374 protein-coding genes, 11 tRNA genes, 1 other RNA gene and 2 pseudogenes (2 of these 388 cut by a window edge) are annotated in these 461,373 nt (G+C 60.9%); 111 read left to right on the top strand and 277 right to left on the bottom strand.

Features of this window, described 5'->3' with window-relative positions; translation table 11 throughout:
* Both LCQ44_RS05435 and LCQ44_RS05430 read left to right on the top strand, forming a co-directional pair.
* Positions 1–594: the final stretch of a DNA gyrase/topoisomerase IV subunit B gene (locus LCQ44_RS05435; protein ID WP_225093263.1), read on the top strand. The gene continues 1,404 nt to the left of window position 1, outside the view; 594 of the gene's 1,998 nt are visible here — the last part of the coding sequence; its start codon lies beyond the left edge, outside the window; the stop codon is at positions 592–594.
* Positions 595–639: 45 nt separating this feature from the next.
* Positions 640–2,880 carry a DNA gyrase subunit A gene (locus LCQ44_RS05430; protein WP_225093262.1) on the top strand — a complete coding sequence of 747 codons (2,241 nt, stop codon included), beginning with the start codon at positions 640–642 and terminating at the stop codon, positions 2,878–2,880.
* 796 nt (positions 2,881–3,676) lie between these two features.
* Here the strand turns inward: LCQ44_RS05430 and LCQ44_RS05425 are convergent.
* The gene (locus LCQ44_RS05425; RefSeq protein WP_225093261.1) at positions 3,677–4,207 is read right to left on the bottom strand and encodes a flavodoxin family protein; all 531 of its coding nucleotides are present in this window, start codon (positions 4,205–4,207) and stop codon (positions 3,677–3,679) included.
* 147 nt (positions 4,208–4,354) lie between these two features.
* Positions 4,355–4,537 (bottom strand): hypothetical protein, encoded by a 183-nt coding sequence (locus LCQ44_RS05420; protein WP_225093260.1) that lies wholly within the window; start codon positions 4,535–4,537, stop codon positions 4,355–4,357.
* Positions 4,538–4,821: 284 nt separating this feature from the next.
* Between LCQ44_RS05420 and LCQ44_RS05415 the strand changes: the two genes are divergently transcribed.
* Positions 4,822–5,241, top strand: a complete 420-nt coding sequence (locus LCQ44_RS05415; protein WP_225093259.1) for a YjdF family protein — start codon at positions 4,822–4,824, stop codon at positions 5,239–5,241.
* Between the two features lie 370 nt (positions 5,242–5,611).
* Here LCQ44_RS05415 and LCQ44_RS05410 read toward each other — a convergent pair whose 3' ends face one another.
* Together LCQ44_RS05410 and guaA are read right to left on the bottom strand one after the other, a co-directional pair.
* Positions 5,612–5,980 (bottom strand): hypothetical protein, encoded by a 369-nt coding sequence (locus tag LCQ44_RS05410; RefSeq protein WP_225093258.1) that lies wholly within the window; start codon positions 5,978–5,980, stop codon positions 5,612–5,614.
* A 243-nt stretch (positions 5,981–6,223) separates the two neighbouring features.
* Positions 6,224–7,822, bottom strand: coding sequence for a glutamine-hydrolyzing GMP synthase (gene guaA / locus LCQ44_RS05405; protein WP_225093257.1), 1,599 nt, complete (start codon positions 7,820–7,822; stop codon positions 6,224–6,226).
* A gap of 268 nt (positions 7,823–8,090) precedes the next feature.
* Here guaA and LCQ44_RS05400 point away from each other — a divergent pair, with 268 nt between their 5' ends.
* Positions 8,091–9,104: an asparaginase gene (locus LCQ44_RS05400; RefSeq protein WP_225093256.1), complete on the top strand. Its 1,014-nt coding sequence runs from the start codon at positions 8,091–8,093 to the stop codon at positions 9,102–9,104.
* A gap of 22 nt (positions 9,105–9,126) precedes the next feature.
* On the opposite strand, the gene LCQ44_RS05395 is transcribed toward LCQ44_RS05400, so the two are convergent.
* Positions 9,127–9,345, bottom strand: coding sequence for a helix-turn-helix domain-containing protein (locus LCQ44_RS05395; RefSeq protein WP_035136926.1), 219 nt, complete (start codon positions 9,343–9,345; stop codon positions 9,127–9,129).
* A gap of 75 nt (positions 9,346–9,420) precedes the next feature.
* On the opposite strand from LCQ44_RS05395, the gene LCQ44_RS05390 reads away from it, so the two are divergent.
* The gene (locus LCQ44_RS05390) at positions 9,421–9,810 is read left to right on the top strand and encodes a hypothetical protein (RefSeq protein WP_138111664.1); all 390 of its coding nucleotides are present in this window, start codon (positions 9,421–9,423) and stop codon (positions 9,808–9,810) included.
* A 9-nt stretch (positions 9,811–9,819) separates the two neighbouring features.
* On the opposite strand, the gene LCQ44_RS05385 is transcribed toward LCQ44_RS05390, so the two are convergent.
* From LCQ44_RS05385 to LCQ44_RS05360, 6 genes are all read right to left on the bottom strand, one after another.
* A complete protein-coding gene (locus LCQ44_RS05385; protein ID WP_225093255.1) occupies positions 9,820–10,173 on the bottom strand; it encodes a DUF1648 domain-containing protein in 354 nt (117 codons plus the stop codon).
* Between the two features lie 41 nt (positions 10,174–10,214).
* The gene (ychF, locus tag LCQ44_RS05380) at positions 10,215–11,291 is read right to left on the bottom strand and encodes a redox-regulated ATPase YchF (protein WP_035136922.1); all 1,077 of its coding nucleotides are present in this window, start codon (positions 11,289–11,291) and stop codon (positions 10,215–10,217) included.
* 114 nt (positions 11,292–11,405) lie between these two features.
* Positions 11,406–12,659 (bottom strand): 4Fe-4S binding protein, encoded by a 1,254-nt coding sequence (locus tag LCQ44_RS05375; protein ID WP_225093254.1) that lies wholly within the window; start codon positions 12,657–12,659, stop codon positions 11,406–11,408.
* 150 nt (positions 12,660–12,809) lie between these two features.
* Positions 12,810–13,316 (bottom strand): iron-containing alcohol dehydrogenase, encoded by a 507-nt coding sequence (locus LCQ44_RS05370; protein ID WP_217107590.1) that lies wholly within the window; start codon positions 13,314–13,316, stop codon positions 12,810–12,812.
* A gap of 113 nt (positions 13,317–13,429) precedes the next feature.
* On the bottom strand, positions 13,430–14,530 hold the full coding sequence (locus LCQ44_RS05365) for a glycerol dehydrogenase (RefSeq protein WP_225093253.1): 1,101 nt from the start codon (positions 14,528–14,530) through the stop codon (positions 13,430–13,432).
* An 83-nt stretch (positions 14,531–14,613) separates the two neighbouring features.
* Entirely contained in the window at positions 14,614–15,837 is a 1,224-nt protein-coding gene (locus LCQ44_RS05360; RefSeq protein WP_006234677.1) for an iron-containing alcohol dehydrogenase, read from the bottom strand.
* Between the two features lie 500 nt (positions 15,838–16,337).
* On the opposite strand from LCQ44_RS05360, the gene LCQ44_RS05355 reads away from it, so the two are divergent.
* The 4 genes from LCQ44_RS05355 to LCQ44_RS05340 all read left to right on the top strand — a co-directional run bounded on the left by LCQ44_RS05355 (position 16,338) and on the right by LCQ44_RS05340 (position 21,056).
* Complete coding sequence (locus LCQ44_RS05355) at positions 16,338–17,414, top strand: hypothetical protein (RefSeq protein ID WP_225093252.1); 1,077 nt, start codon at positions 16,338–16,340, stop codon at positions 17,412–17,414.
* Complete coding sequence (locus LCQ44_RS05350; RefSeq protein WP_225093251.1) at positions 17,414–18,457, top strand: hypothetical protein; 1,044 nt, start codon at positions 17,414–17,416, stop codon at positions 18,455–18,457. Before LCQ44_RS05355 ends, LCQ44_RS05350 begins: the two co-directional genes overlap by 1 nt.
* A gap of 45 nt (positions 18,458–18,502) precedes the next feature.
* Complete coding sequence (locus LCQ44_RS05345) at positions 18,503–20,680, top strand: MurT ligase domain-containing protein (RefSeq protein ID WP_225093250.1); 2,178 nt, start codon at positions 18,503–18,505, stop codon at positions 20,678–20,680.
* Between the two features lie 299 nt (positions 20,681–20,979).
* Positions 20,980–21,056: transfer RNA gene (locus LCQ44_RS05340), tRNA-Glu, on the top strand.
* A 66-nt stretch (positions 21,057–21,122) separates the two neighbouring features.
* Here LCQ44_RS05340 and LCQ44_RS05335 read toward each other — a convergent pair.
* From LCQ44_RS05335 to LCQ44_RS05315, 5 genes are all read right to left on the bottom strand, one after another.
* The gene (locus LCQ44_RS05335; protein WP_263634096.1) at positions 21,123–21,965 is read right to left on the bottom strand and encodes an IS3 family transposase; all 843 of its coding nucleotides are present in this window, start codon (positions 21,963–21,965) and stop codon (positions 21,123–21,125) included.
* 29 nt (positions 21,966–21,994) lie between these two features.
* Positions 21,995–22,486 (bottom strand): helix-turn-helix domain-containing protein, encoded by a 492-nt coding sequence (locus LCQ44_RS05330; protein ID WP_225093249.1) that lies wholly within the window; start codon positions 22,484–22,486, stop codon positions 21,995–21,997.
* A 456-nt stretch (positions 22,487–22,942) separates the two neighbouring features.
* Complete coding sequence (locus LCQ44_RS05325; RefSeq protein ID WP_225093248.1) at positions 22,943–24,313, bottom strand: serine hydrolase domain-containing protein; 1,371 nt, start codon at positions 24,311–24,313, stop codon at positions 22,943–22,945.
* A gap of 190 nt (positions 24,314–24,503) precedes the next feature.
* Positions 24,504–25,973, bottom strand: a complete 1,470-nt coding sequence (locus LCQ44_RS05320; RefSeq protein WP_225093247.1) for a PTS transporter subunit EIIC — start codon at positions 25,971–25,973, stop codon at positions 24,504–24,506.
* 68 nt (positions 25,974–26,041) lie between these two features.
* Entirely contained in the window at positions 26,042–27,373 is a 1,332-nt protein-coding gene (locus LCQ44_RS05315) for a 6-phospho-alpha-glucosidase (protein ID WP_225093246.1), read from the bottom strand.
* A gap of 207 nt (positions 27,374–27,580) precedes the next feature.
* On the opposite strand from LCQ44_RS05315, the gene LCQ44_RS05310 reads away from it, so the two are divergent.
* Positions 27,581–28,321 carry a GntR family transcriptional regulator gene (locus LCQ44_RS05310; RefSeq protein WP_225093245.1) on the top strand — a complete coding sequence of 247 codons (741 nt, stop codon included), beginning with the start codon at positions 27,581–27,583 and terminating at the stop codon, positions 28,319–28,321.
* 108 nt (positions 28,322–28,429) lie between these two features.
* Here the strand turns inward: LCQ44_RS05310 and LCQ44_RS05305 are convergent, their stop codons facing one another.
* Positions 28,430–30,517 (bottom strand): glutamine synthetase III family protein, encoded by a 2,088-nt coding sequence (locus LCQ44_RS05305; RefSeq protein ID WP_225093244.1) that lies wholly within the window; start codon positions 30,515–30,517, stop codon positions 28,430–28,432.
* Positions 30,518–30,941: 424 nt separating this feature from the next.
* On the opposite strand from LCQ44_RS05305, the gene LCQ44_RS05300 reads away from it, so the two are divergent.
* The 8 genes from LCQ44_RS05300 to LCQ44_RS05265 all read left to right on the top strand — a co-directional run bounded on the left by LCQ44_RS05300 (position 30,942) and on the right by LCQ44_RS05265 (position 40,548).
* Positions 30,942–31,814 carry a methylenetetrahydrofolate reductase gene (locus tag LCQ44_RS05300; protein ID WP_225093243.1) on the top strand — a complete coding sequence of 291 codons (873 nt, stop codon included), beginning with the start codon at positions 30,942–30,944 and terminating at the stop codon, positions 31,812–31,814.
* On the top strand, positions 31,814–32,605 hold the full coding sequence (locus tag LCQ44_RS05295; protein WP_225093242.1) for a hypothetical protein: 792 nt from the start codon (positions 31,814–31,816) through the stop codon (positions 32,603–32,605). The genes LCQ44_RS05300 and LCQ44_RS05295 overlap by 1 nt, the downstream gene beginning before the upstream one ends.
* A 109-nt stretch (positions 32,606–32,714) precedes the next feature.
* Positions 32,715–33,875, top strand: a complete 1,161-nt coding sequence (locus tag LCQ44_RS05290) for a DNA cytosine methyltransferase (RefSeq protein ID WP_225093241.1) — start codon at positions 32,715–32,717, stop codon at positions 33,873–33,875.
* Positions 33,838–34,851: a DUF4928 family protein gene (locus tag LCQ44_RS05285; RefSeq protein WP_225093240.1), complete on the top strand. Its 1,014-nt coding sequence runs from the start codon at positions 33,838–33,840 to the stop codon at positions 34,849–34,851. Before LCQ44_RS05290 ends, LCQ44_RS05285 begins: the two co-directional genes overlap by 38 nt.
* Entirely contained in the window at positions 34,841–37,408 is a 2,568-nt protein-coding gene (locus LCQ44_RS05280; RefSeq protein ID WP_225093239.1) for a homocysteine S-methyltransferase family protein, read from the top strand. Before LCQ44_RS05285 ends, LCQ44_RS05280 begins: the two co-directional genes overlap by 11 nt.
* Positions 37,409–37,516: 108 nt before the next feature.
* The gene (locus LCQ44_RS05275) at positions 37,517–38,881 is read left to right on the top strand and encodes a PFL family protein (RefSeq protein ID WP_035136908.1); all 1,365 of its coding nucleotides are present in this window, start codon (positions 37,517–37,519) and stop codon (positions 38,879–38,881) included.
* 321 nt (positions 38,882–39,202) lie between these two features.
* The gene (locus LCQ44_RS05270) at positions 39,203–40,090 is read left to right on the top strand and encodes a methyltransferase domain-containing protein (protein ID WP_225093238.1); all 888 of its coding nucleotides are present in this window, start codon (positions 39,203–39,205) and stop codon (positions 40,088–40,090) included.
* Positions 40,091–40,248: 158 nt separating this feature from the next.
* Positions 40,249–40,548, top strand: coding sequence for a YhbY family RNA-binding protein (locus tag LCQ44_RS05265; RefSeq protein ID WP_006234690.1), 300 nt, complete (start codon positions 40,249–40,251; stop codon positions 40,546–40,548).
* A gap of 69 nt (positions 40,549–40,617) precedes the next feature.
* Here LCQ44_RS05265 and LCQ44_RS05260 read toward each other — a convergent pair whose 3' ends face one another.
* The 8 genes from LCQ44_RS05260 to ssrA all read right to left on the bottom strand — a co-directional run bounded on the left by LCQ44_RS05260 (position 40,618) and on the right by ssrA (position 49,861).
* Positions 40,618–43,617 carry an AfsR/SARP family transcriptional regulator gene (locus LCQ44_RS05260; RefSeq protein ID WP_225093237.1) on the bottom strand — a complete coding sequence of 1,000 codons (3,000 nt, stop codon included), beginning with the start codon at positions 43,615–43,617 and terminating at the stop codon, positions 40,618–40,620.
* A gap of 448 nt (positions 43,618–44,065) precedes the next feature.
* Positions 44,066–44,794 carry a glucosamine-6-phosphate deaminase gene (gene nagB, locus LCQ44_RS05255; protein ID WP_225093236.1) on the bottom strand — a complete coding sequence of 243 codons (729 nt, stop codon included), beginning with the start codon at positions 44,792–44,794 and terminating at the stop codon, positions 44,066–44,068.
* A 272-nt stretch (positions 44,795–45,066) separates the two neighbouring features.
* Positions 45,067–45,564: a PTS sugar transporter subunit IIA gene (locus LCQ44_RS05250; RefSeq protein WP_117839977.1), complete on the bottom strand. Its 498-nt coding sequence runs from the start codon at positions 45,562–45,564 to the stop codon at positions 45,067–45,069.
* A gap of 71 nt (positions 45,565–45,635) precedes the next feature.
* Positions 45,636–46,973 carry a phosphoglucosamine mutase gene (glmM, locus tag LCQ44_RS05245; protein ID WP_225093235.1) on the bottom strand — a complete coding sequence of 446 codons (1,338 nt, stop codon included), beginning with the start codon at positions 46,971–46,973 and terminating at the stop codon, positions 45,636–45,638.
* Positions 46,974–47,096: 123 nt separating this feature from the next.
* Positions 47,097–47,492, bottom strand: coding sequence for a 30S ribosomal protein S9 (rpsI, locus tag LCQ44_RS05240; RefSeq protein ID WP_022094634.1), 396 nt, complete (start codon positions 47,490–47,492; stop codon positions 47,097–47,099).
* Positions 47,493–47,494: 2 nt separating this feature from the next.
* Positions 47,495–47,938, bottom strand: a complete 444-nt coding sequence (gene rplM, locus LCQ44_RS05235) for a 50S ribosomal protein L13 (RefSeq protein WP_022094635.1) — start codon at positions 47,936–47,938, stop codon at positions 47,495–47,497.
* Between the two features lie 157 nt (positions 47,939–48,095).
* Positions 48,096–48,974 carry a patatin-like phospholipase family protein gene (locus LCQ44_RS05230; RefSeq protein WP_225093234.1) on the bottom strand — a complete coding sequence of 293 codons (879 nt, stop codon included), beginning with the start codon at positions 48,972–48,974 and terminating at the stop codon, positions 48,096–48,098.
* 523 nt (positions 48,975–49,497) lie between these two features.
* Positions 49,498–49,861, bottom strand: a transfer-messenger RNA (tmRNA) gene (ssrA, locus tag LCQ44_RS05225).
* A 239-nt stretch (positions 49,862–50,100) separates the two neighbouring features.
* Between ssrA and LCQ44_RS05220 the strand changes: the two genes are divergently transcribed.
* Positions 50,101–50,535 (top strand): hypothetical protein, encoded by a 435-nt coding sequence (locus LCQ44_RS05220; RefSeq protein WP_225093233.1) that lies wholly within the window; start codon positions 50,101–50,103, stop codon positions 50,533–50,535.
* Positions 50,536–50,593: 58 nt separating this feature from the next.
* Here the strand turns inward: LCQ44_RS05220 and LCQ44_RS05215 are convergent, their stop codons facing one another.
* The 3 genes from LCQ44_RS05215 to LCQ44_RS05205 form a co-directional block, all read right to left on the bottom strand.
* Positions 50,594–51,151 carry a type II toxin-antitoxin system VapC family toxin gene (locus tag LCQ44_RS05215; protein WP_225093232.1) on the bottom strand — a complete coding sequence of 186 codons (558 nt, stop codon included), beginning with the start codon at positions 51,149–51,151 and terminating at the stop codon, positions 50,594–50,596.
* Positions 51,152–51,156: 5 nt separating this feature from the next.
* Entirely contained in the window at positions 51,157–53,172 is a 2,016-nt protein-coding gene (locus tag LCQ44_RS05210) for a heavy metal translocating P-type ATPase (RefSeq protein WP_225093231.1), read from the bottom strand.
* 78 nt (positions 53,173–53,250) lie between these two features.
* Positions 53,251–53,496, bottom strand: coding sequence for a DUF6110 family protein (locus tag LCQ44_RS05205; RefSeq protein WP_055250999.1), 246 nt, complete (start codon positions 53,494–53,496; stop codon positions 53,251–53,253).
* 810 nt (positions 53,497–54,306) lie between these two features.
* Here LCQ44_RS05205 and istA (LCQ44_RS05200) point away from each other — a divergent pair.
* Both istA (LCQ44_RS05200) and LCQ44_RS05195 read left to right on the top strand, forming a co-directional pair.
* Positions 54,307–55,614, top strand: a complete 1,308-nt coding sequence (istA, locus tag LCQ44_RS05200) for an IS21 family transposase (RefSeq protein WP_035138955.1) — start codon at positions 54,307–54,309, stop codon at positions 55,612–55,614.
* Positions 55,611–56,438, top strand: a complete 828-nt coding sequence (locus tag LCQ44_RS05195; RefSeq protein ID WP_006235234.1) for an ATP-binding protein — start codon at positions 55,611–55,613, stop codon at positions 56,436–56,438. The genes istA (LCQ44_RS05200) and LCQ44_RS05195 overlap by 4 nt, the downstream gene beginning before the upstream one ends.
* Before the next feature lie 220 nt (positions 56,439–56,658).
* On the opposite strand, the gene gatB is transcribed toward LCQ44_RS05195, so the two are convergent.
* The 7 genes from gatB to LCQ44_RS05160 form a co-directional block, all read right to left on the bottom strand.
* Entirely contained in the window at positions 56,659–58,335 is a 1,677-nt protein-coding gene (gene gatB / locus LCQ44_RS05190; protein WP_225093230.1) for an Asp-tRNA(Asn)/Glu-tRNA(Gln) amidotransferase subunit GatB, read from the bottom strand.
* Positions 58,335–59,849: an Asp-tRNA(Asn)/Glu-tRNA(Gln) amidotransferase subunit GatA gene (gene gatA / locus LCQ44_RS05185; protein ID WP_225093229.1), complete on the bottom strand. Its 1,515-nt coding sequence runs from the start codon at positions 59,847–59,849 to the stop codon at positions 58,335–58,337. Before gatA ends, gatB begins: the two co-directional genes overlap by 1 nt.
* Positions 59,849–60,160, bottom strand: coding sequence for an Asp-tRNA(Asn)/Glu-tRNA(Gln) amidotransferase subunit GatC (gatC, locus tag LCQ44_RS05180; protein ID WP_117716772.1), 312 nt, complete (start codon positions 60,158–60,160; stop codon positions 59,849–59,851). Before gatC ends, gatA begins: the two co-directional genes overlap by 1 nt.
* Positions 60,161–60,465: 305 nt before the next feature.
* On the bottom strand, positions 60,466–61,356 hold the full coding sequence (locus LCQ44_RS05175) for a class C sortase (RefSeq protein WP_225093228.1): 891 nt from the start codon (positions 61,354–61,356) through the stop codon (positions 60,466–60,468).
* Between the two features lie 210 nt (positions 61,357–61,566).
* Positions 61,567–63,354 carry an isopeptide-forming domain-containing fimbrial protein gene (locus LCQ44_RS05170; RefSeq protein WP_225093227.1) on the bottom strand — a complete coding sequence of 596 codons (1,788 nt, stop codon included), beginning with the start codon at positions 63,352–63,354 and terminating at the stop codon, positions 61,567–61,569.
* 114 nt (positions 63,355–63,468) lie between these two features.
* Positions 63,469–65,127, bottom strand: a complete 1,659-nt coding sequence (locus tag LCQ44_RS05165) for an isopeptide-forming domain-containing fimbrial protein (RefSeq protein ID WP_225093226.1) — start codon at positions 65,125–65,127, stop codon at positions 63,469–63,471.
* Positions 65,120–68,638 carry a Spy0128 family protein gene (locus tag LCQ44_RS05160; RefSeq protein ID WP_225093225.1) on the bottom strand — a complete coding sequence of 1,173 codons (3,519 nt, stop codon included), beginning with the start codon at positions 68,636–68,638 and terminating at the stop codon, positions 65,120–65,122. Before LCQ44_RS05160 ends, LCQ44_RS05165 begins: the two co-directional genes overlap by 8 nt.
* Before the next feature lie 229 nt (positions 68,639–68,867).
* Here LCQ44_RS05160 and LCQ44_RS05155 point away from each other — a divergent pair, with 229 nt between their 5' ends.
* Positions 68,868–70,160 (top strand): IS30 family transposase, encoded by a 1,293-nt coding sequence (locus LCQ44_RS05155; protein WP_225093224.1) that lies wholly within the window; start codon positions 68,868–68,870, stop codon positions 70,158–70,160.
* Positions 70,161–70,812: 652 nt separating this feature from the next.
* Here the strand turns inward: LCQ44_RS05155 and LCQ44_RS05150 are convergent.
* From LCQ44_RS05150 to moaA, 3 genes are all read right to left on the bottom strand, one after another.
* Entirely contained in the window at positions 70,813–71,634 is an 822-nt protein-coding gene (locus LCQ44_RS05150; protein ID WP_225093223.1) for an HAD family hydrolase, read from the bottom strand.
* A gap of 325 nt (positions 71,635–71,959) precedes the next feature.
* Positions 71,960–73,264: a molybdopterin-guanine dinucleotide biosynthesis protein B gene (gene mobB, locus LCQ44_RS10095; RefSeq protein ID WP_276530455.1), complete on the bottom strand. Its 1,305-nt coding sequence runs from the start codon at positions 73,262–73,264 to the stop codon at positions 71,960–71,962.
* A 4-nt stretch (positions 73,265–73,268) separates the two neighbouring features.
* Positions 73,269–74,324: a GTP 3',8-cyclase MoaA gene (moaA, locus tag LCQ44_RS05135; protein WP_225093222.1), complete on the bottom strand. Its 1,056-nt coding sequence runs from the start codon at positions 74,322–74,324 to the stop codon at positions 73,269–73,271.
* A 320-nt stretch (positions 74,325–74,644) separates the two neighbouring features.
* Here moaA and LCQ44_RS05130 point away from each other — a divergent pair, with 320 nt between their 5' ends.
* Positions 74,645–75,979 (top strand): IS256 family transposase, encoded by a 1,335-nt coding sequence (locus tag LCQ44_RS05130; RefSeq protein WP_089573697.1) that lies wholly within the window; start codon positions 74,645–74,647, stop codon positions 75,977–75,979.
* Between the two features lie 92 nt (positions 75,980–76,071).
* Here the strand turns inward: LCQ44_RS05130 and LCQ44_RS05125 are convergent, their stop codons facing one another.
* The 3 genes from LCQ44_RS05125 to LCQ44_RS05115 all read right to left on the bottom strand — a co-directional run bounded on the left by LCQ44_RS05125 (position 76,072) and on the right by LCQ44_RS05115 (position 81,045).
* On the bottom strand, positions 76,072–77,109 hold the full coding sequence (locus LCQ44_RS05125) for a hypothetical protein (RefSeq protein WP_225093221.1): 1,038 nt from the start codon (positions 77,107–77,109) through the stop codon (positions 76,072–76,074).
* A gap of 215 nt (positions 77,110–77,324) precedes the next feature.
* Positions 77,325–79,223 carry an ABC transporter ATP-binding protein gene (locus LCQ44_RS05120; RefSeq protein WP_225093220.1) on the bottom strand — a complete coding sequence of 633 codons (1,899 nt, stop codon included), beginning with the start codon at positions 79,221–79,223 and terminating at the stop codon, positions 77,325–77,327.
* Positions 79,216–81,045 carry an ABC transporter ATP-binding protein gene (locus LCQ44_RS05115; protein WP_225093219.1) on the bottom strand — a complete coding sequence of 610 codons (1,830 nt, stop codon included), beginning with the start codon at positions 81,043–81,045 and terminating at the stop codon, positions 79,216–79,218. The genes LCQ44_RS05120 and LCQ44_RS05115 overlap by 8 nt, the downstream gene beginning before the upstream one ends.
* A gap of 262 nt (positions 81,046–81,307) precedes the next feature.
* Here LCQ44_RS05115 and LCQ44_RS05110 point away from each other — a divergent pair, with 262 nt between their 5' ends.
* Both LCQ44_RS05110 and LCQ44_RS05105 read left to right on the top strand, forming a co-directional pair.
* The gene (locus LCQ44_RS05110) at positions 81,308–82,654 is read left to right on the top strand and encodes an MATE family efflux transporter (RefSeq protein ID WP_138114131.1); all 1,347 of its coding nucleotides are present in this window, start codon (positions 81,308–81,310) and stop codon (positions 82,652–82,654) included.
* An 86-nt stretch (positions 82,655–82,740) separates the two neighbouring features.
* Entirely contained in the window at positions 82,741–83,580 is an 840-nt protein-coding gene (locus LCQ44_RS05105; protein ID WP_225094238.1) for a MerR family transcriptional regulator, read from the top strand.
* Positions 83,581–83,637: 57 nt separating this feature from the next.
* Here the strand turns inward: LCQ44_RS05105 and ligA are convergent, their stop codons facing one another.
* The 5 genes from ligA to LCQ44_RS05080 all read right to left on the bottom strand — a co-directional run bounded on the left by ligA (position 83,638) and on the right by LCQ44_RS05080 (position 90,990).
* Entirely contained in the window at positions 83,638–85,866 is a 2,229-nt protein-coding gene (ligA, locus tag LCQ44_RS05100) for an NAD-dependent DNA ligase LigA (RefSeq protein WP_225093218.1), read from the bottom strand.
* A 250-nt stretch (positions 85,867–86,116) separates the two neighbouring features.
* Positions 86,117–87,577: a S1C family serine protease gene (locus LCQ44_RS05095; RefSeq protein WP_225093217.1), complete on the bottom strand. Its 1,461-nt coding sequence runs from the start codon at positions 87,575–87,577 to the stop codon at positions 86,117–86,119.
* A 208-nt stretch (positions 87,578–87,785) separates the two neighbouring features.
* On the bottom strand, positions 87,786–88,445 hold the full coding sequence (locus LCQ44_RS05090; RefSeq protein WP_225093216.1) for a response regulator transcription factor: 660 nt from the start codon (positions 88,443–88,445) through the stop codon (positions 87,786–87,788).
* Between the two features lie 50 nt (positions 88,446–88,495).
* A complete protein-coding gene (locus LCQ44_RS05085) occupies positions 88,496–89,833 on the bottom strand; it encodes a glutamine synthetase family protein (protein ID WP_225093215.1) in 1,338 nt (445 codons plus the stop codon).
* A gap of 134 nt (positions 89,834–89,967) precedes the next feature.
* The gene (locus tag LCQ44_RS05080; RefSeq protein WP_225093214.1) at positions 89,968–90,990 is read right to left on the bottom strand and encodes a LacI family DNA-binding transcriptional regulator; all 1,023 of its coding nucleotides are present in this window, start codon (positions 90,988–90,990) and stop codon (positions 89,968–89,970) included.
* Between the two features lie 236 nt (positions 90,991–91,226).
* Here LCQ44_RS05080 and LCQ44_RS05075 point away from each other — a divergent pair, with 236 nt between their 5' ends.
* Together LCQ44_RS05075 and eda are read left to right on the top strand one after the other, a co-directional pair.
* Positions 91,227–92,261, top strand: coding sequence for a sugar kinase (locus LCQ44_RS05075; protein ID WP_225093213.1), 1,035 nt, complete (start codon positions 91,227–91,229; stop codon positions 92,259–92,261).
* 253 nt (positions 92,262–92,514) lie between these two features.
* Entirely contained in the window at positions 92,515–93,156 is a 642-nt protein-coding gene (gene eda / locus LCQ44_RS05070; RefSeq protein WP_225093212.1) for a bifunctional 4-hydroxy-2-oxoglutarate aldolase/2-dehydro-3-deoxy-phosphogluconate aldolase, read from the top strand.
* 391 nt (positions 93,157–93,547) lie between these two features.
* On the opposite strand, the gene LCQ44_RS05065 is transcribed toward eda, so the two are convergent.
* Positions 93,548–94,240 (bottom strand): GntR family transcriptional regulator, encoded by a 693-nt coding sequence (locus LCQ44_RS05065; RefSeq protein ID WP_195404028.1) that lies wholly within the window; start codon positions 94,238–94,240, stop codon positions 93,548–93,550.
* Between the two features lie 481 nt (positions 94,241–94,721).
* Here LCQ44_RS05065 and LCQ44_RS05060 point away from each other — a divergent pair, with 481 nt between their 5' ends.
* The gene (locus tag LCQ44_RS05060) at positions 94,722–95,813 is read left to right on the top strand and encodes an ATP-binding protein (RefSeq protein ID WP_225093211.1); all 1,092 of its coding nucleotides are present in this window, start codon (positions 94,722–94,724) and stop codon (positions 95,811–95,813) included.
* A gap of 87 nt (positions 95,814–95,900) precedes the next feature.
* On the opposite strand, the gene LCQ44_RS05055 is transcribed toward LCQ44_RS05060, so the two are convergent.
* The 5 genes from LCQ44_RS05055 to LCQ44_RS05035 all read right to left on the bottom strand — a co-directional run bounded on the left by LCQ44_RS05055 (position 95,901) and on the right by LCQ44_RS05035 (position 100,272).
* Positions 95,901–96,914, bottom strand: coding sequence for a site-specific integrase (locus tag LCQ44_RS05055; protein ID WP_263633761.1), 1,014 nt, complete (start codon positions 96,912–96,914; stop codon positions 95,901–95,903).
* A gap of 5 nt (positions 96,915–96,919) precedes the next feature.
* The gene (locus LCQ44_RS05050) at positions 96,920–97,255 is read right to left on the bottom strand and encodes a hypothetical protein (RefSeq protein ID WP_006234743.1); all 336 of its coding nucleotides are present in this window, start codon (positions 97,253–97,255) and stop codon (positions 96,920–96,922) included.
* A 584-nt stretch (positions 97,256–97,839) separates the two neighbouring features.
* On the bottom strand, positions 97,840–98,148 hold the full coding sequence (locus LCQ44_RS05045) for an MGMT family protein (protein ID WP_006234744.1): 309 nt from the start codon (positions 98,146–98,148) through the stop codon (positions 97,840–97,842).
* A 174-nt stretch (positions 98,149–98,322) separates the two neighbouring features.
* Positions 98,323–98,829: a CBS domain-containing protein gene (locus LCQ44_RS05040; RefSeq protein ID WP_006234745.1), complete on the bottom strand. Its 507-nt coding sequence runs from the start codon at positions 98,827–98,829 to the stop codon at positions 98,323–98,325.
* A gap of 3 nt (positions 98,830–98,832) precedes the next feature.
* Complete coding sequence (locus LCQ44_RS05035) at positions 98,833–100,272, bottom strand: MDR family MFS transporter (RefSeq protein ID WP_225093210.1); 1,440 nt, start codon at positions 100,270–100,272, stop codon at positions 98,833–98,835.
* 520 nt (positions 100,273–100,792) lie between these two features.
* On the opposite strand from LCQ44_RS05035, the gene LCQ44_RS05030 reads away from it, so the two are divergent.
* Complete coding sequence (locus tag LCQ44_RS05030; protein ID WP_006234747.1) at positions 100,793–101,134, top strand: arsenate reductase family protein; 342 nt, start codon at positions 100,793–100,795, stop codon at positions 101,132–101,134.
* Between the two features lie 187 nt (positions 101,135–101,321).
* On the opposite strand, the gene ilvD is transcribed toward LCQ44_RS05030, so the two are convergent.
* Both ilvD and LCQ44_RS05020 read right to left on the bottom strand, forming a co-directional pair.
* The gene (gene ilvD, locus LCQ44_RS05025) at positions 101,322–103,100 is read right to left on the bottom strand and encodes a dihydroxy-acid dehydratase (RefSeq protein WP_225093209.1); all 1,779 of its coding nucleotides are present in this window, start codon (positions 103,098–103,100) and stop codon (positions 101,322–101,324) included.
* Between the two features lie 108 nt (positions 103,101–103,208).
* On the bottom strand, positions 103,209–104,570 hold the full coding sequence (locus LCQ44_RS05020) for a GntP family permease (RefSeq protein WP_225093208.1): 1,362 nt from the start codon (positions 104,568–104,570) through the stop codon (positions 103,209–103,211).
* A 234-nt stretch (positions 104,571–104,804) separates the two neighbouring features.
* Between LCQ44_RS05020 and LCQ44_RS05015 the strand changes: the two genes are divergently transcribed.
* Positions 104,805–105,497, top strand: a complete 693-nt coding sequence (locus tag LCQ44_RS05015) for a FadR/GntR family transcriptional regulator (RefSeq protein WP_225093207.1) — start codon at positions 104,805–104,807, stop codon at positions 105,495–105,497.
* Positions 105,498–105,596: 99 nt separating this feature from the next.
* Here the strand turns inward: LCQ44_RS05015 and LCQ44_RS05010 are convergent, their stop codons facing one another.
* From LCQ44_RS05010 to kdpA, 4 genes are all read right to left on the bottom strand, one after another.
* Positions 105,597–107,546 (bottom strand): NAD(P)/FAD-dependent oxidoreductase, encoded by a 1,950-nt coding sequence (locus LCQ44_RS05010; protein WP_225093206.1) that lies wholly within the window; start codon positions 107,544–107,546, stop codon positions 105,597–105,599.
* A gap of 247 nt (positions 107,547–107,793) precedes the next feature.
* A complete protein-coding gene (gene kdpC, locus LCQ44_RS05005) occupies positions 107,794–108,384 on the bottom strand; it encodes a potassium-transporting ATPase subunit KdpC (protein ID WP_161115485.1) in 591 nt (196 codons plus the stop codon).
* Between the two features lie 12 nt (positions 108,385–108,396).
* Positions 108,397–110,451 carry a potassium-transporting ATPase subunit KdpB gene (gene kdpB / locus LCQ44_RS05000; protein ID WP_225093205.1) on the bottom strand — a complete coding sequence of 685 codons (2,055 nt, stop codon included), beginning with the start codon at positions 110,449–110,451 and terminating at the stop codon, positions 108,397–108,399.
* Between the two features lie 16 nt (positions 110,452–110,467).
* The gene (kdpA, locus tag LCQ44_RS04995; RefSeq protein ID WP_225093204.1) at positions 110,468–112,291 is read right to left on the bottom strand and encodes a potassium-transporting ATPase subunit KdpA; all 1,824 of its coding nucleotides are present in this window, start codon (positions 112,289–112,291) and stop codon (positions 110,468–110,470) included.
* Between the two features lie 334 nt (positions 112,292–112,625).
* Between kdpA and LCQ44_RS04990 the strand changes: the two genes are divergently transcribed.
* Both LCQ44_RS04990 and LCQ44_RS04985 read left to right on the top strand, forming a co-directional pair.
* Positions 112,626–115,361 (top strand): sensor histidine kinase, encoded by a 2,736-nt coding sequence (locus LCQ44_RS04990; protein WP_225093203.1) that lies wholly within the window; start codon positions 112,626–112,628, stop codon positions 115,359–115,361.
* Positions 115,354–116,058: a response regulator transcription factor gene (locus LCQ44_RS04985; RefSeq protein WP_161160344.1), complete on the top strand. Its 705-nt coding sequence runs from the start codon at positions 115,354–115,356 to the stop codon at positions 116,056–116,058. Before LCQ44_RS04990 ends, LCQ44_RS04985 begins: the two co-directional genes overlap by 8 nt.
* A 97-nt stretch (positions 116,059–116,155) precedes the next feature.
* Here LCQ44_RS04985 and LCQ44_RS04980 read toward each other — a convergent pair whose 3' ends face one another.
* From LCQ44_RS04980 to aspS, 12 genes are all read right to left on the bottom strand, one after another.
* The gene (locus tag LCQ44_RS04980; RefSeq protein WP_195246059.1) at positions 116,156–117,373 is read right to left on the bottom strand and encodes an FAD-dependent oxidoreductase; all 1,218 of its coding nucleotides are present in this window, start codon (positions 117,371–117,373) and stop codon (positions 116,156–116,158) included.
* A 207-nt stretch (positions 117,374–117,580) separates the two neighbouring features.
* A complete protein-coding gene (locus tag LCQ44_RS04975) occupies positions 117,581–119,065 on the bottom strand; it encodes a UxaA family hydrolase (protein WP_225093202.1) in 1,485 nt (494 codons plus the stop codon).
* A gap of 78 nt (positions 119,066–119,143) precedes the next feature.
* Positions 119,144–120,658: a tagaturonate reductase gene (locus LCQ44_RS04970; RefSeq protein ID WP_225093201.1), complete on the bottom strand. Its 1,515-nt coding sequence runs from the start codon at positions 120,656–120,658 to the stop codon at positions 119,144–119,146.
* 78 nt (positions 120,659–120,736) lie between these two features.
* Entirely contained in the window at positions 120,737–122,242 is a 1,506-nt protein-coding gene (locus LCQ44_RS04965) for a glycoside-pentoside-hexuronide (GPH):cation symporter (RefSeq protein WP_225093200.1), read from the bottom strand.
* A gap of 50 nt (positions 122,243–122,292) precedes the next feature.
* Complete coding sequence (uxaC, locus tag LCQ44_RS04960; protein ID WP_225093199.1) at positions 122,293–123,720, bottom strand: glucuronate isomerase; 1,428 nt, start codon at positions 123,718–123,720, stop codon at positions 122,293–122,295.
* Between the two features lie 284 nt (positions 123,721–124,004).
* A complete protein-coding gene (locus LCQ44_RS04955) occupies positions 124,005–125,084 on the bottom strand; it encodes a substrate-binding domain-containing protein (protein ID WP_225093198.1) in 1,080 nt (359 codons plus the stop codon).
* Positions 125,085–125,231: 147 nt separating this feature from the next.
* Positions 125,232–125,432, bottom strand: a complete 201-nt coding sequence (locus tag LCQ44_RS04950) for a hypothetical protein (RefSeq protein ID WP_225093197.1) — start codon at positions 125,430–125,432, stop codon at positions 125,232–125,234.
* Positions 125,433–125,607: 175 nt separating this feature from the next.
* Positions 125,608–127,935, bottom strand: coding sequence for a ferrous iron transporter B (gene feoB / locus LCQ44_RS04945; RefSeq protein ID WP_225093196.1), 2,328 nt, complete (start codon positions 127,933–127,935; stop codon positions 125,608–125,610).
* A gap of 123 nt (positions 127,936–128,058) precedes the next feature.
* Complete coding sequence (locus LCQ44_RS04940) at positions 128,059–128,280, bottom strand: FeoA family protein (protein ID WP_006234774.1); 222 nt, start codon at positions 128,278–128,280, stop codon at positions 128,059–128,061.
* A gap of 39 nt (positions 128,281–128,319) precedes the next feature.
* Positions 128,320–128,562: a FeoA family protein gene (locus tag LCQ44_RS04935; RefSeq protein WP_040358815.1), complete on the bottom strand. Its 243-nt coding sequence runs from the start codon at positions 128,560–128,562 to the stop codon at positions 128,320–128,322.
* Between the two features lie 188 nt (positions 128,563–128,750).
* Complete coding sequence (locus LCQ44_RS04930) at positions 128,751–128,999, bottom strand: HPr family phosphocarrier protein (RefSeq protein WP_022094361.1); 249 nt, start codon at positions 128,997–128,999, stop codon at positions 128,751–128,753.
* A 356-nt stretch (positions 129,000–129,355) separates the two neighbouring features.
* Positions 129,356–131,143 (bottom strand): aspartate--tRNA ligase, encoded by a 1,788-nt coding sequence (aspS, locus tag LCQ44_RS04925; protein WP_117583379.1) that lies wholly within the window; start codon positions 131,141–131,143, stop codon positions 129,356–129,358.
* A gap of 256 nt (positions 131,144–131,399) precedes the next feature.
* Between aspS and serB the strand changes: the two genes are divergently transcribed.
* The 4 genes from serB to LCQ44_RS04905 all read left to right on the top strand — a co-directional run bounded on the left by serB (position 131,400) and on the right by LCQ44_RS04905 (position 134,419).
* Complete coding sequence (serB, locus tag LCQ44_RS04920; RefSeq protein ID WP_138114042.1) at positions 131,400–132,035, top strand: phosphoserine phosphatase SerB; 636 nt, start codon at positions 131,400–131,402, stop codon at positions 132,033–132,035.
* A gap of 113 nt (positions 132,036–132,148) precedes the next feature.
* Positions 132,149–132,931, top strand: a complete 783-nt coding sequence (gene larB, locus LCQ44_RS04915; RefSeq protein WP_225093195.1) for a nickel pincer cofactor biosynthesis protein LarB — start codon at positions 132,149–132,151, stop codon at positions 132,929–132,931.
* 10 nt (positions 132,932–132,941) lie between these two features.
* Positions 132,942–133,877, top strand: a complete 936-nt coding sequence (gene larC, locus LCQ44_RS04910; protein WP_225093194.1) for a nickel pincer cofactor biosynthesis protein LarC — start codon at positions 132,942–132,944, stop codon at positions 133,875–133,877.
* 2 nt (positions 133,878–133,879) lie between these two features.
* Entirely contained in the window at positions 133,880–134,419 is a 540-nt protein-coding gene (locus LCQ44_RS04905) for a TetR/AcrR family transcriptional regulator (protein ID WP_152067526.1), read from the top strand.
* Between the two features lie 281 nt (positions 134,420–134,700).
* Here the strand turns inward: LCQ44_RS04905 and LCQ44_RS04900 are convergent, their stop codons facing one another.
* The 22 genes from LCQ44_RS04900 to LCQ44_RS04795 all read right to left on the bottom strand — a co-directional run bounded on the left by LCQ44_RS04900 (position 134,701) and on the right by LCQ44_RS04795 (position 162,630).
* Complete coding sequence (locus LCQ44_RS04900) at positions 134,701–135,366, bottom strand: IS3 family transposase (protein WP_225093193.1); 666 nt, start codon at positions 135,364–135,366, stop codon at positions 134,701–134,703.
* The gene (locus LCQ44_RS04895) at positions 135,336–135,551 is read right to left on the bottom strand and encodes a hypothetical protein (RefSeq protein ID WP_225093192.1); all 216 of its coding nucleotides are present in this window, start codon (positions 135,549–135,551) and stop codon (positions 135,336–135,338) included. The genes LCQ44_RS04900 and LCQ44_RS04895 overlap by 31 nt, the downstream gene beginning before the upstream one ends.
* Before the next feature lie 20 nt (positions 135,552–135,571).
* On the bottom strand, positions 135,572–136,063 hold the full coding sequence (locus LCQ44_RS04890; RefSeq protein WP_225093191.1) for a helix-turn-helix domain-containing protein: 492 nt from the start codon (positions 136,061–136,063) through the stop codon (positions 135,572–135,574).
* Positions 136,064–136,191: 128 nt separating this feature from the next.
* A complete protein-coding gene (gene larD / locus LCQ44_RS04885) occupies positions 136,192–136,923 on the bottom strand; it encodes a D/L-lactic acid transporter LarD (protein WP_138114031.1) in 732 nt (243 codons plus the stop codon).
* Between the two features lie 49 nt (positions 136,924–136,972).
* A complete protein-coding gene (gene larA / locus LCQ44_RS04880; protein ID WP_022093875.1) occupies positions 136,973–138,250 on the bottom strand; it encodes a nickel-dependent lactate racemase in 1,278 nt (425 codons plus the stop codon).
* An 881-nt stretch (positions 138,251–139,131) separates the two neighbouring features.
* Positions 139,132–141,945: a phosphoenolpyruvate carboxylase gene (locus LCQ44_RS04875; protein WP_411161048.1), complete on the bottom strand. Its 2,814-nt coding sequence runs from the start codon at positions 141,943–141,945 to the stop codon at positions 139,132–139,134.
* Between the two features lie 257 nt (positions 141,946–142,202).
* Complete coding sequence (gene hisS / locus LCQ44_RS04870) at positions 142,203–143,516, bottom strand: histidine--tRNA ligase (protein WP_117640032.1); 1,314 nt, start codon at positions 143,514–143,516, stop codon at positions 142,203–142,205.
* Between the two features lie 162 nt (positions 143,517–143,678).
* Positions 143,679–144,128 (bottom strand): hypothetical protein, encoded by a 450-nt coding sequence (locus LCQ44_RS04865; RefSeq protein ID WP_175406112.1) that lies wholly within the window; start codon positions 144,126–144,128, stop codon positions 143,679–143,681.
* Positions 144,129–144,251: 123 nt separating this feature from the next.
* The gene (locus LCQ44_RS04860; protein ID WP_138374569.1) at positions 144,252–145,547 is read right to left on the bottom strand and encodes a M20 family metallopeptidase; all 1,296 of its coding nucleotides are present in this window, start codon (positions 145,545–145,547) and stop codon (positions 144,252–144,254) included.
* Between the two features lie 116 nt (positions 145,548–145,663).
* Entirely contained in the window at positions 145,664–146,647 is a 984-nt protein-coding gene (locus LCQ44_RS04855) for a DMT family transporter (protein WP_225094226.1), read from the bottom strand.
* Positions 146,648–146,986: 339 nt separating this feature from the next.
* Entirely contained in the window at positions 146,987–149,176 is a 2,190-nt protein-coding gene (locus LCQ44_RS04850) for a YhgE/Pip domain-containing protein (protein ID WP_195245838.1), read from the bottom strand.
* Entirely contained in the window at positions 149,177–151,918 is a 2,742-nt protein-coding gene (locus tag LCQ44_RS04845; RefSeq protein ID WP_225094225.1) for a YhgE/Pip domain-containing protein, read from the bottom strand.
* A 524-nt stretch (positions 151,919–152,442) separates the two neighbouring features.
* Positions 152,443–154,467 carry a molecular chaperone HtpG gene (gene htpG, locus LCQ44_RS04840; RefSeq protein ID WP_225094224.1) on the bottom strand — a complete coding sequence of 675 codons (2,025 nt, stop codon included), beginning with the start codon at positions 154,465–154,467 and terminating at the stop codon, positions 152,443–152,445.
* Positions 154,468–154,669: 202 nt separating this feature from the next.
* A complete protein-coding gene (locus LCQ44_RS04835; protein ID WP_225094223.1) occupies positions 154,670–155,170 on the bottom strand; it encodes a GNAT family N-acetyltransferase in 501 nt (166 codons plus the stop codon).
* Positions 155,171–155,209: 39 nt separating this feature from the next.
* Positions 155,210–155,860: a tyrosine-protein phosphatase gene (locus tag LCQ44_RS04830; protein ID WP_022094060.1), complete on the bottom strand. Its 651-nt coding sequence runs from the start codon at positions 155,858–155,860 to the stop codon at positions 155,210–155,212.
* A 17-nt stretch (positions 155,861–155,877) separates the two neighbouring features.
* Complete coding sequence (locus tag LCQ44_RS04825) at positions 155,878–156,615, bottom strand: CpsD/CapB family tyrosine-protein kinase (protein WP_035136836.1); 738 nt, start codon at positions 156,613–156,615, stop codon at positions 155,878–155,880.
* A 2-nt stretch (positions 156,616–156,617) separates the two neighbouring features.
* Positions 156,618–157,274: a YveK family protein gene (locus tag LCQ44_RS04820; protein ID WP_225094222.1), complete on the bottom strand. Its 657-nt coding sequence runs from the start codon at positions 157,272–157,274 to the stop codon at positions 156,618–156,620.
* A 195-nt stretch (positions 157,275–157,469) separates the two neighbouring features.
* A complete protein-coding gene (locus tag LCQ44_RS04815; RefSeq protein ID WP_225094221.1) occupies positions 157,470–158,894 on the bottom strand; it encodes a sensor histidine kinase in 1,425 nt (474 codons plus the stop codon).
* Positions 158,895–158,897: 3 nt separating this feature from the next.
* Positions 158,898–159,650 carry a response regulator transcription factor gene (locus LCQ44_RS04810; protein ID WP_006234802.1) on the bottom strand — a complete coding sequence of 251 codons (753 nt, stop codon included), beginning with the start codon at positions 159,648–159,650 and terminating at the stop codon, positions 158,898–158,900.
* Positions 159,651–159,690: 40 nt separating this feature from the next.
* Positions 159,691–160,566 carry a phosphate ABC transporter ATP-binding protein PstB gene (gene pstB / locus LCQ44_RS04805; RefSeq protein ID WP_006234803.1) on the bottom strand — a complete coding sequence of 292 codons (876 nt, stop codon included), beginning with the start codon at positions 160,564–160,566 and terminating at the stop codon, positions 159,691–159,693.
* A 103-nt stretch (positions 160,567–160,669) separates the two neighbouring features.
* Entirely contained in the window at positions 160,670–161,908 is a 1,239-nt protein-coding gene (locus LCQ44_RS04800) for a sensor histidine kinase (RefSeq protein WP_225094220.1), read from the bottom strand.
* 26 nt (positions 161,909–161,934) lie between these two features.
* Positions 161,935–162,630, bottom strand: a complete 696-nt coding sequence (locus LCQ44_RS04795; protein WP_225094219.1) for a response regulator transcription factor — start codon at positions 162,628–162,630, stop codon at positions 161,935–161,937.
* A gap of 197 nt (positions 162,631–162,827) precedes the next feature.
* Here LCQ44_RS04795 and LCQ44_RS04790 point away from each other — a divergent pair, with 197 nt between their 5' ends.
* On the top strand, positions 162,828–164,168 hold the full coding sequence (locus LCQ44_RS04790) for a D-alanyl-D-alanine carboxypeptidase family protein (RefSeq protein WP_225094218.1): 1,341 nt from the start codon (positions 162,828–162,830) through the stop codon (positions 164,166–164,168).
* A 133-nt stretch (positions 164,169–164,301) separates the two neighbouring features.
* Here the strand turns inward: LCQ44_RS04790 and LCQ44_RS04785 are convergent.
* From LCQ44_RS04785 to serS, 7 genes are all read right to left on the bottom strand, one after another.
* Positions 164,302–164,392: transfer RNA gene (locus tag LCQ44_RS04785), tRNA-Ser, on the bottom strand.
* Between the two features lie 91 nt (positions 164,393–164,483).
* On the bottom strand, positions 164,484–166,925 hold the full coding sequence (locus LCQ44_RS04780; protein WP_225094217.1) for a tetratricopeptide repeat protein: 2,442 nt from the start codon (positions 166,923–166,925) through the stop codon (positions 164,484–164,486).
* A gap of 363 nt (positions 166,926–167,288) precedes the next feature.
* Positions 167,289–167,365, bottom strand: a tRNA-Arg gene (locus LCQ44_RS04775).
* Positions 167,366–167,523: 158 nt separating this feature from the next.
* Positions 167,524–167,600, bottom strand: a tRNA-Arg gene (locus LCQ44_RS04770).
* Positions 167,601–167,952: 352 nt separating this feature from the next.
* Positions 167,953–168,029 (bottom strand) — tRNA-Arg (locus LCQ44_RS04765).
* 79 nt (positions 168,030–168,108) lie between these two features.
* A complete protein-coding gene (locus LCQ44_RS04760; RefSeq protein ID WP_225094216.1) occupies positions 168,109–168,486 on the bottom strand; it encodes a hypothetical protein in 378 nt (125 codons plus the stop codon).
* 171 nt (positions 168,487–168,657) lie between these two features.
* Positions 168,658–169,941: a serine--tRNA ligase gene (gene serS, locus LCQ44_RS04755; protein WP_225094215.1), complete on the bottom strand. Its 1,284-nt coding sequence runs from the start codon at positions 169,939–169,941 to the stop codon at positions 168,658–168,660.
* A gap of 111 nt (positions 169,942–170,052) precedes the next feature.
* Between serS and LCQ44_RS04750 the strand changes: the two genes are divergently transcribed.
* Positions 170,053–170,226, top strand: coding sequence for a DUF6724 family protein (locus LCQ44_RS04750; RefSeq protein ID WP_006235069.1), 174 nt, complete (start codon positions 170,053–170,055; stop codon positions 170,224–170,226).
* Positions 170,227–170,383: 157 nt separating this feature from the next.
* On the opposite strand, the gene proC is transcribed toward LCQ44_RS04750, so the two are convergent.
* The 3 genes from proC to LCQ44_RS04735 form a co-directional block, all read right to left on the bottom strand.
* On the bottom strand, positions 170,384–171,154 hold the full coding sequence (gene proC, locus LCQ44_RS04745; RefSeq protein WP_225094214.1) for a pyrroline-5-carboxylate reductase: 771 nt from the start codon (positions 171,152–171,154) through the stop codon (positions 170,384–170,386).
* 73 nt (positions 171,155–171,227) lie between these two features.
* Positions 171,228–171,698, bottom strand: a complete 471-nt coding sequence (rlmH, locus tag LCQ44_RS04740; protein WP_217749852.1) for a 23S rRNA (pseudouridine(1915)-N(3))-methyltransferase RlmH — start codon at positions 171,696–171,698, stop codon at positions 171,228–171,230.
* 6 nt (positions 171,699–171,704) lie between these two features.
* Positions 171,705–172,643: an SPFH domain-containing protein gene (locus LCQ44_RS04735; RefSeq protein ID WP_225094213.1), complete on the bottom strand. Its 939-nt coding sequence runs from the start codon at positions 172,641–172,643 to the stop codon at positions 171,705–171,707.
* Positions 172,644–172,919: 276 nt separating this feature from the next.
* Here LCQ44_RS04735 and LCQ44_RS04730 point away from each other — a divergent pair, with 276 nt between their 5' ends.
* Positions 172,920–174,254, top strand: coding sequence for an IS256 family transposase (locus LCQ44_RS04730; RefSeq protein WP_089573697.1), 1,335 nt, complete (start codon positions 172,920–172,922; stop codon positions 174,252–174,254).
* Between the two features lie 481 nt (positions 174,255–174,735).
* Here LCQ44_RS04730 and LCQ44_RS04725 read toward each other — a convergent pair.
* The 7 genes from LCQ44_RS04725 to LCQ44_RS04695 all read right to left on the bottom strand — a co-directional run bounded on the left by LCQ44_RS04725 (position 174,736) and on the right by LCQ44_RS04695 (position 180,847).
* Positions 174,736–174,822: transfer RNA gene (locus tag LCQ44_RS04725), tRNA-Leu, on the bottom strand.
* Positions 174,823–174,865: 43 nt separating this feature from the next.
* Complete coding sequence (locus LCQ44_RS04720; RefSeq protein WP_225094212.1) at positions 174,866–175,783, bottom strand: TatD family hydrolase; 918 nt, start codon at positions 175,781–175,783, stop codon at positions 174,866–174,868.
* Complete coding sequence (gene rsmA, locus LCQ44_RS04715; RefSeq protein WP_225094211.1) at positions 175,773–176,633, bottom strand: 16S rRNA (adenine(1518)-N(6)/adenine(1519)-N(6))-dimethyltransferase RsmA; 861 nt, start codon at positions 176,631–176,633, stop codon at positions 175,773–175,775. The genes LCQ44_RS04720 and rsmA overlap by 11 nt, the downstream gene beginning before the upstream one ends.
* A 107-nt stretch (positions 176,634–176,740) precedes the next feature.
* On the bottom strand, positions 176,741–178,342 hold the full coding sequence (gene metG / locus LCQ44_RS04710; RefSeq protein WP_195521629.1) for a methionine--tRNA ligase: 1,602 nt from the start codon (positions 178,340–178,342) through the stop codon (positions 176,741–176,743).
* A 69-nt stretch (positions 178,343–178,411) separates the two neighbouring features.
* Positions 178,412–179,290 (bottom strand): 16S rRNA (cytidine(1402)-2'-O)-methyltransferase, encoded by an 879-nt coding sequence (rsmI, locus tag LCQ44_RS04705; protein ID WP_225094210.1) that lies wholly within the window; start codon positions 179,288–179,290, stop codon positions 178,412–178,414.
* 6 nt (positions 179,291–179,296) lie between these two features.
* Positions 179,297–180,358 (bottom strand): glycoside hydrolase family 5 protein, encoded by a 1,062-nt coding sequence (locus LCQ44_RS04700; protein ID WP_225094209.1) that lies wholly within the window; start codon positions 180,356–180,358, stop codon positions 179,297–179,299.
* A gap of 416 nt (positions 180,359–180,774) precedes the next feature.
* Positions 180,775–180,847 (bottom strand) — tRNA-Phe (locus LCQ44_RS04695).
* A 215-nt stretch (positions 180,848–181,062) separates the two neighbouring features.
* Between LCQ44_RS04695 and LCQ44_RS04690 the strand changes: the two genes are divergently transcribed.
* Complete coding sequence (locus tag LCQ44_RS04690) at positions 181,063–182,355, top strand: IS30 family transposase (RefSeq protein WP_225094208.1); 1,293 nt, start codon at positions 181,063–181,065, stop codon at positions 182,353–182,355.
* A 278-nt stretch (positions 182,356–182,633) separates the two neighbouring features.
* Here the strand turns inward: LCQ44_RS04690 and LCQ44_RS04685 are convergent, their stop codons facing one another.
* The 15 genes from LCQ44_RS04685 to rsgA all read right to left on the bottom strand — a co-directional run bounded on the left by LCQ44_RS04685 (position 182,634) and on the right by rsgA (position 195,357).
* Positions 182,634–182,921, bottom strand: a complete 288-nt coding sequence (locus LCQ44_RS04685; protein WP_225094207.1) for a ribbon-helix-helix domain-containing protein — start codon at positions 182,919–182,921, stop codon at positions 182,634–182,636.
* A 110-nt stretch (positions 182,922–183,031) separates the two neighbouring features.
* Positions 183,032–183,391, bottom strand: a complete 360-nt coding sequence (locus LCQ44_RS04680) for a DUF192 domain-containing protein (protein ID WP_225094206.1) — start codon at positions 183,389–183,391, stop codon at positions 183,032–183,034.
* Positions 183,388–183,864 carry a hypothetical protein gene (locus tag LCQ44_RS04675; RefSeq protein ID WP_225094205.1) on the bottom strand — a complete coding sequence of 159 codons (477 nt, stop codon included), beginning with the start codon at positions 183,862–183,864 and terminating at the stop codon, positions 183,388–183,390. The genes LCQ44_RS04680 and LCQ44_RS04675 overlap by 4 nt, the downstream gene beginning before the upstream one ends.
* Positions 183,864–186,029, bottom strand: a complete 2,166-nt coding sequence (locus LCQ44_RS04670; protein ID WP_225094204.1) for a hypothetical protein — start codon at positions 186,027–186,029, stop codon at positions 183,864–183,866. Before LCQ44_RS04670 ends, LCQ44_RS04675 begins: the two co-directional genes overlap by 1 nt.
* Entirely contained in the window at positions 186,001–186,501 is a 501-nt protein-coding gene (locus tag LCQ44_RS04665; protein ID WP_225094203.1) for a TadE family protein, read from the bottom strand. The genes LCQ44_RS04670 and LCQ44_RS04665 overlap by 29 nt, the downstream gene beginning before the upstream one ends.
* Entirely contained in the window at positions 186,476–186,694 is a 219-nt protein-coding gene (locus LCQ44_RS04660) for a hypothetical protein (protein WP_225094202.1), read from the bottom strand. The genes LCQ44_RS04665 and LCQ44_RS04660 overlap by 26 nt, the downstream gene beginning before the upstream one ends.
* Before the next feature lies 1 nt (position 186,695).
* The gene (locus tag LCQ44_RS04655) at positions 186,696–187,058 is read right to left on the bottom strand and encodes a hypothetical protein (RefSeq protein ID WP_225094201.1); all 363 of its coding nucleotides are present in this window, start codon (positions 187,056–187,058) and stop codon (positions 186,696–186,698) included.
* 164 nt (positions 187,059–187,222) lie between these two features.
* Positions 187,223–187,456: a hypothetical protein gene (locus LCQ44_RS04650; RefSeq protein WP_225094200.1), complete on the bottom strand. Its 234-nt coding sequence runs from the start codon at positions 187,454–187,456 to the stop codon at positions 187,223–187,225.
* Between the two features lie 10 nt (positions 187,457–187,466).
* Complete coding sequence (locus LCQ44_RS04645; protein WP_225094199.1) at positions 187,467–188,108, bottom strand: type II secretion system F family protein; 642 nt, start codon at positions 188,106–188,108, stop codon at positions 187,467–187,469.
* Positions 188,105–189,031, bottom strand: a complete 927-nt coding sequence (locus LCQ44_RS04640; RefSeq protein ID WP_225094198.1) for a type II secretion system F family protein — start codon at positions 189,029–189,031, stop codon at positions 188,105–188,107. Before LCQ44_RS04640 ends, LCQ44_RS04645 begins: the two co-directional genes overlap by 4 nt.
* Positions 189,004–190,332, bottom strand: a complete 1,329-nt coding sequence (locus LCQ44_RS04635) for a TadA family conjugal transfer-associated ATPase (RefSeq protein ID WP_225094197.1) — start codon at positions 190,330–190,332, stop codon at positions 189,004–189,006. Before LCQ44_RS04635 ends, LCQ44_RS04640 begins: the two co-directional genes overlap by 28 nt.
* Positions 190,329–191,978: a CpaE/TadZ family protein gene (locus tag LCQ44_RS04630; RefSeq protein WP_225094196.1), complete on the bottom strand. Its 1,650-nt coding sequence runs from the start codon at positions 191,976–191,978 to the stop codon at positions 190,329–190,331. The genes LCQ44_RS04635 and LCQ44_RS04630 overlap by 4 nt, the downstream gene beginning before the upstream one ends.
* The gene (gene cpaB / locus LCQ44_RS04625) at positions 191,978–192,637 is read right to left on the bottom strand and encodes a Flp pilus assembly protein CpaB (RefSeq protein WP_225094195.1); all 660 of its coding nucleotides are present in this window, start codon (positions 192,635–192,637) and stop codon (positions 191,978–191,980) included. Before cpaB ends, LCQ44_RS04630 begins: the two co-directional genes overlap by 1 nt.
* Before the next feature lie 154 nt (positions 192,638–192,791).
* Positions 192,792–194,126, bottom strand: a complete 1,335-nt coding sequence (locus tag LCQ44_RS04620) for an IS256 family transposase (RefSeq protein WP_089573697.1) — start codon at positions 194,124–194,126, stop codon at positions 192,792–192,794.
* Between the two features lie 277 nt (positions 194,127–194,403).
* Entirely contained in the window at positions 194,404–195,357 is a 954-nt protein-coding gene (rsgA, locus tag LCQ44_RS04615; RefSeq protein WP_422110608.1) for a ribosome small subunit-dependent GTPase A, read from the bottom strand.
* Between the two features lie 467 nt (positions 195,358–195,824).
* On the opposite strand from rsgA, the gene LCQ44_RS04610 reads away from it, so the two are divergent.
* The gene (locus LCQ44_RS04610) at positions 195,825–197,087 is read left to right on the top strand and encodes an IS30 family transposase (protein ID WP_225093555.1); all 1,263 of its coding nucleotides are present in this window, start codon (positions 195,825–195,827) and stop codon (positions 197,085–197,087) included.
* Between the two features lie 362 nt (positions 197,088–197,449).
* Here LCQ44_RS04610 and LCQ44_RS04605 read toward each other — a convergent pair whose 3' ends face one another.
* A complete protein-coding gene (locus LCQ44_RS04605; protein ID WP_225094194.1) occupies positions 197,450–200,131 on the bottom strand; it encodes a cation-translocating P-type ATPase in 2,682 nt (893 codons plus the stop codon).
* A gap of 441 nt (positions 200,132–200,572) precedes the next feature.
* Between LCQ44_RS04605 and pyk the strand changes: the two genes are divergently transcribed.
* Positions 200,573–202,033: a pyruvate kinase gene (gene pyk, locus LCQ44_RS04600; RefSeq protein WP_138374409.1), complete on the top strand. Its 1,461-nt coding sequence runs from the start codon at positions 200,573–200,575 to the stop codon at positions 202,031–202,033.
* 422 nt (positions 202,034–202,455) lie between these two features.
* Positions 202,456–203,529 (top strand): hypothetical protein, encoded by a 1,074-nt coding sequence (locus LCQ44_RS04595; RefSeq protein WP_225094193.1) that lies wholly within the window; start codon positions 202,456–202,458, stop codon positions 203,527–203,529.
* Here the strand turns inward: LCQ44_RS04595 and LCQ44_RS04590 are convergent.
* The 6 genes from LCQ44_RS04590 to pheS form a co-directional block, all read right to left on the bottom strand.
* Entirely contained in the window at positions 203,526–204,374 is an 849-nt protein-coding gene (locus tag LCQ44_RS04590) for a hypothetical protein (RefSeq protein WP_225094192.1), read from the bottom strand. The two genes, LCQ44_RS04595 and LCQ44_RS04590, sit on opposite strands and share 4 nt — an antisense overlap.
* A gap of 80 nt (positions 204,375–204,454) precedes the next feature.
* Complete coding sequence (locus tag LCQ44_RS04585; RefSeq protein WP_225094191.1) at positions 204,455–205,225, bottom strand: energy-coupling factor ABC transporter ATP-binding protein; 771 nt, start codon at positions 205,223–205,225, stop codon at positions 204,455–204,457.
* Positions 205,226–205,271: 46 nt separating this feature from the next.
* Positions 205,272–206,108 (bottom strand): energy-coupling factor transporter transmembrane component T family protein, encoded by an 837-nt coding sequence (locus tag LCQ44_RS04580; RefSeq protein ID WP_006235106.1) that lies wholly within the window; start codon positions 206,106–206,108, stop codon positions 205,272–205,274.
* Entirely contained in the window at positions 206,086–207,171 is a 1,086-nt protein-coding gene (gene cbiM / locus LCQ44_RS04575) for a cobalt transporter CbiM (protein ID WP_006235107.1), read from the bottom strand. Before cbiM ends, LCQ44_RS04580 begins: the two co-directional genes overlap by 23 nt.
* Positions 207,172–207,417: 246 nt before the next feature.
* Entirely contained in the window at positions 207,418–209,871 is a 2,454-nt protein-coding gene (gene pheT / locus LCQ44_RS04570) for a phenylalanine--tRNA ligase subunit beta (protein ID WP_225094190.1), read from the bottom strand.
* Positions 209,872–209,934: 63 nt separating this feature from the next.
* On the bottom strand, positions 209,935–211,011 hold the full coding sequence (gene pheS / locus LCQ44_RS04565; protein ID WP_117770495.1) for a phenylalanine--tRNA ligase subunit alpha: 1,077 nt from the start codon (positions 211,009–211,011) through the stop codon (positions 209,935–209,937).
* A 504-nt stretch (positions 211,012–211,515) separates the two neighbouring features.
* Between pheS and LCQ44_RS04560 the strand changes: the two genes are divergently transcribed.
* On the top strand, positions 211,516–213,099 hold the full coding sequence (locus LCQ44_RS04560) for a carboxypeptidase M32 (RefSeq protein WP_225094189.1): 1,584 nt from the start codon (positions 211,516–211,518) through the stop codon (positions 213,097–213,099).
* 218 nt (positions 213,100–213,317) lie between these two features.
* Here the strand turns inward: LCQ44_RS04560 and glmM (LCQ44_RS04555) are convergent, their stop codons facing one another.
* The 3 genes from glmM (LCQ44_RS04555) to LCQ44_RS04545 form a co-directional block, all read right to left on the bottom strand.
* Positions 213,318–214,649 carry a phosphoglucosamine mutase gene (gene glmM, locus LCQ44_RS04555; RefSeq protein ID WP_117637400.1) on the bottom strand — a complete coding sequence of 444 codons (1,332 nt, stop codon included), beginning with the start codon at positions 214,647–214,649 and terminating at the stop codon, positions 213,318–213,320.
* Positions 214,650–214,732: 83 nt separating this feature from the next.
* Entirely contained in the window at positions 214,733–217,045 is a 2,313-nt protein-coding gene (locus tag LCQ44_RS04550) for a DUF4012 domain-containing protein (protein WP_225094188.1), read from the bottom strand.
* A 149-nt stretch (positions 217,046–217,194) separates the two neighbouring features.
* Positions 217,195–218,217: a DMT family transporter gene (locus LCQ44_RS04545; RefSeq protein WP_225094187.1), complete on the bottom strand. Its 1,023-nt coding sequence runs from the start codon at positions 218,215–218,217 to the stop codon at positions 217,195–217,197.
* A 289-nt stretch (positions 218,218–218,506) separates the two neighbouring features.
* Here LCQ44_RS04545 and LCQ44_RS04540 point away from each other — a divergent pair.
* Both LCQ44_RS04540 and LCQ44_RS04535 read left to right on the top strand, forming a co-directional pair.
* Positions 218,507–218,581 (top strand) — tRNA-Val (locus tag LCQ44_RS04540).
* Positions 218,582–218,915: 334 nt separating this feature from the next.
* A complete protein-coding gene (locus tag LCQ44_RS04535) occupies positions 218,916–219,602 on the top strand; it encodes a DUF5710 domain-containing protein (protein ID WP_225094186.1) in 687 nt (228 codons plus the stop codon).
* A gap of 38 nt (positions 219,603–219,640) precedes the next feature.
* Here the strand turns inward: LCQ44_RS04535 and LCQ44_RS04530 are convergent, their stop codons facing one another.
* Both LCQ44_RS04530 and LCQ44_RS04525 read right to left on the bottom strand, forming a co-directional pair.
* A complete protein-coding gene (locus LCQ44_RS04530) occupies positions 219,641–219,901 on the bottom strand; it encodes a hypothetical protein (RefSeq protein WP_225094185.1) in 261 nt (86 codons plus the stop codon).
* A gap of 20 nt (positions 219,902–219,921) precedes the next feature.
* Complete coding sequence (locus LCQ44_RS04525; protein WP_225094184.1) at positions 219,922–220,701, bottom strand: hypothetical protein; 780 nt, start codon at positions 220,699–220,701, stop codon at positions 219,922–219,924.
* A gap of 215 nt (positions 220,702–220,916) precedes the next feature.
* On the opposite strand from LCQ44_RS04525, the gene LCQ44_RS04520 reads away from it, so the two are divergent.
* Positions 220,917–221,408 carry a hypothetical protein gene (locus tag LCQ44_RS04520; protein WP_225094183.1) on the top strand — a complete coding sequence of 164 codons (492 nt, stop codon included), beginning with the start codon at positions 220,917–220,919 and terminating at the stop codon, positions 221,406–221,408.
* Between the two features lie 100 nt (positions 221,409–221,508).
* Here the strand turns inward: LCQ44_RS04520 and LCQ44_RS04515 are convergent, their stop codons facing one another.
* The 8 genes from LCQ44_RS04515 to LCQ44_RS04485 all read right to left on the bottom strand — a co-directional run bounded on the left by LCQ44_RS04515 (position 221,509) and on the right by LCQ44_RS04485 (position 228,155).
* Positions 221,509–222,975 carry an ATP-binding protein gene (locus LCQ44_RS04515; RefSeq protein ID WP_225094182.1) on the bottom strand — a complete coding sequence of 489 codons (1,467 nt, stop codon included), beginning with the start codon at positions 222,973–222,975 and terminating at the stop codon, positions 221,509–221,511.
* A 443-nt stretch (positions 222,976–223,418) separates the two neighbouring features.
* A complete protein-coding gene (locus LCQ44_RS04510) occupies positions 223,419–224,267 on the bottom strand; it encodes a PTS system mannose/fructose/sorbose family transporter subunit IID (protein ID WP_055285868.1) in 849 nt (282 codons plus the stop codon).
* Positions 224,267–224,398, bottom strand: a complete 132-nt coding sequence (locus LCQ44_RS10005; RefSeq protein ID WP_263634084.1) for a hypothetical protein — start codon at positions 224,396–224,398, stop codon at positions 224,267–224,269. The genes LCQ44_RS04510 and LCQ44_RS10005 overlap by 1 nt, the downstream gene beginning before the upstream one ends.
* A gap of 18 nt (positions 224,399–224,416) precedes the next feature.
* Entirely contained in the window at positions 224,417–225,040 is a 624-nt protein-coding gene (locus LCQ44_RS04505; protein ID WP_225094181.1) for a PTS mannose/fructose/sorbose/N-acetylgalactosamine transporter subunit IIC, read from the bottom strand.
* 81 nt (positions 225,041–225,121) lie between these two features.
* On the bottom strand, positions 225,122–226,156 hold the full coding sequence (locus tag LCQ44_RS04500; RefSeq protein WP_225094180.1) for an SIS domain-containing protein: 1,035 nt from the start codon (positions 226,154–226,156) through the stop codon (positions 225,122–225,124).
* 194 nt (positions 226,157–226,350) lie between these two features.
* Complete coding sequence (locus tag LCQ44_RS04495) at positions 226,351–226,824, bottom strand: PTS sugar transporter subunit IIB (RefSeq protein ID WP_225094179.1); 474 nt, start codon at positions 226,822–226,824, stop codon at positions 226,351–226,353.
* Between the two features lie 71 nt (positions 226,825–226,895).
* Entirely contained in the window at positions 226,896–227,315 is a 420-nt protein-coding gene (locus tag LCQ44_RS04490) for a PTS sugar transporter subunit IIA (protein WP_225094178.1), read from the bottom strand.
* Positions 227,316–227,450: 135 nt separating this feature from the next.
* Positions 227,451–228,155 (bottom strand): GntR family transcriptional regulator, encoded by a 705-nt coding sequence (locus tag LCQ44_RS04485; protein WP_225094177.1) that lies wholly within the window; start codon positions 228,153–228,155, stop codon positions 227,451–227,453.
* Positions 228,156–228,636: 481 nt separating this feature from the next.
* Between LCQ44_RS04485 and LCQ44_RS04480 the strand changes: the two genes are divergently transcribed.
* Positions 228,637–231,681, top strand: coding sequence for an insulinase family protein (locus tag LCQ44_RS04480; RefSeq protein ID WP_225094176.1), 3,045 nt, complete (start codon positions 228,637–228,639; stop codon positions 231,679–231,681).
* Between the two features lie 216 nt (positions 231,682–231,897).
* On the opposite strand, the gene LCQ44_RS10000 is transcribed toward LCQ44_RS04480, so the two are convergent.
* Positions 231,898–232,026 carry a hypothetical protein gene (locus LCQ44_RS10000; RefSeq protein WP_263634082.1) on the bottom strand — a complete coding sequence of 43 codons (129 nt, stop codon included), beginning with the start codon at positions 232,024–232,026 and terminating at the stop codon, positions 231,898–231,900.
* A 44-nt stretch (positions 232,027–232,070) separates the two neighbouring features.
* On the opposite strand from LCQ44_RS10000, the gene LCQ44_RS04475 reads away from it, so the two are divergent.
* The gene (locus LCQ44_RS04475) at positions 232,071–232,667 is read left to right on the top strand and encodes a 5-formyltetrahydrofolate cyclo-ligase (RefSeq protein ID WP_225094175.1); all 597 of its coding nucleotides are present in this window, start codon (positions 232,071–232,073) and stop codon (positions 232,665–232,667) included.
* A 23-nt stretch (positions 232,668–232,690) separates the two neighbouring features.
* Here the strand turns inward: LCQ44_RS04475 and metA are convergent, their stop codons facing one another.
* Positions 232,691–233,617, bottom strand: coding sequence for a homoserine O-acetyltransferase MetA (gene metA / locus LCQ44_RS04470; RefSeq protein WP_117583845.1), 927 nt, complete (start codon positions 233,615–233,617; stop codon positions 232,691–232,693).
* A gap of 211 nt (positions 233,618–233,828) precedes the next feature.
* Between metA and LCQ44_RS04465 the strand changes: the two genes are divergently transcribed.
* A complete protein-coding gene (locus LCQ44_RS04465; protein WP_225094174.1) occupies positions 233,829–234,806 on the top strand; it encodes an L-lactate dehydrogenase in 978 nt (325 codons plus the stop codon).
* Between the two features lie 393 nt (positions 234,807–235,199).
* On the opposite strand, the gene LCQ44_RS04460 is transcribed toward LCQ44_RS04465, so the two are convergent.
* The 12 genes from LCQ44_RS04460 to LCQ44_RS04405 all read right to left on the bottom strand — a co-directional run bounded on the left by LCQ44_RS04460 (position 235,200) and on the right by LCQ44_RS04405 (position 248,784).
* On the bottom strand, positions 235,200–236,168 hold the full coding sequence (locus tag LCQ44_RS04460; RefSeq protein WP_225094173.1) for an SIS domain-containing protein: 969 nt from the start codon (positions 236,166–236,168) through the stop codon (positions 235,200–235,202).
* 144 nt (positions 236,169–236,312) lie between these two features.
* The gene (locus tag LCQ44_RS04455; RefSeq protein WP_225094172.1) at positions 236,313–237,071 is read right to left on the bottom strand and encodes a GntR family transcriptional regulator; all 759 of its coding nucleotides are present in this window, start codon (positions 237,069–237,071) and stop codon (positions 236,313–236,315) included.
* Positions 237,071–239,053 carry a RecQ family ATP-dependent DNA helicase gene (locus LCQ44_RS04450; protein WP_225094171.1) on the bottom strand — a complete coding sequence of 661 codons (1,983 nt, stop codon included), beginning with the start codon at positions 239,051–239,053 and terminating at the stop codon, positions 237,071–237,073. Before LCQ44_RS04450 ends, LCQ44_RS04455 begins: the two co-directional genes overlap by 1 nt.
* Before the next feature lie 373 nt (positions 239,054–239,426).
* Positions 239,427–240,146 (bottom strand): GntR family transcriptional regulator, encoded by a 720-nt coding sequence (locus LCQ44_RS04445; protein WP_117637428.1) that lies wholly within the window; start codon positions 240,144–240,146, stop codon positions 239,427–239,429.
* Positions 240,147–240,365: 219 nt separating this feature from the next.
* Entirely contained in the window at positions 240,366–241,373 is a 1,008-nt protein-coding gene (locus LCQ44_RS04440) for a YitT family protein (protein ID WP_225094170.1), read from the bottom strand.
* A gap of 346 nt (positions 241,374–241,719) precedes the next feature.
* Positions 241,720–242,349, bottom strand: coding sequence for an HAD family hydrolase (locus LCQ44_RS04435; RefSeq protein ID WP_225094169.1), 630 nt, complete (start codon positions 242,347–242,349; stop codon positions 241,720–241,722).
* Between the two features lie 160 nt (positions 242,350–242,509).
* On the bottom strand, positions 242,510–243,493 hold the full coding sequence (locus tag LCQ44_RS04430) for an SIS domain-containing protein (RefSeq protein WP_035136781.1): 984 nt from the start codon (positions 243,491–243,493) through the stop codon (positions 242,510–242,512).
* A gap of 199 nt (positions 243,494–243,692) precedes the next feature.
* Positions 243,693–244,526 (bottom strand): PTS system mannose/fructose/sorbose family transporter subunit IID, encoded by an 834-nt coding sequence (locus tag LCQ44_RS04425; RefSeq protein ID WP_225094168.1) that lies wholly within the window; start codon positions 244,524–244,526, stop codon positions 243,693–243,695.
* A gap of 13 nt (positions 244,527–244,539) precedes the next feature.
* Positions 244,540–245,334, bottom strand: a complete 795-nt coding sequence (locus LCQ44_RS04420; protein WP_195246997.1) for a PTS mannose/fructose/sorbose/N-acetylgalactosamine transporter subunit IIC — start codon at positions 245,332–245,334, stop codon at positions 244,540–244,542.
* Positions 245,335–245,370: 36 nt separating this feature from the next.
* On the bottom strand, positions 245,371–246,294 hold the full coding sequence (locus LCQ44_RS04415) for a PTS sugar transporter subunit IIAB (RefSeq protein WP_225094167.1): 924 nt from the start codon (positions 246,292–246,294) through the stop codon (positions 245,371–245,373).
* 183 nt (positions 246,295–246,477) lie between these two features.
* Positions 246,478–247,560, bottom strand: coding sequence for a DMT family transporter (locus tag LCQ44_RS04410; RefSeq protein ID WP_217750340.1), 1,083 nt, complete (start codon positions 247,558–247,560; stop codon positions 246,478–246,480).
* Between the two features lie 231 nt (positions 247,561–247,791).
* On the bottom strand, positions 247,792–248,784 hold the full coding sequence (locus LCQ44_RS04405) for an SIS domain-containing protein (protein ID WP_006235139.1): 993 nt from the start codon (positions 248,782–248,784) through the stop codon (positions 247,792–247,794).
* Positions 248,785–248,989: 205 nt separating this feature from the next.
* Here LCQ44_RS04405 and LCQ44_RS04400 point away from each other — a divergent pair, with 205 nt between their 5' ends.
* Positions 248,990–249,712: a GntR family transcriptional regulator gene (locus LCQ44_RS04400; protein ID WP_225094166.1), complete on the top strand. Its 723-nt coding sequence runs from the start codon at positions 248,990–248,992 to the stop codon at positions 249,710–249,712.
* A 544-nt stretch (positions 249,713–250,256) separates the two neighbouring features.
* On the opposite strand, the gene LCQ44_RS04395 is transcribed toward LCQ44_RS04400, so the two are convergent.
* From LCQ44_RS04395 to LCQ44_RS04315, 17 genes are all read right to left on the bottom strand, one after another.
* Positions 250,257–250,847, bottom strand: coding sequence for a GNAT family N-acetyltransferase (locus LCQ44_RS04395; RefSeq protein WP_225094165.1), 591 nt, complete (start codon positions 250,845–250,847; stop codon positions 250,257–250,259).
* A 74-nt stretch (positions 250,848–250,921) separates the two neighbouring features.
* Positions 250,922–251,947: a threonine aldolase family protein gene (locus tag LCQ44_RS04390; RefSeq protein WP_225094164.1), complete on the bottom strand. Its 1,026-nt coding sequence runs from the start codon at positions 251,945–251,947 to the stop codon at positions 250,922–250,924.
* A gap of 45 nt (positions 251,948–251,992) precedes the next feature.
* Positions 251,993–252,856, bottom strand: a complete 864-nt coding sequence (locus LCQ44_RS04385) for a phosphatase PAP2 family protein (protein WP_225094163.1) — start codon at positions 252,854–252,856, stop codon at positions 251,993–251,995.
* A gap of 56 nt (positions 252,857–252,912) precedes the next feature.
* Positions 252,913–256,545: a transcription-repair coupling factor gene (gene mfd / locus LCQ44_RS04380; RefSeq protein ID WP_225094162.1), complete on the bottom strand. Its 3,633-nt coding sequence runs from the start codon at positions 256,543–256,545 to the stop codon at positions 252,913–252,915.
* A 222-nt stretch (positions 256,546–256,767) separates the two neighbouring features.
* Positions 256,768–258,234, bottom strand: a complete 1,467-nt coding sequence (locus LCQ44_RS04375; RefSeq protein ID WP_225094161.1) for a hypothetical protein — start codon at positions 258,232–258,234, stop codon at positions 256,768–256,770.
* A 208-nt stretch (positions 258,235–258,442) separates the two neighbouring features.
* The gene (locus tag LCQ44_RS04370) at positions 258,443–259,489 is read right to left on the bottom strand and encodes a zinc ribbon domain-containing protein (RefSeq protein ID WP_225094160.1); all 1,047 of its coding nucleotides are present in this window, start codon (positions 259,487–259,489) and stop codon (positions 258,443–258,445) included.
* A 118-nt stretch (positions 259,490–259,607) separates the two neighbouring features.
* Positions 259,608–260,273 carry an endonuclease III gene (gene nth, locus LCQ44_RS04365; RefSeq protein WP_225094159.1) on the bottom strand — a complete coding sequence of 222 codons (666 nt, stop codon included), beginning with the start codon at positions 260,271–260,273 and terminating at the stop codon, positions 259,608–259,610.
* Between the two features lie 63 nt (positions 260,274–260,336).
* Complete coding sequence (locus tag LCQ44_RS04360) at positions 260,337–262,139, bottom strand: ABC transporter ATP-binding protein (RefSeq protein ID WP_225094158.1); 1,803 nt, start codon at positions 262,137–262,139, stop codon at positions 260,337–260,339.
* 125 nt (positions 262,140–262,264) lie between these two features.
* Positions 262,265–263,620: a DNA recombination protein RmuC gene (locus tag LCQ44_RS04355; protein WP_225094157.1), complete on the bottom strand. Its 1,356-nt coding sequence runs from the start codon at positions 263,618–263,620 to the stop codon at positions 262,265–262,267.
* A 51-nt stretch (positions 263,621–263,671) separates the two neighbouring features.
* Entirely contained in the window at positions 263,672–264,235 is a 564-nt protein-coding gene (locus LCQ44_RS04350) for a hypothetical protein (RefSeq protein WP_225094156.1), read from the bottom strand.
* The gene (locus LCQ44_RS04345) at positions 264,232–264,762 is read right to left on the bottom strand and encodes a DUF6036 family nucleotidyltransferase (protein ID WP_225094155.1); all 531 of its coding nucleotides are present in this window, start codon (positions 264,760–264,762) and stop codon (positions 264,232–264,234) included. Before LCQ44_RS04345 ends, LCQ44_RS04350 begins: the two co-directional genes overlap by 4 nt.
* 123 nt (positions 264,763–264,885) lie before the next feature.
* Entirely contained in the window at positions 264,886–265,308 is a 423-nt protein-coding gene (locus LCQ44_RS04340; RefSeq protein ID WP_225094154.1) for a hypothetical protein, read from the bottom strand.
* 463 nt (positions 265,309–265,771) lie between these two features.
* Entirely contained in the window at positions 265,772–266,404 is a 633-nt protein-coding gene (locus tag LCQ44_RS04335) for a hypothetical protein (RefSeq protein ID WP_225094153.1), read from the bottom strand.
* Between the two features lie 279 nt (positions 266,405–266,683).
* On the bottom strand, positions 266,684–267,223 hold the full coding sequence (gene rbr / locus LCQ44_RS04330) for a rubrerythrin (protein ID WP_055285276.1): 540 nt from the start codon (positions 267,221–267,223) through the stop codon (positions 266,684–266,686).
* 114 nt (positions 267,224–267,337) lie between these two features.
* On the bottom strand, positions 267,338–268,243 hold the full coding sequence (locus LCQ44_RS04325) for an HhH-GPD family protein (RefSeq protein WP_055285277.1): 906 nt from the start codon (positions 268,241–268,243) through the stop codon (positions 267,338–267,340).
* Between the two features lie 21 nt (positions 268,244–268,264).
* Entirely contained in the window at positions 268,265–268,750 is a 486-nt protein-coding gene (locus LCQ44_RS04320) for an RrF2 family transcriptional regulator (RefSeq protein WP_138341664.1), read from the bottom strand.
* 359 nt (positions 268,751–269,109) lie between these two features.
* A tRNA-Asp gene (locus LCQ44_RS04315) sits at positions 269,110–269,187 on the bottom strand.
* 229 nt (positions 269,188–269,416) lie between these two features.
* Between LCQ44_RS04315 and LCQ44_RS04310 the strand changes: the two genes are divergently transcribed.
* Positions 269,417–270,709: an IS30 family transposase gene (locus LCQ44_RS04310; RefSeq protein ID WP_225093224.1), complete on the top strand. Its 1,293-nt coding sequence runs from the start codon at positions 269,417–269,419 to the stop codon at positions 270,707–270,709.
* 541 nt (positions 270,710–271,250) lie between these two features.
* Here LCQ44_RS04310 and LCQ44_RS04305 read toward each other — a convergent pair.
* From LCQ44_RS04305 to LCQ44_RS04260, 10 genes are all read right to left on the bottom strand, one after another.
* Positions 271,251–271,718: a YfcE family phosphodiesterase gene (locus LCQ44_RS04305; protein WP_117821523.1), complete on the bottom strand. Its 468-nt coding sequence runs from the start codon at positions 271,716–271,718 to the stop codon at positions 271,251–271,253.
* A gap of 96 nt (positions 271,719–271,814) precedes the next feature.
* Complete coding sequence (locus LCQ44_RS04300) at positions 271,815–272,531, bottom strand: LytR/AlgR family response regulator transcription factor (protein WP_225094152.1); 717 nt, start codon at positions 272,529–272,531, stop codon at positions 271,815–271,817.
* Between the two features lie 72 nt (positions 272,532–272,603).
* A complete protein-coding gene (locus LCQ44_RS04295; protein WP_225094151.1) occupies positions 272,604–273,947 on the bottom strand; it encodes a histidine kinase in 1,344 nt (447 codons plus the stop codon).
* Positions 273,944–275,131 carry a glycosyltransferase gene (locus LCQ44_RS04290; RefSeq protein ID WP_225094150.1) on the bottom strand — a complete coding sequence of 396 codons (1,188 nt, stop codon included), beginning with the start codon at positions 275,129–275,131 and terminating at the stop codon, positions 273,944–273,946. The genes LCQ44_RS04295 and LCQ44_RS04290 overlap by 4 nt, the downstream gene beginning before the upstream one ends.
* 171 nt (positions 275,132–275,302) lie before the next feature.
* Positions 275,303–276,562, bottom strand: coding sequence for an MFS transporter (locus tag LCQ44_RS04285; RefSeq protein ID WP_225094149.1), 1,260 nt, complete (start codon positions 276,560–276,562; stop codon positions 275,303–275,305).
* Positions 276,563–276,663: 101 nt separating this feature from the next.
* On the bottom strand, positions 276,664–277,608 hold the full coding sequence (locus LCQ44_RS04280; protein ID WP_225094148.1) for a zinc dependent phospholipase C family protein: 945 nt from the start codon (positions 277,606–277,608) through the stop codon (positions 276,664–276,666).
* 92 nt (positions 277,609–277,700) lie between these two features.
* Positions 277,701–278,435, bottom strand: coding sequence for a LytR/AlgR family response regulator transcription factor (locus LCQ44_RS04275; protein WP_055285284.1), 735 nt, complete (start codon positions 278,433–278,435; stop codon positions 277,701–277,703).
* Positions 278,436–278,473: 38 nt separating this feature from the next.
* Positions 278,474–279,865: a sensor histidine kinase gene (locus LCQ44_RS04270; RefSeq protein WP_225094147.1), complete on the bottom strand. Its 1,392-nt coding sequence runs from the start codon at positions 279,863–279,865 to the stop codon at positions 278,474–278,476.
* 112 nt (positions 279,866–279,977) lie between these two features.
* The gene (locus LCQ44_RS04265; protein WP_055285286.1) at positions 279,978–281,255 is read right to left on the bottom strand and encodes a metal-dependent hydrolase family protein; all 1,278 of its coding nucleotides are present in this window, start codon (positions 281,253–281,255) and stop codon (positions 279,978–279,980) included.
* Between the two features lie 131 nt (positions 281,256–281,386).
* Positions 281,387–282,838, bottom strand: coding sequence for an APC family permease (locus LCQ44_RS04260; protein ID WP_225094146.1), 1,452 nt, complete (start codon positions 282,836–282,838; stop codon positions 281,387–281,389).
* A 564-nt stretch (positions 282,839–283,402) separates the two neighbouring features.
* Here LCQ44_RS04260 and LCQ44_RS04255 point away from each other — a divergent pair.
* Positions 283,403–284,233, top strand: coding sequence for a C39 family peptidase (locus tag LCQ44_RS04255; RefSeq protein WP_225094145.1), 831 nt, complete (start codon positions 283,403–283,405; stop codon positions 284,231–284,233).
* A gap of 93 nt (positions 284,234–284,326) precedes the next feature.
* Here LCQ44_RS04255 and LCQ44_RS04250 read toward each other — a convergent pair whose 3' ends face one another.
* The 6 genes from LCQ44_RS04250 to LCQ44_RS04225 all read right to left on the bottom strand — a co-directional run bounded on the left by LCQ44_RS04250 (position 284,327) and on the right by LCQ44_RS04225 (position 290,620).
* The gene (locus LCQ44_RS04250) at positions 284,327–285,169 is read right to left on the bottom strand and encodes an IS3 family transposase (protein ID WP_263634096.1); all 843 of its coding nucleotides are present in this window, start codon (positions 285,167–285,169) and stop codon (positions 284,327–284,329) included.
* Between the two features lie 29 nt (positions 285,170–285,198).
* The gene (locus tag LCQ44_RS04245; protein ID WP_117736974.1) at positions 285,199–285,690 is read right to left on the bottom strand and encodes a helix-turn-helix domain-containing protein; all 492 of its coding nucleotides are present in this window, start codon (positions 285,688–285,690) and stop codon (positions 285,199–285,201) included.
* Positions 285,691–285,819: 129 nt separating this feature from the next.
* Positions 285,820–286,782 carry a carbamate kinase gene (gene arcC, locus LCQ44_RS04240; RefSeq protein ID WP_225094144.1) on the bottom strand — a complete coding sequence of 321 codons (963 nt, stop codon included), beginning with the start codon at positions 286,780–286,782 and terminating at the stop codon, positions 285,820–285,822.
* Positions 286,783–286,805: 23 nt separating this feature from the next.
* Positions 286,806–287,813 carry an ornithine carbamoyltransferase gene (gene argF / locus LCQ44_RS04235; RefSeq protein WP_118273749.1) on the bottom strand — a complete coding sequence of 336 codons (1,008 nt, stop codon included), beginning with the start codon at positions 287,811–287,813 and terminating at the stop codon, positions 286,806–286,808.
* 84 nt (positions 287,814–287,897) lie between these two features.
* The gene (locus tag LCQ44_RS04230; protein WP_118273748.1) at positions 287,898–289,142 is read right to left on the bottom strand and encodes an arginine deiminase; all 1,245 of its coding nucleotides are present in this window, start codon (positions 289,140–289,142) and stop codon (positions 287,898–287,900) included.
* Positions 289,143–289,183: 41 nt separating this feature from the next.
* Positions 289,184–290,620, bottom strand: coding sequence for a YfcC family protein (locus tag LCQ44_RS04225; RefSeq protein ID WP_225094143.1), 1,437 nt, complete (start codon positions 290,618–290,620; stop codon positions 289,184–289,186).
* Between the two features lie 277 nt (positions 290,621–290,897).
* Between LCQ44_RS04225 and LCQ44_RS04220 the strand changes: the two genes are divergently transcribed.
* From LCQ44_RS04220 to LCQ44_RS04210, 3 genes are all read left to right on the top strand, one after another.
* Complete coding sequence (locus LCQ44_RS04220) at positions 290,898–292,148, top strand: arginine deiminase (RefSeq protein ID WP_225094142.1); 1,251 nt, start codon at positions 290,898–290,900, stop codon at positions 292,146–292,148.
* Between the two features lies 1 nt (position 292,149).
* The gene (locus LCQ44_RS10090; RefSeq protein WP_225094141.1) at positions 292,150–292,800 is read left to right on the top strand and encodes a LexA family transcriptional regulator; all 651 of its coding nucleotides are present in this window, start codon (positions 292,150–292,152) and stop codon (positions 292,798–292,800) included.
* Between the two features lie 173 nt (positions 292,801–292,973).
* On the top strand, positions 292,974–294,095 hold the full coding sequence (locus LCQ44_RS04210; RefSeq protein ID WP_225093737.1) for an IS110 family RNA-guided transposase: 1,122 nt from the start codon (positions 292,974–292,976) through the stop codon (positions 294,093–294,095).
* 379 nt (positions 294,096–294,474) lie between these two features.
* On the opposite strand, the gene arcC (LCQ44_RS04205) is transcribed toward LCQ44_RS04210, so the two are convergent.
* Positions 294,475–295,437 carry a carbamate kinase gene (gene arcC / locus LCQ44_RS04205; protein ID WP_225094140.1) on the bottom strand — a complete coding sequence of 321 codons (963 nt, stop codon included), beginning with the start codon at positions 295,435–295,437 and terminating at the stop codon, positions 294,475–294,477.
* 603 nt (positions 295,438–296,040) lie between these two features.
* Here arcC (LCQ44_RS04205) and LCQ44_RS04200 point away from each other — a divergent pair.
* Positions 296,041–296,457: a DUF3830 family protein gene (locus LCQ44_RS04200; RefSeq protein ID WP_225094139.1), complete on the top strand. Its 417-nt coding sequence runs from the start codon at positions 296,041–296,043 to the stop codon at positions 296,455–296,457.
* Between the two features lie 2 nt (positions 296,458–296,459).
* A complete protein-coding gene (locus LCQ44_RS04195; protein ID WP_225094138.1) occupies positions 296,460–296,984 on the top strand; it encodes a hypothetical protein in 525 nt (174 codons plus the stop codon).
* Positions 296,985–297,273: 289 nt separating this feature from the next.
* On the opposite strand, the gene LCQ44_RS04190 is transcribed toward LCQ44_RS04195, so the two are convergent.
* From LCQ44_RS04190 to LCQ44_RS04175, 4 genes are all read right to left on the bottom strand, one after another.
* Complete coding sequence (locus LCQ44_RS04190) at positions 297,274–298,125, bottom strand: IS3 family transposase (protein ID WP_263634064.1); 852 nt, start codon at positions 298,123–298,125, stop codon at positions 297,274–297,276.
* 20 nt (positions 298,126–298,145) lie between these two features.
* Positions 298,146–298,637, bottom strand: a complete 492-nt coding sequence (locus tag LCQ44_RS04185) for a helix-turn-helix domain-containing protein (RefSeq protein ID WP_225093191.1) — start codon at positions 298,635–298,637, stop codon at positions 298,146–298,148.
* Between the two features lie 117 nt (positions 298,638–298,754).
* On the bottom strand, positions 298,755–302,294 hold the full coding sequence (nifJ, locus tag LCQ44_RS04180; RefSeq protein ID WP_117646394.1) for a pyruvate:ferredoxin (flavodoxin) oxidoreductase: 3,540 nt from the start codon (positions 302,292–302,294) through the stop codon (positions 298,755–298,757).
* Positions 302,295–302,745: 451 nt separating this feature from the next.
* Positions 302,746–303,219 carry an FHA domain-containing protein gene (locus LCQ44_RS04175; protein WP_055285289.1) on the bottom strand — a complete coding sequence of 158 codons (474 nt, stop codon included), beginning with the start codon at positions 303,217–303,219 and terminating at the stop codon, positions 302,746–302,748.
* 499 nt (positions 303,220–303,718) lie between these two features.
* Between LCQ44_RS04175 and LCQ44_RS04170 the strand changes: the two genes are divergently transcribed.
* Complete coding sequence (locus LCQ44_RS04170) at positions 303,719–305,095, top strand: radical SAM/SPASM domain-containing protein (protein WP_117820989.1); 1,377 nt, start codon at positions 303,719–303,721, stop codon at positions 305,093–305,095.
* A gap of 169 nt (positions 305,096–305,264) precedes the next feature.
* Entirely contained in the window at positions 305,265–305,468 is a 204-nt protein-coding gene (locus LCQ44_RS04165) for a hypothetical protein (RefSeq protein ID WP_124785779.1), read from the top strand.
* Positions 305,469–306,564: 1,096 nt separating this feature from the next.
* On the opposite strand, the gene LCQ44_RS04160 is transcribed toward LCQ44_RS04165, so the two are convergent.
* The 9 genes and pseudogenes from LCQ44_RS04160 to LCQ44_RS04120 all read right to left on the bottom strand — a co-directional run bounded on the left by LCQ44_RS04160 (position 306,565) and on the right by LCQ44_RS04120 (position 316,119).
* Positions 306,565–307,185, bottom strand: coding sequence for an ATP-binding cassette domain-containing protein (locus LCQ44_RS04160; RefSeq protein ID WP_158571040.1), 621 nt, complete (start codon positions 307,183–307,185; stop codon positions 306,565–306,567).
* Positions 307,092–308,192 (bottom strand): ABC transporter transmembrane domain-containing protein, encoded by a 1,101-nt coding sequence (locus LCQ44_RS04155; RefSeq protein ID WP_225094137.1) that lies wholly within the window; start codon positions 308,190–308,192, stop codon positions 307,092–307,094. The genes LCQ44_RS04160 and LCQ44_RS04155 overlap by 94 nt, the downstream gene beginning before the upstream one ends.
* A gap of 608 nt (positions 308,193–308,800) precedes the next feature.
* A pseudogene (locus LCQ44_RS10085) lies at positions 308,801–309,157 on the bottom strand (methyltransferase); the annotation flags it as partial.
* Positions 309,158–309,481: 324 nt separating this feature from the next.
* Positions 309,482–310,420, bottom strand: a complete 939-nt coding sequence (locus LCQ44_RS04145) for an FHA domain-containing protein (protein ID WP_118270928.1) — start codon at positions 310,418–310,420, stop codon at positions 309,482–309,484.
* Positions 310,421–310,423: 3 nt separating this feature from the next.
* Positions 310,424–312,268, bottom strand: coding sequence for a serine/threonine protein kinase (locus LCQ44_RS04140; protein ID WP_225094135.1), 1,845 nt, complete (start codon positions 312,266–312,268; stop codon positions 310,424–310,426).
* On the bottom strand, positions 312,265–313,170 hold the full coding sequence (locus LCQ44_RS04135) for a hypothetical protein (RefSeq protein WP_225094134.1): 906 nt from the start codon (positions 313,168–313,170) through the stop codon (positions 312,265–312,267). The genes LCQ44_RS04140 and LCQ44_RS04135 overlap by 4 nt, the downstream gene beginning before the upstream one ends.
* 246 nt (positions 313,171–313,416) lie before the next feature.
* On the bottom strand, positions 313,417–314,013 hold the full coding sequence (gene recR, locus LCQ44_RS04130) for a recombination mediator RecR (RefSeq protein ID WP_006235173.1): 597 nt from the start codon (positions 314,011–314,013) through the stop codon (positions 313,417–313,419).
* A gap of 13 nt (positions 314,014–314,026) precedes the next feature.
* On the bottom strand, positions 314,027–314,347 hold the full coding sequence (locus LCQ44_RS04125; RefSeq protein ID WP_006235174.1) for a YbaB/EbfC family nucleoid-associated protein: 321 nt from the start codon (positions 314,345–314,347) through the stop codon (positions 314,027–314,029).
* 479 nt (positions 314,348–314,826) lie between these two features.
* Positions 314,827–316,119 carry an IS30 family transposase gene (locus tag LCQ44_RS04120; RefSeq protein WP_225093224.1) on the bottom strand — a complete coding sequence of 431 codons (1,293 nt, stop codon included), beginning with the start codon at positions 316,117–316,119 and terminating at the stop codon, positions 314,827–314,829.
* Positions 316,120–316,285: 166 nt separating this feature from the next.
* On the opposite strand from LCQ44_RS04120, the gene LCQ44_RS04115 reads away from it, so the two are divergent.
* Positions 316,286–316,810 (top strand): hypothetical protein, encoded by a 525-nt coding sequence (locus tag LCQ44_RS04115; protein WP_225094133.1) that lies wholly within the window; start codon positions 316,286–316,288, stop codon positions 316,808–316,810.
* Between the two features lie 21 nt (positions 316,811–316,831).
* Here the strand turns inward: LCQ44_RS04115 and dnaX are convergent, their stop codons facing one another.
* Positions 316,832–319,309, bottom strand: a complete 2,478-nt coding sequence (gene dnaX / locus LCQ44_RS04110; RefSeq protein ID WP_225094132.1) for a DNA polymerase III subunit gamma/tau — start codon at positions 319,307–319,309, stop codon at positions 316,832–316,834.
* Positions 319,310–319,424: 115 nt separating this feature from the next.
* Between dnaX and LCQ44_RS04105 the strand changes: the two genes are divergently transcribed.
* The 7 genes from LCQ44_RS04105 to pknB all read left to right on the top strand — a co-directional run bounded on the left by LCQ44_RS04105 (position 319,425) and on the right by pknB (position 330,443).
* Entirely contained in the window at positions 319,425–320,141 is a 717-nt protein-coding gene (locus tag LCQ44_RS04105; protein WP_225094131.1) for a hypothetical protein, read from the top strand.
* 142 nt (positions 320,142–320,283) lie between these two features.
* Complete coding sequence (locus tag LCQ44_RS04100; protein WP_225094130.1) at positions 320,284–322,137, top strand: serine/threonine-protein kinase; 1,854 nt, start codon at positions 320,284–320,286, stop codon at positions 322,135–322,137.
* A complete protein-coding gene (locus LCQ44_RS04095; RefSeq protein ID WP_118934736.1) occupies positions 322,134–323,144 on the top strand; it encodes an FhaA domain-containing protein in 1,011 nt (336 codons plus the stop codon). Before LCQ44_RS04100 ends, LCQ44_RS04095 begins: the two co-directional genes overlap by 4 nt.
* Before the next feature lie 6 nt (positions 323,145–323,150).
* Entirely contained in the window at positions 323,151–323,567 is a 417-nt protein-coding gene (locus LCQ44_RS04090) for an FHA domain-containing protein (protein ID WP_006235180.1), read from the top strand.
* A complete protein-coding gene (locus LCQ44_RS04085; protein WP_225094129.1) occupies positions 323,564–325,462 on the top strand; it encodes a Stp1/IreP family PP2C-type Ser/Thr phosphatase in 1,899 nt (632 codons plus the stop codon). Before LCQ44_RS04090 ends, LCQ44_RS04085 begins: the two co-directional genes overlap by 4 nt.
* Before the next feature lie 16 nt (positions 325,463–325,478).
* On the top strand, positions 325,479–328,349 hold the full coding sequence (locus LCQ44_RS04080) for an FtsW/RodA/SpoVE family cell cycle protein (protein ID WP_225094128.1): 2,871 nt from the start codon (positions 325,479–325,481) through the stop codon (positions 328,347–328,349).
* A gap of 132 nt (positions 328,350–328,481) precedes the next feature.
* Positions 328,482–330,443, top strand: a complete 1,962-nt coding sequence (pknB, locus tag LCQ44_RS04075) for a Stk1 family PASTA domain-containing Ser/Thr kinase (RefSeq protein WP_225094127.1) — start codon at positions 328,482–328,484, stop codon at positions 330,441–330,443.
* A 177-nt stretch (positions 330,444–330,620) separates the two neighbouring features.
* On the opposite strand, the gene LCQ44_RS04070 is transcribed toward pknB, so the two are convergent.
* Entirely contained in the window at positions 330,621–330,818 is a 198-nt protein-coding gene (locus LCQ44_RS04070) for a hypothetical protein (RefSeq protein WP_225094126.1), read from the bottom strand.
* Positions 330,819–330,870: 52 nt separating this feature from the next.
* Between LCQ44_RS04070 and LCQ44_RS04065 the strand changes: the two genes are divergently transcribed.
* The 3 genes from LCQ44_RS04065 to LCQ44_RS04055 all read left to right on the top strand — a co-directional run bounded on the left by LCQ44_RS04065 (position 330,871) and on the right by LCQ44_RS04055 (position 333,371).
* Positions 330,871–331,881, top strand: coding sequence for a LacI family DNA-binding transcriptional regulator (locus LCQ44_RS04065; protein WP_225094125.1), 1,011 nt, complete (start codon positions 330,871–330,873; stop codon positions 331,879–331,881).
* Between the two features lie 126 nt (positions 331,882–332,007).
* Positions 332,008–332,499 carry a helix-turn-helix domain-containing protein gene (locus LCQ44_RS04060; RefSeq protein WP_117736974.1) on the top strand — a complete coding sequence of 164 codons (492 nt, stop codon included), beginning with the start codon at positions 332,008–332,010 and terminating at the stop codon, positions 332,497–332,499.
* A complete protein-coding gene (locus LCQ44_RS04055; protein WP_225094231.1) occupies positions 332,466–333,371 on the top strand; it encodes an IS3 family transposase in 906 nt (301 codons plus the stop codon). The genes LCQ44_RS04060 and LCQ44_RS04055 overlap by 34 nt, the downstream gene beginning before the upstream one ends.
* A 7-nt stretch (positions 333,372–333,378) precedes the next feature.
* Here LCQ44_RS04055 and dcm read toward each other — a convergent pair whose 3' ends face one another.
* The 8 genes from dcm to LCQ44_RS04010 form a co-directional block, all read right to left on the bottom strand.
* The gene (gene dcm / locus LCQ44_RS10040; protein ID WP_276530459.1) at positions 333,379–333,894 is read right to left on the bottom strand and encodes a DNA (cytosine-5-)-methyltransferase; all 516 of its coding nucleotides are present in this window, start codon (positions 333,892–333,894) and stop codon (positions 333,379–333,381) included.
* Positions 333,895–334,152: 258 nt separating this feature from the next.
* Positions 334,153–334,228, bottom strand: a tRNA-Arg gene (locus LCQ44_RS04040).
* Positions 334,229–334,530: 302 nt separating this feature from the next.
* Complete coding sequence (locus LCQ44_RS04035; protein WP_006235193.1) at positions 334,531–334,929, bottom strand: DUF956 family protein; 399 nt, start codon at positions 334,927–334,929, stop codon at positions 334,531–334,533.
* Between the two features lie 120 nt (positions 334,930–335,049).
* On the bottom strand, positions 335,050–335,970 hold the full coding sequence (locus LCQ44_RS04030) for a PTS system mannose/fructose/sorbose family transporter subunit IID (RefSeq protein ID WP_055310058.1): 921 nt from the start codon (positions 335,968–335,970) through the stop codon (positions 335,050–335,052).
* Positions 335,971–335,986: 16 nt separating this feature from the next.
* Complete coding sequence (locus tag LCQ44_RS04025) at positions 335,987–336,805, bottom strand: PTS mannose/fructose/sorbose transporter subunit IIC (RefSeq protein WP_006235195.1); 819 nt, start codon at positions 336,803–336,805, stop codon at positions 335,987–335,989.
* 18 nt (positions 336,806–336,823) lie between these two features.
* Positions 336,824–337,813, bottom strand: coding sequence for a PTS sugar transporter subunit IIB (locus tag LCQ44_RS04020; RefSeq protein WP_225094124.1), 990 nt, complete (start codon positions 337,811–337,813; stop codon positions 336,824–336,826).
* Positions 337,814–338,218: 405 nt separating this feature from the next.
* The gene (locus LCQ44_RS04015; protein WP_225094123.1) at positions 338,219–338,647 is read right to left on the bottom strand and encodes a hydrogenase maturation nickel metallochaperone HypA; all 429 of its coding nucleotides are present in this window, start codon (positions 338,645–338,647) and stop codon (positions 338,219–338,221) included.
* 30 nt (positions 338,648–338,677) lie between these two features.
* Positions 338,678–341,455 (bottom strand): FAD-dependent oxidoreductase, encoded by a 2,778-nt coding sequence (locus tag LCQ44_RS04010; protein WP_225094122.1) that lies wholly within the window; start codon positions 341,453–341,455, stop codon positions 338,678–338,680.
* A 189-nt stretch (positions 341,456–341,644) separates the two neighbouring features.
* On the opposite strand from LCQ44_RS04010, the gene LCQ44_RS04005 reads away from it, so the two are divergent.
* The 5 genes from LCQ44_RS04005 to LCQ44_RS03985 all read left to right on the top strand — a co-directional run bounded on the left by LCQ44_RS04005 (position 341,645) and on the right by LCQ44_RS03985 (position 346,564).
* Positions 341,645–342,307: a TetR/AcrR family transcriptional regulator gene (locus LCQ44_RS04005; RefSeq protein WP_225094121.1), complete on the top strand. Its 663-nt coding sequence runs from the start codon at positions 341,645–341,647 to the stop codon at positions 342,305–342,307.
* A gap of 63 nt (positions 342,308–342,370) precedes the next feature.
* A complete protein-coding gene (locus LCQ44_RS04000; protein ID WP_225094120.1) occupies positions 342,371–343,378 on the top strand; it encodes a DUF5692 family protein in 1,008 nt (335 codons plus the stop codon).
* A 135-nt stretch (positions 343,379–343,513) separates the two neighbouring features.
* Positions 343,514–344,005 carry a helix-turn-helix domain-containing protein gene (locus tag LCQ44_RS03995; RefSeq protein WP_225093191.1) on the top strand — a complete coding sequence of 164 codons (492 nt, stop codon included), beginning with the start codon at positions 343,514–343,516 and terminating at the stop codon, positions 344,003–344,005.
* Between the two features lie 20 nt (positions 344,006–344,025).
* The gene (locus LCQ44_RS03990; RefSeq protein ID WP_263634064.1) at positions 344,026–344,877 is read left to right on the top strand and encodes an IS3 family transposase; all 852 of its coding nucleotides are present in this window, start codon (positions 344,026–344,028) and stop codon (positions 344,875–344,877) included.
* A gap of 184 nt (positions 344,878–345,061) precedes the next feature.
* The gene (locus LCQ44_RS03985; protein ID WP_225094119.1) at positions 345,062–346,564 is read left to right on the top strand and encodes a hypothetical protein; all 1,503 of its coding nucleotides are present in this window, start codon (positions 345,062–345,064) and stop codon (positions 346,562–346,564) included.
* Positions 346,565–346,637: 73 nt separating this feature from the next.
* Here LCQ44_RS03985 and LCQ44_RS03980 read toward each other — a convergent pair whose 3' ends face one another.
* The 3 genes from LCQ44_RS03980 to clpB form a co-directional block, all read right to left on the bottom strand.
* A complete protein-coding gene (locus tag LCQ44_RS03980; RefSeq protein WP_225094118.1) occupies positions 346,638–347,990 on the bottom strand; it encodes an ATP-binding protein in 1,353 nt (450 codons plus the stop codon).
* A 321-nt stretch (positions 347,991–348,311) separates the two neighbouring features.
* A complete protein-coding gene (locus LCQ44_RS03975; RefSeq protein WP_225094117.1) occupies positions 348,312–348,506 on the bottom strand; it encodes a hypothetical protein in 195 nt (64 codons plus the stop codon).
* 132 nt (positions 348,507–348,638) lie between these two features.
* Positions 348,639–351,266, bottom strand: a complete 2,628-nt coding sequence (gene clpB / locus LCQ44_RS03970) for an ATP-dependent chaperone ClpB (protein ID WP_225094116.1) — start codon at positions 351,264–351,266, stop codon at positions 348,639–348,641.
* A 498-nt stretch (positions 351,267–351,764) separates the two neighbouring features.
* Between clpB and istA (LCQ44_RS03965) the strand changes: the two genes are divergently transcribed.
* Positions 351,765–352,979: an IS21 family transposase gene (gene istA, locus LCQ44_RS03965; protein ID WP_225093490.1), complete on the top strand. Its 1,215-nt coding sequence runs from the start codon at positions 351,765–351,767 to the stop codon at positions 352,977–352,979.
* On the opposite strand, the gene istB is transcribed toward istA (LCQ44_RS03965), so the two are convergent.
* Entirely contained in the window at positions 352,969–353,751 is a 783-nt protein-coding gene (gene istB / locus LCQ44_RS03960; RefSeq protein WP_225093491.1) for an IS21-like element helper ATPase IstB, read from the bottom strand. The two genes, istA (LCQ44_RS03965) and istB, sit on opposite strands and share 11 nt — an antisense overlap.
* Positions 353,751–354,983, bottom strand: coding sequence for an IS21 family transposase (gene istA, locus LCQ44_RS03955; RefSeq protein ID WP_225093492.1), 1,233 nt, complete (start codon positions 354,981–354,983; stop codon positions 353,751–353,753). The genes istB and istA (LCQ44_RS03955) overlap by 1 nt, the downstream gene beginning before the upstream one ends.
* 355 nt (positions 354,984–355,338) lie before the next feature.
* Between istA (LCQ44_RS03955) and LCQ44_RS03950 the strand changes: the two genes are divergently transcribed.
* A complete protein-coding gene (locus tag LCQ44_RS03950) occupies positions 355,339–356,166 on the top strand; it encodes an ATP-binding protein (protein WP_117746924.1) in 828 nt (275 codons plus the stop codon).
* A gap of 192 nt (positions 356,167–356,358) precedes the next feature.
* On the opposite strand, the gene LCQ44_RS03945 is transcribed toward LCQ44_RS03950, so the two are convergent.
* Positions 356,359–357,030 carry a hypothetical protein gene (locus tag LCQ44_RS03945; protein WP_138375309.1) on the bottom strand — a complete coding sequence of 224 codons (672 nt, stop codon included), beginning with the start codon at positions 357,028–357,030 and terminating at the stop codon, positions 356,359–356,361.
* A 234-nt stretch (positions 357,031–357,264) separates the two neighbouring features.
* On the opposite strand from LCQ44_RS03945, the gene LCQ44_RS03940 reads away from it, so the two are divergent.
* Entirely contained in the window at positions 357,265–357,933 is a 669-nt protein-coding gene (locus tag LCQ44_RS03940) for a hypothetical protein (RefSeq protein WP_195544654.1), read from the top strand.
* A gap of 375 nt (positions 357,934–358,308) precedes the next feature.
* Here LCQ44_RS03940 and LCQ44_RS03935 read toward each other — a convergent pair whose 3' ends face one another.
* From LCQ44_RS03935 to dnaK, 8 genes are all read right to left on the bottom strand, one after another.
* The gene (locus tag LCQ44_RS03935) at positions 358,309–358,503 is read right to left on the bottom strand and encodes a hypothetical protein (protein ID WP_225094115.1); all 195 of its coding nucleotides are present in this window, start codon (positions 358,501–358,503) and stop codon (positions 358,309–358,311) included.
* A 288-nt stretch (positions 358,504–358,791) separates the two neighbouring features.
* Entirely contained in the window at positions 358,792–360,054 is a 1,263-nt protein-coding gene (locus LCQ44_RS03930; protein WP_225093555.1) for an IS30 family transposase, read from the bottom strand.
* A 68-nt stretch (positions 360,055–360,122) separates the two neighbouring features.
* Complete coding sequence (locus LCQ44_RS03925; RefSeq protein ID WP_225094114.1) at positions 360,123–360,632, bottom strand: hypothetical protein; 510 nt, start codon at positions 360,630–360,632, stop codon at positions 360,123–360,125.
* 249 nt (positions 360,633–360,881) lie between these two features.
* The gene (locus tag LCQ44_RS03920; protein WP_225094113.1) at positions 360,882–363,182 is read right to left on the bottom strand and encodes a hydratase; all 2,301 of its coding nucleotides are present in this window, start codon (positions 363,180–363,182) and stop codon (positions 360,882–360,884) included.
* A 471-nt stretch (positions 363,183–363,653) separates the two neighbouring features.
* Complete coding sequence (locus tag LCQ44_RS03915) at positions 363,654–364,070, bottom strand: heat shock protein transcriptional repressor HspR (RefSeq protein WP_006235210.1); 417 nt, start codon at positions 364,068–364,070, stop codon at positions 363,654–363,656.
* A gap of 72 nt (positions 364,071–364,142) precedes the next feature.
* Positions 364,143–365,108: a DnaJ C-terminal domain-containing protein gene (locus LCQ44_RS03910; RefSeq protein ID WP_225094112.1), complete on the bottom strand. Its 966-nt coding sequence runs from the start codon at positions 365,106–365,108 to the stop codon at positions 364,143–364,145.
* Between the two features lie 107 nt (positions 365,109–365,215).
* A complete protein-coding gene (locus LCQ44_RS03905; protein ID WP_225094111.1) occupies positions 365,216–366,058 on the bottom strand; it encodes a nucleotide exchange factor GrpE in 843 nt (280 codons plus the stop codon).
* 2 nt (positions 366,059–366,060) lie between these two features.
* Entirely contained in the window at positions 366,061–367,953 is a 1,893-nt protein-coding gene (gene dnaK / locus LCQ44_RS03900) for a molecular chaperone DnaK (RefSeq protein WP_006235214.1), read from the bottom strand.
* 529 nt (positions 367,954–368,482) lie between these two features.
* On the opposite strand from dnaK, the gene LCQ44_RS03895 reads away from it, so the two are divergent.
* Positions 368,483–368,734, top strand: a complete 252-nt coding sequence (locus LCQ44_RS03895; RefSeq protein ID WP_158564522.1) for an indolepyruvate ferredoxin oxidoreductase subunit alpha — start codon at positions 368,483–368,485, stop codon at positions 368,732–368,734.
* 142 nt (positions 368,735–368,876) lie between these two features.
* Here the strand turns inward: LCQ44_RS03895 and LCQ44_RS03890 are convergent, their stop codons facing one another.
* Genes LCQ44_RS03890 through nadA form a run of 4 tightly spaced genes read right to left on the bottom strand, consistent with a single transcriptional unit; the run spans position 368,877 to position 372,744 of the window.
* Positions 368,877–369,422, bottom strand: a complete 546-nt coding sequence (locus LCQ44_RS03890; RefSeq protein ID WP_225094110.1) for a transcription repressor NadR — start codon at positions 369,420–369,422, stop codon at positions 368,877–368,879.
* The gene (gene nadC, locus LCQ44_RS03885) at positions 369,422–370,282 is read right to left on the bottom strand and encodes a carboxylating nicotinate-nucleotide diphosphorylase (protein WP_195239831.1); all 861 of its coding nucleotides are present in this window, start codon (positions 370,280–370,282) and stop codon (positions 369,422–369,424) included. Before nadC ends, LCQ44_RS03890 begins: the two co-directional genes overlap by 1 nt.
* A gap of 3 nt (positions 370,283–370,285) precedes the next feature.
* The gene (locus LCQ44_RS03880; protein WP_225094109.1) at positions 370,286–371,662 is read right to left on the bottom strand and encodes an L-aspartate oxidase; all 1,377 of its coding nucleotides are present in this window, start codon (positions 371,660–371,662) and stop codon (positions 370,286–370,288) included.
* 56 nt (positions 371,663–371,718) lie between these two features.
* On the bottom strand, positions 371,719–372,744 hold the full coding sequence (gene nadA, locus LCQ44_RS03875; RefSeq protein WP_117583639.1) for a quinolinate synthase NadA: 1,026 nt from the start codon (positions 372,742–372,744) through the stop codon (positions 371,719–371,721).
* A 292-nt stretch (positions 372,745–373,036) separates the two neighbouring features.
* Here nadA and LCQ44_RS03870 point away from each other — a divergent pair, with 292 nt between their 5' ends.
* Both LCQ44_RS03870 and LCQ44_RS03865 read left to right on the top strand, forming a co-directional pair.
* Positions 373,037–373,759, top strand: a complete 723-nt coding sequence (locus LCQ44_RS03870; RefSeq protein WP_225094108.1) for a LytR/AlgR family response regulator transcription factor — start codon at positions 373,037–373,039, stop codon at positions 373,757–373,759.
* 25 nt (positions 373,760–373,784) lie between these two features.
* Complete coding sequence (locus LCQ44_RS03865; RefSeq protein ID WP_225094107.1) at positions 373,785–375,035, top strand: ATP-binding protein; 1,251 nt, start codon at positions 373,785–373,787, stop codon at positions 375,033–375,035.
* Positions 375,036–375,099: 64 nt separating this feature from the next.
* On the opposite strand, the gene LCQ44_RS03860 is transcribed toward LCQ44_RS03865, so the two are convergent.
* On the bottom strand, positions 375,100–375,675 hold the full coding sequence (locus LCQ44_RS03860; RefSeq protein WP_022093991.1) for a hypothetical protein: 576 nt from the start codon (positions 375,673–375,675) through the stop codon (positions 375,100–375,102).
* A gap of 136 nt (positions 375,676–375,811) precedes the next feature.
* Between LCQ44_RS03860 and trxA the strand changes: the two genes are divergently transcribed.
* From trxA to LCQ44_RS03820, 8 genes are all read left to right on the top strand, one after another.
* Complete coding sequence (gene trxA / locus LCQ44_RS03855; protein ID WP_138375299.1) at positions 375,812–376,132, top strand: thioredoxin; 321 nt, start codon at positions 375,812–375,814, stop codon at positions 376,130–376,132.
* Positions 376,133–376,363: 231 nt separating this feature from the next.
* On the top strand, positions 376,364–376,612 hold the full coding sequence (locus LCQ44_RS03850) for a hypothetical protein (RefSeq protein ID WP_138375298.1): 249 nt from the start codon (positions 376,364–376,366) through the stop codon (positions 376,610–376,612).
* 1 nt (position 376,613) lies between these two features.
* Complete coding sequence (nikR, locus tag LCQ44_RS03845; protein WP_225094106.1) at positions 376,614–377,126, top strand: nickel-responsive transcriptional regulator NikR; 513 nt, start codon at positions 376,614–376,616, stop codon at positions 377,124–377,126.
* Between the two features lie 115 nt (positions 377,127–377,241).
* Positions 377,242–379,713: a carbamoyltransferase HypF gene (gene hypF / locus LCQ44_RS03840; protein WP_195625023.1), complete on the top strand. Its 2,472-nt coding sequence runs from the start codon at positions 377,242–377,244 to the stop codon at positions 379,711–379,713.
* 134 nt (positions 379,714–379,847) lie between these two features.
* Positions 379,848–380,108, top strand: coding sequence for a HypC/HybG/HupF family hydrogenase formation chaperone (locus LCQ44_RS03835; protein WP_055310039.1), 261 nt, complete (start codon positions 379,848–379,850; stop codon positions 380,106–380,108).
* The gene (gene hypD, locus LCQ44_RS03830; RefSeq protein ID WP_225094105.1) at positions 380,108–381,220 is read left to right on the top strand and encodes a hydrogenase formation protein HypD; all 1,113 of its coding nucleotides are present in this window, start codon (positions 380,108–380,110) and stop codon (positions 381,218–381,220) included. The genes LCQ44_RS03835 and hypD overlap by 1 nt, the downstream gene beginning before the upstream one ends.
* A 48-nt stretch (positions 381,221–381,268) precedes the next feature.
* The gene (gene hypE, locus LCQ44_RS03825) at positions 381,269–382,303 is read left to right on the top strand and encodes a hydrogenase expression/formation protein HypE (protein ID WP_195625021.1); all 1,035 of its coding nucleotides are present in this window, start codon (positions 381,269–381,271) and stop codon (positions 382,301–382,303) included.
* 105 nt (positions 382,304–382,408) lie between these two features.
* Positions 382,409–383,077: an HAD family hydrolase gene (locus LCQ44_RS03820; RefSeq protein ID WP_195625020.1), complete on the top strand. Its 669-nt coding sequence runs from the start codon at positions 382,409–382,411 to the stop codon at positions 383,075–383,077.
* A 288-nt stretch (positions 383,078–383,365) separates the two neighbouring features.
* Here LCQ44_RS03820 and LCQ44_RS03815 read toward each other — a convergent pair whose 3' ends face one another.
* The 4 genes from LCQ44_RS03815 to LCQ44_RS03800 all read right to left on the bottom strand — a co-directional run bounded on the left by LCQ44_RS03815 (position 383,366) and on the right by LCQ44_RS03800 (position 387,142).
* On the bottom strand, positions 383,366–383,923 hold the full coding sequence (locus LCQ44_RS03815; RefSeq protein WP_152067485.1) for a hypothetical protein: 558 nt from the start codon (positions 383,921–383,923) through the stop codon (positions 383,366–383,368).
* A 236-nt stretch (positions 383,924–384,159) separates the two neighbouring features.
* On the bottom strand, positions 384,160–384,696 hold the full coding sequence (locus LCQ44_RS03810; protein WP_055285321.1) for a PTS sugar transporter subunit IIA: 537 nt from the start codon (positions 384,694–384,696) through the stop codon (positions 384,160–384,162).
* 140 nt (positions 384,697–384,836) lie between these two features.
* The gene (locus tag LCQ44_RS03805; RefSeq protein WP_225094104.1) at positions 384,837–385,682 is read right to left on the bottom strand and encodes a Cof-type HAD-IIB family hydrolase; all 846 of its coding nucleotides are present in this window, start codon (positions 385,680–385,682) and stop codon (positions 384,837–384,839) included.
* Between the two features lie 11 nt (positions 385,683–385,693).
* A complete protein-coding gene (locus tag LCQ44_RS03800) occupies positions 385,694–387,142 on the bottom strand; it encodes a glycoside hydrolase family 1 protein (RefSeq protein WP_225094103.1) in 1,449 nt (482 codons plus the stop codon).
* Between the two features lie 202 nt (positions 387,143–387,344).
* Here LCQ44_RS03800 and LCQ44_RS03795 point away from each other — a divergent pair, with 202 nt between their 5' ends.
* Positions 387,345–388,199 (top strand): MurR/RpiR family transcriptional regulator, encoded by an 855-nt coding sequence (locus LCQ44_RS03795; RefSeq protein ID WP_225094102.1) that lies wholly within the window; start codon positions 387,345–387,347, stop codon positions 388,197–388,199.
* Between the two features lie 431 nt (positions 388,200–388,630).
* Here LCQ44_RS03795 and pyrE read toward each other — a convergent pair whose 3' ends face one another.
* Together pyrE and LCQ44_RS03785 are read right to left on the bottom strand one after the other, a co-directional pair.
* Positions 388,631–389,314 carry an orotate phosphoribosyltransferase gene (pyrE, locus tag LCQ44_RS03790; protein ID WP_225094101.1) on the bottom strand — a complete coding sequence of 228 codons (684 nt, stop codon included), beginning with the start codon at positions 389,312–389,314 and terminating at the stop codon, positions 388,631–388,633.
* Between the two features lie 120 nt (positions 389,315–389,434).
* Positions 389,435–390,979, bottom strand: a complete 1,545-nt coding sequence (locus LCQ44_RS03785; protein ID WP_225094100.1) for a helix-turn-helix transcriptional regulator — start codon at positions 390,977–390,979, stop codon at positions 389,435–389,437.
* Between the two features lie 377 nt (positions 390,980–391,356).
* On the opposite strand from LCQ44_RS03785, the gene LCQ44_RS03780 reads away from it, so the two are divergent.
* From LCQ44_RS03780 to LCQ44_RS03765, 4 genes are all read left to right on the top strand, one after another.
* On the top strand, positions 391,357–392,094 hold the full coding sequence (locus LCQ44_RS03780; protein ID WP_055310636.1) for a DUF4428 domain-containing protein: 738 nt from the start codon (positions 391,357–391,359) through the stop codon (positions 392,092–392,094).
* Positions 392,095–392,118: 24 nt separating this feature from the next.
* A complete protein-coding gene (locus tag LCQ44_RS03775) occupies positions 392,119–393,441 on the top strand; it encodes a hypothetical protein (protein ID WP_225094099.1) in 1,323 nt (440 codons plus the stop codon).
* A gap of 48 nt (positions 393,442–393,489) precedes the next feature.
* Entirely contained in the window at positions 393,490–394,731 is a 1,242-nt protein-coding gene (locus tag LCQ44_RS03770; RefSeq protein ID WP_225094098.1) for an SPFH domain-containing protein, read from the top strand.
* An 80-nt stretch (positions 394,732–394,811) separates the two neighbouring features.
* Complete coding sequence (locus LCQ44_RS03765) at positions 394,812–395,654, top strand: hypothetical protein (protein WP_225094097.1); 843 nt, start codon at positions 394,812–394,814, stop codon at positions 395,652–395,654.
* Positions 395,655–395,844: 190 nt separating this feature from the next.
* Here the strand turns inward: LCQ44_RS03765 and LCQ44_RS03760 are convergent, their stop codons facing one another.
* Genes LCQ44_RS03760 through LCQ44_RS03750 form a run of 3 tightly spaced genes read right to left on the bottom strand, consistent with a single transcriptional unit; the run spans position 395,845 to position 399,100 of the window.
* On the bottom strand, positions 395,845–396,468 hold the full coding sequence (locus LCQ44_RS03760) for a response regulator transcription factor (RefSeq protein ID WP_195361880.1): 624 nt from the start codon (positions 396,466–396,468) through the stop codon (positions 395,845–395,847).
* Complete coding sequence (locus tag LCQ44_RS03755) at positions 396,465–397,964, bottom strand: sensor histidine kinase (RefSeq protein ID WP_161145525.1); 1,500 nt, start codon at positions 397,962–397,964, stop codon at positions 396,465–396,467. Before LCQ44_RS03755 ends, LCQ44_RS03760 begins: the two co-directional genes overlap by 4 nt.
* Positions 397,961–399,100: a hypothetical protein gene (locus LCQ44_RS03750; protein WP_225094096.1), complete on the bottom strand. Its 1,140-nt coding sequence runs from the start codon at positions 399,098–399,100 to the stop codon at positions 397,961–397,963. Before LCQ44_RS03750 ends, LCQ44_RS03755 begins: the two co-directional genes overlap by 4 nt.
* 99 nt (positions 399,101–399,199) lie before the next feature.
* On the opposite strand from LCQ44_RS03750, the gene LCQ44_RS03745 reads away from it, so the two are divergent.
* A complete protein-coding gene (locus LCQ44_RS03745) occupies positions 399,200–400,492 on the top strand; it encodes an IS30 family transposase (protein ID WP_225093224.1) in 1,293 nt (430 codons plus the stop codon).
* Between the two features lie 187 nt (positions 400,493–400,679).
* On the opposite strand, the gene LCQ44_RS03740 is transcribed toward LCQ44_RS03745, so the two are convergent.
* The 4 genes from LCQ44_RS03740 to LCQ44_RS03725 form a co-directional block, all read right to left on the bottom strand.
* Entirely contained in the window at positions 400,680–401,411 is a 732-nt protein-coding gene (locus LCQ44_RS03740) for a histidine kinase N-terminal 7TM domain-containing protein (RefSeq protein WP_225094095.1), read from the bottom strand.
* Positions 401,412–401,627: 216 nt separating this feature from the next.
* The gene (locus LCQ44_RS03735; protein ID WP_225094094.1) at positions 401,628–403,058 is read right to left on the bottom strand and encodes a 6-phospho-beta-glucosidase; all 1,431 of its coding nucleotides are present in this window, start codon (positions 403,056–403,058) and stop codon (positions 401,628–401,630) included.
* Positions 403,059–403,323: 265 nt separating this feature from the next.
* Positions 403,324–403,968: a DUF4867 family protein gene (locus tag LCQ44_RS03730; RefSeq protein ID WP_225094093.1), complete on the bottom strand. Its 645-nt coding sequence runs from the start codon at positions 403,966–403,968 to the stop codon at positions 403,324–403,326.
* 124 nt (positions 403,969–404,092) lie between these two features.
* Complete coding sequence (locus LCQ44_RS03725; RefSeq protein WP_225094092.1) at positions 404,093–404,362, bottom strand: S-ribosylhomocysteine lyase; 270 nt, start codon at positions 404,360–404,362, stop codon at positions 404,093–404,095.
* A gap of 21 nt (positions 404,363–404,383) precedes the next feature.
* Between LCQ44_RS03725 and LCQ44_RS03720 the strand changes: the two genes are divergently transcribed.
* Positions 404,384–404,875 carry a helix-turn-helix domain-containing protein gene (locus LCQ44_RS03720; RefSeq protein ID WP_117736974.1) on the top strand — a complete coding sequence of 164 codons (492 nt, stop codon included), beginning with the start codon at positions 404,384–404,386 and terminating at the stop codon, positions 404,873–404,875.
* Positions 404,842–405,747, top strand: a complete 906-nt coding sequence (locus tag LCQ44_RS03715) for an IS3 family transposase (RefSeq protein WP_225094231.1) — start codon at positions 404,842–404,844, stop codon at positions 405,745–405,747. Before LCQ44_RS03720 ends, LCQ44_RS03715 begins: the two co-directional genes overlap by 34 nt.
* A gap of 37 nt (positions 405,748–405,784) precedes the next feature.
* Here LCQ44_RS03715 and LCQ44_RS03710 read toward each other — a convergent pair.
* The 3 genes and pseudogenes from LCQ44_RS03710 to LCQ44_RS03700 form a co-directional block, all read right to left on the bottom strand.
* Positions 405,785–406,033: pseudogene (locus LCQ44_RS03710) on the bottom strand (S-ribosylhomocysteine lyase); the annotation flags it as partial.
* A 101-nt stretch (positions 406,034–406,134) separates the two neighbouring features.
* Positions 406,135–407,109: a nucleoside hydrolase gene (locus LCQ44_RS03705; RefSeq protein WP_138374336.1), complete on the bottom strand. Its 975-nt coding sequence runs from the start codon at positions 407,107–407,109 to the stop codon at positions 406,135–406,137.
* A 30-nt stretch (positions 407,110–407,139) separates the two neighbouring features.
* Entirely contained in the window at positions 407,140–408,102 is a 963-nt protein-coding gene (locus tag LCQ44_RS03700) for a ribokinase (protein ID WP_225094091.1), read from the bottom strand.
* Positions 408,103–408,289: 187 nt separating this feature from the next.
* On the opposite strand from LCQ44_RS03700, the gene LCQ44_RS03695 reads away from it, so the two are divergent.
* Both LCQ44_RS03695 and LCQ44_RS03690 read left to right on the top strand, forming a co-directional pair.
* Positions 408,290–410,506 carry an acyltransferase family protein gene (locus LCQ44_RS03695; protein WP_225094090.1) on the top strand — a complete coding sequence of 739 codons (2,217 nt, stop codon included), beginning with the start codon at positions 408,290–408,292 and terminating at the stop codon, positions 410,504–410,506.
* Between the two features lie 578 nt (positions 410,507–411,084).
* On the top strand, positions 411,085–412,419 hold the full coding sequence (locus LCQ44_RS03690) for an IS256 family transposase (RefSeq protein WP_225094089.1): 1,335 nt from the start codon (positions 411,085–411,087) through the stop codon (positions 412,417–412,419).
* Positions 412,420–412,564: 145 nt separating this feature from the next.
* Here the strand turns inward: LCQ44_RS03690 and LCQ44_RS03685 are convergent, their stop codons facing one another.
* From LCQ44_RS03685 to trhA, 8 genes are all read right to left on the bottom strand, one after another.
* The gene (locus LCQ44_RS03685) at positions 412,565–413,761 is read right to left on the bottom strand and encodes an Nramp family divalent metal transporter (protein ID WP_006235731.1); all 1,197 of its coding nucleotides are present in this window, start codon (positions 413,759–413,761) and stop codon (positions 412,565–412,567) included.
* Positions 413,762–413,835: 74 nt separating this feature from the next.
* Positions 413,836–415,680, bottom strand: a complete 1,845-nt coding sequence (locus tag LCQ44_RS03680; RefSeq protein ID WP_117758587.1) for a magnesium transporter — start codon at positions 415,678–415,680, stop codon at positions 413,836–413,838.
* A 328-nt stretch (positions 415,681–416,008) separates the two neighbouring features.
* Positions 416,009–417,415: a polysaccharide deacetylase family protein gene (locus tag LCQ44_RS03675; RefSeq protein WP_225094088.1), complete on the bottom strand. Its 1,407-nt coding sequence runs from the start codon at positions 417,413–417,415 to the stop codon at positions 416,009–416,011.
* Between the two features lie 72 nt (positions 417,416–417,487).
* Positions 417,488–418,243 (bottom strand): PRC-barrel domain-containing protein, encoded by a 756-nt coding sequence (locus LCQ44_RS03670; RefSeq protein ID WP_225094087.1) that lies wholly within the window; start codon positions 418,241–418,243, stop codon positions 417,488–417,490.
* A complete protein-coding gene (locus LCQ44_RS03665) occupies positions 418,243–418,632 on the bottom strand; it encodes a YtxH domain-containing protein (RefSeq protein ID WP_035136593.1) in 390 nt (129 codons plus the stop codon). Before LCQ44_RS03665 ends, LCQ44_RS03670 begins: the two co-directional genes overlap by 1 nt.
* A 136-nt stretch (positions 418,633–418,768) precedes the next feature.
* Entirely contained in the window at positions 418,769–419,602 is an 834-nt protein-coding gene (locus LCQ44_RS03660; RefSeq protein ID WP_225094086.1) for a cyanophycin synthetase family protein, read from the bottom strand.
* Between the two features lie 24 nt (positions 419,603–419,626).
* Positions 419,627–421,000, bottom strand: a complete 1,374-nt coding sequence (locus LCQ44_RS03655) for a hemolysin family protein (protein WP_006235739.1) — start codon at positions 420,998–421,000, stop codon at positions 419,627–419,629.
* 110 nt (positions 421,001–421,110) lie between these two features.
* A complete protein-coding gene (gene trhA / locus LCQ44_RS03650; protein ID WP_172676303.1) occupies positions 421,111–421,794 on the bottom strand; it encodes a PAQR family membrane homeostasis protein TrhA in 684 nt (227 codons plus the stop codon).
* 186 nt (positions 421,795–421,980) lie between these two features.
* Between trhA and LCQ44_RS03645 the strand changes: the two genes are divergently transcribed.
* A complete protein-coding gene (locus LCQ44_RS03645; protein ID WP_225094085.1) occupies positions 421,981–422,946 on the top strand; it encodes an alpha/beta hydrolase in 966 nt (321 codons plus the stop codon).
* A 251-nt stretch (positions 422,947–423,197) separates the two neighbouring features.
* Here LCQ44_RS03645 and LCQ44_RS03640 read toward each other — a convergent pair whose 3' ends face one another.
* The 4 genes from LCQ44_RS03640 to LCQ44_RS03625 form a co-directional block, all read right to left on the bottom strand.
* Positions 423,198–424,403, bottom strand: a complete 1,206-nt coding sequence (locus LCQ44_RS03640) for a DUF362 domain-containing protein (protein WP_196025906.1) — start codon at positions 424,401–424,403, stop codon at positions 423,198–423,200.
* Positions 424,404–424,521: 118 nt separating this feature from the next.
* Positions 424,522–425,727, bottom strand: coding sequence for an ABC transporter permease (locus LCQ44_RS03635; RefSeq protein ID WP_225094084.1), 1,206 nt, complete (start codon positions 425,725–425,727; stop codon positions 424,522–424,524).
* A complete protein-coding gene (locus LCQ44_RS03630) occupies positions 425,714–426,901 on the bottom strand; it encodes an ABC transporter permease (protein ID WP_225094083.1) in 1,188 nt (395 codons plus the stop codon). Before LCQ44_RS03630 ends, LCQ44_RS03635 begins: the two co-directional genes overlap by 14 nt.
* Positions 426,902–426,910: 9 nt before the next feature.
* Entirely contained in the window at positions 426,911–427,849 is a 939-nt protein-coding gene (locus tag LCQ44_RS03625; protein ID WP_225094082.1) for an ABC transporter ATP-binding protein, read from the bottom strand.
* 197 nt (positions 427,850–428,046) lie between these two features.
* Here LCQ44_RS03625 and LCQ44_RS03620 point away from each other — a divergent pair, with 197 nt between their 5' ends.
* Both LCQ44_RS03620 and LCQ44_RS03615 read left to right on the top strand, forming a co-directional pair.
* Positions 428,047–429,192, top strand: a complete 1,146-nt coding sequence (locus LCQ44_RS03620) for a sensor histidine kinase (protein WP_225094081.1) — start codon at positions 428,047–428,049, stop codon at positions 429,190–429,192.
* Entirely contained in the window at positions 429,189–429,818 is a 630-nt protein-coding gene (locus LCQ44_RS03615; protein ID WP_055285351.1) for a response regulator, read from the top strand. Before LCQ44_RS03620 ends, LCQ44_RS03615 begins: the two co-directional genes overlap by 4 nt.
* Positions 429,819–430,425: 607 nt before the next feature.
* Here LCQ44_RS03615 and LCQ44_RS03610 read toward each other — a convergent pair.
* The 9 genes from LCQ44_RS03610 to LCQ44_RS03570 all read right to left on the bottom strand — a co-directional run bounded on the left by LCQ44_RS03610 (position 430,426) and on the right by LCQ44_RS03570 (position 446,054).
* A complete protein-coding gene (locus LCQ44_RS03610) occupies positions 430,426–436,332 on the bottom strand; it encodes a Spy0128 family protein (RefSeq protein WP_225094080.1) in 5,907 nt (1,968 codons plus the stop codon).
* 480 nt (positions 436,333–436,812) lie between these two features.
* Positions 436,813–437,154 carry a 4Fe-4S dicluster domain-containing protein gene (locus tag LCQ44_RS03605; RefSeq protein ID WP_225094079.1) on the bottom strand — a complete coding sequence of 114 codons (342 nt, stop codon included), beginning with the start codon at positions 437,152–437,154 and terminating at the stop codon, positions 436,813–436,815.
* A gap of 7 nt (positions 437,155–437,161) precedes the next feature.
* Complete coding sequence (locus LCQ44_RS03600) at positions 437,162–438,250, bottom strand: hydrogenase large subunit (RefSeq protein WP_225094078.1); 1,089 nt, start codon at positions 438,248–438,250, stop codon at positions 437,162–437,164.
* Between the two features lie 5 nt (positions 438,251–438,255).
* Entirely contained in the window at positions 438,256–438,972 is a 717-nt protein-coding gene (locus LCQ44_RS03595) for an NADH-quinone oxidoreductase subunit C (RefSeq protein ID WP_161144984.1), read from the bottom strand.
* Positions 438,972–439,574: an NADH-quinone oxidoreductase subunit B family protein gene (locus LCQ44_RS03590; RefSeq protein ID WP_161144983.1), complete on the bottom strand. Its 603-nt coding sequence runs from the start codon at positions 439,572–439,574 to the stop codon at positions 438,972–438,974. The genes LCQ44_RS03595 and LCQ44_RS03590 overlap by 1 nt, the downstream gene beginning before the upstream one ends.
* 12 nt (positions 439,575–439,586) lie before the next feature.
* Positions 439,587–442,469, bottom strand: coding sequence for a proton-conducting transporter transmembrane domain-containing protein (locus tag LCQ44_RS03585; RefSeq protein ID WP_225094077.1), 2,883 nt, complete (start codon positions 442,467–442,469; stop codon positions 439,587–439,589).
* A 180-nt stretch (positions 442,470–442,649) separates the two neighbouring features.
* Positions 442,650–443,045 (bottom strand): transposase, encoded by a 396-nt coding sequence (locus LCQ44_RS03580; RefSeq protein ID WP_225094076.1) that lies wholly within the window; start codon positions 443,043–443,045, stop codon positions 442,650–442,652.
* 449 nt (positions 443,046–443,494) lie between these two features.
* Positions 443,495–445,525 carry a bilirubin reductase, long form gene (gene bilR, locus LCQ44_RS03575; RefSeq protein ID WP_225094075.1) on the bottom strand — a complete coding sequence of 677 codons (2,031 nt, stop codon included), beginning with the start codon at positions 445,523–445,525 and terminating at the stop codon, positions 443,495–443,497.
* Positions 445,526–445,977: 452 nt separating this feature from the next.
* Positions 445,978–446,054 (bottom strand) — tRNA-Met (locus tag LCQ44_RS03570).
* A 196-nt stretch (positions 446,055–446,250) separates the two neighbouring features.
* On the opposite strand from LCQ44_RS03570, the gene LCQ44_RS03565 reads away from it, so the two are divergent.
* Positions 446,251–447,024 (top strand): type III pantothenate kinase, encoded by a 774-nt coding sequence (locus LCQ44_RS03565; RefSeq protein ID WP_161144979.1) that lies wholly within the window; start codon positions 446,251–446,253, stop codon positions 447,022–447,024.
* Between the two features lie 20 nt (positions 447,025–447,044).
* Here the strand turns inward: LCQ44_RS03565 and LCQ44_RS03560 are convergent, their stop codons facing one another.
* The 3 genes from LCQ44_RS03560 to LCQ44_RS03550 all read right to left on the bottom strand — a co-directional run bounded on the left by LCQ44_RS03560 (position 447,045) and on the right by LCQ44_RS03550 (position 450,343).
* The gene (locus LCQ44_RS03560; RefSeq protein WP_138374319.1) at positions 447,045–447,746 is read right to left on the bottom strand and encodes a hypothetical protein; all 702 of its coding nucleotides are present in this window, start codon (positions 447,744–447,746) and stop codon (positions 447,045–447,047) included.
* On the bottom strand, positions 447,747–449,495 hold the full coding sequence (folP, locus tag LCQ44_RS03555) for a dihydropteroate synthase (protein WP_138374318.1): 1,749 nt from the start codon (positions 449,493–449,495) through the stop codon (positions 447,747–447,749).
* A 95-nt stretch (positions 449,496–449,590) separates the two neighbouring features.
* Complete coding sequence (locus LCQ44_RS03550) at positions 449,591–450,343, bottom strand: NAD-dependent protein deacylase (protein ID WP_138374317.1); 753 nt, start codon at positions 450,341–450,343, stop codon at positions 449,591–449,593.
* 135 nt (positions 450,344–450,478) lie between these two features.
* Here LCQ44_RS03550 and LCQ44_RS03545 point away from each other — a divergent pair, with 135 nt between their 5' ends.
* A complete protein-coding gene (locus tag LCQ44_RS03545) occupies positions 450,479–451,297 on the top strand; it encodes an exodeoxyribonuclease III (protein ID WP_138374316.1) in 819 nt (272 codons plus the stop codon).
* A gap of 150 nt (positions 451,298–451,447) precedes the next feature.
* Here LCQ44_RS03545 and LCQ44_RS03540 read toward each other — a convergent pair whose 3' ends face one another.
* Genes LCQ44_RS03540 through LCQ44_RS03530 form a run of 3 tightly spaced genes read right to left on the bottom strand, consistent with a single transcriptional unit; the run spans position 451,448 to position 454,696 of the window.
* Positions 451,448–452,161, bottom strand: coding sequence for a DUF6580 family putative transport protein (locus LCQ44_RS03540; protein WP_006235785.1), 714 nt, complete (start codon positions 452,159–452,161; stop codon positions 451,448–451,450).
* Between the two features lie 4 nt (positions 452,162–452,165).
* Positions 452,166–453,809 (bottom strand): ABC transporter ATP-binding protein, encoded by a 1,644-nt coding sequence (locus tag LCQ44_RS03535; RefSeq protein ID WP_138374315.1) that lies wholly within the window; start codon positions 453,807–453,809, stop codon positions 452,166–452,168.
* Positions 453,809–454,696, bottom strand: coding sequence for an energy-coupling factor transporter transmembrane component T (locus LCQ44_RS03530; protein WP_225094074.1), 888 nt, complete (start codon positions 454,694–454,696; stop codon positions 453,809–453,811). The genes LCQ44_RS03535 and LCQ44_RS03530 overlap by 1 nt, the downstream gene beginning before the upstream one ends.
* 199 nt (positions 454,697–454,895) lie before the next feature.
* On the opposite strand from LCQ44_RS03530, the gene glmU reads away from it, so the two are divergent.
* From glmU to gltA, 6 genes are all read left to right on the top strand, one after another.
* Complete coding sequence (gene glmU, locus LCQ44_RS03525; protein ID WP_225094073.1) at positions 454,896–456,308, top strand: bifunctional UDP-N-acetylglucosamine diphosphorylase/glucosamine-1-phosphate N-acetyltransferase GlmU; 1,413 nt, start codon at positions 454,896–454,898, stop codon at positions 456,306–456,308.
* A gap of 192 nt (positions 456,309–456,500) precedes the next feature.
* Entirely contained in the window at positions 456,501–457,487 is a 987-nt protein-coding gene (locus LCQ44_RS03520; protein WP_006235790.1) for a ribose-phosphate diphosphokinase, read from the top strand.
* A 563-nt stretch (positions 457,488–458,050) separates the two neighbouring features.
* Positions 458,051–459,067: an endonuclease domain-containing protein gene (locus LCQ44_RS03515; protein ID WP_225094072.1), complete on the top strand. Its 1,017-nt coding sequence runs from the start codon at positions 458,051–458,053 to the stop codon at positions 459,065–459,067.
* A gap of 351 nt (positions 459,068–459,418) precedes the next feature.
* Positions 459,419–460,048, top strand: a complete 630-nt coding sequence (gene pth / locus LCQ44_RS03510) for an aminoacyl-tRNA hydrolase (RefSeq protein WP_192923914.1) — start codon at positions 459,419–459,421, stop codon at positions 460,046–460,048.
* A 361-nt stretch (positions 460,049–460,409) separates the two neighbouring features.
* Positions 460,410–461,249: a sulfide/dihydroorotate dehydrogenase-like FAD/NAD-binding protein gene (locus LCQ44_RS03505; protein WP_006235793.1), complete on the top strand. Its 840-nt coding sequence runs from the start codon at positions 460,410–460,412 to the stop codon at positions 461,247–461,249.
* Positions 461,240–461,373 carry the 5' end (the start) of an NADPH-dependent glutamate synthase gene (gene gltA, locus LCQ44_RS03500; RefSeq protein ID WP_225094071.1) on the top strand. The gene runs 1,276 nt beyond the window's last position, so the window shows 134 of its 1,410 coding nt (coding positions 1–134); its start codon is at positions 461,240–461,242; its stop codon lies beyond the right edge, outside the window. Before LCQ44_RS03505 ends, gltA begins: the two co-directional genes overlap by 10 nt.

The raw sequence follows: 461,373 nt of genomic DNA, 5'->3' as shown, positions 1-461,373 counted from the left end.
GGCAAGATCCTCAACTGCCTGAAGGAGGACTACCCGCGCATCTTTAAGTCCGACATCATCATGGACCTCATGCGCGTGCTGGGCTGCGGCGTGGAGATCAAAGACAAGCGCATCAAGAACCTTGGCGCCTTTGACCTGGACAACCTCAACTGGAACAAGGTCATTATCTGTACGGACGCCGACGTCGACGGTTACCACATCCGCACGCTTGTGCTCACCATGCTCTATCGCCTGGTGCCCACGCTCATCGACGAGGGTTACGTGTATATCGCCGAGTCGCCGCTCTACGAGATCAATTGCAAAGAAAAGACCTACTTTGCCTACACCGAGCTCGAAAAGAACGGCATCCTTAAGGAGATCGGCGACCAGAAGTGCTCCATCAACCGCTCCAAGGGTCTTGGTGAGAACGACCCGGACATGATGTGGCTCACCACCATGAACCCCGAGACGCGTCGCCTGATCAAGGTGGAGCCCGAGGACGTCACCAAGATGGAGACCATGTTCAACCTGCTGCTGGGCAACGACGAGGCAGGCCGCAAGCGCCATATCTCCGAGCACGGCAAGGAATACCTGGACCAGCTGGACCTGCAATAGCAGCAAATCGATAACGACGGCTCATAAGAAGTTCAAGAGGATATCGTGGCAAAGAAAAAGACGAAGAACCAGCCAAAGAAAAAGCAGGTCAACGCCGAGAACGTCATCGGCCTGCACTCCGAGGTCACCGACCAGCCGATCACGCAGACGCTCGAGGTCAACTACATGCCCTACGCCATGAGCGTCAACGTCTCGCGTGCGTTCCCCGAGATCGACGGCTTTAAGCCCTCGCACCGCAAGCTGCTCTACACCATGTACAAGATGGGTCTGCTCAAGGGCGAGCGCCAGAAGAGCGCCAACATCGTGGGCCAGACCATGAAGCTCAATCCGCACGGCGACGCCGCGATCTACGAGACGATGGTGCGTCTTGCCACCGGCAACGAGGCACTGCTCGCCCCCTTCGTGGAGTCGAAGGGCAACTTTGGCAAGTACTATTCGGGCGACCTGAGCTACGCCGCCTCGCGTTACACCGAGGCCAAGCTCTCCCCCATCAGCGCCGAGATCTTCAAGGACATCGACAAGGACCCGGTCGACTTCGTCGACAGCTACGACGGCGCCATGAAGGAGCCGCGCCTGCTGCCCACCACGTTCCCCAATATCCTCGTCTCAGCCAATAAGGGCATCGGCGTCGCCATGGCGTCCGACATCTGCGGTTTCAACCTCAACGAGGTCTGCACTGCCACAATGCACTACCTGCAGGACCCCGACTGCGACCTGCTCGAATACATGCCCATGCCCGACTTCTCGACCGGCGGCGAGATCATCTACCGCCGCGAGGAGATGGAAAAGATTATCGAGACCGGCCTTGGCAGCTTCCAGATCCGCTCCCGCTGGCGCTGGATTCCCGAAGAGCGCATCATCGAGGTCTACGAAATCCCCTACACCACCAAGACCGATGTCATCATCGAGCGCATCGTCAAGCTTTCCAAAGAGGGCAAGGTCAAGGAGATCGCTGACATCCGTGACGAGACCGACCTGTCGGGTCTGCGCATCGCCATCGACCTTAAGCGCGGTGTCGACCCCGACAAGCTCATGGCCAAGCTCTATCGCTCGACCACGCTGCAGGATTCGTTCTCGTGCAACTTTAACGTGCTGGTCGACGGCTATCCCCGCGTTATGGGCGTGCGCCAGATTCTGCACGAGTGGGTCAAGTGGCGTATTGAGTCCACGCGTCGCCGCATTAACTTTGACCTGGGCAAAAAGTCCGAGCGCCTGCACCTGTTGCACGGCCTTGAGGCGATCCTGCTCGACATCGACAAGGCCATCGCCATCATCCGCGGCACCAAGCTCGAGGCCGAGGTCGTGCCAAACCTTATGAAGGGTTTCGACATCGATGAGACCCAGGCCGAGTTTGTTGCCGAACTTAAGCTCCGCAACATCAACGAGGAGTACATCCTCAACCGCACCAAGGACATCGCCAAGCTCGAGGGTGAGATTGCCGAGCTGGAGGAGATTCTCTCGAGCGAAGACAACATCAAGAAGGTCATCAGCGACGAGCTGGCCGCGGTCAACAAGAAGTACGTGATGCCGCGCCGCACGGGCAGGATTGAGCCCCACGAGGTCATCGAGGTGAGCCTGGAGCCCGAGGTCGAGGAGTACCCGGTCACCATCATGCTCTCGCGCGATGGCTACCTTAAGAAGATGACGGACCGCGTACTCAAGAAGGCGACCACGCTCAAGTACAAGGACGGCGACAAACCCTTTATCGAGTTCCCGTCCTCCAACACCCACGAGCTGCTGGTCTTTACCAACAAGAGCCAGGTGTACAAGTGCAAGGTTGCGGCGTTTGAGGACACCAAGTCGGCCCAGCTGGGCTCGTACCTGCCGACCGATCTTGAGATGGACCCCGACGAGAGCGTCATCTGGGTCATCGACCCCGAGGATTACAAGGCCGATGTGCTGTTTGTCTTTGAGAACGGCCGCGTGGTACGCGTCGCGCTTTCTGGATACGTCACCAAGACCAACCGTAAGCGCCTTAAGAACGCAATCTATGGCGGCAGTAAGCTGCTGTATGCCCAGGTGCTCAAGGAAGATCGCGACATCGCGCTGGTCTCGAGCGACTACCGTCTGATGAACTTCAACACGTCGTTGCTCAAGACCAAGACGACCACCAACACGCAGGGCGTCCAAGCCTTTACCGCCAAGAAGGGCCGCTCGGTCACCACCGTCGGCACAACCGAGGAGATCCTTGGCGCCGGCGTCTCGGCCGAAAAGTTCACCGCGCAGAGTCTGCCCTCCGCCGGTGCCCTCATGAAAGAAAACGACATGCCGAGTCTGTTTGACTAAAACAACGGCAGCCAAACCGTCATGGTTTTACAATGCAGCGGGGCCCGGAGCGCAGCAACATCGCGCTCCGGGCCCCGCTCGTTGCAACGTAGTCGGAATAATAGGAATCCCCGTTTTTCACTCCTGCAATCCCGCGGCACAAGACATGTTAAACCGTTAGCAAAACTTGCAAAAATTAGCAAAAGTTGCAAAAAGTAGCAAAACCTGCAAAGGGGCCACCATGGATCGCAGCAAATGTCTCCGCCATGCCAGGCATGCTCGAAGATATTATCGAGCGAACCAAAGAAGCGGCAGATAGCTACCTTTCACAGTCTCACGCGCGCATGAACGGCGTTCAAATTGGTCCAGTGGGCATCAATTGGACATATGTTCAAGAAGCCCAGGGCAACTGGCGCACGTGCATGAATGGCATCTTCAGGCAACTCGAGAAGCATGGCATCGGGCTTCTCTCGAAACGACCTATCGGGAGCTTTCCGATAAAGACATTGAGTTTTTGCTCGCGATGCTGCCCGATTCTGGCCCCAGCAGGACCTCGGAGATAGCCAAACGCATGGGCGTCGCCAGCAACTACGCAAGCCAATACAAACGCCGCCTCCTCGAGGACGGCGTTATCGGGGAACGTGGACGTGGCCTCGTCGGCTTTGACATACCCGCGTTCAGGGAGTTCCTGAGCGAGAAAGTCTCCTAGCACGCGGAGATTGTCCACAAGGGCAACGGTGCATGGCAATCAACGATTCACCCGGCAAGGACGGCAAGTACTTCCAATAACGCTGATTGCCATGCGTTCTTCTTGTCCTTAGGCGAGCTTGCGAGCGAGCTCTCGCACCTCTTCCAACTTGGGCGACGATGCCATGCTGTCGCGCTCGGTCATACCGCTGATGGTGACAATGCCCTGGTCCTCCCACTTGCAGTACGCGCAGGTCGACTTGTACATAGCGATCGCCGCATCATAGACGCCCTCGCTGTGGCTATCGAGCAAAAGGGCCGTCTTGGTGAACGGGAAGCCCGTGGCACCGAAGGCGTACAGGCGGTCGATGGCGGCCTTCTCCTGCGCGGTGATATCAAACCAGTAGATGGGCGAAGCGAAGACAACCATGTCGGCGCCTTTCAGCGGCTCAATCACGTTGGCCATGTCATCCTTCTGCACACAGGTGCCCTCATGGGTAAAGCAGTACTGGCATCCCAGACAACCAGCGATCTTCTTGCTGGCAACGCGGATGACCTCGACTGTATGGCCGGCCTCGCGCGCGGTCTCGGCAAACGCCTCGACCATGGTGTCGGTATTGGCGCCCTTGCGCGGGCTACCACTCAATACAACGATATTCATAGAAATCTCCCTCCTTCATGCCGCGGGCGCACGGCACACATTTCGTTGTAACCAAAACAGATGGAGCTATTCAGTCGTCCGCAAACCACATCTCTCGTTCGTGCTCTCTAGACAAGGCGCAAACGGTGCTGCACCCCCCCTGTCGCGCTATATCCCTACGTAGTGTTCAGAATCCCTGCTCACCGAGCAGCACCACGCGAGGTCTAGAACGAGTACGCTTTCCCGGGTGCAGGGCTCATGCCCTATGCAGGAGATGAGGACCTTCGGGAACACGTCCCCGATGGACAGAAGCGACGCGAGCTCCCCCTCGAGCATCAAGTTGATGCTCATATCGCCTCTCACATACACTCTCCTTCCCGGTTTCGAAACTCGAATTTATTTAAAGTTTCGAAACCGGGAAAGCAATATACAAAAGGATGTGTCGAGAAACGAATCCCAGCCATGTCATGTCGGCAGCGACGAAGGGCGCGTCCGCGCGTGCCACAATGCGGCCATCAGAGATGAAAACACAGTCCCCGTCGGGTAGTCGTGGGCGTGCGCTAGTCCGCATCAGTAACCTGCCTCCTTGGTTGTCCCTTCTCTGCATGGTCATCTACATAAAGGAGGAACCAACCATGCAGATCAGCGTGTCGTCCACCCTGACCGTATATCACGACGGTCAATTCTGGGTCGGGCTGGCGGAGCACGTCGAGGGCGGAAGGTATGGCGTCGCCCGCATCGTCTTCGGCGCGGAGCCGTCCGATGAGGAGATTCTGCGATTCGTTACAAGCGAATGGGAGAAGCTCTCGTTCTTCGGCGACAAGGCCACTGAAACAAGCAAGCCCGCGAAGAACCCCAAGCGGCGCGCTCGCGAGGCAGCGAAAGCCCTTAAACGGCCCGCGGTGAGCACCAAGGCACAACAGGCGCTCGCGGCACAGCGGGAAGCGATGAAGCGGGAGTCGGCTCAAGCAAGAAGCCGACGCCGTGTGGAAAAGGCTGATGCGCGCTACGAACAGAGAAAACTGAAGCGCAAGCAGAAACATCGCGGGCATTGATCGCTATTTGCAGCAAGGCAAACCATATACAGCAGCGGCGCCAGTTCCACTTGAAGCCGACGCCGCGTAGGCGCTGATGGTGACGGCTATGCACGGGCACGGGCGCGCCACCGCACTTCACAGCTTGTTTCTCAAGTATTTGGGACGCACACGCGGCGTTCAAAAATGCGGAGCGACTCCGCATGGCTCGAGACTGAGCCGAGGTGCCCTACTTCTCGCCCTCCAGCAGCCCCACGATGCGGTCGATGTCGACGGCAAAGCGAGGCCTTCCCTCGCGCTCGTAGCGGTCGAGGTACGCCTGGCACTCGGAGACAATGCGCTTGGTGTTGCCATCGATGATGCGCCGGAACGTCTCGTAGTAGGCCGAGCCCTAGGTCCTGAAGCGGCGCTGGTAGGCCTTGGTTATGGGGAACATCTTGATGTAGTGGATGCCGTGGCGGCAGCCGGGGCGCGTCGTGGGGCGGGGTGGCAACGCAAAGTACTGGTCTTTGGGCACGTTAGGGGCGATGTTGGAGCGCAGCGGCACGGCGAAGTCCCTGCGCTTCCCGCGGAAACGCAGCCTCACCACCACGATGCAGGGGCGATTGTGCTTAAGCATGGGCTCGCGGTCGCCCTCGACGAGGTCGAAGAAGTCCTGGGGATGGATACGATCTTCATCGGTTACGCCCCCTTCATACGAAGCGGGGCCCGCATCGTTGCAGGCCCCTACAGGTGGGCGATATTCTACGCCTTGCGGCACCCCGTCGCCCACGGAGGTTAAACGTACACGTAAGCCGTACTCTGAAAGCCGCGGCTTCCGGCGAGTAGTTTATACCACGAAAGGTCGATTTCAATGCGCATAGCTCGCAAAATAACACTCGCTGGGCCGTCACCCCTGGCAGTTACCCTCCAATCTTCATTGGAGTCAGCTGGTCAATTCATATAGTTATGGGGGTTTATCCTAAAGGAAATCAAATTTATGCCCCCATAACTAAGGAATTTTCTATTCCCACTCGATCGTCGCAGGAGGCTTGCTCGTGATGTCGTAGCACACGCGGTTGGCGCCGGGGACCTCGGCCACGATGCGGCCAGAGATCCTCGCCAGCACGTCGTAGGGCAGCTTCGCCCAGTCGGCCGTCATGGCGTCGCTGGACTCGACGGCGCGCAGGATGATCGGGCGCTGGTAGGTGCGCTCGTCGCCCATGACGCCCACGCTCTTGATGTCGGGCAGCACGGCGAAGTACTGCCAGCAGCTGTGCTCGGAGTTGCGGTCGCCCGTCTCCTCGAACAGTCTCTGGTTGTAGGCGTCAAGCTCCTCGCGCACGATGGCGTCGGCGTTCTTCAGGATCTCGAGCTTCTCCTTGTCCACCGCGCCGATGATGCGGATGGCAAGGCCCGGGCCCGGGAACGGCTGACGGAACACGATGTGCTCGGGCAGGCCCAGAGCCAGGCCCAACGCACGCACCTCGTCCTTGAAGAAGTGGTCGAGCGGCTCGATAAGGTCAAAGTGCACACCGTCCGGGAACGGAATGAGGTTGTGGTGGCTCTTGATGGTGCTCGCCTTGCCGCCCGTCTTGCGCGCGCCAGACTCGATGATGTCGGGGTAGATGGTGCCCTGGGCCAGGTACTTCACCGGCTTGCCGTCGGTCTCGAGCTGCTGTGCCACGGCAAAGAATTCCTTCCAGAACTGCGTGCCGATGATGCGGCGCTTCTCCTCGGGCTCGGTCACACCGGCCAGAAGCTCGGCATAACGCTCCTCGGCGTGGACGTGGATAAAGTCGACGTCAAACTGCTTGGTGAAGACCTCCTCCACCTGCTCAGGCTCGCCCTTGCGCAGCAGGCCGTGGTTGATGAACACGCAGGTCATCTGCTTGCCCACGGCGCGAGCGCCCAGCGCAGCCACGACGGAGGAGTCGACGCCACCGGACAGGGCCAGAATCACGCGGTCGTCGCCGACCTTCTCGCGGAACTCGGCCGTCATGGTCTCGACCAGGTTGTCCATGCTCCAGTTGGGCTCCAGGCCGCAGATCTCAAACAGGAAGTTGCTCAGCAGCTGCTGACCATACTCGGAGTGCTTGACCTCGGGGTGGAACTGCGTGGTGAAAATCTTGCGCTCGACGCACTCCATGGCGGCAACCGGGCACACGTCAGTGCTGGCGGTAACGGTAAAGCCCTCGGGCACCTCGGAAACGGCGTCGCGGTGGCTCATCCACACGGTCTGCTCCATGGGCGTGGAGTTAAAGAGCTTGGCGCCGGCCGTGCGCGTGATGGTGGCGCGGCCGTACTCGCCCACCTCGGAGTGGCCGACCTTGCCGCCGAGCGTCACGGCCGTGATCTGATGGCCGTAGCAGAAGCCCAGGACGGGAAGGCCCAGGTCAAAGATGGCGGGATCTATAGACGGAGCGTCCTCGGCATACACGGAAGCCGGACCGCCGGAAAGGATGAGCGCAGAGGCGTTCATCTCGCGAATCTCGTCGGCCGAGATGTCGCAGGGGACAATCTCGGAATACACGTTGAGGTCGCGGACGCGACGGGCAATGAGCTGACCGTACTGCGCACCAAAGTCGAGTACGAGGACCTTTGCGGAAGCCTTTTGATCCATGGTATCCCCCTCTTGTTGGCGGGGAGCCGGTGCCCACCCGCGTGAATGAACGAAAATAACCTCCATAGTGTACACGTTATATGGGGTTTCTCGTCCCTCGCAGCCATCAGCGCACGGCAAACGCACGACCTGGGCCCCTATTTGACGGCAATTGAAGTGTTACCAGACGTTACAGATGATGTAATACGTTTGAACATTGAACGCTCTGTGCCACAATACTGCCGAACGACTCCGCCTCTGCGGCGGCAAATACGATAGGAATACCAGCATGAAGCGCATCCTTCTCATCGCCACGGGCGGCACCATCGCATCGACCGAGGACGGCAACGGCCTCTCCCCCGCCCTGACCGGTGAGGAACTCGCCCAGAGCGTCCCCGAGATCTCGGGCCTCTGCGAGCTCGACGTCGTGCAGCCCATGAACATCGACAGCACCAATATGCGCCCGAGCGACTGGATGCGCATCCGCGATGTCATCGTCGAAGGTTATTCCGACCACGACGGCTTCGTGATTCTGCACGGCACCGACACCATGAGCTACACCGCGGCGGCGCTTTCCTATCTGATTCAGGACAGCCCCAAGCCCATCGTGCTCACCGGCTCGCAAAAGCCCATGGGCAACCCCTTTACCGATGCCAAGCTCAACCTGTACCAGAGTCTGCTCTATGCACTCGACGAGCATTCGCACGACGTCTCGATCGTGTTTGGCGGCGTCGCCATTGCTGGCACGCGCGCCCGCAAGCAGCGCACCATGAGCTTTAACGCGTTCATTAGCGTCAACTATCCGCCCATTGCCTACATCCGCAACGACCGCATTGTGCGCAACGGGCTTCACGGCACTCATCAGAATGAGAGCCCGGTGCGTTTCTACGACAGTATCGATCCGCGCGTATTTGTCCTTAAGCTGACGCCCGGCGTGAACCCGGGTATCCTGGACGCCCTAGCCGATAGCTACGATGCTGTAATTCTTGAGACCTTTGGCATTGGCGGTATTCCCGAGTTTGGCGAGTCCGGCGATTCGTTCCAAGAGGCAATTTTCCGCTGGGTCGATTCGGGTCGCACCGTCGTTATGACCACGCAGGTCCCCGAGGAGGGCCTTGACCTGGGTGTTTATGAGGTCGGCCGAGCTTACGCCGATCATCCGGGTATTTTGCGCGGCGACGATATGACCACCGAGACGCTCGTGGCCAAAACCATGTGGGCGCTCGGCCAGTCACGCGATGCCGCCGAGATCCAGCGCCTGTTCTACAGCCAAGTCAACCACGACCGTATCCCGATGGCGTAATTCAGTTGTCGACGGGTATCCCCTATTCGATGCCCTCGAGAAGCTCTGACACCGTCATGCCGAGTGCGGGCGCGATCTTAAATAGAACCTTGAGCGTGAAATTTGCCGTCCCATCTTCGATTCGGTCGAGGTAGGGTCGGCTGATTCCTGTCGCCACACAAAAATCAACCTTGGAGATACCAAGGTCCCTGCGTGTCTCTTCGACCCGCCTGCCAAGAATCTGTTTCGCACGTTCGTCCATGCAGCCGAGTTGAAATGGAGCCGAACATAAACGTAAACTATAGTTTACGTTTTGCCGAATACACAGGAGTTTTCTATGTCGGGTTCTTCGGTCCGCATGTACCGAGCCACGCTTCGCACAAACAGCGCACCGCCCAAGCTCGTCGTCGTTGAAGCAGAAGCCCTTTCGCCCGATGAGCGCACGGCATTTGCATTGCTATCAAGTCGCGTCGCCGCCATTCTGGTCCCTTGCCCGGCGCAAGGTGAACTTGCCATCCAATGCCAAGCGCACAGCTGCTCGCTCAATCAGGCTGCCGTGATCGCAACCAGCCAACGCGGTCTGCCCCTTCTCCTGGAAGCCGGTATCGCACTCGCCCTTCGCGGCGCCGGATACGAAAACGAGGCCGCCGCCGACATGGTCTTTAAACCACGATCGAGCGGCGGCCTCGCAGCAGCCATTGAATATGCGTGCAGGCTCGTTGCCTAAAAGGACAAGCTAGAAACCAAAGCCAAAGCCCGTTCCAGTAATCGCCGAGTACATAAAGTAAACGTTGATCACGTTGAGGAACACACCCGTGATGCAACCGTTGCGCAGGTAGCGCTCACACACGATGCGCGCCATGGCGGCGGAGTCATCATTATTTTTTGCCTGGCGTCCCGCCGTAAAGTACGTCGCCACGCTCAGCAGCAGATTGAGTACCGGCAGCGCCAACAGCTCGTAGCTCTTGCCCCAGCGCGTCACCTCGCCGGCGGCGTTAAACTTCGTTGCCACCTCGGGGCCAATGTTGGGGATAACACACGCTGCAACCACCAGCGGGATCACCGCAAGTACGAGCAGCGCAATACCCATGTACCCAGCTTTTTTGCCATATTTAAACATATGCGTCGCCCTTACACGTTAAAGCGGAAGTGCACGACGTCGCCATCGGCCATGACATAGTCCTTGCCCTCAATACGCAGCTTGCCGGCGGCCTTGGCGCCCTGCTCGCCGCCGAGCTCGATGTAGTCGTCGTAGCCAATGACCTCGGCCTTAATAAAGCCGCGCTCAAAATCGGTGTGGATGACGCCGGCGGCCTGCGGGGCGGTCGCGCCCTGACGAACCGTCCAGGCCTTGACCTCCATCTCGCCGGCCGTAAAGAACGACTGCAGGCCGAGCAGCTTGTAGGCAGCCTGAGCGAGCACGTCCAGGCCGGGCTGCTCCAGGCCCAGGCTCTCCAGGTAGTCGGCGGCGTCCTCGGGATCGAGCTCGGAAAGCTCTGCCTCGATCTTGGCGCAGATGGGCAGCGGCTTGACACCATCGATGGGCGCCAGATCGTCGTTGAGCATATCCTCGTCCACGTTGGCCACATACAGGATGGGCTTCATGGTGAGCAGGAACAGCCCCTTGGCGGCGGCACGCTCCTCGTCGGTCATCTCCATGGATGCGGCGCGCTTGCCCTCGTTGAGCCAGGCAAGCAGGCGCTTGGCAACCTCGAACTTGGGCATGAGCTCCTTGTCGCGCTTGGCCTCCTTCTCGAGCTTAGGCAGCTGCTTCTCGAGCGTGCCCATGTCGGCCAGGATGAGCTCGGTCATGATGGTGTCGGCATCGCCGGCGGGATCGACGAACTCGCCCGTGCGGCCCACCTCACGCATGACGTTGGGGTCCTTAAAGTAGCGCACGACCTCGCAGATGGCGTCGGTCTCGCGAATGTTGGCCAGGAACTGGTTGCCCAGGCCCTCGCCCTCGTTAGCGCCCTTCACCAGACCTGCGATGTCGACGAACTCGACCGTCGCCGGCACAATGCGACCCGGGTTAACGATGTCGGCAAGCTTTTGCAAGCGGCTATCGGGCACGTCGACGATACCCACGTTGGGGTCGATCGTGGCAAACGGGTAGTTGGCGGCAAGGCCGGTCTTTTTGGTAAGCGCGGTGAACAACGTCGACTTGCCCACGTTGGGCAGGCCCACGATACCGATGGAAAGGGACACGACAGCTCCTTTTGGTACAGGTACTTCAAACTGCATAAGTATAGCGCCGCCGCAGCATCCGGGCGAATCCGGACACCGCGGCGGCGCAAATGAAGCAAAGATTGGGGTCGCTGGCTAGTCCGCGAGCTTCTCCACCTGATCGAGCATCTTGTCGAGCTTGGCCTTTGCTTCGGCCTTGGCCTTCTGGGCCTCTTCGTGGGCCTTGGCCTTCTGAGCGGCCTTTTCCTCGGCCTCGGGGTCGACGACGACCAGATTGGACGCATCGTGCTCGACCAGCTTGAGCGCATGCTCGGGACAAACCTTGACACAGGCGCCGCAGCCTAAACAATACGTGGACTCCAACGCAAAGCGGCCGCTTCCCACCAGATCGCAGGCAAACGTGGGGCACACGTTGACGCACTCGCCGCACGACGTACACTTGTCAAAATCGCACTCCGGTGTGCTCACCTGCATGTTCTGGGCAAGCTCGGGGTGGTTTTGCAACGTCGAGAGCACCAGTTGACGCCCGTGCGTGAGCGAACGGCGACGCTTGGTCGTCGTGGTGCCGCACATGGTGTTGAGCGTGCGCTCCAGCTGGGTAATCTGATGGCGATGGGCCTTGAGCTTCTGCGTCACCGAGGCCAGCGCCGCCGTCGCCGGATTGAGCTTGGTCACCGTCAGGCCCGTGGTGCGGGCGATCTTATCCATGTACTCCTTGCGCTCGTACTCGCGGCGCTTATGGCATTTGAGGCTTTTGGGATCGACCTCCAGGCCCATACCCGTGCCAGACCACTCTTCGGCCTTCGCAATCGCCTCGCCCAGAATGTCCTCACCGCCGGTGTTGCGGCATTTATCGCACACGCCCAACGGCAGGTACACACTCACGTTGGGATAGTCTGCCAGTACCGAGAACCAGGTCTCGGCCGTAATATCGCCCACGCAGGCAACGACGACTTCGTTCTCGCGCGGCATGCGCTTAAGGGCACGCGTGCAGGTGACGTAGGCGGTCTCGTGGCTCGTAGCCGCCGAGACAATGTCGTCGTAGACGTTTTTGGGCGCCAGGCGCGGCGAGATGATCGCCTCGGTCGGACAGGCAGCGGCGCACAGGCCGCACTTGCGACAGGAGTCGAGGATCTCGATGGCGTCTTCCTCGACCTCGATAGCGTTGACCGGGCACACGTCCATGCACGCGGTGCAGCCGCTCTTTTCGTTTTTGCAGGTCAGGCACGGAATGGTGTTGCCGCGCGGGCGCTCCTTGTAGTCAGCAGGATTCCATTGAGGCGCCGAGGGATCGAGTGCATCGGTCACACCGCCAAGCGGGTTTTTAAGAAAGTCGAAACCCTTGCTGATCTCGATAATGTCATCAAACAGATCGTGTTCCTGCGCCATGCGCGGCCCCTCCCTGAGCAGTGCAAACAAGCAAGAGATAATGATACGCCATCGGCCCACGCCTCGGGCAAATTACACGCGGTGCACCTTGAGGGAAATAACCCATGGCCTATCGCCGCCCCGATTGCACAAGGTCAATCAAGCGCCAAGCTATGCCTCGCACATGAGCTGCACGAGCTTCTGTTTGGTCACCTTGGCCTGCTCGTTGGCCATATTGCGCTCGTTTCTAAAGACCGCATTTGCAACACCCTGCAGATCGGCATCGGAAATCTCGCTGCACGGACCGTCCATCGACGCCGCCGTGGGACATACGCACAACGGCAACTCGGCATAAAACGCAACGGCCTTGGCGATATCGAGCATCTTGCCGCCGCCAATGCCCACCACCATGTCGCAATACTCGGCCCGGGCTTCCTTGGCCATTTCGACAACGGCATCTTCCGTACACGGACCGTTGTAAATCTTAAAGAACGGCTCGCTTAGATCTTCATCCAGAAATCCATCGACGATCTGCCTGCACAGCCGATCCTCGGTGCCCTGGTCAAACAAGACATAGGCAGCGCAGCCCAACCATGACAAATACCTGCCCTGACGCGAGAGCTCACCCGGCCCCTGAACATATCGTCCGGGACCGCCATAAACCATGGGAAGCGCCATACGAGAATCCGCCCTTTCATCAACAATAATTGGTGCAAAGCAACCTGACCCCTTTGCACCATAGCAAAAAGGGGCAAAGCCACCTGCTGGCTTTGCCCCTTCCTTAGCTTGATTTACTCATCCATGAGATAGTAGTGGCCCAGCGCGTCGGCACCCAGGATGGCGTTTGCGACCATCTCGGGCGTCACCTCAAACGGCATGTTGCACATGGTGTCCTCGGGCGCGCACGCGGCCTCGGCAACAATCATGACCTGCTCGCGCGTAAGCTCGGCAACGCCAAGTTCCTTCATCGTGACCGGTAGGCCCAGCTCAATGCAGAAGCCCAAGACTTCCTCGAGTTTCTCAGTCGGAGCATCTTCGAGTACCAGCTGGACGATAGTGCCAAAGGCGACCTTCTCGCCGTGATACATGCCGTGGCACTCGGGCAGCATCGTCAGGCCATTGTGGATGGCATGAGCAGCAGCAAGGCCCGAGCTCTCAAAGCCAATGCCCGAAAGCAGCGTATTGGCCTCGATGATGTGCTCGACGGCAGGCGTGAGCGCACCCTTCTCCAGCGCGACCTTGGCCTTGACGCCATCGGCCATAAGCGTCTCGTAGCAGAGCTTGGCGAGCGCCAAGCCAGCCATGCCGCCCTTGCCGCCGGCGCAAGTGCCACCGTCGGCATCATGCGTCGCCTGGGCCTCAAAGTAGGTTGCGAGTGCATCGCCCATACCGGAAACCGTCAGGCGCACCGGGCTCGCCGCGATAACCGTCGTATCCATCAGGACAATGTTGGGGTTTGCCTTCAGGAAGAGGTACTTGTCGAACTGGCCGTCATCGGTATAGAGCACCGAAAGCGCCGAGCACGGGGCATCGGTCGAAGCAATGGTGGGGCAAATGATAACCGGGGATTCCAGGTAATAGGCAACGGCCTTCGCGGTGTCGAGGATCTTGCCGCCACCGACGCCGACGATGATGTCGCAACCGTTGTCACGGGCGAGCGCAACCAGGCGATCGACCTCGCCCTTGGAGCACTCGCCGTTAAAGTCCTCAAACAGCAGCTCGGCCTTAGCCTCGGTAAAACCGCCCTCGATCTTGGCACCGACGCGCTTCTTGCCCGAAGGCGTCACGATGACGAGGGCCTTAGCGCCGAGCTGCTCAACGTAAGAGCCGAGCTTGGCGAGCTCGTCCGGACCCTGGATGTACTTGCTGGGGCTATTGAAAATTGCAGCCATAACTATCCCATTCTCTAAAAGAAAAAAGAAAGGGGCTCCGTACAGATACGTGCGGAGCCCCTCGTTACGATAACAAGAGTCGATTAGAAATCGATGTCGGTGTCGTAGTAGCAGGCCTTGAGGATCTTCTCGAAGTCGGCAGCCTTGGTCTCACGCGGGTTCTCGGGCGTGCAGGCGTCCTGCTCGGCGTTCGCGGCGATCTCGGGCAGCTTGGCGAGGAACTCCTCCTCGGAAACCATCTGCGGGTTCTCGGCGTCGACCTTCACGCCACCATTCGCGTAATCCTTGATGGACTGCGGAATGTTGAGCTGGTCGTTGAGGTCGCGAATCTTCTGGACGAGTGCAGCGATGAGCTCCTCGTTGGTCTCGCCGGGAAGGTGCAGGATCTCCTTGGCCACGTAAGCGTAACGCTCGGCAGCACGGGGATCCTTGGAGTTCCACTGGATGACCTTGCCCAGGTACATGGCGTTAGCAGCACCGTGGATGATGTGGCCGTTCTCAAAGGCAGCACCGGTCTTGTGAGCCATGGAGTGAACGATGCCAAGCAGGCCCGAGGAGAAGGCGATACCGGCGATGCACTGAGCCTCGTGCATGTGCTGACGGGCCTCATGGTCGCCAGCATAGGACTTGGGCAGCCACTCGACGATCTCGCGGATGCCGTGCAGAGCGTTGGCGTCGGTGAACATAGAGGCGCAGGTGGAAACGTAGGCCTCCATGCAGTGGGTCAGAGCATCCATGCCGGTGTGAGCGCACAGCTTGGCGGGCATGGTGTAGGTGAGCTCGGGGTCGACGATGGCGACATCAGGGGTGATGTTGAAGTCGGCCAGCGGGTACTTGATGCCCTTGGCGTAGTCGGTAATGACGGAGAACGCGGTGACCTCGGTAGCGGTGCCGGAGGTAGAGGAGATGGCGCAGAAATGAGCCTTCTGACGCAGCTCGGGGAAGCTGAACGGCTGGATGATGTTATCGAAGGACTCCTCGGGATACTCGTAGAAGACCCACATGGCCTTAGCGGCATCGATGGGCGAGCCGCCACCGATGGCGATAATCCAGTCGGGCTCGAACTCGCGCATGGCCTCGGCGCCCTTCATGACCGTCTCGATGGACGGGTCGGACTCGACGCCCTCGAACAGCTTGACCTCGAAACCGCCTTCCTTAAGGTCGTTCTCGACGTCCTGCAGGAACCCGCCGCGGCGCATAGAGCTGCCGCCAGAAACGATGATGGCCTTCTTGCCCTTGAGGTTCTTCACCTCGTGGCGAGCGCCCTCACCAAAGTACAAATCGCGAGGATTGGTAAAACGTCCCATACTGTGCCTCCTAAACAAGCCCCTCTTAGACTTGCGTATATAACGGAGCACCCAATTGGCTCCGTTAGGACCGGTTTGCGCGTTGCCGGCGATGACAATGCGCGATGTCTAAACGTCTCAACGCTCAGACAAACACTATTTTACCGTTCTGGTTGGTCAGTTATTCACCTAAAGCCGCCAATGATGAAACGTTTTTTCTATCCCTGAAGACCCTTGTGCGGCATTCATACTCCCAAGCTGGGCAAACGTTTTATCAAGGTTGACCACATATCCCGGGCAGGACTGTGCCCCTCCAAAATATGCACCGTTCGCCGCCAAAAATCGACCGTTTGCGGCACCGTGATACCACTCGGTCGTCCAAGGTGCCGACATTTGTGCGACATCCGTCTTCGTGGTGCAAAGGTGCAAGTCCAAGTGCGGCACCCCCGGCGTGCCACATGCGGGTAAACTAGAACCTTATATAGAAACATTTGAACCCTAACCGCAGCAAAGGAGGCCCCATGGCATTCGATCCCATTCAAGAGGATTGCCATCGCCTCGTTCTTGAGGCCTTGCGCCGCGACAATATCCCGCTCACCGACGGTGCCGCCGTAGAGCGTCTGATGGAACAATTCACCCGCAACCCCGCACCGCTCATCGTGCACGACCGCGACCGCGCCGGGCACCTCATTGCCAAGGTGGTCGAGGCTGTCGACTACCGCATTCCCTTTATCCCTGACGATACCCAGGCAGAGCAAGAAGAGGCAGCTGCCGAGAACATGCTCCGCGAGGCAGCCGCGCTCGACCCGACCAACTGGGACGCTCAGCGCATGCTGACCGCCCTCACCGCCGGCTCCAACGAGGAATACGTGCAGTATCTGGTGTCCAAGTGCGACGAGGTGGAGCACGATCTGGCGCTCAAGACCGCCTCGGCGCAGGACCCCTACGAGCGTGAGGCCGCAGGCGACCTTATGCGCCGCCCCTACCTGCGCTGGCTTGCCGCCTTGGTATCGCGCGCGCTCATTAGCGGACGCTACCGCATGTCGCTCGAAGCCGCGAATCGCAGCTTGGACTTTGCGCCCAACGACCCCGCCGGCGTCCGCCATACTGCGATGCTTGCCATGGCAAAGCTCGAATACCCTGCCGAGGAGCTCAAGCGTTTTCGTTCCGCCCACTCCGTGCCCTATCTTGCCAACGCGCCGCTGCGCCGCCGTCCCAAAGATGCGGAGCGCGACCTGGACCCGTGGACGCTCATCGCACTGATGAGCGCAGCCTGGCGCGAGCTGGATTACGAGGGCGCCGAGCACTACCTGCGCATCCTGGTGCGCTCGTGTCCGCACGCAGCCGAGGCACTCTACTTCCAAACCGAGTTTCCCGATGGCGTCTATGCCCGCGTCAACGTGGGTGTGGGCTCCACCGACGAGCTTGTCCTTGCGCTGTCCGAGGCGACGCCGGTACTGCAGGAGGGCCTGGGCGCCCCCGACAACGCCAGCTTTGCCGCCTGGGTCGCCACCAACGACATCGTGCGCTCCCAAATCGACGAGCGCATCCTGCGCGCAGCCGAGCAGGGGCTTCCATTTAAGGGAGGAGACCTCTAATGGATCCGAGCGTCTACATCCCCGCCTACCTGGAGCGCACCTATCTGGCGTCGCACCCCGAGCTCACCGATGCAGCACGCGAGCTTGTCCATAACGACATTAGTGCGAATCCCCAAAAGTACGCGCAGTCCGAGCATGCCCAGGCGCTGCTGTCCTATGCCGGTGTTCATCGCCACCTGCTCGACGAGCTCCATCGCATCGAAGATATGGGCAGCGACGAGGAGTTTGAGCAGACGCGCAATCGCCTGTTCGACGACATGCGCGATGAGCTGCTCAAGATTGTCCGCGTCGATGCACTGGCCGTCGACGCGCAGCTGCTCGCCATCATCCTGGCGGACACGCCCGTCGATGCCTGCCTGGGCGACCTGATGAAGCTCGAGGCGAGCACGGCCGACTACCTGCAACAGAGCGTGCCCGGGTTTGATATGGAGGCCCCGCACTACTGGGCCAATAATGTTTTGGCCGACGGCGTGACGGCGGCAGATCTCACCGTGAGCGAGCCGGCACTTATCGGATGGCTCCACACGCTCGAGGCCATCTCGCAGCTGTGCATGGCGAGCGCCCGCTACCGCGCTGCCGCCAACTATGCCCGACGCGTCCTTAAGGCAGAAGGCTATCCCACCCGTGCCGCCGGCACCGTGCTGCTTGCCCTCGCACGCCTGGAAGACCAGGACGACTTTTTTGCCTTGGCCCACCAGCTCGAGGAGCAGATAGGGGCCGATGCCCTCGAGAACTCTCCCTGGTACCTGCTCGCCCGTACGATTCTGCTGTTCAAAACAAACAAGATGCGCCCGGCGACACGCGCCCTGCGCGAGTTTGCCAACCGCTGCGAGGGTGGCGCGTTCTTTTTGCTGAACCCCATGTATCAGACGCCATACCTTCCCTGCCGGCCCGAGCCACACGATCCCTGGGATCTTTCGCACCAGGCCGTTTGGGAAGCGGACGGTATTATCTCGGACACTCCCGACTTTGCCCCCTGGGCCAATGCCTGCGAAGACGTGTCGCAGCTTGCCCAGGAATTTGCGCGCCGTTACGGTTTTTAACGGCGCAAACGCCACGACCATGTCATTCACGTTAGGAACGGCTTCATGAACTTCCGCTCATCTCTCGCCTGCACCTCGAGCGATATCGCCCGCTGGGGGCTGCGCTCTGTCCTTAAGCGCCAGGGCGGCGTACTCCCCGGCCGCATCGCCATGAAAATCGATCCCGAGCTGTTAAGCGACCTCGCGGGCCTTGTCGACCGCAGCGTGGTGATCACCGGCACCAACGGCAAGACCACCACTTCGAACCTGATCGCCGACGCCGTTGCCGCCAGCGGCGCCACCGTGGTATGCAACCGCGCCGGCAACAACATGGAGCCGGGCGTGGTGGGCGCCCTGCTCGAGGCGCGCATCGGCCTCAAGCGTGCCGGCAGCGGCAAGCGCGTAGGCGTCTTTGAGTGCGACGAGCTCTACACCGTGCGCGTCCTGCCCAAGCTCAAGCCGACGTACTTCGTGCTGCTCAACCTGTTCCGTGACCAGCTAGATCGCTATGGCGAGATCGATCACACCCAAGAGGTCATCGCCCACGCGCTGGAGCTTTCGCCGGCAACGACACTCATCTACAACGCCGATGACCCGCTGTGCGCCTCGATTGCCGCGCGCGTTCCCAACGCGAGTATTGCCTTTGGCATCGATGGCGCCACCGACACCGAGTCTGACCGCATCAGCGACTCGCGTTTTTGCTCGCAGTGCAACGCCCCGTTGGAGTACGACTACGTACAGTATGGTCAACTCGGCGCCTACCATTGCCCCTCGTGCGGTTGGGCACGCCCCGCACTGGTCCGCCGCGTAACGAATGTGGAGCTCAGTCGCGATGGCTATGGTTTTGACCTGGTGTTTGGATCTGATTCCAGCGCACCAGCCGCGCACATCGCCACGCGCTACAACGGCCTGTACATGGTCTACAACGTTGCCGCCGCATTCTTTGCCGCACATGAGCTAGGCGTGGATACGGCGCACCTGCAGCCCACGCTCGATGCCTACGTGCCCGCCGGCGGACGCATGGGCCGCTGGGAGATCACCGGCCGTACCGTCGAGGCAAACCTGGCCAAGAATCCCGTGGGCTTCGATCGACAGATCCAGTCCATTAAGACGGCAGGCGGCAGACTCTGCGCTTTCTTCCTGAACGACAACAGCGCCGACGGCCACGATGTTTCGTGGATCTACGACGTCGACTTCGAGCGCATTGCCGATACCCCAGGGCTTGTCGCCTTTGCCGGTGGCACGCGTGCACACGATATGCAGGTGCGCCTCAAGTACGCCGGCATCAATGCCGCAATTATCTCGGACGTCGCGCAGGCAATTGGCACCGTGGCAGACGAGGCCGCCGGCGACACTTTCTACGTCGTCGCTAACTACACGGCCTTCCCGCCGCTGGTCAAGGAGCTCGACGAGCTTAAGGGCGCCACCGCCGACGTTGTTGCCGGGCGCGCCGTGGCCCGCGCCGATGGCAACGCCATCCCTTCCGCCGTCGCGCCGGTCGAGCTTTCGCGCCCGTTGCGCATCGTCTACCTGTATCCCGATGCGCTCAACCTCTATGGCGACGGCGGCAACGTTATCGCGCTCGAACGCCGCTGCGCCTGGCGCGGCATTCCCGTGCGCGTGGACGAGGTCCACATGGGCGAGGTGCTCGACCTGACCGACGCCGATATCGTCATGATGGGCGGCGGCTCCGATCGCGACCAGTTGGCTGTGGCACACGAGGTGCTCGCTCAAAAAGACAAGGTCGCGGCCTATGTTGAGGACAGCGGTTCGCTACTCGCCATCTGCGGCAGCTATCAGCTGCTCGGTCGTTCGTACTACATGGGTGAGGATCGCATCGAAGGCATGGGCATCATTGCCGCCGAGACCGTGCGCGGCTCCGACCGCCTGATCGGCAACGTCGCCGTCAAGACCGACCTGGCACCCGAGCCCTTTGTGGGATTCGAGAACCACGGCGGCCGCACGCTTTTGGACGCCGACGCCACACCGCTCGGAATGTCCGTTGTCACGGGCACCGGAAACAACGGCGACGATGGCTTTGAGGGCCTCATCTACAAGGGCGTCATCGGCACGTATCTGCATGGCCCGGCGCTGCCCAAGAACCCCGAGCTCGCCGACTGGCTGATCGCCCACGCTCTCGAGCGCCGCGGCGACGCACAGGCCATGGCGCTGCTGCCACTCAAACCCCTCGACGACACCTACGAGCACGCCGCCCACGACGCCGCCATGAAGCTCCTCCCCTAGCGCCCTACCACCACAAAGGGGACAGGCACCTTTGTGGTGGTTTTGACCCGTCCCAGCAGTTTGTCTCAATCTGTAACATCTAGACCGATAAAAGTCGTCTTACTGTTACAGATTGAGATGTTCGTCCCGACGCCCGCCGTCTATCTCGATCTGTAACAGATAGAGCCGATTTGCCCGCCCAGATGTTACAGATTGAGATTTTTAAAGATCGAGGAAGAGGGCCAGCTCCTGTGTGGTGGTTTTCCAGTTTGCCAACGATATACGCGCCGACAAAAAAGTCTGCTATACTCTTTCCCGCTGTCCCCATCGTCTAGCGGCCAAGGACGCCACCCTTTCAAGGTGGATATCGCGGGTTCGAATCCCGCTGGGGGCACCATTTAAAATGAGAAGCCCGTTGCCCTCGCTGAACTGCGTCCCAAATCTTGGACGCCCTAAATAGCGACTAGGCCGCGAGGGCCTGATTCCGGAACTCCTCCGGGGTCAGGCCCTTCAATCTTACCTGCCTCCGGCTCGTGTTCCAGTGGACTATGTATTCCTCCAGGTCGCGTTTGAAATCCTCGAACGTCTCCCACTCGCGGCCCCGGTAGAACTCGTCCTTGACGTGGCCGAAGAGCTGCTCGGTGGCGGCGTTGTCGATGCAGTTCGCCTTCCTGGACATGCTCTGGACGATGCCGGCGGCCTCGAGCCTGGATGTGTACGAGGCGTGCTGGTACTGCCAGCCCCGGTCCGAGTGCATGGTCGGGGCGGCGCCCTCGGGGATCTTGGACAGCAGCTCGTCGAGCATCCTGACCTGCTGGGCCATGTCGGGCGTGGTCGATATGTCGCTCGCCACGATCTCCTTGGTGCAGAAGTCCAGCGTCGGGGCCCAGTAGGCCTTGCCGCCCGCCACCTTGAACTCGGTGACGTCCGTTCCCAGCTTCCGCCACGGGGCCCCGGCGTCGAAATCCCTCGCGATCACGTTCTCGAACGTCCTGCCGACGACGCCCCTGTACGAGTTGTACCTGTGGTAGGCCGTCTCGCGTCTGATACCGCAGCGAATCCCCATCTCGCGCATCATCTTGAGCACGGTCTTGTCGGCTATCACGGTCCCCTCTTCCGCCCTGAGGCACATCGCTATCTGCCGGTGCCCGCAGCCGTTGGCGGTGCGCGAGAAGATCTCGGCGGCCGCCTCCCAGAGCTCGGGGCGCGTGGGCCTCGGCGGGTGCGCGAGGGCGTAGTAGTAGGTCGACCGCTTGAGCTCGGCGCATGCGAGCAGGTGCCCGAGCGCGTGCCCCTCGGCGCGCAGGGCCGCGACCGCTTCGGCCTTCGCCCTGGTCAGAGCCCGTCCCTCTCGACCAGGGCGCGTAATTTTTTTAGGTAGGCCACCTCGGCCTCGAGCCTACGGCACCGCTCCTCGAGCTCCTCCTCGCGGGTCCGCGGCCTCGCCTTGGAACCGCTCGGCCGGCCCTTGGGCCTCGGGCGCAGGGCCTCCGCGCCGCCCCGGCGGTATAGCGCGCACCACTTCTTGAGCGGCGACATCGACATTATGCCGAACGCCGCCATCGCCTCGGTCTTCGTCATGCCGCCGTCGACGACGGCGGAGGCGGCGGCGACCTTCTGCTCGTATGTGTACCTGCCCTGCTTTCCGTCCATGCGCAGCAGCACCTCGCTCCCGAATGCGCGGTATATCTCCTGCCATCTTCTCACGGCTTCCACGGGAAGCGAAAGGGCGATCGCGGCAGATTTATACCCGTGCCCGAGCTCGAAGAGCCCTATGGCCGCCTTCCTGGCCTCGATATCATGCTTCACTCTCAAATCAACGCGCATAAAGAAAGCCTCCCATTTCTCATGTCCAAGAAATGGGAGGCAGTTCACGCGGTGACGGGCTTTTTGCTACCGATATGCCGGGATTCGAACCCGGCAGGGTGCGGATCTGAGGAAACGCGAAGCGTTTTCCAGCGCAGCACGCAAGGAGCGAAGCGACGCAGCGGAAGCGGGCGGGGCCAGCCGCACACGAACATCCCGCTGGGGGCACCACAGCATCCAAGAAGCCCGTCACCCCCGTGGTGACGGGCTTCTTGCTACCCACGCGCCGGAATTCGAACCCAACAGGACGCGGAGCCGAGGAAACGCGTTTTGCTGCGCTCCAACAAGTGATTATCTTGTTCCAAAGGCAATACGATATCTGAGACGTCCGTATCGAAAAACATTGCCTGGAGACAGCTCCGCCTCCATTTGCCGTAATGTTGGCAAGCTTTCTTATCAATCGCACGTCTTGAAAAATTACCCCAACTTCAAAATCGCTGTGAGTTCCGAGGATGCCGGAAAACAACACATTCCCTCGACCCGTACTCTGCACACAGCATATAGACCTCCGATCCGTACATCGATAAAGCAGCGCCGAGTGTAGTCCAGCTCCCTGGTCTCGATTTGTAAATTCGTTGGCGAAGTCCAGGCATACGCTGCAAACAGCTTGCGAACGTCCCATACGGGTGCATCGTCCTTCTCAGCTTCATGAGTCACAAAGGGAAAGAGGTCTCCGACTCCGGCCCCATCACCCGATTTGCAAACCCAAGACTCGAAGCCAGCCTTCACACCGTACTCGCGACCATCGCGCAACAGAGACAAATCCAGCTCATTCTCATGAAATCGAATATCGATCTCTTCAAAATCCCCGAAAATGCAATGATGAATGCCCTCAAGGCGTAATGAACTCAAACGTCCGCCAGAAGCCAACCCAACTGGCACGGGAATGCTATCGAAGTCACGTTCGGAAGCCACCGTTTCCCGAACACTAAACTCTTTGAACAATACCTCATACAGCGGATCAAGCAGCGCCTTACTTCCTGTCGTGGAACTCGAGCAAGCGATGACAAGGCCATCTGTGGGCCGTATGTAGCACAGCTGCCCAAAAAGGCCAGAGCATCTGAATCCGCCGCGCCGGCACATCCAGAACTGGTATCCATAGCCATTGCTGTCTTCAGTCGCCTCAGACGGATAAAAGGGGCTCGTTTCCACCTGAATCTTCGTCGCCTCGGCAACCCATTCCGCGGGAATGATCTGTTCCCCACACCACTTGCCGCCATCCAGCAAACATTGACCAAACTTAGCCAAATCCGGTGTCGAAAGGTGAAGACCAAAACCTCCGGTCGTATGACCGGCTTGATCCTCTTCCCACCACCAACTTCTAATGCCTAACGGCGTAAACAAACGTTCGGCGAGATAATCGGATTCTTTCGTTCCACTTATGCGTTGCACGAGCATGCTCAATAAATGTGAACACAGCGAATCGTAGTGAAAGACCTCGCCCGGCTTCCAGTCAAACTCACGATGAAGAACCTCATGTGCCCAGTCGTCTCCCGCGCCAATATACGAAAGGTCACTCTCCTGCCCCATCGTCATAGTCAGCAAATTGCGAACCGTCACATTACGAAAGCGCTCATCCGCGATCTCGCCTTCATATTCCGGGAAGTATGAAATCCAGCGATCAGCCAGCGACAGCCGCCCTTCATTCACCAACATCCCGACAGCGACCGAGGTAAAGGACTTAGTCACAGAGTAGAGCGGGTGAACGTGTTCGAGGGCGAACGGCGCAGCCGCATGCTCAAAGACGACTTCACCATCTTGTCGAACCACGACCGAGCGGACTTCCACGCCCGCGGACCTCCACGCCGCAAGGCACGCCTCGCCCATCCTATTGTCAAAGATAATATTAGACACTCTCAACCACTGCCTCTCAAACGAAACCAGCACAAGACAAGGTCGCCCTCGGCGCTTATCCAAGGACGACCTTGTCAGATTGCTGGCGCACGGGGAATACATATCCCGCACTCCGCTTCTTTGGCTACTTTGCAGCCTCTACCGCCGGCACGTCCTCCTTGTACGTCGCATACGTAAGCAGGAACGAAATCACACTGGAAACCACAATGGCTATGATTACGTAAATCAGGTAGTTCGCGCCCATTGCACCGGACGGGTCAATGAAGCCCGGGAAGGCGCAGAAGCCGCCGCCGGTGAAGGCGAACATCTTGGTGCCAAGAGCGCCGATGATTAGGCCGCCGGGCACAGAGGCGATGCAGCTCATGATAAAAGGCTTCTTGCGCGGAAGGGTCACGCCGTAGATGCAGGGTTCGGTGATGCCAAAGAAGAAGCCCGAGATGAACGCCGGCCATGCAAGCTGCTTGAGCTTTACGTCCTTAGTCTTCAGAAGGATAGCGAGGACGGCAAGGGACTGAGCGTACGAGCAAACCATGTACGGCGCCATGACAATATCCCAGCCCTGGGAGGCAATGTTCACAAGCATGAGAGCAATGACACTCCAGTGGAAGCCGAAGATGACCATAGGCTGCCAAATGGCAGTAAGCACGATGCCGCCGAGCGCGCCGCCGATGACAGGCAAGCTGTAGAGGGAGTTAAACAGCAGGCTCATGAGGTTCGTAATCAGGGTGGCAATCGGGCCAATAATCAAATAGGTAGCGGGGACCATCACAACGAGCACGCACGTAGGCACAAAGAAGAACTTTACATACTCAGAGAAATGCTTGCGGCACCACTTCTCCAGCTTTGCCGCGAACCAAACAGAGATGATAATCGGAATGACAGAGCTCGTATAACCCGAAGACGGCATGATGACGGGTATGCCGAGGAATGTCGTGTAATAGTTCATGGCAAAGGGAGTGCCGGCAAGCACCGTTCCCAAGACATCACCCGATGTGATATTGACCATCGCCGGATACGTAAGTGCGATACCGAGCGTCATGCCAACGAACTCGCTGCAGCCAAACTTCTTTGCCGCGGTATAGCCAAGGATAATCGGCAGGAAGTAGAAGAAGCCGTCACCAGCCGCATATAGAATCTGGTACAAGCCATCTGTCGCCGTAATCCATCCAAGGGCGACGAGAATACTCAAAACACCCTTGATCATGCCCGCAGCACACAGCACCGCAAGAATCGACTGGATTACGCCTGAAATAGTATCGATAAGGGCACTAACAACGTTTCCTTTCTTGACGGGCTCACCATCAAGATTAACCTCGCCCAGCCCCTCGACACCAGAAGCGGCAACCGCGGCATCGTAAACATCCTCAATCACATTGATGCCGACAACAACCTGATACTGGCCATTCGCGTTGATTACCTGAATGACGCCTTTATGAGATTCAATTGCCTTAGTATCGGCCTTCGCATCGTCTCGCAGCTTGAAACGTAGACGCGTCATGCAGTGCGAGATGCTCAGGATGTTTTCCTTACCGCCGACGAGGCCAACTACGTCCTCGCCGAGCTTGCGATTTGCAAGCTCTTTGCTTTCGCTCATGGTTTTTCTCCCATGCGACCTGTCCAAGGTCGGCCGCCCGCCATCATTCGCTAAATTGATTTCCGATACTAGTGGAGTTCTGGCCAGAACTCCTTATTCGCCTCGATGAGATCGTCAAGGATCTTCTTTGCAACGGAGGCAGAGGGGACCGTCTTCGAAAGCGTCAGCGCCTGCCAAAGCTCCTGATAGGAATGGTCGACCCAAGCAGACACTGCAAGCTTTTCGACCGAGACCTGTTCCTCCATAAGTCCTTTCTGGAATTGCGGGATCTCACCTTGGCAAATTTTCTCGTAGCCGTCGCTGCCGACGATGCAGGGGATCTCGACCATAGCCGTTGGGTCAAAATTGGACACAGCCCCGTCGTTGGGAACAATCAGCGAGAAACGTTCACGGGTGTTCTCTGCCAAAGCGCGAGCAAGATCGACAATGTACTCAGCGTGGGTATCTGGCTTAAGGCCGAAACCCTCAGACGTACCCTTTTCGATAATCTGGCGGGCGGTGCCGAAGACGCGTTTCTCGCGACCCTCACGGACCTCGTCGGTGCGGGTGTGGTTGGGGTCGGTGTGCTCAACCACATAGTCCGGGAAGAGATAGTACTTGAGGTAGGTGTTCGGGATGGTATTCGGATCGAGCGCGTAAACATCCTTAGCCTTACGGAACGTCTGGTCCCAAGACGCATCGACGAATTCAAGGCCGGAATCCTCGCCGGCATAACCGTTTTTAGCCATTTGGGCCTTGATAGTGGGCATAAGGTCATTGCCAGCACGGTCGTGAATCTTTGTCCACCAGCCAAAGTGATTGAGACCGTAGTAGCCGACGACGAGGTCGTTGTGGTCCTTGAGACCACACATCTGAGCCATGATATCCATCAGGGCTATTGGCATGTCGCAGATGTTGATGATCCTTGAATCCGGGCGAAGACGGCGTGTCGCCTCAGCAACGATCGCCGCGGGGTTGGAGTAGTTGAGCATCCATGCGTTGGGACTGTATTTCTCCATGTAGTCAAGGATCTCGAGTACGCCGCCAATGGAGCGCAAGCCATAAGCAATGCCACCAGGACCGCAGGTCTCTTGGCCAAGAACGCCATAGCGCAGGGGGATCTTCTCGTCCTTATCGCGCATGGCGTACTTGCCAACGCGAATCTGGGCAAGTACAAAGTCGATGCCTGTGAAGGCCTCCTCAGGGTCGGTCGTATAGCTGAAGGCTACCTCTGGAGCATTCTCCCTGATGTAGATGGCACATGCCTTGGCAATTGTCCCCTGACGCTCGGCATCGTTGTCATAGAGCGTAATCCTATTGATAGGGAACACATCGCGCTTCGCGAGAAGTGTCAGAACAACGCCCGGCGTATAAGTGCTCCCGCCTCCCGCGATAGTAACCGCATAGCTCTGTTTTGCCATTGCAATCCTCCTGTCTAGACATGTACTTGACGACTTGAATTATAGCCACTTGATTTGCTATCTGTCTAGACATGTTAAGCACACGGGCGAACGGTTGATTTATGGCGGTAAGCGGTAACTTTAAGTGTCTCCACTTCCTATAATTGGTAGAAGTGGATAATCGCGCCGATTCGACGCATTCCGTACAACCTCAATAAGGAGAGCATTTTGGCAAGGATCCTGTACAGTGAAATTTACCGCAGCCTTCGAGAGCGGATTGTCGAAGGCAAGCATCCCGTGGGATCGCTCCTTCCTTCCGAACAAAATCTTTCCAAAGAGTTCTCCTGCTCTCGAATGACGGTGCGCAAGGCTATCTCGCTTCTCGCAAATGAAGGTCTAGTTCAGTCCATTAAAGGCAAGGGAGTCCTCGTAATCGAGACGTCAGTTGCAGGCACCAGCAAAGAGGGCGCATTCACCGTAAGCGGCCTTTGTTCGTTCAGCGAATCGGCACACGCGATCGGAGCAATCCCAACGTCAAAAATCGTCTATTTCGAACACGTAAGCACCAATAAGTGTCTAGCTCAGTTGACGGGATTTCCCGAAGGAGAAGACCTTACGCATTTGAAGCTCGTCCGCATGCTCGACGATAAACCGGTCGCTGTCGACCGCCACTACTTCCTAACTTCCTCCGTCCCCGGCTTAAACGAGCAGAATGCCACCCTGTCGCTCTTCCATTACATCGAGGATGAGCTAGGGCTCACCATTGCCGTGAGCAAACGAACGATAACACTCGCCCAGCCCGACGCTGAGGACTGCCGGTTGCTTGGCGTCGATTCTTCTTCGTATCTGGCAGTCGTAACCAGCCAGACATTCGACTCAACCGGAACTCAATTTGAGTACATCGAGGCACGTTATATTCCAAGCATTTTTCATTTTCATGACACGGCAACGCGCACGCCCTTACCCTAGCAAACGACACGGAGCAGACTCTTCCCTAATAAATTTGTTCAACAAGAAAGCCGGGGCCCGCGCGATGCGGACCCCGGCTTTCAACCGTGACGGTATGTTGTCCCAGTCCTACACGTAGAACAGAATGTCATCGTAGGTCGGAACCGGCCAGTAGTCGGCGGCCACGATCTCCTCCATGGCGTCCACGGCGGCACGCAGCGTATCCATAGCGGGAACAACCTCGTGCGCGTACACGTTGGCCTGCTCCTGGCCATCGAGGGTCTCGGCCTTCTGGTGTACGGCATCGAGAGCCTTGATGGAATCGTTGATGGCGGTGATGCCGTTGCAGAGCTTGTTGAGCGTGTTCTGCTCGCACTGCATGGCAGCGTCAGCACCGGCGGCGCGGATTGTCTCCAGACCCTTAGCGACCTTGGTGGCATAGGCGGTGATGACCGGGCGATAGGTACGACGTGCCTCGCGAATCATCGTGGTAGCCTCGATGTTCATGAGCTTGTTGTACTTCTCGAGCTTGCAGTCGTAGCGGCACTGGGCCTCGGCGCGGGTCAGAACGCCCGTCTCCTCAAAGAGCGCGATGGCCTTATCGGAAACAAAGGCAGGCAGAGCGTCGGCCGTGGTCTTGTTGTTGGCAAGGCCGCGCTTCTCGGCCTCGATGGGCCACTCGTCGGAGTAACCGTCGCCGGAGAACAGGATGCGCTGGTGATCGGTCAGCACCTTCTTGCAGTACTCAAGCGCGGCGTCCTGGAACTTATCCTCGGGCGTACCCTCGAGTGCGTCGGCGAAGGACTTGAGCGACTTGGCCACGGCGGCATCGAGCACCAGGTTGGAGTCGGAGACGTTCTGCTCGGAGCCGCAGGCACGGAACTCGAACTTGTTGCCGGTGAAGGCGAACGGGGAGGTGCGGTTGCGATCGGTGTTGTCCTGCATCAGCTTGGGCAGGGTATCGGCGCCCAGGTCGAGCACGCCGCGCGTGGCATGGACGGAAGCCTTGCCATCGATGATCTTCTCGACGACCTCGGTAAGCTGGTCGCCCAGGAAGATGGACATAATCGCCGGAGGAGCCTCGTTGGCGCCCAGACGATGGTCGTTGCCGGCCGAGGCGACGGAAGCACGCAGGAGCTCCTGATAGTTATCGACGGCCTCGATCACCGCAGTGAGGAAGACGATGAACTGCAGGTTGTCGAGCGGGGTGTCGCCCGGATCGAGCAGATTCTCGGACTCGGTGCCAAGCGACCAGTTGTTGTGCTTGCCCGAACCGTTGATACCCTCGAACGGCTTCTCGTGCAGCAGGCAGACCAGATCGTGGCGGGAGGCGATGAGCTTCATCTTCTCCATCATGACCAGGTTCTGGTCGATGGCCTCGTTGACCTCGCCATAGACGGGGGCGAGCTCATGCTGGCAGGGGGCAACCTCGTTGTGCTTGGTCTTGGCGGGAATGCCGAGCGCCCACAGCTCGTTGTCCAGGTCCTTCATATAGGACGAGACGGTGGGGCGGATTGCGCCAAAGTAGTGCTCCTCGAGCTCCTGGCCCTTGCAGGGAGCGGCGCCAAAGAGCGTGCGGCCGGTGATGACCAGGTCCTTGCGCTTGCGGTAGGCGTCCTTCTTGATCAGGAAGTACTCCTGCTCGTCGCCTACGGAAGGAACGACCTTCTTGGGGCTCTTGCCAAACAATGCCAAAACGCGCTTGGACTCACGCGAGAGCGCGGTCATGGAGCGCAGCAGCGGGGTCTTCTTGTCCAGGGCCTCGCCCGTGTAGGAGCAGAAGGCCGTGGGGATGCACAGGACGTCGTCCTTGATAAAGGCGGGGCTGGTGGGATCCCAAGCGGTGTAGCCACGGGCCTCGAAGGTGGCACGCAGGCCGCCGTTGGGGAAGCTGGAGGCGTCCGGCTCGCCCTGGATGAGGTTCTTGCCCGTAAACTTGGTAATGGCGGTGCCGTCGTGGTTGGGCTCGAGGAAGCTGTCGTGCTTCTCGGAAGTGATGCCCGAAAGTGGCTGGAACCAGTGCGCATAGTGCGTAGCGCCCTTGGAGATGGCCCAGACCTTCATGGCGTGAGCGACGGCGTTGGCCACGTCCAGGTCGAGCGGCTCACCGTCCTCGAGGGTTGCAGCAAGGCGCTTCCAAATGTCCTTGGGGAGGTAGTCCTTCATGACTTCCTCAGAGAACACCATGGTTCCGAAGCGGTCAGTAAGTTCGGCCATACGGAACTCCCTTCGTATCGGCACCGCGTGAGAAGCGGTGTTGATTGCTAACGAACAAGTCCTAGCTTAGACTCGCCGTGTTTCCGCGACATTACCGTTATGTTGCTGTCGCGAAACCAATCAATGAGGTTACCGCATCGCGGCGGTGTTGCTGCCCTCAACAGCCAATCAACTGTATAAATTGCAGACCTCTCCCCATGGTTTAAGGATAGTCAACTTGGAATGGGGCTCTATTAACTGGTATTTCGCATCAGATACCATTCAATAGAGCCCCCATTCTACATTGACCGCTCTGTTATAGGAAATGCCGATAGCGAAGCATTTTCGATTGGTATCACCAAATAGCGAGTAAAACTCCATCGTGGCGCAGTGGTGCTGTAGAATCCTTACAACACATCGCACTAAGCATCTAAAGGAGCACGATATGCGCGTCGACGAGGTTTTTAAGCAGGCAGCATCCCAAGGCACCGCGCCCGTTTCGTTTGAGATGTTCCCGCCCAAGGGCGAGCTGACCCTCGACACGGCTCGCGAAGTGGCAGGCAATCTGTGCAATCTTTCGCCGAGTTTTGTCTCGGTCACCTGCTCGGCCGGCGGTTCGGGCAACGGCGCCGCCACCGCCCCCATCGCACATATGATTACGAGCGAATTCGATACGCCCTCGGTGGCACACCTCACCTGCGTTGGCCGCACGCATGCCGATATTGCCGCCAAGATCGACGAGTACCGCTCCGCCGGTGTAGAAAATGTGCTGGCCCTGCGCGGTGATCTTCCCGCCGGCGCGACCGAGGACGACAAGCCCGCCTCGGACTACGCCTACGCCCGCGACCTCATCCCCGAGCTCGTCGACGCCGGCTTTTGTGTGGGCGCCGCAGCCTACCCCGAGGGCCACATTGCCTGCGAGGACCTCAACGTCTCGGTCGAACACCTCAAGCAAAAACAGGACGCCGGCGCGAGCTTCTTTGTGACGCAGCTCTTCTTTGATAACGAGTGCTTCTACCGTTTTCGCGAGCTTGCCGACAAGGCCGGTATCACCGTGCCCATTACCGCGGGCATCATGCCGTTTATGGGCAAGTCGCAGATCAGCCGCATGGTCTTTATGTGCGGCGCATCGCTGCCCTCCCCCGTCATCAAGATTCTCGCCAAGTACGAGAACGATCCCGAGAGCCTGCAGGCAGCCGGTGTAGATTATGCCGCCCGTCAGCTTTGCGACCTCAAGGAGCACGGCGCCGCCGGTCTGCACCTGTACACTATGAATCGTCCTGCGATCGCCGCAACCATTATGGAGCGCCTGGGGTAATGGAAAAACCGCACATCGATACAACCGCTGTCGAAGTGCCGGCCGACCTTGCGTCGCCGGCGCTTTATCGTATCGATGATGCCCACCATCCCCGCGTCGATCGTGCCGAGATGCTGCGCTACCTGGGCTACAGCGGTCAGCAAATTGAGCCCGAACTGTCGCAGCGTATTGAGCTTGTCGTTGAACGTTTGGAACTGGACATTGAGCCCCGTGGCGTGCGACGCGTGTTTGCCGTCGATGCCACGGGCGTGGACGAGCAGGGAGAGCCCTGCATCCGTCTGGTCGGCACCAACGTTGAGCTGCGCGGTCGCGATATCTATCGACATCTCAAAGACGCCCGATTTGCCGCGCTCATGGCATGCACCCTCGGCATGGACGCCGAGCGTCGCCTGCGCACCACGGGAGCCCAGCAGCCCCTAGAGGGAGCTGTGCTCGATGCCGCGTGCTCTGCCTATGTGGAAGCTGCCGTCGAGCAGATGGATCAGCAGGTCAAGGCTGCGGCCGCCGCACACGGACTCGCCGGTAACTGGCGCTTCAGTCCCGGCTACGGCGACTGCCCGCTTACGGCACAACGCTCGATCGTGAATGCGCTCAACGCCACGCGGCTCATCGGGCTTACCGTCACGCCTACCAGCCTACTCATGCCCACAAAGAGCGTGACCGCGGTGATCGGTCTGTTTGACGGCGAGGTCCACGACGCCCAGAGCCGTCCCACCTGCACTATCTGCCGCATGCGCGAGCACTGTCGCTTCCGCGCCGCCCACACCACCTGCTATTCGCATTCTGAATAAAATGTCAATTGATGGCACGGTATCGAGGGAATCTCGTCCGTAAGTAAGCGGATGTCCTCACAAACAAGTACCATAAGATGCCAAATAACAACTATCTGAAAGCCAGTACATGCACAACATTCTGCAGTTCTCGCCACAACTAACCGCGCTTGAGTTTTTTTCAGGCATTGGCTTGGCTCGTGCCGGCATGGCAAAAGCCGGAATCAAAACAATCTGGGCAAATGACATAGACCATACTAAATGCGCCATGTACAGCCAGTGCTGGGGCGATGAGCATCTAGTCGAGCAGGATGTCCACACACTCGACCCCGACCTAATACCCCAAGCCGACATCGCATGGGCGTCAAGCCCTTGCACAAACTTATCTCTCGCGGGAAACAGGGAGGGACTTATCTCTGGCAAAGAGTCCAGTGCGTTCTTTGGCTTTATTAAGGCCATCGAAGGAATGAGCGATCGTGCCCCGCGGGCACTTGTTCTCGAAAACGTCATCGGCCTTGCCACGTCTAATAACAGTGATGACTTTAGACTCGTTTGCCAGGAATTTAATCGTTTAGGCTATTCATGCGACGCTTATTTTATCGATGCACGGCACTGGCTTCCCCAGTCACGCCCCCGCATGTTTGTCGTCGGATTAAAAAACCCTCTTCCCAACAGCCGACTCGATTCCTCGCTTCGACCTGAAAAGGTCTCCTGGATTCACTCCGACCCTTCACTCATTACGCACGTCTCTCACCTAAACGAGCCGAGCCCACTTCGCATGACGGGCCTTGCAACGGTTGTTGAAGATATTCCCGAGGACGACAAGCGTTGGTGGAACAAAAACCAAGTACAAGCATTTATCGACTCACTTGCACCGCATCAAGCAGAGCGCCTTCAGCGCTTCTTAAATGCCAAAGGAAAAATTGTTCGCACTGCTTACCGTCGCACGCGATCAGGCGTTGTGCGCTGGGAAATCCGTGAAGAAGAAATTGCCGGATGTCTAAGAACGGCTCGCGGCGGCTCATCAAGACAGGCAGTCGTGATATGCGAAAACGGAAAGATAGAAGTTCGCTGGATGACTGGAACCGAATATGCCCGTCTCCAAGGTGCTGACTCATGTCAGTTTAGCGGCTTCTCGGATGCTCAGATTCGCTACGCATTCGGCGATGCAGTTGCCGTGCCAGTTGTCACTTGGCTTATAAAAAATGCAGTCAAACCCGCGCTTATGTCTTCAAGGAACGGAGTGAACAATAATGGAAATGACCAATTGCTCCTTGAACGAGCCCGATAAAGATATCTTGGATGCCATTGAACTCTGGTACGAATCCAAGCGCAGCAAGCGAGGCAATGTCAACCGTAACGTCATGGCGGTTGGCATAGGCATAAGCGAGCTGTTGCAAAACCGTTTTCCGCTCACCAACGATTATGTGCAATCGGACAAGGGGAGCCAAGTACGAGGCCTAAGTGGAGCATGCATCAAAACAGTTTTAGCCAGGCATGGGGAAATGCGTGCCTTCGCATCAGAGGGCGGCAGAACCTCACGCGGCACACTCCCGATGGCGCTTGAGCTTGCCACAATTATCAACTCTACCCTACCCAGCGACACTTGCGAAGACACTCGTCTTGAAGCTGCGAACGCAATCGCCAATTTCTTCGTCGAGCGAATCCAGGTCGATTTCTTTAACCGGCAGAGAATCAAAGTCGAAATCGATCTTCAAAAACCAATTTCTGTCATTGTCGATGATATCCTAGCCGAAGCAAGCCTACGGTCCGATAAGCCAACGGGTACCGTCGCACAGCACCTGGTAGGCGCAAAACTAGAGATGTTATTTCCAACCATAGAAATCGGAAAGGACAACTCAAACGCTGCCGACCAGCAAACAGACCGTTCTGGCGATTTCCAAATCAATGATGCTGCATTTCACGTGACTGTATCGCCAATGGCAAAATTGACCGATCGATGCCGAGATAACATTCGAAATGGCATTCGGCCCATCGTCGTTGTCCCCCACGATAAAGTTTCCTTCGCTTACGGACTGTTCGAAAGTGAGGGACTCGGCAATCGCGTACAGGTTATCGCGCTCGAATCGTTTATCGGCATCAATATTGAAGAATTATCGTTCTACAAGCGAGACCTAATTCGATTAAATGTCGCACGGCTTCTTGCCCACTACAACAAGCGAATCGAAGATATCGAGCCCGACAAATCCCTTCAAATAGAAATTCCTCAGTGGGCTCTAGACGAAATGGATGCACATGGCGAATAGCTCAAACATACTTATCACTCATGATCTGGACGGTGCCGCGCTGGCGGCGCCTGTTGATGCTGCGCGCCGCAACGGGGCTGCATACAAGACGCGCACGATCGACGACCTTCGCATTAAGGACGATCGCCTGCGCGCCGCCATCGAGGGCACGGGACAACTGCTGTTCGACGGCGGCATGGGTACCATGCTGCAGGCGGCCGGCATGAAGGCCGGCGCCCTGCCCGAGCTGCTCAACTTTGAGGAACCCCAGGTCATTACCGATATTCAGCGTCAGTACGTCGAGGCCGGCTGCGACGTGATCACCGCCAACACCTTTGGCGCCAACGCCCACAAGCTCGACGGTGCCGCCACCGTGGCAGATGTCTTTGCCGCCGCTGTCGCCTGCGCCCGCGCGGCCGGTGCCCGCTACGTCGCCGGCGATATCGGCCCCATCGGCGCGCTGCTTCGCCCCTTGGGTACCCTGAGCTTCGACGAGGCCTACGACCTCTTTGCCGAGGAGGTGCGCGCTGGCGTCGCCGCGGGCGTGGACCTCTTTATCATCGAGACCATGACCGACCTGGCCGAGATCAAGGCGGCGGTCCTTGCCTGCCGCGAGAACTCCGACCTGCCCGTCTTTGCCACCATGACCTTTGAGGAAGACGGTCGCACGTTCCTGGGTACGAGTCCCGAGGTGGCCGCCATCACGCTCGATGCCATCGGTACCGACGTCCTGGGCATTAACTGCAGCCAGGGACCGGCCGAGCTCCGAGGGCTCGCCGCACGCATGCTCACCGTTACCGATAAGCCCGTTATGGTGCAGGCTAACGCGGGACTGCCCCGCGTGGACGACGACGGCAACACCGTCTTTGATATCCAGGCGCCCGAGTACGCCGTGGCCGTCGCCGGCATGATCGAGGACGGCGTAAGCGTTGTGGGCGGCTGCTGCGGCACCACGCCGGCGCACATGGCAGCGCTGCGCACGCTTATCGATAACCACACGCCCAGTCCGCGCCACCGCAAGCCCAGCATGTCGGTCACAAGCGCCCAGACGGTCGTGGACCTCCCCTGCGATGGCCACAAGATCGCTGTCATCGGCGAGCGCATCAATCCCACCGGCAAAAAGCGCCTACAGCAGGCCCTGCACGACGGCGACCTTGACTACGTCGTGAGCCAGGGCATCAGCCAGCAGGAACAGGGCGCCGATATCCTGGACGTCAACGTCGGCCTGCCCGAGATCGACGAGGTCAAGATCATCCAGCAGGCGACTGAACAGCTCCAGGGTTCCACACTGCTGCCGTTGCAGATCGACTCCACCGACCCCGCAGCCGTCGAGGCCGCCGTGCGCCGCTACGCCGGCAAGCCCATCATCAACTCGGTTAACGGCAAGCAGCAGATCATGGATGAGATCTTTCCGCTGGTCGCCCACTATGGAACCAACGTCGTCGGCCTCACGCTCGACGAAGGCGGCATCCCCGATACCGCCGAGGCTCGCTTCGCCATCGCCGAGCGCATCGTGGCCGAGGCCGCCCGCTACGGCATCGGCCCGGACCGCATCCTCATCGACTGCCTGGTCATGACCGCCTCGACCAATCAACGCCAAGCCGAACAGATCCTGCGCGCCATGTCCCTGTGCAAGAAGCGTCTGGGCGTCAAATGCGCGCTTGGCGTGTCGAATATCAGCTTTGGCCTGCCCGCGCGCCCGCTGCTGGGCTCGGTCTTTTTGGCCGCCGCCTTTGGCGCGGGCCTGGACGCCCCCATCATGAACCCGGGCTCCAAGCGCTTTATGGACACCGTCTACAGCTATCGCGTCCTGAGCGTTGAGGACGAGGGCTCGACCGGATACATCGAGCGCTATGCCGGCTGGACCGATCCGTACAAGATCGCCGCCAACCCGGCAGCGGCTCAGGCCACATCGACCGACACCGTGCCCGCTGCTGGCACCGCTGGCACCGACGGCAACGACGACCCCATCCGCCACATGGTCGTCTCGGGCCGCAAAGGCGAGATCGCGGCCGAGACCGAGCGCCTGCTGGCCGACCACGACGCTATGGACCTCATCAACAACCACTTTATCCCCGCCCTCGATGAGGTCGGAGTCCTCTTTGACCAGGGAAAGTTCTTCTTGCCGCAGCTCATGGCCTCGGCCGAGGCCGCGCGCGTGGGCTTCGACACCATCAAGCGCCTGATGCCCGCCGGCGAGATTGCCGACAAGGGCAAGATCTGCGTGGCCACCGTTAAGGGCGATATCCACGACATCGGTAAGAACATCGTCAAGATGCTGCTCGACAACTACGGCTACACCGTCTTTGATCTGGGTCGCGACGTCGATCCGCAGGAGGTGCTCAAGACCGTCAAGGAGCGTGACATTAAGCTCGTCGGCCTCTCGGCGCTTATGACTACCACCGTCGTGGCCATGGAGGAGACCATCAAGCTGCTTCATGCCGAGGTGCCGGGCGTCAAGATCATCGTGGGCGGCGCCGTGCTCACCCCCGAATACGCCAAGCAGATTGGCGCGGACTACTACGCCAAGGACGCCGCCGAGAGCGCGCGTATCGCCGAAGAGGTCTTTGGGCAGTAACACAACGGAAACAACCGAGCACTAAAACGTGCCGCACGCGCCACCTGGCGCGTGCGGCACGTTAAAATAGATAAGACTATGCTCGTTTTGGCAGATAGGAGCACAAGGATGGCGATCACGCCCGCAGAAATCGCGGAAACCCGCGGCATGGTTGAGGAACAGAACCTCGACATCAGGACCATCACCATGGGTGTTTCGCTCATGGGTTGCGGTGACGAGAACCTCGACCGCATGTGCACGAAGATCTACGACCACGTGACGCACACGGCTGAGCATCTGGTCGAGACCGCCGAGAACCTCGAGCGCGAGTACGGTATCCCCATCGTCAACAAGCGCGTTTCCGTCACCCCGGTGGCGCAGATCGCCGCGTGCTGCAAGGATGAGGACCTCACCCCCATCGCGCACGCCCTCGACCGCGCGGCCGAGACACTCGGCATCGATTACCTGGGCGGCTTCTCCGCACTCGTCCAGAAGGGCATCGGCGACGCCGATCGCCGCGTTATCCAGTCCATCCCCCAGGCGCTCGCCACCACGAGCCGCGTCTGCTCCAGCGTCAACGTCGCCAGCCTGCGCGCCGGTATCAACATGGATGCCGTGCTCATGGCCGCCCAGACCATCATCGATGCCGCTAAACTCACGGCCGACCAGGATTCCGTCGGCGCTTCCAAGTTTGTCTGCTTTGCCAACATGGTCGAGGACTCCCCGTTTATGGCGGGCGCCGTCCACGGCGGTGGCGAGGCCGACGCCGTCATCAACGTAGGCGTCTCGGGCCCCGGCGTTATGGCCGCAGCCTTGGAGACGCTGCCCGATTCCGCCTCGATGATGGAAGTCGCCGAAAAGATTAAGCAGACCGCCTTTAAGATCACCCGTGCCGGCGAGCTCATGAGCCGCGAGGCCGCCCATCGTCTGGGTGTCGAGAAGGGCATTGTCGACCTGTCGCTGGCTCCCACGCCTGCCATCGGCGACTCCGTCGCGCGCATCCTCGAGATCATCGGCGTGGGCACCTGCGGTGGCCCGGGCACGACCTGCGCGCTCGCCATGCTCAACGATGCCGTCAAGAAGGGCGGCGTCATGGCCAGCTCCAGCGTGGGCGGTCTTTCCGGCGCCTTTATCCCCGTGTCCGAGGACGCCGGCATGATCGCCGCCGTCGAGGCCGGTGCGCTTTCGCTCGAGAAGCTCGAGGCCATGACCTGCGTGTGCTCCGTCGGCCTGGACATGATCGCCATCCCCGGCGACACCCCGGTCGAGACCATCGCCGGCATCATCGCCGACGAGATGGCCATCGGCGTCATCAACAACAAGACCACGGCCGTCCGCGTGATTCCCGCCATCGGCAAGGGCGTGGGCGACTGCGTCGAGTACGGCGGCCTGTTCGGCCGTGCACCCATCATGCCGGTGAACCCCAACGCCGGCACCGTGCTTGCCCATCGCGGTGGACGCTTCCCGGCACCGCTGAACTCGCTCAAGAACTAGCTGAGGGGTGCTGGCGAGGAGCCCCGGGGAGGGCAAATATATAAGGTCGCCTGCTCGGACAGTCCTGACTCGCACGGAGAGCACATTAAGTGCTCTCCGGCTCGTGCGGAACTCGCGATCGACCTTATATATTTGTCCTCCCCGGGGCTCCCGCACAACGGGACCTCAGTTGGGTTCTATCCCGGTTGCAGTTGCTTCGCTCCTGCACCACTTGGCTGGTGCGGCGTTTTGGCGTTGGAACGGTTCTTTTTCTGATATATGCTTGTTGCGGCTCTTCTTTTGGGAGGGGCCGCTTTTTTTGTTGTGTGAGGAGGTTGGCCCGTGGTTGATGGGGAGATTCGTTCTGAGCTGCTTGCTGCGGATTGGAATGGCGAATGGATGCGTCTGCAGGCCGCTCGGCATCGGGCTGATGATTCTTTTGAATGGGATAAGCGAGCTCGACATTTTCGACCTCTTGAGACTGCCCCTTATGCTCGGGATTTTATAAAGCTGTTGGCACTTGAGCCCGGCGAGTCGGTGCTCGATATGGGGTGTGGGGCTGGGTCGATTGCTATTCCGCTTGCTCAGGCTGGGCATCCTGTGATTGCGGCTGATTTCTCCCCTGCCATGCTGGGCACCCTTGATGCTGGCATTGAGTATTACGGACTCGAGGATCTTATTACGCCGCTTGAGCTTGCTTGGGATGATGATTGGGATTTGGTTGGACCGGTCGCGAAAACGGTGGATGTTGCCTTTGCCAGTCGGTCGGTTACGACGACCAATCTAAAAGGTGCGCTTGCCAAGCTTGACCGTGCGGCTCGTCGGCGTTGTGCTGTCACGATGGTCGCTAACTCCAGCCCGCGCTATGATCTGCACTTGATGAACGCTATCGGCGCCTCGGTTACCTGCAGCAATGGCTTTGTGTACGCCTTCAACATCCTCATTCAGATGGGTGCGTTGCCGCAGGTTACATACTTTGAATCGCCTCGTCGCGATACCTTCGATAGCCTTGAGGCAGGCGTGGCGGATTTTTCCCGTATGCTCGAGCATGGCAACGAGGATAAGATCGACCGCCTGCGCGACTATATCGCTCAGCACATGATCGAAAACCCCCATGCCGGCGAGCCGGGCTCCAAGGGCGTGCCGCAGGGGCGCTATATGCTCGACCATATCCGTAAGGTTCGCTGGGCGTTTATTGCATGGGAACCGGTCTCTGAATCCCGCTCGTAGCCCGTTCACAGCCCGCACTGCCCATCACCTCGGCATCCGCATTCTTTTTGAACTGGGCAAACGCGCTCCACACCGCGCCGCTCCTGCGCTATCGTGGGACAGCTCACGTAGATTAAGGCCCCGTCGCGGGGCGCCCCATACATAGAAAGCGAGAACCCATGGCACTGACAGGAGCCCAGGTCAAGCAGCTTCGCAGCATGGCCCATCACCTCAACCCCGCCATCATCATCGGTAAGTCCGATGTCAACGAGGGCACCGTCGAGCAGACGGTCGCCTACCTGGAGAAGCATGAGCTCGTTAAGTGCTCCGTGCTCGATGGCTCCAGTCTTTCCGCCCGCGAGGCCGCCGAAGAGCTCGCTGAGCGTTGCCACGCCGAGGTCGTCCAGGTCATCGGCCGCAAGTTCTCGCTGTATCGCGAGTCCTCGCGCAAGGACATCGAGAAGATCAAGCTCGTCTAAGAGTCAATGATCCGGCGAACCAACACATAGCAAGCATACGGGTGCCCAAGTACTTCGGGCGCCCGTTTTTTATCGCTCGACCAGCACGCGATTGAGCCGCCCCTCCACCAAGCGCTCGTATAGACGCCGCGTCTCGGGCTCGGGCACGCCATTGACCTGCTCCCTCAGATGGTGCATATGCCCACTGTATAGCTCGACGATATCGCGCCTCCGCCCCGCCGCACTGTAGACACGCATAGCGCAGCGCACCATATCCTCACGCGCCGTTTCCTGTCGAAGACCCGACTCCGCCAGCCAAATCGCCGACTGCAGATCGTTTTCTTCTAGAGCGGCATTTGCTCCCTTAATCATGCAATCGATGTACTTTGACTGCATAATGCGTCGCATACGCAAAAAGTAGGTGGGATTACAGCCATTGGGAACATACAGCGGTCCGGCATAAAGCTGCTCAATCTTAAGGCACAGCTCAACTAAATGGGGCCCGCGCGCACCCGTGCGATTTCCCAAAACCTCGCGGCTTATCTGGTCAAACAGCCGTACATCGGTCTTGACGTAGTCGCCGTTGAGTCCGATGCATTCATTTTGGATGAGCACGCACGACTTGCCATCCGGCGTCGGTCCCAAAGCCGACCGCAAGCGCGATATCGTCGAGTACAGGTTGTTGCGGGCGCTATTGAACTCGGCATGGGGCCACAGCTCCATGGCCAACGTCTCACGATCGACGAGTGCATCCATGCCCAGCGCAAGCCGCTCGGCAAGTGTCGCCGCCTTCTTGCGGCGCCACATTTTGTCCGTGATGGGAAACCCGTCGCGCTCGGCGCGAAACGCACCAAACATGCGAATCTCGATATGGTCAATGGTATCAACGGCTTCAACCTCGCCGGCCTGGAACAGGCGCTCGCCCTCCCCTTCCAAATCGTCGCGCAGCGAGTACCGCGACAGCTCGCGCACGGGAAGCTTCTTGCGAATCCTGGTCGCCGGCTCGCCCAGACAATGCATGGCAAGGCGCGCAAAGAGCCGATACGATGGCTCCAGAATCCCCGCACGATTCATGGACATCCAGGCCGCAAGGTCGCTGTCTCGGCCCGCACAGGCCAAATGCAGCGCCACCATCCAGGCCTCCGCTCCACCAACCTGCGTCTGGCTTATATCGAGCAACTCCGCTTCCTCACGTACCGAAACCATCGAGGTGTTACGCAGATACGCCGCGCGCTCCAGCAGCAATGCGTTATCGCGCATGTACGCAATCGACTCCTCGGCAAGTTTGAGCACTTGGACCGCACGGAACTTTGCATTAACCGGCCGTCCCTCTGCCAGCGACTGCCAGCCTTCTAGCAACAGGCCAAACAGCTGAATCTGGTTATCGCGCATGCGCACGGCAAAACGATCGAGCTCGTTGAACGCCGCGTCGTCGGTTACCGGCAGGCCGGAAAGGAGCCGCCGTGCCGCCAGCACCATGCGCACCCAGATAGCCATCGCCTTAAGCCCACGCACGTCGAGCGCCTCCCGCACCACCGTCATCTCGTCGTCGCGCTCGTCGGTTCCCGTAAACGACCCGTCAAAGAGCTCCACCAGCATGCTATCGGCCCGTATAACAATCCCCGCGATGTCGAGCTCACAGTCGTAGGCCTTGCTCGTTTTGAGCTGCTGTAGAACGCCGCCGTCATCTCCCCGCTCGGTCAGGCAGCGCTTGACCTCGATATGCGCGGACAACATATCGAGTGCGGTATGGGATGTCTCGATTTCTGGCACGGCCAGGTTCGTAGGAAGCCCAAGCCCGTTGTCCCCATAGCAAACAGCCGTCAGTGTCTGGGCCACTCTCCATGAAACAGGGTCTATTTCGCAGGCCGCCCGTTCGCCCCCGCGCTCGATGACCGATGCCATATAGCGAGCGAGCTTTGTATTGGACACGCTGACCGCTGCCAAATACACGCCGAGCGCCTCGGCAGGCGTTGGCTCTGGAGCCGGATCGTCGGCATCGATCGTACCCAGCGCTGCTCGGCAGATATCGGCCCCGTGCCCCGTCAGAGCAAGATCGACCCCATACTGCCCAGCAAGTTCAAGGACCGCTCCACGGTCCAAAAAGGCGTCCGCCAGGCCCATCGCCGCATCGCATCGGCCCGCTTTAAGCAAAATCCGGGCCGCCCTCGGAACAAGTTCGGGGCGAACCTCGGCCACCAACTTACGCAAACGCAATCGTCCGTTATCCTCCGTGCCCAGACACGTAAAACTCCGCTCGGCGGGATCCAAGCCAAAGATCGGGTAGTCGCGTACAAAGTAGGACTGGTCGACCATCGATAGCCTCACCCCGCAAGCCTCGAGTTCTGCGATATTGCCCTCGCCCATCAAAATCATGAGACATGCCACGCAAAACAGCGCATTATTGTCGAGCGAAGCCAGGTCGACAAGTGCCGCGCCATATACGTTGACAATCTCGTTTTCGAGCAGACCGGCTACGTCGCCTTGGCCATACAGACCCGTCTGCAATGCCGAGACGAGCTCGGGCACACCCTGCGTGAGCTGATAAAAGTCGAGCGATGTGCTGATCGAAAACGCCGATGCCCACGCCGAATACTCATAGGCATGCACCTTGAGCATCTGCGCATTGATCTTAACCGAATCGCCCAGCCCATGAATCAGCTGACGATTTGAAGGACGGCAGGAGATAAAGACCCCTACCCCCATAGCGCGCAGGCCGCGAATCCTGTCGATGAGGTCTTCGGTATCGCGCTGATCGAGGTTTGGCACATTATCAATCGCGATAAGGGAGTGCGGTTTGTCTTTGAGTTCTTCGGTGACCACCTCGAGCTGCATAAACACCTCGCGCCCAGTGGCGCGATCGGCCTCGATAATCCGCACGGGGCCTCGCGTCGGGTCGCATTTAACCTCATGGGTGTACTGCAGCAGCACCGAGGTCTTCCCAAACCCGTCGGGCGCATAAAGAACCACGATGCCGACCTTTCGGCCCTTGGCGATAAGCTCATTCATCAAGCGTTCGCGTCGCACCATATAGCCTCCGCCCAGCGGCATCAGCTCGAGGTCGTCTATACTGCCCAAATCGTTTACCATGCCCGCTCCTCAACTCGACCGTATGGACACTGTAACCGCAAGACCATACAAGCCGCGCTATGAATAGAGCGACCTTGTGTTTTAGGTTGTCTTTTGGTACGCAAGCGGCAAGTTTTTGTACAGCGAGGGCCGATTGTTATTAATCCCCCGACTAATCGGTCTTTAAGCAGGTAAATGAGCTTGTCAGCTTGTCCCATCCAAGCGGCAGTGTAACGCAAATGAACAAGGTTCAGCCATGTCATTCAACTCGCCTAGCACCCGCTACCGTCTACGACCTTTTAGTGGCATTTTTGCATAGAATCTGGTATGGAATGAATCAAGCTGTTTGACATCCGGCATTCGTCAAGCTTGCGGCAAGATTTTGGTCAAGCGGGCGGAAAGGGATAGCAAAAAGGCCCCCGCAAAGCGGAGGCCTTAGGCAAGGCTATGTCGAGCTGCAGGATTCGCGCTACTCGCAGAGCGAAAGGGCGGCCTCGTCGGCAACGACGACGCAGTTGGTGTGCAGTTGCAGGATCGAAGCCGGGCACTTGGGCGTAACCGGACCATAGCACATATCGTGCACGGCCTGAGCCTTGGCCTCGCCGTTGGCGACAACCAGGATCATGCGGGCATACATGATGGTCTGGGTGCCCATGGTGTAAGCCTGACGGGGCACAGCATCGATGCTGTCGAACAGGCGGCTGTTAGCCTGAATGGTGCTCTCGGTCAGGTCGACGCAGTGCGTACCCTTGGAGAAGTGGTCATCGGGCTCGTTGAAGCCAATATGACCGTTATTACCAATGCCGAGCAGCTGCAGATCCGGGTAACCGGCGGCAGCGACGATCTTGTCGTACTCTGAGCAGGCAGCAGCGGCATCGGGGTTGGAGCCATCGGGCACGTGCGTGTTGTTCAGATCGATATTGATGTGATCGAAGAAGTTCTCGCGCATAAAGTAGTGATAGCTCTGGGGATCGTCGTGCGAAAGACCACGATACTCGTCCAGGTTATAAGTGCTGACCTCGGCAAAGTCGACGTCACCCTTCTCGTACCAAGCGGCGAGCTGCTTGTAAGCGCCAATCGGGGTGGAGCCGGTGGCAAGACCCAGCACGCAATCGGGCTTGAGGATAACCTGGGCCGAGATGATATTAGCGGCCTTGCGGCTCATATCCTCGTAGTCTTTAGCTTTAATGATTTTCATTACGCGTCCTTTCTCGTACAAGAGAGGCAAGGCTCCCCTTACAAGCACTTGCCCGCGGCCCGCGTCGGCCGCAACCAACGTGTGCGGCCACCAGGGCGAGGTCGCGTAATATATGTGTCTCGTGTCTAACCGCGTCGAGGCCCCTGCCCGTCCACGGTGACCCAAAGCTGTTTAGCTTCGGACAATCCCCATCTTGCCACGGAGGGCGCCCTCTTTCAAGGGCGCCCTCCGTAAACGTGATTGAATTGTAGGCTAAAGGCCAAGCGGAGCGACTAGCGCTCGCGAGCAACGATGAGCTGGTCCATCTCCTCGACATGCTCGCCAACGGAGCCCTTGATGCTCGAGAACTCAACAGAGTTGCACACCAAGATGGGAACCGTCACATCGTAACCCTCGGCAGCAATTGCCTCGCGATCGAACTCGATGAGCACGTCGCCCTTATGGACGACATCACCCACCTGTGCATGCACGCTAAAATGCTTGCCCTCAAGCTGGACAGTGTCCAAACCAACATGGATGAGCACGTCTAGACCATCGACCGTGTTGAGCGCAACGGCATGACCCGTGGGAAAAATCGCCTCGACCTTAGCGTCAGCCGGAGCAATCACACGTGTACCCGTAGGCTGAATCGCCACGCCCTGGCCCAAAAGGCCGGTAGCAAACGTCTGGTCTTTGACCTCGGATAACGGAATGACGTCGCCCGAGATGGGAGCATCCAGCGTAAGGACTCGACCACGCATACCAAAAGACCTCAGGACTTTAGTGAACATGCTCCCCCTCGGACATACCAATCAATCAAAATAACTTTAACAGTTTACCACTTGGCACCCGTTTTTGACCATTAGGGAAGTTCGCGCTTGACAACCTCGACGATGTCGTCAACCACACGCTGGGTCAACTCGTGCGTCTCGGCCTCGGCCATCACACGGACCAGCGGCTCGGTGCCACTCGGACGTACCAGAATGCGGCCGCGACCGTTGAGCTCCTTCTCGGCGGCAGCGACGGCGTCCCAAATGGGCTGACAATCGTCCAGGCCGGCCTTATTGTCGGAATGTACGTTGATAAGTACCTGCGGGTACTTCTTCATGATGCCGGCAAGGTCGGTGAGGGTGCGGCCGGTGCGCTTGAGCACGGCCAGAAGCTGCAGGGCCGTCACCAAGCCGTCGCCGGTGGTGTTGTGCTCCAGGAAGATGATGTGGCCGGACTGCTCGCCGCCGATGACGGCACCGTCCTCGAGCATACGCTCGAGAACATAGCGGTCGCCCACGGCGGTCTGGACCATCTCGAAGCCCTGCTCCTTCATGGCGATGGAGAAGCCTAGGTTGCACATAACGGTCGAGACGATCTCGGAGTTGGCGAGCTTGCCGCGAGCGGCCAAGTCGGAGCCGCAGATGGCCAGGATGTAGTCGCCATCGATTTCGTTGCCCTCGCTGTCCACGAACAGCACGCGATCGGCGTCGCCATCGTGAGCCAGACCGATGTCGGCGTGGGTGCGCAGCACGAGCTCACGCAGGGGCTCAAGATGAGTGGAGCCGCACTCGACGTTAATGTCGGTGCCGCAGTAATCGGTGTTGATGGCATGGACCGTGGCGCCCAGGCGCTGCAGTGCGGCGGGCGTGGTCTGGCAAGAAGCACCGTGGCCGCAGTCGACGGCAACAACCAGGCCATCGAGTTTAAGGCCGTCGAGCGTGCTGATGGCATGATCGACATATGCCTTGCGGGCGTCCTTCATCTTGATGATGTGACCCACACCGGCGCCGGTCGGCAGCGTGTCGGCAGCCATGGCCTCCTCGGACATGACCCAGGCGCTGATCTCTTCCTCGACAGCATCGGGAAGCTTCATGCCCTTGCGGCTAAAGAACTTGATGCCGTTGAACTCCGGCGGATTGTGCGAAGCAGAGATGACGATACCGCCGTCGAGCTCGTTTTGGACGGTGAGCAGCGCCACGGCCGGCGTAGGGATAACGCCGCAGCAGTGCGGTCGGCCGCCCTCGGCCATAATGCCGGCGGTCAGAGCACTCTCGAGCATGGTGCCCGAAAGACGCGTGTCACGGCCGATGCAAATGTCCGGACCAAGGAACTTGGTCGCCGCACGGCCAAGACGAAACGCGAGGTCGCACGAGAGGTCGGCGTTGGCGACGCCGCGGACGCCATCGGTACCGAAGATGTTCTGGGGCATAGGATCGCTCCTTCCCAAGTGGGCAAAACGCAGTCGCCCACCCTAGTCGAAAAAGAAAAGCGGGACCCGCCGAGCAATCGGCAGGCCCCGCTTGTACATTGTATCTCGTAAGGAGATAAAACCTTAGCGCTTGGAGAACTGGGGAGCGCGGCGAGCCTTCTTGAGGCCGTACTTCTTGCGCTCGACCACGCGAGCATCGCGCGTAAGGAAACCGGCCTTCTTGAGGTCAGCACGGTAGTCGCCAGCGTTCAGAAGAGCGCGAGCGATGCCCAGGCGCAGAGCGCCGGACTGACCGGAGATGCCGCCGCCATCGCACAGAGCGATAACGTCGAACTGACCGGCGGTGTCGGTCACCTTGAAGGGAGCAAGGGCGTTCTCAACGAGCTGATGACGGCCGAAATACTGCTCGGCGTCACGCTTGTTGATGGTCACCTTGCCGGTGCCGGGGACGAGACGGACGCGGGCGACGGCGTTCTTACGACGGCCGGTACCCTGGTAGACAACGGTGTTCTCAGCCATCTTTAAGCCTCCAGCTCAATCTTCGTGGGGTTCTGGGCAGCGTGCGGATGCTCGGCACCAGCGTAGACCTTAAGCTTGGTCATCTGGGCACGGCCGAGGGTGGTCTTGGGCAGCATGCCGCGAACGGCGCGCTCGATGACCTTCTCCGGGTGCTTCTCCATAGCCTGGCGGAAGCTCTCAGCCTTGAGGCCGCCGTTGTAGCCGCTGTGGCGATAATAGGTCTTCGTGTCGGCCTTGTTACCGGTAAGCTGGACCTTATCGGCGTTGATGACGACAACGAAGTCGCCGCAGTCGCTGTTGGGCGTGAACTGGGGCTTGTTCTTACCGCGCAGGATCATTGCGATCTGGGTGGCAAGACGGCCCAGGACAGCACCATCGGCGTCGACGAGAACCCAGTTGCGCTGGACCTCGCCCTGCTTGGCGTAGTGAGTCGATTTCGAAATCACTTAGACTCCTCCATGTACAGTACGTGTTGTTACAGAGATTCACGGGGCTCTGCAAGTAACCCGTCCATATTACCCCGCTCGCCGCTCGAGTCAACAGGTATTTTGGCTCCGACCAGAGTTTCTGCACATGTCATCCATGGGTCATGACGTCGCGACACTAGCGCTCGACAAATGCCTCGATATCACTCAGTAGGCGCTTTGCCTCCTGGCGGCCCTGAATATACAGGTCGAGGAGCTTTGCCGGATCATGCTCAACGTGACCGACCTCGACCGGCTTTTGCGGAGCAACGACCAGCGCGCGGCCCTCACGCTCATACTTCCATAGATGCATGCGCTGGATGTTATAGCGGTCGTGGCGCGTCTCGATAGCCTCGAGCAGGTAGGGGTAGTCGGCATAGCGAGCGCGTGCGGCGGGCATAAACTCGTAGGGCTTTTTCTCGTACGAGCGGTCCTGCGTGACAATGACAACCGCGCGATCGAAGCCCGCCTCCTCCAGCACGTGCTCGACGGGGACCGAATCGGCTACGCCGCCGTCGACGTATTTGTGCCCATCGATCTCGACCGGCGGCGTCACCAGCGGCAACGAGGTCGAGGCGCGCACGGCGTCGAGATCGAGCACGGCGCTTTTGACCGGGAGGTACGCGGCGGTTCCAAAGAGCATGTCCGTCGCGACGGCGTACATCTCGATGGGGCTCGCGTCGAACGTCTCGTTGTCAAAGGGGTCCAGGCGGTCCTGGACATCGTTGAAGATAAAGTCGTAACCCACGATGGAGCCCGTGGACGCAAACGATGCGGCGCCCATGAAGCGGTTGTCGTTGCAGAAAGCCAGGTTGATGCGGTTGGCACGGCCGATCTGGTGCGACTTGTAGTTCACGCCGTTGAGGGCGCCGGCCGATACGCCGTACACCGCCGGAATTTCGACACCGGCCTCCATGAGAACGTCGAGCACGCCGGCGGTAAACTGCCCACGAAAACTGCCACCCTCCAAGACGAGCGCGACCTTGCCGGCGTTCTTTGCCTTATCTTCTGCAGTCATATTGACCTCCTGCGATTGCGTTTTGGCTTTCTTCTACCCAGTTTTGGGATGGAGGGCGCGCAGGTTTTTCGAGGCGGCAGGTGAAGCGGAAAGTGTATCCCGGTCTGAGCGCGGATTCCGGGATGAACTTTCCACTTGAGGCGTCATCCGGAAAATGTATCCCATTCCGAGCTTAGATTCCGGGATGCGGTTTCCGCTTGAAACGTCATCCGGAAACCGCATCCCAGTCTGAGCCGGAATTCTGGGATGGATTTTCCGCCTGGGGCGACGTTGATGCGGGGCATGGCAGGCTGCAGTCCGATCGGCATCGCATCTGCATAGGGTTGAAGCTTTGCGCGGAGAATCCGCGTATTTGCTTCGCAAATACGCACCGGCTTCGGCCGCCTGCCGGCGTCCTCGCCCGCTCGCTACAAACGCTTCGCGTTTGCTTAACGCTCGCGCCCTGCACAGAGTTCGATTCTCCGCGGTGCGGACAAGAAATAAAAAGGCAGGTAGATATGAGTATCTACCTGCCTGTTACTTATGGTGGAGGCGCGGAGAATCGAACTCCGGTCCACGAAAGCCCCCTGATTGGCATCTCCAAGCTCAGTCGCTGGTTTAGTCTCGGACGCTTTGCGCGCAGCGACACGCTCGCGGCGTCCTAACCGGTTCGGTCTTAGCCTGCGCCATACCGATTACGTGCGCAGGAGCATTCCCCTAAAATGACGTCGCGCCGGTGTCGGGGAAATCACCGGGTTGACGCGCCGCTATAAATTAAGCAGCGAGAGCCATAGGCTCAAAAGAAGAGTTGTTGTCAATTCAATTTGACGGTACCCCTGTTTAACGAGGCGAGGAGACCTCGGCTTGCTTCCTCTCTCAGAGCTATCGTGTCGAAACCAGTCGCCCCCGAATGCTGGGAAAGTCTGGATGGCATCGGGCACAAAAGCACCCAACAGCCGTCGACTTTTCAAGGAACATGCGGGACGAGCCCCGCTTGTGGAGTGTTATCTTACCACGTTCTGAAAGCGGACAGCTGTTCTATGCACGAGCTGTGAAGACCCCAATGTGCGCCGCACTTCGCACTTTTGCTATCGATCGCGTCACGTATATTTTCGCCAAGCACAACTGCCCCGTCGAAAGGACCGTTATGGATACCAAGCAGCAACTCGTCAATGCCCTCGCAGGCCTGGGCTCAACCATTACCGAAGCTATGGATGTCATCGAAGGCTTTGTCCCCTGTGGACATCCCGCCCTCACGGTATCGAATGCACTCGTCGCGCTGGACGCTAACGATGATGTGGCTCTCGCCCAGCAGCTTGAGACCGTCGAGGGCTTTATCGACCACGTGAGTGAGAACCGCGGCGTGGCCGCCTACCACGGTATCGAGGTCGAGCTCGCGGGTCCCAAGGCCGATCTGTTCGCAGCAATCCGCGAGGTAGGCGCCCTTATGCAGACCGCAGGCGTCAAGAACACCCAGGTCAACGAGTGGGTCTACCGCAGTCTGGCCGCACTCGACAGCTCCGACGAAAAGGCAGCCGAGCAGCTTGCAGAAAGCCCCGCCATTAAGGCCGAGCTTTTGTAAATAGCACACGCGGGTCCCTTGGCGCATCGTCGTCCAAGAGGCCCGCAAGCAGTTCGCGTCAACCGATAGCCGCCCCGCCGCGTTCGGCCAAGGCCAAAATCGGCATCATTTGGCGCGGGGTCTTTGCTGCAAGATCGGCATGTTCGAGCAGTTTGCGATCGTTGGTCACCAAGTAATCGACCTGCGCGCGCTTGCACGCGGCGAGCACCAAGTTGTCCTCGTAATCGCGATGGAGCGCTAAGTATTTGTCGGCCAGCCAAAGGTCCGACGCATCTGCACCCACGGCCGTGGCGTTTTCGGTCATGTTCCGAACAAACGCCAGCGCCGCATCGCCAATCGCGCGGGCAGAAGCCTCGCCGAGCGCTCCCCCGCTGGCAAGAACGCTGCGCTTCAGTTCGTGCTGTACAACATACAGTACGTCCTTGGCGATATGCACCGGAAAGAACAGCAATGCCCCCGCCTCCGTCGCCTGCCCAATAAACGCACGCGCGGCAATCGACTCGGCATGGTCGGCGCAAAACGAATCAACCCATACGTTGGCATCCAAATGCAAAAGACCTGCGCCCGGACGACACCGATGCCGTCTGGGCGCAGGCCAGATAACGTGGGCGAACACGTCTGCTAACGCAGGTAAGCCTTTGCGTTGCCCAGGCTGTAGGCAATCGTCGAGCCGTTGTGCAGCAGTGACGACGCCTGCGGGGTAATCGCGCCGGTAATGCCCAGTGCCAAGAGCGCTGAGTTGGTGAGCATCACCTTAGAATAGGAGCTCGTCAGACGGTCGATGAGACCCTGACTCATGCGGCGCAGGCGCACGATCGCGGCAAGATCCGTATCGGTCAGGATGATATCGGCGACCTCCTTGGCAATGTCGCTTCCGCCGCCCATGGCCAACCCCACATCGGCCAAACCGAGCGCCGGCGAATCGTTGACGCCGTCGCCCACCATGGCAACGTGGCGCCCCTCGCCCTTAATGCGCTCCACATACGCGTACTTGTCCTCGGGCAGCAGCTCGGCCTTAAACTCGTCGACGCCCGCCTCTCGCGCAATGCGCTCGGCCGTGCGCTCGGAGTCGCCCGTGAGCATAACGACATGCTTGACGCCCAGCGCATGCAGGTCGGCGATTGCCTCGCGGACCCCGGGCTTGAGCGGGTCCTCGATACCGAGCACGCCGACGACCTTTCCATCGACCGCCAGATACAGCGGCGACAGGCCCTGCATCTGGGACTCGATTTGCTCCTTAATGTCGGCCTCGAGCTGCGCGCTCTCGTCCTCAAACACAAAGTGTGCCGAGCCGATAATCGCGCGACGCCCTTCGATGGACGAAGCGATGCCGTGCGCCACGATGTACTCGACGGCGGCATGACGCTCGCGGTGCTCGAGCCCGCGCTCGCGGGCGGCGTTGACCACGGCACGCGCCACCGGATGCGGAAAATGCTCCTCCAAGCAAGCGGAAAGGCGCAGGACCTCGTCCTCGCTCCAGCCGTCGGTCGTGAGCACGCAAGCTAGGCGCGGCTGGGCCTCGGTCAGCGTACCGGTCTTGTCAAAGACAATGGTATCGGCCTTGGCAAACGACTCAAAGTACTTAGCGCCCTTGACCATAACGCCCATCTTGGCAGCATCGCTCATGGCAGTCATGACGGCAACGGAACCCGTAAGCTTGAGTGCGCACGAGTAGTCGACCATCAGCGCTGCCGAAGTCTTGATGAGGCTGCGCGTGGTAAGAGCGACAAGACCTGCAAGCAAGAAATTCCACGGGACGATCTTGTTGGCAAGGTCCTCCATATGCGACTGGCCCTCGGACTTGAGTGAATCGGCCGTCTGCACGAGCGAGACGATCGATCGGAGCTTGGTCTGAGCCGTGTTGGCGCGCACGCGCACCAAGATGCTGCCGTCTTCCACGACGGTCCCGGCGAACACGTCATCGCCTGCGCTGCGCTCGACGGCAAGCGGCTCGCCGGTCAGGGTCGCCTGGTTGACCATGGCGCTCCCCTGTTCGACCACGCCGTCAATGCAGATGGACATGCCGGTGCGCACGGCCACCAAGTCACCGGGCTCAAGCTCGGTCGCGGCAACGCTTACCTCGGTGTCGCCGACCACTTTTTGTGCCTTATCGGGCACGTCGAGCAGCGAGTTGATGAGCTCGTTTTCGCTCATGGCGCGCGTGTAGTCCTCGAGCAGCTCACCCACGTTGAGCAGGAACATCGTCTGGCCCGCGGTGTCGACATCACGCTTGACGAACGAAATGCCGATGGCCGAAGCGTCGAGCACGGGAACGGTCAGGCGAGGCTGCGCCAGCTCATGAAGGGCAGCGCGCAAAAAAGCCATGTAACCGGCCACGACAAACACCGCACGCAGAGGCGTCGGCAAGAACCAGCGACGTGCGTAATGGGCACCGACGAGTGTCGCCAGGTCCATAACGAGTTTGTGCTTGCGTGGCTCAAGCTGCATCACGTAACCCGTCTTTGCGTCGGCAATGGCCTGAGCGTCGAGCGCACCGACGGCGGTCAGCACGGCATCGCGGCGCGGCTCATCATATTCGAGCGCCATCTGGCCGATGCGGCCGTAGACGCGCACCTTGCGCACGCCGTCGATTTCGCCGCCAAGCTTAAGAAGTGCATCGAGATCGCTCTCTGGCACAGGACCCGCCAATTGAAGACGGGTCCTGCCGGGGATCTCGCTGATAATCGAGAATCTCATAGTTTGTGCCTGGGAGCGTTACTCGGCTGCCTCGTCAGCAGCGGCCTCGCTCTGGGTGATGTAGGCAGCCTCGGCAACCATGTCGTCGACATTAGCCTTGGCCTGCTCGACCATGTCCTGGTAGCCGTTCTTGATGCGCATGCCGCACGCGATACCCTGCACGCAGGCATTCTTGACCGGAGCGCTGGTAAGCAGCTTGATGCCGGCCGTGCCGAGCAGAAAACCGCCACCAACAAGCAGGGTGTTAAACGTCGACTTCTTCATGTTGCTTCTCCCTTTTGCCGCATTAGACGCGGCACGGTGCCTCAGCACCCGAGTAAATAAGTTTGCTCGAGCACACTTTTGGAAAATAGTTTAGTTTATCTAACTATTAAGGTCAACAAAGGTTAACCCTTTGAAAATCTTGAGGCGCGGAACAGCCGACTTCTGGCGATCCGCCTGCCGCAGCGTACACCTCCGGCATCCAAGAAAGGCTCTCCCCCGACCCAACAAATCGAGGTCTAATACTTTTCCGCGAAGTGAACGAGTGAAATCGGACCCCCGAAACATCTGCATTTTTCGCCAGCAAAACCGCAGGAAAAACTCGACAAAACCGCAGGAAACAGAGCCAGAAAAGTGTTGATGTTTCAGGGGTCCAAAATAGGTCGTTCACTTCGCGGAAAAGTATTCACCTTCGTTTGCCACATCCATAAAGAATGAGAGCGCCATCGGCGCCCTCATTCACCAAATTCCATTCAGCCCCGCCCGACCCGAACGGCCGAGTCGTCACGGAACCGAGGGGCCGGGCGCAGGGCCTTGCCTCTCAATGAGTTCCCCTCAAAACAATGGGCGTGCCGACGGCACGCCCATTCACTCTATTCCATTCAGCCCCGCCTGACCCGAACGGCCGAGTCGTCTGGCCGGGGAAGCCCCGAGTCGCCGGGGTGTTTGCTCCAAATGTTAGCGCCGGGCGATTTTAGCCGCTAATAGTCAAACTATTTTGACCAATCCCGGTCACCGAATAATGGCCACCGTGCCTCCCCGCCGCCACTACGCTGGTGGTGCCAACACGCCGGCGTTAGGAGGACCATTGAGGTGAACGAGAGACACGATGACCTACAGGAGATTATAGACGCGGCGCTCCGGGAGATGGCCGCGGAGGAGGGCGACGGGTTCGACCCGCAGGCATGCAACCTCGCGGAGTTCTGCAGGAGGACGGGGCTCACCCGCTCCCGCGCGAGGACGGTCAGGGCACACGGGTTCAGGGCCCTGCCCCACGGGAACAGCGGGAGGAGGGCCGCGCCGGGCGTGCTCGCCGGCCACACCGGCCTGGTGGACGACCTCCTGCGGAAGGGCGTCACCAACTCGCAGGTGATATTCGAGCGGCTGCTCGGCCAGGGCTACGCCGGCGGCCTCACCACGGTGAAGACCTATATCGCCGCGCACCGGGACCTCGTGCCCGCGAAGAGGCGGCAGGCGGCCCCGCAGGGCTGCCGCGGCCAGCGCTTCAGGACGGCGCCCGGAGAGGCCTACCAGATGGACTGGGGCTTCGTCGCGGTCGAGCGCCCTGGCGGGGAGCGGGCGCGGATCGCCTGCTTCGCCATGGTCTGCCACCATTGCGGGGGCGCCCACGTCGAGTTCTTCCCGAACGCGCGCCAGGAGAACCTCCTCATCGGGATGCTGCACGCGTTCTCGGCGCTGGGCGTGCCCGCGACCGTGCTCACCGACAACATGAAGAGCGTGGTCGTCCGCCGCGATGCCGACGGCCGGCCCGTCTGGCAGGCCGACTACGCCGAGTTCATGGGCGTCGTCGGCTTCCGCACCAGGTTGTGCAGGCCGCGCCACCCCTATACGAAGGGCAAGGTGGAGAGGCTCGTCCGCTTCGTGAAGGGGAACTTCCTCGCGGGAAGGTCCTTTACCGACCTTGACGCCCTCAACCGGGAGGCCGCCCTCTGGTGCGCCGAGCAGGGAGGCCGCTGGCGGCGCGCGGCGGCATGCGTCCCGATGCGCGAGCACGAGGCGGCGTGCTCGGCGAACACCAGGCCGCTCGAGGTCACGGCCGAGGTCGAGCGGTACCTGTGCCCGCGCCGGAAGATCTCCTTCGACGGCTTCGTGAGCTTCGAGGGGCACCGCTACGGCGTGCCCTACTGGTACGTCCGCCGCGAGTGCAGGGTGAACCGGGAGGGGCGCGTGGTGCACATATACAGCGACGACCTCTCCCGCGAGCTCGTCGCCCACGCCGTCGGCACCGGCGCCGACAGCTGGTGCGAGGGGCAGTGGGAGACATCGCCGGCGCAGCCCGAGGAGCTGCCGACCCAGCCGGTGGGGACCGTGGTCGAGCAAATCGCCCCGCCCAGGACGAAACCCGGTTTCGAGAGGTTCGACTTCGGGAGGGCCGAATGATGGCGGGCGCGGGGGCGAGCCCCTACGAGCTCGCGAGCGACGCCGCGTCGAGGCTCGGGATCGCCGTCGGGGCGGAGGAGCTCGCGACCCTCGCCTCGGACCTCGACCTCGGCGACGGGGAGATGGCCGCCGTGGCAGCCACCTTCTCCTACCTTGCGGAGAAGAGGAGGCTCGCCTCCATCGAGACGCTGCTGAGGCTGAGCAGGCTGCCCAGGCGCGAGCCCAAGACCTTCGAGGGCTTCGACTTCTCCAGGATCCAGGGCCGGGACGCGGCCGCGCTGGGCAAGCTCCCGTCGCTGGCCGACCTCTACGCGCACCGCAACGTCGCCTTCGTCGGGCCCGGCGGCATAGGGAAGACGCACCTCGCGCAGGCCTACGGGCGCGAGTGCTGCATGCGGGGGCTCAAGACCTACTACATAAAGGCGACCGAGCTCAGGGACAGGTTCCAGAAGGCCGTCCAGCGGGGAAACACCTCGCGGGTCGTCTCCTCGCTCGTCAAGCCGTCGTGCCTCATCGTTGACGAGGTGGGGAGATGCGTCTACGACAGGCCGTGCACCGACCTGTTCTTCGATGTCGTCGACAGGCGCTACGAGAAGGAGGGGCCGAACGCGATGGTCCTCACGAGCAACATCGCCCCGAGCGGGTGGGATGAGTTCTTCACGGGCGACGACACGCTCCTCTGCGCCCTCGACAGGCTGTTCGACAAGGCGTCGGTGTTCGTGATGCGGGGCCCGAGCTACCGCGGCAGGGAGCTTGACACCTACTCGGTGGAGGCCGTCCCCCAGGCGGTGAAGGTGAGGGGGATCCAGCCCGAGGGGATGTAGGAATGCGATAGGAAAGTCATAGATGCGGGCGTGTTGGCTAAAATGGGTCGGCCGGGATTGGTCAATCTCGGCCGACTATATTTGGCTAAATTATTCCGGCGCTAACACAAATGAGTTCCGCATGCAAAGAAGGCCACTAAATGTGGCCTTCGTCTTGCATAGGACTGTTTGAAATTTGGAGGAAATACCCCGGCGACTCGGGGCTTCCCCGGCCTCGCAGCTACGAGAGCGACGTTCTCAGCAACTCGTTGAAGAGCTTGGGGTTACCCTTGCCGCGGCTCGCCTTCATACACTGGCCCACCAAAAAGCCGATGACCTTCTGGTTGCCGTCACGATACTGCTGCGCCTGATCGGCACAGTTTGCCAGGACTTCGTCCACGATCGGCTGCAGCGCGCCGGCATCGCTCACCTGACGCATACCACGCTCGTCGACGATCTTGTTGGGATCGTCGCCGGTTTGGGCCATGGCCTCAAAGACCTCGTGCGCCTGGTTGGAGCTGATAGCATCGGTCGCCAGCAGCTTGGCAAGGGCTGCTACCTGAGCCGGCGCGATGCCGGATTCGGCGAGCGACACGCCCGCGCCCTTAAGGTAGGCGATCATCTCGTTGACCAGCAGGTTAGCGACCGTCTGGGCCTCTTTGCCGGCCATACCGGCAGCAGCGGCCTCAAAGAAGTCGGCAAACTCGGGGTCGCCGGCGATTTGCTCGGCATCCGCCGCCTTAATGCCAAAGTCGGCCTCAAAACGGGCGCGCTTGGCATCGGGCAGCTCGGGGATCTCGCCACGGCAACGGTCGATGAACTCGTCGTCCAGATCGAACGGCGCCAGATCGGGGTCGGGGAACAGGCGATAGTCGTCGGCCGTTTCCTTCACACGCATGACCACGGTGCGCTTGCGGCTGGGCTCCCAGTGGCGGGTCTCTTGATAGATGATGCCGCCCTCCTCGAGTACCTCGGCCTGGCGGCAAATCTCGTAGGCAAGGCCGTCGTGCAGGCTCTTAAATGAGTTGAGGTTCTTGAGCTCGGTCTTGGTGCCCAGCTTGGTCTCGCCGCGGCGGCGAAGCGACACGTTGCCGTCGCAACGCATGGAGCCCTTCTCCATGGAGCAGTCCGAAATGCCCAGCGTCACAAAGATGCGACGGAGCTTCTCCATAAACAGGCGAGCCTCCTCGGGCGTACGCAAGTCGGGCTCGGTCACGAGCTCAATCAAAGGCGTGCCGCAGCGGTTGTAGTCGACGAGCGACTCGGCCGCGGCGGTAATGCGGCCCTCGGCACCGCCCACGTGCACCATCTTGGCTGCGTCCTCCTCCATGTGGATGCGCAGGATGCGGATGGGCACCGTGTAGGAACCGTCCTCGCGACGCTCGGGCATCTGCAGGTTGGACGCGTCATAGCTGGCCAGGTGGCCGGCGCGCTGGGTGCCCTCGCGCATGGTCGACGTCATGGACGTGGACAGGCCCTCGGCGTTGGCCGAGGCGCTCGCCAGGCTCTGGGCCTCGGCCTCGCCAAATGCGCAGTCGGGGCGCTCGGCGGCACCGCGACCGGTCACGTCCAGGTCCAGGTGACCGTACATGGCAAAAGCGACCGGACCCTGCGTGGTTTGGAAGTTCTTGGCCATGTCGGGGTAGAAGTAGTGCTTGCGGTAGAACATCGAGTGGCGCTGGATCTCGCAGTTGGTGGCGAGGCCGGCCTTGACGATGCTCTCGATGGCGCGCTTGTTGGGCACCGGCAGGGCGCCGGGCAGGCCCAGGCACACCGGGCACACGTTGGCGTTGGGCTCGTCATCGTGGCTGAGCTTGCAGTTGCAGAACATCTTGGTATCGAGTGCGGTGAGCTCGGTATGGATCTCCAGGCCGATCACGGCCTCCCAATCCTGCAGGACCTCGGAAAGCTCCTTCATTACAGCTCGCCTCCCTTCCCGGCAAATTCGGGCGCGACGGAAAGCGCGGGCGCACCCGTGGCGGCATCGGCAAAGCCGCGCTCCAGGGCGCGGGCAAACGTGAGCAGTTGACGGTCCTTAAACGCCGGACCCACCAGCTGGGCAGAAACGGGCAGCTGAGTATCCTCGCCCAGGCCCAGCGGCACCGAGATACCACCGTTGCCGCAAATGTTGAGCGAGATGGTGTACAGGTCGGAGAGGTACATCTGCGTGGGGTCGCTGATCTCGCCAAACTTAAAGGCCGTGCGCGGCGAGGCGGGCATGAGAATAGTGTCCACCTTGGCATACGCGGCGTCGTAGTCCTGCGTGATGAGCGTGCGGGCCTTTTGCGCAGCGTAGTAGTACTTGTCGTACACGCCCGAGCTCAGCAGGTAGGCGCCGAGCATCTGACGTCGCTTGGCCTCGGCACCAAAGCCGTGGGCGCGCGAAAGCGAGCTCTGGTCGGACAGGTTGGCGCAGCCCTCCTCCTGATAGCCGTAGCGAATGCCGTCGAAGCGGGCCAGGTTGGAGAACGCCTCGGCCGGGCCGATGACGTAGTAGGCGGCGATAGCGGCGTCCAGGTGCGGCAGGTCGACCTCGACCAGCTCGGCGCCCTGGTTCTGCAGCTCCTGGGCGGCGCGCTGAACAGCGGCCTTGACCTCGGGCGTCAGGCCCTCGGCCTCCATAAATGCGGGGATGATGCCCACGCGCTTGCCCTCGATGCTGTTGTTGAGATGCTCGGTAAAGTCGACGGCGCAATCCTGGCTGGTGCAGTCGTACGGATCATGGCCCGCGCCGGTAAGCGCGTTCATGGCCAGCGCGACATCCTCGACCGTGCGGCCAAAGGGGCCCACCTGGTCGAGCGACGAGCCAAAGGCGACCACGCCGTAACGGCTCACGGCGCCATACGTGGGCTTAAAGCCCACCACGCCGCACAGCGACGCCGGCTGGCGAATGGAGCCGCCGGTGTCCGAGCCCAGCGAGAGCGCGACCTCGCCCGCGGCGACGGCGGCAGCGGAGCCGCCCGAGGAGCCGCCGGGCACGCGCTCGGTATCCCAAGGGTTGTTGGTGCGGTGGAACGCTGAGCTCTCGGTGGAGCTGCCAAAGGCAAACTCGTCCATGTTGGCCTTGCCCATGGGCAGGCAGCCGGCATCGAGCATGCGCTGGACGCAGGTGGCGGTGTAAACGCTCTGGTAGTCCGCGAGCATGCGGGAAGCGCAGGTGGTGCGCGTGCCCACGAGGTTCATGTTGTCCTTGATGGCCAGCGGCACGCCCGCAAGCGGGGGCAGCGGCTTGCCTGCGGCACGGTCGGCATCCACGCGCGCAGCAGCCTCGAGCGCAAGCTCGGGCGCCACCTGCAGGAATGCCTGGACCCCGCCCTCGCGCGCCTCGATGGCAGCAAGGGAGGCCTGGGCCACCTCGGTAGCGGTAAAGTCGCCGGCGGCAACGCCCGCGGCGATCTGGGCGGCGGTAAGGGAATCGAAGCTTAGCGCCATTATTCGCTCTCCCCCTCTCCCAAAATGGACGGCACGCGGAAGTAGCGCTCACGCGCGCTGCCGGCGTTTTCAAGCGCGACGTCGAGCGGCAGGTCGCGCTCGGGCTCGCGCAGGTCGTCGCCCATCACGTTGGACAGGCTTCCGATGGGATGGAACGTGGGCTCCACGTCGGGTAAGTCATATTGCAGGACGGGCTCGAGCATCTGGACGGCGTCATTCATGTAGGACGTCATCTGGGTGAGCTCGTCATCGGTCAGTGCGATCTTTGCGTACTCGGCGATGCCGCGCACGTCTTTCTCGCTGAGTGCCATAGGCGCTCCCTTCCGCATAACAGATAAACCGCTCTAGTATACAAGGCAACGCCGCTTGGAGCAGGCGCTTTACCCAAATGCAGCGAAAACGTAACGAGGGCGGCGGGTTGGCAGGCTGCGGGCTGGCGATTCTGCAGCGAAAACCGCGCCGTCCATAGCGAAAACCATCCCACCCGCAACGAAAACCATCACAACATTCGACGCTTTTCGCCAAAATCGAGATTATCATCGAATGTTGTGATGGTTTGGAAGTCCCGACCACCACAAAGGTGCCTGTCCCCATTGTGGTGGTTCTGGAGAATATCTTATGCCGAGGCCTTGGCCTTGCGGCGCTTGCGGCCCGCGTGGATCACGATGTCCAGCAGCAACAGCACAATGGCTACGACCACGATGAGCACGGCAAACTCGCGCTTGCCCCAGTGGCGGCCAGCCAGCGACTTTTGCTTGTCGACGTCCTTCTTGCTGTACTTGGTGCGCACGCAATGCACCAGCAGACGATGGTCGTTCACGCCGTAGGGCGTACAGGTGACGAGCGTCACCTTGTCGGCGCCGGGCTCGATGGTCAGCGACTCCATCTCCTCGGGCAGCACCACCTCGGAGTCCACCATCTTATAGGCGAGCGTCTTGTTCATGGTGCGCAGCAGCACCAGGTCACCGGGCTCCAGCGAGTGAATGTCGTCGAACATGCTCAGGTTGCGCATGCCCGAGTGCGCGGTGAGCACGCAATGCGTCGAGGTGCCACCCACCGGCAGGCTCGTGCCCTCCAGGTGGCCGACGCCCGCCATAAGGACCTCCTCGCTCGTGCCGTGGTAGATGGGCATGCTCACATCGATGGAGGGGATCTCGACCCAGCTCATCATGGGGTCGCGGTCAAAGATAAGTTGCTGAGCGTAGGGCTCGATCTGGTCGGCGGGAAGCTCGGTGGCCTCGCCCGCCAGCTGCTCGTTAAAGGAGCGCGCCTGCAGCAGGATGCGCTCGCGCTCCTCGGCAGACAGCGCGTCCACGGTGCTGGACACCGTGCTGATCTGGTTGAACACGCCCGAGGCCTCGAGCCGGTCCAAGATCCACGGCCAGGTCATAAGGCCCACGCCAATAAGGATGATGACGATGGTGATGAGCCGGTCGGCCCAGCGCGGCAGTCGCTTGCGACGGCGCTTGCCGCCCGCGGGCTTGGAGTGTTTGTTTGCACGTGACATCGGCCACACCACTTTCGTCAGGTTGCGCTAGAGAGCTGCACCAAGCAGGATAGCGCAGCGCGGGCTCGCAGATACAAAACGGGGCAAACTCCAGTGCGGAGTCTGCCCCGAAAAGTGAATGGCAAAGCAAGAACGTGGATGGACGAGAAAAGTGTCCGCAAGTCTCATGGCCATCACATCCCACCTGCCAAAGGGATGGGTGAGCGAGCGTTACTCCTGCTCGGACTCCTCAGCCTGCTTACGGCTGCGGATGAGGTGCGCCACGCCGATGCACAGCACCGCGCCACCAGCGATCCAAGTGAAGGTCACGCCGTTGAGGCCGGTCAGCGGGAGGCCGACGGACTTGGTGTTGCCGACGTTGATGGTGATCTCACCGGTGGCGGCGTTGGTGCCGGTGCCATCCGTACCGGTCAGCTTATTGTCTCCGTCATTGCCGTCGAGCTTACCGAAGGCGATGTCGGTGCGGCCCTCGTCGGCCTTGGAAACCGCCGCCGTGAGGCCCGTCACCTTCATGCTCGCGTCATCATACGTCGCGGTGATGGTGAAAGTGAAGGGGTTGGCCTTGGTGTACTTCTCATTGGGAGCCTGGACCTCGGTCACCTTGTAGGAGCCTTCATCGAGACCTTTCACGGCAATCTGGCCATTATCGCCAGACGTGAACTTCACGTAACCGGGAAGGCTGGTGGTGCCGGCAACGGTCACGAGCTGGCCCGCGACGACGCCCGCGGTGGGGTCGTCCTTCGAGGCGATATACTGGCCTTGAGTGTTCGCATCATCGGACTGGATGGTGAAGACGGCGCCCGCAAGGCCCCTCTCGGTGCCCTGGTCGACCTTGTTGAGGTTGAGCTTGAACGCGAAGTCGGCGACGGTATCCTCGATCGTCTCGCCCGTGCCCTCGGCATACGGGTTGTTGGAGTACTCGAGCTTGACGGTGTTGGGGTTACCGCCCTTGTTGCCGTCGGTTGCGTTGCCGATCACGGCGTTGCCGTTGAGCTTGGCCTTGTAAAGGACAACGATCTTGGTGTCGGCGTTCACGTCACTGACGTCCTTGAGGCCCTTCTTGCCGTCTCCGGTCTTAAACTCGACCGTCAGCGTGTTGTTGTTGCTAGCATCAGCATCCGTCACGGTATAATTGCTCGACTTAATCTCGCTGTAAGTCTCGCCGTTCAGCGCGTACACCTTAACCGAGCCTTTGACATAGTCAAGGCCATTGGAAAGCCCGTCGGTGAACTTGTAAGCATACGTGCCAAAGGTAGCGTAGTTGCTGGCGATCGTGCCGGTAAGCTTGTAGTTAACTTCCTGGCCGATCTGGGAATCGGCGACATCATTCCATTTGTTGGAGCCCTTGATGTCGGCGGCATCGGCGGCGTCGGCATCGTCGAGGACCTTCTTCTCGACAGTGGGCACGCCCTTCTTTGGCATAACGGTCTTCGCGTTCACGCCGTCGATCACGGCGTAGACGGGAGAGGTGAACACATCGGTCGACTTGTCAGCAGGCTTACCGGGAGTAGCGGTGAGGAAGAGCCAGTAGCCGGCGCCGAGTCCGGAAAGGGATGCACTGCCCTCGCTCGTCACCTTCCAGGCGGTGCTGCTCTTCAGGCCATCGGCGATTAGACTGAGAACGTTGTCGCTAGCAACCTTCGAATCGGTCCCGGTAACTTCAGATTTGATGCTAAGCCAATCGGCAGCATCCTGTGCGTTCTCGCTATCGTAGGATGTATCCTTTGTCTTGATGGCGTTTACGACAGCAGTTTGGGCTTCGGAGCTGGCCCATTCGATGCTACTCACCGTCGTATTCCCACCGGTCGTCGTGACCTTTGCCTTGAAGATCTGGATACCCTTATAGGTCGTGGACGCAGTGTAATCGGCGTCCTCGAACGTGACGGTCGACCCCGTTCCCTCGGCAAACGCCATGGTCACCGGCGCCATAACTCCGCCGAAGCTCAGCGCTGCTGTGAGGCCGGCGGTTACTGCCAGGCGTGCGATGTTCTTGCTCATGCTCATCTTCTTTTCCTCTGCTTTCTGCTTGAAGTCCGTTTGATCTAAATCTGTCTGTCTGTGCCTTAGCATCTGCTTCGTTATGTCTCGCCCCGCTCTCGGTGGGAGCGACAGCTACTCTTTATGGTTGCCACTTCCCCCCTTGACCAGGAGCGCGGCCAGAATCAGCACGGCTCCGGCGACCGCCACGGCGGCCGCGGCGAACATTGCCATATCTCCTGTCGAGGGCATAAAGCCTCGAGGGGAATCCTTGGTGGGCGTATTAATGAGCGACGCCTCCAGGCTGCCCGTCGACCCGTCCGCGCTGTCGGCGCGCAGGGGCGACTCGGCCGTGATGGTGAGTTTGGGCTTGGCGGCGGCCACCTGGTCGACGTCCAGGCCCTCGGTCTTGACCGTCACGGAGCGCGTGCCCTCAGGGGCGGTGTAGCCCTTGGGCGCCTTGAGCTCGCGGACCTCCAGCTTGCCCGAGTCCACGCCCGAGACGGTCACGCGGCCGTCCTCGCCCGTGGTGACGGTGGCCTTGCCCTCCGCGTCCCACGTGCCGTCGGCCGCTAGCGTGCGACCGCGGTCGTCGGCGATGCACAGGACCGCCCCGGCAAGCGGCTTGTCGCCGTCGCTGCCGCGCTTGGTGAGCGCGAGATCCCAGGTGTAGGCGCACGCGTCGTCGCTCGGCGTGTGGGTGAAGCCGGCGTCGCCGGACTGGTCGGCAAAGGGAGAGCGCGGGTAGCGCAGGTAGACCTCGTTGGGGTTGCCCTTCGCGATACCGTGGTTGCATGCGCTGTTGAGCGGCGCGTTGTACACGGCGACCACGCGGGCGCCCGCGGTGAAGGCGTCGGCCCCGCCGAGCGCGGCGATCAGGTCGCCGGTGCGCACGGTGAAGGTCTTACCGTCCGCCGCTACCTTGGTGGCGCACTGGGCCGTGATATCGGTCCAGCCCTTCGCGGGCTCGGTGCCGACACGGTCGTCCTTACCGGCCGAGACGGCGTCGAAGCCGCCGTCCGCGCCCGCCGCCGCGTACACGCGCACGCTCGCGGCCACCTTGGAGGGGTCGAGCCCCGCGCCCATGGTGTCGACGAACCGCACCGTATAGGTGTCGTAGGCGGTGAGCCCCGCCGGGACCGTGGCCGAGAGGCGCCAGTACAGGTCGTCGCCGACCGTGGCGTCGGCGGCCTTGCCCCAGGCGGCGGTGCTGTCCTCCAGCACGTGCTTTTGGACCTTGGGCGTCGCCGCCTTGGGCTTGACGGTGACGGCGGCGCCGCCGACCAGGACCATGACCGGCGCGGTGCCGGCCTCGTTTTGGGAGATGGCGTCGTCATTGGCGACGATGAGCCAGTAGCCGCAGGGTAGCCCGGCCGTCGTGCCCGCGTTAAGGGCCACGGACACGGCGCCAGAGCTCTGGAGGGAACGAGCGAGCTGTGCGCTCAGCGCGCTCGTGAGGTGGGAATCGGTGTTGAGCCACTCAGCAGCTTCCTGCGCGGTGGTCTGGGAATTGGGCATGCCGGCGCTGTGCAGCACAAGCAGCGCGGCGTCACGCACGGCGTCGCTTGCCCAGGCGAGGTCGGTGGCGATCTTGGCGTCGCTGTCGCCGTCGACGACGTTGGCGCTAAAGATCTGGTAGGCGTCGTAGCTGCGCGCCACGGTACCGCTCACCGTGATGGAACCGGTCGAGGTCGGCGCGGCCTGCGCGGATGCGGGGAACACAACCGCGCAGATGCCGATCAGGAGGGCAAGCAGCGCAAACAAGATCGGGAAGGAGCAAACTTTCTTATTCACGACGCTCGCCTCCCTTCGCATTCGCCTTGCGACGAATGTGCATCCAGGCCGCAGCAGCGCAAAGCACCGCCGCGCCGGCAAGGTACGTCAGAGTGACGCCCGACATACCAGAAAGGGGCAAAGAGGTGGAGTAGGTGTTGGTGAAGGTTGGGGTGGACTCGGGCTTGGTAGTATCGGATCCATCGTTGTAATCCACGGGAGTCTGCCTGCCTTCGTCGATGGCATTACCGTCAGCATCCTTGATCTGGGTGTAGGTCACCTTCGTGGCAGTGATCGTGCCATCTTTCTGATCCGTCATCGTGACATCAAGCTTATAGACCGACCGATCGAACTTGTAATGCGAGAAAATTGAACTCTCATTCTTCTCGCGCACGTAGTACGTGAAGGTCTTGGAAGCGCCACGGCCCGTAGGATCACCGGCAGTGAAGGGTTTCTTCGTGATATCAGAGAGCGAGTACTTAATCCCCTCACCAGACGCATTTAAGAACGAAAGCGTCTGGGACTTGTCGCCATCGACCCGAGTCTTAACCGTCTGAGCGCTGTTGAAGTCCGGGTTATCCGCAAACTCGAGCGTAAACTCCTTCATCTCGCCACCCTTAACGACCTTAGTCGCCTTGGGAATCCAGGAGCCGGTAGATTCGTACGGAGTGTACACGTTGGTGAAGGTCTTTTTCCCATTGGAGCCAGGGACGGAATAATAGCCGTCAGAATCTGCCTGCACAGGACGCGGCTCGCTAGTTGAACCACCGGAGTGCTTGGTTACAGTCATGCCATTAATCGTGTAGTTATGAACTCTGAGATCTTTAGTCGAGTTCGGATCTTTCTGCGTCGGAACAGACATGAGCACAGTCGTGTGGTCCTCGGCCGTCACCACAATCTCGTACACGGCAGAGTCGTACGTGATGTTGTGATCATTGCCAGCATCTTCAACCAAGTAGTATGTAATCTCGTCAGCCGTACCGCTCGCTGCAAACTGCTCACCAAGGTCAAACGTGATGTTGCCGTTAGCGTCATTCTTGACACGCTCAACAAAGTTGCAGCCACCATCGTTGAATGTGCCATTTTTCCAAGAAGGCGCCGTCGCAGTAGCCGAATCCTTGCGATAAACCGCGAAGGAAAACTGATCTGGGGCGGGCGTTTCTTCTTTTCCGGTTTGCGTATTTTTCAACGCCTTGGTCGCCTTCAGCTTAAGGCTCGGGTAAACATACGTATCTGCTGGCTGACCCAAGTACAGGTCGCCGTTCGACATGATGCCGCCGCCATGGTTCCAGGAATAGTTGCCAGTGATGAAGGTTGTGGCAAGACCCTGCGCAGCCGTCGCAGCATCATCTCCGGCATTAACACCCGAAGACAAGCCGATACTATTCTTGACCTGAACACCACCATTAGCCGGAATACTAATCTTCTTTTCAAGTTCAATGCTTCCCGAAAACTTGGCGTCACCGCCACCAAGCATCTTGCCGATCACCGCTGCGATTGGATCGCTGTGTCCCGTTGCAGCAAGGAAGAAATCCGCATGGCCGTTCGTGCGAAATACATCTTTATTGTAGGCATCAATATCTTGGTTCTTGCCGTGACCGCCGCCAGAAAGATGGGGCGTACCGTTATTGCCCGCATTATTAGCTGAATCGTACGTCGTGTCATATTGCTTGCTCGCGTCAGCGGCTCTATTGCCAAAAATCGCCGTGCCGTCGGTGTTTGTCACCAAAGTCTTACCCGTCGGGCAAACCGCAACGCCACCACCATAGCCACCGGCCTCATTACTGCTTATATAGGAGTTATAGACAAATAGCCTACCCGCATTAGATGCAGTGTTTGAATCGCCCTGAACAAAGATGCCGCCGCCGCCCCAGTCGAAGCGAGACATGCAGTGATTGTTTGTGATGTAGACTATACTTTCTTTAGTGCCGTTACTTTCTTTAGGGCCGTTAATCATCGCGTCAACCTTCTGGCCCACTCGGATGCCGGCACCTTCAGATCGGTAGCTCACGTTAGAGGCAATAATTCCTCCCGTAATGTTGAGCCATGCCATATCCTTGCGAGAACCGTCTCGCCATTGATCGGTAACGTAAACGCCGCCACCGGCTTCTTTAGAATAATTGCCAGTAATCTGGCCACCGGAAATGGTGACATGGGTACCGTTCTTGGCAGCAAGCCCAGCGCCGCCATGGTCACCGTTGCCATCCGTGCCGCAGAATTTGGCATAGCAATTGTTCGTAATGTAACCGCCGGAAACAGTAACGCTGCCGCCTTCGGCCATGATGCCGCCACCAAATCCGTTCATGCCATCAAGCGTGCTATTACCGGAGATTACGCCGCCGGTCACCGTGACTGCAGACCCATTGGCATATACACCGCCGCCACTAGGAGCGCGGTTGCCGGCAATTACGCCGTTAGAAATGCTAAGAGTCGAATTTTCGACAGATATTCCTGCGCCGGCAGCACCGTCCGGACAATAACCTCCGCAAACATAACCGCCCTTCATATTGACGGTCGAGCCGCTCCCCGCGTACACCAGGTTTCGGACACTGCTGTCTTTCTTTTGCGTGAGCACGCCGCTCTCAAGACTGAAATGACCGCCGTCATGGATGTTGATGAGCTTCAGTCCTCTTGAACCGTCGCAAGCCACAATGGCGCCTTTACCTTTAATATCGCCTTTACCTTTAATATCAACACCATGCTCTACAAGCGACTCGGTTGTGCCCGTTCCTTCTGGGGACGATTCGGTCACATAGTAGGAAAGGTAAGTCGGAATGCCATCGTTGTCGTAAGACAGTTTGGCTTCCTTGCCATAATTGGCGCGAGTTAATTTCTGTCCCTGATCATTTAGCTGCTGGCCGTTACTGACCTTTTCCTCCGTCTGCACAGAATCCTTAATTGTAAGTGTCGCGCCGTTGGCAACATCGAATAATGAATTGCTATTACTCAAGTGCTTAAGCTTGTGACCGTTTAAATCCAAGATGATATTGACGACGGGGTGCTCGTTGTTTTGTACGAGCCCTACCTCATCGTTGTACTCAATATCGGCAACAAGCTTAAAAGTGGCGGCACCATTTTCATTGCGAAGGCTCTCGTCCTGAAGCTTTGAAGCCAACTCTTCCCCACTATGAATATCGTATTTAGTTTCGTCATCTGCAACGGGAGCGATGCTATCTCCATCATCCGCTTCATCACCAGAAGGCTGCGCGGCGCCCTTGGCTTCCGCGCCATCGGCAGACGGGTCCGTCGTAGCGGCGTCTTCGCCCTGGCTATGCTCGGTGTCATCACCATTCTGGTTTTCGGTACCCTTATCTGCGGTGCTGTCTGCACCGGCCTCCTCGTCCAAAGCGCCTTCGCCCGCAACGGATTCCTCGGCAGAAACCGTCTGGGCATCGTTGGCAATGGCCTGCGAGATCGGAGGCATGACGAGCGACAGCACCAGGCTCAAAACAGATGCTCCGCACAAAACGCCTGCCAGTACACGGCGCGTCGCTTTTTTACTCTGCTTAGATTTGTCTGAATTTGCTTTCATCGATGTCTCCTCCCCAAGAGACCGCGATCTTGCTCTTTCACTATCAAACGTATCTGCGCAATCTGAAATTGCGCACGTTTAGTGTACATATTGTAACGATTGTTTAGGCATCCTTGATTATCAACTTCATCCGAACACTTCCCACATTCATCCGCACATGTGCGGATGAATGTGGGAACCCGATACCCTGAGGGCCGGACCGGCCGGCCCCGGGAGATCGGAGGACGGCATGTCCGGAAAGAAGAATAGGGGCTCCGCGAGGGCGGTCCCGAGGGCCTACGGAAGGCTCACGAGGCACGAGCGGGACACGGTCCAGAGGATGCTGGAGCGCGGGGCCTCGTGCAGGGAGATCGCGAGGGAGCTGGGCAGGTCGCCCTCGACGGTGAGCGCCGAGGTGGCGTCGCACAGGTTCGTGACGGCGCCGAAGTCCAGGCGCGGCGAGCGCGTGGACGCCTCCGCCGACCTGTCGGCGGCCTGCCCGCGCCTGGCCGCGTGGCCGCGATGCTGCAACGGCTGCGGCCGGTACCGCGCGATCGGCTGCAAGCGCCGCCCCCACGTCTTCTACGAGGCCCGGGCCGCGCAGCTGTGCGCCGACTCGGTCCTCGTCTCGTCCAGGCGCGGGATAGACGCCGACGAGCCCGCCGCGGCGGCCAGGCTGGAGGCGATAAGGGACTGCCTGCGCCGGGGGCTCTCGCCCGAGCAGATGGCGGCGCGCAACGGCGGCCCGGTGGACCTGTCGCCGTCGACCATCTACCGCTGGGTCTCGGCGGGCTACGACGGCATGACCAACATGGAGCTCAGGCGCAAGGTCGGCTACAGGCCGAGGAAGAGCGCCGCCGGCCGGGCGGCCACGCGCCACTCCGCCCGCAGGTCGCATGCCGCGTTCCTCGCCCTCGGGGAGGACGCGTGCGCCGCGGCCTGGGAGATGGACACGGTCGAGGGCGCGCGGGAGGACTCCGCCTGCCTGCTCACGCTGCTGCACCGCCCCAGCAGGCTCCAGCTCGCGCTGCCGCTGGAGGAGAAGACCGCCGGGTGCGTCGCGGACGCCCTGGGCGATATCAGGGAGGTCCTCGGCGCCGACGGCATGGGCAGGGTCTTCCGCGCCGTGCTCACCGACAACGGCGCCGAGTTCTCCGACGAGGCGGCGATCGCGGCGCTGCTCGGCGAGGGGCCGGGCGAGACGAGGCTGTTCTACTGCGACCCCGGGCGAAGCGACCAGAAGGGCGCCTGCGAGCGCAACCACGTCGAGATAAGGAAGCTGCTGCCCAAGGGCGCCGGAATCAGGTTCGACCGGCTCTCCCCGGCCGACCTGGCGCTGGCCATGTCGCACGTGAACTCCGAGCCCCGCGGCGCGCTCGGCTTCACGACGCCCGCCCGCGCCTTCAGGGCGATGCTCGGGGACGACGCGGCGGCGCTGCTGGACGCCTACGGCGTGGAGGACGTGCCGCTCGGCGAGCTCGACCTGACGCCGGGACTGATAGGGCGGGCGCGCGCAGAGAGGGGCGATGCCCCGCTGTCCTAGCCTGAAGGAAAAAACGGAATAGACGGACCGGCCGTCCGGCTGAGTCTGGGAAGAGGTGCCGGGCGGAGGGCGGAGCATGGCCACCGGACCCATCGAAACACATCTCCACCGTTCCTTCAACTGGGAAAACGGCGCCCCCGGACCCCAGGAGGGGCCGCGGGGGCGTTCAGCTAACTGCGGGAATGGCCTATTTGCTCAATGTGTTCGGCTGAGATCGGAAATCAACCATTGTTTAGGCATCTGAGCAACAATACCGACATTTTTGTAGCGGATTCTCAATTCTCTTGACATTTGCTCAGATTTACCTTCGTTTATTCGCTATCTATTTTTTGTTTCTACTGGTAATTTAGTTGCACATCATTTTTTAATGGCATCAGAATTATTTGCACAAATTTTTGCTCAAGAGCAAACATCCCGCTCACGGTCGAAAATCGACCGTGAACAGTAGGTCATCAACCGGAAGGAATATCCTACCAAACTGGTGAGAATATCTTAACCCATCGGCAGTTAGAAGCGTGATGTTCAGGCAACGTTATTTGCATTTTCACGCAGATTTTAGGTATCAATTCGCCCAAATCGCCTGAGCGTTTAATTGCAATCAAGCGGCCACCGCAAAGGAGCCTGTCCCCTTTGCGGTGGTTCTCCCCCGGCGCTATAGCAGATGTTCCTCGATAAAGATTGCGATGCCGTCTTCGTCGTTGCTCGCGGTTACAAAGTCGGCGGCGGCGCGGGTGGCATCGCTGCCGTTCGCCATGGCCACACCCACGCCGGCGTCGGCCACCATGCAGGTGTCGTTATCGGCATCGCCAAACACGCAGATGTTCTGGAGCTCCATGTCGTTGAGCTCCGCCATGCGCACAAGGCCGCGCGTCTTGGACACGCGCGGATCCATGAACTCGTAGAGTCGCTGCGTGGTTTGCAGAGCAGCCGCCTTAACGGTGTCGTCGGCGAACGTCGACGCTCGCTCGATGACCTGCGGCATCACCTCGGGCGCCATGGTAAACATCACCTTGGTCTGCGGCTCGCGCAAAAACTCGGCAAAGTCGACCACCTTGTAGGGCACGCCGTCGACACGCGACAGGTGCTCGACGCATGCATTGCTCTCGGGCACATAGAGCACGCCGTCCCGAGGGCAAACGGGCGTTGCCGGCAGGTCTGCCATGTGCTCGCAGATGCGCGCGATGGTCTCGCCCGGCAGCGGGTAGCTCAGCTCGTTGATGCCGTGTGCACGGTCGATGACCTCGGCGCCGCCGCAGCCCACGAGCACGTCCACCAGGCCTTCGATACCCCAGAGCTCGTACATGGCCTCGGTCGCCTGGGCGTCGCGCCCGGTGCACAGGCCAAAGAGCACGCCGCGCTCGCGCAGGGCGTGGATCGCCGCCACGGTGCGCGGGGACACCGTGTGCTGGCTCGTGAGCAGCGTGCCGTCGATATCGCAGAACACGGCTTTGATGTGGCTGAAGGTGGTGTCCATGGGGGGCCTTTCTGGGTTGTGCGGCGGTGTGGGGTGTATTCGTAAACGGCGTACATGGTATACCAAGGCGCAGGCCGTTGGGACCCGATCGCCACAAAGGTGCCCGCCCCCCTGTGGTGGCCGAACCCGTAGGGTGGCCTGGCCCGGGGCGCAAAGCATCGCAACATTCGACGTTTTTCGGCAAAATCGCGATTTTCATCGAATGTTGTGATGGTTTTTACTGCAAAGCAAAATCCACCACAAAGGTGCCTGGCCCCTTTGTGGTGGAAGTGACGTTTGCCCAGATAAAACCTGCCGAAATAAACCTGTCCCTTTTTGGCAGGTTTTAGGCCAGATGGTCCTGAATCAGATCGCAGATGGCTCGGGCGTCGTTGATGTTGATGGCTCGGGTCGCGAAGCCGGCGTCGAAGGCCTGGCGTGCCAGGGCCTCGTTGCAGGCAAGGGCCAGCGTGTGACCGTCGACCAGGTCGAGCGAGCTCTTGCCGCGCAGACGGTCGACACCGGAGCGCGCGACCACAATGTTGTCGAAGCCCTCGGTCTTGTAGCCCTCGATGATCACCACGTCGACATCGTTGTAACGCGACAGCAGCTCGCGCGCGGGCATCTCGTCCTCCTCGCGCGTGTCGGCGTACTCCGCCCAGCGCGTGGCGCAGATGAGGCCCACGTGCTTGGATCCGGCCTGGTGATGGCGCCACGTATCCTTAGCGGGCACATCGATATCAAAGCCGTGGTGCCCGTGATGCTTGAGCGAGCCCACGCGCAGGCCGCGGCGGGTGAGCTCGGCGATAACCTTCTCGACGAGTGTGGTCTTGCCCGAGTTTTGGTAGCCGATAAACGCGATCGCGGGGACGGCCGGTGTCGGAGCTGCGGGCGCGACGGCGACGGGTGCGCTTGCGGGCGCGGCACCGTCAGCGGCCACGGCCTCAACAGCAGCGGCCTGACGCTCTGCGCGGTCCCACACGCCCGAGCGGCCGCCCTCCTTGTGCAGCAGGCGCACGTCGACAATCTCCATGCCGCGATCGACCGCCTTGCACATGTCATAGATGGTCAGACACGCGGCACTCGCGCCGGTCAACGCCTCCATCTCAATACCCGTCTTGCCAGTCACGCCGGCCGTAACCAGTACGTGAAAGCCAACCTGCCCGTCCGCGCGCGCCGGCGCCCAGCCCTCGGGCACGTCCTCGGCCGGCGTCCCCGCCGGAGCGATGGGCGCAATGTCGCACTTGCTCTTGGTAATGAGCAGCGGATGGCACATGGGGATGATGTCGCTCGTGCGCTTGATGGCCATGATGCCCGCCACGCGCGCGCAGGCGAGCACATCGCCCTTTTTGGCGCGGTCCTGCAGCACCATGGCCTGTGTCTCGGGATGCATGAGGATAGTGCCCTCGGCGATGGCGATGCGATGGGTCTCGGCCTTGTCGGACACGTCGACCATGCGCACCTCGCCCTTGGCGTCCACATGCGTCAGCTCGTCGCGACGGGCGTCGCGGGCGGGCTCGGTGGCAGCACTGGCAGTCGGCTGTGCGGACGCGTCGGCGTTACCAGCATTCGCCGCAGCCGTGCCTTTGTGGGCAGACATCGCGGCCCTGCGAGCGGCCTTGGTGGCATCGGCGTACCTGCTCTTGGCCATATGATCATCCTCCGATTTGGGACATAAATCGTTGCGTGCCCTCAATTATCGCGTGTTCCTGCGGTTTGTGGGCCACGGCATCGCGCCAAATCGAAAGTACCTGCATATCATCACCACGGCGCAGGGCGTCGCGCACCGAATACTCGGCATCACTGAACAGGCACGGACGCACGTTGCCATCGGCCGTCAGGCGCAGACGGTTGCAATTCGCACAAAAATGGTTGGACATGGCGCTAATGAAACCGACCGTTCCCGTCGCGCCAGGAAAGTGCCAATAGCGCGCAGGGCCCGCGCCGGCAGGAGCGTCGTTGATGCCGAGCGGCTCGAGCTCGCCCAGCCCCGCCGCGGCTGCCCCGGCATTGATGCGCGCCCGCAGCTCGTCACTCGGCACGGTGTCGCTCGCGTCCCACAGCTCGGGATTGAGCGCGGGCGCGTGAGGGTCCACAGCGCAATGCGAGCTCGTGTGCTCGTCGCCGATGGGCATGTATTCGATAAAGCGCAGGTGGATGGGGCGGTCAAGCGTGAGCCGCGCGAGGGCCGCCACATCCTGGTTGAGCCGGCGCACAACAACGCAGTTGACCTTAACGGGCTCAAAGCCCCAAGCCAGTGCCGCGTCGATGCCGGCCATTGTCTGCTCGAGTCGGCCCAGACGCGTGATCTTTCCAAAGAGCGTAGGGTCGAGTGTGTCGAGCGAAATGTTGACGCGGTTAAGCCCGGCATCTTTGAGCTGCGGCGCCAGCTCGGGCAGCAGGGCGCCGTTGGTGGTGAGCGAGATGTCCTCGATCTGCGGAATCGCGCGGATGTCACGAATGAGCGGGATGATACGGCGGCTGACCAGCGGCTCGCCGCCCGTCAGGCGCACGCGGCGAATGCCCTCCCCCGCTACCAAGCGCACAAAGCGGGCGATTTCCTCGACGCTGAGCAGCTCGTCATGCGCGCGGGGCGCCACGCCATCGGCCGGCATGCAGTAAATGCAGCGGAAATTGCACTTGTCGGTAACGGCAATGCGCAGGTAGTTAATGTCGCGGCCAAAGCCGTCATGTTGCACGTGCCCGTCCACGCGGCCCTCCCCTCACGCGGCGTTTTATTCTTCGGAAAACATAATACCCCACGGGAGAATCATGCCGACACCCGTACGACAGGACAGGTCGCTTCGAGCAAGACCGGCTTCCCAAGCCCATCCTCAGCACAGACCATCACAACATTCGTTGCTTTTCCCGTTTTTGGCAAAAAACGTCGAATGTTGTGATGGTTTGCCTGCCCACGGTAGGTAGCGCGCAGAGATGTGGTGTAAGAGGCGGGGCATGCCCCGCCTCCGCCCTTTCTTGAAAGGGAGGGGACACCGCCTAGAATTCGTCGTTGGAGTAATGAAGGTGACGAATGGAAGGAAAGGCGATGCCCCAAGAAGAGAGTGTACTGCGCCTCGGCCGCGACGAGGCCCTCGAGGCGGCGAGGCTTTGGCAGGAGTGCGGCGACGCGCGCGAGTTCGCGTGCAGGGTGCTGGGCAGCGTGATGAACGCGCTGATGGACTCCGAGGCCCAGCAGATGTGCGGCGCGAGCCGCAACGAGCGCAGCGACGGCAGGGAGAACAGCCGCAACGGCTACCGCCCCAGGTCGCTCAAGACCGCCGTGGGCGACGTGGAGCTCGAGATACCCAAGCTCAGGCACGGCACCTACTACCCCGAGGGCATGCTCGCGCGATGGTCGCGCGTCGACACCTCGGTGGCCGCCATCGTGCAGGAGATGTACGTATGCGGCGTGTCCACCCGCAAGGTCGAGCGCGTGGCGTCCAAGCTGGGCATATCCTCGCTGTCGAGCTCGGAGGTCTCGAGCCTCTGCTCCGACCTCGACGCCGAGGTGGCGGAGTTCCGCCGCCGCGACCTGTCGGGCACGCCGTGCTGCTACCTGTGGCTCGACGCCACCTACATGAGCTGCAGGGTCGGCTCGTCGGTCGTCTCGCAGGGCGTCGTGACCGCGATCGGGCTGGGCGCCGACGGGCGCAAGCACTTCCTGGGCTGCGACGTGGTCGACACCGAGAGCGAGGACTCCTGGGCGGCATTCCTCGGCGGGCTGCGCGAGCGCGGGCTGGCCGGCGTTCGCCTCGTGGTCTCCGACAGCCACGCCGGGCTCGTGGCCGCCGTCTCGCGCCTGTTCCAGGGCTGCGCCTGGCAGCGCTGCGTGACGCACCTGCAGCGCAACCTCCAGAGCGCCTGCTCGGGCAGGCCCGAGGACTCCAAGGCGGCCGTCAGGGACCTCGTGCACGCCGCGGTCTACCAGGACGACCCCGACCTCGCGCGCTGCGTGTGGGCCGAGGCGGCGCCCTGGGTGGCGTCGGTGTCCGCCAGGGCCGGCGAGGTCTTCGAGCAGGCCGAGGACTCCGCGCTGGCGTTCACGGCCTTCCCCAGGGCGCACTGGGCCAAGCTCCGCACCAACAACGTCCAGGAGCGCGCCAACCGCGAGATCAAGCGCCGCTACAGGGTCGTGCAGTCCTTCCCCTCGAGGGAGTCGATGCTGCGCCTGACGTGCGCGAGCCTCATGGAGACCGAGGGACAGTGGTCCCAGCAGCGCGTGTTCTCCGAGGCCTCGGCCGCCGAGGGCTTCGCCGAGCCCGCGGACAGGCCGGCCCCGACAGAGGGGAGGCGCCGCGCGCTCGGGCGGCGCGCCAGGGAGATAGTGGACGAGATAGTCGAGAGGCGCGGTCTCAAGAAGGAGTAATATCGGGACTTGCAGCGACGGACCTCAGGACGCTCTTACACCACGTCTGCGCGCGCCACCCCACGGCACCCCGTAGAAAGACCAAAGCGCCCCTAGAGGCCGCCGTCCCAGTGGCGAATCACGAATTCTCGAAGGTCGTTCTGCCGCTTTTGGAACGCTTCGCTTCGGTCGCACTTGAGGCCCATAGCGAGCGCAATGGCGTTCATCGCCCGGTGCAATTGCAGCTGATGGGCAAACTGAGTCCCGGTGAGGACGATCATCCTAAAGTCCAGCGCGCTCAGTACGGTCATACGCTCCGCATCCGACGCGCTGCGCTGTTTATCAAGATGGTCCGAGCCGTTGTATTCAATCCCCGTACCGCTCGCAGGCGCATATACGTCAATCTCGAAATACCCGGCCTTTGCGAGACACTTGAACTCGTTGGGAACATCGACCCTATGGTTGAGCTCGATTTTGGCGTATCCCAGCCCGCCCTGGAAACGTTTTGCTACGACCATGATTGCGGTGGCCGTCTCCATGGGCGACCGCGCGCCATCGTGCACGCGCTTGAGCACGGCGGCCGCGCGTATAGCCCCCTGACGAGATCGGTTCTCATTGCAATAGGCAATCAAGTCGGCAACGGTATACCTCTGCCCCATCTCGATATAATCGCCTGTCGACAGATGATTCAAATGGTATCGGGCGCAGATTTCGTAGCCATATTCCAGCTGCTCGGGCTCACTCATCCACGAACCCGCCTGGACAAAGCACATGGCCTCATCAACCACCAGAAGGCCCTCTGCCACCTCGATAAGATGGCCTGGAGGTACCGGCGCCCCAAACACGTGGCACCTAAATCCAGCCGGCGTCGAGCGCTCAAAATCGAAGTTGACGAGCGTGTCGATATGATCGAGCTCTTCTCGTGGAATACCAAGCGAAACCAGATAGTCGGTAACGATTCCAACTGCCGTTGAAGCCCTCAGCCCCTTGGCATCGAGCCCCAATTTGGGCAGGTCCGCAATCGGCTCCGCCTCGCTAGCAAGCGAGTCCTCATCGTATAGGCTGCTTGCTCGCGAGAGCGGCTCGGACGGGCGCGCCACGTTGTGGTACAGCCAGGCAGTCTTATGGGACAGGACGATCGGCAGGTCCATGAGCCCTCCAATGGAGTCAGATAACCAACCTTATTCCCCTGCCCACGGGTCCGCACACCTTCGTGCGCAAGAAAGCGATTCCACCCGATCGAGTGGTAGAAAAACCATCACAACATTCGATGCTTTTCCCGTTTTTGGCAAAAAACTTCGAATGTTGTGATGGTTTGAGGCGAGGTGAGGAGCATAGAGGGGCCAAAGCATCGTGCTCGAACGGGTTAATCCAACTCTTTTAAGCCATGCGCCAGCTGCCAGTACTCACCGTGCTGGGCGAGCAGCTCTTCGTGCGTGCCGCGCTCGATGATGCGGCCGTGTTCGAGGACCATGATGGCGTCGGCGTCGCGGACGGTGGACAGGCGGTGCGCGATCATAAACGTGGTGCGGCCACGCATGATGCGGTCCATGCCGCGCTCGATGAGCTTTTCGGTGCGCGTGTCGATAGAGCTCGTGGCCTCGTCCAGGATGAGCACCGGCGGGTCGGCGACGGCCACGCGCGCGATGGCGAGCAGCTGACGCTGACCCTGCGACAGGTTGGCACCGTCCGCGGTCACGAGCGTGTCATAGCCCTGCGGCAGGCGGCGGATAAACGAGTCGGCGCAGGCGGCCTCGGCAGCGGCGCGCACCTCCTCGTCGGTCGCGTCGAGCTTGCCAAAGCGGATGTTCTGCGCAATGGTGCCGCTAAACAGGTGCGTGTCCTGCAGCACAATGCCGAGCGATCCGCGCAGGCTGGCCTTGGCAATGTGCTTGACGTCAATGCCGTCGTACGTGATCTCGCCGTCATCGACCTCGTAGAAGCGGTTGATGAGGTTGGTGATGGTCGTCTTACCTGCGCCTGTGGAGCCCACAAAGGCGATCTTTTGGCCCGGCTTGGCAAACAGGTTGAGATCCGTGAGCACACGGGTGCCTGGCACGTAGGAAAAGTCCACGGCATGGAAGCGCACGTCGCCGGCAAGTGGGACCAAGCCGCACGTGAGCTCGGTGCCGTCGGCAGCCACCGCACGGCCCGACTCATCAACGGCAGCCACATCATGCAGGTGCCCGTACGCGCCCACGCCCTGGCCCTCGGGAATCTTCCACGCCCACGCGGCGTCGCCCGTCTGCACCAGCTCCACGCAGCCCTCGTCCACCTCGGGCTTAAGGTCCATAGCCGCAAACAGGCGCTCGGCACCGGCCAACGCGTTGAGCAAGAAGTTGCCGAGCTGCGTAAACTGGTTGATGGGCATGGCAGCCTGACGCACAAAGACCAGGTAGCTTGCGAGCGCACCTACGTCGGCGAGTCCCTTGATGCAGAGCATGCCGCCCGCCACGGCAACGATGGCATAATTGACGTAGCCAATCACGACGGTCATGGGCACCATGGAGTTGGCATAGCTCACGGCGGCGGTGCCGGTGCGGCGCAGTTCTTGGTTGCGCACGTCAAAACCAGCCACGTTGGCCTGTTCGTGATTAAAGACCTTGATGACCTTTTGGCCCGAGACCATCTCTTCGATATATCCGTCCAGGTCGCCAAGCGATGCCTGCTGGGCGGCAAAGAAACGCTTAGAACGCGCGCCCGAGTAGCGCGCATACAGCACAATGGCCGCATCGCACACGAGCGTGATAATCGTGAGCTGCCAGTTAAGGATGATGAGCATAGCCGTAGTGCCCACAACCTGAATGGCGGCCTGAATCACGTTGGCAAAGCTGTTGTTGAGCGCCTCGGAGACGGTGTCGACGTCGTTGGTGAAAAAGCTCATGATGTCGCCCGAGCGCGTACTGTCGAAATAGCTGAGCGGCAGCGTCTGAATGTGCGCGAACAGGTCGCGACGGATGTCGGACACCACGCGTTGGGCCGCGCGCACCATGATCTGCGAGTAGCCTAGGGCCGAGAGCACGCCCGCGGCGTAGATGATCGCCGTTACGATGACCTGCTTGGCGAGCAGCTCCTCACCGCCCGTGGCCAGGCCGTTGACGATGGGGCGCACCATGTAGGTGCCGGCGAGGCTCGCGATGGCCGCGACGGAGGCAAGCATACCCACCGCCAGCAGCGAGAACTTGGCATGGCCCATGTAAGAGAGCAAACGGCGCACAGTGCGCTTGAGGTCGGCCGGGCGCGCTTGGGCTGCGGTCTTAGGCATGGCGCTCGCCCCCTTCCAAGGGTAATCTGCTGGGGACGGAGGAAAACGGATTATTCGCGCAGCCATCGTCGCTGCCGTCGCCGGCGTCTACGTTCCCCGCAAACTCCATCTGCGAGGCGTAAATCTCCTGGTAGATGTTGTCGCCCGCTAGCAGTTCCTCGTGCGTGCCCACGCCGTGGACACGACCGTCGTCCAGCACCACAATGCGATCGGCATCCATAACGCTCGCGATGCGCTGGGCGATGATGAGCACGGTCGTATCGGGGATCCGAGCGATGTGCTCGCGAATCTTAGCGTCGGTCGCCATATCGACCGCGCTGGTGGAGTCATCAAAAATGAGCACGCGCGGATGCTTGAGCAGCGTGCGCGCGATGCACAGACGTTGCTTCTGACCACCCGAGACACCGGCGCCGCCTTGGCCCAACTCGCCGTCCAGCCCGCCGATGCGATCAAGGAACTCGTCCACGCACGCTGCGCGGCAAGCCGCGAGGAGCTCATCGTCCGACGCCTGCGGATTGCCCCACTGCAGGTTCTCGCGCACGGTGCCCGCGAACAACACGTTCTTTTGCAGCACAATGCCCACGGCGTCCCGCAAGGCGACCAGGTCGTAGTCGCGCACGTCGTGTCCGCCCACAAGTACGACGCCCTCGGTGGCGTCGTACAGACGCGCAATCAGCTGCACAAGCGAGCTCTTACCCGAGCCCGTGCCGCCGAGGATGCCCACCGTCGAGCCGCTCTCGACGCGAAGGTCGATATGCTCGAGCACATCCTCGGCTGCATCCGCGCGGTATTTAAAGGAAACGTCGCGAAACTCGACACTGCCGTCCGCTGGCGCCGCAGTCGCGAGGTCTCCCGCAGGGTTGGCGATAAAGGGCTCCTCATCGAGCACCCCTGCGATACGGCCCACACTCGTGAGAGCGCGCGTGAGCAGCAAAAACACGTTGGAAATCATCATGAGCGAGTTCATGATCAGCAGCACGTAGCTCATAAAGCCCGTGAGAGAGCCCACGCCCAGCTTGCCGGCGAGAATCATGCGGCCGCCAATCCACAGGATGGAGAGCGCAGCCACGTACATCGACAGCTGAAACACCGGCAGGTTGAGCACGGCGGTGCCGAAGGTCTTGGTCGCCGTGCCGGCGAGCTCGGTATTGACGGTGTCAAACTTGTCGCACTCGTGCTCGGCGCGCACGTAAGCCTTCACTGCGCGCACGGCGGTAAGGTCCTCTTGCACCACGCCGTTAAGGTGGTCCATCGAGGTCTGGAGTTGGCGGTAGAGCGGACTGACGCGATAGGTGATGACACCCAGCACGATTGCCAGCACGGGCAAGATGATCGCAAAGACGGTGGCGAGCGGGCGCGACAGCATCAGCGCGTAGATAAGGCCGACGATAAGCGTCACCGGGCCGCGCACCGTAGGGCGAAAGCCGTTGCTCACAGCATTTTGGATAACGGTGATGTCCGTGGTCATGCGAGTGACGAGCGAGCTGGCGTCGTAGTTGTCCAGGTTACCAAAAGCGAGCGTCTGAATCTTTTTGTACTCGGCCTCGCGCAGGTTAGCGCCTAGGCCCGAGGCAACGCGGGCGGACGTGTGTGCATAACCCAAGCCCAGTACCAGCGAAAGCGCAGCGCACACCAACATGTACGCGCCCTGCAGCAGCATGTAGTTGATATCACCCGCAGGCACGCCCACATCGATGATGTTGGCCATGATGACCGGGATAAACAGCTCGAGCACCGTCTCGACCGACACAAAGAACACGCCGAGAATGGCATCGCGACGGTATGCCCCTAGATAAGAAAACAGTATTTTGAGATTGCGCACGCAGGTTCAACCCCCATCAAACGTTGTTCGCAAACGCACGTATTATTGCGCGCCGAATAATGGTGTCAAGTATTCCGAAATCGTTTTCTGCAAGGTTAACGCCGGCGGCGAGTTCTCGTGACGTGTGTCCATATTCACTCGGAATAATGGTGCGCGTGACTTTTTTCGCCCGGCACCCAACACAAACCTTGACTCTACAATCGTTGTAGGGTTTTCACTACACTGGTACATAAACAAACCCAGCCAGAAAGTGCCCCCGCTCATGGAACACGACCTCACACGCGGCAATGTCCTTAAGACCATCGCGGTCTTTGCCCTGCCCTATATGCTCTCGTACTTTTTGCAGATGCTCTACGGCATGGCCGACCTGTATATGATGGGGCAGTTTAGCGGCGCCGCCGGCATCACCGCTGTGGGCAATGGCGCGCAGACGCTCTATATCATTACCGTGACGCTCGTGGGCCTGGCCATGGGAACGACGGTCATCGTCGGCCACGCCGTGGGCTCGCGCCGCTTCGACCGCGCCGAGACCGCCATCGGCAATACCATCACGCTGTTTATGGGCGTCTCGGTAGTACTGGCCGTCATCTTGTTTGCACTTTGCCCGCAGGTTGTGGCGCTCATTGGCACGCCGCCCGAGGCGGTCGAAGGCACCGCCGCCTACCTGCGTATCTGCTTTGTCGGCATTCCGTTTATCGCCGCATACAACATTCTCTCGGCCATCTTTCGCGGGCTGGGCGATTCGCGCTCGCCTATGTACGTGATTGGCGTGGCATGCATCATCAACATCGCGCTCGACTTTCTATTTATCGGCCACATGGGGCTCGGCCCCGTGGGCGCGGCGCTCGGCACAGTGACCGCCCAGACGGCCAGCGTTGCCCTCGCGCTCGTGTGGCTCAAGAGCCGCCGCACGAACATCCACGTTAAGCGCAGCGACCTGCGCCCCCAGCCCGAGGTGCTCGGCAGCATTCTTAAGATCGGCGTGCCTGTGGCTGTACAGGACGGCTGCATCCAGGTGGCGTTTATGTTTATCACCGTCATCGCCAACCACCGAGGGCTCGTCGACGCCGCCGCCGTAGGCCTGGTCGAGAAGATGATCAGCTTTTTGTTCATTGTTCCGAGTTCCATGGGCGCCACCGTCAGCGCGCTCACGGCGCAAAACGCCGGTGCAGGAAAGGGCGGTCGTGCGCGTCAGGTACTCAAGGATGCCATGACGATCTCGGTGGTGTACGGCTGTCTGATCACGATGCTGATGTGGCTGGTGGCGCCGGCGTTTATCGGCTTTTTTGCCAAGGACCCCGCGGTGGTCGCGGCCGGTACCGGCTATATGCACAGTTATATTTTCGACGCAATCTTTGCCGGCATCCACATTTGCTTTAGCGGCTTTTTCGCTGCATACGGCAAGAGCTACATCGGCTTTGCGCACAACGTGCTGGCCGTGGCGCTCATTCGCGTACCCGGCGCGTGGCTGCTGTCGAACGCCTATTCCGACACGCTGTTTCCCATGGGCATCGCTTCGCCGTGCGGATCGATTTTGTCGGCAGTCATCTGTGTTGTCGCGTTTACCGTGCTTAACCGGCGCGGAGCTTTTGACAAGTTGGTAGCGTAGCGGATCGTTTGTGTCATACGACGGCCGCGCCGCACGACCTCGGCGCCCCTTCCCCGCCCATTGAAAGGAGCGGTCCTGTGACCGACATGCCAACCGAACATACCGAGGGCCTGCTCCGCATTGGTGAGGTGGCACGCCTGTTTAACCTGAGCGTAGGCACGCTACGTCATTACGAGCAGATGGGCTTGCTGGACCCGGCGCACATCGATCCGGCGAGTGGGTACCGCTACTACGGATCGCGGCAGCTCTCCACTCTCAACACCATCAGCCGCCTGCGTGTTCTCGACTTACCGCTCGCGCAAATCCGCGAGTTTGTGACCACGCGCGACGTGAACCTTATGCAGCGGCAGCTGGCTCAGCAGCAAAAGCTCATCGAGCGCAAGCGACGTGAGCTAGAGCGTGTGTCGCGCAAAATCGATAACCGGCTTGCCCTGCTGCACAATGCCTTGAACATCGAGCTCGATACCATTTGCACAATCGATGCGCCCGAGCTTCGCTGCGCCGTGTTGCGCGAACGCGTCAACCCTACCGACGCCTATGCGCTGGAGTGGCAGATCCGTCAACTGCAGAAGGGCCAGCACGAGACCTTTGTCTTTCTGGGCAACTTGGGCGTTGGGATTAGCGCCGAGCGCCTCGCCGCCGGCGACTTTGATGGCTACGACGAGGTCTTTCTACTACTCGATGACACCGATGATTACGTGGGCGACGTCGAGACGCGATCCACCGCGCGCTGCCTGGCCATAAGCTTTCGCGGCGCGCACGGGCAAGCGGGCCCGCGCTATAAGCAGCTGCTCGGCTATATGCGCAAACATAACCTGATACCCGCCGGTCCATCGCGCGAGATTGCCCTGATCGACGACATCATTAGCGATGATCCGGCAACCTACGTGACGCAGATCACGGTGCCGGTTGCCCCGTCCAAATAAGATCCGCCCGGAAGGCATCGTGCTTCCGGGCGGTTCTTCAATTTGGTTATCGATGCGCTAAGCCTGGGGCACCTCACCGGTCGCAAGGATCTGCTCGAGCGCGTCCTCGTCCAGCACGGGTACGCCCAGCTGCTCGGCCTTGGTGAGTTTGGAGCCCGCTTTGGGGCCGACGACCAGATAGCTCGTCTTCTTTGACACACTGCCCGAAACCTTGGCGCCGAGCACCTTGAGCGCCGCGCCCGCCTCGTCGCGGGTGCGGTTGACGAGCGTGCCTGTCAGCACGAAGGTCAGACCCGCGAGTGGCTGTGCGTCGGCGAGCTCGCCCGCCACGCCAGCGTCAGCTGCGGCTTGCGCGTGCGCAGCGCCCAAGTCGACCTCGAGCGAAAGGCCCGCCTGGCGCAGACGTTCCAGCACTGCAAGGTTCTCGGGCACGGCCAGGAACTGCTTGACGCTCGCCGCAATCTTGGGGCCGATGCCCTCGCACTCGGCGATGTCCTCTTCACTCGCCAAGATGAGCTTGTCAATCGACAGGAATCGCTCGGCGATGACCTCGCCCACGCTCTTGCCCACGTGGCGGATGCCCAGGGCAAATAGCACGCGACCGAGCGGCTGGCTCTTGGACTTGTTGAGCTCGGCGATGATTTTCTCGGCCGTCTTGAGGCCTACCGGAATGGGGTCGCCCTTCTTGACGCCCTTTTTGCTGTTAGAGCTGGCGTACACGCGGCCCGTGTCCAGGCCTGCGATGTCGTCGACCGTGAGCTGATAGAAGTCCGCGACGTCGTGAATCAGCCCGGCGGCGATCATCTTGTCGACGATCTCGTCGCCCAGGCCGTCGACGTCCATGCAGCCGCGGCTCACCCAGTGGAGCAGGCGCTCCTTGAGCTGCGCGGGGCAGTCGATGGAGACACAGCGGTAAGCGACCTCGCCATCCTCGTGAACCACGGGGCTGCCGCACACGGGGCAGACCTCGGGCATGTGCCAGTCGACCGAATCAGCCGGGCGCTTGTCGAGCACCGGACCCACGACCTCGGGGATTACGTCGCCCGCCTTGTGCACGATAATAGTGTCGCCCTCGCGCACGTTTTTGCGACGGATCTCGTCGATGTTGTGCAGCGTGGCGCGCGCGATGGTGGAGCCGGCAACCGTCACCGGATCGAACTCGGCAACCGGCGTGAGCACACCGGTGCGACCCACCTGGATGCGAATCTCGCGCAGGACGGTCTGCTTTTCCTCGGGCGGAAACTTAAAGGCAATGGCCCAGCGCGGTGCGCGGGCGGTAAAGCCCAGGTCGAGCTGCTGCTGAAAGCTGTCGACCTTTACGACCACGCCGTCGATGTCGTAGTCCAGGTCGCCGCGATGCTCGAGCGCCTGGGCGCAGAACTCGTGGACCTCGGCCGGCGTGGCACAGCGAGCCACGTTGGGGTTGACGCTAAAGCCGGCGCTACGCAGCCAATCGAGGAACTCGCGCTGGCTGTGGACGTGCAGTGGATCGGTATCGGCGATGGCATAGATAAAGGTGGCCAGGTCGCGCCGCGCCGTAACCTTGGGATCCTTCTGACGCAGGCTGCCAGCAGCGGCGTTGCGCGGGTTGGCGAAGGGGTCGCGGCCCTCGGCATCGGCCTCTTCATTCAGACGAACAAAGCTGCCTTTGGGCATATAGACCTCGCCGCGCACCTCGATGGTGCGCTCGCGGTCGGCACCCATGTGAGCGAGCGCCGGCTCGGACAGGTGCATAGGCACGTCCTTGATGGTACGGACGTTGAGCGACACGTCCTCGCCCGTTGTGCCGTCACCGCGCGTAGCGGCGCGCACAAAGGTGCCGTTTTGGTAGGTAAGGGCCACACCCAGACCGTCGATCTTAAGCTCGCAGGTATAGGTGACATTGCCGGCACCGAGGGCATCCTCGGCGCGTTGGAGCCATGCGTCGAGCTCGTCCAGGTCCATGGCATCGTCCATGGAATACATGCGCGCCATGTGCGTGACTGGCGTAAACTGCTCGCTCACGTAGCCGCCAACGCGCTGGGTATAGCTGTCGGGCGTCACCAGGTCGGGGTAGGTCGCCTCGATTTCTTGCAGCTCAACGAGCATTTTGTCAAAGGCGGCGTCCGTGATCTCGGGCGCGTCGAGCATGTAGTAGCGATAGGCGTGGTAATCGAGCTCGTGGCGCAGCTCGGCCGCACGCGCTGCCGCCTGGGCACGGGCATCGGTCGGCGCAACGGTATCCGTGCTCGTGGGCGTTTCGGTATCGATGTCCACGCCGTCACCAAACAGGCTCGATTGCTCCATAGCGGCACTCCTTCGCTCGATTTCAAACGGATACTAGAGTACCACCGGTCACCATGGCGCCGAATAACCCTTTCGAACCGCATCGAATCGGCAGTCGACGCACCGGGATGGATTGCGCGATTAAACCATGCTCTTATCAACTCTAAATGATCCATTTTCCTCCGTCCCCAACGGATCAATAAGAAAAGAGGGGACTGCCCCACGTTGATGGGACAGCCCCCTCTGGCCTCGATATACGCGATACGGCTCGCTAGTAGCCCTGACCGTAGCCTTGACCCTGGCCCTGCTGGCCCAACAGCTCCTCCAGATACTGGCGCAGCTGCTCGTCGGTAATACCGCCGTTGCCGGTGTCGGTCGCGCTGTCATCCTGCTGCTGGTTCTGCAGCTCCTCATCGGAGCCCAGCTCGACGGTGACCTTCTTCTCTTCCTTGCCGCGCATGAGCGTGATCTCGACCTTCTCGCCCACCTCGTGGCTGCGCAGGGCGATGATCAGGCCATCGGCACTCGTAATCTCGTCGTCGCCCAGCTTGGTAATGACATCGCCCTCCTGGATGCCGGCCTTGGCAGCAGGGCCATCCTCAACGACGCTCGCCACATACGCGCCGCTATCGGTGCTCAGCTTGTTGGTGCGGGCGTTGAGCGCGTTGACGCTCGAAAGCGTGGCGCCCAGGTACGGGTGCACCGGCGTCTTACCGTCGATGATCTGGTCGGCAATGTTCTTGGCGTAGTTAACCGGAATGGCAAAGCCCACGCCCGAGCTGGAGCCCGAATAGCTCTCGATAAGCGAATTAATGCCCACCAGCTCACCATTGTCGTTGACGAGCGCGCCGCCGGAGTTGCCCGGGTTGATGGCGGCATCGGTCTGGATCATGTTGGCATAGATGGTGTTACCGTTGGTAGAGCTCATGGCCGTGGAGCGATAGAGCGCCGACACAATGCCCGTGGAGACAGACTGCTCGTTGCCGAACGGCGAGCCGATCGCCATGACCCACTCGCCCACGTTGAGCTTGGAGGAATCACCAATCTCAATCGGCGTGAGCTTGGAGGCGTCAGCATCCTTGAGCTTGATGACGGCCAGGTCGCTCGAAGCATCGTTGCCCACGAACTCGGCCTCGTACGTGGTTCCGTCGTCCATGGTCACCACGTACTGGTCGTAACCATCGACCACGTGGTTGTTGGTGAGGATGTGGCCCTCGGTATCGAGCACAACGCCCGAACCGACGCTGCCCGAACTATCCGACTCGTCGGCAGACTGCGAAAGCGAGCCATTCTGGCTGCCACTCGAAGTAGCGGTGATGGAAACGACGGAGGGCAGGGCCTTGGCAGAGACGGCCTCGGCCAGCGTGGTGTCCTCGGAGTCGATGGTGATCTTTTGCGTCGATGAACCCGAAGCACCCGCCGTCACGGCGTTCCTGCCGCCGCCGATATCGAGCGTGCCGCTCATAATGAGCGCAATGACCAGCAGGGCGCCGCAGGCACAGCCGGCGAGTGCCGTAATAAAGATCGGCAGCTTTTTGGTTTTGGTCTTGACCACCGTGTGCTTGTTTACAACCTGCTGGCCGCCCAGCGGCTTGCCGGTCTGCGTGTCGTAGGCCTGCACGTAGGGAATGTTGCCGTCGGCAGGCGTCGACTCCACCTGTACGCGCGGTTGCTGCTGAGTCTCGCCGGCGTGGCCCGCATCCTGGGGACGCTGGGAATCGTTCTCGCTCATAGCTGCAATCCTTTCGTCAAATAACCAAAGGCCCGCCAAACACGTGGCGGGCCATCATTGTTCACGATGAGTTGTACCCCAATATGCGGGTGCACGTGTATGAGAACGCAATCTTTTAGGAAGGCTTAAGTTCTACTGCAAACTCGAAAGGAACCCGCACCTGCGGCAAAACCACCGCAAAGGCGCCTGTCCCCCTTGCGGTGGAAATCTAGTCCTTAAACAGATAGCCCACGCCGCGGACGGTGGTGATGTGTGCCGCGATCTGCGGGCCCACCTTGGAACGGATGCGTCGAATGTGCACGTCGACGGTGCGCGTGCCGCCGCAGTACTCAAAGCCCCACACGCGGTGCAGCAGCACTTCGCGGCTGTAGGCGCGGTTGGGGTGCGTCGCCAAAAAGCTCAGCAGCGAGTACTCCATCAGCGTCAGGTCGATGGGCTCATCGTCGAGCGTCACCTGGTAGGTGGCAAGGTTAATCTCGAGGTTATCGATGTTGAGCACATCGGCGGCGACGGTCTCCTCCTCGCCCATCAGGCGCTGTGCGCGAGCCTTGAGTTCGTTGGGCGTCGCCGTGGGGCATACAAAGTCGGCATGCGCGTGATTCGGCAGGCGCAGGGTGCCGAGCGCCTCGTCGTCGACGATCACCAACATGGGGACGCCGCCGCGATCGTCAAGCCACTTGGCAATCTGATCGATGCGGTCGCTGCGGATGCCGTCGGAATCGAGGATCAGCAGGTCAAAGTCGTGCGCCGCAGTCGGCGAATCGGGGGTAGCCAGGCTCACCTCAACACCCAGGGTGGTCGTCAAGCTGCGGGCAAACTCGTGGAAGCGCGTCGTGCGCGCCATGAACAGGGCACTCTTTTCGGACATATCGGCCTCCAAGGAAATGAGCTCAATCGTACTGGAACAAGCCAGCGCGATTAGGAGTTCGCCAGGTAGTGCTTGATCTCCCACTCGGTGATCGTGGACTCAAACTTATGCCATTCGTCGCGCTTCTTTTTGAGGAAGAAGCTGTGGATGTGCTCGCCGAGGGCATCCTTCATAAACTGCGAGCCCTCAAAGACGTCGAGCGCCTCTTTGAGCGAGCGCGGCAGCGGCGTGTAGCCGGCCTCGACCATCTGACGGTCGGTGAGCTTGAGCGTCTCGGCCGTGGCCTCGGGCGGGAGCTCCAGCTTGCGCTCGAGGCCGTCCAGACCAGCCGCCAGCGTGACGGCGTTGACCAGGTACGGATTGGCCATGGGATCGGGACTGCGCAGCTCGATGCGCGTGGACAGCTGCTTGCCGGGCTTGTAGACCGGAATGCGGACCATACTCGCGCGGTTACGCAGGCCCCACGTGGCGTACTGCGGCACGGAGTCGCCGCCCGTGGTAATGCGCTTGTACGAGTTGACCGTGGGGTTGGTGATGGCGCTGATCTCGCGCGCGTGCGCCAGGATGCCGGCCATGTAGTGCTTGGCGATATCGGAGAGGTGGTACTTCTCGTCGTCCTCGCCCCAAAAGACGTTGTTGCCGTCGTGGTCGAATAGCGACTGGCACAGGAACATAGCGCTGCCGTCCTCGCCCGCCAACGGCTTGGGCATAAAGGAGGCGTGGCAACCGCTCTCGTAAGCCTGCTGCTTAATGATGAGCTTGGCCGTGGTGATGGCGTCGGACATGCTCAGGGCCTCGGCGTGGCGCAGGCTCATGCCATGCTGCGAGCGGCCGGCGGCGTGGAAGGTGTACTCCACGGGCACGGACATCTTCTCGAGCGTGAGGACCGTGTTGCGGCGCAGGTCGCGAGCGGCATCGCTCACCGAAAGATCGAAGTAGCCCACGTTGTCGAGCGGCTCGGGCGTGTGCTCGTCGGGAAAATAGTAGTACTCCAGCTCGGCGCCCACGTTGAGCAGATAGCCGGCCTTCTCGGCCCTGTAGAACATGCGGCGCAGGGCATCGCGCGGGTCGCCGGCAAACGGCTTGCGATCGGGAGTGCACACGTCGCAGAACACGCGGGCGACGCCGTTATGGCTCGGGCGCCACGGCAGAATCTGGAAGGTCGAAGCATCGGGAAACGCCAGCATGTCGGCTTCCTCGGGCGTGGCAAAGCCCTCGATGGCGGAGCCGTCAAAGCCAATACCCTCCTCAAAAGCGACCTCGAGGTCCTCGGGGCTAATGGCAAAGTTCTTGAGGCGGCCGAGAATGTCGACAAACCACAGACGCACAAAGCGGATGTCACGCTGCTCTACGGAGCGGAGTACGTAATCGATGTTCTGCTGGTTCATGTCGCTCCCCTTTCTTTCGGGCGGGTTTCGACTGGTCTATATCGCAGATACTATCGCAGAAAAATGTTTCCGCAGGGTTAAAGCGTATCAAGCGCTCAAAAAACGTGTGCGAACAGGCAGTTGCGAACGAGCGGCTAGCGCGAGGTCGATGCGCGGTGTTCGATGTGGCCGGGGATCTCGATGCGTTTGGGTGCCAGCTTTGCGGCTTCGCCCACGGTGGTGGTAACAACGTCGATGCGCTCGGACAGGCGCTCGACCACGCGTTCGGCAATGGTAAGGGTGTCTTGCGCGGCCGTGGTCACACCGCCAAAGAGCACGTGGTTCCAGGGGTAATCGTCAAACGTCGCAATCTTGAGACCCGCCGGCAACGAGGGTCCCAGCTGTGCCAACGCCTCGGTCAGACGCAGGAAAACCAGGCCGTTGACGGCGATAAGGCCGAGCTTTTTGCCTGCATAGCCGCGGATGGTCTCGTCCAAGCGACCGACGCCTGCGGCGCCCCCGTCGGCCAAGGTGACGACCTCGCCCGCAAGGTCGCGTCGCGAAAGCTCGTCGGCAAAGGCCTCGGCGCGCTCACGACGCACGGGGCTGTCGTCGCTTGCCTCAGTGAGCAGGCACAGGCGCTCGCTGCCCGCAGCGGCCAAAGCGTCCACCAACCCGGCGACCAGCTCACGGTTGTTAGATGTCACCAGATCGACACCGCCGTCGGCAACATCGCGGTCGAGCAGCACAACGGGCAGACGTCCCGCTGCCGCGGCGATCGCCTCGTCATTACCTCCGCAGGTGTTGACGACCAGGCCGTCCACGCCGGCATCGATAAGTCTGGTGAGCGACTCCGCTTCCTTAGCGGGGTCGTTACCACTAATGGCCGTCATGAGCGAGCAGCCGCGCGCAGCGGCGCTGGCGGAAAGTCCTTCGAGCATGGCGCTCGAGAACGGGTTGGCGATGTCGGCCAGGATCACGCCGATGAGGTTGGTGCGCGAGCTGCGCAGATTGCGTGCGGCGGCACGTGGGCGATAGCCGGTGCGCTCGATAACCGCCGCGATGCGAGCGCGGGTTTCCTCGGTCATCTGCCCGGGGCGGTTGTTGAGATAGCGCGAGACCGTGGCCGGGCTCACGCCCGCCTCGGCGGCAATGTCCTTGATTCTCATCTGCGCCATGGCGCACCCCGTTTCCCAATTGTCAGCAGTCTGAGCCATTTTAGGCATTTTTTTTAAAAATCTCGCTTGCAAAACGCTGTAGGTGAGTATACTACAACTCGAAACGAAACCGATTTCGTAAACCGATTTCGGCGAGCGTTGGCACGTAGGTGCAAAGATGTACCCTACCGTCTTGGCACCTCCGTGCCAACGCCATATCAAAGGTGTACGCACGAGCAAGAAAGAGCTGCGCAACCATGGGTAAAACGGTTCTTACCTTCGGCGAGATCATGATGAGGCTCTCGCCCAAAGACCATCTGCGCATTGAGCAGGCGACCGAGTTTGATGTCCGCTACGGCGGCGCCGAGGCCAACACCGCGCTTTCCCTGGCCTACCAGGGCGACAAGGCCGCTTACGTCTCCGTTGTCCCGGCCAACCGTCTGGGCGAGTGCGCTCTGCGTTCGTTGAAGGTCTACGACGTCGACACCACGCGCGTCGTGCGTCAGGGCGATCGCCTGGGCTCCTATGTCTTTGAGGTCGGTGCCTCGCAGCGCGGCAACGGCTGCGTCTACGACCGCAAGTACTCTGCCATTAACATGGCCAAGCGCGACGTCTTTGACTGGGACGAGATCCTCAAGGGCATCGATGTCTTCTATTTCTCCGGCGTGACGCCCGCTGTCTCCGACGAGATGGCCGCTGCGTGCAAGGATGCCCTCACCGCCTGCCGCGCCAAGGGCATCACCACCGTGTGTGACGTCAACTATCGCGGCAAGATGTGGTCGCCCGAGAAGTCGCAGGCCACCATGAAGGAACTCCTGCCGCTCGTCGACGTCTGCATCGCCAACGATGAGGACGCACCCGCCGGCCTCGGCATGACCTGCGTCTCCGGCTCCCTTGCCCACGGCATTGAGGAGCGCGACACCTACGTCGAGATGGCCCGTCAGATCTGCGCCGAGTACGGCTGCAAGAAGGTCGCTTCGGTCGTCCGCAACATCTCCTGCGTCGAGCGCTCCATCTGGATGGGCATGCTCTATGACGCCGAGAGCGGCGCGCACTGGTTCTCCCCCGCTCACGACGTGCACGTGCTCGAGGGCGTTGCCGCCGGCGACGCTTTCAACGCCGGCCTCGTCCATGCCCTCATCAACGACTTTGACCCGCAGGACGCCGTCAACTACGCGATTGCAGCCTCGATCCTCAAGCTCACCATCAAGGGCGATTCCAACTTGGTGACCGCAGACGAGATCGCAGCCGTGGCATCCGCCGCCGACGGTGGCACCCGCGTCGCGCGCTAGTCCGTCTCCATTCCGCGGGCCGCAGCTTTCCAATCCCATACCCCTGCGGCCCGCTCCCCGATTCCTCCGGCCGGACAAAACCACCAGTCCCATTCCGGTTTTGCCTGGCATTCCCTACATGACTGGTCGAGCAGCTGGTTTTGGAATTGCTTGAACCCCAAGCAGTGCCTCCGATAACCAATCCAAAATCGGCTCCTGACCAGCATATTTGGCAATCACGCGCCCACGCGCGCCATACATCGAAAGGAACATTATGTTCGATCAGTTCTACACCACGCTTGAGTCCCTGGGCATCGTGCCGGTCGTCGTGCTCGACAAGGTCGAGGACGCCGCTCCGCTCGCCCACGCCCTTATGGCAGCTGGCATGAAGTCCGCCGAGGTCACCTTCCGCACCGCCTGCGCCGCCGAGTGCATCGCCGCTATGGCCGAGGCCGAGCCCGAGATGTGCGTTGGCGCCGGCACTGTCCTGACCGTCGAGCAGGTTGAGCAGGCCCGCGCAGCCGGTGCCAAGTTCATCGTCTCCCCGGGTTACAACGAGGACGTTGTGAAGCACTGCATCAACATCGACCTGCCTGTCCTTCCCGGCACCGTAACCCCCTCCGAGGTCACCGCAGCCGAGAACCTGGGCCTCAAGGTCACCAAGTTCTTCCCCGCGTCCCAGTATGGCGGCCTGAACACCATCAAGGCCCTCGCCGCTCCGTTTGTCGGTCACCGCTTTATGCCCACCGGCGGCGTGAGCACTGCCAACGTCGAGGAGTACCTGAGCTCCTCCGCCATCATCGCCTGCGGTGGCACTTGGATGGTCAAGCCGGCCCTGTTCGCTGACGGCGACTTCTCCAAGGTCGAGCAGATCGCCCGCGAGGCCATGGACGTCGTCAAGAAGGTCCGCGGCTAGGTTTAGCTCTCTATCGTGAAAGGGGGCGTGTCCTAGACCTCGCCCCCTTTCTTTTAAAGCGGCTCGGAAGCGCGCCGTTTCCGTCACGAGCAAGAACCAAAACCGTCTTGTATGCTGATAGAACGTGACGGAAGCGACACGCCCCCGAGCCGCTTTGCCTACTCGGCTGGCAGTCGCGCTCAACTAAGACACTTCGACAAAAGCCGAGCCACCAAAACAGCTGCGGCGCCGTCTGGAGGAATGGACCCTTGCTTCCGGTCTTTTCCTCCAAGCGGTGCCGCAGCTTTGTGCCCCGGTTACGCCCCAACGCAGTTGCGGTGAAATAGGGACTGTTTGCGCCACCTAGGCCGCAAAACAGTCCCTATTTCACCGCAACTTATATGGGGATTGATTAGATAAACGAGTCTTTGGACAGCTCAAAATAGTCGGGATGCAAGGCGATAACCGGGCCCTGCTCCTCGGGCATCAGGTGCAAGTGTGTCTCTGCCAGATAGCTCGCCGCGTCGGTATCGCCCCTCTTAATGGCCTCAAGAATCCGACGATGCTGTCGACGAATCGGCTCCCAATCCAGGTCCTGCGACACCATACGCAACCAGTTGTATCGCTCAAAATGCGTGTTGATGCTCTTCATCCAATCCCACAACATGTGACGACCGGCAATCTCAAAACACGTCTCATGGAACAGGTTATCCAGGTCAAAGAAGCGGCGCGTTTCGCCATGGTCGAGCGACTCGGACTCGGTAAGAATCTGCTCAAGCCGCTGCTTTTGCTCGGGCGAGGCGGCCGAACAGCATTTAATAAGCACGCTTCTCTCGAGCTTCTCGCGCAAAAAGCAGGCGTTCTCGGCGCGCTCCATGCTGATTTTCGAGACATAGGTGCCGCTTTTGGGACGCGTTTCCACCAGCTCCTGCTCACGCAGGCGCACAAATGACTCGCGAATGGGCGTGCGCCCGATTCCCGTCTCCTTTTCCAGACCAATCGCCGAAAGGCGCGTGCCGGGCTTGAGCTCGGCATAGATAATCTTGGAGCGCAATGCGTTGTATGCCTGATCTTGCAGGCTCTGATAATGCTGGTGCTGTTCCATAAAGCCCTCGGATAAACCCTCGGTTAGTCGAATACCACCATGCAATACTATCGCATCGACACGCCCCAGCTCCCAATCAGTCTTTTTGGGACGGGGCTCTTTTAGCTACCCTGGCCCGCAGATCGGCCCCCTTGCCACAAAAGTGGCCCATCTACTACGTTAACACGGATAGCCTCGGCCATACCGAAAACCGTGAAAACAAAACCGCAGGTAGACAGCTTGTCGATTTTCGAAAAAGCCGGCTATGGTTGACCTCTGCGGCTTAAACGTAGTAGATAGGCCCTATTCGTGGCACAGCACTACTCCATCCCAAATTGGCACCCCGAGCCCTCGTGAGTTGCCAACAAGCTGTTCGACCAGCGCTTTATCCGCGCGGCATTTGGAAAATAGCACCACCGCAAAACCCGCGAGTAGCGCTTACTTTGCTATATCTTGCTATACTTTGCTATATCTTGCTATATCTTGAGCAAAGGTGGCTCACATGCAAACAAACCCTTTTAAGCCCACAGCAGGTAAAACACCTCCCACGATTATCGGCCGCGAAGATGTGCTCGAAGAATTCAGTGAAGGCCTCGTCAACGGGCCTGGTGCCCCGGGGCGCCTAATGCGCATAGCCGGCGTCCGTGGAACAGGCAAGACGGTCCTCCTTGACGAGTGCTCACGTTTGGCGCAAAGCCGTGGCTGGACGGTCATAAAAGAGGTCGCAACCGAGGGACTTTGCCAACGCATTCTCGAACAGCTGCAGCCCAAATTCCAGGCCAAACACGCCAGATTTGAGCCCACCGTAGCTGGCATATCCATCGGCAGCATAGACATTGAGCGAATCGGTCCATCGCTACGCGACGCCATGAGACAGACAATATCCAAGAATGAAAATGGCCTGCTCATCACTCTCGACGAGGTTCAAGACGCAGAGCTCGATGAGGTCCGAACGCTCTCCATTGCGATTCAGCAGGTTATCGGCGAAGACCTTGATATCGCCTTTGTTTTTGCGGGGCTGCCTTCGATGATTGAAAGCATCATCAACGGAAAGACACTTACGTTTTTGCGCCGTGCCCTCCCCTTTGACCTGAAGGCTGTGGCAGTAACCGAAGTGTCGTACTCCCTCGAGGAAACCATTGAAGCGTCTGGCATGGAGTTGCAGCCAGGCATTGCCGGCCAACTTGCCGAGGCAACGCAAGGTTATCCTTTCATGATCCAACTCGTTGGATACTACGCATGGCAGTTGGCAAGACGCGCACATACACCGATTATTGGAGAAGAAGAAGCCGAGCGCGGCATTGCAACGGCACGCGAACGCTTCTGTGCCATGGTGATTGAGCCCGCGCTGCAGCGCATTCCGCCCACGTGCATCGCTTATCTGCTGAGCATGGCGTCTTTGGGGCAGACGAGCTCGACCAGCATGGTTGCCGATGCCCTAAACAAAACGCCTCAACAGGTGAGTTCCGTCCGCAGCCGCCTGTTAAGAGAATCGATTATCGAGGCTCCCTCGTACGGCAAGGTCTCATTTGCCATCCCCTACATGCGCGACTACCTCTACGAGCACAAAGCCGAACTGGAAGTTGAACTGTAGAAACGGCAACTGCCCTGCAAGACGAAAACCGTTTTCGTACGGATTAAAGCAGACGTAAACGATTTTCGTCTTGATTTGCGTACGGAATTAAGACGTAAATTGCGCTTTCGTACGCTTATTACCAGACGCAAATTGTTTTCGTCCGGCCATGCGTCCCCAATCTAGACGAAAAGAGCCCCGAGCTCGTATTGAACTGCATCCCAATTCTTGGACGGGCGCCGATGCCCTGATCTCTGCCATGTCGAGGTGCGAGATCAAATCCTTGGCGCGCTCGCCGGAGTGGTATGCCTTGTTCGGCGCCACCTTCCTGTAGAGCTTCTTGAGCTTCGTCTTCCCCTTGTTGCCCGGTGGCATCTCCGTCTCAGGTGGCAGCCCTAGGAAGGACAGGACGCCGGGCAGGTCGCACAGCATCACGTCCTCGATGTCGGCCTTGGCCGCCAGGTCGACGACTCTCTGCGCTGTCGGCGAGATGTTCGGGGTGCTGCTACCGCCCGCTGGTTCGGAAGCTGGCGGGCAGTAGCGGGCAGTAGCGGCAGTAGCGGTGTGGCTCGATAGGCCCGAATATCCGTAAGGAAGGTGCTCGCTCTCATATGTGCTGATATGCCTCGCCTCGCGAACCTTGGGATGCTTCCTGAGGTAATCCCTCAATTCGAGCCACTCTTTATGCTCATAACGCTTCGAAATCGTTTCCCCGTCGACAGTTTCCTTCACATAATGGTATGTTCGAACGCCTTCGAACTTGCCGAACCCGTTCTCGACGCTGAAGTTTCTGAACCAGCGCGAAAACCCATTCAGGTCCATGAAGTTGACTTGGGGATGCCTGTCTTTCGTTCGTTCGAATGAGTGGACGAGCGGAGTGCCTTTGACTTGTTCCAGGCCGAAGGCTTCCATTTCGCGGGCCTGCTCCTTTTTCCAGAATTCGAGATACGACGTCAGCGTCTCGCTTATCGAGATCCTCCGCACGCTTTTCTTGCTTTTGGGCGAGCGAACGCTTCGATCGGCCGCGAACTGCTGCTCAATGAGGATGCTTCTGTTCTCGACGGAGACATCGGACCACGTCATCCCGAGGGCTTCTGCCCTTCTCATGTCGGTGTCGAGCATGGGCATCACGCATGTGATGTGCGCGTCCGGTTCTCGATTGAGTAGGATGTCGAGTAGGCGAGCGGCGTGATGGTTCCTTCGCGGTTGTCGTGGAACTTTTTTGCGTACGAGCCGACGGTGTCCCTCGATTTTTGGACGTAGGTGCCGCTGTTGAGTTCTGCCTTGTAGGCTTCGAGTGCGGCGTCGACCTCTCGGCTTTTGGTGGTATGTATGGTCTGCCACGGCGAATAGCGGTATTTGCCCGTGACCGGATCCTTGCCGAGGCTGTGACGGTAGCGCCACGTGTATTTGTCGCGGCGTTGCTTCGTTCCTTTGCCTATGACGAGAGGTCGGTCGTTCATCGTGTTCCTTGCCTGAAGTGCCTGAGAATCGCGCTCGGTTGCGCGGAATGGCGCAAAGGGCTGGGGCGAGTGGGCATTACCCTTGGTGGTGGGCCCTGCGTGGGGTCACACCCCAAGGGTAATGCTCCGCCTGACCGCTTTCAAGCTCGTTGTGGGTCGAATTTGGGTCGAATTATTCCGCGTACTTTTCTTTCGTAAATCTATGAAAACATCAAATGACCTGGAGTTATATTGACTTCAATTTGGGTCGAAATGTCTGAATGAAACAACGTCGTAGCGACCTCATAACCCGAAGGTCGGTGGTTCAAATCCGCCCCCGCGACCATGAAACTTCAGGTCGGAAGCATAAAAGCTCCCGACCTTTTTCTTTGTCTAGGGGTTTCGGCATCTCTCGTTCTTTGGGTACCTCGAGGCGGGCAATCAGATAGATGCTTACGAGTATCATAGGGTCTTTTTACGTCGCGGTCGTGTCTCGTACTGGTGCGCCGCTCTTTGTGGGACGTGTCACTTTGCCATAGGTTGTCCGGCGGCGGGGCGCAGGTCGTTCCCCGTGGCGTCGCTCCTTTCGACGCTACGCTGCCTGGCTACTCGTTCCACTGGTGCTTTTTCATGTCGACGCAGCCGTTGTCTCGGAAGGCGACTCCTTCCTCCGTCAGTAGTGCTCGCTGGTCGGGGAAGTTTGGCGCGAGGCGTCCCGCGTGGTTGACGACGCGGTGGCAGGGATAATCTCCGTAGCGATCCGCCTCGCTCAGCACCGCTCCGACCAGGCGAGAGTTTTTCTCCCTGCCGATGAGGCGCGCTATCTGACCGTACGAGGCGACGCATCCCGCCGGAATCTCTGCCACGACGGAGAGAATCTCATAAACCAAATCTTCGTCCAGGACTTTTCCCATCGTATCGCTCCCGTGTTCGCTTTTGCCTTCGGGGGCGCGGCACCGATCACCCGTACTGCGATTTTCGCAGCTCCCCTTACCGAAGCATCGAGGGAAAGCGCGTGCGTGTCAAGGTTGTCTAGTCCAGTTGCTGGCTCGATGCCTCGAGATGTTCGCCTCAAGTGCGACCTGCCCCTATTGGAAAAGGATGCCGAAGATGTATTTGGTGATGGCGGAGCGGCGGATGACCCCCACGAGTTTGCCCTCGTCATCAACCACAGGAAGCTTCTTGAACTTCTTCTTCGCCAGCAGCGCGGCGACGCGGGCGATGCTCTGCTCGGGACGGGCACACACTACCTGGCGCGTCGCGAAATCCATGACGCAGCGATCCTTCAGGTCTTCGATGCGCTGCTCAAGGCTCTGATCGTCGAAGTACAGCATGGACGCGTCGCCGCCCGTGAAGATGGTGTGAGCGCGATGCTGCGCGATGGCTCCCATGACATCGCCGTCGGAGATGAACCCGACCACCTGGTTGCGCTCATCGATTACGGGCATGCTGCTCACCTCGTTTTCGGCGAGCATGCGCACCACGTCGGAAATCGTGCAATCCTGCGTGCAGGTGAACGGCTCTTCAATCATGATGCTCGAAACGGGCGTCCCCTCGAGCTCGAGCGGGATGCGCTCGGACAGAATCTCGGACATCGCTTATGCCTCCTTCGTTTTCGGTGCGGTTTTCTTGGTGCGCACGCTGAATATGGCGCAGATAAGGGAAACGAGGCCGATTGCCGCGCACACCTTGTAAGCGACGCCCGCGCCCACGGCGGTGGCTACTTGGATGCTCGCATCGACGCCGGCCGACGCGGTGACGCCTGTCATGACCGTGATGATGAGCGCCGTGCACAAACCGCCGGCGACCTGGCGGCCGGTGTTCGCGATGGCGTTGCCGTGGGCGATCATGTCATTTTTCAAGGCATTGACACCCCATGTGTTCACCGGCATGTTCGCGAGCGACTGGCCGGCGGACTGCAGCATGCAGAACAGCGCAACCACCAAGATGGGCGTGTTTACCGTCGAAAGCGAGAGCAGGAACAGGGCGCCGGTCATGAGGGCCAGGCCGACGATCGAGATGGCACGCGGACCGAACTTGTCGAACACCACGCCGGAGATAGGGCTGATGATGATGCCCACCGCCGCGGCGGGAAGCATGGCCATGCCGGTTTCGAAGGCCGAAGCGCCAAGCGAGGTTTGCAGCAGCAACGGCAACAGCGTGTTGGTGACCAGGCATGCGGCGTTGATGAGCGTGACGATGATGGCGGCCACGCGGAACTCGCGCGTCTTGAGCGTGCCCAGTTGAAGCAGCGGGTCCTCGATTTTGCCCTGGCGTACGACGAACAGCACCAAGCACACGACACCCGCGACGATCGAGCCGAGCACCACGGGGTTGCCCCAACCCATCGACGAGGCGCTCGAGAACCCGTAGAGAAGTCCGCCGAAGGCGATGGTGGAGAGGACGACCGAGGGCAGGTCGAGCTTGGGGTTCTTCAGCTCGCCCACGTTTTTCAGCATGAACACGCCCAGCACCAGCACGAGAATTGCGAGGGGGACGATGGCGCCGATCATGGTGCGCCAGCCGTACGTGTCGATCACCGCGCCGCCTACGACGGGGCCGACCGCGGGACCCGCCGACATGACGATGCCCGCCATGCCCATAGCCGTTCCTCGTTTCTCGACGGGGAACACCAGCATGGGAACCACCGAGACAAGCGGCATGAGCACGCCTGAGCCCGCCGCTTGCAACACGCGACCGATGATGAGGAACAGGAAATCAGGGGCTGCGGCGCACAGCAGCGTGCCCAGCGCGAACACCAGCGTCGCCCCGAAGAATAGCGCGCGGGTGCTGAACTTGTCGATAAGGAACGCCGAAACGGGGACCATGATGCCGCTCACCAGCGGGTATATGGACATGATCCACTGGGCAGTCGAGGCATCGATGGCGAAATCGGACATGATGACCGGCAGCGCAGGCGACATCACCGTTTGGTTCAGTAGCGCCAAGAAGGCACCCAGGACGACGACCGCGACGATGCTGATCTGGGTACCGGTAATGCGCCCATTGGCGGGCGCGACCGTACAATTATCAGACATAAGCTTCCTTCGTATCTATTCGATTCTTCGCCGAAGGCGCGCCGGCCCACGGGCGAAATAACATGCACGTGCTATGCGTGCATCAGATACGACAGGAAGAAAGCGGCTGCTCAGAGCGCACTTGGGGAACAACAGGAGAGGCCCCGTATACCAGGGGCCGCCGAATTGCGATGTATGCTTTGGTCAAATCCTTCATAGCGGGGAGGCATTCTAGCAGCCGTCTTCGCCCCTTTCAAGGGATGTAACCCAGACGTTGATTTTCTTCACCGAGGCGCCATCGTTGACGGGTGGCGTGCTTCTCTATCGCCACACCGCGGGGCGAGGGAACGCCGCGGCGAGCTTGTACATCGGCTATGTGTGCAGCTGCGAGCGTGTCGCCGGCGCGCGCTGGGCGCCAGTCCGATCCGGCCGACTCTTGCCGACGGTCGGTCGCCGTCCTCCTCCATCTCCGCCTGCTCTGTTTTTGCTCGGCTCCCTTGTCGTATCATGAACGGACGAGAATTGAGCGAAGGCGGTACGTATGAACATCCAGATATTCGGCACGAAGAAAAGCTTCGATACTAAGAAGGCGCAGCGCTATTTCAAGGAACGTCGTGTGAAGTTCCAGTTCATCGACTTGAAGGAAAAGGGGATGAGCAAAGGCGAGCTCGAAAGCGTGGCGCGCGCCGTCGGCGGGATCGACGCTGTGATCGATCCAAAGGCGAAAGATGCCGACACGGTTGCGCTCGTACAGTATCTTGCTGCCGACCAGAAGTTCGAAAAGGTGCTCGATAACCAGCAGATTCTTCGTGAGCCCATCGTTCGCAACGGCCGCCAGGCAACCGTTGGCTACGAGCCTGACGTGTGGAAGGGCTGGGAATAAAGCGGCTGGGAATAAAGTGAAGCGCCCACGCCCGTGGTTTTATCCACGGACGCGGGCGCTTGCGTAAGACGTCTCTTGTCGTTTGAGTGGAGCGCCCCGGCGGCGCTGAACAACGCGCCCCGGTGACGTGGCTCGGGGCTCTTTGTACCGCGCATCTATGAGAGGAGATATTTGATGCGCATGGGCGCTACTCCATGTAGCCACCCTGAATGGCGGAAACTGCATGCTCGATAAAGAACTTGAGCGTGCCGGAGGTGTAACGATTAGCCTTGGGCTTCCAAGCGGCTCGGCGCTCGGCCAGGACGGCGTCGACCTCGGCCGGCTCCATCTCCTTGCCGGCGATGCCCACGATGGACAGCGAGCGCTCGGGGATGTTGATTCGGATAAGGTCGCCCTCCTCAATCAGGGCAATCGGACCGCCCACAGCGGCCTCGGGCGAAACGTGACCGATAGCCGGGCCCTTGGAGGCGCCGGAGAAGCGGCCGTCAGTGATCAGGGCAATGCTCGCGCCCAGCTCGGGGTCGCTGGCGATAGCTTCGGTGGTGTAGAACATCTCGGGCATACCGGAACCCTTGGGTCCCTCATAGCGAATGATAACGGCATCGCCGGGCTTGACCTCGTGCGTCAGGACGGCGTGAATGGCGTCCTCCTCGCAGTCGAACGGACGGGCCTTGAGCGTAGCCTGGAACATCTCGCGCGGAACGACGGTGTGCTTGACGACCGCGCCCTCGGGAGCAAGATTGCCGTGGAGGATGGCGATGGAACCGTCGGTGCCGAAGGCCTGGTCAAACGGACGGATGATGTCCTCGCGCTTGAGATTCCACTTCTCAAGGTAACGACCGCACTTCTCGTAGTAACCGTTGTTCTTAAGGTCCTCGAGGTTTTCGCCGAGGGTCTTGCCGGTGACGGTCATGACATCGAGGTGGAGCATCGACTTGATCTCCTCCATGATGCGCGGCACGCCACCCGCATAGTAAAAGAACTGCGCCGGCCACTCGCCTGCGGGACGGACGTTAAGCAGGTAGTGAGCGCCACGGTGCAGACGATCGAAGTCGTCGGCGGACATCTCGATGCCAAACTCGCGGGCAATCGCGGGGATATGCAGCAGCGAGTTGGTGGAGCCCGAAATGGCGCCGTGGACCATGATGAGGTTCTCGAAGGACTCCTTGGTCACGATGTCGCGGGGGCACAGGTTGTGCTCGGAGAGCCACACGGACTGACGGCCGGCCTCGCGGGCGAACTCGCGCAGGTCGGAGCTGATGGCGGGCAGCAGAGCCGTGCCGGGGAGCATAAGGCCCAGGGCCTCGGCCGTGACCTGCATGGTCGAGGCGGTACCCATAAAGGAGCAGGCGCCGCAGCTGGGGCATGCGTTGTGCTTGGCAAACTCAAGCTCCTCGCGGGAGATCTCGCCGCGCTCGTAGCGGGCAGAAATCGCGCCGAGCTGCTCCAAGGTCAGCAGATCGGGACCGGCATCCATGACGCCGCCGGTAACGACGATGGAGGGGATGTTGATGCGGCCCATGGCCATGAGGTTCGCAGGCAGGCCCTTATCGCAGCTGGCGACAAAGACGCCGGCGTCGAACGGGGTGGCCTTGGCATGGATCTCGATCATGTTGGCGATCATGTCGCGGCTGGGCAGCGAGTAGTTAATGCCGTCGTGTCCCTGGGCCTCGCCGTCGCAGATATCGGTGCAGAAGTAACGGGCACCGTGACCGCCAGCCTCGGCAACGCCGGCACGGACCTCCTCGACCAGCTCGAACAGGCCGGCAGAACCCGGGTGCGAATCGCCAAAGGTCGACTCGATAATGACCTGCGGCTTGTCCAGATCCTCGATAGACCAGCCAGAGCCCAGGCGCAGCGGGTCCATCTCGGGGCTGATGGTGCGAAACTTGCCGGAACGCGGCTGCAGCTTGGCAACCAGGTCGGCTGCCTCCTGCTGAATCTGTGCCTTGGTCTTCTCGTCCATGGTGCTCTCCTCTTTTGGTTTGAACGGTTGTACCAATCGTTGGTTAATGAATCAGGTGTAAATGGGTACCGAGCGATGCACTCGGCAAAAGATGCTTAGCTACACGAACTAGGCGAAGAACGAAATCACCAGGGCGCAGGCAAGACCCGAAAGGCCGATGAGCGTCTCCATAACGGTCCAGGACTTGAGGGTGGTCTTCTCGTCAATCTCCAGGAACGAGGAGCACATCCAAAAACCGGCATCGTTGACGTGCGAGAGGGCCGTGGCACCGCCGCAGATAGCAAGACAGATAGCGGCACGCATGAGCACTGAGGCTCCGGAAACCGCAGGCATGGCGGCCATAATGCCCGATGCCATGGTCATAGCGACGATGGAGCTGCCGACAGAGGCACGCACCATGACGGCAATCAAAAAGGCAACGACCACCAAAGGCAGCGGTGAGGCCTCGAGCATAGGGCCGATAACCTGGCCCAAGCCGCAGTCCTGCAGCATCCAGCGAATGACGCCGCCACAGGCGATAACCAGCAAGATCATGCCGACGGGCTTAAGAGAGCGGTCGAGCAGGGCCTTGAGCTCGGCGCCGGAGTAGCCGCGGCGCGCGCCCAGCAGATACATCGCGACGAGCGTGGCAAGCGTCAAAGCGACGAACGGCTTGCCCAGGAAGGCGAGAATCGAGGCGAGCTCGGCGGGCATGGGGATATAAGAGGACAACGTGCCCAGCAAAATCAGACAAAGCGGCGTGAGCACGATGGCAAGCACCATGCCAAAGGAGGGAAGCTCTTTTTCATCGCTCGCACCCTCGGCAGAGGTAAAGTGCTCCGGAACATCGGTAAAAATGCGACCGCCCACGTTGCGGCCCCACACGACGCCGGCAATCGCCATAGCGATAAAGGCGGTGGGGATACCGACGAGGATCATGGTGCCCAGGTCGACACCGAGCGTGCCGGCGACCAGAACCGACCCGGCGGATGGCGGCACAAACGCATAGCCAGCGGCAAGTCCCGCGAGCAGCGCGATGCCGTAGTAGAGCGTCGACTTTTTGGTCTGCGATGCCACGCTAAACGCAGGCGGAATCAAAACGACTACGCCCGCCTCAAAGAACACCGTGGTGCCGATGACCAAACCGGTGATGCCCAGCGCCCAGCTGGAGTGGCCCTGGCCAAAGGCGTCAATGAAGGTCTGGGCGATCTTCTTGGCGCCGCCGCTCTCCTCCAAAATCTGGCCAAACATCGATCCCAGGCCAATGAGCAAGGCGATGTTTTGCAGCGTGGTGCCCACGCCCTTGGTGACGGTGTCTGCCACCATGTCGAGCGGCATGCCGGCACCGATACCGATCACGAGCGCCGAGACCATCATCGACAGCACGGGGTGCAGCTTGAACTTGATGATGAGCGCAAGCAGCAGCGCGATGCCCACGATGGCGGCGATGACCAGCCTGGTGGGATCAGCCATAAACGTTGGGTCTGACATCTTTCCTCCAATTCATCAGACCTTTTGAATTCGTCTGATGACTATAGCGTGTTTTGGAATAGTCTGATGTTTCATTTTGAAATTTGTCCGAAATACATCTGATGTATTTGGTAAACGGTCGTATTTGCGCTGCGAACGGTATATCTAAGCCGCCCGACTCAAATCCATCGGCCAATATCGCATCCGTGGTGCGCTAAAATAGCTCAGATGAATTCTGTATTGAAAGGTATAGCTATGGCCCGCGGCGAATCGGGACTCCCCGAGCAAATATCGGAGAAAATCATTCAATTGATTCTGGATGAACACCTTGAGCAAGGCGATCGCCTGCCTAAGGAAACCGTGCTGGTCGAGCGCTTGGGCGCCGGCAGGAGCACCGTGCGCGAAGCCATGAAGTTGCTGCAGTCGCGCAATATCGTGCGCATTAAGCAGGGTTCGGGCACCTATGTGGCGTCAAACCCCGGCGTTGCCGACGACCCGCTGGGCTTTACCTTTATTGACGACAAGCAGCGTCTGGCGCGCGACCTACTCGAGGTGCGCTTTATGATCGAGCCGCAGATGGCACGCATGGCGGCCGAGCACGCAACCAACGATCAGGTCGTCTGTATCGAAGAGCTCTGCGACGAATCCGAGCGCCTGGCCGAGGCCGGTGAGGATTACTCCGCCGCCGACACCGCGTTCCACAATGCCATTGCCGAGAGCTCCGGAAACCTCGTCGTTCCCCGCCTGATGGGCGTGCTCAAGGCATCCGTCCCCCTCTTTATCGACGTGACTGGCAAAAAGCTCGTCGAGGAAACTATCCGCACGCACCGCGATGTGGCCGACGCCATCGCCTCGCGCAATCCCACCGCCGCGCACGACGCGATGTATCTGCACCTGGTGTATAACCGCAACATGATTGCGGAGGGAGCAGAAGCAAAAGGCATTTAGGGCCCGACAATAATCTTTCTTTGGCAAAACGCAGGCGGCGGCTGCCCAACACACAGGGCAGCCGCCGCTTTTTGCAATCGATTGGTGCAAAGGGGTTGACTAGAGCTCGCAGGCAACCTTGTAGCCATCGCCGATGGCATCGCGGATGTTGCCGCACTTCTGGGCATCGCCCAGCACGTGGGTGGCAACACCGGCTGCAGCCAGGTCGTCGGCCAGCTTGGTATTGGGACGATAGCCCATGGCAAGCACCAGCGTATCGGCACCGGTGATGGTGTGGACCTCGCCGTCCTTTTCGTAGCTGATAGTGTCCTCGGTAATCTCGGTCACCTTGGCCTCGGTCAGCACGTGAACGCCCTTGGAGAGCATGCGCGTGATGAGCACCGCGCGATCGGCACCGCCCTCGTTGGCGGCGAGCGTCTTGGTCATCTCGATGACGGTGACATCGCGGTTGGCCGGCGACAGGTCGTTGACCAGCGGGGCCAGGTAATCGGCCGTCTCGCAGCCAACGGTGCCGCCGCCCACGATGACGATCTTCTTGCCCGGGAAAGCCTTGCCACCCAGTAGGTCGTCAGCTGTCATAACCTGCTTAAAGCCTTGCATGAAGGCCGGAGCGATGGGCTCGGCGCCATAAGCCAGGACAACCTCGTAACCCGCGTAGTCATGCTGAATGTCCTCGGCAGTAAGCTCGGTGCCAAATACGCACTTCACGCCGGCCTCGGCCAGACGACGGTACTGATACTTGATCACGCGGGTGAGTTCCTGCTTTGCCGGCGGAACGGCCGCGATACGCATCTCGCCGCCCGGCTCATCCTGCTTGTCCACGAGCACCACGTTGTGGCCGCGCTTGGCGGCAATGTAGGCTGCCTCCATGCCCGCAGGACCAGCGCCCACAACGAGCACGTTCTTGGCCTCGGCGGCAGGCTCGTAGCCAGCCTCGTCGCGCTCCACGTCCGGGTTGACGGTACAGGAGATGCGCTTGCCGAACATGATGCCGTTCAGGCAGCGCAGGCAGCCAATGCAGGGGCGGATATCGTCGGCGTTGCCGGCAGCGGCCTTATTGCAGAACTCGGCATCGCACAGATTGGCGCGGCCCATCATGCAGATGTCGGCAGCGCCGTCCTCGATCAGCTCCTCGGCGATCCAGGCCTCGTTAATGCGACCGACGGTGGCGACGGGAATGTTGACGTGCTTTTTGATCTCGCGCGAGCAGGCGGCATGCGAGGCCTGCTGGGTACCGGCGGCGGGAATTGCGGAGCCGCGCTTGATGGTGGTGCCACCCGACACATGAATCATGTCGACGCCGGCCTTCTCCAGGCGACGCGAGACGTAGATCATGTCGTTGAGGGTCAGGCCGCCATCAGTGTACTCATCGCCCGAGATGCGGACGTCGATGATAAAGTCCTTGCCGCAGCGCTCGCGAATCTCGGCGATGACCTCGAGCAAAAAGCGCATGCGGGCGTCGAGCGAGCCGCCGTACTCATCGGTACGCTTGTTGTAGAGCGGGGTCAAAAAGCCGCCAAGCATGCCGTGGGCATGCGCCGCATGGACCTCGACGCCATCGACGCCAGCCTTCTGCATACGCACGGCAGCGTCGCCAAACTGATGCGTGAGCTCGTGAATCTCGTCGACCGTGATGGGGCGCGGTGCCTCGCGGGCGTAAGACGGGCCCACAAAGGACGGAGCGATCAGGCGAGGCGTGCCCGGAATGTTAAAGGCCATGTAGGCGGGGTGGAAGAGCTGCGGCATGATCTTGCAGCCATACTCGTGGACGGCCGCGGCGAGCTTTTCCCAGCCGGGGATAAACGTGTCGTCGTAGCAGCACATGTCACCCGGCAGATAGGTATAGGTGGGCTCGACCGTCACGACCTCGGTAATGATGAGGCCAACGCCGCCCTTGGCACGGGCACGGTAATGATCGACCAAGTCGTCGGTCACATAGCCATGATCGGCCAGGTTCGTGGATACCGGCGGCATAAAGACGCGGTTCTTGACCTCGGTCGTACCGACCTTGATCGGGCTAAAGAGCATCGGGTAGGCGGATGACTCCATACAGGCTTCCTTTCGTTTAAGCCGCTCGGCGGCAGTTGCTAACGTACTTATCGTATCAGCAACCGCCGCGTCCGTACCCGCTCGCACTCCCCCGCCTTTAATCCAATCCCCACAAAAAGTTGCGGTGGAATACGGAGTAGATGAGACTTTTGCCAGCCAAAACAGTCCGTATTTCACCGCAACTGATGGGCGGGGTGGACTTGAGGGCTCAGATAGTCAGTCATGCCCTCATCCGCCACTCCCTCACCTACAGCGCGCCGTCCAGCATAAGGTTCACCTTGAGCACGTTGACCGTGGGCTCGCCGAACACGCCGAGGAAACGGCCCTTGGTGCACGCGGCAATGATGTCGCGCACCTCGTCCTCACTTTTGCCCGTGGCCTTGGCAAGGCGCGGGACCTGGTACTCGGCGGCATCGGGAGAGATCTCGGGGTCGAGCCCTGAGCCGGAACACGTCACCAGGTCGACGGGCACAGCGTCCATATCGGCATCGGGGTTGGCGGCGCGGATCTTCTTCACGCGCGCATCCACAAGCTGCCGATACTCCTCACTCGCCGGGGACAGGTTGGATGGGGCACCATACGCCATGAGCTCGCCATCTTCGCCTTCGAAAATTGACACGTTCTGGATGCGGCCCCACATGTGGTCCTCATCCTCGAAGTTCTGGCCGATGAGCTCGGAACCCACAACCTTGCCGTCGACCGTAATGAGCGAACCGTTCGCCTGATACGGGAACGCAACCTGGGCAATGCCGGTCACGACAAGCGTATAGCCCAGGCCGCAGACAACGGTAAACAGCGCGAACACGCCCAGTGCGCGCGATGCAACACCTTTGAACATACAAACCTCCACTTACATAATGCCGCAGAACGCGAGCAGCATGTCGATGAGCTTGATGAATACGAACGGGGCAACGATGCCGCCCAGACCCCACACGAGCAGGTTGTGGGTCAGCAGCTGTCCGGACGGGACCTCGCGGTACTTAACGCCCTTCAGCGCGGCCGGGATCAGCGCGACGATAACGAGCGCGTTATAGATGATGGCCGAAAGAACCGCGGACAGCGGGCTTGCCAGACCGAGGATGTTGAGGGCGTCCAACCCGGGGTAGATCGGCGAGAACAGGGCCGGGATGATAGCGAAGTACTTCGCCATGTCGTTGGCCACCGAGAAGGTCGTGAGCGAACCGCGGGTCATGAGCAGCTGCTTGCCGATACGCACGACCTCGATGAGCTTGGTGGGGCTGGAGTCGAGGTCGACCATGTTGCCGGCCTCCTTGGCAGCCTGGGTGCCCGTGTTCATGGCCACGGCGACGTCGGCCTGGGCCAGAGCGGGCGCGTCGTTGGTGCCGTCGCCGGTCATGGCGACCAGGTGCCCCTCACGCTGGAACTCGCGGATCTTCTCGAGCTTGCCTTCAGGGGTGGCCTCGGCCAGGAAGTCGTCAACGCCGGCCTCGGCGGCGATTGCCGCGGCGGTGAGCGGGTTGTCGCCCGTCACCATGATGGTCTTGATGCCCATCTTGCGCAGGTCGGCGAACTTCTCCTTAACGCCGGACTTGATGATGTCCTTGAGGTACACAACGCCCAGCACGCGGCAGTTCTTTGTCACGACCAGCGGGGTGCCGCCGGCCTTGGCGATGCGTTCGACGGCCTCGTCGCACTCCTTTGAGAACACGCCGCCGGCTGCCTCCACATAGGTGCGCACGGAATCGGCAGCGCCTTTGCGGATCTCATTGCCCTCGTAGTTCACGCCGGACATACGCGTTGCCGCGGTGAACGGGATAAACTCCATACCCTTATCCTCGAGTGTGCGGCCGCGCAGACCGAACTGCTCCTTGGCGAGGACGACGATGGAGCGGCCCTCGGGGGTCTCGTCGGCCAGCGAGGAAAGCTGGGCGGCATCGGCCAGCTCCGCGGGATCGACGCCGTCGACCGGGATGAACTCGGCGGCTTGGCGGTTACCCAAGGTGATGGTGCCGGTCTTGTCGAGCATGAGGATGTCGACGTCGCCGGCGGCCTCGATGGCGCGGCCGGACATGGCCAGCACGTTGGCCTCGTTCAGACGGCTCATGCCGGCGATGCCGATGGCGGAAAGAAGGGCGCCGATGGTAGTAGGAGCCAGGCACACGAGCAGCGCCACGAGCGTGGTTACGGCCGTGGGGTTGTCCATGTCGTTAAGACCGACCGAGAAGCAGGAGTAACAATACAGGGCCAGCGTGACCAGGATAAAGACGATGGAGAGGGCCACCAGGAAGATCTCCAGAGCGATCTCGTTAGGGGTCTTCTTGCGCGCGGCACCCTCAACCATCGCGATCATCTTGTCCAGGAAGCTCTGGCCGGGCTCACTGGAGATCTTGACGATGATCCAGTCGGACAGCACCGTGGTACCGCCGGTAACGGCAGAGCGGTCGCCGCCGGCCTCGCGGACCACGGGGGCGGACTCGCCGGTGATGGCGGACTCGTCAACGGAGGCAGCGCCCTCGATGACGTCGCCGTCGCCGGGAATCTGCTCGCCGGCGCGTACGATCACCAGGTCGCCGCGCGCGAGCTCGGTGCCGGGAACGACGGTGAAGTGCTCCTTGTCCTCAACGGACTCGATGCGATGGGCCTCGACATCCTTCTTGGCCGCACGCAGGGAATCGGCCTGGGCCTTACCGCGGCCCTCGGCAAGCGCCTCGGCGAAGTTCGAGAACAGGTCGGTAAGCCACAGGATGACCGCAATGGCGACCACATAGTAGGTGGGCACACCCGCGTCCTGCACACCGAAAATGGAAGCGACGGCCAGGACGGAGGTCATGACGGCGGAAAGCCACACCAGGAACATGACCGGGTTTTGAATCTGGACGCGAGGATCCAGCTTGGCAAACGAGTCGCGGACCGCGCGGCCCATCATGTCTTTTTGCATAGTCATAAATCTGCACCCTCCTTTACGCAATCATCTGGAAGAACTCGGCAACGGGGCCAAGCGCCAGGGCCGGGAAGAAGCTCAGGGCACCGATCAGCAGAACGATGAACACGAGCAGGAATACGAACATGCCGTTGGTGGTAGACAAGGTACCGGCGCTCTCGGCGACCTTACCCTTCTTGGCCAGCGAGCCGGCGATAGCCAGCGTACCGATGATGGGCATGAAGCGGGCGAACAGCATCTCGAGGCCGAGCATGACGTTGATCCAGGGAATGTTGCAGTTCATGCCTGCAAACGCCGAGCCGTTGTTGCCGCCGCATGAGGTGAAGGCATACAGCGCCTCGGAGAAGCCGTGCGCGCCACCATTGTTGAGCTGGTCGGCAAGACCGGGCACCATGCAGGCGATGGCCGAGCACACCAGAATGGCAAACGGAGTTGCCAAGCACAGGACAACTGCCCAGCGCATCTCGCCCGGCTCGATCTTCTTGCCCAGGAACTCAGGCGTGCGTCCGACCATGAGGCCGGCGATGAACACTGTGAGGATGGCGAAGCCGATCATGCCGTACAGGCCGCAGCCCACGCCGCCGAAGACGACCTCGCCCAGAGCAATCTGGAGCATCTGGACAAAACCGCCCAGCGGGGTGTAGGAGTCGTGCATGGAGTTAACCGAGCCGTTGGAAGCAGCCGTCGTGAAAGCAGACCAGGTAGAAGAGGAGGCGATACCGAAACGGCTCTCCTTGCCCTCCATGTTGCCGCCGGCCTGGCCGTCGGTCATCTCGATATTGACCGCTCCGCCATCGGCCAGCTGCGGGGTGCCCGCATGCTCGTTGACGGCGATGATGCCGGTGAAGATCACCAGCAGGATGAACATGGCGGCAAAGATGGCCTTGCCCTGCTTGGTGTTCTTGACGCCGATACCGAAGGCGAAGCAACAGGCGGCCGGGATCAGCAGCAGGCTAGTCATCTCGATGATGTTGGTGAAGGCACTGGGGTTCTCATACGGATGGGCGGAGTTCACGCCGAAGAAGCCGCCGCCGTTGGTGCCGGACTGCTTGATGGCGACCTGAGGAGCCGCGGGACCCTGGGGCAGGAACTGCTCGGTGACCACGCGCGCGCCCTCGACAACCTTGCCGTCGACCTTGACCGTGTCGCCCTCGATCTGGGCGCCGTCGATGACGCTCCAGCCGCCGTCTGCATTAGGCTGAACAGCGACGGGTTCTACGAGCTCAGCCTTCTGAGCCGGCTGGAAGTTGGAGATGACGCCACCGGCAGCCAGGCAGATGCCGAACACGAGGTTCAGCGGAATGAGCACATACAGGACGGTGCGGGTGAGGTCGACCCAGAAGGAACCCAGACCCTGCTCCTTGACCTGACGGAAGCCGCGGATCAGCGCGAACATGACCGCGATACCGGTGCCAGCGGAAACGAAGTTCTGCACAGTGAGACCCATGAACTGCACAAGGTAGGACAGGGTGGTCTCACCGGAGTAGGACTGCCAGTTGGTGTTGGTTATGAAGGAAGCAGCCGTATTGAACGACAGGTTCCATGACACACCCGGCAGGTGCTGGGGATTGCCTGGCAAGAAGGACTGAAGCGCCTGGAGTGCCACAAGAGCCACGAGGCCGATCCCCGAAAAGACCAGCACGCTCGCCAGATAGCGCCTACACCCCATCTGTTCTGCCGCGTCGATGCGAAGCAGACGATAGACGCCACGCTCCACAGGAGCAATCACAGGCGACAGGAACGTATGCTCACCATCCATGATATGGGCCATGAACCGACCGAGCGGAACGGCCAGGACGACGAGTACGGCAAAGTACAAGATGTACTGAATCGCAGCGTCCATAGTTTACGAATCACTCCTCATCAGAATGTAGATGTAATAGATAAGAAGTCCAATGCAGACGACTCCGATGATGGGAATGAGGATGTCCATTTACCGCCCCTTTCACACGCGGTCCGATGTCTCGGACGCCTGCCCTCGCAAGCGTCTGGGGACAGTAAACGCTTCTAGGGATTAAAGAGGCGTGAGGGCCGGGGCTCACGTCCTTAAGATGCCGTAAAGATGCAGGTAGAAAGCACTATTGCAGCTGCAGTGCGCCTATACTCGACCTCGCGAGCATACAGTGGTGTCTTCACCGCGTATGCACGCATGGACAACGCTTCAGAAAGGCTACGCTATGCAGCGCGACGCATCGGACACTCGCGTCAATCCAGACCTCATCCTCAAGGCAATTGAGAAAGACGAGGTCGCCGATGACACTCGAACCAGCCGGGGACACCTCAAAATTATCTTTGGCTACGCTGCTGGTACAGGCAAAACCTATGCAATGCTTCAAGCCGCCCACGCCGCCAAGCGGCGAGGTGTCGACGTCGTCGCGGGATACATCGAGCCGCACGAACGTCCGGCAACTGCCCATCTTGCACAAGGGCTTGAGAACGTGCCCTGTAAACTCATCGAGCACAACGGCATTGCGCTCAGCGAGTTCGATCTAGATGCGGCTATCGAGCGCGCCCCTCAGCTCATCCTTGTCGACGAGCTCGCCCATACGAATGCGCCGGGGTCTCGCCACGACAAACGCTATCAAGACGTCGAGGAACTTCTACATGCGGGCATCGACGTCTATACGACCGTGAACGTTCAGCATATCGAGAGCCTAAACGACATGGTTGCATCCATCACCGGCGTTGTCGTGAGCGAACGAATCCCCGACCGTATCTTCGATGATGCCGACCAGGTCGAGCTCGTCGACATAGAGCCCGAAGACCTACTTGAGCGCCTTCGCGCCGGCCTCGTCTACCGTCCCGCACAAGCCGACCGAGCGCAACAGCATTTTTTTACCGTCGAGAACCTCACCGCACTCCGAGAAATCGCGCTGCGCCGCTGCGCCGATCGCACCGGTCACCTCACAGACGCCGCACGCGTGCTGGGAAACCGTGACTACTACACCAGGGAGCGTATCTTAGTCTGTGTCTCCCCGGCGCCGACCAATCCCCGCATCATCCGTGCCGCCGCACGCATGGCGAAAGCGTTTCGCAGCGAACTCGTCGCCCTGTTCGTAGAGAGCCCGCGCACGCAAGCCATGAGCGATGATGAGCGCGCCAAGCTTGCAGCCAATATCGCCCTAGCCGAGCAGCTCGGAGCACATATGGAAACCGTCTATGGCGACGACATCGCGTTTCAGATCTCCGAGTTCGCGCGCCTGTCGGGTATTTCGAAGATCGTCATGGGGCGCACGGGCGAGCGCAGCAGCGTCCGTCAGGCCCTCTTCGGCCGCAAATCTCTCGTAGAACAGCTCATAACATTCGCCCCGAACCTCGACATTTACATCATTCCAGAACAGTCGACTCCGCCCTCCCGACCCAAAGGACGCCGCCATGCGCTCGCCCTGCAGCCGCCCAGCAGCCGAAACGTGCTTCGCACGCTGGCCCTCTCTCTTGCCGCCACGGCGATCGGCACGGCTTTCCGCCATCTGGGATTTGCCGACTCCAGCATCATATCCCTCTATATCTTCACGGCCCTGCTGACCGCCGTCACCACGACGGGGCGTATCTGCACGATCGTATCGAGCGTGCTCTCTGTAGTGCTTTACAACTTCTGCTTTGTCACGCCTCTGTTTTCGCTCGCCAGCTACGACCGAAGCTATCTGGTCACGTTCGGCATCATGTTCGCCACCGCTATGGTCGCCGGCGAGTTAACTGCGCGCATCGCCGACAACGCCCGTACATCCGCCGAGAGCGCATTCAAAACGCGCGTACTCCTCGAAACGAACCAGCTCTTGCAGCAAGCCCATAGCGCGGAGGAGTGCGCCCGCGTCGCCATGAACCAACTCGTCAAACTGCTAAAACTCGACGTGGTCTTCTACCCCGCCGAACACGGCACGCTCGGCAAGGCGCTCTATGAGTCCGCTGGCACCGAAAACCGATCCGCGTCGCTGCTCACCGACTACGAGCGCGCCGTTGCAACCTGGACCTACACCAACAACAAGCGCGCGGGCGCAAGCACGCGGACCCTGCCTGAGGCGCGCTGTCTCTACCTCGCGGTTCGCACCGGCGACAAGGTATTCGGTGTCATCGGCATCGCCCTGGAGGGGCGCGAGATCGAAGCCTTCGAGCATTCGATCGTCCTATCTATCGTAGGTGAATGCGCCTTGGCGCTCGAAAGCGACCGGGCGGCGCAAGAGCGCGAAGAGGCTGCGGTCTTGGCGAAAAACGAGCAGCTGCGCGCCAACCTTTTACGCTCCATCGGCCACGATTTGAGGACACCCCTCACGGCTATATCCGGATCTGCGGCAATCCTTCGGAAGAGCGACGAGAAGCTCAGCCTCGAACAACGCTGCGATCTTGCCGATGCCATCTACGACGACTCCCTCTGGCTTATCGATACCGTGGAGAACCTCCTCGCCATCACACGCGTCGAGGACGGCACCATTCGCCTCAACTTAACATCCGAGCTCATCGACGAGGTCATCGAGGCCGCCCTCAGCCATGTCGCCCAAGCATCGCATGGACGTGCCGTCACCATCGAGCACACTGACGACATCCTGCTGGTACGCATCGACGTCCATCTCATCATGCAGGTGCTTACGAATCTCATCATGAACGCCTTCAAATACACGCCCGAGGACTCGTCTGTCACCATCAGCGCACGTCGCGAGGGCGCGTTCGTCGTGGTGGACGTCGCAGACGATGGGCCGGGTGTGGCAGACTGCGACAAGCCTCATATCTTTGAGCGCTTCTTCACCTCAAGCAATACGCGGCCCGTGGATTCGCGTCGAAGCATCGGCCTTGGCCTGTCGCTCTGCCGCTCCATCGTGGAGGCGCATGGCGGCGTCATCGAAGTTCGCGACAACCACCCCCATGGGGCCGTCTTCCGTTTTACCCTGCCCGCCGAGGAGATTGAGATTCATGAATAATGCCGCTAAGCCACGCATCCTCCTGGTCGAAGATGACCCGACCGTTCAAAACCTCGTTTCGACCGCGCTTGACCTCCACGGCTATGTCGTGAGCAAGGTTTGCAACGGCCAAGCCGCCATCATGGATGCGGTGTCGCACGGCCCCAGCCTCATCATGCTCGACCTCGGCCTTCCCGACATTGACGGTATCGAGGTCATCACGAAGATCCGAAGCTGGTCGGCAGTCCCCATTATCGTCATTTCGGCGCGCACCGAAGATTCCGACAAGATTGCAGCACTTGACGCAGGGGCAGACGACTACCTCACCAAGCCCTTTTCTGTGGATGAGTTGCTCGCGCGCGTCCGTGCGAATTTGAGGCGCTCCTCGATGGCGTCGAGCGAGTCGACAGAAGCGAGCACGTTCGACAACGGTCCGCTGCATATCGACTACGCCGCGGGATACGCGACGAAAGACGGACGCGAGCTCTCGCTCACCCCAACCGAGTACAAATTGCTCGTCCTTCTGGCGAAAAACGTCGACAAGGTGCTCACCCACACCTTCATCACCCGCGAGATATGGGGCACGAGCTGGGACAGCGATCTGGCGAGCCTGCGCGTGTTCATGCGCACCCTGCGTAAGAAGATCGAGGCAGACCCCTCTCACCCCAAAATGATTCAGACGCACATGGGTGTCGGGTACCGCATGCAGCGTCTCTAGCCCACCCCACAAAAAGTTGCGGTGGAATACGGAGTAGATAAGGCCTTTGACAGCCAAAACAGTCCGTATTTCACCGCAACTGATGGGCGGGATGGAGTTAAAGGCCCAGGTAGGTGGTCATGCCTTCGACGGCGAGCTTGGCACCAGCTACGGCATGGACCACGGTGAGCGGGCCGTTGACCACGTCGCCGGCGGCAAAGACGCCAGGCACGGTGGTCATGCCATGCTCGTCGACCGAAAGCAGGCCGCGATGGTCGGTCTCCAGACCGCCCGTTGTAAGCACGAGCTTGTCCTTGGGCACCTGAGACGCCGCAATCACAACCGTGTCGGCGGACACGCGGTCGAGCTCTTCCTCGTAGCCCACCACATTGTTGTCCTCGTCAAAGACAGCCGTCTCGAACACCGGACCGTTATCATCGATGGCGCAGATCGCCTTGCCGCGCACAATCTCGGCACCGTCAAGCTCGGTCAACTCCACCTCGTCGTCAATCGCAGAGATATGGCGCGAACGGGCATACACAGTGACCTTGCGGGCACCCGAGCGAAGCGCCGTACGGGCCACATCCATGGCTACGTTGCCGGCACCGATTACGGCCACGTTTTCGCCGATCGCCACGCTCGTGGGGTCAACGAGGTAGTCGATGCCAAAGAGCACATTGCCGCGCGACTCGCCGGGAATACCCAGCTTTCGAGCTCGCCAGGTGCCGGTACCAACAAAGACCGCATCGTAGCCGTCGCGCAGCAAGTCGTCGATGTGGAGCGCACCGCCGATGGTGGTCGAGGGGCGAACGCGCACGCCGAGCGAGCACATCACGTGGCGGTACTTTTGCACGAGCGAGCGCGGCAGGCGGAACTCGGGGATACCGTACTCCAGCACGCCGCCGATCTCGGGCCGCTGCTCAAAAACGGTGACGGCGCAACCCAGCTGCGCCATCTTAATGGCCACGGTCATACCGGCGGGGCCGGAGCCGACCACAGCGACCTGTTTGCCGCACGACGGCGCGGGTTTCCACTCTTTGCGGTCCAAATACGCCGTGGAGATATAGTTCTCGATGCTCGAAAAATGCACGGGCGCGCCCTTGCGGCCCTGGATGCACGCGCCCTCGCACTGGCCCGAATGGTTGCAAACCATGGAGCAGACCGCACTCAACGGGTTATTCTGGAACAGCAGCTCGCCCGCCTCTTGCAGACGGCGCTGCTTAAAGAGGTCGATAACCTGCGGAATGGGCGTCTGCACCGGACAGCCCTTTATTTGACAGAACGCCTTTTTGCAGCCCAGACAGCGATTTGCTTCCTCAACGATGTGGATAGGCACGCAATTCCCCTCTATCGACCTGGACGAAATCGGCTTCTTAAACCAATTTGCCCGAATTAATAACCATAGATACGTCAACAGTGCGGAAAAGGGCACCGAAAAGCATCTCACAAACGCGCAGTAGCAACCCTTCCCTCGCACGGAGCCACTGTGCAGCCCCGTCATCGAGATCAAAAGATTCGCCACCCCTACGAATGGCGAATCTCTCTACAGGCAGACGCCGTCTTTCCAGATACTGATCTCGTGGCAGCCGCGGCGCTCGGCACTCGTTAGCTTACCGCTCGCTGTATCCAGTACCAGCTGATACAGGTCGCGGGCAGCCTCGTCGAGTGTGCGTTCGCCTGTGGCAATCACGCCGGCGTTAAAGTCCATCCAGTTGGCCTTGTGGTCGCACAGACGCTGATTGGTGAACACCTTGAGGGTGGGCGCCGGTGCACCAAACGGCGTGCCGCGTCCAGTCGAGAACAGAATCACGTGACAGCCAGCAGCCGTCAACGCCGTGGTGGATACCATATCGTTGCCCGGGCCGCACAGCATGTTCAGGCCATGCTTGGTGACCTGACCGGCATACGGCAGCACGTCGACGATGGGTGCGGAGCCGCCCTTTTGCACGCAGCCGCAACTCTTGTCCTCGAGCGTGGTGATGCCACCGTCCTTGTTACCGGGACTCGGGTTCTCGTAGACCACCTCACCATGGCTAATAAAGTAATCCTTAAAACCGTTAAGCATGTCAGAGGCAGCGTTAAAGACCTGCTCGTTCTCGCAGCGATCGAGCAGGATGCTCTCCGCGCCAAACATCTCGGGCACTTCGGTGAGCACCGACGTGCCGCCACGGGCGACGACCATATCGCTCACGCGACCGATCGTGGGGTTGGCGGTAATGCCCGAAAGACCGTCAGAGCCGCCGCACTTAAGACCAATAACCAGCTCTGAGGCCGGAATGGGCTCACGCTTGGCCTGCTTGGCCAGGTCAGCCAGCTCGGACAGAATCTTGTGGCCCTCGATCTGCTCGTCGGCTACATCCTGGCAGGTGAGAAAACGAACGCGCTCGTGATCGAAGTCACCGAGCTCGTCGAGCACCTGCTGATGCGTGCAGTTCTCGCAACCGAGCGACAAGAACAGCACGCCCGCGGCGTTTGCGTGACGCGACAGCGCCACCAACAGACGACGGGTCTGGGCATGGTCGGCGCCGGTCTGTGAGCAACCGAACGGATGCGGGAAGTAATAGACGCCCTCCAACGAGCCCTCGACCAGGTCCTGAGTCTGCTCGCACATGGCACGAGCGACTTCGTTGACGCAACCGACGGTGGGAATGATCCAAAGCTCATTGCGCGTGGCGGCACGACCGTCGGCACGGCGGAAGCCCATAAAGGTCTCGGCCTCGACCGGCTCAACGACCGGATGTGTCGGATTGTAGGCGTACTCGATCTCACCCGAGAGGTTGGTCTTCACGTTGTGCGTGTGCAGCCACTGGCCGGGCTGAATGTCCTTCGTCACGTGGCCGATGGGAAGACCGTACTTGATGACATCCTCACCGGCTGCAATGGCGCGCACGGCCATCTTGTGACCCTGCGGGATATCCTCCGCGGCAACGACCTCGCCCACGCCGGGAACCTCGACGGCAGCACCCTTGGCGAGCGGCGACAGCGCAACGATGACGTTGTCGGCCGGATTGATCTGGATAGTGTTCATTACAAAGAGTCCTAACCCTACAGGTTGAGCAGAAGTCGAGTGACGCCCGCCAGTTACCCGGCGGGCGTACAGAAGGATTTAGGCCTGAGCGTTCGCGAACGCCTGCTTGACGCCCTCGGAGCGCACGACGGCGAGAGCGTTGACGACAAACTCCTCCAGGCCGGCGATCTGCGTAAGATCCTCGCCCCACATTTGCTCGTTGGAGAGCACATCGTGCACCAGCTCGGCGTCGTCGGCGCCGGCGTGAGCAGCGTAGAAGTCGAGCACAAAGGCGTCGTCCTGAGCGGTGAACTCGGTGCCGTCGGAGCGACGCAGGTGCAGGCCGTCGCCCTCGCGGGACACGAGCTCCTGCGTGTAGAAGGAGATGAGCGTGGCCAGGCTCGTCGCCAGGCACTTGGGCAGGTTGCCGGTCTCGGCAGCGTAGTCCTTGAGCGTAGGCAGGTCGCGGGCACGCCACTTAGCCGTGGAGTTGAGGCAGATGGAGAGCAGCGCGTGGTCGATAAACGGGTTGTCGAAGCGGTTCTCAACAGCGGCGGCAAAGGCCTTGCAGTCCTCGACATCCAGGTCGGCGGCAAGCGTCGGAATGACCTCGTCGTAGAGCATAGTGTTCATGAAGCCGCGGACGGTCTCGTCGTGCATGCAATCGCGCACGATATCAAAGCCGGCAACCCAGGAACCCGGGACAAAGGCGGTGTGGGCGCCGTTGAGGATGCGGACCTTGCGCTTCTTGTACGGGGTGACGTCGGGGGTCACAAAGACACCCGGCAGACCGGCCTTCACGAAGGGCAGACGCTCCTTGAGCGATTCGTCACCCTGGATGCCCCACATCTGGAAGGGCTCACGCACGGCCAAGAACGGATCTTCATAGCCCAAGCGCTCGGCCACGGCAGCGGCCTCCTTGGGATCGCGGATGCGACCCGGAACGATGGTGTCGACGAGCGTGGTGCAGACGGTGCAGTCGTTGGCCATCCACTGCGAAAACTCGTCCTCCCAGCCCCAGTCGCTCACGTACTGGTTCATGATGCGCAGCAGCTCCTCGCCGTTATGGTCGATGAGCTCGCAGGCGAGCACGATGACGCCCTGCTTGCCGGCAGCCCAGCGGGCATGGAGCACCTGGGCAAGCTTGGCAGGGAAGCTCGCGGGGGGCATGTCGTCGGCCTTGCAGGACGGATCGTAGGCGATACCGGCCTCGGTGGTGTTGGAGACGATAATCTCCAGGTCGTCGGAAACGGCGACCTCCATCATGGCACGGTAGTCAGCCTCGCGATACGGATTGAGGCAACGGCTGCAGGCGCTGATCACGCGGGAATCGTCAACCGTGTCACCGTTCTCCTTGCCGCGCACCAGTACGGTGTACAGGCCATCCTGGGCATTGATACCATCGGCGAAATCGAAGGCGCCGCTGATGGGCTGCACCATGACGACCTTGCCGTTCCAACCGGTGGCCTCGTTGCCCATATCGAAGAAACGATCGACGAAGGCGCGCAGGAAATTGCCCTCGCCAAACTGTAGGACCTTCTCGGGGGCGTCCTTGGGCAGCACGTAGCCCTCGTAGCCGATCTTCTCGAGCGTCTCGTAGCTGATGTTATTCATAGAGGTTTTCCTCTCAACTCAAGTCCCGGTACGGCATCGCCGCACCGGGTTGCATTCATGATTTTTCAAGCAGCGGGGCTATTTATCGATCGTCTCGATAGTGCTCTCGCCGATCTTGCCGCGCTCCCAGCGACCATTCGACAGGTCGTTGGAAATGGAATTGAACTTCTTCTCGGTAATGTCGTAGAGAGCGAAGATAATCAAGGCTGCTACCAGAAGGGCGCAGGCGGGATAAATCGTCAGAGCGCCCTTGATGCCAAGCAGCGTGGCAGCCGTCTGGGGCTTATTTGCCACATATCCGGTAAGGGCAAGGATGCCGCCGGAAATGATCGCGGCAAGGGATTGCGCAAGCTTACGAGAAAAGTTGAACGCGGCGTAGGTCGTACCCTCCTTGCGGATTCCCGTGTGCCATTCACCGTAATCGATAACATCGGAAACCAGGTTCCAGGTGATACCGTTGGGGATGGCAAGCGCGACGTAGCCGATGGTGACGAAGATGATGAACGTCACGGTATTGGTCGGCAGGATGAAGTTGAGGCCGTTTGCCACAGCGCCGACGATAAAGCAGGCGACGCACGTGCGCTTCTTACCGAAATGCTTGACGAGCGTCGGGATGGCGAGAATGGCGACAACCGACGTTCCGATCATGATGCCGTTGACAACGGGCTGCAACGCGATGTTACCCAGGTTGTACTGGCAGAAATACACCATCATGGTGTTGTTGGTGTTCATGGCCGAAATGGTAAACAGCGTAAGCAGGATAACTGCTCCCAGGTTCTTGTTGGTGAAAACGACCTTGAAATACGTGCTGAATGCGCTCGACTTCTTGCCGGCCTTTCCCGCAGCCTTCTCCTCGGCCTGTCGATCGATACGGATATGCTCGCGCGTTCCTAAAAAGCAGATGGCGAATCCGGCGATGCCGCACAGTCCCATGACGACAGCTGCAATCGTATAGCCGTGCGGATTGCCGTCGAGCGTGTCGCCACCCGCAAAGAACAGGACCAATGGGATGAACGCTACGCCCGTGATGAGCTGTGCGCAAAGCGAACCGGCCTGGCGCGTTGACGCCATGTGCGCGCGGTCATCGACGTCACGCGTCATTACCGTGGCCAGAGATCCGTACGGCACGTTAGTGAAGCTGTATACGACGCCCCAGATCATGTAAGTTATCAGCGCATAGGCAATTTTACCTGCCATGGGAATATCGGACGCAGTGAAGGTCACCACGGTTAGAACGGCAAGGATCACGGCCGAAACCATCATGACCGGACGAAACCGACCGTGCTTGCCAATCTTCTTTCTACCGTCGACGAATGCACCGGCAATCGGGTCCATGAACGCATCGAAAATCTTGGTGACGGCGAAAATCAGGTTCACTACGCCTGGCGAAATCAGACAGATGTCAGTGTAGAACTTGGTCAGATATGCTTGACCAAGATCGAACATGAATCCGTTGCCCAAATCGCCAAAGCCATAGCAGATTTTCTCACGCCAGCTCAGCTTGATATCCTGCGAGCTCTGCATCGATCTCGAATCCGCCTGAGCAGACACGATCTGCTCGTTTTTCTGTTGCCCTGTTACCATATGGTCCCTCCCCTTTGCAACCGATTTCACCAATCGGAGCACATACAGATCTATGCCTCGGCGGTGTCCAGATCGAAGCCAAAGTAGCGAACGGAATTGTTGTAGCTGATATCGCGCACGATGGTGCCCAGCAGCTCCATGTCGGCCGGATACTTGCCCTGCTCAACCCACTCGCCGATCACGCTACACAGCACGCGACGGAAATACTCGTGGCGCGGGTAGGACAGGAAGGAGCGGGAGTCGGTGAGCATGCCGACAAAGTTGCCCAGGACGCCCTCGTTAGCCAGAGCCGTGAGCTGCTCGCGCATACCGACCTCGTTGTCGTTGAACCACCAGGCGGAACCGTTCTGGATCTTACCGGCGGTCGGAGCCTCCTGGAAACAGCCCATCACGGTATCGATCATGGTGTTGTCGATGGGGTTCAAGCTATACAGGATGGTCTTGGGCAAGCCGCAGGTCTCCTGGATGGAGTTGAGGAAATCGGCGAGCTGGTCGGACGGCGTGTAGTTGGAGATGCAGTCGTAACCGGTGTCGGGACCGAGCTTGGCGAACATGGCACGGTTGTTGTCGCGCTTGCAGCCAAAGTGCAGTTGCATGACCCAGCCCAGGCGGACATACTCGCCCGCGACAAACTGCATAAAGGCGGTCTTGTACTTGAGGACCTCTTCCTCGGTGAGCGGCTCGGCAGCCAGGCCCTTGGCAAAGATGGCCTCAATCTCATCGGCGGTAGCCGGGACATACATAACGTAATCGAGTGCGTGGTCGGAGGCGCGGCAGCCCAGCTCGTGGGCAACATCGTAGCGCTTGGAGATGGCGGACTTCATGCCCTCAAAGTCGCTGACCTCAACGCCGGCAACCTCGGAAAGGTGCTTGCAGTAGTCGGCGAACTCCTGGCCGCGCTCGATGCGCAGAGCGGCGTCGGGGCGCATGGCGGGAACGACCTGAACGTCAAAACTGTCATCGGCGGCAATCTTCTTGTGCCACTCAAAGCTGTCGGCGGGGTCGTCGGTAGTGCAGATCATGCGGACGTTGGACTGCTTGATCAGGTTGCGGCAGGTAAAGCTGGCCTCGGCGAGCTTGGCGTTGGCAAGGTCCCAGACCTCCTGGGCAGTCTTGCCGTTGAGGACGCCCTCGTAGCCAAAGTAGCGCTTAAGCTCCAGGTGGCTCCACTCAAAGACGGGGTTGCCAACGCAGCGACCCAGGGTCTCGGCCCACTTTTGGAACTTCTCGCGAGCAGGGGCGTCGCCAGTGATAAAACGCTCGTCGACGCCGTTGGCGCGCATCAGGCGCCACTTGTAGTGGTCGCCGCCCAGCCAAACCTCGGTGATGTTCTCGAAACGCTTGTCCTCCCAGATCTCCTTGGGAGAAATGTGGCAATGGTAGTCAACGATGGGCATGCCCTCGGCAAAGCTGTGGAACAGTTCCTCGCCGGTCTTGGTGCTCAGCAGGAAATCCTGATCGTCCATGAAGTTTTTCATCAAACAACCCCTTTGTTTGCGGAGCGGGCGCACAATACGCTCGTCATCCTCTAGGTGAACGTTCACCATACTAATCCATTACGACTCAAAAGGTGAACGTTCACCTAACTACCATGGGGTAAACGGTAGGTTTTGACCGATTAACGGTTGCCGAGCCATGGATCCTGCGTTGAAGCGGCACAAAGAAAGGCCGCTGACGGCAGATTCGCCATCAGCGGCCTTCGAAACAATTTTTCGATCCCCTGCCAAAAAATACGCGGCAAGTAGGGAACTCCCTAAACGCATTAGATTCCGGCGAGCTCGCAGTAACGATCGACGTTGCTGGCAAACACCATCTCAACAGCCCCCTTTTGCACAGGCTCCGCCGGTGTCTTCCCCCACAGCAGGTAATCGCCTAAGGTCTTGGCGCCACGATATGCCAGACTCACCGGGTCCTTGTAGACGATGTTGGTAAAGATGCCCCGACGCAAAGCCAGCGCACTTTCTGGGAACAGGTCGTTGCCAATCACCATTACTTCGCCGGCCTTGTTAGCCGAGACAAGCGCATCGGCAATCAGCTCAGAGCCCACGGCGAACACGCTGCAGATCAACTCGGGGGCTTCCGATGACCTTAGACGCTGGTTGAGCTCGTGCTCGAGCTGCTTGACCTGGGCATGAGCACCGGTCAGATCCTCGACCTGCCAGGGAACATTGTGCTCGCGAAGGTAATTGTGGAAGGCACGAGCGGTCAAATAGTGCGAGTCGGTATAGGGGTCGCCCGCCAATAAAAGCACGCGGGTATCGATCCCAGAAGCGTGAACCAGGTTGGCTGCCTGCTCGGCCATCAGGCTTCCCGCTGTGGAGTAGTCGGCCAAACTAGCGCCCAGACGATCGAGGTGAGGGCGGTCGCCGTCAACGAGCTCAATCGTCACGCCCGCCTCGGCGATCTGCCCCAAAAGCTCAGTCGCACGATCGTCGCCCGGCGCATAGGCGAGCAAACCATCAATCTTCTCGCCCACCTGCAGACGCTCGTCGATTTGCTCGAGTGCATCAGCGTAGCCGCCCACGCCAAATTCAACGCGTTCAACGGTAATGCCCTGGTCGATGACCTCTTGCTCAAAGCGATTGCAGCCTTCCCATAGGTAACGATAGAAATAAGCGCCCTCACGCGATGCGCACGGCAGACAAAACAGCAGATTGATGTCCTTACGACGCAGGCTCGAAGCACTCGTGTTGCGGTGATAGCCCATCTCCTCAGCCTTAGCATTAACCTTGGCACGCACAGACTCGCTCACGCCGGCCTTGCCCGTAAGGGCCTTATGCACGGTGTTAATGGAAACGCCAAGCTCGGCGGCTATGTCCTTCATGGTGACGCGTGCGCTCATAGGGTTACTCCGGTACAGACGGGCAGCTAATAAACAATTCAGTTAACGATACCCCAAAAAATGCATGTCTACTCGCCGCACTCACGCTCGAATGTGTAAAAAGCCCCGCGAACGGATGCTCGCGGGGCGTTCAAGATACCCAGTTGTTTATTTGACACCGCGGCCTAAATTCTCGGCCACTTTGTCGACGCCTTTCAGCGCGGCGCACGTCTTTTTGTTGGAGCAATGCCCCGTGCAAGCGCCGCCCTGAGCGCAGTCGGCGCAAGTGCCCTTGCGGTAGATGCGCACGCATACCGCGACAAACGCAATACCGATAACAGCCAGTACAACAATATCGATAGGTGCCATAGCAAGCCTCCTCTAGTTAACCATCACTTACTTTACCCTATTCTCCACCTACCAAAACGGGACAGGTTTATTTTGGTTGGTTTTATCTGCGGAAACGCCACATCTCCCCCACCAAAAAGCCCGAGTGTCGCTGGGACACCCGGGCTCGTGGAAAGGGGTTAATCCTTATTCGGACTTAAGCGGAAACTGCGGCGGAAGCAGTGTTGGTCTCGTCCTCGTCGGTCCAAGCATGCTTGGGCATGGGACGGAAGATCTGTAAGAGCATCGCAACCAGCAGTACAACGGCGACAATCGTCCAGAAACCAAACTGTCCCAGCACGAACAGGTTGTAGAACTGATTGATGAACAGGCCGATCACCCAAGCGAAGAGGCACTCGTAGCCGATAGCAATCGCGGTCCACTTGCCGGAGTCCATTTGGTTGCGGATGGTACCCATGGCGGCAAAGCACGGAGCGCACAGCAGGTTGAAGGCACCGAATGCCACGCAAGCGCCCATGGTCGGGAACATACCGGCAAATGCGGTCCACAGGCTCGGATCGGTCTCGCCGGCATCGGCAACGGACAGCAGCGAGCCAGCAGTGGCGACGACGTTCTCCTTGGCGACGAGGCCCGAGACGGTCAGCGCGGTTGCCTGCCAGGTGCTAAAGCCGAGCGGGGCGAAGATCCAAGCGACCAGGTTGCCGAGCATGGCAAGCACGGAGTAGTCCATAAACTCCTCGGGGATGCCGTCCATCGCAGGCAGGAAGCCAAAGGAACCGTTGTAGCTACCAAAGTTAGACAGGAACCAAACCACGACAGTGGACGCGAAGATGACCGTGCCGGCCTTCTTGATAAAGGCCCAGCAGCGCTCCCACACGTGCAGCGCCCAAGAGCGGATCGCCGGGAAGTGGTAGGCAGGAAGCTCCATAACGAACGGCGTCGGGCGGCCGGCGAAGAGCTTGGTCTTTTTGAGCATGAGGCCCGAGGCGATGACGGCAAAGACACCCAGGAAGTAGAAGAGCGGGCTGATCCATGCGGCAGTGGTAGAAGAATCGCCGATGATGGAACCCATGAGCAGGGCGATGATCGGCAGCTTAGCGCCACAGGGAATGAACGTGGTGGTCATGACCGTCATGCGGCGGTCCTTCTCGTTCTCGATGGTCTTGGTAGCCATGACGCCGGGAACGCCGCAGCCCGAGGACACGAGCATGGGGATAAAGGACTTACCGGACAGGCCAAAGCGGCGGAACACGCGGTCCATGATGAAGGCGACGCGGGCCATATAGCCGCAGTCCTCCAGGAAGGACAGCATCACAAAGAGCAGGAACATCTGCGGCACAAAACCGAAGATGGCGCCAAGGCCGCCGACGATACCGTCGCAGACCAGCGAATCGACCAGGCCACCGTCCTCGGTACCGCCCGCCACAAGGGCGTCGTGCACCACGGTGGTGATACCCGGGACATAGGGGCCGTACTGCGCCGGGTCGACCGAGTCGGCATTGTCGCCCGCAGCCTCGACGGCCGCGTCGTAGGCGTCGCGGCCCTGACCGAGCACGTACCAGCCGTCGGTGCCGAAGAGCTGGTCGTTGGTGAAGTCGGTCACCGTGCCGCCCAAGGTAGAAACGGCGATGTAGTACACGCAGAACATGATGACCACAAAGATCGGCAGGCCCAGGATACGGTTGGTAACCACGCGGTCGATCTTCTCGGAGGTGCTCATCTTTGCCGGAGCCTTGGTCATGCACTCGTCGATGATGTGCGCGATGACGCCATAGCGCTCACCGGTGATGATGGACTCGGCATCGTCGTCGCAGTCCTGCTCGCACTGGGCGACCAGCTCCTCCACGCGAGCGGCCTTCTCCTTGGTGAGGTTGATGAGCTTGCAGGCGTCCGCGTCGCGCTCAAACAGTTTGACCGCGTAGTAGCGACGCTTGTTGGCGGGAACGCTCGCAGGCAGGTTATTCTCGATGTGGTCCAGAACGTCCTCGATGGAGGAATCGAACTTGTGCTCCGGCACCTGGCCCTTAGAAGCAGCGGACTTCTTGACCTGCTCGAAGAGCTCCTTGATGCCCTTGTTCTTAAGAGCCGAGATCATCATGACCGGGCAGCCGAGCTTCTTGGAGAGCTTGTCCGTGTCGATCTTATCGCCGTTCTTCTCGACCAGGTCGGCCATGTTGAGGGCAACGACCACGGGCAGGCCGGTCTCGATAACCTGAAGCGCCAGGTACAGGTTACGCTCGAGGTTGGTGGCATCGACGACTTGGACGACAACATCGGGCTCGCCGCTCATGAGGTAATCGCGCGAGCATTGCTCCTCGGGGCTGTAGGGGGAAAGCGAGTAGATGCCAGGGAGGTCCGTGATGGTAACGTTCTTGTCGCTTAGGAGCTTGGCCTCCTTTTTCTCAACCGTGACGCCGGGCCAGTTGCCAACGTAGCCGTTGGCGCCGGTGATCAGGTTGAAAAGCGTGGTCTTGCCGCAGTTGGGGTTACCCGCCAACGCGACATGGATCTGAGAATCCGCCATTCAATCCTTCTTCCTTGTGTGCCCGCGCTGCTTTCTCCGCGCAGGCTGGATAATGTGCTTCAAAGACGCTGCATTAAGTTAGAAAAACCTAACTTTATCTGCAGAAACATACGCCGCGAGCCCTTATTGGACCTCGACGACGGCCGCCTCCTCCTTGCGGATGGAAAGCTCGTAGCCGCGCACGTTGATCTCGACCGGATCGCCGAGCGGTGCAACCTTCACGACCTTGAACGAAGTGCCCTTGATGAGCCCCAGGTCCATAAGGTGGCGGCGAAGCGCACCCTCACCGTGAAGCTTGACGATGGTAGAGCTCTCGCCCACCTTAACGTCACCCAACGTCTTCATCCTCTTGTCCCCCTTTCGGTTTTTATGAAATGCTGCAGACTAGCCGACGGTCATGATGTGCATGGCAACCTTGGAATCGATACCAAAGCGTGCGCCCAGCACAGTGACGATGATATTGGCGCCACTCGAGCTCACCACGTGGATTTCGCTGCCCTCGACAAAGCCGAGGTCCTTGAGGTGGTGTTTCATGTCCTCATTGCCCTTTACACGGGACACGCGTACGGTTTCGCCCGCTTTTACCATCGAAAGCGGCATGGCCGGCATCTGCGGTCCGCAAGACATGAGTTGCTCCTAACGTCAGTTCGTCCTCAACATCGACGCGATAAAAGTTAACCACGTCTATGTTCGCTTTAGTAAACTAGCACGTGGTTAACTTTTTGGAAAGGGTCCCTATTCAGATTTCGAAAAAGTTTCCTATATGAAACAAAAAGGCGCGGCAAAGAGCTGTCCTTTGCCGCGCCCTGTCATGCTTAGAGCGAGAGGTTTCTGATCGACGTAACGCAGGAAGCCTCGTCTACGCCCGAAACGCGAAAGATGATGTCCTCGCCGCACTCGCCGTAGAGAGCCATGAGGCCCATGACATCGCGACCGTCGGTATGGCGGTCGCCGATGCTGACCGACACGTCGCTACGGTGCTTGGCAATGATGTCATAGAGCAGCGCAACCGGGCGGGCGTGTAGTCCCAACGGATCTTTAATCGTCTTTGTAAACTCGACCATGTCCCCTCCCACGACATCACACATTCGGCCGGCAAACCCAGCCACGTGGTAGTTATTGTAGCGTTAGATGCTTGTTGAGGGCGGGACGGAAATCGCATCCCATTTCGAGCGTCAATGATGGGACACAGTTTCCGCCAGAAGGCTCAACCGGAAAGTGCGACCCGTTATTTGGCTGGATTCTGGGACGCAGTTTCCGCTGAGCGACCCTGGCGGAAAGTACATCCCATTCTGGACGCAAATTCCGGGACGCAGTTTCCTCGACGTCCGGTCACCCCATGCCCTCACAACCTCGGCGCATAAAAAACGAGGGAAGGCACGCGTCCTTCCCTCGTTACGGGCAATATGTAGCCGCTTGCCTACATCAGGCGCAGGCTGACGTCCTTGAGCTGGGCGCCACTAACGGCACTCGGGGCGCCCGACATGAGGTCGGAGCCGCTGGCCGTCTTGGGGAACGCCATGACGTCGCGGATGGAGTCGGAGCCGGTGAGCAGCATGCACACGCGGTCCAGGCCCAGAGCGAAACCGCCCATCGGGGGCGCACCAAACTTGAGGGCCTCCATGAGGAAGCCAAACTGAGACTCGGCGCGCTCCTCGGTAAAGCCCAGGAGCTTGAGCATGGACATCTGCATCTCGGCGTTGTGGATACGCATACCGCCGCCGCCGGCCTCAAAACCGTCCATGACAAAGTCATAGGTGCAAGAACCAGCTGCCAACGGGTCGGCCTCGATCTTGGCGATGTCGGTCTCGGTCGGCAGGGTAAAGGGCTGGTGCTCGGCTGCATAGGCCTTGCGATCCTCGTCCCAATGGAACAGCGGGAAGTTGACGACCCACAGGAAGTCGTGACCCTCGCGCTTGATCTCGAGCGCATTGGCCATGTGCGAACGCATACCGCCCAGGATCTCATCAGAAAGCAGGCGCGGGCCGGCGGCGAACATCACAAGGTCGCCGGGCTCGACGTCCATGCGCTCGCGCAGAGCCGCCATCTCCTCGTCCGAGAAGAACTTGACGATGGGGCTGTTGATGGAACCGTCCTCGCGGAAGGCGATCCAGGCCAGGCCCTTGGCGCCAAACGTGGAGGCCACGCCGGCGAGCTTATCGATCTTGGCACGCGCCCAGGCACCGGCGCCCTTGGCGTTGATGGCCTTGACGACAGAGCCCTCCTCGTTCGCAGCGGTCGCGAAGACCTTGAACTTGGAGTTGGCAAAGATGTCGGTCAGGTCGACCAGGTGCATGCCGTAGCGGGTATCGGGCTTGTCGGAGCCATAGGTGTCCATGGCCTCCCAGTAGTTCATGCGACGCAGCGGCGTGGGCATCTCGACACCCATGCGACCGAAGGCATCGGCAAGAACCTCCTCGAGCGCGCTCATGACATCGTTCTGGTCCACGAAGGACATCTCGATATCGACCTGGGTGAACTCGGGCTGACGGTCGGCGCGCAGATCCTCGTCGCGGAAGCACTTGGCAACCTGGTAGTAGCGCTCGACGCCACCGACCATGAGCAGCTGCTTCAGGAGCTGCGGGGACTGCGGCAGGGCGTAGAAGTTGCCCGGCTGAATACGGCTGGGAACGATGAAGTCGCGAGCGCCCTCGGGCGTGGACTTAAACAGGGAGGGCGTCTCGACCTCCATGAACTCACGGTTGTGCAGCGCCTCACGAATGGCAAAGGTAAAGTCGGAACGCAGCTTGAGGTTGGCCATCATCTCGGGACGGCGGAGGTCCAGATAGCGATAGCGCAGGCGGGTGTCCTCGCTGGTCTCGATGCCGTCCTCGATCTGGAACGGCGGGGTGACGGACGTGTTGAGCACCTCAGCATGATCGGTCAGGACCTCGATCTCGCCGGTCGCGAGCTTGGTGTTGGTGGTCTCCTCGCCACGAGCGCGCACGACGCCGTGGATCTTGATGGGCCACTCGGGACGCATGGTCTCGGCGATCTTAAAGGCATCGCCGTCGGAGTGCTCGGGGTCGAAGGTGAGCTGCGTGATGCCCTCGCGGTCGCGAAGGTCGCAGAAGATAAGGCCGCCGTGGTCGCGGCGACGGCTCACCCAACCGGTGAGGGTGACCTCTTCGCCCACGTTCTCGAAGCGAAGCTCGCCGCAGGTACGGGTGTGCATGGAATGCTCGTCAATGGGACGGGTCTGGCTCATACCAGTGATCCTCCTTTATGGATCTGTGCCGCCCCGTGTCGTTCCGGGCGGCGTCGTACAGATTTGCCCTGCCTGCGTAAACCGCGCAGCCGGACATGGCGTTCTATCTTATCGCACCTGCGTCGATGTGCCGCGGAAAAGTAGCTCCTGCCCAAAGACTTGACGGAGACGAAACAATTGACGCACCGCGGCCGTCGCCAAGGCGCGCCACGTGCGACAATGTGTCCCAATACAACTGCACTCGGAAAGGCCCGCCATGACTGCACGCCTCATCGTTATGGATATCGACTCCACGCTCATCGACCAGGAGGTCATCGACCTGTTGGGCGAGGAGGCCGGCGTAGGCGAGCAAGTGGCGAAGATCACTGAGCGCGCCATGCGCGGCGAACTGGACTTTAAGCAGGCGCTCGAGGAGCGCGTTGGGCTGCTTGCCGGCTTGGACGAGAGTGTGTTCGAGCGTACCTTTGAGCGCGTGACGTTTACTCCTGGCGCGCTGGAGCTTGTGCGCTCGGCGCACAGCAAGGGCTGGAAGGTCGGCGTGGTAAGCGGCGGCTTCCACGAGGTCGCCGACAAGATCGTGGCCGCCGCGGGCATCGATTTTTGCCTGGCTAACCGCCTAGAGGTCGTGGACGGCAAGCTCACCGGTAAGCTGGCGGCAGACATCGTGACCAAGGAATCCAAGCTCATCCGGCTGCTGGATTGGGCAGTCGAGTGCGGTGTCGATATGGCCCACACCGTCGCGATCGGCGACGGGGCAAACGATATCCCTATGATTCAGGCCGCGGGCACGGGCATCGCGTTTTGTGCCAAGCCCAAGACGCGCGAAGCCGCCCCGTTTGCCATCGACGAGCGCAACCTGATGCTCGCCATGGACATCATCCTGCGCGACTAGTCGATCCGTCTAACAATTGAATCAGTCTGTCCTATAGTTTCCGAACAATTTTGTTTTAGTGTTCGGAAACATACCTTTGAGTGCTAGACTTTGCGCCGTCGAAGGGAACATATATGGATAAGCGAGATCTTGAGCAGTTGCTGAGCGATGTTGCCGACGGAGCAGTCGCCCCGGCAGTCGCCCTCACACGCATCCAGACGGCGCCAACCGCCGATCTGGGTTTTGCACAGCTCGATCTTTCGCGCGGAGTGCGCCAGGGAGCCGGCGAGGTTGTCTACGGTGCCGGTAAAACCGCCGAGCAAATTGCCGCCATTATCGAAGCGCTGCGCGATGCCGGCCAGGAGCGCATCCTGGTCACGCGCCTGGATGCCGAAAAAGCAGCCCGTACCTCGGAGCTCCTCGACAACGGCATCGACCTGGGATATGTCCCGGACGCACAGCTCGCCCTCGTGGGCGGCAAGCCCTCCCCTACCGGCAACGGACGCATCGTCGTCGCCTGCGCCGGCACGAGCGACTTACCCGTCGCCGAAGAAGCCGCGTTGACGGCCGAGTTCTATGGCAACGAGGTCGACCGCCTCTACGACGTAGGTGTCGCCGGCCTGCACCGCCTGCTCGCGCATGCCGAGGAACTTGCCCAGGCGCAGGTGGTCATCGCCATCGCCGGCATGGAGGGCGCGCTGGCGAGCGTTATCGGCGGTCTGGTGAGCTGTCCGGTCATCGCCGTTCCCACCAGCGTTGGCTACGGCGCAAGTTTTGGTGGCGTAGCTGCGCTGCTCGCCATGCTCAACTCCTGTGCCAGCGGCGTTTCGGTCGTCAATATCGACAACGGCTTTGGCGCCGCCTACCAGGCAAGTCTTATCAATCATCTGAGCGCCGGCACACCCCGCGCCCGCTAAGGAGCATTCCATGTCCAATCATCAGCACACGCTTATCATCGACGGCACCTCAGGCATCAGCGGCGATATGACCGTCGCGGCCCTGCTCGATCTGGGCGCCAGCGAGGAGCACCTGCGCGAACAGCTCGCCACACTGCCGGTCGACGGCTTTACGATCGCCGTCACGCGTGCAAACAAGCATGGCATCGACGCCTGCGATTTCGACGTCCAGCTTGCAGAGGGACTCGAGAACCACGACCACGATATGGCCTGGCTCTACGGCAACGAAACAGCTGTCGAGCACACGCACGAGCACACGCACGAGCACGGGCATGAGCATCACCATCATGATCATGGCGGGCACGAACACGAGCACTGCCATGAGCACGACCATGAGGGCCACGCCCATGAGCACGAAGATCATCACCACACCCACCACCATCACCACCGTTCTTTGGCGGATGTCGCCGCCATCATCGATGGCTCGCAGTTAAGCGATGGCGCCAAGCGCCGCGCGCTCGCCATCTTTACCGCGCTCGCCGCCGCCGAGGCCAAGGCCCACGGCAAAACGCCCGAGACCGTCATGTTCCACGAGGTAGGCGCCATCGACTCCATCGTCGACATCTGCTCGGTCGCCATCTGTCTCGATGACCTGGGTATCGAGGACATTGTCGTCGAGTCGCTCTCCGAGGGTCACGGCACCATCCACTGTGCCCACGGCCTTATGCCCATCCCGGTGCCCGCCGTCGTCAACCTATGCCAAGCAGGCAATATCGCCCTCACGCCCGCACCGGTCGCCGGCGAGCTCGTGACGCCCACGGGCGCCGCCATCGTCGCCGCACTGCGCACGTCCGAGCACCTACCGGCCCGCTACCGCATCGAGGCCGTCGGCTACGGCGCCGGTAAGCGCCCCTACGAGGGTTGCTCCGGCACGCTCCGTTGTCTGCTCGTTCACGTGGATGCATAGCCATGGATGCCCGCAAAGAAAAAAGCCGCGCTGCCATCGTTGCGGCGTTCTCCGAGCTGCTACGCGAAGTGGACTACGGCAAGATTACCGTCGGCGACATCATCGCGCGCGCTCACGTAGGCCGCGCGACATTCTACGGCCTCTTTAAGAGCAAAGACGACCTACTGTCCGAGCTCGTGAGCGACATCTGTACCCACGCCCTCGACGACGATGGCACACCGCTCGACGACCCACTCGTGCAGGTCGAGCATATCCTCAACAACCTCTGGGAGCGCCGCCAGGGCGTTCGAGCCCTCGTAGCCGGCGCCGGCTCCCGCGTCTTCGCCGACTGCTTACGCAAGACCATCATGTCACGAGCAGCCGAAACCGTCCCCGCCGACTCCACAGGCCCCGCTGGCACCATGGACCGCAGTTTCTTACTACACCACATAGCCTCAAGCTTCGTAGCCACCGTCCAATGGTGGGCCTGGCACAACTTCCAAGCAGACAAAGCCGACGTAGCCAAAGACTACTTATCAGCCATAAAGCCCCTCTTCAACTAAGTAAACCCCTTATCCCAAAGTTCCGCCCTCATCTCAAAGACCCGAACCCAAAGCACAATCCATCCCAAAGTGTCGACAGCAGCCCAACGCCCCTACCAGCAACAAGCCCCTCCCATCCAAATCCAAATTCAGATTTATATGTTGGGCTGCTTGTTCCAACGCGGCCAAGATCCCGCAGCTGGCCGCATGGGGTAACTTCCCAGCGCGTCCTCGGACATGAAAGAACCCCCGCCGCACGTAGTGTGAACTGCGCCCCAAAACTTGGACGGCTTAAATAAGAACTACGCCGCAAGGGACTGTCTCCGGAACTCCTCCGGGGTCAGTCCCTTCAGTTTAACCTGGCGCCTCCTCGTGTTCCAATGGACCACGAAGTCGTCGAGGTCCGCCTTGAAGGACTCGAAGTCCGGCCACGTCCTTCCGCGGAAGAACTCGTCCTTGATGTGGCCGAACACCTGCTCCGTCGCGCCGTTGTCGATGCAGTTGCCCTTCCGGGACATGCTCTGCACCACGCCGGCCTCCTCCAACCGCCTGCACCAACCGGCCTGCTGGTACTGCCAGCCCATGTCCGAGTGCAGGATCGGCCTGGAGCCCTTGGGCTTCCTGGACACGAGCTGGTCGAGCAGCTCGTGCTGCTGAGCCATGTTGGGGTGCAGCGACGTGGACCAGGCGACGATCTCCTTGCTGCCGAAGTCGTAGACCGGCGCGAAGTAGGCCTTGCCCCAGGGCTGCTTGAACTCGGTGACGTCGGTGCCCATCTTCTCCCACGGCCCGTCGGCGGCGAAGTCGCGCCCGATGACGTTCTCGAAGGTCTTTCCGACCTTGCCCCTGTACGAGTTGTACCTGTGGTAGTCGGTCTCGCGGCGAATCCCGCAGCTGATGCCCATCTCGCGCATCATCTTCAGCACGGTCTTGTAGGCTATGCGCGCGCCCGCTCGGCGCGCAGGCACATGGCGATCTGCCTGTGGCCGCACCCGTTGGCCGTGCGCGAGAATATCTCGGCGGCGGCCTCCCAGAGCTCGGGCCTGGTGGGAGCCTTCGGGTGCGACAGCGCGTAGTAGTAGCTGGACCGGGCCATGCCGGCGCACTCCAGCAGGCGCCCCAGCCCGTGCCCCTCTTCGCGCAGGACCCTCACGGCCTCGACCTTCGCCCTGGTCAGAGCCCGTCCCTCCCGACCAGGGCACGCAATTTTTTTAGGTAGGCCACCTCGGTCTCGAGCCTTCGGCAGCGCTCCTCGAGCTCCTCCTCGCGGGTCCGCGGCCTCGCCTTGGAACCGCTCGGCCGGCCCTTGGGCCTGGGCCTGAGCGCCTCGGCGCCGCCCTCGCGGTAGAGCGCGCACCATCTCTTGAGCGGTGCCAAGGACATGACCCCGAACGCCTCCATGGCGTCCCGCTTGCTCATGCCGCCGTCGACCACGGCCGAGGCGGCGGCGACCTTCTGCTCGTATGTGTACCTGGCCTGCTTGCCGTCCATGGATAGCAGCACCTCGCTTCCGAACGACCGGTATACGTAGAGCCATTGTCTCACGGTGTCGCGCGGGACCGACAGCGCCTTCGCCGCCGACTCGGAGCCGTGGCCTCGCTCGAAGAGCCCGATCGCCGCCTTCCTGGCCTCGATGTCGTGCTTCACCCTCAAGTCGACACGCATAAAAAGCCTCCCATTTCTCATGTCCAAGAAATGGGAGGCAGTTCAGTGCGCAGCGGGGGTTCTTTCATGTCCGAGGACGCGCTGGGAAGTTACCCCATGCGGCCAGCGGACAACTATGTAGCCTCAGACTAGAACATGCCCAAGAAACCGTGCACAAACAGCGCGGCCAGAGCGGCACCGATAAACGGTGCGATGCCAGGAACGAGCAGGCCGTACTTCCAGTTGTTGTCAGCCTTGTTCTTAATCGGCAGCACCTGATAGGCCATGCGAGGACCAAGGTCACGAGCCTGGTTCATGGCGAAGCCGGTGATGCCGCCCATGCCCATGCCAACAGCCCAAACGATCAGACCGACGCAGATGGCGAGCATCAAAACGTTCTCGCCGGCGCGGCTAGCGGCAGCAAGGATGGCGCTGATGAACACAAAGGTGCAGATGGCCTCGCAGAAGAAGTTGCGAGCATAGTTCGTGCCCTCGGTAGTAGGGTTGGTCGAGAAGATGTTGCGCTGGGCAATAGGGTCGACGACGCCCTCGGAAGCCTTGAACTCATCGGCATACATCAACCACGCGATCACGGCACCCGCAAAGCCGCCGAGCATATCGGCAATCATGAAGGGGATGCAGCTGCTCCACGGCACCAGGCCTACGATGCACTGGGCAAGCACCATGGCGGGGTTCATGCACACGGCGCCGCCAAAGACAAACAGGCAGACCGAGATGCCAAAAGACCAGGTGGTGATGGCAAACATGTGACCGGAGCCCTGATACTTGGTGCCCTTGAGCACGGTATCGCAGTGCACGCCCACGCCAAAGATGATCATGAGGGCCGTTGCGCCGAATTCGCAGAGGAGTTTGGTAAGCATAAAACCTTATCTTTCTTGTCGGTTATAAACGATTCGTTTAGGCCGCGTACTAGTGCTGAGCGACGACAACGCCCAGGCCATCGGGAATGACGGCCACCTTGGCATCGGCACCCTTCATCTCAAAGGCGAGCTTGAGCGCCTCATCGAGGGTGTTGACCGGCGTCATGTGCATATCCTTGATCATCTGGTGATCGCACAGGTCGGTGACCATGATCACAGGGTGATGCGCCAGGATGCGGGCAAAGATCTGGCTCGTCCACTGGTCGGGCAGGGTCTCGTCCTTAGGACGGTCGATGCAGGCACGCTCAAACTCCGCCGGATCGTTGTCGGCGATGTTGTGATAGAAGCCCTCGCCACCGTGGCCGTCGGCACAACCGGCGACGTCGATGATCACGCCGCCCTCGGGAAGCGTGGCCTCGGCAGAGCACATGCCCTTCACGGCCTGATAGATGTTCTGGTCGAGCGGGTAGCCGCCGTTGGTGGTGATGGCGATCTCGCACTCGACGGGCTCAACGCCGGCAAGGCTCTTCACGAACTCGCAGCCAGCCTCGTGTGCCTTATGGATGTCGCCTGCAAAGGAGCCGATAACCTCATGCTTGCCGTTGAGCACCACGTTGAGCACAAAGGCAAGGTGAGCCATCTCGGCAGCGGCAAACATGTCCTCGCTCACGTGGTTGTGGCACAGGTTGCCGGCACGCGAATGGGAATCGTTCACAAACTGACCGTTGTGGTTGTACATGATGGTCTTGTAGCTGGCGATGCCAGGCAAGACGGACTTGCGGCTACCAGAGAAACCGGCAAAGAAGTGCGGCTCAATAAAGCCCTCGGCAAGCAGCAGATCGCAATCGGCGGCAATCTTGTTGATGATGCACTCGCCACCAGAAGGCAGGGTGCCGATCTTTTTCATCATGCTGTCGTCAGTCGCGACGTGCATAACGATTTCCTCGTTGGCAACGATCTCCTCGCCGTACTTGTTGACGAGTTCCTCATGCGTCGACGGACGATGCATACCCGTAGCAACCAAAATGCGCACGCGAGCCTCGGGCGCAGCGGAATGGATGTGATGCAGCAGAATAGGCATCGTCACACGCGAGGGAACGGGACGCGTATGATCGGAGCTAATAATGACAATATCCTTCTTGCCAGCACAAAGCTCCTCGAGCGACGGCGAGCCATAAGGGTTGGCAAGCGACTCCTCTACCAGCTCTTCCTGCGATTTCGTGGTCTTAAACTCGTTTTGATGACCTTCCATCACACCCGCGAAGTTCTTATCCTCGAGCTCCAGATGCAACGTCTTGTGGTCAAACGGCAGTTCACATTCAAACAATGACGAGCGCCCTCTTCCTTTTCAACTGACACACTAGATAAACCGTTGGAAGGATACGCCGCTCACCGAAAAACACCACCGTCCACCGACTCATTAACACAACGTTCGTATTTGACCCACAACAAAACGGCCACGATCCCAAACGGGACCGCAGCCGCCTGTCAAAGACACTATAGACAGGATGATTTACGCAGCGCCGAGGCAAACATCTAGTCCGAGACGTACGCACGTAAGCCATTTTGCATAAATTCGTTAATTAATTGCATAAGATGGCGCATGGATTTCTGGCCATAACTGGGTAGTACCCTCCGGAGCGTGCATTTTTGCGAGTATTCAGCATCGCGGGATAAGATTTTGGTGCCAAAAATCTTTCAAAAGGTAGATAGTCCTCATGACTCGACCCATCTGGATAGCATGCGGCGAGAAACCAGCCATATATGATCGTCGCCAAAGCCCAATCGTCGTGCAAAAGCATCAACAAAGGCAGCGAAAGCCGGCTATGGCCTTATGCATCAATCTTTGGCTGCTGAAAACTCCGTTTTTTGCACGTCGCCCCAAGCACCACCCTCACCCAGCGGCTGATCCGCCGAAGACCGGACATCGCAGGGCCCGCCATTAGTTTACTTTTAGGCACACTCCGCAGGACGCAAGAAGCCCTCGCCGCACTCCACATTAAGCGCGAAGCGCGCCATTATCCCCTTCAGCCCCAATCCCTGAAGACCGAGGACGAAGGGGCCCGATGGGTTTCCCTCTGAATGCATTCCGCAGCACGAAGCCCCCTTATCCGCAGCTCCGAAGGAGCAGGATAAGGGGGCTTCAAGTGCGAGGACGCATTCAGAGGGAAACCCATCGGGCCCCGGTGAGAGCCACAGGGCTATCGATTACCCCGTGTTCTGCAATCCTGCCGAGACGCCGGTCACAGTCGAAAGAATCAGGCTCATGTACTCGGCCTTCTTCTCCTCGGCCATCTCGTCCTGGTTCATACGCACCTCGCGAAGGGCGCGGACCTGGGCGATGGACAGGGCGTCGACGTAGGGGTTGCGCACGCGGACGGCGCAACCGAGCACGCGGCGACGCTGCAGCGGCCACTCATCACCGACGATGGCAAGGACCCACTTACGCGTGAGCTGCATCTCGGTGAAGACCTTCTCGGACAGATCCTGGCGATCGCCCAGGTGCAGATACATCTTGGCGATGCGCTGGTCGGTCTTGGCGATCGACATCTCGATGTTGTCGATAAAGGTGCGGAAGAACGGCCACTCCTGGTAGGCAGCCTTGAGCTGGTCAAGATCGCCAAGCTGCTCGCAGGCGGTGCCCAGACCGTACCAAGCGGCCAGGTTAATGCGCGCCTGGCTCCAGCTGAAGATCCACGGGATGGTACGCAGGTCGTCGAGCGACTTGGCACCCAAGCCGCGCTTGGCGGGACGCGAGCCGATCGGCAGCAGACCGACCTCGGTCAGCGGCGTCACGGTCGAGAACCATGGCGTAAAGTCCTCGGTGTTCAGCAGGTCCAGATAGCGCTCGTGGCTTGCGGTGTTGAGCTTCTCGGCCATATCCCAGAACTTCTGCGTGGTCTCGGTGTTGGTCTTCTCGACACTCGGGGCCGACTGCAAAAGCGTTGCGGCAGCAACGGACTCAACATGGCGCTGAGCCAGCGTGCGGTTACCGTAACGGGCAAAGATGACCTCGCCCTGCTCGGTAAGCTTAAAGAAGCAGTTGACCGAACCCTTGGGCTGCGCCAGCACGGCCTTGTTGGCCGGGCCGCCGCCACGGCCCACGGCACCGCCGCGACCGTGCATGAGCACCAGGTCGATATCGTTCTTCTCTGCCCACTTGGCGATGCGCTCCTGCGCGGAGTGCAGCGCGAGCATGGCCGTGGTAGGACCGGCATCCTTGGAAGAGTCGGAATAGCCCAACATGACCTCCATGCGGCGGTTGGTCTGGGCAAGGCGCTTTTGCACCACGGGCAGCGTAAGCATCTGATCGAGCACGTCGACGCAGCCCTCGAGGTCCTCGAGCTGCTCGAACAACGGGATCACGTCGAGCTCGGGGACATCCTCCTCGTGTGCAAAGGACAGGTGCGCCAGCTCAAAGACGTCGGCCACATGCTGAGCGCTCTTGGTAAACGAGATGATGTAGCGGTGCGCCATCTTCTTGCCGTAGCGCTTTTGGATGGAGCCGATAGCGCGGAAGGTATCGATGACCTCGCGCGTCATGGGCTGCAGGTCGCCATGGATACCGTTCTCGTGGATATCCTTAAGGGCGCGGGCATGCACCACGGAGTGCTGACGGAACTCCATCTCGACCATATGGAAGCCGAAGGACTCGACCTGCCAGATGATGGTCTGGACCGGGCCGTAGGCAGCACGGACGGCACCGCAGGCGGCCAGCGAGCGCTGGACGACGCGCAGGTCCTCCAAGAACTCATCGGCGCTGTGGTACATGGTGTCGGTGATACGACGGACGGTGGCGTTCAGGCGGTCGGCCATGACGAGCATGACGGCGCGATGCGGCTCGTGCTCGGAGATCAGCTCGGCGCGGGCCGTGTAACGAGGGCTCATCTCGACCTGATGGTTCCACAGGTTAATGAGCTCGGCCGACGGCTTGCTGTAGGTAGCCTCGAGCGTGAGGTTGCGGCCGATGTGGCGGCACTTGTCCTCGAGCTTGAGCACCATGTGCGTAAAGTACTTGGCGGCGACCTCACGGCTCACCTTGGCGGTGACGTTGGGGTTACCGTCGCGGTCGGAACCGATCCAGCTGCCGGGATGGAAGAACGCCGGGCACAGCGGCGGCACAGTACCGGCCTTGTCGCCCAGCACCCAATCGTCAAAACGACGATAGATAACGGGGATAACGTCGAACAGCGTGTTATCGAAGATGTCGATGATGGTATCGGCTTCCTCGACCGGCGTGGGCTTCTTGAGCGCGATGGGACTCGTACGCACCAGGGCGTCGATCTCCTGCAGCATATGGCGCTCGTTCTCCACCAGGTCGGAGCCGCCCAGACGCGGACGCTCCTCCAGCAGGTTGGAGATACGGCGGATCTTGCCCTCGACGGCCTTACGACGGGCCTCGGTGGGATGTGCGGTAAAGACAGGGTGGAACTCGAGCTTGTCGAGCAGCTCGTTGGCACCCTCGACACCCAGCTCATTCACCAGCTGGTGATAGGCAACGGTAAGCTCGTTGGCAGGATCGACCTCGGTATCGGTCGACGCACCGGCCTCGCGCTCGCGCAGCTGCGCCACACGGTAGTTCTCCTCCGACAGGTTTGCCAGATGGAAAAAGCTCGTAAAGGCGCGAACGATGACCTGCTGCTTATCGAGCGGCAGGCTGTCGATCAAATCGACGACCTCACGAAATGCCACGGCAGTGGGCTCGTCGGCGGTGGGCACGCCCTGCTCGTCGACGGCTTCGTCGGCAGCGCAGGTACCGGGGTTGCCGGCATTGACCACAATCTCGGCTGTCAAAATCTTGTCGAACAGGTCCGCGATCTCGGGATCATACTCGCTAAGCACACGGCGCTCCAGGCGCAAGAACAGCGCCAGATTGTCGCGCAGCTCCTCGGGGATCTCGATCTCGGCGAGACGCTCCCTGGACTCGGCATTCGAGCCGATTCGGTTAACGAGGCGGTTGACCACGGCAGCGACGCGCGCCGCGGCTTCGGGTACAGACTGGTTGCTTAGGTTCTCAGCCACGTTTCCTCCCATTCCTCCTTCTATGCACGTAACATGCGGTATTCATTATAGGCGCTTGAGAAATACTTTCGACACTGATTGCGCTTTACCACACAAAAGTATTTTCTGCATTGCAAAGGTTTTTGCCCTAAATGGTCGTATTTCTCGGTGGGCGGCATACGTAAACGGGGGCATTCCGCATAAAAGCGAAACACCCCCGTAACAATCGCTCTCCATGAGCAGGGCACGTTAGCAGGCCCGAAGCTCAAAAAGATGCGCTACAGGCGCTCGCGAACCGCCTCGACGACGTTGTCCAGATCGGCGAGCACCTCGTCATGGCTCTGCATGTCGCGCACTTTGACCTTGCCGGCGGCAAGCTCGTCGCCACCCAGGACCAAGATGAGCTTGGCGCCTACCTTATCGGCTTGCTTAAACTGGGCCTTGAGCGAACGACCCTGATAGTCGGCCTCGGTCACGATACCTGCGGCGCGAAGCTCCTGCGTAATGGCAAAGACGTTCTGACGCAGCTCCTTGCCGGCGTTGGCGACATAGACGCACGGGGCCTCATCGGCACCCAAATCGCTGCCAAAGGCCTGCAGGGCCAGCAGGGCGCGCTCAAAACCGACAGCAAAGCCGACGCCCGCCGTGGGCTTGCCACCCTCGAGCTCGACCAGGCCATCGTAGCGGCCGCCGCCGCCGATGGAGCCGACGCCGGCGCCAGGGGCCTCGACCTCAAAGACAGTACGGGTGTAGTAGTCCAGGCCGCGCACCAAGGTGGGATCCTCGACATACTCGATACCGGCGGCATCCAGATAGCGCTTGACCTGCTCGTAGTGCTCGCGGCACTCATCGCACAGGTTGTCACCCATCAGCGGAGCCTCGGCCATGATCTCGCGGCAGTGGTCGTTCTTGCAGTCGAAGGCACGCAGCGGGTTGAGCTCGGCGCGCTCGCGGCACTCGTCACACATCTCGTCTGCGTGATCGAGGATGAACTGCTTGACCTGCTCGCGGTAAGCCGGACGGCACTGGGCGTCACCCATCGAGTTGATGAGCAGACGAAGCTTGGAAAGATCGAAGCCCAGGCGCTTGTAGAACTCCATGAGCATGATGATGCACTCGGCGTCTGCCGCCGGATCGGGAGCGCCGAGCCACTCGATGCCCACCTGGTGGAACTGGCGCAGGCGGCCCTTCTGGGGACGCTCGCCGCGGAACATGGCCTCGGCGTAGTAAGCCTTAAACGGCGTGGAGCCCTGGGGCACCAGATTGTTCTCGACGACGGCGCGCACCACGCCGGCCGTGCCCTCGGGGCGAAGTGCCAGGCGCTGCTTGGGCTTGAGTTTGGTGTCGGTGCCCTCGGTAAAGACGCGCTCCAGGTTGGCACCGCTGAACACGCGGAACATTTCCTTGCGCACGACGTCGGTCGACTGGCCGATACCGTGGACAAACACGTCAACCTGCTCGATCGCGGGCGTCTCGATGGGTTTAAAACCAAACGGCTCGAACACGCCGGCCGCAATCTGCTGCATCTTTTGCCAGGCGCGCATCTCGGCGCCGATAAGGTCGCGGGTTCCCTCCGCCTTCTGTGCCTGCATGGGCAAACACCTTTCTTTTGTATCGCGTCATAGGTAGTGGACATTATACGGCACAAAGCAGCAACGCGGCGGCGCGCCTGACCGAACGAGGGTATGGGGACTCGTTCGGCCAGACGCGCCGCCGCGGACGAAGCGGACAAGCGGCGATGCGCTTTGGCCTACCTACTCCCCCGCCACGCTCGCGCGCAGCTTGGCGGCGATGGGCTCGGATGCCAGCAGGAACACGAGCATGACCACGGAGCACGCCAGGCACACGATCCAGGTGCTCGCAAAGGAGCCCGAGACGGCAAAGAGCACATAGACCTGCCAAAGCTCACCCACAAAGCTCATGCCCGCGAGCACCGTCGAGGTGGCGATAACGGTAAGCGAGCCCAATACGCGGCCACTCACCTTATCGGCAACATGGCCGATAACGAGCGAACCCACGACACTCACCACGGTGGAGATGGCATTGGAGATGTTGTACTGCGCAAGGGAAATGCCCAGGTCGCTGACGATCAGCGGCTGGAACAGGCTCATGCAGTTGACGAAAATCGTGTAGCACGTGGCCATGATCACGAAGCCGGAGGTCACAACGAGCCAGCCGGGGAAGAACTTACGCTGCTGGGACATACTGCTCCTTATTTAACAAACGAATAGCCGGCGCCGGGCGCCGGTAGTGCCCAAGATTGCCTTGAAAGACAAGGGCATAGGCCTTACGGCCATGCCCGCAGGCTTGAAAGGCAAGGTTGGGTGCTACCGGTGGTCGGCGATATAGCCCAAAGCGACGGCGGTATAGGCCGCGGCGCCGAGAGGAAGCTCGGCATCGTTAAAACGTGCCTTGGGATGGTGCTGGGCAAAGTGTTCGTCCGTGTCGGTTACGGCCGCGCCCACGGTAAAGTACGCACTCGGAATCTCGCTCGAGATAAGCGCAAAGTCCTCACTCGCCATGGCATGGAAAAGCGGCAAGAAAGCCACCTTGGGCAGCACTGCGCCCACGTAGCCAAGCGACGCCTGAGTCATATCGCTGTCGAGTACAAGCGGCGGAACATCCGAAAGCGTCTCGATGGTCGCCGGCGTACGATATGTTGCGGCAACGCCGTTAACGACCTCCGCGATGCGGGTCTTTAGGTGCTCCATGAGCTCAACATCAAAGCCGCGCAGCGTTCCCTCAAGCACGCAGGTGTCGGGGATGACGTTGGCCGCCAAGCCGCCGGCAAACTTACCAACGGTAAGTGCGACTTCCTTGGCCGCCGGCACCTCGCGGGAGATGAGCTCCTGAAGTGCCAGATGCACATGCACGCCGGCCGTGATGGGGTCGATGCAAATCTCGGGGCTCGAGCCATGGCCGCCCTTGCCTTGAAGCGTGATGCGAAAACCGTACACGCCCGAGAGCGCCGGGCTGCCGTAGAGCACCAAACCAAGCGGCGACTGGCTATTGACATGCATGGCAAAGGCGACCTGAGGACGCGGGTTCTGCAGCAGACCGTCGGCGATGGCGGCGCGGGCACCCTCAAAGGTTTCCTCGCCCGGCTGGAACAGCAACTTAACCGTGGCGTTGGCATCAACAAGCTCTGCCTCGCGCGCTTTGAGCATACGAGCCGCACCAAGCAGCGCCGTCGCGTGCATATCGTGACCGCAAGCGTGCATGCAGCCGTTGGTGGATGCAAAGGGCTCGCCGGATTCCTCGGCAACGGGCAGGGCGTCCATGTCGCCACGGAGCATGATGACCGTACCGGCCTGCTCATTCGTGCAGACGCCATTACCCTGGGCCGCGGCGGCACCGGCGCCGACAAGGCCCACAACGCAGGAACCATCGACGAGCGTGGCAAACGGGATGTCCATCTCGGTCAGGCGCGCTTGGATATACGCAGAGGTCTGTGGGAGGCTATTACCCAGCTCGGGCATCTGGTGTAGATCGTGTCGCCACGCAGCGAGCTCGTCTGCAAAAGCCTGAGCTTCTGCAACAAGACCGTCACCGATAGCGGTCTGCGCCGCTGCGGTGGCCTTGGGCGCTGATTGCGGTTGAAGATCGGACAAAGCTGGTGCCATAGATGCCCTCCAGTATCGTTTTTGCAGCAAGCACTTTGATAGCATAAAGTGCAAGGTACTACTTTAAGGGCGAGGCATAAAAAATGCCGCCCCGGGAGGGCGGCGCAACAAGTTGTTTACAATTGCGGGCGCGGCTTTCGACGCAAAAAATCGAAGTGAGTCTCGCTCAAGATAATCGACAGGAAGATGAGCGCGAAGCCGGCGAGCAGGCGCGAGGTGAGCGCCTCCCCCATCAGCAGCACCGAGAACAGCACACCCGAAGGCGACTCCATCGAAAGGAGCAGCGAGCCCGTCGAGGCCGGGACATGCGCCAGGCCGACGTTTTGGATGAGCAGAGCCACGCATGTGCAGCCCACCGAGAGAAACGCCATCGCAGTGATAAAGCTCGGCGTCCACACGGACAGAGGCGCTTGGGTCTCGAATAGCAGCGACGTTGCCAGGCTCAGCACGCCGTTGCCCACAAACATCCAAAACGTGATGACGTTGATGTCCATTTTGCGACCGTACTTGGCAGTCACCGCCATCTGGATGGCGAAAAAGACCGCACCCGCCAGCGTAATGACGTCACCGATGTTGAATTCAACGCTATCGAGCGCCACCAAACCAATGCCCGCCAAGCACAGCAGTGCCGCGCCCAGGTTATAGCGGGTGAGTTTTTCGCCGCTCAGAAAATAGCTCGCGAACGGCACAAGGATGCAGTACGTGCCCGTCAAAAAAGCATTCTTGCCCGCCGTAGTATGTGCCAGACCGACCGTCTGCAACGCATAGGCCGCCCACATGAGCACGCCCATACTCAGGCCAACGATCAGGTTGCGAGCGTTGAAATGTGCAATGATGCGCTTGTGGAAGACGGCAAACATGACCAACGCTGCGGGCAGAAAGCGTACATAGAGCAGCTCGAACACCGGAATGGTGTCGAGCGCATCCTTCATAGTGGTAAAGGAGTAGCCCCAGATAATCGCCACCGAAAGCAGCAGAACTTTCCAGAACAGCGGCGAGCGAGCGCCGGCGCCGCGGGAGGTGCCGCCCGCGCTTAGGTCCTCGCGAGCAACAGGGCTATCGGGCAAGTTTTCGATTTCGTTGGCAGCGTATTGGGCCATGGAACATCCTCACACTCAAACTGGGCGTGGTGTCCGCACGCGTAAGGCTGCGTGCCGCCTCATGGTCAAATAAAAACGGGACGCGCCGGACCCCCGGCACGCCCCGCTACTGTAGCAACAACCAAGCAACCCGTGCAATCCAGCCCACTAAAGCGTTTTGTTCCGCCGTTCTACCGAACGGCGGACCGGCCGACGCTGCGCGAGCCGCATTCACACCAATCTGACGTTCAATTTCAAGGGCGCGACCAGAAGGTCAGCGCCCTTTCATTTCACGTCACCTTGGCGCAAATGCGGCTCGCTCGCTGACATTGCCGCAGCATCAGCGTTTACATTGTTGCGCTAGATTAATTTAGTACTCTCCAGCTTTTCGATGATCCAGTCGTTAGCTTTGATAACCGGACGGCGGAAGACGACGCCCAGGGCCAGCGACGGAATCAGGTAGCTCGCCAAGATACCCAGCTCAATCCAGTACTCCATATGGTAGGCACCGGCCATGGCGGCGTGCATGGCGTTGATGCCGTGAGTAAACGGCAGGAACGGGTAGATCGCCTGGAACACGGGGCCGGTCATCTCGATGGGGAACGTACCGCCCGAACCGCCGACCTGCATGACCAGCAGCACGACGGCGAGGGCCTTGCCGATATCTCCAAACGATACCGTAAGCGTGTAGACGATATTGGAGAACACTAGACTCGCGACCCAGCCCGCCAGCACAAACTGCAGGGGATTGTCGCACTGGATGCCAAAGAACAGAATGTCGCCCGCGCACACGAGCGTTGCCTGCAGCAGAGCCAGACCGCCAAAGAACAGGTAGCGACCCAGGTAGATCTCGTGCAGGCGCACGGGGATGAGCTCGTTGATAAGCTCATCGTCAACCGAAACCTTCATCATGGCCGCCAGTACGATCGAGCCGACCCATAGCGACAGAATCGTGTAGAACGGCGCCATAGCCGAGCCGTAGTTGCGGATCGGATAGACCGGCTTGCGATCGAGCGCAACGGGGCCGGAAAGCGACACGGCGAGGCCCTCGGGGTCGCTGCCAATCATTGTCTTAATCATGGCCAGGTCACCCGAGATCAGAGCGCTATCAAGCTCGTCCTTAAAGGCACTGATCTTGTCCGACGCCTCGCCCAGCTGATTGGAAGCCTTGTTGACCAGCTTTGCAGCCTTGGAGAGACCCTTCGCGAGCGAACCAGAGGCGTCGGTCAGACCGCTCACGGCGCTATCCAAGTCACCCGAGATACCGTTCAGGGAATCCAGAACGCCCGAAATGGTCTTCTTGAGCTCCTTGGCCTTAACCGAGAACGTAGAATCGTAGTCGGACTTGGCACCCGAGATACCCGCCTTGGCATCGGCGATGGCCTGGTCGACCTCGGCACGCGAATTGTTGACCTCCGCCATGCTGCCCGAAAGGGACTTTGCGGTCGCCGTCAGGTCCTTCGCATTGTTACGGTACTCCGCGGCAATTCTGCCCAGCGACGTCGCAGCGGACTTGAGGCCGTCTTTGAGCTTGTCATCACTCACCTGGTCGGCAAGGTTGCGGAGCCGATCGGCCATCGCATCGATATCGTCAGCACGCGTATTGAGCGCCGCTGCGGCTTCGTTGAGCTGAGACACCGTAAGGTCAACATGCTGATTCGCGGCATCGAATGCCTTCGCAAGCTCGGCGGACACGTTGTCGAACGAGCCCGCGCTTCCGTCAATCGCCGCGTCAACGGCATCGCTGGCGGCCTTGAGCGCTTCCTTGGAATCATTGATTCCGTTCTTGGCGTGCTCCATCAGCTGCTTCGTCGACTCATCAACGGTGCCCGTCTGCTTGAGCATGCCACCCGCCGATGTCAACGAATCGGACGTAGAGCTCAAAATGCCCGCGAGTGACGTCGCGCTCGCCTGAACGTCCTGCAGGTCCTCGACCGAATCGCCCAGTGTAGAGGACAGATTGGCGATAAAGTTGCTCACCTGGTCGGTGCTCATATAGTCGAGCAGGCTGGACACGGTCTTAAGGCCGATAGTCGTAATGGTCTTGGTAAAGGTCTCGTTGACCTGGCTCTGGACGGCGCTCGAGCCCTTCTCGGTCACGATCTGTGCGATGGCGTTGGCCTTCTGGTTCTCATAGAACTCGATATCGGCGTGCTTCACGTCGGTCGAGAAGAGCGTCATCATGTCTGCGCTAAAACTTTTAGGGATAACAACGGCCGCATAGTATGCGCCCGACTTAACGCCCTCAATCGCCTTATCGCGGTCGTTGAGGACGACCCAGTCGAAGTTCTCGTTGCCGCGCAGGGTGGCGGTTACGTTTTCGCCCACGTTGACCTCGACGGGAATCAGATCGCTCTCGTAGCCCTCGTCAGTGTTGACCACTGCAATTTTAAGGTTGCCGGTATTGCCGTAGGGATCCCAGCTTCCGGCGATGTTAAACCACGCGTACAGGCACGGCACGATGATCAGGCCCATCACAACAACCAAGCCGATCACGGAGCGGGACACGTTTTGGACATCGCGCTTAAACAGGTGCAGGATGTTTTTCATTTATGCCTCACCTCCTTTAGAGTGCTTGCCAAGCGGGGTGGTGTCCCCGTCGTTTCCGCTTACGTTGTCAACGTCGTCGACATCTTGAGCCTTACGATGCGCACCGATATGCGGCAGACGGCTCGTGGGCTGTTCGCTGTCCTTGGTGCCCCGCTCGCTGGCGTTGAGACCAAACATGCGACGGGCAGCAGGGATGGCAGCCGTGTGCTCGCGCATCTCGCGGCGAAGGTCCTCGTCCGAAAGCGCCGAGATACGCATCTGGGTATTGAGGCTCGCACGGATGTACTCGATGTTGATGAGCCAGCCACAGATGGCGATAACCGAAATGATCCAGATAACGAGCAGGATAATCTTGCCGTTATTGTCGATATCGAGCACCGTCGAGAGCACAAAGAGCAGGACCTGCACGCCTACCACGGCAGCAAAACCGCCCTTGATGTAGTACGGGTAGCGATGCTCAAACGCCACGGCATGATCGAGCAGCTCGCGACGGTACGAATCGGAATCGAGCATGACGCGCATGGCCGTGCGCAGCGAATAGCGCTGGCGCGGCAGGTCGTTGGACTCGCAGATCATGAGGCCCGTCGTGGAAAGCTGCTTATCAAAGAGCAGGTTAAGGTTGAGCAGCAGCGGACGCAGCTGCAGGCCGATAAAGAGCGCCACGATCAAGAACACGCCCAGAATGCACAGGTTGAACAGGTAGTTGAACGAATACATGCCGCCGACCGTCTCGCGCAGCAGATTGATGCCGTAGGTAAAGGGCAGCAGCGGGTGCAGCCACTGGAAGAAGCCGGGCATCATCTCGATGGGGTACATGCCCGACGAACCCGGGATCTGCACGATGACGAGAATGACGCCGATAGCCTTGCCGATATGCTTAAACGTGGTGGACAGCGCATAGATGATATTGACGTAGGTGAACGAAATGGCGATGCCGCCCAGCACGAACAGCAGCGGGCTGACGCACTGCACGCCAATCACCAGATCGCCTACCGTAACGATGATGGCCTGCAACGCGCCCAGGATCACCAGGAGCAACCAGCGGCCAAAGTAGCCCTGACGCGCGGTAAAGCTGCCGATGCCTTCGCGATCGACCTCGAGCTTGTAGATGGCGATAAGCACGTAGCCGCCCACCCAAAGCGCCAGGTTGGTATAGAACGGGGCAATGCCCGAGCCGAAGCTCTTAACCGGATAGATCGACTTGGACGCGAGCTCAACCGGAGATGCCATGAAATCTGCCACGTCATTGACATCGACGCCCATCAGATCGGCCAGCTCGCCCATGGACTCGGAGGTCTGCAGCGCCGCGATGTCATTGGCGGCGGTTGCAAGCTTGTCCTGGACCTTGGCAAGCGAGGAATCGGTCTGGGACAGCGTGGTCTTGGCCTGGCCGAGCGTAGCGCTAAGCTGCGCCAACGTGCCGCGCGCATTTGCAAGTGTAGGTGTCATACCCGAGACGATACCGGTCAGGTCGCCCGAAACGGCAGCAAAAGAGTCGAGCGCGCTCGAGGCCTTCGGCAGCGCGTTTTGGCCCAAGTCCGTCTGGGCTTGGCCAAGGTTGGTCGCACCGGTATGAATTGCGTTATTGATAGCGTCACTGGCACCCGAAACAGCCGCTGCGTCATTCGCCATGGCGCTCGACTGCGCGGACAGACCGTCCTTGATGCTCTGAAGCTTTTCATTCTGCTCTCGAAGCAAATCGATGGTCGATACAATGCGCGCGTCAATTTCCTCGGAACCTGTCGACGTGTCATTGGCGAGAATCTCCAAGTGCCCGATAACGGCCTTATTGTGGTCGATCGTCGCTTGAAGAGACTCGAGCGAGTTGTCGATACGGGTGGTCGTAGATGTGACCGCGCCCGTCAGCTTGCCGATGGCAGCGTTCGCAGAGGCCGACGTCTTGGTGAGCGCAAGGCTGCCTTCCGAGAGCGCCTTGGAGAGCGAGGTGATGGAGTTGCCCGCCGTGGTGCGAGCTTCGCTCAGCAGGTCGTTGCCCTGGGAGATCGCCTGCGTCAGCGACGGTGCCTGGCCTTGCAAGCCGGCAAGTGCCGCATCAGCCGAGGCGATAGCGCCGCTCGTCTTATCGATGGCGGCATTCATATCGCCAATCGAATCGCGCACCTCGCCCAAGGTGTCGGACGCCTCGGACACCGAACTTGCCAGCGAGTCCTGAGTCTGGGTTGCCTTGTCCTTTAAATCGACACCGGCATCCTTGGCGATACCGGCAACAGTCTTGCCTACCGTAGAGACAAATTCCGAGTTGATCTGCTCCTCGATGGTGTTTGCACCGGTATCGGTAACCTTGGGCGCAATGGCGCTCTTCTTCTCATTGACGTAGTACGTGAGCTTGGGCTGATGGTAGTTGCCGTCGAGCATCGAAACCAGGTTATCCGAGAAGTTCTTGGGAATCACGATAGCGGCATAGTACTCGCCGCTCTCGACGCCCTCCTTGGCATCGGCCGTCGAGTCGACGAACGTCCAGCCCAACTGATGATTCTCCTTGAGCTGGTCGACCACTTTGTCGCCAGCGTTGAGCTCACCCACCAAGTCGTTTTGGGTGCCTCGATCGTTGTTGGCGATAGCAATCTTGATGCCTTGGGTGTTTCCATACGGATCCCAGTTTGCCACGATGTTATACCAGGCATACAGCGAGGGAATAACGCACACGCCTAGGGTAACCACCAGGGCGACGGGGTTCACAAGCAGTCGCTTAATGTCGCGCTTAAATATCGCAAAGGACACCTTTGCATTGGATAGTTTGCTGCCGAGACTCACGCTTGGACCATCCATCCTGTCGTTAAATCGAATCGTACTATCGACAACCATTGTAGTAGGCGCTTTAACGTCTCAAAGCACAATGGTGTTGAGTTTTGCGGGTAGCAATATACTACGAAGATGAGTTAACGTACAGATGTACAGTATCCTAAATTTCAGCAGGTCACAAAACCACAACCCGCACAAATTAGCAATTCAAATAGTCATCGGGGACGTTCTTAAACGACTAGTCAAACAAAAACGTCCCCAATGACTACTTAGGACCACGGCAACGTCGATGTTTTTGCAATGCCAGCGAGCGGGCGCCAGAGCGAACAAATTGGCATGAAAAGAGGACGGCATAGACCTTCTGGTCATGCCGTCCTCTTTGAATGACAAGTTGTCGCTCTGGCGCCCGCGCAGCGTCGACTGGTCCGCCGTTCGTTAGAACGGCGGAACTGAGGGCAGCGTCGAGCTGTTACGCGGTTTGGTAAAACCGCGTAACTACCTAACTACATCAAGTTGCAGACAGCCGCCGCGAAGGCTACGGGATCCTCGGGGAGGATGCCCTCGACCAGCAGGGCCTGGTCATAGAGCAAACCGGAGTACTGCTTGATCTTGTCGGCGTCGCCCGCCTTCTGAGCGGCGACGAGCTTGGAAAAGACCGGGTGCTTGGCGTTGAGCTCGAGCACGCGTTGGCTCTTGGGCATGCCGTCGGGCGCGCCCTCGGGTCCCTTCTGGAGCACCTTCTCCATCTCAAGCGAAAGCGGACCCTCGGTGGTGATGCAAGCGGGGGCATCGGTCAGGCGCGCGGAGACGGCAACTTTCTCGACCTTGTCACCGAGCGCCTCCTTCATAGCGCTAAAGAGGTCCTCGTTTTCCTTGGTGGCGTCCTCGGCCTCCTTCTTCTCGTCCTCGGTCGCCAGGTCAAGATCGCCGGTCGCGACGTTCTTGAGCTCCAGATGACGATCCTCGACCTCGGGCTCGGCACCGTCGGCCACAGCCTTCTCGGCAGCCTCGCGGGCAGCATCGTCCTCGTAGATCTTGGGCATATCGGCGGCAACGTACTCACGCATGGCCTGGAACGTGAACTCATCCACATCCTGCGTCAGCAGCAGCACGTCATAGCCGCGGTCGAGCACGCCCTTTACCACGGGCATCTTGGCCAAGCGCTCGCGCGAATCGCCGGCGGCGTAGTAGATGGCCTTCTGATCCTCGGGCATGCCCTTGGCATACTCGGCCAGGGTAATCATCTTCTGTTCCTTGGCAGACCAGAACAGCAACAGGTCGGCGAGCTCATCGGCCTTCATGCCATAGCTCGAGTAGATGCCGTACTTAAGGCCGCGGCCAAAGTTCTCAAAGAACTTCTCGTAGGCCTCGCGGTCGTTGTCACGCATATCCTCAAGGTCAGCGGTGATCTTCTTTTCCACACGCTTGGCGATGGCCTTGAGCTGACGGTTCTGCTGCAGCGTCTCACGCGAGATGTTGAGCGACACGTCGGCGGAATCCACGACGCCGCGGACAAAGTTGTAGTAGTCGGGCAGCAGGTCGTCGCACTTCTCCATAATCAGAACGTTGGAGCTGTAGAGCGCCAGACCCTTCTCGTAATCCTTGCTGTACAGATCGAACGGCGCGCGGCCCGGCACAAACAGCAGGGCGTCATACTCGAGCGTGCCCTCGGCATGGAAGCTGATGGTGCGCGCAGGATCGTCAAAGTCGTGGAACGTGGACTTGTAGAACTCGTCGTAGTCCTTCTGCTCGACATCGGAGCTGCGCTTCTTCCAGATCGGTGTCATGGAATTGACGGTCTCAAGCTCCTGGTAGTCCTCGTACTCGGGCTTGTAATCGTCGCCGGCGTCCTCGGGCTTGGGTTTCTGGCGGCTTTTGGACACCATCATCTGAATCGGGTAGCGCACATAGTTGCTGTACTGCTGAATCAGGCTCTTGAGACCCCACTCGGTCAGGAAGCGATCGTAGGTCTCGGCCTCGCCGTCGGCATCGAGCTTCTCGTTCTCGCGCAGCGTCAGGATGACATCGGTACCGTGCTCGGCGCGCTCGCCGTCCTCGATGGTGTAGCCCTCAAGACCGTCGGATTCCCACACATGGGCGACATCCTCGCCATAGGCGCGGCTCACGACCTTCACGTGGCTGGCGACCATAAAAGCCGAGTAGAAGCCCACGCCAAACTGGCCGATGATGTCGACATCCGAACCCTGCTGCTCAGCGTTCTCGGTCTTAAACTCCTCGGAGCCGGAATGGGCGATGGTGCCCAGATTGCGCTCGAGCTCCTCGGCGGTCATGCCAATGCCGTTATCCGAGATAGTAATGGTGCGGGCGTCTTTATCAAAGGAGACGCGAATAGCTAGGTCGCCCTGGTTGATCTTGACGCTCGGGTCCTGCAGGCTCTTAAAGTTGAGCTTGTCGACGGCGTCGCTCGCGTTAGAGATAAGCTCGCGCAGGAAGATTTCCTTATTGGTGTAGATGGAGTTGATCATGAGGTCGAGCAGTTTTTTGCTCTCGGTCTTAAATTGACGCATGTGCAGTCCTTTCGCGCTACCCCCGTCCGCAAAAACGGCCCGGTTGCCCGAGCCGCATCGCAGACCTGCTATGTTCAGACTTAGATTTTATAACCCAATAGCGCGCATATATACATACGGAATCGAAAAACTGTATGTCCGAGCGCTCCAATGCGTCAATTGCCAAGGAGTGTCCCCAGCTGCCGGCAGAAAAGGAACGTCCCTATCTGCCATCTACGCGCTTGGCCATCCAGACATGGGGCTGGCCCTCGTCTTCGTAATCTACCGGGGCAATTTGCGTGTAGCCCGCCTTTGCATAGAGCGGCAACACGTATTCCTGCGCATGCAGCTTAATAAGCTTAGCGCCGGCATCGCGTGCACACGAAGCACTGGTCTCCACGATCGCACTCGCCAGTCCGCGACGACGCATAGCCGGCAGCACGGCGACGCGCCCCATAATGTAGGTCTCCCCCGCCGCAACGCCTTCGTCCATGTCGCATGCCGGCAACACCGGGGCCTCTGCGTCAGCCACGCGCTCAAGCTCTTCGGGAAACACGCGCGAGCAACCGGCAAGCTCGCCGTCTACATAGAGCGTCACATGAATGCAGTTTGGATCCTCGTCGATAGCGTCGAACTCATTCTCGTAGCCCTGCTCGTCCATAAAAACGACGCGGCGCACCAACGCCGCGTCATCAAAGCATCCCGTCTTAAGTTGGATATCCATGGCTGCCCTTTCATTCAATGCGAACGTTAGGGACAGATTTTAGCGAAAATGAGCTCCGCGTACGCTAAACTTCGCGCGAGCCTTCGCCAGGCAGTCGTAATGACCCACGTTATGGGCATCGCTCGCGATGAAGCTGTACAGGTTCTGATCGAACAGGCGCTGTGCCGGCTTTTTCTCGCGACCAAAGCGACCGCCGGCAATAAAGTCCGCCGAAGCCTGCAGCTTGCAGCCCATATCGACCAGACGCTCCGCCACGCTTACATCCTTTTGAACCGCACGATAGCGCTCAGGATGAGCGATGATCACCTGGTAGCCACGGCACTGCAAATCGTAAATCGTGTTCTCGTACTCTCTAAACGCATACGCATCGGCATGCGTCGAAAGTTCGAGCAGAAACTCGTTGGTCCCATCGAAATGCAAGTGCTCCGCGGCATCGATACCAAGCTCAACGAGCTTTCGATGGTTGACCTCGAAGCCCATCTGGAGCGGAAAACCGTCAGCGTTATCACGCAGCAGCTCAAAGGCATCCCACATCTTGTCGTAATCAAAATAGGGATCACGGCAGTGAGGAGTGCAAACGATTCTGGTTACACCGGCCCGCTTGGCAGCCTCGAGCATCGCCAAGCTCTCATCGAGATCGGCGGCGCCGTCGTCTACACCCGGCAAGATATGGCAATGAATGTCACGCATAGGTCAGCCTTAATCAACTAAACGTTTGCTCGGTTGGTGAAGATGCCCTTTTTGGAAGTCCCCTGATCGTCGGAGCCCTTCTTCACCTTCTTACCGTCCTTGGTGTAGTAGGAGTAGTAGTACTCGCTGGTCTCGGTCTCGCAGTAGTTCATAACGGTACCGATGAGCTTGACCTTCTCGGACTTCTTAAGCTGACCGATGGCGTTGAGCGCCTCCTCGCGCTTGGTGAAATCCTCACGCACGACAAAAAGCGCACCGTCGGTCAGACTTGCGATCTCGGCAGCATCGATGAAGGTGCCGACCGGGGGAGCATCAAAGATAACGTACTGGAACTTGGCGGACAGTGCCTTTACCAGCTTGGCAAAGCGGTGAGAGACGATGATGTCGGCAGGATTGGGAATATGCGGCTCGGCATCGAGGAAGTAGAAGTTCTTCTGCCCCGTCTCGACAATCGCCTGGTCAATAGAAACCTGCTCGGAAAGGACTGCATAGAGTCCGCCGCGGGAGCGGACGCCAAGCATATCGGCAAGGGACCTGCGACGCATATCAGCCTCGACCAGCAGGACGCTCTTGCCGCTGGTGGCGATAGCCTGGGCAAGGTTGATGGAAACCGTAGACTTGCCCTCGTTGGGAATCGAGGACGTAACGGTGATGGTGCGAATGGGGTCGTCCACGCTCGCAAAGCGGATGTTGGCCAGAAGGGTCTTGGCGGCATTCTGTACAACGAGCTTATCGGTGTTCTTTGCCTTAGCCATGCCTATTTACCACCTTTCATAGCCGGAATTCGGCCAACAACGGGAATGCCCAGGAGCTCTTCTGCCTCTTCGGCACCGCGGATGCGGGTGTTGAGCATGTCTGCCAAAACGACATAGGCAACTGCGATAAAGATGCCCGCGAGGAACGCGACAGCAACGTACAGCATACGCTTGGGGCCGCTGGGGACTTCGGGAGTCTTAGCCTCGTCGATAACGTTGATGCTCTGGGCAGCGCCGACGTTCTGAGCGACCGTACTCACCGAGCTGGCCATGGCCTTTGCGACCTTAGCCGTCTCCTTGGCATCGGTGCCGGTAACCGAAAGCGTAATGACACGCGTGGTGGTCTCGGAGGAAACAGACACCTTGTAGTCATCCAGGTCAGCAAGGCCCAGCTCATTGGCAGCACCGCTCTTAACGCTATCGCTATCCAGCAGCGTGGCGATATCGTTGGAAAGCATCTGGCTCGCCGAGAGATCGTTGTAGCTCATCTGACCGCTATCGTCGGTCTTGGCGAGAATGTACATGCTCGTCGTCGCGGTGTAGGTGTTGCCCATCGCAACGAAGGACACGATGCCCATGGCGATCGCGCAGACCACCGGAAGGGTGATGACCAGCTTAAGGTGCTTCTTCAGCAGCTGGAACAGTTCGAGAAGGGTCATGCAGCTTGCCTTTCATTTCCCCAGTTCGGATTGACAAAACTGTCCGTATGTTATCGCATCTTTTTACCGAGACCAAACTCTATACATAAGAAACAGGCTCTCCTGTAAAAATGTCGGAAGCAATCGTAAAATTGCACAACAACGCCGCACCCGAAAGTCAAATGCGGCGTCTGCATCAATATCTATGTTGTATCGCTATGCGAATGGCTCGTCCTGCCGTATGGGAAACGTCACCGTAATGGTGGTTCCCACGCCCAACTCGCTCGACAGATCGAGCGTGGCGTGATGATACAGGGCCGCATGCTTGACAATTGCAAGCCCCAGACCGGTTCCGCCGCGCGCCTTGGACCTACTCTTGTCCACGCGATAGAACCGCTCAAATACCTTGCCCTGTTCTTCAGGCGCGATACCGATTCCCGTGTCGGCGACCGCAAGGAACGGATGGCCTTCGTCGTTGGTGCCGCACTGCAGCGTAACCGCACCGCCGGGTCGATTGTAGCGGATGGCGTTGCTCGCCAGATTATAGATGAGCTCGTCAATCAAGCGCGACACGCCTTCGATGACCACAGGCTTGGTCTCATGACTTATCGTCACATTCGCCTGACGGGCGACCTGTTCAAGACGCTGCTCAACCGCGTAGATGGCACGCGAGAGCTCAATAGGCTCCGTGGAACCAATGGGCACCGCCTCGCCCTCAGTTGCACGCTCGGCCTCGTCCAAGTTAGACAGCGTAAGGATATCGTTGACAAGCGCTGCCAAGCGGCCCGCCTCACGATAGATGCGACCGCCAAAGTTGCGCAGGTCGCCCTCGCCCTCGACCATGCCGTTTGCGATGAGCTCGGCATAGCCCGAAATCGCCGTAAGCGGCGTCTTGAGCTCATGGGTGATATTCGCCGTGAACTCGCGGCGCATACGGTCGTTGTCCGCCAGCACCGCCATTTGGCGCTTGAGCTCCTGGCGCTGCGACTCAATACGCTCAAGCATGGGGACCATCTCGGCATAGGCGTGCTCATAGCTACGGCGTGGGTGGTCCAAATCCACCTCTTGCAAAGGCGCGATGATGGCACGGGACTCGCGGCGCGCCATAAAAAACGAGAGTACCGCACCCGCTGCTGCGATAAGCAGCATCGGCGCCACCATCGACAGCAAAATCGCCGCAACGCCAGGCTGGGCCTGCGCCAAGCGGACAACCTGGCCGTTATCAAGGGCGACGGCGCGATACAGCATAATCTCGTCGAGCGTAGAGCTTGCGCGCTCCGCGGAACCCGAACCACTCTCAAAGGCCTCGATGACCTCGGGGCGATCGCCATGGTTGGGCAGTGTGGAAGGCGGCGCCTCGTTGTCGTAGGCAACCGATCCATCCTTGTTAATCAGCGTGATGCGCAAGTCCTCTCGATCGAGGCTACGCAAGAACGGGATGGGCTCCTGCTGCTCGTCGAGGGCGGCAGCAATGAGCTCGGTTTCTTGCGCCAGGTTGGCACTCGTGGCATCCGCCAAGGTGTTTTGCACAAAGAACGCACCCAGCACCGTAAACGCCACGATAACCGCCATGGCGCAGACAAAGATCGTCACAAAAACGCGGTGCGACAGCGTATGTTTTCCCTGGGGGGCGAAGACCACGGGTTACTCCTCCGATGCGGTGGCCGCGGTGTCGTCACCTTCGGCACCATCACCGGCAGAAGGCTCGGCCAAGCGGTAGCCCACGCCGCGCACGGTCTCGATGGCGCTGGCATGCTCGCCCAGTTTTTGGCGAAGCGTCTGCACGTGCACGTCAACGGTGCGCGAACCGCCGTCGAAGTCCCAGCCCCACACGCTCTGCAGCAACGACTCGCGGGTAAAGACCACGCCGGGCTTGCGCATGAGGTACTCGAGCAGGTCGAACTCGCGCAGGGTGAGCTTAAGCGACTCGCCGGCAACAGTCACCTCACGATGGCTGGGCGAGAGCACGATGTCGCCCACGCTGAGCACATCGCTTGCCTGTTTGACCATGCCGCCGCGACGCAGCAGTGCGCGGCAGCGGCTGGCGAGCTCCATGAGCGAAAACGGCTTAGTCAGGTAATCGTCGGCACCGCCATCGAGCGCCATCACCTTGTCGAGCTCGGTATCCTTGGCGGTAAGCATCATGATGGGCACCGTCGCCGTCAGGCGATCGGCACGCAGTCGACGCATAATCGCCAAGCCATCGGTATCGGGCAGCATGATGTCGAGCAGGACGGCATCGGGTACCCGTCGCGCCACGGCAGCCTTAAACTCACCGTCGCACGAAAAGCCTTCGGCCTCAATCCCCTGCTTGCGCAGCGCATAGACCGTCAAATCCCTGATGTTGTCATCGTCCTCGACGTAATAGATCATGTTGAACCCCTTTGCGGCCGGCATGACCGCATCTTAACCCTAAAGGTACCTTTACTAGATGGTATCAGCCAAAACGCCCCGTCAAATAATCCGCCGTGCGCGGATCGGTCGGATTCTTGAAGAGTTGCGCGGTGGGCGCGTGCTCCACCAGCTCACCCAGCAAAAAGAATGCGACCGAATCGGAGATACGCGCCGCCTGCTGCATATTGTGCGTAACGACCACGAGCGTGCAGGTCTCTTTGAGCTCGCAGGCCAGCTGCTCCACCACCAGCGTCGATACGGGATCGAGTGCCGAGGTCGGCTCGTCCATCAGCAGAATGTCGGGCTGCACGGCAAGTGCGCGGGCGATGCACAGGCGCTGCTGCTGGCCGCCCGAAAGACCCAGACCCGACTCTTTGAGCTTGTCCTTGGCCTCGTCCCACAGGGCGGCGCGTCGCAGGGAGTCTTCGACCAGCTCGTCGAGCACGACGCGATCGCGCACACCCATACCGCGCGGCCCATAGGCGACGTTGTCGTAGATGCTCATGGGAAACGGGTTGGGGCGCTGGAACACCATGCCCACGCGCTGGCGAAGGCGGCAGATGTCGTAGTCGCCCAGGATATCTTGACCATCGAGCGCAATCTTGCCCTCGATTCGGCAGTCCTTGATGCCGTCGTTCATGCGGTTAAAGCAGCGCAGCAACGTGGACTTTCCGCAGCCCGAAGGCCCGATGAACGAGGTAATCTGCTTGTCGCGGATCTTGATATTCACGTCCTTGAGCGCATGGTGGTCGCCATAGAACAGGTCGAGGCCCTCAACATCGATTCGCGTCGGCGAGGCGGCAAGATCCTCTGCCGTGGGGCGAGTCGCATCCCCAACCTCGCGCTCGTGCGCGGCCTCGGCCTGCGCTTTCATGAGTTCTTCAAGCTCCGTGGGCTCCACAGCCGCAGCAGCCGTCATACCGCATACCTCCACATCGATATCAATTCAGCAGTATCGATAGTAGGAATCGCGGCTCATATGCACGTGAGCGCATTGTCAAGTGTTTGTAAGGGCACGCTGGCTATGCGGCGGGCAGCTCGATGGTGAATATCGTGTGTTCGGGCGTCGATTCACATGCAACGGTACCGCCGTGCGCGCATACGATCTCCTTGGCGATGGCAAGGCCCAGGCCGGCGCCACCGCGATTGGTCGCACGTGCCGCGTCCAGGCGATAGAACTTCTCAAAGATCACCTTGAGCTTAGCCGCCGGAATCGGATCACCATGGTTAATAAAGCGAATTCGCACGCCACCGTCATCTTGGCGCCCAGCCTCAATCGTGATGGTCGATCCTTCGTAGCTATAGGCGATGGCGTTTTTCATGATGTTGTTGAACACGCGAGCCATCTTGTCGCCATCCACAAGTACCGTCAGATCCTCGCGCACATCAACTTGGACATCTTTGTGCTGCTCGTTGAGAATGGGATAGAACTCATCGGCCACCTGCGCCAGTAGCAATCCCAGGTCGACGCAGCCGCGCGTAAGCACAATATCGTGGAAGTCAAAGCGCGTGATATCAAAGAACTCCTCAATAAGCGCGTCGAGTCGGTGCGCCTTGTCGAGCGCCACGCCCGTAAAGTGTGCGCGCTGCTCAACCGGCAGGTCGGGTGCCTCCTGCAACAGCGAGAGGTAGCCCACCACGCTGGCAAGCGGTGTGCGCAGGTCATGCGCCAAGTATGTGACCAAGTCGTCCTTGCGATGCGACTCGTCGCGTAGGGCCTGCTGCACCTTACGCTCGCGATCGCGCACGCGGTTGAGCGCACCCTCGACCTCCAGGAAGTCGCCGTCGATGTTATCCCAGGCGTCAGGATGATCGATCAGGCGGTCCTGAATACGGGCGGCAAGCACGCGGTCGGAATGCCGCTCACCCTGCTCATAGCCCTGGTAGTACAGAGCGCGGCCGCAAAAGAACAGGACGCACACGGCGAGCGCCAAGACAAAGCCAAGCATGTTGAATACAAAGCCGGCATCGAACAGCACCGGTCCCTCAATGCCACCGAGCGCCATGGCGCCGATCGCCAGCGTCATGGCCCACGCGGCACCGCCGATCACCACGCAACGGCGCACGATCTCGAATCGATCGATCAGCAAAAACCCGATAAGCAAAACTGCCAAGATACCGGCGATGTTGTCGATGCCGATCAGCAGCAGGCTCAGCAAAAAGAGGAGTACCGTCGCGAGCGCGCGGTTGTCGACGACTGCTCTCACGTATTCAAAGAGTCGATCGGGCACCTCGAACGCCTGCCTATCGTCTTTTGTCATATCAAGATCCTCACAAGCGGAAAGCGTTATTCGATGATGTAGCCGACGCCCCAGACGTTTTTGATAAAGCGCGGCTTTTGGGCGTCGTCGCCAATCTTTTCGCGCAGATGGCGAATGTGCACCATAACCGTATTGTTGGAGCCGGGCATAAAGTCCTCGTTCCACACCGCGCGGAACAGGTCCTCCACGGGCACCACGCTGCCACGATGCTCGACCAGATACAGCAAGATGGAATACTCGATGGGCGTAAGGCGCACCGGTGCGCCGTCCACCATCACGGAGCGGGCGTCGCGGTTGATCTCGAGGCCGTCGAGCTGGATGATCGGCGACTCGGCCGCCTGTGCGCGGCTGCCGTAGCTGGTATAGCGACGAAGCTGAGCATGCACGCGCGCAATGAGCTCCAGCGGGCGAAACGGTTTGACCACGTAATCGTCCGCGCCAAGCGAAAGGCCTTCGATTTTATCCTGCTGGGCATCGCGCGCCGTCAACATAATTACGGGATAGGCATGGCTGGCACGGATGGTACGCAGCAGCTCAAAGCCGTCGATATCGGGCAGCATGACGTCGAGCAGTGCCAGGTCAAACTCTTGTTCCAGAATTGCCTTGGCCGCATCGGCCCCGCTGTAGGCGATCTGGACGTCAAAGCCCTCTTTTGTAAGGTAGATACCAACCAGGTCGGCGATGGCTTTCTCGTCATCAACTACCAATATGCGCTCGTTCATGCGTGCTCCTCTCGCGCTCCATTATGCCCGAGGCGGCGCCCGCCACACACAACAAGCGTGGGCGATTAAGTCGACCTTAAGCACCCTTGCGCCCATTCGAGCACGAATGCGGGCCATGCGCGCACGCAGCGATCGTCGCCGCCGGCAAACGATATACTCTAGTGCCAGAAGAGACCATCCCGTCGAAAGCGAAATCTGTGAAGTCCCTCACCTCTTTTGCAAAGCGCTCCGCCCAACTTGTCGCCGGCTTTGCCTGCGCCATCGCCCTTGCCGCTGGCGTGCCCACCGTCGCCGGCGCCCAAGTGCTCACGACCGACAATGTTTGCGGCAAAACCGCCGATGCGCGCGGCATCACGGCAGAAAACCTGCCCGATATCGATGCGACCAATGCCCTCGTCATGGGCAAGGACGGCACCGTCTACTATGGACGCGGCGCCGATGAACAGGTCAAGATTGCCTCGATCACCAAGGTCATGACCGCAATCCTGACCGTCGAAAACTGCAAGATGGACGAGAAGGTCACGGTGAGCAACGCTGCCGCCACCGTAGGCAACTCGACTGCCGGCCTGCTCGAAGGCGACGAGCTCACCGTAGAGCAGGCACTACGCGGCCTGATGATCCCCTCGGGCAACGACGCCGCCATCGTGCTTGCCGAGTACGTGGGCAAAAAGATCGACCCCAAGACCAAAGACGCCGAGGCAACCTTTGTGAAGGCCATGAACGAGCGCGCCAAAAAGCTCGGCTGCACCGGCACGGTCTTTGAGAACCCACACGGTCTGGACTTTGATGAGTGGGCCGGCGACATGCACTCAACCGCACATGACGTGGCACTGATGATGCAGGAAGCCATGAAAGACGATACGATTCGTGAAGTCGTCGCGAGCGAGGATTCTTGGATTGAGGTCACGGGCGCCGATGGCTCAGACCATTCGCATTCCATGGACACGCACAACGTTTTGCTCGGTCAGGACGGAAACATTGGTGGCAAGACCGGCACCACCGACGACGCGGGCTATTGCTTTACGAGCGCCTACAACCGCGACGGCGACGAGATCTACACCGTTATTTTGAACTCCACCACCAGCGACCAGCGCTTTACCGATACGGCGGCCCTTGCCAACTGGTACTACGGTCACAAAGTTGCGGTTGCGATCGCCAACACGCGGGAGAAGACCGCCAACGGCAACCCGCTCATGGCACGCATTAGCCAGACAGATTGGACGGACAAGACGATCGACGCCACGCTCGCCGACCCCGCCGCACAGGCAACGGTGTTCTCACTCGCCGGCGAAGTGACCGAAAAGGTTAGCTACGACGACCTTTCGGGCACGGTGCACGTGGGCGACAAGGTAGGCAGCGTCACGCTCAAGCAAGAAGGCACCAAGATTGCCGTCGTTGATTTGGTTGCCGACGAGGAAGGCTCGGGGCCAAACCCCATCGAGTGGCTACTGGTAAAGCTCGACCGCCTGAGTCGCCGCATCGACAACCGCCCGCTCACGGCCGAGAGCGAGACCGTAGCCAAGGCTCCTGAGGTGTAGGGCCAAAGCGTTATCACATCGAACCAAATGAGGCGTCCAACGGGGCGCCTCATTTTTTGAGGGTTCGAATCCCCAGCCGCCTTTCTTGATAATAAAAAAGGGCCCCAGATGGGACCCTTTTTCAAATTCGTACTGGCGGAGAGCTGGGGATTCGAACCCCAGATGCCCTTTTGGGGCATACTCGCTTAGCAGGCGAGCACCTTCGGCCTCTCGGTCAGCTCTCCGTAACAGCCGTTCTATAATAACCAAACAGTCGAGGATGGGCAAGGGGGATTTTCAAATTGCCCAGCAGCTTTTCCTCCTTGCAAGCTTCGCCTACCCTAGCGAGCGGTTGAGGGAGCCGAGCTCATCGTTGCCCATGGTGCGCCACATTTGATAGATGCAGCCGCGCGCCAAGAAAAAGAAGCCGTTATCGACGAGTTGCACGGCGGCATCCGCGAGTTGATTGGTCACGGCGGGCACCGGCGGCAGCTCAAGACCTGCCTTGCGGATGGTCTCGACAGCCTCCTCAAACGCGGGCGGCTTGATGACGCCCATCTCGTTCATAAGGCCCTGCATTTCCTCCTGCGCACTGCCGCCCGACTCCTCGCCGCGCGGCACCAGGCGATAACATGCCAGCGCCAGCTCGAGCTGGTCGCAGTTCCAGTAGGCGAATGCCAGGCGATAGAACAGGTAACCGATCGAAGGCCGGTCACTGGCAATGCGCAGGCCGTGGCGTGCTACCTCGATAATCTCGTCATAGCGCTCCAGGCGTGCTAGCACGTTGATCAGGGCAAAGTGAGACTGCATGGACGAGCGCGCCAAATCGTAGAGACGACGCACCTCGGGCAGCGCACGCTCAAAGTCCTCTTGTTCGGCGTAAAAGCTGCAGATCTCGTGCTGGGCAAAATACAGCGCATCGGGAGCGCGAAGGATACGCACGGAACGGTCCTCCTCCATCACCGGCAGCACCATGCGCACCAGCTGGTTGTCGCAGAACTGGGTCTGCACCGGGCCCGTCGCCAAAAGCTCAGCAACCGTACACTTGGCTTCCAGCTCCTCGACAAGGCGAGAAAAGCCCTCGAAAGCACCGGCTCGGTCAACTTTGGATTGCTCGCGCAACTCGACGACACGGGCGACATACGGATCGTTGTCCTCCTCCATGACCTCAAGCTCGTCAGCCGTATCAGCGAGCAGCAAATCGCGAAGCGCAGGCGGCAATGGACGATGGTCATCACGTGGTCGGGTGTGAACCTCTGCAGGTTCAATCATGTCCGGCGCATCTGCCTCATATGCCTCGAGCAAATGCTTGCAGGGCATGTCGTCCATATCCATGCTCTCAAGATCCTTGGCGACAGAAACGCAATCGGCCAGATAGGCCGCACGGCCAAAGGAATACGTTTTAACAACGCGCTCGCCCTGCTCGCCGTCGGGAGCCGCAATCTGCACGTAGCAGCGCGTGATGTGAGCGCCCGAAGCAAAGCAAGCCGCCGCGAGCGTAAGCGCAATACGCGCATCGTGCTCGGTGGCCCATGCCGTGCGCTTAGGCTCATCCACCTCGCGCCAGGCGTCATCTTGAGCATCGTATTCGCGCTGCGGCATAGCATCGACAACCGTGCGGCCAAATCGCACCAGCACGATGCCCTCAGCGACGTTCGCTCGATAGGTGTAGTCGAGCCGCGTGACCACGTTGAGCGCTTCTACGATACGTGCAAAGCGGGTGCGAACGTCCCACTCGCCACCCGGCTGGCACGCAACCGTCCCCGGCTTGGCCCACGGGTTGTCATTCGGCAGCGTTTCGAGCAGGCGAGGAACGTCGTTTGTCGTCTTGCTGATATGCCATAGGTCAAAGAGCGAGCAGCCCTCAAAGCTTGGCGACGAAGCAACGGGGCCCAACCCTGCCCCAATACGCTCAAGAATGCCCGATAGGCGGTTCAGGCGGCACTCGACGGCAAGCAGGGTATCGATCTCGTCCTGGTCCAGCAGGCTACGGTCAAAATTGAGATAGAAGAGCCTCGAGCGATCGATCCGCGCCAGGCTCATTTCGGTTTTGGCCGCGATGGTGCGCAGGCGAGGCAGATTAACTTCGCCCATCAAAGCGGCGGCATAGCGCTCAATGCCACTTGGATTATCTGTATGGTCAATGCGGTAGAGCAACGTTTCGATTGCATCGGGCAGCGGCGTGGAATCAAAACCCAGCAACACCTCAACCGGCTCGGGGAGTTTAACAAGTTTAATCTTGTCGACGGCATTTTTCATGCCCTCGTCAAGGCCGTCACCGTCCGCCGTGCCTGAGACAGCGTTTTCAGAATCGGCGAATATCACGTAACGCAAGAACATCGAGGCCATGAACTCGCCGTAGCGAAGGCTGCGCGTCGAATTCCACGTCTCGCGATCGGATTGTTCGCGCATGGTGCCTTCGGGAGAGCCGATGACTCGCGCCCGGGAGCGCATCGTCCCATCGGTACCCCTGACCGCAATCTCACCGATGTTGGAATCGGACTCGTCAAGAATCAGTTGCATGTCGGGATCGTCGGGCAGCGATGCCTCGTTAACGGGACGGTCCACCTTATAGACCTCACCCGAAACACACACGTAGCCCAAAAGCGACACATGGCTTTTGCCGACGAATTCGACGACATAGCATGATTCATGCGGGTCCTCGCCAAAGAGCTTCCAAACCACGCCATACGAGCGTCCCGCAGGCTGCTCGGGCATGGCCGGAAAGCGCTTTTTGGGATCGAGAAACCTGAGCTTGTATGTCGGACGCTCTGCCACGAAATATCACCCTGATCGGTCGTCTAAAGAAAGAGCGCGCCACGGACTCACCGAGGCGCATACTCGAAATCTTACACGAGTCGATGAGAAATAGTCCCCTTTGACCGAGGTTCGAATCCATGCGGTGTTTACGTAAAAGAAAAGCCCCCGTTGCCGGGAGCCTTAATCTCAAATGGTGCGGCGTATAGGATTCCGCGCATCCGCTGCGCGGATCCGCACCGGCTTCGCCCGCCTGCCGGCGCGCTCGCCCGCGGGCTAAAAACGCTCCGCGTTTTCTTTACGCTCGCGCCTCGACCGAGGTTCGAATCCATGCGGTGCCTACGTAAAAGAAAAGCCCCCGTTACCGGGAGCTTTAATCTCAAATGGTGCGGCGTATAGGATTCGAACCTATGACGTTCTGATTCGTAGTCAGACCCTCTATCCAGCTGAGGTAACGCCGCGACTTGTTGATTATTATGCACATGGACTGAATAATGGTCAAGCGTTTTTTCAAAAAAAGTTATCGAATTTGATTTTTACTCATTTGGAGGGCTCGGCACGATCTTCGGTGCATCGCGATATAAGAAAAGCCCCCGTTTCCGGAGGCTTAAAACTCAATTGGTGCGGCGTATAGGATTCGAACCTATGACGTTCTGATTCGTAGTCAGACCCTCTATCCAGCTGAGGTAACGCCGCAACGCACGGATTATTATGCACGTGAGCCCTCGATGGGTCAAGCAACAATTTGGAAAATTTTTACGAAGCGCCGATTAAGTTGTCGTGCTGATCCGCACCGGCTTCGCCCGCCTGCCGGCGTAAAAGAAAAGCCCCCGTTGCCGGAGGCTTTCAATTTCAATTGGTGCGGCGTATAGGATTCCGCGCATCCGCTTCGCGGATCCGCACCGGCTTCGCCCGCCTGCCGGCGGACTCGCCCGCTCGCTACGAACGCTCCGCGTCCGCTTCACGCTCGCGCCTCGACCGAGGTTCGAATCCATGCGGTGCCGGCATAAAAGAAAAGCCCCCGTTGCCGGAGGCTTTCAATTTCAATTGGTGCGGCGTATAGGATTCGAACCTATGACGTTCTGATTCGTAGTCAGACCCTCTATCCAGCTGAGGTAACGCCGCAGCGCAAGACATATAAAACCACTTTAGTTCGTTAGAGTCAAGCAAAATCTCAAACTTTTTTCGCGCGGGCCTCAATTTGTCACGCTGTGCCACAAGCATCAGTGCTTCTCGTGCGATCGATTGGCTTTTCAATCACATCGAACCCGACGCCAAGCTCCCCCAGAAGTGACCGCACCCGTTGGGCACAGTCGTAGTCGGCAAACGAGATGCTCAGCATTCGGGCCACCTGATTAGAAGTTCCAACGCCATAGAAGTGCTCAAGGACGACAAGCGCCTCATGCGCCACAAACGTCTCGACCACATGCGGCGACTCCTCATAGCACCATTGCGTCAATGGTCCCTCACTCGTCTGCCGAACCACCAAGCCACCCATACCCGACGGCTCGCACGTTACCAGCAGGTGCTCCCCGCCCTCATCGCTCTGGAACAAAACAACCCGCTCGTCGAACAGCTCCATCACATCCCCTTTCTCTTGCTCTTAGTTAGCAAAAGCATAGCAGGTAGATGCATGTACACAGAACATTTGTTCGTGTATTTTCTATCGAGCTGTCCGCACGGCATGGTATGGCCGTACACAAAAAGGGCGCCCCTAAAAGGAGCGCCCTCGCAAATCGCCTATGCAGCTAGTTTACGCGACCGGCTCGATCTTCTCGAGGCCGCCCATGTAGGGACGCAGAACCTCGGGGATCGTGATGGTGCCGTCGGCGTTCTGGTAGTTCTCTAGAATGGCAGCCATGGTACGACCAGCCGGCAGGCCGGAACCGTTAAGGGTGTGCAGGTAGCGCGAGCCCTTGAAGTTCTCGGGGTCGCGATACTTGATGTTGGCGCGACGGGCCTGGAAGTCGCCGCAATTGGAGCAGGAGCTGATCTCCTTGTAGGCGTTGTAGCTCGGCAGCCAAACCTCGATGTCGTAGGTCTGACGGGCAGAGAAGCCCAGGTCGCCGGTGCACAGGCTAATCACGCGATACGGCAGGCCCAGCTGCTGCAGCAGGTACTCGGCCTCGGCGGTCATGCTCTCGAGCTCCTCGTCGGACTCCTCCGGCTTGGCAAACTTGACCATCTCAACTTTGTCGAACTCGTGCTGGCGAATGATGCCGCGGGTGTCGCGACCGGCGGAACCGGCCTCCTCGCGGAAGCAGGGGGTGAAGGCAGTGTAGCGGCGAGGCAGAGTGTCGGCGTCCAGAACTTCACCGGCATGCAGGTTAGTCAGTACGACCTCGGCGGTAGGGATCAGGAAGTTGTCGCCCGAGACGTGATAGGCGTCGTCCTCGAACTTGGGCAGCTGACCCGTACCGAACATGGTCTGACGCTTGACGACGATGGGCGGCCACCACTCCTTGAAGCCACGGCTCGTGTGCGTGTCCAGGAAGAAGTTAATGAGGGCACGCTCAAGACGAGCGCCGGCGCCACCGAGAACGGTGAAGCGGCTGCCGGAGAGCTTGTTGCCGCGCTCGAAATCGAGGATGTCCAGATCGGTGCCCAGATCCCAGTGCGGCTTAAAGTCGAAGTCGAACTCGCGCGGGGTACCCCAGCGGCGACGCTCGATGTTCTCGCCCTCGTCCTTACCGTACGGGGTAGCCTCGCACGGAATGTTGGGCAGGTGAGACATGAAGTCGTACTGCTCCTGCTCAAGAGCGGTACGGCGCTCGGCCAGACCGTCGATCTTCTCGTTGACGGCGCGCACGGCCTCCTTGGCGGCCTCGGCCTCGTCCTTCTTGCCCTCCTTCATCAGGGCTCCAATCTTCTTGGACTCGGCGTTACGCGTGGCCTGGAGCTCCTCGACCTCGGTGATGACGGCACGGCGCTCGTCGTCGAGTTCAAAGAACTTCTCGCGATCCCAAGACGTCTGGCGATTTGCCATGGCGGTATCGATGGCATCGGGGTTCTCGCGAACAAACTTGATATCAAGCATTAGATCCTCCGGCGATATACATTCCATTTAGGTTGCAACCTTGTACATGTATGGGCAAGTATATACTTATGAGCGTTTACGACCCAACTCAACTACGCAAGAAGGCACCCAATGGACGCAGTTTTTTCCTTTTTGTTTGGCACCCGCACCGGTTTTGCCATCCTTTTCGCCGGCGGCATCCTGCTATTTGCGATTCTTGCCTTTGTGATGGAGAAGCGCACCCATAAGATGTATGTCGACCGTGGCCCCAAGTCCGAGGACGAAGAAGACAGCTTCTGGGACTAATCTGCCAAAAAAGGACAGGTTATTTCTGGTCGGTTTTATCTGGGCAAACGCAAGCGCCCCGCAACTGGAATTGAGCCAGTTGCGGGGCGCTTTTTGCTATAGAGATAAAGCCGCAGGAAAAACCTGCCAAAATAAACCTGTCCCTAAATGGCGGGTTTTACTGGAGGGTGGCGTCGATGGCCTTGACCAGGGCGCTGCGCATGCCGGCGTCCTCGAGCGCGACGACGCCCTTGATGGTGGCGCCGCCGGGTGAGCATACGGCATCCTTCATCGCCGCAGGATGCTGCCCTGTTGCAAGCTGCAGCTTTGCCGTACCCAACACCATCTGGCTCACAATGCGATAGGCATCGGCGCGCGGAATGCCGTGCTTGACGGCCGCGTCGCCCAGGGCCTCAATCGCCATGGCGACAAATGCCGGGGCGCAACCGCCCACGGTGCCGCCCACAAACAGCAGGCTCGTGTCGAGCTCGACGACAGTGCCAAGCTTACCGAGCAGGTCGAGCACCACGGCACGCTGCTCGTCATTGAGCGTAGAGGACTTCTCGCAAGCGATAACACCCTCGCCCACCGAAACCGGCGTGTTGGGCACTGTCGAGATATGCGCGACACCCGGCAGGACCTTTTCCCACTTGGCGCTATCCCAAGTCCAGGCAACCGAAAGGACAACCTTGTCGGCAAGAGTGTCCTTAAGCGGAGCGAAGACCTTCTCGATCATGTACGGCTTGACCGCAGCAACCACGATATCGGATGCGGCGACAACCTCCGCCGCGTCGCGACAGGCAACCATCCCACGCGCCTCACAACGCTCAACCAAGGCGTCGTAGTGGCCCGCGCAGGCGCACATATCGCTCGCAGCCACACCGGCGGCGATCCAGCCATCGGCCATAGCGCTCGCCATATTGCCAAAACCGACAAATCCAATCTTCATATCTCATAGTCCTCTCAGACACGTTCTTCAAAACGAAAGCTATTGTCCCACGGCATTGTTTCGTATTGCCGACCTATTTGTGATACGGCTCGCCACGGCTGATCTTGCAGGCGCGGTAGATTTGCTCCAGCAGCACCACGCGCGCCAAGTTATGCGGCAAGGTAATGCGTCCAAAGCTGAGCATCTCGTCGGCTCGTGCGCGCACATCATCGCTCACGCCGTCCGATCCGCCAATCACAAAGGCGATGTCGCTGTTACCACGCAGCATAAGATCATCGAGCCGCGCCGAAAGCTCCTCGCTCGAGCGCTCTTTGCCCTCAATGGCCAGCAAGATCACATGCGCTCGAGGTGGCAGGGCTGCAAGTATCGCCGCCCCCTCCTTGTCGCGCGCGGCATCCACGCCGCCCGCCTTAGCCGGGTCGATATCGGCCACCTCGCGGATATCCACTTTGGCATAGGCGCCCAGGCGCTTGGTGTACTCGGCGCAAGCATCCTTCCAAAAGCGCTCCTTGAGCTTACCGACGCAAACGACGGTGTATTTCACGCGCGTCTACTCCTTCGAATCGTTTTGCACTTTGCCGGCGGCCAGCATCTGCTCGAACATCGAGGCCGACTGCGAGAAATCGCTCGGCAGCACGACCGTCGAGGTTTTTCCCGTACGAGCGAACTCCGTCATCATCTCGGACCACTGCGTAAACATGAACAGCTGGTTGGCCTCGTCGTTGCCGACACCCGTCTCCTGGATAATCTCGAGCGAATCCTTGATGCCCAGCGCGATGGCTTTGCGCTGGTTGGCGATGCCCTCGCCCGCCTTTTCCATCGCCTCGGCCTCGGCGGTCGCCTCGGTGACGCGCTTGATGCGGTCGGCCTCGGCGAGCTCCTGCGCAGCAGCGCGCTTTCGCTGGGCGGCGTTGATGTCGTTCATGGAGTTCTCGACCTCGGTCGGCAGCGCGATCTTGGTGATGAGTGTCGACACGAGGGTGAAGCCGTAGGCAGCCATCTGCTCGGACACGGTGGCGTTGACGTCCTTGGCGATGTCATCCTTCTTGGCAAAGACCTCATCGAGCGTGTAGACGGGGATGGAAGAGCGTAAGGCATCGGTGATGAAATCGCGCATCTGGTCGACGGGCTCCTGCAGCATGTAGTAGCTCTTGTAGATACCCGAATCTGCCGGACCGGCGCCCATGTCATAGCTCACGTGGTACTGAGCAGAAACCTCAAGGCCGATGGTCACGTTATCCTGGGTCTTAACGTCGATGCCGAAGCCGTTTTTCATGGTGCGCAGACTCACCGTGGCGGCCTTGCGGTCGATCACGGGCACCTTCATGTGGAAGCCCGCGTTGACGATGCGGTTGAACTTGCCCAGACGCTCGATGATCACAGCATGCTGCTGTTCAACGACATAGCAGGCGTTGGGGAGCAGTAGCAACAAAATGATGATGGGGAGTAGAAGGCTCGTAAGGGTAGCGATGATACCGGACAACAGCATGGTTTCTCCTCTGATTGGTACGCGTTGGGACTAGGATACCCGCACGAAGCAGCTGTGTGACACCAACAAGAGGACCCGTGGTCAAAAAAGGCCAAATATGAGTACTGTTACCAGTTTAGTAACAGCGTATTTGGGTCAAAATCGCCTTTTTGAACCCGAGGTCTAGGTAGCGCGCAGAGATGTGGTGTAAGAGGCGGGGCATGCCCCGCCTCCGCCCTTTCTTGAAAGGGAGGGGACACCGCCTAGAATTCGTCGTTGGAGTAATGAAGGTGACGAATGGAAGGAAAGGCGATGCCCCAAGAAGAGAGTGTACTGCGCCTCGGCCGCGACGAGGCCCTCGAGGCGGCGAGGCTTTGGCAGGAGTGCGGCGACGCGCGCGAGTTCGCGTGCAGGGTGCTGGGCAGCGTGATGAACGCGCTGATGGACTCCGAGGCCCAGCAGATGTGCGGCGCGAGCCGCAACGAGCGCAGCGACGGCAGGGAGAACAGCCGCAACGGCTACCGCCCCAGGTCGCTCAAGACCGCCGTGGGCGACGTGGAGCTCGAGATACCCAAGCTCAGGCACGGCACCTACTACCCCGAGGGCATGCTCGCGCGATGGTCGCGCGTCGACACCTCGGTGGCCGCCATCGTGCAGGAGATGTACGTATGCGGCGTGTCCACCCGCAAGGTCGAGCGCGTGGCGTCCAAGCTGGGCATATCCTCGCTGTCGAGCTCGGAGGTCTCGAGCCTCTGCTCCGACCTCGACGCCGAGGTGGCGGAGTTCCGCCGCCGCGACCTGTCGGGCACGCCGTGCTGCTACCTGTGGCTCGACGCCACCTACATGAGCTGCAGGGTCGGCTCGTCGGTCGTCTCGCAGGGCGTCGTGACCGCGATCGGGCTGGGCGCCGACGGGCGCAAGCACTTCCTGGGCTGCGACGTGGTCGACACCGAGAGCGAGGACTCCTGGGCGGCATTCCTCGGCGGGCTGCGCGAGCGCGGGCTGGCCGGCGTTCGCCTCGTGGTCTCCGACAGCCACGCCGGGCTCGTGGCCGCCGTCTCGCGCCTGTTCCAGGGCTGCGCCTGGCAGCGCTGCGTGACGCACCTGCAGCGCAACCTCCAGAGCGCCTGCTCGGGCAGGCCCGAGGACTCCAAGGCGGCCGTCAGGGACCTCGTGCACGCCGCGGTCTACCAGGACGACCCCGACCTCGCGCGCTGCGTGTGGGCCGAGGCGGCGCCCTGGGTGGCGTCGGTGTCCGCCAGGGCCGGCGAGGTCTTCGAGCAGGCCGAGGACTCCGCGCTGGCGTTCACGGCCTTCCCCAGGGCGCACTGGGCCAAGCTCCGCACCAACAACGTCCAGGAGCGCGCCAACCGCGAGATCAAGCGCCGCTACAGGGTCGTGCAGTCCTTCCCCTCGAGGGAGTCGATGCTGCGCCTGACGTGCGCGAGCCTCATGGAGACCGAGGGACAGTGGTCCCAGCAGCGCGTGTTCTCCGAGGCCTCGGCCGCCGAGGGCTTCGCCGAGCCCGCGGACAGGCCGGCCCCGACAGAGGGGAGGCGCCGCGCGCTCGGGCGGCGCGCCAGGGAGATAGTGGACGAGATAGTCGAGAGGCGCGGTCTCAAGAAGGAGTAATATCGGGACTTGCAGCGACGGACCTCAGGACGCTCTTACACCACGTCTGCGCGCGCCACCCGAGGTCTATCGAATTTACTTTGTTTTGTCTCAAGATTGGGTCAAATTAGCGTACATCTGTTGCGCAAAATGAGCAAAAATGGCTTCGTGAAATGTCTCTATTTTCGTGCCAGTACTCATATTTGCCACTTTTTGACCACGGGGGCATCTACCGCGCGAAATCGATAGGTCAAATCTGCCAAAAACGGCCCGTAACAAAAAAGCTCCCATTGCTGGGAGCTCTTTCATTTAATGGTGCGGGCGAAAGGACGTCCGCGTATCCGCTTCGCGGATCCGCACCGGCTTCGGCCGCCTGACGGCGTCCTCGCCAGCTCGCTAAAAACGCTCCGCGTTTTCTTTACGCTCGCTCCTTCGCAGGTTCAAGTCCCTGCGATGGGCCCATAACAAAAAAGCTCCCATTGCTGGGAGCTCTTTCATTTAATGGTGCGGGCGAAAGGACTTGAACCTTCATGGGGTTGCCCCCATACGGACCTGAACCGTACGCGTCTGCCAATTCCGCCACGCCCGCGTGCAGGAATTAGAATAACGGAGCGCCACCGCGAACGCAAGAACTATTTTTGAAAAAGTTGGCAGGCATTTTCCCAGGCGGCTCGAGCGATTGCCTCAGCGTCCTCGCCGGTACGATCGACGCGGTCGTTGACCAGCGCGTTTGCTGTGATGGAAATCATCGCAGGCTCGCACTCAAGACCGCGAATGGGCTCCGGCGCCATATAGGGACAATCCGTCTCGAACAAAATACGGTCGAGCGGGGTCGCCGCAAATGCCTCGCGCACGTCGTCGTTGCGCTTAAAGGTAGCCGCGCCGCCATAGGCGATGTAACAACCCAAATCCACAAAGCGCTCCATCGTGGCTCGGTCCTCGCCAAAGCAGTGCAGTACGCAACCGGCCTGGGGCACGCCGACCTCGCGCAACACGTTGTAGGCGTCCACATGCGAGGTGCGCTCCTCGTCCGTATCCTCATGACGCAGATGCAGCTCTACCGGCACATTGCGGCGTACGGCGACCTCGAGTTGGCGCGCCATACAGTCGATCTGCACGTCGTGGGGCGCCGGCGCGATATCGTCGTCATAGTCCATGTGGTAGTCCAGGCCGATTTCGCCAATACCGGCGCATAAGGGATCATCGAGTGCGGCAACGACCTGTGCGTGAACGTCGTCGGTATAGTCCGGTGCGCCATACGGATGCACGCCGGCAAGATACTTGATCTGCGGGATATCCCGCATCGGCAGGATCTCGCGAACCAGCCAGTCGCTATAGTCCGCCACGCTGCGCTTATCGGCAATGGGGTCGAAGACCGTCACCAACAAGTCAATGCCCGCTTCCTTGGCGCGCGCGAGCGTCTCGGGCACTTCCTTGCTCCAAAATGAGAGCAGGTGCGCATGCGTATCGGCAAGCGGCGCCAGCGGCACCGGGCAGGCCACCGTTTTCTTCTTTTTGGTAAACGTCACGCGTTCGACATTAGGCGTCATGGGAAAGCTCCTGAGCCAAGCGGACAAAGGCGGCAACGTCGAGCGTCTCGGCGCGCGTGGTAGGTGCGATACCGCAGGCCTCAAAGGCGGCGTCGAGCACGTCCTTGGCAAAGCCGTTGGCGCTCATGGAGTTGCGGATCGTCTTGCGGCGCTGGGCAAATGCAGCGTCGATCACACGGGCCACAAACTCGCGGTCGATGCCCTCGGGTACCACACCGTCAACGCGATCGATGCGCACCACGGCAGAATCCACATGCGGCGCCGGCATAAAGCAGCGCGGCGGCACCTCAAAGCGCCCCGTCACCTGCGCATACAGGCCGAGCTTTGCCGTGTAGCCGCCATAGGTCTTGTTGCCCGGCGTTGCGGCAATACGATCTGCAACTTCCTTTTGCACCATGACGACAGCGCGCTTAAGCGCGGGCATCGTCTGGAAGAACTGAAGGGTGATCGTCGCCGCCACGTTATAGGGCAAGTTCGCGACAAACACCGTAGGTTCACCACCGGCGGCCTGCTCAATCTGCTCCGGCGTCACTTTGAGCGCGTCGCCCATGATAAAGCGGAAGTTGGCATAGTCGGCGGCGTGGGCGTCGAGCACCGGCTCAAGCTCGGGATCGGCCTCAATCGACGTAACGCACGCCGCCTCCTGCAGCAGGGCCAACGTCAGCGTGCCGCAACCCGGGCCGACCTCGAGCACGCGCTCATCGCCCGTAAGCTCAGCGAGCTCGCAGATACGTTCGATCACATGGTTGTCGATCAGGAAGTTTTGGCCCAGGCGATGCTTGGTCGCAAGGCCAAACTCCTCTAGCAGCTCCCTAGTTGCCGTGGGGTTTGCCAAAGGCGAAGTTGTCATGGTTGCCTCCTTAACATGGTGGCTGCATCGTAAAGCAAAAGGGCATGGACCGTTGCGGCCATGCCCTTACATCTAAACAGCAAATTGCCGATATGGCGCGCGGCGGCTTAGCCCAGACGCGGGAACAGCGGCTCGCCCTTCTCGACGGGCTGACCACCGGCAAGCAGGCCCCAAGCGCAAATGCCCTTGAGGTCGTCGCTCGCGGCCTCGTCCTCGCAGGACAGGCGGCGCAGGGCCTCGGCAGAGGTCTGGGGCATGAGCGGCATCAGCAGGTGAGCGGCAATGCGGATGGCCTCGAGCAGGTTGTAGATCACAAACGCCAGCTCGTCAGCCTTGGCCTCGTCCTTGGCAAGTGCCCAAGGCTCGGAGTCCTCGATGTAGTGGTTGGCGGCATGGATGAGCTCCATGACCTCGTCCTTAGCTCCACCGTAATCGAGCACGTCCATCTTGGCCATGTAACGATCGACCAGGCCATCGGCAATTTTTGCCAGCGGGTTGTCGAACGCATCGAACGATGCGGGCTTGGCGGGCGCGCAGCCGTCAAAGTACTTGCCGCTCATGTTGAGCGAACGCGAGATGAGGTTGCCCCAGCTGTTGGCCAGGTCGGCATTGTAGACCTGCTCCATGCGATCGAAGCTGATGGCGCCGTCGGTGCCGGGGACGACGTCGGTCATAAAGTAGTAGCGATAGCCCTCGACGCCCAGCATGTCGATAACGTCCTGCGGAGCAATGGCGTTGCCGCGGCTCTTGGACATCTTCTCGGCCTTGCCGGTCTCGGCATTGCGCACGGTCAGGAAGCCGTGGGCAAAGACGTGCTCGGGCAGGGCTTCGCCGATAGCCATGAGCATGGCGGGCCAAATGACGCAGTGGAAACGGATGATGTCCTTGCCCACGATGTGGAACTGCGCGGGCCAGCGATAGGCCAGCTCGGCACGCGCCTCGTCGGTGTCGACACCGTAGCCGACAGCCGTCATATAGTTGAGCAGCGCATCGAACCACACGTAGGTCACGTGGCCCTCATCAAACGGGACCTGAATGCCCCAGTCAAAGCTCGTGCGGCTCACGGAAAGGTCGTTGAGGCCGCCTTCGACAAAGCTGCGCACCTCGTTCATGCGGAACGCGGGCTCAACAAAGTCGGGGTGCTCGTCATAGAGCTTGAGCAGCTTGTCCTGGAACGCAGAGAGCTTAAAGAAGTAGGACTCCTCCTGCACGCGCTCGAGCGGACGGTGGCAATCGGGGCACAGGTGCTGGCCGACGCTGCCGTACTCTTCGTCGCCCTTCTGGACCTGCGTATCGGTAAAGTAGGTCTCGTCGGGCACGCAGTACCAGCCGTCATAGCTGCCCTTATACAGGTAGCCGGACTCCTTCATGCGCTCCCACAGATACTGCACGGCGTGATGCTGGCGCGGCTCGGTGGTACGAATGAAGTCGTCGTTGGAGATCTCGAGCTTGCTCCACAGCTCCTTGAAGTGCGGAGCCTGGCTGTCGGTCCACTCCTGCGGCGTCATGTTGTGCTTGGCTGCAGCCTCGGCAACCTTCTCGCCATGCTCGTCCATGCCAGTCAGGAACTTGACGTTATAGCCGGCAGAGCGACGATAGCGAGCCTGGACGTCGGCGATGATGGTGGAATAAGCCGTGCCCAGGTGCGGATCGGCGTTGACGTAGTAGATGGGCGTCGTGATAAAGAACGAAGGCTTGCTTTGATCCATGGGGTTTGTCCTCCAGAAAAACGTTGCATACAGGGGATGATTCTAACGCAAGGGCTGGATATCCTCCATCTATTGCATATCGAGCACCATGGCATAGACATCGCGCTTGCGGCGCGAGTACTTCTGTGACAGGCGCTTTGCCACCGCGGAGGCGGGCTCCCCCTCCTCGAGCGCGGTGCGAATGTCCTCGCGCAGGGCTTCGTCGGGGTCTACCGCTGCGGCTCCAACCGGCGCAATGCCGGCATCCTCATCCTCGCTCGGCGGCGCGATGACCAGCGCAATCTCACCCTTTACCTCGCCACGGGCGCGCAGCTCCTCGGTTAGCTGGGCGGCGGATCCACGCAAGACTTCCTCGTGCAGTTTGGTGAGCTCGCGGCAGACGGCGACATCGCGCTGGGGAAAGACCTCGGCCACGGCCTCGAGCGTCGCGACGATGCGATGTGGAGACTCGTAGAAGATGAGCGCGCCGGGGACGACGGCAAGGCGCTGCAGTCGGCGCACGCGGTCGCCGTGCTTGCGACCCAAAAAGCCTTCGAAGAAGAAATGCTCGCAGGGAATACCGGACGATACGAGCGCCGTGACGCAAGCAGAGGGGCCGGGAATAACCTCGACAGGCACATCCGCCTCGCGCGCCGCCTCAACCAAAGCCTGGCCGGGATCAGACACACTCGGCATACCGGCGTCCGAGGCAAAGGCGAGGGTCTCCCCCGCCAGCAGGCGGTCGACCAGGCCGGCTGCGCGACTTGCGATCACGTTCTCGTCGCAACGAACGAGCGGCTTGGAGATGCCTAGGTGCATCAGCAACTTTGAGGTCACACGCGTGTCTTCGCAGCAGATGGCATCGGCGGCGGCAAATGCCTCGCCGACGCGCGGAGACAAGTCGCCCAGGTTACCGATGGGCGTACCGACCACATAAAGTTTGCCCGTGCGGGCGCTGTTTTGCGTCATATCAACCTATTCAATCATGCCGCGCTCGAGCGTGCCGAGTGCCGCGCGGGCGTCCCATGCTGCAATACGCTTCTCGGTCTTCCACGTTTGGAAGAACCAACCGGCAGCCGGCGCAAACGATGCCAGCTGGTTGGCGATAAACACGCGCTCGTAGGCATTGCGGCCCTCGGGCGTAACCGACGAGTTGGCAAAGATCGCCGCACCCGACCATTCACCCACCAGCACGGGGAACCCAGTTGCGGCCGCCTCTTTGAGCTCACGCTTGTTGCGCGAAATCGCCGTCGTCAGACCGCGGGGGCTCGTGATGTCGAGCGCATACTCGTCGCGGTAATGGTACAGGTGAAGGTCCATGTAGACGTTCCTATACTTGGCGCCGCGCATAAAGTGCTTCCACTCGCCAGGGTGTCCCGAAGAGGAAAAGACGACAATCTTGTCCTCGGGCATATACGAACGAACGAGCTCGTACGCATCGCGATAGAAGTTGCGCAGGTAGTGCGCCGGAATACCGTCCGTCATGGTAAAGAGGCTCTTGCGTACGCTCATCTGCGGCGTATCCAACAGCTCGATGCCCAGCAGGCTCTCGGCCTCACCATAGCGATCGGCCAGGCGCTCGAGCACATCGAGCGCAACGTGACGGCCGTTGGTGGACGAATGCCACTCGGCAACAGCCTCCGGCGTCGTGGGCGAATCGTTGGAATCTCCCTGGCCACCGGGTACAGTCGCCAGATCGAGCAGTACGCGGATGTTGTACTTGGCGGCCCACTCAATAGCACGGTCGATATAATCGACGACCGAGATGTAGGAAGCGTCAGACTCCTGCGAACCAAAGGCATACCACGGCACCGGCAGGCGCACGGCGTTGAGACCGATCTGCGCCATACGACGAAAATCGTCCTCACTCACAAACGTCTCGTAATGGCGACGCATGCGCTCGTTATAGGCAGCGGTGCCCATGGCCTCCTGCAGCTCGGCTGCATTGGATGCTCCGGTCGCTGCATAGAGCGACGGGGTCACCCAGGGCTCGGGAATAAACCAGCCAGAGAGATTAACGCCGAGAATCCTCTCCATCACGGCCCCCTTCGAATCGCGCAGGCCGAACCTGCATCGTATTGCATAGGAAAAGTATCGTTTTGAGTATACCCGCGCGTGCGGACAGACGACCGAACGGTCTGTAAAGTGGCGCAAAAGCGGGAGGAATATCTGGGCGGGCCCGAGATGGCGCGCCGAGATGTACATATGCGCCGGAAGTAGGCGGCCGAAAAGCGCATCCCGTTCTGAGCGCGGGATCTGGGACGCAGTTTCCGCCAAAGACCGCAAAAGGAAAGCACATCCCATTCTGACGCCGGATTCCGGGTCGCGCTTTCCCAAGCGGCCTCAAAGCGGAAAACGCATCCCACTCTGAAGCCAAATTCCGGGACGCAATTTCCGCAGAGCCCTCAATAAAAGAAAAGGACCCCTTTGCAGAGGCCCTAGTCAATTCAAGGTGGCGGGGAAGGGAATCGAACCCCTGACACGAGGATTTTCAGTCCTCTGCTCTACCAACTGAGCTACCCAGCCATTTGAGGAGTGCCTTGTTTCAAGGCTAGATTAGTATAACCAAGGACGCGCTCCGGTCAACCGAGAATTTTAAAAAAGTTTTTGAGCGCGACATCGGCCTTGATTATCAACTTCATCCGAACACTTCCCACATTCATCCGCACATGTGCGGATGAATGTGGGAACCCGATACCCTGAGGGCCGGACCGGCCGGCCCCGGGAGATCGGAGGACGGCATGTCCGGAAAGAAGAATAGGGGCTCCGCGAGGGCGGTCCCGAGGGCCTACGGAAGGCTCACGAGGCACGAGCGGGACACGGTCCAGAGGATGCTGGAGCGCGGGGCCTCGTGCAGGGAGATCGCGAGGGAGCTGGGCAGGTCGCCCTCGACGGTGAGCGCCGAGGTGGCGTCGCACAGGTTCGTGACGGCGCCGAAGTCCAGGCGCGGCGAGCGCGTGGACGCCTCCGCCGACCTGTCGGCGGCCTGCCCGCGCCTGGCCGCGTGGCCGCGATGCTGCAACGGCTGCGGCCGGTACCGCGCGATCGGCTGCAAGCGCCGCCCCCACGTCTTCTACGAGGCCCGGGCCGCGCAGCTGTGCGCCGACTCGGTCCTCGTCTCGTCCAGGCGCGGGATAGACGCCGACGAGCCCGCCGCGGCGGCCAGGCTGGAGGCGATAAGGGACTGCCTGCGCCGGGGGCTCTCGCCCGAGCAGATGGCGGCGCGCAACGGCGGCCCGGTGGACCTGTCGCCGTCGACCATCTACCGCTGGGTCTCGGCGGGCTACGACGGCATGACCAACATGGAGCTCAGGCGCAAGGTCGGCTACAGGCCGAGGAAGAGCGCCGCCGGCCGGGCGGCCACGCGCCACTCCGCCCGCAGGTCGCATGCCGCGTTCCTCGCCCTCGGGGAGGACGCGTGCGCCGCGGCCTGGGAGATGGACACGGTCGAGGGCGCGCGGGAGGACTCCGCCTGCCTGCTCACGCTGCTGCACCGCCCCAGCAGGCTCCAGCTCGCGCTGCCGCTGGAGGAGAAGACCGCCGGGTGCGTCGCGGACGCCCTGGGCGATATCAGGGAGGTCCTCGGCGCCGACGGCATGGGCAGGGTCTTCCGCGCCGTGCTCACCGACAACGGCGCCGAGTTCTCCGACGAGGCGGCGATCGCGGCGCTGCTCGGCGAGGGGCCGGGCGAGACGAGGCTGTTCTACTGCGACCCCGGGCGAAGCGACCAGAAGGGCGCCTGCGAGCGCAACCACGTCGAGATAAGGAAGCTGCTGCCCAAGGGCGCCGGAATCAGGTTCGACCGGCTCTCCCCGGCCGACCTGGCGCTGGTCATGTCGCACGTGAACTCCGAGCCCCGCGGCGCGCTCGGCTTCACGACGCCCGCCCGCGCCTTCAGGGCGATGCTCGGGGACGACGCGGCGGCGCTGCTGGACGCCTACGGCGTGGAGGACGTGCCGCTCGGCGAGCTCGACCTGACGCCGGGACTGATAGGGCGGGCGCGCGCAGAGAGGGGCGATGCCCCGCTGTCCTAGCCTGAAGGAAAAAACGGAATAGACGGACCGGCCGTCCGGCTGAGTCTGGGAAGAGGTGCCGGGCGGAGGGCGGAGCATGGCCACCGGACCCATCGAAACACATCTCCACCGTTCCTTCAACTGGGAAAACGGCGCCCCCGGACCCCAGGAGGGGCCGCGGGGGCGTTCAGCTAACTGCGGGAATGGCCTATTTGCTCAATGTGTTCGGCTGAGATCGGAAATCAACCAGCGCGACATCGGCCACGATCTCGCTCCTATAGAACGGCACGTCAGAAGCATCAACCGGCCGCAAGAAGTTTTTCACTCAGGGCCGCACGGGCAAACTCACTTGGCGTCATCCCCTCGGCAGCCGCCCGTCGACGAATAGCCTCCTTCATTCCCAGAGGAATCTTGACCGATAGCGTTGCCGTTCCCTCACCTGAGAGTGGAGGCCGTCCATGCACGATTCCGCCAACGGTGTGTTCGCCATCCGGAAACTCTCCGCGCTCGTACGACTCACACCACGCGTCAATCATTTCATCCGTTACAACCTGACCACTAGCGGTCGTATATGTCTTGCCCATCATCGACCCCTTCCGTCAGGTGCTTTTTGGCGTTGGGATGAATCTCGACATCCATGCATTTCCTCCCCCATCTTACCCAATTTCGTATGACGAAAGTCCACTGTCGCCAATTCTTATGCCGGCACGCGTTGGAGAACAGGGGGCGAAACAATGAGTGAAGGGCGTTCGAGTGCCGCCCAGGCACCGGGACAGGAACACATACGCCAAGGGCGTACGTTTTCGTAGCATGCGAGGACATTGCCGCTGCGATCGATAAAGGCAATGTCGATGGGATAGGCCATAAAGCAGGTGTGAACCGAGGAACAGCGCGGAAACGCCATGACAAGCGGCAGTCCGCTGGCGGCAATTGGCCGCCGTCCCAGCATGCCGCGCAGACGCACGGTAAACGACTCCGCCACCACAAACTCGGCCGGCGTCCAACCCAACCTGTTGAGCGCCCGCGCGTAGGCGATATAGGACGAGACCGCGGTCACATGACCACCCCCGGACGCCATGGATCGACCGTCACCGCACGTTCATGCGTGAGCACGGCCGGCGCCCCCAGGGAAACGCCGGCGATGCTCAGCAAACTCGGCCACGGCTCGTAGTGCATGGTGCAGGTATAGGTCCTAAACGTGCCAGAAAGAGAGAGCAGACTACCATCCGATGACGCCGTGCCTTGCTCGCTCGAGACCTCGACCTGTAGGTCATATCCCTCCATGGCATCCTGAATCTGAGCTTGAACGGTCGCGGAAGCGTCAATGGAGCTCTCGTCACCCTCCCCGCCCGGCGCCACAGCGTGCGCAAGCACGATGTCGGGCACCACGCGGTCGAAGCGCGCGACCGCGCCTGCAAAGATCATGACGTTGTACGCGACGAGAGCCAGCACGAGCAGGACAGGCGTGACCACGGCCATCTCGACCGTCGCCTGGGCACGCTCCTCGCGCAAGCCCGCGCGAATGCCCATTACGACCCACCGCCAAAAGCTCCCACCAGCGTGGCAACATCGACAGTGAGCGGGATGGAGCGGCCACCGGGCAGCGGGATCTCCGCAAGCGTGAACACCGCGCTGCTGATGGTGCGCTCGACGTGATATTCCAAGGCCTCGCAAAGTGCCTTGGGGTCAGTCACGCCCAAGGGGATTTTTCGCAGGGTATCTTGAGTTTTGGAGATGCCTGCGATATCGGACCCCGGACTTTTGATGACATTGGCGGTATCGGTCAGCACCGGTTTTCGCAGACGCAAATCGCACGGTTCGAGCCCCAGCGCCGCCACGGAGGACGAGACGGTGTCACCGAGCCAGGACGCGATGGAGCCCAACGCGCCGCTACCCCCTCCCAAGCCACCGATCAGCTCTCCCATAAGCTCGTCGGCCGCACCCTGGATGTCTCCGTACCCCACAAGCAGGCGGCCCCAAACATCCATAACACCGTCGAGCACGCCGGCAACGCCGCCCGAACGCTCCTCCAGCGTCGAGAAAAACCGCGAGAGAACGTTATTTTGTGCCGTCGCATCATCGGGTGCGAGTACTGCAGCAGAAATTGCACCACGATCGCCAAGCTCGACTGCTGTGCTAAACGAAGAGTTGAGCTCGTCGGGACTGGAGATGGCGCCCGAGACCGCAAAGGCGACCACGCCGTTGCGACCGGGCGGGGCGATGCGCGGACGCTCACCGGAAAGTTCTTTGATGGCGGTATCGAACGCATCGCCCGCACGGTCGGCTTCGTCCTCGGTCTGACGCTCGAGTTCGAGTTCCTTGTTGCGACAGTCGACGTAGTCCTCCAGGGCGTCTTTAAACTTGTCAAAGTGATACTCGAAGCCGTTTTCGATAGAGGTTGAAGGCGCCGCAACAGCACCAAGCGACGAAACGCCAAAATGGCATTTGCTGCATTTATCCTGCCCATCGTAATCGGCAACCGAAGCAAATCCGCTCGGCGTTCCTTTCTTATAGTTAGGACAGGTCGTCCCGTAATGCAGATACGCCTTGCCATCGTTCACGCTCGTCGGCCACACCGCGTCGGTATAGAGTTCCGTCGCCCGAACCTCATCAGAGTTACGCGGCAGCAGCGGAATATAGGAGGAAACCCTGTCTCCGTTCTCGGTTATATATGCCCGATCGACCTCCGCGCTCGCATAGGTATAAAACGCCTTACGCGCCGCAGACTCGGCCTTCATCTCGACACTCGAGCCTTGGGGCTTCTCATTTGTCAGACGCCAATGGTAGTAGTCCTTCGCGCGATCAAGGGCAACTTGAGGCTCCCACGTAACGCTCGATGAGTAATGCGGATTTTGAACACCGGAGAGATCCGTTAGGCTTTTTGCGCGCTCCCACATACACGAACAGCTGCCGACCGAACCTTTATCCGATCCACCGCAATCCGCTAGCCAGGCACGCTCTTTGGCCTTCGCCGTCTCCTCCGATGCTTTTTGTAGCTCCTCGGCCGCGCGCTCCAGATCTTCCGACGCATCTTTAATGGCATCGGTCGAGATTTCGGATCCTTCGAGCGCAACAAAATCCGACTCGGATGTCCTGGGCACGGCAAGCGCCGTACCGGTATAGGTCACACCGTCGGTATCCTGCGCCGATACTGCCTGCATGGCACGCGCGGCAACCAGGTACGGCAAGGCGGTCTCAATCTTTTGCAGGCCCTTTGCCGCACTTTTGGCAAACTTGTTACGTGTTTTAATGATCTGGGTTCCCGTATCGATGATATCGCTGCCGACAACCTCGGCGCCCGGAATAAGAATGGCAACCAAGCCGGTGCCGATCGTGGCAAACCCCGCCAGGCCCAAACTCAAAATGCTCGCATCCACCACCGTGGCGGCCGTGTGATAGGACGACACCACGTTGGCGCCCGCCAGTGCACCGCTATCGGCCGCCACCTGGGTATCTCCGGCGCGCGACATGCTCCATATCGCCGCGGTCGACGAAAACAGCAGCGTAAGCACCGCCAGAATGACAACCGCAGAGGAGAGCGTGGTATAGGCCCCGTCTTCGATAAACAAGTCGATACCGGCACGGCCCATAAAGCCGCCCCGCTTGCGGCGAGCGCCTGGTCGACGGCGAGCCGCAAACCCTTGCGTCACCCGCAGCAGGCAGCGCCTAATCCCATGCAGCAATCCATGAATCATAATCTCCCTCCAGCCATTCGGGACGCGATCGATACGAGACGTCGACCTTGAGCTCGACATAGCCGCCCTCACCCGCACTGCCCATGGCCTGCACAAATGCACCGATCACGGGCAGCGGCTTAACCTCGCCGGCAACAGACACGGACGAAACGCCACCGGCACCGGCCCGCCCCAACTCGATATCCCACGACAGCGGCCCGCCGGCATGAAAAATCGAGACGTTGGGCACCGCGGCAAGTCTGCGGCGAGTGAACTCCTTAAGGTCATCGTCGTCCTCCACCGTCGTCGTGGTCATAAGCCGCGCGGTCTCGGCGGCGGCAGACTCCATGACCGCACGCGTATAGAGCAGGCACACCGGCTGCAACGCGAGCAAGATAAGTGTCAAAAACGTCGGCAGCAAAAAGGCGGCCTCGACCGTAGATTGCGCCCGATCCTCGCACGCGATATCAATACAGAGCGATGTCCTTGGCACCCGTCGCGGCATCGATAACCGACGATGGGGCGACGCCATGAGACGCTGCCCGCTCGACCAGTGCCGCCAAGCGCCCATCGGTGCCAGCGCGCCAAAGCCCCGCAATCGCCAGCACAATCGATAACAGCGCCACGGTGACGATGGCGTATTCGACGGTCGACTGAGCAGATTCCTCACACAGGACACCATGCATTTCACGACCCCTCCTTTGACTCCGTTGTTTGCGGAACCAGACGCACGGCACGCAGGCGGCACGAGGCATCGCCGGCATCCGCGGCAACCGTCACCATGTCGACCCAGCCTCTCCCATCGCGCACGATGGCGCCCCATACGTTGCCCTTAATATCGAGATAGCCGCTCAGGGCGAGCTGGGCCGTGGGCACCTCACGGTAGGCGCGCAACAGGTCTGCCGCCGCCTCGGTCATCGGCCGGTCCTCGGACCATGCGAGTCGAACCGCGATCGCGTTGTCTGCAGACGGCTCCGTCGCGCTGGCGGCCCGCTCGTCGAGCGCCTGCAAAAAGGTACGAGCCGTGACGGCGGCATTCTGACCGCCCATATCTCCCGCGCCTTCTGCTTGTGACACCGCCGCCGAACCCGATCCCAAATCGGCAGTAGCGCCTGGACGCTGCTGTCGCGCAACACCCAGCCCCCAAAGCGTCACCGCTATTGCCACGAGCAAACAGACGAGCACCAGCGGCGAACCAACAGGCCGCCTGCCTCCTACAGGCTGTTGATGCCGTCTTTGATCGCGTTCCATAGTTCTTCGACTTTGCTCTTAAACGCGACGATGGCGATAATCGCGATCACTACGAGCACACCGACCAAGATGGCGTATTCGGTAGTGCCCTGCGCGTTCTCCTCCCGCAACAGCGCCTTGGCACGCTGGCGAGCGCGGATTGCCCGGCAAAATGCCCAGCTCCAAGCCTTGCCCGCAATGTCGGTCATCGTGTTCATGTATTCCTCCCTACATCATCCCGCCTGCTCCCAGCAGCGGGCCCAATATGGACAGAAGCAACGCCGGCAAGATGAGCGTGCCGGTGGGAATCAGCAACTTGACCGGCGCGCGCTCGATCTCGCGCTCGACTGCGGCGCGATGGGCCGCACGGATCTCGCGACTTTGAGCAGCCAGCGTCTCGGCCAGCGGGGCGCCCAGCGCAAGCGCCTGCCCCACCGTGATGGCAAAGGTCTCGAGCGCCCTCACGTCCAAATCACGCGCGGCAGCCAACAGCTCGGCCTCGCGCGTCCCCACGCCCACCTGCCACGCCATGCAAGCTCGTTCAAGACGAACGGCCAGCACCGACCGACGATTGGCACAGAAAATCTCGAGCGCCGCGTCAAACGAAAGGCCGGCAGAAAGACCCAGGCGCACCACGTCGATCATCTCGGACACCTCACCGAGCGACACCCGCGCCGGGCCGCCCGCCCCAATCGCGCCCTTCATTCGCGCAGTCAGGGTATCAATCACCGAGTAGCCCGCAGCAATGACCAGTACCGCTTCACGCTTGCACGTCTCTGCAATCTTGCAAGCATCCGCACGCTCCAAACCTGTCGCGGCAAATACACTCAGGGCACACAGACAAGCCGCGGCCCCGACCAGGGCGCTCATAGCTCCACCCGCATAATGCGCCGGATAACTACCAGGGCAACGACGTTGAGGGCAAGTCCCAGTACCACGGCGCCCGCACCAGCCGGCGTCGCAAGACCGCGACGAAAGTCTGCCGAAAGCAAAGCCAGCACCGCGCACATGCCCGCCGGCATCGCCGCGACCATGTGTGCCGACATACGCGCCTGTGACGTCTTAACGTCCAGACGGCGTTTGAGCTCAATGCGCTCACCCACCATGCTCGACGCCTCGGACAGCAAGCCAGCAAGTGGAGCCCCGGTACGCTGCGATACTTTGAGCGCCAAGGTGACAAGCGAAAGGCCGGGGGCATCGATGCGAACGAGTAGGTCATCGAGTGCGTCGGTCGCCGAGATGCCGCAATCGATTGCCGCCGCCACCCGCAAAAACTCGGTATGCACCGGTTCTTGCGCATGGGCGCCCACAAAGCGCATGCCCTGTGCCAGCGAATGCCCCGAGGCAAGCGACATGGATAACGCCGTGAATGCCTCGGGCATGGCCTCTTCTACATCATGCTGCTCGCGTCGGCGATCGAAGGTGTCACGCGCGGCACCCACGCCAAACGGCGCCACCAGCCCCAAGACAAAGCCGATGGGCGACAACGACGCAACGGCCAGCAAAACGCTGCAGATACCGCTCGACAGCAGCAGAAATGCCAGACGAGCCGCGTTATCCTCAATAGCAAACCCAAGGCGATCTGCGGGGATCAGCGACGCCCACGAGCGGGCAATCTTTGTCAGCAGGTCGTTTTCCACCAACTCACGCGGCAGCTTCTCCGCCATCGATTCGAGCGTCTGGCGCACCAGCTCCGCCGGCGGCATCCGCGGCACACGAGGCTCTGCCCCACACGCCGTCGCGACGGAAAGCCCCGCCAAACCCCCTACGACGAGGGGCATAGCGATCTCCATTCGTCCACCTCCTCTTGCGTGAGCGTTCCCGACCGCAAGCCCTCCGCAATAAACGGCGGCTCGCGGTCGAGCGTCCAGGTGCGTTCGGCGGCATCAAAAGTCACGTAGCGTTCGAGCTCAACACCGCCCGACGCGCCGCGGCGAACCCCCGAATATGAGGCGACAAAGCGCCTACCATCTGCATGACGCTCGGACATCACGATGCCGTCGAGCGCCATGGCGATCTGCTCTTCGATAAGCTCACTCGGCAAATCGATGCCGTAGCGCGCAAGCAGCGTCAGGCGAACCACGGTCTCCTGCTCGGTACCCGCATGGAGCGTGGTGAGCGAGCCGTCGTGGCCCGTGTTCATGGCCTGCAGCATGTCGCAGCACTCGGCACCGCGCACCTCGCCCACGACAATGCGGTCGGGGCGCATACGCAGAGCATTGGTCACCAGGTCACGAATCGTCACCGCACCCTCGCCCTCGATTGACGCCTCACGCGCCTCCAGACGGACAACGTGTGGGTGATGTGCAAACTTGAGCTCGGCGGAATCCTCGATCGTCACGATGCGCTCGCCGGTGGAAATCTCGCACGACAGTGCGTTGAGCAGCGTGGTCTTGCCCGACCCCGTGCCTCCTGCAACCGCCAAGTCCTGCCGCAACGACACCGCGCACGACAGCAGCTGCGCATACCAAAGCGGCAGTGACCCCAACCCCACAAGCTCGTCCAACGAACAGATACGGTCCGAGAACTTACGAATGGTGAGGATTGGCCCGTCAATCGCCACGGGTGGAATCACCGCGTTGACGCGATAACCCGTCTTGAGGCGGGCGTTGACGATGGGGCTACGCTCGTCAATACGACGGCCGAGCGGCGAGATGATGCGGTCGATGAGCACACGGATCTGCTCGTCGTCCTCAAACGCGTGCTCGATGGGATACAAAACGCCACTGCGCTCAAAAAAGGCAGAGCGACAGCCGTTGATCATGATTTCGGTAACGGTGTCGTCCTCGATGAGCGGCTGCAGCGGTCCCAGGCCCACCACGTCATCTAGAATCTCGTCAATGATGGTCTCACGCTCAGGCGTCGCCAAGTCGGTCGACTCTTCCACGTTGAGCGCCGCTTCCACCGCCGGACGTAGCTCAGAGCGGGCAAGGGCCGGGTCGACGTAGGCACTGATGCGCGCCACCTCGTCGTAGCCCATGCGGTCCATCACCGCACGCTTGGTGCGGCGTTTAACGGCACGGCGGCGTCCCGCATCAACGGGGGCAGCCGCGGCGGCCGCGCCGGCGGCTTTAATCCTCGTCTGCAGACTCATCGCGAATCACCCTCACGCGACCAGGGAAGACGGATGCGCGGGCGCTCGGTGCGGGTCGCGCGGTCGGCGACCATATCGCTCCAGGGACCGACGGCGCAGCCCAGCTCCACGAGCATCTCGCGCGTGGCCTCGCGCACGCTGGTCGCAAAAGCACTCGTCTGACCCACTGCCTCGTCGGCACGACCGAATGCCATGAGCGCGACCAAGTCCTGACCGCCATCGGCAATGCGGATCTTGGAGCTCAGTGCGCAGGCGATCTCGAAGCGCATGGCGACGTCCTCGTCGGCACCGCGCGCACCAAACCGGTTGAACACGGCGCTCATGCGCGTGCGTGGCACGCCAACACGGCTCGCCAGCTCAATGACGCGCGAAGTGGATGTCGCGGACGATACCGCCGCATCGCCTACGACCAGGCAACGGTCGCTCGCCGCCACCGCGGCGGCCACGGCATCACCCCAAAAGACCGAGGTGTCGACAAAGACCACGTCGGATTCGCGACGCAAAACATCGAGCAATAGCTCCACCGGACGTGCCATGAGCTCGGCCTTCTCGGGGGCCGCGACAGGTCCCCAGAGCGTGACGCCCGGGGCGACGCGCATCGATGCGGCCACGATATCCGGCTCGGCAAGTGCGCCCGCCGCCGACGGCTCGACAAGCGTCGCCATATCGTGCGGGGCATCGACACCCAGCAAATCGTATAGGTTTCCAAACATGAGGTCCAAGTCGAGCACAGCGGCACGCAAACCCAACAGCGATGCCGCATGCGCCATGGTGGCAACGATCGTCGACTTGCCGCAACCGCCCGAACCCGAGACGGCGCAGACGACCGGCGCCCGACGCGACGGAATCGAAGCGTCCGCCGACGGCGCGGGGGCTGACGGTGCAGGAACCGGCGACACGAACGCGGGCGATAACATCCCCGTCTCCCCCGCCGCGGTCACGCGCTGAGCCCAAGCCGGCATGGCAGGCTGCCCGGGCTGCGGCTCCGAAGCCAAAGACGCAGCGGCACACGGCTCGCCAGCCCCGGCAAAACCCTCGATCTCGTCGAGTTCATCGGCCAGATTTACGCCGTGCACGTATCCCATATCTTCAGCCAGAACGTCATCGCCATACGGTACCGGCCTTCCAGCGTCATCGTATGCAAGGGGGTCCCGGGGGCGCCGACCATGCTCGGCTTCCGCTTTTCCATATTCATCAACACGCGGGCCTCTTGTAGCGCGAGGCGCCCCGGGTTCCCTATCAACAAAAGCATCGGGCTCAATCGTCATGCGCCGATCGGAATCAACCGTTCCCTCGCCCGCGAGCCCGTTGCCGCACAAGCTGTGCGCAGCGATGACCTCGGTCGCCCCCGCGCGAAACAGCCCTTCGATATCCGACGGGTCGAGCGTCTCGATCAACACGACGACGCGACTCACACGGCCCTCGGCCGTCAGGCGTGCAACGGTCTTCCGCACGTCTTCGGTATCGAACAGAGACGCCGCGATGATGGCGGCACCGCGGCGCGACGGAAACGCCCGCGCCATGGATACCAGCCCGTCCAGGTCGCCCACGCGAAGTACCTGCGCGCCCACATCGCGGCCCTCGACTTCCTGCTGTAGCAGCCCGTAATCACCGCACGCGCAGCACGCAAGCCAGATCGCCTTCATCACTCGTCGCCTCCGCTCTTTTTGCCGCGCGCCGTGGCGGGAATCGTCAAGCTGACCGTTCCCTTTCCCGAGGCTCCCAGCAATTCCTTGACGTCTTCGGGGTCTGCCGCCAGCGTCACCCACTCGATCTTGCCTTCACGCGTGGTGCCGGCATCTTCGCTGGTATCGATCACGTACGCGCCGCACAAACGATCGGTCACGCCATCTTTTTGCACGTACACGTCCACATAGCTGCCCACGCCCGTAGCGCCGCCGACCGAGTGCTCGGCATCGACCGCCACCGAAACGGCAACCTTGCCTTTAGGCACCTCGAGCTTGTGGCTCTCGGCCTTGGTGTAGACATTGCAAATCACGGCGTTTTTAGGAATGCGCGAGGTCGTCACGTCGCCGCGCACCTGACGCAGCTCGGTCGCCGCATCACGCGGCAACTGACTCGCCAGCCATTCCTGAGTTATGACATTAGTCTCGTCGAGGGTCTCGCCCGCATCGATATCGCGCGCCGCGACGCACACCTCAACGCGGTCGCCGCCGTATTTTGCCAACGTCTCGGCCTGGGCCCGCTCGGCTTGCGAGCGGATCGACGAGCCGTAGACCATGCAGAGCGCCGCGGCAAGCACGCCCGCGACCAGACTGATGGCGATGCGCTTGCTCTTGTTCACGGCCGCTCCTCTCAAGGTAGCACCGGGCAAATGCCCGTACCACCATTGTCTGGGCGACCAGGGCGCAAAGCGGCGCAATCGCGATCTTGGTTTTGGTGGCGCGCGCAGACGTGGTGTAAGAGCGTCCTGAGGTCCGTCGCTGCAAGTCCCGATATTACTCCTTCTTGAGACCGCGCCTCTCGACTATCTCGTCCACTATCTCCCTGGCGCGCCGCCCGAGCGCGCGGCGCCTCCCCTCTGTCGGGGCCGGCCTGTCCGCGGGCTCGGCGAAGCCCTCGGCGGCCGAGGCCTCGGAGAACACGCGCTGCTGGGACCACTGTCCCTCGGTCTCCATGAGGCTCGCGCACGTCAGGCGCAGCATCGACTCCCTCGAGGGGAAGGACTGCACGACCCTGTAGCGGCGCTTGATCTCGCGGTTGGCGCGCTCCTGGACGTTGTTGGTGCGGAGCTTGGCCCAGTGCGCCCTGGGGAAGGCCGTGAACGCCAGCGCGGAGTCCTCGGCCTGCTCGAAGACCTCGCCGGCCCTGGCGGACACCGACGCCACCCAGGGCGCCGCCTCGGCCCACACGCAGCGCGCGAGGTCGGGGTCGTCCTGGTAGACCGCGGCGTGCACGAGGTCCCTGACGGCCGCCTTGGAGTCCTCGGGCCTGCCCGAGCAGGCGCTCTGGAGGTTGCGCTGCAGGTGCGTCACGCAGCGCTGCCAGGCGCAGCCCTGGAACAGGCGCGAGACGGCGGCCACGAGCCCGGCGTGGCTGTCGGAGACCACGAGGCGAACGCCGGCCAGCCCGCGCTCGCGCAGCCCGCCGAGGAATGCCGCCCAGGAGTCCTCGCTCTCGGTGTCGACCACGTCGCAGCCCAGGAAGTGCTTGCGCCCGTCGGCGCCCAGCCCGATCGCGGTCACGACGCCCTGCGAGACGACCGACGAGCCGACCCTGCAGCTCATGTAGGTGGCGTCGAGCCACAGGTAGCAGCACGGCGTGCCCGACAGGTCGCGGCGGCGGAACTCCGCCACCTCGGCGTCGAGGTCGGAGCAGAGGCTCGAGACCTCCGAGCTCGACAGCGAGGATATGCCCAGCTTGGACGCCACGCGCTCGACCTTGCGGGTGGACACGCCGCATACGTACATCTCCTGCACGATGGCGGCCACCGAGGTGTCGACGCGCGACCATCGCGCGAGCATGCCCTCGGGGTAGTAGGTGCCGTGCCTGAGCTTGGGTATCTCGAGCTCCACGTCGCCCACGGCGGTCTTGAGCGACCTGGGGCGGTAGCCGTTGCGGCTGTTCTCCCTGCCGTCGCTGCGCTCGTTGCGGCTCGCGCCGCACATCTGCTGGGCCTCGGAGTCCATCAGCGCGTTCATCACGCTGCCCAGCACCCTGCACGCGAACTCGCGCGCGTCGCCGCACTCCTGCCAAAGCCTCGCCGCCTCGAGGGCCTCGTCGCGGCCGAGGCGCAGTACACTCTCTTCTTGGGGCATCGCCTTTCCTTCCATTCGTCACCTTCATTACTCCAACGACGAATTCTAGGCGGTGTCCCCTCCCTTTCAAGAAAGGGCGGAGGCGGGGCATGCCCCGCCTCTTACACCACATCTCTGCGCGCTACCTTGGTTTTACGTGTCAAACCAATTGCTGACCAAAAGCTGACCAGCCCGTCAAGCTCGTGGCAAGGTTTTGGTCAGAACGTCGGCAAAACGCATTTTTCGAGGCGCTTTGGCAGCAAAAAAGCCGCCTCCCAAGCAGTTAGGAGACGGCTGTCATAGGAAAGTTCAATTACAGATGGACATCGGGATCGAGCATTTGGGCACTCACGCGCATGGATGACGCCAGGTTTTGGAACGTCTCCAGACGCAGGCTGTCGATCTGTCCGGCATCTTCGGCCTCGCGAACGGCGCAACCCGGCTCGTGAGTGTGCGTGCAATCGCCAAACCGGCACGCACGCGACGCCTCGACGATCTCGGGGAAGGCACGCGCCAGACCCCGCTCATGTCCCACAAGCGGCAGGCTGCGCAGGCCCGGGGCATCGGCGATCACGCCGGCGTCGCCCGGCAGCGCCACCATCACGCGCGCAACCGTGGTGTGGCGACCTTGGTCATCACGCTCGCGCACGCCGCCAGTAGCCAGAGCATCGTGGCCCAGCAGCGCATTGAGCAGCGTCGACTTGCCGGCGCCCGACTCGCCCAAGATCATGGCACAGCTCCCAGCCGGCACGCAGGCGCGCACCTCGTCCAGGCCGAGGCCCTCGGCAGAAGACGTCACGATCACGCGCACGTCCGGACCCACCAGACGGCGCACGCGGTCCAGATCGCGCTCGAGCTCATCGGCCTCGCAGCGGTCGGCCTTGGTGAGCACCACCACCGGCTCGGCATCGCAATCGAGCGCCAATACCAGTGAGCGCGCCACGCGATCGAGCAGTACCTCGCCGGCACCGAGCGCCTGCACAATCAGCACGCTGTCAACGTTGGAGCAGAGCACCTGGCGCTCACCGCGGGCACGGCCGCGCCAACGCTCAAAGCTCGTACGGCGCGGCAATACGCACTCGATCACGCCCATGTCGTGCCCGGGAGCACGGCGGACCGCCACGCGGTCGCCCACAGCGGGCAGCAAGACCTCGTCCTCGCCACGCGACTTGGCAAACCCTACGGCGTGCTCGGCGCGGAACGTGTCATCGTCAGTTGCTACCAGCGGAAACCCGCGGTCCAGGCGCACCACGGCACCGAGCTGCATCTGCTCGGGCTCCTCGGCCTGTGCGCAAAAGTCGTCAAATGCAGCCTGCTGAGCCGCATCGACCGGCAGGTCATCGAACGCCGGAACATCCTGCAGCGCATCGAGTCCCGGCACGCTTGCCAGCAGCTCCTCGGCAGACGCGGGAGCTTCGGTCGCAAGCTTCCGACGACGATCGCGCTTAGCCCGCGCCCCCGTCGTCTTTTTCTTCGCCTTAGCCTTCGCCTTGCCCACAAGCGCCTCCCAGCACCACAAATCACAACTGAGCAGGTATTTTACCCACAAAAAAGAGCTGGTCGAGCAAACGCTCGACCAGCTCACATACTTTCCCTTAGCCCCTTGATTCTCATTTTCATTGCAACAGCCTCAGGACTCAGCGCAACGCGTTGCGCTGAGTCCTGAGGCGCGAATCCGGGTAGGCAACCCCAGAGGGGCCGGAATCCCCCGGCCCGCGATGGAGGGAGGCCGGCATGTCCAGACCCAAGCCGTCCGGAAGGTCGTACGGGAGGCTCACGAGGCACGAGAGGAACACGGTCGAGAGGATGCTCGACCGCAACCGCAGCGCCCGCGAGATCGCCGCGGAGCTCGGCAGGTCGCCGTCGACCGTGACCAGGGAGGTGGCGGCGCACCGCTACGTCACCGCGCCGCGCTCGCGCTACGGCGAGCCCGCGCCCGCGGACCTGTCGGGGGCCTGCCCCAGGCTCTCCGCGTGGCCGAGGTGCTGCAACGGCTGCTCGCACAGGAGGGGCTACGGCTGCTCGAGGAGGCCCAGGGTGTTCTACAGCGCCAGGAGGGCGCAGGAGGCGGCCGACGCCGAGCTCTCGGCGAGCAGGTCCGGGATCGACGAGACCGAGGAGGGCGCCGCCGCCAAGCTAGCGGCCATCAGGGACGGGCTCGCGCGCGGGCTCTCCCCGCAGCAGATAGCGGCGACGACCCCCGGGCTCAGCGCCTCCACCGTCTACAGGTGGGTGGACGCCGGCTACGACGGCATGACGAACATGGAGCTCAGGCGCAAGGTCGGCTACAGGCCGAGGTCGCGCCGGGCCCCGAAGAGGGCGACGTCCCACTCGGCGCGCAGGTCGCACGCGTCGTTCCTCGCGCTCGGCGAGGACGCCTGCGCCGCGGCCTGGGAGATGGACACCGTCGAGGGCCCCAGGGGCGACTCCGCCAGGCTCCTCACGCTCCTGCACCGCCCGAGCCGCTTCCAGCTGGCCCTGCCGCTGCCGGACGGCACGTGCGCCTCGGTCCTGGCGGCGCTCTCCTCCCTGCGCGGGGTCCTCGGCGAGGACGGCGCGAGGCGCGCCTTCGGCGCCGTGCTCACCGACAACGGGAGCGAGTTCGCCGACGAGGGCGCCATCGCGGCGCTGTTCGGCGAGCGGGACGGCGAGACCAGGCTCTTCTACTGCGACCCCCGGCAGAGCCAGCAGAAGGGCGCGTGCGAGAAGAACCACGTGGAGATCAGGAAGCTGCTGCCCAAGGGCGCAGGGGCCAGGTTCGACCGGCTGACGGCGGCGGACTGCGCGCTGCTCATGTCGCAGGTGAACTCCGAGCCGAGGGGGGCGCTCGGGTTCCTGACGCCGGCGCGCGTGCTGCGGGCGGCCCTCGGGGAGGACGCCTCCGCCCTCATGGACGCGTTCGGGATAGAGGAGCTGGCGCCCGGCGAGCTCGACCTCACGCCCGGCTGCATCGACAGGGCCAGGGCCGCGAGGGGCGAGGGGCCGCTGGCGGGATAGGCGGCGGGCCGGGACATGGGCCGGAGGGCCCGTTGCGCTGAGTCCGGAACGGCTGCGCGGCGGGCTGGCGGAGCATGCGGCGGCGGCATGGGGGCACCGGCCTCCACAGCCTCTCCACCTGCGGAAACGAGGCGACGAGCAGGTGCCGGGGGCTATTTCCGCGTTGCGCTAGCTGCGGAAACGCGGGGCCCGTTCAGGCTGTTGCGTTGAGATTGAAAATCAACCCTTTCCCTTAGCCAATGGTCCCGAGAGGTTATCCGAGGGCCCGCCCCGGGAGTGTTTTCTTCTGAGCGATCCCGCAGCGCGAAGCGCGAGGACCAGCGAAGAAGAAAACACGCAGGGGCGGGCCCGGACAGGTTAGCTTACTCCTTCTCGACCGCGCGCATGATCGCCTTGTAGATCTCCATCAGCGGGATGATCAGGAAGGCCAGGCCCAGCGCGGCAACAACACCCTTAAGCTCAAGCGTCACAGGGCCAAAGAACATCTCGGCAAGCGTCGGCTGTACGGTTACGACCACCGTCAGCACCAGCGCCAGCGCGGCCGAAGCCCAAAGCCACTTGTTCTGCTTCTTCATGCTAAACAGCGACGCACGACGGCTGCGCATATTGAAGCAGTGGAAGATCTCGACCATGTTGAGCGTGATGAAGGCCATCATCACGCCTTCCTCGTCGGCATTGCCGGCGATCATATCGGCGATGTGGATGTAGCCCATGTCAAAGTACACGCCCACAAAGAAGCTCGCCAGCACCAGCACGGTGATGATCAGGCCCTGGACCACGCAGTCCAGGCCCATGTGACCGGCAAAGACGCCGTCCTTGGCGTTGCGCGGCTTGCGCTTCATGATGTCGCCCTCGGCGTCCTCCATGCCCAGCGCGAGCGCGGGGAAGCAGTCGGTGACCAGGTTCACCCACAGCAGCTGCACCGGCTGGAAGATGGTAAAACCGATAAGCGTGGCAATGAACACCGAGAACACCTCGGCAAGGTTAGCCGAAAGCAGGAACTGGATGACCTTGCGGATGTTGTCGTAGATACGACGGCCCTCTTCGCAGGCACCGATGATGGTGGCGAAGTTATCGTCGGCAAGTACCATGTCGGCGACGTTCTTGGTAACGTCGGTGCCAGTGATGCCCATACCCACGCCGATGTCGGCGCGCTTGATGGACGGGGCGTCGTTGACGCCGTCGCCCGTCATGGCGACGATCTGGTCGCGCGACTTCCAAGCCTCGACGATGCGGGTCTTGTGCTCGGGCTGGACGCGGGCGTACACGCCGTAATCCTCGATGTGTGCATCGAGTTCCTCGTCGCTCATGCGGTCGAGGTCGGCACCGGTGATAGCCTGGCTGCGATCGGCGACGATGCCCAGCTGCTTGGCGATGGCCACGGCGGTGTCGATGTGGTCGCCCGTGATCATGACGGTGCGGATACCGGCATCGTGCGCCTCGCGGATAGCATCGGCCACCTCGGGACGGACCGGGTCGATCATGCCGGACAGGCCGCAGAAGACCAGGTCATGCTCGAGCGCAGCGGGGCTGCAGTCGGCGGGAACCTCAGCGTAGGTGCGGCTCGCCAGCGCCAGCACGCGCAGGGCCTCGTCGGCCATGGCCTTGTTGGCTGCCACGAGCTCGGCGCGGCGCTCCTCAGTCAGCGGAACGACCTTATCGCCCTCGTAGATATGGGTGCACAGGCCGATTACCACGTCGGGCGCGCCCTTGGTGTACTGCTCGTACTCGCCGTCCAGGGTCTCGACGACCACGGACATCATCTTGCGGCCCGAGTCGAACGGGGCCTCGCCCACGCGCGGGTGCTCGGCAGTCAGGCCAGTAAGACCAGCCTTGCCGGCATCATTGACGAGTGCACACTCGGTCGGCTCGCCCACGGCCTCGCCCAGCTCCTCGTCCCACTGGGCATCGGAGCACAGCGCCATGCCGGCCAAGAACTTCTCCTTGGGCGCAGCGAGCTCGTGCTTGACGACGGTCATCTTGTTTTGGGTAAGGGTGCCGGTCTTGTCGGAGCAGATGGTCTGTGTGCAGCCGAGGGTCTCGACGGCAGAGAGCTTGCGGATGATTGCCTGGCGCTTGGCCATCTTGGTCACGCCAAGCGACAGCACGATGGTCACGACGGCGACCAGGCCCTCGGGGATGGCAGCGACGGCGAGCGAAACGGCGACCATAAAGGTGTCGAGCAGGGCAGTCGGGTCGGTGAGAACGTTGCCCACGCCGTGACGGATGATGTCGACGCCAAAGATGACGACGCAGATGACGATAACCATGATGGTAAGGATGCGGCTGAGCTCGGCGAGCTTCACCTGCAGCGGCGTGAGCTCTTCCTTGGCCTCGGCCAGGGCGCCGGCAATCTTGCCCATCTCGGTGTTCATACCGGTGCCGACCACGACGGCGCGACCGCGACCGTACACCACAGTGGAGCCCATGTAGCACATGTTCTTACGGTCACCGAGCGGCACGTCGTCGGTGCCAGCGGCGAGCTCGATCACGTTGGCGTGCTTCTCGACCGGCACGGACTCGCCGGTCAGTGCGGCCTCTTCGATCTTCATCGTGGCGCTCTCGAGTACGCGGCAGTCGGCCGGGACGGAGTCGCCCGCCTCGAGCATGATCACGTCGCCGGGGACGAGCTCGGCGCTCGGCAGGTGCACGAGCTTGCCGTCGCGCAGCACCTTGGACTGCGCCGCGCTCATCTCCTGCAGGGCCTCGAGAGCCTCCTCGCTCTTGGCTTCCTGGACCACGCCCAGCACCGAGTTGACGATAACGACGAACATGATAATGGCGACATCGGCAAAATCGGGCTCGCCCTTGACCATGCCCGTGAGCGCGCTGATAACGGCGGCAACGATCAGCATGATGACCATAGGGTCGGCCATCTGCTCAAAGAAGCGCTTCCACAGCGGCGTCTTCTCGGCTTCCTCAAGCTTGTTAGGGCCTGTCTTGGCGAGGCGCGACGACGCCTCGTCGTTGCTCAGGCCGAGGTTCTCATCGACACCTTGGTCGCTGAGCACCTCGGCCGCGGCGGACAGGTATTCCTTTTGCATATAGAGTCCCCTCCTGGGATTCGGGCCACTCAGCAGATTGATGCCCGATCATAATTCCCAGGAGAAGGGCAAGGGCTCATCAAGGCTGCCGTGCTGAGCGGCAGTTGATAGTGGAGCTATGGTACCCCAAAGCGACGCGTCTAGCCAAAACAATCCATTTGGAAATATGGTCCATAAGCAACGGTGCAGACCGTGTGATGCTCAATACTGATAAAACGTTTTTTCTTCGGCGCATCATCAAATTGAAATATCGCCCAGATAGCAGCGGTTAGAACGGTTGGTAAAGTTTTTGCATATACCGTTTTTCCGCAAAAAATGAACTTCTAATTCGGCATACGGTCGATTTTTTGGGGTATTCGGACGCCATTTCGTTATAATCAACTCGGTTTTATTTCTTATGGTTTATCTATCAGCGCAAGACGATGTCAGATGGAGGTCTGAATGTACAAGCGCACCAAGATTGTATGCACCATGGGTCCCGCCTGCGATAGCGACGAGACCATCCGCGAGATGATCAAGGCGGGCATGAACGTCGCCCGTTTTAACTTCTCGCACGGCTCCTACGACGAGCACCACGGTCGCATCGAGCGCGTCCGTCGTATTTCCAAGGAGCTCGGTATGCCCGTCGGCATCCTGCTCGACACCAAGGGCCCCGAGGTCCGCACCGGCCTTCTGGTCGACGGCAAGAAGGTTGCCGTCAAGACCGGCGACAAGATCGTCGTCACCGCTCAGCCCACGACCGAGGATTTCCACGGCACCTCTGAGCACATCTCCCTCGACTACCTGGCTCTGCCCTCCGAGGTCGAGAAGGGCTCCCTTATCCTAATCGACGACGGCCTGGTTGCCCTCGAGGTCGAGTCCGTCGACGGCCAGGACATGACCTGTGTCGTTAAGAACGACGGCCTGATCGGCGAGCGCAAGGGCGTCAACATGCCCAACGTCAACATCTCGTTGCCCGCTATCACCGAGCGCGATCGTCAGGACATCCTCTTTGGCCTGACCGAGAACATCGACTACATCGCCGCTTCCTTCATCCGTGACGGCGAGTCCGTCCGCGGCATCCGCGAGCTTTGCCGCGAGAACGGTGGCGAGCACGTGACGATCTTCCCGAAGATCGAGTGCGCCCTGGGCGTCGAGAACTTCGACGAGATCCTCGAGGCTTCCGACGGCATCATGGTCGCCCGTGGCGACCTGGGCATCGAGATCAAGCCCGAGCTCGTTCCGCACATCCAGAAGGAGATCATCGCCAAGTGCAACGCGGCCTACAAGCCCGTTATCACCGCTACGCAGATGCTCGACTCCATGCAGCAAAACCCGCGCCCGACGCGCGCCGAGGTTGCCGACGTTGCTAACGCCATTTACGACGGCACCGACGCCGTTATGCTCTCTGGCGAGTCCGCTGCCGGTAAGTACCCGGTCGAGGCCGTCAAGATGCAGGCCAGCATTGCTCTCGAGACCGAGAAGTACCTCCCGGCCCACGCTCCGCTCGAGGTTCCGGCTGACGCTCACGGCACCCGCGTCGTCAACAACGTTGTGGGTATGTCCGCTGTGAACATGGCCACCACCGTTGGCGCCAAGTGCATCACCGTGCCGACGACCACCGGCCGTACTGCTCGCCTGATCTCGCACTTCCGTCCCAACATGCCGATCTGCGCGTTCTCCCGCCACGAGTGGGCCGTCCAGCAGATGATCATGTACTGGGGCGTTATCCCGCACCAGGCCGAGATTACCCAGGGCACCGTCAACGGCACGATCGTCAAGGCGATCGAGACCGCTAAGGAGCTCGGCTACGTCGAGGCCGGCGACCTGACCGTCGCCACCGCTGGCGATCCCCGCATGAGCGTCCAGCTCGAGGACAAGGTCTCCTCGACCAACGTCGCTTACGTCGCTCAGGTGCGCTAAGTCGTACTTGCAAGCACACTTGCATCGCAAAGGGCCCGGAAGGCGAAGCCTTCCGGGCCCTTTTTCTGTGCCAATGCCGGCGCACGGCAAAACACACACTCATTTCTTTACCAAAAGCGCGAAATCCACCCTTCGAGACCCAATGAATAAAGTCCCAAGCGCTAAAAGTGTTCGCCCGGTGGCAAACCCACACCTTAACCGACGCTGCTAAATCGTTTTAGCAAGAGCCGGATTGACCTGCTTTTCGGAAGTATGCGGCAAATTCTGATACCTCCGAGCACACCCCGTTTTTTCGCAACAAAATGCCTGATAAACTAGCCTCAAAAGCCAGGTCTGCTCACAAGGTTTAGATTTTGCCGCATACTTCCGAATTGACACTGGCATCGCACGGTCCAAAAGCATATTTCGACCAGGAGGACGTCATGGACCTGACGCTATGCGGTCAATCCGCTTTTTACTATCACCGTATCCCGCCACAGATATTAGGCCTTTACCCTGCCATTAGCCTTGGCAATATGGATCGCAGATGTTGCGGCCTCGGAAGTCATGCAGTTGTAAAAGACCTGCTTCACGCACCGCTTCACAGGATTGTATTCACTCGGGCACAATCCGGGTCGCGAAGCCTGTTTAAATCGCACCTCCTGACCCAAGAGCCGCCTCCCGGGTCGTTTAGGCAAACCGAGCATGGGTTTGATGTCACATCGCCCGAGTTCACACTGCTCAACCTTGCTACGCAGGTCTCACGCAACCAGCTGCTTATGGCGTGTTATGAGATGTGCAGCTCGTTTGCTGTGTATACACCCTGCAAACGAGCGCAACGGCAACTTGATGAAGCTATTTCGCTTAAGCTCATTCCACCCAACTGCGGCTGGGAGCGGGTTATCGACGTCAACGGCAAGGATACCAACCTGTGGAAGCGCACGCCGCTTCTTTCCGCAGCGGATATCGCCGCGTTCGCCAAGCAGGCCGCAGGCCTGCGCGGTGTTAAGCAGCTCCGCTGGGCCGCCGAACGCATGACAGGACAGACCGCCTCGCCCTTCGAAGTACAGACCTCCATGCTTATCTCGCTCCCCCGCGACGAGGGCGGCATGGGCATCAACATCGCAAACAACGTGCGCATCCCACTCAGCGACGCCGCGCGCTCGCTGTATGACAAAACCTGCTGCTACGCCGATATCCTCATCGAAAGCGCCACCGACAGCATGGGTGTCATCCTTGAATGCCAAGGCCGCTCCGCCCACGACAGCGAAGCCGCGAGCCTCTCCGATGCCGAGCGCGCCACCGCGCTCACAAGCATGGGCTACGACGTCATCCAAATTACCTTTGGCCAGATTAAGGATAAGAAGAGCTTCGACCACATAGCCGAGCTCATCCATAAAAAGGCTGGACTTTCCTACACCCCAAAGACCAAACAGGAGCGCGCCGCCGAAGTCACCCTGCGGCAAGAGCTACTTGTCAATTGGGTTGAGCTATTCACCGCCAAGCCGGCCAGCTAGCAGCTAGCAATCAGGGGAAGCGCAGGCATATCGGGCGATTCGACGCGAGCCGCAAATCCCGCCTCGGTTAGCTCGATGACCTCGGTAAACGTTGTATCGAAAAACTCCTCGGTTAGCAGGCGATACGGCGGATGATCGGACTCGCCGGGGTTTTCGCGTACAATCTCGTGCATAACGCCGATGGTCTTGAGCACATACTCCTTATGGATGGGATACTGACCAAAACGAGTCACCGCAGTATACAGGCGATCGGTCGCGCGCGGTATCGAAACGATGCCGAGTGTCTTGCCAAACCAGTCAAAGTCGCCTTGCTTTTTAATGCGGAATTCCTCGCACGGCTTGCCGCCGTGCGCCTCCAGGTACTGATTCACACGCGTATTCCATACGGTATCGGCCACCAGATGCGACCAAACGCCCAGCGTCAGATCGAGCAGCGACTGCGCCACGTCATCGGGCGCGAGCGAAAGCTCGCTAGCACCGGGACCGGCGACCGGCTCGGCGTCCTTGTAACGTTGGGGATAATGCACGCGATTCAGTCGCTCGCGCTCCTCGACAATCGAGGTAGCCGCGGCTGGCGCACCGGTGGGCGAACTTTTAAGCAACGGTGCCACATAGGTATCCCAGAACTCATGCTCACGAGGCTTAGGGATAGGCTCGGGCTTTGCAAAGTGCGTAATGCGGTACGGGATGGGATCGGCGATGCCAGGGACCATATAGCCCACGAAGATATCCGGAACCACGCAGCCAAACAAAAAGGCATTGCGGTCGCGCACGCTATTGGCAAGTGCACCGGTGCGCTCCAGCAAACGCTCCGTCTGAGCGATATGAATGTTCCAACTTGGCATAGCCACCCCCATAAAAAACCTGGATAACTATACCATCACGGCAAAGCCGCGCGGGCGGCTACGCACGCTCTACGCAGCAACTAGTCCGTAGTACCGCTTTCGGTTCCATACGACGGCGAAGGCGCCTCGACCACATGGTGATATCGATCGATATAGATTGCACGGGCACCCAGGCGTCGCACCAAATCCTGGTGATGCGTGCTCATCAAGACCGTCTTACCCGCCGCGACGTAGGCCAGCAAGAAGTTGACCACGATGTCGCATGAATCCTCGTCGAGCCCATTGGTGGGCTCATCGAGCACTAGGATATCGGGGTTCATCGATACAACTGCCGCCAGCGCCACACGCTTCTTTTGCCCGCCCGAGAGCTGATAGGGAGAGGCGTCGGCAAGGTCGGCAACCTGGAACAGCCCCATGGCATCGCGCACGCGGCGCTCGAGCTCGTCTGCCGGCAGCCCCATCTGCGCGGGACCAAAAGCAACTTCCTCGTCCACCGTGGCGCAGAACAGCTGGGCATCGGCGTTTTGGAACACGAAGCCCACGCGCTGGTGGAACTTCTGAGCAGCAGCAGAATCCTTCAGATACGCCGCATCGACCACGTGCCCGTCAAACAGGTATGCCCCTGCGTCCGCGAGTTCAAGGCCGTTAATAAGACGCATAATCGTCGTCTTGCCGCAGCCGTTGGGACCGAGCAGGGCAACGAGTTCACCACGATCGACCTGCAGCGACACGCCATCGACAACCGTATGCCCCGCATAGGAGAACACCACGTCGCGCAGCTCGATGAGCGGAACGACCTCGGCGCCGCCCACACCGTTCGTGCCCGCCGCACTATTCATATCGATCGTCAAAACGTCGCCCTTCCCCATTTGCATCCCCAGTCGGAACCAGCAGCGCCTACAGCACGGCGCACAACACTGTCAGCAGCGCCACGCCGGCCGCATAGGCCGCATCGCGCCAGCCAAACCTGGCGCGCGCGGGAGCCGGATACGCACCGGCAAAGCCGCGGCAAAGCATAGCCTCGTCCATCGCGCGGCTGCATTTCATCGCCTTGATAAAGGTCATGCCCATGATACCCGCGATCGAATCGGTACGCGAAAATCCCTCGGGCGCACGGCCAACGCTGCGCAGCATGACCGATTCGCACAGATCGTGCGCCGTACGACCCAGCACCTCGATGTGCTTGAGCGCCATATCAAACGTAAAGATAACTTCGTCGGGTAGATGCAGCATCTTGAGCGCCGCCGACATGCGGCTCCACGTGAGGGTCCACGAAGCGCCCAGCACCAGCGACACATTAATGAAGGTCTTGAGCGCAATCTTGAGCATGGCGCCCGTAGCGGAAGCACCCAGCAGCAGGGCAGGCAGCGCCAAAACCACTGCGAGCCCCGCGGCGCCAAGCGCCGGCACAAAGGTCGCGCGCAGCCCGCGTATGGGACGCACGGCAACGAGCACCAGCGCAATGGCCGCCATCAACATGAGGTACAGCGGGCTTTGTGTCAGGCACACGCACAGGACGCAAACGAATATCCCCACCAGGCGCACCGGAGCCGAAACGCAAGAAAGGGCGCGGTCGACCATCGACCCGCCCTCGTGCGCGCCTCCACCCAGGCGAACCCGCTCAAGCAGGCTCGCCAGGTGCAGGACGTTCTTTTGCATCACGCGATGACGAGCGCCCGTGGGCTCGTATCGCTCCTCGGCCGCAAGCCAGCTAGGCAGCTCGACCATCGCCATGGGCTCCGCTTTCCTTGACCGTCAGCGAGATCAGACGGAATGCGATGGTGAGCACCGCCACGCCAATCACGCCGGACAAGATATACATGGCAGCCTGACCGGCAAAGCCGAGACCCTGCTCCTCGGAATAGGCCTGCAGGTAATCACCCGTAGGCAGAGCGTCGGCAAAGGTCGGGGTGTCGAGACCGACCGAAGCCTGCAGGCTGTCGTCGCCAGCCTCCTGAACGGCGGTCGCGGCGCCCTCGGCGTCCCACTCACCCCAGGCGTCACCCGTGGCCAGCAGGCCCAGCGGCGTGGCCACGACAAGCACGGCAACCAAGATGAGCGTGGGGACCAGCGAGGTCTTCTTTGCAGCAGCGCCCTCGGCAGCAAGCTGTCCATCGGCGGCTTCGGGGCCGACGATAACGCTCGGCGCCGTCTTCTTGATAAAGCCGTAGATCGCGGCAGTCGCCACGCCCTCGACCACGCCGGCTACCAACATATGCGGGATCATCATGGCCGGAATGGCAATGGACAGCGGGAAGGGGCAGTACAGCGGAGCGCCCGAAGCATTCGTGAAAAGCATCGGCTGAATACCAAATTCGATTGCTGCGCACAGGGCCGCCAGGCACAGGCCGACCCAGCCGCTTACGATGGCCGAAACCGAGGTGCCCCAGCTCTTGTCGTGCAAACGGCTGTTAAGCGCGCGGAACACGATGGCTGCGGCAAACGGCAACACGAAGGCCATGTTAAAGCAGTTAGCGCCAAAGGACAGGATGCCGCCGTCGCCAAACAGCAGCGCTTGCAGCGCCAGCGCGACCGAAACCGCGATAGCCGCGGCCTCGGGGCCCAGCAGCAGCGCGATGAGTGCGCCACCAACGGCGTGGCCAGTGGTGCCGCCGGGCAGTGGCACGTTGAACATCATAAGCAAGAAGGAAAATGCGGCGCAGATGCCCAGGAAAGCCATGTGCTCGCGATCGAGCGTGGCGCGCACCTTCTTGATACAGTGAGCCCAGACGGGCACCATCGCCACCGCCATGACGGCATCGGTCTGCGGGGACAGATAATTATCTGGAATGTGCATGTACGCCTCCCGGTTATCGGCGCACGGAATTGCAACGCCGCTTGAATCACCTTTCCAGTGTTACGTAATGTCAGATTCGTAACACGCCGCGGGCTATCATAGCAAAACGGCGCACTGCCGACAAAGCAGCACGCCGTTATGTAATGCGCGTGTCATATATGCAGGCTCAACGGTGCCTTATACCGAAAACAGCAGTCACGTAGGACTCGGCAGCAGCCACCGCTGACCCATACCCCAGCGCAGGACCTAGCCGCGGACCTCGCCGTTTACGCCCTTGCACACCTTGGTGACGATCTTCTGGTGCGCTTTTTCGACCTCTTCGCTGGTGAGCGTATGGTCGTCGGAGCGATACGTAAGCGCAAAGGCCATGGACTTCTTGCCCGCTCCGATACGGATGGGATCGCGGTAGACATCGAACAGGCGCACGCCCTCGAGCAGCTTGCCGCCGGCACTCGTAATACGACGCTCAAGATCCTCGCAGGTCACAGTGTTGTCGACTACGATAGCAAGGTCGTGCTCAACGGCCGGGTACTGCGAGAACTCACGGTAGTTCTCCTGGTTGCGGGCGCCCTTGATCAGCTTGTCCAGGTCGAGCTCAAAGGCAACGACGACCTCGTCAATGCCCATAGTCTCGCGCGCCTCGGGGTGGATCTCGCCAACCCAGCCCAGCACGGTACCGCCCGAGAGTACCTCGGCAGCACGACCCGGTTGCAGGAAGGCATAGCTCTCGCCCTCGACGGGACGGAAGCGAACCTTCTCGATGCGCAGCTGGGCAAGCAGCTCCTCAACGATGCCCTTGCCAAAGAAGAAACGCAGCTTGCGGTACTTCATGTTCCAAGACCGCTCGCTCCACTGGCCCGAGAGCACGCCCGCCACGGACTTGGTCTCCTTGGGCAGGCTGGCGTTCTCGCGACCGTGGAACAAGCTGCCGACCTCGTACAGATGCACGTTGGGCGTGCCGTGGGCCTCGTTGTAGGCCACAGACTGCAACAGGCCTGGCAACAGCGAGCGGCGCATCTCGGTCTGCTCGGCCACCAGCGGGTTCATGAGCACCACGGGGCAGCCGCGGCCCTCGGTGGACATGCCGATCTTCTCCAGGTCGCCCGGGGCGGCAAAGCCAAAGGTCGTGGTCTCGTTGAGGCCACAGGCGCGCAGGATCTCGCCGACCTTGCGGGTAAGCTTCTGCTCGCGCGTCAGACCGCCGATGTGGTTCTTGGCAGCCGGGATGGTCGCCGTCACACGGCCCATGCCCCACAGGCGCAGGACCTCCTCGATCAGGTCAATCTCGCGCGGCAGGTCGGGACGGAAGCTCGGCGGGGTGACCATAAAGTCCTCGCCGTCGCGCTCGACGGTGCAGCCCAGGCGGGTGAGTGAGCGCTCGATAAAGTCGGGCTCGATGTCGGCGCCGCAGATGGCGTGCACGCGGGCCAAGCGCAGCTTGATGCTATCGATGGTCTTGGGCGCGGGGAACACGTCGACATAGCCGGGAGCGACCTCGCCGCCGGCGATCTGTTCGATGAGAGCGCAGGTAACGTTGGCGACGTCCACGCAGCCGGTCTCGTCAACCTGGCGCTCAAAGCGAATGGAGGCATCGGAGATCAGCGACAGGTCGCGGCTGGTGTGCGAGGTGCGACCGGCGTTGAAGCAGGCGCTCTCGACCATCACATCGACGGTGTCGTCCTCGATCTCGGAATCCATACCGCCCATAACACCGGCCAGCGCCACGGGGCGCTCGCCGTCGGTGATGAGGCCCATGCCGGCGTCGAGCACGCGCTCCTCGCCGTCGAGCGTCGTGAACTTCTCATCCTGCTGGGCGGCGCGAACCACCACGCGACGCCTGCCCTCGCGCTCGGCAAAGGTGTCCAGGTCAAAGGCGTGCAGCGGCTGACCGGTGAGCATCATCACGTAGTTGGTGATGTCGACGATGTTGTTGTGCGGACGCACGCCCAGGGCGTTGAGGCGCTTGACCATCCAGTCGGGCGAGAGGCCGACCTTCACGTTGCGCACGATGCGGGCGACATAGCGGTCGCACAGGCCCTCGTCGGCAATCTCGACCGAAAGCTCGTCGTCGGTCGCGCGGCCGGTCTCGGCCTTGATGGCGGGCAGCTCAACGTGGAAATCGCGATCGAAAATGGCGCCGGTCTCGCGGGCCATGCCGATCATGGACAGGCAGTCGGGACGGTTGGGCGTGATCTCGCAGTCGAGCACGGTGTCGCTCGAGCCCACATACTCGGCAAACGGCATGCCGCAGGGCGTGTCCTCGGGCAGGATCATGATGCCGGAGTGGTCGCCGCCCAGGCCGAGCTCGCGCGCAGAGCAGTTCATGCCCATGGACACGACGCCGCGAAGCTTGCTCTTCTTGATCTTGACGTCGCCGGGGAGCACAGCGCCGATCATGGCCGTGACGATGTGGTCGCCGGCCTCGAAGTTCTGCGCGCCGCAGACGATCTGCAGCGGAGCGGGGTTGCCGTCGGCGTCGAGGTTCTTGTCGCCCACGTCGACCGAGCACACATACATATGGTCGCTATCGGGGTGCGGGGTCTTGGTGAGCACCTTGGCGGTCACCACGTGGTCGAAGGACTCGCCCACGGTGTCGATCGCCTCGACCTCGGTGCCGGTACGGATATATTCGTCCGAAAGGGTCTTGGGATCCTCCGGAATATCGATCATGGTCTTGAGCCAGTCGTAAGAAACGCGCATCTAACTGGTCTCCTTTCATAAATGCGGCTTTGAGCCGGAAACTGCAACTAAGAAGAAAGCGTTCTAGAACTGGTTCAAGAACCTCATGTCACCAGTCATCAACGTGCGCAGGTCGGGCAGGTCGTAGCGCAGTGCCGCGACGCGCTCGGCGCCAATACCAAAGGCGAAGCCGGTGTACTTCTCGGGGTCGATGCCGCAGTTGATCAGGACGTTGGGGTCGACCATGCCGCAGCCCAGGATCTCGATCCAGCCGCTGTGCTTGCAGAAGTTGCAGCCCTTGCCGCCGCACACGTGGCAGCTCACGTCCACCTCGCAGGAAGGCTCGGTGAAGGGGAAGAAGTGCGGGCGATAGCGCGTCTTGCGATCCTCGCCAAACATGCACTTAACAAAGTAGTCGAGCGTGCCCTTAAGATCGCCAAAGGTGATACCCTCGTCGACGACCAGGCCCTCGATCTGGTTGAACTGCGGCAGGTGGCAGGCGTCGGCCGTGTCGGGACGGTAGACGGTGCCCGGGCAGATCATGTAGATGGGCGGCTTCTGCGACTCCATGGTGTGGATCTGCACGCCCGAGGTCTGGGTGCGCAGCAGCACGTCGGACTCGCCGTGAGCGTGAGCCTCGGGATGCGCGACGCTGCCGGGGTTGTTGTCGACCACATAGAACGTGTCGCGAGCCGAGCGGCTCGGATGATCCATGGGCGCGTTGAGCGCGGTGAAGTTGTAGTAGGAGGTATCGACCATGGGGCCGGACTCGACGGTGTAGCCGATGCCGCAGAAGATGTCCTCGGCCTCCTCGATGATCTGCTTGATCAGGTGCTGGTGACCGATCTGCGGACGGATGCCCGGCAGCGTGATGTCGACGGCCTCGTGCTCGAGTGCGTGCTTGAGGGCGGCGGCCTTCATCTCGGTGGTGCGCTCGTCGAGCATGCCCTCGATCAGCTGGCGCATCTCGTTGGCGCGTTTGCCCATCATGGGACGATCCTCGGGAGCGAGCTTGCCCATCATGCGCATCAGGCCGGTGATACGGCCCTTGCGGCCGAGCAGCTCAACGCGCGCGGCCTCGAGCTTGGCGGCGTCGTCAGCGCTAGTGACGAGCTCCTTGGCCTCTTCCTCGAGTTTGACCAGATCATCAATCAGACTCATGTCTTCCCTTTCGTCTCTCGCACATCCGCGCTCCGGGACGGCTGACGCCGCCCGATGTTGCGGATGCGCGGCCCGGTTCGGTAACAAAAAAACCGCCCTCGGGCATGTACATTGCCCAAGGACGGTTGAATTCCGCGGTACCACCTTGTTTGACACGGCGGATGTCTGGCCCGCCGCGCCCACTCTGTGCCTCTTGTCGCGAGGCTCACGGCTTCCCTACTGGGACTTTGCTGCCACTGGCCGCGTGCCCGTTGAGGTCGCTGCTCGGGAGTGAACGCTTGGCCCTTGCCACCGCAGGAAGGCTTGCAGCCCATGACCTTCCCTCTCTTGCCGGCGACGCGGCGGGCAAAACCCTCTCCGTCAACGCATTGGGCTATAGGATAACACATTTCGCGAGCGCATCGCCGCGTTCCGTTTTGTTCGCGCTGGGTACAAGGCAGGTAGCTGTGCAAACTGGCCGCGCACCCGCCTGCGGCGCTCGGCCTGCGAGATTAAGGATACGGTATGGGAAAGAAACTCGATAAGAAGGCCAAGGCCGCCGTGGCAAAGGCCGCCAAGGGCGTCAAGGCCGCTAAAGTCGACAAGGCCGTCAAAAAGTTCCGCAAACTCGAGGGCAAGCTGTGGACTCGCGAGTACCTGCTCAAGATTGCCGAGTTCGATGGAGCGACGATTGCTCCTGCCAACGGCGCTGCCGCCCGTGCCGACGCCATGGGCACGCTTGCCGGCGAGCATCACAAGCTGCTGACCAGCGAGAAGTCCGTTGAGCTCGTACGCTCGTTAGCGCGCGAGACGGTTGCAGGCGGACACGTAGACGACCCGCAGCTGCTCGACGAGATTCGCGTGCTCGGCCGCGACCAGCGCGAGGCAAGCGTTATTCCTACCGAGGAGGCCGAGGCCTGGACCAGGCTCACCTGCGAGGCCGACGCCGTGTGGCATAAGGCCAAGACGGCCAACGACTGGGCGAGCTTTGAGCCCTATGTGGATAGAATCGTCGCCCAACTTAAGCATCAGGCCGAACTCATGGACCCCAAGCGCGACCCATACGACGTTTGGCTCGACCAGTACGAGCGCGGCCTTTCCGCCAAGAGCTTCGACGCGTTTTGCGAGGAGGTCAAGGCCACGGTCGTGCCGCTCGTGCACGCCATCGGCGAGCGCGGCCAGCAGCCCGATGCCGACTTTTTGCACGCCCGCGTGCCCGAGGCCGCCCAGCGCGCCATGAGCTTCGACCTGATGAAGCTCGTCGGCCTGAACCTGGACGACACCACGCTTGCCTTTACCGAGCACCCGTTTAGCGAGGGCTTTGCCGTGGGTGACGCGCGCATCGCGACACACATCTACGAGGACGATTGCATCTCCAACGTCTACAGCATCATCCACGAGGCGGGGCACACCATGTACGAGCTGGGCGTCAATCCCGCCTATGCGCGCACCCGCCTGGAGGGCGGCACCTCCATGGGCATCCACGAGAGCCAGAGCCGCTTCTTTGAGAACACCGTGGGCCGCAGCCGTGCCTTTATGGGGCCGCTGCTCGAGGTGCTGCGCCGCCACGCACCCGAGGTCTACGGCGACGTCGACGAGGACACGCTCTACCACGCCGTGAACATCGCGCAGCCTTCGCTGATCCGCACCGAGGCCGACGAGCTCACCTATCCGCTGCACGTTATGGTGCGCTACGAGATCGAGCGCATGCTGTTTGCCGGCGAGGCCACGGCCAAGGACATCCCCGCGCTTTGGAATCGCTTTATGGATGAGTACCTGGGCATTCCCGTTCCCGACGACACGCACGGCTGCCTACAGGATACGCACTGGAGCGGCGGCTCGTTTGGCTACTTCCCCACGTATGCGCTGGGCAGCGCCTACGACGCCATGTTCGTGCCGGCCATGTGCCGCGACGGCGTCGACCTTACCGGTGCCTGCGCGAGCGGCGATCTGGCGCCCGTCCGTGCCTGGCTGGGCGAGCACATTTGGCAGTGGGGCCGCGCCAAAGACGCGCCGGAGCTCATCAAGAGCGCCTGCGGTATGGCGTTCGATGCCCGCTACTACTGCAGCTACCTCCAGGACAAGTTCACCACGCTGTACGAGCTGTAAAGCTTAGGCGACACGCCAACGCAAAGGGGGCGCCGCGGAATTGGTTCCGCGGCGCCCCCCCTTTCACCTAGTCATTGGGGACGTTCTTTAATGACTAGTCGTTTGGGACACTCTTTGCCAGCCAGAAGCACGGATGACGAAGAGTGTCCCCAATGACTAGGTTGACGCCGATGTCTTGGCAACGTCGAGCAGTTACGCGGTTTGGTAAAACCGCGTAACTACAGAGCCTCGAGTGCGTTGGCGATGCGCTTCATGGCGGCATCGGCGGATGCTTGGTCGGGCGCCTCGGCCAGCACGCGGATAACCGACTCGGTTCCGCTCTTGCGTACGAGCACGCGGCCCTCGCCTGCCAGCGCAGCCTCGGCCTCGGCGATGGCGTTCTGCACGCCCATGTTCTCGAGCGCGGCGTCCTTGTCCGCCACGCGCACGGCCACCTGCGCCTGCGGTAGCAGCTTGCACGGAGCCGTGAGCTGCGAGAGCGTCTCGCGCTCGGCGCGGATCACTTCCATCACGCGCAGCGAGGTCATAATGCCGTCGCCCGTGCGCTCGATATCGCCAAAGATCGTATGGCCCGTCTGCTCGCCGCCCAGGCTGTAACCGCCCTCGCGCATCTTGGCATACACGTGGCGGTCGCCCACACCGCTGGTCACGGCACTTAGGCCGGCAAGCTCCAACGACTTGATCAGGCCAAAGTTGCTGGCAATCGTCGGAACCACGGTACCGCCCGAAAGGCGACCGTGCTTGTTCAGGTACACGCCGCACACGTACAGGATCTGGTCGCCATCGACCACGCGGCCGCGCTCGTCCACGGCCAGGCAGCGGTCGGCATCGCCGTCATAGGCAAAGCCCACGTCCAAGCCCTGCTCCACCACGTGGCGCTGCAGACGCTCCATATGCGTGGAGCCGCAGTCGACGTTGATGTTAAAACCATCAGGCGCGGCATTGATCACGCGCACGTCGGCGCCCAGCGCGTCGAACACCGGCTTGGCCACCGAGGACGCCGAGCCGTTGGCGCAGTCGATGCCGATCTTGACGCCCTGCAGCGAAAAGTTCGCGCTGGCGATGAGCGAGGCAATGTAGCGGTTGCGGCCCTGCATGTAGTCCACCGTGGCGCCGATGTGGTTGCCCGTGGCCAGCGGCACCTCGCTCTTGCCATCGACGTAGTCCTCGATGAGCTCCAGTACGTCCTCGTCCATCTTAAAACCGTCGCTATTGACGAGCTTAATGCCGTTATCGCAAAACGGGTTGTGGCTCGCGCTGATCATGATGCCGCAATCGAAGCAGCCTTCCACGGTCTGATGCGCTACACCCGGTGTGGGGATCACGTGCAGCATATAGGCGTCCGCACCGCTCGCGACCAGGCCACTCACCAGCGCCGCCTCGAACATATAACTCGAGCGACGCGTGTCCTTACCCACGATGACGCGCGCCTTGCGCTCGCGGTTGGCGCCGTAATACCAGCCCACAAAACGGCCAATCTTATAAGCGTGCTCTACCGTCAGCCCAACGTTAGCCTCACCGCGAAAGCCGTCGGTGCCAAAGTACTTCATGCGCTCTCCTTACAAAATAGGGGCGAACAGATTGCCTGTCCGCCCCAAAATGGTACTCGATTATCTGCGCTACCAGAAAAACCCTACGCCGACGCGCTGTCGCGAGCCGCCTGGCATGTAGGAGTCTGACGCAGCGTAAGCGGCTTGTCCCCCGCCTCGGCTGACGTGGTCAGCGTATATGTGATCGTCGTCGTCTCGCCAGCATGCAGGTCAACGGTGCCCGAATAGAAGGGGATTCCATGCCACGTAGCGGCGCCAAGACCAAACTGGGTGCCCTCGACGGTCAGATCAGTAATGTTGCCGCCCGTCGGGGCAAACAACGAGACATTCAGACGCTCGTCGTCGCGCGCGGCATCGGGCGCGCTCGCCGCGACGTAGTCGGGCAGCTTGCCGGCCTCCTCCTGCGTCATGATGTTCGTCAGGGTAACGGCGATGCGATACGAGCATGTGCCGTCACCGTTCTTGATGCCCTGGCCAATCTGCGTATCGGCATTCAGGTACCAGTCGAGCTTGGAGAAGCTCAGGTTGTTAAAGTAGACACCAGCAACGGGATCTTCACTCGGGTCATCCGGATCGGGCAGCGAGGCGTCGATGTTCATCTCCTTGATAGCGTTCTGCTCGTCATCGTTTTTCATCCACGCGATCAGGCGGCCCTCTTCGGCACCGCGCTCAACGGCGCTGACAAGCTTCGTAACATCGACATCGCCGATACCGCCAAGGATCTTGTCGAAGGCAGCGCTGGCGACGGATGCAAAGATGCCGTCCGACTCCTCGACCGGATAGTTCCAGTACACATCGTGCATGAGGACCTTTGCGGCGTTGGTGCCGTCGACAACCGTTCCGTCGGGCAGCGACACGTTACCGACCAGGCCCAGCAGATACTGCAGGAACACCGGGTCGATGCCGACGACGCCATCAACGTCCTGCCCATATTGGGACTTCCACAGCGCGGCGACACGCTGCGAGTTGCGGGGCCAATCAGGCGAATAGGTATTGCCCGAGTTGTACAGGTTACTGTGGTTGCCGAACAGCGCCTCATCCTCTTCGTCGACGCTCTCGACTGCCTCATCCTCACTGAGCCCAATGCGGGGAACAAACTCGCCAATCGACATCTGGCCGTCGGTGACCGAAATCAAACCTTGCGAACCGCCAAAGCCGCCGCAGGCACGAATTTCGACGTTGTTCATGGCGTACACAAGGTAGTTGCGCGTCTGGCCGTTGGCGCCGAGCATCTGCGGAAGGACGGGGGCGACCTTCTCCGCCGCGTCAACCGCGCCGTTGAAGGTGGCAAAGCCGTCCTTGGCCTTATCGACCAGCTCGGTCACCTGGGAAATATGAGTATCGCCAATGCCCTGGATCTTCTCGTTGGCGCTCTTGAACACCTTCGAGCTGCTGGAAAGCGAATCGGCGACCGCCTGCAGCGCGGACACGTTAATCATGCCGTCCTGAAACAGCTTGCCGGGCGTGGCCTGCGAAAGGTTATCGGCCATGGGAACCAGCGCATTGCTCGAGACATCGGACAGGGCGTCGATCATGGTGCGGGCCGCATTGATGTCGCTGCCATACACCGGGATAAACGAAGCCGCCGTCCACAGCGGGCTCGAGGTCTCCGCCTTCATGCTGTCGCAAAGCTCATCAATCTTCTTCGCGTCGTCAGGCAGCGTCGAAAAATCGCCCGACGTGACCTTGTCCTTAAGGCCACCGACAATCTCGACGGCCTCCTTCGCTTCACTCTTTACGGTCTTTGCCGAGTTAAGCAGCATAAAGCCGCTTGCGCCAAGCGCAACGAGAAGCACCGCGGCTACAGCGGCAATAATGGCACCGGTGTGACGCTTTTTGCGCTCGCCCTTGCGATGGCGATGACGGACCAGACCGTCAGAGGTCGAACTCGACGAAGCGTCGCTACCGTAGTTCAAGCCAAAATCGTAATAATCTTCCTTGGAACCCGAGCCCGCAAACTCGGTACCGCTATCATCCAGGCGAGCGAACGTGCCAGTCTCGGAGGCGCCGGTGTAAATCGTGCCGAGGTTACCCGTAAGCCCCGCGCCACCGGCAGAGGGAGTATTGTTGTCGGCCTTGCCGGCATTAACGTTGCCGGCGGCATTCGCGGCGTTGGCAGCACCTGCGTTGTTCGCAGGTACCGAAGGAGCCCCACTCGGCTGCGACGTGGAGGTTGCACCGTCCGCAAAGACATTCCCTCTTGCACGGCCGGTCTTTTTTGCCTTTTGTGACTGCTCGTACAGAGCGGTAAACATCGCCGTCTCGCCCGGGGACACGCGCTTACCGGAACCGCCCTGTCCAGTGCCGCCCGGCGTGCCGGCCTTACCAGCCCCGTTCGGACGCGGCGGAACTGCAGGACGGCCGCTATCGCTGCCCTTAAAGTGATTACCAGCCATAAAGAAATCCTCGCAATTGAGTCGCAATGAAAAAGTCCATAACGTTACTAGTTTATGGCATTTTGGGCATCGACAGCTAAACTCCAGACACGGACATCAATTGGCGAAAATGCGGCACAACACCTTTTCCGTCTTGGCGGCGGCGCCAGCTACACCGTGAGGAACATCATCACGATGATCATGGCAAAGCCGATAAGGTCGGTCGGCAAAAACACCGTGCCCAGCATAACGGCGCTGGTGATGGTCGCCGAAACCGGCTCCACAGTTCCGATGAGGCTCGCACGCACCGAGCCGATGTCCTTAACGCCCTGCATATAGAGCATGTAAGCAAAAAACGATCCGATAACCACGAACACCGCGAGCGCCTCGACGCCGGCAGCGTCGAGCGCTGGCATATGCGTCCAAGGCTGCACGAAGACGCACGAGACCACGCCCGCCGTGAGCATTGCCGAGCCCGTGACGATGGGGCTGCCGTATTCGGGCAGGATCTTGGCGGGAATCACCGCCATACACGTGGCGCTGACCGCACACATAAGACCTGCTGCCAGGCCAAGCGGCGAGATATTCAGGCTGGTGGGGTCGCCGCCGGTGGCGATTAAAAAGGTTCCACCCAGAGCCAGGCCAATGCCGATAACTTCGCGAGTACGCGGCATGCGGCGATCGGTCACGCAGGTGTAGCCCATGATGATAACGAGCTGCAGGCACTGGAGCACCGTCGCGGTTCCGGCGTTCGTCAGGCGCACGGCCGAAAGATAGCAAAACTGGTTGAACAGCAGACCAAAGGCGGTAAAGAGCAGCAGCTGCTTGCGATCAGCGGGCGTCGTCCAAAGCTTGACCAGGCGTGCGCGGTCGCGCGTAACAACCACGGCCATAAAGAGTAGACCGGCGAGAATCTGACGCACGCTCATAAGCCACAAGGTGTCGACGTGGTAGGTATCGAACAGAAAGCTCGCGCTGGTGCCCGAGAAGCCCCAAAACGAACCGCCCACCAGCGTAGCCAAGACGCCCGTGATCATCTTGCGCGTCGAAGCGCTGTTCAGGCGCTCGCGCCAAGCGCGGCGGGTGCTACGGCTGAGCTCATCGGTGCCCTCGGGCACATCAATGTTCGATATATCGGTCATCGGCACCGAAGCCCCTGCGCCTTCGACCTGCTCGACACGCTCTTTGCTCATTCCATTCCCTCGAAGCAACCTGGAAACAATTCGGCTTACCTTACCACGGCGAAGGCACCAGCCGAAGGCTTGTCCGCTTATCGGTAGGACAATTCCGCAGGCGTCTTTCCATAGCTCGGTACCGCAATGGCCTTGCATTATGCGACAGTCAAATCGCGGCAGCAGGCTCTTTTGAAATGGATATGACAAAGCCCCCGAATTCCACAATGCAAGCGATTTTTAAAAATGTTCTTGCCACCGAGTTCAGGCTCCGTTATATTATCCCTTGCGCGCTTGCGCACCCTTGATCGGGCGTTTAGCTCAGGGGGAGAGCGCTTCCCTGACACGGAAGAGGTCAGAAGTTCAAATCTTCTAACGCCCACCAAATGTTCACAGCTCAGAGGCTATGTCTCTGGGCTGTTTTGTTTTATGTCGCCAAATCCGCTGGCAGCTCCAATCGCCATCGCAACATAGCATCAATTCACCTGACGAATGGCTGCCAAATAAATTCAATACCCCAACATCAACAATAGCCAGGCACAAAACTGCGCCGCAAGCTGCTCCAACCGCCCAACTGGTCAAAAGCCGACCATCTACTTGCCAATTTATCTAACGGGGTAACCAAGCAGTCCGCGCCGCAACTTCTCAACAAAACGCCGCGATGTCTGCGCCCTGCGGTATCCTTGAGCCACTTGCACCCGCAGCACCAAGGAGCCGCCATGCGCACCGAGCTCGATGTCCCCTTTTCGCACAAAGAAGAAGCCAAAGCGCTGGGCGCCAAATGGGACCGGACCAAGAAGATCTGGTATGTACCCAGCGGCGTCAACCCCGAGCCCTTTGCCGAGTGGCTGCCCGGTGTTGACCGATCCGACCCCTCAGCGCCGTATATATATCTAGTACTGGGCAAGCGCGAGTGCTGGAAGTGTCACAAAGAGACCTCGGTCGCGGCCTTCGGCATTCCCTATCGAACCGATGACGACAAGGGCATCGCCATCGCTCACGCGCCCAACGAAGCCGGGCACATTGCCATCGACACGGCCAACGCCAACGCACTCGCCATCGTGCCCGCTCTTGGCTGCGTGCCGGGCGAGATCCGCGACTACCTTCATAAGCGCTGCGGCTACAAGCCCGTAGGCGCGCGAGCCTCCAAAGCCCCGTCGCTCGGCAACACGTGCACCATTTGCAACGCGCTGCAAGGCAGCCGCTATCTGTTCGAGGAGCCCTCGTCCCCGTTTGCCCTCACTGCCATCAACAAGCTGCCGGCACTGGAGTTTGTGCGCGTCGAAGTTGCCGGCGTCTTTGGCATCCCAGCCACGCGCACCGACTTTGACCAGGCGCTCTTTACCTGGGCACGCGACCATCACGCCGAGTTCCACAAGCAGCTCGGTGAGGGGATTTATTTGTAGGGACGGAGAGGCCTTCACAGTCAGCTCCTCCGCATCACCTATCCCTCGTCGCCGGCGTCGTACACGATATCGAGGCCACAAACAGGGCATTTCTCCGGGTACACCGGCATATGAACGCCTGTCCGTTTTCTCACTTCGTCGCTGAGCCTGTCGCGCGCATCGATGAACCGAATGTCGAGACACGGTATTTGCAAGCCGCAGCAAGGACAGGCGACGACAAACGACTCGCAATCAACCTCTACGCTCGGAAACATATTGTTGTCGATAAGGGCACGCGGCAGTTTTCCGTACTTCCCCATCACGACATCGCCTCGCCAGCTCACGCTCGCTCCCTTCCCGTAATTGAAACCAGGAAGAGCATGCACCAGCAAGTGCGCGCGAAATTGCATCGCCACGCGATCCGATCAAACAACACGATCTTAAAAGACCGCCAAAACCAAATTTCATCGTCGGTCGCACCCTGTCCGGCAAACTCAATATCGACGGGTATGCGCTTCAGATAGCTCATGTCGGACGCAAAACGAGGGTCAGGCCCGCCTTTATGAACGGGACCATGCAGAACAAACCAGCCGTTTTCGGGCTCGAACCGCTCAACAAACGCAAGGCCGAGCACCTTATAGCCCACCTCGGTTGCAAATATGACTCCGACTGGAACGCCACATTCCATGCAGTTGAGCATTTTACGGTTGTAATTCTGGTCTCGAGAACCAACGGTACCCGGCGCTTGAACCGAGTACTTAATGACCCACGTACCATCGTCCAAATAGAGCGGAGGCACATCGGTGTAGAAGCTCTTTTTAGAGTTATGGACCGAAAGCGCAAAGGTCTTATTGGGATCTTGCTTCACCCGATCCTGGCCCGGCCAGAAGATCCCTGAATCCCGCGTTACGGGAAAGAAGTCCGAGCCAATTCTCAAACGATACTGATACTGTGGGCTATCTTCCTTGGTGTGGTGCGGAAGGCTGGTCCAAACGCCGCCGCGCTGCTCCTCACCCAGAAACCACTCCCATGCCTCAACGTATTCAGAAGGCACGAGACTGCAGGCACGGTCATAGCTTGGTCCATCCATCAACGGAACAGCAAGGTCAATGTCGTTCATCGCCAGCACCTACAACCATACGAACGCGAGTCATACCCCTCAATAATATGGCCGAGAGTCAATTATTACGAGATCTCATTCCGCGATCGGCACATCGTTGATGCTCTCGGTTTGCCGCTGGCGCGCTTGTACCCCGCTACCCCACTCCCCTGTATACTGATGTAGCACGTGTTTCATCCGGGCTTGTTGGGCCGGGTCGTTCATGGGAGGTTTTTGTGGCTGCTTCGAATCCGCCTAAGGGGAGTGTTTCTTCTTCGTCCATCAAGCCGGTTACGCGCAAAGCCGTGCGTTGCCAGCGCGAGGTCGCTTGGCTTGTCACGCAGGCGGCGGGCAGGCTTGTGGCGACCACTCAGGACGTCAATGCGCCTACGCCGAGCTTTGTGTTAGCGGCGGCGCTGGATTTTGTGCGCCAATTGGAGCTTGCCGCACAGGATGCCAGCGGCCACCTCGACTACCAGAATGTTATGGCGCCCGACCTGCAAACGTTCTGCCACATGGCCAAGTTGCCCGCCGCGCCCAATGCGCTTTCGGACGTAGGCTACATGTTTACGCTTTCGGGCGCGGACCTTATCCGTGACATCTATGCATACTGCAGTGAGCTCGCCGAGCGTCACGTCTTTGGCACGGCTGAAGTCAAACCGGGAAATGTCATCAAGCTGGTTCTTAGGCTGTTCTTGATGGACGGGTTCGGGGCCATGCCGGCGTAAGCCGAGTCTTTAGCATCACCGTCGACTGAGCAACAACCGCTTTACCTTAGTGGGCGCCAATTGAGGGTCAATTATTGGGTTGCCTCGTCCACTAACGCATTTATTCCACGCGCTCTGATAGTCGATATTTGCGGTTGCGGCTCGTCGCCGGCGCCGTGGGCTCAAGCTCGCCTTGAGCAATGAGCGCGTTGACGCGCGACCTAACCTGGGAAATTGTAAGCTCCGTGCGTTCTGCCAGCTCACGCGTCCCCAGCTCGCCGTAATGTTTGAGTGCCGTCACAATTAAGCCCCCGCCATGATCGACCGGCTCGATCTTTGAACGGTAAAGTACGACCTTGAACCGATCGAACCCCGGGCAGAACAGGGGCTCGGCCAGACCATGCGCGCGCATGGCATCGATCATCATCGGGATGCCCGAGCCATTGCCCTCAGCCGGCGAACCTGCGCCATCCGGAAGCGGGACAATCGACATGAGTTTCACGAGCGTCGCGTTACGGCATCGGGAGCTGCCGTCAAACAAGTTCTCGCGAGTCTTTCCCCCGTAAAGGCCGCCAGGATTCGTTACCTCGACACGATCGTCAAAGACGTCGACGGCAATCGATTGTCCACAGAACCGATCCCCGTATTCTCGATGGATTACGGCGTTGGCGATTGCCTCGCGCAGAACCTCCTCGGGAATCTCCAGCGAGTCGACACGCGAGACGCCTTGGACGGTCGAGATGCGGCGCAGGTTTTTGGCGACAGCTGCGACGGCATCCGAAATCATCTCGCCTAGGGTGCCCTCGCAGACTGTGCGGTCCATAAACCTTAGTGGCCCCGCAGCTCCCTTTTGAGTTCCCACGTGGACAGCCACATCAATGAAGAGCTTGGGATAGAACTGCTGAGGGTAAACGCCCGCGGCAAGGAGGCCGGCCTTGGTAACATTGCCCTGGAAGTCGAGGAAATTCAGACGCTCCATCTTTGTCTTCTTGTCCGCCGCACCGCGCATCGCTCGAGGCGTCAGCGAATAGGCACGCTCTATCGTGCGGTCGACCATCGACTCGTCGAGATCGCCCACACTCGTACCGGGCACCGCATCGCGATCGCTAGGACTCGTCCGTTCATATGACGACAGTGCCAAAACCTCGGTCGACGAAAGCGGGACATCTTTGTCATCGATGCGTTTGTAGCTGCCACCTTGAGCGCCCCGCTCTATGACATAGCAAGGCTTGCTCGACGGGTCGAGCTCCTCAATCGTGATGACCAGAACCACGGTGCCCTGGAGCTCCACGCGCTCAATAGTGTATTTGGGCGGATTGGCCAGCTTTCCGCGACCGCCGGCATCGCCCATGCCCGCCACGAATTGGTTGAGCACTTTCTCGGTCTCAAAGTTTGTAACTGGGACAAAACCCGCGTGCTCGCTCACTCCGAGTACGATGATGCCGCCGGCGGTGTTTGCGAAAGCGCTGACCGTTTCCCATACGTCGCGGGAAAGTGTCGTGGCGCTCTCCTTGACCTCGACGTTAAGATCGTCCGAGCCCATGCGCCTTAAAGACTCGAGCAGACCGGTCAGTTCGTTTTCGTTCATCTACACGTCCTTTCGCTCGGTTCTGCGAAGAATGCCGCGGATAGATTTCCCTCGTCTCTCAGTTATCTCTCGTAATTATCTCTCATCTTTCTGTTATCTCTCATATTAGAGATGAGTGAGAGATGAAAGATAAGATGTCTGTCATCTGTTTCATTTAAACATGTTGTTGCTGGTAAAACAATCTATATTGAGACAATACCATGGTTGCCCGTCTCTTTGCAGCATTGTTATCTCTCATATTTATCTCTCATATTTATCTCTCATCTATCTGTTATCTCTCGTATTAGAGACGAATGAGAGATGAGAGATACGTGAGTGATGCATGGGCCTGGACTATTGGACGGTCGGAAAATCCCTCAAACAAAAAACGGGGCCGGCCTTACGCCGAGCCCCGTTATCAAACGGTCAGTTAGTTATCCAACGCGCGAGCATGGCAGTCAACATTACGCCGCTGCGAACACTCCCAAACCCGTTCCGATGATGCAGATCGCGAAGATACCAATAATAATCCAAATGGTCTTGACGCCCTTTTTGTACAGGGCAACGCAAGCGAACGTTGCCAGCAAGGGCAGCAGACCGGGGAAGATCGAATCGAACAGATCCTGCAGGACAATCTCCGAACCACCCACGTCAAAGGTCAAAGCCGTGGACAGCGAGACCTGCGCCGCAATCATGGCGCCGATAACGGTCATTCCGAGGACACCGGCTGCATGCGTCATGCGAGACATAAGGTTGTTCTCTTCGGACTGCTGCAGGAACTTGGTTCCCAAGTCGTATCCCAGATGGGCGGCGACGATACGCGTTGCAAAGTTAATCACCGAGTAGATGAGCGCATACACGATGGGGCCGAGCGGGTTGCCCGTCGAAGCGATACCGATACCAATGCCGGCGGCGACCACGCGGAACGTACCCCAGTAGAACGAATCGCCGATGCCGGAAAGCGGCCCCATGAGACCAACCTTCATGGCGTTGATCGAGGACGTGTCAAAGTTCTTATCGGCAGCCGCCTGCTCTTCCATCGAAACCGTTAGGCCGGCTACAAACGGAAGCACATGAGGCGTGATGTTAAAGAACTCTGTATGGCGATCGAGCGCCGCATAGTAATCGTCGTCGTTAGGATAGATCTTTCGCAGGGGCTTCTGAATGGTGTACATGAAGCCCATTGCCATCATCTTGTCGTACGACTGCGAGCACTGGCTCGTAAACTGGCGAAGGAACATGCTCCGATACATATCGGGAGTCATAATCGCATCCTTCTTGGCCTCTTTGAGGTCGGTGTTCTGGGTAGCCATTAGAAGTCCTCCTCTTCATCTGCAGCAACCGCCTGCGGACCGGACGAACCCTCGCGGAAGGCCAGGAGCAGCGCGACGCAAATGGCAGCTGCGGCGACGCCGACAACGTCCATCTTGAGGTAGATGACCATAATGAATCCCAGGAACAGCTAGGGAAGAAGCTTGTTATCGCCCATGGTCCTGATAAGAAGTGCGAAGCCGATGCAGACCATGACGCCGGATGCAACGTTGAGGCCGTCCATCACAAACTGCGGAATCGCATTGAGCGCATTGTTGATGAGGTCGGCACCAAAGAACAGCGAGCCAAACACCAGCAGTGCAGACGGAATGCCAATCGACAGCGGCACGATGGTCAGATGGTACAGATTCGCCTTGGCAAGATCGCGATTTGCCAGAGCGGTCTCAATCTTCTTGCAGGCAAAGGCACCCGGAACGGCGTAGCAGAAGTTGCGCCACACCTGAAGGAAGACGGAGACGGGAAGGGCGAGCGCGACGGCAGTTGCCGTGCCCGTACCCGTAATGACGGCAAACGCGCAGCCAAGCACACCGGAAGCATAGACCTCTGGAGGAACCGCCGCGCCGACCATGATGGCGCCCATGAACATGGACTCCAAAGCAGCGCCGACGATAACGCCCTGCTGGACATCGCCAAGGATCAAGCCGACAAACAGGCTCGTAAACAGCGGACGACCAAGCATCGTAATGCCAAATAATTGCTCGTCCATGGACGCAATAAATGCGACCAGTGCAACTAGAAGATACTGGACAACCATTTCGATCAACCCCAGAAATAGGTCTGCAAGCGAGGCGTTCTGCGCAGCTCGCCTGCAGACAATCGCAGCAATTTGAGAGGATTAGTAGTTCATCTGGTGATAGTAACGACGCGTGGTGAGCGGGTGGTTACGGACGTGCTCGAGATGGCAGCTCAGACGCTCGGTGATGGTATAGGTGACCATCGGGGAGACGATCTTGCGGAACTCGGGGTCGCTGAACGGCAGCTCGACCTCGGCGGTGTCAAACTTGTTCACGCGGACGTTGACGCCCTTCTCGTCGGCGAGCATGTGAGTGAAGTTGTCCACGCGGTCCATGAGCTTACGGGTGTCGTCCTCGCCGTAGAGCATGATGAGGCTCGTGCCCTCCTCGCACAGCTCGATGGTGCCGTGGAAGAACTCGGCGGCGTGGATGGACTTGGTCTTGATCCACTGCATCTCCTCGAGGATGCACATGGCGTAGTCGTAGGCCTCACCCCAGAGCATGCCGGAGCCGATTACCATGTGGTAGTCGGTGTCCTTGAAGTCCTCGGCCATGGCGGCGCAACGCTCGTCCTGGGCGTCCTTGGCCTTGATGAGGAACGGGGCGATCTTGCCAAACTCCTCCATGAAGGTGTCGTACTTGGGGAAGGCGCCGGCGTTCTTGAGGAAGCGAGCGACCAGCGTGATCTGGTAGGTGTAGATGGCCTCGCACAGAACGTCGTCCTCGGCGAAGCTGAAGAACTTGTAATCGGCGTACTCGGTGGCCGGAGTGTTGTCGTTGGAGACATACATCAGCGTGCGGGCGCCCTGCTCCTGGCAGAACTTGGCAGCCTCAATGATCTCGGGGGTGGTGCCGGTACGGGTAGAGAAGACGCAGACCGAATCCTTGTTGAAGGTCTTAGGCGGGCACGCGAGGAACTCAGCGGCGATCTCGCAGTGGACGTCGACGTCGGCCGTGGTGGTCTCGACCCAATACTTCATCGGGAGCGTGTGGGCCCAGGTGCCGCCGCAGCCGATGAAGAAGATGTTGGAATAACCCTGCTCGCAGACCTCGTCCACGGCAGCCTCAATCTGAGGACGGAGAGCGAGGGCATCGCTCACAACCTTCTCGTAACGAGGCTCATCGAAATTGAACATCCCTTACTCCTAACTCACTTGGATGAACCCTTCATTCATCCCATGACGTTATAATACTTTATATAACTAACTATGCAAGAACTATTTCAGATTTTTTTGATTTTTCTTTAATAAAAAGCCCGCCGATCAAATGATCGACGGGCATAGACATAGAGCATCGGTTCAATAAATGCCGAACACCAGCATGTTTTCGGCTAAAAAACGTCCTTGGCAAACACCTTAGCGTCATTGGGAACCTGACGGATTTCGATAGCCACGCCATCGCCCAGGAGCTCTTGGATATGCTCGGCATCTTTCTCGGTCGCGAAGATTGCAGGGGTCGGATGAAGCGTGGTCTCGGGGGTCTTTCGGGTTCCACCCAGATTGATCTCTTTGATGTCTTTGCAACCCTTAGCGAGACGATAGACATCTTCAATCGTCTCAGCGATGATAAACAGCGAATACTTGTCGGTAACGCCGCTGTTGAGCGCCTCGATAGCAGCGTCAACATCCTTGATGACGAGTTTAACGCCGTTGGGGCGGGCGAGTCTCAAGGCCGCCTTCCTCATGTCGTCTTTTGCCACAGCATCGCTGGCAAGCAGGATGCAATCTACATCCAAAGCGTGAGTCCAGGACATGGCAACTTGGCCGTGAATCAGTCGGTAATCAACTCTCGTAAGCTTAATCATCGTTATCATCTCCGCACGTGATAAAGGGAATGACAGGTGTGACCCTTAGCTAGGGCTCGAACCAGAACTAACTAGAAATCTTCTTCCTCGGCGCCGGCAAGCATGTCCGCCGCCTCGCAAAGCTGAATAAACGAACGCGATCCCTCGACCGCGGCTTTGGCCTTGCCCGCATCCAGGGAGTCCAGCTGTGTAACCATTTCCACCAGCAGCGGCAAGTTCATTCCGGCGATCAACGTAAACGATTCGGCAGTCTGCCTCTGAATGAATTCGTTGTTTACAGAGCCGCCAAAGATGTCAGTCACGACAAACCAAGAGTCGGCAGGGTCCCTCGTCTCCATCCATGCATCAATCAACGCCGCGACGTCCCTTGAATCGTCATCGACATAGGCGCACAGGCACTCGATTCGGTCGTTGGTGCCCATCAGAATCTCCAGAGAGCTTTTCATGCCTTGGGCGAGATAACCATGACTCGCTAGCAATATCTTATTCATAGTTCTCCAATACCAATAGGACGTACTATATTGTCATAACAAAGTATATTAGCAATCTACCCTACGCGGCGTGTCTATTTTCCAAATCCGCGAACGGTAACAATTAGTCGGTAAATCGACCAATCTATCTCTAATTTACAAGTAGAACTTCAGTCGCTCGGTGCAGTACACCTGACGGGAGATGAAGAGCGGCTCGCCGCTTGGGGCATAGCGCCTATCGACAAACAGAAGCAGCGAAGAGTCCAGCTCCACGTTAAGGTATGCCGCCTCGAGCTCGCTCGCATAGCAGACCTCGAGCGTACGCGTGTTGGGGCCCATCTTGATCCCCTGGCGATCGAGTACCGCCATCAGCGAATCATCGAGGGACTCATGCTCCAAAAAAGAAAGCGCAGCGGAATAGCTATTGGTTTCCAGCATCGTGGGCTTGCCATCCACAAGGCGTAGACGACGACTACGCAATACCTTTTGGGTATCGTCTACGCCCAGGAACTTCGCGTCTCGCAGGCTTGGGAAGTCCCAGCCCATTTCGAGAACCCTGGTAGACGCCTGTTTGCCCGCAAGCTGGCACGAATGGGTAAAGCTCTCACGGTCGTCCGCGGCATACATCTGCGTGTCCGACGAAACAAACGTGCCCTTGCCACGGGCCCTCTCAACAAGCCCAGCATCTTCCATTTCTTTAATTGCGGAGCGAACCGTTATTCGGCTCACGCCAAATTGCTCGATAAGCTCCGCCTCGGTCGGGAGCTTATCTCCCGGGCGGTACGTGCCGTTGGCGATCGAATCAGAAAGCGCATGAACAATCTGTTTGTACAGGGGGATAACGCTATTTGCTTCAACCATATCAACCATACCTTTACAAGAAATCAGCAGCTTATAGATAAATGGCTTATATTGTATTAGAACTTTTTAGCACTCCACGCCATTTCCTATAATGTTTTAGCAAACGAGGGGTTATTTTGCGTAAGCGGTGTAGAGTCCATCCATTTCCGCATACAACTTCAATCTGATGGCGGTATATGCATCCGATAAGCCGATTGATTTTTATCTTCTACCTGTCTCACATTCATCCCTCGTCGTAGAGATGAATGTGAGGTGAGAGATACGTAGTTGACGCACGAGCGTGGTTATTTGGACGGTTTCTAGGCTTTTGGCGGCCGATTTCGTCCGAAAATCCACTGCTATTTGGCGGGCGTCCGAATTTCCACGCTCGTGTGTCCGAAAATCCACGCTCGTGCGGCAGATTGGTCGAGGGCCCCATATGGGTATACTCACGAGGATTCGACTCGATTCGCCCCCGCTGGGGCGTCAAAGGAGACTACATATGTCCACTACCTCAACCGACCCGCGCGCCGCTGCTGCCGCGCTGCTGGTGCCCGGTACCACCTGCCACGGCTTTGCCGTCGAGCGCTGCGAGACCGTGCCCGAGCTCGACTCGGACGCCTACGTGCTGCGCCACACTGCCTCGGGCGCTCGCCTGCTGTACCTGGCGTGCGACGACGAAAACAAGGCCTTTGCCATTGGCTTTAAGACGCCGCCGGCCGATTCCACCGGCGTGTTCCATATTCTTGAGCACTCGGTGCTGTGCGGATCGGCCAAGTTCCCCGTCAAGGAGCCATTCGTCGATCTGATCAAGAGCTCCATGCAGACGTTCCTCAACGCCATGACCTACCCCGACAAGACCATCTACCCCGTTGCCACCACCAACGAGCAGGACCTGTACAACCTGATGGACGTGTACCTAGACGCGGTGTTCAACCCGGCCATCTATACCAAGCCCACCATTTTTGAGCAGGAGGGCTGGCACTACGAGCTGGACCTGCCAGAGGGCGTCGAGAGCGAGGGCGACGGCAGCTCCGCCAGCCTGCGCGAGGGCACGCTGCGTTATAACGGCGTGGTGTTCAACGAGATGAAGGGCGCGCTGTCCGACCCCATGAGCGTGCTGGACGATGCCGTCAACGCCGCGCTCTACCCCGACACCGCCTATGCGCACGAGAGCGGTGGCGACCCGCGTGCGATTCCCTCGCTCACCTACGAGCAGTTCCTGGACACGCACGCGCGCCACTACAATCCTTCCAACTCCTACATCACGCTCTACGGCGACCTGGACGTGGACCGCGCACTGGCCTTTTTGGACGAGCGCTATCTGTCGCAACCGAGTGCCGCGAGCCGCCGCATGGACGCCGCCGTTGCCGCCGGCGAGGACCCGTCCGTGCTGGCACCCAATCCGCTGGGCGTGCAAGCGCCCGTGACCTGCGAGTATAAGCGCGTCGAGATGGCCACCACGCCCGAAAACGCCCTGGTGGGCCTGGGCCTTGTGCTGGGCAGCGCGCTCGACCGCAAGCGCACAATCGCGGCGGACATCCTGTTCGAAGCGCTGCTGGGCTCCAACGAAGCGCCGGTTAAGAAGGCCATTCTGGCAGCGGGCCTGGGCGGCAACGTGGTGAGCTACACCGCAGCCGAGAGCCTGCAGCCCTACGAGCTCATCATGCTGCAAAACGCGCAGCCCGGCGTGGCGCGCGAGCTGCGTCGTGTGTTCCAAGACGCCTGCCGCGACCTGTGCGAGCACGGCGTTCCGCGCGAGCGCCTGGAAGCCATCATCAGCAGCAACGAGTACGACCTGCGCCAGCGCGACTACGGTATCGCCGACGGCGTGGCCATTGCGTGCGACGCGCTGAGCACCTGGCTCTACGATGACGACGCCGCGACGCTGGCGCTCAAGTACGGCCCGGTGTACGAGGAGCTGCGTGGCGAGCTGGACGGCAGCTACTTTGAGGACCTGCTGCGCGAGCTGGTGCTGGAAAACGACCATATGGCGCTGGTCGAGCTGGTGCCGGTGGACGCCGCCGAGGGCGCAGAGGGTGCCGAGGCCGCCGAGCTAGCAGCCAAGCGCGACGCCATGACCAATGCCGAGCTGGCCGACGTGGTCGAGCGCACGGCCGTGCTGCGTGCCGCACAGGAGGCCGAGGACACGCTCGAGGCCAAGGCCACGCTACCGCACCTGCGCGTTTCCGACATTGGCGAGGCGCGCCCCGAGCCGCCGCTGGTCGTGGACACGACTGCGCCCATCCCCTGCCTGCGCCACGGCATCCCCACCAACCGTCTGGCCTACGCCATGCAGTACTTCGACCTGAGCTGCGTCGCATTTGAGGACCTGCCCTATGTGACGCTGCTCTGCCGCCTGCTCAAACAGCTGCCCACGAGCGAGCACTCGGCCGAGGAGCTCGACAACGTGCTCGCCGGCAAGCTGGGCTTTTTGAGCTTTACGACCGAGGTCATGACCCAGCCCGACGTGGACGGTGTGCGTCCCTACCTGCTGGTGAGCGCCGGCGCCCTGTCCGAGAAGATCGATGCGCTAGCGAGCCTGCCGCGCGAGGTGTGGTCGAGCACGCTTTTGCTCGATGCCGACGCCGACCGCGTGCGCGACGTGCTCACGCAGATTCGCATTGGACTTGAGCAGGGCTTTATCAACAACGGTCACTCGGCGGCACTCGGTCGCGCGATGAGCTACAGCTCGCCCTCGGCCATGGTGCGCGAGCAGCTTTCGGGCGTGGACTTCTACCTGTTCCTGCGCGATCTGCTCGACCACTTTGACGAGCGACTGGATGACCTGCGCGCCAAACTTGCCGAGCTGGCAGGCCGCATCTTTGTGGCCGATGGCTGCATGGCGAGCTTTACCGGCAGCGACGAGGACTTTAACGCATACTGGGCCGCCGCGGACGATCTGGGGCTGGGCGCTGGCGACGGCGCCGATGCCGGCAGCGGCACGCTCGTGGTACCGGAGCCGCGCGACCGCCACGAGGCCTTTGTCATCCCCAGCGACATCTGCTTTGCGGCAAGCGCGTGCGACCCGCGTCGCCTGGGCATCGACGTGACGGGCGCCTGGGCGGTTGCCGCCAACGCGCTCTCCTACGACTATCTGTGGAACGAGATCCGCGTGAAGGGCGGCGCGTACGGCTGCGGATTCCGCGCGGCAGGCGAGCGTCAGACGGCGTTCTACACCTACCGCGACCCGGCAATCGACCCCTCGATTGAGCGCGTTGCGCGCGCAGGCGAATGGCTCGGCAGCTTTGAGCCCGACGAGGCCGCCTTTGAGGGCTTTATCGTAAGCTGCGTGAGTGGCATGGACGCGCCAGTGAAGCCATACGCGCTCACCAAACGCCGCAACACGACCTACCTGGCCGGGCTCGATCCGCATGCACGCGAGGAGCGCCGCGCCCAGATGCTCGCCGCCACGCCCGGTGAGCTTCGCTCGCTCGGTGCCGACGTGACGCGAATCGCAGCCGAGTCGCCAACCTGCGTCTTTGGCGGTCGAGACGTCATCGCCAAGAGCAACGCCGGCTTTAACGTCGTCGACCTGCTCAGCTAACCACAAAGGTAGATTTTTGGGACATGCCTGAAAATCTACCTTTTTCTTTTGCCGCTGCTTGGGTGGGGCAGCTCACCCCGTCCCACCAGTTTGTCTAAATCTGTAACATCTAGGCGGCAATATTGGCCCCAGATGTTACAGATCGAGACGTTTCCGAATGGCGCCGCCCCTTTGTCTCAATCTGTAACAGCTAGGCCCATTTTTGCCGAGTTAATGTTACAGATCGAGACAAACCGCCGCGAACACCTGCTCTTCGTCAAAACCACCACGAAGGTGTCCATGAACTGCCCCCTTTGCAATGGTTTGTGTGGTGGTTTGGGTGTTTGCCCAGATAAAACCTGCCAAAATAAACCTGTCCCTTTTTGGCAGGTTTGCTAGAGGAGGCTGGGATGGATAAGGTTGAGCTGCGACGGGCGGCGATTGCTCGGCGCGATGCGATTGATTTGGATGTGCGGGCGGCGAAGTCCGCCGTTATCTGTGCGCGGCTTGTTGAGCTGTTGGATCGCTTGGATGCCGCGACGCCGCACACCGTTGCCGCCTATGCCGCGATGGGTTCCGAAGTCGATCCTGCCGCGTTTGCCGCAGCGGCCGCCAAACGCGGCTGGCGCGTGGCCTATCCGTGCATACTCTCGGCAACAGACGCCGCAGCTTGTGGCCAGCGCATGTGCATGCGGGCAGTTGCCGGCGGCGATGCGTCCGCGGCTCCGTTTATCGCCCACCCCACGCGGGCCTTCGCGGCCATGGACATCGACAGCGACCGCTTCCCCATCGTGTCTGCCGAGGCCCTCGACATGGTCGTCGTGCCACTCGTAGCCTTCGACCGCGCCGGCGCGCGCCTGGGCTACGGCGGCGGCTGCTATGACCGCTACCTGCCCATGCTCTCGCCCGCATGCCAAATCATCGGCATCGCCTTTGACGAGCAGCGTGTCGACCACGTTCCCACCGACGCCCACGACCTGCCGCTACCCCACATCATCAGCGCCTAACGGCTGACGCACATCCCGACGGCCTAGTGCTCCTCGCCGGCGCGGGCCAGGTCGTAGGGCGTGGTCTGGTAGACGTAGTAGTTGAGCCAGTTGGTGTAGAACAGCTGAGCCTGACTGCGCCAGACGTTGCGCGGCTCGGCGGTGGGGTCGTCGTTCGGGAAGTAATGCGCCGGCACCTGAGGGTTAAGCCCGCGCTTCACGTCGCGCTCGTACTCCAAACGCAGCGTGTCGGTATCGTACTCGGGATGGCCAAAGACAAAGAAGCGGCGGCTGTCGGTCGACTTGACGATGTACAGGCCCACCTCGTCGGACACGGCCACGACCTCAAGCTGCGGCTCGGCCTCCACGTCCTCGCGGCGCACATCGGTGTTGCGCGAATGCACGGCATAGAAACGGTCGTCAAAGCCGCGGACCAGCGGGCTTTGCGGCTTCACCAGATAATGCTCGAACACGCCACTCGCCTTTGCCGGCAGATCGTACTTCTGGATACCGTAATGATGGTAGAGCCCCGCCTGCGCGCCCCAACAAATATGCAGCGTAGAGTGCACATGCGTGGTGGACCAATCCATGATCTGGCAGAGCTCGGGCCAGTAGTCGACCTCCTCGAACGGCATCTGCTCCACCGGCGCGCCCGTGATGATCAGGCCGTCGTAGTGGATGTCGCGGATGTCGTCGAACGTGCGGTAGAACGTCTCCAGGTGGCCGGCACTCACGTGCGTGGCCTCGTGCGTTTTGGTGCGCAGCAGGTCCACCTCCACCTGCAGCGGCGTGTTGGAGAGCTTGCGCATGATCTGCGTCTCGGTGGCGATCTTGGTGGGCATGAGGTTGAGGATGAGCACGCGCAGCGGCCGGATGTCCTGGTGCAGCGCGCGGTACTCGGTCATGACAAAGATGTTCTCGCTCTCGAGCTGCGCGGCGGCAGGGAGGGCGTCGGGAATACGAATGGGCATGGATGCTCCTTACGAGTCAGTTGCAGCTATGGTACAACGACCGGCCCCATCCGCGCGAGCGCATCGCCCAGCGATGCCGTCAGCGGCCCAAATCACTCCAAAAGTAGAGATTAAGGCATGCCCAAAAAATCTATGGCGCTTTAGCCTAGCAAAGTGACAGCTGGACGCTACAATGGTCCGACGCAAAAAACTCGGTCGAAAGGATACATATATGTTCCAGACGCGTAAGATCGGCGTGGTCGGCCAGGGCCACGTAGGAGCACATGTCACCAACAGCCTACTTATGCAGGGCATTGCCGATGAGCTGTACCTGTGCGATATCAACGAGGCCAAAGTGACGTCCGAGGTCCAGGACCTGCGTGACTCCCTTTCGTTTGTCCCGTACAACACCAAGATCGTCAATTGCTACGACCACTACGAGGAGCTGGCCTGCTGCGACGTCATCGTCAACGCCGCCGGCAAGGTCGCGCTGGCCGCCGGCAACCGCGACGGCGAGCTGTTCTTTACCACCGATGCCGCCCGCACCTTTGCCAAGCGCATCGTCGACGCCGGCTTTGACGGCATCTTCGTGAGCATCTCCAACCCCTGCGACGTCGTGTGCACCGAGTTGTGGCACCTGACCGGCTACGATCCCAAGAAGATCATCGGCTCGGGCTGCGGCCTGGACTCCGCCCGCCTGCGCACCGAGATCTCCAAGAAGGTCGGCGTGAGCCCCAAGTCCATCGACGCCTATATGATCGGCGAGCACGGCTTTAGCCAGCTTGCAGCCTTTAAGGCCGCGGCCATCGCCGGCAAGAGCCTTAATGAACTTCAGGCCGAGAACCCCGACAAGTACGCCTTCGACCACATGGAGGTCGAGGAGCTTGCACGCAAGGGCGGCTATGTGACCTACCAGGGCAAGCAGTGCACCGAGTACGCCGTCGCCAACTCCGCCGCGCGCGTCTGCGCCGCCGTGCTTCACAACGAGCACGCCGTGCTTTCCGCCTCCACGCTTATGACCGGCCAGTATGGCGAGGAGGGCATCTTCACCTCCCTGCCGTGCGTGATCGGCGCCGAGGGCGTCGAGGAGGTCTACACGCTGGACCTGTCCGAGTACGAGCTCGAGGGCTTCCACAAGAGCTGCCAGCACATTCGCGACAACATCGCCCAGCTCGACTGGTGGGACGCCGAGGCCTACGACGCAAAGTAGGCCGCTGGCTGCCGCAACCTTACGAATCTAAGCGCGATACTAAGCGGGCTGCGCCGGAAATCCCCGGCGCAGCCCGCTTTTCGACTCATGCAACACGCTCGCACATTTAGGTCTAATACTTTCCCCGAGAAGTGAACGAGCAAAATCGAGCCCCCGGAGCATCGACACTTTATGGGAGCCATTTCCTGCAGTTTCATTGAGATTTTCCTGCGGTTTTGGCGCCAAAAAGTGTCGATGCTTCGAGGGTCCAAAATAGGTCGTTCACTTCTCGGGAAAAGTATTTGACTTCGTTTTTCGACAAACAAAACCGGTCATCGCAACGCAAACGGGGCCTGCGCTTAGCGTAGGCCCCGACGTGAGAAGTTGTTATCCCGGTAACTTAATACCGCTCGATTAGTACTGCTCGATACCCATGTAGCGACGGACCTCGGGGCTGTGGTCGAACACCTTGCCGCGGGCGGCGCGCAACTCGCAGCTCATCGCATAGAAGAAGATCGGCTCCAGGAACGAACGCACGCTGGCGGGCACCTCGCCCACGCCGTACTCGAGCGCATCGAGCACCATGACCGTATCGGTGTGCGTGTTGAGGAATGCAAGCGCGCGCTCCTCCATGGGGCGGCACTCGCCCGATCCGAGCTGCACGAAATAGAACACGCCGGGCTCGGTGGCCTCGAACGGGCCGTGGAAATACTCGCCGGAGTGGATGTAACAGCAGTGCTGCCACTGCATCTCCATGAGCGAGCAGATGGCCATGGCGTAGGTCTGGCTAAAGTTGGGGCCGGAACCCAGGATATAGAAGAACTTGTGCTGCTGGCAGAGCTCGGCAAAACGGGCGCCTAGCTCGGCGTTGACCTTCTCGCGGGCAGCGGGCAGCAGCGCATCCATCTGCTTAAGGCCGGCGTACATGTCGGCAAGCGCCTCGTAACCCTCTTGCTGGTCGAGCAGCTCGGCAGCCATCAGGGCGCCGATGCCCTGCGGCACCTCGGCCTGCGGCACGCCTTCGCCCCACGGATAGACCCAGGTGGTCCACTTGCCGTTATCGATCTTGGAGCCCTCGCAGTCGGTGAGGGCGACAACCTCGGCGCCGGCGGCCAGCGCCATCTCGCAGCCGTCGACGACCTCCTGCGTGTTGCCGCTGTGGCTGCAGGCGATGACGAGTGACTTCTCGCCAAGACTCTTGGGAGCCATCAGGCAAAACTCGCGTGCCGTGTAGACCGTCGAGGTAAACGTGGTGGCCTCGCGCTTGAGTAGCTCGTTGGCCGGCATCAGGTCGATCATCGAACCGCCGCAGGCGATCCAAAAGACGTTCTCAATCTTGCCCTTGCGCTCGATAATTTCCTGAACCAGATCATGTGCGTTCACGGTGATGTTCCTCCTTGTGTGGCGGCTTTGAACGACGACAGCTCGTACCTGCGGTCGTTCTATGTTGTCCTATTTATAGCACGCACGACGATGCACGTGAAGTCATTTCACCAAATTTGTTCTATGTTATTCTATCTATGGACGTTAGATGTCGAACACGTAGCGCGAGCCCACGATCTTTTGGCGTCCGAGCAGCAGGGGCCGCCCGTCCGCATCGGTAAAGTATGCCTCCATATAGAAGAGCGGCTCGCCGACCGGCACCTCCAGCAGCGGGGCCGCCTGAGCATCGGCAAGCGCAATCTCCACCGTACAGGGGTCTGACTTGAGCGGCGCACGGCCCGAATGCTCGGCAACGAGCGCAAAGATGGAATTGTCCGTGAGGTCCTTGTCGGCAAGCGTCTGCAGATAGGGATGGTCGGCCAGCACAAAGGCGTTGTTCTCGAGCATGACGGGCACGCCGTCTGCCGTGCGCACGCGCTCGACAACGATGAGCTCGCAGCCGGGTTCCACACCAAAAAACGCCGCGTCCTCGCGCGTCGCCGCAACCACCGTGCGCGACACCAGGCGTGCTCCGGCCACCATGTCGTTGGCGGCGCAACCCTCGGAAAAGCTCTGAACGTCACCCTTCTGGACAATCTTGCGTTTGAGCTTGGGCGCACACACAAACGTGCCCCTCCCCTGCTGGCGGTTGAGATACCCCGCGCGCGACAGCTCCTCGACGGCGCGGCGCACGGTGATGCGTCCCACGCCGTAGTACTTCGCGAGCTCCATCTCGGAAGGAATGCGCGAGCCGGATGCGTACACGCCGCGCGCGATCTCGCCCTTTAGGTCGTCCATAACCTGCTGGTACAGCGGCACGGCGGACACCTCAGTGCGCTCGGTTTTATCGTCGGATGCCATCATTACGCTCCATCCCGTGCATGCTCGGACTCAAACTCTTCAATCGCCGCCATAAACTGCTCGCCAAAGGCATCGGCCTTTTTCTCGCCAATACCGTTGACCTGGATAAGCTCGTCGCGTGTCTGAGGTCGTAGGCGGCACAGGCCGCGCAGGGCCTTGTCAGAGAAGACCATGTACGGCGCCATCTCCAGCTCGGTCGAAATCTCCTTGCGCAGGGCACGCAGGCGCTCGAACAGCTCGGCATCGTCACCCACGCGCGGGCGCTGATCTAGCTCGGCCTCCTCACGCAGCAGATCCACCGCGTGGCGGGCACGGGCCGAGGCCTTGTGCTTGGACGCACGACGCTTAACGGTAAAGGCAAACGCCTCATCCTCGACCTCGGCGGCACGCGGGCCCAGCCCCACGACCGGGTACTGCCCCTGCGAGGCGGCCAAGTAACCGCGGCCGCACAGCTGGCCGATGATGTCCTTGATGCGCCCGACCGATTCGCTCGACAGCTCACCATAGCCGCGGTCCTCGTCCAGATGCATCTGGCGAATGCGCTCGGTGTTGCCGCCGTGGAGCACGTCGGCGATGAGCGACTTGCCAAAGCGCATGGGTCGCGTGGCCACATAGCGCACAGCGGCGCGGGCCATATCGGTGACGTCCTCGACCTCGAACTGCGTGAGGCAGTTGCTGCAGTTGCCGCAGCCCTCGGCCTCGTCCGTGGCGGTGGCGCCCGCACCAGCCGCGGCAGCATGCTCGGCCGCGGCCTCGTCGCCAAAGTAGCGCAACATATATTCGCGCAGGCAGCCGGTGGTATTGCAGTAGCCCTCCATCTGGCTGAGCAGACGGTAGCGGTTCTGGAGCGCCCACGCGCGCTGCTCGTCGTCGAGTGCCTCATCGGCGGCATCGCCGCGGTCGATTAAAAAGCGGCGCATGCGAAAATCGTTACCGTTCCACAGCAAGTGGCAGCTTGCCGGGTCGCCATCACGGCCGGCGCGGCCCGCCTCTTGGTAGTATGCCTCGATGCTCTCGGGCACGTTGTTGTGGATCACGTAGCGCACGTTGGGCTTGTCGATGCCCATGCCAAAGGCGTTGGTGGCAACCATCACCTGAATGTCGTCGTCGATAAAGGCACGCTGGCTCTGGCGGCGGGCGTCGTTGCCCATGCCGGCATGGTAGCGACCCACGCGAATGCCGCTGGGGCCCAGCGCCTCGGCAAGCTCGCCTGCCAGCGCATCGACCGTCTTGCGGGTCGAGCAATACACGATGCCGCTCTCGCCCGAATGCGCGATCACATAGTCGCGCACCCACGCGGCCTTGGCCTTGTCGCCCATCTCCTCGCAGCCAAAGTAGAGGTTCTTGCGATCGAAGCCCGTCACCACCGTCGCGGGGTTTTGCAGGCCGAGCATCTGCTGAATGTCCGCGCGCACACGCTCGGTCGCCGTAGCGGTAAAGGCTGCCACGATAGGGCGCTGCGGCAGGGAATCGATGAACTCGCGAATCTGCAGGTAGGCGGGGCGGAAATCCTGGCCCCATTGGCTCACGCAGTGGGCCTCGTCAATGGCCACGAGCGGCACGCCGATGCCGCCTTCGGCCGCAGCTTCCTGCGCAAAGGCCAAAAAACGCGGCTCAAGCAAGCGCTCGGGCGCCACGTACATAAGCTGATAGCGACCCTCGCGCGCCCGCTTGAGCACGGTGTTTTGCTGGGCCGGGGTAAGGCTGGAGTTGAGATAGCTGGGTCGCGCACCCGCCGCGAGCAACGCACGGGTCTGGTCCTCCATAAGCGACAGCAGCGGACTCACCACAAAGGTGATGCCGGGCAGCATGAGCGCGGGCACCTGGTAGCAAATGGACTTGCCGGCGCCCGTGGGCATAACACCCAACGCATCGCGACCGGCAAGGATCGCATCGACCATGCGGTCCTGTCCCGGGCGAAACGAGGTGTAGCCAAAATAGGCGCCGAGCGTGTCGAGCGCCATCTGCTGCATGCTATCGGTCATGGTTTCCTAACGTCCAAGTCATCTGCCGCCGATTATACGCCGCCACGCGGACCGGTGCCGCGCGGCTGCCGGCCACGGGCGATGCAATCCAAGGCGAACGAGCGTGGATTTTTGGACACTTTCCTGATGAGCGTGGATAATCTCCCACTTTAAGCCCGTCACCAAGCCAAAAACGGGAGATTTTCCACGCTCATTCTTCGGGTAGTCGATGTTTTGGCAATGTCAGCGAAAGCCCGCCAGAGCGAGCAAGGTGCCTTGAAACGAGGCGGCATTGACCTTCTGGTCATGCCGCCGAAGTTGAAAGGCAGATTGCCGCTCTGGCGGGCTTGCAGCGTCGAGCCGTTGCGCGGTTTGGAAAACCGCGCAACTAGAGCTACATGACCATGACGTAACGCGATCCCACGTAGTACTGCTTACCCATCAGGACCGGCTCGCCATTGGGACCGATAAAGCCGGCACGCAGGTTGAGCAGCGGATCGTGCGGAGCAATGCCCAGCTCGGCCGCCTGCTCGGCGTTAGCTCGAACGGCCTCGACCGTGCGGTAGCCAACCGAGACAATCGGGGTTCCGCCAACACGCTCGACCTCGGCAAAAATCGACTTGTCCTCAAGATCGGCCGTCAACAGCTCACGGTAGGCGTCAAACGGCACAAAGATGTTCTCCTCAAAGATGGGCTCGCCGTCGGCCGTACGCACGCGCTTGATATGCAGTAGCAGCGCATCCTTCTGCAGACCAAAGAACTCCATCTCGTTTTGGCGCGCCGGCACGATCTGACGATCGATCACATGCGCACCGGCCTTCATGCCGTTATCGGCACACAGCGCGGTAAACGTCTGCAGCGTCGAGGCGTGAAACTGGCGATTGATGTGCGGCGTGGAAACAAAGGTGCCACGGCCCTGCTGCTTAACCAGGTAGCCATCAGAGCACAGCTCCTCGACGGCGCGGCGTACCGTAATTCGGCTCACCTCGTACTGCTCGGCTAGCTCAAGCTCGGACGGAATACGCTCCTTGGGTGCATAAACACCTTTCTCGATCGCATCCTTGATTTCATCGTAAATCTGCTGGTAAAGCGGTGCATTTTTGGGCGCGGGCATATCTGATCACTCTTATCGAAATATCGAAATAACTAATACGTATATAACGTCTAGTTTCATGTTACCTCATATTGATAAAACGATACACCCTCCCTACCAAAAAGCGACAGCTTCATTTTGGTAGGTTTTATCTGGGCAAACGAAAGCCACTCGAAAGCAGCGAGGCTTTCGAGTGGCTCATACGGATGGGCTGCGCTTGACCGGCAAAATGCCACAACCCTACTTGCCGTCGTCCTGCTGCAGGCTGTCCTGCTCGATGAGGCGCGCCTGCCTACTGGCCATGCGCGCGGGCTTGTCGGGATCGGGTACGGCCGTGGGCATGGGCTCGTCGACATGACCGCCCCACCAGCCGCCCACAAAGTTGAGCGTGTGGAACACATTGATCACGGCGCCGGGATCAATGTCGCACACCAGCTTGATAATGTCCTGACTCTCGTAGGTCGAGACAACGGCGTGCAGCAGGTACATCTTTTCGCGGCTGTATCCGCCGATGACCTCGGCGCAGCTAATGCCGTGCTGAAAATGGTCGATATAGGCGGTCATGACCTCGTCGGCCTTGCGCGTCGTGATCTGCAGCGTCACGCGGTCATAGCGGCGGTAGAAGCTGTCGATGGTCTTGGTCGAAATAAACTGGAACACGATGGAATACGCTGCGTTGTCCCAGCCAAACATAAAACCAAAGATCGCCAGGATAAAGCAGTTAAAACCAAAGATGACGCCCCAAATGGTCTTGCCCGTGTGGTTGGAAACCCACAGCGCGATAAAGTCGGTACCGCCGGTGGATGCGCCGGACTTAAGCGCAATGGCAGCGCCCAGGCCCGAGACCACGCCGCCAAAAATGATAAGCATGATCTTGTCGCCCAAAAACGGTGCGAAGTGAAAGATGTTGAGGAACAGCGACGAGAGCGCAACCTGCATCATCGAGAAGATGACGAAGCGCTTGCTAATGCCGCTCCAGCATAGGAGCGCCACGGGGATGTTGAGCGCGAGCATGCCGAGCGAGATGTCGATATGAACGCCGCCGAGCGAGGTAACGCGATCGAGCAGGACCGCGACGCCGGTAAGGCCGCTCGGAAGCAAGTCGGCGGGCCGAATGAACGCCTGGATCAGAAATGTCTGGAGAACGGCAGAAATGGTGACCGCCACAGCGGTAATAGCGCGGCGGACGATGGTAAGGCGGCCGAGCACGAGCACGCGGTCCGTGAGCTGATCGATGGCGTTCGCCACGTAGGCTCCCTTCGAAGGCAGATGTAGTTGTGGGGCATGTCGGCGATTGTAGCATGGAGCGACAGAGGGCGCCTCAATTCACCCGCTCTCGACAACCAAAACGGGACCGGTGACCCCACAACCAAAGGCCCAAATTCTAAGTGAGTAGACTTTTCGCGACCTCCCGAGCACAGCCAATAACAGCCACCTCTGTGACCTGCGGTTTTACTAAGTCAGAAACGCTTTGTGCTCGGCCTGCGCCAAAAAGTCTACTCACTTAGCCCGAATCGAAGCCAAACGGATCTAAATTGATGCCAAATTAAGCGCAAATGACGCGTGAACCAGTGCTTCTCGCGGTGGATTGACACTACAGAGCGGCCAAAATGTCGGTCAGGTTGTCGATGACGACGTCGGCGGCGGACTGGTCCAGGTTGACGCCCTCGTGCGGACGCAGCGCCAGGACTCGGGCGCCGGAGCGCTTGCCGGCCTCGATGCCCAAAGGCGAGTCCTCGATAACCAGGCACTCGGCAGGCTCCACCCCCAGCGCCTCCATGGCACGCAGGTAGATCTCGGGGTCGGGCTTAAACGCACTGCACTCGTGGCCGCTGATGGTGTAGTCCAGCACGTCGGCGATACCGGCAATTTCCACCAGCTCGTCAATGAGCTCGCGATAGGACGAGCTCGCGATGGCGCACTTCACGCCGCGCTCGTGCAGCTCACGCATCACCGGCCCCGTCTGCTCGTTGAGCAGCTCGGTATACGGAACGGGATGGTCCGGGCTGTAGACCTGCTTGTACTCCACGCGCAGACGCTCACGCAGCTCAATATCGTCGGGCACCAGCGCCTCCCAAATGGCAGGCTCGTTAGACCCCGAAAGATCGGGAATCTCGTCAAAGTGGAACCCCTTCTCTTCCATAAACGCCACGCGACGACGGTTGTAGAACCACTCGGTATCGACCAGCACGCCGTCCATATCAAACAGCACCGCCTTGATCATACGCATCTCCTCCCACCTGCCAAAAAGGGACAGGTTTATTTTGGTAGGTTTTATCTGGGGTTTTATGACGCGGCAGACACGCCCTCCCCAGAGCAAAAAAGGGGACAGGGCGCAAACCCCATCCCCTCTCAATCAACCCGTAAGGTCTACTTACTTGTGATTAGTAGGAAAGCTTCCACATGTAGCGACGCATGGTCAGCGGGTGCTGACGGGCCTCGGCGATCTGGTTGCCGTACTCGCGCATAACGGCGAGGTGCAGCAGCGGGTTGAAGTAGGTGACGACGCTCGCGGGCACGGCGTCAGCCAGGCCGTAGTCCTTGGAGTCGATCAGAGCGACCTTGGCGCCCATGCGCTTAAGGAAGGTGAGGGCGCGGGCGTCCATCGGACGGGTAGCGCCATCGGACATGAAGAAGACGTAGGGCTTACCCTCGGTGGAAACCTCGAACGGGCCGTGGAAGTACTCACCGGTGTTGTAGGCGGCGGCGTCGATCCACTGCATCTCGGTGAACAGGAAGGCGGCGTGAGAATAAGCCATCTTCTCGGAGGCACCGGAAGCCATGAAGTAGATCATCTTGTCGTCCTTGAAGTCCTCGGCGAACTTCTTGGCGAGCTTCTTGCAGGACTGAGCAGCGTTCTCGCAGAGCTCAAAGACGTTGGTGAGGCCGGTGATCATGTCCTCGTAGTGGTCATAGCCCTCGGTCTGCTGAAGGATCTCGACAGCAAGAGCGATGGCGTAGCCGGGCTTCTCGCACTTGGCAGCGAAGTTGGCGTGGAAGCCGTGAACGATGACGTAGTCAGCGTCGACGGTCAGAGCGGAGCCAGCCTTGTTGGTGAGGGAGACGACCGGGCAGTTGTGCTTCTTGGCGGTCTTGTTGGCCTCGACGGTCTCGGGCGTGGAGCCACCGAGGGAGCAGGTGATCACGAAGGTGTGCTCGTTGACCCAGGAAGGCGTGTCGTAGTTGAACTCGTTAGCAGTGAAGATCTGAACGTTCAGCTTGTCCGTGTTGTTGGCCAGGAAGTACTTGGCGGGGTAAAGGTCGGACATGGAGGCGCCGCAGCCGACGAAAGCGACGCTGTGGATCTCGTGGTTGGACAGGACGTCAGCGACGATCTGCTTAGGGAGGTTAAGGTCGATCTCGTACATCTGACACATTCCTTTCAATTTTTGCGGCGCCACATTGCCGGGCGCTCGCAGGGTTACCGTGATTTGGACCGAGTCGCCGGCCCGTTGAGGATGCGACAAAGGGACTGTCCCATTGTCGCATGTTGGGGATGGAAGCCTGCCTGGGGTATGGGATGCCAGGCAGGCCCCCGGGGGAAAGCGGTTAGGCGCTTAGTCGCGACTAAGCCAGGATGCCGACCGCGGAGAGGGCGATGCCGCCCACAATGGCGATCACGAGAAGCCAACCGGTGTTGACGTTCTTCTTGATGAGCCAGTACATAAGGCCAGTGAGGCCGAGGGAGATCATCTGGGGCATCATGCCGTCCAGGATGTCCTGGATCACGACGGTGCCCTCAGCGAACTGCAGCGGGGTGGTGGCGCCGATCAGCGTAGCGATCATGCCGCCCACGGACATAAGACCCACGATGCCGCAGACATACATGAGCTTCTCCATGAGGTCGCCGCCCTGAAGCTTGCTCAGGTACTCGTGGCCGCCCTGATAGCCCATCTTGGCTGCGAACCAAGTAATCAGCACGGAGGGGACGATGGAGATGAGAAGGGCCAGGATCGGGCCCATGATGGAGCCCTGCTGAGCCAGCTGAACGCCCAAGCCAAAGGCGATAACGCGGATGGTGCCCTGGAAGAAGGAGTCACCGATGCCGGAAAGCGGGCCCATAAGGGAGGTCTTGACCGCGTTAATCGAATCGGGGTTGAAGTTCTCGGGATCCTTGGCGTACTCCTCCTCCATGGAGGCGGCGAGGCCCAGGATGAAAGCGCTCGTCTGCGGGGTGCAGTTGTAGAACGCCATGTGACGGTGGTAAGCCTCTTTCTTAGCAGCAAGCTGCTTGGGGTCGGACTCGTCCGGATAGAGGCGATCGAGCGTGGGAACCATACCGTAGAGGAAGCCCATGTTCATCTGACGCTCGTAGTTCCAAGAGGCCTGGATGGCCCAGGAGCGCCAGAAGAACTGGCTGACCTTCTTGTTCAGGGACACGTCCTTGGTTGCGGTTGCCATAGTGTGTTCCTCCTTAGTCTTCGTCGTCTTCGAGCGGATCGTAGTCGGAATCGACACCGGCGGCTGCATGGGAACCGTTGAACTTGAAGCCCATGAAGACGACAGCCAGGCACACACCGATCAGAGCGACCGCGATGACGGACAGGTTGAGGTAAGCGGCGAGCAGGAAACCGATGAACAGGAACGGAGTCATACCCTTCTTGATCATCATGGTGAGCAGCAGGGCCAAGCCGTAGGCGGTCATGATCTTGGTCGAAACGTTAAGACCAGTGGACAGCCACTCGGGAACCATGTTGACGATGGCCTGAACCAGGTCGGTGCCAACAAAGACGGCGAGGAAGATCGGCAGGAAGTACATGATGGCGTACAAACCGGAGCCGGCGCAGATGTGCATACGGTAGGCGGTCTTGAACTTTCCGTTATCAATCGCGTTATCTGCCACATGGGTGAGGACGGCGATGATGGAACGGAACACGATGCCGAGGAGCTGACCCAGGACGGCGACCGGGATGGCGATCGTCATGGCGGTCTCGGCGGAAGCATCGGTCAGGCACGCAAAGGCAGCGGCCACGATGCCGCCCAGGACCATATCGGGCGGAACGGCGGCGCCGACCTGCACCAGGCCCATGGACACGAGCTCGACGGCGGCACCGACGGCAAGACCGGTGGGCACATCGCCCAGCAGCAGACCGACGAGCGTAGCGCCAACGAGGGGCTGCTCGAAGTTAAGACGACCGAGCAGGCGGGAGTCCCACATGCAGAACACGCCGACGAGGCCGACGAGCACCGCACTGATGAACGTATTCATACCCTTCTCCTTTCAGTCAGGCAAAAGCCTGGTTGATTACAGCTTGGCGTCGATGTCGACGCTCTGATACGTAGGGGTCTGCTGGACGTAGAGCTTAATGCCCATGTCGAGCAGCTGGTTGACGTCGGCCTTCTGGGTGGCGTCGAAGAAGACGGAGCTGTCCTTGCCGCCAATCTGATCGGCACCGTCGTGGTTGGCGGTGGCGCCCAGGTTGATGGCGTCGAGCTTGTAACCCTGGCAGAACTGCAGCATCTCGGCAGTGTTGCCAAAGACAAACATGACGCGCTCGCCGAGGGTGTTGAGCTTGTCCATCTTGGCGAGGGCACGCTCGACGGTGAAGACGTTCAGGCGCACGCCCTGGGGCTTGGCCAGCTTAAGAGCGCCCTTCTTGATGTCATCGTTGGCGGCAGCGTTGTCGACGACGATGATGCGCTCGGCCTGAACCTTGGTGGTCCAGGTAAAGACGACCTGGCCGTGCAGCAGACGGTAGTCAAGACGTGCGAGGACGATCTTGGCGGGACCGGAGCTGTGACGGGACGCCTTGGCCTTCTTGGCGGGAGCCGCAGCGGCCTCGACCGGTGCGTTGGGGTTGGTCAGGCCGGTACGGGCCTCGTTGATGAGGGCCGCGAGCTCGGCGCCCTTGATGGGGACGGGGCTCATAGCGAGCGTCAGTGCCAGCGGAATGTTGAAACCGCTGACAACCGTGAACTTCGTGCCGTTCTTGGAAAGCTCGACCATGCTGTTGTTGACCGAGCTGCCGAGCATATCGGTCAGCACATAGACGGTGTCGTCCGCGTTGAACGTGGCGATCAGAGCGTCCACCTTATTGGTGATGGGCTCCTTGTCGTCACGAGCAAGCGACACGACGTGGACGTTCGACACGTCGCCGAGAACCATCTCGAGCGTGTCTTTGGCGCCTGCGGCCAGGCCGCCATGAGATGCGAGAATGATCTGATTCATCTTGCCTCCTCCTTTTCGTTATGGTCATTATAACGTCTTATACGTCGCTTATATTGCTAATTAGTATAAAGACCGTTCGCGGGTGAAAATCGACCGTTGACGGGTTTAACGTACTTGAAACGTTGGGGCTGGATAGGCCGGCGCTGGCTGGATAACCCGAGGTCAGACCCTGCGCGCAATCCTCTATCGCACAAAGTACCAGGGGCTTTCCTGCACGGTGGGCTCCAGCGCGATGCCGGTGCGCTCCTTAAACAGATCCATGTCCTGCGATTTCTCCGTCCACCACGCGTTGGGCTTAAAGGTCATGCTCTCAACAACATGACCGACAAACACACTGTTGCGCAGCTTGGAGAAGTCGGTGTTCATGATCAGGATGGACGCGAGCACCAGCACGATGCCCAGGACCTTGATCGCGCCGGCGGGCTCGGCGTAGATGCCAATGCCCACCAGTACGGTGACGACTGTCTCGAAAGACATTACGACGGGAACTTTCGATGTCTCGAGCCCCATGGACAGACCCTGCATATATAAGACATAGGCCACGGCTGTGGGGATGAGTCCAAAACCAAGGAACAGCAGCAGCAGCTGAGGCGACATTGCCGCGGCGACATCTGGCCACGGAGCCGCGATAGCCGCCATAACCGCACCGCCAAAAACAAGGCCCCAAAACGTGACAGCCAGCGGGTGGACCGTCTTGGTTGCTATCCGGCTAAACACCGCGAGCGACGCGCCACAAAAGCCCGCAATCACGCCCGACGTGACGCCCCAAACCGAAAAATGGAAACCGGAAAGGTCGCCATTGGTCACTGCAAGCACACAGCCACCGATATTAAAAGCGATGGCAACGAGCTTGTTGGGAGTCACATCCTCGCGATAAAGCACGCGGCCGAGCATGACGCCAAACACCGGCGAGGTGTAGAGCAGCACCGAGGCCGTGGACATGCCCACCTCGCCCATACACTCGTAATAAAGCGTGTTAGCGGTAGCGAGGCCGATAATGCCAAGAAGCGCACAGGGAACAAGCTCTTTAGGACTTGCCTTGAACAGTGCCAGGGGACCCGATGCTTTTCCCTCACGATCGCCTCCCTGGCAACCCATGAACGCCAAGACCGGAGCCATTAAGACGGCACCTGACAACAGGCGAAAGGCCGCCATGCTCTGAGACGAAACACCCAGGGCCGAGATGCCTTTTACAAAGATTCCGATGCTGCCCCACATAAGCGCGGCGATCAGCACCAGCACATAGCCCAGATTGCTTTTCTTCAACGCAGCCTCCTCGGTATTGTTTCCAATATGTTTCACACTACGTTATAGTCGTTATATACATTTTTCAAGACACAAATCGGCGAGCGGAAAAGTGATCCGTTTTCCTCCGTCCCCAGCGGATTACTGGGCGGTTGCGGTGAAATAGTTCCTAAATAGAGGCTTCAAACCCCCAAACAGGAACTATTCCACCACAACTTATGAGGACATCGAGCTGTTAGGCCGCTCTATCCCCTAGTAGTCCAGCTTCCACATGTAGCGGCGCGTCATGTAGTCCTTGTGGGTGACGGCAGAAAGCGCGCGCATATACACGTTGTTGAGGATCGGCGCAAAGATCAGGTGGTTGAAGTATTCGCTCACGCTGTCCTTGATGTCGTTGAGGCCAAGCTCCTTGGCATCGAGCTGATAGACGCGCTCGCCACCGTACTGGTTGACGAAGCGGATGCCGCGCTCGTCGTTGCAGCGGCTGCGGCCGACACTGATGAGCTGGAACAGCGAGGTGCGCTTGTCCAGAATCTCGAAGGGGCCGTGGAAGAAGTCGCAGGTGTTGATGGTGCAGGAGTCGATCTGCAGCATCTCCTGCACGTTGCAGATGCTAAAGACGTAGGCGGCACCAAAGAGCGGGCCCTGGGCCATGACGTTGATGCAGGGCTTGTCGGCGTTCTGCTCGGCCCACTTGGCAGCGAGCGGACGGGTGTACTCGACGGCCTTGCGATAGATGGGGTCAACCAAGTCGAAGGCGGCCATAGCGGTCTCGTACTCGGCATAGCCCTCGGTCTGCTGCGTAAGCTCCATGGCGATCATGGTCACGACGGCGGAGTTGGTGCGGCCCATACAGGACTCATCGACGGCCAGGCTGTCGTACTGGATCTTGTAGTCGCAGACCTCGGTGAGGCCGGACTCGTCAACATAGATGGCGATGGTGCTGGCGCCGTGGTCCTTGGCGACCTGGGCGGCAACGATGGTCTCCTTGGTGCCGCGCATGGACACGACGACGGCCAGGGTGTTCTCGTTGACGTAGGCCGGGGTGGCGTGCACGAACTCGTTGCTGGTGTAGCTGGAGCTCACGACCTGCGTGGCCTCGTGCTCCATAAAGTACTGGGCAGGATAGTTGCCGCCGTTGGATCCGCCAGCGCCAATCCACACGACGCGCTTGATGCCGCCCTTGTCTGCCTTGTCAGCCAAAACCTGGGAGACGACATCCTTAACCTGTTCCTGAGTAGTCATCGTGCATCAGCCTTTCTTCTCGTTTGATGCTCTCGATGGCATACAAGTTACATACATGTTTTGGTTATGTCGACTAGTTGTATGCTATATTTATCTTAGAAATTTTGCTGATGCGATTTTTGATAATTGGCTACCAGCGGTTTTGTTGTTGTATTGAATACATGCTTGATTAGATTCGCATACAAGTTAGATACAGGTTGATCGCATGAACGCTTCGTCTAAAAAGAAACTGGCCCAATACGAGCACTTGGCGGGCATGCTGCGCGACCGCATCGCCGCCGGCATCTACGCACGCGGAGACAAGCTGCCGTCCGAGATGGAACTCATGGACGAATCGGGGCTGTCGCGCAGCACCGTGCGCCATGCCCTTAAGGTGCTCGTTGATGAGGGTCTGGTTCGCACCGAGCGCGGGCGTGGTGCCTTTGTGGCCGACACGCCGGCGCTCCACGAGAACAACCTGGTGTTTTCGAGCTATACCAAGCAGGTCGAAGGTCAGGGCATGAAGCCCACCACGCGCACCGTGGACTCGGGCTTTGCCAAGGCGGCCGGCAGCATGGCTAAGTTCTTTGACGCCGCCGTGGGCAGCAAGCTCGTCAAACTTGTCCGCCTGCGCTACCTGGACGACGTGCCGCTGTGCCTGGAGACCACCTACCTGCCGCCAAGCTTCGAGACGCTCATCGATCGCGATATCAACGGTTCGCTCTACGCGACGCTGCGCCAAGAATTCCATCGAGCGCCAGCACAGGGACATAAGACCTTTGAGGTGTGCTATGCCTCGCAAAACGAGGCGTTTTTGCTCAACGTTGAGCGCGGGCAGGCGCTGATCCTAATCACCGACTACGTCTACGACACCGACGGCCGCCCGCTGCACATCTCCAAGCGCATCCAACGCACCGACCGTGCCAAATACACCGAGCCCATCGGCTAGCGCGCCAAACCAGGCAAAATGCACCTAATATACGTTTTACCTGCGGTTTTTATAAAATCTCAAACCAGCATGGCGCAAATGCCAGCATCGCCTGGCAACGCACGCCGTCCAAGCTCAACTGTTCCTGTCCAGAATATCCAGCACCGTAAACCTAAGTGAGTAGACTTTTCGCGATCTGCCGAGCACACCCAAAACAGCCATCTCTGTGACCTGCGGTTTTAGTAAGGCAGATGCGCTTTGTGCTCGCCCTGCGCCAAAAAGTCTACTCACTTAGCTCGCAAGGCGTCCCGAGGGGACGATTCAGGTCAAAATAGCATACGAACGCCGTGCTTCTTGCGGCGATTTGATGCCACAAGACAGCAAAAAACCTGCCAAAAAGGGACAGGTCTAGTTTGGTCGGTTTTATCTGGAGCTTTGCTGCATCCGCAGGTCAATCGCCTTGGTCATACACACCCAAAACAAAAGCCGCCGCGAAGGTATCCGCATCCTTCGCAGCGGCTTGCAACGTTTGCCCAGATAAAACCTGCCAAAAATAAACCTGTCCCTAAATGGCAGGTTTGGGGAGGTCGGGGAACCAGGTCGGTTTGGGTTGGTTGGGCGTGCGCTCGGCTAGGACTAGCTCCATCCAGCACATGTCGTACCAGCGACCGAACTTTTGGGCACAGCGGTCAAAGGCGCCCACCAGGCGATACCCCATATGGGCATGGAAGTCCTGGCTGTTGTGCGACAGGTACTCGTCGTCCTTGTCGTGCGGCACGGCGATGAGGGCGCACATGTTGGTGATGCCCATCGCGATCAGGCATTGCTTAAGCGCGTCATGCAGCTTGCGGCCCAGTCCGCCATGACGCACGTCGCGCGCCAGGTAAATCGATGTCTCGACCGACCAGTCGTATGCCTCGCGGCTGTTGAGCGGACTCACATAGGCATAGCCTACCGGACGCCCGTCCAGCTCCATCACCAAATACGGGTAGCGCTTGAGCGTACGCTCGATGCGCCCGGCGAACTCCTCAACGCTCGGCACCTCGTATTCGCAGGTAATCGCCGTCTGGCGCACATATGGCTCATAGATGGCAAGCAACGCCGGCGCGTCTTCGGACGTCGCTAGGCGAATCGTCGGCTCGGACATCTCGGTCATACAACCCTTCCCCAAAAGCAAAGGCCACCCTGCGCCAAACCCAGCGCAAGGCGGCCCCTCGTCATTACATCAGGCTACAGGACAGCCGCCAGCGCGTCGATGTCCTCCTGCGTCGTGGCCCAGCTGGTGCAAAAGCGCACCACCGTGTGGGTCTCGTCGTACTTTTCCCAGTACTCGATCGAGGCATGCTCGCGAATGCGCGCCATGTCATCGTTGGGCAGAATCACGAACTGCTGATTGGTCGGCGTCTCCAAGAAGAACTGGTAGCCGCGCTCGTGCAGCACGCGACGAAGCGCCTGCGCGGTTTCGATCGCCTGGCGACCAATCTCAAAATACAGGCCATCGGTAAAGAGCGCCTCAAACTGCACGCCCGTCAGGCGGCCCTTGGCCAGCAACGCACCGTGCTGCTTAATGCGCGGAATGGGATGCGCCGGAGCGTGCATGCCGCAAAACACCACGGCCTCGCCGCAGAGCGCGCCGCACTTGGTGCCGCCGATGTAGAACACGTCGCACAGCTGTGCCAGCTCGGGCAGGGTGATGTCGCACTCGTCGGCTGCCAGCGCATAGGCCAGGCGGGCACCGTCCACAAACAGCGGAATCTCGCGCTTCTGGCACACCGCGTGAATCGCCGCGAGCTCAGCCTTGGAGTACAGCGTGCCGTACTCAGTCGACAGGCTCACGTACACCGCGCCCGGAAACACCGTGTGCTCGTAGCTCTCGTTTTCGTAGAACACCTGGATATAGTTTTCGAGGTCCTCGGCATGCATCTTGCCCTCGTAGCCGGGGATGGTGAGTACCTTGTGGCCGCCAAACTCGATGGCGCCCGCCTCGTGGCAGGCGACGTGGCCGGTCTCGGCAGCAACGACGCCCTCGTACGGCGCGAGCAGCATGTCGATCACCGTCGCGTTGGCCTGCGTGCCGCCCACCAGAAAAAACACGTCGGCATCGGGGGCCTGGCAGGCCTCGCGAATAAGTTGCTTGGCACGCTCGGTATGTGCATCGGTACCGTAGCCGGGCTGCGGCTCCATATTGGTGTCGACGAGCGCCTGCAGCACCGCCGGATGTGCGCCGTGGGAATAATCGTTGTTAAACGCGAGCATGGCAATCCTCTCTAGCCGGGCACGGGCCCGATGATTCAAACGGGGCTATTGTACGCCGTTGGGATAGGCAACGCGCGCGGCAAGACACTCAAGCGCCAGCACCAGGGCAAAGCCGCAGCTCACGTCACTCAAAAAGTGCGCCCCGATCACGATGCGGCCAAAGGCGACGAGCGCCGCGACCACAGCCGCCGTCCAAAAGACCACGCGGCGGCGCGACGGCTTTTCCTTAAAGGCCGCTGCGGGAAGCCCGGCGAGCATAAGGCCGATCGCCGCGTGCGCCGTGTGTCCGCTCGCAAACGACTTGAAGCCGTCCTTGATCACGCCAGCGGCAATATAGGCCCACTTGTCGGGGTTGCCGATCACCCACCACGGCTGAAAATTGAGCCCTGGCGTGACCTCGATCACGCGCATGCGCGGGCGCGACCACAGCGGCTTAACAATCACGTTGAGGATAATGGCCTGAGCGACCCACACGGCAAGTACCATCAACGCCCAGCGTGTGAGCTCGTCAGGCGCGGTGTCGTGCGTAAGGCGGTAGGCGATGAAGTTGGCTGCGATGACCAACGCAAACGTCAGCACCAGCTGAACGGCGATGAGTTTGCCGCCAACCTTCAGGGACGAGACGATCTCGTAGCCGGCCAGGCCAACGTTGACGAGGATGCCGAGCACGGCGAACCATTTGCTCCCCCTAGAGTCGGGACGCGCCGCGCGCACGAGCATAACGCCCGCGACGCTCGCCGTCAGCTCAAACGGCAGCTCGCCGGCGGCCTCGATAAAGCGGCCGTACATGCTGCCGATGTTGAACAGCGCACTCGAGATCCGATAATCGAAGAAGCTGCCCACGCCCAGGCAAAGGGCAAGGATAACCGCTATAGCAGCGGCGTCTTTCTTATAGATGTACCCGAACATGCTTTCCTTTTGATGGAACCAGATTGCCCAAATGGAGCGTTTACGGCGTCGACCCGTTAATCATCGTCGGACGCGCCCAGCTGCTGCAGCAGCATGAGGGCGGCCGCCACGGGGCCGGTGCCGTCGTTGGCATCAAGTCCGCGGCCCAGGCCGCTGCCCGCACCGGCGCCCGCCTTGTAGGGCACCGACAGCTTGCGGCTCTTGGGGAAGTTCACCGCGCCGTAGCGATTCTTGAGCTCAAAGGCCACCTTCTTGGGCACGTCGACGCCCAGGAAGGTAATGCGCCCGCCGCTAAGCGTGACGCTCTCGAGCCCTAGACGCTCGCCGCGAATGCGGATGCGCGCGCGGTTAAACAAGTTGAGGCCCGCCAACGGTAGCTCACCATGCGCGGCCTCGGTCTCCTCCTGCACCTCGTCGATGCTCTCCAGGTCCTCTGCCGCCGCAAGCTTTCGATACACGAGCACGCGCTGGTCCACCGCCGGCAGGTATTCCTCGGACAAGAAGTAGTCGGCCGGCAGGTTGATACCCACGCTCGCCGCCTCCACGCCGGCATCGTCATCGCCACGTGCCTCGGCCACGGCCTGTCCCAGCATCTGCGTAAACAGGTCAAAGCCCACGCTCGACAGGTTGCCATGCTGCTCGGCACCCATAAGCGAGCCGGCGCCGCGGATCTCCAGGTCGCGCATGGCGATGCGCATGCCGCTGCCCAGGTCTTGGAACTCGGAAAGCGCGGTCAGGCGCGCCGTGGCCTCCTCGGTAAGCGGCAGCTCGCCGGGGAACATAAAGTACGCGTATGCCTGCGTGGCAGAGCGACCCACACGGCCCTTGAGCTGGTAGAGCTGCGCCAGGCCAAGGCGCTGCGAGTCCTCGATGATGAGCGTGTTGGCGGTCGCGTTATCGATGCCGCTCTCCACGATGGTCGTAGCGATGAGCACGTCAATCTTTTTGGTCGCGAACTCAATCATCACGTCCTCGACCTCGCGCGGGCTCATCTTGCCGTGTGCCACACCCACGCGCGCCTCGGGCGCAGCCTCGTGCACGCGTGCCACGGCATCGTCGATGGTCTTGACGCGGTTGGACACGTAATACACCTGACCGCCGCGGCCCACCTCCAGGCGAATCGCCGCACTCACCACGTCGGGGTCGTACTCCCCCACGTGCACGATCACGGGACGACGCCCGGTCGGCGGTGTGGTGATCAGGCTCATGTCGCGCACGCCACTCGTGGCCATTTGCATGGTTCGCGGAATCGGCGTTGCCGAGAGCGTGAGCACGTCGATTTGCTCGCGCAGGTTTTTGAGCTGCTCCTTGTGCTGCACACCAAAGCGCTGCTCTTCGTCGATGATCACCAGGCCCAGGTTCTTGGGGTTCACATCGGCCGAAAGCAGACGATGCGTGCCGATGAGCACATCGATCGTGCCCTCGGCAAACGCCTTGAGCGCGCGCTTCTGCTGCGCCGGCGTGCGAAAGCGGCTGAGCACCTCGACCTCAAGGCCAAACGGGGCAAAGCGCTCAAAGAACGTCTCGTAGTGCTGCTGGGCAAGAATGGTCGTGGGGCAGAGCACCATGACCTGGCGGCCGGAGTCCACGCACTTAAACGCCGCGCGCAGAGCGACCTCGGTCTTGCCAAAGCCCACGTCGCCGCACAGCAGGCGGTCCATGGGCTTGGGCGCCTCCATGTCGGCCTTGATGTCGGCAATGGCCTCCAGCTGGTCGCGCGTCTCGTCGTAGGGGAAGCTCTCCTCCATCTCGATCTGCTCGGGCGTATCGGGCGGACAGGCGATACCGGTAATCGACGAGCGACGCGTATAGAGGTCGACCAGGTCAAACGCCAGCTTTTTGGCATTCTTGCGCGCCTTGTTGGTAGCACGCGTCCAGTCGGCGGTGTTGAGCCTGGTCAGGCGCGGCTTGTCGCCGTCGGGGCCAACATAGCGCGTGATGCGGTCGACCTGCTCGAGCGGCACGTAGAGCTTGTCGCCATCGGCATATTCCAGCAAAAAGTAGTCGCGCTCCTTGCCGCCCACTTCTTGGCGCGCGATCTCGCTAAAGAGCGCGATGCCGTGGGTAGCGTGCACCACATAGTCGCCCGGCTTAAACGGGAAGGTGATCTGCGTAATGTCCACCTTGCGGCGGCTGCGCGCGCGGTTGGCGTCCATGCGGGCGTTGAGGTCGGCGATCGAGAACACGGCCAGGTTGGCGTCGGGCACCACCACGCCCTGCGGCAGGGCAGCGTCCACAAAGGTCACGCGCCCGCGCGAGATCGTGGGCACGGCGGCGCCGGCGGCAGCCTGCGCGGCGCCCGCCTCGAGCGAGCGGGCGTTGAGCGCATCGGCCTTACGCTCGCGAATCGAGGCATGGGCCTCCTGGCGTGCGGCACGGTCGGCGGAATCCGCCGCTGCCACGCGCACGCGCTCGCCGATAGCGCCGGCGTTTTCGGGCGCCGCGGTCAGCGATTCCTCAAAGGTAATGCCCTCGTCGCCAAAGGTGAGTTCCATCGACTCGCGCGCACCGCGGTCGGGAATGGCAAACACGCAGGCATAGCGCTTGCCCACGACCTCCTGGATGCGCGTCATAAAACGGTTGTCCGAGCCTGCGATGGCAGGCTGCTCAATCTTGAGCTCGGCCGTCACCGCACCGCCGGCACGGATGAGGCTCACGTAGTTCAGGCGCTGCTGGGAACCAAAGTCGAGTTGCTGGGCACGCACGTACAGACCGTCCAGGCGGTCGACACCCGCCTCGCCGGCACGTGCCTCGATATCCTCGTAGGCGTGCAGGCAATCGTCGAACAGCGAGCGCGGCTCGGACAGCACCACGAGCGCCTTGCCGCTCACATGCGATAGCGGGCTCACGGTCTGGCCGTACATCACCGGCAAAAAGCGGTCGAGCTCAGGCGTGACGATGCGCGCATCCACCATCTCGAGCAGCGCCGCCAACTTGCTGTCGTCCTGGCTGGCGCGGTAGAGCGCCACATGCATGTTGTGAACGGCCTCGTCGGTAAGCGCCAGCTCGCGACAGGGGAAGATCTCGATGCTGTCCTCGTTGCCGATGGTCTGGCCCGTTGAACTCACCATGCGGCGGATGCGGTCGATCTCGTCGCCAAAGAACTCAATGCGCACGGGCGCCTTTTCCTGCGCGGGAAACACCTCGACGGTGTCGCCGTGCACGCGGAACAGGCCGGGCGCGTCGGCGGCGCCGGCATTGGTGTAGCCCATGCCCACCAGGCGCTGCGGCACCTCGTCAAAAGGAATCTCCTCGCCCACCGCAAAAGTAGTGGACTCCCAGTAGAGGCTCTCGACCGGCGGCACGCAGCGCAGCAGCGCGCGGGCCGAGGCGACCATGATGCAGTTGTCGCCGCGCACGATGCGCCCGAGTGCCTCGCAGCGCTGGGCTACCACGGCGTCGTCGGGCGCCTGCTCGCGCCAAGGGTAGTCCTTGCGCTCGGGAAAGCGGCACACGTGCGCCAGGCCCACATAGGCGGCCAGACTGCGTGCGGCGCGATCGGCCGCATCCTCGCCGCTCACAACGTAGACCGTGGGGCGCGGACGACGCGCAAACTGGGCGGCGGCCATAAGCGTTCGGCCCGACTGAGACACGGCCAGCGTCACGTCCTCGCCAGCATCGAGCCCGGCCTCGACGGTCTGCAGTGCCTCGGCAGTGTAGAGCTGCGCGGCTATACGGTGAATGAGCATGCTGTTCCTCCGGCATTGCAACGCCAAAAGCCCGCCGAGGCAAGCTCAGCGGGTCGTTCGTCAAATTCGTTGTCTGTCATGGTAGCGCATGAAGAGGACTCCAGCTCAGGCGTACGCCCAGCCCCGCAACAAAAACGCCAGATAGAACCGGGCTCATCGGCTTCGCCAAAATCTCCCCGTCACTTCGAACGCCGCAACCACGGAAGGTGCCCCAAGAAACGGCTATTCCTCAAAAAAGCTCGCAACGTTCAAGCGGCTCGTCCACTCGCCTATGGTGTTGGCAAAGCCGACGCGTGTGTACACGCCCGCGAAACGACCGCGATACAGGTACAGGCCTTCCATATTAGAAGCGGGCGCAAAACCAAGATCATCCACAAGTCCTTTGGGTGCCTCTCCTCGATGCGGCCCATTGACAAGCGTTCCGCGCAAGCAGGGAGTCTGATACTGCTGAGCATACTCCTGTACAATCGCCCCAGCGGCCGCAGCGCGAGCAAGCACCTGGGACCATTCCCGTTCCGTGGCATCCAAGCCGGCAACAACGCCAACCGCGTTGTAGCCGCCGCACGGCTTGACAATCCATCGATCCTTTTCGGCAAATCTCGACAACTGGGCGCTTTCGTCCAAAATCTCGGTATAGGGCACATGCTCCCGTACAAACGATTGCTCCTCCGGGCTCAACAAGGACTGACCGGCCCGAGACCACAGAAATGCAAATACGGTCTTAGTCGCACACGGCCACGTTCTAAAACCACCAACGATGCACGCGAGCCCTTCTTGAGCCGCCTCGATTAAGGCCGAGCGTCCGTCGCACGGCTTATCCCACAGCTCGCCGGTCACCGCGCGCCGCCAAACGCAATCAATAGGACCGGCGGCATCGCACAGCCGCCTAGCACCGCTCTCGTCTTCGCCAATCCGCAGGTCGCGCACATCCGCAAAGCGCGCCACCACACCCCGTCGCCTCATAAGGTCGACAAAATGAGCCGCATCTTCCAAGTCGATGCTTTCCGAATAGTCGACGATTGCCACCGAAGCGGGATATATCTTTGATTGCGGTGCATAGAGCCCCTCGTCAACGCGGGCCCCGTCGTCCAATCGTGCACTATCCTCGGTGCGGCGAGGATGGGCCAGCTTCCACTCTGCATAGGTCTCAAACAATGCGTCTATCCAGCTACCGCACAAATCGTACTGCCGAAAGCCGGGGTGGTCGGATGCAAACTCCTCAAAGGAAGGCGTCATTCGCACTGCCTGACAGACCGCATCGGTCACTACCATTCCGGCACTGCCGTCGGTATTGAGCTCACAAAACGTATACGAACCGGTGTCCTCGTCAAGAAAGATATCGACACGCGCGAGGGGAATCTGACAGTCATAGCCGGCATCCATAGCGCACAGGTCAGCAAAAGCCGGATCCATGCGAAACCACGCACGCACGGAGGCATCGGAACAAAACGCCCGCGTCACCTTGTCCATAATGCCGTACATGCGCTCGGCGGCCTCCTTAAGAAGCGCCGTCATATCCTTGTCGAATATCTTTGGCGTCAGAGCCCAGGGCGCAGGATCACCATGGTAGAGCGCATGGGTTTGAGACAAGTATTCGTCGCCTTTGCGACGACCAGGCAGGTCGCCTTCGCGCGTGCGCACGATGCGTTCAAAATAATCTTCGAGCTCTCGCGTCTTCGATATTGCCACGTTACCCTCCATTGCTTGATTTTTTGCTCATGCTACGCCAGCACGCCGCGACTTCGGCGCGCTTGAATAAGCTTCTAAATTAGCAACACATTTTTGCATGGGGCGGCAGGCGGCGACATATACTCCTGCTCAAGCGCATGCACAGCCCCGCAAAAAACGCCAGACGGGCAAGCCGTCTGGCGCTATCAGAGTGAGCTATACGCCGAGTCTAGTCGTAGACGCCCATTTTAAGCAGTGTGAAGATCGGAGCGCCGTCACCCTGCGCGACGCGGACCGTGCAAGTCTCGGTACGGCCCATGGATGCATCCGCTTGAATTGCGGCGATGAACTGGTCCTTTGGCAGGCCGTAGGTGCTCTCGGGGATGTCGGAAGGAAGTAACATGCCGCCAGCACTGTAGACCTCATAGGTGAGCTCGTAGATGTTGTCGCCAAGGTCAGTCGCGCCCGTAACGATGGCACACGATGGGTTGTAATTTCCCTGGCCGTATTCCTGCTTCAGATACAAGTACCCGTCATGCGCTTCGGCCGAATCAGGAATCGCCTGCCCCTCCGGCGTTCTGTCATAAGTCATATCGGCATCGGAAAGCGTCAGACCCGTCAAGCGGTTGAGTTCCCTATTGATCACATCAGTCGCCACACGCTGGCTATTACCGTTGTCATAGTCGCCTTTCTCGATTCGATACGGCGCGTTGTCAATAAAATGGCACCAGATAAACTTAACCAGCTTGTATTTCTCGTCATCAGAAAGGCCGTCAGTCGAATCGAAGCCGCCCGTCTGATACCAGTCCCGATCGAAGTGCTCCTCCGTAAAGTTCGACAGGAACAGATTCGCGGCGGCATAGGTTGCCTGGTCATTGAGGTCGACTTTTACGCTGCTGCCCGTCTGCCCGGGCTCTTCCGGCTCCTCTTGCTCTTCGGCAGGCTTCTCCTTGGCGCTTCCCTTGTCCTTATGCTCGGCCGAACCCTCGTCGGACCCAAGTACCGTAATCTGCGATGAGTTGCCCTGCCCAAGCGGACCCAGCACGCCGGTCAGCGCCAGCGCAGCGCCGCCGGCAACGAGCACGCCCGCTACACATATGCCGATAATCACCGCCCGCTTATGCGATTTCTTTTGCACGGAAGGTATCCCTGCCGCCGGCATCGGTGCGGGCTCAGAAGGCGCGGCAGCCGGAGAAGCGGCGCCCATGCGTGCCCCGCAGTTCGTGCAAAAATCGGTTCCGTCGGGCATCTCGGAGCCACACTTGGTGCAAAACATATTCAGGCATCCCCCCGCAACAAACGGCATCTGTCGCCATCATATTGAGCCTTCGCGGCCCAAATGTGTTGCGCAACATTAGTCGCCGTCTTCGGGTGCCGGCAAAACGTGTCAGGCCCTACCCCGTCACGCGTACGCTGGGGCAAAGGTCTGCCAGCGGGCACTCGTCGCACTTGGGTTTGCGGGCGTCGCAGATTTCGCGGCCAAAGGTGATCCACTGGTGATTGACCGACTCCCAATACTCGTGCGGCAAGATCTTGAGCAGATCCTGCTCGGTCTTGAGCGGCTCTTTGGCGTGCGTCTTGGGACTCAGCATCAGGCGGTGCGCGATGCGGTTGACGTGCGTATCCACCGCGATGCCTTCCACGATGCCGTACCCCACGTTGAGCACGATGTTCGCTGTCTTGCGCCCCACGCCCGGCAGCTTTACAAGCTCCTTCATGTCGGCCGGTACCTCGCCGCCGTAGTCGGCAACGATCATCTGCGCGGCCTCCACGGCATGCTTGGCCTTACTCTTATAAAAGCCGAGTGACTTAATGGTGTCCGCCACGTCGGTCACACTTGCCCCGGCCATGGCCTCGGGCGTGGGCCACTGGGCAAACAGTTGGGGCGTCACCTTGTTGACCTGCGCGTCGGTCGTCTGAGCCGAGAGCAGTACCGCGATGAGCAGCCTAAAGGGATTCTCGTGGTCCAAGAAGCACTCAACCGGGCCATAGCGACGGTTAAGGCGCTCGCATACCTCGATGGCGCGCTCGCGTTTGGCGGCATTGGTCTCGCGTGGCATAACGACTCCTCGGCTCAGCGGCATAACAAACCTATGGGCACGATTGTCCCACGTATGGGGTCTTTACGCCTCCAAAAATGCGCCGGTCTGGCGGCTCCACAGGCTTGCGTATTCGCCGCCCGCCTCGACAAGCTGCGCATGCGTGCCGTCCTCGACAATCTCGCCCTCCGCCAGCACCACGATGCGGTCGAGCGCCGCCACAGTGGACAGGCGGTGCGCCACCACAATGGAGGTGCGGCCGCGCATCAGGTTCTCGAGCGCCTCCTGCACCAGCGCCTCGGACTCACTGTCCAGGGCAGAGGTCGCCTCGTCGAGCACCAGAATCGGCGCGTCGGTGAGGATGGCACGGGCGATGGCCACGCGCTGGCGTTGGCCGCCCGAGAGCTTAACGCCGCGCTCGCCCACCATGGTGTCAAAGCCATGGGGCAAGCGGTCGATAAACTCAGTCGCGTTGGCCAGACGCGCAGCCTCGCGAATCTGCTCGTCGGTAGCGCCGGGGCGGCCGTAGGCGATATTCTCGCGAATGGAGCGGTGGAACAGCAGCGCCTCCTGCGGCACGTAGGCAACCTGGCGGCGCAGGCTCTGCTGCGTGCAGCGCGAGACGTCCTGACCGTCCACGAGCACGCGGCCGCCCTGCACGTCGTCCAGGCGCAGCAACAGCTTGGTGAGCGTCGTCTTGCCCGAGCCCGATTTGCCCACCAGGCCCACGCGCTGGCCCGCCGCCACATGAAGCGTCAGGTCGTTGAACACGCTCTCGCCTGCCGCGGCGTCACGGTATGCAAAGCTCAAGTGCTCAAAATCAATCGCGCCCTCGGTCACTTTGAGCTCGGGGGCATTCGCGTCGTCCGCCACCAGACGCGGCTCGTCCAGCACGCGCGTCATCTCGGCCGCATCGCCCAGCGCACGGTTGATGCGCTGCATCATGGAGCTCACGTAGTTCAGACGCATAGTGAGGTTATACGTATAGGTAAAGATCATGACGAGCGTGCCGGCCGAGATGCCAAACCACGCGTTGCCGCCCGCGACGAACACACTCACCACGGCCATGGTAATGACGATAAGGCCCGAGGTCGTAAAGTTGCGCTGCATCATGGCGTGCATCGAAACCGTCTCGGCGTCGCGCGCGGCGCGGTCGGCGGCATCGAACAGGTCGCGCTCAAAGTCCTCGCGCCCGCAGGTTTTGACGGCCAGGATGTTCGTGACCGCGTCGGAAAGCACACCCGACAGCTTGTTCTGCGCAGCGGACGTCGCGGCCGAAAGCGGCATGATGCGCTTGTACATAAGCCAGACAAACGCAATGTAGACGACCATGATGCCCACCAGGATCACGGTAAACGTCGGCACCACCGGGGCGAGCGCCGCCACCGTGCAGACAACCGAGGTGATAGTGGGGATGAGCGAATACACCGTCACGTCCACCAGACCCGTGTAACCGCTCATAAAACGGCTCGTCTGGCTCACAAGCGATCCGCCAAATCGACTGGTGTGGAATGTCATGGATTGATTGGAGAGCGTGTCGAAGCACAAGCGCGCCAGGTGATAGTTACCAGCAATCTCGAGCTTGTAGACGGTGTAGTCCTGCAGCTTGGAGAGGATCTGGCCTATCAGGTTAACGAGCACGAGCGCCAGAATGTAAGGACCAAAGACCTCAAACACCTGGTCGCCTGCCACGGGGCCGGCCTGGACGCGGTCGACGATAAGGGCCATCACGTAGGTGTTGGCAAACGTAAGCAAAAAGATATAACCCGCCGACGAGAATACCGAGAGAAAGACGATCAGTGGCTGCGTGCGCGTGACGTCCCAAAAACGCTGTAGCGTGCGGCGCACGGTGGAGCGTTTGAGCGGACTGGTGCTTCTCTGAGACATGGGCTTCCTTTCGCGTCTGATAGGGCGAAACGCCATTGTTGCACATTGAAGTGCGCTTCAGGCAAGCACGATACGAAAAGCGCCCGCGCCTCGCGCTTGCGCCGACGCCCCGCCGTCCGTTGCGGCTAGCCCTCGTCTTCCTGGCCCGCGAGTAAGCCTGCGGACTCCAAGCCCAGAATCGCGTCGGCCTCCTCGGCATCCTCCAGCGCATCGATGTCCTTGAGCTTGCGCTCCATAACGTTGGTGCGCGTGGTGATAATGCCCTCGACCGTCTTGCCCGCAGTCTCGATCTGCTGTTGGGCGCGGCGTAGCGCCGCCTGATAGCGCGGCAGCTCAGCCTTGACGGCGGAAAGCACGCGCAGCACGTCATCGGTGCGTTTTTGCAACCTAAACGTCTGGTAGCTCATCTGCAGGCTGTTGAGGATGGCCGCCATGGTGCTGGGGCCGGCAACGTTGACGTGATAGTCGCGGCCCAGGGTCTCGATAAGCCCGGGGCGGCTGACGACCTCGGCGTACAGCCCCTCAAACGGAACGAACATAATGCCAAAGTTGGTAGTCGCGGGCACGCTCAGATACTTTTCGCAGATGTCCTTTGCCTCGCGCTTCACCATCATATCGAGCGTCTTGCGCGCTGCGGCGACGGCCTCAGCGTCACCCGACTCCTGGGCGTCGAGCAGATGCTCGTACGCATCGCCCGGGAATTTGGAGTCGATCGGCAGCAGCACGGGATCACCCTCGTCCACCGGCAGCTTGACAGCAAACTCAACGCGCTCCGAGGCGCCGGGCTTGGTGGCAACGTTTTCCAGATACTGGTCGGGCGTAAGGATGTCCGCCAGGATTGCGCCCAGCTGCACCTCGCCCAAAATGCCACGCGCCTTCACATTGCCCAGCACGCGCTTAAGGTCGCCCACGCCGGTGGCGATAGATTGCATATCGCCCAGGCCCTTGTACACGGCCTCGAGCTGGTCGCTCACCTGCTTAAACGATGCAGACAGGCGATCGTTGAGCGTACGGGAGAGTTTCTCGTCCACCGTCGCGCGCATCTGATCGAGCTGCACGTTGTTGTCCTTGCGGATGGCGCCCAGCTGGGCATCGACCGTCTCACGCACCTTGTCCAGGCGGTGCTCGATGCCCTCGCGGTTGGCGCCGAGCTGTTGGGCCGTCTCGCGGCGCAGGTCATCCATGCGGTCGCCGGCCTGCGAGAACTCGCGCGCAATGGTCAGGTAGCGTTGCTGCTCCACGGCGGCGTCGGTCGTCTGCTGCTGCGCGATGGCGTTTGCCGTGCGGCGGGTTTCTGCCAGCGCGACGTTGAGGGCATCGAGCGTGCTGTTGGCCTGCTCGAGCGCAGCCAGCATCTCTGCCCCGCTGTCGCCGCGCTCCCGCAGCTCGGCGCGAAGGCCCTTGAGCTGCAGGGCACAAGCCACAGCAACCCCCGCCGCCACCAAGGCGGTCACAGCAAGCACGATATCAATAGCAGACATAGACTCCGCCCAACAAACCCAATCGAGCACCAATCAAAACCGCGATCAATCTTACCCCGCCATACGCACCGGGCGCCCGGCCCCTTCTTGGGCGCCCCTCTCCTCCGCATATTCCATAATGCGGCGCGCCGTCTCCCTGCTCACCTTTGAGTCATCGCCGGCTAAATATGCGTACACGTTTCCCTTATTCAGATTCAAATCGCGGCAGAGACCGTAGCGCGTTACGCCCGATTCCTCTAGCGCTCCCAACGTTCTTTTTCGCATCAGGGCGTTGATTCTTCTGTCCGCCACTGGCTTTTCCTTCACCGCTCTATACGCACGCCAAACGTTGGCATAACGGTTAGGGAGCTCACTTTTGGCGCATAGAGACGCCATGCCGCCCGCTTGATCGTACAAGGACAAAACGCCTCGGTAACCCTCTTCCATCCACGAACCCTCGGATAAGCCCAGAACGTATTCGGCTTTACCCTGTGCCAAAGCGAGCAAAAACAGGGGCTCCGCCACGCGCGGCGCAACCGTCGTCGCTTGCTTAACCAGTTTTCTAAAACTGAGCGACTGCTGTCCGGATAGCTCTCGGCAATAGCCTTTTAAGAATCCCTCAAAGGTCAGATTCAACCGAGCACCTCCTTTTTGTATTGGCTGTATGCGCAGACCATCTCTTGATAACTCCGCTCCGAAGGCGACGACGCCAGCGCCTCGCCCTCGTCGAATATAAGCCGTTCGAGCAGATCCCAATCAAGTCGGTCGATAAACGCTCGACTATGGAGGTCGACGATGTCGTTCGGACGGTAGGCATAGAGCTTCATTACCGCCAGGTCCTCCAAGGATGGCGTAAAGTACCTGATAAAGCGCGCCCCAATATCCAAGGGAATCAAACGATCTTCGTAATTGAACGGCATCTGATTACAATATGCCACCGCCATACCATTCACCTCGGGGTATCGAGCTATGATCTCGCGGAGGCACCTGTCTGCCTCAAACACATCAATGTCATGTGTAACCGAACGATTCGTCACATCGTTTAGCATGAAGGCGCTTCCTCCCACCAATACAACGTTCGGCCTGTCGTCTCTTGGACCTATTTCCAGCTCCGCCTCTTCGTCAATGCCCAAAAGAGTCTGCTCTAAATCCTGCTTATACATAGCAAATCCTATTATTATTTATCTTCAATAATACTATTCAGTCGCACGACAGGACCCACAGGATGCAAGAATTCTGCTCGTGGCGATAATTCGTACACCCTGGAAGTCCTAATGTGACAAACGCTAACTCTCCCAGCCGGCGCGGATGGTTGTTATGACGTCGCCTAGGCGCTGGCCGAGAGCTGCCAAGTGCTGAAGCACCTCATTGGGTGAGGCGCCGTTGAGAATGCACGTGAAGGCATATGAGGCCAAGAAGATTGCTGCGAGTCCCAACGGGATCAGTACAATCATCGCTAACGTGCGCAGGCGCTGGCCCACGCGGCGGTGACGCGTGCGGCGCTTGTCGAACGCAAGCTCCTGCGCATATGAATCTTGTTGTACGGAATAGTTCTCTGGCGCCGATCTGCCCGCAGGCGAAACCGCAGGCGTGGCATTTTGCGCAGGGGGCTGGGCGGCTACCCCTTGCATTTGCATCTCTATAAGCCGCCGCTGCTGCCGCAGCATGCGCTCGGCTTGTTGCTGTGGGGTCTCAAGAAACAGGTCCATGTTGGCCTCCAAAATCGGAGCGTTCGACGCTTACGACCAGCATCCCGCACCGCCATGACCGCGACAACGCAATCGCCGGCAATAGCCACAAAGTTTCTTTTGCTCAAAAGCTGTCGAAAAGCTCAACAACTCCCCTACCAGCACTTTCTCTGAGCTTTTTTCGCCAGCAATCTTTTGGCCTTCCACCCTTACGCCAACTGACCAAAATCTAACCAAAAGCTTGACGAAAATTGTGGAGACCGGGACCCCACACAAAAAGTGCCGCCCCAAAGGGGCGGCACACAAACCAATCTATTAGCCAAAACTCGTTGGCAAGCCCGCGTCGTCAGACCCGCGGCGCATGCCTTTGCCTCGCGTGACTCTGCGAAGCCGTGAGCGAGAGGGAAAGGGATGCGCCGCGGGTCTGACGTCCGGAGCGGTGAAACCAGCAGTTGCCCTGCGCTCCGTGGTCGGTGAGGACAGACTACATGCCCGCGAGACCGCGGGCGGCGGTGGCGCACATAAACGCCAAGGCTAAAATCACGAGCGAGCCCGCGATGTCTGCCAGCACGCCCATTGCGCGGCGCTCAAACAACCAGCTCTCAAAGTGCGGGGCGACGTTGCGCCAGACACGCCACAGCAAGATGCCCATGCCGATGACGCCGGGAATATTGAGCAGCAAAATCTCGGAGCACAAGAGGCCAATCAGGTTTCCGGCGGCAAAGCCCGCATCGCCCTCGCAGTATTTGCGATAAATCATGTACAGCATGTACGCCACAAACGGCTGCAGGCACGCAGAGATAAACGTAACCACCATCGAGGGGTCCTGAGAAAAGACATCGGTGAGTTTATCGACACTCGGGGCATCTTTCGAAGCCAAGAACAAGCCAATGACCACCACGGGCACCACGCCCAAGATAACCTCGACCAGAGTAAACAACTTAGCAGTCAGATCCTCGCTAGCCGTATTGAGGTGAGGCGCCCACTCAGGATGAGCATGCGCGCCAACCTTCTTGTCCTTCTCGACACGATCGACCTTTTTACCCTCGGCAACCCGACGACCAGGATCCTTGCGAGTTCCCGCCGCAGCAACCCGAGCCCGAGACTTCTTACCCATACAAAAACACCCCATCAGGTAGTAGATAAACTAAAAGTCGCCACCCAGTGTACCCCACCCATGAACGGTGCCGTCCCAACCAGTCCCCATACAAAAACGTGCCGCCCCGATAGGGGCGGCACACAAACTTAGTTATCAGCTTTTCTGTAGCGAGCACGCAACGAACCAAAGCGGGCCGGGAGGGCCGGACTACCTTCCCTCAACGCGACCCTGCGAAGCCGTGAGCGAGGAGGGAAGGTAGTCCGGCCCTCCCGGCCCAGCTCACGCCAGCGCCAAGCGCTAGTAGTTCACCACCTGCTCCTCAAAGTACGCCTTCGGGTGGTTACACACCGGGCACACCTCAGGCGCCTCGGCACCAACGTGCAGGTGCCCGCAGTTCAGGCACTTCCACACCTTCACGCCCTCACGCTCAAACACCTCGCCCGACTCGATGCGCTCGACGAGTTTGTTGTAGCGCTCCTCGTGGGCCTTCTCGACGGCGGCGACGCCACGGAACTTCTCGGCGATCTCGACAAAGCCCTCCTCCTCGGCGGTCTTGGCGAACTCGTCGTACATCGTGGTCCACTCGTAGTTCTCGCCCGCAGCGGCGTCGCGCAGGTTGTCCAGAGTGCCCGGAACGGCGCCGTCGTGCAGATACTTAAACCACAGCTTGGCGTGCTCGGACTCGTTGCCCGCCGTCTCGGCAAAAATATTCGAGATCTGAACGTAGCCGTCCTTTTTGGCCTTGGATGCATAGTAGCGATACTTGGTGTGTGCCTGGGACTCACCGGCAAAAGCGGTCTCGAGGTTCTTCTTGGTTTGGGAATTCTCAAAATCCATAGGTGTACTTCCCTTCAACGCATGCCGCCCACAGACTTTGAGCGGCCTTGCTTTAAGGATGCCCTCATGCCGAGAATTTAAACCTTACAATCCCGTTCTTCAGATTCGAGTGAGCTACACACTCAGCCAACGATCGCCCTCGGAGCCGCAAAAGCCCTCGCGCTCCAGATCGGCAAGAATGCTTGCGACCAGCTCGCGCTCGACCGGCTCTCGGCCGGCTGCCGTCTCCATCTCGTTAACGCCTGCAACGGCTTCATCGAGCGTAATACCTGCCGGTTGTCCATCGCGCGCCGCCAGCAGCATGCGCACAATGTGGGCGCGCTTTTGGCGACGCGAGCCCTCAAACTTGGACTGACGACTATAGCCCGCCGACCGCCTGGACGGATTGGGCAGCGTCTTTTTAAGATACGCGCCGTAATCCAGCAACGCGTAATACCATGCGCGCGGCGTGTCGGCATCGTCTTGAGGCACGGCAAAGGGCGCAATCTCATCCGCCGCCGCACCAGGGGCCGCCGGACAGGCGGCTTGAATCAGCGGCACCAGCTCGCGATCGGGAACGGCCGGCACATCGGGAAAGAAATGATGCAAAAAGACCGTGCGCACATTGGTCTCTAGATACACGCCTGGAAGATCAAACGCAAACGAACGGATGCCCTGCGCCGTTGCCGGGCCAATGCCGGGCAGAGCGACCAAGTCACGCGTCTCACGCGGAAACTCCCCGTCCCAGTCCTCTACAACGCGCTGAGCGGCCCCATGAAGCGCCAGAGCGCGTCGGTTGTAGCCCATGCCCTGCCAAGCGTCCAAAACATCGGAAGGCGCGGCCTGGGCAAGCGCCTGCACAGTCGGAAAACGATCGAGCCACACCGGCATGCGCGCCTCCACACGCGGCACCTGCGTTTGCTGCAGCATGACCTCAGAAAGCCAAATGATGTACGGATCGCGTGTGCGGCGCCACGGAAGGTCGCGATAACGCAGGACCCCTTCCGAACGAATCATCGAACGAAAGGGGTCCTGAATCATGGCTATGCTCCTTATGCGGCGCTATTCCTCCCGGTAAGCGCACGCGCAGGTGGCGTACTCGGGAAACGCTTCGCGGTCGGCGAACTTGGGATCGACGGCCGGGAACTGGCGGTGAGCGACGATGTCGCCGAGCGAAACGGAATCGAGGTAGTCGCGCATCAACGCCTGGGCTCCGGCCCACAGGGGATGATAGCAGCACGCGCCCATGCGCGCACAGTCACCATCGGGCGCGGTACAATCGTTCATAACCATAGGACCCTGAACGGCCTCGACGACCTGGCGGATAGTGACGTCGTCCGGACTGACCTTGAGACGCATGCCACCGTGGACGCCACGCAGACTCTCCACAATACCGGCCTGGACCAAACCGTGCTGAATCGAGCGGGCAAACGAATACGGGACATTGACCTCTTCGGCAGCGGTGCGAACAGAAAGCAAACGCTCCGGATCCTCGGCAAGCATCGCCAGCATGCGAAGGGCGTAATCAGTCTTCCTCGATATGTCCATTTTTCCCCTTTCAAGGAATACGAACAGCTCGAACGAGCTCCGGGGCCGAGCTTGTGTCGAGACGCTAAATGACCGCCAGGACCTCCAAATGGTAAATCGGATATCCACTGAGTGCCGCGCTTGGAGCGAAATGCATCAGATGCGGCGCACAGTGCAATTTAGTATAACCTAACCCCCTGTCTCGTAGAACAGGTGTTGCGCAACAAAGCTGTTGTTCAGACAGATATACTTATTAGATTTTACTTGCGTTCCCGAAGGCGCGGGGATTCTGGGCGAAGATGCACCAGGGCGATCGTTCTATCGAAACAAAGTGCATCAAACGCAAAAAGCCACGTCCGAAGACGTGGCTTTAATTGCGTTGGCGGGAAGTACGGGGCTCGAACCCGCGACCTCCGACGTGACAGGCCGGCGCTCTAACCAAACTGAGCTAACTCCCCAGGCAGACGTTCGCGTTTGTTTCCGCTCGCGTGCGCTGCGGGGATTAGTATACACAGAAGTCTGTCCGGCGCGCAACAACTTTTTTGAAAAAATTTTTCGGTCCCTCCGGGCCTTGATTATCAACTTCATCCGAACACTTCCCACATTCATCCGCACATGTGCGGATGAATGTGGGAACCCGATACCCTGAGGGCCGGACCGGCCGGCCCCGGGAGATCGGAGGACGGCATGTCCGGAAAGAAGAATAGGGGCTCCGCGAGGGCGGTCCCGAGGGCCTACGGAAGGCTCACGAGGCACGAGCGGGACACGGTCCAGAGGATGCTGGAGCGCGGGGCCTCGTGCAGGGAGATCGCGAGGGAGCTGGGCAGGTCGCCCTCGACGGTGAGCGCCGAGGTGGCGTCGCACAGGTTCGTGACGGCGCCGAAGTCCAGGCGCGGCGAGCGCGTGGACGCCTCCGCCGACCTGTCGGCGGCCTGCCCGCGCCTGGCCGCGTGGCCGCGATGCTGCAACGGCTGCGGCCGGTACCGCGCGATCGGCTGCAAGCGCCGCCCCCACGTCTTCTACGAGGCCCGGGCCGCGCAGCTGTGCGCCGACTCGGTCCTCGTCTCGTCCAGGCGCGGGATAGACGCCGACGAGCCCGCCGCGGCGGCCAGGCTGGAGGCGATAAGGGACTGCCTGCGCCGGGGGCTCTCGCCCGAGCAGATGGCGGCGCGCAACGGCGGCCCGGTGGACCTGTCGCCGTCGACCATCTACCGCTGGGTCTCGGCGGGCTACGACGGCATGACCAACATGGAGCTCAGGCGCAAGGTCGGCTACAGGCCGAGGAAGAGCGCCGCCGGCCGGGCGGCCACGCGCCACTCCGCCCGCAGGTCGCATGCCGCGTTCCTCGCCCTCGGGGAGGACGCGTGCGCCGCGGCCTGGGAGATGGACACGGTCGAGGGCGCGCGGGAGGACTCCGCCTGCCTGCTCACGCTGCTGCACCGCCCCAGCAGGCTCCAGCTCGCGCTGCCGCTGGAGGAGAAGACCGCCGGGTGCGTCGCGGACGCCCTGGGCGATATCAGGGAGGTCCTCGGCGCCGACGGCATGGGCAGGGTCTTCCGCGCCGTGCTCACCGACAACGGCGCCGAGTTCTCCGACGAGGCGGCGATCGCGGCGCTGCTCGGCGAGGGGCCGGGCGAGACGAGGCTGTTCTACTGCGACCCCGGGCGAAGCGACCAGAAGGGCGCCTGCGAGCGCAACCACGTCGAGATAAGGAAGCTGCTGCCCAAGGGCGCCGGAATCAGGTTCGACCGGCTCTCCCCGGCCGACCTGGCGCTGGCCATGTCGCACGTGAACTCCGAGCCCCGCGGCGCGCTCGGCTTCACGACGCCCGCCCGCGCCTTCAGGGCGATGCTCGGGGACGACGCGGCGGCGCTGCTGGACGCCTACGGCGTGGAGGACGTGCCGCTCGGCGAGCTCGACCTGACGCCGGGACTGATAGGGCGGGCGCGCGCAGAGAGGGGCGATGCCCCGCTGTCCTAGCCTGAAGGAAAAAACGGAATAGACGGACCGGCCGTCCGGCTGAGTCTGGGAAGAGGTGCCGGGCGGAGGGCGGAGCATGGCCACCGGACCCATCGAAACACATCTCCACCGTTCCTTCAACTGGGAAAACGGCGCCCCCGGACCCCAGGAGGGGCCGCGGGGGCGTTCAGCTAACTGCGGGAATGGCCTATTTGCTCAATGTGTTCGGCTGAGATCGGAAATCAACCCGGTCCCTCCGGGAGGGTCTCCGGGGCCGGCGGGCGCGGGTTGAGTTTGCTGCTCTACAGTCCTGCGCAAGACGGAAAGCACATTAAGTGCTTTCCTTTGCGTGCGGAACTCGCGACAAACTTAACCCCCGCCCTCAGCCCCGGAGACCCTCCCTGCCGTCACTTTGTCCAAACAGTTCTTGCTCCTCGCCGCTTCCGCGGCTCGAGGTCCCCGTTCTCCGCGGTGGGGTTGGTCTGATTATTCTTGTTGAAACTCCGCCTTTGGCTCATAAAAAACGGGAGATGCGATTTTACATCCCCCGTTTTTGTTGCGGTTAGTCTAGGTCAATAAACTTGGTGCTTATGATCTTGCCGTCTTTGACGAGCATTCTGGCCATGGTGGGGCCTCGGGTGCCTCTGGGGTAGCTGGCGCTGCCCGGGTTGAGGACTAAGCAACGGCCCACTTGGGCTTCTTTGGTTACGTGGGTGTGGCCGTTGATGGCTACGTCTACGGATCCCACCGGAAGGTCTTCGCGGTAGTGGGCTACGGCGAATTTGAGGCCTTCGTAGGTAAAGAGCGCAAGACGGTCTACATCGGGGCCGTAGTCGCGGTAGTAATCGTTGTTGCCCAGTACGGCCCGCACGGGGGCGATAGTGCATAGGTGCTCGTAGTCCATCTCCGACGTAAGGTCACCGGCATGGATAATCAGATCCGCGCCCTCAAGCTCATCCAAGAGCGCAGGCGATAAATAGCCGTGGGTGTCCGAGATGATGTCGATACGCTTGGCGCTTGCACTGTTCATGGGATCCCTTCCGCAAAAAAACGATTCGGCAGATACATACAAAAAGGCCCCACGGCTCCGCAGACGATAGGTCTACAGGGCTGCGGGGCCAGTGTGCTAGAGACTCAGGGCCTTCTTAAGCGGCACGACGCGGCGGCGCGAAACCGGCACGCGTTCGTCGACGCCCGTAATGCCCAGCTGGATGGCGCCCGAGGGCACCGTCTCCACATCCGTGACGCACGCCAAGTTGACGATATAGCGGCGGTGAACACGGAAGAAGCCAAAGTCGCAGAGCTTGGCCTCAAACTGCGCCAGCGAGGTCGTCGACAAAAAGCGATCATCGACGGTATAGATGCAGGAGTAATCGTCCTTGGCCATGATAAAGCGAATGTCGTCCACGGGAATGAGCGCCTTGCGGCCGCCCTTTTCCACCGGGATACGCTCGATGGTCACCTTGCTGTCCGTAACCGGCTTGGCGCGTTGCATGACCTTCTCGATCGCGCGATCCAAGCGAGCTTCCTCGACCGGCTTCATCAGATAATCGACGGCATCCACGTCGAATGCCTCGACCGCATGGTCACTATACGCAGTCACAAACACGATCGCCGGCGGATTTTTGAGCTTATGCAGCGCCTCGGCAAGTTGCAGGCCCGAGGCACCGGGCATCGAGATATCGAGAAACACGACATCTACGCGACTTTCCATAAGCATCTCGATGGCGGAGCGGACGCTCGACGCCTCAGTGATCGTGCCGATCTTGCCCGTTTGCTCGAGCAGGAAGCGAAGCTCCGAGCGAGCCGGCGCCTCATCATCCACAATCATCGCACGCAGCATAGGGATAAAACCTTTCGTCAACTAACTACGCCGGGCATCCGTCGCATGACGTTGAGCCCGTAGCCTTTTATTTTACTCTTGAATGTCAAAGATGCTCTCTGACAAATCAAGATGAAGGAGCACTTTGGTGCCCTTGCCCGGCGCCGATTCGACACGCGTATAGGAGTGCGGCCCATAAAAGCGATGGATGCGCTCCGAAATATTGTGCATGGCCACACCGGCGCCGCCACCCTGGGGAGAGCTGGCGTCGGGACGGGCAGAACGCTCGTCAAACAGTCTGGCGGCGGTACCCTCATCCATGCCCACGCCATTATCGGCCACGGCAATCAAGATTGCATCCTCGCCGTCTTGGTGAACGGTCACGTCGATCCTCAGGGCGTCGTCATCGCCCATACCATGACGCACGGCGTTCTCGACAATCGGCTGGATCACGAACGCCGGCACCAGCGTATCTTCCACGTCCTCGGACACATCGAACGTCGCAAGCACGCGATCCTCGCCAAAGCGGGCCTTCTCAAAGGTAAGGTAGCGCTTGGTCTGTGCGACCTCGCGCGAGACCGGAATAAGCGATCCCGAGTTGTCGAGCGTGGCACGATAGAACGATGAGAACTCACGAAGCAGTTCGCGGGCCCGCAGCGGGTCGGTGCGCGTAAACGATGCAATGGTGTTCAGCGTGTTGAACAGGAAGTGCGGGTTAATCTGCGCCTGCAGCGCACGCACCTCGGCGCGCGCCGTGAGTTCCTTTTGCACCTCGAGCTCGTGGATGGCGAGCTGCGTGGACAAGATCTCGGCAAAGCCCGAGGCAAGCGCATACTGGGTACGGTCGACGGCGCGCGGGGTCTTGTAGTAGAACTTGAGCGTGCCGACGGTACGATCGCCCACCTTGATGGGGGCGATAATGCCGGCGGGGACTTGGTTGTGCGAGCCGTCCGAGCCCACGACATCCACCATACGGTTGAACGACTGCACGATGCCATGTTCGATAACGTAGCGTGTGGCAAGCGTGTGGATGGGAGTATCGGGCAGCAGTTTTTCCTCAAACTCGCCCGCGCAGGCCAGCACGTTGCCCTCGTCGGTGATGGCAACCGTCATGGCGCGCGTCTCGGGCAAAATACGCTGGCACACCAGACGCGCCGACTCCTGCGTCAGGCCGCCTTTGATGTCCTCGAGCATGGCAGAGGCCACCGAGAGCGTCTCTTCGGTGTACTGCGAACGCACCGAATCGGGATTGAGCGTCAAATAGATAAAAATGCACAGAAAGATGCACAGCAGTGCGCAGGCGACCACGGTCGCGATTGGCTCGATTCCGGTCGCCAGGGCGAAAATAAAGTACACCAGCACGCAAATGGCGCAGACAACGGCGATCACGCGAAAGATTGATATTGAGTTATCGCGCTGGGCGCGGCGGTCGATCATTCAGTCCCCTCCAGGATGCTGGTCAGTTGTGCGTCGCGCCAGAGCCCGTCCATGATCTTGGGCCAGAAGCTCTGAAAACGCAGGTAGCTTGCAGCGTTTTGGCGTGCGTAGGTCTTGGCCTCGTCAATACCGTGGCGCCAAATGCGTAGATACCCCTCGTGCTCGCGGGTAAACATGCTGCGGACCATGGCGGTCTTGCGCACGCGCTCGTCGAGCTCGCGCGAAATCCACGGACCCGGATAGGGCATGAGCGACGCGGCCGTGACGGGGACGAGCTCCTGCTGGTGCGCGGCAAATGTCAGCTTGGCACGCTCGTAGTACCAACGGTACACATCCTGCATAAAGCGCGGCGAGCGCTTCTCGGACTCGGGCGGCAGGTGACGAACGGTCCACTCGTTGTCAAACCACACGTCGTAGCCAAACATGCGCATGTTAAAGAGGTAGTCCAGGTCCTCGCCTCGGGTGATAAACGGGTCAAACGCCACACGGGTAAAGGCGCGGGCATGAAGTGCCATGAGGCCGCCGCACACGTAGTTTGAACGCGAGATACGGGTGCCCGAGAGTGCCTTTTTCATCCAGCGATTAAACTCGATGCGCTTGGTCCACCAACGATGGCAAATGCCCACCTTGTCCGTGGGCGCCAACGGCGATCCGTCGCGATCGTAAAAGTAACCGCTCTTAACCAAAATCGGCAGGCCCTGACGCGTCTGCTGGCCCAGCGCATAGGTCGCGCGCTTCATAAAGTCGGCATCGATAACGGTCTCGTCGTCATCCAAAAAGACGACGGCATCGTGGCCGAGCACCGCAGCGCAGGCAAGCCCCATATTGCGAATGGCGCCGTATCCGCGCAGGCTCACGCACTCGCCCGAGCCCTTGGGAGCAATCTGCGCCACACGGTCGGCGATACGCGATGCCTGGGTGTTGGTAACTACGGTGACTTTGAGCGTAGGGTGCGCGTTGACGATTTCGTGCACGCGCTTCGACACATCCGCCGTAGCCGAGATGGGACAGACCACCAAAAGGATAATCCTCGGAATGTCGCGCACCTGCTCGAGCGAGGCCAGGCAGCGGTCGAGCTCGGGATTGGTGGCGTCAAGCTTCGTCGAGTGGTCATAGGCGCCGGGAGCGTTTGCACGGGCATCATCGCCCGCCCAATATGTTGGAATCACAACCGTGGCGTTCATGCCTTACCCTCCCTGCAACACAAAAACGGGACGCCGCCAAACACAGGCGACGCCCCGCGACCTAGCTGATTCCATCATACCCACTTGGGCAAATCATTGCTCGCAAGTCGCAATGTTTATTGCGGATAACCCCAAAAGAGTACCGTGGACAGGCACAATAGCCGCTCGCTCCTATGCGGCATGCCCTGCCGCCCGAGTCATGCGGGACAGGCGGACCAGCAGCATAAAGCCAACGACCAGCAGCACACCAATGGAAAGGACGCCCAGCGACGGGTTGCCGGTCAGCGAGGTGACGACCGACACCAGGAAGGTGCCCATAACGCTTGCATAACGACCGAAGATGTCAAAGAAGCCGTAGTACTCGTTGGACTTTTCCTTGGGGATAATGCGGCCAAAGTAGCTACGGCTGAGCGCCTGCACGCCACCCTGGAACAGGCCGACCATAATGGCAAGCACCCAGAATTCAAAGGCGGTCTTTAGGAAGAACGCGGCGAACAGCACAATGCCCATGTAGGCGGCGACCGCCACCAAGATCATGTTGAGCGTGCCCACGCGTCCGGCGAGCTTGCCGTAGATGATGGCGGATGGAAAGGCCACGAACTGCGTAACGAGCAGCGCAAGCACCAGCTGCGTCGAATCGATGCCCAAGGCCGATCCGTAACTGGTGGCCATGGAAATGACCGTGTGCACACCGTCGATATAGAAGAAGAACGCGATCATGTAGACCAGCACGGTCTTGTTGTGGGCGATCTCGCGCATGGTGTGTCCGACCTCGGAGAACACACCGCCCACGATGTGGCCAATGGTGTCCTCGGGACCGCGCTCGCGACCGTACTTTTGCTTATAGGTGCGAATGAGCGGCAGGGTAAAGATGAGCCACCAGGCACCAGTGATGATAAACGACAGACGCGTCGCCAGCATGGTAGGGACGCCAAGAGCGGGGCCACCCATGATGAGCGCCAGGCAGATGACGAACGGCACGGTGGAACCGATGTAGCCCCAGGCATAGCCCGAGCTGGACACGGCGTCCATGCGCTCGTCGGTGGTAATGTCGGGCAGCATGGCGTCGTAGAACGTCATAGAAGAGTTAAGGCCGATGGTGCACAGCACGTACACGGTCAAAAATGCCATGGCGGACATTGGGATAGCCTGCGCCAGGCAAAGCACCAGGCCCGTGAGGAAGAAGCCCAAGAAGAACTTGATCTTGTTGCCGGCGTAGTCGGCAAGCGCGCCCAGAATGGGCATGAGCATGGCGATGACCAGCGAGGCGATCGTCTGTGCATTGCCCCAGGCGACCACCAGGTCGGCCGAGGAAGCGCCGGTATTGATGGCGTTAAAGTAAATGGGCACCACCGAGGTATTGAGCAGCACGAGGGCCGAATTGCCCACATCATACATAACCCAGTTACGCTCGAGCTTGGTGTATTTCATGGACAGGGACCCTTCGTATTCGCCCGATATGCAGTTAGTTCATCGTACCCCAATTGTCCAGAACCGCCGGTAAGGATTCGGCAAAGGGGCACGCACGAGCCCTATTCCTCGCGGTCGAACTCCTCATCGGCATTGAGCACGCGACCGCTGTAGTTGACGTGACTGGTCACGGCATCCATGTCACCGGTCTCGATAAAACGTGCGACCGTGCACTCGTAATCGACCAGCGCGCGATCAAAGACCTCGGGGAAACTCTCGTTCGAGACCTCGTCGGTAAAGGGATTCTTCCATGTCAGATGGCCCAGGTTACCGGTGCGCTCGGGCAGCTCCGTCGTCACGCGATGGGCAAGGCCGTCGAGCAGCGAGTAGTCGTGCACCAAGCCCTCAACCAGCGAGATCGCGCGCGTCTTTGCGGAGCCGGCCGGCTCAATCGCGCGGTAAAGTCGCTGCATATTGGCAACGGCAGCACCGTACTCCCCCGCCGGAATGTCAATGCCATACACGCGTCCGGCAACATAGCTCATCAGCACGCCGGCCACGCGATTGATGCGATCGGTGGTGACGATCTCGCCCGCCGGCGGGTAATCGTCGACCGTAGCGCCATCGCGTTTAAGCTGCAGCATCAGTACATCCAGGTCGCTCTCGATCACGGCATGGACCTGACTGCTCGAATCCTCAAGCTCTGAATCGGACTCCACGATGCCAAACTGCTGCTCATAGACAAAGGGATGGGCGTTGCGGTCGAGCACGTAATGAGACAGCAGGCCCAACGCAAAGGCGCGACCCAAGCTGGCATCGCGCGGCTGCAGGTGCGACACGCCGTCGCGCAGGCACGCGAACTGGCGAGACATGCGCGACCGATGCATGACCTGCGCCAGCAGCGTGCAGTCGGAAACACGCGGTGTCAGAATGTGAAAGAAAAACGGGTCGGGGCCTTGGTTGCCCAAGATAAAGGCAATGCGCTCTTCATCGGACGTGATGACGCCCTGCGGAAGACGGTCGATGCTTTCCTCGCCAAACAGATGATGGGTGATAAGCGCGGGCATAATGATCCTTTCGATTTCATTCGATGCCACCCATTATGCCCACCGCGCGCCCATGCCAAACCTGCGATGGTAAACGACGGCACGCAAGCCTCTTACGCAAGCCCCAGGTGCGACTTGACCTCGGCGGCACGACGACGGGACACCGGTACCGTCGAGTTCACGCGGTCGAGCCTGAGCTCCATCAACCCCGTGGAGCCAATCTCAACATTGTGCACGTCTTCCAAATTGACCAGGTAGCTGCGATGAACGCGAATAAAGCCCTCGGAGTCCAAGCGACGCTCGAGCGAAGAGATCGACTCATTGATCAGGTACGTTCCCTCGGCGCAGATGGCGTTGCAAAAATCGGCGCGCGCCTCAAAGTAGCAGACGTCTGCGGCGGGAATGAACACCTTTTTGCCCCCGCGGTCCACCGTCAGACGCAAAGGCTGGCGCGGAGCATGGATAACACGACGGGCACCCAAGGCTGCCTCGATCTTGTCGAGTGCCTTTGACAGGCGTGCGTCCTCGACCGGCTTGACGACATAGTCGACCGCATCGAGGTTATACGCATCAGCGGCAAATTCGGCAAACGCCGTCACAAACACAACCACCGGCGGCGTCTTTAGGTTCTGCAGCGTCTCGGCAAGCTCAATTCCCGAGCGACCGGGCATGGTAATGTCTAAAAACAACACGTCGGGCTTGTTCGACAGAATCGACTCCACGGCTTCGGTGACATTGCCCGCCTCGGCAATCTGACCCACACGCGTATCCTTTTCCAACAGATAGCGTAGCTCAGCCCTAATTGGAGGCTCGTCATCAACCACCAAGATGTTCCAGCCTTCGGACATATGTGCTTCCCCTCTTTTTCTCTCAATCCAACCGCGTGCTACGCCGTCAACGGCGCCGGCTCATGCGGCTCGCCGTTCAGCTCGACGATGACCTGCGTTCCCACGCCCTCCTGGGACTTCACGCGCATGCCGGAATCTTCTCCGTAAAAGAAATGGATGCGCTGAAGCACGTTGAAGAGCGCCAGGCCGCAACCTCGCTTGACGGAGCCGTCGGCGGTAATGCTCTCGGGCTCCTCCAAGCGATGCTGCTCAAACAGATGCGCGCAGACCTCTTCGCTCATACCGATGCCATCGTCCTCGACGATGATCTCCAAACCGTCATCGGTCTCGAAAGCCCTAACATGAATAGAAAGCGGCTCGGTCTCGCGCTGCGCGTGCTTGATGCAGTTTTCGAGCAACGGCTGCAAGATAAACGGCGGCACCAGGCTGTCGCGCACCTCAAAGTCGATATCGACCGAGACGCGCAGACGGCCGTCGCCATAACGAGCCTGCATAAGATTGATATAGCGAGTGCCCTGTTCCACCTCGTGCTCGAGCGTGGTGAGCGTATCGGAATCAGAAAGCGTCTGACGGTAGTAATTGGAAAAGTCGATCAGCAGCGACCTGGCCTTGTCCGGCTCGGTACGCACGAGCGACACGATGGTGCTGATGGTGTTAAACAGAAAATGAGGATCGACCTGCGATTGCAAGGCGCGCAGCTCCACGCGGGCCGTAAGCTCGTCCTGGCGCTCGAGCTCAAAGCTCGCAAGCTGCGTGGAAATGAGGTCGGCAAAGCCCGAGGCAAGCGCCGTCTGGCGCATATCGATGCTGCTCAGACGGGGATAATACAGCTCGAGCGTGCCCACGCAATGCCCGCGCACGGTAAGCGGTGCGACAATACCGGCGCGCAGGCGCGGAAAGTAGCCACCTGTCTCGGTCGAGGCATCGCGCGAGAACACGCTTTGCTCACCGCTGTTGATCACGTTGAGCGTAGTCCGCAGCACCACCGGGGTGCCCGCGGGGCATTTTGCCGAGTCCTCGCCCCAGCTTGCCAACACCTGCTTGCCGTCGGTAAAGCAGATGGCAGAGGCGATAGTTTCGGACAGGATGATCTTAGAGGCGCCCAGGGCAGCTTCGGGCGTAAGGCCGCGCGACGTGTAGGCGAATATTTTTGAAGCGATGGCGAGCGTGCGGTCGGTTGCGCTCGATGTGAGGTCGTCGGGAACGACAAAGACGTACGAGAAGAAGAAGCACAGCATGACCAAGCCGGCAATGACGACAACGGCCGGAACGGGATTGGGATTATCGGTTAGATCCCAGATGAGCAGCAGGATAAGCAGCGGAACGACAATACCGAGCAAGATGGCTTGAACCACATGCTGAGCGGTACGAAAGACCTTGGTAGAGTTGTAGCTCTTGCCCAGAATCAGCCTATTGAGATCCACCGTCATCTCCTTCTTACCGACGCACCCCATAGCAATAAAGAGGGCCGCAAGCGACCCTCTCCATTGCATTATGCAATCAAATACTGTGTTTTACATCAAGCCATCGATGAACGGTAGCTTAGGCGCTGTACTTGTTTGCCTCGCCGAAGGTGCCGCCCTCGACAATCCAGCCGTCCTTCATGATGACGTCCATGTTGTCGGTGTTGAGCACGTGGATGTCGGCGGCGACGTCACCGTTGACGACCAGCAGGTCGGCGCACTTGCCGGCCTCGATGGACCCGGTCTCGTCCTCGATGTGGCACATCTTGGCACCGTTGAGGGTGGCGCAGGTGATGGTCTCGACCGGAGTGAAGCCGATCTTGTCGACGAACTCGTACATCTCCTCGATGGAGCAGGTGCCGTACGGGGTGACGAAGGAGAAGGAGTCGGAGCCGATCGTCATGACGACGCCGCGCTTCTTGGCCTCGCGCAGGCAGTCGTAGTTGCGCTGCAGCTCCTTCTCGACCAGGGTGCCCTCGTACTTGTCGTGCAGCTCGGGGACGTAGACGGGCGGATAGGTGGCGTACCAGGTGGGCAGGAAAGCGATCGTCGGGGTGAAGAAGGTGCCCTGCTCGGCCATGAGGTCCATGGTGCGCTCATCGATATCGAAGCCGTGAATCAGCTGCTCGCAGCCAAAGCGAACGGAATCGTAGGCAGCGGCGTGGTTGTTGTAGCAGTGGCTCCACACGGGGATGCCGACCATCTTTGCCTCTTCGACCACGGCCTGGATCTCCTCGGAGCAGTAGTGCTGGTCGCGGCCGGAGTCCCAGCGCCAGATGCCGCCACCGGTAGCCCAGATCTTGATGGCATCGGGGTTCTCACGCAGGCGACGGCGGACGGCCTTGCGCAGATCCCAAGGACCGTCGACCTGATCGCCCCAGGGGTGCGATTCCTTGTTGAGCTCCTGGCTGCAGTGGTGGGAGTCGCCGTGGCCGGCAACGCGGCAGAAGCCAAGGCCGGTGGCCAGAACGCGCGGGCCCTTGAAGACGCCCTTGTCGATGCAGTCACGGATCTGGATACCAAAGCGGCCGATCTCGCAGACGGTGGTGAGGCCGTGGGTGAGGCAGTCGTAGGCCTGCTTGACGGCGACGGCCTGCTTCTCGAGGAGCGGCTGCATGACCCAGTCGGTGTCATCGTCGGTCAAGTTGCCCGAGAAGTGCAGGTGGGTGTCGATCAGGCCGGGAAGGACGGTCTTGCCGGCGGCGTCGATGACCTCAACGCCCTCGGGAAGGTCCTGCATGGCGCCGGCGTACTCGATCTTGCCGTTGTCATCGACGAGAACGAGGGAGTTCTCGACCGGCTCGGCACCGGTACCGTCGATGAGCTTGCCGCCAACGATTGCATACTTAGTGGACATGGTTCCTCCTTATGGATCCATATAGTGGGCGAGGCCGTGTTGGGTTAAGGCCTCACAAAGCTACCCAAGTGGCGCCGGGTTCGGTGCGCGGAAGAGAGGGGCCCGCGCACCTGATCCGCCCCGGCTCGGCGTTACTTTTTGCGGGAATTGGTGAAGGCCATGAGAGCCAGGCCGACGGCCAGCCAGCCAATCACGATACTCCACTCCACCATGTTGAGGGAGGCGGGAGAGAACGGAATCACGAGCAGGCCGATGATGATGGCGCAGGCAGCGATAGCGAGGCCGATGCCAAACTTGCCGCCGGGCACCTCGTAGGGACGAGGCAGGTCGGGCTCGGTGAAGCGCATGCGCAGGCAGGCGAGGGCGACCATGCCGCAGGAGAAGATGAAGGCGAGAGCCGACACGTTGGTCAGAGGAATGAGCATGTTCTTGCCCAGGAACGGACCGATGACGGTGATGACGCCCAGAACGACGCAGGCAAGCTTGGGAGCGCCGGACTTGGGGTCGACCTCGGCGAACTGCTCGGGCAGCTGGCCCTTGCGGCCCATGGCGAGCATGATGCGGCTCGTGGCGCCGTAGAAGGAGTTCATCGGACCCATGGGTCCAAGCGTAGCGATGACGAGCATGGCCAGGTACAGGAGCATGTTGATGCCCTTGAGGCAGGCGAGCGCGGGAACCGGGCTCTTAACGAACTCATGCCAGTCGAGGATGGTGCCGAACGAGTAGATACAGACCATGTAGAAGCCGCCGGCGGCCAGCAGTGCCAGGGAGATGATCTTGCCGAACTTGTTCCAGTTGAGGCCCTCGGCTGCTTCCTCAGCCTGCTGAGGAATGGTGTCGAAGCCGGCGTAGAAGAACGGAGTCAGAACCAAGACCGACACGATGCCGGCGAACAGGCTGGTGCTCTCGGTAGCGGCCTTGCCGCCGCCAGCGCCGGCGACCTGGGAGAACACGGGCATGGCGTTGTCCGGCGAGCCGGTGAACAGCGAGACGCCCATGGCGAGCAGCATGCCGCAGAGCAGGGCCTTGGTCAGGAAGGCCTGGAGTTTGGCAGCCGAGCTGGCGCCGCGGAAGTTGAGGAAGATGACGTAGACTGCAAAGCCGAGCGCGATCAGCGTCGGGAACAGGTAGACGTCGGCCCCCAGTATGGTGTAGAGCTTGACGGCGCGCAGCCACTCAAGGCCGGGCAGGCTGCCGAACATCTCGGACACGAGGGTCGAAATGGCGATGGCCTCCCACGGGCACAGGATGCCGTTGCCCAGGGCCAAAAGCCATCCGGTGATGTAGCTCAGCGTACGGCCAAAGCTACGATCGACATACTCGACGATGCCGCCCGAGATGGGGATAGCAGCCGTGAGCTCACCGAAAACAGCTCCGACGGGCACGAGGAAGATTGCACCCAAGAGGAATGCAATCATAGCGGGAACGGGACCGCCGCCCACGACCATCCAGTCGCCGACCTGCAGAACCCAACCGGTACCGATGATGGCACCGAAACCGATGGTGAAGAAGTTCCAGAGCGAAAGCGTTTTCTTCATGCCGCCGTTATCCTCGACTGCAACTTCTGCGTTCTTGTCCGCCATTGTTCCCCTCCTTTCCTTTTTGACGTCCCTTGACGTCACCCCTTGCGCGGTCTGTTTTGCCGCGCTCTTTTATTTTGTGGCTTTAAGATACGGCCTTGGCGCAGCAGCTCCGCTTGTAGCTCGACCGAAGGCAGAACTGCAAAACGAGCGGCGCCGTTTTTGGGACGAACGGCACGGTTTGCCGTTCATTGTTGCCGCCCGTCCGACGGGCGTACGCTCATCGGACGCATATAGAGTTGTTTTTGAGGCCGTGTGTTTTGCGCCTTTCGTACCGTTTACCGAGCTTTTGACGCGCAGACCCATTTGTTGCACATCTTTTTTGTAGGATAGACAGGTTATACATGAGACAAGGCGGTACGAATGGCATACGGATACAACGACGGTGATCAACGGCGACAAAGCGTTCGCCTTGCTGGCCGCACCACGCCGACGCCCAGAAGTGCCACGAGCAGCAATCCGCAACGCCCTCAAGAGCAACCCAGGCCTTCGTCTCGGCAGCAGACAAACAGAACACGGCAGAGTGGCCGTCCGAGCACGGGCACAAGCGCACAGCAAGATAGCCGCTTGGGCGCGCGCACTCGACAGCGCCAAGCCGAGGTTCCGCAACTGCGCCGCAACGGCGCACGTCAGCCCGGCATCCATATCAACCGCTTCTTTTCGCATCCCCAAGGCGGACGCGACGGCAAGCCCTACCGCTCGACATCGTACGTGAATGCCCCCGCCCTGCCGGCTCGTCGGCTTTGCCTCGCACTGTGCTCTATCCTCATCTGCCTGGTCTTTGTGCTTATGAGCTCCTGTATGTCCCACGGCTCGGCCGGTCTCGAGCCCACCGCCGAGGACAAGCTGCTCAAGGCCCCCGTCGCGCCCGGTTATTCTTTCGCCTTTTCGACCCCGCGCTCGCAATGGCAAGCCGGCACGATGCCCCATATCTATCAGATCGACCCTGCATGGTCGGAGCTGCCTTACGCCGGCGGTACCATCCGCCAAAATGCCTGCGGGCCTACGTGCCTCACCATGGTCTATATCTTTAAGACGGGACGCACCGATATGACTCCCGTCGATATGTGCGCGCTTTCCGAGGCAGGCAATTACGCCCCCACCGGTGCAACCGAATGGTCGTTTATGACGAGCGGTGCGTGGCAGTTGGGACTTAACGGAACGGAGCTTCATAACGATCGCGACTCGATGACTCAGGCGCTGCGTTCGGGAGCGCCCGTCATCGCCGCCGTTCGGCCGGGCACCTTTACCAACGTGGGCCACTACATTGTACTTTACGGTATTGACGACGCCGACCAGATTGAAGTCTTCGATCCCAACTCGGCCAGCCGCAGCGCCCGCCGCTGGGGCGTCGTAGAAGTCCTCAACGAAATCGAAGCCATGTGGGCCTACTACTAGTCATTTAAGAACGTCCCCAATGACTAGGTGAATAGCAAAAGCCCCGCAGTCGGAGTGAACTGCGTCCCAAATCTTGGACGCCCTAAATAGCGACTAGGCCGCGAGGGCCTGATTCCGGAACTCCTCCGGGGTCAGGCCCTTCAATCTTACCTGCCTCCGGCTCGTGTTCCAGTGGACTATGTATTCCTCCAGGTCGCGTTTGAAATCCTCGAACGTCTCCCACTCGCGGCCCCGGTAGAACTCGTCCTTGACGTGGCCGAAGAGCTGCTCGGTGGCGGCGTTGTCGATGCAGTTCGCCTTCCTGGACATGCTCTGGACGATGCCGGCGGCCTCGAGCCTGGATGTGTACGAGGCGTGCTGGTACTGCCAGCCCCGGTCCGAGTGCATGGTCGGGGCGGCGCCCTCGGGGATCTTGGACAGCAGCTCGTCGAGCATCCTGACCTGCTGGGCCATGTCGGGCGTGGTCGATATGTCGCTCGCCACGATCTCCTTGGTGCAGAAGTCCAGCGTCGGGGCCCAGTAGGCCTTGCCGCCCGCCACCTTGAACTCGGTGACGTCCGTTCCCAGCTTCCGCCACGGGGCCCCGGCGTCGAAATCCCTCGCGATCACGTTCTCGAACGTCCTGCCGACGACGCCCCTGTACGAGTTGTACCTGTGGTAGGCCGTCTCGCGTCTGATACCGCAGCGAATCCCCATCTCGCGCATCATCTTGAGCACGGTCTTGTCGGCTATCACGGTCCCCTCTTCCGCCCTGAGGCACATCGCTATCTGCCGGTGCCCGCAGCCGTTGGCGGTGCGCGAGAAGATCTCGGCGGCCGCCTCCCAGAGCTCGGGGCGCGTGGGCCTCGGCGGGTGCGCGAGGGCGTAGTAGTAGGTCGACCGCTTGAGCTCGGCGCATGCGAGCAAGTGCCCGAGCGCGTGCCCCTCGGCGCGCAGGGCCGCGACCGCTTCGGCCTTCGCCCTGGTCAGAGCCCGTCCCTCTCGACCAGGGCGCGTAATTTTTTTAGGTAGGCCACCTCGGCCTCGAGCCTACGGCACCGCTCCTCGAGCTCCTCCTCGCGGGTCCGCGGCCTCGCCTTGGAACCCTTCGGCCGGCCCTTGGGCCTCGGGCGCAGGGCCTCCGCGCCGCCCCGGCGGTATAGCGCGCACCACTTCTTGAGCGGCGACATCGACATTATGCCGAACGCCGCCATCGCCTCGGTCTTCGTCATGCCGCCGTCGACGACGGCGGAGGCGGCGGCGACCTTCTGCTCGTATGTGTACCTGCCCTGCTTTCCGTCCATGCGCAGCAGCACCTCGCTCCCGAATGCGCGGTATATCTCCTGCCATCTTCTCACGGCTTCCACGGGAAGCGAAAGGGCAATCGCGGCAGATTTATACCCGTGCCCGAGCTCGAAGAGCCCTATGGCCGCCTTCCTGGCCTCGATATCATGCTTCACTCTCAAATCAACGCGCATAAAGAAAGCCTCCCATTTCTCATGTCCAAGAAATGGGAGGCAGTTCAGAGCGGACTGCGGGGCTCATGAAGAGAGGCTAGTTTGTGGGCGCTTTGCTTGGCGCCCACGAGAGAGGCAACAGAGTAGAGACTACTCGTGGATGCGGGTGCCGGAGAGGCCGGCCATGGTCTCGGCGGCCTTGTCCAGGGCGCCGATGATGCAGGTGCGGCCCTTGCGGGAACGGGCGAACTTGATGGCGGCGCGGACCTTGGGCTCCATGGAGCCCTTGCCGAACTGGCCCTCGTCGGCCAGGCGCTCGGCCTCGTCGGCGGTGATGTCCTCGAGCTCCTCCTGGTCGGGCTTGCCGAAGTTGATGGCGACGTGCTCGACGGCGGTCAGCAGGAACAGGACGTCGGCGTCGCAGTCCTCGGCCAGCAGCTCGCCGCCCAGGTCCTTGTCGATGACGGCGGGAACGCCCTTGTAGCAGCCCTTGTTCTCGTAGTCGCGGACGACGGGGATGCCGCCGCCACCGCAGGCGATGACGATGAACTCGTTGTCGAGCAGGTTGAGGATGGAGTCGGCCTCGACGATCTTCTTGGGATCGGGGGAGGCGACGACGCGGCGCCAGCCGCGGCCGGAATCCTCGACGAAGACCTTGGAGGGGTCCTCGGCCATGAACTCCTTGGCCTGCTCCTCGGTGTAGAAGGGGCCGATCGGCTTGGTCGGGTTCTTGAACGCGGGGTCGTCGGGGTCGCACTCGATCTGGGTGACGACGGTTGCGGCGTGCCAGCGCTTGTAGCGCTTGTGCATCTCGCGGCCGATGCCCTGCTGCAGGTGGTAGCCGATGTAGCCCTGGGACATGGCGCCGCACTCGGGCAGCGGCATCTCGGGGGTGCCGATGGCGTCGTGGGCGGCGGCGAAGGCGTTCTGGATCATGCCGACCTGCGGGCCGTTGCCGTGGGTGATGATGATCTCGTTACCCTGCTCGATAAGACCGAGGAGAGCGTGGGCGGTGTTGCTCACGGCCTCGATCTGCTCGACGGGGTTGTTGCCGAGGGCGTTGCCGCCGAGGGCGACGACAATACGATCGGGCTTACCGTACGGTTTACTCATAGTATTCGTTCACTTCCCAGCTACTAGCGAAGCGTCGCGTACATCATGGCCTTAATGGTATGCATGCGGTTCTCGGCCTCCTGGAACACGCGAGACTGCGCGCTCTCAAAGACCTCGTCGGAAACCTCCATCTCGGTCACGCCGAACTTCTCGGCAATCTCGGCGCCGATGGTGGTCTGCGTGTCGTGGAAGCTCGGCAGGCAGTGCATAAAGATGGCGCCGGGGTTTGCCTTGGCCATGACCTCGGGCGTTACTCGATAGGGAGAGAGAAGATCGATTCGGCTCTTCCACAGCTCCTCAGCCTGGCCCATACCGACCCAAACGTCCGTATAGATCACGTCTGCATCCTTGACGCCCTCATCGATATCCTCAGTGAGCTGGATCGTGCAGCCATTCTGAGCGGCGATCTCCTGGCAGCGCTCAAGAAGCTCGGGGTCAAAATGCGTAGCGCCCTCGACGTCGCCCTTGGGCCCGCAGGAGCAGAAGTTGATGCCCAGTTTGGCACAGATGACCATAAGGGAGTCACTTACATTGCCCTGCTCCTTGCCCATGTAAGTGAGCTTCATGCCGCGCGTGTCGCCAAACTCCTCACGCATGGTAAGAATGTCGGCAAGGGCCTGGGTGGGATGGTACTCATTGGTCAGACCGTTCCAGACGGGAACGCCGGCCTTGGCGGCAAGCTCCTCGACGATCGACTGGTCGGAGCCGCGATACTCAATACCGTCATACATGCGACCGAGCACGCGGGCGGTATCCTCGATGGACTCTTTCTTGCCCATCTGCGACGAGCCGGGGTCGAGGTAGGTTACGCCCATGCCCAGGTCCATACCGCCGACCTCGAAGGCGCAGCGTGTGCGCGTAGAGGTCTTCTCAAACAGCAGAACAATGTTCTTGCCCTCGAGAAAGCGGTGCGGATAACCGGCGCGCTTCATATCCTTAAAGTTTTTAGCCAGATCGAGCATGTACTCGATTTCCTCGGACGTGAAGTCAAGCAGGGTGAGAACGCTTCGACCAGAAATATTCAGAGACATGATTTGAGTCCTTTCGATTGTTGGGACAAACAAGAAGGGATGGGCGACGCGGATGCGAACGCCGCCCAGATACGCTAGCGTTGGTTAGATTTCCTCACGCCAGAACGGCATGGTCATGCAGCGCGGGCCGCCGCGGCCGCGAGAAAGCTCCTCGGAGGGGGCGACGAGCAGCTCGACGCCGGCCTTGTAAAGGGCATCGTTGGTGACAACGTTGCGCTCATATACGCAGACCTTGCCCGGCGCGACCGCAAGAGTGTTGGAACCATCGTTCCACTGCTCACGAGAAGCCTCGATCGGGTCGCCACCACCGCACTCAATCATGGTGATGTGGTCCATACCCGTCGCAAGCTCGAGGATATGCTGCAGGGTGCCCTCGAGTTCCTCGATACGTACCTCCCCCTCCGTATCGCCCTTGGTCAGGCGGTAGGCACGAAGCGTCTGGTAGATGCCGGGGTAAACCGTGAACTTATCACGATCGACCTGCGTGCAAACGGTGTCGAGATGCATGTAGGCATAGCCGTGCGGAATCTTGATGGCATAGATGTTCTCGATTTCGGCCTCATCAGAACCCCAGAACATATTCTTGGCGAGCTCATCGATGGCCGCAGTCTGGGTACGCTCGGAAATACCTATGGCGAGCGTCTTGGCGTTGATGTTGAGAATATCACCGCCCTCAATATGCCACTCGCTGTTGTGGTCGTACCAGATGGGGCTACCGGCGTAATCGGGATGGTTGCGGAGCACCGTTTCGTAGAAGATTACCTCGCGGTTGCGCTGATTCCAGTACATGCGGTTCATGGTAGCGCCCTTGCCCACGACGGCCAAGGGGTCACGGGAGAAATACGAGGCGGGCATGGGGAAGAGAACCATGTCGTCGCCCTTCAGCTCGTCGCCGTCCAGGCTGGCAAGAGAGCCGCCGACATGCGGGATCTCGAGGTCGCGTACATACAGTCCGCCCATAGCCGTAAGGACAAACTCCTTGTTGTCCTTGATGGAATCGAGCTTCTCGACAACCGCCTGGCGAAGAGCAGCGTTCTTGATACCCGACTCATCCATGAACTTTCCCATGAACTGAGCACGCGCGCCCTCGACCTTATCGAACGTCTCGGCAACCAGGTCTTCCATATAGACGACCTCGGCACCAGCGCCGCGAAGAAGGTCGGTAAACTGATCGTGCTCCTTCTGGGCATAGTCCAAATAGAACGCGTCATGAATCCAGACGCGGTCGAAATCCTCCGCCTTCATGTTTACAAGATCCATACCGGGGCGATGGACGCACACCTTCTTAAGGGCGCCAATCTCGCTATGAACGTTCAGACCTTTGTTCATCTCTATCCTTCTTTCTCACAACTTGTATATGGGGTTTGCTTTTACGGCAGGGGGATAAGACCCGAAACCGCAGTGAATGCCATGCAGATAACGCTTACGACCAGGAAGAATTTCCAAGCGACCTTCCACCACTGGCCAAGCGGAATCTTGCAGACGCCAAGACCGGCAACGAGCATCGCGCTTGTTGGCGAAATGAGAGACATGGCCGCGCTGCCCATGGAAAGACCAGTAACTGCAGCCTCGGGGTTTAAGCCCATCAGCTCAACAAGCGGGCCGAAAATGGGAATCGTAAGAGCAGCGATGCCCGAGGAGCTCGGAACGAGGATCGACAGAAGGTTATCCACGACATAGAGGATGCTCGTAAAGATAACGGCTGGAACTCCAGTGAGAGCCGTGGCGAGCGTATTGAGAATCGTATCGATGATGAGGCCGTCATTGGCGATTACGAGGATTCCGCGGGCAAGTCCAACAACGATGGCAGAGAACGCGAAGTCTGCAATTCCCTTAACGAACTCGCCGGCGATTTCCTTCTCATTCATCCCGGAAACAACACCCGAAAGAAGGGCCATGGCCAAGAAAATCGCAGAGATTTCGTTCATGTACCAGCCCTGGGCTACCAGGCCCCAAATGATAGCGCCAAGTCCAAGCACGAAAATAACCATGACGGCTTTTTGCCTAGCGGTGAACTCGCTATCGAGGAGATTCTCGTCCGCGCCAAACTCTTTTCGCTTCTCGATATCATCGTGGAAAGCGGGGGATGCTTCGGGGTTTTTCTTAACCTTGAGGGCATACATTACAACCCATGCGACGCCAACCGCAGTAAGCACGACAAGGGCGATAGTGCGCAGCCAAAGCTGAGGGTTGCCTTGGATGCCGAGGATGCCCTGAGAAATCAGAACGTTAAACGGATTGACGGTAGATGCGATGTATCCGATACGGGCGCCCACAAACACCGTCATGAACGCCGTAATTGAGTCGAAGCCCATGGCCATCATGATCGGCATAAGAATCGCAAAGAACGGAAGCGTTTCCTCTGCCATACCAAAGGTGCTGCCACCCAAGGCAAAGAGCACCATTAGGATCGGGATGATGAGGACGTCCTTGCTCTTGAACTTCTTCACCACTCGAGCAACGCCGCTCGTGATGGCTCCGGTCGCCGTGATGACCTGGAAGGAACCTCCCACAATCAAAATGAACGCAACGACCTCGACCGCTTGCTGGATACCGATCGCAGGAGCCTCAAGCACTTCGAAGACACCTTGGCGAAGATCAACCTCGTTGCCGTCCTCGTCCGTATAGACCTTATCGACAGGCGCATAGGTGCCCGAAACTGTTACCTCGCGGCCGTTAACCTCCTGGCGTTCAAACGAACCCGAAGGCACGACCCAGGTCAAAACGGCAAATACGGCCATCAAGACGAGAATGATGGTGTATACGTGCGGGACTCGAAAGGCACGCTTCTTTTCTGTCTCTGCCATCTCTCCTCCTTAATTCAGGGGTTATTCGTTGCCGGCAAAGCCATTGTGTCATCGCGCAAAGCACCCTTCCGCCCCAGCGCCCGCCAACGAAGGGCATCGACCCGTAAACGGATTACAGATTGATGTAATTTGTCAATTATCTTTACAAGTTGATGGTTAGCGTCAATTACTAAACCGGTTCGTGCCATTCGCCTGTGACAAATATGATGTAAATTGAAACAAACTCGTAATGTGCCACTATGGAAGCAATAAATACTCACCGCCAAAGCGAGGTCACATGTCCGCATTGCATGTTCAAAACGAAATAGGAAAGCTAAAAAAGGTCCTCCTGCACTGTCCCGGCCCCGAAACGTGCAACTACCCCGACGGGCAGTTCAATCAAGTCTTTACGCTGCGCCCTTCTAGCAACTCGTTTGATCTTGAAAAGGCTCTTAGGGAGCATCATGCTTACTCGGCAATACTCGAGCACGAAGGGGTAGAGATTCTCTATCTTGAAAACCTTCTTGCCGAAGCCCTTGATGCGACAGAGCGGGCGCGTCACTCTTTTATCGATAGCTACATTTCAGAATGCGGCGCGCGAGGCATTGAGCTCGAATCTGCCATTCGCGTGTATCTCGAGCGCATCGAAGGCCCCCGTGCTCTGGCTCAAGCAGCGGTCAATGGCATCCGCTACTCCCAGGTCTTCGATACGGATAAGGAGGTATTCAGCCTCGCAAAGCTGACGGGCGATGCATACTCGCCTGACGACCTTCTCGTAAGCCCCCTTAACACCATGTGGTTCACTCGCGATCCGGCAAGCGTCATCGGCGAAGGTGTCACGCTCAACCATATGTACTGGCCAGAGCGCAACCGTGAGGTTATCGCCTATAAAACGATTTTTACGTATCACCCGGATTTCCGCGAGACTCCCCAGTTCTTCAAGCATGAATCGACTTTCCACATTGAAGGCGGCGACCTGCACAACCTCAACAGCGAAAACGTAGCCGTTGGAATCTCCCAGCGAACCGAGCCGGCGGCGATAGACACTCTAGCGAATAACTTGCTCTGGGATGAGAACTCGACTATTGAGTCCGTATGGGCCATTCAGGTCCCCTACGATGACCTCTGCATTCATCTCGACACATATTTCACTCGCGTTGGCTACGAGACATTCCTCGTTGCCCGTGAACTTCTCGACCAAGCGCGGGTCTACCGCATCACACGGGGCAGATCGGAAAGGACAACCCGGGCGAGCCATGTCGAAGGCGGACTGAAAGAAGCGTTGAGATTGGCCTTGGGCTCAAATTCGCTGCAATTTATCCCTTGCGGTGGCTCAAATCCCGGAGCGGCAGAGGTCGAAAGGTCCAACAATGCCACAAGCACCCTTTGTTTGGAGCCCGGCAAGGTCTGCGTTTACGAAGAAAACGCCGAAACCAACAAAGCGCTGGAGCAGGCAGGTATTGAACTTGTCCCCATCTCTATCTTCGAGCTGACAAACGGCTTTGGCGGTCCCAACTGCCTCTGCCTTCCCCTCGTCCGCGCTTCATAACATGGGAACGGGTCAAAACATAAAGGCGCTTCGCAAGCGCGACCAGCTAACGCAGGAGGAGTTCGCAGCACTCATCGGCGTCTCCAAAGAAACGGTATGCCGCTGGGAAAAGGACCGCTATGCAATCCGCCGCTCAACGTTGCTCAAGATAGTATCGAAATTTAACCTGCAGCTCGATGACCTCACATCTGAAACCGCAGGGCTAGCCGCAAGGCTCGACCACGAGGAGCGGAAGGGGGAATCCAGAGAAGTTATTACTGATTCCCTTTGCGATGTATTTAAAATCCAGATGAATGGAGGCAGAACGGGACTTAAACAAACCGGAACAACCGCGCTTCCCTCATCCGTATTCAAGAAACATCGCGGGTGCTTCTTTGTTCAAATGGACACGTCCGCCATGTCCAAATGCTATCCGATTGGATCTCATCTCCTCGTGGATCCCAGTCTGAAACCCTGGAACGGATGCTCCGTCCTCGCTTTGGCCGATAATTCGAGAATCGTCATACGGCGTTATAGCACCGGCACAAACACCGTGATGCTCTCATCCCACTCATATCGCACATCGGAACCGGATATTGTGCTGGACAAACGCCGAATTAGGATTCTGGGAGTCATCGTTTGGTTCCAGGCGTCTCACGATCTGAGCGTCTAATCAAATTGGATCTTGCCCGCCCCCCATATGCTCACGCCTCAACAGACACTATGACCCAATCCGAGGGCACTAAAAAGATAGGAGCCCCCGCTCGTGACCGCGGGTCGGGGCTGCGACAATGATGTTGAAGTGCCATAGGCGCAGCCGCGCCGCAACGAGGTTGGGAGGCTCCCATGCCAAAGTATTCTACCGCGTTCGGGATGGACGTCCACCTGAGGTCGACCACCGTCTGCGCCCTCGACGCGGACACCGGCGAGGCCGTGACGAGGAGGTTCCCCGGCAACCCCTGGGGCGAGATCGCCGGGTGGATGGATGGGTTCCCCGGGCCGTCGCTCGCGGCCTACGAGAGCGGCTACCTCGGCTTCGCCCCGCAAAGGGAGCTCGCCGGGCTCGGCATCGAGTGCGTCGTCGCCGCGGTCTCGAAGATCCCCAGGTCGGCCGCCGACTCGGCCTCCAAGAACGACAGGAACGACGCCGCCAGGATGGCCAAGGCGATACTCGCCCACGACATCTCCCCCGTATGGGTCCCCTCCCCCGAGGTCGAAGGCATCAGGGACCTCGCCGGCGCCTACGACGGGGCGACCGCGCGCCTGGCGACCGCCAAGCAGCGGCTGCTCGCCTTCCTCGCAAAGCGGGGGTTCGTCTACGGCGGCACCACGCCCGCCGGCAACCCGAGGAAGTACTGGGCCTACGACTTCCTGAGGTGGCTCGACAAGGTCAGGCCGGAGGACGATGGCGGGGTTCGGGCGCTCGCCGCCCTGAGGAACGAGGTCGAGGCCGCGGCGGAGGCCCGGGCGGACCTGCTCTCCGAGTACAGGGCCGCCGTGGATGCCGGCCCGATCGCCGCGGAGGTGGCCGCCCTCCAGTCGATCAAGGGCTGCGCCTTCGCGCTGGCCGCAGCCTTCTCGGCCGAGGTCGGCGACTTCACGAGGTTCCGTTCCGGAAGGCAGGTCACGGCCTATTTCGGCCTCGCGCCGAGTCAGAGGTCGAGTGGCGACTCCGTGCGGCTCGGAGGCATCAGCGGTGCGGGCAACGCGCTCGTGAGGAAGCTGGCCGTTGAGGGCTCATGGTGCTACGCCGCGGCACGGCACCAGCCGAAGCTCATGCCAAGGGACACGGGCGTGCCCCTCGAGATAAGGATGCACGGGAGGAAGGGGTCCGAGCGGCTCCTGCGGCGGCGCGAGGAGATGCTCGCCCGCGGCATGCCCGCGGCGAAGGCCAACGCGGCCACCGCGGCCGAGCTCGTGAGGTGGCTCTGGGCCCTCGGCATGATGTGCCGGGAGGGCGCGGAATAGACATGGCCCCCGTCCCGGCGAGCCGGGCGGCCTTCGGGGATACCCCCTATTTCGCTGTGCGCGCGGAGCCCTCCGCATGCGCCTCGACAGACTTGGGGAACCCCGCCGAAGGAATGGAGTGCGGGCCGACAGAACGGTATCCGCGGATATGAGACTGAGCCGAAGGCGTCGATTACATGCCGGGGGCGGACCGGGACGGGTTAACGGCAGGCCCCGCCGACCGATTGCAAGCGGTCGGCGGGGCCATTGTGGCTCTTGACAGCGGATTGGGTCATATGAGCAAAAGCCCCGCAGTCGGAGCGGACTGCGGGGCTCATGAAGAGAGGCTAGTTTGTGGGCGCTTTGCTTGGCGCCCACGAGAGAGGCAACAGAGTAGAGACTACTCGTGGATGCGGGTACCGGAGAGGCCGGCCATGGTCTCGGCGGCCTTGTCCAGGGCGCCGATGATGCAGGTGCGGCCCTTGCGGGAACGGGCGAACTTGATGGCGGCGCGGACCTTGGGCTCCATGGAGCCCTTGCCGAACTGGCCCTCGTCGGCCAGGCGCTCGGCCTCGTCGGCGGTGATGTCCTCGAGCTCCTCCTGGTCGGGCTTGCCGAAGTTGATGGCGACGTGCTCGACGGCGGTCAGCAGGAACAGGACGTCGGCGTCGCAGTCCTCGGCCAGCAGCTCGCCGCCCAGGTCCTTGTCGATGACGGCGGGAACGCCCTTGTAGCAGCCCTTGTTCTCGTAGTCGCGGACGACGGGGATGCCGCCGCCACCGCAGGCGATGACGATGAACTCGTTGTCGAGCAGGTTGAGGATGGAGTCGGCCTCGACGATCTTCTTGGGATCGGGGGAGGCGACGACGCGGCGCCAGCCGCGGCCGGAATCCTCGACGAAGACCTTGGAGGGGTCCTCGGCCATGAACTCCTTGGCCTGCTCCTCGGTGTAGAAGGGGCCGATCGGCTTGGTCGGGTTCTTGAACGCGGGATCGTCGGGATCGCACTCGATCTGGGTGACGACGGTGGCGGCGTGCCAACGCTTATAGCGCTTGTGCATCTCGCGGCCGATGCCCTGCTGCAGGTGGTAGCCGATGTAGCCCTGGGACATGGCGCCGCACTCGGGCAGCGGCATCTCGGGGGTGCCGATGGCGTCGTGGGCGGCGGCGAAGGCGTTCTGGATCATGCCGACCTGCGGGCCGTTGCCGTGGGTGATGATGATCTCGTTGCCCTGCTCGATAAGACCGAGGAGCGCGTGGGCGGTGTTGCTCACGGCCTGGATCTGCTCGACGGGGTTGTTGCCGAGGGCGTTGCCGCCGAGGGCGACGACAATACGATCGGGCTTGCCAAGAGGCTTAGACATTGCTGGAATCCTTTCTGTAAAAGGCCTACAACCCATTAATAACTCGTGTCCGTGCGATACGCGAGTTTATTAAGGTTTATATTCCTGTTATCCCTCATTTTATTCATTTTGAAAATAGTTGAACGGTGAACGGTCGTTTTTACCCGCTCAGCGTAAAGAACCCCAGCTCACGCATATCTACGCCATTTACGTGCAACTTTATTTAAATAGAGCAGGGATTAGACCAGATTATGCAAACTATATCTTTGCTAAACACAAAACGGACAGCGCAAAATCTTACTCGCACTATACGAGATTCTATGCACTTATAAGACGAGTATGCACCCCTGCAAAAACAAGGGGCTTTTCATCCATCAAAAGGAATAGCCAAGACATCCTTGCCGCGCGGCGGACGAACAATGGCTGACCGCGCTATCTCCCTGTGCTACGAAAAATCAAACGAAGATATTGCTTTCACGTCTACGGCATGATACTTTAGCCGAGTACAGCACGGGCTGGGGCGACAGCTATCTGTCGTGAAGTTTGGGTTCGGCGACCCCGTGGCTGTCTTCTCCTTTATCCGCCAGCGAACCCCTTGAGCGACGGATTGAGGAGGTCCTACCTATGACAAAAATGCTCAAGATCACGCTGAATGACGAGACGTTTCTCGCCGACATGCTTTGGGACGAAGCGCCCGAGACATGTAAGCTATTCGAGGCGTCCTGCCCCGTGGAATCGCGCATCTTTTCGGCCAAGGTCTGCGATACCGAGGTGACCTATCCCGTATCGGGCCCCATCGCCAACTACGAGCACATCGAGAATCCCGTCTTTCACGAGCCGGCAGGCGCCGTGAGCTGGTATGGCGGCTGGTCGTCGGTCTGTATCTTCTTTGACGTGTGCGAGCCCTTTGGCACCTGCGACATGTTCGCCCGCATCTGCGAGGCCGACCGCGAGCGCTTTGCCGCCGCCTGCCGCAACGTCTGGGACAACCAGGGCATGTACATCAAAAACGAAATCGTCGAGATCGAAGCGGAGGCTTAGCCATGATGGATATCAACACCCTGCTCACACTCGACCTTGCCGAGTACGCCACTTCGCTTGAAGCCCTCGCCGACCAAATGATGCTCGAGGAGCCGCGCGACATCGACTACATGCGCCGCCGCAAACTCGACACCGGCCGCGAATTCGCAGTCTGGAACTTCACCGTCGGCTACTGCATGAACGCCGCCGACGCCCTCTCGCTCCTGCGAGCCCAGGCCAACGAAAACGCCAACGACGGCACCGCCGACCTAGCCACCCTCAAAAACAGCGCAGCCCGCCTGTGCGACTGGTTCTCGGGCGCCTTCGACGTCACCGGCAAAATGGACGACACAACCGCCATCCTCGCCCACAGCCGCGACCTCTACGCGCAGGTAGAGTCTCACGAGCAATTCGCAGCCCTCACCCGAGCCACCGAGCGCTACCTGGTCCAGCTCCAGTTTTGGGTCGACCGCCAGATTCCCTGGCCCGCCATCAGCGACCTCGTCCACGGCTACCGCCTACGCACCGAGTCCGGCGAGACAAGGTAAACCAACAAAGTCCCGCACAGGGACCCAAAGTAAAAATCAGAGGGCTGAAGACGCACACAACAGCGTCCTCAGCCCTTCCCCAAAGTAACGCGAGGTTTCGCGCAAAGCGCGAAACAGCGACCGGGACAAAAGGCCCTCTCAACCACGTCCTTCATCAGCCCACACAATCCGAGGACGTAGTCGTAGCAGGATCTGAGGGCTAACTTTCGCGGACACTCCGCAGGACGAAAGAACCCCCGCCGCACGTAGTGTGAACTGCGCCCCAAAACTTGGACGGCTTAAATAAGAACTACGCCGCAAGGGACTGTCTCCGGAACTCCTCCGGGGTCAGTCCCTTCAGTTTAACCTGGCGCCTCCTCGTGTTCCAATGGACCACGAAGTCGTCGAGGTCCGCCTTGAAGGACTCGAAGTCCGGCCACGTCCTTCCGCGGAAGAACTCGTCCTTGATGTGGCCGAACACCTGCTCCGTCGCGCCGTTGTCGATGCAGTTGCCCTTCCGGGACATGCTCTGCACCACGCCGGCCTCCTCCAACCGCCTGCACCAACCGGCCTGCTGGTACTGCCAGCCCATGTCCGAGTGCAGGATCGGCCTGGAGCCCTTGGGCTTCCTGGACACGAGCTGGTCGAGCAGCTCGTGCTGCTGAGCCATGTTGGGGTGCAGCGACGTGGACCAGGCGACGATCTCCTTGCTGCCGAAGTCGTAGACCGGCGCGAAGTAGGCCTTGCCCCAGGGCTGCTTGAACTCGGTGACGTCGGTGCCCATCTTCTCCCACGGCCCGTCGGCGGCGAAGTCGCGCCCGATGACGTTCTCGAAGGTCTTTCCGACCTTGCCCCTGTACGAGTTGTACCTGTGGTAGTCGGTCTCGCGGCGAATCCCGCAGCTGATGCCCATCTCGCGCATCATCTTCAGCACGGTCTTGTAGGCTATGCGCGCGCCCCGCTCGGCGCGCAGGCACATGGCGATCTGCCTGTGGCCGCACCCGTTGGCCGTGCGCGAGAATATCTCGGCGGCGGCCTCCCAGAGCTCGGGCCTGGTGGGAGCCTTCGGGTGCGACAGCGCGTAGTAGTAGCTGGACCGGGCCATGCCGGCGCACTCCAGCAGGCGCCCCAGCCCGTGCCCCTCTTCGCGCAGGACCCTCACGGCCTCGACCTTCGCCCTGGTCAGAGCCCGTCCCTCCCGACCAGGGCACGCAATTTTTTTAGGTAGGCCACCTCGGTCTCGAGCCTTCGGCAGCGCTCCTCGAGCTCCTCCTCGCGGGTCCGCGGCCTCGCCTTGGAACCGCTCGGCCGGCCCTTGGGCCTGGGCCTGAGCGCCTCGGCGCCGCCCTCGCGGTAGAGCGCGCACCATCTCTTGAGCGGCGCCAAGGACATGACCCCGAACGCCTCCATGGCGTCCCGCTTGCTCATGCCGCCGTCGACCACGGCCGAGGCGGCGGCGACCTTCTGCTCGTATGTGTACCTGGCCTGCTTGCCGTCCATGGATAGCAGCACCTCGCTTCCGAACGACCGGTATACGTAGAGCCATTGTCTCACGGTGTCGCGCGGGACCGACAGCGCCTTCGCCGCCGACTCGGAGCCGTGGCCTCGCTCGAAGAGCCCGATCGCCGCCTTCCTGGCCTCGATGTCGTGCTTCACCCTCAAGTCGACACGCATAAAAAGCCTCCCATTTCTCATGTCCAAGAAATGGGAGGCAGTTCAGTGCGCAGCGGGGGTTCTTTCATGTCCGAGGACGTCCGCGAAAGTTAGCCCTCAGATCCTGCGGTGAGAGACTTAGGCCTCGTTGTACACCGTCTTGAGCTTCAGCAGGTGAGCGTAGCGGTCCATAGCGGCCTGCTCGTTCTCCTTGAAGAGCTCCTCGGCGCGCTCGGGGAAGGAACGCGTCAGCGAAGCGTAACGGGCCTCGTTCATCAGGAACTCCTGATAACCGCCCGCGGGCTCCTTGGAATCGAGCGAGAACTTCTTGCCGGCAGCAGCCTCGGGGTTGAAGCGGAAGAGGTTCCAGTAACCGCACTCGACAGCCTTCTTCATCTCGGCCTGGCAGTTCTGCATGCCGCCCTTCTTGATGGAGTGCATCTCGCAGGGGCTGTAGCCGATGATGAGGGACGGACCGTCGTAGGCCTCGGCCTCGTGGATGGCCTTGAGGGTCTGAGCCGGATTGGCGCCCATGGCGACCTGCGCCACGTAGACGTAGCCGTAGCTCATGGCAATCTCGGCCAGGGACTTCTTCTTGGTCACCTTACCGGCAGCGGCGAACTGAGCGACCTGGCCCAGGTTCGAGGCCTTGGAGGCCTGACCGCCGGTGTTGGAGTACACCTCGGTGTCGAAGACGAAGACGTTGACGTTGTGGCCGGAAGCCAGGACGTGATCCAGGCCACCGAAGCCGATGTCGTAGGCCCAACCGTCGCCGCCGAAGATCCAGAAGGACTTCTTGGTGAGGTAAGCCTTGTCGGCGAGGATTGCCTTGGAAGCGTCACAGCCACACTTCTCGAGCTCGGCAACGTAAGCAGCGGCAGCGGTCTTGGAGGCCTCGGCGTCGTTGACGGAGTCGATCCAAGCCTGGCCAGCGGCCTTGAGCTCATCGGACGGGCCATCGGCAGCGATGATGTCCTGGGTAGCGGCGATCAGCTTGTGCTGAACGGCCTCGTAGCCCACAGCCATGCCCAGACCGTGCTCGGCATTGTCCTCGAACAGGGAGTTGTTCCACGCCGGGCCGTGACCGTCCTTGTCCTTGCAGTAAGGAGCGGTGGCAGCGGGGTTGCCCCAAATGGAGGAGCAGCCGGTGGCGTTGGAGATGAACATGCGGTCGCCGGCGACCTGGGTCACTAGACGTGCATAGGCGGTCTCGGCACAGCCGGCGCAGGAGCCGGAGAACTCCAGGTAGGGCTGCTTAAACTGGCTGCCCTTGACGTTGGCCGCGATGAGCTCCTTCTTCTCGGAGACGTTCTCGACCATGTAGTCCCAAACGGGCTGCTGGTCCATCTCCTGCTCGGTGGGAACCATCTCGAGGGCACCCTTGGGGCAGACCTTGACGCAGTTGGTGCAGCCCATGCAGTCGAGCGGGGACACGGCCATGGTGAACTTCATGCCCTTGGCCTTGGGGCCCATGGCGTCGAGCGTGCGGGTAGCCTCGGGCGCGGCGGCGGCCTCGTCCTCGGTCATCGCGAACGGACGGATGGTGGCATGCGGGCACACGTAGGCGCACTGGTTGCACTGGATGCACTTGGTCTCGTCCCAGTGGGGAACGACCACGGCGACGCCGCGCTTCTCGTATGCGGAGGCGCCCAGCTCAAACTGGCCGTCGGCGCAATCGACGAAGGCGGAAACAGGCAGGCTGTCGCCGTCCATGCGATCGATGGGCTCGAGCAGGTTCTTGACCTGCTGGGCGATAGCGGACTTGGTCTCCTCGGAGAGCTCGACGGGAGCGGCATCCTCGGCGGTAGCCCAGTCGGCCGGAACCTCGAACTTACGGAAGGCGGTAGCGCCGGCATCGATGGCCTTGTGGTTGGCGTCGACGATAGCCTGGCCCTTCTTCATGTAGGACTTGGTAGCCGCGTCCTTCATGTACTGCAGGGCATCCTCGGCGGGCAGGACCTTGGCCAGCGCGAAGAAGGCGGACTGGAGCACCGTGTTGGTGCGCTTGCCCATGCCGACCTTAGCGGCCAGGTCGATAGCGTCGATCAGGTAGACGTTGACGTTGTTGTTCGCGATGTAGCGCTTGGCCACGGCGGGCATGTGCTCGGCGAACTCCTCGTCGCTCCACTGGCAGTTGACCAGGAAGGTGCCGCCCGGCTTGACGTCGCGGACCATCTTGAAGCCCTTAACGATGTAGCTGGGGTTATGGCAGGCGACAAAGTCGGCCTTGGTCACGTAGTACGGCGAGCGAATCGGGGAATCACCAAAGCGCAGGTGCGAGACGGTGACGCCGCCGGTCTTCTTGGAGTCGTACTGGAAGTAGGCCTGGACGTACTTGTCGGTGTGGTCGCCGATGATCTTGATCGAGTTCTTGTTGGCGCCGACGGTACCGTCGCCACCCAGACCCCAGAACTTGCACTCGATGGTGCCGGGGGCTGCGGTGTTGGGCGCATCCTCGGCCTCGGGCAGGCTCAGGTTGGTCACGTCATCGACAATGCCGATGGTGAACTCGCGCTTGGGCTCGTCCTTCTTGAGCTCCTCGAAGACAGCGAACGCGGACGCGGGAGGCGTGTCCTTGCTGCCCAGGCCATAGCGGCCGCCGACGACCTTGATGCCCGTCTTGCCGGCCTCGTAGAGAGCGGAGACGACGTCCTGGTAGAGCGGCTCGCCGATGGAACCCGGCTCCTTGGTACGGTCCATGACGGCGATCTTCTGGACGGTCTCGGGGAGAACGTCGACAAAGTGCTTGATGGAGAACGGACGGAACAGGCGAACCTTGACCAGGCCGACCTTCTCGCCGTGAGCGTTGAGGTAGTCGATGACTTCCTCGAGCACGTCGCAGAAGGAGCCCATGCACACGACGACGCGGTCGGCATCGGGAGCGCCGTAGTAGTTGAACAGGCCGTAATCGGTGCCGAGCTTCTCGTTGATCTTCTTCATGTAGCCCTCGACGACGGCGGGAAGCTCGTCGTAGACCTTGTTGCAGGCCTCGCGGTTCTGGAAGAAGATATCGCCGTTCTCGTGGCTACCGCGGGTATGCGGGTGCTCAGGGTTGAGCGCGTGATCGCGGAAAGCCTGGACGGCGTCCATGTCGCACATCTCGGCCAGATCCTTGTAGTCCCACATGGCGACCTTCTGGATCTCGTGGCTGGTGCGGAAGCCGTCGAAGAAGTTAAGGAACGGGGTCTTGCCCTCGATGGCGGCAAGGTGAGCCACCGGCGAGAGGTCCATGACCTCCTGGACGTTGCCCTCGGCGAGCATGGCGAAACCGGTCTGGCGGCAGGCCATGACGTCGGAGTGATCACCAAAGATGTTCAGGGCGTGCGAAGCGACGCAACGCGCGGAGACGTGGAAGACGCCCGGGAGCTGCTCGCCCGCGATCTTGTACATGTTCGGGATCATCAGGAGCAGGCCCTGGGAAGCCGTGTAGGTGGTGGTCAGAGCACCGGCGCCCAGCGAACCGTGAACGGTACCGGCTGCACCTGCCTCGGACTCCATCTCGACGACCTTGACCGGGGTGCCGAAGATGTTCTTGCGACCCTGGGCCGCCCACTGGTCGACATGGTCGGCCATCGGGCTGGACGGCGTAATGGGATAAATTCCCGCTACCTCGGTGTACGCATACGAAACATATGCGGCCGCCTCGTTGCCGTCCATAGACTTAAACTTACGCGCCATATACCCCTCTCCTCTCATATAGGTATACAGGCCCCGGCGATCGCCGGGATGTTGGCGTGATGGGATTTTCGCTGTTGCTTCCAATCATCTGGCAGGCGGACTCAGCAGCAGGTACATGGCGTGGAGAGAAGGCATGCCGAGGCGAGGAGGGCTGCACGCGCTCCACAAGCCCAGCTACCCGTCTTGCACATGACCGAGCGCCGCAAAGGCCGCATGTCGGATGCTCCCGGGCACGCCCCGGCGATGGGAAGCGCCCGCAACGGAAATCCGCATGCGGGTTTATTGTACCCCGCCGTTAAGTGTAATTTCGACAAATATAGGCGGGCGGTAAAGGTTTACCTCGGGTGACCGCCAAAGGCCAGAATGGTCCCTCCATCCCCGGACGACTGGCTCTGACGCGCCAAGGAGTGTCCCCAAGTACCGGCAGGAAAGGAACGTCCCTAACTGCCGGCTAGAGGGCGCCGAGCAGGATGGCGTAGGTGGTGGATTCGCCGAGTTTGAGCTCGTCGCCGGGGTTGAGCTGGGCGGAGCGGCCGGGCTCTACTTGAATACACACACTCGTGGCCCCGTTTACCACCACGGTGCCGTTAGTGGACGACAGGTCCTCGACAAACCATGCGCCAGACTCGTCGCACCAGATATGGGCATGGCGGGCCGAGACGTCGTCGGTGATGCCGCCCTCCCCCGTTGCCAGCGCGCCGATCTCAACGCCTTCCTCACTCGGCTGAATCCAGCGCGGGACGCTCACCACGTAGCCGTTTTGCACGCACAGCAGTCCCAGCGGATGCGCCGGCGCGACCTCGTGCTCGCCCGCGACCGAAGATGTGCTCAGCGAGCGCGGCGTCGACGTGTCGCCGCCACGGGTCGCATGAGCGCGGCGGCTCGCCCGACTTGGAACTAAGGCGGGCGTGAGAGCAAACGGCATAGGGAACGAATCTTGCGGATGTACTCCTCGACGTCAGGCAGGTAAGCCCCACGAAGTCACCGGGGAGGCCCAAGCGGCCCGGCACCACTTCCAGATTCTGACCAGGGCGAGTCGTTCGCCGGTGGCTGAAGGCTCGCTCCCACCCAAAAGGGGAGATTCGCGTTGTTCCCCAATCGCTCTCGCATCTTTCATTTTGCTCGAGGTGGGCTATAAAAACTTTCCTGGTGAAAGGCGGCGATTGGTTTCCTTTCTTTCTAGAGGAGCGCGCCTGTAATCTGTTTTCATCCTAAATCAAGTTAAGATCGGACCTTCCAGAGGCAAGTCGACTCAAACTGCGAGGCTCCATGTTGGAATAAAGAGCGCTGTCGAAGTGCCAACAACACAAAGCTTGCCAGTCTCAAATAGAACCTTTTGGGAGTCCGATTGGGCCGCACACCGAATCCCCGCTGGTGGTTTTTTATAGCTGCGCAACAATAAACAAGGTTAGTGCCAGTCCAGCATGAAATTGAGGAACGTATGCATTTTTTTCTCAGTAAGTGATCGTCGTTACTGCTTCGATGAGGTCACTCGCAATTGCTTTCAGGTTGACCAAGCATCAGAAGATGCGCTTCGCATATTTGAAGCATCGGGAAGAACGGTCAACTCGAAGTTGCTAACAAAGTCACTTGCTGCGAAAGGCTACGACCAAACGACCATAGCAGAACTTGAAGACGACATTGATGAGTATCAACGATTGTCTGAGCGGACTTTCTTAACAAAAGACACGCCTCGAAAACTTAGATCCATCGAACTCCACGTTTCACATGCATGCAACCTTGGTTGTAGTTACTGTTTTGCCGGTAAAGGAGATTATGGAACGTCTCCTCTGCTGATGACAGACGAGATAGCCTTCAAGGCGGTCGACTACCTCGTCGCAAGTTCATCGGAAAACGAAACGCTTGCGATCGTCTTTTTTGGTGGGGAACCCATGATTAACGAGCCGCTGATATGGAAAACGGTCGACTATTCAAAAAGAATATACCCCAATAGAAACTTTACCTATTCTATTACGACCAACGGAACGCTTTTGAATGACACTGCTGTGAATTCTTTCAAGGAGCACGGGTTTTCTGTTCTGATTAGTCTCGATGGTACAGGATGCAAGCACGATGCATCGCGCCCGTACAAGACGGGAGGCGGCTCTTTCTCCGATATCGACAAAAACGTTCGTCGTTTTTCCGAGTCGTTCCCCTTCGGCGCAAGAGCGACCTTAACAAATAATAACTGTAACCTTGTTGAAGACTATCTTCAGTTTAAAGAGATGGGCTTCAGAAGGATTTACTTCTCGCCCGTGAGCTCATTCGATGAGAATATCAAACTCGACGAACACTCATTAAACAAAATCAGGGCGGGCCTAATAGATTTGGCGGATCAATATCTCAAACAGATTGATCAAGGGGAAAAGCCCTTGTTTAGAACATTGAAAACTGCAGTTGATTTGATTATGAGCAACAGGATCGCCTTTGTCGGATGCGGGGCTGGCAGGCGTTTTATTTCCGTGACTCCCGAAGGGGACGTATACCCCTGTCACAGGTTTGTCGGGATGATGCGATTCAAAATGGGCAACATCGTCACCGGAATTGACGAAACTAGGTATATTGAAAACTGGAGTCAGGGTGTCGAAAAAAGAATTGACTGTACGGACTGTTGGGCTCGGTCTTTCTGTGGTGGGGGCTGTAGCTGGGAGGCTGCAGACGAGCACGGCTACTTGCCCAAGAGTCTACACCCTGCATCATGTGAATATAGAAAAATGTGCTACGAGATGGCTTTTGACCTTATTTCCCGCCACTCATCTTCGCAGGAGAAAAATCAACGAGAAGCTACTGTATCGGAATAAGCGGTTCAGCGCATTGCTGTCACCATTGTGGAGGTGTTCGTTCTTCTGATTACCGTCTGCGAAGCTTATTGCTACGTTCGCCGAAACCATTCTAGAAATATGGTGAACTAGACATCTTGGTTTGTTATACACAATATTGAGGTTTTTCTGCACTCAAAGGGAGGTAGTCGTGAAGCATATTCATCCGATTAATCCAGGAAGTGGCGACGAGGCAGGCGTGAAGCCGATGTCTTTTGACTGCCTCTTGGGCATTACTGACATCTGTACTGTTTATGATAAAGCAGATGGCTGTGGTGCATACGATTACTGCGACTATGACATGGATGGCGGCAGCATCTGCGTTGTAGATCACTGTGGCATTGATCAAACGTAGTCTCTAATTGGATTAAGGTGAGGAGCTGTTATGAAGCATATCCATCCTGTTGGTTCAAATGAACATCCTCCCGTTGAGCCTTGTTGTCTTGGAGTTGATATATGCAATTTTTACGACATCGCCGAGTGCCCTGTTGCGGATTGGTGCTATGTCGATAAAGAATCAAGCTGTGTTTTGCCAGCAGATTGGTGCGATCCAGTTGACGAGTAGTTTTGTGGCTAGGAACTATTTGGTCCAATTCAGAATAAGATGGGAACAAATACCAAAATCTCGTGTCTGGGAGGAGTTATGCCATTATTGCAAGGTCTCGTTGGATTAGCCTTTATATTTGCGTTATATCTGGCACCTTTTTTAATTCTATTCTTCATTATCCGACTCTTTCTTCGGAGAAAATAGGAGTGTCACGCAAACATTAGCGTAGCTTTCTTCCAATATGAGCCGAGCATTGGCAAGTGGAATAAGAAGCCCGACCGTTCGCCACATGAAAGTGATCGGACGGGCTTCTCTATTTAACCCGGGCCGCCACCCATAGCGGCTTTCCAAGCGTATTCTCAGTGCAAAGCAATCGTCAGTTTAATCCTATGCGCTGATACCGCATTTCATTTGTTCGGCTCGAATTCTACGGCCTGGCAACCCTCGCACTCTCCGGCAAATGGATTGAACGCGAAGGCAGAGATGATGTGTGCGTGGACATCGAGGCTGCTGTAGGCAACATACTGGGACATGGACCCCCGCTGCGCGTGGTATGCGGCCCGGCATATTCATTGCCGTCCAACCCCGTGTAGTTGCAGCAAAGGGTGGAACCTCAATGCTCAGCTCATGTTGTCCGTGGGACACGAGAATCGTAAGTACACTTTGGTGCGATTCTCACGCTGACACTGAGCCACCTGGAATAAGATACGTCGCGACAACACTTCGCTTCACCTCTGTCTCGACAAGATGACGTAGACTAAAGTTTCCTTTAGTAAGAGAACGAGAACTATATCTGAAAGCGTTGCGATGGCGTGAAGGCACCGAGTCCGAACCGCCTGAATGCTACGTGCATCTGCATCGCCTTTTTGTTATCTCTGCCAGTTGGGTAGCACTACACTTGTCATCATTTACCCTGGTACATGCTGCCTAAATCCACTACCCCTTCTACCGCGCCGACCATCTCGTCATCGTGAGAGACAACGATGATCAGCTGGCTTTGCTTGTTGCGCTTAACATAGGCCGCAAGCTCGGCGCGGCTTACAGCGTCTAACCCAGTCGTGGGCTCGTCGAGTACCAAAACTGACGACTTGCGTGAAATCGCCGACCATAAGTACACTCGGCGCAGCTCACCGCCCGAAAGCGCGGAGCAACGTTTCCCGAGCAACTCCTTCACGCTGTTTTCCAGCGAAAGTAGGCCATCTACACCCCGGTGATAGGAAGAAAAGGGCGTGTCGAAATACTCTAACAGCTCTTTCACCGTTTCGTCCGGCGCGAAGCACGACTGTGGGCAGCACGATATCTCTCTCGCACGTATGTAATCCAGGTCGCATTCTTCGATTGGCACGCCGTTGTATTTTACTTTGCCTTTCGATGAGTATAGCCCGAGCATCAAGTAAAGAAGTGACGTCTTGCCTCTTCCGTTTTCCCCAACTATGCAATATGTACCAGGACCGGAAAACTTGAAAGAAAACCCGCCGAGGACCTCTCGGACAGATCCGTCTGGAAGGGCAACCGAGAATTCCAATCAGATACCGAAATGTCATTTATTTCATCGAGTTTAGCTAAATCGGTCCGATTCCACCCCGATCTCTCCTTTTCTCTCGTCGCGATAGCCGTCCTATCCCATGATGCTTTGGCATCTTGATAGGATTTGAACAATGACATCATACTTTTCAAAGTCTTAAAGAGAACCGCGAAGTATGTACCGATGATAGTGTACTCGCCTATTGACATAGTTCCGTTAATGATTCGTACTCCGGAAACAACAAGTATCACCGCTTGAAACAACGCTGCGAAAAGACCATCGAGCGATGTCAGAGAATATGATAGCTTTCCGGAGCGCAAAACTTTGGGAAAATAGCTCTTAAACCCAGCGTCGAGCGCTTGTTCGCTCTTGCCGTACGAAGATGTCAGTTGAATGTTGAGAATCTGATTAAGCTGCGATGCAATTGCGGCGTAAAAGGCGCTGTCCGCCTCTTTCTTCTCATACGTGACCCTATACAAAAGTTTCCTCAACCCAGTAATTACACAGAAATACACGATGAGGAGAATGATGGAAAACACCGCGAGAGTTGAATCAATTGACCATATGATAAGCAATACGATGGGAATGGCTACAATGGACAGCGGCGCACTGATAAAATTCGCCAAAACGAAGGATGAGACCACGCTGGAGTCGGAAATAATCCGTTGCGTTGTATAGGCTGGATCGATGGTCCGACTCACCAAGTAATCGTCTCTTTCAAAACGCAAGACGGCCTCCCTGAGAAGATCAAAGGAAAGTCTCGTGGTTATGCGAATGGAAAGTGTTCCTGCAAAATAAGTAAAGAGGGTGGAGAAAACTCCTATTGACGCAACCAGGAGCGCGAAGAGTACGGCGTCTCTTTCGCTGCGGTTACCGAGAAGAAAATCTAAGAATTTCCCGTTCACGTATGGCATGGCATAGGAGAGAGCGGTTCCAATCACCGTGATAGCAATGAAGACGAAAGCCCCTTTTGCTCTGATGAACCTCGAGAGAACGCATCGAATCAAGGAAGGCCCCAATCTACCCGCCACAAAACATCAATCACTGATACCTTACACCTCAACACAACAGGAGCGAAGATTTGCCAATGAGACTGCTTTAAGATTGCCTTGGGCCAATACGATCTCAAGCTCTTCCTACAAGAGAGTCGGAATCGGACATCTCCTCCGACGAACCTGGCAATCGGGCGGTTGAAATATCTTTTTCAACCGCCCGATTGCCACAATAGATTTGAGCATCCGCCCACAAACGTCCGCGTTTTATACCCATCAAATCCTTTGCCTTTTGTCGTCTAGACTAGAAAAATCGCTCGAAATAACGCAACCGGCCTGCTCGCTTGAAGAAACCTAAGCCCGTAACGTAGATGTGCAAACTTCCGAAACGCCTTGCGCGGCATAGTGCGTATAAACTTCGTCAACCGCCTCAGAAATATCTGAGTATCGCGCCGGGTCAAAAGCATACGATGTCGCAGCTATACCCTGCACCCATTCGGAACGCGGATTAATTGAATAGCCACACAGCATCATCATACATGCATCTAGACCTGATTTCCCAAGTATCCGACGTATTGATGAGAGCATCGCGGGTCGCCCCTGCACCATCGTCGTCACCCCTATTAGCAGTATTTACCGTTTTTCTCTAAATGCGTATCGCCACCCTTAAGAATACGAAGTGTTTTATCCAGACCCGATTGTCCCCCATCCCCAACGAAGGGACAAGGAATCTCATCCGGAATCGGCAGTAACGGAGGATTCACAACGACAAGCGAAAAACATGAGTCATCTCTCAGAGGGGAGTAAAGGCTCCCCTCAAGCACCCTAGTTTCGTCATCCAAAGAGTTGATGGCAGTGTTTTTCTTACAAAGGTCGACAACAAAAGGGTTGATTTCTACAGATGTTACATCCATGCCACAGTTGGTAAGTATCAGGCCCTGTATTCTGGGGCCAGAACACAAATCGAGAGCCTTCCGTGCGCTCTGCGGTGTAAGGCGCCAATCTCAGCAAATCTGTCCCACAATACTGCGCTGAAGAACAAGACGGAACCCCTGAGCCAAACTCCCCTATACCTTATTAAGGCTAAGACAGGCAAGTTCACGCACCCGGCATATTCCAGAATAACATCCTATTGTTTTAGATGCTCTACAAGCATGAACAGCCGCGAATCGGAAAGATCTTCTAGTTTCGCCCCGACTGACTGCCAAGGGCCAAAATGGCCCCTCCATCCCTGGGCGACCGGCTCTGGTGCGCCAAGGAGTGTCCCCAAGTGCCGGCAGAAAAGGAACGTCCCTATCTGCCGGCTAGAGGGCACCGAAGAGGATGGCGTAGGTAGTGGATTCGCCGAGCTTGAGCTCGTCGCCGGGATTGAGTTGGGCGGAACGGCCGGGCTCGACCTGAATGCAGACGCGCGTGGCCCCGTTTACCACCACGGTTCCGTTGGTGGACGACAAGTCCTCGACGTGCCAGATATTTTGAGCATCGCACCAGATATGGGCATGGCGGGCCGAGACATCGTCGCCGACGTCGGTAATATCGCCCTCACCAGTGGCCAGCGCGCCAATCTCAACACCCTGCTCACTCGGCTGAATCCAGCGCGGGGCGCTCACGACAAAACTGTTTTGCACGCGCAGCAAGCCCAAGGGGTGCGCCGGGGCGGGTTCGCGTTCGCCCGCAGTCAGCGACATGCCAAGCGAACGCGGCGTGGATGTGCCTCCGCCACAGGTCGCGTGCGCGTAGTCGATGGCATAGTTCACCGAGGACCGCACATCCGCCGAACAACCGACGGCGACAAACAGCACCAGCACGGCCTCGGCGCGCTCGGCGGGCATGAGTTCCGCCGCCTGGGACAGGCGATCGAGCGCGTTGCGATAGAGATTCGTGTCCTGGTGGCACTCTTCGAGCGCGCGTACCATCGGTTCACCTGCAGGACCGCACACCATATTGATCACAGCCGTGGAGTCCATGGGATTGCGCTGGCGCAGGGCCAGTTGCGACATAATACGCGCAGCCGAGGTACCGTATTCGGCAAAGTAGCGCTGCTGAAGCGTGCCGACCGGCGCGCGAACGATAAAGCGGGAAACCCAAGAGCGATCGGCGGCTCGGCTCTGCGGGCTGCGGCCGTCGGCGAGCGGACGGGACGAAAGCACCAAGCCGCACAGCTCGATATGGCTCAGATGCGCCGCGCGCTTAAAGATGTCAAACATGGCCCCGCATGGGGTGAGCTCAACTTGAGATGCCATGACCTAGGCCTCCTTGGTCGTAGAAATAGAATCGGACGATACTTCGACAGGTCCGCCAAAAGTACGGGCAGCTGCGGCTCCACCGGCAAGCGGAGTCGCCATCTGGGCTTTTGTGCGTCGTGGTGCCGAAACGGGAAGTTCAAAGGCAAAGCCCATCGCAAGCAAAAACCACGTAAGCGTATAGGTTGCAACCAGAGCGGCAACAAGGCCGCCCATCACGGCGCGTTGGGAAAATACGCTACATGCAGCCACAACCAGCACCGGAACCTCGCAGGCAGAAAGCGCAAGCACACCCTGCAGGAACCCCGAGCGCCGATTGCGCGCAAGTGCCCCCGCGGTAACGCCGGCTATGCCTGGCAGCGCCAACGCCAGTGCGGCAATAATACTCGGTAGCGACCCAGACCACACGAGCGATCCCAAAGTCGCCGTCACGCGGGCGCCCGACGCCAGCAGCGCGGCCGAAACCACGACCACAGCCCAAACCACGCCACAGACGACCGTCGCGCCGACCATCAGCGCGCGACGAACCGCGCGGCCAGACGCATCCATGGGGCACGGCGTGAGCGGCTCGCCGCGAAGCGAACGACCGACATTTTGCGCATAGTGGTCACAAAACGCCGAGAGCGCCGCCTCGACCGCCGCCGGCTCGGGACGATCTTTTTGATGACTGGACAGACAGGCCATCACCACGTCGAACAGCTGGGCATCGACAAACGCCAGCGCATCGCGTAGCTCTTCGGAATCCGGCTCAAGCCCCAGCTGCTGGGCCTGCTCGGCCGCGGCGAGCGCCACATCGGGCTCACGACGAAGCAGCTGAGTCAAATCACAACCGGGCGCATGGGCACCAATGGGATAGTCGGGCCGTGTGTCCGTCTTGAGACGGTAGGGGCTGGCAATGTCGCGCGTCTTTTTGCGCGAACCCGAGGTGCCCGAAGTGCTCGGCGCGGCTTCGTATGGCACGACGCCGGCAATGAGCTCGTAAACCGTGCTTGCCGCGGCATAGACGTCAATCGCCGGCGACATACGCAAAGCGCGCAGGTCGGGAATATCGTCGGTGAGCATCTCGGGCGGGGCATAGGCAACCGTCGCGCGACGCAGCGTGGCATAACGCTCCGTAAACGACGCCTTGCCGCCGGTACCGGCCACGGCCGACGCAGGCTCAAGCGCCAGCGACGAGCCAAAGTCGATCAGGCACAGGTCAAAGGTGCCCTCGGCAAGCTGTCGGTCAAGCGGCAGGCGCGCCGTACGCACCATAATATTAGCGGGCGAGATATCGCGATGGACAAAGCCCTCGCCCACCAGGCTCATACGGCAGAGCAGATCGAACAGGTCGCGACCCAGACGCGCCGCCACAAGCGGCGATAGGCGTCCGGCATCGTCCACGGCGAGTCGCGAGCGCAAGCGGGCGAGCGTCTCGCCCTCGACCCATTCCATGACAATTGCAGGCACACCGTCAACCTCGCCCCAGCCATAGAGGCGGGGAAAGCCCTTAAGGCCCGAAAGGGCGCGATGGCATTCATATTCCTCGCGAAATGCCGCTTTGAACTTGGCGACCAGCGACTCATGGGCGGCATCGTCGTCAAACTCATCGCGCGTCGGCAAGATGAGCTGTTTGAGTGCTACGTCCTCGCCTTGGGCGTTGACAGCACGCGTCACGCGGCCGATACCGCCACGGCGCATGGTGGCATCGTCGGCAAACAGCATCGTAAAACGACGCAGATAGGTAGGCAGTTCGTCCTGACCGAGCGCAATGGCCGGCTCAAACCCGTCGACACGCGCCAGGCGCAGGCCGACCATGGGATCGCGACCGAGCGATTGTGGTGTGGTAGATGCAAGATCGGTCATCATAGGGCAAGCGCCGCCACGTTATTGTTGAAGTTACCGAGCGCGACGTCATCATCGCCGTAATGGCCGACCCATTGACATAGGTTGGTGCAACAGCCCCACAGATTGGCATACTGCTGATACCACTTTGACCGGGGCGAGAATGTCTGACGACCGAACTCGGCTCGAATGACAAACATCTCCCCGACCAGGCTGTCACACGGCCTGGGATCTCCCGTAGAGTTATAGGTCGAGACCACGTCATTGGCACGAGAAACATAGCCGTCGAGCATGTTGTACTTGGTCACAAGCCAGCTGTGAATGCTCTCTTCTTCAGCAGCGGAAAGGCCACCGGAGTTTGCATCGTTGTCAGTGTTGCCGCCCGTCGAACCGCCGTTTCCAGACCCTCCGGTAGAGGAACCCGACCCAGAGCCGCCGCCCGAACTCGACGAATCCGAGCCGGAGCCAGAAGTATCCGAGCTACCGGGCTTTCCGGACTGCTGGGCGTCCTGCTCCTTCTGCTGCTCGACCTTATTCACCGTTGCCGCCACGCTATTGTTGGACAACCGATCGATGATCTTGGTGTTGGTGAGCACGATGGTTTTGCCATTGGCAAGCGTGACTTCGTTGTCCGGGGCCTCGGCGCCGTCCGCATCGTCGGTGCCAAACACAATATGCCCGACCACACTTGCCCAAGCATATCCAGTCGTGGTGCCCAGATCGCTTTTGACCTCATGCCCCACGCGCGGTTCGCGTGCGGCATGCGCCTGCATCATGGACGGCACGGTCATGCCATAGGCAGAAACGCCAGCTATGACCAGCACCAGCGAGCACGATAGCAGTGCGTACGCCCGCGGCGCCAAGCCCAGTCGGCGTCGTATGCGCACCGCGGCGCCGCGCTTTGTCTGAGTGCCACCGGGCCGCATGCGTTCTCCTCCAACAAAAACACGCCGCTCGGGAGCGGCGCATTCATTCGAATCCATATTTGAGTGTATCAGCGAACCCAAAAGGTTGCGCAACGAATGAGCAAATTAAGGATGCGAGCGGAAGCATCCATGCGATAAGCGGATACGAAGCATCTTTGTTGCACAACAAACTCACAGTCGCACGGGGAAATTATGACTACCCCGTGCGACTGTGAGGAAAACATACGGCAGGAGCAGGCTCGCCACCTAAATCGCGCGACGGGCCTCGATGGCGCGGCCAAGCGTAAGCTCGTCGGCATACTCCAAGTCGCCGCCCACGGGAAGGCCGCTTGCCAGACGCGACACCTCGACGCCCAACGGCTTGATGGTACGGGCCAGATAGCTCGCCGTGGTCTCGCCCTCAATATTGGGGTTGGTGGCGATGATGACCTCGTGGATGTCCTCGTGGCCCAAGCGTGCCAGCAGCTCTCGAATGTGCAGCTGCTCGGGGCCAATCTTGTCCATGGGACTGATCACGCCGCCCAATACGTGGTAGAGGCCGTGGTAGCTGCCCGTGCGCTCGATCGCCTGGACATCGCGCGGCTCGCCCACCACGCAAATGCGAGTGGTATCGCGCATCGGGTCCTGGCAGATGGAGCACTCGTCGGCCGTGGCGTAGTTAAAGCAGCGGCTGCAAAAGTGGACCTCCTGCTTGACCTCCAGGATGGCCTCGGCCAGGCGGCGCGCCTCCTCGGCGTCGGCCTCCAACAGGTAATAGGCGATGCGCTGGGCCGACTTGGGACCAATGCCCGGCAGACGGCCCAGCTCATCGAGCAGTTTTTGCAGACTGTGGTTGGCACTCATATATATGCGTGTCTTAGAACGGCATGCCCGGGATGTTGAGGCCGCCGGTGATGGCGCCCATCTGCTTGTTGGCGAGCTCGTTGACGCCGCGGACGGCCTCGTTGACGGCAGCCATGATCATATCCTGCAGCATATCGACGTCCTCGGGATCGAGCGCATCGGGATCGATGGTGAGGTTGACGAGCTCCATCTCGCCGTTAACGGTCACCTTGACCATGCCGCCGCCGGCAGAGGCGTCGACGGTCTGGGACTTGAGGTTCTCCTGCGCGGCGGCAAGCTGCTCCTGCATCTTGCGAGCCTGCTTCATCATCTGCTGCATGTTCATACCGGCCATGATGGCTCCTTTACGTGCGGCCGCACGCCGAGCTGCAAGGGCAGCCGGAGCACGGCAGGACTTTCAAACTCAAAAATCGTACCACGGCGCGAGGCGAGAGAGCGGGGCGGACGTGTTACCTCAGTCGATATACATGTCCTCCAATACAAACCGCACTCAAAGATTATGCAAGGTCGAATTATGCAAGGTTGCATAATATCGCACACTCAATCTAGTAGAGCCGAATCCGGCATTTCATGTGCGCCACTAAATGGTTGATTTCCGATCTCAGCCGAACACATTGAGCAAATAGGCCATTCCCGCAGTTAGCTGAACGCCCCCGCGGCCCCTCCTGGGGTCCGGGGGCGCCGTTTTCCCAGTTGAAGGAACGGTGGAGATGTGTTTCGATGGGTCCGGTGGCCATGCTCCGCCCTCCGCCCGGCACCTCTTCCCAGACTCAGCCGGACGGCCGGTCCGTCTATTCCGTTTTTTCCTTCAGGCTAGGACAGCGGGGCATCGCCCCTCTCTGCGCGCGCCCGCCCTATCAGTCCCGGCGTCAGGTCGAGCTCGCCGAGCGGCACGTCCTCCACGCCGTAGGCGTCCAGCAGCGCCGCCGCGTCGTCCCCGAGCATCGCCCTGAAGGCGCGGGCGGGCGTCGTGAAGCCGAGCGCGCCGCGGGGCTCGGAGTTCACGTGCGACATGGCCAGCGCCAGGTCGGCCGGGGAGAGCCGGTCGAACCTGATTCCGGCGCCCTTGGGCAGCAGCTTCCTTATCTCGACGTGGTTGCGCTCGCAGGCGCCCTTCTGGTCGCTTCGCCCGGGGTCGCAGTAGAACAGCCTCGTCTCGCCCGGCCCCTCGCCGAGCAGCGCCGCGATCGCCGCCTCGTCGGAGAACTCGGCGCCGTTGTCGGTGAGCACGGCGCGGAAGACCCTGCCCATGCCGTCGGCGCCGAGGACCTCCCTGATATCGCCCAGGGCGTCCGCGACGCACCCGGCGGTCTTCTCCTCCAGCGGCAGCGCGAGCTGGAGCCTGCTGGGGCGGTGCAGCAGCGTGAGCAGGCAGGCGGAGTCCTCCCGCGCGCCCTCGACCGTGTCCATCTCCCAGGCCGCGGCGCACGCGTCCTCCCCGAGGGCGAGGAACGCGGCATGCGACCTGCGGGCGGAGTGGCGCGTGGCCGCCCGGCCGGCGGCGCTCTTCCTCGGCCTGTAGCCGACCTTGCGCCTGAGCTCCATGTTGGTCATGCCGTCGTAGCCCGCCGAGACCCAGCGGTAGATGGTCGACGGCGACAGGTCCACCGGGCCGCCGTTGCGCGCCGCCATCTGCTCGGGCGAGAGCCCCCGGCGCAGGCAGTCCCTTATCGCCTCCAGCCTGGCCGCCGCGGCGGGCTCGTCGGCGTCTATCCCGCGCCTGGACGAGACGAGGACCGAGTCGGCGCACAGCTGCGCGGCCCGGGCCTCGTAGAAGACGTGGGGGCGGCGCTTGCAGCCGATCGCGCGGTACCGGCCGCAGCCGTTGCAGCATCGCGGCCACGCGGCCAGGCGCGGGCAGGCCGCCGACAGGTCGGCGGAGGCGTCCACGCGCTCGCCGCGCCTGGACTTCGGCGCCGTCACGAACCTGTGCGACGCCACCTCGGCGCTCACCGTCGAGGGCGACCTGCCCAGCTCCCTCGCGATCTCCCTGCACGAGGCCCCGCGCTCCAGCATCCTCTGGACCGTGTCCCGCTCGTGCCTCGTGAGCCTTCCGTAGGCCCTCGGGACCGCCCTCGCGGAGCCCCTATTCTTCTTTCCGGACATGCCGTCCTCCGATCTCCCGGGGCCGGCCGGTCCGGCCCTCAGGGTATCGGGTTCCCACATTCATCCGCACATGTGCGGATGAATGTGGGAAGTGTTCGGATGAAGTTGATAATCAAGGTGCGCCACTAAATAGCTAAATGCCGAACCGCTGCTCGAGGCGGCGCACATGGCGGCAGGGTATAATTTGATTGCCATAGATAGTAATTTGGAGGTGCCCCATGAATGCCCCAACGCGCTCCAAAACATCCGCTCAAAACACCCCGTTGCATATGTGGTTCTCTATCTCTTTGTCGGCTGGGCATTGCTGGTTGTCATCACCCATGCCATAGCTTTTGGAGCAGAACTGCTGATAGCCAGCTCGGACCAGCCCGTCGTCAAATGGGAGACGACCGATGAGTGCACCGACGGAACCCGAACCGTCTACTACAACAGCCCGTCCCTCTATCAAGAGTTCAAGGTCAAGATAAAGGACTTCAAGATTGTCGATGCCGAGCTAGGCGTTTATTTGGCAATCGGAGCAACCATTAACGCCGAGCAAGTCGAGTACACGGACAGCCATGCGACGTATCGTATCGACCTCAGCATCCTAGGCCGACCGTCACGCACCTGTCTGCTCAAATGCGACATACGCGGCACCACACTACACATGTCCGAAATACAGATGCGCCCGGACAAGGGGTCCTCTTCTTGAGCAGTATACCCGCCTGCGCAGCTACTCCACCGGCTTGAAGATGGTGGCCTGGCCAAAGACGCTGCGGATGAGGGCCTTGGCCTCGTCCTCGGTCTGCGGGATGCTCGGGGCTGCGCCCTGATGGCCGAAGGGGCTGCCAGCACCGGGATTGGATTCCCAGGGAGCGGCGGGGACGTCGTCGTTTGCAGAGGCTGCGGGTGCCACAGCAGCGGCCTTGGTCGCGGACGCCGCACCCGGCACGTCGAACGGGGGCAGATCGTCCCCGCCGGCATCGGCAGCAAAACCACCGACCATAGCATCGTCGTAGGGCACCTGCTCGGATTCCCATGGCGCAGCCTGCGCAGGCGGCTGAGCCATGGGGACGGACGCGCGCTCGGGCGCTCGGGGCGCGGGCTCGGTCGGGAGCTTGCCCGTGGCAGGAGCACCGGCAGGGTTGTCGGAGCGCAGCCAAGGGGCCTTGGCCAGGTCGGATGACTTGGGCGCAGGCGCGGCAGCGGACTTGGGCGCGGGGATCGGAGCAGCCGGTTTGGGCGCAGCGGGTTCAGGCGCCGACGGGGTCGGTGCCGCTACCGGCGCCGCTTTTGGCTGCGTCGCGCTGGCGCTCGAGGATGCAGGGGGCACCGAGGACACGGGTTGCGGGTCCGCAGATACCGCAGCCCGTGCAGATGGAGAATGCTCCTCATGTTGAGGAGCCGGCGTGCCACCCCCATCCAGGACATAGTCGACGGTACGACGACCGAAGACCGCGCAGACCGTCGGCAGGACCACCGACTGCGTATCGGCGCGACCGAGCATCTTGATGGCAAAAGTCGAACCCGCGGGGAACGAGACCGTGAGCTTGGAGCCGTCGTCGGCCGTGGCGCGGGCGTTGAGCAAAAGCCCTGCGTAGGAGGCCTGACGAGCCTTGACGCGCTCGACGACCTCGGCCCATTTGCGCTGGAGCTCGCCGGCGTCCTCAACCGCGGGGGTCTCGGCAGCACCGGCGGCGACAACCTGGGCGGCGTTGTTGGGCTTGGACACCGACACGGTCGATGCAGCAGGCGCGGAAGCCGGAGCCGCAACGGGCTGAGGTGCAGGCGTTACAGGTCTGGGCGCCGGCGCAGGAGCCGCGGACTTGGTCGCAGGCTGGGCAGCCGGAACAGCAGCGCCGCGGTCCCAAGGCATACCGCCCTGGCGCGCGGACGTAGCAGCGGGGGCAGCGGATGCCGCCGGAGCGGCAGCACGAGCGCCCGAAATGAGCGTCGGCTGTTGGGCAGCAGCGGGTACGGATGCTGCAGGCGCGGCGGCCTGAGCAGCAGCCACGCTCGCCGGCACGGCGCCGTTGGCAATCATGGCCTCCAGGCGTGCCACGCGCTCGGCCAATGCCTCAATCGTTAAATCGGCCTCGGGACGCGCCAGACGCGTGCAGGCAATCTCGAGCACCAGGCGCACGTCGCTCGCGCCCCTCATCTCCAGTGCGGCATCGTCGAGCACCGTCAGCACGCGGGCCAGGCGGTCGGCAGGATGCTCGCCAAAGGCAGCGGCCTCGGCAGCAAGCGCCTCGGCCTGCTCGGAGCCGCCCTCAAACAGCTCGGCACGGGCACCGGCAACGCAGGCAACATACACGTCGCGCACATGCGCCACCAAGTCACGCGTCAGCTCAAGCAGGTCATTGCCCTCCTCGACCTGTGCGCGAATGAGCCCATACAGCTCGGCGACATCGCGATCAGCAATGGCGCGCGCAAACTCGCCTAGAATCTGGTCCGAAACTTCGCCCAAAAGCGAACGGGCATCGTCCGCATGCACGGCGCCGTTGCCAAAAACGCTCAGCTGCTCCAGCGTGGAGAGCGCGTCGCGCATGCCGCCCTTGGCATGGCGCGCCACGATAGCCAGCGCCTCGTCGTCGTAATCGAAGCCCTCCTGCTCGCACACGTATGCCAGGCGGCGCTCGATATCCTCGTTGCCGATGCGATGGAAATCGAAGCGCTGGCAGCGTGAGAGGATGGTCTCCAGAATCTTTTGCGGGTCGGTGGTGCACAGCACAAAGATCACGTGCGCCGGCGGCTCCTCGAGCGTCTTGAGCAGCGCGTTAAACGCCGCCGTCGTGAGCATGTGGACCTCGTCGATGATATAGATCTTGTACTTGCCACGCACCGGGGCAAAGTTGACGGAGTTGATGATTTCCTCGCGCACGTTGTCTACGCCGGTACGGCTTGCGGCATCGAGCTCGTAGACATCGGGGTGGTTGCCCTCGGCGATGAGCTCGCATTCCTCACAGGTGCCGTCGGGCATGCAGCCGCTCGCACCCTCGGCGCGCGCCGCCTCGGCATTGCGACAGAGCAGCGCCTTGGCAAGAATACGCGCCATGGTGGTCTTGCCCGTGCCGCGCGGTCCGCAGAACAGGTACGCATGGGACAGGCGCCCCTCGGTGATGGCGTGCTCGAGCGTCGAGACGATATGCTGCTGGCCCACCACGGAGTCGAAGGTGAGCGGGCGATACTTTCGGTACAACGATTCCATGGGTGCTCCCCCGGGTATACTGAGTCTTGTTGCCGCGGCGGCCATGCGGTCGCACGGCATACTGCATCCATAATAACCCGTACGGCGAGCCCGCCGCGATAGGAGTCCAAAGAGCATGGCAGACGCAGAGAGCAACCTCGTTCCCTCCGAAGCAGCCGACCAGGTCGAGGTCGCGCTCGAGGAGCAGGCCGCAGCCGACGACGGCATTCTGTACCTCAACGAGTACCAGTACGAAAACGACCTCGTCACCGACTTTGCGCGCCTGGTCGCCTCGCCCAGGCGTCGCGGCTCGCTGTATGTCGCCGCGGCAATTGCCGCGCTCATCGGCATCGGCATGCTGGTGGCCGGCGGCAACTGGATCAAGTTCGGCGTCGTCCTAATCGTATTCGGCGCCTTTTTGGCCTGGTGGAGCAAAAATCTGCACCATACGCTCGCGCGCGACTTTATCGAAGCCGTCGAGGCAGACGAGTCCATGGGCGGCCGCTACCGCCGCGTCGCCGCCAACGAGGACGGCCTGATGGTCTGGGGCAAGAGCGGCAAGTCGCAGTTCTTCCCGTTTGAGAAGCTCGACCATGTACTCGACGGCGAGCGCATCTTTGTGGCCATGTTCGCCGACCAGGGCGTGACGATCCCTAAGGACACCTTTGTGCGTGGTGATGCCGAGCAGTTTGGCTCCTTCCTCAAGACGCGCATCAACAAAAAGCTGCGCATCGAGACCAAACGCAAGAAGATGAAGGCCGAAAAGGCCGCTGCCAAGGCCAAGCAGGAAAGCGAGCCTAAGAATGCAAAGGCCAAACAGCGCAAGCAGAAGAAGAACAAGAAGAAGCGCTAAGGCCAAGTCAGATAGGCCACCTCGCCCCGCTACCTTCACCATGCACCCGAGCGTGCTACACTAGCAGCATCTATGCCACCGCGAACGGCTCGGCTCCGCGCCCGCCGCTCGCAAACGAACTTTAAACGCACGAGGGTTGGCCATGCCGCTTTTCTCGCAACATACCGCCCGGTTCTCGCCGGACGTTCCCTTGGAGGGCACCAGCTCTCGCGAGCTGCTCAAGCGGTTCCAGCCGCTCGAGACGCTTGCGACCGGCGGTTTTGGCTCCATCGAGATTTGCCGCGACACGCACCTGCGCCGTCGCGTCGCCATTAAGCGCATCCCCCTTATCAACGGCGCCGGCATGCCCGCCAGCGACATCATGGATGTCCTGCGCGAGGCACACACCGCCGCCATGCTTCAACATCCCAATATCGTGCAGGTTATCGACTTTACGCACGATACCGCCTATGCCTACCTCGTCATGGAATATGTCGACGGCATGTCGCTCGCCGACTTTTTGCATCGCGTGGACGGCCATTCGCTCACCTTTGACGAGGCCGCGGCAATTGCCGACGCGCTGGGCCAGGCGCTCACCTTCGCCCATAGCAACGGCGTGCTCCACCTGGATATTAAGCCCGCCAACGTGCTCATCGACCACTCGGGCAACGTAAAGCTCACCGACTTTGGCATGGCGCGACTGTCGTCTGCCGGCGGCTTTGGCGGCTCGCGCGGCGGCACCATCGGCTACATGCCACCCGAGCAGCTCGATATCGAGACCGGCACAGTCGACGAGCGCGCCGATGTCTTTGCCCTCGCCTGCGTGATCTACGAGGGCCTGTGCGGCAGCGCCCCCTTTATGGCCGCCACGCCCGGCGACTCGCTCGGCCGTATCATCGGCGGTGCCACCTACCCCAGCGAGCTGATACCACACTTTCCCCCGGGAGCCGAGGCTGCGCTCATGAGCGCCCTCTCCCCCATGCCGCAAGACCGCCCCAACAGCATCGAGGCATTTTGCGACCAGCTGCTCGCCGGCTTGGGCAGCGTGCGCGAGGGCCGTCGCAGCCTGGAGCAGATGGTGGGCGAGCTGTCGGATGACGAGCGCGCGGCAGACGATATCGAATCGTTACCCTATGAGGACGACACCATCGAGGTCGACCCCGCACTCGGCTGGGCCGGCACGCGCTGGAGCCACGCGCGCGATTACACCATGCGCGCCATCTCGGCGCTAACGTGCGGTGCCTTTAGCTTTTTGATCATGCAGACGGCTGGCGTCGCGGCGCTTCCCGGACTTATTGCCGCGGCCATCGCAATTGGGGCGGCCGCCGGCCTGACCCCGCAGATTGGCTCGGCCATCTCGGCCGTGGGCTTTTTGGTACTTATGGCCAACGCCACCATGCAGACGCAGGGCATCCTGTCGATGCTACCCGTCGCGGTGCTCTTTGCCGCCACCATGTCCGGTTGGTGGATCGCCTGGGGACGCACCGAGGCGGCCGCGAGCGCGGCGCTCACCTGCGCGGTAGCACTTGGCTGTCTAACGGGTGACGTCCTCCTTGCCGCCGGGGTCGCCGCCGGCATCGCGGCCTTTTGGCTCGGCCCGGCAAGCGCCGCGGCCGCTACGGGGATGGGCGCGCTTTTTGGCCGCCTGGCTACGGTTGCGCTTTCCGCCGGAGGCGTGCTGGGGCTCGGCAATGTTGCCGCGGCGCTGGGAGACATGCTCTTCTGGGCTGCCGTTGTGCTTGTCGCGGCGACAGCTGCACTGACATCTCTGCTGCTCAACGCCCATGCCAGGCGTGCCGAGCAGGGCTCGAACCTGGCTGCAATCGCTGCCATCGCCGGCTGCGGAATAGGCACCGCGGCGTCGCTCTGTCTTGCACACCATATGGAAATTGCCAGCCTTGCGGCCGCGGTCGTCGTCAAGGCGGCGGTTGCGGGAACCCTATCCTCTATAATCGTTGGGATATGCCTATATTTGCTCGGATACCAAAGAACCTATACGGAGAGTGATCTTTCGTGAACTTCCTGAACATCTTCGAGGACCACGTGGCCGGCATCTTCGGTGCCACCCGTGCCCCGTTCTCCTTTAAGAAGCTTGCCAAGCAGGCCGCTCGCGACATGGAGGATCAGACTCTGGTGATCAACGGCGTCAACACCGCGCCGGCACTCTATACCATCCTGATCGCCGCCGACGACGATCCCATGCTCGCTCCGTTCTACCCCGAGCTTTCGCGCGAAGTCCGCGAGTTTGTGAAGGCACAGGCCGAAAAGCGCCGCTATGTGTTTGTCGGCGAACCCCTCGTTCGCTTTATGATCGACCCGCAGCTGCGTGCCGGTAAGTTCTCGGTCTTTGCCGAGAACGTCGACGCCCCCACGCTCGGTCGTCTGTACGAGGAAGAGCGCGCCTACCAGAATGGCCTGGGCCAGAACAACTCGGCCGCAAGCCGCGCCGCCAGCGCTCCCCGCGCCGGCAAGCAGCAATTCGCCGCTCCGCAGCAACAGCACCCCGCCGCCATGCCCCAGCAGCCGACGCCCCGTGCCGCCGCTCCCGACCCGCTCGCCGTGGCCGACCCCTTTGCGCCCAACGTCCCCGACCCCGCCGCCGCGCCCATCCCCGTGCCGCAGACCGTCTCTCGTGACGCCCTCGCCGGTATGGGCGGAGCCGCCGCGACCGGCGCCGCCGTGGGCCTTGGCGCCGCGGCCGGTATTGCCTCCAACATGGCGAGCACCCGCGCCCCGCAGCGCCCGCTCGCCCAACTCGTCGACGTCGTGAGCGGCGAGAGCCACAGCATCACTTCCGCGCAGGTGACCATCGGTCGCGAGCGTTCGGTTTCGGACATCGCCCTGCGCGACCCCAACGTGTCGCGCCGTCACGCCCAGCTCACCTTTACCGGTTCGGACTGGTCGATCGAGGACCTCAATTCCACCAACGGCACGCTCGTCAACAACCGCCGCATCACGCGCTGCCCGCTGCGCAACGGCGACCTGCTGACGTTTGGCCTGAGCACCTTTGAATTTAGGGGATAGTCGCTTATGAACATCGATATCGTCCTTTTTGCAGGCCGCATCGTCCTGGTCGCCCTGCTCTACATCTTCCTGTTCGCCGTCATGAAAACCGGCGTGGGACTCGTACGCGGCCAGCGCCGCGACTCCGCTATCTGGACGATCGATGTGGACAAGGGTCCGCGCGGCATCCGTGGCATCCATGTAGACATGCTCGGCCCCGTCATCGTGGGCCGCTCGCCGTCCTCGGACATCTGCATCAACGAACCGTTTGTCTCGGCCTCGCACGCACGCTTTTCGTTGCAGGGCCCGGCACTCATCATCGAAGACCTCAACTCGCTGAACGGCACGCTCGTTAACGGCCGTCAGCTGGTGGAGCCCGCAACGCTGCGCGAGGGTGATGAGGTCCAGATTGGCGACGTGGTCATGAAGGTGAACCGTCGATGATCGACGAGGAGAACAAGTCCGCAACCATGCCCGAGACGCCGACTGCCCCCGCAGCTGCGCCGGCTCATGCCGCTCCGGCGCGCCCTGCGACCGTGGAGCCCGAGGACACGGTGTTCTCCCTGCCTCTTTCGCATGTAACTCAAGAATATCCGACACTCGTCGATGACGAGGACGCCGATACCGAGCAGCTCGATGCCCCCATCGGCGCGCACGCTGCCGAGCAGTCGGCGGAACCGGAGGCAACGCCCGCACCGGCTCACTTTGCCGAGCCCGTCGCCGAGGCGATTAACGAGAGCGCTGCCGTGTTTGCAGCCCCCGAGCCTGCCGCGCCGGTATTCCCCGTCGCCCCGGCAAGCGAGGCGGCACCCGCATCCGCAACGCCTGCCGAAGTCGAGCAGCCCGTTGCCGCGCCCGCCGCAGCTCCCGAGCCCTCCGCTCAACCCCAGAGCACGCCCGCGCCGTCGCACTTTGCGACGCCCGAGCCGACGGCTGTCGAGCCGCAGCAGGACGACGATCCCGCCGACCGCGTAACCGAAGATCTCAACCTTCCGGACGTCTCCGACGCCGAGTCGGGAGACGATGCCGACACCGTCTCCCCCGGCGACACCGCCGAGATCGATGTCGCCGCCGTGGAGGCAAAGCTCAAAGATCCCGGCTCGACCATGAGCTTTGAGCCGCTGACCGACGAGCGCATCGAGACCGACTCGACCTACGACGCCGGCACCACCACGCAGCTTATGTGGGGCGCCCGCTCCGACGTCGGATGTGTGCGCCCGCACAATGAGGACTCCTATCTGGTGCAGTCGCCGCTCTTTTGCGTGTGCGACGGCATGGGAGGACACGCCGCCGGCGAGGTGGCATCCTCCATCGCCGTCGAGACCATCGCCAAGACGGCGCCGCAGTCCGCCGACGCCGCGCGCCTGGCCGCAGCCGTTGAGGCCGCCAACGCCGCCGTGATCGAGGCCGCCCTCAACGGCCTGGGCAAACCCGGCATGGGATGCACGGCCACCTGCGCCTACATCGAAAACGATACGCTCGCCATCGCCCACGTGGGCGACTCGCGCGCCTACCTGCTCCACGAGGGTACGCTCATCCGCGTGACCCGCGACCACTCCTACGTGGAGGAGCTCGTGGATGCCGGCGAGATTACGGCCGACGAGGCCCGCGTCCACCCCAACCGCTCGGTCATCACCCGCGCGTTGGGCTCGGATCCCGCCATGTATGCCGACCACTTTACCCTGCACATCGAGGAAGGCGACCGCCTGATTCTGTGCTCCGACGGTCTTTCGAGCATGATTCCCGATAGCGATATCGAGAACATCGCTACGCAGTCCTCGAGCGCACAGATTTGTGTCGACAACTTGGTGGACGCGGCGCTCGCCGCCGGCGGCCACGACAATGTGACCGTGGTGGTCGTCGACCTGGTCGACGACGGCGTCATGCGCGAGGCAAAACGCGTCCGACGCCGCAATGTCACCATCGCCTCCGTCTTGGCCCTTGTCTTTGTGCTGGTGGCAGGCATCTGGGCATACACGGGCGTCACCGGCTCCTATTACTTGGGAACCTACCACGGCAATGTCGCCGTCTGGCGCGGCCTGCCCGGCAAGACGCTCGGGGTCGAGCTCCACTGGCTCGAGAGCGAAACCAGCATCAAGCTGTCCGACCTGCCCGAAGACACGCAAAACCGCCTGAAGGCAGGCATTCCGCAAACGAGTGTCGACGATGCGCAGGACACCATTTCCAAGTACCGCCATCAGATTGACGAGGAGCAGACCCGCCAGGTGATCGACGCGCAAACGATTCGCGACAACACCGATCAGGAATCCACCTCCGAGTCAGATTCCGAGAAAACCGCCGAACAGTCAGCCGAGGCCGAAGCCTCCGATAAGAATTAGAAAGGGAGTGCCGCTTATGAGTCGCCGCAACACCGAACTGCTCTTGCTCATCGCCTCGGCGTTCCCCGTCATCCTGCTCTATGCGATGTACGTGCTCACCGCGGGTGCCACGATTTCCTTTGAGACGCTCGCCGTGCCGATCGGCCTGTTCGCCGCCTTCGCCGCGGCGCATATCGCCGTGCGCATCCTGGCGCCCGGCGCCGACCCCGCCATCCTGCCCATCGTCTTTGTGCTCTCGGGCATCGGCATCACATTCGTGACGCGCCTGGCCCCCGACCTCGCCATCTCGCAGCTCATCATCTTGTTTGTCTCGGTGGCGCTCATGGTGGGAACGCTCGCGCTGGTCAAGAACCTCGACGTGGTCATGCGCTACAAGTACACCTTTGGCATTATTGGCATCATCCTGCTGATGCTGCCGATCTTTATCGGCACCACGATCTCGGGCTCCAAGCTGTGGATTCGCATCGCGGGCTTCACCATCCAGCCCGGCGAGTTCGCCAAGGTCTTCATCGTCTTGTTCCTGGCAGGCTATCTGGCCGAGAACCGCGAGCTGCTCTCCATCTCCAACCGCAAGATCCTGGGCCTCAAGATTCCGCGCTTCCGCCTGCTGCTGCCGCTGTTTGCCGTGTGGGGCGTGTGCCTGCTCATCGTCGTCTTCGAACGCGACCTGGGCTCGGCCGTCCTGTTCTACACCATCTTTTTGCTGATGCTCTATGTTGCCACGGGACGCTTTTCGTACGTCATCATCGGCCTTGCGCTGCTGGCCGTTGGGGCCGTGGGCGCCTACAAGTTCCTGTCGCACGTGCAGGTGCGCTTTCAGGTCTGGGTCGATCCGTTTAAGGACGCCCAGGGCCAGGGCTACCAGATCGTACAGTCACTTTACTCGCTGGCTGACGGCGGCCTGGTTGGCGTCGGCATTGGCAACGGCATGGCAAACAACATCCCCGTCGTCGAGTCCGACTTTATCTTCTCGGCCATCGGCGAGGAAATGGGCCTTTTGGGCGGCGGCGCCGTGCTCATCCTGTTTATGCTTTTTGCCGTGCGCGGCCTCACCACGGCAGCCCGCGCCAAGTCCGACCTTGCCGCCTTTAGCGCGACCGGCCTTACGGCGGCCATCAGCTTCCAGGCATTCTTAATCGTTGGCGGCGTAACCCGCCTAATCCCGCTGACCGGCGTCACCCTGCCCTTTATGAGCCAGGGCGGTTCTTCGCTGCTGGCGAGTTTTATCATCGTCGCGTTGCTGCTGCGCGCCGGCGACGAGGCAACCGGACGCGAAGCCGAACTCACCGGCACCGGCACCATGGCCGCCATCACCGATGACCAGGTCGCATCCGCCGCTGCCCCGACCGGTACGCGTTTTGCCAACGCGCCTTCCTACAGCCACGGTAACCACTCCGCGGGCTCTCGCATGCGTCGTCGCCTGCTCGACACGCCAGAGTCCGGCGTGCTCGGCCGCGTGGCACTTGCCAACCGTCTGACTCGTGCCGTGTTTGCCTTTACGGCGCTGTTCGCCATCCTTATCGGCAACCTCACCTATGTCCAGGTCATCAAGGCGAAGGACTATCAGGACATGCCGACCAACAACCACACCATCGCCCGCTCCAAGTACATCCAGCGTGGCTCCATCATCACGTCCGACGGTGTGACACTAGCCGAGTCGCTGCAGCAGGAGGACGGCACCTACGCCCGTTCCTACCCCAACGGCAACATGGCCGCGCACGTGGTGGGCTACGTGAGCCAGCAATACGGCACCGCCGGCATCGAGAGCGTCATGAACGATACGCTCACCGGCTCCAAGGATTACTCCAGCTGGAACAACGCCATCGCGTCGCTCGCGGGGCAGACCCAGCCGGGCAATACCGCCAAGCTCACCATCGACTCGCGCATCCAGACGGCTGCCGAGCAGGCGCTCAAGGGCTTTAAGGGCGCTGTGGTGGTCATGGATCCGCGCACCGGTGCGGTCCTTGCGTGCGCGAGCTCGCCCACCTACGACAACACCAACATCGATGCGCTGCTCCAGTCGGGCGGCGGCGAGGACGGCTCCATGTACGACCGCGCCATGGACGCGCTGTACACCCCGGGCTCGACCTTTAAGGTCGTCACACTCTCCGCGGCGCTCGAAACCGGCACCGCCAGCCTTACCAGCACGTACCAGGCGCCCGGCTCCATGGATATTGGCAACGCGCCGGTCACCAACGATGCCAACGAGAGCTACGGCACCATCAGCCTGCAGCAGGCCTTCGCCGTGTCGTCCAACGTCGTCTTTGGCCAGGTGGCAAACGAGGTCGGTGCCAGCTCGCTCGTCCAGTTTGCCAACGCCTTTGGCTACGGTCAGAAGCTCGGTCAGGATCTGACCACCGCGGCTTCCATCATGGCCGACCCGTCGCTTATGACCGAGTGGGAGACCGCTTGGGCAGGCGCCGGCCAGCCTGTCGGCATGGACCATACGCCCGGCCCGCAGACCACCGTCATGCAAAACGCCGTGATTGCCGCCGCCATCGCTAACAGCGGCGTGGTCATGGACCCGTACTTTGTAGCCCAGGTACTCGCCCCGGACGGAACCGTGGTCAAGACCACGCAGTCCCGCTCGCTGGGCCAGGCCGTCAGCTCCGCCACGGCCGACCAGGTCAAGCAGGCCATGCTTGCCGTCGTCCAGTCCGGCACCGGCACCGATGCCCAGATCCCAGGCGTCAAGGTCGCCGGCAAGACCGGCTCGGCCGAGACCGGCGGCACCAACGTCAACTCAATGTTCGTTGGCTTTGCACCTTACGATTCACCCACGGTCGCTATCTCGGTGGCCTTGGAGGATTACGACAAGCATGACGTCGAGGCCGCCAAGATCGCCGGTATCGTCCTGACCGCGGCGCTTGCCGCACAGGGAGCGTGATGCCCATGATCGAATCGGACACCCGAGGCGCGCCGCGGCCTAAGAGTTAGCGGCAACGCGCCACACGGCCCCAGCGGCCACATCGTAGGTACTACACACATCGTTGAGCGAATAGTTATGTTAGGAGCAGGAATGGAACAGAGGGTCCTCGGGGGAAGATACCTCCTCAAGGATAAGGTGGGAACAGGCGGCATGGCGACCGTCTACCGTGCACAGGACCAGGTCCTCGACCGCACGGTAGCCGTCAAGATCATGCTGCCACAGTATGCTGGCGACGCAACCTTCGCCGCACGCTTTAAGCAGGAGGCACAGGCAGCAGCCGGCCTGTCCTCCCCCTATATCGTGGGCGTCTACGATTGGGGCAAGGACGGCGACACCTATTACATCGTCATGGAGTACCTGCGCGGCACCGACCTTAAGAGCGGCATCAAGAGCCACGGCGCCCTCGACCCCAAGAAGGTCGCCCAGATCGGCTCGCAGATCAGCTCTGCGCTTTCGGTCGCCCACAAGCACGAGATCATCCACCGCGACATTAAGCCGCAGAACATCATGGTGCTGCCCGACGGCAACATCAAGGTGATGGACTTTGGCATCGCGCGTGCCAAGAACAGCCACCTCACGCAAGATAACAACGTGCTGGGAACCGCCCACTACGTCAGCCCCGAGCAGACCCGCGGTCAGGACCTCGGCCCCACCTCGGATATCTACTCGCTGGGCGTCGTGATGTACGAGTGCGCCACCGGCCGCGTTCCCTTTGACGGTGACGACGCCATCTCGGTCGCACTCAAGCAAGTCAACGAGTTGCCTATTCCGCCGAGCCAGATCAACTCCGGTGTCGACGCCGACCTTGAGCGCATCATCCTCAAGTGCATGGAGAAGGACCCGGCAAACCGCTTCCAGACCGCCGACGAGCTTCGTCAGGTGCTCAACAGCTACCTGTCGGGCCGTGCCGTCAACGTCTCGGAGCCCACGCGCATCATCGGTGCCCCCGGTGAGCTGGGCGCCACCAAGACTCGCGAGCTTTCCGATCAGACGCGCGCCATGGTGCGTCCCGTCTCGGGCGTGAGCGGCCAGAATACCGCCCGTAGCTCGGTTTCGGGCTCCACCGGCTCCTACGAGGTCGAAAAGCCCAAATCCAACAAGAACAAGATCATCGCCGCCGTGGTGGCAGCCGTTGCCGTCATCGGCATCGTGGTGGCCTTTGCCACAGGACTCTTTGGCGGCGAGCAGGTCACCGTGCCCGATGTGCTGGGCAAGGACCAGCAGACTGCCGTCGAGCTGATCAAGGAAGCCGGCCTCGAGGTCGGCACCATCGACCAAAGCTACAACGACGATGTCGACGAGGGCAAGGTCGCCGAGCAGACGCCCAACGGCAACACCAAGAAGACCAAGGGCACCAAGGTGAACCTGGTAATCTCCAAGGGCCCCAAGCCCTCCGAAAAGGTTGAGGTTCCCCAGCTTGTCGGCCTGACCAAGGACCAGGCCGAGGCCGCGCTGGCAAGCGTTGGCCTGAAGGGCAACGCCTCCGAGGAGGCCAACGAGGCCGATGAGGGCCAGGTCTTTGAGCAGGTCACCGAAGCCGGTAAGGAAGTCGCGAAGGGCACGACCATCTCGTACAAGGTCTCGAGCGGCCCGGATACCACGTCCGTCCCCGATCTGACCGACATGACCGAGGCCCAGGCGCGCAACGCCCTCGATATGGCAGGCTTTGGCGTCGACGTTAGCTACCAGGAGAACGACTCGGTTACCGAGGGCACCGTGATCAGCTGGAACCCCAGCGGCAAGCAGAAGCCCGGCGCCACGATTACCGTCGTCATCGCCAAGAAGTCCGGCAAGGCCACCGTCCCGGGCAACCTGTACGGCAAGAGCATTTCCGCCGCCGTTACCGCGCTCAACAACGCCGGTTTCTATAACATTGGCTTCTGTGACCAGAACGGCAATCCCGTAAGCGGTAACGAGGATGCCACCGTTACGGGCGTCTCCCCCACTGGAAAGCAGTCCACCGACAGCACGATTACGCTGACGGTCGCACTTTCTGGTTCGGGCTCGGGCTCGGGCACGAGCACGGGCGACGATTCCGGTACGACCAACTAGTCGCCACCCCACCGCTCATCGCGGCTTTCGCCGCAAACATATTCGCTCAGAAGCGCCCGCTTGCTCCCCGGCAAGCGGGCGCTTTGTTTATCGACAGGCCAGGGCTCCATAGCAACACAAAGAGGCCCGCAAAAACAAGCCTCCCAGGTGACAACAGAATATGTAATGCAGTAATTACTAGCCGCAGAACTTCACCATGGTCTCGACCACGAGCTTCTCGGAGTTGAGCTGCTGTATCATGATGCCCTGCTGGAACAGCGGGATGTTGACGCGCGTGCGCTCCGGATCGGAGTGCTCGACGAACTCCTTCTTATCCAAGGTGCAGACCGAGCGCGACAAAACGACTTCGAAGCGACCCATTACGGCATCGCGCATGCGCTACAATCTCAGTTAACCTGTTAACCACTCGCAAACAGCAGGAGGCCCCATGCCCACACCCGGCAAGCGCTCGTCCATGCGCCAGATTGCCGCAGCGGCCGGCGTATCCGTCGCCACGGTCTCCCACGTCATCAACGGCAGTGGCCGTTTTTCCGAAGACACCCGCGAGCGTGTTGAAGCCGCCGTCGAGGAATACGGCTACGTCACGAATATGGCGGCGAAGAGCCTCCGCATGGCCCAGTCCCGGACCATCGGCATGATCGTGCCGGACATCTCGAACGACTTCTTTTCCAAGATCGCCCTGCATGTGGAACGCGAGCTCGCCACCGAGGACTACTCGGTCTTTGTCTGCAACAGCGCCAACGATCCCGCCCGCGAGCGCGATTACTTCCGCACGCTTGCGAGCAAACAAGCCGATGGCATCATCTGCATCTCCGGCCTGCGCAGGCTCGACGGCGAATTTGTCCCCCACGGCATTCCCGTGGTCTGCATCGACCGCGCGCCCGAAAACGACCTCGGTTTCCCGCACGTGGGTTCCGACAACATCGGCGGCGGCTACATGGCAACCGAGCACCTCATCGAGCGCGGCTGCAAGAACATCCTGAGCATCTCGAGTTTTACGGCCAACTACCCCGGAAACGAGCGTCAGATGGGCTACGAGCGGGCGCTTGCCGCGCATGGGATGCCGCTGTGCCGCGACTACCAGCTGTTTGTCTCGGGCAAGCAGCCGAGCATCATCGAGTCGGAAGAGCTCGTGACCGACTTCCTCTCCACGGGCTACCCCGTCGACGGCGTCTTCGCCCATAGCGACCACGCAGCCGTGGGCGCGCTGCGTGCGCTCGTTGCCGCCGGCAAGCGCGTACCCGAAGACGTCCGTCTCATCGGCTTCGACGATTCCGTTTACGCGCAGCTTCCGACGCCGCAAATCAGCACCATCCGCCGCTTCCCCGAGCGCCTCGCGCACGAGGGATGTCAGGCCCTGCTCGCCCTGCTGCGCGGCGAAGAGCCCGAGATGGAGACGCTTGTCCCCGTTAAGCTCGTGCAACGCGCGAGCAGCTAGACAGCGGGCAGCGAATAGCCGCGTTTTTCTCTCGCATGTGCTCTATCCCACGCGCGACATGCAAAAAGCCCGCCACCACTGAACTGCCTCCCATTTCTTGGACATGAGAAATGGGAGGCTTTCTTTATGCGCGTTGATTTGAGAGTGAAGCATGATATCGAGGCCAGGAAGGCGGCCATAGGGCTCTTCGAGCTCGGGCACGGGTATAAATCTGCCGCGATTGCCCTTTCGCTTCCCGTGGAAGCCGTGAGAAGATGGCAGGAGATATACCGCGCATTCGGGAGCGAGGTGCTGCTGCGCATGGACGGAAAGCAGGGCAGGTACACATACGAGCAGAAGGTCGCCGCCGCCTCCGCCGTCGTCGACGGCGGCATGACGAAGACCGAGGCGATGGCGGCGTTCGGCATAATGTCGATGTCGCCGCTCAAGAAGTGGTGCGCGCTATACCGCCGGGGCGGCGCGGAGGCCCTGCGCCCGAGGCCCAAGGGCCGGCCGAAGGGTTCCAAGGCGAGGCCGCGGACCCGCGAGGAGGAGCTCGAGGAGCGGTGCCGTAGGCTCGAGGCCGAGGTGGCCTACCTAAAAAAATTACGCGCCCTGGTCGAGAGGGACGGGCTCTGACCAGGGCGAAGGCCGAAGCGGTCGCGGCCCTGCGCGCCGAGGGGCACGCGCTCGGGCACTTGCTCGCATGCGCCGAGCTCAAGCGGTCGACCTACTACTACGCCCTCGCGCACCCGCCGAGGCCCACGCGCCCCGAGCTCTGGGAGGCGGCCGCCGAGATCTTCTCGCGCACCGCCAACGGCTGCGGGCACCGGCAGATAGCGATGTGCCTCAGGGCGGAAGAGGGGACCGTGATAGCCGACAAGACCGTGCTCAAGATGATGCGCGAGATGGGGATTCGCTGCGGTATCAGACGCGAGACGGCCTACCACAGGTACAACTCGTACAGGGGCGTCGTCGGCAGGACGTTCGAGAACGTGATCGCGAGGGATTTCGACGCCGGGGCCCCGTGGCGGAAGCTGGGAACGGACGTCACCGAGTTCAAGGTGGCGGGCGGCAAGGCCTACTGGGCCCCGACGCTGGACTTCTGCACCAAGGAGATCGTGGCGAGCGACATATCGACCACGCCCGACATGGCCCAGCAGGTCAGGATGCTCGACGAGCTGCTGTCCAAGATCCCCGAGGGCGCCGCCCCGACCATGCACTCGGACCGGGGCTGGCAGTACCAGCACGCCTCGTACACATCCAGGCTCGAGGCCGCCGGCATCGTCCAGAGCATGTCCAGGAAGGCGAACTGCATCGACAACGCCGCCACCGAGCAGCTCTTCGGCCACGTCAAGGACGAGTTCTACCGGGGCCGCGAGTGGGAGACGTTCGAGGATTTCAAACGCGACCTGGAGGAATACATAGTCCACTGGAACACGAGCCGGAGGCAGGTAAGATTGAAGGGCCTGACCCCGGAGGAGTTCCGGAATCAGGCCCTCGCGGCCTAGTCGCTATTTAGGGCGTCCAAGATTTGGGACGCAGTTCAAAGCCGGTGGGTCTCCCCAAAGATTGCTTCTTCGAAACGCCTGCAAGGGAGAATGGCTGACAAGGAAAGCCTGCGAGCAGGACATCGAAGTCCGGTATATCGTTTGATGCGACCTGACGGATGTCGCCCGCCGGGGTCTCTCCATAGTTCATCCGGTAGGTTTTCTGGGCGAACTTATCCCACTCGCAAGAGAAGACGCACCTACCGCCAAGCTCCTGGAACGGCATTCGTATACCGCCGATGCCCGCGAAGAGATCGCAGAAGGTAAAAGGCGCGTCGCTGCGCTCCCCTTGGTCAAATGGAGCCCCCGCATCGAGCGATGCGATAAAGGCGCATTCAGCCGCCGTTGGACTAGTATCCCCAGACTCCCAGCGCCGAACGGTGCGTTCGCCAGACGAGCCCATACCAAGGGCGGCGGCGAACTCCTTTTGGGTGAGGCCGAGGTCAATTCTCTTTTGCGCTATATCAGCTGCATTTAGTTGCATGGGACGCCTATCTTGGTTGAAAAACGGTCAAACTGTCCTGTATTTACCACAGCGTTAGTCTATCACCCCGAGCGGACATGTCTTCCCCTTGCTTCAGTCCGCCTCTAAACCCCGTAGCATCAACTGGGCTTTAGGGCTTGGACACTCTACCGGAGGGCTCTAGACGCAATTGGTGACGCGGGTGTCGACGGTTCGAATCCGCCGGCAGCTCCCACAAACCAGAAACGGCGCCGCTCTCGCGACGCCGTCATAATCTTCTGGTGCCCCCGGGCGGATTCGAACCGTCGACACCCGCTTTAGGAGAGCGGTGCTCTATCCCCTGAGCTACGGAGGCATGTTGTACTAGTGTAGCAGATTTACGCCGTTGTAATACAGCGTATAGCCACTCTTCGAAGTTGCGGTGGAACAGCCCTCCGGAAAGTGTGTCCCACTATCCAGGCAAATTCTGGGTCAAACTTTCCCAATGGGACCTCGCTGGAAACTGTGTCCCAGAATTTCGGCTCGAAACGGGACACAGTTTCCCAAACGACCCCGTTCCGGAAACTACATCCCGGAATCGGCGCTCGAACCGGGATGCACTTTCCCGATCGAGCCCCATGGGAAACTGCGTCCCACTTGGGGGGCGCTCTTTAATGACTAGTTGCCTTTGTGGAAAAGGTTTTTGATAACGGAGGGGATGCTCTTGGCGCCCTTGGCAGTCACATCGATAAAGTCGGGCGAACGCACGAGCTTATCCTCGTCGACGTACTTGCGGACAGCACGAAGCGTCTCTTTGTCGTCGCGCGTCGAAAACGTAAAGTGACCGTTGTCCTTGGTGAAGATGGCAAAACGCGTGATCTTCTTGGTGCCGCGTAAAACCTCGGCGGCAATATAGTCGACCTCGTCCCACGGGATTTGAATATAATCCTCGGGATTGCGCTCGTTGTAATACTCGAACGCCTTATTGCCCACCATCACGTTACCGTGGCTGGTAAGCCCCATCAGGCAGGTTGCCGGCGTTGCCAAATCGACCGTGCTGTTCTGAGATTGCGCCATGCGCGCCTCGCCCTCCAAATAAAACAATCGGACCGCATCCAGTGTACCCACCGGGTGCGGTCCGTTTCAATGGCTCAAAAGCCCTTGCCTAGCAATTCTCGGTCTTAAGCCGAAGCGTGCTTACATGAAGCCGCAGAAGCGACCGATGATGCCGACGGCGAAGAGAGCCAGGATGATGACAATCGGGCTGACCTTCTTCTTGAGGAGCTTGCAGACCAGCAGGGTCAGGCACACGGCGGCAAGGCCGGGGATGAGCTGATCGAGGTTGGCCTGAAGCGTGGTGACCTTCATCTGATCAAGGGCGGTAGCACCGACGGAGTTGTACATCGTCAGCGCTTCCTTGATACCCTCGGAACCGGAGGGCAGGCTAGCCCAGTCGATAAAGGCGCCAGCAGACTGCTTGACCGTGGAGACGATCGGGGTGAAGGAAATGGACACCCAGCGCTCGACCAGGGCGCCGATGATGAACATACCCAGGATGGAAGCGCCCTCGGTGACCTTGCCCATTAGACCACCGGAGAGGTCCTTGGCGATGGAGGAGCCGACCTTGTAGCCAAACTCCTGCGTGTACCACAGGAAAGCGTAACGGATGATGTTCCACGCGAAGAAGAACAGCAGCGGACCGACGATGCTGCCGGACATGGCCAGGGAAGCGCCCAGAGCGCCCAGAATCGGGCGAAGGGTGAACCAGAAGACGGGGTCGCCGACGCCGGCGAGCGGGCCCATCATACCAACCTTGACGCCCTGAATGGCGACGTCGTCAATCGGGGCACCGTTGGCGCGCTCCTCCTCGAGAGCGAGGGTAACGCCAATGACGGGGGCGGAAACATAGGGGTGGGTGTTATAGAACTCCAGGTGGCGCTTAAGAGCGGCAATCTGGTCATCCTTGCTGGTGTAGAGCTTCTTGATCGCAGGGATCATTGCGAAGCACCAGCCGCCGTTCTGCATACGCTCGTAGTTCCACGAGCCCTGAAGGAACTGATGACGGAAGCAAACCTTCTTGCGGTCAGCCTTGGTGAGCTGAATCTTGTTCTCTGCCATATGTATCACTCCCCTCCTACTCGTAATCGTTCAGAATGTCGCCGAGCGGGTCGCCGGAGCCACCGCCCATGCCGCCACCCTGCTTGGCCAGATCCTTAAGGCCAAGGTAGATGAGGGCAAGGGAGATGCCGATGAGACCAAGGGCGATCAGCGTGAGCTGAGGGATGGCAGCAAGGACAAAGCCGAGGACGAAGAACGGCCAGGTCTCCTTGGTGGCCATCATGTTGATGACCATGGCGTAACCGACGGAAGCGACCATGCCGCCGCCGACAGCCATGCCGCCGGACAGCCAGTCGGGCATAGCGTTAAGCGCGTTGGTAACGGCCTCGGCCGGGATGACGCACAGAAGCACTGCCGGGATGGCGATACGAAGGCCCTGCATGAGGATGGCAGCATACTGCCAGCGCTCGATGCCGGAGAAGTCGCCCTTCTCGGCGCAACCGTCCATGGCGTGAGCGATAGCGGTAGCAATGGTACGGCAGATCATGGTCAGGAACAGACCAGCGACCGACAGCGGGACGGCGACGGCGATAGCGGTGGTAACGGCCTTGGCCGAATCGGTGGCGCCACCGTTGAGGGCGAGCACCATGATGATCGAAGAAGCGACCGAGGCCAGAGCGGCGTCAGGCGCGACAGCGGCGCCGACGTTAGCCCAGCCAAGGGCCATCATCTGGAGCGAACCGCCCAGGAGGATGCCCTCCTGAAGGTGACCGGTTACGAGACCGATAAGCGTGCATGCCACGAGCGGCTGATGGAACTGGAACTCATCCAGAATGCCTTCCATACCGGCAAGCAACGCGACAATCGCAACAAGCAGAATAGTGATTGCAGACATGTATCGGACCCTCCTTTACTATGCTTGAGCGGCCAGTTCGGCCTTAGCTTTCTTCAACATGGCGTCGAGATCCTCGGAGGAATCCGAAGGAACCTTGCGGACCTCGAACTTGACGCCCTTGGCCTTGAGGGCCTCGAGAGTCTTGACGTCGTCATCGCCCATAGCGACGGCGTTGGTGACGACGACCTTGCCCTTGGAGTGAGCCATGGAACCGATGTTGACTTCCTTGATGTCGACGCCGGCCTCGATGGCCTTGAGCAGATCCTGCGGGTTCTCAAAGAGCAGCATGGCCTTGGTGTTACCAAAGCGCGTGTCCTTGACGACCTCGGCCATCTTCTTGATGGGCACGACGTTGGCATGGACTCCCGGAGGGGCAGTCTGCTCGATCATGGTCTTGCGGAGCTCGTCGTGAGCAACGCCGTCGGAAACCACGATGATGCGGTTGGGGTTGATCTGCTTGGTCCACGTGGTGGCCACCTGGCCATGAAGCAGACGGGTGTCGATACGGACGTGGGCGATCTTGATGTGCCCATCGCCGATGACCGTTCCCGGAGGGATGGCGCCTGCAGGAACAGCGGCGGCCGCAGCCGGCTTCTTCTCCTCGGGCTCCAGAGACTCGGGCTTGACGCGCACGCCAGCCTTAGCCTCAGTCACGAGATGTTTTGCGATCGCATGTGCAGTGTTCTTTGCGTCAAAGCGCTGCGAATATGCCTCGATGAGCATAGGCAGGTTGACACCGGTGACGATAGCCCAGGAATCGTGGCCCTCGATGAGCCCGCTGATCTGGTTGAACGGCGTGCCGCCCCACAAATCAACGAGGAAGAGCACCTGCTCCTGGTCTTCGAAGGAAGCGATTGCTTCCTCGACCTTGGCACGGAAATCGTCGGGGCCCATGCTCGGCTCGAGCGAGACCACGGCAACAGACGGTTGATCACCAAAGACCATCGAGCCCGTCTGCTTGATTCCAGCTGCCAAGTCCCCGTGGCTAGCAAGAACAATACTTACCATCACATAACCTCCTTTTTGTCTACGTATTTCCTACACGACATGAAAGGAGTATAGCTGTTTGGTTTGTGGAATTATAGCTAAATCCGCAAAAGGTTGGATTATTTGTTTAAACGTCTAGGTTTGTTACAAGTTGATTACGTTACTGCTTTTTGACTCATTACACGACAAGGCGTCGCTCATCAAGCCATGCATTTTACAGATACAAGCAGGCTGTTCATTAATATCGATTTTTGGCAAGCGCGAATGCGCTTGTACTGCCGCTATTTTGTTTAAACAGACATGGCTTGACTTATTTCGTGACTTATGGTCTATGAAACCACTCAAAATAGTTGCGGTGGAATAGTTCTTGTTTAAGAGCCAGAAGGCTGAATTTAGGAACTATTTCACCGCAACTTATAGGGAATCCTAGGCGATGTGGAGGGGGTTGGCGGCGTCGACGGCGTCGGGGACGTCGGAAGGGCCGTCGGGGACAGCGTCTGCCGGGTCCTCGTCGGGGGTCTCGATCTGCTTGATCATGACCTCCTGGCCCTGCAGCAGGTATGTCTCGCCGCTACCGCAATGGGGACAGGTCTTGCCGTGCTCGACCGTCGCGTAGTCGCAGCCACACGCCTCGCAATGTGTCACGGCCTCGACGGACTCCACGATAAGCTCCGCGCCCTGCGCGATAGGCTTTTTATCTGCTGCCCAGCGCCAAGCGTCGAGCAGCAAGTCGGGAACGACGCCCGAGACCTCGCCCAGCAGCAACGTCACGCTCGAAACGCGACGCACGCCATGAGCGCGCGCCACATTCTCGACATCGCGAATGATGTGATAGACGATTCCGAGCTCGTGCACTTTTTCCTCCGCCGTTCCCGTTATGACTACTTACTTGCGACCGAACTTAATCTTGATGGCGCGCTTTAGAGCGTACTTGCCGAGGCTTGGGAGCTTTTGCTCGTATTTGACCATCGTGGAGCACTCGGGGCGGTCGCGATCCAGATGGATGGCGTCGAACGCGCACTTGGTGGTGCACAGGCCGCAGCCGATGCACTTGTTGGGGTCGACGATCGAGGCACCGCAACCCAGGCAACGGGCGGTCTCGGCGCGCACCTGCTCTTCGGTAAAGGTCTCGACGTACTCGCTAAACGGCGCGGCCTTCTCGCGCTCGCGGTCCACGTGGGCAACCTCGCGGCTCGCGTTGTCGTAGCTCTCGAGCACAACGTCGTCGCGGTCGAGCGCGGTGTAGCGGCGCTGGTTGCGGCCGATGGTGAGCGTGGAGCCTGGCTGTACAAAGCGATGGATGGACACCGCGGCCTCGTGACCGGCGGCGATAGCGTCGATGGCAAAGCTCGGACCGGTGTAGACGTCGCCTCCCACAAAGATGTCGGGTTCGGCGGTCTGGTAGGTCTGGGGATCGGCAAGGGCGCCCTGGCCGCGGCCGAGCTCCACCTTGGAGCCAGCTAGCAAGTCGCCCCACACAATGGACTGGCCAATCGACATGACGACACGGTCGGCATCGATACGGCGCAGATCGTTCTCGTCGTACTCGAGCGCAAAACGGCCCTCGTCGTCAAAGACACGCGTGCAGCGCTTGAAGGTGATACCGCACACACGACCGGCCTCGTCCAGGTGAATCTCCTTGGGGCCCCAGCCGCAGCTGATGTGAGCGCCGTCCTCAACGGCCTCGCGACGTTCTTCCTCGCTGGCGGGCATCTGGGCCTCGCTCTCCAGGCAGAACATCTCAACGTGCTCGGAACCCAGACGGCAGGCGTTGCGCGCGACATCGATAGCCACGTTACCACCGCCCACCACGATGGTACGGCCGGGCAGCGCGTCGATCTTGCCACTGTTGACCTCGCGCAAAAAGTCGACGGCCACGGTCACGTCCTCGGCATCCTCACCCGGAATACCGGCAAGGCGGCCGCCCTGGCAGCCAATGGCAACGTAGAAGGCCTTAAAGCCCTGCGCGCGCAGCTCGTCGAGCGTCACGTCGCGACCGACTTCCACGCCATAGCGGAACTCGGCACCCATCAGGCGAATGATCTCGACCTCGGCCTCGATAACATCCTTCTGCAGCTTAAAGCTGGGAATGCCGTAGGTGAGCATGCCGCCCGGGCGCTCGTTTTTCTCGAACACGACAGGTTTGTAGCCCTTCTCGGCCAGGTAGAAAGCGCAGGACAGGCCGGCCGGACCGGCACCGATGATGGCGATCTTCTGGTCGAAGCCGCCGGCACGCGTCGGGGTCACCACGGGCGGGACGTAGCGGGTCGCGGCATCCAGATCGCGCTGGGCGATGAACTTCTTGACCTCGTCGATAGCCACGGCGGCATCCACACGGCCGCGGGTGCAGGCATCCTCACAGCGGCGGTTGCACACACGGCCGCAGATAGCGGGCAGCGGGTTCTCGCGCTTAATGAGTGCTAGGGCCTCGTCATAGCGCCCCTGTGCCGCAAGCTTCAGATAGCCCTGAACGGCAACGTGCGCGGGGCAAGCCGTCTTGCAGGGCGCGGTGCCGGACTCGTGCGTCTCGATACGGTTATCGTTGCGGTAGTTGGGCGACCACTTGGTGTGGTCCCACTTGGTGGCATCGGGCAGCTCCTGGCGCGGATACTCGGGCACCTGTCCGCCGGCCTTTTTGCTGCAGAGCTTCTGGCCGAGCTTGGCGGCACCGGCGGGGCACACCTCAACGCAGCGACCGCAGGCCACGCACTTGTCCTTCTCGACCTTGGCGACATAGGCCGAGCGCGACAGGTTGGGCGTGTTGAACAGCTGCGAGGTGCGCAGGGCGTAGCACACGTTGACGTTGCAGTTGCAGATGGCGAAGATCTTGTTCTCGCCGTCGATGTTGGTGATCTGGTGCACAAAGCCGTTGTCCTCGGCCTGGCGCAGGATGTCGTAGACCTCGTCGCGGGTCACGTAATGGCCACGATCGGTCTCGACCACGTAGTCGGCCATATCGCCCACGGCGATGCACCAATCGGCCGGGTCGTCGGCGCAGCCCTCACCCATCACGCGACGGCTCGCGCGGCAGCTGCAGGTGCTGGCGGCATACTTACCCTCGTATTTGTCGAGCCAGTGCTCTATATGCTCAATAGGCACCGACGTGCTCGCGGCATCGATAGCCTTCTCGACCGGAATGACATGCATGCCGATGCCGGCACCACCGGGCGGCACCATCGGCGTGGCCTTGGACAGCGGTCCCTTGGACGCCTGCTCAAAGAACTTGGCATAGACCGGGTGCTCCTCGAGCTGGCTCACGCGCATGTTGAGGAACTCGGCGGAACCCGGCACCAGCATGGGCAGCACCCACTGCTTGGCGTGCTCGGGGTTTTCCCAGTTGTACTCGAGCAGACCCGTGTAGCTCATGTCGTCGAGCATCTTCTCGATATCGGCTTCGGGCATGCTGGTGAGCTTGACCATCTCGGGCAGCGTATAGGGACGGCGCATCTTCATCTTGCAGAGCACTTCGGCCTGCTCGTCGGTTGCGGCCTCGGCAAACGACCAGTACTCGTAGCCCAGCAGCTCGTCGCGGTGCAACAGACGGTTGGTGCAGTGCTCGCACAGTTTGACGATGGCCTCGCGCGGATGCTCCGGTATCGGCGGCACGAACTCAGCGCCGATATCGGGCTCGGTATAGCTAATCCCCGGTCCGTTGAGAATCATGGTTGTCCCTTCTCTTGCCACAGCCCAGCGAGACCGCGGCACCCCTCTTTTTTGCAGGCCGGGCATGCCCCCATGCCGTTCACCCGCCATTAGTTGACATTGTGTCAAAAATAGTATTGACGAACCGTCAACAATATTCAAGACTGTCAGGCGAACGGTCAGGCAAAAGAGGATGAAAGGCGGCAAAACATGAGCAACAACACAGCAGATACCTCTGTGGTCGATGCCGTTCCCGCATCCGATAGCGCGGCAAAGCGCCTGACGGGCGACGAACGCCGTCGCGAGATCCTCGATGCCGTGCGCACCGTAAGCTCCGAGCTGGGCGTGTCCCACCTATCGGTATCGGCCGTGACCAAGCGAGCCGGCTGCACGCGTTCATTGTTCTACCACTACTTTGCCGATATGGACGCCGCCGTCACCGCCGTCATGGACGAGGCGATCGACGGCTTTATCTCCGAACTCGAGCAGTGGAACGCCGACCGCACCGTCGGCGATATCGAAGGCGCGCTCGACACCGTCGCCCCGCTCTTTAAGCGCCTGGTCGCCAGCGGCCACGAGCTGCCGAGTACGCTCACCTCAAGCAGCGGCGCGCTCTACGGCGGCTTTTTGCACAACGTGGTCCAGCGTGTGGCGCAGTATATCTGCGACACCACCGTGGTGGACTTTGTCGCCCATCATGAGCTACGCATCGACCATGTCTACGAGACGTTCTACACCCTCATCATGGGGTTGTTGATGTATATCCGCACGCACCCCGATGTGCCCGACGAGACGGTCAAGGAAATCATCGCCTCGACACTCCACATCGAGGGCTATACCGCCAAGTATCCGGAGCGCAAGCCCCAGAACTGACGACATTTGGCCAAACTGCCCGCGATCAGAAGAGGGGCCGCGGGCGTGTGAGAGGAGAGCAGCATGCTGTTCGATGTTTGGGGTAGCGATACCCTTATCCACTGGGCCGGCTGGGCCATAGTCTTTATTGGCCTGATCGTGCTCAACGAGGTCGGCCGCCGCACCAAGCTGGGCGCGGCAATCATCTTTGGCGTGGCTCCGCTGGCCATGACCATCTACTGCGCCGCCATCGCCATCGGTGTCTCGCAGGGTGCCGAGTGGGCGCTCACCAACCCCACCCATGTGTACCAGAACAGCTGGTTCCACTACGCCAAGGTATACGCGGCGCTGGCCGGCTGCTGGGGCTTCATTGCCATTAAGTACCAGTGGGGCAAGATCGGCAAGGCACATTGGTTCCGCGCATGGCCGTTTGTGATCGTCGCCATCAACATCATGATTGCCGTCGTATCCGACTTCGAGAGCGCCTATCACTTCTTTGTCCTGGGCGAGTCCACCTGGGTCACCTCCGAAGGTGCTACGCAGCTGGCCGGCTGGAACAACGTGTTCAACGGCATTGCCGGTATCATCAACATCTTCTGCATGACCGGTTGGTGGAGCGTCTACGCCTCCGAGGATCAGACCGACATGCTGTGGCCCGACATGACCTGGGTCTACATCATCGCCTACGATATCTGGAACTTCTGCTACACCTACAACTGCCTGCCCACCCACTCCTGGTTCTGTGGCTTTGCGCTGCTGCTGGCGCCCACCGTCGCCGCCTTTATCTGGAACAAGGGCGGCTGGATCCAGAACCGCGCCTTTACGCTGGCCATTTGGTGCATGTTTGCCCAAGTGTTCCCGTACTTCCAGGAGGAGTCCATCTTTGTGACCCACTCCACGCTCGACCCCGGCGCCGCTACCGCGGTCTCGATTGCCGCGCTGATCGCCAACGTCGCCGCGATCATCTACATCGCCTACCGCGCCAAGAAGCTCGGTCGCAATCCCTACAAACAGGATGTCTTTGAGGGCACCAGCGATTGGGAGAAGGCTACCGCTCGCCGCGCCAAGGTTGATTACGCGCACGCCGAGTAACGCGCCTGACGCAGACATCGCTTGAGCGCGAAGCAGCATAGCCGGCTCCGCGCAACTCAACGCATTGCAGAGCCCCCGGAATGTGATTCGTGAACTGCCTCCCATTTCTTGGACATGAGAAATGGGAGGCTTTTTATGCGTGTCGACTTGAGGGTGAAGCACGACATCGAGGCCAGGAAGGCGGCGATCGGGCTCTTCGAGCGAGGCCACGGCTCCGAGTCGGCGGCGAAGGCGCTGTCGGTCCCGCGCGACACCGTGAGACAATGGCTCTACGTATACCGGTCGTTCGGAAGCGAGGTGCTGCTATCCATGGACGGCAAGCAGGCCAGGTACACATACGAGCAGAAGGTCGCCGCCGCCTCGGCCGTGGTCGACGGCGGCATGAGCAAGCGGGACGCCATGGAGGCGTTCGGGGTCATGTCCTTGGCGCCGCTCAAGAGATGGTGCGCGCTCTACCGCGAGGGCGGCGCCGAGGCGCTCAGGCCCAGGCCCAAGGGCCGGCCGAGCGGTTCCAAGGCGAGGCCGCGGACCCGCGAGGAGGAGCTCGAGGAGCGCTGCCGAAGGCTCGAGACCGAGGTGGCCTACCTAAAAAAATTGCGTGCCCTGGTCGGGAGGGACGGGCTCTGACCAGGGCGAAGGTCGAGGCCGTGAGGGTCCTGCGCGAAGAGGGGCACGGGCTGGGGCGCCTGCTGGAGTGCGCCGGCATGGCCCGGTCCAGCTACTACTACGCGCTGTCGCACCCGAAGGCTCCCACCAGGCCCGAGCTCTGGGAGGCCGCCGCCGAGATATTCTCGCGCACGGCCAACGGGTGCGGCCACAGGCAGATCGCCATGTGCCTGCGCGCCGAGCGGGGCGCGCGCATAGCCTACAAGACCGTGCTGAAGATGATGCGCGAGATGGGCATCAGCTGCGGGATTCGCCGCGAGACCGACTACCACAGGTACAACTCGTACAGGGGCAAGGTCGGAAAGACCTTCGAGAACGTCATCGGGCGCGACTTCGCCGCCGACGGGCCGTGGGAGAAGATGGGCACCGACGTCACCGAGTTCAAGCAGCCCTGGGGCAAGGCCTACTTCGCGCCGGTCTACGACTTCGGCAGCAAGGAGATCGTCGCCTGGTCCACGTCGCTGCACCCCAACATGGCTCAGCAGCACGAGCTGCTCGACCAGCTCGTGTCCAGGAAGCCCAAGGGCTCCAGGCCGATCCTGCACTCGGACATGGGCTGGCAGTACCAGCAGGCCGGTTGGTGCAGGCGGTTGGAGGAGGCCGGCGTGGTGCAGAGCATGTCCCGGAAGGGCAACTGCATCGACAACGGCGCGACGGAGCAGGTGTTCGGCCACATCAAGGACGAGTTCTTCCGCGGAAGGACGTGGCCGGACTTCGAGTCCTTCAAGGCGGACCTCGACGACTTCGTGGTCCATTGGAACACGAGGAGGCGCCAGGTTAAACTGAAGGGACTGACCCCGGAGGAGTTCCGGAGACAGTCCCTTGCGGCGTAGTTCTTATTTAAGCCGTCCAAGTTTTGGGGCGCAGTTCATCGTTCGCGTTCCGGGGGCCTTTTGCTGCCGCGAGGATGCGGCCGAACGATGCGCTCGAGTTAAATCGGATCTTATATTTCGCACGCGCTTTATATGGCTCCATTTTTGGGTACAGTGTTGTCCCGATATTGAGCTTGGGGGATATATGAAAGATGAGACGATGGGCCAAGAGGATGCGGCCCAAGATGCAGAAGCTTGCGCTGAGGCCTTGGAGAGCTTAGACCGGATTTCACTCGATGAGATTGCGTTTGACGATTCGGGCGTTGATGTGCAGGATGAGTCGGAAGCCGAGGCGCAGTCCGATGATCAGGATGCAAAAGACGATGGCGCCGCGCCCACCGAAGGCGGGGCGGGGCACGAGAAATCCGAATGCGAGGCCGGCAATCAGCCCGAATCCGACACGGGCGAGGAAACCGTCTTGCTCGACAGCTTGCCGGCCGAGGATTCGCTGACCCGCGAGCTTCCTGGCCTGGGTTCCGCACCAGCCGTGGACGAGACCATCGCCATGGGCGATATTCCCCTGCCGTCCGTTCCCTCGGCACGCGAGGCCGAGGTTCGCCATCGCAAGATGTCGCCCAAGCGCCGCAATCTGATGGTCGCCGGTGTCGTAGCCGTCGCGCTCGTCGCCGGCGGTGCAGGCTATGCTGCCTGGAACGGATATCAGCAAGAGCAGGCTGCCGCTGCCGCCGCCAATGCCCACACGATGATGTCAGTGCAGATTGGCGTGCATGCCGCGGGCCTCGACTGTTCCACCGGCTCCAAGATTCCCGTACAGGTGAGCGGTCAGGACGCTGATGGCTCCTCCGTGAGCGAAACACTCTATGTTGACGAGCACGGCCGCGGCATCAAACTGCTGCCCGGCGATTACACGCTCTCCATCGCCGCCTCCCCCATCGCGGCCGACGGCACCGTCTATACCGTCCCGACCACCAAGACGCAGGTCACCGTTAAGAGCGATGGACAGGATTTAAGTGCCCAGGCCGCCTTTAAGCTCAAGGTGCCTTCGGCCGACACGGTGACTGACGACCAGATCGATGCCGCCGCCAAGTATGCCGAGGAAGGCGGTGCGAGCTCCGCCGCGGCCGCCAAGATACTTCAGCAGGCGGCAACCGCGCGGCGCGACGCCGCCGTCAATGCCGTGAGCGCGCAAAAGGCACAGGCGTCCCGTGATGCTGACGCTCGCCACAAGGCAACCGACCTCTACCAGCTCGATATTCCCGTCGAGTGGTACGGCAAGGTCGCAACTTGGCAAAACGGAAGCACGCTATGCATCTATCTGGGCGACGACGCCAATACGCCGCTCGTGACGCTCGTCGCGGTGCGCGAGGGCGAGAGCTTTACGCCCGATGAAGGCGATACGGTTTTGGGTGCGGCCAATCTAGGCAACGGTTATACCGTCTACGCCAGCGGCCCCGTCTATCCGTACGTGGTGCCCCAGACCATCAACGGACGGACGCAGAACCCCGTGTCAACCTACCCCATGGACACGGCCATTGAGCTTGTCGAGCTGACGACCGGCAACCGCTATACGTATAGTCAGATCAAGAACGACCTGGTAGGTAAAGACGGCAAGGCCGATGGTGCCACTAAGCTCGAAACCGACTACCTCGCGCAGATCCTACTGCCGAGTATCAAAGCCCAGGACTAGCCGGGCGCAGCAAGGTGCTCCCCAACCGCGATGAAGGAGCCAGGAGGTCCTAACCCCACAGGTCCATAGATGATCAGGCAAGAAGCCACTTCCATGCGGGCATAGCGTGTACCACACCGTGCTCGCATGGAATATCGGTCTGTTCATCCATGGTAACGATTGCCGACTCGCCAAGATCGAACTGGGCCATCGAGGCATCAAGCGCGGCAATTTCGCGCTCGCGCGTTTTCTCACTTGCCATATCCGCACTCACCTGAATCAGGCTATAAGCCCGCATGAGAAGCGCGTCCCCAGCCACAAAGTCCACCTCATGGCTTTTGCTCTTCTCTTTGATTAGCAGGCGGCAGACCGAGCCGGTCCTCACCGCGGGAGTCCTTCTCCTTAGCGCATTGAACACTGCGGTCTCGAGCCTCTGGCCCTGGTCCAATGCCGATGCGGGAGAGAATGCTCCAAACATCGCAGGGTCGACAGCGTAGACCTTAGACGCAGACCGCATGTTATTTGCCAGTGAACGCGTAAACTCCGGCACAGAAAATAACAGGTAGGCGTCCTCATAATACTCAAGTAAATCGCTGAGCGAATTACGACTGACGGGTATCTGTCTGCTCTTGAACTCGTTGTACACTTTGTTCACTGACAGCTCTCGTCCCGAAGATGCCATACACCGCGTCAAGAACAGCGATGCCAGGCGAGGGTTCTTGACGTCGTACCGTTCAACGACGTCCATGGCGACCGTTCGCGAAGCATATTCCTGTAGCAGCTGAATCGCGTCTGCAGGCGTCTGCTCAAGTGTCGCGATGAATCCCCCTCGTTCAAGATACCCGATCAGATGATGTCGAAGCAGCGCTGCATCGCTCGGGGAAAAGGTCGCATCTGGCTCGAAAACGTTCCCCGTCTTATATCGAACGTATTCCGAAAAACTCAACGGAAAAAGCTCCCGTATAAGAGAACGACCCCTGAACTCGCTCTTAAGCTCTGAGGACAGCATCTTAGAAGAAGATCCCGTCACATAGACGGTCGCTTTCTCCGTATCGACTACACGACGCAGAAACGCACCCCATTCGGGAATTTCTTGGATCTCGTCAAAGAAAATGTAAGCGCCCTCGATTCGAGCAACAGGATACAGCGCATAGAACGTGTCGAGCACGTCCGCCAGCAGCGATGGCTCATACGGGCGCAAGCGCTCATCCTCAAAATTGAAGTAAAGCATCCGGTCAAGCTTGACGCCCCGGCACTGAAGCCGCCACATCTCCTGATACAGGCGATACGTCTTTCCACAACGGCGGGCCCCCACAATCACATTTACGATGTTGTCGCGCTTTGGCTCCTGTGGGTTTCCTAGATCAAGGTCTCGCTCAAAGACCTGCGGAACCCCCTGCTGTTCAAAGTCCTTTATTTTCTGGGCGATCAAGTCGTTGAATGCCATGATTCTCCAATCTTGCTCTCTAGCTAATCAAAATTATAGCGATTCTTGATTAATTAGAGAGCAAGATTGTGTGTAGCTTGATTAACACTTAAGCAAGTTTATCACCGTTATTGCTCCGAAGGATATCGAGTGGCTAAGAGGACAACCGAGCTCGAATGCGACTCCCCGAGCAGTCAATTTGGGACGGGGCTTTTTTGACTACCCTCCCCCTGTAGAAAAATCCCTAACGCAGTTGCGGTGAAATAGGGACTGTTTTTGCTGGTCAAACCGCAAAACAGTCCCTATTTCACCGCAACTTATTGGTGGCCTTTTGGGTGGCACTTAGCGCCACGGGTCAGCTTCGAACATTGGCTCGCGCTCGGGGCGGCGATCGCTGTAGGGATCGTAGCCGTCGTCGTCCTCGTTCTCGGCACGGATGTAGGGGTCGCGCAGCTTGGGCGCCGGTTTAGGCGCAGGCTTAGGTGCGGCGGGTGCCGCCTCAGCCACCGGTGCGTTCGTCTTGTTCTCGTCTTTCATCTGCATAGCTCCTTGCCATGTGCTCACGTTCAACACCATCGATTGTCGCAGAAAAAAGGGCGGCGGACCCAATTGGATCCGCCGCCCTTGGCGTTCGGCTCAAAAGGCAGATTTTAAGGCATGCCCCAAAATTTACTCGGCGTCGGGGACCTCGTAGGTGGCCGCCGGCGTGTTATCGCACACGACGGTAAAGCCGCCGTCCTTGTCGACATCGACCGTCACCTGGTCGCCCTCGCGCACCGTGCCGTCGATGATGGCGGCGGCGATGGCGTCCACGACCTCGCGCTGGACCAGGCGCTTGAGCGGACGGGCACCGAACACGGGGTCCAGGCCGCCCACGGCGAGCATCTGCTTGGCCGCCGGGGTGATGGCAAGCGTCATGCGCTCCTTGGCCAGGCGTGCGCGGACGTCGGCAAGCTGGATGTCGACGATCTTCTCGATCTGCGCCATGCCGAGCGGATGGAACACCACGATATCGTCGATACGGTTGAGGAACTCGGGGCGGAAGGTCTGAGCCATGGCCGCGTCAACCTGATGGCGCATCTCCTCCTCGTCCTTGCCGGAAAGCTCGGCGATAGCCTTGGAGCCCACGTTGCTCGTCATGATGATAATCGTGTTCTTGAAGGACACCTGGCGACCCTGACCGTCGGTCAGACGACCGTCGTCAAGCACCTGCAACAGCACGTTGAATACATCCGGATGAGCCTTCTCCATCTCGTCGAGCAAGATCACGGAGTACGGACGACGGCGCACGGCCTCGGTGAGCTGGCCGCCCTCGTCGTAGCCCACATATCCCGGGGGCGCGCCGATCAGACGCTGGACGCTGAACTTCTCCATGTACTCGGACATGTCGATACGCACGAGCGCGCGCTCGTCATCGAACAGGCACTCGGCAAGCGCCTTGGCGAGCTCGGTCTTGCCCACGCCGGTGGGGCCCAGGAAGAAGAAACTGCCGATGGGCTTGTCCGGATCGGAGAGGCCCGCACGGCTGCGGCGCACGGCTGCGGCGACGGCGGAGACGGCCTCGTCCTGGCCGATGACGCGCTTATGCAGCTCGCCCTCCAGGCCCTTGAGCTTGTCGAGCTCGCCCTGCATCATCTTGGAGACGGGCACACCGGTCCAAGCGCTCACGACCTCGGCAATCTCATCGGAGGTCACCTGTTCGTTGAGGCCCTCGCCGTCCTGTTGCTTTTGCGCCTCGAGCGCGGCCTCGGAATCTTGAATCTGCTGCTGCAGACCAGGAATCACGGAGTAGCGCAGCTCGGACGCACGGCCCAGGTCGCCGTTACGCGTCGCGCGCTCCTCTTCGCTCTTGGCCTCGTCGAGCTGCCCCTTGAGCTCCTGCACGTGGTCGATGGCGTTCTTCTGGTTGAGCCAGCCGGCCTTTTGCACGTTGAGCTTTTCTTGGACCTCGGCAATCTCTTGACGCAAGGCCTCCAGACGCTCCTTGGAGGCGTCATCGGTCTCTTTCATGAGCGCCTGCTCCTCGATCTGCAGCTGGGTGAGCTGACGCGTGGTGGCGTCAATCTCGACCGGCATGCTGTCGAGCTCCATGCGCAGGCGGCTTGCGGCCTCATCGACCAGGTCGATGGCCTTGTCGGGCAGGAAGCGGTCGGCAATGTAGCGATCGGAGAGGTCGGCGGCGGCCACGAGCGCGCTATCGGTGATGTGCACGCCGTGGAAGATCTCGTACTTCTCCTTGAGGCCACGCAGGATCGAGATGGTGTCCTCGACGGTAGGCTCGCTCACCATAACGGTCTGGAAACGACGGGCGAGCGCCGCGTCCTTCTCGATGTACTTGCGGTATTCGTCGAGTGTGGTCGCGCCGATCGCATGCAGGTCGCCACGGGCGAGCGCAGGCTTGAGGATGTTGCCGGCGTCCATGGAGCCCTCGGTGGCACCCGCGCCCACGATGGTGTGGAGCTCATCGATGAACAGGATGACCTTGCCCTCAGACTTTTGCACTTCCTTAAGCACAGCCTTCAAGCGGTCCTCGAACTCGCCGCGGTACTTGGCGCCGGCGACCAGCGCGCTCATGTCGAGTTCGATGAGGTCGCGGTCGCGCAGGGTGCTCGGCACGTCGCCGGCCACGATACGCTGGGCGATGCCCTCGACGATGGCCGTTTTACCGACGCCCGGCTCACCGATGAGCACGGGGTTGTTCTTGGTGCGACGGGACAGGACCTGGATAGTGCGGCGAATCTCATCGGTACGGCCGATGACCGGGTCGAGCTTGCCGGCGCGGGCCAGGTCGCAGATGTTGCGACCGTACTGCTCCAAGGCCTCAAACTGGGCTTTGTCTTCGGCAGACGTCACGCGGTCATCGCCACGCAGCTCCTCGTAGACCTGCTCGATGCGCTCCTTGGTCACGCCGGCGTCGCGCAGCACGCGGCCGGCCTCGCCCTTGTCCTCGGCAAGTGCCATGAGCAGATGCTCGGTCACCACAAAGCTGTCGCCCATCTTGGTGGCCTTCTTCTCGGCCTTCTCGATGACGCGGACGAGCTCGTTGGACAGACCCATCTGCTGGCCCTCGCCCGAAACCTTGGGCGCGTGGTCGATGGCATCTTGTGTGGAGCGTGCGAGCTGGGCTGGGTCGGCACCGATGCGCTCGATAATCACGGAGATATTGCGCTCGCCGGCACCGAGCAGGGCAGACAGCAGGTGAATCGGCTCCACCGCGCCGGCCTGCGCGTCAGCAGCCGTGCTCATGGCGGTCTGCAACGCCTCGCGCGACGTCATTGCTAGCTTATCGATTCTCATGGAATCACCTCTCTTGGGGCGGCCGCCCTACGGGGCGGCTTCACGTTGTTCGAGAAGTATTGTTGCCAGCTTTGCGCGTTCTTATACACAAATCTAAGTCTCTATATATAAGATTTTCTGAGTGATTGAAGGATAGGGTACTGAGACGCCGACCCACTGCATCCCCGACGACCAACCGTCTCGATCTGTAACATCTAGCAGCCGTTTTTGGGTCCAGATGTTACAGATCGAGATGAAATGATCGGCAGCGCCCGTTTGTCTAAATCTGTAACAACTACTCGGCAAATAAGGGTCCATCTGTTACAGATCGAGATAAACAGAAGACACCCGAATCGATAATCTAAATCTGTAACACCAAGCCTGTTAGCGCCGGGCGATTTTAGCCGCTAATAGTCAAACTATTTTGACCAATCCCGGTCACCGAATAATGGCCACCGTGCCTCCCCGCCGCCACTACGCTGGTGGTGCCAACACGCCGGCGTTAGGAGGACCATTGAGGTGAACGAGAGACACGATGACCTACAGGAGATTATAGACGCGGCGCTCCGGGAGATGGCCGCGGAGGAGGGCGACGGGTTCGACCCGCAGGCATGCAACCTCGCGGAGTTCTGCAGGAGGACGGGGCTCACCCGCTCCCGCGCGAGGACGGTCAGGGCACACGGGTTCAGGGCCCTGCCCCACGGGAACAGCGGGAGGAGGGCCGCGCCGGGCGTGCTCGCCGGCCACACCGGCCTGGTGGACGACCTCCTGCGGAAGGGCGTCACCAACTCGCAGGTGATATTCGAGCGGCTGCTCGGCCAGGGCTACGCCGGCGGCCTCACCACGGTGAAGACCTATATCGCCGCGCACCGGGACCTCGTGCCCGCGAAGAGGCGGCAGGCGGCCCCGCAGGGCTGCCGCGGCCAGCGCTTCAGGACGGCGCCCGGAGAGGCCTACCAGATGGACTGGGGCTTCGTCGCGGTCGAGCGCCCTGGCGGGGAGCGGGCGCGGATCGCCTGCTTCGCCATGGTCTGCCACCATTGCGGGGGCGCCCACGTCGAGTTCTTCCCGAACGCGCGCCAGGAGAACCTCCTCATCGGGATGCTGCACGCGTTCTCGGCGCTGGGCGTGCCCGCGACCGTGCTCACCGACAACATGAAGAGCGTGGTCGTCCGCCGCGATGCCGACGGCCGGCCCGTCTGGCAGGCCGACTACGCCGAGTTCATGGGCGTCGTCGGCTTCCGCACCAGGTTGTGCAGGCCGCGCCACCCCTATACGAAGGGCAAGGTGGAGAGGCTCGTCCGCTTCGTGAAGGGGAACTTCCTCGCGGGAAGGTCCTTTACCGACCTTGACGCCCTCAACCGGGAGGCCGCCCTCTGGTGCGCCGAGCAGGGAGGCCGCTGGCGGCGCGCGGCGGCATGCGTCCCGATGCGCGAGCACGAGGCGGCGTGCTCGGCGAACACCAGGCCGCTCGAGGTCACGGCCGAGGTCGAGCGGTACCTGTGCCCGCGCCGGAAGATCTCCTTCGACGGCTTCGTGAGCTTCGAGGGGCACCGCTACGGCGTGCCCTACTGGTACGTCCGCCGCGAGTGCAGGGTGAACCGGGAGGGGCGCGTGGTGCATGTTAGCGTCAATCTATTTTTCACCAGTTTCACTAATCAAACGCGCCGTTCGCGCAAAGGCGGCTTCACCGCTTGCGCTAACGTATTTTCACCGATTCCGGTCACGCCTTGACGGGTCCGTCCCTCGGCAGGTCCTTCAGCCTGTAGGACCTGCCGGCTATCTTGACCAGGTGGCAGTGGTGGCAGTGGTGGCACACCCTGTCCGCGATCGCGCTCGCCGCCACGTCGTCCCCGAACACCCTGCCCCAGCCGCCGATCCCCACGTCGGCGGTGATGATCGTCGAGCGCTGCTCGTAGCGCGTCGATATCAGCTGGAACAGCAGGTCCGCGCCCGCGCTGCCGACGTCGAGGTAGCCGAGCTCGTCGATGATCAGCAGCCTCGAGTGGGCGTAGTACTTGAGCCTCTTCTTGAGGATGCCGCGCGACGAGGCGTCCTCCAGGTCCTCGACGAGCCGGGCGCAGTCCACGAACCTGACCTCGCGCCCCGCCCTGACCGCCTCGATGCCCAGCGCGACGGCGAGGTGCGTCTTGCCCACGCCGGGGCTCCCCACGAACAGGACGTTCTCGGCCCGCTCGACGAACCTCAGGGTCGCGAGCTCCTCGATCTCTGCGCGCGGGACCGACGGCTGGAAGTCCCAGTCGAAGTCCGCCAGCCCCTTGACGTAGGGGAACCCCGACGAACGTATGCGCTGGTTGGTGATCCTGACCTCCCGGGCGGCGACCTCGACGCGCGTCATCTCCTCGAGGGCGGAGGCGAAGCCCCGCTCGCCCGCGGCGACCATCCTCACGTAGTCGGGCAGGGACGCCGCCATCTCGTGCAGCCCGAGCGCGGAGAGGTTCGCCTGCGCCCTGATCGAGGGGCTGCCCTCCGCGACGGCGCCCATCACGCCCCTCCGAGCGAGTCGAGCAGCGCGAGGTTGGCGCGCGCGGCCTCGGCGATGTCCGCGTCGGCCAGGCCCCGCTTCCCCTCGAGGGCCTGCCCATAGTGGTCGGGGTCGTAGTTGATGGGCCTCGACGGCCCGGACGCGGCGTCGTGGACGGCGACCTCCTCGCCGGCCATCCTCACAACGACCTGGCCGCCGGGCATCGCTATGACGCTCACGCGCCGGCCGATGCAGCGCCTGGGCACGGACCACTCCCTGCCGGCGGCCCTGACGAGCATGGTCGGCGGGACGGTCTGGACGCTCACGTCGCCCACCATCGACTCGAGGAGCCGGAGGTTCCCGATGGGCCGCAGGCTCTCCTTCTCCCGCATGAACAGCGCGTCGGGCGGCAGGCCGGTGGTGCGGTTCGGCTCCGAGTTGGCCTGGGCCTCGACCCGGGCCACCGCCTCGGCGAGGCCGCTCCACCCGGTGAACTCGCCGCCGTAGGCGAGCAGGCGGTTCAGGAAGCGGTTGGCCGACTCGTCCTTGCCCTTGGTCTGCGGCGAGCGCGGCGCGCAGAGCCTGAGCTCGAAGCCGGCCTCCCGCGCGAACCGCCACGCCCTCTCCTGCCTGGTCCTCCTGCGGCCCGAGACGGTCACCAGGCACGACATGTTGTCCGTGATGCACTCCTCCGGGACGCCGCCGAGGCGGGTGAAGGTGGCGAGCAGGCAGGACAGCAGGTCGTCGAGCGTGCGGCTCCTGACCGGTATGAAGCGGTGCTTCCGGGAGTAGCCGAGCGTCGCGGTGAACACGCTGAACTCGAAGACCTCGCCCTCCGAGTCGACGAGCCTCATGCCCTCCTTCCAGTCGAACTGCAGCTGCCTGCCCGGGGGCGTCTCGAACCGCGGGTGCGGCTCGCGGCCGCCCGCGCCCCCGAAGGGCACGTCGCGGGCCCGGCACCACGCGGTGAAGGCGCCGTACCCGGGCAGCCCCTCCCCGCGGCCCTCGCGCAGGAACGCGTAGACTGCCATCTTGGTCATCCCGGGCAGCTGGGCCTTCGCGCGGATCACCTCCTCGAGCGGGTCGAAGGCGCTGCCCCTCGCGGACCTCCCGTCGGCGGCGGACTCGCCCTCCCGCCGGTACTTGGCGACCGTGTGCCGGTCCATGCCGTGCCTCCTCGCGATCTCGCTGAAGTTCGGCTTCGCGCCGGACCCCCTGTAGACGTTCAGCTCTCCCATTACGTTTCGCTCCATATCCCGCTCCTCCCGGGTCGGATACCCGATCGGAGCATAGTTCCGTTAGCGCAGTTGGTGAAAGTACGTTAGCGGGGTCGGCGAAAGCGCGTTAGCGCATTCGGCGAGATGCGTTTGCGAAAGTGGTCAATTTTAGATTAGCGCTAACAGTGCACATATACAGCGACGACCTCTCCCGCGAGCTCGTCGCCCACGCCGTCGGCACCGGCGCCGACAGCTGGTGCGAGGGGCAGTGGGAGACATCGCCGGCGCAGCCCGAGGAGCTGCCGACCCAGCCGGTGGGGACCGTGGTCGAGCAAATCGCCCCGCCCAGGACGAAACCCGGTTTCGAGAGGTTCGACTTCGGGAGGGCCGAATGATGGCGGGCGCGGGGGCGAGCCCCTACGAGCTCGCGAGCGACGCCGCGTCGAGGCTCGGGATCGCCGTCGGGGCGGAGGAGCTCGCGACCCTCGCCTCGGACCTCGACCTCGGCGACGGGGAGATGGCCGCCGTGGCAGCCACCTTCTCCTACCTTGCGGAGAAGAGGAGGCTCGCCTCCATCGAGACGCTGCTGAGGCTGAGCAGGCTGCCCAGGCGCGAGCCCAAGACCTTCGAGGGCTTCGACTTCTCCAGGATCCAGGGCCGGGACGCGGCCGCGCTGGGCAAGCTCCCGTCGCTGGCCGACCTCTACGCGCACCGCAACGTCGCCTTCGTCGGGCCCGGCGGCATAGGGAAGACGCACCTCGCGCAGGCCTACGGGCGCGAGTGCTGCATGCGGGGGCTCAAGACCTACTACATAAAGGCGACCGAGCTCAGGGACAGGTTCCAGAAGGCCGTCCAGCGGGGAAACACCTCGCGGGTCGTCTCCTCGCTCGTCAAGCCGTCGTGCCTCATCGTTGACGAGGTGGGGAGATGCGTCTACGACAGGCCGTGCACCGACCTGTTCTTCGATGTCGTCGACAGGCGCTACGAGAAGGAGGGGCCGAACGCGATGGTCCTCACGAGCAACATCGCCCCGAGCGGGTGGGATGAGTTCTTCACGGGCGACGACACGCTCCTCTGCGCCCTCGGCAGGCTGTTCGACAAGGCGTCGGTGTTCGTGATGCGGGGCCCGAGCTACCGCGGCAGGGAGCTTGACACCTACTCGGTGGAGGCCGTCCCCCAGGCGGTGAAGGTGAGGGGGATCCAGCCCGAGGGGATGTAGGAATGCGATAGGAAAGTCATAGATGCGGGCGTGTTGGCTAAAATGGGTCGGCCGGGATTGGTCAATCTCGGCCGACTATATTTGGCTAAATTATTCCGGCGCTAACAAGCCCACTTTTAACGGCCCAGATGTTACAGATCGAGACAGACTGAAAACCACCGCAAAGGGGCACCTTTGTGGTGGTCGCGTTCTCTACTCTTTTGACGAGCCCGTGCTTCCCGATTCGGCGTTCCAGGGCATCTCATCCTCGAATAGCCATGTACGAGCAGACCCACTATCGCGTGCAGCCTGCAGGTCGGGCAAGCAGGTCTGTTCATAGGCATCCTGAATGCACTGACCCATAAACTCGTTGAGCTCGGTCTGGTCGCCCTCCATGACATAGGCCACATCGCCGTCCATGATGTAGATGCCCGGACCCTCATTGCCCTCGTAACCCGGATCGTACGAGACATCACATAGCTTTGCGCCGTTCGCGGTATCCAGCTCGATGGAAGAGTGGCATCCGCCAACCATGTCGTTCGCTTTTGCCCGATAGGACGCATATCCGTACCAACGCTTAAAGGTTTTGCCTTTGAGCAGCTCGGTTGCTTTGCTGATTAGGCTCGCGTCCATGGTGTAGCGCATGGCCCCAAGCTGAATGCGCGGATAATTGCTAATGCCCAGCGCTGCCGGTTTCTCATCAAAATCAACAGTAATGGTCTCGGGTTTTTCGTCGCCGGTCAGAAGTTCGACTGATTGAGTCACAGGCTTAACCACCGGCTCCGTCACCGCAGCAGGCAGAAATGCCATACCGACAACGCCCACACCAACCACGGCGATCGCAAGCGCCAGAGCAATCAATCCAATACGGGCAGAGCGACTCACAGCAAAACACCTCGCAATGCAGATCTGCGTCATTTGCCCTAATGATACCGTCAGCTAACACTATCACCAAAAGAAGCCGCTCGCTCCCCACCACCACAAAGGAGACAGGCACCTTTGTGGTGGGTTTCGACGCTAACGGTCGACCATCTCACGCCATGAGATTAAACTTAATTTGTTATCTGAATTTATCTATTTCTATCTATCCTCAACAGCTTTTTGTTTCGGGGAGATCATATGAAGCCGTCTCATTCCACCGGTCGCAACGTCATCGCCATTCTCGCCGTACCCATCGTGATGCTCTTCCTTATCGTCATCACGCCCTTTTCTCTCGGTATCGCCTCGCCCTTCGATTTGTGCGGGATGGTCGACGCCGGCTCGCGTGCCACCTCGCTCTCCTTTATCTGCCGCGGCGTGTTTTACGAAGATAGAATTCCCACCGGATTTTGGCAGTCAAAGTTGCCACTGCTCGGTCAGATCGACGGATGCTCCCCCCATTTCTGCCTTGAACCTCAGGCGCTAAACTATCTGATCGACGACCAGCCACTCGACTCCATCACCCTCGCCTACGACTACGCACCAAACACCGATGAGCGCCACATGAACCAAGTCCTCGACAAGATGCTTGGACAGTGCGGGCTCACCGAGGAGGACGGTCGAACCATCTATAGCAACCAGAAATTAAAGCGAACAGAACTCCGCCGTGTCGGAAAAATCGAAGGGCGAAGTGGGGCCGCCTACTGGCAGGCCTGGGCAACACGCGACAAGAGCGAATTCGGACACAGCACCTATATGGTCACCGTCTACACCAAAGACGGAATTAAGGACAATGTTGACGATTTCGCGTCGTCCAAACTCGGCATCCCCAAAACAACCAAACCCGCCACCCCAGATGAAATCCTGTAGAGACATTCATTAAAATGCTGCCCAGCGATCACAATAACATCGAGCCCGCCCCCCACCACCACAAAGGGGACAGGCACCTTTGTGGTGATTTTCGACTCCGGCGCTCATCTGTCTCGATCTGTAACATCTAGCGGCCGTTTTTGACCCCAGATGTTACAGATTGAGATGAAATGCTCAGCGGCGCCCGTTTATCTAAATCTGTAACAACTACTCGGCAAATAAGGGTCCACCTGTTACAGATCGAGATAAACAGAAGACACCCGAATCGATAATCTAAATCTGCAACACCAAGCCCACTTTTAACGGCCCAGATGTTACAGATCGAGACAGACTGAAAACCACCGCAAAGGGGCACCTTTGTGGTGGTCGCGTTCTCTACTCTTTTGCCGAGCCCGTGCTTCCCGATTCGGCGGTCCAGGGCATCTCATCCTCGAATAGCCATGTACGAGCAGATCCACCATCGCGTGCAGTCTGCGGGTCGGGCAGGCAGGTCTGGTCGTACGCGTCCATCACGCAACGATCCAAAAAATCGATCACCTGCTGCTGGTCGCCTTCAAGAATGTAGGTCACGCCGCCATCTTGGATATAGACGCCGTCCCCACCTCCGGCTTTTGCGTATTCCGGATTGTAGTTGGTTGATTTTCAATCTCAACGCAACAGCCTGAACGGGCCCCGCGTTTCCGCAGCTAGCGCAACGCGGAAATAGCCCCCGGCACCTGCTCGTCGCCTCGTTTCCGCAGGTGGAGAGGCTGTGGAGGCCGGTGCCCCCATGCCGCCGCCGCATGCTCCGCCAGCCCGCCGCGCAGCCGTTCCGGACTCAGCGCAACGGGCCCTCCGGCCCATGTCCCGGCCCGCCGCCTATCCCGCCAGCGGCCCCTCGCCCCTCGCGGCCCTGGCCCTGTCGATGCAGCCGGGCGTGAGGTCGAGCTCGCCGGGCGCCAGCTCCTCTATCCCGAACGCGTCCATGAGGGCGGAGGCGTCCTCCCCGAGGGCCGCCCGCAGCACGCGCGCCGGCGTCAGGAACCCGAGCGCCCCCCTCGGCTCGGAGTTCACCTGCGACATGAGCAGCGCGCAGTCCGCCGCCGTCAGCCGGTCGAACCTGGCCCCTGCGCCCTTGGGCAGCAGCTTCCTGATCTCCACGTGGTTCTTCTCGCACGCGCCCTTCTGCTGGCTCTGCCGGGGGTCGCAGTAGAAGAGCCTGGTCTCGCCGTCCCGCTCGCCGAACAGCGCCGCGATGGCGCCCTCGTCGGCGAACTCGCTCCCGTTGTCGGTGAGCACGGCGCCGAAGGCGCGCCTCGCGCCGTCCTCGCCGAGGACCCCGCGCAGGGAGGAGAGCGCCGCCAGGACCGAGGCGCACGTGCCGTCCGGCAGCGGCAGGGCCAGCTGGAAGCGGCTCGGGCGGTGCAGGAGCGTGAGGAGCCTGGCGGAGTCGCCCCTGGGGCCCTCGACGGTGTCCATCTCCCAGGCCGCGGCGCAGGCGTCCTCGCCGAGCGCGAGGAACGACGCGTGCGACCTGCGCGCCGAGTGGGACGTCGCCCTCTTCGGGGCCCGGCGCGACCTCGGCCTGTAGCCGACCTTGCGCCTGAGCTCCATGTTCGTCATGCCGTCGTAGCCGGCGTCCACCCACCTGTAGACGGTGGAGGCGCTGAGCCCGGGGGTCGTCGCCGCTATCTGCTGCGGGGAGAGCCCGCGCGCGAGCCCGTCCCTGATGGCCGCTAGCTTGGCGGCGGCGCCCTCCTCGGTCTCGTCGATCCCGGACCTGCTCGCCGAGAGCTCGGCGTCGGCCGCCTCCTGCGCCCTCCTGGCGCTGTAGAACACCCTGGGCCTCCTCGAGCAGCCGTAGCCCCTCCTGTGCGAGCAGCCGTTGCAGCACCTCGGCCACGCGGAGAGCCTGGGGCAGGCCCCCGACAGGTCCGCGGGCGCGGGCTCGCCGTAGCGCGAGCGCGGCGCGGTGACGTAGCGGTGCGCCGCCACCTCCCTGGTCACGGTCGACGGCGACCTGCCGAGCTCCGCGGCGATCTCGCGGGCGCTGCGGTTGCGGTCGAGCATCCTCTCGACCGTGTTCCTCTCGTGCCTCGTGAGCCTCCCGTACGACCTTCCGGACGGCTTGGGTCTGGACATGCCGGCCTCCCTCCATCGCGGGCCGGGGGATTCCGGCCCCTCTGGGGTTGCCTACCCGGATTCGCGCCTCAGGACTCAGCGCAACGCGTTGCGCTGAGTCCTGAGGCTGTTGCAATGAAAATGAGAATCAAGGCCGGATTGTAGTTAACGGTGCGCATCAGTTTGCCATCAGATGAATACAACTTCAGCGTTGTATAGTAGCCACCGTTCACAGAACCACGTCGGCGCTCATAGGCATCCCAACCGTCCCAGCGTTTGAACGAACGCCCGTTTAGCAAGTCCAGCGCCTGTCGGGACAACTTCTCGTCCTTGGTATAGCGAGACGAGCCAAGTTCAATCATGGGGTAGTTGCTTATGCTTAGAATGCCCGGCGTTTCCTCGATATCGAGCGTTATCTCATCGGGCTTTGTAACGTCCGAAATCATTTGCCCGGGCATCGATGCAACAAGGAACGCCATCTCAACCGTCTGCTCAACCCCACTCGGCCCATAGAAGATAAGCGAGCCAAATAGGACCACGCCCGCAGCAGCGACGACGCAAGCCACCAACAGCAACAAAACAGAAGTGCAACGCTTCATCTTCAACTCCACAAACGAGAGTGTTTTGAGCTCACTTTAAAGCGCCAACTTCATACTGTCAATTCTAGATAGCATATGAACAAAGGCGCACTCCCCCATAGAGGAGAGTTGCAACCTCGATTTTAGCGCCCTCAAGACCCAACGAGCAGCACTTAACAAGTAGCCCCGGTTATACCTTTCTCTGACGCGACCCTCGCGAAGCGCGTGAGCGGCAGGGAAAGGTATAACCGGGGCGGACAAGTATGTGCGTTACTCGGCAGCGGCCTTGAACTTGTTGTAGTTGATCAGGCAGCCGGCCTTGACGATGGCACGCTCCTCTGCCGTCATATCGGCAATGTAGAGCTCAATCTGCTCGACCGCACCATCGGCGCGAACCACGTAAGCGGCGATGTCCTTCAGGTCGCCGTCGAGCGCGGCGCGGATACCCGGCACAAAGACGTAGTCGCCCACCTCAAAGCTGGGCTCGGCCTCCATCTGGAAGGGCACCATGCCCCAGTTCATCACGTTGGAGCGATAGCGCTTGGTAGCGTACTCGTGGACGATGTTGGCCAGGCCGCCAATTACGCGCTGGCAGCTCGCGGCCTGCTCGCGGGCAGAACCATCACCGGGCTTCTTGGCATAGAGCATGGAGCCGTACTCGGTCGTTTTGGCATCGGCAGCGACACCCGCGCCGGCCAGTGCCTCAAAAACACCGGCAAGCTCGGCATCGAGCGCCGCCAGGTCGCCCGCGGCCTCGCCGGCCACGCGGCGCTTCTCAACGGCGTCGACTTCCTTGGAGCGGCCCACGTAGGCCGGGTCACGGCGGCTGAGCGTAAACTCGGCCAGGCCCAGCGGGTTGGAGCGGAAGGAGCTCGTCTCACCCGAGGGAATGAGCTCGTCGGTCGTGGTGACCGGGTCCATGATCTTGGAGCACACCTTGAGCAGGATGTCGTCGCCGAGGGGCTCCATCGCGGGCCACGGCTTGATGTTGGGGCCCTCGACCAGCTCGTCGGCCGGCTCAGCCTTGCCAAAGCCCCAGTACACGCGCTTCTTGTACGGCGCGTCGTCAAAGGCGTACTCGCAGCCCTCGTCCCAAGTCTCCTCGGGCAGGTCGGTCGCCGGCGTCAGGACGCCGCCGTTGGCAGCCGTCGCCGCAATGGAGCGAGCGTCCATCAGGGCCACGGCGCTCAGCTGGCCATTACCCGGCTTGGAACCCTCGCGGTTGGGGAAGTTACGCGTGGTGTGGCGGATGGACAGACCGTTGTTGGCAGGCGTGTCGCCGGCGCCGAAGCACGGGCCGCAGAACGCCGTGCGCACAATCGCGCCAGCCTCCATAAGGTCGTAGATATAGCCGCGGCGTGTAAGCTCGAGTGCCACGGGCTGGCTCGTGGGATAGACCGACAGCGAGAACTCGCCGCAGCCGGTGTTGGCGCCCTTGAGCACGCGGGCAGCCTGGACCACGGAGTCGTAGTTGCCGCCCGAGCAGCCGGCGATAACGCCCTGCTGCACGTGCAGCTTGCCGTCGACGATCTTGTCGAGCAGGCTAAAGTGCGTCTTACCCTCGCCGATCTTGGCAGCCTCGAGCTCCACCTCGTGCAGGATGTCCTCGAGGTTCTCGTTAAGCTCGTCAATCTCAAAGCCGTTGGAAGGATGGAACGGCAGCGCAATCATGGGCTTGATGCTCGACAGGTCGACCTCGACGCAGCCGTCATAGTAGGCAACATCGGCGGGCTTGAGCTCGCGGTAGTCGTCGCCGCGGCCGTGCATGGTCAAGAATGCGTGCGTGTCCTCGTCGGTAGCCCAGATACTCGACAGGCAGGTGGTCTCGGTGGTCATGACGTCGACGCCGTTGCGGTAATCGGTCGTCATGTTCGCAATGCCCGGGCCCACGAACTCCATGACCTTGTTCTTAACGTAACCCTTGGCAAAGACGGCACGGATGATGGCGAGCGCCACGTCGTGCGGGCCGACGCCGGGGCGCGGGGCGCCCGTGAGGTAGATGGCAACGACGCCGGGATAGGCGACATCGTAGGTGTCGCGCAGCAGTTGCTTTGCCAGCTCGCCACCGCCCTCGCCCACGGCCATGGTACCCAGGGCGCCGTAGCGGGTGTGCGAGTCGGAACCCAAGATCATCTTGCCGCAGCCGGCGAAGTTCTCACGCATAAAGGAATGGATGACCGCGATGTGCGGCGGGACAAAGATGCCGCCGTACTTTTTGGCAGCCGAGAGGCCAAAGACGTGGTCGTCCTCGTTGATGGTGCCACCCACGGCACACAGCGAGTTATGGCAGTTGGTAAGCACGTAGGGCAGCGGGAACTGCTCCATGCCCGAGGCACGCGCCGTCTGGATAATGCCGACAAAGGTGATGTCGTGGCTCGCCATGGCGTCGAAGCGAATCTTGAGCGCTTCGGGGTCGCCGGACGTGTTGTGTGCCTGAAGAATCGAATACGCGATGGTGCCGCGCTTGGCATCCTCGGGCATCTGCGTAATACCGCGCTCGGCAGCCTCGGCCGCAGGCACAACCTCGCTGCCGCCGCGCAGGTAGATGCCGTCCTCGTACAGCTTGACCATACTGTCTCCCACTCTGCCCAAGAGATTTGGGCGCATAGCATACATTCGTTCAATATCGTGCCATAGAACGGTTGCGAGTGGGTTACGAATCTGCGCGTTCACTTTATCTCAGTAAAGCAAAGGACGAGCCCGGTGCAGGACCGGCGGATTTGGTGCAAGTGTGTCCCTTTCAACTAGTCATTTAAGAACGTCCCCAATGACTACCCATCCGGAGCAAGTCGACGCCGCAGGCAGAGAACGGACAGCGAGCGGGCCGTATTTCCAAAGTGAGGAACGTTCCCAAGTGCCGCATCCGGGCCATGGCAACGCCGATATTTTGGCGCGGACAGCGAAAGCCCGTCAGAGCGAGCAAGGTGCCTTGAAACAAGGCGGCATTGATCTTTTGATCATGCCGTCGAAGTTGAAAGGCAGATTGCCGCTCTGGCGGGCTTGCAGCGTCGACTGGTTACGCGGGTTGGTAAACCCGCGTAACTACAGATCTCCGCCGGCGCCCAGCAGCTTGCGCATGACCTGTTCGGGGTTGACCGAGCCGTCGCGCGGGGCCAGGGCGGTAATCTTCTTCTGCATCTTGTATTCGTGCAGCTCGTCCTCGAGCTGGCGCACACGGGCGCGGAGCTTTTCGTTCTCGCGCTCGCGCTCCTCGGCACGCTCCTTCATATCGAGAATGCGCACCACGCCGGCAAGGTTGATGCCCTCGTCGGTCAGCTGGTTGATGAGCTCTAGGCGCTCGATATCGGCACGCGAATACAGACGCGTGTTGCCGCCCGAGCGCTGGGGGTTCACCAGGCCCTTGGACTCGTAGACGCGCAGAGTCTGCGGGTGCATGCCGGTCAACTCGGCCGCCACGCTGATCATGTACAGCGGTTTATTCCTATTGTCCTCGGCCATGCTACCTGACCCCTTTCCGTCTCGTTATCGTCCATCATAAGCCCGCGGGCGCGGGCGTGCGCCACGACCGCCCTAGTACGTTGCCTTGTAACGGTTGACCTTCTCGCGGTAGTCGCGCGTGTCGGCCTCGCGCAGCTTGGTCATGGCATCGCGCTCGTCATCGGACAGGTTCGTGGGGACCTGCACCTTGATCTCGACGAGCAGCGCGCCTGTACGGCCACGGTGTTTAACATCGGGCGCCCCCATTTCCTTAAAGCGGAACTTCTTGCCCGTCTGGGTACCCGCGGGCACCTTCAGACGAACCGTCGCACCGCCGGGCGTCGGCACGTCCACCGTGCAGCCGAGCGCCGCCTCATAGACCGAGACCGGTACCTCCATGGTCACGTCGGCACCTTTACGCTTAAACAGCGGATGCTCCTCCACGTGCGTGGTCACGACCAGGTCGCCGCGCTCGCCGCCGGCAACGCCATACTCGCCGCGACGTTTGTAGCGCAGCTTGCCGCCGTCGACCGCGCCCGCGGGGACCGAGACCGTAATGGTCTGCTGCTCGCCCGTCGAGGGAATGCGGTAAGTGACCTTGTGCGTCACGCCGCGAAACGCGTCCTCGGCCGTCACATCGACGGTCAGCGACAAGTCGCCGCCCTTGCGCGAACGGCTGCGACCCGCGCCGGCACCGGCAGTGCCTGCAGCCCCGGCAAAGCCCGAGCCCCAATCGCTGCCCCAGGCGCCGTTGCCGCTAAAGATGCTGTCGAAGATATCGCCCCAGCCGCTGGCGCCCGCGCCGGCACCATAGCCGCCGCCATACGCGCCGCCCGCGCCCGGCATGCCGCCAAACATGAGCATCTGGTCGTACTCTTTGCGCTTCTTCTCGTCCGAAAGCGTCTCGTAGGCCTCGCTGATCTCCTTGAACTTGGCCTCGTCGCCGCCGGCATCGGGGTGATATTTTTGCGCGAGCTTGCGAAACGCGCTCTTGATCTCTTTGTCGGAGGCGCTCTTGGATACGCCCAGGATGTCATAGAAGGTTTTGCCTGCAGCCATCGTAGCTCCTCTCCTGTTTCATCCGCCGCCCAGCGGGCGGCGGCTCATGCTTTCATATGGCACTAGGCCAGAAAGGGCCCCGGGTGTTGCCCCGGGGCCCTTCTCAATTACTCCTCGGTGCTCTCGGCCGTATCGGCCGCAGCATCCTCGGGCGCCGCTTCGGGCTCCGGTGCGGGGCGCTTCTCGCCACCGTAGGTCACCGTCACCATCGCGGAACGCAGGATGCGATCCGCCATGCGGTAGCCCTTCTGGTACACGTCGTTGACGGTCTCGTCGTACTGCGATGCGTCCTCGACGCGACCCACGGCCTGATGCTCGAGCGGATCGAACGCCTCGCCCTTGGGGTCGATGGGCTCAACGCCCTCGTGCGCAAACACATCGAGCAGCTTGGCATGCACCGCGTCGACACCGTCGACGAACTGCTTAAAGTCGTCGGCAAGCTCCTGGCTGCGGGCATGGTCGATCGCACGCTCGATATCGTCGACCACCGGCAGCAGCGCGGTGACGAGCTTCTCGGTCGCGCGCTCGCGCTCGGCGATACGCTCATTGGCGGTGCGGCGACGGAAGTTCTCCCAGTCGGCCTGCAGACGGGCGGTACGCTCGGTGGCGTCCTTTGCCTTGTCCTCGGCGGCCTTCTGAGCCTCCGCCGCAGCATCGAGCTCGTTGCGCACGTCGGCAAGCTCTTTCTGAGCCTGCTCGAACTTGAGCTTAAAGTCGTTGTCGGCGGCTTCCTCACCGGCGCGGATAGCGGCTTCCACCATCTCGTCCTCGGTCATCGTCGCCTCCTTGTTGGAATCCTCTACTTGGTTCTCGGCAGCCTCGGCGGCCGGGGCCTCGTTGGCCTCGGTAACGTCTGCGGCCTCTACGGGAATCTTCACGTCCTTCTCCTCAGAGTCAACGGGGGCGGCACCAACGGCGGCCGCCTCCGTGCGAGCTTTACGGCCGGACATGATTACTTGTCCTCGTCGTCCACAACCTCGTAGTCGGCGTCGACGACGTCATCGTCGGCAGGCTGGGCGCCGGCGGCACCGTCGGTCTGCTGCTGAGCGTCGGCGTAGACAACCTGGGCCAGCTCGTAGGCCACGGACTGCAGGGACTCGCCGGCGGCCTTGATGGCCTCGACGTCAGAGCCCTCGAGCGCCTTCTTGGCGTCGGCGATAGCGGCCTCGGCCTTGGACTTCACGTCGGCGGAAACCTTGTCGCCCAGCTCGTTGAGGGTCTGCTCGGTGGAGTAGCACAGGCTGTCGGTCTGGTTGCGGACCTCGACCTCTTCCTTCTGCTTCTTGTCCTCCTCGGCATGAGCCTCGGCGTCCTTGACCATACGATCGACTTCGTCGTCGGACAGAGCGGTGGAGCCGGAAATGGTGATCTGCTGCTCCTTGCCGGTGCCCTTGTCCTTAGCGGAGACCTTGACGATGCCGTTGGCGTCGATGTCGAAAGTGACCTCGATCTGCGGCACGCCGCGGCGGGCAGCCGGGATGCCGGTCAGCTGGAACTTACCGAGCGACTTGTTGTCGCGGGCAAGCTCGCGCTCGCCCTGGAGCACGTTGATCTCGACGCTGGTCTGGTTGTCGGCAGCGGTGGAGTAGACCTCGGTCTTGGAGGTCGGGATCGTGGTGTTGCGGTCGATCATCTTGGTCATGATGCCGCCCATGGTCTCGACGCCCAGCGACAGCGGGGTAACGTCGAGCAGCAGGATGCCCTCGACGTCGCCGGTGAGCACGCCGCCCTGGACGGCAGCACCGTCGGCAACGACCTCGTCGGGGTTCACGGACATGTTGGGCTGCTTGCCGGTCATGGTCTTGACGAGCTCCTGGACAGCGGGCATACGGGTGGAGCCGCCGACGAGGATGACCTCGGTCAAATCGGAGAGCTTGAGCTTAGCGTCGCGCAGGGCGTTGGTGACAGGCTGCTTGCAGCGCTCGAGCAGGTCGCGGGTGATCTTCTCGAACTCGGCGCGGGTCAGCGTGTAGTTGAGGTGCAGCGGGCCGGACTGGTTCATGGTAATGAACGGCAGGTTGATGGTGGTCTGCTGGGCGGCGGAGAGCTCCTTCTTGGCGTTCTCGGCGGCCTCCTTCAGACGCTGCAGGGCCATGGGGTCCTGACGCAGGTCGACACCGTTCTCCTGCTGGAACTTATCGGCCATCCAGTCGATGACGCGCTGATCCCAGTCATCGCCGCCCAGGTGGTTGTCGCCCGAGGTGGACAGAACCTCAAACACGCCGTCGGCGAGGTCGAGGATGGAGACGTCGAAGGTGCCGCCGCCCAGGTCGAAGACCAGGATGCGCTGGTCGGTGCCCTGCTTGTCCAGGCCATAGGCAAGAGCAGCAGCGGTCGGCTCGTTGACGATACGCTTGACGTTGAGGCCGGCGATCTTACCGGCGTCCTTGGTGGCCTGACGCTGGGCGTCGTTGAAGTAGGCCGGGACGGTGATGACGGCGTCGGTAACGGTCTCGCCCAGATACTTCTCGGCGTCGGCCTTCATCTTGGCGAGCGTCATGGCGCTCACCTGCTCGGCGGTGTAATCCTTGCCCTCGATGTCGACGACGGCACGGCCACCCTGGCCCTCCTTGACCTCGTACGGCACGGTCTTGATCTCGGAGGTGCACTCGGAGTACTTGCGGCCCATGAAGCGCTTGATGGAGAACACGGTGTTCTTGGGGTTGGTGACAGCCTGGTTCTTAGCGGCCTTACCCACGACGCGGTCGCCGTCGGCACGGAAGCCCACGACGGACGGGGTGGTGCGGTCGCCCTCGGCGTTCACGATAATGGTCGGAGAACCGCCCTCGAGGACGGCCATTGCGGAGTTAGTAGTACCAAGGTCGATACCAAGAATCTTGCCCATTAGAAATTCCCTCTCTCTTGTGCGTTTGCACCGACTCGGCGGTCTGCCGAGCGGTGTTTCGGCTTGTCTTTCAGGATGTAGTGTATCCCCTTATGGGCCGGAATATACAAAATCTAAGTCAATTCATATAAGATTTCTTATTGCCGAGAGTTTAGGTTCTTAAATGCGCAGGTAGATGCGCTGTTTGAGTTCTAGGCAAATCTATCGAGATCTATGTAGAGATGGCTGAGGCTTGGGTCCGAGGATGCCTGGGGCTGCCTTGCGGAAAGCTCGTCCCGTTTTGAGAGCTGATACCGGGTCGCAGTTTCCGCTAGCGGGCCCAACCGGAAACTGCGACCCGGTTTTCGGCCAAATAACGGGATGCCCTTTCCGCAGGCGCGCCCAATAGCTCAATATTTCAAGTCACCTTTAGCTAACATTTACGCAGCTCAACGGCCCCACCTGCACGTTTTTTAGTAAACCTTGGCATACTCGGCGAACGGTATGAAGATGCCGGTCAGAGGGTATTGCAAACGGTCGCTCCCGTGGTATGTTTTTGCCCGAATCAAACCGGCGCGCATCGCCTGTAGCGTCGGTCAACAGAGAGGAAACTACCATGGCTCATCCCGTAATTGATGCCGACGAGTGCATCGCTTGTGGCGTTTGCGTCGACTCCTGCCCCGCTGGCGTTCTGGAGCTCCAGGACGTCGCTACCGTCGCTGACGAGGACTCCTGCGTCGCCTGTGGCGCTTGCCAGGACGCTTGCCCCGCTGGCGCGATCACCGAGATCGTCGAGGAGTAACAACTCCCCACTTGCACACTCAAAAGTACACCGTGCACAAAAAAAGGAGGCCTCCGCATCGCCGCGGAGGCCTCCTTTTTTTGTGCGGATAACTAATTTGGCACCGCTGCAGATTGCCGCTTAGGGGCGTTTGCAGCGTCGGCTACGATAGATCGTCCTCGTAAGGCATGAGGTCTGCTAGGTAGCCTTTCTCCTTGAGCATCGCCTCGATCTCGTCGAGGGTTTGCTCGTCCTCCGCCGCGATGCGATGGAAGTGATAGCCGCTCGTCACCGTTAGCAGCGGGAAACTCTTGCCGCTCTCGATATCGTGCAGGTAGCGCTCAACATCGCGACGATTGCGGATGTCCAGGTCGGCCGTGATCTTACCGTACACGCGGTGATTGACGATCACGTTGAGCACGGCGCCTCCGGCGTCGACGATACTCGTAAGCTCATCGCCTGCCTGCTCCACGCCGTGGCGAACCTTGACCAAGCGTGTGGGCACAGCGGGGCTGCTGGGGGCCTCCTGCAGCACGTAGCCGCGGTTGGTCGCCACGATATCGTGCCCATCGGCGCGCAGCAGGGCGATGTCCTGCACCACGATCTGGCGGCTCACACCCACCTCGCGGGCAAGCGCGCTGCCCGATACGGGCCCCTTGGCCCCCTCGAGCACGGCCATGATGGCACGGCGACGCTCGCGGGCGTTCATTATTTACCGTCCAGCAGACGAAGGTGCTTAAGCGAGAGGTCGAGAATCGGCGCAGAGTGCGTCAGCGCCCCCGAGCTGATAAAGTCAACGCCCAGGTCGGCGAGGGCGCGGATATTGCTGGCATCCACATTGCCCGAGCACTCGGTCTTGGCGCGACCGGCGATAAGCTCAATCGCGGCAGCCATGTCGTCGTGGGTCATGTTGTCGAGCATGATGATATCGGCACCGGCCTCAACTGCCTCGCGCACCATATCCAGGTTCTCGCACTCAATCTCGACCGTCGCGGTAAACGACGCATGGGCGCGCGCCATCTCAATCGCGCGTGCCACGCCACCGGCGGCGTCGATGTGGTTGTCCTTGAGCATGACAGCCGTCGACAGGTTATAGCGGTGGTTGCTGCCACCGCCGATCTCGACTGCAGCCTTCTCGAAGACACGCATGCCCGGCGTGGTCTTGCGCGTGTCGACAAGCACGGTCTTGGTGCCCTCGAGCGCAGCTGCCATCCGATGCGTGTAAGTAGCGATGCCGCTCATGCGCTGCAGGTAGTTGAGCGCCACGCGCTCGCCCGAAAGCAGTACGCGCGCATCGCCGCGCACCTGGCCCACGTGGTCGCCGGCGTGCACCTCGTCACCATCGGCAACATCAAACAGCACCGAGCTCTGCGAATCCAGCAGCTCAAAGGTGCGAGCGAACACATCCAGGCCCGCGATAATGCCATCGGCCTTGGCGATAAGCTCCACCGTGGCGGGACGCGCCGTGGGGCACACGCTCGCCGTGCTCACGTCCTCAAAGGTAATGTCCTCGCGCAGAGCCTGCAGAATCAAATCATCGACGACGAGCTTCATGGTAATGGGATTCATGGTCTACTCCTCCACGGCCTGCGTGCCGGCGGCACGGGCCAGATCATCGATTGCAAGGTTATCGGAACTCAGGGCGCGATGGTGCCCATCGAGCGCGGGCTCGCCCGTCTGCTCCACGGCAAGCGACTCGCCGGTACGCATACGCCAAGCGGCGCGACGACCCCAGACCAGCGCTTCGAGCAGGCTGTTTGATGCAAGGCGGTTCTTGCCGTGAACGCCGTTGCAGGCTGTCTCGCCCGCGGCGTAGAGCTCGGGCATCGAGGTGCGGCCGTCCTTGTCGACCCACACGCCGCCCATAAAGTAATGCTGCGTGGGTGTGACGGGAATGGGCTCGTCCAGGATGTCGCGGCCGTCCTCCAGGCAGCGTGCGCGGATGTTGGCGAAGTGCCCGGTCACCACGTCGCGCTCGACGGGGGCAAAGCTCAGCCACTCGTGCTCGGTACCGTCCTGCTTCATCTGCTCGCGAATAGCGGCGGCGACTACGTCGCGCGGCTGCAGCTCGTCGGTAAAGCGCTCGCCGGCAGCGTTGAGCAGAATCGCGCCCTCGCCGCGGCAGCTCTCGCTGATCAGGAAGGTGCGGCCCGGCTGCGGCGAGAACAGTCCCGTGGGGTGGATCTGCACGTAGTCCAGGTGCTCCATCTTAATGCCATGCTCCTGAGCGATGTAGCAGGCATCGCCCGTGAGCTGCGGATAGTTGGTCGAGTGGTCGTATACGCCGCCGATGCCGCCCGTTGCCCACAGCGTGTGGCGGGCATGGATCTTAAACAGCTCGCCGGCATGCACACCCTCGGCGACATTTGCCAGCTCGTCGGCGGGACGAAGCGAGTTGTCCTCGTCCACGGGAACGGCGACGACGCCGGTGCACACCGTGGCGCCGTCACGCTCGCCCGTTAGAATGTCGGTCATGGCCACGTGCTCCAAAATCTGCACGTTATCCAGCTTGCGAACGGCCTGGAGCAGCTTGGTCGTGATCTCCTTGCCCGTAATGTCGGCATGGAAGGCAATTCGCGGACGGCTGTGCGCGCCCTCGCGGGTAAAGTCGAGGCTACCGTCGGCCTTGCGCTCAAAGTCCACGCCCATGGCCAGCAGGTCGTTGATGACCGAGCGGCTCGAGCGGATCATGATGTCGACGCTCTCGCGGCGGTTCTCGTAGTGGCCGGCGTGCATGGTGTCCTCAAAGAAGGCATCGTAGTCCGAGCCCTCGGGCAGCACGCAGATGCCGCCCTGCGCGAGCATCGAATCGCACTCGTCGACCGCGCCCTTGGAAAGCATGATCACGCGCGTGCTCGTCGGCAGATTGAGGGCCGCGTACAGGCCCGCCACGCCGCAGCCGGCAATGACGACGTCGCACTCCATATCGGGGTATTGCTTGGTTTCCACAGGAATCCTCTCCCTTGTAATGTGGCATAAGGGACTGCCCCTCATGTCACATTGTTCTAGCGCGCTGCGTACTCGAGCATACGGTCGAGCGTGAGCTTGGCCTGGTCTGCCGCCTCGTCCGAGACGCCGATCTGCACCTCGCCCTCGCCCGTCTCCAGGCAGCGCACGAGCTTTTCGAGCGTGATGAGGTCCATGTTGACGCAGGTGGGCTGCACCGCGGGGAAGTAGAACTTCTTGCCGGTGCCCTGGCAGCGGCGCTCGAGCTCGTAGAGCACGCCGCGAACCGTCACGATAATGAACTCGCTCGCGTCGGACTCCTCGGCATACTTGATGATGCCGGCGGTGGAGCCGATGTAGTCGGCCTCGGCAAGGACGTCGGCCTTGCACTCGGGGTGCGCCAGCACGAGCGCGTCGGGGTGGGCCTCCGTCGCGTCGACGATCTGCTCGACGGTGATGATGTGATGGCGCGGGCAGTAGCCGTTGTTGAGGATGACGTGCTTTTGCGGCACCTGCTCGGCTACGAAGCGGCCCAAGTTTTGGTCGGGAATGAACAGGATATGCTGCTGCGGCAGCTCGGACACGATCTTAACGGCGTTGGAGCTGGTGACGCACACGTCGCTCCAGCTCTTGATCTCGACCGTGGAGTTGACGTAGCAGACCACGGCAAGGTCGTCACCGTACTCGGCGCGCGCTGCATCGACTGTCTCGCGCTTGACCATGTGCGCCATGGGGCAGTCCGCGCCCGGCTCGGGCAGCAGCACGGTCTTAGTGGGGTTGAGCAGCTTGGCGCTCTCGCCCATAAACTCCACGCCGCACAGCACGATAGTCTGCTGCGGCAGGCTCTTGGCGAGCTTTGCCAGGTAGAAGCTGTCGCCGACGTAATCAGCCACGGCCTGCACCTCGGGCGCCACGTAATAGTGCGCCAGAATCACCGCGTCACGTTGGGTTTTTAGCTGCTGAATGGCCTCGACGAGCTCTGCGGGCACCAGTGCCGCGCGCTCCGTTGCCGTCGTTGCCGATGCCAGGCCGGCCGCGATATCGCGTGCAAGCTCCGACGCATCCATGTTCGCGCTCTGTGCCATCAAGGCCCCTCTCTTTTGGCGAATCTTGGGGCTTTAGTATGACACCTAGGTTTACAGCTGACAAGACAGCTGTAAACCTAGGTGTAAAGTTGAAATAAAAATTCAATCATGCGGCAAGTCCATTTTCGAACTGGCAAGCTGAGGATAGCCGGGCTTTCGATAGCGCAGGAGGCATCTTTCGCCACCGCAACACCGCTTGGCGCGAGCTGCACGCCGTGGGGCGCAAACGGTCCGCACCCCCGCAAGCGGCGCGTGCCCGATGTGGCAAAATCGAACTACTTAAGGGGGCCGAATGCTCAAGATTATTGCCTGCGACGATGATGTCGCTTTTCTAGATAGACTGCACCGGATGATCGACCGTTGGTCGACCGAGACGGGCACGGCGGTCGATGTTGCGCTCGTCACGCGCGGCGAGGACCTGCTGGCCCGCCATGCCGCATCGCGCGCCGACATCATCTTGCTCGATATGATCATGCCGCTCGTCAACGGCATGGACACCGCACGCGAACTGCGCCAGGCCGACACCGCCGTGCGCCTGGTGTTCCTCACCTCGTCGCCCGAGTTCGCGCTGGAATCCTACGAGGTCCGCGCCTTCGACTATCTGCTCAAGCCCGTGACTTACGAACGCCTGGCGCGATTACTCGACGAGCTTTCGAGCATGCGCCCGGCGGCAACCGACGAGCTCGTGATCAAAACTTCCTTTGGCTACCACGCCTTGCGCCTGTCCGACATCGAATATGCCGAGGCGCGCAACAAGCACGTGGTCTTCCGCCTGCGCGACGGACGCGATATCGAGGCACTCGAGTCGTTCCGCAGCGTCGAGGACCGCTTGGAGCAAAACGCGGTCTTCTTTAAATGCCACCGCAGCTACCAGGTCAACCTGCGCAATATCGATCACTTTGACCGCACGGACATCGTCATGCGCTCGGGCGCGTGCATCCCGCTTTCGCGCAGCTGCAAGCAGGGATTCCAAGACGCCTACTTTGCGGTGCGCTTTGAGGGCGGGAGGCGCTGATGGTCTCCTCGGTCGAAATGATCCTTTGGGCAATCCACCACGCCACGACGCTGCTCTTTGGCGTCTTTGCCTCGCGGCGCTGTGCGGTGTCGAGATCAACCGGCGTCATGCGCTTGAACTGGTGCTGGTCGGCGTCGTGACCGGCGCTGCCTTTTCGATCGCCAATGCCGTCGGCGGCGAGCTTTTCGCCCGCCAGGTATATCCGCTCGTCGTGCATCTGCCGCTCGTCATCTATTTGTGCGCGCGCTACCGCCTGAGCCCGCTGCTTACCGTGCTCGGCATTACGAGTGCCTATCTGAGCTGCCAGTTCAGCAATTGGATGGGCATCGCCGCATTTGCCGCAACCGATTCTCAGATCGCGTACTATCTGGCGCGCATCGCGACCACACTCGCCGTCTTTGCCGTCCTGTTGCATTGGGCCGGCGACATCGGTCCGCGCTTGGCGATTAAAAGCACCACCGAGCTGAGCATCCTTTTAATCCTACCGCTCGTCTATTACGTCTTTGACTATGCCACCAACGTCTATACCACGCTGTTCCACTCGGGCTCGGTGGTGACGGTTGAGTTTTTGGCATTTGCGCTCTGTGCCTTCTATCTTATGTTTCTTGCCGTTTACCTACGCGAATACGAAGAAAAAGAAGCTGCCGAGCGTGAACGCTGGATGCTCGAGACACGCGACAGCGTCGCCATCAAAGAGCTCGAGGCTTGGCGTCAATCTGGGCGCGAGCTGTCGATTCTTCGCCACGACATGCGCCACTTTCTACGCGGCCTGGCCGCTTTAATTGAAGAGGGCCACACCGACGAGGCGCTCGATCGCATCGACGAACTCTGCGAAGCCGGCGACCGCACCGCCGTACGCCGCTTCTGCGCCAACGAGACCGTAAACATCGCGCTTTCGTCATTTAACTCGGATATCAATAGAAACGGCATTACCGCCAACTTGCGCGCCGCCGTACCCGAAACCATCCACGTAGGTGACGCCGACCTGTTTAGCGTGCTCTCAAATGCCTTGGAAAACGCTATCACCGCCGCAAGCGCCGCGCCCCAGGGAAAGCGATTCGTCGACTTTGACCTGCGATTAGAGGACGGCCAGCTGCTGCTGTTAGTTTCCAACACGTTTGACCGCGCGCCGCGCATGGTCGACGGCATGCCCGTAGCCGGGCACACCGGACACGGCTTTGGAACCAAGAGCATTAAGCTTGCCGTCGAACGCATGAACGGCAACTGCCAGTTCCGCATTAACGGCGATCGGTTTGAGCTGCGCGCTGTGATGTAGAAGTGCGGCGCCGATCTCGCGGCGTGTCTTGCCCGCCAGGCAATCGCTCACCGGCGCCAATCCGCTACAGCGGAGCGGCCGCCGGGGTCAGCTGCTTGATGTATGCCCACATGCGCTGCTTGGCGGCTTTGTCAGTGAGCGCCGCCTCAAAACCGTCGAGCGCGAGCACGCGGCGACCCTGCACATGGGCGACCAAGCCGGGCTTGAGCATGGCGGTGTCGAAGTCATCGATTGCCACGAGCATATCGGCGTAGGTCTCGCGCATGGCGTCAGCCGCGTTGTTGTCGAGCAGTAGCACCGCCTCGGGGTCCAAAGCCTCAAGCGCCTCACGGAACAGCTCGCACGGCAGAGTCTCGCCCACCGCGACCGCTCCGTCACCCACGCCGGCGACGCTTGCCAGCACGCAAAAATCCTCGGGCGCGTAGCCGATGGCCCCAAGCGCCTTGCGCAACGCCGCGCCATCCGGGCCGGCGGCAAGCTCGCCACCCGAACGCTCGGCCTCGTCCAAATCGCCTTTGACCAGCACGATCGGCGAGCACGCGTTGCCCGCGATACGCACGCCACGACCCGCGAGCGATGCGAGCTCCTGCTCGGTCGCCTGGGCGATGGCTTCTTTTTTCTGGCTTTGTGACGTGGGCATGCGCTCTCCAATCGTTTGCGTGCCCACCATTATATAAAAGAGCTGCCCGCGAGTGGTTGCTTTGCGGGCCACTGGGTATAAGCACGGTCGTACTGAGTTTTACGCGGCTGAGCCGCGTCGCATTATGGAGGTCACCATGGCTGACATTAAGCAGATTACCCCCGAGAACTTCGATTCCATCGTTAACGACGGCCTGCCCGTGCTAGTCGATTTTTGGGCGCCCTGGTGCGGGCCCTGCCGATCGCTCTCGCCCATCGTTGACGAGGTGGCAGACGAGCTGGCTGGCAAACTTGCCGTTGCCAAGTGCAACGTCGACGACAACCAGGACCTGGCCATGAAATATGGCGTCATGAGCATCCCCACGCTGATTGTCTTTAAGAACGGCGAGGAAATTGACCGCTCGGTCGGCGCTCTGCCCAAGGCGAGGCTGCAGGCGCTGCTGGAAAAGCATCTGTAATATGCTTGTTACATGTTGCCGTCTGCCTGCCGTCCATGAGCGCTTTTACGCCGCTCGCCGGACTTCTGAATGCACCGAGTGCAACCGCGGATAGTATGGTAGTCACAAACAGCCCCCAGTGAACGGGTGCGGGTCGCACAGACTCGTACCCGTTTTCTTATGTAACTGCGCGCAGAGCGGGCGTAGTAAAATCTGAACCACTGAACTGCCCCATACAAAAGGAGATTTCCCATGCATGATGTTGGAATGAACATGAGCCAGCTTGCCATGAGCGTCAAACAGGTCGACGACACCATCGAGCTCGCTCATGAGTGGAGCCATCAGCTGCTGCATGCGACCGAGAATTTTGACATGGAGCGCATCGGCGCCAAGCTCGAAGCAGCCATGGCCGCGCTGCACGAGGCCCATGCCGCACTCGAGGGCTACGAAGAGGCCATCGAGGCCGACCACAACTCCGTCGGCTCCGTGAAGCTGGTGTAACGTGGCCGAACACGAGCACGGCTGCGGGTACGAGCACGAGCATCCGCACGGGACGGACGGTGACGCGGGCTGCCATTGTAGTGGCTCCGGCTCCGAGCTGGTCCGTTTTTCGGTTACCGCACCCGACGACCTGCTGCGCCGTTTTGACGAGCAGATCGCACGCCGCGGCGACGTGGCCAACCGCTCCGAGGCCGTGCGCGACCTGATTCGCGCCTCGATCGCCAAGGAGCAGATGCGCACGCCCGATGAGCAGGTTATCGGGTCGCTCACTATGATCTACGACCATCACACCGGCGATCTGACGCGCCGCCTGGACGAGGTGCAGCACGACTACACCAACGAGATCGTATCGACCATGCACGTGCATCTGGATCACCACAACTGCTTGGAGATTCTGGCGCTCAAGGGTCGCGGCGAGCGCGTCTACGAACTAGCCGACCGCCTGCTGGGCCTGCGCGGCGTTAAGCACGGCGAGCTCACGTGCGCCGCCACCAAGCAGAGCCTGGGGCTGTAGCGGGATTTCCTGCAGCGCACCTACCAAAAAAGACAGGTTTATTTTGGCAGGTTTAGAAGTTTTACCTACCAAAACAAACCTGTCTTTTTTGGTAGGTTTTGATGAGGGGTGTCGCATGCGGCATGTGCATATTCATGTGACGGGCATTGTACAGGGCGTTGGCATGCGACCGTTTGTGTATCGCGAGGCCATGGTGCATGGCATTTGCGGCTGGGTGCTCAACGCGGGCGACGGCGTGCATATCGAGGCGCACGCTCCGGCCGATGCGCTCAATGCTTTTGTTGCCGCGCTTTCTGAGCATGCGCCTGCGGCAGCCCGCGTAGAGTATGTCGAGGTTGTGGACCTGGCAGCCAACGGTTGGGATACCGCCAATGAACAGGGTTTTCACATCGTAGCATCGCAGGACCAGACCGCGCACACCACGCTCGTCTCGCCCGATATCGCCACCTGTGACGATTGCCTGCGCGAGTTGTTCGATCCCGCCGACCGACGCTATCACTACCCCTTTATCAACTGCACCAACTGCGGCCCACGCTTTACCATCATCCGCTCGCTGCCTTATGACCGAGCGGCCACGTCGATGGATTGTTTTCCCATGTGTCCCAAGTGCGCCGCGGAGTATGCCGACCCGCTCGACCGGCGTTTTCACGCGCAGCCCGATGCCTGCTTTGATTGCGGGCCGCATATTACGTGGCGCGAGGCTGTGAACGGCGATGCGTGCGGGAATTCGTCCGCGACACCAGCCGTCGGCACCACATGCGAGGCCAGCGACGCCATTATCGAGCGCTGCGTTGAGCTGCTGGCCAGCGGTGGCATCGTCGCCATCAAGGGCCTGGGCGGATTCCATCTATCCTGTGACGCTGCCAACGAGCAGACGGTGACCGAGTTACGCCGTCGCAAACGCCGCAGCAACAAACCACTTGCCGTCATGGTGCGCGACCTTGCTGACGTTGAACGCCTATGCCATGTCAGCGATGTTGAGCGCGGCTTGCTGGCCGGCAGCATTCGCCCCATCGTGTTGCTGCGCCGGCGTGCTGTTTGCGGGAACGACGGCGATTCTCCCGACGCCCTCGTACTCGCACCGTCCGTCGCGCACGACCTGCCCGAGCTTGGCGTTATGCTCCCCTACACCCCGCTTCAGCATCTTCTGCTTGCAGCTGCCGCGTCGCACGGTATGCACGCGCTCGTCATGACCAGCGGAAACCTGAGCGAAGGGCCCATCGAGACCGATGACGATCTTGCCTGGGAACACCTCGTTGCCGCCGGCATCGCCGACGCGTTGCTCGGTAACGACCGCGCGATCCTCTCGCGCTACGACGACTCTGTAGTACGCGTGGTCGACGGCGCCGTTATGCCCGTGCGCCGCGCTCGCGGATATGCACCCCAGCCGCTGCCGTTGCCGGCGCTCGACGGCGCTCCGTCCTGCGTGCTCGCCTGCGGGCCACAACAAAAGGCCACGATTGCGCTTACGCGTGAAGGGACGAACGGCGAGGCAACCTGTTTTGTGTCGCAGCATATCGGCGATGTTGAAAACGGCGGGACCTTCGATGCCTGGAACGCCGCGCGCACGCGCTTGGAAGATCTCTTTGACTTGGCGCCCGCCGCCTTGGCCTGCGATTTACACCCCAGCTATCTATCGGGCCAGTGGGCGCGCGAGCAGGCACGGGAGCACAATCTGCCGCTTATCGAAGTCCAACACCATCATGCGCACATCGCGAGCGTCATGGCAGAGGCGATTGCCGCAGGCCGGCTTGCGCCCGATGCACGCGTCCTCGGCATCGCCTTCGACGGCACGGGTGCCGGCACCGACGGCACCATATGGGGCGGTGAGTTTCTTGTCGCCCATCTCGCCGATTTTGAGCGCGTCGCGCATCTGCGCACCTGGGCGCTTCCCGGTGGCGCCGCATCCGTACACGATGCCCGCCGCAACGCCTTTGCCCTGCTCAGCGAGCTCGACCTGCTCGAGCACCCGGGCGCTGCGGGGCTCTTGAACAGCCTTGACGAGCAAACGCGCAGCATAACGGCAACGATGATCGAGCGCGGCATCAACAGTCCGCGCACCAGCAGTATGGGTCGCCTGTTTGATGCCGCAGCCGCGATTTTGGGCATTTGCGGCCAGGCAACCTACGAGGGCGAACCCGCCATCGAGCTCGAAGCCGCCGCCTGGCATGCGCTGGACGACGAAATCGCCCATTTTCCCGACGACAGCGCCGGCTATTTCGCATCTGGCCCATCGTGGTTGGACGGCCCTTATGTTCTGGACCAGAAAGCACTCTTTGAGGCACTTTTGGAGGGAATTGAAGCCGGAGCGCCCGCCGACAGGCTCGCACTCGACTTCCATGTCGCCGTCGCGCGCTCCTCGGCGCGCATCGCCACCGAAATCTGCGCGCGCGAGGGCATTGGCACCGTCGCGCTCTCGGGCGGCGTGTTCATGAACCGACTTCTGCTCCAGCTCCTCACCCGCGAGCTCAAATACGCGGGCCTTGCTGTCTTGGTCCCCCACACCGTACCCGTCAATGACGGCTGCATCGCCTACGGTCAGGCGGCGGTCGCAAGCGCTCGTCTTGCGCAGATTGCATCGCAGTAACTCGCCCTCACACGCCGCTGTGCCCAGCCGTCTCACAGGCGTAACGCGTTTGCCCGCAAACCCCGCGAGCGCTACCATCAACTGATGGATTATTGAGCGCCTATCCAGCGCAAAGCGTCTAAAAGGGGAACAATATGTGCCTTGCCGTTCCCGGTAAAGTAGTCAAACGCGACGACGACCTCAAGGCCACCGTCGACATGATGGGCATCGAGCGCCCCGTGTCGCTACGACTCGTGCCGACGGCGCAGGTTGGCGACTATATTCTCGTACACGCCGGCTTTGGCATCCAGATTGTCGACGAGCAGGAAGCACAGGAAACGCTCGAGCTTGTTAATGCCATGTCCGAGCTGGTCGAAGAAGACCAGCTGACCACCAACCCGGCGGAGGCTTACTAGTGGCGCCCGAGCAGCCGGCGCGCTCCGGTATCGATTTCTCGGCATTCCGCGATCCCAAGCTGGCTCGCGAGCTCATCGAGCGCATTCATGAGCTTGTCGGCGACCGCGCCATCAACCTTATGGAAGTCTGCGGCACGCATACCGTGAGCATCGGGCGCTATGGCTTTCGCTCCATTATGCCGGCCGGGCTCAAGCTGCTGAGCGGCCCGGGCTGCCCCGTCTGCGTCACCGCCAACCGCGACATCGACCACGCAATCGCGCTCGCCAACATAGACGGCGCCATCATCACCACCTTTGGCGACATGATGCGCGTGCCCGGATCGTCCACCTCGCTCGCTGCACAAAAGGCGGCAGGGCGTGACATTCGCATTGTGTACTCCCCGCTCGATGCACTCGACATTGCCGAGCAAAACCCCGATCGCCCGGTTATTTTTATGGGCGTGGGCTTTGAGACCACAACGCCCACCATCGCCGCCGCCATCTTGGAGGCCGAAGCGCGCGGGCTTTTGAACTTCTCGGTCTATTGCGCCCACAAGACCACGCCGCCGGCGTTGCGCGCCATCGCTAACGATCCCGAGACCGCCATCGACGGCTTTATCCTGCCGGGACACGTCGCCACCATCACGGGCTTGGCGCCCTTTAGCTTTTTGGTCGACGAATTCAATACCCCGGGCGTGGTCACGGGATTTGAACCGGTCGATATCCTGCAGGGCATCTGCATGCTGGTCCAGATGGTTGTCGAGGACAGGCCGGCGATTGACAACGCCTACCGCCGTGGCGTCAACGCAGACGGCAACCCCGTGGCGCGCCAGCTGGTCGAGCAGGTGTTTGAGCCATGCGACACCACGTGGCGCGGGCTGGGGCCGATTGCCAACTCGGGCCTTTCCATCCGCCCCGAGTTCTCGCGCTTTGATGCCCGCGTTCGCTTTGACGTGCCCGTTGAGCCGACGGTTGAGCCGCGCGGATGCCGCTGCGGCGACGTGCTGCGCGGAGCCATTACGCCGAGCAGCTGCCCGCTCTTTGGCCGCACCTGCACGCCCGAGCACCCCGTCGGCCCGTGCATGGTGAGTTCCGAAGGCAGCTGCGCGGCGTACTACCGTTACCGAGTCTAGCCCGAACGCCCCCGCGCACTGACACCTCCCACGATTGGAGTTTTGGATATGTCCCATAGCATCACCGATAGCACCGTCCTGTTGGGCCACGGCTCCGGCGGACAGATGATGAAGCGCATCATCGATGAGGTCTTTTTGGATGCCTTTGGGTCGCCCGAGCTGCTCGAAGGCAACGATGCCGGCGTCGCCGCGCTGCCCGCGAGCGGGCGCATCGCCATGTCGACCGACAGCTTTGTAGTCTCGCCGCAGTTCTTCCCCGGTGGCAACATCGGCCGCCTCGCCGTGTGCGGAACCGTCAACGACGTCGCGACCTCGGGCGCCAACGTGCGCTACCTGTCGTGCGGCTTTATCCTCGAAGAGGGCTATCCCATGGATAGGCTCCGCCAGATTGTGCAGACGATGGCCGAGACGGCGCACGAGGCGGGCGTGTCCATAATCACGGGCGACACCAAGGTGGTCGAGCGCGGCGGGGCCGACGGCGTCTATATCAATACCGCCGGCGTGGGCGAGGTGCCTGCGGGCGTGGCGCTCAGCGGCGCAAACTGCCAGCCCGGCGATGTCATCCTGGTCTCGGGTACACTGGGCGACCACGGCATCGCTATCATGAGCCAACGCGAGGGTCTGGCGTTTTCGAGCACCATCGAAAGCGACGCCGCGCCGCTCAACCACCTGATTGCCGATGTGCTTTCCGCAGCACCCGACACACGCTGCTTCCGCGACCCCACGCGCGGTGGCCTGGCCTCGACGCTCAACGAGTTTGCGCAGGCCAGCGGCGTTGCCATGGAGATCGACGAGGATGCCGTGCCCGTGCGTCCCGACGTGCAGGCCGCCTGCGAGATGCTCGGCTACGATGTGCTGCAGGTGGCAAACGAGGGCAAGATGGTTGCCGTCGTGCCGGCCGAGCAAGCCGATGCCGCGCTGAGCGCCATGCGCGCCGCCCGCTACGGCGAGAATGCCGCCATCATCGGCCGCGTGCTGCCACTTGCCGAGGGCGCCCATCCCGCCGTGCGCGTGCGCACCGGCTGGGGCTCGACCCGCATCCTCGACATGCTCGTAGGAGAGCAGCTGCCGAGAATTTGCTAACGACAAAGGCTCAGGGCTATTAAAGATATTCAGATTCCAAACATGCCCGGCACGCATGCCCAGTATCATGGGGTGCGTTTTACAACTCAAGCGGCAGGAGCACCCATGGCAGCAGCTTTTTCCCATGTGATCTTTGACCTGGACGGCACCATTCTCAACACGCTCGAGGACCTGGCGGCCGCCAGCAACCATACCTGCGAGGCGCACGGCTGGCCCACGTTTGCCGTTGACGAGTACCGCTACAAGGTGGGAAACGGCATGCTCAAGCTGGTTGAGCGCTTTATGCCCGCCGAGTACGCAGGCGACGGCCGCATGTTTGAGCAGACGCTTGCCGAGTTTAGGGCTTACTACGGCGAGCACAAGGAAGACCACACCGCTCCCTATGCCGGCACGATCGAGATGCTCGACCGCTTGCGCGCCGCAGGCGTTCAGCTTGCCGTGCTCACTAACAAGGACCACGTCTCGGCGGCTCCGCTTATCGAAAAGTATTTTGGTTCCGAGCGCTTTGCGCTGGTGCAGGGCCGTGTCGATGCGTTTCCGCCCAAGCCCGAAGCACCCGTCACGCTGCATGTGATGGAAGAGCTAGGCGCCGACCCGGCGACCACGCTCTACGTAGGCGATTCCAATGTCGATATCCTGACCGGCCACAACGCCGGCCTTAAGAGTGCGGGCGTCAGCTGGGGTTTCCGCGGCCGCGCAGAGCTGGAAGCCGCCGGCGCCGACTACGTGGTGGACACCCAGGGCGAGCTCGCAGCGCTAATCCTGGGCGAGTAACGAGCGACACTGCTTAACGCAGCTGCGACAATGCTGTTGCGCGGAAAGTAGTCGTTGGGGACGTTCTTAAACGACTAGTCAGACAAGAACGCCCCAACGACTACCCCAACAATGGCAACGCCGCAGGTAGAGGACGGACAGCGAGCGGACACCAGAGCGAACAAATTGGCATGAAAAGAGGACGGCATAGACCTTCTGGTCATACCGTCCTCTTTGAATGACAAGTTGTCGCTCTGGTGCCCGCGCAACGTCGAGCAGTTGCGGCGTTTGGTAAAACGCCGCAACGAACTAGCTCAGCATTGCATCCATCATCTCGGAGTTGACGGAGTCGTCGGCAGACCACTCGCCGTCGTCGTTGCAGGTGTACTTGAAGATAACCGTGGTCTTCCTGGGCTCGGTGGCCTTGGTCACATCGACCATAACCTGACCGGCCATCTTGTACAGCTCGTCATCGGAAGGAACCGTATCAAGCGCGGCGACCTTCTCCTGATACTGGGTAGAGAAGTCCTCGACGATCTTGTTCATAGACTTGCAGGTGATAGAGACCTCGGCGGTCGCGACGCCCTTGTCCTCGTCGACCGTCACGTCGCCGATCTTGTAGTCAAAGCCCTCGAGATAGGTCTTGGCATACTCCTTGGGATCGATACCCAGCTGCTCGAACTCGTCGCCCGAAGCCTCCTCCAGACCAGAGAGGAAGTCGTCGCCACCGTTCTTGACCTCGTCAAACTGCGTCGTAAGATCCTCGGTGATGAGCTCCTCAACCGAAGGACCTCCACAGCCGGAAAGCACGACCACGCATGCAACCAAGACGGCCATGAGGGGCACAAGCAGCAGCTTCTTTTTCATGTTGTTCCTCCCAATGAGCGGCACTGCGCTTCCCAAACGCGGCGCACGTTGTAATAAGTAAGCCCATACTATCCACTTATGAACACCCTCGGCAACGCGAAGGCGCGGTCGGTTCGTTTTAGCGTCCGAACGGTTTGCAAGCCCGCCCAATGTGCAATAAAACGCTTCCCCGCTATGCAATAAAAAAGGTGGCCGGAAAACCCGACCACCCTTGCACATCCTTTGGATGCCGCAGTTTACTTGCGGACGACCTTAACGATGGCGTCACCGGCGGCGACAGCGGAGTCGGCCTCGACGGCGAGTTCGACATCGGCAAACTCGGCGGTGTTGGACACGGCCACGACGACGCAGTCCTTGTAACCGGCAGCAGCGATCTTGGCGCGGTCGATCTTGAGTATGGGCTGGCCAGCCTTCACGACGTCGTCGGCCTTGACGAAGCCCTCGAAGCCATCACCGTTCATGTTGACGGTATCGACGCCAACGTGCACCAGAACCTCGATGCCGCTATCGGACTGCAGGCCCACGGCGTGACCCATGGTAACGGTCACCTTGCCGTCGCAGGGAGCGTAGACCAGGTCGTCCTCGGGCCATACGGCGCAGCCCTTGCCCAGAACCTCGCCACCAAAGACGGGATCGGGCACGTCGGCCATCTTGATGACCTTGCCCTTGACGGGCGAGCACAGCACGTCGGCGCCGGCAGAAGCAGAGATGGAGGCCGGAGCAGCAGCTGCCGCGGGCTCAGCCTTCTTCTTGAACATATCAAACAGACCCATACGTTTTCTCCTCTTGATTAAGCGCAACGTTGTGCGCATGCCTACGGTAATTATAGTGTCATTTGATCTAAAAGCTATGGTGAGGACTCGAATCGCGAACCCCTCCAAAGCCTATGCTCCAGCGGCACTCATTTTGACAATTATCCCTCGATAAGACCCAGGTGCACAAAGGCGTTCCAGATGCCGTCGTCGACGACGTCGGTGGTCACGTAATCGGCCGCCGCCTTGCACTCGTCGCCGCCCGACCCCATGGCCACGCTCGTGGCACACGCCTCGAACATAGGAATGTCGATCTTGGCGTCGCCGAAGGCGATCGTGTCGGCACGGTCGGCGCCCAGGTGCTCGAGCAGCGTGTTGACGGCGTGCGCCTTGGTAATACCGCGCACACCCATGTCGCCAAAGAGCGCCGTCTCGCCCGCGCCACCCCAGGTGTGGCACTCAAGGTCGGGGAACTCCTCGATGCTATCCAGGTGGTCTTGATAGCTCGACAGGATAAAGCTCACCTTGTTGAGGTCGTCGCGGTAGAGTGGCGCGCCGTAGACCATGCCGTGCATGACGTCGTCGGTCTCGAGCTCGTCGGCGCCCTCCACGCCCTTACGACCCATATAGGTCTGCAGCACCGGGCGCGCAGCTTCGCGGAAGTTTTCACTCGCGAACAGGCCGTTGTTGCTCTCGAGGTAGAACTCGAGGCCGCGACCGTGTAGCCAATCGACAATGTGACGGCACTGGTCGGCGGTGATGAGCTGGTGCATGACCACCTCGCCCGCCGACTCGACATAGGAGCCGTTGCCGCCGAGCATGCCGTCAAAGCCGATAGCCTCGAGCTCGGGCGGTACCTCGGCCTTGCTGCGACCCGTACACATATAGGCCAGGTGCCCATTGGCGCGGGCGGCCTGGATGGCAGCCACGCAGGACGCGGGGATATTGTTCTCGTAGTCGGTGATCGTGCCGTCGACATCAAGGAACAAAATCTTACGAGCGGACATGATGGATTCCCTTACTCCAGACCTTCCGTGCCGTTGGACTTGATGATCCTCTGATATGCGTAGAAGCTGTCCTTGCGGCGGCGCTCGTAGGTGCCGGTGCCGTCGTCGTATTTGTCGACGTGAATGAAGCCGTAGCGTTTGCGCATCTCACCGGTGCCGGCAGACACCAGGTCGATGGGACCCCACCAGGTGTAGGCAATCAGGTCGACGCCGTCGGCGACGGCCTCGCCCATGGCCTTGATGTGGCTGCGCAGGTAGGCGATGCGGTACGGATCGTGAATGGAGCCGTCCTCCTCGACCTCGTCGTAGGCGCCCATGCCGTTCTCGACCACCATCAGCGGAATCTCGTAGCGGGCATAGATCTCGTTGAGGGCGATGCGCAGGCCCAGCGGGTCGATCTGCCAACCCCAGTCGGTAGACTCCAGGTAGGGGTTCTTGCCGTCAAAGGTCATGTTGCCCTCGGTCATCTCGTGGTCCTTGTGGGTGCTCACGGTGCCGGACATGTAGTAGCTAAAGGTGTAGAAATCGACCTTGCCGTCGGCGATATCCTGCAGGTCGCCGTCCTCCATCACGAGCTCAACATCGTTCTCGGCCCAGAAGCGCTTGGCGTAGAACGGGTACTTGCCGCGCACCTGCACGTCGGAGCAGTACCAGTTCATGGAATTCATCTCCTGCTGCGTGGCTAACACGTCGGCCGGATCGCACGTAGCGGCGTAGGAGAGGGCGAAGCAATCCATGTTGCCCATCTTAAACTGCGGGTAGTGCTCGTGGGCGTAGCGCACGACGCGACCGCTCGCCACAAACTGGTGATGCAGGGCCTGGTAGCGCTGCTGAGCGGTGGTCTTGATGGCGCTTGCCGGACCCTCGAAGCCCTGGATCAGGCCGGTTTCCATCATGGCACCTATGTCCATGGTGCCGGAGTTGATCTCGTTGAAGGTGAGCCAGAACTTGACCTTGTCCTGATAGCGGTCAAAGACGGTCTGGCAGTACTTCTCAAAGAAGCCGATGAGCTCGCGGCTCGCCCAGCCGTTGTACTTCTCGACCAAGTGATAGGGCATCTCGTAGTGCGAGAGGGTCACGAGCGGCTCGATGTTGTGAGCGCGCAGGCAGTCGAAGACGCGGTCGTAGAAGGCGAGGCCGGCCTCGTTGGGCTCGGCGTCGTCGCCATTGGGGAAGATGCGGCTCCAAGAGATGGACATGCGGAACATGTTGAAGCCCATCTCGGCGAACAGCGCGATGTCCTCCTCGTAGTGATGGTAGAAGTCGATGCCGTCATGGTTGGGATAGAAGCGATCGGGGTCGATGTCGATCGTAATCTGACGCGGCTCCTTGTAGCTGCCGCCCAGGAAGTGGTCGTCGACGGAAGCGCCGCGGCCGTCCACGTTCCAAGCGCCCTCAAACTGGTTGGCGGCGGTGGCGCCACCCCAATAGAAACCCTCGGGGAACTTGATGTTTGCCATGAGCATCTCCTTTGCATTGTGGGTCGATAAGCTGAGTATCGCCCACACGCAAGGCGAGCGGCGGCGCGCGCACCAAACCCGACACTTCTTTTCGCGACAGCGCCCTGCCGCCATCCCGCCCCTGACACTTCCTGATACCTGCCAAAAAGTGTCAAAATAAACCTGTCCCTTTTTGGTCGGTTTAGCGAGCACGGGAGTTCGAATGGATATCAAACGCAAGATTTCCGAGGCACAGGGCCTTACCCCTACCGAGCAGCAGCTCGGCATCTCGGCCCTTGCCATGGGCGAGGACATCCGCGGGCTATCTATTAAGGAATTCGCCGCGCGCGCCAACGTTTCGGTCGCGAGCGTGCACCGCTTCTGCAAAAAGCTCGGCCTCGAGGGCTTTAAGGACCTCAAGGTCGAGCTCATCCGCCTGGCAACCGAGGCGGGCAACCGGCGCGACGTGGACATCAACTTTCCCTTCGACGCCACCTCCACACCCGCGCAGGTCATGGAGCGCATGGAAGGGCTCTACCAGATCACGCTGGCCGAGACGCAGGAGCTGCTCGATCCCGCGCAGCTCGACCACGCCGCCAAGCTCATCATGCGCGCCGATACCGTGGACATCTACACGGGTTCGCACAACCTCTATCCAGCGGGAATGTTCCGCGACCGCCTGCTCTCAGCCGGCAAAAGCGCGACGTGCTACAGCAACATCGAGGCCCAGATGCGGACGGCACTCGCCTCGAGCCCCAGTCATGCAGCGATCGTCATCTCCTACAGCGGCCTTGCGCTCAACCTTAAGGAAATTCTGCCGGTTCTCAGCGGTCGGCATGTTCCGGTCACCGTCATTGGCACGCCATACTGCGCACGCTTGCATCCCGGCTTTGCCGCCTACCTTACGGTGAGTGATCACGAGAGCATGACGCACCGCATCACGCAGTTTGCCAGCCATATCGCCGTGCAATATGTGCTCGATTCGCTCTACAGCAGCTACTTCGCCAAAGACTACGCCCGCTGCTCCGAGTTCCTAGAGCGCTCGTTCCCCTACACCCGCCTGCCAGGGCTTAAGTAGCAACGAGCGAGGATTTTCGGACGTCTATCTAACGAGGGTGGATAATCTCCCACTTTGAGCCCGCGCACAGGCCAAAAACGGGAGATTATCCACGCTTGTTCTTGGTGCGATGACTAGTCGTTTAAGAACGTCCCCAACGACTACTTGACATGAATGATCCGTTTTCCGCCGCCCCGAGGGGCCACCTGACCACCTTGCACCAACGTAATCACGACTTCTCGTCATTAGATTGTTCAAATCGATTCTAATAACTATTTTCGCCATAAACTCGTTATTAGAATCGATGTTGGTCGATGGTCTGCGTTTGCCCAGATAAAACCTACCAAAATAAACCTGTCCCTTTTTGGCAGGTTTTAGAAAGAGGGCGGCATGGACCTTCTGGTCATGCCGCCCTCTTCAAATATCAGGTTGTTGCCCTGATACCCGCGCAACTATTCCTGGGCACCATATTGATTGTAGTAGGCATCGATGGCGATCTTGAGCTCGTCATCGATGACGACCTTGCCGTCGATCTCGTGGTTGTAGAGGGTCTCGACGACCTCGGCCATGGAAACGATGCTCGCGACGGGGAAACCGTACTTTGCCTCGATCTCCTTCTGTGCGGTGGTCACGCCACCCTTGCCGACCTCCATGCGGTTGAGGGACACGATCAGGCCCTTGATCTCGACATCGGCAGCAGCCTTGACCTTGGGATAGGTCTCGTCGATGGACTTGCCACTGGTGGTAACGTCCTCGACCATGACCACGCGGTCGCCGTCCTTGGGCTCATAACCCAGCAGGTTGCCCTTATCGGCACCGTGATCCTTGGCCTCCTTGCGGTCACAGCAGTACTTGACCTCCTTGCCGTACAGCTCGTGGTAGGCAATGGCGGTAACAACAGCCAGCGGAATACCCTTGTAGGCCGGCCCAAACAGGACGTCAAAGTCGTCGCCAAAGTTATCGTGGATGGCCTGGGCGTAATACTCGCCCAGCTTCTTGAGCTGATAGCCCGTCACGTAAGCGCCGGCGTTCATAAAGAACGGGGACTGACGGCCGCTCTTGAGCGTAAAGCTGCCGAACTTAAGAACGTCGGACTCAACCATGAACTTGATGAACTCTTGCTTGTAAGCCTCCATACGGGCTCCTCTCGTAATCGCGTACGTGCTCTTCAGTTTAGCGCAGGCGAGGCGTCGATGTGGGCGTGCTTTGAGGCCACGCCCCCCGTTAGAGTAAGGGACTGGGCGGCGGCTCATACGCTAGTCCTTGGGTGTCCAGGACCAGAAGAAGTTGATGAGGGCCACACGTGAGGTGGTGCCGGTCTTTTTGTTGATCGAGGAAATGTGGCGGTAGAGCGTGGAGCGCGAAAGGAAAAGCGTTGTGGCGATGTCCTGAACGCTCTGGTCCGAAACGACCAAGGCCGCAAGAATATCGCGCTCGCGCTCTGTAAGCTCAAAGGTGGCGACGAAGGCATCGAGGCGTTCATCGGACGTGAGCTCCGCTGCCTCCACGGGCTCGGGGTCGGAGCATGTGGGCGCAAGATCCCCACCAAGATCATCGGTGGCAGGCGCCAGCTCGTCCCGTATCACGGCGTCATCGGCTCGTTGCCCCAACTGTCCCAGCAGCGTAATCGCAATGCCCACAAACATCACGAGCGCCGCGCCGACCGCAGCCAGCACGTTTTGACTCGAAATGATTGCCACCGCCGGCGCCGTCACGAGCATCGAGCACACGTTGTTGACGACGCGACCCATGCACGGCCAAAAATATGACCAGCGCGCATAGAGCGAGATGGCGGCGAATTTTGTGGTAAAGAACACCACGAAAAAGCCCGAGCCCAGATAAAAGATGATCGAGGCAGCAAGCTCGTTGCCGCCATTGCCATCGATGATGAGCACAAAGAACGAAAGCGTGGACAGGATGGCGGCACATGTCATGCCGATATTCATATACGAACGGCCGCGCAGGTCAAATAGGGCGCCGGCGGCCAACGAGCTCACGACAAGCAGCAGGCGTGGCCAATCGCCCAAATCGACGACTCCGGTAGCATGCAGGGTTGTGAGACCCGCGTTGAGAGCGGCGAATACGCCGGAAAGACACGCTGTCGCCACGGTCAAGCGAGCTACGGCGCGGCGGAATGCCGCCTTTGCCTCGGGATCGTCTTGCCACTTGGCACCATATTCCAAAGCATCTACCGAAAGCCCGGCAACATTGGGTTCAAAGTTGGGATCTGACTCGTCGCGAAGCTTGGCGCGTCGGGCGCCGTGGAGCGACGCCACCTGCGCGATCGCGCAGACGACCAGAACAGCCTGCTGAGGAATGCCGGCAGGCATCACCATGTGGTTGAGCACCTGCACCAGAACGCCCATGGCGTAGGAAAGTGCAACCGCACGCGCCAAGCAGGGCGTCCGTGCAAAGCGCCGCGCAAAGTTTGCATGGGCAGTCGATCCGCAGTAGCCCAGCGCGCAGCACGCCACCAAACCGCCGGCAATTATCACCTCAACCTGAACCGCCATAATCAACAGCAGCAATGCCGCCACCAGCAAAACGCCCGTAACGTCACTCGTTGCTTCAATGGCATGGGGACGGCGATAGTACAGAATAGGACGCACAAAAAAGCCAATCACGCTCGCGCCGATAACAAGGCTCTCATAAATAACAACCTCGTCCGGAGACACGAACTCGGCCATGCGCACGTCAAAGAGATACTCGCACGCCAAAAACGTGAAGAAAAACAGCGCCAGGCATATAATCTCCCGAATGCCCCGACGCAAATATGCGGTTGTGTCTCCCATGTCCCTCATGGTTAACCCCCAGCCGCTCAATTGTCTGGAAATCTATTTTAATAAAGAACCAGTCTCAATATCGAAGCCAGGCTCGAAATGCTGCTAATTCGACCACAGCCGTCCACATCACGCCGCGATTTTGAGCCGCATGGACCCGAAGGGACACGCGCGACCTCTAGCTCGGCCAGGAGTATCTCCAGCTGCCACTCATTTAAGTACGTCCCCAATGAGTGGCACCCAGCGACTAGTCGTTTAAGAACGTCCCCGGCGACTAGTCAAAAATGGGCCATGTGTCCCAGTTGTGGAGACTCCTTGAGCCGTCTGGGTATCGTGAAAGGCTGCGCACTCCCCCATCATCAAAAGTGACACACGCTACCAGTTGATGGGAGGCAGCCATGGGCTTCTTTGACAAGATGTTCGAGAAGAAAGAGTGCGCGATTTGCGGTACCGAGCTGGGACTTCTAGGTAAGACAAAAATCAATGAAGGCTACCTGTGCAAAGAGTGCGCCGGCAAGCTCTCCCCCTACTTTCACGGCTATCGCTCCAGCACCGCGGACGACATCCGTGAGCAACTCGCCTACCGCGAGGCCAACGCCGAGCGCCTGTCTTCGTTCAACCCCACGCGCACGCTTTCTGCCGGGCGCACCAATATCATGCTCGATGAGGACGCGGGCCTGCTGATCATCACTTCGCAGAGCCGCTGGCGCGACGCCAATCCCGACATCATCGAGTTCTCGCAGGTACTCGGCTGCGATATGGATATCGACGAACAACGCACCGAGATCTATCGCGAGACCAAGGACGGCGAGCGCGAGAGCTACAACCCGCCGCGCTACGACCTGGATTACGACTTTAATCTGACCATCCACGTCAACACGCCGTACTTTACCGAGATCAACCTGCGCGTGAACGACTCCACCATCGATCAGCGCGGCTCCATCGAATATCGCGAGGCCAAGCGCCAGGCAACCGAAGTCCGCGATGCGCTGGTGCAGCTGCGCCAGGAGACGCGCGACAGCGTCGTGGCCGCCAAAGCCCCCAAGACCGCGGTGACCTGCCCCTTCTGCGGAGCCACCACCATTCCCGATGCCAGCGGGCGCTGCGAATACTGCGGCGGCGCCATCGGCGCATAGCCTCCGGCAGCGAAAGGACCGATCATGACCTTTGAGAGCATCAACTATCAATGCCCCGCGTGTGGCGGCCCCCTTCACTTTGCCAGTGCCGAGCAAAAGCTCGTCTGCGACTACTGCGATTCTCGTTTTGAAGTCGAAGAAGTCGAGGCCCTCTATCGCGAGCGCCAGGACAAGGCAGATGCCAAAGCCGATGCAGCAGCCGCAACGCCCAAGCCCGTCGCCGACGACGCGGTGCAGGAACTCGCCCAAAACGCCGGCTACATCTGCTCGTCGTGCGGCGCCGAGCTCGTGTCCGACGGCACCGTCGCCGTCACCACCTGCCCGTACTGCGGCAACTCCGCCGTGGCGCCCGGCCAGCTCTCTGGCGACTTCTCGCCCGACCTGGTGATTCCGTTTAAGCTCGGGCGCGATGACGTCACGGCCGCACTCAAGGAACACTACAAGGGCAAGATCTTGCTGCCCAAGAGCTTTGTCACCGGCAACCACATCGACGAGGTCCAAGGTGTCTACGTGCCGTTTTGGCTCTACGGCGCCCGCGTTGACGGCGAAGTGTACTTTGACGCGACCAACGAGACCGTGACCGAGGAATCCGACCGCACCGTCACGACCACCGACCACTACGATGCCTATCGCAAGGGCAATATCTCGTTTAAGCGCGTGCCCGTCGACGGATCATCCAAGATGCCCGACGGCCACATGGACGCCATCGAGCCGTTTGACTACGACGCACTGCGTCCGTTCTCGGTCGCATATATGCCCGGCTACATCGCCAACCGTTACGACGAGGACTGCGAGACCTGCAAGGCGCGCGCCGAGCGCCGTATGGAAGAAAGCACAATCTCGGCCCTGCGCGAGACCGTCGTCGACGAATACGACGATGCCACGGTCGAAAGCAAGCAGCTCGACTACACCTGGGAAGACAGCGACTACGCCCTGTTCCCCGTCTGGATGCTCTCCACCTCGTGGAACGGCAAGAGCTACCTGTTTGCCATGAACGGCCAGACCGGCCGCTTGGTCGGCGAGCTCCCCTGCTCCAAGCCCAAGCTCGTCATCGCCTCGGTGCTGTTCTTTATGATCGGATTTATCCTCTCCCAGATTCTCTTTATGGGGGAATACGCCTTCGATCCGGATTACCTCACCTTTGATATCGAGGGCATCCTCATCAACATCATCGCGCCGCTGATCATCGTGATTATCGGAGACGTGCTACTGGTAGGCCAGCTCAAGACGGCCAACGAAGCAACCTGTGCCGATGAGTATTGTGGCGAGCTCGACCTGACCGAGAAACACGACACCTTCAGCCACACCGAGACCACCGTTGTCATGAAAGACGACAAGGACGACTAAGCAATCCAACCAATACCACCCGGCCTTTGACGAGAAAGGAAGATCACCATGGGACTCTTGAAAGCTGGATTGGGAGCTGCCGGCGGCGTCATGGCCGACCAGTGGAAGGAATTTATCTACTGCGAATCGATGCCTGCTGACGTCTTGGCCTGCAAGGGCAGCAAACGTACCGGTGGCCGCAGCTCCAACACGCGCGGCGAGGACAACGTCATCTCCAACGGCTCGGTCATCGCCGTCAACGACGGACAAGGCATGCTCGTGGTGCAAAACGGCAAGATCATCGAAGTCGCGCTGGAGCCCGGTGAGTTCGTCTTCGACACCGGCAGCGAGCCGAGCGTCTTTAGCGGCAACCTGGGCGATTCCATCAAGGAGACCTTCGCCAATATCGGCAGCCGTTTTACCTTTGGCGGCGATGCAGGCAAGGACCAGCGCGTCTACTTCATCAACACCAAGGAGATCATCGGCAACAAGTACGGCACCGCCTCGCCCGTGCCCTTCCGCGTGGTCGATAACAACATTGGCCTGGACGTCGACATCTCCGTGCGCTGCAACGGCGAGTATTCGTACCGCATCACCAACCCGCTGCTGTTCTACACCAACGTATGCGGCAACGTGACCGATAGCTACACGCGCGACAAGATCGACAGCCAGCTTAAGTCCGAGCTGCTCACCGCCCTGCAGCCCGCCTTTGCCAAGATCTCGGAGATGGGCATCCGCTACAGCGCCATCCCCGGCCACACCACCGAGCTCGCCCGCGCGCTCAACGAGGTCCTCTCTGCCGACTGGCGTGACCTGCGCGGCGTCGAGATCGTGAGCTTTGGCGTCAACTCCATCGCCGCCTCGCAAGAGGACGAGCAGATGATCAAGGACCTGCAGAAAGCCGCGGTCATGCGCGATCCCACCATGGCGGCAGCCAACATCGCCAGCGCCCAGAGCGACGCAATGCGCGCGGCAGCCGCCAACCCCAACGGCGCGATGGCAGGCTTTATGGGCATGGGCATGGCAGGTGGCATGGGCGGCATGAACGCCAGCCAGCTGTTCGCCGCCGGCCAGGCACAGCAGCAGGCCGCTCCGCAGCCGGCTCCGGCTCACGCCCCCGCACCGGCTCCCACCGCCGCACCTGCGGCCGGCGCATGGACCTGCAGCTGCGGCGCCACCAACACCGGCAAGTTCTGCTCCGAGTGCGGTAGTCCCGCACCCGCCTCGGCACCGGCCAAGTGGTTCTGCCCCAACTGCGGCAGCGAAAACGGCGGCAAGTTCTGCAGCAACTGCGGAACGCCCCGGCCCTAGCCCCTCTATCTGGTAATTGGCGGGGGATCCGCCACCCCCGCATTTGCTTCTATGGGTTTCGTTCGATAAAGGAGGACACCATGAAGACAACGTTCAAAAAATCCGTACTCGCATTCCTGACATGCGTCCTGGCGCTCGCCTTTGCCCTGACGGGCTGCAGCGGCGGCGGCAAGGACCCCAAGGCCAACTTCGTCGGCAGCTGGGAACTCTCGGGTGGAACCGTGGATGGCGAAGAGCTGACCGATGAGTACATGAAGATGCTCGAGGATTGGGGTGTCCACTGCGTCCTGATTCTCGATGAGGACGGTACAGGCGCCCTCGACCTGTTCCTTGAAGTCGTCGACCTTAAATGGGAGGCAAAGGACGCCACCACCGTAACCATCACCGCCGAAGATGAGTCGCACGACATGAAGCTCAAGGACGGCAAACTCATCCTCGAAGAAGATGACGGCAATCTTGTCTTTACCAAGTCCGACAAGGACCTGTCCGGTACGGTGAAGAAGGATCGCGAGGCGGCCGAGAAGGAAGAGGAGATCGATGAGGCCGTCGAAGACGACGATGTCCAGAACGTCGAAATCTCCCCCGCCGTCACCGTCGCCGATGACGATCTGTGCACCATCACCATCACCGAGAAGTTCAAGGACGACTGGGGCGACATCGGCTTTGTCGTCAACATCACCAACAAGAGCGACAAGGACCTGACCTTCTACGCTCCTTCCGGCAAGACCAACGTCAACGGCACCATGAAGGAACCCTGGTTCTCGGCTAACCTGATGCCCGGCACCAGCGCCACCGAGGAATTCACGTTCTCGAGCGGCGAGCTTGACAGTCTTGACGACCTGGTCAACACGACCATCGGCATCGACGCCTACCTGACCGATTCCTACGAGGACGTCGCCTCTTACAGCGCAACCATCGCGTAACGGCAGACACCGATAGCCGCGGATTGGCGGACATATCCGCGCACATGCCAGGCGGGGCCGCAGGAAATGATCCTGCGGCCCCGCCGCTTTATGCCGACAGCACTGCCCATACAAGCAGGTCGCCCGCCGTTTTTAGATGCAAAACGGCGGGCGACCTATCTTCGGCGTTGGAGCACGGGCGGCACACCGACTACGGGCGCTCCATGTTGGGGACGATGCTGCCTTCGGTCACCGCATGCACGGCCAGGCGCATGATGTTGTCGTAGCCGGTCTTGTTGAGAATCTCCGAGATGCGGCGTTTGATGGTGCCCTCGCTCATAAACAGCTCGGCCGCGATCTCGCGGCGGCTCTTGCCCTCGCAGGCAAGGCGCAAAATCGACAGCTCGACATCGTCGAGGGTCGCCGTGCCCGAAAAAATGCTCTCGGGCGGCTTGGGAAACGTGCAATAGCCCGCCAGCGTGGAGCGCATCACGGCGAACAGCTCGTCGATACCGACGTTCTTGTACACAAAGCTGTCGACGCCCGCCTCGCGGGCCTGATCGACAAAGGTGATCTCGGGCATGCCGGTCATGATAATGATGCGACACTCGGGCAGTTGCTCCTTGATGCGCGCCGCCGCCACGATGCCGTTTGAATCGTGTTCGGTGCACACGTCCATCAGTATCATGTCCGGGCGCTCCTTGAGCGCGACACCCAAGGCCTCGGAAGCATCGGCAATGGCGGAAACAACGGTCATATCGGGCTGGTCGCCAACGGAACGCGCCAGGCTCTCGCGCAGGATGGCCTGGTCTTCGACTATAAGGACGCGGATCATGAGCTTCTCCTTTGAGCTGTGGCGCTGGCGTTGAGCGGGATGGACACCGCAAGCGTAAAGGGAGGGACGGCATGGACCTCTAGGCTGCCACCCAGATCTTGTGCGACATGCCTCATACCTGGGATACCCGTTCCCTCGCGATACGATACGGAGGCCGGGGACCCGTCGTTAGAAATCGTCATGTGCGCGATGCCGTCAGCATCCGCCCCCTCCTGCCACAGGCGCACATGGACCCGATGCGCCTGCGCATGCTTGGTGGCATTGGTCGAGGCCTCGCGAATAATCTGCAAAAATGCGGCGGCGACACGCGCGTCCTCAGGCAGCGCACCCTCGACATCGATCTGCACACTCACCAAGCCAAAAGCATGGACGATATCACCCAGCTGCTCTGCAGGCTCGCTGGCACCGCCACTGCGCAAATCGGCGGCAATTGAGCGCAGCAACGGGTCAATCTGCTCGAGCGACTCGTCGTCCAGGCGCCCCTCCTCCAAATAGCGATGGAGAATGGACAGGCGCTGCCCGATCACATCGTGAACGCGGGCGCGCATACGTAGGTAGGCCGCATTGTCGGCAACCTTTTTAACTTCTTCGATCTGGGACTGGAGCTCTTGGCCCGCAAGCTCAAGTAGGTGGTTTGCTTGCGCCAAGCGGTCGTAGGCGTGTGCGTATTCCGTCACGTCCAGTCCGATAATGCGCTCAAAGAGGCGGCCCGAAACCATAACCTCGTCGTGCACAAATAGGCGAATCTCGGCGGGAGAAATCTCGATCACCGCGCGAGCATCACCAAAACGATCCAAGTTAATCCGCACACGGTTCCTACTGCTTTCGGGCATTTGCATGCTGAGTTTGCGCAGGTCGTTCCATGTGCCGCTCATGTCACCTAGATCGGTGGGCATATGAAGTTCCACTAGGTTTTTGCGCATGCAGCGGTTCATGAGCAGCGGACGGCCCCTCGGGTCCAGATACAGGATGCCCACGGGAATCACGTTGATGGTCTCGATCGTCGAGAACGCGGTGATATCCTCCTGGCGGTTACGGACGTCCATCAAGAGCGCCGCGATGGAACGAAACAGGAAAAACGCTCCCTCTGCGATAAGGACAACGGTCCACGCCGAGCCCATGGCAAAAACCACCGGCGGCGTCACGGCGACAACGAGCAACAGTTCGGCCAGCATGACGAGGCGACGATAGTGCACCATAAGCACCACGCCGTAGGCAAAGATCACGGCATTGAGCCACAGCGATCCGCCCATTGCCCTGGCGCAAACGTCAAGCGGTGCCACCAGATACGAGCCAGACGACGCGAATAAGATGAGCGCCGAAATCATCAGGTGAAGCACAAGGCTCGCCTCGTAGGCGCAAATCACCTTACGGTTATAGGACGAACGGCGCGATGCGATGAGCGGGACGTGGATCGTCTGCAGACACGCAGCCAGGGCAAAGACAACATCGAGCGCAACGATTTGGGGAAGAATGAGCGAAATCTGCATCGTCACTCACCCGCCCTCGGCATCAAGACGATCATGCGCAGCTGGCCGGGCTCGCCCTCAAGGCGGTATGCCACGTTGCGCCCTTGTAGAGCGCTTTCGAGCTCTTGCGCAGCGGGCGTCTGCGAAAGATCTGCATCATCGTTGGAAAAAAGCGCGGCACGCAGCTCGACACTGCATCGGTCATGATCGCCCAAGTGATACATAAGCGCCGGATGGTCGGTGGTGTAGGCAAAAAACGCAAAGTCATACACGCAGTCGTACAGGGCGCTTACCGTACTGGCGTGCATCGGGCGCCGTATGGCGATAATCGAGGCGCAATCGATATCGATGGTGCGCAGGTCGCTTGCGAGCTCGTTGGCAATGAGCTGAATGCGGTCGCGATCAAAACCGCTCTCCCCGTGCTGTGCCAACGTGAGCGACCCCTTGCGCTTGCAATAGGCGACGAGCATCTTGGCGCGCTGCAGCATGCGGTAACGCTCGTGCGAAGACGATTCATCGGTCAACGGCGGTAGCGAGCTCAGCAGGTCGTACATCCCTTCGAGCGCGCGGGCAAGCGCCTGGTCCACGTCTTGGACCAGCAAGGTCTCGGCCTCTTGGTCTGCCAGGTGCGTCTTAAGGTCGTAGTCGGCGGCGAGCAGCTCATTTTGACGCTGCAGCTCCATACGACGATGTGCCAGTTCACGGTTAAGCTCGTTGAGATCCGACACGTCTTGGGCAAGCAGGGCCGATCCGCCCAGCAGTGGAAAGGCACGGCACATCACATCGGGGTCGGACGCCACGACAAAGGCATGGGCGCGGCTGTGCGCCTGGGTCCGCAACTCCTCGCGCACGCCCACCGGCATTGGCTTTGACACTGGCGTGGCATAGACTTCCTGCAAGTCGCGCGTTAGAACTTTGAGGTCAAGCGGCAAGGTGTCGAAAATGCCGGCGATGTCGTGATATGACGGAACGACACCGCAATCGAGACAGATTTCCATCGCCACCACGCACAAGACGCAATAGACGAGCGAGAAGTTGAGCCTCCATGCCCAGGGCACGCGCAACGCATATGAGATGGCAAAGAACGCGCCGCCCAGCAGCACGAGCGCCGCCGTGCCCGAGAAACGTTGGATGCGAAAGGACGCCTTGATTATCAACTTCATCCGAACACTTCCCACATTCATCCGCACATGTGCGGATGAATGTGGGAACCCGATACCCTGAGGGCCGGACCGGCCGGCCCCGGGAGATCGGAGGACGGCATGTCCGGAAAGAAGAATAGGGGCTCCGCGAGGGCGGTCCCGAGGGCCTACGGAAGGCTCACGAGGCACGAGCGGGACACGGTCCAGAGGATGCTGGAGCGCGGGGCCTCGTGCAGGGAGATCGCGAGGGAGCTGGGCAGGTCGCCCTCGACGGTGAGCGCCGAGGTGGCGTCGCACAGGTTCGTGACGGCGCCGAAGTCCAGGCGCGGCGAGCGCGTGGACGCCTCCGCCGACCTGTCGGCGGCCTGCCCGCGCCTGGCCGCGTGGCCGCGATGCTGCAACGGCTGCGGCCGGTACCGCGCGATCGGCTGCAAGCGCCGCCCCCACGTCTTCTACGAGGCCCGGGCCGCGCAGCTGTGCGCCGACTCGGTCCTCGTCTCGTCCAGGCGCGGGATAGACGCCGACGAGCCCGCCGCGGCGGCCAGGCTGGAGGCGATAAGGGACTGCCTGCGCCGGGGGCTCTCGCCCGAGCAGATGGCGGCGCGCAACGGCGGCCCGGTGGACCTGTCGCCGTCGACCATCTACCGCTGGGTCTCGGCGGGCTACGACGGCATGACCAACATGGAGCTCAGGCGCAAGGTCGGCTACAGGCCGAGGAAGAGCGCCGCCGGCCGGGCGGCCACGCGCCACTCCGCCCGCAGGTCGCATGCCGCGTTCCTCGCCCTCGGGGAGGACGCGTGCGCCGCGGCCTGGGAGATGGACACGGTCGAGGGCGCGCGGGAGGACTCCGCCTGCCTGCTCACGCTGCTGCACCGCCCCAGCAGGCTCCAGCTCGCGCTGCCGCTGGAGGAGAAGACCGCCGGGTGCGTCGCGGACGCCCTGGGCGATATCAGGGAGGTCCTCGGCGCCGACGGCATGGGCAGGGTCTTCCGCGCCGTGCTCACCGACAACGGCGCCGAGTTCTCCGACGAGGCGGCGATCGCGGCGCTGCTCGGCGAGGGGCCGGGCGAGACGAGGCTGTTCTACTGCGACCCCGGGCGAAGCGACCAGAAGGGCGCCTGCGAGCGCAACCACGTCGAGATAAGGAAGCTGCTGCCCAAGGGCGCCGGAATCAGGTTCGACCGGCTCTCCCCGGCCGACCTGGCGCTGGCCATGTCGCACGTGAACTCCGAGCCCCGCGGCGCGCTCGGCTTCACGACGCCCGCCCGCGCCTTCAGGGCGATGCTCGGGGACGACGCGGCGGCGCTGCTGGACGCCTACGGCGTGGAGGACGTGCCGCTCGGCGAGCTCGACCTGACGCCGGGACTGATAGGGCGGGCGCGCGCAGAGAGGGGCGATGCCCCGCTGTCCTAGCCTGAAGGAAAAAACGGAATAGACGGACCGGCCGTCCGGCTGAGTCTGGGAAGAGGTGCCGGGCGGAGGGCGGAGCATGGCCACCGGACCCATCGAAACACATCTCCACCGTTCCTTCAACTGGGAAAACGGCGCCCCCGGACCCCAGGAGGGGCCGCGGGGGCGTTCAGCTAACTGCGGGAATGGCCTATTTGCTCAATGTGTTCGGCTGAGATCGGAAATCAACCATGCGAAAGGACGAGGACCGGCCCACCAGGATAAAAAAGGCCACAAAGTTAAAGGCCGTCCACACGAGGACGGCGAAATATCCCCAGCCGTACGTGTAGTCGTTGCTCCAGGTGTCGCTTGTGCGGTCAAAGCGGAAGACCTGCTGGTGAAAATCGTTGGTGAGCACAAATCCGATAAGCAGGATGGCCACAATCCACAGCGCAGCGCAGTAGCGGCGACCCAGGCGGTGTTGCTCCAGGCCCGCAAGGCGCAGACCACACAACTGGTAGAGCAGCGGAATGAGCGTCATGGGCACGTAGTACAGGTACCACAGCACGGTGGCATAGAACGGCGTGAACGACTTGTACTTGAGAATGACTTCGATCATCCACAGGGTGCAAATGGTGGCAATGGCAACAAGGCGGCGGCGCAACACATAGTCCAAACAGCGAAGATAGACCGATACGCCCCAAATCGAAAATACAATTGCGGCGACAAGCAACGGGAGAGAGCTCGAATGGACGAGCGCATCCACGACCTCTTCGGACACCTCGCTATAGGCGGGCGCGGCGTTAGAAAGTTTAGGGTCGAAGGCGAACAGCGCCGGCAAGACTGCCAAAAGCATGAGGAACATCGCGGTGATGACACCGGCGATAGCAAAGACGCGGTGGCGGTACACCTGATGTGTTATGCCAACAAGGAATCGCGGCATGGCGAAGAGCCTGCCGCCCCTGGGATCCGCCACGGGTGCGGATCGGGCGGCCGCGTTGCCGATATGTCGCTCGCGGGTACCCATAGTGCTTTTAGTGTACCGACAGATGGGTCGAAAAAGCGGGCCGCATGTCCCAAAATCCGCAGACGGCAAGGCGCCCGGCGAGCACATACTCGCCGGGCGCCTTGGTTAGGAGGCTACGGTTATCGGGAAAGCCTAGGCCAAATCTTCGCCGTTGGTGGCGATAACCTTCTTGTACCAGTCGAAGCTCTTCTTCTTGGAACGCTTGAGGGTGCCGTTGCCCGCATCATCGCGGTCGACATAGATAAAGCCGTAGCGCTTGGACATCTCGCCTGTGCCGGCAGACACCAAGTCGATCGGGCCCCAGGTGGTGTAGCCCAGCAGGTCAACGCCGTCCTCGGTCACCGCATCACGCATCGCGGCGATATGCTGGCGCAGGTAGTCGATGCGGTAGTCGTCGTTGATGGAGCCGTCCTCCTCGACAACATCCTTGGCGCCCAGGCCGTTCTCGACCACAAACAGCGGCTTCTGATAACGGTCGTACAGGTCGTTAAGGGTGATGCGGAAGCCCAGCGGATCGATGGCCCAGCCCCACTGGCTCTCCTGCAGGTAGGGGTTCTTGGCGCCGGCGAAGGCGTTGCCCTGGGTGCGCTCGACATCGGGGTTATCGGCACCGGCGGAGCAACGGGTGCTGTAATAGCTAAAGCTGATGAAGTCGACGGTGTGGGCGGCCAGGATTTCGCGGTCCTCGTCCGTCATGCCCACATCGATGCCCAGGCGCTCGAGCTTCTTGACGGCATAGGCCGGGTAGTAGCCGCGGCTCTGGACGTCGACGAAGAAGTAGTTGTCCTGGTTATCGAGCTGCGCCTGGCGCACATCGCCCGGACGGCAGCTGTAGGGGTAGTAGCTACCTGCGGCGAGCATGCAGCCGATCTTGACCTCAGGGTCGATCTCGTGAGCGATCTTGGTTGCCCAAGCGCTGGCGACGAGCTCGTTGTGGGCGGCCAGGTACTCGACAGCCTCCTTGTTCTCTCCCTCCTCAAAGACCAGACCGGCACCCATAAACGGCAGGTGCAGAATCATATTAATCTCGTTGAAGGTAAGCCAGTACTTCACCAGGCCCTTGTAGCGGGTGAAGATCGTGATCGCGAGGTTCTTGTAGAAGTCGATGAGCTTGCGGTTGCGCCAGCCGCCATACTCCTTGATGAGGTGAATCGGGCAGTCGAAGTGCGTGATGGTCACGAGCGGCTCGATGCCGTGCGCCTGACACTCGCGGAACACGTCCTCGTAGAAGGCCAGGCCAGCCTCATTGGGCTCGGTCTCGTCGCCGTTGGGGAAGATGCGGGTCCACGCCAGGCTCATGCGGAAGGTCTTAAAGCCCATCTCGGCAAAGAGGGCGATGTCCTCCTTGTAGTGGTGGTAGAAATCGATGCCGGTCTGCGCGGGGTAGTAATAGCCGTCCTCGAAGTCGAGCATTTTACGCTGGCCGGAGACCACCGCATAGCGCTCGGGGCCGTGCGGAGCCACGTCCACGTTGGCAAGGCCGCGGCCGTCCACGTTGTAGGCGCCCTCGCACTGGTTAGCAGCCGTCGCGCCGCCCCACAGGAAGTCTTTACGAAAAGCCATGCATCGATCCTTTCATACGCTGCTTGTCGTGGTTTCAGTATCCCCGCAAATAGGGCCTCGCCCAACGACAGCGACGCAGGCCGACACTTCTTTTCGCACACGGCGGCCCGGCAGCCGCCCCCGTCTGACACTTTCTGATACCGCCGCCCCAAACCGCCACAAAGGGGACAGGCACCTTTGTGGCGGCTTGGGCCCGGTTTGTCTCGATCTGTAACAGGTAGAGACGATTTAGCCCGCTAGATGTTACAGATCGAGATGGAAGATTCTAGTCGCAGGCGATGTCGAGGTTCTTGCCGATGAGGCCTACGTAGCCGCCCTCGGCAGCCTTGGGGCTGTCGGCATGGCAGAGAACCCACTTGTCGGCCTTCCAATAGCAGTAAGCGTCGCCGGCCGTGGGCATGTCGGCCGCGGCCTCGGGGCGCGGGCCGTTGGTGCCGGCGGGAAGCGCCACCATCACCTGGAAGCCACCGTCGTCGACCATGCACGGCGTGTAGTGGAGCGTGGTGTTGAAAACCTCGACAACCTTGCCCGCCGGCACGCGGAACGCCTTGACGCACGCGGTGTCGAGCTTGCCGTCCTCGATCTCCCAGCGATGTGCCACGAGCAGGATAAAATCGCGGGCGCCCAGGTTAAACTCGCTGGCGCGGTGATACTCCAGGCAGTTGAGCTGCGTGTTGTGTCCGTTGCACCAGCCCAGTTGGAAGGGGCGGCCGCCAAACATGAGAAAGCCCAGTTTATCGGCATCCTTGACGCCCTCGAGCTCCGGCGCGCTTGCTACGTACTTACTGCCCTCGGGGATGGGCGTGGCAGAAAGCGCCTCGAGCACGGGCGACGTGAGCTCGGACGGAACGCCATCCCAAACGTTGCCATAGGATTTGAACTCGGGATCGTTGACAGAGTAGATATGCATGTTCACTCCTGTTCGTAAATGTGACTATACGAACATTCTAGAACATACATGAGCGATTTTGAACGCTTGTCCCGACCAATCAACAAAAAGGCGCCCAATGCGCGCGTTTTGGACGACAAAGCCCTTACGCCTGCTGATAGTGCAGATGCTTCTCGTCGATATCGGCCAGGTCGCGGTCGAGGTAACGGCGCGCGAGCCAGTTTGCCATGGGGAGGTTCTGGTCCAGGTAGTTGCCGCACTCCTCGGGAGCGGCACCGGGGACATCGCCCTCAAAGTCGGCGACAAACTCGAACAGCTCACGCACGAGCGGCAGGATCTCCTCGCTCGTCACCTCGCCAAACACAACGAGGTAAAAGCCCGTGCGGCAGTGAACTGCCTCCCATTTCTTGGACATGAGAAATGGGAGGCTTTCTTTATGCGCGTTGATTTGAGAGTGAAGCATGATATCGAGGCCAGGAAGGCGGCCATAGGGCTCTTCGAGCTCGGGCACGGGTATAAATCTGCCGCGATTGCCCTTTCGCTTCCCGTGGAAGCCGTGAGAAGATGGCAGGAGATATACCGCGCATTCGGGAGCGAGGTGCTGCTGCGCATGGACGGAAAGCAGGGCAGGTACACATACGAGCAGAAGGTCGCCGCCGCCTCCGCCGTCGTCGACGGCGGCATGACGAAGACCGAGGCGATGGCGGCGTTCGGCATAATGTCGATGTCGCCGCTCAAGAAGTGGTGCGCGCTATACCGCCGGGGCGGCGCGGAGGCCCTGCGCCCGAGGCCCAAGGGCCGGCCGAAGGGTTCCAAGGCGAGGCCGCGGACCCGCGAGGAGGAGCTCGAGGAGCGGTGCCGTAGGCTCGAGGCCGAGGTGGCCTACCTAAAAAAATTACGCGCCCTGGTCGAGAGGGACGGGCTCTGACCAGGGCGAAGGCCGAAGCGGTCGCGGCCCTGCGCGCCGAGGGGCACGCGCTCGGGCACTTGCTCGCATGCGCCGAGCTCAAGCGGTCGACCTACTACTACGCCCTCGCGCACCCGCCGAGGCCCACGCGCCCCGAGCTCTGGGAGGCGGCCGCCGAGATCTTCTCGCGCACCGCCAACGGCTGCGGGCACCGGCAGATAGCGATGTGCCTCAGGGCGGAAGAGGGGACCGTGATAGCCGACAAGACCGTGCTCAAGATGATGCGCGAGATGGGGATTCGCTGCGGTATCAGACGCGAGACGGCCTACCACAGGTACAACTCGTACAGGGGCGTCGTCGGCAGGACGTTCGAGAACGTGATCGCGAGGGATTTCGACGCCGGGGCCCCGTGGCGGAAGCTGGGAACGGACGTCACCGAGTTCAAGGTGGCGGGCGGCAAGGCCTACTGGGCCCCGACGCTGGACTTCTGCACCAAGGAGATCGTGGCGAGCGACATATCGACCACGCCCGACATGGCCCAGCAGGTCAGGATGCTCGACGAGCTGCTGTCCAAGATCCCCGAGGGCGCCGCCCCGACCATGCACTCGGACCGGGGCTGGCAGTACCAGCACGCCTCGTACACATCCAGGCTCGAGGCCGCCGGCATCGTCCAGAGCATGTCCAGGAAGGCGAACTGCATCGACAACGCCGCCACCGAGCAGCTCTTCGGCCACGTCAAGGACGAGTTCTACCGGGGCCGCGAGTGGGAGACGTTCGAGGATTTCAAACGCGACCTGGAGGAATACATAGTCCACTGGAACACGAGCCGGAGGCAGGTAAGATTGAAGGGCCTGACCCCGGAGGAGTTCCGGAATCAGGCCCTCGCGGCCTAGTCGCTATTTAGGGCGTCCAAGATTTGGGACGCAGTTCACAGCCCATGGGGCCAAAGTAGACAATGCGGCTCGACCACTCGGCATGATTGCGAAGGAACGTCGCGCCCAGGTGCTCGATGGTGTGGCACTCGGCCGTGTTCATGACCGGCTCCTTGTTGGGCGTGGTCAGGCGCAGGTCAAACGTGGTGACGGCGGCACCGGTCGCCGGATCGCGGTCGATGCGGCTCACATACACGCCGGGCTCAAGCAGCAGATGATCAACGGAAAAGCTGGCGATGCGCTCCATGGCAGATCCTCTCGATAGTCAAATTGGGACGGGGCTCTTTTAGCTGGTTCGAATGGTCGCACCAATCATACCAGTCAAAAAAGCCCCGTCCAAAAGACAACTTAGCCAAGGACACGGGCCATACGCGTCTTGAACTCGGACAGGAAGCGCGGAGCATCCACGGTCAGTGCCACAAGCGCGCTCTTGTCCGGATCGGACAGGCGGCGCTCATCGCAGATGGTGCGACCGCGGTACTCGCCCAGCAGATCAACACGCAGGTTGCAGCCGAGCGCACCTACGAGCGTGGGGTCGATCGCCACGGCAACGGCCAGCGGATCGTGCAGCGCACAACCACCCAGGTAGGGTGCGTTCATCTCGTACGAGCCAATGTAGTGCTCGACCATGCTCGCAAATGCGCATCCCGCCATGGTGCCCGAGCCCGTCCAGCCGGCAATGTCGCGGCGTGTGAGTACCACGCGATGCGTCACGTCCAGACCCACCATGGTGAGCTTACGGCCCGAGCGCAGCACCGCGTCGGCTGCCTCGGGGTCGCTCGCCATGTTGGCCTCGGCGCCCGCGCTCACGTTACCGGGCACGGTAAGGGCGCCGCCCATCACGACCACGCGGCCGATGGACATCATCGCCGCCGCATCGCGCTCCAGGGCGAGCGCCAGGTTGGAGAGCGGGCCAGTCGCTACGTAGACCAGATCGGGACCATAGGTGCGCGCGGCATCGATCAGATAATCGACCGCAGCGTTGCCGTCGGCCGAGGTCGCCCCCACCGGCTCGTAGGGCGACGCGGGCACGCTCGCGCCGCCGATGCCGTTCTTGCCGTGAATGAGCGCGGTGGACGCCGGCGGCGTATAGGGCTCAGTCGCCTGCAGAGGACGGTCGGCACCCAGGTACACCGGAACCTCGGGGCGACCCAGCAGATCGAGCACCGCCAGGCAATTGTGCGCCGATTGCTCGACGCGCACGTTGCCAAAGCACGTGGTGATGCCCACGAGCTCTACCTCGGGGCTCGCGATGGCATAGGCCAGCGCCATCGCATCGTCCACTCCCATATCCAGATCAAGGATCAGCTTCTTGATTGCCATTGTTCTACTCCGCTTCTCCGTCTTTATCGTTTAACCAAACCAATGTTCAACTTCGGCGCGCGTGGGAATCGATTGCTGAGCGCCCAGGCGCGACACCGTCACTGCCGAGGCGCGAGCACCCGCGGCCATGCACTCAAAGAGCGGCAGGCCCTCTAGGCGAGCCGCCGCCAACGCGCCGATAAACGTATCGCCGGCGGCCGTGGTATCGACTAGCGTGCTCGAAAGCGCCGGCATGCGCAGCAGCTCGCCGTCATCACCGAGCGTAACCGAGCCGGCACCACCCAGCGTGATGACCGCAGCTCCGGCGCCCTTGTCGAGCAGCGCATTGAGCGCGGCGACGCAACTCGCATCATCCGTGGGCAGAATGCCCGTCAGCACCTGGCACTCGGTCTCGTTGGGGCAGACCAAGTCGACCGCAGGCCAGACCTCCGCAGGCAACTCACAAGCAGGCGCCGGATTAAAGACCGCATAGAACCCCAGCTCGTGAGCGCAAACAAGCGCATCGGCCGTCGCTGCAAGGTCACATTCACCCTGGGCGATAAAGACGCTTCCGGCAGCCTGGGCAATCTCGCTGGCGTCGCCGTCGAGCTCATGGGCCACCAGACGCCTCAGCGCGCAGGCCACATCCTCACCCGCAAGCGCATGGTTAGCGCCCGGTGACAGCACGATGCGGTTATCGCTCTCGCAGCGAATGATGGTCGCGGTACCGGTCTCCACGTCATCGCGACGCGCCACAAACTCAACGCCCACGCCGGCATCCTGAAGTCCCGCCACCAGCGCATCGCCAAACGTATCGCGCCCAACCGCGCCGATCATGCACGTGCGCGCACCCATGCGCGCGGCGGCGACGGCCTGGTTAGCGCCCTTGCCACCGGCGTTGGTGATAAAACCGCTGCCGCCGACGGTCTCGCCCGCGCGCGGCATGCGCTCGCACGCCACCGAAAGGTCCATGTTCATGCTGCCGAACACCGCAACGATGCTGTGATCCGCCATGGAAACCTCCTCGTCTTTAGGCTTTGTGCCCACCGCCGGCCGTCGATCGTGCGCTCTCGCACCCCCTATAACTTTAGTTCACTTTGATGTGGACGCGTGCTTGAGCTTGCGCCAGCAGCAAGCATTCACAGGAGCAGGCAGCTACAATGAAGGCGTGCTGATTATTCTCGTCATTGGATGATGTTTTATGGAACAACTCTCGCAATCGGGCTCGCGCGGTCGACGCCGCACGGGCAACGAGCCGGCGCCGCACGAACGCGTGAAGGGCGAACGCCGTGCCAACGAACCGCGACGCACCGCGAGCCCCCATCGCGCTTCTGCCAACAACGCGGGCCGCGCCAACACTCCCGCCGCGGAGCAGACGCCTGCTCGCCCCAAGTCCCGCTACATCCCTGCACTCGACGGTCTGCGTACGCTCGCCGTCGTCGCGGTGGTGCTCTATCACCTCAACCTCACGTGGGCTCAGGGCGGCCTGCTCGGCGTCACGATCTTCTTTGTGCTTTCGGGCTATCTGATCACGCGTTTGCTGCTCAACGAAGTCGCTAAGACCGGCCGCATCGACCTTAAGAGCTTCTGGATTCGCCGCATCCGTCGCCTGGTCCCTGCCGTGGTGACCGTCGTGGTGGTGACCTGCGCGCTGTGCACCATCTTTAACCACGTGATGCTCACCAAGATGCGCCCCGACATCCTGCCGTCGCTGCTGTTCTTCAACAACTGGTGGCAGATTGCCCAAAACGTCTCGTACTTCAATGCTCTGGGCGACCCCTCGCCACTCACGCACTTTTGGTCGCTTGCCATCGAGGAACAGTTCTACCTGATTTGGCCGCCACTGCTGTTTGCCATGGTATCCATGCATGTGAGCAAGCCCAACACGCGCCGCGTGGTTCTGGGCCTAGCTGCTGTCTCCGCCATCGCCATGATGGTGCTCTATAACCCTGCCGCCGACCCCAGCCGCGTGTACTACGGCACCGACACCCGTGTGTTCTCGCTGCTGCTGGGTGCCTGGATGGCCTTTATCCCCGATCGCGACCTGGCGCCGGTGCGTCTCGCTCGTCGTTTGGGGCTCAATCGCCTAGCTGGCGCCGCCAAGCACGGCAAGAACGCCGAGGGCAAGCCTGGCGAGAAGGCCGACGAAGCAGCCGAGACCGCCCCGGCACAGCCGAGCGCCCTCGTGCGCTTTTGGTCCTCGCCCGCATCCATCGATGTGTTGGGCCTCGTGGGTCTGGTTGGCCTTGCCGCCATGGTCGCGCTCACCAACGGCTACACCGCGTTCCAGTATCGCGGAGGCACGCTGCTGTGCTCCATCCTCACGCTCATGGTCATCGCGGCCTGCGTGCAGCCCCAGGGAATGGTTGCCCGTGCGCTGTCCGCCGAGCCGCTCGTGTGGATTGGCAAACGCTCGTACAGCATCTACCTGTGGCACTATCCGCTGCTGTTGCTCATGAACCCGGTCGCCAACATCAACGATACACCGTGGTGGCAGTACATTTTGCAGGTGTTGTTGGTGGTCGCCGTGGCCGAATGCTCATATCGCTTTATCGAGACGCCGTTTAGGAAGGGCGCCTTCGGCCGCACCGTATCCGAGTTCCGCGATGGCACCACCACGCCCGCCAACTGGGTGCGCACGCACGTCCCTGCCTGCGCAGCCTGCGCTGTCGTGTTGGTCGTTGCACTGGGCGGCCTGATCTTTGTGCCCGAGACGTCTGCGCTGAGCGGCGAGGGCGCCGAAGTTCTGAACAAGGAAGCCAAGAACACCGCGCCCACCGACCAGCAGGCGGCCGACGACACCGACAAGGACAACGACGGCTTCCCCGATGGCTCCTACGATCTGCTTATGATCGGCGACTCCGTGTCGCTGCGTGCCGTAGACACCTTTGACGGCGTGTTCCCGCACAGCCATATCGATGCCGAAAAGGGCCGCCAGTTTGATGCGGGGCGCGCGACATTTGAGGGCTATATCCAGCAGAACCTTGCCGGCAAGATCGTGGTCTTTGCCCTGGGCACCAACGGCTTGGTAACCGACGACCAGATCGACGCCATCATGGCCGATGCAGGAGATAAGCGTATTGTGGTGTTTGTGAACACGCGCAGCCCGCAGCCGTGGGTTGGCTCTACCAACCAGGCCATCGCCAACGCCGCTACGCGCTACAAGAACGTGCGCGTTATCGATTGGTACGGATACAGTGCCAACCGCAACGACCTGTTCGATGGCGATGGCACGCACCTATCGACCACTGGCGTGACTGAGTACCTCAACTTGATCCACGATGCGGTCAAGAAAGACCTGCCCGTGCACCCCGAGGACCATGTCAACGATCCGCAGCCGGCAGCCGTCAAGTCCGCCGCCGACGCACTCGTCAATGCCCTCGCCTACAAGCCGCACAAGCTGGGCACCGACAAGTAACGCGCAGCAAAATCTGTTTACACCCGCAGGGGGCGTCGGCCGTGGCCGACGCCCCCTGCGGCAGTTAGGGGCGCTCCTTAACTACCGGCACCTGGAGGCACTCCTGGCGCGGCCAATGAAGACCTCTGCGGATGAATTCCAAGCCGCTCCGTCGCTCCAGACATCGTTTCCGCGCCTCGTGCCTGCCCCAAACAATCAAAACAAGCCCTTTTCGCCGCACCCTCAAAGGTCTGTGGGCAAAAAAGGGCAAATATGAGTACTGTTACCATTTTAGTAGCAGGCAAAACCACCCAAAATGACGTCCGAGCGACCCCTACAACCCCCTAAAGCAGCCAACCTGACTGGTTTAAGGCGTATTGGAGCCAATTTTAATGAACATACTAAAGGCTATGTTCATTATCTTTTAGGATGTAAATGCTATTCACTTAGCAACAGTACTCATATTTGGCATTTTTTGTCCATTGCTAGGTAGCGCGCAGAGATGTGGTGTAAGAGGCGGGGCATGCCCCGCCTCCGCCCTTTCTTGAAAGGGAGGGGACACCGCCTAGAATTCGTCGTTGGAGTAATGAAGGTGACGAATGGAAGGAAAGGCGATGCCCCAAGAAGAGAGTGTACTGCGCCTCGGCCGCGACGAGGCCCTCGAGGCGGCGAGGCTTTGGCAGGAGTGCGGCGACGCGCGCGAGTTCGCGTGCAGGGTGCTGGGCAGCGTGATGAACGCGCTGATGGACTCCGAGGCCCAGCAGATGTGCGGCGCGAGCCGCAACGAGCGCAGCGACGGCAGGGAGAACAGCCGCAACGGCTACCGCCCCAGGTCGCTCAAGACCGCCGTGGGCGACGTGGAGCTCGAGATACCCAAGCTCAGGCACGGCACCTACTACCCCGAGGGCATGCTCGCGCGATGGTCGCGCGTCGACACCTCGGTGGCCGCCATCGTGCAGGAGATGTACGTATGCGGCGTGTCCACCCGCAAGGTCGAGCGCGTGGCGTCCAAGCTGGGCATATCCTCGCTGTCGAGCTCGGAGGTCTCGAGCCTCTGCTCCGACCTCGACGCCGAGGTGGCGGAGTTCCGCCGCCGCGACCTGTCGGGCACGCCGTGCTGCTACCTGTGGCTCGACGCCACCTACATGAGCTGCAGGGTCGGCTCGTCGGTCGTCTCGCAGGGCGTCGTGACCGCGATCGGGCTGGGCGCCGACGGGCGCAAGCACTTCCTGGGCTGCGACGTGGTCGACACCGAGAGCGAGGACTCCTGGGCGGCATTCCTCGGCGGGCTGCGCGAGCGCGGGCTGGCCGGCGTTCGCCTCGTGGTCTCCGACAGCCACGCCGGGCTCGTGGCCGCCGTCTCGCGCCTGTTCCAGGGCTGCGCCTGGCAGCGCTGCGTGACGCACCTGCAGCGCAACCTCCAGAGCGCCTGCTCGGGCAGGCCCGAGGACTCCAAGGCGGCCGTCAGGGACCTCGTGCACGCCGCGGTCTACCAGGACGACCCCGACCTCGCGCGCTGCGTGTGGGCCGAGGCGGCGCCCTGGGTGGCGTCGGTGTCCGCCAGGGCCGGCGAGGTCTTCGAGCAGGCCGAGGACTCCGCGCTGGCGTTCACGGCCTTCCCCAGGGCGCACTGGGCCAAGCTCCGCACCAACAACGTCCAGGAGCGCGCCAACCGCGAGATCAAGCGCCGCTACAGGGTCGTGCAGTCCTTCCCCTCGAGGGAGTCGATGCTGCGCCTGACGTGCGCGAGCCTCATGGAGACCAAGGGACAGTGGTCCCAGCAGCGCGTGTTCTCCGAGGCCTCGGCCGCCGAGGGCTTCGCCGAGCCCGCGGACAGGCCGGCCCCGACAGAGGGGAGGCGCCGCGCGCTCGGGCGGCGCGCCAGGGAGATAGTGGACGAGATAGTCGAGAGGCGCGGTCTCAAGAAGGAGTAATATCGGGACTTGCAGCGACGGACCTCAGGACGCTCTTACACCACGTCTGCGCGCGCCACCCATTGCTATATAACTAACACCCTATAGCAGACAAAAAACAGGCCGCAGCCCATCGCTGCGGCCTGTTCGGAAGCAAAAGTGGGCGTTAAGCGCTGTAGCCCATCGCCTGCAGAACAAACATGACGACCGTGAGCACCGTAATCACACCGATAGTCGCCCAAGTGAGCACATTCCACACGCGGCCGTTGCGGTTGGCACCCATAATGTGACGGTCAGCGGCAATAACCACCTGGAACACCAGAACCACGGGCAGTAGCACGCCATTGATGACCTGCGAGGTCATCATAATCTGGAACAGATCGACGCCGGGCATAAGCACCAGCACGGCAGAGATACCAATGATGGCCGTAATGATGCCGCGATAGACCGGAGCCTCGTCCCAGCTGCGGTCGGCACCGCGCTCCCAGCCAAATGCCTCGCAGATAGCGCTCGACGTAACGCCCGGCAGCACACAGGCAGCCAAGAAGCTCGCCGCGACCAGGCCCGAGGCAAACAGTACCGTGGACCACTGACCCGCAATAGGCTCCAACGCGCGGGCGGCATCGGCAGCATCGCTAATCTGAATACCCGCCGGGAACAACACCGTACCGGTCGTGATGATAATAAAGCCGGCAATGACATCGGCGGCAAGCGAGCCGCTCACGGTATCGATGCGCTGCAGCACGATATCGTCCTCGCCCGCGTTCTTATCGACCACGTTGTTCTGCGCCAAGAAAATCATCCACGGCGCGATGGTGGTACCGATCGTTGCGACCACGAGCGACACGTAGCTGGGGTCATTTTGAATGTTAGGCACGACCAGGTCGACCGCGACCTCACCCCAGTTGGGGCCAGCCATAAACGCGGCGACAATATAGGTCACGAACACGCAGCTCACCAGCAGCAGAATCTTCTCGATGCGCTGGAAGCTGCCCGACATGGTAAGCATCCACACCAGCAGCGCCACCAGCGGCACCGAAATGCTCGCCGGCACGCCAAAGAGAGCAAGGCCGCTGGCGATGCCCGCGAACTCCGAAATGGTCACAGCCGTGTTGGCGATCAACAGCGCCGCCATAGCAAGTACACTCTTGCGCACGCCAAAGCGCTCGCGAATGAGCGATGCCAGGCCCTTGCCCGTGACGCAGCCGCAGCGCGCCGCGGTCTCCTGCGTCACGATGAGCAGCACAGTCATGACGGGAAGCATCCAGAGCATCTTGTAGCCATAGCTGGCGCCCGCGCTGGAATACGTTGCAATGCCGCCGGCGTCATTGCCCGAAAGCGCCGCCAGCAGACCGGGACCCATAGCGCCAAAGATGGCCGCGATGGTCAACTTTTGCTTGGTGCCCGACTTTTGCTTGGTATTTTGCACGCGACCACCTAACCCATGACCGACATGGTGAGCAGCACCGCAGCGGCGCAGTACGCTACGCACGAGATCATGACGGCAATAACGTTCATGGCGGTGCCCGACGTGTTGAGGTCATGCTCGTCACGCCAGAACAGCACCATCAGGTAAATCACGGCGCTCATGTTGCCAACCAGGCAAATGATGGCAGCGATATTAAAGCACCCGGTAAAGAGTTGCTCCTCAAACATGGGCGCATCGGGGAACGCAGCGGTGCGCACCAGCTGGGCGCACAGATAGGTCACGAGTGACAGAATCAGGCCCATGCCCGTGCTCTGGAAGAAGAACCCCAGATACGGCTTGGGCTCGTCGTCGTGACCGTCATACTCCAGGAAGTAGTTCTTGACGAACGACACCATACGCGAGGCAGCCAGCAACACGAGCGGCATGGCGCACATGGGGAACACCACCAAATGCGCGGAGCCCAGCGCCGTCCCCAGCACCGTTGCCATGATGCACGAGGCGATGCCCCACACGACGACCCAGTACTGACGATGCACGAACCAGCTGAGCACGTTCGTCGAGTCGTCCGACGCGCTATCGCCCGAGCCGACACCGGCGATCTGCAGGTCCTCCTGATGCTCCTCGGCAATAACGTCCATGGCGTCGTCGAAGGTCACGATGCCCAGGATATGACGGTTCTCGTCGCAGACAGGGATGGCAACCAGGTCGTACTTGGTCATCTCGTCCGTCACGTCTTCCTGGTCCTCGTCGGGTGACACGTAGACCAGATCGCGATAGGCGAGCTGGCCCAGCGTGGCGTCGCGGTCGGCCACGATCAGCGTGCGCAGCGAAAGCACGCCCGTCAGCATGCCGCTCGGGTCCTCGGTATAGACGTAATAGACGCTCTCAAAGTCCTCGTCGAGCTTGCGAATCGCCTCGATGGCGTCACCGACCGTTGCCGTGGCGGGCAGCGAGACAAACTCCGAGGTCATGATGCGGCCGGCGGTGTTGTCCTCGTAGCCCAGCAGATTACGAATCGCCTTCTCCTCCTTGACGCCCATCAGGCGCAGGAGCTTCTCGGCCTTCTCATAATCGAGTTCGTCGATCAGGTCGGCAGCGTCGTCCGGGTCCATCATGGCCAGCATCGACGATGCGTCGGTATCGGACAGGCCCTCGAGCATCTCGGTCATAAGCTCGTCGTCATCGAACTCCGAGATGGCCTCGGCGGCCTGGGCAGTATCGAGCTGCGCAAACACCTGCGCACGCAGGCGCGGGTCGAGCTGCTCGATAATGTCGGCGATGTCGGCAGGGTGCAGCTCGCCGAGCGTCTTGTGCGACACCGAGAGTTGAATGTTCTTGGTCGAGCGGTCGAGCAGGTCCATGTAGGACCAAGCGATGATGTCCTCACTGAGCGGCTTGCCCAGGTGCTTCATAAAGCCTTCGACGATATGCTCGAGCGCGGGGCTGATGGCGCGTAGCAGACCGCGGGCACCGACCTCGGCGCCCAGCAGGCGCAGCTGGTTTTCGCCCGACATGGAAAACTTGATGTCGTTTACGCGCACGACCTTCATGCCCTGCGTGTCGACAATCTGCTTGTTGAGCACGTCGCGGGCAAGCAAGAGTTCGGTCGGCTGCAGGTACGAAAAACGGATTTCGGTGGCCGACGTCTTAAGGTGTACACCCGTCTCGTCGATACGGTCGACCCATTTGCGCCAGCTGATCATAAACGGCGTCTTGCCGGGACCGCGGAACGCGAGCGACGTCACGTGTGGAAAAACTTCGCCGGTAGCAATACCAAAATCGTTGACCACGCCGAGCTTTTCGCCATCGACGTCCAAGACCGGCAATTTGAGCATCTCACTCAGATAATTCAATGGTGCTCCCCATCATTATTCCTCCGAACGCGGCCGCGCGTGCGGCGTCCGGGGGCTTCTGGATATGTATACGCATGCGCGGGCGGCACGCCGCTCGACGCTTACACCCCGTGCATGCGCAAAAAGCACCTGCATGGGGTCATCGACTGTATGGTCGAGGTTTGGATTTCACCTGTAACCTTTCTCTTGACCCTCATTAACCGCAGTAACTATAGCATCAGCATCGCCCTGCGGCATCGAATTTATGCGCTGCACATTGCAGGCATACCAAACGCTGACGCATCCGTGACATAGCCATTGGGGACGCTCTTAAACGACTACCCAATGACTACTCTGTGGTGTCGTCGTCCTCGGCAAGCTGGGGGAACACGGCGTCCTTGGGCATGGTGGCCTTCGTCAGCGAGGTGAGCTTTTTGCTCAACGACGTGTCCGTCTTGACCAGGTCGCTGAGCGTCACGATCTTGTAGCCGTCGGCAATGAGGCCGTCGATAATCTGCGGCAGCGCCTCGAGTGTCTGCTCGGCGCATTCGTCTCTATCGGTGAGCAGCACGATATTGCCCGGCGTCACCGAATCGAGCACCGTCGAGACCTGCTCGTCGGCACCGTTGAGCAGCCAGTCGCCCGAGTCAATATTCCACGAGACCACGGCGGAGACCAGGTCCATCGCATCAATCCAGTTTTGTTCGTCAAAGGCAGCGTAGGGAGCACGCAGCAGCATCGTCTTCACGCCGGTCGCCGACTTAATCGCATCGGTGCCTTTCGTGATCTGTTCGCGTACCGCCTCACGGTCCTGACCCTTGAGCGAATCGTCGCTGTAGCTGTTGGATCCGATCTCGCACCCGGCGTCGACAATCGCCTTGGCCGTGGCAGGCGAGGCCTCGGCCGCATCGCCCGAAAGGAAGAACGTCGCGGTGACGCCCTTTTCCTTGAGCACCTGCAAGATCTGTTTGGTGGCGCCGCTCGGACCCTCGTCAAACGTCAGTGCCACGTACTTTTTGTTGCCCTTGGGCGCCACGCAGGCGCACGTAACAACGCAATCGGCGGCGGGCACAACCTCGCCGCGGTCTTGCGTCTTGCCTGACTGCTCACCAACCCACACCTCGGATCGGCCCTGGACACCCCATGTCTGCACATACTCGATAGCGCCCGTGCCCTCGACCTTGAGCTTGGGCTCGATAACCGTAGCCTGAACCTCGTGCTTCTCGTAAGTGTTACGGCCATCCTTGACCGTCACCTTCTCGCCGCCCTCGAGTTCGCGGCTATCCCATTTGCCCTGCTTCACGCGCTTGCCGTCGACCTTCACCGACAGCTTTTCGCCCCCATGGCGCTTGAGCACGCTGTCATCGACGGCCAGCAGGTCGCCTGCGTCGTAGGTGTCAGTCAACTCCTGGTCGTCGATGAGATTCTGCAGCGTAGAGCCCACACGCACCGCGGTCTTCTGGCCGTTGAGCTCCACGTCCACACTGCGGTTGACGTAGCCCACGACGGCAGCGATAAACAGCACGAGCGCGCAACCCACGGCGATGAGCGCGTAGGGCAGGCGAGACGAACGACGGGGCGTACGGCTGTTGCCGATGCGCGCACTGCGGTCGCTAAACCCGCGGCTATGGTTGAGGTACATCGCGCCGGGCTTACGGTGACGCTTGCGCTGACCGCTGGGCAGCTGCCCCAAATCGCGGCGCGCCGTCGGACGCGCACCCGAACGCTCGTTTAAGTTGGATCCGTTTTGGCGCATGTGCCCTCCCCCATAAACACAGCAAGCCGGAGCAACAGGTCTCCGGCTTGCCTCCCATCATTTGGTACGTCGCTATTTTGTAGCTTTTGACGAGCCTCCGCTCGCCTTTTGGTATTCGTCCTTAAAGGCCTTGAACATGCCGCGCGTCTTGCCGAGCTGCTTGCCCAGTGCGCGACTGCCCTTGTCCACGGCAACCGATCCCTTGTCGTCGAGCACCTTGGCGCCCTTTTTGACCTTGTCGCCCACCACGACGCTGGCCTCGGCGGCCTTGGCAGCCGCACCGCCCGAATACCCGAGCGACTTGACCTCGTCCGAGACGACCATCGCGCCGTTCTCGTAGCCGCGCAGCATCGTCGGCGGCACCTGCGTGTCACCAACCAAAACACTCGAAGCAGCACCGGCGGTCACATAGAATGCCTGCACGATGCCCGAGCGCGGCTTGAACTCAACGTCCGAGCAATAGCCCACGACGTCGCCCGATTCCGTGCGCACGTCCATACCGACCCAGATGATGCAATCGTCCAGGTTGATGTCGAGGCGCTTGGCCGCAGCGGTATCGTACGTGTCCTTGACGTCGTCAACCGCGATGGCGCCCTCGTAGACACCAATGGCGTCGAGCGCTACGAATCGGTCGGGACGCTCGATCATACCCGCGATATCGGACTGGCGGACCATAAAGCCGACCACGCGCGTACCGCCCGGGGTAAAGACCGGAAAGTGAATCTTTCCGAGCTTTTTAGGGCTGCGCGGTGTGCCGTCCTTTTTGGTACGCTTGTCCTCAGTAGGCTTGCGATAGATCTTGGCGCCGACAAAATCCCCGGCGCGCATTATGCCTCGGTCGAGGGCTCCGCAGCCTCGGTATCAGCCTCGACGGCGTTCTCGACCACGACGTCGGCGGCAGGCGTCACGTTGCCGCCCGAAATGGCGTCGTTGAGCTGCTCGCGCAGCTGGTCCATGCGCTCGCGGGCCAGGTCGACCTTGGCGCGCAGGTCGTCGGTCTTGGCGTCGACCATCGGGCCAAAGTCATTCACCGCAGCACGGGCCTCCTCGGCGCTGTGCTCGTAGGTGTCGCGCATATTGTCCCAGGCGTCGTTGGCGATATCGGCAGCCATGGCGCGGGTCTCGGCGCCCGAGCGCGGGGCCAGAGCAACGCCGACAATAGCGCCGGCAGCGGCACCAAAAAGTGCGCCGGAGACAAAGCTGAAAGTCTTACCCATGATCATTCCTCTCCTGCGGGCACGTCGGTGCCCACCGTTTGAATGCTGTCCATTATACCCGCAGCGCATCACTTGCCGCTCCGCTCATCTGCGTACGGCAAAGGCGCAGGTACGTGATGGTGATAAACGCGTAGGCCTACTCCTGGGGCATAGCCGGCATGGCCACCGTGGCACCCGGGTCCTCGCCGGCGCCGTCCACGAGCGGCAGGCCGCCCTCATGCGCAGGTCCTGCCGGAACCGTCGCAGCACCGCCAAAGACGGCAGCGGAGGCCTCGTGGTTCTCGGCAACCGCGCCCTCGGTATCAATCGCCACCTGGGGCTCGTCGTCAAAGTTGGGGACGCCCTGGGGCTCGGCGGGAACGGGCTCGGCGGTCGCATCGGCAACGAGCTCGGCGTCGACCGGCACATCGCCCTCGTCAGCGCCCTCGTCCTCGGCAGCATCTTCGCCGTTCGCAGCGGCGACGGCCTCGTGAGGATCCTTGCCCTCGGCCTCGGCGCGCATGCCCAACACCAGGTTGCGCAGACCCGCGACCGTGCCTTCCACGTCGGGGGCAGGCTGGTCGGCGTGCAGGTACGCCCAGTCCATCATAAAGGTGGCCGACGACAGCGCACCAATGGCCAGCGCGTCATCGGGGCACGAAAGCTCAACCTCAAAGACGCGCTCGTCGTGCTCGCTTACGCGCGTGCGGCCGCACGAGATGCTACCGGCAAGACCGGTCTCGTTCATGAGCTCAACCGTCACGTGCTCCAGCAGGTGGCAGAGCTCGGTCTGGCCCATGCAGTCCTGGAACTCGCGACCGGAATCACCCAGGCACAGGTGCTTGGCAATCGCCGGCACCAGGTAATACACGCGCGCCGTGGCCTCGATATCCTCCGAGGTCATGAGCGGCATGCCGGGGTTCACCAGCACATGCGCGCAGATCTTGTCCTCGCTGACGGTGACCTTAAGGATGTTGAACAGGCCTGCCATAACTCTCCCCTACTCTTCCTTGCCCTACTCGTCGCCATCGTGCGGATCCACAGAGCCCGCACCCGACGCCGCCGGCTTCTCTGCCGAAGACTCGGAATCCTTCTTATCGGTTTCGGCCGGAGCGATCACGCGAATGAGCGAGATGCGCTGGCCACGCATCGACTGAACTTTAAACTTGTACCCCGCGACCTCAAACACCTCTCCGATGTCGGGCACCGAGTCGCAAAGCTCCAAAATCCAGCCGGCGATGGTCTCATAATCATCGCTTTCCTCGAGCGGCCAACCAAGCTCAATCGCGTCATCGCACGAAAAACGCCCATCAACGAGCCACTCGCGGCGCGAAAGGCGCGTGAGGTACTTGTTGTCGGGGTCGAACTCGTCCTCGATCTCGCCGACGATCTCCTCGACGATATCCTCGATGGTGATAATGCCGGCCGTGCCGCCGTACTCGTCCACGACCACCACGATCTGGTCGTGCGAGGTCTGCATCTCGGACAGTAGCGGCAGGATGTCCTTGGTGTCGGGCACAAAGGTGGCGTCGCGCAAAAAGCCGGCGATGGGCTGGTCACCCTTGCCGTCGAGCGCGGGTTGGATCAGGTCCTTGATGTGCGCAATGCCGGCGACGTTGTCGGGATCCTCGTGATAGACGGGGATGCGGCTGAAGCCGGTCTGGCGCATGGTGGACAGCACGTCGGCGACCGTCTCGTCGTCCTCGCACATGGTGGTGTCCACGCGCGGCACCATGACCTCGCGGGCAACGGTATCGCCCAAGTCAAAGATCTCGTGGATCATACGCTTTTCCTCGTCGAGCAGGTCGTCCTGCTCCGAGACCATGTACTTGATCTCTTCTTCCGAGACGTTTTGGCGGTCGTCGGCGCTCTTGATGCGCAGGATGCGGGCCAGGCCATCGGAGCAGGCGCCGGTCAGCCACACGAGCGGACGGGCGATCTTTTGGAAAAACGACAACGGTCCCACGACCTGCTTGGACACGCCCTCGGCATTGGCCAGGCCGATGCGCTTGGGGACGAGCTCGCCGATCACGATGGACACGAAGGCGACCGCGACGGTGATGATGACCGGCGCCAGGCCGCGCGCGATGGCGGAGAGCGGCGCGATGCCAAAGCTCATGAGCCACGTGGCGAGCGGGTCGGACAGACTCGTCGAGGCGACGGCGGACGAGGCGAAGCCCACGAGCGTGATGGCGACCTGGATGGTGGCGAGCAGCTGGTCGGAGTCGGCAGCCAGCTTAATGGCACGCTCGGCGCGCTTGTCGCCTTCCTCGGCCTCGTGCTCCAACACGGCGCGCTTGGCCGTGGTGAGCGCCATCTCGGACATAGAGAAGTAGCCGTTGATGAGGGTCAAAACGAGGGTGGTGATAAGGGAGATGGTTATGTCCATCGGGAGTTTCTCGAACCTCCAAGATTCGGGACGTCAGGTTAAAACGTTGATGGCGGATACGGCAATTGCACCGGCGCCCAAACGAGAACGCGGGCGCGCAGGCATGGTCGCTAGATTACGAAGAGGATCACCGCCATGAACTGGAAGATGCTGCCGGCGAGCACCCACAGGTGAAACACGCTGTGCAGATAGCGCACGTTTTTGGCGATATAGAACGGCACGCCCGCGGTGTAGCACACGCCGCCGACGGCGAGCAGGGCAAGTGCCACGGGATTGAGCAGCGCAACAAGTTCGGGCAGCTTAAAGACAACGAGCCAGCCCATCAGCAGGTAGACCAGGCCGCTTACCCAATGCGGCTGGCGCTCGCGTAGGAAGCACTCGAGGGCGATGCCGATGATGGCGATGGCCCATACGGCAAAGAACAGCACAGCGCCGCCGTCGTTTGCGAGCGTGATGAGGCAAAACGGCGTATAGCTGCCGGCTATGAGCAGGTAGATGCAGCTGTGGTCGATGATGCGAAACACGCGCTTGGCGCGCGCGGGCTGAATCGCGTGGTAGAGCGTGGAGGCTAGGTATTCGAGGATAATGCTGACGCCATAGACAATCGCCGCGGCCATATGGGCCGGGCCTCCGCCGCGCAGGGCGGCGAATACGATCAGGAGCACCAGGCCCGCGATACCCAGCAGGCAGCCGACACCATGGGTGACGGAGTTCATGATCTCCTCGCCCACCGTGTAGTGTGGAACGGCCGCGGTCTTGGGTCGCGGCTTAGAACTGTCGCTCGAATCGGACATGCCGGTTACATCCTCCAACGTAAAGAGTTCTCAACACTATATCAAAGCGTCTAGGTACGTGCGAAATTTGCACCATACGTGACCCTTTGTTTACCCATTCTTTGCCTGTTGACGCATCAACGGCGAACGTCCATAATGCGCTTGCATTAAATGTTGATGTATTAACATCTTATAGGAGAATACCGCATGGCTCAAAACGCACGTTCCCATCGAAAGCTCAAGATAGCCGGCATCGTTGCGCTGGTGGTTGTCGTTGCGCTGCTCGGATTTGCCGGCAACTTTCTGTTTGACTTCGCGCTGAATCCCCGCGCGCCATACACCATGAAGATGATGCAGGATGGCAAGGACGCCGAAAAGGGCGAACAGATGGATGCCGAGGACACCGAGGCGCGGGCGTGGTTTAAGGACAACCGCAAGAGCAGCAGCCTTACCGCAGATGACGGAACCGAGCTCGCCGCTTGGTATTTTGCCGCCCCAGAGAGCACGCACGATTACGCTATCTGCCTACATGGATATACCAACGAGCCCATCGGCATGGCCCGATACGCCAAACGATTCCATGACCGCGGCATGAACGTACTCGCACCCGCCGCCCGCGCCCACGAGCGCTCCGGCGGCGACTATATCGGCATGGGCTGGCCCGAGCGCCTCGACATCGTCGCATGGATTGGGCGGATCGTCGCAGCTGACCCCGAGGCGCGCATCCTGGTCTTTGGCGAGTCGATGGGTGCGGCAACCGCCATGAACGTCGCGGGGGAATCTCTGCCCGCAAACGTGAAATGCATTATCGAGGACTGCGGTTATACGAGTGTTTGGGACGAGTTTTCTCTGCAGCTCAAGGACGTGTTCGGCCTGCCCAGCTTTCCCTTGCTCGATGTAGCAGACTTGGTGTGCAACGTGCGCGCGGGCTACGACTTTCATAAGGCGAGCAGCGTGGAGCAACTCAAACACGCGACGGTTCCCATGCTGTTTATCCACGGCGACCAGGACACCTTTGTGCCGTACAGCATGCTCGACCAAAACTACGACGCGTGCGCCAGCAAGGTCAAGCAAAAGCTCACCATCCATGGCGCCACCCACGCCAAGAGTGCGCAAGTTGACCCCGAGCTCTACTGGAACACAGTCAACAACTTCCTCGACGAGTATTTTTAGGCAAATAGTACGGTTTACTGGTCTATCTGACCCCCTATTTTCGGAAGTGCGGGGAAAATCTCGGGAAGCCCGTCCAGACCGCAGTTTTACCAACAATTTATCAGGGGTTTTGTTGCCAAAAAACGTCGTGTGCTCGGCGGTCTCGAAATTTGCCGCATACTTCCGGAAAGCCGCCCGTGAGCGCTGTGCCCACGGGCGGCTTTTGCTCTACTTGCGCCAGAAAAGCGCTTCATTTGTCCAATAACTAGGCGCTACTTGACCTCGATGAGCTCGTACTTGCTCGTGCCCAGGCCGATCTTCTCGGCGTGTGCGATACAGGCGCGCCAGTCGGTGTCGGGATGCGTGATGCAGAAGGGGTCCTTGGCCTGCTCGCCCTCCAGATGCTCGTGGTTATGCTCCATCTTGGCGGCGCTATCGGTGAGCTCGGTGTTGGGCAGCGGCTCGGATGCCATGACGGCATCGGCACAGGCCTGGTCGATGGCGACCGGGTCGAAGCTCGCGAACATGCCGATATCGTTGACGATAGGCGTGTCGTTTTCGGGATGGCAATCGCAGTTGGGGCTGATATCCATGGCAAGCGAGATGTGGAAGCTCGGGCGGCCGTCGACGACGGCCTTGGTGTACTCGGCGATCTTGCAGTTGAGCACGTCGGCCGCAGCGTCATAGCCGGGCTTGATGCAGTCCTGGTTGCATGCCGCAATGCAGCGTCCGCAACCCACGCAGCGATCGTGGTCGATGGCGGCCACGTGCACCGTGCGGGTGTTGCCGTTGGCAAGCTCGCGCTCGCGGGTATCGTCAAACGAGATGGCGTTGTGCGCACAGATCTTTTCGCAGGCACGGCAGCCAACGCAGTGCTCGGTCGCGACGTTCGGCTTGCCGGCGGCATGCTGCTCCATCTTGCCGGCACGGCTGCCGCCACCCATGCCCAGATTCTTCATGGCGCCGCCAAAGCCGGCCTGCTCATGGCCCTTAAAGTGGGTGAGGCTAATCACGATATCGGCATCCATGAGTGCCTGACCGATCTTGGCCTCGCGCACGTACTCGCCGCCCTCGACCGGGACGAGCGCCTCGTCGGTGCCCTTGAGACCGTCGGCGATGATGATCTGGCAACCCGTGGCATACGGGGTAAAACCGTTCTGGTAGGCGGTGTCGATGTGCTCGAGCGCGTTTTTGCGGCTACCCACATAGAGCGTGTTGCAGTCGGTGAGGAAGGGCTTGCCGCCCAGCTCCTTCACGACATCCGCGACGGCGCGAGCGTAGTTGGGGCGCAAAAAGCTCAGGTTGCCCAACTCGCCAAAGTGAATCTTGATGGCGACGAACTTGTTCTCAAAGTCGATCTGCTCAATTCCGGCGTGACGGATGAGGCGCTTGAGCTTGTCGAGCTGGCTCTCGCGAGCATGCGTGCGCAGGTTGGTGAAGTACACCTTAGCGGGTGCTGCGGGTGCAGTTGCGGTCATAGATCTATCCCCTCGGTCTATATGGCGTTACAGACATAAGAGGATGGTACCCGTTAAAGTAGGGTCAAAGTCAAGCGCGACACCTAGTCATTGGGGACGCTCTTAAATGACTAGGTGGCTAGACGCGGGATTTGGTGCGTGCGAGGGCGAGGCCTGCGGCGGCGATGGCCACGGCGAAGAGTGCCGTGACGCCCAGGTCGCAGGCGATGTCGCCCAGCACGGTGGACGTTAAATCCGAGGCGAGCGCCTTGCTGATCGCGTCGTTCACCCAATATGTCGGCACAAAATGCGCCACGGTCTGCACGGCCGAGCCCATGAGCGACAGCGGCATCCAGGCGCCGCCCAAAAACGTCATGAGCATGCCGAGTAAGTTGCCCACGCCGTTGAGCAGCTCCTCGCGCGCACCCAGGCTCGACAGCGCAAAGCCAACGGCCAGCGGCGTGCACGCCAGGGCAAACGTCGCTGCCAGCGCCAAGCACACACGGTCCACGCCAACCTCAGCGACCGCACCGGCAAAGCCCACGACGCCCATCATGCTCGACACAAACCAGATGCAGACGGTGATCACGGCGGCGGCCGCAAACACGGCAAGCGAGCGCCGGCGCTCGGAGATTGGACCGGCATCCATACGACGCACGCGCTCGGGCTCGTTCATGCCCGAGAACACCAGACCCACTGACACGATGACCGACGAGATAATCGCGTACGCACCAAAGTTGAAATACGACTCGAGCGTGGCGGCGGCCGTCGAGTCGACCTTGACCTGATCGATCTCGACCTCCGCACGCTTCGCGGCCGCATGCTCGGCCGCCTTGGCGACGTCACCGTTGGAGGCAGTGGGCTCAAGTGCCGCCGCAGCGCCCGCGAGCGAGATCCAGCGCGAGGCCTCGGCAGACGAAAGCGCCGCCGCCATGGTGCCGGAGCCGTACGTCACGTCGAGTTTGGGCAGGGACTCCCCCGCGCGAGCGGCCGCAACGAGGTCGCCCTCAAACCCCTCCGGGATAAAGAACACGCAGTCGGCGCTGCCCTTGGCGCTGTTGCTCTTGGAGAGCGCGTCCGCAAGGTCGTAGGTGTCGTCGCCGACGCCCGTGACCAGCTCAAAGCGCGAACCCAGATGCTTGGTAAGCGCACGCGAAAGGTCGCTGTCGTCGCGGTCGACCACAATCACGTTGGCATCGTAGGGCTTGTACTCGGTGAGCTGCGACGAGTTCCAGCTCACCGATGCCGCGATGAATACGCCCATGAGCGAGATGAACACCGTATAGATGAGCAGGTAGAACGGGTGCGCCAGCGCCATGCGAAGCGCGGTCTTAAAGGTGCTCATAGCGGCTCCTTCCAAAGATCAGCGTGGCGGCGGCAACGAACAGCAGCGCCATAAGGACCAGTGCGCCGGCGCGAACGGCAAAGGGGCCCAGGTCCTCAAAGAAATACAGGCGGTTGAACATGTCGCAGATAAGCTTGACGGGGTTGAGCCAGCACTCGGCAGGGCAGGCGCGGGCGACGTCGTCGGCAAGCGCCATCGCCGGCTCGCCGTAGAGGCCGGCGAACAGGGCGCACGTGGTAGCAAAGCCCGTAAGGATGCCGGACTTGGACGCCTTGCCGCCCTTAACGGGAAGCGTGCCCACAAAGAGCCCCAGGCCCGTGGCGGCAAGCGCGGAAGCGGCGCCGCCCACCAGACACAGTCCCTCGCGCCCGCCAAAGTCGACGCCCACGACCAGGCGCACATAGCCAATCGCGATCGTCATCGAGGCGAAGGAGACCAGCCACGAGCCGACAAAGATGCCGGCCAGCGACGCCGTCTTGGAAAGGCCGCCCACGCAGCGGCGCGCGCCAAGGCCCGACAGATTGGGCTGCAAATCGACGACGCTCAAGGCAGCAAACTCGGCAGACATCATCGCAACCAGGCCAAAGAGCGCGTAGTAGTAGATGACCGTGCCATCGGGCGTGGTGCGCGTCAGGCTAACGCGGCGGGTGCCGCCCTCTAGCGACAGGGCGCGCGCAACCGCCTCCGGGTCGGCGAACGCCGCCGGGTTGTCCTGGGCAATCTGGGACATGAGCTCGGCATTTTGCGTATACGAGCTTGCCACCGTCTCCAGAATGCTGCGGTCGGTGAGCACCGACGAGGCGCGCGAGTTGTCATAGCTCGAAAGCAGCGTGAGCTTGGGCGTGCCCGCGTCGTCGACCGTATAGATGCCCGCGACCTCGCCGGCCTTAAGCGCACGGTTCGCGTCGGCTGCATCGTCGCACTCGTGGATCTCGAGCAGCTGGTCGTCGCCCTCCTTGGCAAGCGACGTCGCCACATCCTTAAAGGTCGAGGCGTCCCAGGCTTCGTCAGCGACAACGGCCACCGGCACCGGGTCGATCTTGCCGTCGGAGCTGAGGTTCGCAAACATAAACATGAACATCGTGGAAAGCGCGACGGGAAAGATCGCGCCCCAAACCCACGTGCTCGGCCGGCGCAGCAGCGTCTTGACCGTAATGATAATGGTGTTGAACATGGCTGTCCCCTAGTCGCGCAGCTCGCGGCCGGTGATCTCGAGGAACACGTCGTTGAGAGTCGGCGGCTCGCTCCACACGCGGCCGAGCGCCACGTCGGCGGCGCGCAGCGTATCGAGGATGTCGACCAGATTGTGCGGGCTCGCTTCGCAGGTGCAGACGAGCTCGCCGCCCGACAGCCCAACCGAAAGCACATGCTCGAGGGCGCGCAGGCGCTCAACCGTGGCGGTCTCGACGGCGCCGACCTCGACGGTCACGCGCTCGCCCATCTGAATCATGCGCTTGAGTTCGTCGTTGGTGCCCTGCGCCAGCACGCGGCCGCCGTCCATGATCATGATGCGGCTGCAAATCTGCTCGACTTCCTCCATGTAATGGCTGGTATACACCACCGTAGCGCCCTCGTCGCGCAAGCGGCAGATGCCCTCCAGGATGGCGTTGCGACTCTGCGGGTCGACTGCCACCGTGGGCTCGTCAAAGAAGATGAGCTCGGGCTTGTGCGCAACGCCGCAGGCAATGTTGAGGCGACGTGCCAGGCCGCCCGAGAGCTTGCCGGGGCGGAACTTGGCAAAGTCGCCCAGGCCGACAAAGTCGATCGCCTCGTCCACGAGCGCACGGCGGCGCTTACGGTCGCTAACGTAAAGGCTGCAGAAATAGTCGATATTCTCGCGCACGGTGAGCTCGTCGAACACCGCCACCTGCTGCGGCACCACACCGATGCGGCGCTTGAGGTCGTAGCGGGCGGGCGTCATGGGCTCGCCGAACAACTCGATGGTGCCCTTATCGTAGGCAAGCAGCTGCAGGATACAGTTGATGGACGTGGTTTTGCCCGAGCCGTTGGGGCCGAGCAGGCCAAAGATCTCGCCGGGGGCGATGCTCAGGTTAAAGTGGTCGAGCGCGATAAGATCGTCATAGCGCTTGACGAGGTTTTCGACGTGGACGATGTCTGTCATGAGGCGGCCCTTCCGTTGATTGCGGCCCGGTACGATTGCATCATCGCAGGAGCCGCCGGCGCGCACCAGTGAGCTTTGTCACGAGTGCGAGGCTTGGCCGCGTGGCCTGCCGACGCCCCCGATTTGCCGCATGGGAGGAATGTCACAGTTGCGCAGGCGGCCCCTCCACCACGCGCGGCTTCGCGTACAATACCCGTATGAACAGGCTTTTCGACAAATCGATCGTGCTGGCGTGCTGTATTGCGGCCGCCATGGGTCTTGCTGTGGACGCTCGCCTAGTCGCGGCGTTTTGCCTTGGCGTTATTGCCACCTCGCTGGCCGAGGTGGCACAGGATGAACGCACGCGCCGTGCAAGCGAGGCCGCGAGCTACGTTTACATCATCGCGGCCGTCTTTATACCGCCGTTTGTGCCGTTTGCGCCCCTCGCCCTCTATGACATCGCGCGACGCGTGCGCCGTGAACGCATCTGGCCCGCGCTGGCGATTGGCGCCGTGTTTGTCTGCGCGCTTGTCGCGGACCTTCGCGGCGGCGCGCTCACCACCCGAACGCTCCTGCTGACCGCCATCCTTTCGGTTGCCGCCACCTTGCTATCGCTACGTACCGCCCAGCTGGAGCGCGAGCAACAGCGCATGCGCCGTACCCGCGACGGGCTGCAAGAACGAGCCCTCGCGCTCGAAGCGCGCAACCGCGACCTTGCCGACCGCCAGGACTACGAAGTCGAGCTCGCGACACTCGCCGAACGCGCCCGCATCGCGCGCGAGATCCACGATAACGTCGGGCACCAGCTCACGCGCGCCTCGCTGCAGGCCGAAGCCCTACGCGTGGTCCACGCCGACGAGCCTGGCGTCGCCGCCGATTTCGCCGACGTTAAACGCACGGTTGACGAGGCGCTCCAGCTTGTGCGCACCAGCGTCCACGCGCTCAACGACAACGCCGTCGACCTTTCCGTGCAGCTCGAACGCATTGTTGAAGGCGCGCGCTCGGACGGCGGCCCGCAGATTGAGCTTGAAGTTTTGGCCGAGCATGCGCCCGCAAATGTCGCCAACTGCTTTGCAGCGGTCCTGCGCGAGGCACTCTCCAATACCATGCGCCACGCTTGCGCCCAGACCGTCACCGTACGATGCATGGAACATCCGTCGTTTTACCAGCTTGTCGTTACCGACGATGGCGCGGGCGGGGTCCAAGCAAGCGGCCGCGGCGCTGCGGAGGGCATGGGGCTCGCCTCCATGCGCGAGCGCATCGAGGCGCTTGGCGGCACCTTCACCGCCGGCCCGCGTGCCAGCGCCGGCGGCTGGCGCGTGTTTGCCACCGTTCCCAAACAGCAAGGAGATGAGGACCGATGAGGCTCATCGTTGTCGACGACGACCGCTTAGTGGTCGATTCGCTCAAGATTATCCTGGGCGCCCAGCCGCAGATCGAAGTGGTGGGCACCGGCGCCAATGGCGACGAGGCGGTCGCGCTCTACAGCGAGCACGCGCCCGACATCGCGCTGCTCGACATTCAGATGCCGGGACGCGACGGCCTTTCGGCGGCACGCGAAATCCTTGAGCGCGACCCCACGGCGCGCGTGGTGTTTCTGACGACATTCTCGGATGACGAGTACATTGTGTCGGCGCTTAAACTGGGCGCCCGCGGCTACCTGATCAAGACCGATGTCGCCGCCATTCCGCCGGCGTTGGCACAGGTCATGGATGGCAAACGCGTGCTCGAGGGCAAGGCGATCGAGGATATCGATTTTAATGGGGCGGGCACCGAAGCCGACGCGCCCCGCCGGCCCACAGCCTTTGCCGGCCTAACCGACCGCGAGTTCGAAGTCGCCGAGCTCATCGCCCGCGGCCTCGACAACAAGGAGATCGCCGCCACCGCCTACATGGGCGAAGGCACCGTGCGCAACCACATCAGCTCGATCCTTGCAAAGATGGGCCTGCGCAACCGCACGCAGATCGCCATCGCCTACCTGCGAGGGTAGTTGCCCAACGACTGACCGCCCCGGCATAGCAAAATGGCTGCCACCGATTTAATACCATTTCAAAACTATGCCGGTTTACGGGGCTAAACTCAGGACCCCCATCCATACCCGCGTTTTCTGCAAAATGACGGCTCGTCTACCTGCGATTTTATTTTCACGAATATCGGCATGGTTGGGGACTCGTGACTCAGCCCCGTAAACCGACATAGTTTTGTTCGGGCAGCCCTGCACGAGCGCCTCCGCAATCCTCGCGGGACCAAAATAATCTGTTTTCTTCCGTCCCCAGGGGATCAGCCGGAACCGCCCGCCACGAAACCGGCCCATCTACTACGTTTGACTCGATACCCCTGACCATACCTTCGTTTTGAGCAAAACCGCAGGCGTTCTACCTGCGGTTTTGTTTTCGCGTTTTTTGGCATGGTTGGGGGTAAGGGACTAAACGTAGTAGATGGGCCGGTTTCGTGGCGGCCCTTCCTCCCCTACGCACAAAAGTGCCGCCACGGAGAAGGGAGACGTCTCCGTGGCGGCTGGGGGTGGGGGTGGGGGCTGTGTTCTGGCTCCCCGCCGGCCGCCCGGGGCCTTTTGGCCCCGGGCGCTGCCAGCGTGCCTAGCGCTTACGGATACCCCAGACCAGGGCTCCGACGCCGGCCATGGCGATAACAAATGCCATGAGCAGTGCGGCGGCCTGCTGGTCACCCGTGGTGGGCAGGAAACCCTTGACCGTCTTGACGATGTTCGTCACGGTCTTGGGCGTGCCGGGATCGGGTGTCGGCACGGGTGTCTCGGGCTTCTTGTACGTGTTGTTGAACACGATACCCTCGACGCTCTTGTCGCCCTTGGCAAAGGCGACATTCGCCTTGAGGTTACCCTCGCCATCATCGGCCACGTTGACGGTCGCGGTAAAGACGGACTTGTCGTAGGTCATACCGGCCTCGTCGCCCTTGACCTCGCTGATGGTGTAGACGTACGTACCGGGCTCGTCGTACTCGAACTTGTCGAAGTTGATCTTGCCGTCGGCATCGTTGGTAACGGTGGACTCGATGTCCTCGCCAACGAGCTTAAAGCTAAACTCGTCCTTCTTGAGCTCGCGTCCCTCGAGCACCTTGATGGCGCCGATGGAGACCTGGGTGGGCATGGCATGATACTTGTTGGTAAAGCCAGCGGACTCGGTAGTTCCCTCGAGCTTGTGCGTCGCGGTCAGCGTGCCGTCGCCGTTGTCGGAGACGGTGGTCACGACGGTGTAGGTCGTGCCGTCATAGGTGACGCCCTTGTACAGGCCGAGCGCGTTGGGGCAAGCCTCGCGCAGCGTGTACGTGTGCGTGCCGGGCGCCTCGTAGCGGATCGGGTTCAACGTAACGTTGCCGTTGACGTCGTTGGTGCCGCTAGCGACAACCACGTCGTCCTCGAGCAGCTCAAACGTGAACTCGCCAGCTGCAAGGTCGCGTCCGGTTAGGCGCTTGACCGTCTTGACCTGATCGGTCACCACAGAATCGGTAGGCGTCACGCTGTAGGTGTTGGTGAACGTGAAGGCAGCACCGTCGTCGCCTTCGCGCACGACCTTCAGATGTCCGGCACCGTCGTCAGTCACGGTGTAGGAAACCTTGCGCGTGGCGTTGACATCGTTGGTCACGCCAGGGGCGCTACCGGACTCGGTCACCGTGTAGGTAAAGGTGTGCGAGCGCGGAGCGGTGGGGGCTGCGGGCTCGGACTCGTCGTTGGACTCGTCGGTGTCGGCAGCGTCGGCGTCAACCTCGGCCTCGTCGGCGTTGGCCTCGGCATCGCTCGATGCGTCGTCAGAAGCATCGGTCGTCACGCCCAGAGCACGGTTGAGGTCCTCGAGCGTAAAGTGGATCTTGCCGAAGTCCACGTTGCCGGCCGCGTCGTTGGTCACGGCTGTGTGCTCGGGCATCGGGGCACCAACCTCGTCGGCAGTCACGGTGAAGGTGAACTTGCCCGTGATATCGGCCGGGGTCAGACCCTCGGCAGCCTGGAGCTTCTTGGTGCCGGCGAGTGCGGCATCCGCGGCCTCGGCGCCGTAGACGTTCTCGAACACGGGCTCGGTACCACCGTAGTCGGGCTTTGCCGTCAAGGTACCGTCACCGTTGTCGACGACGATGACCTTAAAGCTAAAGCTCGGCGTTGCGGCAGTAATACCCTTTGCTTCGAGCGGGGACGTGTACTCAAACGCTGTGTAGTTGATAGTCCACGCAAGCTTGGCATCCGTGTCGGTACGGATGGCGCGTCCGGCGCTCACCAAATCGGCGAGCATCTCAGTCGTGTAATGCAGTGTGCCAAAGCTCACCTGGCCGTTGATGTTGTTGGCGAAGGTACCTTCAATGGCATCCTTCTCACCCGCATAGGCAATACCGAAGCAGAACTCGCCGTTGGCCATCGGACGTCCGGCCAGAGTCTTGGTGGCGACGATCTGGGCACCGGCCCCGCCAGTCGCGGTGGTCGTGGCACTATAGCTGTTGACGAACGGGGCCACGGCACTCTCGACCTTATTCTCGCCGCTCTTGTGGACCGCCACAGGCGTGCCATTGGGTCCGCCAGAAACGGTCGTCGTAGCGGTAAGCGTACCAGCGCCATCGTCGGCGATAGCGATCGTCACGGTGCGCTCGGCGTCGTCGTAGGTGTAACCGGGCTGGCCGTCGTTCTTCTCGGCAACGGTGTATGTAAAGGTCTTGCCCGCGTCGGCCTGCGTAAACTTGACCTCATGGTCAGCCAGGATGTCGATCAGACCAACCGTTGCCTCTGCCGTTGCAGGGGACTTGTACACGTTGGCGCCCTCGTGCAGGCCGAGCGCGATGGCCGAAGCCTCGTCGGCAGGCGTCACGGTAAAGGTGAACTGGCCCTCGGTCATGGGACGCCCGGAGAGGGTCTTGCTGAGCTTAAGGCCGCCGGCCGCGGCGTAATCGAGCTCAGAGCGGTACGTGTTGGTGAAGCGGCCGCTTTCCTTCTTGGTGACGTTGGCGGTCAGGACGCCCTTGCCGTTATCAGTCACGGTCACTTCGGCGGTCGCGACATGTCCGTCATACGTCATGCCTGCCGCGCTGCCCGCGTTCTCGCGGATCTCGTACTTATAGGTTCCGGCAGCCGTGTAGCTGATCTTGCCGAAGTTGATGGCGGCGATGCCGTCCTTCGCGTCCTTCTTGCTCACAGTTACGGTTGCGGGGTCGGGCAGCGGGGTGCCCTCGGGAGCGGTGATGGTAAAGCTGAACTTGTCTGCATCCGTCCAGTCACGACCGTCGATGGCCTTGCTCAGGTCAAAGTCGAGCTCTGCGTCGATCGGGGTCACGCTGTAGGTATTCTTGAACTCGGCGGGCTTGGTACCCTTCAGGACGTGCTCGGCCTTGAGTGTGCCGTCGCCATTGTCCGTAATGGTGGTCTCGATGGTGTACTTGGCGTCACTGTAGGTGATGCCCTTGCTGGTGGTTCCGCCATTGGCCTCGCGCAGCGTGTAGGTGTGCTTGCCGGGCTTGGTGTACTTCACGGCGCTCATCGTAATCGTGCCGTCGGCGGCGTTCTTGCCGGTGGCGACGACCTTGGCGTCCTTGCCCTCGCCCTCGACGAGCTCGAAGGAGAACTCGCCCTCAGTCATGTCGCGGCCGGTCAGGACCTTGGTGACCTTGATCTCGTCGGTGACGCTGAACTCGTCAGGATTCGGCTTGTAGCCGTTGTTGAACTTCGCCTCGTCGACGTCCTTCAGCTTGTGCTCTACACCGAGCGTGCCGTCGCCGTTGTCCTTGACGACGGTCTCGATGGTGTAGGTCTTGCCGTCGTAGGTGATGCCGTTGCCGGCGTCGCCCGGGACCTCGCGCAGCGTGTAGGTGTGCTGGCCGATCTCGGTGTACTCAATGGGGCTGAACGTCACCTTACCGTCGGCAGCGTTCTCAACGGTCTCGATAAGCTCGGAGTCCTCGCCCTTAACCTCGCGCAGCTCAAAGCTGAACTCGCCGGCTGTAAGGTCGCGCCCGGTCAGGACCTTGGTTACGTCAATCTTGTCGGTAACGCTGGACTCAACAGGATTCGTAGCGTAAGCGTTTTCGAACATGGCCTTGCCCGAGGTCACCTTCACCTCAGCGCTGAGCTCACCTTTCTTGTTGGGCGTCACCGTCACGGTGATTTCCGCAACATTCTTGCTGTAGGCGATGCCATCGACCGTGGTCCCGGCGTTCTTTTCGCTGACCCTGTAGACGTACGTGCCGGGCTCGGTGTATTTGATCGTGCCGAAGTCGATGACAGCTTTACCCTTGTCGTCCAGATCGTCCTTGGTCACAGACGCGGTCACGGGCGCTGTCGCGGACTCGGGTATCGGGGCACCGTTCTCGGACGTCAGCCCAAACTCAAACGTGTCCTCCTTCGTCCAGTCGCGGCCCTCGAGTACCTTGGTCAGGCCAAAGCCGGCCTTGGCATCCTTGGTATCCACCGTTACCGGCGTCATGTCGTACTTATAGCTGATCTTGCCGTTGTTGCCCAGGTAGGAGTTGACATGCGTCGCGGTCGCCTTGGCGGATATGTTGTTCCACTTGGGATTAAGAACGTCGGTCGCGGTACCAGTGTTGTTGCCGCCCACACTCTCCTTGGTGGTGTGGAGCTCGTCGATAAAGGCTAGGCGCGCGGTTCCCACGCTAAACGAAAGGTTGCCGTCCTCGTCAGCAACAATAGCGCCGTCAAACTTCGCAGCGTCGCCGCCGATAAACTCGATGACGGCAGAGGCGGGCTTGGCCTCGCCGTTTTCGCCCTGCTCCTCAAACTCATCCTTGTAGTAATAGGTGCCGGTATCTGCCAGCGAATTCTTTGCAGGCTGCGTGCAATCCTTGTCCGTGTAAATGGGCGTCTGCTTCTGGAAGTAGTAGTAGCGGTTGGTGTCGGCCGGCTCAAAGGTCGCAACCGTATTGCCCAGATCGCCGGCAGCCCACTTGTTCGCGTAGAAATTCACGGTCTTGGCGCCGTTGGCAACGGTCGTATTGTTCTCGATGTAATCCTTGAGCCCCGTTACCTTCTCGGGCGTAAACAGGTTGTCGAGCGCAGTGCTCTTCACGCTCGAGGTGTACTTCACGCGGATAGGCTGAGCGCTGTCGACCGAAAGCTTGCCGTCTACGGTCTTAAAGTGGCTCAGCGGAATCAACGACGCAGGAATGCTGACCGTTACGACATCGCCCTTCTGGGGATTGTCATCACCAGCACGCTGCACGGTAATGAGCAGGTCTTTTGCCTTGCCGGTGAACTCGTAGGTGTCGGTATTGGTTTCTTTATTGACCGTTTTGTCCGTCTTGGTAAACGGCGTGCCGTTGATGACGACCTCGGTGAAGCTGTCGACCTGCATAAAGTCGCCCAGCTCGTCGGTAAACGTGATGTAGCCGGACTTGGTCTCGTCGTAGCCCTTATGGATTTCGGTCGGATAAGGCGCCTCCGATGTGATGGCCTGTGAGATGTCGTCAAAGACCTTCTTGAGCTCTTCTGCATTGGTCGCCGACTTGTAGTAGTCGGAGTTTTCAGCGCGTGCACCATGAGCATCCCATGCCGTGGCATTGGGGTAGTTGCTCGAAACGGCCTGCATGAACTTGTTCTCTTTTTGGCTTTTTCCCGAATCCTGGATACCAGCGCTGGGGTCCGCGCCATCAAAGATGCCGATAGTATAAACGGTGGCCTTGCTGTCCTTCATGTTCTTGGCAGCCGTCACGGCATCGTTAGCGACCTTAGAATCAAACTCGTCGTAGCTCGTTGGCTTGCCGTCGGTAAAGAACACAACGATCTTCTTGGCATCTGCGCGACCAGAAGTGATGCCCTCTGCCAGCTGCAGACCATTATCGGCGCGCGTGGCGCCGGCGGGTTTGATTGCCTTAATTGTTTCCCTAAGATCAGTCACGCCGGCGCCAGAGCAATTGGTCAAGCCCGCCATTACCTGGGAGTAGTTGTAAGTATTAGTTCTGCCATATTCCCATTTATCGTACGTGTCGTTGCCGATCTTATCGGTCTTATCACCCGAAAACTTAACAATGGCAACCCTGTGCTGCCTATCGACACCCTCGATACCCTCGTTTTGCTTGGCGATGGTATCAATAAAGCTATAGGCAGCGTTCTTCAGAGCTGTAATGCGCTTAGTGTCGTCAGTATCGCCCATAGCGTGATCCATAGAGCCAGAGGCATCCAGCACCATCACGATGTCAAGCGGCGTGGTGACCGTCACGGTTGAATTAGACGTCGAGGACATCGCCGAAAGCGTGGTCAAAAAGTCCGACTCTTCGTTTTCCTCGGTTGCCTTGACCGTCTTGTCGGTCCAGATTCGACCGACGTTTTGGGTTGTTACTTTATTACCGCCGTGGCCGGCTGCCCAGATTTCCCAGCGTCCGCTAGTATCGGGGTCGACGACCGTCCCGTTTACTGTCGGTCCGTCCATTCCTGTGCTGGACCTGGCGTTGGCCTCGGGCAGCATGGCGAATGCTGCGGCTGGCAACACCAGCACTACGGCCAGTATCACCGCCAAGAGACCCCTCGTGTACTTACTCATCGCGTCTCCCTTCTCGCGGTCTCAGACCTTGCAACAGCCTAAAGTTACGAAATGAGACACAATTTGGGCAGGTGACACACGTTCCAGATTCGGTTTTGGGCGTGAGACAAATGTCTCACCAAAGTTGAGACACGAGGGTTTTCGCAGGAAAACGGATGCGACTCAAGATCGACGGGACAAAAGGGCTCGTTTTCCTCCGTCCACGGAAGATCAAAGGCTGTTACGGATATGGTGCCATTTCAAAACTATGCCGGATTACGGGGCAAAAGTCGGGACCCTCATCCATACCCTCATTTTTTGAAAAACGGCAGGCTATCTACCTGCGGTTTTGTTTTTGTGTTTTTCCGTATGGTCGGAGGTTCGCCATCCAGCCCCGTAAACCGGCATAGTTTTGTTTGCGGCGGCCCAGCCGCGCGTTTAAGCGCGGGGCCGGTGGGGCATTTTTGCCCCACCGGCCCCTATTCCAGCTCTATTCCGGCGCTATTCCGGTTTGGTTTCTACTGTGGGAGTCTTGTCCGCTGCGACTGGGGTGCGGGCGGTGTCCATAGTCAGGCAGTGCTTGGGGCAGCTCTCGATGCACTCACCGCACACCACGCAGGCATACGGGTCGATCGACCACGTTCCGCCCTTGCGATCGACCGCGAGCGCGCCCGCCGGGCAACGCCGTGCGCACATGCCGCAGCAGATGCACACGTCCATGTCATTGACGATATGCCCGCGCAAGCGCTCGGGCGCCGTCAGCTTCTCCTGCGGATAGCACACCGTGACCGGCCGCTTGACCATAGAACCCAAGGCCGTCTTGGCAAATGTCAGTAAACTCATGCCGCGCCTACCTTTCCGTGCAGCTAATGCAGGGGTCGATGGTCAGGATAATCATGGGCACGTTGGCAAGGAGCACGCCCTGCAGCGCATGCGTCAGACCCGCCAGGTTTTGCGACGTCGGCGTTCGCACGCGAAAACGGTCCAGGTTCTTGGTGCCGCTGCCGCGCACATAGTAATACGCCTCGCCGCGCGGCTGCTCAATCACAACCTCGCCGCGCGCGCCGTCGGCCGGCGTGAGCTTGGTACGCCCGCCGATACCGTCGTGCGGAATCTTGCCGACAAGCTCCTTGATAATGTCCATGGCCTGCGTAACCTCGGCACAACGCACCTGGCAGCGGGCATAACAGTCGCCATCGGTGGCAACAATCGGCTCAAACGCAGCCAAGTCCGCATAGGCACCGTCACCGAACATGCGCACGTCATAATCCACGCCCGAGGCGCGACCGAACGGGCCGACCATCGACAGATCCAGCGCGTCCTTCTTGCTGATCACGCCCACGCTATGCAGGCGCTCGCCGCAGCTATTGTCGTCCAAAAATGTATGCACCACGGCCTCGTAGTCAGGGCGCATAGCGTCGAGCGTCTGGACAATACCCGCCAGCTCGGAATCCTCAATGTCGTGTTTAAGGCCGCCAATCTCGTTAATCGACAGAATCACGCGACCGCCGCAAGTGCTCTCAAAGATCTTGAGAATCTGCTCGCGCAGCGTCCACGAACGATAGAACAGCGCCTCAAAGCCAAAGGCATCGGCGAGCAGGCCCAGCCACAGCAGGTGCGAGTGAATGCGCGAAAGCTCATGCAGAATGGTGCGGATATACTGCACGCGACCAGGCACCTCGATGCCGAGCATGCGCTCGCAGGCGCTGGCGTAGCCACAGCTATGGCCCACGGCGCAGATGCCGCAGATGCGCTCGGCGATGTAGCCAAACTGATGCATATCGCGCTTTTCGGTGAGCTTCTCGAGTCCGCGGTGCACAAAGCCGATCTGCGGAATTGCTTCGATGACGCGGTCGTCCTCGATCACTAGGTCCAGATGAAGCGGCTCGGGCAGCACCGGGTGCTGCGGGCCAAACGGAATTACGGAGCGATGAGCCATGGACCTTACGCCTCCTTTTTCTGCTTGTCGCGGGCGGCCTTGGCGGCAAGCGCCGCGCGGACCTTGGCCGCTTTCTCGGGATCCATGGCAGCGAGCTTTGCCTCCATCTCGGCAGCCTTGAGCGCGGCCTTGGCAGCGGCATCGTCATGCTGGGCATCGGAGCCGGCAGTCGCAGCGGGCTGAGCAGCGACGCCCGCGGCATCGCCGGCGCTCGCAGCGCCTTCCCCTGCAGCAGCCGCAGCCGTGGCGGCCTTCTCGGCCGCGACCTTGCGCGCCTTGGCCTCGGCAGCCGCACGGACCTTCATGGCTTTCTCGCGCGCGGCCTTCACCTCGGGCGTGATAACGCTCATGGGCTCGGCAGTCGAGACCTGGTAGAAAAAGCCCTTAAAGTCGATCTGCATGTCGGTAATGGCAAGACCAAACAGGTCGTGGGCCTCGTTTTCAAACGGGAATACCGCCGGATAGTACGAACTGATAGACGGAATCTCCTGGTACTGATCAATTCCCTCAACCACCAGGTTTTCGATCGCATAGTTGCCGTCCTGCACAATATGCTCCTGAGCAGCACGAACGTTGATAAATGTATAGACCAGGCGATACGTGCCGTCGTCGACGTTGCGTTCGGCGTGCATCTGCACAAAGCGCGCGCCAACGCCCTTGAGCGCCTGGACATGCGACAGGAGCTCGTCGATCCCGACGATGGTATAGATAGCCTTTTGCATTACTCGGCCTCCTTTGCAGCGGCGGGCGCGGCGGACCTGGTGGACACGTTGACCTCGACGCCGTCACCGGCGACGGCCCCGGCCCCGGCCCCCGCAGCCACAAACCCGTCCTCGCCCAGCTCAACGCCACCGTCCCAAGTAGCGGCGCCGCCCACGGTAAGCGGATCGCCGCCGGCGCGCATCACGGCCTCTTTCTGGTCCAGGATGCCGCACGCCTCCACGATGGCATCGATCACGGTCTCGGGGCGAATGGCGCACCCAGGCGCGTACACATCCACGGGAATTGCGCGGTCCACGCCGCCGGTCACGTTATAGGCATCGCGGAACACGCCGCCCGAACACGCGCAGATGCCGCAGGCCACCACGCACTTGGGCTCGAGCATCTGGTTGTAAATCTGGCGCACGACAGGCAGGTTCTGGACATTGACCGACCCCGTCACCAAAAAGATGTCCGCATGCTTGGGGTTGCCGGTGTTGACCACGCCAAAGCGTTCCGCATCGAACAGCGGCGTGAGCGAGGCCAACACCTCGATATCGCATCCGTTGCAGCTCGAGCCGTCGTAATGAATAACCCACGGCGAGCGCGACATTTTATGATCCATGGATGCCGCCTCCTAAATAAATACGTCGACGAGGATGGGCATAAGGTTGAGCAGGCCAAACACCAGCGCCACGCCCCATCCGAGCCTAAAGCAGCTGCGCCAGGTGCTGCGTGCGAAGGTGTTGTCGATCAGGACCTCGACAAAATACGTCGCGGCCATCACGACCAGGGCTACAACCCAGCTCACGGGGTTGTCCCAAACAAAGAACATGCCCACCCACATCAAAAACAGCACGGTCTCGCACCAGTGCATAAGGGTCATCTTGGCCAGCGTGCCGCCGCTCATCTCGGTGGCAACGCCCTGGACGATCTCCTGATGCGCATGATGCGAGTACGAAAGGTCAAACGGCGACTTGCGCAGCTTGATGGTAAGCACCGCGAGCAACGCGAGGAAAATGGGCGCGCTGTACACGATGATAGGGGCCGACTGCCCCGTCACAGCAATGGAATCGAAGCTGTCGGTGGCAAGGTACAGGCCCACACTCATCAGCAGAACGGCGGGCTCGTAACTCATGACCTGCAGCAGCTCGCGGTCGGCGCCGACCTGAGCAAACGGGCTTTGCGTCGAGGCGGACGCCAACACCACAAAGATCGCGGCGAGGGTAACCATAAACGCGCACAGCAGCGTGTTGGAGCCCGACACAAAGATGCCGCCGCCCACCACGGTAAAGATGAGCGCGCACGCCATGTAGGTGTCGTCCATGGTGTTTACGCTGGCGGGGGCCTTGCGCAGGAGCTTGGCCACATCGTAGAAGGGTTGTAGCAGGCGCGGGCCCACGCGGCCCTGCATGCGAGCCGAAAGCTTACGGTCAACGCCGTCGATCAGGCCACCAACCAAAGGCGCAATCAAGGCAAACGCCACGGTGCCAATAAAGATGCCCACGACGCCCGAACCTTCAAAATACTTGCCGCGCAACACCGAGGGCGCGCTCATGGCAAGCCGCTCGGGCCCAATCCACGCGCAACACAGCAGCGCAAACAAGATAATGCTGCAGCACACGACGCTACCCGCGGGGCCAATACGCTTCTCGCCAAGGGCGTCCTCCGAGTACCAATTGCGCTTTTCGGCCTTCACCTCGCGTCCCATCGAGCCGCGGAAATGGCGATATTTGTCGGTTCCCACGCCCGAAAGGTACACGTTGACGTGCGGCTTATTGCTCACGCGGAACGACGTCAGCAGCACCACGGCGATAAACGCTACGATAGCCACCATCAGATACATGGCGTCCTTGCCAATAACGTACGGCACGCGTCCAAACACCATGGCGAGATAGGGCGATACCAGACCGCTCGAGATAACCGGAAACGCCACGCAGCACAGAATCAGCAGCGCGGCGATGGTGTTGAGCGCCATCCATTCGGTCTTATGGACATTGACCTCGACGTTTTGAGCCGTGGGGTCGACGCCCGAAAGCTTGGCAAGCCACTTGCCCCAAAAATAGAACGTCGCGGCCGAGCCAAAGGCCAGCACCATGATCATGAGCACGTTGCCGGTCTGCGCAAACGCCACCAGGGCGCCCCACTTGGACACGAGCATGCCAAACGGCGCCACAAACATGCCCATGATGCCCAGCATCATAAGGCGCGTCAGGTGCGGCATGCGGCTGAACATACCGTCCATGTCCTCGATATTGCGGCTGCCGATATGATGCTCGGCCGTGCCCACGCACAGGAACAGCAGCGACTTTGCCACCGTGTGGAACAGGATTAGGAAGATGGCGGCCCATACGGCCTCGGGCGCGCCGACACCCAAGCAGGCGCTGATAAGGCCCAAGTTGGAAATGGTGGAGTACGCGAGCACACGTTTGGCGTTGCTCTGCGAGATGGCCATGAGGGCAGCGAGCAAAAACGTGATGGCACCCACACTCGTGACCATAAAGCCGGTCACGGGATAGATGGCATAGAGTGGGCTCAGCTTGACCATCAGGAACACGCCGGCTTTGACCATGGTTGACGAGTGCAGCAGGGCGCTCGTGGGCGTGGGGGCAACCATGGCACCCAACAGCCACGTGTGGAACGGCATCTGTGCGGCCTTGGTGAGCGCGGCGAGCGACAACAGAATGACCGGCATCACCAGCAGCGCAGATTGCGCGGTTCCGGCGCCGGAAAGCTCGATCATGCCCGAGATGGTCAGCGGCATGCTGTTAACGTGCAGGTACATGAGTCCGGCCAAAAACGCGATACCGCCCAGCATGTTGAGGATGATCTGGGTGAAGGCGTTCTTGATGGCCTCGGGCGTGCGCGTGTAGCCAATCATAAGGAACGAGCACACGGTGGTGATTTCCCAGCCGCAGAACAGCCACTCAAGGTTGTCGCTCGTCACGATGACGAACATGGCTGAGAGGAACAGGAACATAAGCGCCAGGAACTGCGGGCGACGGTCGGGCGCGGTCTGCCCGCGCAGCGCAGCCTCGTGCTCGTCGTGGGCCTGGAAGTCCTTCATGTAGCCCAGGGCATACACGCAGATAAGGCTGCCGACGATGCCGACGGCGAGGACCATGATCACGCTCATGTAGTCCAGGTAGAGCGGGGTTGCGGTGACGGCTTCGGTCGCGGGCAGCGTCATGGCTGCAAAGGCGAGCGAGCCCACCAACTGGACTACGCTGAGCACCGTGGTGAGCGCGTTCCTATATTTGTACGCGTTGTACAGGATGACGGCGCACAGGATGACGTCGATAACGGAACTGATGATCGAGAGCACATGCGAGGTGCCGGGGGCAACCTCAAAGCTCTGCGGACCCGTGCCAAAAAACATGACGGCGACTACAACTGTCACCGCCATAATAATGCCGGAGCCTATGAGCCCCACCGCATCGCGGGTGCGGTCACCGCGCGCGAGCAGCATGCCCAGCGCCGGTACCAGCGGAAACAGGGTAAGGAAATACAGTAGCGTCATACCATCACTCCCCCATGCAAAAACGCTGCAATTGTTTAACGTTATAGCTCAATTACGGGGTTGCGGTGGCAGGTTTTCGGTCAACTGGGGAGTTTTAGGCGTACGGGGCAAGGGCACGTCCGCTTTGGAGCAGAGAGGCGGCAAGAAAAATGCGCCCCTGTGGGCGCACCATCCCGTTTGCTATTCCGCCTTTTTAACGCGCGGCTTGCGACCTCGCGGCTTATCGACCAGTGCGGACTCACCGCTCTCGCGATACTGGCGGCACCAGGCCTTAACCGAAGACTCGCTTGGAATCTTGTGTTTGATCATGGCCTCGCGAACCGTTAAGCCGTTTTCCAAGCGGTCCTTGACCACGGCGAGCTTAACTTCGTACGAATAGGTGTGATGATGCGAACCGGCGTTGAGAACGTCGTCGGCACCGCCCACGGCATACGCGCGGGCCCACTGACGAGCCGTGGCCTGGGGAATGCCAAGCTCCGCGGCGAGGGCGCGATGACCGACCCCCTCTTGGAGGGCCTCGACGGCGCGCTGCCTAACCTCAGGCGCATGCGTGCGAGTCCTAGTTGCTTCCGACATACCTGCCACTTCTTAGCCTTAACCGTTAATCTGCTTTCTTACGTGCAAGTTAGATAGTAGCATTTTACCGTTTGCTCAAAGCAGTTAATTAAAATAGACGCGGCGTTATCTGGGCATTTGGCACCAAATTACGACATTTCTTTATCGATTATTTACGCTGGTAGCTGACTCGCAGCTAATCGTCATTCGCTTGTCAACAAAATTGGCATCTCTTTATGTCCTTTGGTATAGAGGATATAGTTATTAACCCCTCCCCCAATATTTTTGAGTGATCTGCAAGGCAGTAGACGTCCTCACTCCTCATGATTACCGCGCATTGCCATTCATCGGAGCAAAACAAAAAGGGCGGGACCTGCTGCGCTTGCAGGCCCCGCACCGGTTGACACCCGACGGGACACAGCCGGGCGAGACGGATCCGTGCTACCGCCCCGCCTGGCCGCGATGTTCAACTACAGCTCGTTGGCCGCGTGATACGCCGTGCGAATGGCGCTCGCAATGTCGGCGGTGCGCTCACCCGAGCAGTCGCCCACGCAGGTCACGGGCACCGTCACGCCATCCAGGTCAAACGCGTTGGCCTTGGAGCCCACGGCCATCACCACGTAATCGCAGGCGATCTTCACCGGCTCCTCGGCGCCGTCCTCGGTGGTGCGAACAGCCTCCACGCCCTCGTCGGTAATGGCGGTCAGGCGGGTCTTAACATGCTGCTCCACGTTGTGCTCTGCAAAGTCGCTCATAATCAGCGGCAGAATGGTCTCGGACTCGCCCGCGGCAATCTTGTCGAGCATCTCCACGATCGCCACCTCGCAGCCGTGCTGCAGCAGGTACTCGGCAGTCTCGGTGCCCACCAGGCCGCCGCCAATGACGGCGACGCGGCCGCTGAGCTCCACCTTGCCGGCCAGCACGTCCCAGCTCGAGACGACCTTCTCCGAGTCGGCGCCCGGAACGGGGATGACCACGTCGTGCGCGCCCACGGCCACAATCGCGGCGTCGGCGGCGTTGAGGTCCTCAGCGGTAGCGGCATGACTGAGCTCCACCTTCACGCCCAGGCCAGGCAGAATCTTCTCGTAGTACTCGACCGAGCGCATAATCTCGTCCTTGCGCGGAGGCGCAGCCGCCAGCACAATCTGGCCGCCCAGATGATCGCTCGCCTCGCAGACGGTCACGTCGTAGCCGCGCTTGGCCGCCACGCGCGCGGCCTCCAGGCCGGCGATGCCGCCGCCCACCACGGCGATCTTCTTGTCGCCCTCGCCCGGCTTGATGGCGATGGTCGCCTCGTCGCCGTTCTCGGCATTGAGCACGCACGAAATGTACTTGCGGTTTTGAATCGCATCGACGCAACCCTTGTTGCAGTTGAGGCACTCGCGGATGGGCTCACCCGTGGCGGCCTTCAGCGCAATGTCGGGGTCGCACATGAGCGAGCGGCCATAGGCGATGATGTCGGCGGCGCCGTCTTCCAGAATCTTCTCGCCGGCCTCGACCGAAACCACGCGGCCCACGGTTGCCACCGGCACGGAGACCAGGGCCTTGACGCGCTCGGCCACGGGCAGCGTCCAGTTGTAGGGCATGGCGCCCATGGGCGGAATGGTGTCGCCCATGTTGCCGGTGTGGTTGGCCTGTGCGACCTGGATCATATCGATGCCCGCGCCCTCGAGCAGCTTGGCGAACTCGCAGGCCTCGTCGGGCTGCAGGCCGCCCTTGCCGCGCGGCGTGCCGTCGGGGTTCTCCATGATCACGGGGAGCTTGTACTCCACCATCAGCTGCGGCGCGGCTTCCTTAATGGCAGCGACGACCTCCAGCGCGTAGCGAACGCGGTTCTCGAACGAGCCGCCGTACTCGTCGGTGCGCTGGTTGAGGATGGCCGAGCACAGCGAACCTACCAGGCGGTCGCCGTGGACCTCGATGGCATCGATCCCGGCCTGCTGCGCGCGAGCGGCCGAGGCGGCGATAGCCTCCTTGATCTGGGTGAGCTGCTCCACACTCGCCTCGTTCACAAAGTGCTGCATGTCGTGGTGCAGCTTGGCGTAGGCCTGGTTGCGGATCTCGTTGGACTCGGCCATCTTGGCGGCAAAGGTCTCCTCGTCGCCGGCGGCCTTGGCCTCCTGCGCGGCCTTGGCGGCGGCCATGGATCCCATGACCATGCGGCCGACACCGGGCACGTCGTACTCGGGGTGGAACAGCTGCAGCGCGACCTTGGCGCCGTGCTTGTGGACGGCATCGGCCAGGGCCTTAAACGTGGGGATTTGGGCGTCGGTCGCCAGCTTGGGCGTGGGGCTTGCGGTCATGACGGGAGCAACGTCGCCGATGACGATGTAACTCACGCCGCCACGGGCCAAACGCTCGTAAAAAGCCAGGCTGCGCTCGCCAATGGAGCCGTCACGCTCCTCGTAGCCGGTGGTCAGCGGCGGAAACATAATGCGGTTTTTGAGCTCAAGGGGGCCAACCGTAATGGGCTGAAGCAGCTTGGATGCAGGTGCGGTCATGGACATTCCTCTCTTGTAGGCGCGGCGGCGATGTTGCCGCGTAGTTGTCTAGAGGATATGGCATGGAGGCACAGCAGCACAACGGAAATCGGCGAATATCAGGTGGCGGCAGGTGGATGGGGCAGAGCGGGGCGGCCCGTCGGTTTATCTCAATCTGTAACAGTTACGCGGCAAAACCGGGTCTTACTGTTACAGATCGAGATAAACCAAACCCGCCTGCTAGAAAATCTCAATCTATAACATCAACTCGGCAAAATCCGTCCCTCGTGTTACAGATTTAGACAAACACGACCCAACCCACCGGTATATCTCGGTCTGTAACACCTAGCCGCCCAAATCGGGTCTAGATGTTACAGATCGAGATTTTGTTTGAGAGGCCGAGAATTGGACCGAAAACACGGTCCCGAAATAACAAAAAAGCTCGCCGGCTAGGCCGACGAGCTGCAAGTTCTTGGTCGCGGGGGCAGGATTTGAACCTACGACCTCCGGGTTATGAGCCCGGCGAGCTACCAGACTGCTCCACCCCGCAATGTCTGGGCGCCTCATGTGCGCAAGAAAGAATATTACGCGGGAGTTCGGTAAACGGCAAGGAAAATCTCGTAGAGCATAATTCCTTCATATTTAAACCCCTCAGCCCCTATCACCGTAAACGAATCGCAGCCGAGCGCCGTCGGCGGCGCGTATACAATGGTGCGCGTCCTTTTATGCCAACACCGGGAGTAGACATGCTGCTCGCTATCGATATGGGAAACACGCAGACGGCCATGGGCCTGTTTGACGGAGACGAGTTGGTGCAGTCGTGGCGTATGCCCACCGACCGCTCCTATACCGCCGACGAGATCCATGTGCGCCTGATGGGTTTCTTCAAGATGTACGGCCTTTCGCTCGACGCGGTCGACGCGATCGCCTTTGCAGGCGTGGTGCCGCAGCTCTCGCGCGAATGGCACGCCGTGGCCGACCGCATTGCCGCAGACGCCATCGTCATCGGACCGCAGACGGCCGCGGTGACCAAGCTGCGCGCGGCGCGTCCCCAGGCCGTAGGCGCCGATCGCGTCGCTAACGCCGTTGCGGCCGAAACTTTCTACGGCGCGCCGGCAATCGTGGTGGACTTTGGCACCGCGACCAATATCGACGTCATCGATGAGGACGGTTATTACATTGGCGGAGCGATTGCGCCGGGCATCCGCATTTCGATGGACGCGCTCGCCGCCCGAGCCGCCAAGCTCGCCAGCGTTCCGCTCGAGGCGCCCGAGCACGCCATCGGCCGCGATACCGAGGAGTGCATCAAGGTCGGCGCCGTAACGGGCGCCGCCGCCATGGCTGAGGGCCTGGTCGCGCGCATGAAGCGCGAGCTGGGCCGCGAGGATGCCACCGTTATCGCCACGGGCGGCCTCGCCAGCATCGTCGCCGATTCGACCGACGCCTTCGACATAGTCGACGGCCAACTCACCATCAAAGGCATCTGCGAAATCTACCGCCGCATGCAGGAGTTAGCGTAGGCTCTGGCGAAGCCGAGACGCTACAGTCCGCGAATTCGTACAGCCTCGGGCGGAAACTCCTGCTCGCCGGCATCGGTCTTGATGGTCGCTCGGCCCCAGATGTCCAGGCCCGCAAACACACCGACCGCAAGCGGCAAACCGTTGGGCGACACCGCCGCAACTTGGCGGCCCAGCAGCGGCACCATGTCGAAGTACTCGCCCAGCACGGGAGCCAGCGGCCCCGCGGCGCCTTGCGGCGTGTTGGCAACAACCGCCCAGGCGTCCACGCGGGCCAGCATGGCGGCGGCCAGCGCCTCGACCAGCGCTTCGTCAGCCACACCCACACCGAGCTCGCTCAACGCCGAACGCTCAATATCCACCGTCACGGCACCGAACATGCCCGCAGCACCGGCACCGCCGTTGACGGCGACGCGCGCGAGCGACGTCTCAAACGCGGGCGCACCGCACACGATATCGCTCGGCCACTGGATACCCACCTTACCGGCAAGGCCCAACCCCGGCGTCGAAGCCGTGCCCACGAGCGCGTCCATCATGCCCATCGCGGCCACAAACGGCAGGCCGTGGAAGGCATGCATGTTCACATCCGGACGCACGACCAGCGAAAACGTCAGCGAAGCATCGCCCGCGCTCCACGCGCACCAGCCCGCGGACACGCCCTCGCGGCCCGCGTCGCGCGCCGCGTCGAGCTCGGTGCCGGCGGCAACAGCATTCATCTCGATCATCTACATACGCCCCAATTCGCCCACGATATGACCCACGCGGTCCTCGGGCTCCTTGACCTCGACGCCGTTGTAGCGGAAGAACCGCGCCGGGTCGTGCATCAGGTCCTCGAGCGGCACCAGCACAAAGTCGCGCTCGCCAATGAGCGGATGCGGCAGGCGCAGCTTTTTGCCGCCGTGGGTCTCGCCGTCCATCCACAGCAGGTCCAGGTCGATGGTGCGCGGGCCGTTGACCTTGACCTTTTTGGAGCGGTCGCGCCCCAGCTCGACCTCGATCTTCATGAGCTCGTCGAGCAGCACCAACGGCGCCAGCTCGGTCTTAATCTCGATGACAGCGTTGGCAAACGCGTCCTGGCGCGTCTCGTAGGCCGGCTCGCTCTCGTAGATCTTGGAGGAGTTGGACACGCAGGTGAGCGGAATCTCGGCGATCATGTCGCGCGCGGCGCGGATGTTGTCGCAACGATGCCCCAGGTTGGAGCCCACGGCCACAAACGCACGGCGCGGCTGCGGCTTGGCGACGGCCCAGTAACCGTTCAGGAACTGCGCAAAACCCGCGGCGTCGTGCACGCGCACGATGTTGGCACCGGCCTGGATGGCGCCCAGGCACACGCCAAACGTGGCGGCATCGCGCGCGGCGGCCTCGGTCACGCCCGAGACAGCGCCCACAAAGCGCTTGCGCGACACGGCGCACATGAGCGGGTAGCCCAGCGACGCCATCTTGGCAGTCTCGCGCTGGATGACGATGTCCTCGTTAGCCGACTTACCAAAGCCCGGGCCAGGATCGATGCAGATGCGGTCGCGAGACACGCCGGCATGGATGAGCGTGCGGGCCTGGTCGGACAGAAAGCCCATAACGCGGCGCATGATGGGCGCCGAATCGGGCAGGGTGAAGCGGCGGAGCTGCGAGGTGGGCACGTAGGCTTCCTCGCGGCGGGCGCTGCGGCGCATCATGGCTGCCAGGTGGTCATTGGACTCCGATGCGACCTCGGTGGCTGCGGGCGCGGCCTCGGGCGCGGGCGCGACGGTCTCGGCGGCAGCAACCTGCTCGGCGGCCGGCGTCTCCTGCCCCAGCTCGGTTGCGGGCTCGGACGTGGGCTCCGGTTCGCCAAACGGCAACGAGGGCTGCACCACGCCGCCCGGAAGCTTGGCCTCAACCTTGGGCTCACCCAGCAGCTTGCCGCGACGGCGGCGAGCCGGCTTCTCGGCCTCACGCGCGGCCTCGGCAGCCGCCTCGCGCGCCTTCTCGGCAACAAACGCCGCTGCCGAGGTATCGAGCTGCACCGTTGCGTGCGTGCGGGTGGGCGCGGCGACCTCGCCGGCATGCATCACGATGACGCCGCAGGTGCTCGTCTTAACAAACTCGACCATCTTGGGATCGGTGAAGCCGGTCACGTCGTTGACGATCGAGGCGCCGCAGCGCACGGCCGCCTTGGCAACCGCCACATGACGCGTGTCGATCGAGACGATGGCGCCCTCCTTGGCCAGCGCGCGCACCACGGGCAGCACGCGGCGAGCCTCCTCGTCGGGGTTGACCGGGGTAAAGCCGGGGCGCGTGGACTCGCCGCCCACGTCGATGATGTCGGCGCCGGCGTCGAGCATCGCCAGGCCGTACTCGATGGCAGCATCCGGGTCGAAGTGCTCCCCGCCATCGCTAAACGAATCGGGCGTCACGTTGAGGACGCCCATGATGCGCGGACGGTCAAAGCTGAGCTCGTACTTTCCGCACCGCCATGTCTTGCTGTCGTTCGCCATGAACATCCTCCTAAAATGCCCACGCCGCCGAGCTTGGGGAGCTGGCGGCGGGGTCGCTTTGCACTCAGTCTTTCTATTGTATCCGCGCGCGCGGGCTAGAACGCAAACGCGGCCGCGATGTCGCAAGAAATCAGCAGGTCGGCATTTGCATCCTGATCGGTGGGAGCAAGGTTGCAAATGGCCAGCGTATCGCCGGTAAAGTAACGCGTAAGGCCCGCCGCCGGATACACCACGAGCGAGGTCCCGCCCACGATGAGGGCATCGGCCGCGGCGATGGCGGCAACGGCACCGGTCAACACATGCTCGTCGAGCGGCTCTTCGTAGAGCACCACATCGGGCTTAATGCGCCCGCCGCACGCAGGACACACGGGCACGCCCGCGGCGTCCTCGTGCTCGCGCGAGCAAATCCATTCGGCGCTGTAGACTGCGCCGCACGTCTGGCAGACATTGCGGTGGACCGAGCCATGCAGCTCGAACACGCGCTGCGAGCCGGCCATCTGATGCAGGCCGTCGATATTTTGCGTCACCACGGCATTCAGCTTGCCGGCGCGCTCCAGCTCGGCCAGCTTGGTGTGGCAGCGATTGGGCTTGGCGCCAAGCGCGATCATCTTGGTGCGGTAGAAGTCGAAGAACTCGGCCGGATGCGCCTCGTAAAAGCTATGCGACAGCATGGTCTCGGGCGGATAGGCAAACTGCTGGTGATACAGGCCGCCCACGCTGCGGAAATCGGGGATGCCACTTGCCGTGGAAACACCAGCGCCGCCAAAGAAGACCACGCGCTTGTGGGTGTCAAACAGATCCGCCAGCGCGGCGGAGGCCTGCCTGGGGTCCGATATTGCCTGCGTCATATGAGTCCTCCGTCCTTGTTAGTCGGGCAGCGTTGAGCGACGTCCCAGCATGCGGCCTTTAAGTCAGCATGCGCGGATCCCACCCCGCCCCTGTTGCGCTAATCTTAAGCCTGCCAACCCCGTCGAAAGGACACCATGCCTCAGACTTACACTTTCGCCTCGTGGAACGTCAACGGCCTGCGCGCCGTGCTCAAAAAGGACCCGAGCTTTATCCAGATCGCGCAAGAACTCGACGTCGATATCCTGGCACTGCAAGAGACCAAGTTGCAAGAAGGCCAGGTCGATATTGACCTGCCCGGCTATCACCAAACCTGGAGCTACGCCGAGCGTAAAGGCTATTCGGGCACCGCGGTCTTTAGCCGCCAGGAGCCGCTGCGCGTACTGCGCGCCGATGCGCTGCTGCCCTACGCCGGCGGAGGCGAGGCGGCCGTGCTCGTCGCCCAAGTCGCAACCGAGGGCCGCGTCTGCGCGCTCGAGTTCGACAAATTCTGGTTTGTGGATGTCTACACGCCCAACGCACAAAATGAGCTCGCGCGCATCGACGTGCGTATGGCCTGGGACGATGCCTACCGCGGCTTTTTGAACGCGCTCGAGCGCGAGACCGGCAAACCCGTCGTAACCTGCGGCGACTTTAACGTGGCGCATGAGGAGATCGACCTTAAGAACCCCAAGTCCAACCGCGGCAACGCAGGCTTTTCGGACGAGGAACGCGGCAAGTTTACCGAGCTGCTCAACGCCGGCTTTACCGATACCTGGCGCGCGGCAAACCCCGACGTCGAGGGCGTCTACAGCTGGTGGAGTTATCGCTTTAATGCCCGCAAGAACAACGCCGGCTGGCGCATCGATTACTTTCTGGTAAGCGATTCGATCGCCGCCAACGTTCGCGACACCGGCATCCGCGGCGACATCTTTGGCAGCGACCACTGCCCCGTCACCCTCACGCTAGAGCTCTAGCCCCAAGTAATTCCTCTAGGGGACAGAGGAAAACAGATCATGTGACCCCTCTCCCTCTATAAGGTGCGGTGGAATAGTTCCTGTTTGGGCAGCAAATAGCCAAAAACGAGAACCATTCCACCGCAAGCTCGTGAGGGAACGCGAAATGCCTTACAGCCCGTATTTCACGACGACACGGTTAATGCGACGGCACCAAGGCTTGTACAAGGCAGCCAAGAACACGCAGGTCGCGAGGCCGTGTGTGATATCGAACGGCACTGCCGTGGCAAGACGTGCCATGGCACCCGCCCACGTGAGCGGTTGAACAAAACCGATAATGTCGTAGGCGTTGATCACAACGCCGTACAGCAAACCCGAAGCAAAGCCGTAGGTCAGCAGCGCCGGCATACGCACGGTGCCATCGGCGCGATCAAAAGCGCCGGCATGCGCCAGCGCACCGCCAACGTATCCCACGAGCCCCCAGGCATACATCTGCCACGGCGTCCACATGCCCTGCCCAAAAAAGAAATTGCTGGTCAGCGCCGCCAACGCACCGACCATAAAACCATTGCGGCGACCAAGCGTCGCCCCCGCGATAATGGCGATGGCACTCACGGGTTTAAAGTCGGGAATGGGGCCAAACAAGATGCGCCCCGCCGCGGCCAATGCTGCCAGAACCAGCGTGGGCATAATCTGGCGCAAACCCGGACGAGATGCCTCGTAACCCGCAAAGAACAGCGCGAGCACCAGCGCCACCACAACCAGCATGGCCAATGCTGCCTGCTCAACACCCGACAGCAACGCGGCAGCCATCACCGCCGGCACCGCCAACAACAGCGGGACCTCCAGTTTTGCAAGCAAGCGCGCGACGCGATAATCCGTCATCCCATCACGCCCTATAAAACACGTTATCGGCAAAGAAGTCGGCCGGCGGCTCCATGCAGGCAATCTCGCCGTCAAACATCATGACGACGTCGTCGGCTACCTGCTCGGCAAAGTCCAAATCGTGCGTAGCCATGATGACGGTGCCGCCAGCCTTCGCATGGTCACGCAGGGCGCGGGCAATGATGCGGCGGCTGAACAGGTCTAGACCCTTGGTGGGCTCATCGAGCAATAGCAGTTCGGGGCCGATTAGCAGCAGTTTTGCCAATGCAAGCAGTTGACGCTGCCCGCCCGAAAGATCGTACGGATGGCGTCCATCCAGACCCGACAACCCCAAGCTCGCCGCACGCTCCCGCGCCAAGTTCTCGTCATATCCGCAGGTCGAGGCCCATTCCATCAGCTCATCGCGAACCGTCTCGGCAACCAGCAATGCTTTGGGATTCTGAGGCAGCAGCGCCGCCGAGGCCGCTCCGCGCACCATGCGGCCGCGCTGCAGCTTGGCGGTCTTCGCCAGCACCGAGAGCATCGTCGACTTGCCGCAGCCGTTACCGCCAACAACCGCATGCACCGCACCGGCCGAAAACGACGCATCGAGCCCACGCAACACCCAGCCGGACGCTCGATCGTAGCGAAACCAGCCTTCCGACAGGGTGGTAGCCGACCCGCCGTGCATTTTTTGGAGTATTCTGCTTCCATCCGTGCGCGAGAAGGCTTCCGAGCCGTTCTCGAGCGACGTTTGCGCCACAAATTCGGACGATTTGTCCAATTCCGAACTTTTTTTCGCGCTCGATACGTCCCCGGGCGGCTCCAGAGAACCCAAATTGTCCTCACGCCTGCTGAATACTCCGTTTTTTGCACATCGGATGGCACCCCACCCCAACATGTCATCGGAAAACAGCGATTCTCGGCGTCCCAAAGAAGACATATCCGCCACCTCGCGCACGCGACCGCCCTCAATCCGGTGCGTACACGTCGCATACTCGAGCATCGGCCGCGGCTGATGCGTCGCCACAACAACCGTGCAGCCCAGCTCGCGATTCACACGAAACAGCGCGTGCAGGAAATTCTTCTCCGCAACCGGATCAAGCTGAGACGTGGGCTCGTCGAGCAGCAGCACGCGCGGGCGCAACGCCAGAACGGCCGCCAACGACAGCAACTGTTTGCGACCACCCGAAAGCGTGTCAGTATCGCGGTGAAGCCAATCTTCCAGCCCAAAGAAATAGCTGGTCTCAGCTACGCGACGGCGCATCTCATCACGTGCTAGCCCCAAGTTTTCCAGGCCAAACGCCATCTCGTGCCACACGGTTTCGCACACGATCTGGTTCTCGGGATCCTGGAACACATAGCCCACGCGCTCCGCCGATGCCCGCACATCCATGTCGGCGACGGGCTCGCCCAGCACGCGCAGCTCGCCGGAGCGCGTACCCGCCGGCGCGATCTCGGGCTTGAGCAGCGACAGCAGCGTCGACTTGCCCGAACCGGTACCGCCAACAAGCAGTGCAAACGCACCTTGGGAAACACGCCAATCAAGCCCCTCGAGCACCGGTGCCTCGGCCCCGGGATAGGCAAAACTAAGGCCTCGCACCTCAATCGCCGGCGCGGCCGAGCCATATGCCACACCCGCCGCCGAGCTCCTATCCAACCGAGCCATCAGCCAAACCTCTTCTCATCAATCGCGTGCGACGCGCAAGGCAGCATCATCCAGGCAGCGTACACGACATAGCCCAGCCACGGCGCCGGCACCGATAGTTGCGGGTAAAACGAATACTGCATCGTCGCAGTCCACGCCACTGCCGTCGTGGCCATGCCAAACAGCGCAAGTCCAACCAGCGCGGCAACATCGCCGCGCCCCAGCCGATACCGCGCATACGTCGTTCGACGCGTCGCGGCGCCCCACCCACGGGAGCGCATGGCGTCCGCACGCTCCAGCGAATCTTCCATGCCCCAGCCCATCAACACGCTCGACGCCCGCAGGCGCGATCGCACGGGATCGGTGGGCGCGCGGCCCGGCACATCAATCGCATCCTGCACCGCCAGCACCGTACGACCGCGGCGTAAAAACTGCGGGATAAGCCTCATGCACATCGAGATCATGAGCGCAATCACCGGTGCGGCATTGCCCAGCAGCGCGAGCACCTTGTCGTATTCGAGCATCGACGCCGCGGCCTCAAACCACAGCACGCTCGCCACAAACAGCCCGCCCATGCACAGGCCGTATACCATGCTTTCCAGATACACCGCGCGCATGCCAATACGGAACAGCTCCGTCGAGCCCGAGGCGCTAAACAGCGGATTGACCAGCGCGATAATCAAAATCACCGGCAGCTGCCAGCGGAGTGCGCCCAGCGTGCGGGCAGCCCCGCGCGTCGCAAATCCATACGCCAGCCCGCCCGCAAGTGACAGCGCAATCAGCACCGGCTGCATCGAGAACATGGTGAGCCCCAGCGTCAGCACCATGTAGAGGGCCGGCACAGCCGGATGCGACATCGAGAATGCCGCGACGGGCTCGCCGCCAAACTCCTCTTGTATGTTGTCCACGGGCACCCCCGTCCCCTCGCTCAAACGACAGCTCCGCAGCACCGCCAACGCCGCACGCAAGCAGCGCAAACGCCACGCCGGCGGCACCGACATCGGCCGCCATGAGCCAATCGCTACGCGCTCAACATATGCCTGCGGTATCATATTGCGCCGTGTATCGTTTCCAAACACACGTCTCTATAACGTAACAGGAGATCACATGGACGCAACCGCAATTATCCTCGCTGCCGGCGAGGGCACCCGCATGAAGTCGAACCACTGCAAGGTTTCGCACAAGATCCTGGGCAAGCCCATGGTCCAGTGGATCGTCGACGCCACCATCAAGGCCGGCTGCAGCCGCGTCGTGGTCGTCATCGGCAGCCACGCCGACGAGATGCGCGCCCTCATCGACGGCGCCTATGCCAACAGCGCCACCAAGGTCGAGTGCGTTGAGCAGACCGAGCGCCTGGGCACCGGTCACGCCGTGAAGGTCGCGCTCGAGGCCTGCGGCATCACGCAAGGCCCCGTCGTCGTGCTCAACGGCGACCTGCCGCTCATCACCGCCGACACCGTCGCCAAGTTCGCGCAGACCGTCGCCACCGGCGAGCTCGCCTGCACCGTCATGACCATGACCCCGCCCGACCCCTTCGGCTACGGCCGCATCAAGCTGGGTGCCGACGGCCAGATCGAACGCATCATCGAGCAGAAGGACTGCACACCCGAGCAGGCCGCCACGCTGCTCGAGTGCAACGCCGGCTGCTACGCCTTCGACGGCGCGCAGCTCGCCGCGCACATTGACGAGATCGGCAACGACAACGCGCAGTCCGAGTACTATCTGCCCGACATGCTCGAGATCCTCAAGGGCCACGGCCAGGCAGTCTCCATCTTCCACTGCGACGACTACCGCGACGGCCTGGGCGTCAACAGCCGCATCCAGCTCGCGCAGCTCACCGCCATCGCGCGCGACCGCATCAACGAGCACTGGATGGCCGAGGGCGTTACCTTCATCGACCCCACGCAGGCCTGGATCGGCCCCGATGCCGTCATCGGCCGCGACACCATCGTGTGGCCGCAGACGCATCTGATCGGTCACGTCACCGTGGGCGAGGAGTGCCAGCTCGGCCCCAACAGTCGCCTCACCGACACCACCGTCGGCAGCGGCTGCACCATCGATGAGACCATCGCCATCGAGGCCGTCATCGAGAACGGCGTCGACTGCGGCCCGCGCGCCTACCTGCGCCCGGGCACCCACATGCTCGACGGCTCCAAGGCCGGCACGCACGTGGAGATCAAGAAGTCCACGATCGGCGAGGGTTCCAAGGTGCCCCACCTGTCCTACATCGGCGACACCACCATGGGCTCCGGCGTCAACGTGGGCGCGGGCTCCATCACCTGCAACTACGACGGCGTCCACAAGCACAAGACCGTCATCGGCAAGGATGCCTTCATCGGTTCCGACACCATGATGGTCGCGCCCGCCCAGATTGGCGACGGTGCGCTCGTGGCCGCCGGCTCCGTCATCACCGAGCCGGTTCCGGCCGACGCACTCGGTCTGGGCCGCGCCCGTCAGGTAAATATTGAGGGCTGGGCCGCCGATTATCGCCGCCGTCTGCACGAGGACGACGAGGCATAACGCTTTACCAAGCACAAAAGGAGCTGTTCCATGGGGACGGCTCCTTTTTCTATCGTGACCTGCGCGACCGGATGAGTGGTCGGTTCGTGTCCGTTGACGGTAAAGACGTTATCAAGACTCGATAAACCCCGCCGCACGGTTACAATGCAAAAAGGCATCTATATGGCATTCGATGTATAAAGGAGAAGGGTAATGCCGATTAATGATCCCGAGAAGTCGGAGAATATGCGCAAGTCCATCCGCGTGTATTCCGGTTCCTCCAACCGTCCCCTCGCTCAGAAGATTGCTGAGTACCTTGGGGTCGAGCTTTCGGGCCTTACGCTAAAGCAGTTCGCCAACGGTGAGATTTACGCCCGCTACGACGAGACCGTCCGCGGCGCCGACGTCTTCCTGATTCAGTCCGTGGCTGGCGGCAACGTCAACGACATGCTCATGGAGCTGCTCATCGCCACCGACGCTGCCAAGCGCGCATCCGCCCGCTCCATCACCGCCGTTATCACCCACTACGGCTATGCCCGCCAGGACCGCAAGGCCGGCCCGCGCGAGCCCATCACCGCCCGCCTCGTCGCCAACCTGCTCGAGCGCGCCGGTGTCGACCGCATCATCACCCTCGACCTGCACCAGGGTCAGATCCAGGGCTTCTTTGATATCCCAGTTAACCACCTGTCCGCACTGCCGCTGTTTGGCCAGTACTACAACGACATGCACTTCGACACCGACAACCTGGTTGTCGTCTCCCCCGACGTGGGTCGCGCCAAGGCCGCCAAGAAGCTGTCCGACATGCTCGGCTGCGACCTGGCCATCGCCCACAAGGGCCGTCCGCGCCACAACGCCGCCGAGGTCATGGGCATCATCGGTGACATCAAGGGCAAGACCTGCGTCATCAACGACGACATGATCGACACCGCTGGCACCCTGTGCGCCAACGTCAAGGAGCTCAAGGCTATGGGCGCTGGCGACATCTACGTCTGCGCCACCCACGGCATCTTCTCCGGTCCGGCCATCGAGCGCCTGAACGACGCCCCGATCGTCGAGTGCGTCGTCACCGACGCCATTCCCGTCGAGGTGGGCGGCAAGATCAAGACCATCTCGGTCGCCGAGGAGTTCGCTCAGGCCATCTCCGCCGTTTACCACGAGGAGCCCGTCTCCACGCTCGTCGGCGGCGACTTCGCGCTGTAATCCAACGCATATCGCATCATCTTTGATGTTTTTAAAGGGCCGGAAGCTCGCTTCCGGCCCTTTTTCCATCCCTCGCCAACCTTCCCTGGACAGTTAGTTCAGATACGTATTTTTTAAAGCTCCAAAGGACCGTTCGGAGCCTTCTGAGCTCCCCGGCGGATGCCCCGCCGTCCAAAGCTCATCGTTTTCGAGTACAACCGCCGCATATTTACCCTCAAATCGCCCTTAAAGCCCCTTAGAAACGCCTCGATCGCCCGCCGCCTTGTACGTATCTGAACTAACTGTCCGGTAGCTATCGTCAACCTTCGCGGCAGAGCTCAATATCCTGCAATCCCCTCAACCGATTTCTACCGATTTCATAACACCCAGCCGTTCATGGCGCGCAGCGCCCCGCTGAGCGAAAAGAACGGTATGGCGGTCGCATTCTGCCGCCAACTTAGTACGTTATAGCCATGACGACCGTGATTTCACATTTCTCCGCCCTCCGCGCAATGCGTCGCGCACGACGGACGTACTCTGCCCTACCCTGGGACTCCGTTGATAGTGGACAGCAAGCACAGGCCTTGGCTAGCTGCATTCCCAATAATGACGCGATAGACTTTGACGCACTTTCGATACTCGATGCCTGGGATGAAGATGATTTCGAACTACTCGATCTTCTCGTTTCAGACGAAGACAACAGACGCCCCGACAAGCGGCTTCTTCAGCATATTCTCACCGCTCCGCTTCCTGAAGGTGCAATTATGCACGTCGAGGCCGACATCTACGCAACGTCTCCTGCCGTGACAGCCATGCTTTGTTCCAAAAATGAATCAGTCGCCAAAACCTTGATGCTTCTCATGGAGCTGCTCGGAACCTACTCCCTTCCTCCCGGGGCAACATACCCCATTGCCCATGACGACATCTGGCCCAAGGGCGATGGCTGCGCAGCGACGGGCGATCTTGATTGCTTGGGCAACCAGTCGGTGGTCGAGCAACAGAACGAAACCCGCTATGAACAGGCACACTACAAATGCGAGCCCGCCACAACTATCGAAGAGCTTGAGGTGGTTGCACGCTTCGCCAAAAGTAGCTCATACACATCGTTTCGCACGGCAGTCAAACTTGCCCGACCCGGATCTGCATCCCCAGCCGAATCCCTAATGTTTGCCGTTCTCGGAGCGCCCATGCGCTTTGGAGGATTCGGATGTTGCAGTCTGCCCATGGGAGGCCTGCTACTCAACTATCGAATCGACTTCGACACTCTTGCGGTCAACATGTCCTCGGGCATCCCCTATGCCATCTGCGACCTATATTGCCCGGCAGCCGGAGTCGACAACGAATACAACGGAATTGGGCATGAGCTTCAAAACGCTCGCATCCACGATGGCAATCGAAATAATGGCCTCAAGGCAATGGGCATCCACGTCCTGGTTATCAATCGCGACCAAATGAAAGACCTTGTTGCACTCGAAGCCTTCGCCCAAACGATGCATCGACTCGCGGGAGTCCGATTCCGATACCGTATCAAGGGCCATCGCAAGCGTCAGGCCGCTTGGCTCAACGCTCTGCGGGCCGGAATCGGCCTTGCACCGGTCTAAACGGCGAATCACCCGTGCGCCGTCAAACAGGGCTGGACAGTTAGTTCAAATACGTATAAATGGACACATTGAATTAGGCTGTTTTGCAGTTATCTCTATACCATTCGCCCTATTTGAAGGCAGGATAGACTTCAAAACAGCGCCATATGGACTAACTAAAGCTCCAAAACAACGTTTCAGTATTGAATTGAGCACTTCGAGTCCTCGGAACTTATACGTATCTGAACTAACTGTCCACCTTGGATTTCGACGGCTGTCCAAACGCCCCCAAACAACCTCAATTGCCCTCCATTTGACAGCGGCAACAGGGTCGCTCACCATAGCAGGCGACAAATCAACGAAAGGATGAACATGGCAGCTGCACAGCCGCTTAAGATTCGCATGGTTGCCGGACTTGGCAACCCTGGCGATGAGTATGCCGAGACCCGCCACAACGCCGGTTTTAAGGCGATCGACGAGCTGGCCCGTCAGGCCGGCGTCACGTACTGGAAAAACCAAGCAGGCGCCGAGGTCGCGCTCATCAATATCAACGATGCCGAGGAAGAGGGCGGCAAGCGCCAGATCGTGCTGGTCAAGCCGCAGTCGTACATGAATACCTCGGGTGGCCCCATCTCCAAGCTTTGCCGCGAATACAAAATCAAGGCCGAGGAGCTACTCGTAATCCACGACGAGCTCGATATTCCCGCCGGCGACGTGCGTGTTAAGGTGGGCGGCGGCCATGCTGGCCATAACGGCCTGCGCTCCATCATCGACAAGATGGGCAGCCGCGACTTTAGCCGTATCCGCACCGGCATCGGCAACCCTCCCGGCAAGATGGCCGTGGCAGACTACGTGCTCAAGCAGCTGCGCGCCCGCGAAGCCGAGGATTTCCAGGACACCTGCGCCCGCGCCGCAGATGCCGCCGGTCTGGCCATCGTCCACGGCGTAATCTACGCCCGCGATCACGTAAACGGCGCCGCTTCCGCCAACGGGAAGCACTAAAACCTACCATTTAGGGACAGGTTTATTTTGGCAGCTTTTATCTGCGGAAACGCCGCAGTCGATACATCGCAATAAACATGCTGCCACCATACATGCATAACGCCCCAAAGGGGGCCGGCCTCAACGAAGCGCGAGGCCGGCCCCCTTTGCCGTTTTGCCTGATAAAACCGACCAAAATAAACCTGTCCCTTTTTGGCAGGTCACTTTTCCCGCCTGCCAAAGATACACGTAAGCGACATTGCCATGAGGGTATAATTTGCACCGTATGTCTGCACAACGCCTGTGCGCGTACGGTTTTACTCGGGCTACCGTCCATTTCCGTGGAGGCACGGTTCGGCAGCCCTAACAAGAGAGGGGTTCTATGTATAAGATCCTGGAGAAGACGCAGTTCTCGGAGAAGGTGTTCAAGTTCCGCATCGAGGCGCCCGCAATCGCCAAGCATGCGCACGCTGGACAGTTCCTCATGGTTCGCGCCAACGAGACGGGCGAGCGTGTCCCGTTTACCTTAGCTGGCTGGAACGGTGACGAGGGCTGGGTCGAGTTCATCTTCATGGTGATCGGCAAGACCACCGAGATGCTTTCCACCTACGAGGCCGGCGAGTCGCTGCGCGACGTCGTGGGCCCGCTGGGCGTTCCCACCGAGATGGCCGAGGGCCCCTGCGCCGTCATTGGCGGCGGCGTCGGCCTGGCAATTGCCTTCCCGGTCGCCAAGCACCTGGTCGAGACCGGCCACGAGGTGCACGCCATCATGGGCGCCCGCACCAAGGACCTCCTGCTCATGGAGGACCAGTTCCGCGAGCTCCTCGACGAGGACCACATCCACATCACCACTGACGACGGTTCCTACGGCGAGCAGGGCGTTGTCACCGCTCCGCTGGAGCGCCTGCTGCAGGACAAGGCCGTGAGCCAGGTCTTCTGCGTCGGCCCCGTTCCGATGATGAAGTTCTCGACCCTCACCGCCCAGAAGTACGACACCCCCATCACCGCGTCGCTCAACCCCATCATGGTTGACGGCACCGGCATGTGCGGCTGCTGCCGCGTCGAGGTGGGCGGCGTGACCAAGTTCGCTTGCGTCGACGGCCCCGACTTCGATGCCACCCTGGTCGACTGGGATGACCTTCGTGCCCGCCAGGCCGCTTACCGTTCCGAAGAGGGCGAGTCCCTCAAGGCCTATGAGGAAAAGAGCTGCGCATGCCACTAGTTAACGGTCGTTTCGTTGCCGATATGAAGTCGCCCCGCACCCCCGATAACGAGGAGCCGGCTGCCGAGCGCGCCTGCGACTTCCGCCCCGTCGACAAGGGCTTCACCGAGGAGATGGCGCTGGC

The sequence above is a fragment of the Collinsella aerofaciens genome (genome assembly GCF_020181355.1).
Classification (GTDB): domain Bacteria; phylum Actinomycetota; class Coriobacteriia; order Coriobacteriales; family Coriobacteriaceae; genus Collinsella.
Note: the sequence above shows the minus strand (reverse complement) of the source record. Positions and strands in the feature narration are given on the sequence as shown.

Coding starts and splice junctions, on each gene's coding strand:
- LCQ44_RS04080 (WP_225094128.1), top strand. CDS start 325,479: ATGAGTCGCCGCAACACCGAACTGCTCTTGCTCATCGCCTCGGCGTTC.
- LCQ44_RS05160 (WP_225093225.1), bottom strand. CDS start 68,638: ATGAAAGCAAATTCAGACAAATCTAAGCAGAGTAAAAAAGCGACGCGC.
- LCQ44_RS05110 (WP_138114131.1), top strand. CDS start 81,308: ATGGAACACGACCTCACACGCGGCAATGTCCTTAAGACCATCGCGGTC.
- LCQ44_RS05315 (WP_225093246.1), bottom strand. CDS start 27,373: ATGGCAAAACAGAGCTATGCGGTTACTATCGCGGGAGGCGGGAGCACT.
- LCQ44_RS03950 (WP_117746924.1), top strand. CDS start 355,339: ATGATGGCGGGCGCGGGGGCGAGCCCCTACGAGCTCGCGAGCGACGCC.
- cbiM (WP_006235107.1), bottom strand. CDS start 207,171: ATGCACATTCCAGATAATTATCTGTCCCCGCAGACCGATGCCGTCATG.
- LCQ44_RS05015 (WP_225093207.1), top strand. CDS start 104,805: ATGGCCCGCGGCGAATCGGGACTCCCCGAGCAAATATCGGAGAAAATC.
- LCQ44_RS03610 (WP_225094080.1), bottom strand. CDS start 436,332: ATGAGTAAGTACACGAGGGGTCTCTTGGCGGTGATACTGGCCGTAGTG.
- LCQ44_RS04195 (WP_225094138.1), top strand. CDS start 296,460: ATGATGGATATCAACACCCTGCTCACACTCGACCTTGCCGAGTACGCC.
- LCQ44_RS03745 (WP_225093224.1), top strand. CDS start 399,200: ATGTCCGGAAAGAAGAATAGGGGCTCCGCGAGGGCGGTCCCGAGGGCC.
- LCQ44_RS04610 (WP_225093555.1), top strand. CDS start 195,825: ATGTCCAGACCCAAGCCGTCCGGAAGGTCGTACGGGAGGCTCACGAGG.
- LCQ44_RS04005 (WP_225094121.1), top strand. CDS start 341,645: ATGAGCAACAACACAGCAGATACCTCTGTGGTCGATGCCGTTCCCGCA.
- LCQ44_RS04650 (WP_225094200.1), bottom strand. CDS start 187,456: ATGAACACGATGACCGACATTGCGGGCAAGGCTTGGAGCTGGGCATTT.
- LCQ44_RS03835 (WP_055310039.1), top strand. CDS start 379,848: ATGTGCCTTGCCGTTCCCGGTAAAGTAGTCAAACGCGACGACGACCTC.
- LCQ44_RS04060 (WP_117736974.1), top strand. CDS start 332,008: ATGCGCGTTGATTTGAGAGTGAAGCATGATATCGAGGCCAGGAAGGCG.
- mfd (WP_225094162.1), bottom strand. CDS start 256,545: ATGCTCATTCACCGTATAGCCGCGCAGCTCTACACTGCCGAGGCACTG.
- LCQ44_RS04605 (WP_225094194.1), bottom strand. CDS start 200,131: ATGCAAAAGGAATACCTGTCCGCCGCGGCCGAGGTGCTCAGCGACCAA.
- LCQ44_RS03690 (WP_225094089.1), top strand. CDS start 411,085: ATGGAAGGAAAGGCGATGCCCCAAGAAGAGAGTGTACTGCGCCTCGGC.
- LCQ44_RS03550 (WP_138374317.1), bottom strand. CDS start 450,343: ATGACGCAGGCAATATCGGACCCCAGGCAGGCCTCCGCCGCGCTGGCG.
- LCQ44_RS04965 (WP_225093200.1), bottom strand. CDS start 122,242: ATGGTAACAGGGCAACAGAAAAACGAGCAGATCGTGTCTGCTCAGGCG.
- LCQ44_RS04655 (WP_225094201.1), bottom strand. CDS start 187,058: ATGGGCGGTCAGAATGCCGCCGTCACGGCTCGTACCTTTTTGCAGGCG.
- LCQ44_RS05170 (WP_225093227.1), bottom strand. CDS start 63,354: ATGAGCAAGAACATCGCACGCCTGGCAGTAACCGCCGGCCTCACAGCA.
- LCQ44_RS05360 (WP_006234677.1), bottom strand. CDS start 15,837: ATGGGACGTTTTACCAATCCTCGCGATTTGTACTTTGGTGAGGGCGCT.
- LCQ44_RS05155 (WP_225093224.1), top strand. CDS start 68,868: ATGTCCGGAAAGAAGAATAGGGGCTCCGCGAGGGCGGTCCCGAGGGCC.
- pth (WP_192923914.1), top strand. CDS start 459,419: ATGGCAGCTGCACAGCCGCTTAAGATTCGCATGGTTGCCGGACTTGGC.
- LCQ44_RS04490 (WP_225094178.1), bottom strand. CDS start 227,315: ATGAATAAGATATTGCTAGCGAGTCATGGTTATCTCGCCCAAGGCATG.
- LCQ44_RS04420 (WP_195246997.1), bottom strand. CDS start 245,334: ATGAATACGTTCATCAGTGCGGTGCTCGTCGGCCTCGTCGGCGTGTTC.
- LCQ44_RS05365 (WP_225093253.1), bottom strand. CDS start 14,530: ATGGCTGCAATTTTCAATAGCCCCAGCAAGTACATCCAGGGTCCGGAC.
- LCQ44_RS03565 (WP_161144979.1), top strand. CDS start 446,251: ATGCTGCTCGCTATCGATATGGGAAACACGCAGACGGCCATGGGCCTG.
- LCQ44_RS03720 (WP_117736974.1), top strand. CDS start 404,384: ATGCGCGTTGATTTGAGAGTGAAGCATGATATCGAGGCCAGGAAGGCG.
- LCQ44_RS04435 (WP_225094169.1), bottom strand. CDS start 242,349: ATGATCAAGGCGGTGCTGTTTGATATGGACGGCGTGCTGGTCGATACC.
- gatA (WP_225093229.1), bottom strand. CDS start 59,849: ATGGCGCTAAGCTTCGATTCCCTTACCGCCGCCCAGATCGCCGCGGGC.
- LCQ44_RS04310 (WP_225093224.1), top strand. CDS start 269,417: ATGTCCGGAAAGAAGAATAGGGGCTCCGCGAGGGCGGTCCCGAGGGCC.
- LCQ44_RS04670 (WP_225094204.1), bottom strand. CDS start 186,029: ATGATTCATGGATTGCTGCATGGGATTAGGCGCTGCCTGCTGCGGGTG.
- larC (WP_225093194.1), top strand. CDS start 132,942: ATGTCCAATCATCAGCACACGCTTATCATCGACGGCACCTCAGGCATC.
- LCQ44_RS03770 (WP_225094098.1), top strand. CDS start 393,490: ATGGGACTCTTGAAAGCTGGATTGGGAGCTGCCGGCGGCGTCATGGCC.
- LCQ44_RS05065 (WP_195404028.1), bottom strand. CDS start 94,240: ATGGAACAGCACCAGCATTATCAGAGCCTGCAAGATCAGGCATACAAC.
- LCQ44_RS04400 (WP_225094166.1), top strand. CDS start 248,990: ATGAACGCTTCGTCTAAAAAGAAACTGGCCCAATACGAGCACTTGGCG.
- LCQ44_RS04200 (WP_225094139.1), top strand. CDS start 296,041: ATGACAAAAATGCTCAAGATCACGCTGAATGACGAGACGTTTCTCGCC.
- LCQ44_RS05295 (WP_225093242.1), top strand. CDS start 31,814: ATGGAAAAACCGCACATCGATACAACCGCTGTCGAAGTGCCGGCCGAC.
- pheS (WP_117770495.1), bottom strand. CDS start 211,011: ATGAGTCTGATTGATGATCTGGTCAAACTCGAGGAAGAGGCCAAGGAG.
- feoB (WP_225093196.1), bottom strand. CDS start 127,935: ATGGCGGATTCTCAGATCCATGTCGCGTTGGCGGGTAACCCCAACTGC.
- LCQ44_RS03805 (WP_225094104.1), bottom strand. CDS start 385,682: ATGTCCGCTCGTAAGATTTTGTTCCTTGATGTCGACGGCACGATCACC.
- LCQ44_RS05400 (WP_225093256.1), top strand. CDS start 8,091: ATGAAGCGCATCCTTCTCATCGCCACGGGCGGCACCATCGCATCGACC.
- LCQ44_RS04835 (WP_225094223.1), bottom strand. CDS start 155,170: ATGGATATCCAACTTAAGACGGGATGCTTTGATGACGCGGCGTTGGTG.
- recR (WP_006235173.1), bottom strand. CDS start 314,013: ATGAGTGCCAACCACAGTCTGCAAAAACTGCTCGATGAGCTGGGCCGT.
- LCQ44_RS03860 (WP_022093991.1), bottom strand. CDS start 375,675: ATGCCCACGTCACAAAGCCAGAAAAAAGAAGCCATCGCCCAGGCGACC.
- LCQ44_RS03540 (WP_006235785.1), bottom strand. CDS start 452,161: ATGACGGATTATCGCGTCGCGCGCTTGCTTGCAAAACTGGAGGTCCCG.
- LCQ44_RS03620 (WP_225094081.1), top strand. CDS start 428,047: ATGAACAGGCTTTTCGACAAATCGATCGTGCTGGCGTGCTGTATTGCG.
- LCQ44_RS03915 (WP_006235210.1), bottom strand. CDS start 364,070: ATGGCCGAGGACAATAGGAATAAACCGCTGTACATGATCAGCGTGGCG.
- LCQ44_RS04940 (WP_006234774.1), bottom strand. CDS start 128,280: ATGAAGACGTTGGGTGACGTTAAGGTGGGCGAGAGCTCTACCATCGTC.
- LCQ44_RS04455 (WP_225094172.1), bottom strand. CDS start 237,071: ATGATGGCATCCGACGATAAAACCGAGCGCACTGAGGTGTCCGCCGTG.
- pstB (WP_006234803.1), bottom strand. CDS start 160,566: ATGACGGCTGCTGCGGCTGTGGAGCCCACGGAGCTTGAAGAACTCATG.
- nadA (WP_117583639.1), bottom strand. CDS start 372,744: ATGGCACAGAGCGCGAACATGGATGCGTCGGAGCTTGCACGCGATATC.
- LCQ44_RS03780 (WP_055310636.1), top strand. CDS start 391,357: ATGGGCTTCTTTGACAAGATGTTCGAGAAGAAAGAGTGCGCGATTTGC.
- LCQ44_RS03535 (WP_138374315.1), bottom strand. CDS start 453,809: ATGGCTCGGTTGGATAGGAGCTCGGCGGCGGGTGTGGCATATGGCTCG.
- LCQ44_RS04760 (WP_225094216.1), bottom strand. CDS start 168,486: ATGGAGCTGTTCGACGAGCGGGTTGTTTTGTTCCAGAGCGATGAGGGC.
- LCQ44_RS04300 (WP_225094152.1), bottom strand. CDS start 272,531: ATGCTGCGTGCGATGATTGTGGATGATGAGGCGCCGGCTCGCTCGGAG.
- glmM (WP_117637400.1), bottom strand. CDS start 214,649: ATGAAGTACTTTGGCACCGACGGCTTTCGCGGTGAGGCTAACGTTGGG.
- LCQ44_RS04480 (WP_225094176.1), top strand. CDS start 228,637: ATGTCCACTACCTCAACCGACCCGCGCGCCGCTGCTGCCGCGCTGCTG.
- htpG (WP_225094224.1), bottom strand. CDS start 154,467: ATGCGTCAATTTAAGACCGAGAGCAAAAAACTGCTCGACCTCATGATC.
- LCQ44_RS10090 (WP_225094141.1), top strand. CDS start 292,150: ATGGGAACGGGTCAAAACATAAAGGCGCTTCGCAAGCGCGACCAGCTA.
- LCQ44_RS03775 (WP_225094099.1), top strand. CDS start 392,119: ATGACCTTTGAGAGCATCAACTATCAATGCCCCGCGTGTGGCGGCCCC.
- LCQ44_RS04020 (WP_225094124.1), bottom strand. CDS start 337,813: ATGGTAAGTATTGTTCTTGCTAGCCACGGGGACTTGGCAGCTGGAATC.
- LCQ44_RS04035 (WP_006235193.1), bottom strand. CDS start 334,929: ATGGCGCAATCTCAGAACAGCACGGTCGATTTGGCAACGCCGGCAACC.
- LCQ44_RS04905 (WP_152067526.1), top strand. CDS start 133,880: ATGGATGCCCGCAAAGAAAAAAGCCGCGCTGCCATCGTTGCGGCGTTC.
- aspS (WP_117583379.1), bottom strand. CDS start 131,143: ATGAGCCAGACCCGTCCCATTGACGAGCATTCCATGCACACCCGTACC.
- LCQ44_RS05355 (WP_225093252.1), top strand. CDS start 16,338: ATGGCATTCGATCCCATTCAAGAGGATTGCCATCGCCTCGTTCTTGAG.
- LCQ44_RS05385 (WP_225093255.1), bottom strand. CDS start 10,173: ATGGGTATTGCGCTGCTCGTACTTGCGGTGATCCCGCTGGTGGTTGCA.
- LCQ44_RS04225 (WP_225094143.1), bottom strand. CDS start 290,620: ATGGCAGAGACAGAAAAGAAGCGTGCCTTTCGAGTCCCGCACGTATAC.
- mobB (WP_276530455.1), bottom strand. CDS start 73,264: ATGGCCAAGAGCAGGTACGCCGATGCCACCAAGGCCGCTCGCAGGGCC.
- gatC (WP_117716772.1), bottom strand. CDS start 60,160: ATGGCACTCAGCGAGAAAGACGTGCGCGGCATCGCCGAGTACGCAAAG.
- LCQ44_RS03850 (WP_138375298.1), top strand. CDS start 376,364: ATGCATGATGTTGGAATGAACATGAGCCAGCTTGCCATGAGCGTCAAA.
- pyk (WP_138374409.1), top strand. CDS start 200,573: ATGTACAAGCGCACCAAGATTGTATGCACCATGGGTCCCGCCTGCGAT.
- clpB (WP_225094116.1), bottom strand. CDS start 351,266: ATGAGAATCGATAAGCTAGCAATGACGTCGCGCGAGGCGTTGCAGACC.
- istA (WP_225093492.1), bottom strand. CDS start 354,983: ATGGAGCGAAACGTAATGGGAGAGCTGAACGTCTACAGGGGGTCCGGC.
- LCQ44_RS03815 (WP_152067485.1), bottom strand. CDS start 383,923: ATGAAAAAGAAGCTGCTGCTTGTGCCCCTCATGGCCGTCTTGGTTGCA.
- kdpB (WP_225093205.1), bottom strand. CDS start 110,451: ATGACTATGCAAAAAGACATGATGGGCCGCGCGGTCCGCGACTCGTTT.
- LCQ44_RS03685 (WP_006235731.1), bottom strand. CDS start 413,761: ATGGGTCCCGGTCTGCTGGCGGCGCTTTCGGGCAATGACGCCGGCGGC.
- LCQ44_RS05425 (WP_225093261.1), bottom strand. CDS start 4,207: ATGAATATCGTTGTATTGAGTGGTAGCCCGCGCAAGGGCGCCAATACC.
- LCQ44_RS03655 (WP_006235739.1), bottom strand. CDS start 421,000: ATGGACATAACCATCTCCCTTATCACCACCCTCGTTTTGACCCTCATC.
- ligA (WP_225093218.1), bottom strand. CDS start 85,866: ATGGAGCAATCGAGCCTGTTTGGTGACGGCGTGGACATCGATACCGAA.
- nifJ (WP_117646394.1), bottom strand. CDS start 302,294: ATGGCGCGTAAGTTTAAGTCTATGGACGGCAACGAGGCGGCCGCATAT.
- LCQ44_RS05350 (WP_225093251.1), top strand. CDS start 17,414: ATGGATCCGAGCGTCTACATCCCCGCCTACCTGGAGCGCACCTATCTG.
- LCQ44_RS03675 (WP_225094088.1), bottom strand. CDS start 417,415: ATGCGCCAAAACGGATCCAACTTAAACGAGCGTTCGGGTGCGCGTCCG.
- LCQ44_RS03910 (WP_225094112.1), bottom strand. CDS start 365,108: ATGGCTGCAGGCAAAACCTTCTATGACATCCTGGGCGTATCCAAGAGC.
- LCQ44_RS03765 (WP_225094097.1), top strand. CDS start 394,812: ATGAAGACAACGTTCAAAAAATCCGTACTCGCATTCCTGACATGCGTC.
- LCQ44_RS03905 (WP_225094111.1), bottom strand. CDS start 366,058: ATGTCCGGCCGTAAAGCTCGCACGGAGGCGGCCGCCGTTGGTGCCGCC.
- LCQ44_RS04645 (WP_225094199.1), bottom strand. CDS start 188,108: ATGAGCGCCCTGGTCGGGGCCGCGGCTTGTCTGTGTGCCCTGAGTGTA.
- LCQ44_RS03750 (WP_225094096.1), bottom strand. CDS start 399,100: ATGAAGTTGATAATCAAGGCGTCCTTTCGCATCCAACGTTTCTCGGGC.
- LCQ44_RS04345 (WP_225094155.1), bottom strand. CDS start 264,762: ATGTATAAGCAGGATTTAGAGCAGACTCTTTTGGGCATTGACGAAGAG.
- LCQ44_RS03700 (WP_225094091.1), bottom strand. CDS start 408,102: ATGGCGGATCACAGCATCGTTGCGGTGTTCGGCAGCATGAACATGGAC.
- LCQ44_RS04370 (WP_225094160.1), bottom strand. CDS start 259,489: ATGTTTTGCACCAAGTGTGGCTCCGAGATGCCCGACGGAACCGATTTT.
- LCQ44_RS04260 (WP_225094146.1), bottom strand. CDS start 282,838: ATGGCGGACAAGAACGCAGAAGTTGCAGTCGAGGATAACGGCGGCATG.
- LCQ44_RS04495 (WP_225094179.1), bottom strand. CDS start 226,824: ATGATTAAGCTTACGAGAGTTGATTACCGACTGATTCACGGCCAAGTT.
- LCQ44_RS04750 (WP_006235069.1), top strand. CDS start 170,053: ATGGACGCAGTTTTTTCCTTTTTGTTTGGCACCCGCACCGGTTTTGCC.
- LCQ44_RS04800 (WP_225094220.1), bottom strand. CDS start 161,908: ATGACAAAAGACGATAGGCAGGCGTTCGAGGTGCCCGATCGACTCTTT.
- LCQ44_RS03640 (WP_196025906.1), bottom strand. CDS start 424,403: ATGACCGCAACTGCACCCGCAGCACCCGCTAAGGTGTACTTCACCAAC.
- LCQ44_RS03895 (WP_158564522.1), top strand. CDS start 368,483: ATGTTTTTGCCCGAATCAAACCGGCGCGCATCGCCTGTAGCGTCGGTC.
- LCQ44_RS05125 (WP_225093221.1), bottom strand. CDS start 77,109: ATGGACCTGCCGATCGTCCTGTCCCATAAGACTGCCTGGCTGTACCAC.
- LCQ44_RS04930 (WP_022094361.1), bottom strand. CDS start 128,999: ATGGTCGAGTTTACAAAGACGATTAAAGATCCGTTGGGACTACACGCC.
- LCQ44_RS04830 (WP_022094060.1), bottom strand. CDS start 155,860: ATGCGTGACATTCATTGCCATATCTTGCCGGGTGTAGACGACGGCGCC.
- LCQ44_RS04290 (WP_225094150.1), bottom strand. CDS start 275,131: ATGAACGCCACGGTTGTGATTCCAACATATTGGGCGGGCGATGATGCC.
- LCQ44_RS03605 (WP_225094079.1), bottom strand. CDS start 437,154: ATGAGTTTACTGACATTTGCCAAGACGGCCTTGGGTTCTATGGTCAAG.
- LCQ44_RS05230 (WP_225093234.1), bottom strand. CDS start 48,974: ATGACTGCAGAAGATAAGGCAAAGAACGCCGGCAAGGTCGCGCTCGTC.
- LCQ44_RS03705 (WP_138374336.1), bottom strand. CDS start 407,109: ATGGCAATCAAGAAGCTGATCCTTGATCTGGATATGGGAGTGGACGAT.
- LCQ44_RS04975 (WP_225093202.1), bottom strand. CDS start 119,065: ATGAACACTATCCAGATCAATCCGGCCGACAACGTCATCGTTGCGCTG.
- LCQ44_RS03890 (WP_225094110.1), bottom strand. CDS start 369,422: ATGAACGCCCGCGAGCGTCGCCGTGCCATCATGGCCGTGCTCGAGGGG.
- LCQ44_RS03645 (WP_225094085.1), top strand. CDS start 421,981: ATGGCTCAAAACGCACGTTCCCATCGAAAGCTCAAGATAGCCGGCATC.
- LCQ44_RS04025 (WP_006235195.1), bottom strand. CDS start 336,805: ATGTCTGCAATCACTATTCTGCTTGTTGCGATTGTCGCGTTGCTTGCC.
- LCQ44_RS04360 (WP_225094158.1), bottom strand. CDS start 262,139: ATGTCTCAGAGAAGCACCAGTCCGCTCAAACGCTCCACCGTGCGCCGC.
- dnaX (WP_225094132.1), bottom strand. CDS start 319,309: ATGGAATCGTTGTACCGAAAGTATCGCCCGCTCACCTTCGACTCCGTG.
- LCQ44_RS04140 (WP_225094135.1), bottom strand. CDS start 312,268: ATGATGACCGATCTTGCATCTACCACACCACAATCGCTCGGTCGCGAT.
- nth (WP_225094159.1), bottom strand. CDS start 260,273: ATGCCACGCGAGACCAATGCCGCCAAACGCGAGCGCGCCATCGAGGTA.
- LCQ44_RS05375 (WP_225093254.1), bottom strand. CDS start 12,659: ATGGCGCAGGAACACGATCTGTTTGATGACATTATCGAGATCAGCAAG.
- LCQ44_RS04690 (WP_225094208.1), top strand. CDS start 181,063: ATGTCCGGAAAGAAGAATAGGGGCTCCGCGAGGGCGGTCCCGAGGGCC.
- LCQ44_RS03590 (WP_161144983.1), bottom strand. CDS start 439,574: ATGGATCATAAAATGTCGCGCTCGCCGTGGGTTATTCATTACGACGGC.
- LCQ44_RS03980 (WP_225094118.1), bottom strand. CDS start 347,990: ATGGCATTCAACGACTTGATCGCCCAGAAAATAAAGGACTTTGAACAG.
- LCQ44_RS03630 (WP_225094083.1), bottom strand. CDS start 426,901: ATGTTCAACACCATTATCATTACGGTCAAGACGCTGCTGCGCCGGCCG.
- LCQ44_RS04530 (WP_225094185.1), bottom strand. CDS start 219,901: ATGGGGAAGTACGGAAAACTGCCGCGTGCCCTTATCGACAACAATATG.
- LCQ44_RS04000 (WP_225094120.1), top strand. CDS start 342,371: ATGCTGTTCGATGTTTGGGGTAGCGATACCCTTATCCACTGGGCCGGC.
- LCQ44_RS05305 (WP_225093244.1), bottom strand. CDS start 30,517: ATGGCCGAACTTACTGACCGCTTCGGAACCATGGTGTTCTCTGAGGAA.
- LCQ44_RS04405 (WP_006235139.1), bottom strand. CDS start 248,784: ATGACTACTCAGGAACAGGTTAAGGATGTCGTCTCCCAGGTTTTGGCT.
- LCQ44_RS04145 (WP_118270928.1), bottom strand. CDS start 310,420: ATGGCATCTCAAGTTGAGCTCACCCCATGCGGGGCCATGTTTGACATC.
- pknB (WP_225094127.1), top strand. CDS start 328,482: ATGGAACAGAGGGTCCTCGGGGGAAGATACCTCCTCAAGGATAAGGTG.
- LCQ44_RS05010 (WP_225093206.1), bottom strand. CDS start 107,546: ATGGAGTCATCCGCCTACCCGATGCTCTTTAGCCCGATCAAGGTCGGT.
- LCQ44_RS04890 (WP_225093191.1), bottom strand. CDS start 136,063: ATGCGTGTCGACTTGAGGGTGAAGCACGACATCGAGGCCAGGAAGGCG.
- LCQ44_RS05055 (WP_263633761.1), bottom strand. CDS start 96,914: ATGCTCGACACCGACATGAGAAGGGCAGAAGCCCTCGGGATGACGTGG.
- LCQ44_RS04385 (WP_225094163.1), bottom strand. CDS start 252,856: ATGTTCGGGTACATCTATAAGAAAGACGCCGCTGCTATAGCGGTTATC.
- LCQ44_RS05045 (WP_006234744.1), bottom strand. CDS start 98,148: ATGGGAAAAGTCCTGGACGAAGATTTGGTTTATGAGATTCTCTCCGTC.
- pyrE (WP_225094101.1), bottom strand. CDS start 389,314: ATGGAGGCTTACAAGCAAGAGTTCATCAAGTTCATGGTTGAGTCCGAC.
- LCQ44_RS04170 (WP_117820989.1), top strand. CDS start 303,719: ATGAAATTGAGGAACGTATGCATTTTTTTCTCAGTAAGTGATCGTCGT.
- LCQ44_RS03615 (WP_055285351.1), top strand. CDS start 429,189: ATGAGGCTCATCGTTGTCGACGACGACCGCTTAGTGGTCGATTCGCTC.
- glmU (WP_225094073.1), top strand. CDS start 454,896: ATGGACGCAACCGCAATTATCCTCGCTGCCGGCGAGGGCACCCGCATG.
- LCQ44_RS04125 (WP_006235174.1), bottom strand. CDS start 314,347: ATGGCCGGTATGAACATGCAGCAGATGATGAAGCAGGCTCGCAAGATG.
- LCQ44_RS04865 (WP_175406112.1), bottom strand. CDS start 144,128: ATGTCCCAGCAGCGTAAGTTCTTCCCCGGCTGGCTCGTTGTGACCTCC.
- LCQ44_RS04685 (WP_225094207.1), bottom strand. CDS start 182,921: ATGATGGGCAAGACATATACGACCGCTAGTGGTCAGGTTGTAACGGAT.
- LCQ44_RS04135 (WP_225094134.1), bottom strand. CDS start 313,170: ATGCGGCCCGGTGGCACTCAGACAAAGCGCGGCGCCGCGGTGCGCATA.
- LCQ44_RS04245 (WP_117736974.1), bottom strand. CDS start 285,690: ATGCGCGTTGATTTGAGAGTGAAGCATGATATCGAGGCCAGGAAGGCG.
- LCQ44_RS03665 (WP_035136593.1), bottom strand. CDS start 418,632: ATGGGTAAGACTTTCAGCTTTGTCTCCGGCGCACTTTTTGGTGCCGCT.
- LCQ44_RS04305 (WP_117821523.1), bottom strand. CDS start 271,718: ATGAACAGTGCAAGCGCCAAGCGTATCGACATCATCTCGGACACCCAC.
- larB (WP_225093195.1), top strand. CDS start 132,149: ATGGATAAGCGAGATCTTGAGCAGTTGCTGAGCGATGTTGCCGACGGA.
- LCQ44_RS04280 (WP_225094148.1), bottom strand. CDS start 277,608: ATGCCCGCGCTTATCACCCATCATCTGTTTGGCGAGGAAAGCATCGAC.
- LCQ44_RS03995 (WP_225093191.1), top strand. CDS start 343,514: ATGCGTGTCGACTTGAGGGTGAAGCACGACATCGAGGCCAGGAAGGCG.
- LCQ44_RS04560 (WP_225094189.1), top strand. CDS start 211,516: ATGGGAAAGAAACTCGATAAGAAGGCCAAGGCCGCCGTGGCAAAGGCC.
- LCQ44_RS03800 (WP_225094103.1), bottom strand. CDS start 387,142: ATGGCAAACATCAAGTTCCCCGAGGGTTTCTATTGGGGTGGCGCCACC.
- LCQ44_RS05220 (WP_225093233.1), top strand. CDS start 50,101: ATGGATACCAAGCAGCAACTCGTCAATGCCCTCGCAGGCCTGGGCTCA.
- LCQ44_RS03975 (WP_225094117.1), bottom strand. CDS start 348,506: ATGAAAGACGAGAACAAGACGAACGCACCGGTGGCTGAGGCGGCACCC.
- LCQ44_RS05290 (WP_225093241.1), top strand. CDS start 32,715: ATGCACAACATTCTGCAGTTCTCGCCACAACTAACCGCGCTTGAGTTT.
- LCQ44_RS04475 (WP_225094175.1), top strand. CDS start 232,071: ATGGATAAGGTTGAGCTGCGACGGGCGGCGATTGCTCGGCGCGATGCG.
- LCQ44_RS05060 (WP_225093211.1), top strand. CDS start 94,722: ATGCAAACAAACCCTTTTAAGCCCACAGCAGGTAAAACACCTCCCACG.
- LCQ44_RS04620 (WP_089573697.1), bottom strand. CDS start 194,126: ATGGAAGGAAAGGCGATGCCCCAAGAAGAGAGTGTACTGCGCCTCGGC.
- LCQ44_RS04395 (WP_225094165.1), bottom strand. CDS start 250,847: ATGACCGAGATGTCCGAGCCGACGATTCGCCTAGCGACGTCCGAAGAC.
- LCQ44_RS03600 (WP_225094078.1), bottom strand. CDS start 438,250: ATGGCTCATCGCTCCGTAATTCCGTTTGGCCCGCAGCACCCGGTGCTG.
- LCQ44_RS04065 (WP_225094125.1), top strand. CDS start 330,871: ATGCCCACACCCGGCAAGCGCTCGTCCATGCGCCAGATTGCCGCAGCG.
- LCQ44_RS04590 (WP_225094192.1), bottom strand. CDS start 204,374: ATGCCAAGTTGGAACATTCATATCGCTCAGACGGAGCGTTTGCTGGAG.
- dcm (WP_276530459.1), bottom strand. CDS start 333,894: ATGCAACTAAATGCAGCTGATATAGCGCAAAAGAGAATTGACCTCGGC.
- LCQ44_RS04010 (WP_225094122.1), bottom strand. CDS start 341,455: ATGATTCTCAACGGACCGGGGATTAGCTATACCGAGCCCGATATCGGC.
- LCQ44_RS04270 (WP_225094147.1), bottom strand. CDS start 279,865: ATGACGGTGGATCTCAATAGGCTGATTCTGGGCAAGAGCTACAACTCT.
- LCQ44_RS04640 (WP_225094198.1), bottom strand. CDS start 189,031: ATGGAGATCGCTATGCCCCTCGTCGTAGGGGGTTTGGCGGGGCTTTCC.
- serB (WP_138114042.1), top strand. CDS start 131,400: ATGACTGCACGCCTCATCGTTATGGATATCGACTCCACGCTCATCGAC.
- LCQ44_RS05035 (WP_225093210.1), bottom strand. CDS start 100,272: ATGTCTGATAATTGTACGGTCGCGCCCGCCAATGGGCGCATTACCGGT.
- LCQ44_RS05285 (WP_225093240.1), top strand. CDS start 33,838: ATGGAAATGACCAATTGCTCCTTGAACGAGCCCGATAAAGATATCTTG.
- hypE (WP_195625021.1), top strand. CDS start 381,269: ATGTCCCATAGCATCACCGATAGCACCGTCCTGTTGGGCCACGGCTCC.
- LCQ44_RS04935 (WP_040358815.1), bottom strand. CDS start 128,562: ATGTCTTGCGGACCGCAGATGCCGGCCATGCCGCTTTCGATGGTAAAA.
- LCQ44_RS03795 (WP_225094102.1), top strand. CDS start 387,345: ATGGATATCAAACGCAAGATTTCCGAGGCACAGGGCCTTACCCCTACC.
- LCQ44_RS05080 (WP_225093214.1), bottom strand. CDS start 90,990: ATGGCGCAGATGAGAATCAAGGACATTGCCGCCGAGGCGGGCGTGAGC.
- LCQ44_RS05090 (WP_225093216.1), bottom strand. CDS start 88,445: ATGTCCGAAAAGAGTGCCCTGTTCATGGCGCGCACGACGCGCTTCCAC.
- LCQ44_RS03920 (WP_225094113.1), bottom strand. CDS start 363,182: ATGGTCAAGCTGTACGAGGACGGCATCTACCTGCGCGGCGGCAGCGAG.
- rsmA (WP_225094211.1), bottom strand. CDS start 176,633: ATGACAACTTCGCCTTTGGCAAACCCCACGGCAACTAGGGAGCTGCTA.
- LCQ44_RS10005 (WP_263634084.1), bottom strand. CDS start 224,398: ATGGTCATCTACCTCAAGATGGACGTTGTCGGCGTCGCCGCAGCTGCC.
- LCQ44_RS04185 (WP_225093191.1), bottom strand. CDS start 298,637: ATGCGTGTCGACTTGAGGGTGAAGCACGACATCGAGGCCAGGAAGGCG.
- LCQ44_RS04595 (WP_225094193.1), top strand. CDS start 202,456: ATGGACCTGACGCTATGCGGTCAATCCGCTTTTTACTATCACCGTATC.
- LCQ44_RS05260 (WP_225093237.1), bottom strand. CDS start 43,617: ATGGTAAACGATTTGGGCAGTATAGACGACCTCGAGCTGATGCCGCTG.
- rsmI (WP_225094210.1), bottom strand. CDS start 179,290: ATGACGCAAAACAGCGCCCGCACGGGCAAACTTTATGTGGTCGGTACG.
- proC (WP_225094214.1), bottom strand. CDS start 171,154: ATGAAGATTGGATTTGTCGGTTTTGGCAATATGGCGAGCGCTATGGCC.
- LCQ44_RS05050 (WP_006234743.1), bottom strand. CDS start 97,255: ATGAACGACCGACCTCTCGTCATAGGCAAAGGAACGAAGCAACGCCGC.
- LCQ44_RS04635 (WP_225094197.1), bottom strand. CDS start 190,332: ATGAGTCTGCAGACGAGGATTAAAGCCGCCGGCGCGGCCGCCGCGGCT.
- rsgA (WP_422110608.1), bottom strand. CDS start 195,357: ATGCAGCTCGGTGCCGTGGTGCGCCTGGACCGCGGGTTTCCGCTGGTA.
- LCQ44_RS05275 (WP_035136908.1), top strand. CDS start 37,517: ATGGCGATCACGCCCGCAGAAATCGCGGAAACCCGCGGCATGGTTGAG.
- LCQ44_RS05205 (WP_055250999.1), bottom strand. CDS start 53,496: ATGAAGAAGTCGACGTTTAACACCCTGCTTGTTGGTGGCGGTTTTCTG.
- LCQ44_RS04265 (WP_055285286.1), bottom strand. CDS start 281,255: ATGTCCACTAAGTATGCAATCGTTGGCGGCAAGCTCATCGACGGTACC.
- trhA (WP_172676303.1), bottom strand. CDS start 421,794: ATGTCCGATTCGAGCGACAGTTCTAAGCCGCGACCCAAGACCGCGGCC.
- kdpA (WP_225093204.1), bottom strand. CDS start 112,291: ATGGACGCTGCGATTCAGTACATCTTGTACTTTGCCGTACTCGTCGTC.
- LCQ44_RS04700 (WP_225094209.1), bottom strand. CDS start 180,358: ATGGAGAGGATTCTCGGCGTTAATCTCTCTGGCTGGTTTATTCCCGAG.
- nadC (WP_195239831.1), bottom strand. CDS start 370,282: ATGAATCCCATTACCATGAAGCTCGTCGTCGATGATTTGATTCTGCAG.
- LCQ44_RS04115 (WP_225094133.1), top strand. CDS start 316,286: ATGGCGGCAGGGTATAATTTGATTGCCATAGATAGTAATTTGGAGGTG.
- LCQ44_RS04550 (WP_225094188.1), bottom strand. CDS start 217,045: ATGGCTGGTAATCACTTTAAGGGCAGCGATAGCGGCCGTCCTGCAGTT.
- LCQ44_RS04465 (WP_225094174.1), top strand. CDS start 233,829: ATGTTCCAGACGCGTAAGATCGGCGTGGTCGGCCAGGGCCACGTAGGA.
- LCQ44_RS04085 (WP_225094129.1), top strand. CDS start 323,564: ATGATCGACGAGGAGAACAAGTCCGCAACCATGCCCGAGACGCCGACT.
- LCQ44_RS04580 (WP_006235106.1), bottom strand. CDS start 206,108: ATGGCGATGGTCGAGCTGCCTAGCTGGCTTGCGGCCGAGGAGCGATAC.
- LCQ44_RS04855 (WP_225094226.1), bottom strand. CDS start 146,647: ATGGCCCAATACGCTGCCAACGAAATCGAAAACTTGCCCGATAGCCCT.
- LCQ44_RS04445 (WP_117637428.1), bottom strand. CDS start 240,146: ATGCCCGCGCCCAAAAATGCACCGCTTTACCAGCAGATTTACGATGAA.
- LCQ44_RS05370 (WP_217107590.1), bottom strand. CDS start 13,316: ATGGCGCTTCCCATGGTTTATGGCGGTCCCGGACGATATGTTCAGGGG.
- LCQ44_RS05330 (WP_225093249.1), bottom strand. CDS start 22,486: ATGCGCGTTGATTTGAGAGTGAAGCATGATATCGAGGCCAGGAAGGCG.
- LCQ44_RS04515 (WP_225094182.1), bottom strand. CDS start 222,975: ATGAACGAAAACGAACTGACCGGTCTGCTCGAGTCTTTAAGGCGCATG.
- LCQ44_RS05195 (WP_006235234.1), top strand. CDS start 55,611: ATGATGGCGGGCGCGGGGGCGAGCCCCTACGAGCTCGCGAGCGACGCC.
- LCQ44_RS04525 (WP_225094184.1), bottom strand. CDS start 220,701: ATGAACGACATTGACCTTGCTGTTCCGTTGATGGATGGACCAAGCTAT.
- metG (WP_195521629.1), bottom strand. CDS start 178,342: ATGGATCAAAGCAAGCCTTCGTTCTTTATCACGACGCCCATCTACTAC.
- LCQ44_RS04430 (WP_035136781.1), bottom strand. CDS start 243,493: ATGTACGAGATCGACCTTAACCTCCCTAAGCAGATCGTCGCTGACGTC.
- hisS (WP_117640032.1), bottom strand. CDS start 143,516: ATGCAGGCACAGAAGGCGGAGGGAACCCGCGACCTTATCGGCGCCGAG.
- LCQ44_RS04985 (WP_161160344.1), top strand. CDS start 115,354: ATGAATAATGCCGCTAAGCCACGCATCCTCCTGGTCGAAGATGACCCG.
- LCQ44_RS05085 (WP_225093215.1), bottom strand. CDS start 89,833: ATGAACCAGCAGAACATCGATTACGTACTCCGCTCCGTAGAGCAGCGT.
- LCQ44_RS04285 (WP_225094149.1), bottom strand. CDS start 276,562: ATGAAATACACCAAGCTCGAGCGTAACTGGGTTATGTATGATGTGGGC.
- LCQ44_RS04100 (WP_225094130.1), top strand. CDS start 320,284: ATGCCGCTTTTCTCGCAACATACCGCCCGGTTCTCGCCGGACGTTCCC.
- LCQ44_RS03695 (WP_225094090.1), top strand. CDS start 408,290: ATGGAACAACTCTCGCAATCGGGCTCGCGCGGTCGACGCCGCACGGGC.
- arcC (WP_225094140.1), bottom strand. CDS start 295,437: ATGTCTAAGCCTCTTGGCAAGCCCGATCGTATTGTCGTCGCCCTCGGC.
- LCQ44_RS03985 (WP_225094119.1), top strand. CDS start 345,062: ATGAAAGATGAGACGATGGGCCAAGAGGATGCGGCCCAAGATGCAGAA.
- LCQ44_RS04820 (WP_225094222.1), bottom strand. CDS start 157,274: ATGACCCTTCTCGAACTGTTCCAGCTGCTGAAGAAGCACCTTAAGCTG.
- LCQ44_RS03725 (WP_225094092.1), bottom strand. CDS start 404,362: ATGTCCAAGAAATGGGAGGCAGTTCACTGCCGCACGGGCTTTTACCTC.
- LCQ44_RS04070 (WP_225094126.1), bottom strand. CDS start 330,818: ATGCGCGATGCCGTAATGGGTCGCTTCGAAGTCGTTTTGTCGCGCTCG.
- metA (WP_117583845.1), bottom strand. CDS start 233,617: ATGCCCATTCGTATTCCCGACGCCCTCCCTGCCGCCGCGCAGCTCGAG.
- LCQ44_RS04510 (WP_055285868.1), bottom strand. CDS start 224,267: ATGGCTACCCAGAACACCGACCTCAAAGAGGCCAAGAAGGATGCGATT.
- LCQ44_RS04630 (WP_225094196.1), bottom strand. CDS start 191,978: ATGAAGGCGATCTGGCTTGCGTGCTGCGCGTGCGGTGATTACGGGCTG.
- LCQ44_RS03585 (WP_225094077.1), bottom strand. CDS start 442,469: ATGACGCTACTGTATTTCCTTACCCTGTTTCCGCTGGTACCGGCGCTG.
- trxA (WP_138375299.1), top strand. CDS start 375,812: ATGGCTGACATTAAGCAGATTACCCCCGAGAACTTCGATTCCATCGTT.
- LCQ44_RS03560 (WP_138374319.1), bottom strand. CDS start 447,746: ATGATCGAGATGAATGCTGTTGCCGCCGGCACCGAGCTCGACGCGGCG.
- eda (WP_225093212.1), top strand. CDS start 92,515: ATGTTCGATCAGTTCTACACCACGCTTGAGTCCCTGGGCATCGTGCCG.
- LCQ44_RS05175 (WP_225093228.1), bottom strand. CDS start 61,356: ATGTCACGTGCAAACAAACACTCCAAGCCCGCGGGCGGCAAGCGCCGT.
- LCQ44_RS03735 (WP_225094094.1), bottom strand. CDS start 403,058: ATGGCTTTTCGTAAAGACTTCCTGTGGGGCGGCGCGACGGCTGCTAAC.
- LCQ44_RS04825 (WP_035136836.1), bottom strand. CDS start 156,615: ATGGCTAAGGCAAAGAACACCGATAAGCTCGTTGTACAGAATGCCGCC.
- LCQ44_RS05320 (WP_225093247.1), bottom strand. CDS start 25,973: ATGAGCGAAAGCAAAGAGCTTGCAAATCGCAAGCTCGGCGAGGACGTA.
- nagB (WP_225093236.1), bottom strand. CDS start 44,794: ATGAAAATCATTAAAGCTAAAGACTACGAGGATATGAGCCGCAAGGCC.
- LCQ44_RS04390 (WP_225094164.1), bottom strand. CDS start 251,947: ATGCTCGCGTTTAACAACGATTATTCCCACGGCGCACATCCGGCGGTG.
- LCQ44_RS05265 (WP_006234690.1), top strand. CDS start 40,249: ATGGCACTGACAGGAGCCCAGGTCAAGCAGCTTCGCAGCATGGCCCAT.
- LCQ44_RS04970 (WP_225093201.1), bottom strand. CDS start 120,658: ATGAATAACATCAGCTACGAGACGCTCGAGAAGATCGGCTACGAGGGC.
- LCQ44_RS04175 (WP_055285289.1), bottom strand. CDS start 303,219: ATGCCGTTTGCTCTCACGCCCGCCTTAGTTCCAAGTCGGGCGAGCCGC.
- hypF (WP_195625023.1), top strand. CDS start 377,242: ATGCGGCATGTGCATATTCATGTGACGGGCATTGTACAGGGCGTTGGC.
- LCQ44_RS03820 (WP_195625020.1), top strand. CDS start 382,409: ATGGCAGCAGCTTTTTCCCATGTGATCTTTGACCTGGACGGCACCATT.
- LCQ44_RS03760 (WP_195361880.1), bottom strand. CDS start 396,468: ATGATCCGCGTCCTTATAGTCGAAGACCAGGCCATCCTGCGCGAGAGC.
- LCQ44_RS04425 (WP_225094168.1), bottom strand. CDS start 244,526: ATGGCAACCGCAACCAAGGACGTGTCCCTGAACAAGAAGGTCAGCCAG.
- LCQ44_RS04810 (WP_006234802.1), bottom strand. CDS start 159,650: ATGCCGGCCGCAAAGGGGTTCAACATGATCTATTACGTCGAGGACGAT.
- LCQ44_RS04120 (WP_225093224.1), bottom strand. CDS start 316,119: ATGTCCGGAAAGAAGAATAGGGGCTCCGCGAGGGCGGTCCCGAGGGCC.
- rbr (WP_055285276.1), bottom strand. CDS start 267,223: ATGGATTTTGAGAATTCCCAAACCAAGAAGAACCTCGAGACCGCTTTT.
- uxaC (WP_225093199.1), bottom strand. CDS start 123,720: ATGAAAAACTTCATGGACGATCAGGATTTCCTGCTGAGCACCAAGACC.
- arcC (WP_225094144.1), bottom strand. CDS start 286,782: ATGAGTAAACCGTACGGTAAGCCCGATCGTATTGTCGTCGCCCTCGGC.
- LCQ44_RS04735 (WP_225094213.1), bottom strand. CDS start 172,643: ATGCTGTTGTCCGGTATCATCGCTACCCTTACGAGCCTTCTACTCCCC.
- argF (WP_118273749.1), bottom strand. CDS start 287,813: ATGTCTCTGAATATTTCTGGTCGAAGCGTTCTCACCCTGCTTGACTTC.
- LCQ44_RS04485 (WP_225094177.1), bottom strand. CDS start 228,155: ATGGTTGAAGCAAATAGCGTTATCCCCCTGTACAAACAGATTGTTCAT.
- LCQ44_RS04335 (WP_225094153.1), bottom strand. CDS start 266,404: ATGGGTAAGAAGTCTCGGGCTCGGGTTGCTGCGGCGGGAACTCGCAAG.
- LCQ44_RS03595 (WP_161144984.1), bottom strand. CDS start 438,972: ATGCAAAAGGCTATCTATACCATCGTCGGGATCGACGAGCTCCTGTCG.
- LCQ44_RS04415 (WP_225094167.1), bottom strand. CDS start 246,294: ATGAATCAGATCATTCTCGCATCTCATGGCGGCCTGGCCGCAGGCGCC.
- LCQ44_RS03940 (WP_195544654.1), top strand. CDS start 357,265: ATGAAGCCGTCTCATTCCACCGGTCGCAACGTCATCGCCATTCTCGCC.
- pheT (WP_225094190.1), bottom strand. CDS start 209,871: ATGCGCGTTTCTTACGACTGGCTCAAGACCATGATCGATATTCCGGAG.
- LCQ44_RS03870 (WP_225094108.1), top strand. CDS start 373,037: ATGCTCAAGATTATTGCCTGCGACGATGATGTCGCTTTTCTAGATAGA.
- LCQ44_RS04230 (WP_118273748.1), bottom strand. CDS start 289,142: ATGAACAAAGGTCTGAACGTTCATAGCGAGATTGGCGCCCTTAAGAAG.
- LCQ44_RS05020 (WP_225093208.1), bottom strand. CDS start 104,570: ATGTCAGACCCAACGTTTATGGCTGATCCCACCAGGCTGGTCATCGCC.
- LCQ44_RS04505 (WP_225094181.1), bottom strand. CDS start 225,040: ATGGTTGTCCAGTATCTTCTAGTTGCACTGGTCGCATTTATTGCGTCC.
- LCQ44_RS04795 (WP_225094219.1), bottom strand. CDS start 162,630: ATGAACGAGCGCATATTGGTAGTTGATGACGAGAAAGCCATCGCCGAC.
- LCQ44_RS05250 (WP_117839977.1), bottom strand. CDS start 45,564: ATGTTCACTAAAGTCCTGAGGTCTTTTGGTATGCGTGGTCGAGTCCTT.
- LCQ44_RS05075 (WP_225093213.1), top strand. CDS start 91,227: ATGGGTAAAACGGTTCTTACCTTCGGCGAGATCATGATGAGGCTCTCG.
- LCQ44_RS03520 (WP_006235790.1), top strand. CDS start 456,501: ATGCCGATTAATGATCCCGAGAAGTCGGAGAATATGCGCAAGTCCATC.
- LCQ44_RS03670 (WP_225094087.1), bottom strand. CDS start 418,243: ATGCGCGCCGGGGATTTTGTCGGCGCCAAGATCTATCGCAAGCCTACT.
- LCQ44_RS04730 (WP_089573697.1), top strand. CDS start 172,920: ATGGAAGGAAAGGCGATGCCCCAAGAAGAGAGTGTACTGCGCCTCGGC.
- LCQ44_RS03635 (WP_225094084.1), bottom strand. CDS start 425,727: ATGAGCACCTTTAAGACCGCGCTTCGCATGGCGCTGGCGCACCCGTTC.
- LCQ44_RS04955 (WP_225093198.1), bottom strand. CDS start 125,084: ATGAGCGCACGCGTCACCATGAAGGACATAGCCGCCGAGCTTGGCGTT.
- folP (WP_138374318.1), bottom strand. CDS start 449,495: ATGGCGAACGACAGCAAGACATGGCGGTGCGGAAAGTACGAGCTCAGC.
- LCQ44_RS04030 (WP_055310058.1), bottom strand. CDS start 335,970: ATGGCAGAGAACAAGATTCAGCTCACCAAGGCTGACCGCAAGAAGGTT.
- dnaK (WP_006235214.1), bottom strand. CDS start 367,953: ATGGGCAAGATTCTTGGTATCGACCTTGGTACTACTAACTCCGCAATG.
- LCQ44_RS04325 (WP_055285277.1), bottom strand. CDS start 268,243: ATGATTCAGGACCCCTTTCGTTCGATGATTCGTTCGGAAGGGGTCCTG.
- LCQ44_RS04860 (WP_138374569.1), bottom strand. CDS start 145,547: ATGGCACCAGCTTTGTCCGATCTTCAACCGCAATCAGCGCCCAAGGCC.
- larD (WP_138114031.1), bottom strand. CDS start 136,923: ATGCTTACCAAACTCCTCTGCGAATTCGGCGCAACGGCCCTCATGATC.
- LCQ44_RS04990 (WP_225093203.1), top strand. CDS start 112,626: ATGCAGCGCGACGCATCGGACACTCGCGTCAATCCAGACCTCATCCTC.
- LCQ44_RS04535 (WP_225094186.1), top strand. CDS start 218,916: ATGCGCACCGAGCTCGATGTCCCCTTTTCGCACAAAGAAGAAGCCAAA.
- LCQ44_RS04320 (WP_138341664.1), bottom strand. CDS start 268,750: ATGGACATATCGAGGAAGACTGATTACGCCCTTCGCATGCTGGCGATG.
- LCQ44_RS05030 (WP_006234747.1), top strand. CDS start 100,793: ATGAACATCCAGATATTCGGCACGAAGAAAAGCTTCGATACTAAGAAG.
- LCQ44_RS04210 (WP_225093737.1), top strand. CDS start 292,974: ATGCCAAAGTATTCTACCGCGTTCGGGATGGACGTCCACCTGAGGTCG.
- LCQ44_RS05415 (WP_225093259.1), top strand. CDS start 4,822: ATGCAGATCAGCGTGTCGTCCACCCTGACCGTATATCACGACGGTCAA.
- LCQ44_RS05280 (WP_225093239.1), top strand. CDS start 34,841: ATGGCGAATAGCTCAAACATACTTATCACTCATGATCTGGACGGTGCC.
- LCQ44_RS04355 (WP_225094157.1), bottom strand. CDS start 263,620: ATGTCTGCTATTGATATCGTGCTTGCTGTGACCGCCTTGGTGGCGGCG.
- LCQ44_RS04105 (WP_225094131.1), top strand. CDS start 319,425: ATGGCAGACGCAGAGAGCAACCTCGTTCCCTCCGAAGCAGCCGACCAG.
- LCQ44_RS05105 (WP_225094238.1), top strand. CDS start 82,741: ATGCCAACCGAACATACCGAGGGCCTGCTCCGCATTGGTGAGGTGGCA.
- kdpC (WP_161115485.1), bottom strand. CDS start 108,384: ATGTTCAAAGGTGTTGCATCGCGCGCACTGGGCGTGTTCGCGCTGTTT.
- LCQ44_RS04720 (WP_225094212.1), bottom strand. CDS start 175,783: ATGACGCCTAATGTCGAACGCGTGACGTTTACCAAAAAGAAGAAAACG.
- LCQ44_RS05420 (WP_225093260.1), bottom strand. CDS start 4,537: ATGAGCATCAACTTGATGCTCGAGGGGGAGCTCGCGTCGCTTCTGTCC.
- LCQ44_RS05130 (WP_089573697.1), top strand. CDS start 74,645: ATGGAAGGAAAGGCGATGCCCCAAGAAGAGAGTGTACTGCGCCTCGGC.
- LCQ44_RS04675 (WP_225094205.1), bottom strand. CDS start 183,864: ATGGGCATTCGCGCGGGCTTGCGCGAGGAGCGTGCCCAGGCGACGGTC.
- LCQ44_RS04295 (WP_225094151.1), bottom strand. CDS start 273,947: ATGATCGACCGCCGCGCCCAGCGCGATAACTCAATATCAATCTTTCGC.
- LCQ44_RS04545 (WP_225094187.1), bottom strand. CDS start 218,217: ATGAGCAAAGAGCGTGTCGAGCAGGTCGAAGGCGCAGGGGCTTCGGTG.
- LCQ44_RS05095 (WP_225093217.1), bottom strand. CDS start 87,577: ATGAGCGAGAACGATTCCCAGCGTCCCCAGGATGCGGGCCACGCCGGC.
- LCQ44_RS03730 (WP_225094093.1), bottom strand. CDS start 403,968: ATGCATATCTACTCTGTCAACGATCCCGAGTTCAAATCCTATGGCAAC.
- gatB (WP_225093230.1), bottom strand. CDS start 58,335: ATGAAGGAGCTTTCCGAGGTCCTGCAGGATTGGGAGGCCGTGATCGGC.
- LCQ44_RS04220 (WP_225094142.1), top strand. CDS start 290,898: ATGTCCGCATTGCATGTTCAAAACGAAATAGGAAAGCTAAAAAAGGTC.
- LCQ44_RS03810 (WP_055285321.1), bottom strand. CDS start 384,696: ATGGGTCTGTTTGATATGTTCAAGAAGAAGGCTGAGCCCGCGGCAGCT.
- LCQ44_RS04500 (WP_225094180.1), bottom strand. CDS start 226,156: ATGTTCAATTTCGATGAGCCTCGTTACGAGAAGGTTGTGAGCGATGCC.
- LCQ44_RS05390 (WP_138111664.1), top strand. CDS start 9,421: ATGTCGGGTTCTTCGGTCCGCATGTACCGAGCCACGCTTCGCACAAAC.
- serS (WP_225094215.1), bottom strand. CDS start 169,941: ATGCTTGATATCAAGTTTGTTCGCGAGAACCCCGATGCCATCGATACC.
- glmM (WP_225093235.1), bottom strand. CDS start 46,973: ATGCCCCAGAACATCTTCGGTACCGATGGCGTCCGCGGCGTCGCCAAC.
- LCQ44_RS04340 (WP_225094154.1), bottom strand. CDS start 265,308: ATGGACCTGTTTCTTGAGACCCCACAGCAACAAGCCGAGCGCATGCTG.
- rpsI (WP_022094634.1), bottom strand. CDS start 47,492: ATGGCTGAGAACACCGTTGTCTACCAGGGTACCGGCCGTCGTAAGAAC.
- LCQ44_RS04275 (WP_055285284.1), bottom strand. CDS start 278,435: ATGTCCGAAGGCTGGAACATCTTGGTGGTTGATGACGAGCCTCCAATT.
- LCQ44_RS05150 (WP_225093223.1), bottom strand. CDS start 71,634: ATGGACACCACCTTCAGCCACATCAAAGCCGTGTTCTGCGATATCGAC.
- LCQ44_RS05395 (WP_035136926.1), bottom strand. CDS start 9,345: ATGGACGAACGTGCGAAACAGATTCTTGGCAGGCGGGTCGAAGAGACA.
- LCQ44_RS03925 (WP_225094114.1), bottom strand. CDS start 360,632: ATGAAGCGTTGCACTTCTGTTTTGTTGCTGTTGGTGGCTTGCGTCGTC.
- LCQ44_RS04950 (WP_225093197.1), bottom strand. CDS start 125,432: ATGGCACCTATCGATATTGTTGTACTGGCTGTTATCGGTATTGCGTTT.
- LCQ44_RS04660 (WP_225094202.1), bottom strand. CDS start 186,694: ATGCATGGTGTCCTGTGTGAGGAATCTGCTCAGTCGACCGTCGAATAC.
- ilvD (WP_225093209.1), bottom strand. CDS start 103,100: ATGGACGAGAAGACCAAGGCACAGATTCAGCAGGAGGCAGCCGACCTG.
- LCQ44_RS03580 (WP_225094076.1), bottom strand. CDS start 443,045: ATGTCGGAAGCAACTAGGACTCGCACGCATGCGCCTGAGGTTAGGCAG.
- LCQ44_RS04450 (WP_225094171.1), bottom strand. CDS start 239,053: ATGACCGATAGCATGCAGCAGATGGCGCTCGACACGCTCGGCGCCTAT.
- LCQ44_RS03505 (WP_006235793.1), top strand. CDS start 460,410: ATGTATAAGATCCTGGAGAAGACGCAGTTCTCGGAGAAGGTGTTCAAG.
- LCQ44_RS03785 (WP_225094100.1), bottom strand. CDS start 390,979: ATGAGGGACATGGGAGACACAACCGCATATTTGCGTCGGGGCATTCGG.
- LCQ44_RS05040 (WP_006234745.1), bottom strand. CDS start 98,829: ATGTCCGAGATTCTGTCCGAGCGCATCCCGCTCGAGCTCGAGGGGACG.
- LCQ44_RS04850 (WP_195245838.1), bottom strand. CDS start 149,176: ATGAAAAACATCCTGCACCTGTTTAAGCGCGATGTCCAAAACGTGTCC.
- LCQ44_RS05300 (WP_225093243.1), top strand. CDS start 30,942: ATGCGCGTCGACGAGGTTTTTAAGCAGGCAGCATCCCAAGGCACCGCG.
- bilR (WP_225094075.1), bottom strand. CDS start 445,525: ATGACCGCACCTGCATCCAAGCTGCTTCAGCCCATTACGGTTGGCCCC.
- istB (WP_225093491.1), bottom strand. CDS start 353,751: ATGGGCGCCGTCGCGGAGGGCAGCCCCTCGATCAGGGCGCAGGCGAAC.
- LCQ44_RS03930 (WP_225093555.1), bottom strand. CDS start 360,054: ATGTCCAGACCCAAGCCGTCCGGAAGGTCGTACGGGAGGCTCACGAGG.
- LCQ44_RS05345 (WP_225093250.1), top strand. CDS start 18,503: ATGAACTTCCGCTCATCTCTCGCCTGCACCTCGAGCGATATCGCCCGC.
- guaA (WP_225093257.1), bottom strand. CDS start 7,822: ATGGATCAAAAGGCTTCCGCAAAGGTCCTCGTACTCGACTTTGGTGCG.
- LCQ44_RS03660 (WP_225094086.1), bottom strand. CDS start 419,602: ATGGCAGGCCTGTTCAACATCCTTAAGGTCACCGTCAGCGAGGACAAG.
- LCQ44_RS04090 (WP_006235180.1), top strand. CDS start 323,151: ATGAACATCGATATCGTCCTTTTTGCAGGCCGCATCGTCCTGGTCGCC.
- LCQ44_RS05120 (WP_225093220.1), bottom strand. CDS start 79,223: ATGCCTAAGACCGCAGCCCAAGCGCGCCCGGCCGACCTCAAGCGCACT.
- LCQ44_RS03625 (WP_225094082.1), bottom strand. CDS start 427,849: ATGACAGACATCGTCCACGTCGAAAACCTCGTCAAGCGCTATGACGAT.
- LCQ44_RS03545 (WP_138374316.1), top strand. CDS start 450,479: ATGCCTCAGACTTACACTTTCGCCTCGTGGAACGTCAACGGCCTGCGC.
- LCQ44_RS03740 (WP_225094095.1), bottom strand. CDS start 401,411: ATGCCGCGATTCCTTGTTGGCATAACACATCAGGTGTACCGCCACCGC.